The sequence below is a fragment of the [Mycobacterium] stephanolepidis genome (assembly GCF_002356335.1).
In the GTDB taxonomy this organism is placed as follows: Bacteria; Actinomycetota; Actinomycetes; order Mycobacteriales; family Mycobacteriaceae; genus Mycobacterium; species Mycobacterium stephanolepidis.
The window spans coordinates 4001748-4459804 of sequence record NZ_AP018165.1 but is presented as its reverse complement, the minus strand read 5'-3'; the positions used below and the strand labels follow the sequence as shown (position 1 = coordinate 4459804).

Sequence of the window (458057 nt, the reverse complement as noted above, 5' to 3'; positions counted from 1 at the left end):
CTGCACCGGGAAATCCGTTGGAGGCCTCGGTGATCGACGCCGAGCGGTTCACGTGATGATTGCGGCCGGTCAGCAGGCAGGACCGCGTCGGCGAACACAGCGCCGTGGTGTGCCATTGCGAGTACCGCAGCCCGTTGTCGGCGAGGCGCTGCATCACCGGCATGTTGATACGTCCGCCGAATGGCGACCAGGCGGCCAGGCCGGTGTCGTCGTACAACACCACCAGGATGTTGGGCGCCCCCTCCGGCGCGCGCTTCAATTCATACGGAGTCCAGTCGGGTGTGGAGTCGCGCACGTCGAGGGCGATCTTCCCGTGGAAGTCCTCATTAGTCGGTCCGGTGCCCGGTGTACCGGCACCTGTCGCGTGATCGGTGCCCTCAAACCCCTTGATCGCGGCGGTCGCCGCGGCGGCACCGACACCGGCGGCCGCGATACCGCCCAGAATCGAACGCCGTGAGAGGCCTCCTCGTTTGTTGTTCTCGGTGGGTTCGGCGGTGTCCCCATTAGTGGGTTCCATGAGTAGTCCTCTCGGAGCGAAGAATCTGGGTCTGCAGTGGCGTCACCGCGGCGCTATTCATCAACGTGATTCATTGTGTCTCGCCAAGATCCGGAAACGGAGGGTGATCGCAAAGATGGGCGTGAATATATGAATAGACATGCTTGCATCGACGCTAATGACAGGGGCGAGGGTGAGCATCACCCTTTTCGGGTGATTCTTCGGGGCAGTGCCGTGGAAGGAACTCATCACAACGGAGGGAATCCGTGGGTACTGTCGAAGGCGGCGTTGACGATAACTGCCGGAGATCGATGTGATGAACCTTCCGCCCGCTCCTGCTGCGGCCGGAATACAGAAAGGTTTGAAACACATGGGAATTGCTGACGACGCAAAGAACACGGCCGAGGACCTCAAGGGCCGCGCCAAGGAAGCCGTTGGAGCTGCCACCGGCGATGAGGATCTGAAGGCCGAAGGCCAGCTTGATCAGGGAATCGCCGCGGTCAAGGAAAAGCTGACCGAGGCCGCGGACAAGCTCAAGGAAGGCGTGGACGCCGTCAAGGACAAGTTGACCGGGAACTCCTAGCCGTCGTCAGCTCATCTCCCTGAGGTCATCGCAGGGAGATGAGCTGATCGACATGATCTTGAGGTAACTCACCGTCGACCACGGCGGAGACGAAGGTTCCGTTCAACACGATCTGCCCGCCGTGGTTGTCGAGAAATGCCGTATCAGCGGCGTCGCGCCCTGTGGTGATGCGCACCATCGTTTGTCGCGGCGCCAGGCAGGTGGCGTCCACCACGCGCCAACGGTTGTCGACGACGGCCTCAGCTACGGCGTGAAAGTCCATCGGATCACAGCCGGGCGCGTACACCGCGACCAACCGGGCGGGCACCTTCACGGCTCGAAGCAACGCCACCACCAGGTGTGCGTAGTCGCGGCAGACTCCGGCGGCCGCCAGCAGGGTATCGACGGCACCGTCGATGGGATCGCTGGATCCCGGTGAATAGGTCAACCGTGAGCCGACCCAGGACGAGACCTTCTCCAGCAGAACCGCGGGTTCGGTGTGTTCACCGAATTCGGTTGCCGCGAAACCGTAGAACTTGTCAGCCTCGGCGTAGCGGCTCGGGCGCAAGTACGTCGACAGATCTGCGGCCTCGACCGGAACTTCGTCCGCCTGCCCGAGAATGGTTGCCTCATAAGTGACTTGGAGGTTGCCCTGCCCCACATAGAGCCGATGGATACGGTTGCCGTGCTCGCCCGCGACCTCCTGGGCCTCGACCGGTTGTCCATTCAGCTCCAGCGACATGGTCTCCGTCACCTGGGCGCCGGGAAGTGGCGACACGGCGATCTGGAACTCCAAGGTTGACGGCGCCAAGATGTCTACGTCGAGTTGGGCTCGAACATCACGTTTCATACAGTTCCTCCGGCAAGTCAATGCGACCACGTACGTTGCCGTAGCGCGGGATCAGTCTGACATCGGAACCATGTACGCGCTTGTTGTCGCCATCATGGGCGCGCCGGTGGGCGCGGTCTCCGGGTAGGAATCATAACCGGCTCTGCACGCAGCGGAATCCGATGTGGGTGGTCGCGCTGTCCTGCGACTGAGGCGAGCGCGCCGCCGGCCGGTAGCGGTGGCAGTACTCGGGTGCGCAGAGATGCGAGCCTCCCTTGAGAGCCTGTATCACCGATGGGTCGGGATTTTCCGAAGGACTGCAGCACGATGTGGGAGCTTCGGCGCCCGGTTCGAAGCGCGTGGACGTCCACTCCCAGACATTGCCGATCATGTCGAGAAGACCAAAGTCATTGGGCGGGAACGTGCCGACGGGAGACGTGCCGTGCCAGCCCAGTGCGCCGTCGCTGCGATACGGGAATCTGCCCTGCCACGTATTGGCCATCAGTTGTCCCCCGGGTGACACCTCGTCGCCCCAGGCATAAGTCGTCGCGCTGCCGCCGCGCGCGGCGTATTCCCACTCGGCCTCGGTGGGCAGCCGCCTGCCCGCCCAGCGAGCGTAAGCCGCCGCATCGGTGTAGGCGACCTGCACGACGGGATGATCTGGGACGTCGTCGATATCGCTGTCCGGCCCGAATGGCCGCCGCCAGCAGGCGCCGGGAACCCAGTCCCACCACTGTTGCCAGTCGTGCAGGTTCACCGGTCCGCCGGTAGCCCGGAACACCATCGCGCCAGGGACCAGATCGTCGGGCGAGGCGCCCGGGTACTGCGCCGGGTCGGGCGTCTTCTCGGCCACGGTGACGTAACCGGTCTCGGCGATGAAATCGGTGAACTGAGCATTGGTGACCGGGTGGCGCTCGATGGCGAAAGCATCGACCGACGCGGTGCGTTCCGGCCGTTCCTCCGGATAGAAGTTGTTGCAGCCCATGAAAAATGGCCCGCCCGGTAATTCCACCAACGCAGTCAGCGGCCTATTGACCTGATCCACCGGCGAGTCCTCCTTCTTAAGACGTCGCAGATGGCCGACCCTACCCACCGGGACTCATGTCGCTTCCCGCGCCCGGCGTTATCGTCTGCGCCGGAAGATCACCCGAAAAGGATGATGGCACCGAATCGGTCGCTTCCTATCGTCGCAAGGGTGAAGGTCGGAGATCTCCGACCGCGCTGGGCGCTGCTCAGAGATCGGGCCTCAACCAGCTGGTGGCCCGGACGCGGCAACCGTTGATTGCCCGGCGTATCGAGAACGAAAGCTTGTTATGCAATCACCACCGCCAGATGTCCATGATGCGCATTGGCAAATGCACGGCCGATGTCGGCACGCCTCAGTAGACCCAGAGCTGTTCTTCCCGTGCGATCGCGAGCTCAGATCCGTACGCCATACGCGCGAACAACAAGCCAAAAGCATCTGCCGTCGATGCCCCGTTGCCGCGGTCTGTCTCACCTACGCGCTGCAGACGGGCCAGCCCTACGGGATTTGGGGTGGCGCCACCGAAATCGAACGCCGGCGTGACCAGCGCCCCAAACCGCCACCCGTGATGAGCCCCGAACGTGCGCAGCTCGCGGCCGGATACGAAGCCGGCGCCAGCATCCGTGACCTGGCTACCGCGTCCGGAGCCCCATACTCGGCGGTCAGGAGAATCCTTCTCGCCGCCGGTGTGGCTCTGCGTCCCTGTTGCGGAGCCGCTCCCCAAGTCGGCTCGCCTCACGGTTCGGACGCTTGACAGTTTGCTTACGTAGTCGCGCGGAAACCCCTGGGACACAGCCTCAGCAGACACCCAGAAAATCCCTGTAGCCTGCCTAACGATCTGTAAACCGTACTGACATCTCGAGGTGTTCCATGACCGTCCGTCAACTACTTGCCGCGTCTGCCGTGGCCTCAGCCTGCGCACTTAGCTTCCCGGCGGCAGCGCACGCGGATGACAAAACCGTGACGTACGAGGTCACCTCGTCCACCGCCACCACGGCGAACGTGCAGTACTGGGACGGCACCGAGATGCAGCCCGCCGACGGCGTGACCTTGCCCTGGAAGGTCGACGCGCCCGTCGGCGATCTGTCCCGTGGCGCCAAGACGCCCAATCACGCGGAGATCAAGGCCGACTGGCGATCCACCGCCGCCCCGGATGCGGCGGTGACGGTGCGTATCTACCTGAACGACAAGGTGGTGTGCCAGAGCACGACCGGCACCGGCGAGGCCGACTGTAACTACGCGACCTTCTCCTCGTACCTGGATACGGCCCCGCCTAAGTAGTCACTCGATCGATGTGCGCGAGGAAATGCGTGAGCACCGCCTCGGGCGCCTCGATCTGTGGCCAATGGCCGATGTTGTCATCGAGTAGCACCACGTCGGGGTCGTGAATGACCTCGAGATAGCGCTCGGCCATGTGCAACCCGGAGTTGGGGTCGATCGGTCCGTCGATCATCCGCATCGGCACGGCGGTTTCGCGCATGGCCCGCACCCATCGACTCCGGTTGTCATAGCGGTCGTTGATGAATCGGCCCACCTGATGGGTGACGCGGGCGCCGTCGTTGTACTCCAACACCTGCTGGAACAAAGACAGCAGCCGTGGCGACGGTTTGGTGTCCGGGCCGAACATCTCGCTGACGGCGGCATCCAGGATCCGACGCGACAGCGGGGTGCCCTGGAACCGGCTCACCAAGTCGCCCAACGGTGTTCGAGACATCAAGGTCTGGGCGATACGGGGCCGATAGGCCTCGATGAAGAGCCCGCCGTTGAGCCAGGTGACCGAGTCGATGGGCACTCGGCCGCGCGACTGTTCTTCGAACTCGAAGCGTGCCAACAACTCCTGGCCAACGGAGTTCCCCAGATCATGGGTGAGCAGGTGAATCCGCTCGATACCCAGATAGGACAGCAGTGCCTCATGCATATCGGCGTGGTCGAGAACCGAGTACCCGTACTGAACGGGTTTGTCGGAGAAGCCCATCCCGATCATGTCCGGCGCGATGACCGTGAACCGCTGCACCAACGTGGGCCAGATCAGCGCCCAATCCCATGAGTTGAAGGGATACCCGTGCACGAGTAACAGGGGAGGCCCGCTGCCCTCAATGCGGTAGAAGATGTCGAAACCCAGGTAATCGAAGTAATGCCCGGCGGCTTTCCATTCTTCGAGCTCGGCGTCCATGGCCGAACTATACCGATCGGTCCGTGGCGCAACCGTGTCCCAACCTTGAAGGATTCGAGAACAACATCAGCGAGGATGGTCTCGTGTTCCGTCTTGTGACGCTGCTGTGCGCGGCCATACTTGCCCTGGCTACCTCAACATCTGCTGCCGCGGAACCCTTCGTGCCCTGGTTCGCCCAGTCTGTCGGCAACGCGACCCAGGTGGTCGCGGTCAACGGCGCCGGCGGCTCCAAAGCCAAGATCGACGTGTTCCAGCGCAGCGGCAACGAATGGAAAGCCGTATCCACCGGGATTCCCGCCCACGTGGGCTCGGCCGGATTCATCGACAAGGCCCGCGAGGGAGCCTCGGCCACCCCCAACGGCGTCTACTCGCTGGACTGGGCATTTGGTACCGCACCACCGCCTCCGAGCGGGCTGCGGTACCTCCAGATCGGGCCCAACGACTGGTGGGACGGCGATAGCAACAGCCCCACCTACAACACGCATCAGCAGTGCGCCAAGGCCGAATGCCCGTTCAACACCTCGCAGAGTGAGAACCTCCCGATCCCGCAGTACAAACACGCCATCGTCATGGGTGTGAACAAGGAGCGCGTCCCCGGCGGTGGTTCGGCCTTCTTCGTACACAGCACCGACGGCGGACCGACCGCGGGCTGTGTATCCCTCGACGACGGGATGCTCGTGCAGTTGATCGGCTGGCTGAGGCCCGGTGCGGTCATTGCCATTAAGGGTTAGTTACTAACAGGCGTTTTTCAGGTTTGACCCGCACCATGGATGAGTGCGCCCGATCCGCCTGCTGCCGCTGAGCGTTGTGCTGCTGGCCGGCGCGTGCGGCACCGCCCCCGAGATGCATCCGGTCGCCGTTGTTCCGGCTGCCGCGGCACAGGCCACGCCGCCGCCGTGGTTCGCCGAATCTGTCGGTACCGCAACACAAGTCGTATCGGTCCAGGGGACCGGTGGCGCCAAGGCCGTCATCGGTATCTGGCAGCGTTCGGGCGTTACCTGGGAACCGGTCGAACAGAACGTGCCGTCCGATGTCGGTTCGGCCGGATTCGCGGCCACCGCCAGCGACGACAACCCGGCGACCCCCACCGGCGTCTTCAGCCTCGATTACGCCTTTGGTACTGAACCGTCCGTGGCGCACGGCCTGAACTATCTGCAGGTGGATGCCGACGACTGGTGGGACGGCGATCCCGCGAGTCCGGGGTACAACTCGCACCAACGGTGCGCGCAATCCGCTTGCCCGTTCGACACCTCGCTGAGTGAAGAGCTGGACGGATACCCCCGCGCGATCGTCATGGGCGTCAACAAATCACGCACCCCCGGCGGCGGGTCGGCATTCTTCGTGCACGCCTCCGACGGTGGGCCCTCGGCCGGATGCGTGACACTCGACGATGCCGCGTTGGTACGACTCATCGGCTGGCTGCGGCCCGGAGCTGTCATCGCCATCAGGGGGTAGCCGCATCCGCCCGAGCCCCTGCGTACCGGCGGGTCCTCGGTAGGCTCGTCGCGTGCTGCTGTCCGATCGCGATATTCGTGCCGAGCTCGACGCCGGGCGTCTCGGCATCGAGCCCCTTGATCCAGCCCTCATTCAGCCGTCGAGCATCGATGTTCGGCTCGACAGCCTGTTCCGGGTGTTCAACAACACCCGCTACACGCATATCGACCCCAAACAACGCCAAGATGAGCTGACCAGCCTGGTGGAGCCGGACGAGGGCGAGCCGTTTGTGCTGCATCCCGGCGAGTTCGTGCTCGGGTCCACGCTGGAGATCTGCTCGCTGCCCGACGACCTTGCCGGACGGTTGGAAGGAAAGTCCTCGTTGGGGCGCCTGGGCCTGTTGACCCACTCCACCGCCGGATTCATCGACCCCGGCTTCTCCGGACACATCACCCTGGAGCTTTCGAACGTCGCCAACCTGCCCATCACGTTGTGGCCGGGCATGAAGATCGGGCAGCTGTGTCTGCTGCGCCTGACATCGCCGGCCGAGCACCCGTACGGAAGTGCCGGGGTAGGGTCGAAATACCAGGGGCAGCGCGGTCCAACCCCGTCGCGCTCCTACCAGAACTTCATCAACCCCTAGCTGGGGTAACGGGGAAACGCGCCGCACCGATACACAATCGGCAACAACTCGAACTTTTTGACGGCCTCGGCGCGTTTGTTCGGGTGACCGTGTCGATATGTAGCGGAGGATCTGACGTGGACGTCGTACTTGGTGTCTCGATGACACCGACGACTGCCCGGCTAGTACTGGTCGAGGGCGCGGGTGCGGACGGCAGGATCGTCGATACCGACACCATCATCGTCTCCGACGGCGAAGGCACCGCCTCCGATCAGGTTCTTTCCGCGATCGTCGGCACCCGCGACGGCATGCTCGACGGTGGCCATCACCTGGTGTCCACCGGCGTGGTGTGGAGCGATCACACCGAAGCCGCCGCGCTACGCGATTCACTGGCCAGCCGCGGAATCGACGGTGTCGAGTTCTTCTCCGCTCTGCACGCCGGAGGGGCGCTGGCCAAGGCTGCCAGCAATGTCACCGGGTACGACAAGTCGGCGTTGCTGGTGATCGAGCCGGAGAACGCGACGCTGGCAGTGGTCGATTCCGCCGACGGATCGATCGTCGGCCTGGCCAGCGAGCCGCTCATCACCGGAGTGACCCCCGGGGTACTGGCAAGCCTGGTGAACCCGCTCAAGGGCCACGACAACGCGCCCGATGGGGTGTTCTTGCTGGGCCTGGGCACCGATGTCTCCGACCTCACCGACCCCCTGGGCGAGGCGATCTCCCTGCCGGTGAACTCCCCGGACCAGCCCGAGCTGGCGTTGGCCCGTGGCGCCGCGTTGGCATCGGCGCAGGAACCGGATTTCGAGGCCAGCACCGCGCTGTTGGGGCAGGCCTACTCGCTCGAAGGACCCACGGGGACGGGCTTCGCGCATCCCGACGCTGTCACCGAAAGTGCCGGCGAATTCGGGGATGCCAAGACCGAACTGAGCGAATACGAGGACATCGAGGACCAACCGGCAGAACGCAAGCCGTTCCTGCTGGTGGGGGCGCCGCTGCTGCTGGTCTTCGGCATCTGCTCGATAGCGCTGGCCGTCTCGCTGACCGTGACTGTGCGCTCCACAGTGGACCAGGGCCCGTCCTCACCGGACCGTGCGGTAGTGCAGAACCCGGTGCAGAATCCGCTGCCGCCCGAGGCGCCCAAACAAGCCCCGCCGCCGGTGGCCGAGGCACCCGCGCCCGTCGCACCCGCCCCGGTGCAGCAAGTGGTGGCTCCGGCGCCGCAGCGCAACCCCGCGCCGGTGGCCGCCAAGCCCGCACCGCAGGCCCCGGCGCCCGCGCCCGAGGCGCCCCCGCCACCGGCCGCACCAGCCCCGGAGGAACCCGCGCCGGTGGCACCCCCACCGGCCATCGTGCCGGTGCCGATTCCGTTGTTCCCGCCCGTGTGGGAGCAGCCGAGGCGCCAGGAGAATCCGTGGTGGGCACCCCACGTAATCGACCGGCCTATGCGCCGCCGGAGTACACCCCGACGTGGACACCGCCCGTTCAGACACAGCAGCCGCCCATCATCTCGATTCCGGGCCTGCCCCCCATTGGCGGTGGGAATTCCGACGGCGGGTCCCGTGGCGGCTCGCGCGGTGGCCCCGACAGCGGATCCGGTCGCGGTGGTTGGGGCGACGGCGGCTCACGCGGTGGCTCCGATAACGGGTCCTCACGTGGCGGCTGGGGCGATCAGGGCGGGTCTCGCGGTGGATGGGGCGACAGCGGCAGTTCTCGTGGCGGGTGGGGCGACAGCGGTGGCTCCCACGGAGGTGGATCGGGCAGCGGATCCGGCGGCGGCTCCAACTCGGGTTTTCCCTGGCAGTTTGGCGGCCATTAATCCGTAATTCACAGTGCTTTTCGCCGTACATCCGGCGTTAGGACACCGATGGTGCGGCGTATCCAGGTTGCTAACCCTGGAGGCCTATATAGGCAGTATGAGATGCACCGTTTTCGGAACCGGATACCTCGGCGCCACCCATGCGGCCTGCATGGCCGAGCTTGGCCACGAGGTGCTCGGCATTGACATCGACCCAGGTAAGGTCGCCAAACTCTCTGGCGGCGACATCCCGTTCTACGAACCCGGCCTTCGAAAGATCTTGCAGAGCAACATCGCATCGGGTCGGCTGCGTTTCACCACGAGCTATGCCGAGGCCGCGGAATTCGCCGATGTGCATTTTCTGGGCGTCGGTACGCCGCAGAAGAAGGGTGAATACGGCGCGGACCTGAGCCACGTCCACTCGGTGATCGACACCCTGGTTCCGCTGCTGACCGAGTCGGCGGTCATCATCGGCAAATCGACCGTCCCGGTGGGCACCGCACGCGAACTTGGTCAGCGGGCAGCCGGATTCGCGGCTGAAGGCGTTGACGTCGAGGTGGCTTGGAACCCCGAGTTCCTGCGCGAAGGCTATGCCGTCAAGGACACTCTGCACCCGGATCGCATCGTGCTCGGTGTGCAGCAGAATTCGGACCGAGCCGAGAAGCTGGTCCGCGAACTGTACGGGCCAATCCTTGACGAGGAAGTTCCGTTCCTCGTCACCGATCTGGAAACCGCCGAATTGGTGAAGGTTTCGGCCAACGCCTTCCTGGCGACCAAGATCTCGTTCATCAACGCCATCTCCGAGGTGTGCGAGGCAGTGGGTGCCGACGTGACCACCCTGGCCGACGCGCTGGGGTACGACCCCCGCATCGGACGGCGATTCCTCAACGCGGGCTTGGGTTTCGGCGGCGGATGCCTGCCCAAGGACATTCGGGCCTTCATGGCCCGCGCGGGCGAGCTGGGCGCCAGCCACGCCCTGACGTTCCTGCGCGAGGTCGACAGCATCAACATGCGTCGGCGCACCCGAATGGTGGAGCTTGCCACCAAGGCTTGCGGCGGATCGCTGCTGGGCGCCAACATCGCGGTCCTGGGTGCGGCCTTCAAGCCCGAATCCGATGACGTCCGAGACTCGCCCGCACTGAATGTCGCGGGTCTGCTGCAGCTCAACGGTGCCGCGGTCAACGTGTACGACCCCAAGGCCCTCGAGAATTCGCGTCGGCTTTTCCCGACGCTGAACTACGCCACCTCGGTGGTGGAGGCTGCCGACCGCGCCGACGCCGTGCTGCTGCTCACCGAATGGCAGGAGTTCGTCGACTTCGACCCCAATGAGCTCGCCAAGGTTGTGCGCACCAAAGTCATTGTGGACGGGCGTAATTGCCTGGACGCCACAAAATGGGTCAACGCCGGATGGCGGGTGTTCTGCCTGGGTAAGCGTGTAGAAGAGCTGACCCACGCCTGACCGGCGCAGGGTGCGCTTACTGGCGGTAGCTCACCAGGAAGTTACCCAGCCGCTCGATAGCGACCGCAAGGTCGCGGGCCCACGGCAGCGTGACGATCCGAAGATGATCGGGCTCAGGCCAATTGAAGCCCGTGCCCTGCGTCAGCAGGATCTTCTCGTTGAGCAGCAGATCCAAGACCAGCTGGTCGTCATCGTGGATCTCGTGCACCTCGGGGTCCAGGCGCGGGAAGGCGTATAACGCGCCCTTCGGCTTCACGCAGGAGACGCCGGGAATCTCATTGAGCTTGGTCCACGCCACATCGCGTTGCTCCAGGAGCCGACCGCCCGGGAGCACCAAGTCATCGATGCTTTGATGTCCACCGAGGGCAACCTGAATCGCATGCTGTGCGGGAACATTCGGACACAGACGCATGTTGGCCAGCAGATTGACGCCCTCCAGCAGGCTGGCGGCGTGATCCTTGGGGCCGGTGATGGCCAGCCATGCCGATCGGTAGCCTGCCACCCGGTAGGCCTTGGACAGGCCATTGAAGGTGAAACACAACAGGTCCGGGGCCAGCGATGCGACGCTGATGTGCTCGACGTCGTCGTAGAGGATCTTGTCGTAGATCTCGTCGGCCAGCAGCAGCAGCTGATGCTTGCGCGCCAGTTCCACCATCTTGGTGAGGATTTCGCGCGTGTACACCGCGCCGGTGGGATTATTCGGATTGATGATGACCAGGGCCTTGGTGCGCTCGGTGATCTTGGATTCCAGATCCTCGATATCCGGCATCCAGCCGTTGGTCTCGTCACACAGGTAATGCACCGCGGTACCACCGGCCAGCGACGTCGCGGCGGTCCACAGCGGATAGTCGGGTGCGGGGATGAGTACCTGATCGCCGTTGTCGAGCAGCGCCTGGGTGGTCATGGTGATGAGCTCGGATACCCCGTTGCCCAGGTAGACGTCGTCCACGTCCAGGTATGGGAATCCCTCGACCAGTTCGTAGCGCGTCACCACCGCGCGCCGCGCGGGCAGGATGCCCTTGGAGTCGGAGTATCCCTGCGCATAGGGGAGCGCCTGGATGATGTCGCGCATGATGACATCGGGTGCCTCGAAACCGAACGGTGCCGGGTTGCCGATATTGAGCTTGAGGATGCGGTGCCCCTCGGCCTCGAGCCGGGCGGCGTGAGCGTGTACCGGACCCCTGATTTCGTACAGGACGTCTTGCAGCTTGGTGGACTGAGCAAAGACCCGTTGATGCTGCCGCGGGGAAAGACCGGGCACGCGCGGGGGCACGTCAGTCGGCAAGTTATCGGTACTCACGGTCTCAATGGTGGCATTGCTGTCCAGCCAATATCTAATTTCGGCGGCCTGGACGGCGTGCTCCCGGGGCCATACCCAGGCCCTTCACCGGCGGTTCCGGGGCCTTGTTGGCCTCGGCGGTCTCGTCCACAGCCTCTTCCACGGTCTCATCCGAAGGCTCGGCCGCGACCGGGGCAGCGGGTTCCGGCGTGGCCGCGGGCTGCTCAGGTTCTGCTGCGGGGGTAGCCGCAGCAGGGGCCGTCTTCTTGGCGCCTGGACGCCGTGTACCGGCGGCAATGCCGAGACCCTTCACGGGAGGCTCTGGAGCTGCCGGTGCCTCGGGTGCCGAAGGTGCCTCAGCCTCAGCCTCAGGCTCGGGCGTCGCTGCGGGCGCAGCTGCGGGGGACGCCTTCTTGGCACCGGGACGCTTGGCCCCGGTCGCCATGCCCAAACCCTTGACGGGCGGCACGGGAGCGGCAGGTGCCGCCGGTGCTGCCGCCTCTGGCTCGGCCGCGACCGGAGCAGTCTCGGCAGCGGGGGCCGGGGTCGCTTTTTTGGCGCCCGGACGTTTGGCGCCGCCCGCCATGCCCAGCCCCTTGACCGGTGGTGCGGCCGCGGCGGGTGCTGCCGATGCTTCGGCGCCTGCTTCGGCAGCCGGGGCGGCGGCCTTTTTGGCTCCGGGGCGTTTGGCGCCGCCGGCCATGCCCAGCCCCTTGACGGGGGCTGCGGGCGCCGCCGGTGTTTCGGTAGCGGCTTCGGCGGCGGGAGCGGCAGCCTTCTTGGCTCCGGGGCGCTTGGCCCCACCGGCCATGCCCAGACCGGTGATCGGCTTGGCATCGGCCGCGGGTGCTGCCGCGGTGGCCTCTGCTGCCGGTGCTTCTTCTTCGGCGACAACGGGTTCGGGCTCCGCGGCCTTGGTGGCAGCCCTCTCGGCCGCCGCGGCAGCGGCAGTCCCCTTGGCGGGCAATGCCTTCCGGACTTCATCGGTACGGCCCACGGATTCGAGCAGCAACTGTGCGACGTCGACGACCTCCACGGCAGCCGAATCATCGCGTGCTGTCACACCGTCGGTCAGCATCACGCGGCAGAACGGGCAGCCCGTCGCGATCTTGGATGCGGGCGTGGCCAGGGCCTCGTCGACGCGATCGATATTGATGCGCTTACCCAGCTGCTCTTCCATCCACATGCGGGCGCCACCGGCACCACAGCACATGGAACGCTCTCCGTGCCGTGGCATCTCGGTGAGTGCGGCACCCGAGGCGCCGATCAGCTCACGCGGTGCGGTGTACACCTTGTTGTGGCGGCCCAGGTAGCACGGGTCGTGGTAGGTGACGTCTTGTGAGACCGGTGCGACCGGAACCAGTTTCTTGTCGCGCACCAGGCGGTTCAGCAGCTGCGTGTGGTGCACCACCTGGTAGTCGCCACCGACCTGTGGGTACTCGTTGCCGAGTGCGTTGAAGCAGTGCGCGCAGGTCACCACGATCTTGCGCTGCTTCTGCTCCACGCCCTCGAACACCGAATTGAGCAGCTCGATGTTCTGCATGGCCAGCTGCTGGAACAGGAACTCGTTACCGGCGCGGCGGGCAGAGTCACCCGTGCAGGTCTCGTCGGCGCCCAGCACCAGGAACTTGGTTCCGGCAAGCGCGAGCAGCTCGGCGACGGCCTTGGTGGTCTTCTTCGCGCGGTCCTCGTAGGCACCCGCGCAACCCACCCAGAACAGGTACTCGAAGTCGGCGAAGCTGTCCACGTCCTGGCCGAACACCGGGACGTCGAAGTCGACCTCTTCGATCCAGTTGAGGCGGTCCTTGGAGTTCTGGCCCCACGGGTTGCCCTTGTTCTCCAGGTTCTTGAACAGGCCCGCGAGCTCGCCGGGGAACTCCGATTCGATGAGCACCTGGTAGCGGCGCATGTCGATGATGTGGTCGACGTGCTCGATGTCGACGGGGCACTGTTCGACGCAGGCGCCACAGGTGGTGCAGCTCCAGAGCACCTCGTGGTCGATGACGGCACCCTCGCCGCCGACCAGCTGGCGCTCGCCCTCGGCGACCTCGGCCTCACTCAGCTTGGACTTGTCCTCACCGGCCAGCAGGTAGGGCGCCTTGGCGTAGGTGTGGTCGCGCAGGGAGGTGATCAGCAGCTTAGGGGACAGGGGCTTGCCGGTGTTCCAGGCGGGGCACTGGCTCTGGCAGCGACCGCACTCGGTGCACGTCGTGATGTCCAGCAGGTCTTTCCAGCTGAAGTCCTCGACCTTGCCGGCGCCGAAGGCGTCGACGTCCGGATCGGCGCTCTCCATTTCCAGGACCTTGCCGCCGGACATCATCGGCTTGGCTGCGCCCAGTGCGACGCTTCCGTCGGCGTTGCGCTTGAAGTAGATGTTGAAGAAGGCCGCGAACCGGTGCCAGGCCACACCCCAGACGAGCTTGCGCCCGACCAGCAGCAGGAACATGCCGCCGGACACCATCTTGATGAACGCGAAGACGGAGACCATCAACGGACTCTCGGGCAGCAGCTGCGCGACGTTCATGGTGAAGAAGTCCGAGGACACGTGTCCGCCGCCGAAGGTCGCGATCTTGCCGGACTTCACCAGCACCATGCCCAGGCCCTCGACGAGCACGATCGATTCGATGGTGTACGCCGCGATGAAGCTGGAGCCGCCGAAGCGCGACAACCGTTCGGGCTTGCGGGGGTGGTTGAGCTGTCGGATGACGATCAACGTCACGATGCCGATCACCGTGCCGATGCCGAGAATCTCGTCCCACAGGTGCCACAGGAACGTGTCGCCGATGATCGGCCAGTGGAATTCGGGATTGAAGGTCTGGCCGTACGACTCGAAGTACAGAGGGAAGCCGCCCAGGAAGCCGACCATCACCAGCCAGTGCGCCCAGCCCACGGTGCGGAATTTGTTCATCCGGGTGTGTGCGACGACCTCGACGATGAGCGTCTTGACGCGCGGGACGATCGGACGCCAACGGGTGCCGTCCGGCTGTCCGGAGAGGATGACGCGGATCATCTTCACCACGCCGCCGAAGAATGAGCCCCAGGCAACCAGGCTGAAGGTAACGCCGATGATTCCGAGAATGATCGTCGCGGTACTCACGGTGGTGCTGACCTCCCGGTCCCGAGAAGTTACTCGTCAGTAACAAGTGTAATGTTACTCGCGGGTAACTTGTGTCAGATGCGTGGTCATCGTCGCATTGACAGGGTCGAAAGTCCTAGTCAGGCTTACCTAACCCGCCGTGCAGGGTGAACTTTGTCGCATTTATGGGCTCAGGATCGACCGCAACATCGAGAACATGTCAGAGCGCGATTCGGCCCCGAGGCGCCGGCGAATGCGGGCGACGTGATGCTCGACCGTCTTCGCCGAAATGAACAGCTGCGCACCGATATCGCGGTAGGGAAGGCCGCGTAGCAGCAGCTCGGCGACCTCGCGCTCACGATCCGAGAGACGCGTGGATGTCGGCGAATGAGCGGCCGAGGACGGCGCCGCGGCAAGGTCGGGGCCGTCGGTGTTGGCCGACGGCGTACGCAGATCGCGGGCCAATGCGAGCATCGCGGCCGCCACCTTCGGGTCGTTCGCGTGCAGCGCGGCCTGGCTGGCCAAGCGGGTCGCATCCCAACCGAGGCCGGTGTCGGCCAGCATCCGCGCGGCGGCATCGACCTCCGCGCCGTCCACCTGATTGGCGAGCACCCGCAGCCACGTGCGCCCGGCCGTCGCCAGGGTTCGCGCGTACGGGCTGACCCCAGCGGCCGCCGCGAGGGCCTGTCCGTGCGGGGCGAGGTTCTCCGGTGAATTGGTCAGGATCGCGGCGTGCACGCCCGCCCATCGCAGGGGTGCGGACCAGGCGATGGGATCGCCGAGCTGCGCCAGAACCGCGAATGCGCGGTCGACATGATGCGTGACGGCATCCAGGGTGCGCAGCCGCGCCGCGGCCACCCAGAGCTCGCCAACCGGAAGCAGTGTGTAGAGATCGATCGAATATGCCGACAACGCATCCATCGAGGACTGCCAGTGCTGGCGCAGCGGACCGGTATCGCCGTGGCGCCGGGCGATGCCGGTCCGTAGCGACTCGGCGAACAGACGATCGCGTCGCGAGAGCTCGGTGTCGGCCTCGGGTAGCCATTGCGCGGCACCGGTCAGATCGCCGGACAGCATGGCAATCCAGGCGGCGAGCAGCCGATGCCGCACCGCGAACACGTCATGGGGCAGATCGGTACGGATCGCACCGGCGAGAATGCCGCGGGCGCGCGCCGTCTCGCCGCTGTGCAGCATGGTCAGCGCGGCCAGAGCGACAGTGCTGTCCGGGGTGAAGGAAGACGTCGCCGGCTGCTGCGTGACGGCCTGACCGAGCAGGGACAGCGCCTCGTGGTCACGGCCCTCAACAGATGCGATGACCCCCTGAGCTGCATTTCGCGTCGCGGTGGCCGATGTCGTAGGCGGAGCTCCCAAGTTGTCTTCCAACACTTTTCGTGCACTCGTCAACTGGCCGATACCCACGAAAACCGGCGCAGCGGACAAGGCCGTCAGGCCGTCCAGTCCCGAACCCAGCCAGTCGTACAGCGCGACGGCCTGACCGGAGTCTCCGCTGTGGCACGCGATGGCCGCCGCGATACGTACGGCTTCCGTGCGATGACCCGGATCGGTGGCGGTGAGCACCTCGTCGGCCTGGGCGGCCGCTGCAGCCAGGTCACCCGCGCGCGCCAGCGACTCGGCCAGCGGCACCCTGATCGGGCCCGGTTCGGCGCCCGCAGCCAGGGCGGCGCGGTACAGGTCTGCCGCGGTGAGAGGATCAGATTCGGTTGCAGCCCAATCGGATAGCAGCCCGGCGATCTGCGTATCGCGCAATCCGTGGGCTACCAGGGCCAGGGCCAGGTCGGTGGACACCGAACCGATGTCGAGCTGCGTGCGCAGTAGTGATCGTTCGAGATCGAGGTGCCGTGCCGCACCCAGCAATCGTGTGGCGCAGCCGTGCACTCTGGCCGCGAAGGCGATCTGACCGGGGGCGGGTACCAGCCCGCTTGTCAGAGCCTCGTCGACTAGATCTTCGGCATCGGAAAGCGCAAGCGCCGCAGCGATATCCGAGGCTCCGATGCCGGGGTTCAAGGACATCAACAGCACGGTGGCCTGGGCAGACGGCGAGAGGCGGCGCAGTTGTTCGTCAATGCGGGAATCGATCGCACGCAGTGCCGATTCGAGTGGATCCGCTTCGTCCAGGCGATCGACGGCCGCCGCCACCAGTGTCAGCACTCCGCCGGTGGCGGTCACGATCTCTTCGGCGAAGGCAGCTGAGCGGGCCGAAAGCCTGGCGATATCACTCTTGTCGACGGGCCCCAGGGCGATGGTGGGCGACTCGCGTTCCAGGGCCTGGAACAGTGCGCGCAGCGCTGGCCGGTGCCGGGGTGTCGCGGCCACCACCACGATGGCTGCCGGATTGTTCTCCACGACGGCACGCAGGGTGTCGAGCTGTGGGCCGGTCAGGGAGTCTGCGTCATCGATGACGAAGGGGCCCAAGGTTTTTCCGGTAGCTGTCTCGGGGACATGGTTGACCGGCGGAGAGCCGGCGTTGCTCAGTACGTCTCGAATCCGCGCCAGTATCGATGTCTTACCACTGCCGGCGGTGCCGCTGATGAGCACCTTCGCCGCGCTGCCCGCGGACAGCGCCTGCGTGATAGTCGTTACCGCCGAGGCGATTCCGTCGAATGTCCCGGAGGGTCCGTTTTCCCGAGGGGCGTTCAGTTGCGCGGACCGATCGGGATCGGCGGCAACCCCGGGATCGTGATCATGGGGCGCGACGTGGACGTGGAAGGGGGTTGCGTGGTCGTTGTCGTCGGCTGGGTTGTCGTCGTGGTGGTCGGCGTCGTCGTGGTGGTCGTGGTCGTCGTTGTAGTGGTGGTGGTCGTTGTCGTGGTCGTCGGGGGTGTGGTTGTCGTCGTCGGTGGCGGCGGAGGAGGCTCCGGCGAGGGCGGCGGCGGTTGCACCGACTGCGTCACGGTGTGGGTCTGCGGTGGCGGCGGCGGTTCGGCAGACGGAGGCGGCTCGGCCGGGGCATCGCCGGTGCTCGGTACCACGCTCACGCTCGGTGTGGTCGGGGCAGGAGCCGGTGACTCACCGCTGGTCAGCGACACCATCATTCCGGTGAAGGCAATGCCGGCCACCGCGGCGGCGGCGATGAACCACACCAGCGGCCGGCGGTACCACGGCAGCGGCGGGTAGTCGTCGTAATCGTCGTCGGCCGCATACGGTTCGTGGCTGAACTGAAGTTCGGGGCGAGCGGTGGTGGGTTCGGCCGGGCCGTGGTACTCGTCGTCGAGGTCGACCGTATATCCGGTGCTGTATCCGCTCTGGTAGCCCGTCTCTTGCAGCGGAGCCAAGTCGGGAGCCGAATCGTCCTGAGACCATGCCAATTCCGGCGCATCGCTGGCGGCCGCGGCCACCGGAGCGGCGAAGGTTCCGGTACCGGTGGGTGCCGGGCGCATCATGGTGGCATCGCCCGTCGGTTGCTCGACCGGCCGCATCGCGGTGGCGTCCTGTGGCGGCAGATCGGGTCGGGTGGCCAGCAAGGCCACGCCCTGCGCGGCCGCGAGCTGTGGCTGGGGGCCGGTGATGACCGGTACTCGCATTCGCTCGGAAAGTTGTTGGGTGACAAGAGGAATGTTGGCACCGCCACCCACTGAGGCGATCGCGTTGATGTTCGCCGGATGAATTCCGTTGCGTTCCAAGGTGTCCTGAATGGCGTTGATCAAGTTGGATAGCGGGCCACGCAGATGGTCCTCGAGTTCGGCGCGGGTGAGCCGAACGTCGGTGGTGATTCCGGGAAGCGCCACCGGCACCGAGGTCGCGGTCTCGCCGGAGAGCCGCTCCTTGGCCAACCGGCACTGATCGCGCAGCCTGGTCAGCGCGCCGACCGATGTGGTGCCCTCGGGATCCTGGTTGAGGTCGGTGAGAACCTGCGTCAGGAGCATCTGGTCGATCTGCTGGCCGGAGAACTCGACGAATCGGACGGTCTGCCCGATCTGCTGGAATCCCCGTGCCGCATCGGCCAGGGTGATGCTGCTACCCGAGCCTCCGAGATCACACACCACCACGACGCCGCGGTCGGGTACTCCCGGCCCCGCGGCCAGCGACTCCAGGGCGGCGCGCGCGTCGGGGATCAACTTCAGCTGCCGACCGCCCGGAGCGAGGGCGGGAACGCGGTCGATCGCGTCCCGGAGCGTAGCGACGGTCTGCGGGCTCCAATGAGCGGGTACCGAGGCGGACAGTGCCGGAGGCGCGGTGAACTCGGCAGCGGAGGCCGCATCGGCGATCAACACGCGCATGGCCTCGGTGAGTGCCCATTCGGCCCGATGAACCGACCCGTCCGCCGCCACGATGCCGACGGGGTCGCCGACCCTGCCGACAAATCCGGTGAGCGTCAAACCTGGATGACTCGGTACCCCAACCTCGGGTGGACCGTCCTCGTGCAGGGTGAGGATCGAACTGCGCACCACGGGTTGGCTCTGCGGGTCGTCGGGTGTCGCGACCAGTTGAGTGGCGCCGATCGACAATCCCAGTGCGTTGGCCATACCTATCCGTTCGTTTTGCGGCGCTGTGGCGTTTCACTCCGCAGCCCAACAGTAGGGGATGACGGTCGTCACACCCCCTAATGACGACACATCCCCTAATGCGCGTCCCCCAATGGGTACCGGCGGGAAACGGGTCGCGCCCCGTAGCCGAGGTTCTCGGTGGCTCCTACCATCGCAGACATGGGCAATAACCTGTTGGATTTCGTCATGGCGCTGGTCCGTGACCAGGACATGGCCGCGCAGTACGCGGCCAATCCCGAACAAGTCATTGCCGACGCACACCTGGACGGAGTCCAGCCCGCAGATGTCTCCGCGCTGATCCCGGTGGTCAGCGAGTCGATACCGACTGCACTGGGAACACAGGCCTCGCAGTTCGCCGCGAACCCGGCGGCCACCGATCTGACGCACGCGGTGCATACGGCAATTCCAGCCGACAACATCTGGGCAAGTGGCGCGGCGACCAGTGCCTTCGAGGCGTTCGATTCGCCGTTCACCGCACCGACGCATGACCCGAGCCTGGATGCGGGTCTGCACGCTGCGACCAATGCGGTGTCGGATCTGAGCGTTCGTCAGGACGCGATCATCGTTCCCGACCAGTTCGGTCCCTCGGCCGACAGCGCGGTCGCCGCGATCGACCAGTTCCAGGCTCCGTTGCACGCATCCCCGTCCGGAGTGGACGCGGCCGGGTTCGAGCCCCAGCATTTCGGTTCCGAACTGGGCGCCGGCGGTTCCGGCGACGCTGGTCTGCACGATCCGTTCTTCGATCATGGAGACCTTGGGCATCAGGCCGGAATCGATCACAATCCCGGAATCGACCAGTTCTAGCGCTGAGCGTGGCGGGCGCGCACACGGTCGAGCGATAGCCGGGCGTCATCTGCCGCGAGGGCCAGAAGTAGGAACCCCCAGCAGAATGTGGCCGCGAAGGCTCCACCGTTTTGCATGGGTTCCCAGTGCACCGGCAGGTGTTCGAAGAAGTATGCGTACGCCATCATTCCCGCCGCGAGAACTGCAGACACTCGTGTCCACAACCCCACCGTCAGCAGGATTCCGAGTGTCAGCTCGAACACGCCCGCCCACCAGTACGGCCAGTTGAGGAACGGCTCGGGATGCCCGGAACCGGTGGGCGATCCGCTCCACCACCCGAAGATCTTCTGGGTCCCCTCCAAGAGGAAGATGACGCCGAACACCAGGCGGGCGCCCGTGGGAATGACCCATCGCGCGATCTGACCGGCGCGCTGAACGCTCATGAGCTCTCCTCGTTGATCCACCTGGGTGTCAGAACGTGCAATACGCCCTGAACAGCGCCACCAGTACCGCGCTCGCAAGAGCCGTGGGAAGTAATGCGAAGCCGAGCATCAGCCGGCAGCGTCCTATGGATGCACGACAGGTGGGGCCCTGGGCCCGTAGCCATATGAGCCGCACCGCCACTGATTCGCTGGACATGTTCAGCGCACCACGGACCGCCACGCCAGACTTGCTCATGGCCAGCAGCGCGGCATGCACGGTACGCGGCCCATGAGCCCGCGCCGCCGCATCATCGGCTGCCAGCTCCACCATCAGCCGCACCATTCCTGGCGCGCGGCGCATCAACGGCAGTATCGGAAGTGCCGCTGCTGCGATATCGGCACACAACACAGCCACGTGATGCCTGCCGCGAATGTGCGCCAATTCGTGCTCGATCACTGCCGCGCACTGTTTTTCGCCGAGGTGGCGGATGCCATGAGTGGCGACCACGGCCCCGCGAGAACCCCCGAGGCTGTAGGCGATCGGCCGGGGATCATCGATCCAATGGACTTGTCCGGAGCGACACGTCGCGGCCCGCAGCATCCAGAGGTGGCGGGCGCGGTATCGGCGCGCGGAGCGCAGGCACCGAATCGCCACAAACGCGACCCGAGCCAGGATGGTCAGTGGCAGTAGCGAGATCCCAAGCTGAACAAGGGTTCCGAAGGACGAGTGCGGGATGGTTCCGCTCAGACATCCGCCCACCAGCGTCGTGACACCGCGGGTGTCCAGTATGTGAGGAAAGAGCAGCAACATCGCGGACAACGCCGTGAGCACGAGGAAGGCCATCAGGGCGCCGAGCCACGCCGCCAGCGCAGCGGCCGGCAGCAAGGTAGGACGCACGGTCGGCCGCAGACATGCCGGTCCGGCGACACCAATGACGGCCGCACTTGCCATCAACGCCAGGGCGACGGTCATGTCAGGCCGCCTCGGCGGAGAATCCTGCGCAGCACCGTGGATTCCTCCGGGGAGGCAGATCCGGCGAAGTGCAAGAGCACCCCTTCGGCATCGCCGCTGGCGGCCAAGACTTCCCGGACCATCTGTGCTGCCGCTGCTTCGCGCGTTTGCGCCGCTCGGTAGCGGAACGCCCGCCCAACCTTCTCGCGGGTGACGTGTCCCTTGTTGTGCAGGTTGTCGAGGACCGTCATGACTGTCGTGTACGCCAAGGGACGGTCCAGCCGATCCAGGACATCACGGACAGTCACCGGCTCGGCCACGGACCACAACACCTCCATGATCGTCGACTCCCGCTCACCGAGGCCGAACATGTCACGCACGCGCTCTCTCCTTCTGGCTAGGTGCGGTCATCGGCGTCCTCTCTCGTTCTGTCACTTCGCGTTCGGGCACCGCGCGCCGCCGTGGCACGGGGATACAGCAAGCGCATCAGGACCACTACGAATGCGGCGCAGGCGATCCCGAGCGCCACGGCCGCGTTCGGCAGGTGCGAGGTGAGATCTTGCAGCCTCGCTTGCATGTCGAACTGAGTATCGCTGCCGGTGATCCCGCCGAGTGCAGCCGTCCCGTCGGTGGCTACAAAAAATATGCCGATCACGATGAACATCCCACCGGATACCAGGTTTGTTGAGTGGGTTCGCAGCCGTCCGATTCGGATCTCGGTTCCCCGCACCCAGCGTCGGTGAGATAGCCCCAACCGTCCCCAGGCGAACGCCAGAACGAACAAGGGCACGGCCATTCCGAGTGCGTACAGCGCCATGAGCAGAGCGCCATAGACCGGGCTGGAGCCGATGGCGGCCACCGTCAACACGCTGCCGAGTATGGGCCCGGAGCAGAATCCCGCGAGCGCATACACGGTGCCGAGTAACAGCACCGACAGTCCCGAGGACAGGTCGAGGCGAGCGGCCGCCCGCGCTGCCGGGCCGATGCGGAAGCCGAATCCGGCGATGATGGCCACGCCGAGCGCGATCATCAGCAGGCCTCCCATGGTTGTCACCTGGGAACGGTATTCGGTGAGTAGCGCGCCGATCGCGCCTACGCCCGCTCCTAACGGCACCAGCACGGTGAGCATGCCCAGGTAGAAGAGCCCGGTCCTGCGCAGGAGCAGGCCGGCTCGGTCGAAGGAGTATGCGAAGAACGACGGCAGAAGCATCGCCGAGCATGGGCTGACCAACGTCAGAAGCCCGCCGAGTAGAGCGCCGAGTACTCCGACATCGATCACCGCTGAGCCTGCTCGATGACCGATACGAAGACGTCGAAGGGCTGCGCACCCACCACTGGCTGGTCATTGATCACGAAGACCGGCGTAGAGGCCGCCCCGATCGCAACAGCTTCCTGAATGTCTTGCTCTACGGCAGGCAGTAGCCGATCGCCCGCGACCGCTGCCTGGAACCGGGCCAGGTCCGGGACCCCAGCTTCGCGAGCTCGTTCGAGGAGGACCTCGTCAGTGAGCTCGGCATGGCCGCGATCCGGAGCATGCCGATACACGGCCCGGTTGAACTCCCAGAACCGGCCTTGTTCGGCTGCTGCTCTACCGGCCTTGGCGGCCTGCACCGACTGCGTCCCGAAGATCGGGAGATCGCGCCACTCGATGCGCAGTTTCCCGGTGTTGACGTAGCGCTCGACGAGCTGCGGTTCGGTATCCCGGCTGAACTTTGCGCAGAAAGGGCAGCGGTAATCCGAGTAGATGACCAGCACCACCGGCGCATCGATGGGGCCGAGTGCCATCGGATCATTCGTGTGCAGCCGAGCCAGGCTGTTGCGGTGGGCGGTCGCCGCCGGTGAGCCGACCGATGCGGTGCTCTTGCTGCTGTGATCGAAGAACAGGTACGTGGCCAGCACGATGATCACGACGCCCAAGATTCCGGCGATCCAGATATCGCGCTGACGGTTCTCGCTTCGCCGCACTGGTTCCCTCTTCCGATCTACTAACCGACTTAGTATTTAACTACTAGGAAAGATAGTAGATAAATACTAAGCACGATAGTATTCCGCCCGTCTCCGCTGCTCAGAGCGTTGTGACCGCCCAGTTGTAGGCGGCGAGAACCGGGCAATGGTGCGGCGATGAACGCCCGGAGAACCCGGCCCCTAGCGACCCCCTAATCCCCTAATAGGGATGGCTGCGGACCCCCATGGGGGATTGGCGGAGAAGGGGAAGTTCTCCCGTTTTCAGGGCACTTGCAGGTTCGTAGGTTTGTATTCAGTTCGACCGGACAGACCCGGTTGACTCCGATCCCCCAAGGAGACCTCAGATGTCCATCATCGACTTCATCCTCAACCTCTTCCGCGACCCGGTGCAGGCCGCAAGCTACGTCGCCGACCCGCAGACCTCGCTGGCCAACGCCGGACTGTCGGCCGTTACCGCCGCACAGGTGGGTGCGGTCATGCCGGTCGTCGCCGAATCGGTGGCCTCCAACTACGGCTACCAGTCGCAGTGGGTCAACACCGGCAACCCGATGAACGACTTGTCGGGCAACCTGCAGAACTACTACGCCGCACAGCCCGATGCCCCGAGCATCCTGTCGCCGTCGCTGCTGAGCCCCCGGGGCAACGACTTCATGAGCCACAACGACACCGACTTTGCGAGCCACAACCCGATCGCGAGCGGCAACCAGGTCATGAGCCCCAGCGGGAATGTCGACAGCTTCAACCGCGGTCCGCTCCTGGACTTGAGCTTCGGTGATCTTCAGTTCGGTAACCGCGACACCACCGCCATCGGCGACGGTGCCGTCGCCGTGGGCGGCAGCAACTCCGGTCCGATCGCCTCCGGCAAGGGTTCCACCGCGGTCAACGGCGATGTGCGCGATAGCAACATCATCAATGCCGATCACGGCAGCAGTGTCGGTGTGGATCAGAGCCAAACTCGGGTAGGCGGCGACTACACCAACGTCAGCGGGCATGGCTCTGCCAACATCGACAAGAGCGTGAACGTCGTCGACGACCATTCGCAGCGCAACACCACCAACATCAACGATTCGTTCAACACCGATCGCTCGACCAACATCGGCTCGGGTAACACCACGAACATCGGCTCGGGTAACTCCACGAACACTGAGATCGCCTCGCACAACCAGGCGAACATCAGCACCGCGACCAGCGGCGCAGGTTCGGCCGCTGTGGGCGGTAACGCTGGTTTGGCGGGTAACGCTGGTTTGGCGGGTAACGCTGGTTTGGCGGGTAACGCTGGTTTGGCGGGCAATGCTGGTTTGGCGGGCAATGCTGGTTTGGCGGGCAATGCTGGTTTGGCGGGCAATGCTGGTTTGGCGGGCAATGCTGGTTTGGCGGGCAATGCTGGTTTGGCGGGTAACGCTGGTTTGGCGGGCAATGCTGGTTTGGCGGGCAATGCTGGTTTGGCGGGCAATGCTGGTTTGGCGGGCAATGCTGGTTTGGCGGGTAACGCTGGTTTGGCGGGCAATGCTGGTTTGGCGGGTAACGCTGGTTTGGCGGGCAATGCTGGTCTGGCTGGTAGCGCGGCAGTCGCCGGTAACGCCGCTGTCGCGGGTAACGCCGCTGTCGCCGGTAACGCTGCGGTCGGTGGTGGTGTGAACACCGGTGTTGGTGGTGGCGTGGGTGCTGGTTCTCATGTTGGTGGTGCTGTTGGTGGGGGTTCGCATGTTGGTGGTGCGATTAACGAGTCGTTGGGTGGCTCGGGTTCTGTCGCCGGTAACGCTGCAGTTGGTGGTGGCGTGAACACCGGTGTTGGTGGTGGCGTGGGTGCTGGTTCTCATGTTGGTGGTGCTGTTGGTGGGGGTTCGCATGTTGGTGGTGCGATTAACGAGTCGTTGGGTGGCTCGGGTTCTGTTGGTGGTAACGCTGCAGTTGGTGGTGGTGTGAACACCGGTGTTGGTGGTGGCGTGGGTGCTGGTTCTCATGTTGGTGGTGCTGTTGGTGGGGGTTCGCATGTTGGTGGTGCGATTAACGAGTCGTTGGGTGGCTCGGGTTCTGTTGGTGGTAACGCTGCGGTCGGTGGTGGTGTGAACACCGGTGTTGGTGGTGGCGTGGGTGCTGGTTCTCATGTTGGTGGTGCTGTTGGTGGGGGTTCGCATGTTGGTGGTGCGATTAACGAGTCGTTGGGTGGCTCGGGTTCTGTTGGTGGTAACGCCGCAGTCGGTGGTGGCACCCACACCAGTGCCATCAACGAGGCGCTGAGCGGTTCGGGTTCTGCCGGCGGGAGCACAGCGGTCGGCAGCGGCTCGCACGCCAGTGCCATCAATCACTCGATGAGCAGCTCGCTCGATGCCTCGCACAGCTCCTCGATGAACGAGTCGCTGAACTCCTCGATGGGTTCACATGCTGCGGCCGGCACCGGATTCGAAGCTCAGGGACATGCTCAGAGCCACGTGGCGGCGACCGACCACACCGCCCTGCCGGGCACCGAGCACCACTGATTCCCGGATGGATGCCCCGCACCCAGAAATGGTGCGGGGCATCCGCATGGGGTGTTGCTCCGGTCGTGCGGACCTAGAGAAATGGCACAGTATGAGGAACTTCGAGCGAGAAGGGTCACGGGACCTTGTCTGACACCGCACAAGACAGCCAACAACAGCCCGCGCTCATCAACGAGCTGCTTGGGCATGTGCGCAAGATCGCGGGTGAGAACGATCGAGGCGATCTGATTGACCGCTTGAACCGTGTGGACCAACTTCTCGTGGACCGTCCCCTGCGTGTTGTGGTAGCCGGTCAGCTCAAGCAGGGCAAGAGCCAGCTGGTGAATTCACTACTCAACATGCCCGTCGCGCGGGTGGGCGATGATGAAACCACTTCGGTGACAACCGTTATCAGTTACGGTGACCAGCCGTCAGCCGCGTTGGTTGTTGCGCCCGCCGACCAGTACGACGGCGGTGGGCTCTCCGGGGAACCTGAGATCATTCCGATTCCGGTGGCAGACATCGGCAAGGATCTCAAGCGCGCACCGCAAGCCCGAGGACGCGAGGTACTGCGGGTAGAGGTCAAGGTGGCCAGTCCGATGCTCAAAAGTGTTCTATGCCTGGTGGATACACCCGGTGTTGGTGGGTTCGGCCAACCGCATCTGTCCAGTACGCTCGGTCTACTTCCCGACGCCGACGTCATGCTCATGGTGAGCGACCTCAGTTCCGAATTCACGGAACCCGAGCTGGTATTCACCCAGCAGGCGCTGGATCTGTGCCCCGTCGCGGTGATCGTCAACACCAAGATGGACCTGTACCCGCAGTGGCGCGCTGTGGTGGGCGCCAACTCTGCTCATCTGCAACGCGCCAACATCACCGTCCCGGCCATAGCCGTTTCTTCGGCGTTGCGTACGCATGCATTGCAGCTCAACGACAAGGAGCTCAACGCAGAATCGAACTTCCCCGCGTTGGTGACCTTTTTGAGTAATGCCATCGCCGATCAGCAGACCACTTCGCGCCAGCAAGCGATCGCCGAGATCGGTGCGGCTTCTGAGCATCTCACTCTCACGCTGGATGCCGAGCTGAGTGCTCTGCAGGACCCGCAGAGTCGTGACGAGCTCACCTCGGACTTGGAACGGCGCAAGCGCGAAGCCGAGGAAGCACTGGCCCATACCGCACTGTGGCAGCAGGTTTTGGGCGACGGCATCACTGATGTGTCCACCGATGTCGAGCATGATCTGCAATCACGATTCCGGCGCATCCTGCAACGCACCGAGGAGGTCATAGACCGCACCGACCCCACCAAGAACTGGGCGGAGATCGGGGCAAAACTTGAACAGGCCGTAGCCAACTCGGTGGGAAACAACTTCGTGTGGGCACATCAGCGCGCCATGCACCTGGCCGCCCAGGTGGCGGAGACCTTCGCAACCGACGGCATGGAATCGATCAAAATGCCGCGCCTACGGGCCAGTGAGATGGGCGCCGACCTGAGCGACCTGAATTCGCTGTCGAAACTGGAAGCAAAGCCGATCAAGTTGGGGCACAAGGCCATCACCGGGCTGCGCGGGTCGTACGGTGGCGTCATCATGTTCGGCATGCTGACCTCCGTTGCCGGGCTCGGCATGTTCAATCTCATCTCGCTGGGTGCTGGCGCCGTGCTGGGCAAGAAGACCTACAACGAGGACATGGAGAATCGGATGCTGCGCATCCGGGGCGAGGCAAAGACCAACGTGCGCCGGTTCCTTGACGACGTGTCCTTCGTGGTGCTCAAGGAATCGCGCGACCGGCTGCGGCTGGTGCAGCGGCAGCTGCGCGATCATTTTCGAGAGATCGCCAACCAGACCACCCGATCTCTCAATGAGTCGCTGCAGGCGGCCATCGCGTCGGCACGGTTGGAAGCCGAGGACCGCGATGCGCGCACTCGGGAGGTGGAGCGTCAGTTACATATTCTTCGCCAGGTCAACACCCATGTTGAAGCGTTGCAGCCTGCCGATGAGCCGCCTGCGCGAAGAGTGGCTAGAGACGCATGAGTGGCATTGATCAGACCCGCGTCATTATCGGCAGCGCGTTGCGCGCCTACCAGAGCGATTCGCGGTATCTGCGCGTCGCAGAGCCGCACGACGAATTGCGACGTATCGCCGCCAGGCTCGACGAGCCCATCCGGGTGGCCATCGCCGGCACTCTTAACGCAGGCAAGTCCACATTGGTCAATGCGCTTGTCGGAGAAGATATCGCACCCACGGATGCCACCGAGGCCACCCGTATCGTGGCGTGGTTCCGGCACGGCGCCGCCCCGCGGGTCACGGCCAATCTGTTCAGCGGTGTGCGTCAGGACATCCCCATCCGTCGCGAGGGAGGGCTTTCCTTCGAGCTCGACCGGCTAGACCCGGCGTCGGTAGCGGACCTCGACGTCAATTGGCCTGCACCGGAATTGAACGAGATCACGCTCATCGACACCCCCGGCACCTCGTCGTTGTCAACCGAGGTCTCCGAACGTAGCCTGGCGCTGCTGGTACCGGAGGATGGCGTGCCCCGGGTCGATGCGGTGATATTTCTGCTGCGCAGCCTGAACGCCGCCGATATCGGGCTGCTCGCCCAGATCGGCAAGCTTGTCGGTGGGGAGCGTGGGGGTGCTGTCGGAGTGGTGGGCGTGGTGTCGCGTGCCGACGAGATCGGTGTCGGAAGGCTCGATGCGATGTTATCTGCGCGGGAAGTGGCTGCCCGGTTCGCCGCGGAGATGGAACGTACGGGCATCTGCCAGGCCGTTGTCCCCGTGGCCGGGCTACTGGCGCTGACCGCCCGCACCCTGCGGCAGTCCGAATTCGTCGCGCTGCAAAAACTCGCCGAGGTGGACCCGCAGGTGCTGGCCAAGGCACTGCTGTCGGTGGATCGTTTTGTGCGCGAAGATGATTCGCTTACGGTTGATGCGCAGACCCGGACTGCCCTGCTGCACCGATTTGGGATGTTCGGTATCCGGATCTCGGTGGCCGTCATCAGGGTTGGGGTCACCGACGCCACTGGCCTGGCCGAGGAGCTGTTGGAGCGCAGCGGTCTGGTGGAGTTGCACAACATCATTGCCAATCAGTTCGGTCAGCGCGCCGGCATCCTCAAATCGCACACCGCCCTGCTGTCGGCTCGGCAGGTACTGACCACATATCCGGTCCAGGGCGGGCGCCGGGTGATCGACGACATCGACCCCCTGCTCGCTGACACTCACGCCTTCGATGAGCTACGGCTGTTGGCAGAGTTGTCCTCCCGAACCACCACGCTCACCGAACACGAGACGGTGCTCATCCGCAGACTGCTGGGAGCCTCCGGCACGGAACCGGCCGCCCGCCTGGGTCTGGACGAGACCCGCCCGGATCCGCGACGTGCCGCCCTGGACGCGGTGGGACGCTGGCGCGCGCGGGCCGCGTATCCACTCAACGATCCGTTCACCAGCAGGCTGTGTTTAGCGGCTGCCCGCAGTGCCGAAGGCATACTCACCCAGTTGTCTACGCACGAGCGCCCGGCATACTGAGCAGATGATGATGCGCCTGTCTGCTGCGACCGTGATCCTTATGGCCGGATTCGGCACGGCGACGGCAGCGGCAGAGCCCACCCCCAATCCGGCCGGACCCGCCGGCGTGTGGATCAGCCCCGGCGAGATCCCCATGAACAGCGAATACCACTGGTCAACGGCCAACCCGACCGCAACAGGCAGGGCTTCCTTCCTCAGCATGCGGCTCTGCGGCGCCCCGTCGTCGGACGTCCTTCCGCCGGCCTCGGCCATCGCCACCCAGGCCGCCTCGGGCGTCGCGGCATCCGTGGTGCAGGCGGCGGGACAGTGGCCCGAAGGAAATACCGATGGGGCCGCGGCCTTCCAGAGTGGTATTCGATCTCAGCTCAACTACTGCCCGGGAGTGGGCGACGTCATCAGCGTCGACCTGCGCCCGGCACCCTCGTGGTACGGCTTTGCGGCGACCCTGCTGATCGGCAAGGAGCGCGACAACCCCACCAGCGAGGTGCACATCTACAACGTGGTTCCGCCGGAGTCGGGCACCGTTTCCGAGCTTGCGGTCACCGTGCCCCGCACCGGCCGCGAGCCCTCGCCGTGGAAGCCCGTCGATGACGCGACGGTTCTGCGCGCCCTTGCCCAGCCGCTGTGCAAGGGCTCCTGCTAGCGAGGGACTTCTGTGACGATGCGCGGGTGGCAGCGGGCAATTCCGGCGATCGCTGTGATCGCCTGCCTGGGCACTGCGGCTCCGGCCGCGGCGGAACCGAAGCCTGTGCCAGACACCGTATGGATCAACCCGCGCGACGTCCCCATGGACCACGTCTCCCACTGGGCTCCCTTGTCGCGCAACGCAACATCGGTTGACCGTCCGGCCTTCTGGTCGGCGAATCTCTGCTTCTCGCTGGGAGAGAGCCTGCCGCAATCGCCCGAATCTGCTTCCTCGACAGTCGCTTCGGATGAGTCCGGGTGGACGGCGGTGGAGGTGATCGCGCACTGGCCCGGCGACACCTCGGTGACCGACCAGTACGCGTCGACCGTCTATAGGTCGCTGCGCGCCCGGCTGGATCGCTGCTTCAACGCCGTTGGCGCTCAAGTCAATGTGATCGACCTACCCAACGGGCATGCGGCCACGGTGACGCTGCCGGCGCAGGGTGGCAAGCAACCGCAGTACCGGCTGTATGTGGTGGAGCCGCCGGGCACCGGAACAGTGGCCGAGCTCACCGTCACCAACGCCGTCGCGGGTGCGGTCGGTTTGCCCTGGGTAGAGGACGATGAGCAGCAGGTTCTGCGCAATGTGGCGGTACCGATCTGCCGCACCGCCAAGAGCACAGCCTGCTGAAATTCACGTCCAGTTTTTTGTCGCTTCGGATACCGAATCACCATCATTGCGTGCCCTTGACGGCGTAGCGTCCCCGGTATGCACGGACGTGGAGTCCTTTCAGGCGTATGCGGTATCGCGACGATCATCGCGATGGCCGTCCTGCTCACACCGGTGTCTATTCAGGTCGACACGGGCGGTGCCACCCAGTCGGTTACCTGCGGTATGCCCGTGGGGCCCCGACTCACCCGGACCGCGGAGCTGGACAAGATAAGTGCCGGCGCGAACCAGTCGACCAATTACCACGATCAGTGCGCCGCCAAGCTGGATACGCGTCGACTCTGGGCCATCCCGATCGGTGTGTTGTCCTTCGTGGTCGCGCTGTGCGCGGCAGGTCACCTATGGAACGAGACCTCCTCCGACAAACCCGGCAGGACCCGTCAGGGCGTCACAGGTCCGCCGGGAATTCGGATGGCTCACTGACCGCCAACGGGCACTTGGACGTTGCCGCCGCCGGGAATCGGGATCACCACTGAGCGTCCGGTCGTGGTGGTCGGTGGGGCCGTCGTCGTCGTAGTCGTCGGCTGAGTAGTCGTGGTGGTTGTCGTATCCGTGGTGGTGGTCGTGGTCGTCGGCGCAGTGGTCGTCGTTTCGGCGCTCTGACTCGGCGACTCGGATACGGTCTCGGTCACCGTGGAGTTGCCACCGTTATTGCCGGAGCCGCCATGTCCCTCGTGACCGCCGGAGTTGGCCGGTGCCGAACTGCTGGTTGTCGAGGATGTCACCGAGGTAGTGCTCCCGGCGGGGGCAGGCTTGTCGCTCCGGGTGATCACGAAGGCGATGATCACCGCAATGACCGCCACAGCCGCTCCTGCCAGAGCAATGAGCACGGCGGGCTGCTTGTACCAGGGGTTGGGCCCATCAGGTCCCTGATCGTGGTACTGCTCGTTGTACATCGTCGGGTCTTCTGGCGGCTCCGGGTAGGACATGATCCGGAGCGTAACCCAACTCCCTTAGAGCCCCGGTATTTGCGGGATCTGCGGAATAGGCGGGATTTGTGGGATCTGCGGAATCGGCGGAATAGCTGGCGGTGAGGGAATCGCCGGGGCCTGCCACTGGTACGTCGTGGAGGTCGGGGTGTCGTAGTACGTGGGCTCGGAGGTCGGGGCGGGCGGCGCCGGCTCCTGTGTCGATTCGATGGTCGTGGTCGCGGTGGTCGTCGACGAGGATTCAGGTGAGGACTCAGTAGTAGTGGTGCTCGGTGTCGGCGATGTCGTCGTCAGCGGTGTGTTGTCGTTGACGACCCGCTTATCCGTGGACAACACGATGGTCATGAGCACCGCGACGATCGCGATGATGGCGGCGATGGTGCCGACGATCGCCGGCCCCGTTCGATACCAGGGCGTCGGCTTCTCGCTCTCCTCGATCATCCCCGAGAAGTAGCTCTCGTCGTCGTCGGGAGCGTTCGGTGTCTCGTGCTCACTCATCGCGCGGAGCCTAACCGAAGAATGTCAGCCGAACTGCGGGATTACCGTCGAAGCGAAGAACTCCAGGTGATCCAGATCGCGTATGTCGAGTAGTTGGGCGTAGACCCGCTGGACCCCGGCGTCGACGTAGGTGCCCAGCTTGTCCACCACCGCGTCGGGAGTGCCCGCAAGCGGGCTGTTCTCGGTGATCTCGTCCACCTCGCGGCGGGCATTGGCCGCGCGGCGCGCGATATCGGCATCCGTATCGCCGACGCATAACGCGAAGGCCGCCGAGTAGATCATCGAATCTGCTGGCCGCCCAGCGGCTTCGACCGCCTGCGCCACTCGTGCGTACTGACCGGTGACGACATCGACGGGTTGAAACGGCACGTTGAACTCGGCGGCAAATCGGGCGGCGAGTGCCGGAGTGCGCTTGGCCCCGAGCCCGCCGATCACGATCGGCGGATGCGGCTCCTGCACAGGTTTGGGCAGCGCAGGGGAGTCGGTCACCGTGTAGTGCTTGCCCGCATAGGAGAAGGTGTCGCCGGTGGGTGTGGACCACAGGCCGGTGAGGATGTCGAGCTGCTCCTCCAGACGATCGAACCGCTCGCCCAGCGGCGGGAAGGGAATGGCGTACGCCTCGTGCTCCTCGCTGAACCACCCGGCGCCCAGACCGAGATCGACCCTGCCGCTGCTCATCTCGTCGACTTGCGCAACGGTGATGGCAAGCGGCCCCGGATGGCGGAAGGTGGCCGAGGTGACCAGGGTGCCCAGCCGGATGCCGGTGGTCTCCCGGGCGATGGCTCCCAGCGTCACCCATGTGTCTGTGGGGCCGGGCAGCCCGTCGGCACCGCCCATCGCCAGGTAGTGATCGGACCGGAAGAACGCCGAGAATCCCAGTTCTTCGGCGGCCTGCGCCACCCGCAGCTGATCGGAGTAGGTGGCGCCCTGCTGCGGTTCGACGAATACCCGGAAGTCCATGACTGCCAGCGTACGTAAGGCCGCACACCCGGGCGCGGGCGCGTTGCGTCGATGGTTACGGTGGGTGAGCGAGATGAGCGTGAGTTGATGCGAATGCGGCGAAACGAGGGAAAGTGATATCACGCGTTGCGGTTTCGGCTATCGCGGTGCTGGCTCTGGGCATCGGGCTGACCGGTTGCTCCGGGGCCGACAAGAACGACACCTCCACGGGTAGCTCGTCGTCGCAGTCCTCACGATTGCTGAACTTCAGCGCCAAGACCATCGATGGCGCCGACTTCGCGGGCGGCAGTCTGACCGGCAAGAAGGCGGTGCTGTGGTTCTGGGCGCCGTGGTGCCCGACCTGTCAGAAGGAAGCGCCCGATCTGCAGCGGGCGGCCACCGCGCATCCGGATGTCACCTTTGTGGGTGTGGCGGCGCAGGACCAGGTGTCCGCGATGCGGGACTTCGTGACCAAATACGGCCTCACCTTTGTTCAGCTGGCCGATACCGACGCCGCGGTGTGGGCGCTGTATGACGTCACCCATCAGCCGGCTTTCGCTTTCCTGGGATCTGACGGCAATGCCCAGGTGGTCAAGAGCCCGCTGTCGGGACCAGAACTCGACAAGAGAATCGGACAGCTGCATTGATGCTGCAGTACCGACGTGATTGACACCGCAGCACTGACTTTCGCGCTGGGAGCGGGGCTGGTGGCCGCGCTCAACCCGTGCGGCTTCGCCTTTCTCCCGGGTTATCTCGGGCTGGTGATCGCCGGTAGCGACGGCACCGCGTCGAGGCTGACCGCTGTCGCGCGGGCAGCGACCGCGACGGTGGCCATGGCTGCCGGCTTCCTGACGGTGTTCGGGATCTTCGGGCTGGTGATCTCGCCGGTGGTCGCCTCGGCCGGTCGGTACATGCCCTTCGCCACCGTGGTGATCGGTGTCGCGCTGGTGGCGCTGTCCCTCTGGCTGCTGTCCGGGCGTGAGCTCACCGTCGTGCTGCCCAGGGTTTCCGGCGGTGCGCCGACTGCCTCGCTGTTGTCCATGTACGGCTACGGGCTCACCTACGCGGTGGCATCGCTGTCTTGCACGGTCGGCCCGTTTCTGGCGGTCATCAGCACCACCTTCAAACAGGGGTCCATTGTCTCGGGGGTGCTGGCGTTCGGAGCGTATGGGGCGGGGATGGCCGTGACCGTTGGCGTCGCGGCATTAGCCGTTGCGCTGCTGGGAAATTCGGTGCAGGCCGCCATGCGGAAGGTCTTGCCGTATGTGGGACGCATCGCAGGGGTGATCGTGCTGTTGACCGGGTTGTACGTCACCTACTACGGCTACTACGAGATTCGGCTGAACTTCGGCGACGGAAGCGCCGACGACCCGGTGATCAACGCGGCGGGTCAGGTGCAGACCTGGCTGGTGAGTCTGGTGGACGAGACCGGTGTGTGGCCGCTGCTGGGCGGCATCGCGGTGATTGTGGTTGTCGCGGTGGCGAGTTCGTACGCGGTGCGTAGACGGCGCTGAGCTATCAGCTGGCCGGCGGCGCTGGGCAGTGGTTGCTTTGTTGCAATTGGCTGACAAGGCTCGTCAGTGTGTCTTGCTGGGCGGACGCCTGGTCGAGATCCTGCTCCTGCGAGGCGGACATGGGGTGCCAGGTTCCGTCCTCATCGGACACGGTGACCAGTTGGTACTGATTCTGCAGGTCGTTGATTGTGCTGGTCAGATTGCGCAAGGGAACGTCGAGAGCGCTGATACGGGCATTGGCGTTCACCTGGTTCATATAGCTCACCCCGTGAGTGAGTTGCGTGATGTCGTACCTTCTGAGGCCGCGCGGCTGAAGGCCCGCGCCGATGTCATCGTTGAGGCTTTCGGCGATCTGACCTAGCGCAGCACACACGGGCTGGGACGGGGCGGGGTCATCAGCCCACGCGATCGGTGTCAGCACACCTCCTGCGATACCAGCCACGATGACAGAAGCCGCGATAGTCCGTCGGGAAACCATGGCCCGCCTCTCCCTGGAAGATTTGTTCTCTCGCCAAATCACGCTAGTGAGGAATCCTTGGAACGAACTGAGGATCGCCACGGCCGCCCGTTTCGGAATCGAAGGTGTCGCTGCGCGGACATTTCATGGCGACCACCTGCATCGATGCGTCGTGGATGCAGGAGCGTGGGGTGCCGGGAACAAATGTTGGGGGTGGTCCGTTGAGCTGTATGTCGAACTTGAGTCATGTAGGCTCAACTATGGCTTGACGAAAAGATCCGGACGAGGCAAACTTGAGCGGATCTCACTGAAGGCATTGAGGTAACCAACAGGAGGAATGAACTATGGCTCGTGCGGTCGGAATCGACCTCGGGACCACCAACTCCGTTGTCGCCGTCCTCGAAGGCGGCGACCCGGTAGTTGTCGCGAACTCGGAAGGCTCTCGCACCACCCCGTCCGTCGTTGCGTTCGCGCGCAATGGCGAGGTGCTGGTCGGGCAGCCCGCCAAGAACCAGGCGGTGACCAACGTCGACCGGACCATCCGTTCGGTCAAGCGTCACATGGGCACCGATTGGTCCGTTGAAATCGACGGAAAGAACTACACCCCCCAGGAGATCAGCGCCCGCACGCTGCAGAAGCTGAAGCGCGACGCCGAGGCCTACCTGGGTGAGGACATCGAGGACGCCGTCATCACCGTGCCGGCGTACTTCAACGACGCGCAGCGCCAGGCCACCAAGGAAGCCGGCCAGATCGCCGGTCTGAACGTCCTGCGCATCGTCAACGAGCCGACCGCGGCCGCCCTGGCCTACGGCCTGGACAAGGGCGAGAAGGAACAGACCATCCTGGTCTTCGACCTCGGTGGTGGCACCTTCGACGTGTCGCTGCTGGAAATCGGCGACGGCGTCGTCGAGGTCCGTGCGACCTCCGGCGATAACCACCTCGGTGGTGACGACTGGGACGAGCGCATCGTGACCTGGCTCGTCGACAAGTTCAAGGCCAGCGCCGGTATCGACCTGACCAAGGACAAGATGGCCATGCAGCGTCTGCGCGAGGCTGCCGAGAAGGCGAAGATCGAGCTGTCCAGCTCGCAGTCCACCTCGATCAACCTGCCGTACATCACTGTTGACGCGGACAAGAACCCGTTGTTCCTCGACGAGCAGCTGACGCGTGCCGAATTCCAGAAGATCACTCAGGATCTGCTGGACCGCACCCGCAAGCCGTTCCAGTCGGTCATCAAGGATGCCGGTGTTTCCGTGGCCGACATCGATCACGTGGTGCTGGTGGGTGGTTCCACCCGTATGCCCGCGGTGACCGATCTGGTCAAGGAGCTGACTGGCGGTAAGGAGCCCAACAAGGGTGTCAACCCCGATGAGGTTGTCGCAGTGGGTGCCGCGCTGCAGGCCGGTGTGCTCAAGGGCGAGGTGAAAGACGTTCTGTTGCTTGACGTCACCCCGCTGTCCCTCGGCATCGAGACCAAGGGTGGCGTGATGACCAAGCTCATCGAGCGCAACACCACCATCCCCACCAAGCGGTCCGAGACCTTCACCACGGCAGACGACAACCAGCCGTCGGTGCAGATCCAGGTGTACCAGGGCGAGCGCGAAATCGCTTCGCACAACAAGCTCCTGGGCTCCTTCGAGTTGACCGGTATCCCGCCGGCCCCGCGCGGTGTGCCGCAGATCGAGGTCACCTTCGACATCGATGCCAACGGCATCGTGCACGTGACCGCGAAGGACAAGGGCACCGGCAAGGAGAACACGATCAAGATCCAGGAGGGCTCCGGCCTCTCCAAGGAAGAGATCGACCGGATGATCAAGGACGCCGAGGCGCACGCCGACGAGGACAAGAAGCGCCGCGAAGAGGCCGATGTCCGCAACCAGGCCGAGTCGCTGGTCTACCAGACGGAGAAGTTCGTCAAGGAGCAGCGCGAGCCCGCCGAGGGCGCCGAGAAGGTCGTCTCCGACGAGACGCTCTCCAAGGTGGACGACGCCATCGCCGATGCCAAGAAGGCACTGGAAGGCACCGATATCGGCGCCATCAAGGAAGCGATGGAGAAGCTCGGCGAGCAGTCGCAGGCACTGGGTCAGGCCATCTACGAGGCCGCAGCCGCTAAGGCCGGGGCCGAGGGCGCCGGAGCCGAAGGTGGCGCTGGCGCTGCCGACAGCGATGTCGTGGATGCCGAGGTCGTTGACGAGGAGAAGGACAGCAAGTGACCCCGTCAGGTGGGCAAGATCGGGATGAAGAACGCGAACCGGTGACCGTTACCGATAAGCGCCGGATCGATCCCAACACCGGCGCGGTTCGCGAAGAGGCGAAGGTGGCTGAAAATCCAGCCACCGCAGCGGAACCGGGTGCTTCGGCACCCGGGGCCGCGGCCTCCGAGAGCGAGTCGGATGCGAATGCCAAGGTGGCCGAACTGACGGCCGATCTGCAGCGTGCGCACGCCGACTTCGCCAACTACCGCAAGCGGGTGGAACGGGATCGGCAGGCCGTCATCGATTCGGCCAAGGCATCAGTGGTGGCTCAGCTGCTGGGCGTGCTCGACGATCTGGACCGCGCGCGCGAGCACGGCGACCTGGAATCAGGTCCGCTGCGCAGTGTTTCGGACAAGCTGTCCGCGGCCTTCGAGGGGCTGGGATTGGTGACATTCGGTGCCGAAGGGGACGACTTCGATCCCTCGCTGCATGAGGCGGTTCAGCACGACGGCCAGGACGGTCACCCCGTGCTGGCGGCGGTGCTGCGCAAGGGCTACAAGATGGGTGATCGGGTGCTCCGTACCGCGATGGTCGTGGTAACCGACGGAACTCCCAGTGATCAGGCAAGCTCAGAGGGCGGCGACACGGCTCAGCAGGAACCCGAAACAACGGGTGCCGAAACGCAATCCAAGACAGAATCAGAGTAAGAACTGCATAGCAATACCCGATGGACGCGAAGGAGGTGATGTCGGGTGACGCAACGTGAATGGGTCGAGAAGGACTTCTACAAGGAGCTCGGCCTCGCCTCCACCGCGAGCCAGGATGAGATCAAGAAGGCCGCACGCAAGCTGCTGGCCGAGAATCACCCGGACAGAAACCCGGGAAACCAGGCCGCTGAGGACCGTTACAAGGCCGTCAGCGAGGCCAAGGATGTGCTGTCGGACCCGGCCAAGCGCAAGGAGTACGACGAGACCCGTCGGCTTTTCGCCGGTGGTGGGTTCGGACGGCGCTTCGGCGACAATGGATTTGGTGGTGGCGGCGGATTCAGTGGTGGCGCCAACAGTGCCGAGTTCAACCTGAACGACCTCTTCGGTAACGCCGATACTTCCGGCGGCGGAGGAATCGGCGATCTGTTCGGTGGCCTGTTCGGGCAGCGCGCGCAGCCGCGTGCCAGCCGCCCGCGCCGCGGCAACGATCTGGAGACCGAGACTCAGCTGGACTTCGTCGAAGCGTGCAAGGGCGTATCGGTTCCGCTGCGGCTGACCAGTCCCGCACCGTGCACCACCTGCCACGGCAGTGGTGCTCGCCCGGGCACCAGCCCGAAGGTCTGCGGCTCCTGCAACGGCAGCGGCGTCATCAACCGCAACCAGGGTGCGTTCGGATTCTCCGAACCGTGCGCCGATTGCCGTGGCACGGGCTCGATCATCGAGAACCCGTGCACCGACTGCCAGGGCACAGGGGTCACCACCCGAACCCGCACCATCACCGTGCGGATTCCGCCGGGAGTGGACGACGGACAACGTATTCGGCTGGCAGGACAGGGTGAGGCCGGTCTGCGCGGTGCTCCTTCCGGCGATCTGTACGTCACCGTGCACGTGCGGCCCGACAAGGTGTTCAGCCGCGACGGGGATGACCTGACTCTCACCGTTCCGGTGAGTTTCACCGAGTTGGCTTTGGGTGCGACGGTTTCCGTGCCGACCCTGGAGGGTCGCGTCGGGGTGAAGGTGCCCGCGGGTACCTCCGACGGGCGCATCCTGCGGGTGCGTGGACGTGGCATTCCGAAGCGCGCGGGAGGTAACGGCGATCTGCTGGTCACCGTCAAGGTGGCCGTACCGTCGAAGCTGGAAGACAGTGCGCTAGAGGCATTGCAGCGCTATCAGGTGGCCGAGAAGGCCAGTGGATTTGATCCGCGCGCCGGCTGGGCGGGTGCACGATGACGCCCCGCCGTCAGCCGGAGCGAGGTGCCCGCACCTTTCTGATCTCCGTGGCCGCCGAGCTCGCCGGAATGCACGCGCAGACCCTGCGAACCTATGACCGGCTTGGGCTGGTCATCCCCGAACGCACCAGTGGTGGCGGTCGGCGCTACTCACAGCGTGATGTGGACCTGCTGCGCGAGGTGCAGCGGCTGTCGCAGGACGAGGGCGTCAATCTCGCTGGTATCAAACGTGTTATCGAACTGAGTAATCAGGTGGAGGCTTTGCAGGCCAAGGTCGCAGAGCTCACGGCCGAGGTGGCCCAGCTGCGCGCGGCGACGGCGGGCCGTGAGGTCGCAATAATCCCCAAGAGCACCGCGGTCGTCGTCTGGCAGCCGCGTCAACAACGCTAGAGCGGGTCGTGCTGAATTCTGGAGGCGTCAGCCCCCTTTGAGACCAGCGCCTCCTTGGTGGCCTGGATCATCGGTGCGGAGCCGCCGAGCAGAATCTGGCGATCGCCCCAACCGCCGTAGGCCGTCACCACTTCGGAGAGTAATCCCGTCTGGCGGACGTGCAGGCCGCGGGGTGGAGTCGGATCGTGGTATTCGCCTGCCCAGTCCGGGTTTCGGGGATACTCGGACACCGGTGTGACCGACAGCCACGGATTGGTCGAGGCGATATGCCACAGGGTCCACAGGTCGTAGAGCTCCTGCGGATAGCGTGCCCCATAGAACAGGTGAACCCGCGGATTCTCGGCCCATTGCGACAGCTCCATGATGAGACACCGCAGCGGTGCGATACCGGTGCTGCCCGCGACCATCAGCACATCTCCACCGTCGCGGTTCACCGACAGTGCGCCCAGTGGCGGTGAAATTCGCCAGGTGTCACCGACTTTCGTCTTATTGACCATATCGCCGCTGACAAGTCCGCCGGGTACCGCCTTGACGTGGAATTCGATGTAGCCCTCGGGGTCCGGCGGAATCGCCAAGCTCAGATAGCGCCAATTCCGGGGGCTCTGCGGCACCTGGACATGTACGTACTGCCCACAGTGGTAATCCATGGGCGCGTTGAGTTTCAGTCGGATCAACGCGAGATCTCGTGAGGTGCGGTGGTATTCGATGACCTTCCCGTCCCACCAGGGCTGGCCGCTGTCCGAGGCGGCGGCACTGCGCATCACCTCGACCATCACCGTGTAGACCTCGGTGGCGGTGGCCTCCATCCGGTTGTCCCAGATCGGTTGCAGCACGTCGCGTGTGGCGTCCAACAGGGCCTGACGCATGGTGCCGTACTGGCTGTCGGTGGCCCCGAACTTCCGATGATCGCGGCCTAGCTGCGCCAGGAAGTTGACCAGGCCTTCGGTGCGGTACGCGGCCATCTCCCAGAGCACGAACTGCAACGCCTGACGGAAGTGTTCGCGCGGTGTCGACATGTCGGCGGGGAAGAGATCGCCGACGGTGGGGTCGATGGCAAACCAGCGGCTGTAGAAGCTTCGGACAAGTTTGTCTCCCGATAGCTCGACCCCGCCGACCAAGTCGTGCAGTGCTTCGACGTCCTCAAGCCCCACGAGCTTCCGTTGCCTCGCCTTTCCTGGTCCTGCCCACCGAGAAGCCAGTCTAGGAGGGAAGTTTGTGGCCCGTCTGGGACTGTGTGAGGTCAGATGGGGGAGCGGAGGATTTGCGGGCCGCGCGCCCGTGTGCTGTAAGCACTGCCCGGGCTAGTTGTCTGCACTACAGGCGCATGTTTATAGATTGAGTACCTTTGCCGAGTGTCACGCTTGCGGCGTGGGGGGAATCACGGAGGACCTTCCGGGCCTGCCGAGTGCGAGCCTGACGTGGGTATTGGGCTCGAAAACCGCGTCGGGCTCGCGCTCGACAGCTGTCAGACCAGCTCTGGTTTCCGAAGCTCAGCCATGTTCGTGCCGCGCACCATCGCGCGCTGCCGAGCTCCGTCGAGCGCCAGCATCGCGATTCCGAGGCCCACCCAGCAGCACAGGATCAGGATCACTCCAGCCGAGCCCGCCCCGTCGAAGTAGGCCATGGACCGCAGCAGCGTGCCGTTGGCCCCGGGTGGCAGGAATTGCCCAAGCAGGCCAAGGCCTTTGGGTAGGAACTCGGGCGCACTCGTCAACCCCGAGAGCGGGTTCCCGATCAACACGGCGACCGCCGCCCCCAAGCCGATTCCGGGATATCCCAGCAGGGCGCCAAGGCCGGTGATGCTCAACGACATCGCCATCATCCCCAGCGTGAGGCCGGCGGTCACTCCCCAGAAGTTTTCGGTGATGACGCCCAGCCAAGAACTCAGGATTGCGCAGATGGTGAGTGCCGCCAGGAACGAGAACCCGGTGGCGGTGGCCGCTTTGAGCCAGGTTCTGCCGGGAAACAACAGTGTGAGAGCGACCGCCGGAAGCAGCCCGCCCAAGGTCATGGGCAGGGCTGCCGCGGCCAGGCCGATGCCGCGCGGATCCGAAGAGGGCAGTGGGGCGAGGTCCTTGATGGACACCGCCATCCCGCTCTGCGTACCGATGCGTTGACCGATGCCGGTAAGCGCCTGTGCGACGGCGGGGCTGCCACCCGTCGCGACCACGACTGTCGGTGCTGGGGGCATGAGGACGAATCCGCCGTAGACGGAGCGGTTTCTGGTCGCCTCCTCGAGTTTGGTCTGACTCGGGTAATGGGTGACGGCGAACGCGCCGGGTGACACACCCGCCAGTCGCTCGGTGAGCATGGCCACCTGCGCTGCCGATCCGGTGACGCCGATCGGCACATCCCGCGGTGCCGTGCGTGCCGAGGGCCAGGCGAAGGCGATGAAGATGACACCGAGCGCGAAGGTCAGCAGGGCGGCAACAGATATGGCCCGCGCCCAGTCCGGTACGTGGTGATGAGCGCCCGGTCGGAGTTCGTGTTGACCCGGCATGCCACCCTCTATTTCATTGAGTGTTGAATTAATGGGATGAGAGTAGATCGCCCATGGCATTTTTTCAACACTTGTAGAAAATTGGTACCGTAGAGCATGGCAACCAGCACGAATACCGCCCGGCGGGGTCGGCGTCGCGGGGAAGCGGTCTCGCGGGAGCATGTGCTCGACGTTGCGAAGCGCTCATTCGCCGAGCGCGGTTACGAGAAGACGACCATCAGGGGCGTCGCCCGCGATGCGGGTATCGATCCGTCGATGGTCGTGTACCTCTTCGGATCAAAGGATGAGCTGTTTCGTCAGTCGATCCAGCTGGTGATCGATCCCAACGAGTTGGTGCTCGCCATTCGCGATGGTGAGGGCACGGTCGGCCAGCGCTTCGTCAACGCGTACCTGTCCATGTGGGAACAGGCGGGCACGGTCGACACGATGCTCGCGATCCTGCAGTCCGCCACCACCAACGACGATGCGCATCGCGCGTTTCGGGATTTCATGCAGAACTACGTGTTGGCGGCGATCAGCGAGGAGCTGGGTGGGGGTCCGGAGGTGAGGACGCGATTCGCGCTGGCGGCCACCTCGATGGTCGGGACCGCGCTCCTGCGATACGCACTCAAGATCGATCCATTGGTGGCGTTGACCAGGGAGCAGATGGTCGCCATATTGGCTCCCACCGTCGATCGGTATCTCACCGCCGATGCATCCGAATTAGGTTTGCTTAGCTAACCGATCTAATTACGGCGGTCGCCCAGGTTCGCGGATGCCGTCGCCGATTTCTTCTATGCGCACGCTCCCGGGCGCGTATGGAACGTCTTGGTCGACCCCGATGCCATGGGGGATTGGTTCGTCGAACAGGTTGGGTTCCGTGTGGTGGAAGGTACGCGGTACCGGCTCACTGATCTTCCGATGCCGATTGCCAACTATTCCGGGGACATCGCCTGCGAGGTCTTGGTGGCTATGCGCAACGAAATGCTGGTGATTGCCTGGTGGGATACGAAATCTCCAGACCCGGTGGTCTGGCGAACCGCGTGGGCGTTGTGCGAGGTTCCCGGCGGCACCGTGGTCACCGTGAGCCGACCGGCATTCAGTAGTGATGACCCTGCTGTGCGCAGGATGGCTGCCCTTTCCGATCGGTTCTGGCTGACGGCGATGGCCAAGCTCGGGCGCCTGATCGATTGTGCAGCGACCGCCCCTGTCGACGGGGGCGTCGTCGAGCTCTAGTCACGTGAGTTTGCCTGGCTAACAGATGCGAACACGGCGGTAACCCAGATTGGTGGGGTATGAAAGATAACCCCATCAATCTGGAGAGTGCCGTGCTCGACGACGCGAACGACATCGCCACCATTCTTCTCGACCATTTCTATCCGCATCCGCCCGCGCGGGTGTGGAGCGTGATGGCGTGCCCCGACGCCATGGAGGAATGGCTGATGGACCCGATCGGATTTCGACCCCAGGTCGGAACCCGGTTTCGTTTCAAAGCGTTCCCCCTGCCCATGGCCGACTTCTCGGGCGCGCTGTCCTGCGAGGTCCTCGCGGCTACCCCGAACAGGGTGCTGTCGATCCGCTGGTGGGATATGAAATCGTCCAAGCAGAGGGTGTCGACGGTGACGTGGACACTGCACGAGGTTCCGGGCGGCACCATGGTCACGTTCCGGCATGAAGGGTTCGATCTCAGCGATTCCGCGTCGCGTATCTACCGGAAGATCTCCGAGCTTGGTTGGCCCGGGACGATGGGTCGGCTCGGGCGATGTATCGACACCGCACCGTGCGCCGAGAATCGGCCTCCGCATCGTCTGGTCACCGATGTATCCGCCTGATCGTCCGCACACATCACGCATTTGCGGTATCTCAGGGGTATGACCGCTTCGCGGGACGACCTGACATCGGTGACGGTGGGGCAGTTCTTCCCATATCCAGCCGAGCAGGTCTGGCTTGCCATCACCTCGGCCGCTTCCATCTCCGACTGGACCACCGAGGTCGACAGGGATGCGGTGGAAGCGGGCAGGTCCTTCTCATTCAACACCTTTCCGATGCCCGAGGTGAACTTCGGTGGCTGCGGGATGTGTGAGTTCACCGACGTCGTACCCGGTGAACGCATGGTCTATCGATTCACCACGCCGGAGAACTCCTGGGACCTGCGGGTCACGTGGACACTCCATCCCGAGCCCGGAGGAACGCGATTACTGTTTGTGCACACCGGATTTGACCTCGCCAACCCCGCCCACGGGAGGCTTCGCTCTCTCGTACAGGATCTGTGGGCGTTGGTCATGTCGCGTATCGAAGAGCTCTTGGCCTTCCCCGAGTCCGGCTCGGATCCTCCGCCCGATGATGCGACGGCCTTCAGTCTGGGCGAGTTCTATCGCTATCCGCTGCGCACGGTATGGCAGGTCGTCACGTCCAAGGAATTCGTGGGCGACCTGGTGAACGACCACGATTTGGTGTCGGTGGAAGCCGGCAGCCGGCTGTTCATCACCACCTATGCGATTCCGCTCGTCGGATTCGCCGGAAGGGTCGAGATGGAGTTCCTGGAGGTGCGCGAGCCTGAGCTCATCGACAGCACCTTCGAGATTCCGATCCTGGGCGGAATCACCACTTTGCGCATGACCTGGCGACTGATTCCCAGGGACGGCGGTACCCAGCTGTGGTTCACGCTGAGCGGGTTCGATCCTCAGTCGCCGCTCAATCGCCAGCTGCGGTCGGTTCTGCGCGGTGGAGCGCTTCCGGTGTTATCCCGCGTCGGCGAGCTGCTTGGGGGGCGCGGCGACCGCGTGTGATCCCCTATTCGGTTCGGAGCACCCCTGGGTGTGATGAGCTAGACACGGCACCGCGAAAATTCTCAAAGTTGAGCGGAACAGACTCAAGGTTGTCTGCGTTGGAATTACTGACAAGCATTTCTCTCAACCCATGGAGGTGTTGTGGACTCGTTCAATCCGACCACGAAAACCCAGGCCGCGCTGACTGCTGCCCTCCAGGCAGCGACCACGGCAGGTAACCCTGAAATCCGCCCCGTCCACCTGCTGGTGGCGCTGCTGAGTCAGCCCGACGGCATCGCCGCGCCGCTGCTGCAGGCCGTGGGCGTGGACCCCGCGACCGTGCGCAATGAGGCGCAGGCTATCGCCGATCGGCTTCCTCAGGTCAGCAACGCCAGCGCCAACCCGCAGCTCTCGCGCGATTCCATCGCCGCGATCACCACCGCGCAGCAGCTCGCCACCGAGCTCAACGACGACTACGTATCCACCGAGCATCTGCTCGTCGGCTTGGCCACCGGTGATTCCGATATCGCCAAGTTGCTGGCCAACAACGGTGCCACCCCGAACGCGCTTCGCGATGCCTTTGTTCAGGTGCGCGGCAGCGGCCGGGTGACCAGCCCCGAGCCCGAGTCCACATTCCAGGCGTTGGAGAAGTACTCCACCGACCTGACCGCCCGTGCCCGGGAGGGAAAGCTCGACCCAGTGATCGGTCGCGACACCGAGATTCGCCGCGTCGTACAGGTGCTCAGCCGCCGGACCAAGAACAATCCGGTGTTGATCGGTGAGCCCGGTGTCGGCAAGACCGCCATCGTGGAGGGGCTGGCGCAGCGCATCATCGCCGGCGACGTGCCCGAAAGCCTGCGCGGCAAGACCGTTGTCTCCTTGGATCTGGGATCCATGGTCGCGGGCGCCAAGTACCGCGGTGAGTTCGAGGAACGTCTCAAGGCCGTCCTGGACGAGATCAAGAACTCGGCGGGACAGCTGATCACGTTCATCGACGAGCTGCACACCATCGTGGGTGCGGGTGCCACGGGTGAGTCGGCGATGGACGCCGGCAACATGATCAAGCCCATGCTGGCCCGCGGCGAGCTGCGGCTGGTCGGCGCCACCACCCTCGACGAGTACCGCAAGTACATCGAGAAGGACGCCGCCCTGGAGCGCCGGTTCCAGCAGGTGCTGGTGGGCGAGCCCTCGGTGGAGGACACCGTCGGCATTCTGCGTGGCATCAAGGAGCGCTACGAGGTTCACCACGGCGTGCGGATCACCGACTCTGCGCTGGTGGCCGCCGCCACCCTGTCCGACCGATACATCACCTCGCGGTTCCTGCCGGATAAGGCCATCGACCTGGTCGACGAGGCCGCATCGCGTCTGCGCATGGAAATCGATTCGCGCCCTGTGGAAATCGACGAGGTCGAGCGCGTCGTGCGTCGTCTCGAGATTGAAGAGATGGCGCTGTCCAAGGAAGACGACGAGGCTTCCAAGCAGCGTCTGGTGAAGCTACGTGAGGAGCTGGCCGACAAGAAGGAACGCCTCGCCGAGTTGACCGCGCGGTGGCAGAACGAGAAGAACGCCATCGACGTGGTCCGGGAACTCAAGGAGCAATTGGAAACCCTCAAGGGTGAATCCGATCGCGCCGAGCGAGACGGCGACCTCGGCAAGGTCGCGGAGCTGCGCTACGGGCGCATCCCCGACCTGGAGAAGCAACTGGAGGCCGCGCTTCCCGGAGCCCAAGCACGCGAAAGCGTCATGCTCAAGGAAGAGGTCGGCCCCGACGACGTCGCCGACGTCGTGTCGGCCTGGACCGGTATTCCGGCCGGCCGGCTCATGGAAGGTGAGACCGCCAAGCTGCTGCGCATGGAAGACGTGCTGGGCGCGCGGGTCGTGGGCCAGGCGAAGGCCGTGGAGGCCGTTTCCGACGCGGTGCGCCGTGCCCGGGCCGGTGTCGCCGACCCCAACCGGCCCACCGGTTCGTTCCTGTTCCTGGGGCCCACCGGCGTCGGCAAGACCGAGTTGGCCAAGGCGCTCGCGGACTTCCTGTTCGACGACGAGCACGCCATGGTGCGCATCGACATGTCCGAATACGGCGAAAAGCACTCCGTGGCAAGGCTTGTCGGTGCCCCGCCCGGATACGTCGGCTATGACGCCGGTGGTCAGCTGACCGAGGCGGTGCGGCGGCGCCCGTACACGGTGGTGTTGTTCGACGAGGTCGAGAAGGCGCACCCGGACGTGTTCGACGTGCTGCTGCAGGTGCTCGACGAGGGACGTCTCACCGACGGTCAGGGCCGGACGGTGGACTTCCGGAACACCATCTTGATCCTCACCTCCAACCTGGGCGCCGGTGGCTCCGAGGAGCAGGTGATGGCCGCGGTGCGCGCCAAGTTCAAGCCGGAGTTCATCAACCGGCTCGACGACGTGCTCATCTTCGAGCCGCTCAACCCCGAGGAGCTGGTGCGGATCGTCGACATCCAGCTGGCACAGCTGCAGAAGCGGCTGGCCCAACGGCGGTTGACGCTGGAGGTATCCGAGCCCGCCAAGAATTGGCTGGCCCAGCGTGGATTCGACCCGATCTACGGGGCGCGTCCGTTGCGTCGTCTGGTGCAACAGGCCATCGGTGACAAGCTGGCCAAACAGCTGTTGGCCGGTGAGGTGCACGACGGTGACGTCGTTCCGGTGAACGTCAGCGCCGACGGCGACTCGCTCACCTTGGGATAAGTAGCTGTCGAGTGTCGGCTTATCGCGGTGTCCACTCGGACTTTCCCGCGATAAGTCGACACTCGCCGCTGTCTGGGCCCATCACGGAGCGGTAACTCTGGGTCACGATCCGAGCGCTGTGCGCAGCGGTTTGGCCGGCACCGGTTAGGCTGTCGCGGATGGCTCTACTTTGGTTCACGCTGTCCGCATTGTGCTTCGTCTGTGCGGGCGTGCTGCTGTATGTCGATATCGGCCGCCGCCGCAGTCGCGGACATCGCCGAAAGGCCTGGGCGCGATCCCATGGCTTCGACTACATGTCGCAGGACAAAGAGATCGTCAAGCGCTGGAACCGCGGCGTGATGTCGAGTGCGGGATCGGCCGCGGCCGCCAATGTGGTCCTCGGACAGATCCGCGGCGAGGCCGTCTACGTCTTCGACCTGGAGGACGTCGCGACCATCATCGCGCTGCACCGCAAGGTGGGCACCAACGTCATGGTGGACCTGCGACTCAAGGTCATGCAGGAACCGCGCGAAGCAGACATCTGGCTGCTCGGCGCCATCGGCCCGCGGATGGTGTACTCCACCAACCTGGACGCCGCCCGTCGGGCCTGTGACCGGCGCATGGTCACCTTCGCTCACACCGCGACCGAGACGGCGGAGGTGTTGTGGAATGAACAACACTGGACGCTGGCCGCGCTACCCATCAACAGCAACCGTGAGCAGTGGGACGAGGGCCTCAAGGCCGTCCGTCAGTTCAACGACCTGCTGCGAGTGCTGCCCCCCTCCGGGGAATCGGCACCCTCACCCATCCAGGCCGCCGAGCGCCCCAGCCGGCCCGTCGGCAGCAGTTCGGCCCCCACCGTAGACCGGCAGCCCGCTCCCGTGGGTCAGGGCGGCCAGCCGCTCGGCCACTAGGAACGCCGCCAGAGCTGGTTCATCGGCAGCGGCCACCAGAACTTCTTGTCGAGAATCACCGCCAGTGTCGGCACCGTGAAGGTGCGCACCACGAATGTGTCGATGATCAAGCCCAACCCGATCGTCGAACCCATCTGCGCGATGTTGATCAGACTCGACCCCATCATGGCGAATTGCGTCATCGCGAACACCAGACCCGCCGTGGTCACCACCCCGCCCGTGCCGGCGATGGCACGGATGACGCCCGTGCGGATACCGGCGCTCATCTCTTCCTTGAAGCGCGACGCGACCAGCAGGTTGTAGTCGGCCCCCACCGATATCAGAATCGCGAAGACCGCCACCGGCACCGACCAGTGCAGCTGAATACCGAGCACGTGCTGCCAGATCACCAGGGCCAGCCCGAGGGTCGAGGCAAAGGACACCAATACCGAGCCGATGACGATCAGCGAGGCCACCAAACCGCGCAGCAGCAGCAGTACCACCGTGAAGATCACCGTCAGGCAGCCGATCATGATCAGTTTCTCGTCGCGGTCGAGCATCACGCGCATATCGCCGATCAGCGCTGCCGGACCGGCGATCTCGATCACGCTGCCCTCCAGGCGAGTGCCCTTGAGGGCGTACTTCATCTCATGCGCCAGATCCCGGACGCGCTGGATGCCTTCATCGCCATAGCTGCTGCCGCTGCCGATGACGATCATGCGGGTGGTGGTGCCGTCTTCGGAGAACATCATCTTCAGGTACGGCTTGAATCGCGGGTCCGAGAGCATCTGCGCGGGGAAGTAGAAGTAGTCCCCGGTGCCGGCGCTGCTTCGGCCAAGGTCTTGCATGAGTGAGGTCATGGTGTCGATCTGCGACATCATCTGTGTCATCTGCTCATTGGTCTCGGTCATCAGATCCTGCATCGAGGACATGGACTCGAGCATGCGTGGCATCGTCCGCGCGGCCTGGGTCAACCCTCCGGTCATGGACCCCGATGTGCTGACGAGGCTGCGCATCTGGTCGGTGACACTGGACATGTTCTCGAAGTTCGACAAGGTTGATTGCGCACCCACGCACATCGGGTCGGCGGCGCAGTTGGGTTGCGCACGTACCGCCTCGCGGACGGGGCCCATTGCCGAATTTAGCTGCGACTTAAGCTGATTCAGGCTGGACTGGATGGGTTGGGCGGCGGCACTGAATTGCTTGGCGCCCTGCTGCGCGGTCCGCAAAGTGCCTTGCAGGCCCTGGAGCGTGGACATCATCGAGTTCATGTCGTCGGTCATCGCGTGCATCCGCTGCTGCCGTTGTTCCATGACAATCTTGTTCTGCGACATCATCGTTCCGGCCATCCCCACGCTGTACATGAGTGAGGTTTGATCCATCGGCATGCCGGTGGGCCGGGTGATCCACTGCACCGATGCCACGCTGTCCAGCTTGGTGATCTGTTGTGCGGCCTTCTCCAGGAGCCCGATGTTGGCCGACGTACGCAGGTCTTCGGGGGCCCTGATCAAAATCATGTCGGGGTTCATCTGCCCTGCGGGAAAGTGTTCCTGAATCGCGTGCATACCGGCCGCACTGGGCATGTCCTTGGGGATGAACTGCAGTTCGTCGTAGTTGAAGGAGGCGGTGGGGATCACCATCATGAGCAGGATCAAGGCGGCGAAGGTCGTGACGAATATCGGTCTGGGCCAACGCGCCACGCGGATACCGACCCGTCGCCACAGTCGAGTCGATCGGATGGTCGATCGGGGCTCGAACCAGCCGAATCGGCGTGCCCCGATGAGCAGTGCGCCGGGTGTCACGGTCACCGCGGACAGCACGGTGAAGATCATGGTGATGGCCCCCGGTATGCCCATCGATTTCATCATGTCCAGTTGCGCGAATGACATGCAGGACAACGCACCTGCGACGGTCAGCCCGGACGCGATCACCACCGGTGCCACACCCCGGTAACTGGCGCGGAACGCATCGTCGACGCTGAGGCCGGCACGTCGACCTTCCTGATATCGCCCGATGAAGAAGATGGAGTAGTCGGTGCCGGCGCCCAGCGCCAGCGCACCCATCAACGCGTTGGTCATCATGGATGTGGGGATCAGCCCCGCCAAGGTGAGGAAGCTGGCGATCGGGGTCGCGATACCGACGGCAACACCCACGGTGATCAGCGGCAGGAACGCGACCACGAGTGAGCGGTAGACCAACAGCAGCAGACCACCCACCAGCACCAGCGAGAGTCCTCCGATGATCACGACATCCCGCATCATCGTGTTGATCTGGTCGGCGGCGGCCTGACTTGTTCCGGTGGCATAGATCGTGGTGCCCGGCGGCTTCTCGATGTCGTCGATGATGTGCTGCACGGCTTTGGCCGATTCCATGGCCTTGGGGCCGCCGATCTCCCCGGCCAGCTGCAGTTGCGCCAGGGCCACCTTCTTGTCGGGGCTCTCCGATGCGGTGGCGAACTGCGGATCGGACCACATGTCCATGCCCGGTTCCACGTGCGCGGTATCGGCCCGCAGCTTCTTCATCAGTTCGGCGCGGAACTGACGGTCCTGTTCGGTGAACGGTTGATCCTTGACGACGACCACCGCGGCGGTGTTGTTCGATTCGGACTCCCCGAAGGCCTTGGCCATGTGTTTGAGCGCCGCCGCTGATTGTGTGGTGGTCGGCATCATGGGACTGCCGTGGGTGAGGGCCAGCTCCTCGAGGTTCGGCGCCGACGCCATCAGGCCGCCGGCCACCATCATCAGGAGCCCGATGACCACGACAGCGTGCCTGCTGATGATGCCGGCGAAGCGTCCGAATAGGGGACTGTCGTGCATCAGTGACCACCTTGTGGGTCGAGTTTCTGGAATGCGACGAGGTTGCAGCTCACCGAGGGCGTGCGGCCGGTGTCGGTCTTCTCGTCGGCGACCTTGCCGTCGACGGTGATGCGGCAGGTGACGGTGTTGGTCGATATCGCCGTGACGCCCGCCGCGAACGCCAAGTCGCTGGTGGTCAGGCTGGTGCGCCACGGTGCGGGGCCGTTGAAGAGCTTGGATTGGCCCTTTTCGTCGAGGTAGGAGACCGTGACGGGGCGACCTTCGCTGGATACCTCGTACGTCACCGTCTTGGGTTGGCTGAGCGACATGGCGCTCACCGCCTGCCTGGTCGGGGTGACCTCGGGTGTCGGCAGTGCAACCTTCGGTGCGGTGGTGATGTAGGTGCCCGCGGCGACCCACAACACTGCGAGTACCGGGTAAATCCAGCGCTGACGCTCGATGAGCCGCACCACCAGCCGGTCAAACATTTCGCGATGCTAGCAACGCTTGCTCGCGCAAGCGGCAGTTTCCGGATAATTTGTACTAGTAACATTTAGTACCGGTTATATGGTCGGTGAGGGGCGTGCGGCAAGCCGGTACGCTGACGAACCATGGCTGATGGTCTTCACGCAAGCGGTTCATCCGCAGCCGTCCCCAATTCCGTACGCCCCGTGGCGCTGGTCACCGGCCCCACCTCGGGTTTGGGGGGCGGTTTCGCCCGTAAGTACGCCTCGCTCGGATATGACGTGGTGCTGGTCGCCCGTGACGAACAGCGCCTGAGCGCCCTCGCCGACGAGCTCACCTGCCGGTATGGCGTCCACGCGGAGGCGCTGCCCGCCGACTTGGCCGATGCCGCCGATCGCGCGAAGGTCGCCGAGCGCATCGCCGCGGGGGTGTCGGTGTTGGTCAACAATGCTGGTTTCGCCACCGCCGGTGAGTTCTGGACGGCGGCGCCCGAGCTATTGCACGCGCAGCTCGACGTCAATGTCACCGCGGTCATGGAGCTCACCCGCGCGGCCTTGCCGTCGATGGTCGAGGCCGGTGCGGGCACCGTCATCAACGTGGCGAGCGTGGCAGGCCTGGTGTCCGGGCGCGGCTCGACGTACTCGGCGTCCAAGGCCTGGGTGGTCTCCTTCACCGAGGGTTTGGCAAATGGATTGTTGGGCACCGGCGTTGGTATGCATGTGCTGTGCCCGGGATTCATCCATACCGAGTTTCACGAGCGGGCCGGAATCGAAATGGGCACCATCCCGGAGTTCATGTGGCTGCAGGTCGACGATGTCGTCAACGCGTGCCTGCACGACATCGCGGCCGGTAAGGTGCTCAGCGTTCCCGGGGTGCAATACAAGGCGATCACATCGGTAACACGAGTAATACCAAGAGGTTTGGTGCGGAAATTCAACAGCGTGGTAGGACGGGGTCGTGGCAGAACTTGATTTAGGACCGGATCTCAACGCGGCCGAGCGCGACGAGTTGGCGGCCCTGGTCCGCGATATCGCGGTGGTGCACGGCAAGGTGACGTTGTCGTCGGGGAAGGAAGCCGACTATTACGTCGATCTGCGCCGGGCCACCTTGCATCACCGGGCGGGCGCCCTGATCGGCCGGCTGGTGCGCGAGCTGACCAGCGACTGGGACTACGCCGGTGTGGGTGGACTGACCCTCGGCGCCGACCCCGTCGCGACGGCGGTCATGCACGCCCCGGGGCGGCCCATCGACGCGTTCGTGGTGCGCAAGTCAGTGAAAGCTCATGGCATGCAACGGCTTATCGAGGGTTTTGAGGTGGCCGGGCAGCGCGTGCTGGTGGTCGAAGACACCAGCACCACCGGTGGGTCCGCGCTCACGGCCGTGCAGGCGGTCCGTGAGGCCGGGGGCGAGGTGATCGGGGTGGCCACCGTCGTCGACCGTGATACCGGCGCCGCCGAGGCGATTCGCGCCGAAGGTGTTCCGTATCGGTATGTGCTGGGACTGGCGGATCTCGGCCTGGCCGGATCGTGACCTTTCGTCGGGCCCTCGTCGCGCTGGTCGCGGGGGTCCTGGTCTTGACGGGCTGCTCGAAAGAGCCTGAGAAGGAACTGGTTTACGGCGCACCGACTGCCAAGGTCGGTGAGACGCAGAGTCTGCTGGGCTGGAATCTCAGCGTCGCCAACCTGCGGTTCCAGAATGGGTATGTGCTCGTCGATATCACGGGGGCGGCTGCGAAGCCGGAGGAGAAGCCCGTGGCTGCCGGTGATCTGCGTTTCGGGCTGTACGGGTCCTTGGCGCATCCATTGGAAGTGCCGGCCCTGGGCAGTTGTCGTGACGTCGCCGACCTTTCCGTGCATCCGCTGACCGCGACCCCCTCGGTGGGCGCCGCGACCGGCCTCACCGGCACGGTGTGCCTGGGCCCGATGCAGAACCAGAGCGCGGTACGGGGGGTGTACGCGTATTCGCCCAAGGACCGCATCGCCGGATCCACCGTGGCGTACCCGGTGGCCTACCCCATGGGGCTGCTGCCCACACCGCAGAACGACTCCGGCCTGGTGATCGTCACCAAGAGCATGGAGGCCTGGCGGGCCAGCGGGCAGCAGATCAGCCAGGTGGACTTGGGGGATCCGAATGCTTTCAACGGCAACGGATTCTCGCTGCTGGGTTTGAACATCTCGGGGGTCGCGGCGCGCTACCGGGACGAGTCGGCGGCGCGTGGCGGACCGCTCATGGTGACGGTGGCGCCGACCCTGCCCGGGGAGGGGCTGGCGCGCAGCTGCGCCCTCTACGGGGCCTCGGTGCTGGTGCTCCCGGACGCATCTCTGGATGCCGTGCAGATGCAGCCGTCGTTATGCCTGCAGGGTGAGATCAATGCCGCGGTGCTCGCCGGGACCCTTTCGGTGGTCGGCACGCACGCCGCGGTGTGGACGACTCGTGAGTGAGGCCCCCAAGACTGGGGATGAGCCGGACCGACCCACGGAGCCGTCTCTGTGGGGCGCCACCGGCAACGGCGTGGGACCGTGGGCGGCCGAACGGGGCCTTCCGCTGCCGACAGACCCGCGCTACGACCCGGAGCTCTTACGCGACGGTGATGCCCGCAATGTGGTTGACGCCTACCGTTATTGGCGTCGGGAAGCAATCGTCGCCGATATCGACACGCGGCGCCACCGACTGCACATCGCCATCGAAAATTTCGAAAACGATGCCAACATCGGCACCGTGGTGCGCACGGCCAACGCGTTCGCGGTGCACACCGTGCACATTGTCGGCCGACGCCGCTGGAACCGGCGCGGCGCCATGGTCACCGATCGCTACCAGCATCTGATGCACCATGACAGCACCGAGCAGCTTCTGGAGTACGCGAAGCTGACCGGCCTGACGGTGGTGGCCGTCGACAACGTCCCGGGATCGGTGCCCCTGGAGACCGCGGTGTTGCCCGCGGACTGCTTGATGGTGTTCGGACAGGAGGGTCCGGGTGTCACCGATGTATCGAAAGTCGGTGCGGTGATGACGGTTTCGATCGCACAATTCGGATCTACCCGCAGCATCAACGCCGGGGTCGCCGCGGGGGTGGCCATGCACGCGTGGATCCGCCAGCACGCCGACCCGACCAAGGCGTGGTAGCCCGGGGCGGGCCACCCCTAGTATCAAGTGCATGGATGTGCTGTGGGCCAACCGCGCCAGTAGCGCCGAAGCCGCAATCACCGCCAGACACTTCTCGCCGCTGTGGCACCTGCCACGCATGCGGCTGGGCATCGTGACGTGGCCGCCCGCGCCGGGCGCTACCTGGTTCAAGAACTGGCACTACTGGTGGCAGGCGCATCTGCAGGACTGTCTGATCGATGCGCAGCTGCGCGACCCGCGCCCGGACCGGCTCAAGTACATAGCGGATATGCAACGCGCACACCGCTTCCGCAACGTCTTCATGTGGACCAACCAGTACTACGACGACATGGCCTGGTTGGCGCTGGCGATGCAGCGGGCCTCGGAGCTGTTGGGCCTGGAGCGTCCACGTGCGCTCAACCGGCTGCGTCAGCAGTTCCTCGATGCCTGGATGCCGGAGTACGGCGGCGGCATACCCTGGCGCAAGCAGGACAAGTTCTTCAACACCCCGGCCAACGGCCCGGCGGCAATAGTGTTGGCGCGCACGGGAAGAGTGTGGCGGGCCGAGGTGATGTCGGACTGGATCGACAACACCCTCGTCGACCCCGAATCGCATCTGGTGATCGACGGCATCCAAGAGGACGGCACCCTGGAACGGGCCACGTACACCTATTGCCAGGGTGTGGTGCTGGGGCTGGAGACCGAGCTTGCCGTGCGGACCGGGGAATCCCGGCATGCCGAGCGTGTGCATCGGCTTGTGCACGCGGTCAAGGATCACATGACAGCCGAAGGCGTGATTCGTGGCAGCGGTGGCGGAGACGGCGGGCTCTTCAACGGCATTCTGGCTCGTTATCTGGCGTTGGTGGTCACCACGCTGCCGCAGAACTCCCCGCAGGACGCCGATGCCCGAGCCGTCGCCCGTGACATCCTGCTGACCTCGGCCGAGGCCGCCTGGGCCAATCGGCTGACGGTGGAAGACCTTCCGCTGTTCGGTGCGGATTGGACTCGCACGGCCGCGCTGCCGACCGTGCAGTCCCAGGCGTCGCGGTTCATCGCGGGTGCGGTCAATCCGTCGAAGGTTCCCGAGCGTGATCTGTCGGTGCAGTTGTCCGGGTGGATGCTGCTCGAGGCCGCGCACGTGGTGGCCTGACATGGCGCGAGAGGATTTCAGCTTCTTCCATCCGTTGCGCGTGCGGTGGGCCGAGGTCGATATGCAGGGCGTCGTCTTCAACGCCCACTATCTGGCGTTTTTCGACGCGGCGCTCACCGAATACTGGGCTGCGCTGACCGGCGCGCGGAACGCCGGCGGTGACGGGGTCTTTGAGCACATGTACGTGGTGAGGTCGGTCATCGACTACCACGCACCCGCCCGCTTCGATGACGTCGTCGACATCGGGGTGCGCATCGCCCGGATGGGGAGGGCGAGCATGACCTGTCACTTCGAAATACATCGCGGCGGAGAACATCTCATCACCGGCGAAACGGTGTACGTGCACGCCGTCGACGGCACCTCCGCCCCGTTCCCGGACGCTTTCCGGGACAGGGCCACCGAATTCGAGACGACGCCGGTGGAGCGTGCCTAGTTCAGAACCTTCCGGGTCGTCGACGGGTCGATGTGGACCGGGCGTTATCAGGGTTCGTCGAGGTGTCCCTCATTGCGGGCGTGGCATACCTTCCACGAGCCATTGACCTTCTCGGTGTGATACACGAGGTTGACCCCGTTGCCGCTCGGATCCTGCGGGTGGTGCTCGGAAGTCAACTGGGCCAGCAGATCGACCTGGCCGGGCGGTGATCCCAGCTCGACCGGATGCAAGATCTCTATGTGTGCCAACCCGATGCGGTCGCGTTGAGACTGCATGACCTGACGGACCTGTTCGTCGGTGCCGACGGAGGTGGCGGCGGCGAGGCGACCGCACACCGTGGCACGCATCAGGCCCACGTCGACGTTGTTCGTTGCGCTTATGTACGTCTGTACGGCCTCCGACGCACCCGCGACATCTGCCGGTGCGGGCTCGGCGCCTGCGGGCGCCGTAAAGCTCCAGCCCATTAGCCCGATCGCCGTCAACGCTGTCAGACAACTGCTTATCTTCCCCACAGCGCGACATTAGCGTAGTTTGCTGTGGTGCGCACCTGGCCATATTTACCCGTATGTGGTGGATAGCCGTGGATCTTGCCGCCGAGTGATTTCGACTGCGTACTACGCCTCGGGTGCGGCCTCCGGCTGCTTTGCGGCCCTGCGGCGGCGCATCCATTCGAAGAACATCGGGGCCACTGAGACCAGCACGATCAGGATGAAGATGGGTTCGAGCAGCTTCTGAATGATCTCGAACTGGCCCAACCAGTAGCCCAGCAGTGTGAGACCGACGCCCCAGACGACCGCGCCGAGGATGTTGTACAGCGCGAAGATCGGGTAGCTCATCTTGGCCGCGCCTGCCGTGATCGGCGCCAGGGTCCGCACGATCGGGACGAACCGGGCGATCACGATGGCGAACGGACCGCGCTTCTCGAAGAAGGCGTGCGCCTCCTCGAGGTACTTCTGCTTCAGGAAGCGGGCATCGGGCTTGAACATCGACGTGCCGATCCCGCGGCCAATCCAGTAGCCAACCTGACCGCCCAGGATCGCCGCGAGGGGAATGAAGACCAGCAGCTGCCACAACTGGAAATTCGCCTGCGGGGCTCCGTCGGCGGCGGCAGCCGCGGTACCGGCTGCCAGCATCCCGGCCACGAACAACAACGAATCACCGGGTAGCACCGGGAACAGCACGCCCGACTCCACGAAGATCACCACCAGCAACCCGAGTAGCGCCAAGGTTCCGAAGTGGCCGAGTAATTTGACCGGATCCAGGAAATCCGGCATGAGTGCCAGGGTGGTGACGGATCCGGGTGCTGCCAGCAAGTTCACGGCGCCAACAGTACCGTCGATATCTGTCGTCAACCTGGCTGCCTTATGGTGAGGGGCGAATCCGCAGAGCTGACATGGAGGTCGTCGAAGTGCCCATCGCCACGCCCGAGGTCTACGCCGAAATGCTGGACCGGGCCAAGGAGCATTCCTTTGCCTTCCCGGCCATCAACTGCACCTCATCGGAAACGATCAACGCCGCGATCAAAGGTTTCGCCGATGCCGGCAGTGACGGCATCATCCAGTTCTCCACCGGTGGTGCGGAATTCGGTTCAGGTCTGGGCATCAAGGACATGGTGACCGGTGCGGTCGCGCTCGCCGAGTTCGCGCACGTGGTCGCTGCCAAGTACGGCATCACCGTGGCCCTGCACACCGACCACTGCCCCAAGGACAAGTTGGACAGCTTTGTACGTCCGCTCATCGCCATCTCCCAGGAGCGCGTGGCCGCCGGACAGAACCCGCTGTTCCAGTCCCATATGTGGGACGGTTCGGCCGTGCCGATCGGCGAGAACCTCGAGATCGCGCAGGAACTGCTGGCGGCGACCGCGAAGGCGCACATCATCCTCGAGGTAGAGATCGGTGTGGTCGGCGGTGAAGAGGACGGCGTCGAGGCCGAGATCAACGAGAAGCTCTACACCTCGTCCGAGGACTTCGAGAAGACCGTCGACGCGCTCGGTGTCGGCGAGAACGGCCGGTACCTCCTGGCCGCGACCTTCGGCAACGTGCACGGTGTGTACAAGCCCGGAAACGTGAAGCTCAAGCCGGAGGTGCTGGCCGAGGGGCAGCGCGTTGCCTCGGCCAAACTTGGCCTGGCAGAGGGCTCTAAGCCGTTCGACTTCGTGTTCCACGGCGGGTCGGGCTCGCTGAAGTCCGAGATCGAGGACTCGCTGCGCTACGGCGTCGTGAAGATGAATGTCGACACCGACACCCAGTACGCATTCACTCGGCCGATCGCCGGGCACATGTTCGCCAACTACGACGGTGTGCTCAAGATCGACGGCGAGGTGGGCGACAAGAAGACCTACGACCCGCGCAGCTACCTGAAGAAGGCCGAGGCCAGCATGACTGAGCGTGTCATCGAGGCCTGCAACGACCTGAAGTCGGCGGGCCGGTCGGTTTCGGCCGGACTGGCTTAGTCGCCTCCGGTCGTTCCCGTTCTCCTGCCGGCGGCCGACAACTGGTGGGAGACTTCTGGCCGCGGGTGATCACGTCCGCGGGAGAAGAGGGAGTCGTGGCGGATCTCTGGCGGAAAGTTCTGGTGGTCCTGGAGCGGGCGGCGGGCGTGGCGGCCCTGCTCGCACTCGTGCTGGCGGCGACGGCGTTGGTGCTGGTTCTGTCTCGAGGGCGGGCACCGGCTCAAGCCGATTACACCGTGGCGCAGCGTGCCGATGCGAAGGTGCAGGCGTGCGCCAACGCGGGTCTGGTGCGTAACGCCGTCATGTTGAATACCAATCGGGCTCTTCCCGGGAACGCCGGTCCGGTGGGGACGTTGGCCACCGCTGCCAACGCGCGGATCGCACTTTTCAACGGTGGGCAGTATCTGCTGGCACGGCTGGACCCCGCGACGCCGCCCGATCTTGCGGCGAGCATTCGCGACTTCGGCAACGCGCTCATGGACGTGGGTGCGGCTGCCATTGCTGAGACACCGAACACCGACCCGAAGCAGGCGCAGCGGCTGAGCAAGGCCGACGAGCTGAGCAAGCACATCGTCGAACTCTGCAAGTAGTACTTATCTGACACGTGTGCAGTGATCATGCTGTTCGCGCCGTTCATATTTCGCTATGCACGCTCGTTCTCAGAAGATTTCTGGGACCTCGAATCCCAATGGGGTGTTGCGTGGCTACGGCACTACATCCTTAGTAGACACGGTTGTCAATTGTCCATTACCTGACTCTGGAGTCAGGTAAATAGCAAACTCCTTTAAGTTTCACTAAATCGGGCATTTATACGTTCTTAAATGCATGTTTAAGATTTTCTCAGGTTACTTTTCTGATTCTCGGCGCATTTTTGCGCCGCGACGTCTAATCTCGCCGTTACCGGCTCACATCGGCGTGTGTCGGATGGTCAGGCAAGTGAGGCAGTCATGCAGGCGTCGCGATCCAAAACTGTCCTCGCAATATTTGCGACAGCGGTCCTTCTGGCGGGTGGCAGTAGTTCGGTCTCCAAGTCGCTCATCGAGAAGCAGCGATTACTCTTCAGCGGCGACACCAGCCTGACGGCGTACTCGGGATCCCTGCCCGAGGTGGCTGTGACGCCAAACTCGACCCCGACCTCCGAAGCGCAGGGTTATGCGGACACCGCGGCCGGTGCCGCCGCAGTGGCCGACCTGATGGCCAAGGCCGCCGCCGATGCGGCCGCTCGCGCGGCACTGCGCAAGGCCGAAGCAGACAAGGCAGCAGCCGAGGCCGCTGCCAATCCGGCGGTCGCGGAGAAGCAGGCGCAGGCTGCGGCGGCCGCTGCGGCGGCCGAACAGGCACGCCACGACGCGGACGACGCGGCGCGGGCGGCGCTGGACGCACAGGCGGTTCTCGAGGCCGCGGCCGCCAAGCAGAGCAGCGCGCAAGCGGCTGCGGCGGCCAACGAGAAGGCCTACCAGGATGCGAAGGCCGCTGCCGATGCCGCCGCCGCTCAGCAGCAGGCTGCCGACGCGGCGAAGGCAGCCGCGGAGCAGGCATTTGCCGATGCGCAGAGTCACGCTGCGGTGGGGGATAAGGCGTATCAAGACGCCAAGGCGGCACTCGACGCCGCCAGCGCTGCACAGCAGGCGGCGGACGCGGCCAGGGCCGCTGCCGATGCTGCACTGGCCGAGGCGCAGAGCAAGGCCGCGGCCAACGACAAAGCGTTATCCGACGCTACCGCCGCCCAAACGGCGGCGGACAGGGCGGCCGCGGATGCGTTGGCGGCCAAGACCACTGCCGACACCGAGCGCGCCAACGCCGACAAGATCGCGTCGGATGCGGCTGCTGCCAAGGATGCTGCGGCGTCGAAGGCTGCGGATGCGGCCAGGGCTGCTGCGGATGCGGCGGCGGCGAAGACGGCTGCGGAGCAGGCTTTTGCTAATGCGCAGAGTCATGCTGCGGTGGGGGATAAGGCGTATCAGGATGCTAAGGCTGCGTTGGATGCGGCCACTGCCGATAAGGCGGCCAAGGATGCGGCCAAGGCCGCCGCCGATGCGGCACGTGCCGAGGCCGACAGGGTCGCCCAAGCAGCGGCCGCCACGGCAACCGCGGCGGCCGGAAAGGCCGCCGCGGCGCAGCAGGCGGCCATTGACGCAGCCGCACAGAAGACTGCCGCCGACGCCGCGTTGGCGGATGCCGCTCGCGCTGCCGCCGATGCCGCAGCCGCGAAAGACGCAGCCGCGTCGAAGGCCGCCGACGCCGCCAAGGCCTCCACGGATGCGTTGGCCGCCAAGACAGCTGCCGATGCGGTGGTGACCGACGCGCAGGGCAAGGTTGCGGCCAGTGAGAAGGCGTTGGCCGACGCCGGCGCGGCGAAGGCCGCGGCCGATGCCGATAAGGCCGCCAAGGATGCGGCGAAGACTGCCGCCGATGCAGCCTTGGCGGATGCTTCGAGGGCCGCCGCCGATGCCGCGGCTGCCAAGGATGCTGCCGCGTCGAAGGCCGCCGATGCGGCCAGGGTCGCTGCGGATGCGTTGGCGGCCAAGACCGCGGCAGATGGCGCGTTCACCGATGCGCAGACCAAGGCCGCTACCGCCGCCTCGGCTTCGGCTGATGCTGCTGCCGCCAAGGCCACCGCAGATAAGGCCGCTGCGGATGCGTTGGCGGCCAAGACCGCTGCCGATCAGGTGGCCACACAAGCGAAGTCGGCCGCTGATGCGGCCGCCGCCGATAAGGCTGCGAAGGACGCCGCACAGGCCGCCGCCGATGCCGATAAGGCCGCCAAGGATGCGGCGAAAGATGCCGCGGAAGCGGCGTTGACCGATGCCTCAAAGGCGGCGTCGGATGCGGCTGCTGCCAAGGATGCTGCGGCGTCGAAGGCTGCGGATGCGGCCAGGGCTGCTGCGGATGCGGCGGCGGCGAAGACGGCTGCGGAGCAGGCTTTTGCTAATGCGCAGAGTCATGCTGCGGTGGGGGATAAGGCGTATCAGGATGCTAAGGCTGCGTTGGATGCGGCCACTGCCGATAAGGCGGCCAAGGATGCGGCCAAGGCCGCCGCCGATGCGGCGCTGGCAGATGCACAGACCAGGGTCGCCGCCAGCGAAAGCGCCTTGGCCGAGGCCACCGCTGCGAAGGTGGCCGCTGATCAGGTGGCGGCGGATGCGTTGGCGGCGAAGATGGCTGCGGATGGTGCTGCGGCGCAGGCGAAGTCGGTTTCGGATGCTGCGAATGCGGATAAGGCTGCTAAGGATGCTGCGAAGGTGTCGGCTGATCAGGTGGCGGCGGATGCGTTGGCGGCGAAGATGGCTGCGGATGGTGCTGCGGCGCAGGCGAAGTCGGTTTCGGATGCTGCGAATGCGGATAAGGCTGCTAAGGATGCTGCGAAGGTGTCGGCTGATCAGGTGGCGGCGGATGCGTTGGCGGCGAAGATGGCTGCGGATGGTGCTGCGGCGCAGGCGAAGTCGGTTTCGGATGCTGCGAATGCGGATAAGGCTGCTAAGGATGCTGCGAAGGCGGCGGCCGATCAGGCTGCTGCTAATGCTGCCGCGGCCAAGACCGCGGCTGATGTTGCGCTGACCACCGCTCAGACCAATGCCACCGCAAGTAATCAAGCGTTGGCCGATGCCACTTCGGCCAAGACGGCCGCCGACGCTGACAAGGCGGCCAAGGATGCCGCCAAGACTGCTGCGGATCAGGCCGCAGCACAGGCAGATGCAACTTCTCGAGCGGCCGCGGATGCCGCGGTGGCGGCGGGCCAACGGGCGATAGATGCGGGCAAGGCGGCGAGTGATGCTGCCGCTGCCAAGGCTGTTGCCGACGGTGTGCTGACCGATGCAGGCCTGGCGGCTTCAGATGCCGCCGCGGCCAAGACCCTTGCCGATCAGAAGGACGCCGCTGCGGCGCAGGCATCGGCCGATGCGTTGGCGGCGAAGACTGCTGCGGATGGTGCTGCGGCGCAGGCGAAGTCGGTTTCGGATGCTGCGAATGCGGATAGGGCTGCTAAGGATGCTGCGAAGGTGGCGGCGGATCAGGCTGCTGCTAATGCTGCTGCCGCCAAGACTGCTGCGGATCAGGCTGCGGCGCAGGCCAAGACGGTTTCGGATGCTGCGAATGCGGATAGGGCTGCTAAGGATGCGGCGAAGGTGGCGGCGGATCAGGCTGCTGCTAATGCTGCTGCCGCCAAGACTGCTGCGGATCAGGCTGCGGCGCAGGCCAAGACGGTTTCGGATGCTGCGAATGCGGATAGGGCTGCCAAGGATGCGGCGAAGGCCGCGGCCGATCAGGCTGCTGCTAATGCTGCCGCCGCGAAGACCGCGGCGGATGCTGCGCTGACGACCGCGCAGACCAATGCCACCGCAGGCAATCAGGCGGTATCTGATGCTCAGGCCGCACTCACCGCGGCCAACACCGCCAAACAGAACACCGATGTGGCCAAGACTGCTGCGGATCAGGCGGCTGCGAAGGCGAAGACGGCCTCGGATGCTGCGAATGCGGATAAGGCGGCCAAGGATGCGGCGAAGGCCGCGGCCGATCAGGCTGCTGCCAATGCTGCCGCCGCGAAGACCGCGGCGGATGCTGCGCTGACGACCGCGCAGACCAATGCCACCGCAAGCAACCAGGCCGTCTCCAACGCTCAGGCGGCGCTGACCGCGGCCAATACCGCAAAACAGAATGCGGATACCGCAAAGGTTAACGCGGATAAGGCGTTAAGCGATGCGCAGAAGGTCGTCGACGCCATCCAGAAGGCCAAGGACGACGCGACCGCCGCTGCCGCGACGGCCCAGAGCACGCAGACCGCTTATCAAAACGCCCACGCCGCTACGGTCACAGCACAGCAGCAGCGTGATCAGGCCCAGGCAGACGTCACCTACTACACGAATGACTTTTGGGGCAGTTGGAATAATTTCTGGTCTGGTGGCACCCTATTGGCCGGAGCCCAGCAGCGTCTCACGGCAGGTAATGCGGCAGTGACTCAGGCGCAGGCCACCGAGGCCACCGCCAAGACCGCCGCCGATAACGCCGCGGCCGCCAAGACCGTTGCCGATGCCGCGGCGGCGACGGCCATCAGTCAGGAGCCGGCGGCGATCGCGGCGCGCAACACCGCTCAGACCAACGCGAACACCGCCAACAACAACGTCACGGCTGCCGCGCAACAGGTCAGCACTGCGCAGCAGGCCGTCACCACCACCACAGCGGCCAAGGTAGTGACCGATCAGGCGTTGACCGATGCAACGAACGCCGCTGCCGCCGCGGCGGCAGCCAAGACGGTTGCGGATCAGAATGCTGCGGCGGCGCAGACGGCTGCGGATGCGGCTGCGGCGGTGAAGGTCACCACGGATAAGGCGTTGGCCGATGCGAACAAGGCCGCCAGCGACGCGGCCGCCGCGAAGACCCTCGCCGATCAGAAGGTCGTGGATGCACAGCAAGTTGTCACCGATACCACTGCGGCCAAGGTGGTTACGGATAAGGCGCTTTCGGATGCGAACAAGGCTGCCGGTGATGCGGCGGCGGCGAAGACGGTTGCGGATCAGAATGCTGCGGCGGCGCAGACGGCCGTGGATGCGGCTGCGGCGGTGAAGGTTACCGCGGATAAGGCGCTTTCGGATGCGAACAAGGCTGCCGGTGATGCGGCGGCGGCGAAGACGGTTGCGGATCAGAATGCTGCGGCGGCGCAGACGGCCGTGGATGCGGCTGCGGCGGTGAAGGTTACCGCGGATAAGGCGCTTTCGGATGCGAACAAGGCCGCCGGTGACGCGGCGGCGGCCAAGAGCACAGCGGACCAAGCGGCTGCCGACGCTGCAACTGCCGTCACCAATGCCGATGCGGCCAAGGCCGCCGCCGATCAGGCTTCGGCGAATGCTGCCACGGCGGCCACGGCGGCAGCAGACGCGGCCTCAGTGGCCGCTCAAAACGCGACCGATGCCAAGGCCGCCGCACAGGCCGCTGCTGCGGCCAAGTCGACGGCGGATGCGGCGCTGGGTGATGCGCAGACCAAGGCTGCGGCCGCCGCCACGGCGTTGACCGACGCCACCGATGCCAAGGCCGCCGCCGACGCCGATAAGTCGGCCAAGGACGCGGCCAAGACGGCAGCCGAGACTGCGCTTTCGGATGCGAACAAGGCTGCCGGTGATGCGGCGGCGGCGAAGACGGTTGCGGATCAGAATGCTGCGGCGGCGCAGACGGCCGTGGATGCGGCTGCGGCGGTGAAGGTTACCGCGGATAAGGCGTTGGCAGATGCGGGTAAGGCCGCTTCTGATGCGGCTGCGGCCAAGACCGTGGCAGACCAGCAGGTTGTGGATGCCAAGACGGCTGTCGATGCGGCTGCCGCGGTGAAGGCTGCTGCGGACACCGCGCTGACGGATGCGGATAGGGTCGCCTCTGATGCGGCGGCCGCGAAGGCTGCCGCCGATCAGAAAGCCGCCGAAGCCGGTACGGCGGCCTCGGATGCGGCGACGGTGAAGGCCAACGCGGACAAGGCGTTGACCGACGCCGCCAAGGCTGCCGGCGACGCCGCGGCAACCGCGAGCGATGCCGCCGACAAGGCCGCCGCCGCCAAGACGGTCGCGGATGCGGCTGCGGCGGTGAAGGTCGCTGCGGACACTGCGCTGACGGATGCCGATAAGGCTGCGGCGGATGCGGCTGCGGCCAAGGTGGCTGCTGATCAGAAGGCGGCCGACGCCAAGGCTGCGGCGGATGCCGCCACCACTGACAAGGCGGCAGCCGACGGGGTGCTGGCAGATGCGGACAGGGCCGCGGCGGATGCGGCTGCGGCCAAGGTGGCTGCTGATCAGAAGGCGGCCGACGCGCGGACGGCCTCGGATGCCGCTGCTGCGGCGAAGGCGGCTGCGGACGGTGCACTGGCCGATGCCGATAAGGCCGCTCTCGATGCCGCTGCCGAGGCCAGGGATGCTGCCGACAAGTCGACTGCTGCACAGGCTGCCGACGACGCGGCGGCAGCAGTCAAGTCCGCGGCGGATACGGCATTGGCCGATGCCGGTAAGACCGCCACCGACGCGACGACGAGCGCCAATGACGCCGCCGACAAAGCAACCGCTGCCAAGACAGCCGCCGACGCTGCTGCGGCCATCAAGTCTGCTGCGGATACGGCATTGGCCGATGCCGGTAAGGCTGCCACTGATGCCGCTGCCGCTACCACCGCCGCGGATCAGAAGGCCACCGACGCGGCTGCCGCCGCCGATGCTGCCGCTGCCGCAAAGGTAGCCGCCGACAAGGTGTTTGCCGATACCTCGAAGGCTGCCGCCGACGCCGCTGGCGCTGCGAGCGATGCCGCCGACAAGTTCGCGGCCGCGCAGGCTGCCGATGATGCGGCGGGCGTGGCCAAGTCCGCGGCGGACAAGGCGTTGACGGCTGCGGGTAAGGCTGTCTCGGATGCGGGCGCGGCCAAGGCCGCTGCGGATCAGGCGGCGGCGCAGGCCAAGTCGGCGTCCGATGCGGCTGCTGCGGCGAAGGCCAGTGCCGATCAGGCTCTGACAGATGCAAACAAGGGCGCGACCGACGCGAGCACCGCAGCCCAGGATGCCGCCGACAAGGCCGCTCTTGCCATCCAAGCTGCCGTCGATGCGACATCCGCGAAGGAGACGGCCGATCAGAAGGCGACCGATGCGGCCAAGGTTGCATCGGATGCGTTGGCGGCCAAGGCCGCTGCCGATCAGAGGGCGGCTGAGGCCAAGTCGGCGTCCGATGCGGCTGCTGCGGCGAAGGCGGCTGCGGACGGAGCCTTGGCGGCTGCGGACGGTGCTGTTCAAGGTGCGGTTTCCGCGGCGGATGCGGCGGGCGTACAGGCCGGTCAGGCGGCGCAGGCCGCTGCTGCCGCGCAGGCCGCAAAGGTGGCCGCCGATCAGGCCTTGGCCGCGGCCGATCAAGCGGCCAAGGATGCCCTGTCGACGTCCGACGCGGCGAATCAGGCATCGTTGGACGCGGCCAAGGCCGCCGCCGACGCCGCTGCGGCCAAGAGCGCCGCCGATCAGAAGGCCGCCGATGCGACGAAGGCAGCGTCCGATGCTGCCGGTATCAAGGACGCCGCCGACCAGAACGCGGCCGCTGCCAAGGCTGCCGCCGACGCCGCTGCCGCGGCGAAATCCGCTACCGATGGCGCGCTGGCGGGTGCGGACCAGGCCGCCAAGGACGCCGCTGCGGCGAAAGAAGCTGCAGATCAAAAGCTCTCCGGTGCCACCACATCGGCCGACGCGGCTGCTGCCGCCAAGGCCGCGGCGGATAAGGCCCTGGCAGATGCCAGCGCGGCGGCGAAGGCCGCGACGGATGCCGCCACGAATGCCGGTGACAAGGCCGCCCAGGACGCCAAGGCCGCGGCCGATGCTCAGGCAGCCAAGGCTGCCGCCGACAAGGCGCTGGCAGATGCGGCCAAGGCCGCCCAGGATGCACAGGCGGCCAAGGACACTGCGGCAGCCAAGGCCACCCAGACCGCGGATGCGGTACAGGCGGCGACCGATGCGGCCGCCGCCGCGAAGGCTGCTGCAGAGCAGGCAGTCGGTGATCAGAAGGCCGTCATCGACGCGGCGACTCAGGCAGGGGTGGACAAGGCCGCCGTCGATAAGGCCGCGGCTGACGCACTGCGTTCCGCGGAGGCTGCCGCCGCGTCTTCCGAGCGTGCTGCCAACGCCGCCAAGGTGTTCGCCGAAGCTCAGGCTGCGGCCGATCGTGACCGCGCCGCGGCGGATCAGGCGTTGAAGGACAAGGACGCTTCGGCTCAGGCGGCGGCAGCCGACTCCGCCAAGGCTGCCGCGGATCGCGCTGCCGCTGCGACTCTCGAGGCGGCAAGTGCTTCCGACGCGGCAGCAGTCCAGGCCGCCGAAGGGCAGGCGGCGTTCCAGAAGTTGGCGGCCGAGAAGGCTGCCGCCGACCGGGCGGCGATGGACAAGTCAGCAGAGGAAGCCAAGCAGCGCCTCAATATCATTGCCGCGGACTGCCGCCCGATCTTTGCGGAGGCTGCGGCTGCGGCTCAGACCGATCCGAAGGCTCAGGCGGACCAGGAGGTTCAATCCACCGAGATCCAGGTCGGCGCCGCCGCGCAGTTGGCGCAGGCACGTGATACTCAGCAGTCGTCCGCCGACCGCGAGGTGGCTGACAAGACTGCGGCCGCGGCGAGTGCGGGCGCCGCGGCGGGCGGGGCCGTGTCTGACGCATCGGCTGCTCGTGCCAAGGCCGTGGAGACCGCGAAACAGGCCGCGGTGACGCAGACCGCATTGGACACCGCATTGACTACGGGGGCACCGGCGCCCGAGGTCGCCGAAGCGCAGACTGCCGCGCGGATCGCCGCGGAGAAGGCCGATGAGGCCGAGCGTGCCGCACAGGCCGCCGAGGCGTTGGCCGCACAGGCTACGACTGCCGCACAGACAGCTGCGGGAGATCGTGCGGCAGCGGAGGTGGCTGCCAAGGCCGCCGCCGATCAGGCGGCAGCGGCGCGGGCGGATGCGCAGAAGGCCGCTGATGCGCTCGCAGCGGCACAACAGAAGGCGGACGGCTATGCGGCGGCCAAGGCGGCCGCGGACAAGGCTGCCGCGGATTATGCCGCCGCCGCTGCGAAAGACCGGCTCGCGTCCGCGAAGTCGGCTGAGGAAAAGGCGATCGCCGAACGCGCCTACGCCGATTGTGTTTCGGGGATGGCGGGCAAGTGCGGAGCCACCAATGTCGGCAATGGGGGGTCGGCATGGAATCTGTTCGGCGGACGTCCGCTGTTCGGACCGGGTGGGTTGATCATCGGTGACGGTTCACCCAACGCCGCCGGTGTGTACACCCAGCGCCCGCTGTTCGGCCCGGGCGGTCTGATCATCGGTGACGGTGGCCTCGGCCAGGACGGCGGTCTGCTGATCGGCAACGGCGGCAAGGGATTACCCGGTCAAAAGGGCGGCAACGGCGGTCTGCTGTTCGGTAACGGCGGTGCCGGCGGTGACGGCCTGCCCGGTCAGAAGGGTGGCGACGGCGGTAACGCGGGTCTGATCGGCACCGGCGGCGCGGGCGGTAAGGGCGGCGACGCATCCGCGACGGCCGATGGCAAGACCGGTGTCGGCGGAGCGGGCGGTAACGGTGGCAAGGGCGGTGCACTGGCGGGTGATGGTGGTGCCGGTGGCAAGGGCGCAGAGGGCAGTAACTTCTTCACCGGAACGTCGACCGGCGGTGCCGGTGGTGACGGCGGCAGTGCGGGCATGCTCGGAAATGGTGGAGCGGGCGGCCAAGGTGGCACCTCGAATTCGTTTGATACCAGCACATCCGAACCGGGAACCGGTGGCAATGGTGGTGCCGGCGGCAGCGGAGGCCTGGTCGCGGGCAGTGGCGGCGCCGGTGGTGCCGGTGGCGAGGCCAAGACCACCTATGGGGAGACCAAGGGCGGTACCGGTGGCACCGGCGGAGCCTCGGGCGGTCTTACCGGTGACGGCGGTTCCGGTGGCGCGGGCGGTGCTTCGTCGAGCCTGGGCGGCACCGCGGTGGGCGGCGACGGCGGCAATGGCGCGGGTTCGCACGCCGTCCTCGGCAATGGCGGTGGCGGAGGAGCCGGCGGCAAGGCTGAGACCTCTAGCGGGCTCGTGAAGACCGGACCTGCCACGGGTGGAAAGGGCGGTACCGGCGGAAGTTCGGGTGTCATCGGCAGCGGCGGTGGTGGCGGTGCCGGAGGCGATGCGAACGGCGATGGAACCAAGAGCACCACAAAAACCGGTGGGGCGGGCGGCAAGGGCGGTGCATTCGGTAAGGACGGTCATGCAGGTGCCGACGGTTCCGCCACGACAGGATCCGACACCGGATCCCATACCAACGCTACGGGCTCGCGCGCTGGTGATGGCGGCGCCAACAAGTCCACGCCGGCAGGATCTGCACGCACGGGTACCTCATCGCACGGGACGAAGAAGCAGTCTGGTGACGAAGGTGGGGACAGCGCGGGTGAGACGGGCGCCGGTTCGCCTAGCGGCTCCACCTCGTCCGGCGGTTCGAGCTCGTCCTCGTCCTCCGGTGGTTCGTCCTCGTCCGGTGGCGGCGGCTCGTCCTCGGGCTCCGGGAGTTAGTCGGGCTGGCAGATCTTCCATTCCTTGTCGCGGAACTGCAGATCGAAGCTGCGCGATGAGCGGGTCTGCGGTGCAAACGCCATGAAAGAGGTGACGTTGGCTTCGGCGTGTTCGCCGTTGACCACGACCTCGTCGATACTGGCCACCACGGGGTATTGCTTGGCGGCGGCCACCTTCTGATAGGTCTGGGACCATTCGGCATCGGGGTAGCGGACGTAGCCGTCGCGGGTCTCGCCGCAGGTGATGGCGCGCAGCGCCGCCAGATTGCCGGTCTGGATGGCGTTGTCGTAGTTCTGAATGCTGTTGCGTACCAACTCTTCTTGCGATGCCTTCGGTGCGCTGGTACGCGAGATGATGACGGCCGCGAGCACGATTACCGCGGCCAGCGCGGCGACGACGAGTGTCAGCGCGATCACCCAGCCCCAGCTGCGCTTCTCTTCTTTGCGTGGTGCGATCGTCTCCGGGGTCGCGATCTTGGGGCGCGCCTGGGTCGCCAGTGGCTGGATCATCTCGGTCTTCGGATCATCGCCGACGGGCGCGATCATCTCGGTCTTGTTGGCGTCGAAGCCCGGTGCCGTATAGCGCGGAACGTCCGGTTTTGCCGGAGGCATCACGACGGTCTGCGCATCGTCGAGCGGGGGGACCGGGCCGGTATCGGCGGTATCGGATATCTCCGGGGTGTGCGCGGCGCCTTCCGGCTGCTCGGCAGAGTCCACAGGCTCGTCGCCCTGTGAGTCGGGCTTGGCCTCGGAATTTCCACCGGTGGGGTTCGCCATGCGTTTCGTTCCTTATCCGTGCTTAGCGCTCTTTCGCGCAGGCGCGATCGACCGCGCCCACCCTATCGCGATCGCGGGATCGGGTTGGCGTCAGAATGGCTGCATGAGTCCAATGCATGATCTGCTGGGTCCCGAGCCTGTGCTGCTACCCGGAGACGCCGAGGCCGAGTCGGCCCTGATCGAGGGCCGGGATCCTGCCGCGGTCGCGGCGGCGTACCCCTCCGCATCGATCGCCTGGGCCGAACTGGCGGAGAACGCGCTGGACGGTGACGGCTCGGTCGGCAGCATCATCACCGCCTACGCATTCGCGCGTACTGGGTATCACCGGGGCCTGGACCAGTTGCGACGGAACGGATGGAAGGGCTTTGGGCCGGTGCCCTACTCGCATGAGCCCAACCGTGGCTTCCTGCGAGCGGTGGCAGCCCTGGCGCGCGCCGCCCAGCTGATCGGCGAGAGCCACGAATTCGCGCGGTGCTGCGATCTGCTCGACGACTGCGATCCGGCCGCCCGCCCCGCGCTACTTACTTCCTGACGTCGACACGCCGTCTCGTGGCGGCAATGTGCGATACGAATCCGCCGCCGCGGCGTGTCGGCGACGCGCGGCGGGCGGAATGACCCATTGGCCTATGCGAACTTTTGCATATAAGTTCGAGTGGTCGAGAGGAGTCACAGTGGGAGCCGGTCACGATCACGGGCATGTAGGCAATCCGGCCGACGCCCGGGTGGGACGCATGTGGGTCTCGCTGGGCATCGTCGGCTCCTTCTTCGTGCTCGAGCTTGTCGTCGCCTTACTGATCAACTCGCTGGCCCTGCTGGCCGATGCGGGCCACATGCTCACCGATCTGGTCGGGCTCATCATGGGGCTCAGCGCCATCCTGCTGGCGCGTCGCGGCAGTACCTCGGCGGCACGGACTTATGGATGGCACCGGGCAGAGGTGCTCACCGCGATCGTCAACGCGGCGCTGCTCACCGGCATCGCGGCGTTCGTCATATATGAGGCGGTGGAGCGTCTCACCGGTGGCGCACCCCCGGAAGTGCCGGGTCTGCCGATGATGGTGGTCGCGCTGGCCGGGCTGGCCGCCAATGTCGTGGTCATCTGGCTGCTGCGTTCGCACGCGGAAAGCAGTCTCGCGGTGCGCGGCGCCTACATGGAGGTGCTGGCCGATGCCGTCGGCAGCGTCGGGGTACTCGTGGCGGCGATCATCACCCTGACCACCGGCTGGCGATACGCCGACATTGTGGTCGGTGTCCTGATTTCGTTGTGGATCCTGCCGCGCGCGTTCTCGCTGGCGCGGGCCGCGCTGCGCATCCTGACGGAGACCTCGCCCAAGCGCATCGACGTCGACGAGTTGCGTGCCGCGTTACTGGCGGTGGATGGCGTGAGCAGCGTGCACGACCTGCATGTGTGGACCCTGGTGCCCGGAAAGGACATGGCCACCGCGCACCTGACCAGCACGGCCGACGCAGCGCAGGTGCTGGCGGCGGCACGGTCCGTACTGGCCGAGCGTGGTCTTCCTCATGCCGCCATTCAGGTGGAACCCCCTGAGGCGCAGGAGCATTGCGAGGAACACGCCAACTGGTAGCGGTCGGTTCCGGCTAGAGCAGTTTGCCCCAGAAGCGGAACAGCCAGCCGCCGATACGGGAGAGATCGGGGTCGACGCCCAGTGACGCGACGATCCAGTAGACCGCGTCGAAGAATGCCCTGTTGATCGGCGGCGACATCAACAGCACGAACAGGATCAGGAATCCGAATGTCTTGGCGTTGGCAAGCGTGCGTTGCGTTTTCGGGCTCAAGTGCGGCTCGAGTGCGCCGTAGCCGTCCAGACCCGGTACGGGCAGCAGGTTGAGCACCACCGCGGTCACCTGGAGGAAACCGAGGTAGGCCATCGCCGCCCAGAACACCACATGGTCGCGATCGGCGAAAAGTGCTGTCGTCCCCAGAATCAGTACCGCGAGTGCGGCATTGGCGCTCGGCCCGGCCAGGCTCACCTGGGTGCGTTGCCGGTTGGTCATCCCGGCGGTGTGCACGTACACGGCGCCGCCGGGAAGCCCGATGCCGCCGAGTGCGATGAACACCAGCGGCAGCACCATCGAGAGCACGGGATCGGTGTACTGCAGCGGATTCAACGTCAGGTATCCGCGTGCCTGGGTGTCGCCGAAACGCCACGCCGTGTAGGCGTGTCCGAACTCGTGCAAGCAGAGGGACACCACCCAACCGGTGAACACGAAGACGAACACCCCGCCCCGGGCCAGCGGCTCGGTGGAATTGCCGCCGAGCCACGCGAGCATCGCCCCGGCGACGGTGAGTGCGACGAGGGCGAGAAAGACCGGGCTGGGACGAACGGATTGGGAGGTCTTCACCGATGCGAAGCTACCGGACGAGCAACCAGCCCTGTTGGTGCCGATAGAACGTGGACCGGGTGACGGGACGGGCGCCCGCGACGCCGTCGCGGACCACGACGGCGCCTTCGGTTCCCAACTGAGCGGCCCGTCCGGTCACCCAACGGCGGGGTAGGAGGCGTGCTCGGCTCCGGACGCCGGCCCGCAGGCCCGGCAGCGCCTCGATGGGCTCGATGTCGACGGCGGCGATGCCCTCGAACAGCAGGGTGTCATCGACGGTGGCCTCGCCGGTGACCGCCTCGCCGTCGGTGCCCTGCCATGAGGCGCGCCCGGCGAGGGCGGTGCCGGTGTCGTCCCGGATGAGCGGTACCCGGTGTGCGCGGCCCGTGCGGGCCCGACGGGCCGCGCCTGTCCCGATCCGATAGATCCGGCGGGTGCGTGAACGGCGATCCGGTACGAAACCCAACTCCACGTCCAGTCTTTCGGCCCGCATCAGCCGGGTCAGCACCTGCCCGAGATCGGCGTCCGCGCCGACCACGATGAGCCGCGTCGTGCCGTCCGGAAGCGCATCCAGGAGCGTGCGCACCGCGCCGGATCCCGCGACCCGGTCCACGGGCAGCTCACGCAGAACCCGGGGCAGTCGACGGGTGCCGAACAGCAAAACCCGCGCCGCCGCCGTTTCGGTGACGCTCGGGGTACTCACCAGCGACCTCCTTCGTCGGTCCGAATACGTACAAAGCCCGTGGCCTGCGATACAGTGGCTCACCGGCTGAACAACATTTTGCACGCGCAGCGCTGCGCCGCGATGGCCCGCGGTGGGGGCTGCCAACAGGGAAGCGCAGAGAACGCACATGCCGGCAATAGTCCTGATCGGCGCCCAGTGGGGCGACGAGGGGAAAGGCAAGGCAACCGACCTGCTCGGTGGCTCGGTTCAATGGGTAGTCCGCTACCAGGGCGGTAACAACGCCGGACACACCGTGGTCTTACCCAACGGGGAGAACTTCGCCTTGCACCTCATCCCGTCGGGGATCCTCACCCCGGGGGTGACGAACGTCATCGGCAACGGGGTCGTCGTCGATCCGGGCGTGCTCTTGACCGAGCTCGCGGGTCTGGAGCAGCGGGGTATCGACACCTCGGGTCTCATCTTGTCCGCCGACGCGCATCTGCTGATGCCGTATCACGTCGCGATCGACAAGGTGACCGAAAGGTACCTGGGATCCAAGAAGATTGGCACCACCGGCCGTGGTATCGGCCCCTGCTATCAGGACAAGGTGGCGCGCATCGGGATCCGGGTCGCCGATGTTCTGGACGAGGAATCTCTGCGTCAAAAGGTCCATGCCGCACTGGAATTCAAAAACCAGGTGCTGGTCAAGATCTACAACCGCAAGGCGCTCGATCCGGATCAGGTTGTCGACGGCGTGCTGGAGCAGGCCGAGGGATTCAAGCATCGCATTGCCGACGCGCGTCTTGAGCTCAACCAGGCGCTGGAACGCGGTGAGACGGTGCTGCTGGAGGGATCGCAGGGCACGCTGCTCGACGTCGATCACGGCACCTATCCCTTTGTGACGTCCTCTAATCCGACGGCAGGCGGGGCCTCCGTGGGGTCCGGTATCGGGCCCACCCGGATCACCACCGTGCTCGGGATTCTCAAGGCGTACACCACCCGTGTCGGTTCGGGTCCGTTCCCCACCGAGCTGTTCGACGAGCATGGCGCCTATCTGGCCAAGACCGGCGGTGAGGTGGGCGTCACCACCGGGCGCGCCCGGCGCTGTGGATGGTTCGACGCCGTCATCGCCCGGTACGCCACCCGGGTCAACGGCATCACCGACTACTTCCTGACCAAGCTGGACGTGCTGTCGAGCCTGCAGACCGTTCCGATCTGTGTCGGGTATGAGGTGGATGGCAGGCGCACCAACGAAATGCCGATGACCCAGAGCGAGATCTACCGCGCCACACCGGTTTACGAAGAGCTTCCGGGTTGGTGGGAGGACATCTCCGCGGCCCGCGAGTTCAGCGATCTGCCCGCCAAGGCGCAGGACTACGTGTTGCGTCTCGAAGAGCTCGCCGGTGCGCCGATGTCGTGCATCGGCGTTGGGCCGGGCCGCGATCAGACGATTGTGCGGCGGGACATACTCTCGAAGCCATGACTGCCGACGGGGACAGACTCGCCGCACTGCATGAAGAGATGAATCGGGCCATCCGTGAAATCCGTGGCGGGGGTTTTCCCCAGTACTCGCCGTCCTCGGTGGGACCCGGATTCGGCCGGTTCCTGACTGCTACGCGGCGGCTTCAGGATCTCGCGGTATCGGCTGATATGGACGATCCGCGCTGGGACGAGGCGGCCGATCTCACCGAGAAGCTCGTCGAGCTGATGGACCCGTATGAGGCGCCCGAGGGTGTCGGACCTGCCAATCGGGTCGCCGACGAGCCCGCCAACGGGCACCTGTTGCTGCCGCCGTGGTTCATCGACAAGGCCGGACCGGACGGTATCGAGGCGCACGGTGACTTCCCGCGGTTCTACCTCGGCGGCAATGGCGCCGTACACGGCGGCATCCTGCCGCTGCTGTTCGATCATCTCTTCGGGATGACGGTGATCATGGCGGGCCGCACCATCAGCCGTACGGCCTTCCTGCACGTCAACTACCGTCAGGTGGTGCCGGTGGGTGTGCCCCTGACGGCCGGCAGCCGCATCGACGAGGTGGATCGCCGCAAGGCGTTCGTCTCGGCGGAGCTCTATGACGCACAGGGGACGGTGCTGGCCGATGCCAATGGGCTGATGGTCCAGCTGCTGCCCGGCCAGCCGTGACGGGCTACCTGTCGGCCTGATTCATGGTGGCCTCTTCGAGGTCCAGTCCACGCAACACGGTGCGCAGCACCTCGTCGTCGATGTTGCCCGCATCGCGTTCGGCGATGAACACTTCACGCTCCTTCTCGAGCATCTCCAGCCGCAGGTTCCGGAACGCGGCCATCGGGCTCTCGCCGGCGTCCTCATCGCTACGTCCGAGGCGCTCCCACGCCGCGTTGCGGCGCCGGGTGTTCCAGTGCCGCAGGATCTCCGCGGCCCGGCTGCGCACATTGGTGTCCTCGATGCCGTCGTTGTCATCCAGGAGCTCCTCAAGACGATCGGCCGCCGCGCGGGCCGCCTTGTCCTGGGCGGCGGCCTCGGCCAGGGCGTCCTTGCGTTCATCGTCGCTCTGCACGCCCAGCACCCGGATCACCCACGGCAACGTAAGACCGTGCAGCAGAAGGGTTCCCACCACCACCACCACAAAGGTGAGGAACACGATGTGCGGATGCCCGGGCAGTGGTTCGCCGGTGACGGTGGACAGTGGCACGGCGAAGGCCATCGCCAGCGACACCACACCGCGCATCCCGGCCCACGCCACCACGAAAACTCCACGTGCCGACGGGCGTTGGCCGGGCGGGCGCATATAGGCGAATGCGAAGACGAACACGATGCGGACCACGATGACGGTGGCCAGCACCGCGATCGAAGACAGCGCGATGGTGGCGAAGGACAGACCTCGTAGTCCTTCCACGACCTTGGGCAGTTGCAACCCGATGAGCAGGAATGCGAAGGATTCGAGCAGCAGCTGCACGGCCTTCCACACCGCATCGTCCTGTAGCCGGGTGGCGTATCCGGCATGGACCGAGCGGTGTCCCAGCATCAGGCCTGCGACCACCACCGCGATCACGCCGGAGCCGTGTATCTCCTCGGCGAGCAGGTAGGCGAAGAACGGCACCACCAGGCCGATGGCGCTCTCGGACAGCGGATCGTCGAGCTTGCAGCGGATGATGTTGACCAGTTTTCCGATGACAACCCCGACGAGCACTCCACCGACGGCCGCGAGCGCAAAGATCTTGAGCCCGTCGGCCACGGTGGCGCCGAGCCCGATCGCCGCGGCGATCGCGACCCGATAGGCGGTGAGTGCGGTGGCGTCGTTGAGCAGACTCTCGCCGCCCAGCAGCGTCATGATGTTGCGCGGCAGTCCCAGGCGGCGGCCGATGGCGGTGGCCGATACCGCATCGGGCGGTGCCACGATGGCGCCGAGCACCATCGCGCCGGCCAGCGGCAGTTCGGGAACGGCGTAGAACGCCACGAAGCCCACCGCGACCGTGGTGACCAGCGGAAGCACCACGGCCAGGCTGCTGACCGCCCGCACGTTCTTGCGCAGGTTCACGTAGGAGCTTTCCAGCGCCGTGGTGTACAGCAGCGGCGGCAGAATCACGAACAGCACCAGGTCCGGATCCATCTCGATGGACGGCAGGCCCGGGATGGCGGTGGCCGCCAAACCCGCCACAACCAGTACCAACGGGGTGGGGAGCCCGAATCGCCGGGAAATCGCTGCCAGGACGAGGGCGGCCGTGAGTACTGCCAGCAGTGAAACGTTCACCTTCGTATTCTGTGCGGAGAGTGGTCCTGGCACCTAAGCGGGCACATTGAGAGGGCATGTATGAAGCGGCTGGTCCGGCGCGGATCTGCCGCGCCCGCGTCGACACCGGGGCAGGGCCCCTGTCCGGAGCTGGCGGCCGCCACCGGGCCCGACCCCGAACCCAGGACCCCCGGGCATTGCGAGGACTGCGCCGCGCTGGGTGAGCAGGTCTGGGCCCATTTGCGGATGTGCCTGGAATGCGGCCGGGTGAGCTGCTGCGATTCCAGTCCCCACCAGCACGCCACCGCACATTTTCACGCCTCGGGACACCCGGTGATGCGTTCCCATGAGCCCGGTGAGGATTGGCGCTGGTGCTATATCCACAGCACTCTGGGTTGAGGATGTGTGGCAATCTGGCACGCTAGGCACGGTCCAACAGGGCAACAGACCGACCGGAAGGCGTAAAAGACATCGTGGTGACGCAGGAGGGTTCGCCCCCCAGCGAGCAAGGGTCGACGGCGTCAACTGACACCGTGGAGCCCGGGCCCGCCGAGACGGCGCCGGTGACCGAGGACGCCATCCGTGCCACCAACGGCGCCAAGGTGCCCAAAGCCACCACGGCTGTGAAGCCCGCCGTCGAGACGGCGGCGCCCGCCGGGGACACACCGGAACCTGCCGCGCCGAACCGCACGACGGTGATGCTGCTGGGCTCGGGTGAGCTCGCCAGGGAGCTGGTCATCTCCTTTCAGCGCCTGGGCGCTGAGGTGGTTGTGGTGGACGCCGGCACGCCCGGGCCCGCCCAGGATGCGGCGGACCGTTCGGTGCTCGCATCGATCGGCGAGTCGGAGACCTTGTTCGAGCTCGTCGAGAAGGAACGGCCCCGGTTCGTGGTGCCGCTGGTAGAGACGGCCTCGGTCGATGCGCTCGAGAAACTCGCCGACGGCAAGGTCACCCAGGTCATTCCGACTGCCAAGGCCGTGCGCCTTGCCGGCGATCGTGAGGCGATGCGGCGGATGGCGGCCGAGGAACTCGGCTTGCCCACACCCGCCTACTGGTTCGCGAACTCGGTCGAGGAACTGCACAAGGTTCTCGAAACCGCGGGTTTCCCGGTAGTGGTGCGCCCGGTGTCGGCCGCCTACGGCCAGGGCGAATCGGTGGTGTTGCGGGAGAGCGACGCGGAACCGGCATGGGATCAGGCCGTCGCGGCGAACATCGGCGACATCCAGCGAGTGCTGGTGGAAACCGTGGTGGAGATCGACTACGAGATCACGCTGCTGACGGTGCGCACGGCCGGGGTCGGCGGTGCGACCAGACTGTACTTCTGCGAGCCCATCGCACACCGCCAGAGTGGCACCGACGCGATGCAGATGTGGCAGCCGCAGCCGCTGAGTCAGGCGGCGCTCGAGCTGGCGCGGTCGATTGCCGCCCGCGCGGTCAATGCCCTTGGTGGGCACGGTGTTTACGGTGTCGAGCTGTTCGTCCGCGGTGACGAGGTGTACTTCTGTGATGTGAGTGCGCGGCCCTACGACTCCGGGCTGGTGACGGTGCGATCGCAGCGGTTGTCCGAGTTCGATATGCACGCGCGCGCGGTGCTGGGGGTCCCGATCGACACCATTTTGGTGTCGACGGCGGCCGCCGAGCTGGTCTACGGCGACGGTCAGGGTCCGTCGCCGCGGCAGCTCGATGAGGCGTTGCAGATACCTGAGAGCGATGTTCGGGTGTTCGGGCATTCGGAGATCCACCGGCGCCGCCGTGTCGGGTTGGCATTGGCCACCGCGCCCAACACGGCGCTGGCGATGAGCCGCGCGCATCAGGTCGCCAGGCATCTGCGGTGACACCCGAGGAGCAGGTGGAATCCGAGGATCGCGGGAGTATCTGCCCGTTCATCGCCGGGGCGGTGATCTTTGGAATCGTGGTGATCGGTATTGCGGTATCGACGTTCTTCCGGTCGGGTGACGGTCTCACCGAAGAGGGCAGGGTAGGGCAGTCCGTCATCGCGCAGAACGACGCGCTGCAGCGACGTGCCTATGCCGACTATGTGGCCGGCAGCTGCCGAGCCATCGTCAGCCCGGAACAGAATGTGATTGCCGCGCAGGACAAATCCGAGGCGGCGCGTGGAAACCGGTATGTGGACGACGTCAAGGACGTCAAGATCACCGGGGACACCGCCACCGCCACGGTGACCTATCACTACATGAAAACCGAGGACACCAAGCTCACCGCGGACGTCTCCTTCGTCAAGGAAGACGGCTCGTGGAGGGTGTGCAGCCAGTACCAATAGACTGGCTCTTCGTGGGCTACGCAGGAGATATCACCCCTGAGGCGGCGTGGGCGCTGCTGAAGGAAAACCCAGAGGCCGTTCTTGTCGATGTGCGCACGTCGGCGGAGTGGAAGTGGGTCGGGATTCCCGACCTCACCGAGCTCGGTCGCGATGTCGTGTACATCGAGTGGGTGCGCTCTAACGGCGAACGCAATGAGCAGTTCCTGGAGGAGCTGGCGGCTGCCGGTGTGACCGGGCCCTCCGAGGGCGATGACCGCCCGGTGATCTTCCTGTGCCGTTCTGGTAACCGGTCCATCGGCTCGGCGGAGTTGGCCACCGAGGCGGGAATCTCCCCGTCCTACAACGTGCTTGACGGGTTCGAGGGCAACCTTGATGAGAACCGGCACCGTGGCGGCGTCGGGTGGCGTGCCATCGGTCTGCCGTGGCGGCAGTCATGAACCAGACTCCTGACGGCGTTCCCTCGGTCCGCATACCCAAGGCGCTGCCCGACGGCGTGAGCCAGGCGACCATCGGCGTGCGCGGTGGGCTGCTGCGCTCCGAGTTCGAGGAGACCGCCGAGGCGATGTACCTGACTTCCGGGTACGTCTACGAGAGTGCGGCCGCCGCCGAACGCGCCTTCACCGGCGAGGTCGACCGGTACGTGTACTCCCGATACGGCAACCCGACGATCTCCATGTTCGAGGAGCGGCTGCGGCTCATCGAGGGTGCCGAGGCGGCATTCGCGACGGCAACGGGCATGTCGGCCGTTTTCACCGCACTGGGCGCGTTGCTCGGTGCCGGTGACAGGCTGGTCGCTGCCCGGAGCCTGTTCGGGTCCTGTTTCGTGGTCTGCAACGAGATCCTGCCGCGCTGGGGTGTGGAGACCGTGTTCGTCGACGGTGAGGACCTCTCCCAGTGGGAGGAGGCGCTGTCCGTACCCACGCAGGCTGTCTTCTTCGAAACCCCTTCCAACCCGATGCAATCACTGGTCGACATCGAGGCGGTGTGCCGGCTGGCGCATGCTGCGGGCGCAAAGGTGGTGCTGGACAACGTCTTTGCCACCCCGCTCTTGCAACAGGGTATTCCGCTGGGTGCCGATGTGGTGGTCTATTCCGGCACCAAGCACATCGACGGGCAGGGCCGAGTGCTCGGCGGCGCCATCTTGGGCGAGACCGAATACATCGAGGGTCCCGTCAAGACGCTGATGCGGCACACCGGGCCCGCGCTGAGCCCCTTCAATGCCTGGACGCTAGTGAAAGGCCTTGAAACACTCGATCTTCGGGTGCGGCACGCCAACGAATCCGCCTCCAAGATCGCGCAGTTCCTGGAACAGCATCCCGCGGTGCGCTGGGTGCGGTACCCGTTCCTGTCGAGCCATCCTCAGTACGAGCTGGCCAAGCGGCAGATGCGCGGCGGAGGGACAGTCGTCACCTTCGAGCTCGACGCTGATGGCGACGCGGGCAAGCAGCGTGCCTTCGAGGTGCTCGACGGGACCTCGCTCATCGACATCTCGAACAACCTGGGTGACTCCAAGTCGCTCATCACCCATCCCGCCACCACCACCCACCGCGCCATGGGTCCGGACGGGCGTGCGGCGATCGGGCTCTCCGACGGCGTGGTGCGTTTGTCGGTCGGGCTGGAGTCCACCGAGGACCTCATCGCTGATCTGGAACGGGCACTCGGCTAATTCGGGCTAGCTTTAGTTAGCAGGGGCTAGCACTAAGGGCGAAGCCTTTGTAGTATCCCGTCATGACGCAACGAAGCGTTCATTTCGCGGTATTGGTGTTTGCCGCCGTGATGATGTCGCAGGCCCTGAGCGCTTGCTCGATGTCCGATTTCGTGGGTGGCGCCGTAGAGCGCACCACATATCCGCCGGTCACGCCCATTCCACCGCCCCCGCCCGGTGTAAACGTTCTGCCCTCAGACTTTCCGCGTGATATCCCGGTCATCAAAGGCACATATCGCCAGGATGCCGAGGGCAGTTCTCGGACCTTGGCGGTCAGCGGCGTAGACGCCTCAGCGGTCGCCGCGGCGGGCAAGCTCCTGACCGATGCGGGATTCGAGCATCAAACCGTGGTGGGCCAGGACGCCTACCTCAACAGCCGATACACCGTGCTGGTGGTCGGCGACGACCTCGGTGGAACCTTCACCCTGCGCTACACCGTCATGCCGATGACCGGCGTGCCGGGCATGCCCAGTGTCACCTTTCCGCCGTTGATCTGAGGAGCCCAGGATGTCGCACCAATACAGTCCGGCGTTCGAGCGGGCCGGGCGTTTCGTGGCCAAGCACGCAAAGCTGGTGATACTGGCGTGGATAGCGGTCGCTGTTCTGGTCAATGCCGCCTGGCCGCAGCTGGAGCGGGTCGCCAACGAACACTCGGTCAGTCCACTGCCGACGGGCGAAGTGAGCCCGGCGTTGGCATCGATGAAGGAGATGGGAAAGGCGTTCGGCCGTCCCGGAATCGATAACGCCGTCATCATCGTCATGCACAGCGACAAGGGATTTGACGCCGAGTCGCAGGCTCGGTACTCGGCGCTGATCGATCGACTGGGCGCGAACAAGGAGTACGTCACCTTTGTGCAGGATCAGCTGGGCGATCCGCGGATGCGCAGTAACCCGGTGGCGCGCAAGCAGGTTCTCAGCGAGGACGGCACCACGTGGTACGCGATGGCGGGATTGGCCGGGGACCTTGGTACCCCGTTGGCGCAGAGGGCATATCGCTCTGTTGATGATTTGGTGAAGCAGACCTTCGCCGGATCGGCCACCACGGCGAACATCACCGGTGCGGCGGGCACCATCACCGATATGGGCAACGCCGCGCTCGGCGACCTGCCCAAGATCGGGGCGGTGACGGTGGTCGTCATCGGCCTCATCTTGTTGTTGGTCTTCCGGTCGTGGTTCACCGCGATGCTGCCGCTGCTGGTGATGGGGATGAGTCTGCTCATCGCGCGCGGGGTTATCGCCGGACTTGCCGATCGGAGCCTGGTCCCGGTGTCCTCGGTGTCTGCCGGGTTGATGATGGCCGTGCTGATGGGGGCGAGCGTCAATTACACGGTGTTCCTGGTGAGTCGGTACCACGAGCGAATTCGCGCGGGGGAGGCGCCGCCGGATGCTCTGGCGCATGCCTGTGGCTCGATGACCAGGGTTATCCTGGCGACGGCGGCGACAGTGGCGATCGCCAACATCGCGCAGTTGACCGCCAAGCTGGCCTTTCTCGCGGCGGCCGGTCCGGCGGTGTCCATGGGGGTGATCGTCGCGTTCTTCGTGGTCACCACGCTGCTACCGGCGACGCTGAGCCTGGCCGCCAAGCGCGGGTTGGGGCTGCCGGGGCCCGATCGGGCCGGCGTGTATTGGCACCGCATGGGGGTGAACATCGTGCGGCACCCCTGGCCGGTCTTCGGCGCGGCAATCGTGATCCTCTTGGCGGCCGCATCCTTCGTCCCCTTCATGCGACCGAGTTTCGACATGTCGCGGGTGCTGCCGGATTCGGCTCAATCGAACCAGGGTATGCGCATCCTCAATGCCCACTTTCCCGCCAATTCGGTTATGCCACAATATCTTCTGGTACAGGCGCCGTCGGATCTGCGCAATCCGCGTGCGCTGGCCGATCTTGACCAGATGGCCGAACGCATCTCCCAACTCCCAGGCGTCGGGAAGGTCGTCGGCATCACCCGCCCCGACGGCAACAAGCTCACTCAGGCCACATTGGCATGGCAGATCGGATACATGGGAACGCAGATCGACAAGACGGGCGGACAGGTCAACGCCGACCTGCGGCCGCAGCTCGAGCGGATGTCCAAGCTCGCCGATGTCATGTCGGCCATGACCAATGAGCTGGGCGACGGGGACCTGGTACGGATGCAGCAGATGATGCCGCAGATGTTGTCGATGGCCAAAGAGGTTGAAGGGCAGCTTGATCGGTATCATTCGCTGATATCGCAGATGGGCACGGTGGCGGGGATGGTGGATCAGCTGGCCACGATGGGTCCCTCGGTCGAGGCGACCTTTTCGGCGCTCGATGCCGGGGCGTCGTTGACCCAGACGCTGGCCGAATCCCCTTTCTGCCCAGTGCAACCCGATTGTGTGAAGCTGCGTGATCAGCTCGTTGAGCTACGCGACAAGGGGCCACTGGCCTCGGCGGAAAACCTGCGCGAGTCGGTGCGGGCGGTCACCGGCGGCAAGACGATCACTCAGCTGCTGGGTGATATGAACAATCAGTTCAAGCAGATTCGCGGATTGCTCGCGAAATTGCCCGAGATGGAACGCAAGTTTGAACGCATCTCCGGCTACTTTCAGCAGCTCCAGGGGCTGGGTGTCGACATGAACTCCGTCAAGACGATGGGCGTGCGGATCCGCGACCTGAACACCCAACTTGAGGACACCGTACGGTCCATGGGCGAGGCGGCCGTAACCCTGCAGACGATTGGCAAAGACTCCAATTCGCCTGCCGCATCAGGGTTCTCCGTGCCGGGGACGATGTTGCAGAATCCTGGATTCAAGGAGTTGAGCTCGGCATTTCTGCAGGACGGCGGGCGTACTGCCATGTATCTGGTTCAGTCACCGCTCAATCCCTATGGGCCCGAGGCGATGCAGCTGAGTCGCGATATGGAGCGCGTCGGCAGTGAGGCGACTCCCAACACCGCCCTGGCCGGTGCCACGGTGTCGGTGGGCGGTTTTCCCGCCATCAACGCCGATCTGAAGAAGGCCTACGACAGCGATCTTCGCGAGATCATCGTTGTCACTCTCCTCATCATCTTCGTGGTGATGTGCCTGTTGCTGCGGGCGGTGGTGGCACCGTTGTACCTGTTGGGCACGGTGCTGCTCACCTATATCGCCTCACTGGGCATCGGCGTGCTGGTGTTCCAGGTTCTTCTTGGGCAACAGCTGGATTGGGCGGTCCCGGCCATGACGTTCGTGTTGATTGTGGCCGTCGGCGCCGACTACAACATGTTGTTCATCTCGCGCCTGAGGGAGGAGAGTGCCCGGGGCATGCGGCTTGGCATCATCCGGACCGTGCGTCAGACCGGATCGGTGATCACCTCGGCCGGCCTGGTGTTCGCCGCCAGTCTGCTGGGGATGATGGTTGGCTCGGTCAATCAGATGGTGCAGATGGGATTCATCATCGGCGTAGGGATCTTGCTGGACACCTTCATCGTCAGGACGCTGATGGTGCCGACCTTGGCTCAGGCCTTCGGCAAGCTGAGCTGGTGGCCCTCCAAGGCGTGACAGGGATCGGCCCGTTAGGCCACTAGCGTCGGATGCGGTAGCGGTGCAAACGGGTTGGCCACCCGCCGGGTGAACGTGCCGTGGAACCCTATCGGTAGGTGGTGCGTCAGGTGGGCCACCGCCAGTGGGCCCTGTTCGACGTCACGCGCATCGAGAATGACCAGTTGCGAACGGTTTTCGACCAGGTCATGGTTGACCGTGAGTAGCCAGCCGTCATCTTGTGCCGAGTCCTTATCGCGTGGCACAAAGAGGGGTTCGCAGACCGAGGCCTTCCCGAAATCGCAGTGTGTCATGGTGCCGGTGCGATGGTCGAACTTGAAGATGCCGTTGTAGTGGCCTTGGTGTTCCAGCGTGCCTGCGGTGTAGGTGATCTGATGATTGCGGGTGGACTGCCGCCAGTCATATTGCGGGAATTCAATTTTCGCGGACTGTGATACCACTTCCTCGGTAATCTTGCCGCTGGGCGAGATGCGGAATCTGACCAGGTGGCTGTCCGGCCATTCGCGGACCACCAGATGATTGTGAGGATTTGGGTGGTTCTTCGGCCCCATCGCGGCATGCAGTGATCGCCGCAGAAACTCGAGGCTCTCATATCTGACGAACTCGACTACCGCATCTGCGCCGTCCTGGAAAGCGTTGGTGACATGGATGTGGGTCTGCGGCGCGTGTTCGATGACGATGGGTTTGGATCCGTCGCGGGGCACCAGGATGAACTTGGTGCTGCCATTGGTCAGCTGGTACTCGAGACTTTCGTCGAAACGCTTGCCGCGCAGGAGCTGGCCGATGTTGGGGCGGATCGGGTCGAGCACGAAGACCAGATACTTCTCGGTCAGTGCGAAATCGTGGTTCCAGCCCATATCCCACAGGGTCACCGAATTGATCTGCGAGAGTTGACCGCTGGGGCTCACCCGGTAGCAGCGCAGTCGTGGCGTGGGAAAGACATCCAGACCGAAGTTGAACATCTCGCCGGTGACGGGGTCCCATTTCGGGTGTGCCGAGAAGGCGCCGACATATCCGAGCTTGCCCTTGAAGTCGTTGGTGCCCAGCGTCTCCAGGGTGTCGGGGTCCAGCCGATGTGGTGGCCCGCCCTCCCAGAGTGCCAGCATTTCCCCGGCCAGTGACACGATATTGGTGTTCGCGGTGTTGGCCGGCAATTGGAGGTTGGCCAGTAGTTTCCCCGGCACCTGGGTAGTGATCCCGGGTCTGCGCATCGGGCCCTGAAATCCGTCCCGGAACTGTTGGGTGCGCACATATCGGTTGGTGAAGCGGACCGAGGAACCGTCCAGGATGAAGCGGGACACCATGCCGTCGGCGTCGAACATCGTTCGCAGCACGGTGGTGCCCACCTCGAACTTGCCGGGACCGATGCGGAACAGCGTGCCGGTCAGCGCTGGCGGCAAGGTGCCGTCGATATCGGTGACCTGGTAGTCGTGTTCGTGCAGTTGAGACTCGAAGGGACGGGAAATGAGCTCTTCGAAGTCCGTGTCGGGGGCAGAATGCTCGGGCGCGAGTGTCATGAAATCTCCTAGACCGCGTTGTCGGACAGTTTCTGATGACGTGTGTCCTCAACATTAGCGAGTAGGTTGCCTATGTCAAGACGAAGGGCGTTTCAGCGTGACGAACGGTCAGACTCACCGCACATACGGTGGTAAGACGCGAGAGCAGCGCCAAGATGAACGGCGCGTGGCGCTGCTGCGGGCGGGTCGCGAGCTATGGGCCGACAGTGGGCTGCCCGCGGTCACCGTGCGGGGTGTCTGTGCGCGGACAAGGCTGACCGATCGGTATTTCTACGAGCAGTTCTCCGTGATCGGCGATCTGGTTCTGCAGATCGTGGACGACGTGTTCACCGAACTGTTCGCGGCCATGACAGCGGCGGGTCGAGTGGCCGGCGACCAGCCGCACGCACAGCTGACGGCCGGGCTTACGGCCTACCTCGAGCACTCCATCGCAGACCCGGCAGTGCTGCGGATCCTCACTTCCGATCTCGCCGGATTTCCCGGGCTGGCCGCCAAGCGCCGAAGCCTTCAGAATCGTGTCGCGCGGGGGATAGTCCTGACCATCGCGCCCGAGGTATCCCAGCCAGAGCCAGCGCTGCTGGAGGCGGCGGTGTTCGGTGTCGGCGGTGTGACCCTCCTCATGGAGGACTGGCTTGCCGATGAAAATAGGTGCAGTGCAGCAGAACTGGGGGCCAGGGCCACCGATATGTGCATGCGACTGCTGAGTCCGTTGGCCTAGCCGTGGCTTAAGAACTTGGTGGGCCGCAGGTAGAGGATGACGCGGTCTGCCTCGTCACCGGTGCTCGTCCCGGACCAGGGAGCCTGGTACAGGTGCGCCAGTTCCTGGACGAACGACCCCGTCGGATCATCGTCGATCTGATCGATGGTGCCCCGCACTTCCAGATACCGGTACGGGTTGGTGGGGTCCAGGATCGAGAGGGCGACCCGCGGTTCGGTCTGGATATTGCGGAACTTGGCACGTTTGTTGGTGTGAGTGAACCGCACCCGCTCACCGTCCCAGCTGAACCACATCGGGCTGGACTGTGCGGAACCGTCCCCACCGACCGTGGCAAGGTGACCGTAGAGGCGCTGTTCCAGGAGATCTTCGAAGCCTGCGGGGATTTCTGGCATGGCTTATTTGAACATTCTGACGGTGCGGATTCTTCCCCGGCCAGACATGACGGATAGCGACCGTTCGATTCGCCGGGAGCCAAAGACTGTTGTGCACTGGTCGGTGTTCCTAGGTTCGACCGCATGACATCGGCACCCGCTGCGCCGCCGCGCGCTCGGGCATCTGAGGAGTCTGACGAGCCGGTACTGCGGGTACGGCGCCGACCACGACCGGGCAACTGGATCCTCTCGGCCGTGGCATTGCTGTTCGTGGCCATGTTCGTGCACGGGCTGGTGCGCAACCCGGGGTGGGACTGGCCGACATTTGCGCGGTACTTCACCGCCAAATCGGTACTGGCGGCTTTATGGCTGACGATCAGACTGACGATTTACGGCACCGTGCTCGGGTTTGTGCTGGGTGTGGCGCTGGCGGCGGCACGACTGTCCAAGAATCCGGTCTTGCAGGCCATCTCGTGGACGTACGTGTGGATTTTTCGGTCCATACCGCTGATCGTGCAGCTGCTGTTCTGGTTCAACATCGCGTACCTGTACGACAGCATCAGTTTCGGGATTCCTTTCGGGCCGAGCCTGATCACCGTCGATACCAACGAGCTGCTGAGCGGGCTGACCGCCGCGGTGATCGGATTGACTCTGCACCAGGGGGCCTACTTCGCCGAGATCATCCGTGGCGGCGTCCTGTCCGTCGACGAAGGCCAATTGGAAGCTGCTGCAGCCCTGGGCATTCCCCGGCGCCGCCAGTTCTTCCGGATCGTGCTGCCCCAGGCCATGCGGTCGGTTATGCCCAACGCCGCCAATGAGGTGATCAGCCTGGTGAAGGGCACGTCCATTGTGTCGACCATGGCCATCGCCGATCTCTTCTATCAGGTGCAGGTCATCTTTGGGCGCAACGGGCGGGTGGTGCCACTGCTCATGGTGGCCACGGTCTGGTACATCGTGATCACGTCGGTACTGACCGTCGTGCAGTACTACATCGAACGGCATTACGCCCGGGGCGCACATCGATGAGCACCATCGAGGTGCGCGGTGTGCACAAGTCCTACGGCCAGGTGGCGGCGCTGCGTGATGTGAATCTGACTGTGCAACAAGGGGAGGTGACGGTCATCATCGGGCCGTCGGGCTCCGGAAAGTCGACGCTGCTGCGCACCCTGAACCACCTGGAGAAGGTGGATGGCGGGACAATCCGCATCGACGGGGAGCTCATCGGGTACCGGCAGCGCGGTTCGGTGCTCTACGAGCTCCCGGAACGAGCCATTCTGCGGCAGCGTTCGCAGGTCGGCTTTGTGTTCCAGAACTTCAATCTGTTCCCGCATTTGACGGTGCTGGAGAACGTGATTGAGGCGCCACTGGCGGTGCGGCGGGCGCCGCGCGCCGAGCTGGTGGCCGAGGCGACCCGGCTGCTGGAAAGGGTCGGCGTCGCCGACAAGGTGGCCGAGTATCCGCGCCGGCTATCCGGTGGTCAACAACAGCGGGTGGCCATCGCGCGCGCTTTGGCGTTGCGACCCAAGGTTATTCTGTTCGACGAGCCCACCTCGGCACTAGATCCGGAGCTGGTTACCGAGGTGCTCGACGTGATCCGCCAGTTCGCTAGTGATGGCGCCACCCTGGTGATCGTGACGCACGAGATCGGCCTTGCCCGGGAGATCGCCGACACCGTGGTCTTCATGGATCGAGGCGCGATCGTCGAGCAGGGGCCGCCCGAACAGCTGCTGGACAACCCGTCGCATCCGCGCACGGTCGGCTTCCTATCCAAGGTGTTGGCGTGAGACGTCTTATCGCGTTGTGCTGTGCCGCGCTGGTTGTCCTCACCGGTTGTGGCGCGGGCGCGGAGCCGGAGGTGTCGTCGGCCTTCAATCTGAGTCCGGACCAAGACCGAGTACGCGTGGTCACGGTGGATACGATCGCGGCCGAGGTGCCCGAAGCCATCCGCAGGCGCGGCACGCTGATTGTCACCGGGGACGCTAATTCCGCACCACCACTGCGCTTTTACGCTGATGACGACAAGACGATGATCGGGATTGAAACGGATTTCGCCTACCTGGTGGCGGACATTCTGGGATTGCGTGTAGATCTGCGTTCGGCGGATTGGGCGCAGAATTTCGTCAAGGTGGATTCGGGCGAGGTCGACGCGTTCATCTCGAATGTGACGGTGACCGAGGAACGCAAGGACAAGTTCGACTTCGCGACATACCGTTTGGACAACGTCGCCTTCGAGGTGCTTCGATCGTTGGACTGGAAGGTCAAGAGAGCCAGGGATATCGCCGGCAAGACCATCGGCGTCGGGTCGGGCACCAACCAGGAGGCACTGCTGGTGCAATGGAACGAACAGAACGTCGCGGCTGGTCTTCCCGCCGCCGATCTGAAGTACTTCCAGCAGACCACCGGCTACTACCTGGCATTGGCATCGGGTCGCATCGACGCGTATGTGGGCCCCAATCCGACAGCGGTGTTTCACTCCCAGGCGACCGGACAGACCAAGCTGGTCGGCACATTCTCCGGCGCGGGGGAGGCGCTGCAGGGGGAGATCGCGGTCCTGATCAAGAAGGACAATGGGCTGGTTCGGGCCGTCGCGGACGCCATCAATCACGCCATAGCCGACGGCACGTATCGTAAGGTGTTGCAGCGCTGGGGATTGGAGAACGAGGCTGTCGCTAAGTCGGAGATCAACCCCCGCGGACTACCCAGACAAGGATGACATGACGGTGTGTGAGGATCTGCTGCAGTTTGTGACGGTGGAGCAGCAGGATCCGCTGGCCGCCCCGCTGCTGGCAGAGCTGGCGGTGGAGTACAGCACCCGATACGGCGGGACCCTGGATGAACACCACGAGTTCCTGGTCAACTACCCGGCCGCGCACTTCACGGCTCCCGGCGGTGGTCTGCTGATCGGGGTCCAGGGCGGTGCTGCTGTGACCGGTGGCGCCTTTCAGCGATATGACGCCGACACCGCTGAACTCAAACGCATCTGGACGTCCAGCGCCCACCGCCGTCAGGGTCTGGCGGGGCGCACCCTGGCTGCACTGGAACAGGAGATTCGCAGCCGCGGGTATCGGCGCATCTACCTCACCACCGGTCCCCGCCAGCCCGAGGCCAAGGCGCTGTATCTGTCTGCGGGGTACCGGCCGCTTTATGACCAGACGCTCTCCGCGGACGAGGTCGGTATCCACCCGTTCGAGAAAGACCTTTAGGGGCCGGGGATATCGAAGCGGTTGACTCTGGAGCCCAGCACTTCGACGCACCACAGGGCGCCATCCGGGCCGAGGGTGATGCCGTCGGGCATCCGTAGAGCACTCAGACTCACCGGTTCGCTGATGTCTCCTGATGGAGTGATTCTTCCGATCCGAGCACCGACGTATTGAGTGAACCAGAGATTCCCGTCAGGGCCCGTTGTTATGGAGACGGGCATCGCACCCTTGGAAATTCCCTGCGAATATTCACTGATTTCACCGTCGGTGGTGATGCGGCCGATCTTGTTGGCAAATGTCTCCACGAACCAGAGTGCATCGTCGGGCCCCACGGTGATGTTGACACTACCGGCACCGAAGGTGACGTCGGTGAATGTCGTCACGTCACCACGAGGCGTAATTCGGCCGATCCCGCCGAATCGCTCGGTGTACCAAAGATTCCCGTCCGGCCCGGCAACGATGTCGGTGGGCATCGCGAGTCTGTTCGGACCCGCGGGGAATTCGGTGACGTTGCCCTCGGGGGTGATCCGGCCGATCTTGTTGCCGAAGGTCTGGGTGAACCAGAGATTTCCATCGGGCCCCGCGGCGATACCGAATGGCCCCGAGTAGGCGGAGAGTCCACCGAACTCGGTGATGTGCCCGTCGGGTGTGATGCGTCCGATGCGGTTGCCGAGTAGCTGGGTGAACCAGAGGTTTCCGTCCGGGCCCGTCGTAATGCGGTCCGGTCCGCTGAAACGGCTTAGACCGGAACGGAACTCGGTGATGTTCCCATCGGGTGTGATGCGTCCGATGCGGTTGCCGAGTAGCTGGGTGAACCAGAGGTTTCCGTCCGGTCCTGTGGTGATGGTGGCGGGGCCCCGAAGCACGCCGATGCCGTGTTTTCTGCGTGTTATGCCTGGAGCCAATCGCGGCGCGGAAATAGACGGGATGCCGGTCCTGGCAAGGGTAACGGCGAGGATCGCCAGGATTCGCAGGAATGCGCGCGGCGTTGATATGTCCGCACGGTGCCCGCGTCTGTCGCCGTACGTACCCGAGACGATGAGCGCCCGATCACTGAAGCGTGAGAGCCAGCGGGCAGCGAGCGGGAGGCCATCATGTGAGGCGTTCACCACGGATATCGATGTCACCGTGAAGCCTCGTCCACTACGCAGGATCTGACCGTTGTTCCCGGACAGCAGATTCTGCACCCAATGAGCGTGATCACCATAAGGCAGCCCGATCGCCAGTTGGGATTCGGTGGCGTTTTTCGACCGAAACGCCAGCACGGGTGTCCGGTACGGGCGACCAGACACCCGTCCCCGGTGCTCGACCATGGCCCATGGCGGTAGATACGGCGCCCAGATGCCTTGCACTCGGTTGGTCACACGTGAATTGAACCGTGCGATCCACCGGGGAAGGGTCCGGGGAGTTCTGCCGTCCGTGAATTCCGGCTGAGTGTTGTAGATCGTAATGTGCTTTGTCACAAGAGTTTCCGTCCCGTCTAGCTTGTGCTGATCGTAGAGTCTGATATCGCGAGCTCCCGCGTGAGGAATGCGGCTTGTGTGGTCAGCGCGCGGGCTTGGTCTTCTCCCACATAGATCCCGAAGTGGCCGGCGGAGTACTCGTGCAACTCGGCCTGAGCGCCAAGCTGGCGTGCCGCTTTCACCGCGGGGCGCCAGGGAGTCAGGTCGTCTTGCACGCAGGCGTGAAGCTGGATGCGGCAGGGGAGTTCATTCAGTTTCTTGACCGGCCGCCACATGGGCAGGCGGACGAAATCGCGAAGGCCGACACGGTTGTTCCACATCGGCCCGGCGACCTGCGCGAACTCATCCCATGACTCGTCGGAGACGTAGGCGGCCATTTCGCCCGTTCGGCCCATGCTCTGCACATAGACGGGTTCCTTACCGCGCCATCCGGCCACCACATCCCGTGCAAGGCGGAGCCCCAGCCGCATGAGCCGTAGGGGGCGAATCCTCGTAGATAGAAATCGAGCCGTGGCCAGATTGTCGAGGTTGGGTACTTGCGCGACGACGGCGGCCACGGCACCGTCCTCCGCTGCGCATGCGACGACGGTGCCGCCCGAATAGGACGTACCCCAGAGTGCGACACGGGCCGGATCGATCCCCGCCATCTCCCGAACGCCCGCAAGGACTGCGTGGTAATCCGCCAACTGGCTACGCATCAGAACTACATCGCGGATCTCCCCGTCGCTCTCACCCCAGCCGCGGTAATCAAAGACCACCGCGTGGACGCCGGCTTTGGAGAAGTTCCGTGCATAGGCCTCGAGCCCACAGTCCTTGGTCAGGGAAAACCCATGAGCCAAGATGACGGCGGGTGCGCCGTCCGGCCCCGCCAGGTCATCGTTGCGGGCGGGGTAGTGCCATGCACGGATTGTCTGGGCTTCAACCGCGAATTCCACGTTCAGGCGAACGGGAACAGCATTGTGCTTGCTCACTTGTTTTGGCTCCTGGCTACTTTTGCTCACGATGCAACCAGCGTCCTGGGGAGGAGGCGCGGCACGGGAGTGCTGGGTTGCTGATGCCATTGATCGGGGCACCTCGATGTCACTGAACACTTATTAAAGCTGTTGGCCGCCCTCCTGGCGTATCTGACTGTACCTTCAGCATTCACATGCTGAAGATATTTGAAAGCTGAGTTTCCCTGGCGAAAGTGTGGTTGTCAAGGCCTGTCAGCTACCGCCGAGAGCTGCCTGGCCGTGAGAAGTGTCCGGATTCAGGTTCACTGCGAGTTTTAGGACTACGTCCTCCCCCGTCCGCACGTTGAACCTCGTATGACTAGGGCGCCTGATTCCCCGAATCGTTCGTTCGTGCGCGTCGGGTTGGCTCTGGACGGGTACGGATGGCATCCGAGCGCGGATCAGCACACCGGCAGCCCCTTGACCGGAAAGTACTGGACCGAGCAGGTCCAGCACGCCGAACACGGGCTGCTGGATTTCGTGACGTTCGAGGACTCATTCGCCCGCACTCCCGGCGGGCGTCTGGACGCGATACTGACCGCCGCGCGCGTGGCCCCGGCGACCACAAATATCGGGCTCATCCCCACCGCACCGGCCACCCACAATGAGCCCTTCCACATCTCTAAGTCGATCGCCACCCTCGACATCGTGTCCGGTGGCCGCGCCGGCTGGCAGGTGACCATCGCCGATACCGAGGATGAAGCCGACGTGTTCGGCCGTACCAAGGTGCTCTCGCTGCACGACCTGCTGGAGGAGGCCGCCGACTCCGTGGAGGTGGTACGGCGGCTGTGGGACAGCTGGGAGGACGACGCCGAGATCCGAGACCTGGAGGCGGGGCGGTTCATCGACAGGGACAGGCTGCATTACACCGACTTTGAGGGCCGTTTCTTTTCGGTGAAGGGCCCGTCCATCACGCCGAGATCCCCGCAGGGGCAGTCGGTGGTCACGGCACTCGCCCGCAGCCGTCCCGGACAGGCTTTCGCCGCCAAGAATGCCGACTTCGTCTTCGTCACCCCGCACGACGGCGCCTCTGCCGCCGAGATCCCCGCTCGTCTGCACAACACGGCAGGTCACCGCACCATCAAGGTGCTCGCAGACCTGGTGGTCTCCTTCGGTCGGGAGGATGAATTCCATTCGGATGCAGCCATATTCACGGGCCAGGCGCCGGAGCTGGCCGATCTCATCGCCCAATGGCATGAATGGGGTATCGACGGTGTGCGTCTGCGGCCCGCGATCAACGCACTCGACATTCCCGTCGTAGTTGACGAACTCGTGCCCCTTCTTCAAGCCCACCACGGGTTCCGCACCGAGTATGAGAACGGAACCCTGCGCGCCCGGCTCGGCCTGCCCACCGCCACCAACCGCTACGCAAGGAAGTCGGCATGAACGTCCCACTCTCGGTTCTCGACCTCTCCCCGGTCAGCGAAGGATCGGATGCCGCGACGGCACTGCGTAATTCGATCGACCTCGCCCAGCACGCCGAGCAGTGGGGTTACCGGCGCTACTGGCTCGCCGAGCACCACTTCGTTGCGGTGGCGAGCACCGTTCCCGCGCTGGTCATCGCGCATATCGCTGCCGCTACCCGTCGGATCCGGGTGGGTGCCGGTGCCGTCCAGGTCGCCTCGAGCACGGCCGCCGCAGTGGTGGAGAGTTTCGGCATTCTCGATGCGCTCTACCCGGGGCGTATCGATCTGGGCCTCGGGCGCACGGGACATCGCATCAGGGACCGGCTTGCCGGAAATGAGCAGAAGCCCGAACCCGCCCCAGCCCATGAGGTTGATGGGTTGTTCATCCCGCAGGCGCCGACGGAGTTCGGCATCAAGGACAACCCGAAGCTGCGGGCCACCGTCGCTACCCTGCAGCAGCCGGGCGCACAGATCGCCGATTTCGATCAGCAGGTGTCCGATATCCAGGCGTTTCTTGACGGTACCTATGTCAGCCCGGAAGGTGTTGCACTGCATATCCGTCCGGGTGAGGGCGCCGATCTGCCGCTGTGGCTGTTCGGTTCCAGCAAGGGTGAATCGGCTCAGGTGGCGGCGCGGCGCGGTCTGCCCTTCGTGGCGAATTATCACGTCACGCCCTGGTCGACACTGGAGGCCGTTGAGGCATACCGCGAGGCGTTCCAGCCCTCCAAGGCGCTGGCCGAGCCATACGTCATCGTCTCGGCGGACGCCGTGGCCGCCGAGGACGAGCAGTCCGCTCGTCATCTCACCAGTACCTTCGGCCGTTGGGTGCACTCGATTCGGTCCGGACATGGCGCCATTCCTTACCCAGACCCCGATGGTGCACAACCACTTACCGATGAGGAGCGTCGTCATTCGGAGGACCGGGTCGCCACCCAGTTCGTCGGCGACGCGGGCCACGTCGCCGAGCGTCTCGACACCCTGGCCAGGGTCACCGGAGCCGACGAGCTGGTGGTCACCTCCATCACCCACCGGCACGAAGACCGGCGCAGGTCCTACGAACTCAGCGCCAAGGAATGGGGGCTGATCTGATGAGCGCCCCATCGGATGCGATTCAGGTTCGGGAAGGCAAGGACCGCAAGCCCATTCACCTGGCTGCGCACTTTCCGGGTGTCAACAACACCACCGTGTGGTCCGATCCCGCCTCGGGAAGTCAGATCGACTTTTCCTCCTTCGTGCATCTGGCGCGCACCGCCGAGCGTGGACTGTTCGACTTCTTCTTCCTTGCCGAGGGGCTGCGACTGCGTGAGCATCGAGGCCGAATCCACGACCTCGATGTGGTGGGCCGACCCGATACGTTCACGGTGCTGGCCGCCCTCGGCGCCGTCACCGAACGGCTTGGGTTGGTGGGCACCATCAACACGACCTTCAATGAACCCTTCAATGTGGCAAGGCAATTCGCTTCTCTGGACCATCTGACGGACGGGCGGGCCGGCTGGAACATGGTCACCTCGTCCGACGCCTTCACCGGTGAGAACTTCCGGCGCGGCGGCTTCCTGGACCATGCCGACCGGTATCGCCGGGCCGAGGAATTCATCACCGTGGCACGCAAGTTCTGGGACAGCTGGGGCGAAGCGGACGAGCCGCAGCTGGTCAACCATCGGGGTGCGCAGTTCACCGTCCGTGGCGTGGCCACCGCGCCCGCGTCGCCGCAGCGGCATCCGGTCCTGCTGCAGGCCGGCGATTCGGCCGACGGGCGCGACTTCGGCGCCAAGCACGCCGACGCGCTGTTCACCATCCACTCCTCGATTCCCGCAGGGCAGAAGTATTACGCCGACGTCAAGGCCCGTGCAGTCGCTCACGGCCGAAACCCGGATCAGCTCAAGGTTTTCCCCGGAGTCACCTACGTCCTGGGGGACACCGAGCAGGAGGCCGTCGAGAAGGCTGCCTACATCAGGGACCAACAGGTGGGCCCGCAGACGGCCCTTGCCTATCTGGAACAGGTCTGGGGCCGCGACCTGTCCGGATACGACCCGGATGGGCCCTTGCCGGATGTCGAGCCGACGGGAGACGACTCGATCACCCGAGGGAAGGCGCGCCACGGCGACCCGCGGGAGATCGCCGCGAAGTACCGGGAGATCGCGGATGCCAAGAATCTGTCGATCCGTGAGCTCATCAAGGAGGTCACCTCGCGCCAGCAGTTCATCGGTACCCCGGCTCAGGTCGCGGCAGAGGTCGACCGCTACATCCAGGCCGATGCCTGCGATGGATTCATCCTGGTCCCGCACCTGACCCCGGCCGGTCTCGATGACTTCGTGGACACCGTGGTGCCGCTGCTACAGGAACGCGGTGCTTTCCGCGGCGAGTACGAGCACGAGACGCTGCGCGAACACCTGGGACTGGCCCCCGTCTCTGGCTCGAGTGTCGACTTTCCGCGTGAAACCGCGAGTGCGTAGCGCGATAACCCGACACTCTGCGTTAGGCGCGCAGGGCGATCTCGACCGCGTCGCGCAGTGACCCCGTCCACGCCGGGCCATGCCCCGGAGCCAGCACATCGGCGTCCACCTCGGCCAGAGCCTGCGCACTGCGACGTGCCTGCTCCATGTCCTTGGTGAATGGAGTGGGCAGCAGCTGAGGTCCCGAACGGCTCGCGATCGGGTGCCCGGTGATGATGGCGTCTCCGACCACCAGCACGTGACCGGCGACCAGGAATGAGCAGTGACCTCCGGAGTGACCGGGGGTCGGAATGGGAACGGGTGCACCCGGCAGGTCCGCGAGCTCGGGACCGAGCGGAGCCGCCGTCGGGATACCGTCACGGACCCCGGCTCCCAGCCGCATGGCGTGGATGATCCACGGCAGCCATCCGGGTCGCCACAGGTTCAGCACCACCTTGAAGGGCTCGGCCTGATCCACGTAGTCGCGCCGCACATTGCCCAACTCTGCGTTGTGGGCATACACCGGGACACCGTGTTCGGCGGCCCACCAGATCGCCGTCCCCATGTGGTCGATATGACCGTGTGTGAGTACCACGGCTCGCACGTCCTGTGGCTTGTGTCCCAGCGCCGCAATGGATTTCAGGACGTCGTCGCGATCGCCCGGGTAGCCGGAGTCGAACAGCGCGACTCCCGAATCATCCGATGCGATGACCCAGTTGACCGCCTCTCCGTTGACCACATGCACGGCGTCGCTGACTTCGGTGATCTCGACCATGAAATAGAGAGTAATGAGTCCTTGGTTAGGGTGGTTGGAGAACTTGCGATGAGCGGTAAGCACCCTTGAGGCGAGGAGCGCGCGGATGGCACGGGAACTGAAGCTGGGATACAAGGCATCGGCGGAGCAGTTCGCGCCGCGTGAGCTCGTCGAGTTGGCGGTCGCCACCGAGTCGCACGGTTTCGACAGTGCGACCGTGAGCGACCATTTCCAGCCGTGGCGATACAACGGTGGTCACGCGCCGTTCTCGCTGGCCTGGATGACGGCCGTCGGAGAGCGCACCCAGCGCCTGCAGCTCGGTACCTCGGTGCTGACCCCGACTTTCCGGTACAACCCGGCGGTCACCGCACAGGCCTTCGCCACCATGGGGTGTCTGTACCCGGGTCGTATCTTCTTGGGTGTGGGCACCGGTGAGGCGCTCAACGAGATCGCCACCGGGTTCATCGGTGAATGGCCGGAATTCAAGGAGCGCTTCGCGCGGCTGCGCGAGTCGGTCCGGCTCATGCGCGAACTGTGGACCGGTGAGCGCGTTGATTTTGAGGGCGAGTACTACCGCACGCAGGGCGCCGCCATCTACGACGTGCCCGAGGGCGGTATCCCCGTGTACATCGCCGCCGGTGGTGCCGTCGTCGCCAAGTACGCGGGACGTGCCGGCGACGGATTCATCTGCACCTCCGGCAAGGGCGAGGAGCTGTACAAGGACAAGCTCATCCCCGCCGTCAAGGAGGGTGCCGCACTGGCCGAGCGCAACTTCGACGACATCGACCGGATGATCGAGATCAAGATCTCCTACGACCCCGATCCGGAAAAGGCGCTGGAGAACACCCGCTTCTGGGCGCCGCTGTCGCTGACTCCCGAGCAGAAGCACAGCATCCACGACCCCATCGAGATGGAGCGCGCCGCCGACGAGCTGCCCATCGAGCAGGTGGCCAAGCGCTGGATCGTTGCCTCCGACCCGGACGAGGCGGTCGCGAAGGTCGCCGATTATGTGGGCTGGGGCCTGAACCACCTGGTGTTCCACTCGCCCGGACACGACCAGAAGCGGTTCCTGGAGCTGTTCAAGAACGATCTTGAACCTCGTCTCCGTAAGCTGGGATGAGCGCTTACGCGAAGACCGTTAGGTACAGATGAGTTCCCTATTTCGTCGCTTTATCGATGCGGTGAACACCGTGCCGGTGATGGCATTGAACGTGCCCGGACTGCGCAGCTTGGCGGGCCGGTACTTCACCGTCGTCACCTACACCGGCCGTCGATCCGGGCAGATCTTCAGCACGCCGGTGAACTACTGGCGGTCGGGAGACGACATCGTGATCTGGGTCGGCATCCCCGAGAGCAAGAAATGGTGGCGCAACTTCCTCGGCGAGGGTAGGCCGCTGCAGCTCCGGCTCAACGGAGTTGACATGCCCGGTTACGGAATCGCACGAAAAGACGACAGCGGCCGCGTGACGGTCACTGTTCGTCTTGGCGAGAGCTCCTAGAGCGAAGTCGGCGAGCCGATAGGGTCAGGCCATGCATGACGACCGGCGAATTGTTGAGGACCGCATTCGGCGTTTCGTCGATAAGCGGCTGAACTGTGCCATCTACGTCGATTCGGCGCCGCTGACGCTGACGGCGTGGACCGCACCGGGCGAGCCGGTGCCGTTCGCAGAGGCGGCGGCGCAGGAATTCACTGAGATCACTCCCGGGACGCCCTGGGGACCGCCCTGGTCGACGATGTGGCTGCACGTGACGGGAACCGTTCCGGAGCGGTGGCGCGGTCGGACCGGGGGTGCCCCGGAGATGAGGGTCGAGCTCGGCTTCACCGGCGGACCGGGCTTCAACGCCGAGGGGTTGGTGTACCGACCCGACGGCACCGTAGTGAAGGGCATCGCGCCGCGCAACGCGTTCGTGCCCATCGATGATCCGGATGCGCCGGTGGACTTCTACATCGAGGCCGCCGCCAATCCGGACATCGGTAAGCACTTCTGGTCGCCAATGCCGTTGGGGGACAAGGCTACGTCCGGCGACGAGGCGCTGTACCGGCTGGGTGGTGTCGACCTTGCGCTGCGCGATCTGAACCTGTGGGGGCTGCAGCAGGACGTCGCCACCCTGGACGGGTTGATGCATACGCTCCCCGAGGATCTGCCGCGCCGCCACGAGATTCTGCGCGCGCTGGAACGCATGGTGGACACGCTGGATCCCGAGGATCTTGCGGGTACCGCGGCCGCCGGGCGTGCCGAACTCGCCGAGGTGCTGGCGCGCCCCGCATATGCCAGCGCCCATCGGATCACCGCCGTCGGGCACGCGCATATCGATTCGGCGTGGCTGTGGCCGGTGCGTGAGACGGTCCGCAAGTGTGCGCGAACCTTCTCGAACATGGTCGACCTGATGGACCGGCATCCGGACTTCCGATTCGCCTGCTCCTCGGCACAGCAGTACGCGTGGATCAAGGACAAATACCCCACCCTGTTCGCCCGTATCAAGGAAAAAGTAGCTGCGGGACAGTTCATTCCGGTGGGCGGCATGTGGGTCGAGGCCGATACGAACATGCCCGGCTCGGAGGCGATGGCCCGCCAGTTCGTGGCGGGTAAGCAGTTCTTCCTCGACGAGTTCGGGATCGACACCCCGGAGGTGTGGTTGCCCGACTCGTTCGGTTACTCCGCGGCGATGCCCCAGATCGTCACCGCCGCCGGATCGGAATACTTTTTGACACAGAAGATTTCATGGAACTCGGTCAATCGGATGCCGCACCACACCTTCATCTGGGAAGGGATCGACGGCACCGGGGTGTTCACGCATTTCCCGCCCGTCGACACCTACAACTCCGATCTGGGCGGCGGCGACCTCGCGCATGCTCAGCGCAACTACCGCGACTCCGGGGCCGGCACCATGTCGCTGGTGCCCTTCGGCTACGGAGACGGGGGCGGTGGCCCCACCCGCGAAATGCTCGCCTACGCAACACGAAAGCGGTCCCTGGAAGGCTCACCGACCGTGGCGCTGGGTACCCCGGCGGAGTTCTTCGCCGCCGCCCAAGCCGAATACGTCAACCCTCCGCGCTGGTCCGGTGAGCTCTACCTGGAACTGCACCGTGGCACCTACACCTCGCAGGCGAACACGAAGCAGGGAAACCGTCGCAGCGAGCACCTGCTGCGCGAGGCAGAGCTGTGGGCGGCGACGGCTGCGGTTCATTCCGGGTATGACTACCCCTACGACGAGCTGGACGAGATCTGGAAGCTGGTGCTGTTGCAGCAGTTCCACGACATCCTGCCCGGCAGCTCTATCGCCTGGGTCCACCGGGACGCCGAACGGAACTACGCGGCGATCGCGACAAGGCTGGAAGCCATTATCGAATCCGCGACACGAACCCTGGCGGGCAAGGGCGACCGCAGGCTGGCCTTCAATGCCGCGCCGCATGATCGCGATGGGGTACCAGCGCTGGGCGCCGTCGTCGCCGATCGGCCCGCATCCGTCACTCCCGTGAAGAGTGGGGGAGATTTCCTGTTGGACAACGGGATTCTGGCGGCCACCTTCGATGCTGACGGGCTGTTGGTCTCCCTGGTCGATGCTGCCACGGGCCGGGAGGCCATGGCGGCGCCGGGAAACCTGCTGCAGTTGCATCGCGATACCCCGAACCAGTGGGATGCCTGGGATATCGATGGCTTCTACCGGAACACTGTCACCAATCTGACGTCGGCCAGCTCGGTTGTCGCCGCGGACGGTGCGCTGGTAATCGAGCGTGAATTCGGCAATTCGCATCTTGTACAACGCATCACACTGCAGGACGGTTCGCCCGCGCTGGACATCGAGATCGATATCGACTGGCACGAGTCCGAGAAACTGCTCAAATTGGCGTTCCCGTTCGACGTGCAGGCCGACCGATCGGCGTCGGAAACCCAGTTCGGCCATGTGTATCGGCCCACGCACGCCAACACCTCGTGGGACGAAGCCAAATTCGAGATCTGTGCGCACCGCTGGGTGCATGTGGGCGAATCCGGATACGGGGTGGCGGTGGCCAACGATTCGACCTACGGACACGACATCAGCAGACGCGGCGCCACCACCGTGGTGCGGATGTCCCTTTTGAGGGCCCCGCTGTTCCCGGATCCCGATTGCGACCAGGGACGTCACCGATTGAGGTTCTCGGTGCGACCCGGCGCGACGATCGGCGACGCCGTCGAGCAGGGGTACCGGCGCAACCTAGACACGCGGGTCGTCGAAGGCGCCGCGGCCGGTATCGAACCTCTTGTCAGCCTGGATAACCCGGCCGTAGTCGTGGAATCGGTGAAGCTGGCCAATGACCGCAGCGGTGATCTGATCGTCCGGCTCTACGAGTCGCGCGGTGGACGGGCCGATGTGACCATCCATGCGGATTTCAGCCATGACGGGGTGGCCGTGACCGATCTTCTGGAACGGCCGATCGAGTATCCGGATGCGATCAAACTCTGGGTAAACGATATTCAATTGACATTGCGTCCGTTCAAGATTCTGACGCTGCGATTCACTCGTGTAGGAAGGCGTGCATGACCGAGGCTAGAGGATTGAAGGCATCCAGTATCTACATTGCCTCGCCCGAAGGTGATACCGGAAAGTCCACCGTCGCACTGGGTGTGATGCATCGGCTGGCCGCGTCGGTGGCGCGTGTGGGTGTGTTCCGCCCCATCGCGCGGTCCGGGGAGAGCGTGGACTACATCCTGGAACTGCTACTGGAGCAGAGCACCGCCGACATCGCCTATGAGGATTGTCTCGGCGTCTCGTACCACGACCTCCATCAGGATCCAGATGCGGCGATCGCCCAGATCGTCGACAGGTACCACGCGGTCGCGGAGCGCTGTGATGCTGTGGTGATCGTCGGTAGCGACTACACCGACGTCGCAAGTCCCAGCGAGCTGAGTACCAACGCCCGCATCGCGGTCAATCTCGGTGCCCCGGTTCTGTTGACCATCAAGGGATTCGATCGAACGCCGGACGAAGTGGCGGCCCTTGCCGAGGTCTGTCTCGGCGAGCTCAAGGTGCAGCGAGCACACACCGCCGCCATTGTCGCCAATCGATGTGATCCCGCCCAACTGGACGAGGTGCGCCAAGCGTTATCGCGTTTCGACAAGCCCGCCTGGGTGCTGCCCGAGGTGCCGCTGCTGGTCTCGCCGTCGGTGGAAGAACTCATGAAAGCGGTCAAGGGATCCTTGGTCAGCGGCGACGAGGCGTTACTGTCACGCGAGGCCACCAGCTTCATGGTGGCGGGCATGACCGCCGAGCATTGCTTGGAGCGCCTACAAGAGGGGCAGGCCGTCATCTTTCCCGCCGACCGATCCGATGTGCTGCTGGCGGTGGCGAGCGCGCATGTGGCGGAAGGATTTCCATCGCTGTCCGCGATCATCCTCAACGGCGGACTGAAGCTGCACCCGCGGATCGCCGACCTGGTGGACGGGATCGGGCTGCGGTTGCCGATCATCGAGACGGATTCGGGCACGTTCGAGACCGCGAGCGCCGCAGCGCATGCCCGCGGCCGGGTCACGGTGGCCTCGGCCCGCAAGATCGACACCGCGCTGGCGCTGATGGATCGATATGTCGACGGCACGGATCTCATCGCGCAGCTGGCCATTCCGATCCCATCGGTCACCACGCCGCAGATGTTCGAGTATCAGCTGCTGGATCGGGCGCGGGACAACCGTAAGCGCATCGTGCTCCCGGAGGGCGACGACGACAGGATCCTCAAGGCGGCCGGGCGGCTGCTGCAGCGCCAGGTCGCAGATCTGACCATCCTGGGTGAAGAGGCGGAAATTCGTTCCCGCGCAGCTGAGCTGGGCGTGGATATCTCGAATGCCCTGGTGGTCAGCCCCAAGACCAGTGAGCTCGCCGAGCAGTTCGCGGGCCAGTACTTCGAGCTGCGCAAGCACAAGGGCATGACCCCTGATCGTGCGCGCGAGATCATGCGCAACGTCTCGTACTTCGGCACCATGCTGGTGTACAACGACATCGTCGACGGCATGGTGTCGGGCGCGGCGCACACCACCGCGCACACCGTGCGTCCCGCCTTCGAGATCATCAAGACCAACCCGGATGTCTCCACGGTGTCCAGCATCTTCCTGATGTGCCTGGCCGACCGGGTATTGGCCTATGGCGACTGCGCCATCGTGCCCGACCCCACCTCCGAGCAGCTGGCTGATATCGCCATCTCCTCGGCGCGCACGGCCGCCCAGTTCGGCATCGACCCACGGGTTGCGATGCTGTCCTACTCGACGGGAAACTCGGGTAGCGGCGCCGAGGTCGAAAAGGTTCGTATCGCAACCGAATTGGTTCGTACCAGGCAGCCCGAGCTGCTGGTCGAGGGGCCCATCCAGTACGACGCGGCAGTGGAGCCCTCGGTGGCAGCCACCAAGATGCCCGACTCCCCGGTCGCCGGACGCGCGACGGTGCTGATTTTTCCGGACCTCAACACCGGAAACAACACCTACAAGGCGGTGCAACGCAGCGCCGGGGCCATCGCCATCGGGCCTGTGCTGCAGGGCTTGCGCAAACCCATCAATGATCTCTCCCGCGGCGCTCTGGTGGAGGACATCGTCAACACGGTCGCGATCACCGCGATCCAGGCCCAGGATCTGACCCGATGAGCGCGGTACTGGTCCTGAACTGCGGCTCGTCTTCGGTGAAATATCAGCTCATCGAACCGGATTCGGGCCGGGTGGACGCGCACGGGCTGGTGGAGCGCATCGGGGCCGTTTCCTCTTCGGCCGAGAGCCTCATCGGTGAAGAGCCGGTCCGCAATCACGAAGAGGCGCTGCGGTTGGTCTTCGACTCCATCAACACCGACGACGTGGAAGTGGTCGGTCACCGTGTGGTGCACGGCGGCCAGAAGTTCCATGAGCCTACGGTGCTCGACGACGCCGTGGTCGCGCAGATCGCTGAGCTGTCCTCGCTGGCGCCCCTGCACAACCCGGCCGGTGTGCAGGGCATCGAGGTGGCCCGGCGTCTGCTACCCGACGTGCCGCAGGTGGCGGTGTTCGACACCGCGTTCTTCTACAGCCTGCCGCCCGCTGCGGCCACCTATGCCCTCGATCGTGAGGTCGCCGAGCGATATGGCGTGCGGCGCTATGGATTCCACGGAACCTCGCACCAGTACGTGTCACAGCAGGCCGCCGGCTTCCTGGGGCGTGCGTATGCCGACATCAACCAGATCGTGCTGCACCTGGGCAACGGCGCCTCGGCATCGGCGATCCTGCACGGCCGCGCAGTGGAGACCTCGATGGGCCTGACCCCACTGGAGGGTCTGGTGATGGGCACCCGCACCGGCGATATCGACGCCGGCATCGTGTTCCATCTGGCGCGCCACGGCATGAGCATCGATGAGATCGACACGGTGTTCAACCGCCGTTCCGGCATGCTCGGCCTGTGCGGGGCCAACGATTTTCGTGAGATTCACCGGCTGATCGAGGCGGGCGATGCGTCGGCGCAGCTTGCGTACAACGTGTATGTGCATCGGCTGCGCAAGTACATCGGCGCCTACATCGCGACACTGGGTGGTGCCGATGTCATCTCCTTCACCGCCGGGGCGGGCGAGAACGACGCAGTGCTGCGTGCCGATGCCATGGCCGGGTTGGAAGTGTTCGGCATAGAGATCGACCCCGAGCGGAACCTGGTGCGGTCCGGTGAGATTCGCCGCATATCCACCGATGCATCGCGGGTGACGGTGCTGGTGGTACCGACCAACGAGGAACTGGCCATCGCCAGGGCGGCGGTGGGTGCGGCCCTAGAGCAGTGAGGTTGGTCGGGTGGCGTTGGCCAGGTCCACCAGTGCGTAGCGGTGGGCGCGCTCGGTGGCCCGGCGGGCCAGCGCCCGCAGGCTCCGCTCGACGCCCTGGCGCAGGCCGCGTTTGGTGAACGGTACTCCCAGGATGTGGTGTCCGGTCGAATGATTGGTCTTGATCCAGTCCAGTGCCGTCCCGAGCACCAGCGCGCGGATCTGCAGTACACGCGGTTCCGTCTCGGGTAGTGCTTCGACCCTGCGGGCCGCCTCGCGGATATCGTCCTCGGTGACCTCGGAGAGCGTACGGCCCGAGAGCAGGGTGACGGCACTGGTGAGGCGCGCGGTGGTGAAATGGCGCGATGTGGGGGGCACGTTGTCGAGCATGCGCACCGCCTCGGCCCGCTCCCCGCGGGAGGCCAGTGTGCGGGCCAACCCGTATCCCGCGGAGATGACGCTGTTGTCGGTGGACCAGACGGTGCGATAGAAGTCGAGGTTCTTCTCGTCATTGGCAAGTTCGGCGGTCGCGGCCAGTGCCATCTTGGGGGCTATCTCACCGGGCAGAAAATCCAACACGGCAGTGAAATGCTTTGTGGCTTGGTCATAGTCGCCGTTGAGAAGGGCTGCCATGCCGCGGTACCAGGTCAGTCGCCACGGGGTGCCCACCCGGTCTTCGAGCTGATCCAGCTTGCTGTTGGCCTTGGCGACATCGCCCAGATCGAGGAGCGCACGCGCCTCCATCAGGGGCAGTTCCATCGATTCGGTCAGATCCACGCCGTCGGCATCGATTCGCCCCAGTCGTGCGCCCTTCAGTGACTCGAGGGTCTGTATCGGCTGGCTCAGCACGGTCGCCTGCAGGATGGCGGCGCCCACGTCGGTGGGGTCCAGCAGCGGAACCTGAAGAGCCGTCACGATATCCGGTGCCGTCAGGCTCGGCGGGTGAGCCAATCCGTCGACATAGACGTCGGTATGGGCCACCAGCAGGTCGACCCCGAAGGTGGACCGGGACGGGCTGAACAGGGTGGACATGCCCGGGCGTGGAGTGCCCGAGTCCAGCGCCACCACCTCGCGCAGCACTCCCACCAGCTGAGTGGCCATCTCCTCCGCGCTGCCGAATCGTGCGGTGGGATCGGGGTCGATGGCGCGGCGCAAGAGTCGGTGATACGAGTCGTACTTGGCGAGCACCGGCTCTTCGTTCGGTAGCCCGTCCTTGTATCGGCCCTTGCGGGTGGGCATCCGCAAGGTCAGCACCGCGAGGGTGCGCCCCACTGTGTAGATATCCGATGCGACAGTGGGTCCGGTCCTGGAGATTTCGGGTGCCTGGTACCCGGGAGTTCCGTACAGGTTGCCGTAGGCGTTGAGCGCGGCCACCGCGCCCAGGTCGATGAGTTTGAGCTGCTCCTCGGTGACCATGATGTTCTCGGGTTTGAGGTCGTTGTAGGTGAGCCCAACCGAGTGCAGAAAGCCCAGTGCCGGAAGGATTTCCAGCATGTAGGCAATGGCCTGTGCTACGGGTAGGGCTTTGCCCTTGGGTTGTTTGAGCGAGGTGCCGCCGACGTACTCCATCACGATGTACCCGACCGGGTTCCCGTGCTGGTCGGGGTGTTCGACGAAGTTGAAGATCTTCACGATCGAGGGGTGCGCAACCTCGGCGAGGAATCGCCGCTCGGCCATCGCGATGTTCTGTGCCTCGGCGTCGCCGGAATGCACCAGGCCCTTGAGCACCACCGGACGGTCGTTGACGTTGCGGTCCACCGCGAGGTAGATCCACCCCAGTCCGCCGTGTGCGATGCAGCCCTTGATGGCGTACTGCCCGGCGATCACGTCGCCGGGATTCAGTTGCGGCAGAAAAGAAAAGGTGGAGCCGCAGGCCGGGCAGGTGCCCTCGCTGCAGGCGGGGCCGTTCTCGGTGGAGCGCCCCACCGGTTTACCGCAGTTCCAGCAGAATCGCTTGGACTCTTCGACCACAGGATTGGTCATCAAGGCGGCCAGTGGGTCGATTTCCGGAACGCGCGGGATCTCGACCAGGCCGCCGCCGAGCCGGCGAGTGGGGGAGAGTCGAACTCGCGTGGTGGTGGCGCGGACCTCTGGCTGTGTGGTGGGTTGCGTGGTGGGCTGGGTGAAATCGGGGGCGCGGAACACGGCCTGGGTCGCCATGGGACGCATCGTGGACGCGGAGTCCGCATCCAGATCCGCCAGAGACGCGGGCCGCGTGCCCGGACCCTCGTCTTCGACTGCGTCGTCGACGAGACCCTCCGGGTCCTCCAGGCTGTCGGGATCGTTACTCATCAGTCCCGGTACTTTGCGCTCGGAGGTGCGGGTGCGGGCCCCAGCACGCTCAGCCACTTGCGGTACAAGGCATTCCAGGTACCGTCGCGCCGGATGCGTTCCAGGGTGCGATTGACGTACCGAACCAGATCGGTGTTCTCGAGCTTCATACCGATTCCGTACGGCTCATCGCTCATGTTGGGCCCGATGATGTGCAGATACGGATCCTGGGACATCAGGCCGGCGAGTATCGAGTCGTCGGTGCTCACCGCATCCACCTGGCGTTGTTGCAGCGCCACAAGGCAATCCGCCCACGTCACCACCGACATGATCACCGGCGGCGGAGTGATCTGCGAGAGACGGTTCAAGGAGGTGGTGCCGCGCGCGGCGCACACCCGTCTGCCGGAGAGGTCCTGCGCGTTGGTGATACCCGAATCCCGGCTTGTCAGAATCCGTTGGTAGGTCATCAGATAGACGGTCGAGAAATTGACCTCTTTGCGTCGGGCGCAGGTGATGGTCATGGTCTTCACCACGATGTCGACGGTCGAATTCTTCAATGCCGCGATGCGATCCGCCGAGGACAGAATCCGGTACTCCACCCGCTCGGGGGTGCCGAAGATGTCGCGAGAGATCTCTCCGGCGATATCGACATCGAATCCGGTCAGTTCGCCGGTGATCGGGTCGCGGAAGCTGAACAAGTTGCTCCCGATATCCAGCCCGACGATGAGCCGGCCACGCCTGCGGATCGCCGCGACCGCGTCGTCGTTGGCGGCCCGGTCGTTGGTGGGTCGCAGGCTCGCGGTGGGGTCGCACGAGGTATCGACCTTGGTCAACGGCGCGAGGATGGGTTCCTGTTCGGTCATCTCGGCAGGGGTCGGCCTCGGCACGGTGAGCTGTGGCAACGGAGTGGAGTTCTCGGGCGTCGAGCATCCGGCCAGCACGGTGGCGACGACCGCCAACGCGGCAAGTCTGCGTGGCGTGCCCTGCGTCGCTGTTCTCATCATCGGTACTCGCTCAGCCTCGGCCACAGACCGACTCCCACGCATATCGCGCCACCCACCGAGAGGATCAACGCGCCCGCGGAGGACAAGGTCAACGCGCGTTCGGCATTCAGAACACCCGAGCGGAGTTGGCGCCGGCTGTCCTGGACGCCGTTGCGCAGTGCCGCATCGAGGCTGTCGAAGGCCGGTGTCGAGTCCGATTCACTGCTGCCCAGCGCCACCTGGGTAGCGGCCTGGTAGTTGCCGACACCGATGTAGGCGTTGATCCGGTCGTCGGCCAGCCGCCATCTGGTGAGCAGCTGCTGCGCCCGTTCCAGGTCTGCGCGGGCAATGGCATCCGGGTTGGCCAGATACTCGCCGATCTTGCGTTCCATCTCGTCGATGCGGTCGTAGTAGGACTTCTTGCGAACACTCTCGTCACCGCGCCGGATCAGTGCAAGCGTCTCGTCGGCGCGGGCCTGCTGGGCCGAGATGACCAGCTGAGTGATGGTTTTCAGTGAGTGGGCGCCGCCATTGCGCGCGTCGGTGCCCAGCGAGGCGGAGACGGCCAGTGCGATACCCACCCAAACCACCATAAGCAGTAGAGCCGCGCCACCGGCCAGCATGCCGGGATTGATCATGCGTCGCGTCTGCTTGGACAACCAGCGATGGCCGAGCACCCCACCGATCATGGTGGCCAGCACGATGAGGATCACCGGGAAGGGCACCCGCGTGGATGCGCTGGTCTCCTGATCGACGCGGTTGGACGTTTCCTCGTAGAGAAGCTGCGCGTCCGGCAGGATCGTGTGCTGCATCAGCGCGGATGCCTCGCTCAGGTACGAGGCGCCGACGGGATTGCTGGCCCGATTGTTGGTACGCGCGGTCTCGATGAGTCCGGTGTAGACCGACAGTTCGGCGTTGATCCGGCTCAGCAGCTCCTGCATCGGTCTGTCGGTGAGACCGCTGGACGCGGCGACCAGCGCGGTCGAGGCGTCGGTGATGGCCTGCTCGTACCTCTCACGGACGCCCTGCGGTTCGGTACCCGCGATGAACGCGGTGGTCGCTGCGGCGTCGGCGACCGACAGGGTGCTGTAGAGCTGCCCGGCCGAGTAGGCCAACGGTTCGGTGTGGTTGAGCACCGTGCTCAGGGCGAGTTGCCGGTTCTGCACGCTCGCCGAAGTGGCCACCGCGGACAGCACACCGGCGGTGGCCAGGACGATACCGAGCATCAGAATCTTGCCGGGGGTGGACTTGAGGAACCACCACCACGGATGAGCCGGCACGACAGGTGTTGTCGCGCCGACGGGCTCGGTCGACGGGTGCGCTAACCGCGTCGTCCCGACAGTCACCTCGTACCTTCCTCTCCCCGGCCTTAATGGGAAGTCTAAGAGCATATTTAGTCTTTGGTGGCTCTACTGTGGACTCTGTGCGTGGCGACGGTGACGGATGGGTTGTCGCCGACACGGGTGCGCGATTCTGGGGGCGGTTCGGTGCAGCGGGTTTGCTGTTGCGCGCACCGCTGTCGAGCGGTCAGCCTGCGGTGCTGCTACAGCACCGGGCCTGGTGGAGTCATCAGGGTGGTACCTGGGCGTTGCCCGGCGGAGCGCGGGACAGCCATGAGTCCGCCGAGCAGGCAGCGGTCCGGGAGGCAGCCGAGGAAGCGGGAATCGCGCCGGGCGCCATGACCATCCGCTCCTCGGTGGTGACCAAACGCATTGACGGCCAGGCGCACTGGACCTACACGACGGTCGTTGCCGATGCCGCGGAGCTGTTGCCCACCGAGGCCAATCACGAGAGCACCGAACTGCGATGGGTGCCCGAGGAAAAGATCGAGGGGATGCGGTTGCATCCCGGGTTCAAGTCGGCGTGGCCGCTGCTGCGGGTAGTGACGACGCTGCAGGGGACATCGAACGGATTCTCCGGGCCCGGTACCGTCGAGCTCGAGCCCGGGCGTTTCGCCTGGCAACTGCCGTAGCGTTCGGTTATGCGTACCGGCTTTCTCCTGACGTTGGCGATGATCACGAGCGTGCTGATGGGCGCCTGCAGCTCAGAGAAAGCCGAGAGCGGGCCGGGCAACCGCAACGAGGTGGTGGCGGCCGCGCTTGCTCGCGTCGAGGCCGACCTGGGTAAACCCGTCAAACTCGACGTGACGACGTTCAAGAGTGCTGACGACTGGGCGCTGATCGATGGTCAGCTGCAGGACACCGGCGGCTCCAACCCGACGCGGTATGAGGGTCTACTCAGAAAGACCGGCCCGAAGTGGACCATTCTCGAGAGCGCGATCGGGCCCACCGATACGCAATGGGTGGGCTGGAAGGCGAAATATCCGGAGGCTCCGGCGCAGATCTGGCCCTGAGACGTACGCCGAGCGCATACCGGGTGCAGCAGATCTGCGTGATTTACGTGCGTGCGGTATGCGCTGGGTGAACTAGCTCGCGAAGGGACGCTGCCGCCGCACCGGGATCGACGGACGCGGTGATCGCTCGCACCACGACGATCCGCGAGGCTCCCGCCGCGACCACCTCGGGCACCCGTGCCTCGTCGATACCGCCGATCGCGAACCACGGCTTGGCAGTCTCGAGTGCAGCGGCCGTGCTGACAAGCTCGAGGCCGGCCGCGGTGCGGCCCGGTTTGGTGGGCGTCGGCCAGCAGGGTCCGCAGCAGAAGTAGTCGACCCCGGTATCGAGGGCTGCCTCGCGGGCCTGGACCGCATCATGTGTGGATCGGCCGATCAGCACATCCGGACCGACGATCTCCCTGGCGACCGCGAGAGGCAGGTCATCCTGGCCGAGATGCAGGACGTCGGCCCCCGCCGCGCGGGCGATGTCGGCACGGTCGTTGACCGCGAACAGGGCGCCGTGACGCGCGGCGGCCGCACCGAGAACAGCCAGGTACTCGAGTTCTTCGGAGGGCTCAAGCCGGCCGAACTGCTGCTCACCCACGGACCCCTTGTCGCGCAGCTGCACGATGTCGACTCCGCCGGCGAGGGCGGCGTCCACGAATTCGGCGAGATCGCCGCGCTCTCGGCGCGCGTCGGTGCAGAGATAGAGGTGGGCAGACCCAAGCCGGGCCGAACGCGGGTGCATAGTCGAAGACGCTAGCGTTGTAGGTGTAAGTAACGCGGGAGCCCCGGGATGAGCGGGCTGAGAGTGGGCCAACGAATCCAGCCCTGACCGTCCGACCTGATCCGGGTCATGCCGGCGAAGGGAGTGACTCCGATTGTGATGTCGTCTCAATCAGGCTCTGTCGCCGTCATCGGCGGCGGGGTCATCGGGCTTTCCGTGGCACGTGAAGCCGCCCGCCTCGGCTGGCGGGTCACTGTTCACGACGACGGCCGAAAGGGTCCGTCCTGGGTGGCGGGCGGCATGCTTGCGCCCTACAGCGAGGCCTGGCCGGGTGAGGATGACCTGCTGGATCTGGGTATCGAATCCCTCGGGATCTGGCGCGACGGCTTCATCGACGAGGACGTGGCAGGTGCCGTGATCACCGCACGGGGGTCACTCACCGTGGCCGTCGACACGGCCGATGTCGGCGAGCTGAGGACCATGGCGGACTGGCTGGCCGGGCGCGGTCACACCGTTGCCTCGACCACCAACGCCCGCGATATCGAGCCGCTGCTGGCGCAGAACATCCGTCGCGGATTCACCGCGCCCGAAGAACTCGCCGTCGACAATCGAGCGGTGTTGCACGTGTTGGCCGCCGAATGCGAGGCGCTGGGCGTGCATATGGGCACCGCGGTTGCCGCCGTCCAGGAGGCGTCCGCCGATCAGATCGTGATCGCGAACGGGGTGCAGGCGGCAACTCTCGCGAATCTGCCGATTCGTCCGGTGAAGGGCGAGGTGCTGCGGTTGCGACGGCGCCCCGGCGCGATGCCCCCGCCCACGAACGTGATCCGGGCGCGGGTACACGGACGTCACGTCTATCTGGTGCCCCGGCACGACGGTGTCGTCGTCGGCGCCACACAGTACGAGCATGGCCATGACACCGCGCCTGCCGTGGCAGGCGTGCGGGACCTGCTCGACGACGCGTGCGCGGTGCTGCCCTGTCTGGGGGAGTACGAATTCGCCGAATGCGCGGCGGGTCTGCGCCCGATGACCGATGACAATCTGCCCATGGTGGGCAGGATCGACGATCGGACTCTCGTGGCCGCCGGTCATGGCCGCTCGGGGTTTCTCCTCGCGCCGTGGACGGCGAAGACGATCGGGGTGGTGCTTGGCGGAGGCGAGTCGCCGAATGCCGTCGATCCCCGCCGGTTTGAGAAGGCACACAGTCAGGAGGCCCGATGAACATTCAGGTAAATGGTGACGCACGCGAGGTCGCCGAGGGTGCCAACATCTGGCAGCTGCTCGACCAACTGGGCTTTCCCGAGTGCGGTATCGCGGTGGCTATCAACCACACTGTCGTGCCCAAATCCGATTGGGACACCACCGTTTCCGACGGTGCCCTGGTCGAAGTCGTCACCGCGGTGCAAGGGGGGTAGGCGCAGTGGTCAGTGCAGATGAACCGCTGTGTATCGCGGGCCGCTCATTCGGTTCGCGGCTCATCATGGGGACCGGGGGCGCCGCGAATCTCTCGATTCTGGAACGGGCACTGCTCGCCTCCGGTACCGAGCTGACCACCGTCGCGATCCGGCGGGTGGATGCCGCCGGGGGCACCGGAGTGCTGGATCTGCTCAAGCGACTCGACATCATGCCGTTGCCCAACACCGCGGGATGTCGCGGCTCCGCCGAGGCCGTGCTGACCGCGCAACTGGCCCGCGAGGCGCTGGAGACCAACTGGATCAAGTTGGAGGTGATCGCCGACGAACGCACGCTTCTTCCCGACGCGGTGGAGTTGGTGCGTGCGGCCGAGCAACTCGTCGACGACGGGTTCGTGGTACTGCCCTATACAACCGACGATCCGGTGCTGGCTCGCAGATTGGAAGACGTGGGATGTGTCGCGGTGATGCCACTCGGAGCCCCCATCGGCACCGGGTTGGGCATCACCAACACACATAACATCGAGATGATTGTGGCGGCCGCCGGAGTGCCGGTGATCCTGGACGCGGGAATCGGCACCGCCAGCGATGCCGCGCTCGCGATGGAGCTCGGCTGCGATGCCGTGCTGCTTGCGACGGCCGTGACCCGCGCCGCCGATCCCGAACGTATGGCCGCGGCGATGGCAGCAGCCGTAACCGCCGGGCACCTCGCTCGTCACGCCGGCCGCATACCCCGTCGATTTTGGGCGCAGGCCTCCAGCCCGGCACCGGACGGACCCGCAGTGCAATAGCTGGCATAGTGGGCCGCATGATCGAACTGCGGTCGCTGACCAAGGTCTATGGGCAGACCCCGGCGGTCGATGACCTCTCGGTAACCATCGAGCCGGGCGTCGTGACCGGGTTCCTGGGCCCCAATGGGGCAGGTAAGTCGACGACGTTGCGCATGATCGTCGGGCTGGCTCGTCCGACGTCCGGGACCGCGACGATTGGCGGCAAGCAATATCACGAGATCGACCATCCACTGCGCGAGGTCGGGGCGCTGCTGGACCCCAAGCAGTTTCACCCCAATCGGACGGCGCGTAATCACCTGAGGTGGATCGCCGCCGCCAATGACATCCCCTCCCGGCGGGTGGACGAAGTGCTGGAGATGGTCGGGCTGACCGACGTGGCCAGTCGTCATGCCGGCACCTTCTCCCTGGGTATGTCGCAGCGGCTGGGCATCGCGGTCGCGCTGCTCGGCGATCCCCAGGTACTGCTGTTCGATGAACCGGTCAACGGCCTGGACCCCGAAGGCATCCACTGGATTCGGACCCTGATGCAGAGTCTGGCCGCACAGAGCCGCACGGTGCTGGTCTCCAGCCACCTGCTCTCCGAAATGGCCAACACGGCAGACCAATTGGTGGTCATCGGCCGCGGCCGGCTTATCGCGGCGACATCCATGCATGAGTTCGTCAGTCGGGCCGGTGCCGATGTGGTGCGGGTGCGCAGCCCTCAACTCGAGACCTTGCGTACCGCGGCGGAAGAAAGTGGCTTCTCGGTGCACGTTTCGGAACACGGTGGAGAGGCAAGCGTGCTGGAAATCAGCGGTGCTCTTATCGAACAGGTCGGCGAGCTTGCCGCACGTCGTGGCGTCACGTTGTACGAACTTTCCCCGCAACGGGTTTCGTTGGAGGACGCGTACCTGTCGCTGACCGATGATGCCGTGCAGTACCGCAGTCAGGTATCCGCCGACGCGGAGGGTGCTCACTGATGGGCGTTATCGCGGCCGAGCGGATCAAGGTATCCACCTCGCGTTCTGCGGTGTGGTGCAGCCTGCTTGCCCTGGCCTTGGGTTTGGGATTAGCGGGCCTGCAGGGCGGATCGGCTTCTGTCTACGCGCCCATCACCCCCGGTGACGCCGCGGGCGGTGCGACCGTCGTGGGGGTGCCGCTGCTGATGGTGCTCGCCGCGATGACGGTGACCAATGAGAATCGAACCGCGATGGTGCGAACCACCTTTCAGGCCTCGCCCAACAGGTTGTCGGTAATCGGCGCCAAGGCCCTGGTCGCGGGGGTCTGGGTGGCAGTGGTCACCGCGGTCACCACGCTGACCTCGATCGTGTTGGTGCGCGCCATGGCCGGATCGGTGGCGGGTGCGAACTTGGCGCTCGACAGTGCCGGTGTGTGGAACACGATTGGCTCGGTGAGCGTGTACGCGTTCTTGTGTGCCGTACTCGCGGTGGCGGTGGGTGTGTTGCTGAAGCACACCGCGGGCGCTGTTGCAGTGCTGCTGTTGTGGCCGACAGTGCTCGAGTTGATGCTGGGCTGGCTCACTGATGCCGGAAAGGCGTTGCAGCCCTTCCTTCCTTTCGCCAACGGAATCAGGTTTACCGGTGTGCCCTGGTACACCTCCGACGGTGTGCGCTTCGTTTGGGGCACCACCGGCTCTCTCATCTACTTTGCTACCGTGGTTGTCATCACGCTCGCTGCGGCCTTGGTCGTCGTGCAGCGACGCGACGTCTAAGTCGGACAAGGGAGAACCATGGGGACCAAGCGGGTTGTGTGTGCGGTTGCGGTGTCCGCGGTATGCGCGCTGGCGACGGTGACGGCGTGCGATCGGGATGGCGGCGACGCACCCCGCTCGGTGCCGCAGGCAGGCTCCGCGGAGGCGGTCGGCTTCGCGCACTCGCTGCACGAGAAGGTGACCATCGACAACGTCGTGAAGCACCTCTCGGAGCTTCAGGAGATCGCCGACAAGAACAACAACACCCGGGCCGTGGGCACTCCCGGCTTCGATCAGAGTGTCGACTACGTGGTGAAAACGCTGAAGGACAAGGGATTCGACGTACAGACGCCCGAGTTCGACTTCAAGTACTTCCAGGCCAAATCGTTGGATCTGACCGTCGGCCCCAAGAAGATCGACGCCGCAGTGCTGTCGTACTCGCCGGGCGGCCAGGTTCAGGGACGGCTGGTCGCGGCCCGTGCGGAAGAATCGCCGGGTTGCACCGCCGAGGATTACGACGGTCTGGATGTCAAGGGCGCCGTGGTCCTGGTCGACCGTGGAGCGTGCCCGTTCGCCGAGAAGGAGAGGGCGGCCGCCGAGCGCGGCGCGGTCGGCCTGATCGTCGCGGACAATGTCGATGAGAGCAAGGCGGGTGGCACCCTCGGTGAGGATGCCACCCCGAAGATTCCGGTGGTCGGCGTCACCAAGTCGGCCGGAGCAGATCTGCGCGCACATCCCGACCAGGTTGTCCTCAAGGTCGATGCGGAGACCAAGGACATCAAGGCACGCAATGTGATCGCCCAGACCAAGACGGGTGCCACGACGGATGTCGTGATGGCCGGTGCGCACCTCGACAGCGTTCCGGAAGGGCCGGGCATCAACGACAACGGCACCGGTACCGCGGCGGTTCTGGAGACCGCGCTGCAGTTGGGTCCCAACCCGGACGTGAAAAACGCGGTGAGGTTTGCGTTCTGGGGTGCGGAGGAGGAAGGGCTCATCGGCTCCACCGACTACGTCAAATCCCTTGACGTGGACGCGCTGAAAAACATTGCCCTGTATCTGAATTACGACATGCTCGGTTCACCGAACGCCGCGTACCTCACCTATGACGGCGACCTGTCCGAAGAAGCCGATCCGAATGAGATTCCGGTGCGTATCCCGGAGGGTTCGGCCGGTATCGAGCGGACCGAGGTCGCCTACCTTGCCGATCAGGGCAAGAAAGCCCACGACACCGAATACGACGGCCGATCGGACTACGACGCATTCAGCAGGGCGGGCATCCCGACCGGCGGCATCTTCTCCGGGGCCGAGGAGAAGATGACCGACGATGAGGCTCGGGACTGGGGCGGCAAGGCGGGCCAGCCCTTCGATCCGAACTACCACCAGGCGGGCGACAACCTGGCCAACGTGAACAAGGACGCGCTCAAGATCAACGCGGGCGGAGTCGCGTACACCATCGGCCTGTACTCGCAGAGCATCGACGGACGCAATGGTGTGCCCATTCGCGAGGACCGTACCCGGCACAAGCTGAAGGACTAACGGCGGTAACAGGTTCGTTGCAACGTCCCGAAAGGCCTTGGGAACCAACGTTGGTGCGGTAGCGTGTGCGATTGCTCGATTCGCACAACTCCACCGGGGTTCCAAGAGGTTTCATTGAGGTTTTTTTGATGGCGTTGTTTCGGGGACTAGCGCGTGGTTGCTCCCTGCTTGCGATTGCGGCGGTGGCGAGCTGCTGCGCTAACCCGACTCCACCGGGCGCCGGTGCACCGGCGGCACCGAATCCGAATCTCGCAGCCGACCTTGCGCGTTCGGTGACGGTGGACGCGATGATGGTGCACCTGCAACAGCTGCAGCAGGCGGCCGACGCCCACGGCGGGAACCGTGCCGAGGGCACGCCCGGCTACGACGTCAGCGCCGACTACGTGACAAAGGCGTTGAAAGATCGTGGTTTCGAGGTTCAGGCCCCGGAGCTGTCCAGGCTGAAGGTACTCACCGAGGGCAAGCCGCTCGTCGAGATAGGCGGTCGCCCCTACGCGGTGGATCAGGCTTCCTACTTCGCCCAGACCCCCAAGGGCGGGCTCAAGGCCAACATCATCCGGCCCTCGGGCAGGGCCGGTGGCTGTGCCGGGGCCGATTACGGCACTCTCAAGCTCGACGGTCAGATCGCGGTGGTCGACGGCGCCGGGTGTTCGGTGGTCGACAAGCACAATGTCGCCAAGGAAAAAGGTGCGGCGGCGGTGCTGGTGGTGATGCAGGCCGGTGCCGGTGAGGGCCTCTTCACGCCCAATTACTATGAGCAGCTGTCCATTCCGGTCGGGATAGTCGATTCGGGAGTCGATACCCTGCTGCGTCGCAATTCGTCACCGATAACGCTGGTGCTGGACATGAACATCGCGAAGGTGCGCTCGCGCAGCATCATCGCTCAGACCGCAACGGGTGACCCGGCGAATGTGGTGCTCGCCGGAGCGCACTTGGACAGCGTGGCCAAGGGCCCGGGCATCAACGACAACGGAACCGGTGTGGCCGCGGTCTTGGAGAGCGCACTGCAGCTGGGCCCCAAGCCGGTGATCAACAACGCCGTCAGGTTCGCTTTCTGGGCCGCCGAGGAGGACGGACTGGCCGGGTCGATCGAGTACGCCAAGGGCCGCAACGCCGACGAGCTCAACGACATCGCGCTGTACCTGAACTTCGACATGCTCGGTTCGCCCAATGCCGGGTACTTCGTGCTCGACGGTGACCAGTCGGCCGCCAAACCGGATCCGAACCGGCCGCCGTTGGACATACCGGAGGGGTCAGCGGGGATCGAACGAACCTTCGCTGGATACCTCAACCTGGCAGGCAAGAGACCGGCGGCCGAGGAGTTCAACGGCAGATCCGACTACGGGCCGTTCCTGGCTGCCCACATCCCGGTGGGCGGAATCAGCTCGGGTGCGCTGGACAGAATGAGCGGCCCGGAAGCCAAGATGTGGCAGGGGCGCGCGGGTCAACCATTTGACCCCAACTACCACGGCCCCAAGGACAATCTCGCGAATGTCGGCAAGGAGGCGCTGGGGATCAACGGTTCGGCGGTGGCCTTTGCCGTCGGCACGTACGCGTTGTCGACCACCGGGCCCAACGGCGTACCGGAGCGCAAAGTTCGGCGACACTCTCCGCAGGATCGCTGAGGCGGCTAGCATCCCAGCGCATGCGAAGAATTCTCGTGCTGCTGGTAGCTCTGGCATCCAGTGCCATGATCGGGCTGCCGTCATCCCCGGTCGTTCATGCCGATCCCGGGGTGAAAATGACCTACCGCGTGACCGCGCAGGACCCGGGGAGCAATCGTCAGGTGGTCATCTCCTACCACACAGGTAAGGGAGAGAAGGCGGAGAAGTACACCTGGCTCGATCCCTTCGTGCCCTGGACGCACGACATATCGATGACGGCTCGCGAAGCGCAGGTGAGCATATTCAGCGACCAGGGCGGCAATTACCTCGGTGAGATCCTGCGTGACGGCAATGTGATCGCATCGAACTCGGTGTACCTGGACCCGGGCTGGGTGGCGGAACAGAGCGCGCCCTATGGGACGCCGACGGTGCTGGCGCGCGCCAACGTGTCCTAGGCCCCGGTTATCGCCAGGCGAAGACCGGCTGCTCCAGCTGATCGACGCGGTCACCGCGGCCTTCCAGACAGAGCCATCTCACCTGTAACAAGACGGCCCCGGTGGGGGCGTGGATGAGGTCGTTGCCCAGTGGGATCTGCACCACCGGGCGTGGGCTCTCCGGAATGTTGATGTAGCGCGGTGAATCCTCGCGCTGGAGTTGGTGTAATCCCACGCGGTAGGCCGCCACCACTTCGTCGGGTGAGGGCCGCATCTCCAGGCGGCCGCCGCCCCACACCACCACCGGGGTAATCACGTATCCCGATCGTGTCGGGTAGTCGTCGAGCAGCCCGAGCACCGTCGAATCGGGCAGCGCGACCCCCAGCTCCTCGTCCAGCTCACGCAGCGCGGCCTGTACCGCGTTCTCACCCGGATCCAATCGTCCACCGGGCAGTGCCCATTGCGCGGCATGCGAGTTGAGTCGCGAAGCTCTGCGGCATAACAGGAATGCCGCCCCACCAGAGACATCGACCATTCTGCCGTCCAGTCCCTGCTCGGGGATCTGGCGCCCGCCAATCCACTCGTCCAACGGTGCCGGGTCGATGCGGTCTTCACCCAGATCAGAGTCGACCAGCACTACGGCCACCGCAGCGCGGCGTTTCTCCGGATCATCGACGGTCCGGCGGTCATGGCCCGTCAGGTATTGGCGAATCCGGTCCCGCAGTTCCTCGTCGTACGCGATCACCGTTCGACCATATCTGCCGTCGTAGACGGTGGTCCTTTCGAATCGACTTGGCTCTATCCCTGGGCATACGGCGCCGGGATTGTTGAGATTCGGGGGTGAGTGACAACGAAACACGACGTATCTATCGTGATGCCGCGATCACCGTCGAAAAACTCGGTGAGCACATCGGCGCCCGGGTCGACGGTGTGCAGCTCGGCGCCGATGTCCCGGCCGAACGCGCCGAGGCGATCCGTGTCGCGCTGGCCGTCAACAAGGTTTTGGTGTTCACCGGACAACACCACCTGGACGATGCCGGGCAGTACGCATTCGCGAGTCTGCTCGGGGAGCCGACGCTGCCGCATCCCACGGTGACCTCTCACGGCAGTGAGCTGCTCAACCTCGAAGGGGCCGCCAACGGCTGGCACACCGACGTCACCTTCGTCGACCGTATCCCGAAGGCATCGGTCCTGCGCCCGGTGACCTTGCCGTCCTATGGGGGCGCCACCACGTGGGCGTCGACGGTCGCGGCCTACGAACAGCTGCCCGCACCGTTGCGTGCGCTCGCCGACGAGCTGTGGGCCACCCACACCAACCTGTACGACTACGTGGGCGCGGGCGCATCGGGCGGGGTGAGCGCCGAACGGCGCGCCGCGTATTACAGCGAGTTCACCAGCTCTCTGTATGAAACGTTGCATCCGGTGGTGCGGGTGCATCCGGAGACCGGTGAGCGCAGCCTGCTGCTCGGACAGTTCGTCAAGAGTTTCCCGGAGTTCCACGGCGCCGAGTTCGCGGCGCTGTTCCAGCTGCTGCAGTCGCGTATCACCAAGCTGGAGAACACCTTCCGGTGGAACTGGCGGCTCGGTGACGTAGCCATCTGGGACAACCGGGCCACCCAGCATTACGGAATCGCCGACTTCGGCGACCAGCAGCGGGAGTTGCATCGCGTCACGTTGGCCGGCGATGTGCCGGTGGACATCCACGGTCGGCGAAGTCAGATCCTCACCGGCGATGCCAGTCACTATTCGGGGATCGAGAGTCCACGGCGGTTGGAGCTGTTCGCCGCCTGATCTGTCAGCGCGACTGCGGCGACGGCGGGCCCGGATTCGCGCCGGCCTTGTCGCGGCGCCGGGCCGCCATCCCGGATAGTGCCTCGAACACCACGCGGTGCGCGGCGTTCACGGTGAGTTCGGCATGGTCATACGCGGGGGACACCTCCACCACGTCCACCGCGGCGACATCGTGCTCGTAACAGAGCTGTCGCACCATGCGTAGCAGGTCGGCACTGGTGAGACCGCCCGGGTCGGGGGTCCCGGTACCGGGAGCGTGCGCCGGGTACCGGGACGTCGATATCCACCGACAGGTACAGCTTCTCGGCCTTGTTCAGTGCTTCGCCGACGGCGTCGACCATCACTTCCTTGAAACCGCGATCCCAGATCTCCTGCATGGTGTGCCAGGTCATGCCCTGGTCTTGCATCCATTCGAAGGTGTCCTGCGGTGGCCAGTAGCCGCGCAGTCCTACCTGGACGAAATGGGTGCCCGGCACCGCGCCGGACTCGATGAGGCGACGCATGGGGGTGCCGTGGCTCGCGAGGTTGCCCTCGATTTCGTCGGCGGTGTCGGCGTGCGCGTCGAAGTGCACGATGCCGACGTTTCCGTAGCCGTGCACGTCGGCGACAGCGGTGGCCGACGGCCAGGTGATCGAATGGTCCCCGCCCAGCACCACCGGCACGATGCCGCGTGAGGCGATGGCATGCACGCGTTCTCGGATGTTGGCGTGGGATACCTCGGTCTGCCCGTGCGGACAGTACGCATCACCGAAGTCGACAACCTCGAGCCAGTCGAAGATCTCCAGACCCAGGTCCAGGTGGTAGGTGCCGGGCTCGTAGGCGGTCGAGCGGATGGCGCGGGGTCCGAACCGCGCGCCCGGACGGTTGGTGGTCCCGATGTCGAATGGGGCGCCGACGATCGCGACATCGGGCCGCCACTTCTCCAGCTGCTCGACATCGGTGAGGAATGGCCGTTGCCCGAATGACACCATGCCCGAATAGGGGATATCGAGCTGTTCCCGCATTCCTGGGGACAGCTCGCGCTGCGATGAGTCGCCTGCGCGAAGAGCATCAGGCTCCGGTCCATGCTCGGGGGAATGGCCCATTGCTCGATGCTAAATCTATGGCAGCGCTATGTATTTCGTTTCGAGGTATTCCTCGATACCCTCGCTGCCGGCTTCGCGGCCGATGCCCGATTCCTTGATCCCACCGAACGGCGCTGCCACGTCGGAGATCACACCACGGTTGACGCCGATCATCCCTGACTCGACGGACTCCGAAACACGCAGCGCGCGATCTAGATTGGTGGTGTACACGTATGCGGCGAGTCCGTATTCGGTGTCGTTGGCGGCGGCGACTCCCGCGTCTTCGCCGTCGAACCCGGTGATCGCGGCCACCGGGCCGAACACCTCTTCGCGGAGAATTCTTGCGTTCGACGGCACATCGGTGAGCACGGTCGGCGGATAGAAGTAACCCTCTCCGTCGGCGATCGCGCCACCGGTGGTGATGACGGCTCCCTTGCCGACGGCGTCTTGCACCAACTCATCGACCGAGGCGCGCTGCTTGGCGGTGATCAGCGGGCCCACCTGTACGCCGCTTTGGTCGCCGGGGCCGATGGTGAGGGCACCCATGCGGGCGGTGAGCTTCTCGGCGAATTCGGCGCGCACCGCGTTGTCCACATGAAAGCGGTTGGCCGCGGTGCATGCCTCGCCGATGTTGCGCATCTTGGCCGCCATCGCGCCGTCGACTGCGGCGTCCACGTCGGCATCGTCGAACACCACGAACGGGGCATTGCCGCCCAGCTCCATCGACGAACGCAAAACCCTTGTGGCGCACTGTGACAGCAGTACTTTCCCGACGGCGGTAGAGCCGGTGAAGGTCAACTTGCGCAGTCGGGAGTCCTCGATCAGTGGGCCGGTCAGGCCTGAGGCGCTGGTGGTGGGAAGGATCGACAGCACGCCAGCAGGCAGCCCGGCATCGGCGAACACCTGGCCCAGCAGCAGCATGGTCAGCGGCGTCTCGGCGGCGGGCTTGACGATCATGGTGCATCCGGCGGCGAACGCGGGGCCTATCTTGCGGGTGCCCATGGCCAGCGGGAAGTTCCAGGGGGTGATCGCCAGCGCCGGGCCGATGGGCTGCTTGGCCACCAGGATCCGGCCGGTGCCTGTCGGCGACGAGGTGTACCGGCCGTTGATGCGCACCGCCTCCTCGGAGAACCAGCGCAGGAACTCTCCGCCGTAGGCAACCTCGCCCTGGCTCTCTGCCAGCGGCTTACCCATTTCCAGGGTCATGGCCAGTGCGAAATCATCGCGCCGCTCCATGACCAATTCCCAGGCCCGCCGCAGAATTTCAGCCCGTTCACGGGGCGCGGTCGCCGCCCAGGAGCGTTGCGCAGCCACAGCCCCATCGAGCGCGGTGGCACCGTCGGCCGTCGAGGCGTCGGCCACGGTGGTCAGCACCGCGCCATTGGCAGGGTTGTGCACGGGGAACCGGGCGCCCGAGGACGATGGCACCTGCTTCCCGCCGATCCACAGATCGGTGGGGATGGCATCGATCAGGGCTGAGTGATCAGTCACTAGCGGCTCGCCTTCTCGCGGATGATGTCGGCGAGGACCGTGATGCCCTCGTCCAGTAGATCGTCCCCGATGACCAACGGGGGCAGCAAGCGGATGACGTTTCCGAAGGTTCCGCAGGTCAGGATCAGAACACCCCGGGAGAGCGCCTCGGCGGCAATGGCTTTGGTGAGGGTCGCATCAGGTTCTCCGGGGTTGCCGGTGCCGGGTTTGACGATTTCGATGGCCAACATGGCGCCGCGGCCGCGTACTTCGCCGATGACGTCGACCTCCTCGGCAAGCGCGCTCAGCCGCGACACCACCGAGGTTTCGATGGCCCGGGCCCGGGCCGGTAGGTCGAGCTCACGCATGACGCCCAGTGCGGCGATGGCTGCCGCGCAGGTCACCGGGTTGCCGCCGTAGGTTCCGCCCAGGCCACCGGTGTACACCGCGTCCATGAGGTCGGCACGCCCGGTGACGGCAGACAACGGCATGCCTCCGGCGATGCCCTTGGCCATGGTGACGATGTCGGGAACGATGCCGTCGTGCTCGGAGGCGAACCAGGCGCCGGTGCGCGCGAATCCGGTCTGCACCTCGTCGGCGATGAAGACGACACCGTTGTCCCGCGCCCACGCGGTCAACGTGGACAGGAATCCGGGCGCGGGCACGATGAATCCGCCCTCACCCTGGACGGGCTCGATGATGATCGCGGCCAGTGACTGCGCACCGATCTGGGTTTCGATGCGGGAGATCGCCCGCCGTGCCGCTTCTTCGCCGGACAGACCCGGCTCGTCACGCAGCGGGTAGGAGGCCGGCATCCGGTAGACCTCGGGCGCGAAGGGCCCGAACTGCGACTTGTAGGGCATCGACTTGGCGGTCAGTGCCATCGTCAGGTTGGTGCGGCCGTGATAGGCGTTGTCGAAGGCGACGACCGCCGGGCGGCCGGTGGCCAGCCGCGCCACCTTGATCGCGTTCTCCACGGCTTCGGCGCCGGAGTTGAACAGCGCGGTGCGCTTCTCGTGATCGCCAGGAGTCAGGGCGTTGAGGAGCTCGGCGACCTGCACGTATCCCTCGTAGGGCGTCACCATGAAACAGGTGTGGGTGAAATGAGCGGCCTGGTCGGCGATGGCAGCGGCGACGGCGGGGTGGGAGGCGCCGACGGTGGTGACCGCGATACCCGCCCCGAGGTCGATGAAGGAGTTGCCGTCGGCGTCGACGATCACGCCACCGTCGGCATCGACGGCGTAGACCGGCGCGGTCGAGCCGACCCCGGCGGACACCGCCGCGCGACGGCGCTCGGCCAGGGCACTCGAACGCGGCCCGGGCAGGGGCGTCACGATGTTGCGCTTCTGTGCGAGGCGGTAGGCGATGTCGGTCATGGCACTTCCTGTCGTCGATTCGGCGATCTCAGTGTGTCGCCGTGGAGTGCATCTGGGAATGGACGGTTTGTCCACCGCTGGTTCTTGGATGCGCCGTTCTGGCGTGAACGGCCCCCTGCGTCGACGGCATGGCTATTCGACGAGCGGAGCGGTGTCGTGAGTGAGGGTGCGTCCCAGGAAGAAGTCCGGGCTCTTGACGCGCATGATCAGCATGAGCACCGCCCCGAACGCCAGGATGCCGAAGCCCAGATAGAACACCAGGCCGATGCCGCCGATCGAGGCGCCGCTGCCAGTCTTCTCCGGATCCATGCTCTCGCGCACGGAGATGACGAATACTGCTGCCAGCATGAGCCCGCCCAAGAGCGGAAAGAGGAACTTGTACACCACGTTGTGGGCATTCTGGAAAAGCTCCGTGCGGAAGTACCACACACAGGCGAAGGCGGTAATGCCGTAGTACCAGCAGATCATGATGCCAAGGGCCGCAATGGTATCCAGTAGAGTGCGGTCCGATAGCAGGCTCACGACGGTGTAGAACACGGCCGTCACCGCGCCGGCCACGATGGTGCTGAAGGTGGGTGTCAGGAACCGGGGGCTGACATCGGCGAACTTTTTCGGAAAGGCGCCGTAGGTACCCATGGCGAGCATGGTGCGGGCGGCGGGCAGTGAGGTGGTCTGCAGGCTCGCCACCGCAGAGGCGAATATCGCGAGCAGCAACAGCGGGCCGAACCAGCTCCCCAGCACCGGGTTGGCAAGGGCACCAAAGACATTGTCCTTGTTCTCCTCATTCGCAAGGCCCAGATCGGTGTCGCCCACGCCCGCGAACATCATCACCGCGACAGCCACCAGGAGGTAGGTGAGCAGGATCGACAGCACGCACAACAGTCCGGCGCGGCCGGGCACCTTTGTCGGATCCTTACATTCTTCGCCGAGCGTCAGGCAGGTGTCCCAACCCCAGAACGCGAAGATCGATCCAATGAGCCCAATAACAAAGGCGCTCAAGGTTAGTCCGGTCAGTGGATTGAACCATTCCAGGTCGAAATCGAGATGTCCGGCCATACTGGGCGACTTCGCGATGGCGACGACGGCGAAGATCACCAGCACGATCATCTGGAACCCGACGAGAACATATTGCACCTTCTCGCTGGTGGTGATCCCGCGGCTGGAGATGTAGGTGGCGATCGCCAGCAGCGCCACGGTCGAGATGATGTTGACGGCCTTGTTGTTGGCGAGTTCGCCGATTGCCTGATTGTGGGAGACGGCACCGAGGAACTGATACCCGTACTGCACACCGATAGATGCCAGGTTGGACAACACGATGATGGTGGCGATCACCATGCCCCAGCCACACATCCAGCCGATGTAAGGGCCAAATGCCTTGGTGGACCAGGTGAACGAGGCGCCGCAGTCGGGTGCGCGCGAATTCAGTTCCCGATAGGCGTATGCGGTCAGGAACATCGGGATGAAGCCGGCGATGAGGATCGCCGGCATCTTCAGGCCGACAGCGGCGACGATCAGGCCGATGCTGGCCGTAAGCGTGTATCCGGGTGCGACTGTGGAAATGCCGAGGACGGCACCGGTGAAGGTTCCGATGCGCCCGGCGGCAAGCCCTTTGGAGATGAGGCCCTCGGTCTGCTCGGCCTGTTCCAGCTCGGTGCGGGCAACACTTTCAGTCACGGTTGGCCTCTTCCTTGGGGATAACGACCATGGGCACCTGCAGCACCCGAAGCATCTTCGCGGCCGTCGATCCAAGGAAGAGTCGCCGTGGCTGCGCAAGACGGCTGGAACCCACCATGATGATGTCGCCTTCATGCCAGTCGAGCTTGTTCACGGCGGCCTCGATGGTCGGTCCTTCGGCGACGATCGAGGTAACCGGGAAATCCAGGGGGAGAATCAGTTTGGCGGTCTCGAGGGACTGTTGGGCATGGATGGCGGCACGTTCACGTGCCGACTGGTCATCGTCACCGCCGGGAATCGGGTCGAACGACACCAGGGATACCAGCCGCAGCGGTGCTTTCGCACGCTGGCAGGCCTGCAACGCGGTGTCCAGTAACACGTGCGCGCCGGATCGGGTTCCCATGGCGCAGGTGACTTCCCGAACGCGGAGGTTCTTCTGGTAGCGCGCGCCACGTGGCGATATCACCAAAGGTATGGGGGAGGAGTGCACGAGTTCGTTGACCACCGATCCCAGGGAGAGACTGCCGACCAGCCCGCCGCCAGAACCTCCGACCACGATGGCCTCGGCTCCCAGGGCTTCGCATTGGGCGATGAGACCCTCGGCGATCGACTCGTGAAAGCTGATATGTGTCTCGACGGTGAGATCGTCGGGAATGGTGGCCTCGGCGTGCTTGAGCCAGTGAGTGGCGTTCTCGGACAAGATGTCCTGACGCTCTTGCTGTGGAAGGGGTGCCAGGATGGGTCGGTCCAGCGGCAGCACCATGCACAGATCGAGATGTGCCCCCAGGGAGCGGGCGATCTGTGCGCCGACGGCGAGCGCGTCATCGCCGCCCGGAGTGGCCAGGTATGCAACGGCGATCCGTTTGGCACCTCTCGTGGCGGCATCGTTCACGGCTAGGCCTCCTCGTGTCCTGATGTGTGACAGCTCTTCGGCGGGGTGGGTGCGACATCGAGCGAGGGGTTGCGGTCGAAGAAGCCGACCGGCTTGAGCCAGAAGTTCACGGTGTCGACGGGCATGATCGGCCAGTCTTCGGGACGGGTGATGTGATGGATGCCGAATACGTACCACAGCACCACATCGGTGTTTTCGATGGAGCGGTTGCTCTCCGTCCAGGCGGGCAGACCGTGGTCATCCTTACTCTGGGTGACGAATTCTCCTGCGGGCCAGCGCTCGTCGGGTGAGTTTGGCGTCACCCAGAGGGTGTGCTCGATCGCACGGCAACGTGCCAGCACAGGGGAGGACGGATCGAACATCGCCGGGATGGCCGCCCCGGGCACCAACTTGTACGCAGGCGCGGTGCCGATGCCGTTGCGGGTGTTGTCGTTGACGACCTTCCAGGCGCGCTGAGTCTGCCAGCAGAAGTCCTGTTTGCCTTCCGATTCGGTGCGCAATGGGGTGTTGCGCTGTCGCAGGGACAGCCCGTACGGATTGGCGGGGCCGACGGGCTCGATCTCGGTTTCACTGGCGTACACGGTGTTTTCGGTGCCATCGATATCCAGGTCGAGTCTCGCGACAAGGAAGTGCTGGTGGTACGGCGCGTACGTCCGATTGTCGACGAGGGTTCCATGCGGATGAGCCGCGCCCTCGAGGAAGTTGCTCACCACCATGATTCCCGTTGCACGGACCTCACATTCGATGTTGCCGTCCTGATAGAACCGCCAGTACGTGAGGTATTCATAGTTGGCGACGGTGACATGGAAGGACACCGTGAGCCGACGCATGCGGCGCACCTCGGCGCCGTGATCGTGATCGACGTGCTTCCACAGGACGGCGTTGTCCTCTTCGTGAATACAGATCGCGTTCTTGATCGTGTAGGGCTCTCCCTTGCTGTTGTGCAGCACCGCATCGAGGTAACGAATCTCGCCGAGGCAATCACAGCCGAGTTCCAGCGAGGTGGTCATGAAGCCGATGCCCCACTCGCCGATATCGAAAGCTGTTCTTCGGTAGTGATCTTCGCAGTGATCCCGATACGGCACCATCATCTCGGCGAAGGACATACGGTTGGCGACCGACCGCACTTTTCCGTTGTCGTTGTAGGTCACCGCATGCAGTGTCATGCCCTCGCGGTAGTTGAAGCCGACTCGTAAGGACCAGTTCTGCCACTGGAGTCTGTTTCCCTTAATGGTGAAGGACGTGCCCTCGGGCTGAGTGATGTGCAGTGGTTGCAGCGACTCCCGGGTGCTCTGCCGGCGCAGCCTTTCCGGTATGTGTCGGGGCACGTATTCGCCCATCATCTCGGGCCGTGGTACGGAGAACGTGTCCTCGATCTCCAGCAGCTCCATGCTGTTCATATCGATGATGCAGTGGAATCCGTTGACGGGGCCCGCGTAAGGATTGGCTCCCGCACTGGAACGCACCCAGGTGTCCGACCACCCGAGGCGTCTGCCCTTGTACTTTTCGGGCATGACGGCATCGCCGTAGGTCCAGGTATCCATGAACACCAGGTCCATGTCGGTGATGCCGCGTTGTGCCAGAGCGGCGATGACCTCGGGGTGGCGGCGAAGAGCCGCGTCCGCCTCTTCCCACTCATCGACCGTGAAGTTCGGTTGTACCCCGGGAATGTGATTCCAGGACAGCACTTCACCGGAGGTCAGTGAGACGACCGCCTTGTAGGTGGCGTTGCGTGAGGTGTCCAGACATGTGGCAAGTGCTCGACGATCAGGCCGCGTGCCGTTGTTGTCGAAGGCGGCGATATCGGCCTTCGGGGGCTCGGCAAGCTCGATGGAGGTGTATCGCCAGCGGTTTCCGACCTCGTATGTCTGCGCCAGAATCTTTGCGACCGTGGTGAATTCCTCCGCCGTGAGGGGATCAAGGGGGTGGAAGGTGTCGGTTGCCATTGCTAGTGCGCGCTCATCACATGCTTGATCCGGGTATAGTCCTCCACGCTGTAGGCCGAGAGGTCCTTGCCGTAGCCGGAGTACTTGAACCCGCCATGAGGCATCTCGGCGACCAGTGGAATATGGCAATTGACCCACACACAACCGAAATCTAGCTCGCGCGTGAATTTCTCGGCGGTTTCGTGGTCCTTTGTCCACACGCTGGAGGCCAGTGCGTAACGCACTCCGTTGGCCAGACGGACGGCTTCGTCCGCGTCGTCAAACGATTGGACGGTCAAGATCGGCCCGAAGGTCTCTTCCTGGACGATTGAATCGTCCTGGCGCACACCGGTGACGATGGTGGGCTCGATGAAGAAGCCCTTATCGCCCCAACGTTTTCCGCCGGTCACGACCGTCGCGTGTGCGGGCAGGTTGTCGAGTTTCTTGGTGACGGCGGTGAAGTGGTTGATGTTGTTCATGGGCCCGTAGAAGCTGTCGGCGTCATCGGGCAGGCCCGGCCGCAATGTCTGTGCCGCGGAGTTGAGGGCGCTGACGAACTCGTCATGGATCGACTGGTGCACGATCACCCGGGTGGCGGCCGTACAGTCCTGGCCGGCGTTGAAGAAGGCGGCCTGTGCGATACCGGTGGCCGCCTTGTCGATATCGACGTCACCGAACACCACGACCGGGGCCTTGCCGCCGAGTTCGAGGTGGCTGCGCTTGAGCTGTTCGGCTGCCGAGGCTGCGACGGCGATACCCGCCCGCACCGACCCCGTGATCGACACCAGGCCGATGGCGGGATGACTCACCAATTCGGAGCCGGTGGTCGCGGTACCCAACACCACGTTGAAGACGCCGTCAGGCAAGATCCCCTTCGTCAGCCGGGCCAGCACCAGTGTGCTTTCCGGAGTGGTGTCGCTGGGCTTGAGGACGATGGTGTTCCCGGCCGCCAGTGCGGGGCCGATCTTCCAGATGGCCATCATGAACGGGTAGTTCCACGGGGTCACCTGCCCGACAACTCCGATGGGCTCGCGCCGAACATAGGAGGTGAACCCCTCCATGTACTCGCCGGCAGATTTGCCTTCGACAAGTCGCGCCGCTCCCGCGAAGAACCGGAGCTGATCGGCGCTCACGGTCACCTCTTCGGCAGCGATGACCGCCTTCGGCTGACCGGTGTTGCGGCATTGGGCCTCGACGATCTCGTCGATATTCGCCTCGATCGCGTCGGCGAGTTTAAGCAGTGCCTGCTGCCGGACGCTCGGTGTGGTCTTGCCCCAGGTGGCGAAGGCACGTTCGGCGGCGCTCACCGCCGCGTTCACGTCGTCGGCGTTGGAGACCGGGGCGCGGCCCACCACCGATTCGTCGACCGGGTTGATCAGGTCGATGGGCTCGGTAGATTTCAGGGATAGAGAATCGACGAACTGGCCGTCAATGTAGTTCTGCAGTATCGAGTCCGGCATATTGCACGTCCATCCGTCGAGGGAATCCGTCTAAGCACGTCAAGAAAGCACGCAGACAATCAGTGTGCGACAGGACACATCCCTGATCATCCGACAATTCGGGGAATCTTGGCGGTGTTTTTCACCATTCTGTACAGTCCCGTGAGGTGACTGTTCCGGTGCGTTGGGTGTTGGATCAGCCGGACCTGAAACTCACCTTGAAGGGCGGCGCCGCGGGTTTGGGGCGCGAGATCAATTTGGCGCTCACCACAGAACTCGCGGACCCCGCGCAATGGCTATCCGGTGGAGAGCTGGTGCTCACCACCGGGATCGGTGTGCCCACGAAGGCGCGGGAACGGCTGAACTATCTGCGGGCGCTGGATGAAAACGGCGTCGCCGCATTGGGATTCGGTACCGGTCTGACATTCGACGAGGTGCCGCGGGAGTTGGTGGCTGCGGCCGACGAGCTGGGTATGCCGTTGTTGGAGGTGCCCCTACGTACCCCCTTCGCCGCAGTGGTCAAGGCGGTGAGCACGCACATCGCCGAACTGGAGTACGACGGGGTGCTGCGCGTATCGCGGGCCCAGCCCCGGATCACCCGCGCAATCGTCAACGGAGGTGTGCAGGCGGTCACGGCGGAGCTCGGGCGGTCGCTGCGCGCCAATGTCGTGGTGCTGGACTCGGGCGGCACGGTGATCGCCAGTCATCCACGCAATCTGGATGTCGCGACGATCAATCTGGTCCGCGGTGCGTTGACCCTGGGTGCATCGGCTGTCGCGCAACAACTGGACCCGGAAGTTGCCGTTGCGCAACAGACGATCGGGGTGGGCGGCACGTCCTACGGAGTGCTGGCCGTTGTCAGTAAGGCACCCCTGACCTTCGTGGACCAGGTGCTGCTGGGGCACGCAAACTCCTTGTTGGCCTTGGATTTCGATAAGCCTTCGCGGCTGCAGGACGCACAGCGGCAGTTGAATGGGCAGGCCCTGGGGCTGCTGCTGGGCGATGAACGGAACCTGGACCCGGTATGGGCGCAACTGGCGCAGGCCGCCGACGGGCGCGGGCGGATCCGGGCGTTGGTGGTGGATGCCGAATCGCAGGCGGCGCTGCGGCGGGTGCAGTCTGCGGTCACCCGGGCCATGGAATCTGCGGGCTACCCGGTCTTTGCGCATGCCGTCGAGTGCCGGCTCATCGTCGTGATACCGGGATCGGAGACCGCCGAATTCGCTCGGAAATTGTTCACCGACGTCGATGGGCGCACCCGTAAGGGTCTGCGGGCCGGGTTGAGCGGAGCGCACGCGGTGGGGCGGCTGAGCGATGCGGTGCAGAATGCGAAGCTCGCCGCATCGGTGGCCGAGCGCGGTGGCACACCGTTGGAGTTCACCTCGCTCGCCGGTAGCGCGCTGTTGTCCTTCGGCGCGAGTCGTGAGGTGCTGATCGCCGTTGCCAATGCGACGTTGGCGCCGATCGTCGAGCACGACGCCGGCCACGGCACCGACCTGATGGTGTCCCTGCGGGCCTATCTGGAGGCGAACGGCCATTGGGAATCGGCCGCCGCCGCGGTCGGTGTGCACCGCCATACGCTGCGCAAACGTATCGAAACGGTACAGGCGCTGCTGGTCTGTGACCTCGACATCGCGCGGGTACGCGCGGAGCTGCTGCTGGCGATGCTGGTGGGAACACCGAACGCCGCGATCTGAATCAGGACCGCGAAATCGCAGTGCGCAGGCCTGCGGTAGTGCTACCTTATTTAGAACAGGTTCCAGTTTCGGGGTTATTTATGCAGGTGAAAAGATCGTGAGCGCCATGGTTGAAGTGTCACCGGTGCGGCCAGCCGCCATGCCGTCGACCCGGCGCCAACATGAGCAGTACAAGCGCATGCTCGACGCGGCCGAAGAACTCGCCATGACGCGCGAACTCGACCACGTCCAGATGCACGACGTCGCCAAGCACGCCAACGTCGCCATCGGCACGTTGTATCGCTACTTCCCGACGAAGCGTCATCTGTTCGTGTCGGCTCTCGTCCGGGAATCGGAACGACTTGTCGGCCGCATTCCCGTCTCTCCGGACGGGAAAGAAACGGCGGCCGACCGGGTGGGCGAAGCGCTGGTACGGGCACTGCGCGGCCTGACACGGCGCCGCATGCTGGCGATCGCGATGATTCGTTCCTCGAACTCGGCGTCGCTGGCAGAGGTGCCGGACCTTATGCAGGTCGAGAAGCGATTCCACGAGCTGATCTCCGAGGTGGCCGGCCTTTCCGATCCGTCCGAAGAGGATGAGACCGTGATCAGGCTGCTGGTGCACCAGTGGTTCGGCTGCATTCAGGTGTGCCTCAACGGCGGTCTCACCGTGGCGCAGGCCGAGGCCGACCTGCGTCGGGCGGCACAGCTGCTGACGTGCGGCTGGCGTACTGTCGGCGAGGGCTAGGTTCCGTCAGGTCGTTTCAGAACCGTCAGTGCGGCGTCGATGGCGAGGGCCGGAACGTCGATTGTCTTGGACCCCAAGTCATGACGCGCGCCGGCGATCTCCACGACCGTCGCTCCGCCAGGTATCAGAACCGACGCCGCTTTGAGTTCGGCGATGGTGCCGAACGCATCAGAGGTGCCATGGGTGAACACCGTCGGAACCTCGATGCCGGGCAGATGTTCGGTGCGAAGCCGATCGGGCTTACCGGGCGGATGCAGCGGGTAGGAGAACAAGGTGAGGACGTCGATGATCGGTCCCTTTTCCGATACGAGCATCGAAGTCTGACGTCCACCATACGAATGACCGCCGGCCAAGAGTGGGCCGTCCACCATGGAGCGAGCCTTGTCGATCACCTCGGCGATGCCTGCGCGGTCCTTGTCGGCCGACGAGGCCGAGGGCGGACCGCTAGGCCGGTTGCGCCGGAAGGGCATGTCGAAACGTAGTGCCAGCCAGCCGCGTTCAGCCCACGCCGTACACAACAGGCGCAGCATGGGGGAGTGGCAGCTGCCGCCGGCACCGTGAGTGAGTACCACGGCGCCATGGGGGTCTCCGGCGGGGTGATGCGCAATTCCGGCGATATCCGGAAGTTCCTCGGTGCTCACGCGTTGAGTCTAAAGAGGGCCGATACCGGGCCATGGCCTCGGCCGAGCGGGTATGCGGCTCGCAGGCACTCGGTGATCCAGCGTTTTCCGAATGCGACCGCCTCGACGATGGAAAATCCATGGGCCAGTGCGCAACTGATAGATGCGGCGAGGGTATCCCCTGCGCCGTGATCGTGGCCGGTGTCCACTCGCTCGACGGGGAAGTAGTGAAACTCGGTGCCGTCGAAGAGTAGGTCGGTGCTGGTATCACTGGATCGAAGGTGCCCGCCCTTCACCAGCGCCCACTGCGGGCCGAGGGCATGCAGTTTTCGCGCCGCTTCCCTTTGTGATTCCTCGTCTACAACGTCGACGTTCACCAGCAGGCGCACCTCGTCCAGATTGGGAGTGACGAGTGTGGCCAACGGAAACAATTGTGTGCGTAGGGCATCCAGTGCACTGGGGTGTAGCAGCGGGTCGCCGTGCATGGACGCGCACACCGGATCGACGACCAGGGGCACGTCAGGCGCCAGGTGCGACCATGTCTGCGCGATGGCCTCGATGATCGGGGCGGAGGCCAGCATCCCGGTCTTGGCCGCCTGGATGCCGATGTCGGTGATGACCGCGTCCATCTGCGCCGCCACCACCTGCGGTGGGATCTCGTGAAAGTCCCTGACACCCACCGAGTTCTGCACGGTCACCGCGGTGACAGCCACACACCCGTGCACGCCGAGCAGCGCCATGGTGCGCATATCGGCTTGGATACCCGCCCCGCCCCCGGAGTCGGACCCGGCGATGGTCATCGCACGCACCGGGGTAACACCCGGCTCCGGGAGGGGCAGGAAGGCGTTCATGCTCACGCGATCGGCAGATAGACCCGGTTGCCGTGTTCGGCGAACTCCACCGACTTCTCCTCCATGCCGCGTGCCAGCATCGCGTCGATGTCCTCCTGGGTCTCCAGACCGTTCTGGGCCGCGAACTCCCGGATGTCGGCGGTGATGCGCATCGAGCAGAACTTTGGGCCACACATGGAGCAGAAGTGCGCCGTCTTGGCAGGCTCGGCGGGCAGCGTCTCGTCGTGGAATTCGCGGGCGGTGTCCGGATCGAGTGACAGATTGAACTGGTCGTCCCAGCGGAACTCGAAGCGCGCCTTAGATAATGCGTTATCGCGCAGCTGTGCGCGGGGATGACCCTTGGCGAGGTCGGCGGCGTGGGCGGCGATCTTGTAGGCGATCACGCCGTCCTTGACGTCCTTGCGGTCGGGCAGCCCCAGGTGCTCCTTGGGGGTGACGTAGCACAGCATCGCGGTACCGGCCTGGGCGATGATCGCCGCGCCGATGGCCGAGGTGATGTGGTCGTACGCAGGCGCGATATCGGTGGCCAGCGGGCCCAGCGTGTAGAAGGGGGCCTCCTCGCAGAGTTCCTCCTCGAGCTTCACGTTCTCGACGATCTTGTGCATCGGAACGTGACCGGGGCCCTCGATCATCACCTGCACGCCATGGGATTTGGCGATCTTAGTCAGCTCGCCGAGGGTACGCAGCTCGGCGAACTGCGCCTCATCGTTGGCATCGGCGATGGACCCCGGACGCAGGCCGTCGCCGAGCGAGAAGGTCACGTCGTAGCGCGCCAGGATCTCGCACAGCTCCTCGAAATGCGTGTACAGGAACGATTCCCGATGATGTGCCAGGCACCAGGCGGCCATGATCGAGCCGCCGCGCGAGACGATGCCGGTGACGCGCTTGGCGGTCAGCGGGACGTAGCGCAGCAGCACCCCGGCATGGACGGTCATGTAGTCCACGCCCTGCTCGGCCTGCTCGATCACGGTGTCGCGGTACAGCTCCCAGGTGAGCGCGGCCGGGTCGCCGTTGGTCTTCTCCAGCGCCTGGTAGATCGGCACGGTGCCCACCGGGACGGGGGAGTTGCGCAGGATCCATTCGCGGGTCTGATGGATGTCCTTACCGGTGGACAGGTCCATGATGTTGTCGGCGCCCCAGCGGATGGCCCAGACCATCTTCTCGACTTCCTCGGCGATGGAGGAGGTGACGGCCGAGTTGCCGATGTTGGCGTTGATCTTCACGCCGAAGGCCTTGCCGATGATCATCGGCTCGCTCTCGGGGTGCTTGTGGTTGGCCGGAATCACCGCGCGCCCCATCGCGACCTCGCTACGCACCAGCTCGGCGGGGACACCCTCGCGGACGGCGATGAACTCCATCTCGGCGGTGATCTCATCGGCGCGGGCACGCTGTAGTTGCGTGCCGCGATCGGTCACGATCCCGGCACGCGGCGGCAGACCTTTCTGCAGATCGATGACGGCATTGGTGTCGGTGTACGGACCGGAGGTGTCATACAGATCCAGATGTTCACCGTTGGTCAGGTTGACGCGGCGCTGCGGCACGCGCAGGCCGCTAGAGAGTTCTTGGTAAATCTTCTCGCTGCCCTGGATGGGGCCCGTGGTGACGGTCTCGGGGGTACGTGATTGGTCAGGCATTTCTTCCTCCCTACGCCGGCATTACCCGGTCAGGTTCATACGGTCGACGGCCCTAGCCGTCCTCTCAGCGCACTGGTGTGCGCTCCCGTGTTTTTTTGTGTTGGGGCTGTTCGTTGACGAACACTGGCCACGCTACTCGGTAGGTCACCGATTTCTCCGCCGAGTGCGAGCCTCACGCGGATTTCCGGTCAGATTTGCGCGTGAGGCTCGCACTCGAACCGCATGTGGCATGTACCCGGAGCCCGATCTGACAGATGAGGGCCGAGGGTTTTGGGAATATAGTTTCCCTTGCTAAAGTTGTTCACGCTGGTATGTACAGACGGACGAGCTGGGATGCTCTGCCGGCCGCGTCGGGGAGAAGCGCGCGACAAGGGTGACGATGACTGACTTGATGACACGGACCGACGAGACGGCTGCGGATATCGAAACCGCCCGACGTCGGCTACGGGTGGATCGCGATCATCCGCACTACAAATGGGTGGCGCTGTCCAACACCACACTGGGTGTGCTGCTCGCGACCATCAACTCGTCGATTGTCCTGATCTCGCTTCCGGCCATTTTCCGCGGCATCGGTCTGAATCCGCTGGCTGCCGGCAACGTGAGCTATCTGCTCTGGATGCTCATGGGTTATCTGTTGGCCTCCGCCGTGCTCGTTGTGTTGTTCGGTCGCCTCGGCGACATGTATGGGCGGGTCCGGATATACAACATGGGCTTCGTCGTCTTCACCGTTGCGGCGGTGGTGCTCTCGTTCGATCCCTTCCACTACGGCGGAGGTGCGGTCTGGCTCATAGCCTGGCGCGTGGTGCAAGGGGTGGGTGGGGCCATGCTGATGGCCAACTCGTCGGCCATCCTCACCGATGCCTTCCCCTCCACGCAGCGCGGATTGGCGCTGGGCATCAACCAGGTGGCCGCGGTGGCCGGGTCCTTCCTGGGGCTTGTGATAGGAGGCGTGCTCTCCGAATGGGATTGGCGTGCCATCTTCTGGGTGGGTGTGCCGCTGGGCCTGCTGGGCACCGTGTGGTCCTACCGCTCACTCGTCGAGATCGACCAACCCACGCCGGGAAAGCTGGACTGGGCCGGAACCGTGACCGTCGCTCTGGGGCTGACTGTGCTGCTCACCGGTATCACGTATGGCATTCAGCCGTACGGCAATTCAAACACCGGATGGGGCAATCCGCTGGTCTACGGATCGTTGATCGCCGGTGTCGGGCTACTGGTGTTGTTCTGGGTGATCGAGTCTCGGGTGGCCGACCCGATGCTGGATATGCGCTTGTTCAAGAACCGGGCGTTCGGCCTGGGGAACCTGGCCAATCTACTGGCGTCGGTGGGCCGTGGTGGTCTGCAGTTCATGCTCATCATCTGGCTGCAGGGCATCTGGTTGCCGTTACGCGGATACAGCTATGAATCAACCCCATTGTGGGCGGGAATCTTCTTGTTGCCCATGACACTTGGCTTTCTATTGGCCGGTCCGGTAGCCGGTGTGCTCTCGGACCGCTATGGCGCCCGGCCGTTCGCCACGGGCGGGATGGTGCTGTCGGCGGTGACGTTCCTGGCGCTCATCGCCATTCCGGTGAACTTCAATTACTGGGCCTTCGCGGCGCTCATCTTCCTCAACGGGTTGGGTTCGGCCATCTTCACCGCGCCCAACACCGCGGCCATCATGTCGAGCGTGCCCGCCCATCAACGCGGCGCTGCCTCGGGTGTGCGTGGCACCTTCTTCAATGCGGGCAACTCCCTGTCGATAGGAATCTTCTTCTCGCTCATGATCGTCGGGCTGTCCGCGACGATGCCAACGGCGATGCAGTCGGGACTGACCGCCCAAGGCGTGCCCGCCTCCACCGCCGCCGAAGTGGCCGGCACGCCCCCAGTGGGCAGCCTGTTCGCGGCGTTCCTCGGCTACAACCCCATCGGTGAATTACTCGCTCCGTCAGGTGTTCTGGAGCACCCAGGGGTCAACGCGGCCGAGCTGACCGGGCAGTCATTCTTCCCGAATCTCATCACCGAACCCTTCCATGCCGGTCTGGTGGTGGTGTTCGTCGCCGCCGCGCTGATGATGGCGATCGCGGCACTGGCCTCGCTGGGTGCCGGTGGCAAGTACGCCCACGCGGAGGACTGAGCTAGCTACTATCTGCCCATGGCAACGTGGGGGATATCCGGCCCGGTGGATCTGCTGCGCCGTACGGGGTTCTTGTGGTGGCGCTGCTGGCCGCGGCTCATCGGTATCTGGCTCCTCGGCTGGCTCGCCCGTTATTGGCTGATCAAACTGGCCGTCTACGTGGGCGTGCACTTCGGAGGCTTCTGGGGCGACTTGATCATGCCGTTGGCGGCCCTGGCCAGACTCGGCACGTACATCCTGATGTTTTTGGTCATACGCGGCGAGACGAACCTGTCCGACGAGAACACAGATGGCCAGTCGCGGTATCAGACCTTCGTGGGCATCGTGCTTAAGACGATCCTTCCGGTGTTCGTCCTCTTTGCGGCGTGGCGGCTCATTCTGGCCGATTACGCGTTGTACCTGGGGTCATTGAACGCCGACCTCTCCTACGCGGCCTACTCCGGCGGCGCCCCCGAGAGGACGTTGACGCAGGCTCAGGAGTTCATGACGCCCAGCGACTGGCGGGCATATCTGGCGATATTGATCGCGTTCGTGGCCCGTGGCGCTTTGACGAGGTATTCCGAGAAGCTCCCGGCCTGGACCCAGCTGGCTGCCGTGTACCTGCAGGCTCTGTGGGTGGTGCTGCTGCTCAATGCCGCGTCGAATCGGCTTGTCGGAAGCCCGAAATGGATATCCGAGCGCAAGGTCATCGTCTGGTACACCGAGCAGAAGGAGCGGTTTCTCGAGCACTTCAGCCTCCTCGGCCAGGTGTGGAAGTGGGTCACCGATGCGGTGGGGCCGACCGTGTTGGCGGTGTTGTTGGCGGTGACGTGGATTGCCATTGTGGGAACCGTCTATGCCGCTCGGCCGCAAACCACATGGGCCGGCGCCAGCCAGGCCGCGTTCGGTGAACTTCAGGGCTCCCGTGTCACCGATGTGGCAAGTCGGACCGGTCTCGCGGCGAAAGCCCGTTGGCAGCGGCTACCGGTTATCGTCCAGACGCGTGCGTCCGAAATCTTCCGAAGCTTGCTGGGCATAGCCGACCAACTGCGAGACACCCTCCGGCTCACATTGCATTCCGGGCCAGTGACGTTGTGTTTCTTCGTCTTTGTGTTCATGGGGACCGTGGTCCTGGATCCCAATGGCGCCTACTTCAACGTCTACGTGACCGACGGGTACATGTGGCGCGGCGTGGCCATGCTGCTGGGGCCGCATGAGTGGATTTGGTGGGCGTCGTATCGCGAGTCTTTCCGGACAGCGATTGGAGCATTGATCGATCCGCTTCGGGTATGCCTCGTGGTGGCGATGTATTGGCATTGCGTGGAAAGAGCCTCGCGGCCGTCGGTCACGACGGAGGTATGAACCGCACGAAGCGGTATTTTTTGGCACTGCCTTTTTCGGGTGCGAACTCGACGTCCACCGCGGTGATGTCGGCGTCCTTCGGTACCACCATGACGGCGGCGAATGAGCCGGCGGTGTTGCAGGAGTCATACCCCTGCTTCCGGGTCCAATCCGACACCGAGACCGGCAGCATCCCTATTTGTCCGTACCAGTGTCGATAGCTCTGGTCGACAAATGTGGCGCGGCACATCGCCCATCCCTCATCGAGTGCGGCCGGCTTCCCGTCCTTGGATCGGTCGAATGCGTACGCCACAAAACGGGTTCCGGGCGGCTGCGGAGAGTCGTACTTGGAGTAAGCAGGAGCGGGCATGTCCAGAGCGCGCATCCGCCACAGCACGCCGTCGATCTTGACCGTAGCGCCGGCGGGCACGGTGGCGGCGGGGATATCGGTCCCAAGGTTTTCTTTCCAGGAGGGATAGCCCACCGTGACGCCGAAGACGAGCACCCCGACAGCCATCAGGATCGCTCCAATGATATTGCGCCGCAGCCAATTTCTCATGGGACGACCTGTTCGTTCACGAGTGTTAGCAATGGCCGCTCTTGAATCATTTCGGGCGGAATGACGATCAGGAGTTGTGAGTCGACCCAGCCTTGCATCATGCGAAAGTCGTTATCCGGGAAGATGATCGCTAGAAGATTAAGTGACTTGGGAGGCTCTGGGGCGTCAAACACCCATGTCTTCCGCACGCTGACACCTGGCTGTCCGGAGGCCTTAGTGGCGGCGAAGTTCTCCCGGTCGATGTTGCGGTGATCGGCCTCGAGCTGCAAATCGATCCTGTCGGGTGTGCGAACGGTCTCATAGGAGAGGTCGATCGCGATGTAGCGGCCCTTGGTCTGGTAGGTGTCGATGCTGGGGTCGCTGACCGAAGACTTCACGCGGACTTCGGGCGCCGAGAAGACTCGATGCACGGTCACCGACAGATTGCGGCCGGTGGTGGGTGCCGGCGCGGTGCCGTGCACCAGGAGCGGCGCGTACGAGTCGGTGCGTTTCGGCACATTCATGTACAGGTAGGCCGAGCCTGCGAGCAGCAGGGCACAAACAACGACCTGGACTGCGATGATGGTCCGATTTCGCCGCATCACTCGCACCTGCCGATGGTGGTGCGTAGCTCGCCGTAATGACCCGTGGCACCCCAGGTGGTGACGGTATTGGCAACCCCGGCGGCTCGTTCGAAGTCAGACATCTTGATGATGACGTCATCGCCGGGCTGCGCTTTGCCGAACGGGAATCCCCAAACGACGATCACCTCCTGGACCTTTCCGGGCTGGAGGGCCGATACCAGTCCGTACGGCCCATAGGCGCCCTCATCTCGAACATCGTCGCCGACCAGGCTGAATACGGCGCTGTTACTCGGCTTGAGGTCGTGCAAGACCACCCCGGACGAGTCGGCGGTGTTCTCCACGGTCGCGAAAAGGCCCACGAGCTGGCGCTCCTTCGCGGCCCTCTGCAACAACAACTGGTTGCGGGTCGGCAGGCGTGCGGGATCACAGATCTGGGCGACGCGATGCGCTGTGATCGTGTAGACGCCGTTCGAATACGGGGACCCCAGTGCCACCGGCGTCATCGGCTCAGCTGTTTCTAGACCGCCGAAAGCTGCCGTCGTCGCCAACACCGCGACGATTGCGACCTGATGCAACCGTTTCAGCGAATAGCGATCCAAGAACCTGCGATTCTCCGGCTCGTTAGGTTCGCTGACGGGATCGTCCCCACCCATGCGCAGAAGCATACGGTGAGAAGGTCGTCGGCAGCTGATTTCTGTTAGCTAAGCCGGTTCCGCTGATCCTGTACCCGTTGGCCGATCACCGACCGCGCGCCCTGCACCCATGCGACATACCGCCCCTGCTGGAACAGACATGTCAAGAGCGGGTCGTCATCCGTCCCCGATTTGTACTGCAGGCATTCCGCGTTCGGCACGGTGGATGGCGCGCTCGGCGGGCCGTAATCCTTCCTGTCCAGTAACTCGGGTCGCAGGGCATCCAGTAGACGCTTCGCGCCGATCTCATCGGCCGCGCGTGTCACTCGACTGCTGTCGGCGACGATGAACCGGTCAACGCCGGTCTCTCGATAGATCTCAAGCCACGCCGGGATGTCGGTGTGAAACAGCGCCGCACCACGCGCGTCGAAGACAGCGCCGCTACCACTGGGGTTGAACGAGGTCTTGTCGGTGGCGAGCTTGAGCAAGGATCCGTCGGGGTCGAAAGGCGATGTGAGCGAGCTCAATTGGCTAACCGGGGTGGGTGTGAAGTGCTCCAGCTCCTGGAGTTGCCGGGTCAGGTAGCGGGACAGGATTTCGACGCTCTCGACGTCTGGTTGCTGACTGACGTCAACCCGCACCACGAGTGGCCCACGTTGGAGATACGCCACGGTTTCCGCGTAGACGGACTGGCCGTAGTTCTTGTGTGTGGCGTACGCCTTGGCGGCCGGAAAGCCTGGAATCTCCACGGTCTCGACGCGTTTGGATTCGCCGGGATCCAGTTGGTTTCGGAGGCTGTATAGGGCTTCGGTCGCCGCTGCCGCGGACGCGTCGTCTTTGAACAGCCGGATCTTGACTCCCAGTAGGGCGGTGGCGTCGTTGTTCGGAGTAATCGGCTCGCGCGAGAGGCTGATGCCGGTTATGTATCCGTAGTCGAGCAGCTCGTCAGAGTTATCCCGCCGATAGAGCAGAGTCGGCCAACCCGTGCTGTTGAATCGGCCGTCGACGATCGTCGGTGCCACGATCGACCCGGAGAGCCGGATCGCCTCGTAGAACAGATACTTGAGCTTGACGTCTCCGATGTTGCCGGTCGGAGGCGGCGGCGGAACCGTGGGCCGCGGTTTCGTCGTCGCGGTGGTGGTGGTTGACGGCGTCGGTCCCATCGGTGTCTCTCCGTTGGTCACGATCTCGATGCCGTCGGGCGGTGACGCACAGGCGGTCATGGTGAGCATCAGAGCGATCGCCAACGTCTGGAACCGGCGCATCATGCGCTACCCCCTCGATCAGTAGTTCGTTGAGGGTAGCGCGGGCAGGATTTGTTGCGGGAACTTCGCGCCGGTATCAGTCCAGATCGACGACGACCGGAGCATGGTCGCTCGCGCCCTTGCCCTTGCGTTCCTCACGGTCGATATGGGCGTCGCCCACCCGCTTGGCGAATTCCGGTGAGCCGAGGACGAAGTCGATGCGCATCCCGCGCTTCTTGGGAAAGCTCAGTTGCGTGTAATCCCAGTAGGTGTACACGCCCGGACCGGGGGTGAACGGCCGCACCACATCGGCGAATCCGGCGTCGTTCATCGCGGTGAACGCGGTGCGCTCCGGCTCGGACACGTGGGTGCTGCCCTCATAGGCTTCGACGCTCCAGATGTCGTCGTCGGTGGGCGCGATGTTCCAGTCGCCCACCAGCGCCACCTGTGCCGCGGGATCGGCTGCGAGCCAGCCGGCGGCCTCGTCACGTAGGGCAGAGAGCCACCGCAGCTTGTACTGGTAGTGCGGATCCTGCAGCGTCCGTCCGTTCGGGACATACAGGCTCCACACCCGCACGCCGTTGCAGGTGGCACCCAGCGCGCGGGCCTCGGCGGCCTCTTCGACATCCGGGCCGGACGCCCACCCGGGCTGCCCCTCGAATCCCACGGTCACATCGTCCAGCCCGACCCGTGAGGCGATGGCCACCCCGTTCCACTGGCTGAGCCCCACGTGTGCCACCTCGTATCCGGCATCGGTGAACGCCTGCATGGGGAACTGCTTGTCGGAGCACTTGGTCTCCTGCATCGCGAGCACATCGGTGCCGGAGCGTTCCAGCCAGGAAATCACCCTGTCGGCACGGGCGCGGATGGAGTTCACATTCCAGGTGGCCAATCGCATGACGTCACCCTACTTTTCGATGCTGACAGCCTCGATGTGTGCATACCGATACCGGTGTTGTTCGGTAAAACCCAAGGTTGGGTACAGCGCGAGCGCCGCCGCGTTCTCCGCCCGTACCTGGACGTATGCGCGGCGCGCACCCTGCGCGGCTCCCCAGCCCAGCAGTACCTCACACACCTGTCTGGCCAGCCCCCGGCGTCGATGGGTCTCGGCCACCCGCACCGCGGAAATGCCGAGCCAGCCCTCGGTAACGGCACCGCGTGCGATGGCGACGGCGGGACCGCCATCGGTGACGGAAGCAAAGCCCAGCGTCCCGTCGACCACGGCGGTCAGCACCGGCACCGTCAAGGGGTGGTTATCTCCATGCAGGGCAAGCCAACCCGACTGCGGTACCGGAGGCAGGGCCGGGTCACTCGGCGCGCCCAGATCGCGCACCATCACCACGGTTTCACCGCTCGTCACCAGTGCCTCGGGTGGATGCACCAACCGGTCGGGCAGGCACAGCACGGTGGGCAGCCGGTGCGCGGAATACCAGGCGCCCACATCGCCGAGTGAACGAGGTGACGCCGAATGCTCCAGGGGCACAGCAGAGTTGCCGCGATGTGTGTATCCGCCCGAGGCCCGGACGAACCAGCCACCCACCCAAGAGTGTTCGACACCCGGCCAGGCGAAGGCCGCGGCCCGCTGCGCAGATCTGATGTCCCGGTTCAGCACCGGAACCGGCGGCAATACGCGCACCGAGACGATATCAAGGGGTGAAATATCCACCACCGCACCGGATTTATGTAGTACGCGTACCGCCGGATGCGTAGCCATCAGCTCGCCGACGGTATCGGTGAACGGGGGCACCGAGCCCGCGGGCCGACGGCTGCGGATGGCGACCCGCGTACCAAGTTCGGGCAGGGACATGGTGCCGGGTCGCTCTAGTGCCCGAACGGATCAGCGACTTGTCCTGGCATCCAACTCAATCCGGGCACACCCCAACCGTTGGACTTGACCGCGCGTTTGGCCGCGCGGGCGTTCCGGCCGATCAGTGTGTCTATGTAAAGGAATCCGTCGAGGTGCCCTGTTTCGTGCTGCAGCATGCGCGCGAACAGATCGTTGCCCTCCAGAGTGATCTCTTTGCCGTCGGCGTCCAGGCCGGTGACCCGTGCCCAGTCCGCACGTCCGGTGGGGAAGGACTCGCCGGGTACCGACAGGCAACCCTCTTCGTCGTCATCCGGGTCGGGCATCGTCTCGGGGATCGCGGAGGTTTCCAGGACCGGGTTGATCACCACGCCGCGATGGCGGGTTCCGCCGCCGCGGGTGTCGGCGCAGTCGTAGACGAACAGGCGCAGGGGCACGCCGATCTGGTTGGCGGCGAGCCCGACGCCGTTGGCGGCGTCCATGGTCTCGTACATGTTCGCGATCAGCTCGGGGAGATCGTCGGGTAGCGAACCGTCGGGACCGACCGGCACGGGCTCGGTAGGCGTATGCAGCACCGGGTCGCCGACAATGCGGATAGGGACAATAGCCACGGAAGGCAAGCTATCGGCTTGGTATTGAGAGCCGACGCGCGGGGTTGGCTAGCCGGAGTTGCGGTTTGAGCGTGGTTAAATATCGCCGAACCACAGTGTTGTTATTTTCAGTGTTGCAGTGAACGCGATCGATCAAGAGACAAGACGACAAACGCCCCGGTTGGGTCAGGAGCTTTTATGGACGGCGCCCAGGCGCGAGCTGAGCAGTCAAAGGCTGCAGATGCTGGTCAGGACTCGCCTGCCGTCGGCTCAGACGGAGTCGAGATCGCGGCCGGCTTGAGTCGGCGCGAGCACGACATTCTGGCCTTCGAGCGGCAGTGGTGGAAGTACGCGGGTTCCAAGGAAGACGCCATCAAGGAGCTCTTCGGCATGTCGGCCACCCGCTACTACCAGGTATTGAATGCGCTGGTAGATCGTCAAGAGGCCCTGGCTGCCGACCCGATGCTGGTCAAACGGCTCCGCCGGCTGCGTGCAAGCCGCCAGAAGGCCCGCGCCGCGCGCCGCCTGGGGTTTGAGGTCACATAGCTGTCTCGGCGCGGCCGGCTGAATAGGCGCTGGCGCCCTCGGACCGTAGAGTGGATTCACAATGAACGAACGCGTACCCGATTCTCATGGCCTGCCGCTACGCGCCATGGTGATGGTGCTGCTGTTTCTCGGAGTGATTTTCCTGCTCGTCGGGTTCAACGCTCTCGGATCGGATAAGTCCGCATCGTCGGACTCGACGTCCACATCGGTCAGCGCCGCCGCAGCCCCCAAGTCGACGACACCGCCGCCCGCACCGAAGCCGGAGGTTCGTGTGTACAACACCACCTCGGTGCCCGACCTGGCGCGGGGCGCCGCCGACCAGGTCGCGGCCGCAGGCTGGAAGGTGGCCGAAGTGGGCAACCTGCCGATGCCCGAGGTGAACGTCACGACCGTCTTCTTCGGCAAGACCGCCGGAGAAGAAGAGGCCGCCCACGAAATCGCCAAGGTGCTCGGTGTTCAGGCCGCACCGCGTGCACCCGAGCTCGTGGAACAGCCGCCGGGTGTCGTTGTCGCTGTCGCCATCTGACCGATCTGACGGATCGGCACTGCGGGTGCTACACGCCGTAGGAGAGATGGCATGATGAGGCCCATGGTTAAGCCCGCCGTTGTCGCCGCCGGAACCCTTGCTGCCGTTGCCTTGTCCCTGAGCGGATGCTCCCCGGATCAGCCCGCCAGCACCACCCCGGGCACCACCCCTCCGGTCTGGACCGGTTCTACCGCGCCGTCGACCGCGGGCGAGCATGGCGGACATGGAGGCGGCGAGCGGCCGATCCCTTCGGGCGAGAAACTCAACGCCACGCTCAAGCTTGCCGACGGCACATCGGTGGCGTCCGCGGAATTCGTCTTCCAGGACGGGCACGCCATCGTCACCGTGAAGACCACCGAGAACGGCAAGCTCACCCCGGGTTTCCATGGGCTGCACATTCACTCCTACAAGAAGTGCGAACCCAACTCGACCGCGCCGGCCGGCGGCACCCCGGGTGACTTCCTCTCCGCGGGCGGACATTTCAACGTTCCCGGTTACACCGGTCATCCGTCCAGCGGCGACCTGGTGTCACTGAACATCCTCAAGGACGGCTCCGGTGAGCTGGTTACCACCGCGGACTCGTTCACCAAGGACGATCTGACTGCTGGCAACGGCACCTCGATCATCATCCACGAGAAGGCCGACAACTTCGCCAACATTCCGCCCGAGCGGTACACCCAGGCCAACGGCACGGCAGGTCCCGATGACACCACGAAGTCGACGGGTGATGCGGGCAAGCGTGTGGCCTGCGGTCTCATCGACGCGGGCTAGCTGCCAGAGTGGCCCGCCCGATCGAATTTCGCGGGTCACCGCGACCCACGCTGGGCGTTGAGTGGGAATTCGCGCTCGTCGACGCCCAGACCAGAGACCTCACCAACGAGGCCTCCGCGGTATTGAAGGCGATCGGCGAGACACCGCATGTGCACAAGGAGCTGCTGCGTAACACCATCGAGGTGGTAACCGGCATCTGTGGGACGGTCGCCGAGGCGATGGACGACCTGCAGACAACTCTCGCTACCGTGCGACCGACCGTGCAGTCGATGGGCATGGAGCTGTTCTGCGCCGGAACGCATCCCTTCGCTCGTTGGTCGGCGCAGCAGCTCACCGATGCGCCGCGATACGACGAGCTGATTGCCCGCACCCAATGGTGGGGGCGTCAGATGCTGATCTGGGGTGTGCACGTGCACGTCGGTATCTCCTCCAAGCACAAGGTGATGCCGATCGTCACGTCGATGCTCAACTACTACCCGCACCTTTTGGCGCTGTCTGCGTCGTCCCCGATGTGGGAGGGGCAGGACACCGGATACGCCAGTAACCGGGCCATGATGTTTCAGCAGTTGCCTACTGCCGGTCTGCCGTTCCACTTTCAGACCTGGGAGCAGTTCGAGGGCTTCGTAGATGATCAGATGAAGACCGGAATCATCGACCAACTCAACGAAATCCGTTGGGATATCCGGCCTTCACCGGCGCTGGGCACCGTCGAGATCCGGATCTTCGACGGGATCTCCAACGTCGCCGAACTCGAGGCGCTGGTGGCACTGACACACTGCCTGGTGGTGGACTTGGACCGCAAGCTGGAGGCAGGAGAGTCGTTGCCCACGATGCCGCCCTGGCATGTGCAGGAAAATAAGTGGCGCAGTGCGCGTTACGGGCTCGACGCGGTCATCATCCTGGATGAGGACAGCAATGAGAGATTGGTGACCGAGGACCTCGACGATCTGCTGACTCGGCTGCAACCCATCGCGCGGCTGCTGGAATGCGAGACCGAGCTGGCCGCCGTGGAGGATATCTACCGCCACGGTGGGTCGTATCAGCGTCAGCGGCGCGTGGCCGAAGAGCATGACGGCGACTTGGGTGCGGTCGTGGACTCGGTGGTCAACGAATTGGAAACCGAGCGCTAGACAGACAACCAGTACTCCAGGATCGCGGCCGCCTGCTGCTCTGGATTGCCTTCCTGCGGGCGCAACACCAACTCGGCGCTCACCGGGGCCTCGTAGGGTGCGTTGACTCCGGTGAAATCGCTGATCTCCCCGGCACGGGCCTTGGCGTACATGCCCTTCGGGTCGCGCTGCTCGCAGACCTCCACGGGAGTGTCGACGAATACCTCGACGAACGGCAACCCGGCCTTGTCGTGCTGGGCCCGGATTTTGTCCCGATCGGCCTGATACGGACTGATGAGTGCGGCCACCGCGACGACCCCAGAATCGGAAAGAATCTGGGCGACGGCACCCACGCGGCGTACGTTTTCGGCGCGGTCGGCCGCCGAGAATCCGAGGTCCGCATTGAGGCCATGTCGCAGGTTGTCGCCATCGAGCCGGTAGGCGGGGATACCCATCGCCACCAGTCGCCTCTCCAATTCAACTGCCACGGTGGATTTTCCGGATGCGGAGAGTCCGGTGATCCATATCGTCCCACCCTTGGTGGAGCGTTCCTCGCGAGAAACCGCCGACGAGTGCCAGACCACCTTGGACTGGTGCAGAGTCGGGCCGGAGATCATGCCGGCGGCGACCGTGTTGTTGGTGGCCTCGTCGACCAGGATGAAGCTGCCGGTAGTCCGGTTGCGTCGGTAGGGATCGAACATGATCGGTCGCTGCAGTCGCAACTGCACACGTCCGATCTCGTTGAGCTTCAGTTCTTTTGCTTCCTGATCCCTGTGCAGGCTGTTCACGTCGAGCCGGTAGTCGAGGCCGGCAACAGCGACCTTCACGGTCGAGTTGGCGTGTTGCATCACGAATCGCGATCCCTCGGAGAGGGCGGACACGTCGGTGAACCAGCACACCATGGCATCGATCTGGCCACCTACCAGTGGCCGGTTGTTCGGCCGGCAGAGCATGTCGCCCCGGCCCAGGTCCAGCTGGTCGGCAAGTTGCACGCTCACCGCGCTTCCGGCGAAGGCCTCATCCACGACCGCACCGCCCGGACCCCAGATCGCCGATACGGTTGAGGTGAAACCTGATGGCAGCGCCACGATCTCGTCGCCAGGCTTGAACACACCGCTGGCGACGGTTCCGGCCACGGCTCGAAAGTCGTGCAGATCGGTGATGTGCTCGGCGCCCGGTGCCGCCGCACCGCCCTGAGGGCGGATGACGTACTGGATGGGGAAGCGCGCGTCGATCAGGTTGCGGTCTGACGAAATATGTACCTGCTCAATATGATGCAACAACGACGGACCCTCGTACCACGGAGTGTTCGTGGATCGGGTGACGATGTTGTCGCCGAGAAGTGCCGACACCGGAATGACGGTGAGGTCATGCAGTTCCAGTTTGGTGGCGAATCTGCGGAATTCTTCTTTGATTTCGTCGAAGCGCTGAGGTGACCAGTCGACCAGGTCCATCTTGTTGATGCACAGCACCACGTGCTCGACACCGAGCAGCGAGGTGATAAACGCGTGTCGGCGCGTCTGTTGTGTCAGCCCGTTGCGGGCATCGACCAGAATGATCGCCAGGTCTGCGGTCGAGGCGCCGGTCACCATGTTACGGGTGTACTGTTCATGCCCCGGGGTGTCCGCAATGATGAATTTGCGTGCGGGCGTGGAGAAATAGCGGTGCGCGACGTCGATGGTGATGCCCTGCTCACGCTCGGCACGCAGGCCGTCGGTGAGTAGTGCCAGGTTGGTATGCGTCTCTCCCTTGGCCTTGCTGCTGGCTTCCACGGCGGCCAACTGATCGGCGAAGATCGACTTCGAGTCGTACAGCAGACGACCGATGAGGGTGGACTTGCCGTCGTCGACGCTTCCTGCTGTGGCGATGCGGATGAGCTCCTGGGCAGGTTCGGTGGTTTCGATAGTCTGCGGGCTCATCAGAAATACCCTTCTTTCTTACGGTCTTCCATACCGGCTTCGGAGATCCGATCGTCGGCGCGGGTGGCTCCCCGCTCGGTGATGCGGGTTGCGGCAACCTCTTCCACTACCGCGCTGGGAGTCGACGCGACAGACTCCACAGCGCCCGTGCACGTCGCGTCACCGATCGTGCGGAACCGAACCGATTTCTCGACGAGCTCCTCGCCCGGCTGCAGGGTGAGGAACCTAGTGTCTGCCAATAGCATTCCGTCGCGCTCCACCACATTGCGCTTATGTGCGTAGTACAGCGGAGGTAGCGTGATGTTCTCCGATTCGATGTACTGCCAGATATCCAGCTCGGTCCAGTTGGACAACGGGAACACCCGGATGTGCTCACCCTTGCGGTGGCGACCGTTGTAGATGTTCCAGAGTTCTGGGCGCTGTGCGCGCGGATCCCATTGGCCGAACTCATCACGGAAGCTGAACACCCGCTCCTTGGCGCGGGCCTTCTCCTCGTCGCGGCGCGCGCCGCCGAACACGGCGTCGAAGCGGTGCTCGTTGATGCTGCGTAGCAGGGTCGCGGTCTGCAGGCGGTTGCGCGTGGCACCCGGTCCGGTCTCCTCGACGACGGCACCCGAGTCGATGTCGTCTTGCACACGGCCGATTTCCAGCCGCAGGTTGTAGCGGCCAACGGTCTCGTCGCGGAAGACGATGACCTCGTCGAAGTTATGCCCGGTGTCGATGTGCATGACGGGGAAGGGCAGCGGCGATGGCCAGAACGCCTTGGCCGCGACGTGGAGCATGACCACGGAATCCTTGCCGCCGGAGAAGAGCAGCACCGGCCTTTCGAAAGTGGCGGCGACTTCGCGGAAGATGTAGACAGCCTCGGCTTCCAGGGCGTTCAAGTGCGATAACTCGTACGACTCTGCTGGTGATGAGCCTCTTGGGCGAAGAACATCGGGCGATGTCGGCATTCGATTACTCCATCTCGTTCCAAATATGTACCGTGTCGGTTCGTATTCGGTCCAGCCCAGACTAGAACGCGTTCTCGTTAGGTGTCAATGGGATGTGGCGACAAAACCGCCGAGTGTGGGCGGTGATGCGCACACTCGGCGGAGAGGGAAGGGCGGTGAGAAACGGTGGAGCTAAGCGGGCTTGGTGCCGCCGATGTGTTCGGTGATTCCGTCCGCGGTGTGTACCAGAGCCTTGGCCCGCACGGTGATCTCCGCGTCGGTGAGGTCATCGCCGATGTAGAGGCTAGCGACCATTGCCTGCTTGCCGTTGTGGTCGTAGACCGGTGCCGACATGACGTTTACCCGGTGGCGTACTTTCGCCCCCGAGCCGACCGTGTAATTCTCGCTGCGTAGGTAGACCCGTTCGCCGATTCCCGACACGATCTCGCCGAGGAGGGCGCGTAGCTCGTTGGGGATGTCGCCGGGCACTCCGGCCATGAGTGAGTACAGCTGCCGTCCGGCGGGGGTCAACAGTTCGACGAGGTAGCCGTCGGCGCGGCATTCCTCGATCACCTTGCGCAGTCGATCATCTGCGGTCCGGCCGGGCGCGGTCGGATCTTTGCCCAGCCAGGAGGCGATGGTTTCGTCGGTGTCCCAGAGCACGAACATCAGGCCCACCGGTGGAGTGAACGGATAACTCTGGCCTACCTCGACCCGGACCGGGTGGTCGGGGTCGCTGACCACCTCCAGCACGGTGACCCGATCGCTGACGACGGCGGACAACGCCGCGGTATGTCCGAATTCTCGAGTAAGCGTGAGCAATTGGTCGCGGCTCGCGGGCTTGGCACGCAGCGATTCCTGGGCGGCTCTGCCGACACGGATGAGCGCCGGGCCCAGGCTGTACGTCTTGTCGCGGTCGTCCCGGATGAGGTACCCGGACTCGGCCAGGGTGGTCACGATGCCCAGGCAGGTGGGCTTGCTCAGTCCCAACCGGCGCGCCAATTCGGAAAGTCCGAAGCGCTCGGTGCGGTGCCGCGCCAGGAAATCGAGTACGGCCATCACGCGTTCGGTAGGGGGCGACGTCCTGCCTGCCCCGTTGTCCCGTTCCTCGACCACCGGCGAAACCTCCTGTGCCCCTGTGTAGATCCTGACATTCTTGACGTACCTGGCGGGGCGCTCTAATGTCTGGAGGGATTCTACCACTGCGGTACACATTTGTACCAGTCTGGAGCGCCATGTACAGCGAGGCATTCACCGCCGCGATCGCGGAAGCCGAGGAGCTGATTGTGGCCGCACCCCACATCGACACCGAGGCCGACCTGCTCGAGGGGCTTCAGTATCTGGCGCAGGGGATTGCGGCCTGTACGCACATGGCGTTTCACACCGACCGCGATCACCCATTCCTTCTTTCCGGCACGGGGCCGTTCACGAAAATGGGATTGGACAACCCCGACACCCTCTATTTCGGCGCGCGGGTCAACGGCGAGTACGAGTATGTGGTCACCGGAACGCGGGGCACCACCGCCGATTTGAGCTTCCAGGTGCTCGGCGGCGGTGATTACACGGACAAGAACGTGCCGGGAAGTGCCATCGCCTTCGATGATCGCGAAATTCATATCGAGAGCGACGGCAGCTTCGAAGTCCGCTTTGGCCCCGGACCGGCAAGTGGATCGCGACCCAACTACTTCACCCTCGGCCCGGGGCCGGCACAGCTGGTCATGCGTGAGGTGTACAGCGACTGGCGTGCGCAGCGCGGCACCCTCGCCATCGCGCGGGTGGACACCGCGGGCACGGCGCCGGCCCCGCTGACCAAGGAACAGATCGAAAAGCGTTACGCCAGTGCTGGTAAGCAGCTGGTGAACCGCGTCAAGACGTGGCTGCAATTCCCCAAATGGTTCTACGACAATCTGCCCGTCAACACCATGACCGAGCCGCGACTCACGCCCGGTGGTCTGGCCACCCAGTTCTCCTCGGTGGGGCACTATGACCTGGCCGACGACCAGGCGATGATCATCACCGTCCCCAAGTCCGATGCGCCGTATCAGGGTTTTCAGCTCGGAAGCCTGTGGTACATCTCGCTCGATTACATCAACCATCAGACCTCGCTGAATTCCAGCCAGGCTCAGGTTGACCCGGATGGCAACATCCGAATGGTGGTGAGTAACGCCAATCCCGGTGTCGCCAACTGGATTGAGACTCTGGGGCATCGCCGTGCATACCTCCAGTTCCGGTGGCAGCGGGCCGACCGTACGCTTACGGCCGCCGATGGTCCGACGGTCGAGGTGGTCGCAATCGGTGATGTCCCCGCGAAACTGCCGCATTACGCGCTGAATAAGATCAGCGCGGAGGGTTGGTGCAGTCGCATTGCCGAACGCCAGACCGCCATCGGGGCAAGGATGTTGGGCTGATGAGTCTCCTCGACTTTGACGGCAAGGTTGTCGTGGTGTCCGGTATCGGCCCGGGGCTGGGCGGCGCACTGGCCACCAAGTTCGCCGCGGCCGGTGCCGATGTCGTTCTCGCGGCACGCACCCAATCGCGCCTCGACGAGGCGGCCGAACAGATCACCGCTACCGGGCGCAAGGCCCTTGCGGTGGCCACGGATATCACCGATGAGGCCAGTGTCGCCAACCTTGTCGAACGTGCCACCGAAACCTTCGGAAGCATCGACGTCCTTGTCAACAACGCCTTCAGCATTCCTTCGATGAAATCTCTGGAGAAGACGGACTATCAGCATATTCGCGATAGCGTCGAACTCACGGTGGTCGGCACGCTGCGGCTGACGCAGGGCTTTGCGAGCGCGCTCGCCCAATCGAACGGGGCGGTGGTCAACATCAACTCGATGGTCATCCGGCACTCGCAGATTCGTTACGGCAGTTACAAGATCGCCAAGTCCGCGCTGCTGGCCATGTCCCAATCGTTGGCCACCGAATTAGGACCGCAGGGAGTTCGGGTGAACTCGGTGGTACCCGGATACATGTGGAGTGAGAACCTCAAGGGCTACTTCGAGCATCAGGCCAAGAAGTATGGCGGCACCGTCGAGCAGATTTACGAATACACGGCCGCGAACTCCGATCTCAAACGGCTACCGACCACCGATGAGGTGGCCAACGCCGTGCTGTTCCTTGCGTCCAACCTGGCGAGCGGGATCACCGGCCAGGCCCTCGATGTCAACTGCGGCGAGTTCCACGCTTAGCCACAAGGAGAATTCACATGAGTCTGGAATCAAACACAGAGCGCACCAGCGTCGGCACCGTCGACGACCTGCACGAGTCGGCCACGCGGCTGATCGGACTGGACGACTTCGGGGACGGGTCCGTCGACAACTACCGTGAAGCGCTCGGGGTGCTGCTCGACTCCTATCACAGCGAAGCCGGTCTTACCCCGTTGGGCTCCAAGATGTCTCGGGTGTTCCTGCGTGGTGCGCTGGGCGCACGGTTACTCAGCGAAGCGGCCTTCAAAGCGCACCCCGACCACGCGCAGGTCGCCATCGATCGGCCCATCTTTGTCACCGGTCTACCGCGCACGGGCACCACCGCGCTGCACCGCCTCCTCAACGCTGATCCGATGCATCAGGGGCTGGAGATGTGGCTGGCCGACTTCCCACAGCCTCGACCGGCGCGCGATACCTGGGATGCCAAGCCGGTGTACCAACAGTTGGAGGCGCAGTTCTCCAAGCATCATGTGGAGAACCCGGAATTCATGGGCCTGCATTACATGTCGGCCACCGAGGTCGAGGAATGCTGGCAGCTTCTGCGACAGTCGGTGCACTCGGTTTCGTATGAGTGTCTTGCGCACGTGCCCTCCTACGCACAGTGGTTGTCGCAGCAGGACTGGACCCCGGCGTACCGCCGTTATAAGGCCAACTTGCAGCTGATCGGTCTCAATGACATCGAAAAGCGTTGGGTGCTCAAGAATCCGAGTCATCTTTTCGCCCTTGATGCGCTCATGGAGGTGTACCCGGATGCATTGGTCATCCAGACGCACCGCCCCGCCGAGACCATCATTGCCTCGGTCTGCTCGCTCAACGAGCATGCGACGGCAGGCTGGTCGCAGACCTTTGTCGGTGCCACCCTCGGCGCTGATCAGCTGGATACCTGGGCCCGGGGCCTGGAGTCGTTCAAATCCGCGCGCACCAAGTACGACGAGGCGCAGTTCTGCGATGTCGACTACTTCGACTTCATCTCCGATCCGATCGGCACCGTTGAATCCATATACCGACACTTTGGATTGGAGCTGTCGGCGTCAGCTCTGGTGGAGATGCAGAAGATGAACGACGAGAGTCAAAAGGGCCCGCGCGCGCCCAAGCATGTCTACTCGCTCGCCGACTATGGGCTGAGTAAAGAAGTGGTGATGGAGCGCTTCGCGGGACTGTGACCCGTGTCGCCGTAGTGGGCGCCGGCGCGGCGGGAACGCTTGTCGCCCTGCATCTACTGCGGCGCGATGCCCTCGGGGCGCTTCATCTGACGGTAATCGACCCCGATAGGAGCACCGGGCCAGGAGTTCCCTACCGCACCACAGATCCGCGTCATCTTCTCAATGTTCCGGCGGGCAAGCTCAGTGTCGATGCCGCCGAGCCGTCAGATTTTGTGGCCTGGCTTGCTGAAAACGGCCTACCAGGGATGAGCGCTGAGGATTTCGTTCCGCGAGAGCTGCTCGGACGTTACCTCTCCACTGCCTTCGAAGGAGCACGCGATGCTCGGGTGACTCGAGTCCATCACCGCGCCGTCGCGGTGACTCGGCACGATGGCGAACTCTCGGTTGCTTTATGCAATGGCGACGAGGTGCACGCCGACACCGTGGTGCTGGCGCCCGGGCACACTCGACAACCTTCCCGAGGATGGCGATCTGCTTCTGGTCGGAACCGGTCTGACGATGGCCGATCTGGCCTGCACGCTGCGACGGCCGGGACGAATCCTGCATGCGATATCCCGTGGTGGGCTGCTCCCGAGAGCACATCGAGTGGATCCACACCCTCCGGCGCGGGCTCCGGCGTTCGTTATTGAGCGTGGCGATGTACTGGAGCAGGCCGTGCGTTATGTCCGGGACGTGATATCCGAAGGCGGCGACATGTGTGCGGCCGTGGATGCGCTGCGCCCTCAGGCCGGCGCGCTCTGGGCCGCGATGAGCATCGGTGAACGCGAGTACTTCCTGCGAACGTATCGCAGGCAGTGGGACATCCACCGTCATCGGATGGCGCCGCGCACTGCCGCGCAGATCGACGGGGATATCGCCGAAGGTGCACTGCGTGTTCATCGTGCGGAACTGCAGGATGTTGTTGCATCGGGTTCCGGAGTCGCCGTGACGTTGTCGACAGGGCAGGTGCTCCACGTGTGCGCGGTGATCAATTGCACCGGGCCGCAATACGATCTCACCGCAGGTGCCGATCGGTTGTGGAGCCAACTCCTTGCCGACGGCCTGGCGCGACCCGGCCCACTGAACCTCGGGTTGGACACCGACACTGAAGGAAGGCTGCTGCCTGGAGCGGTGCCGATGTGGGCAATAGGGCCACTTCGGCGTGGAAACCTCTGGGAAACAACGGCATTCGTGGAGATTCGGGCACAGGCGGAAAACTGGCGGCGCTGATAGGGTCGTAACGTGCGAGTTCTGGTGCAGCGAGTCGCTTCGGCAGCCGTGTCCGTCGACGGGCAGGTGGTCGGTGCGATCCGCCCCGAAGGCCAGGGACTGTTGGCTTTGGTGGGTGTCACCCACGACGACGATGCCGACAAGGCCGCACAACTCGCAGAAAAACTGTGGCAGCTGCGCATTCTCGATGATGAGAAGTCTGCTGCCGACCTAGGTGCCCCGGTACTGGTAGTCAGTCAATTCACGCTGTATGCCAACACGAAGAAGGGGCGCCGTCCGGCGTGGAACGCGGCGGCGCCCGGAAATGTCGCCGAACCCATCGTCGCGGCATTCGCGGATGCCCTGCGCAACCTCGGCGCACACGTGGAGGCGGGGGTGTTTGGGGCGCACATGCAGGTCGAATTGATCAATGACGGCCCGGTGACCGTCCTGCTGGAGCTCTAGCTCAGCCGTCTCCGGGTGGGGGTGCCGTGCAGATCGGGTCGAGACACCCCTCGGCGACGGCATGCGCGATGCTGTCGGACAGCCGCGGGCACCCGCGCACCCGCGCAGTGTTCGTGCCTTCCTCGCGCATCTGTGCGAAGTAGGCGCATCGCCCGGCTGCTTCGGTATTCCACTGCACGGCAGTGTGGTTGATACCCAGCTTCTTGACCATCACCGAGCCGTGGCAGAACCGGCAATCGACCTCCTGCAGGCCGGAGGTCAGATACCGCTGCTTGTCACTCTCGGTCGCCTCGTGCAGAAGTGCGGCCTGCTCCGGATTGTGTTCGAACGCGGGAGCCTTCGACCACTGGCCGTTTGGCCTGCCCGATCCAGCGGATTCGTGAGCCTCGTCTTCGCCGTGGGCACCATGCAGTGCCAGCATCGACTGAGCCAGCTCCTCCACGCTGGGAGGGCTGGTATTTTTCTCAGTCAAGGAAGACCCCGCTGAAACTTCAGTCATCGCACTAGCTTTGAGTCGCCTCGGCGGGAGCTTCGGCCTCGGCTTGAGCTTCTGCGGAAGCCTTTTCGTCCGCTTGCCGCTTCAGGTTCTCGTCGACCTCACCATGCCAGAACTCGTTGGCCTTGCTGGTATCGATCTCGAGCTCGAAGCGGTCCGTCATCTCCGCCGTGACGTCGGACTTGTTGACGTAGAACTGCGAGTACCACCGGCGCATCTGGTAGACGGCGCCGTCCTCCTCGACCAGCAGCGGGTTGTCGATACGGGTCTTGTTCTTCCAGATCTCGACGTCCTGCAGAAAGCCTTGTCCCACACCCTTGGTCATGGCGCGCGAGAGCTTGCCGGTCATCTTCTCGTCCATGCCCTCGGGCTTCTGCACGATGACGCCGTACTGCAGCACGAAGGAATTCTGGTCGATCGGGTAGTGGCAGTTGATCAGAATCGACTCGGCCTTGTAGCCGCCATAGTTGTTGTGCAGCCAGTTGATCATGAAGGAAGGCCCGAAGTACGAGGCTTCCGAATCGAGGATCTGCTCGCCGGTGTACTGCGAGGAACCACCGAGCTGCACATCGGGACGGCCGACGGTACGCAGGTACTGCGAAGCGATATGTCCTTCGAAGACATTCTTGAAGAACGTCGGGAATCCGAAGTGGATGTAGTAGAAGTGCGCCATATCGGTGACGTTGTCCACGATTTCGCGGCAGTTGGAACCCTCGATGACGATGGTGTTCCAGTCCCAGGTGGTCCAGCCGTCGTCGGCGAATTCCGGAACTTCCGGAATCTCCACATCATCCGTCGGGCCGTTGCCCTCGGCGTCATGCCAGACGAAGAGGAGGCCGCTCTTGACGTCGGTAGTCCAGCTGCGGGTGCGGGCCAGCTTCGGGGTGCGCTTGGCATAGGGCACCAGCTTGCACTTGCCGTCGCCACCCCAGCGCCAATCGTGGAACGGGCAGGCGACGTTGTCGCCCTTGATGCTGCCCTGGGAGAGGTCGCCGCCCATGTGGCGGCAGTATCCGTCGAGGACCTTGATATCGCCCTGGGTGTCGGCGAACACGACCAGCTTGGTGCCGAACGCGTCGATAGCGTGCGGCTCTCCGTCCCTGAACGATTCTGCGACGCCCAGGCAGTGCCATCCACGGGCATAGCGCGTGGGAAGCTCGCCGACGTCGATCTCGCGAACGCCGATTCCTGCGGTATCTGTGCTCATGGCGGGGCTGCCTCCAGTGTTTCGATGCTGGTCGCTGTGGCGACCATCTTCAACTAGAACATGTTACAGTTTTGGCCCCCCGGGGCGCAAGAAATGTGCCTGCCACAAGCGGAAATAAGGCCCTTGGTTAGGGTCTGCGCATGCCTTTGTACTCACTCGACGGAAAAAGCCCGAGCGTCCACCCGGAGGCGTTCGTCGCGCCGACCGCCTGTCTCATCGGAGATGTCACGGTGGAAGCCGGCGCTTCGATCTGGTTCAACACGGTCATCCGCGCCGATTACGCGCCGATTGTGATCCGGGCGGGCGCCAACATCCAGGATGGGTCGGTGCTGCACAGCGACCCGGGGATGCCGGTCGATATCGGTGAGGGAGCCACGGTGGCGCACATGTGCCTGGTGCACAGCTGCACCGTGGGTGACGGCGCCCTTATCGGAAATCACGCGACGGTGCTCGACGGCGCTTCCATCGGCTCGCGCAGCATGGTGGCCGCGGGTTCGTTGGTACTCGGTGGCAGCCAAATCCCCGAGGACGTGCTGGTGATGGGCTCTCCCGCCAAGGTCAAGGGACCCGTCGCGGGCACTCCTGCGGAATTTCTCACCAAGGGTGTACCCGCTGCGTACCAGGCACTGGGGAAGCGCTACCTGGAAGGTTTGGACACGTAACCGCTACGGCCTGCTCAGCTGCAGGCAGTCGGGCACGTTGAACACCCGCTGCATCCGCAATTCCTTGGCGGGCAGCTGGGCACGCACCTCGTCGGTGTGGACCACGCGTGGGTCGGTAAGGCGCAGAGTTTCCCCGGCCCGGACCAATTCGGCGCCGCCCTGTGCGATGACATTGCGAACCCAGTCGGCGTTCGCGCCGTACGGCAAGAGGATGAGCACGGTGTTCTCGTGTGTGTCGAAGGCCTCGACCGGAGTCTCGTAGGCACGTCGGCTGTTCCTGCCGGTGTGGTGGATGACCGCTGTTGATGTGGATGCGGTACCGGCGGTTGCCATCACTCTCGGGTTGGTCACGGCGCGATTGAACCGGCGGATCGCGTTGAGTATCGCGGGGATCTGCATCCGGATACCGGCCACGAGCAGTGTGAATAGGACGAGCGGAACCGCGACGAGTACGCCGATGAGGATGAGCGCGATGAGCACGCGTTCAGGCTACTGAGATGCGATCGGGAGTGTGACCAGGATCTCTGGACGTGCGCCCCACTTTCTTCGGAATTCTTTTTAGGCTTGCCTTACCTAATCAATGTCCGAATCAAAGGGGATGGCATGAGGAAGATTCGAGTCGCGGTTATCGGCGCAGGTCCGGCCGGTATCTACGCCGCCGACATCCTCACCAAGGAGTACGAGCAGGCGCAGGTCGATGTGTTCGATCGGCTGCCCGCGCCCTATGGGTTGGTGCGTTACGGCGTGGCCCCCGATCATCCCCGCATCAAGGAGATCATCAAGGCGCTGCGCCGGGTGCTCTCGCGTGACGAGATTCGGTTCTTCGGCAATGTCCACTACGGCACCGACATCAAGCTCTCGGATCTACGGCGCTTCTACGACGCGGTGATCTTCTCGACCGGCGCGCGCGCCGACCGTGACCTCGACATCCCCGGTATCGACCTTCCGGAAAGCTATGGCGCCGCCGACTTCGTCTCCTGGTACGACGGTCATCCCGATGTCCCACGGGACTGGCCGCTGACAGCCAAGAGCGTCGCGGTGCTGGGTGCCGGGAACGTGGCCCTGGATATCGCGCGCATGCTGGCCAAACCCGCCGACGAACAGCTAAGCACCGAGATCCCCGCCAACGTCTATCAGGGCCTGGCGCTGAACCAGGCCACCGACGTGCATGTCTTCGCGCGGCGCGGTCCGGCGCAGATCAAGTTCAGCCCCATGGAGTTTCGCGAGCTGTCCCACTCGCCGAGTGTGGATGTCGTCGTGCACCCGGAGGGGTTTGAGATCGACGAGGGCAGCCAGCAGGCCATCAATTCCAGTAAGGCCACCAAGCTCGTCGTCGACACCATGATGAAGTACCTGGACACCGAGCCCACCGGCGCCCCGCATCGCATCCACATCCACCTGTGCCAGTCGCCCGCGGCCGTGCTGGGAATCGACCGGGTGGAAGCCCTGCGCACCGAGCGCACCGAGCTGATAGGCGACGGAAATGTAAGGGGCACAGGCAAATACACCGACTGGCCGGTGCAGGCGGTCTACCGCGCGGTCGGCTACATCTCCTCGCACCTGGCGGATCTGCCGTTCGACCACCACGCCGGGGTTGTCCCGCACGACGCCGGGCGGGTGCTCGATATCGACGGAATCCCGGTCGAATCGACCTACGTCACGGGCTGGGTCAAGCGCGGGCCTGTGGGCTTGATCGGACACACCAAATCCGATGCCGCCGAGACGATTTCCGGCCTGCTGTCAGACCTCCCGGGTATTCAACCCGCCGAAATCTCCGACCCCGATGCGATTTTCGCGCATCTACGGGGAAGCGGGATTGACTACACCACGTGGGAGGAGTGGGAACGGCTCGATGCTCACGAGGTAGCCCTCGGCGAGGAACAGGGCCGCGAACGCATCAAAGTGGTACCGCGCGAGGAGATGATCAGCGCCGGTCGCCAGGCCTCTTAGCGCGAAGACATAAAGGCCCCCGTCGCTGCGAGCGCGGGGGTCTTTATGTGGTTCTGCGGAGTCAGACCTTCTTCGCGGTCCCGGCGACCTTGTCGAACTCCCAGTATGCGCGAAGTACGACGAGCTTGCCCTCGTCATCGGCTTCGTAGGTGAACACACCCTCGGCCGTCATCTGGTAGCCGTTCATCGTGGTGACGATCCGGCCCACGTTGGCCTGATGTGTGCCGCAGTCGTAGGTGGCGTCGAAGATGAAATCCAGATTCTCGGTGGGGGCAATGATGTTGTCCCAGAAAGCCGCGATGGCCTCTTTGCCGCGATGCCCCTTGCCCTCGGGATCGAACGGCGACGGACCCACCGGATCCTGCACCACGCCGTCTTCGGCGAAGTTGTCGACCCAGGCCTGCTTGTCGCGGGCTTCGACGGCTGCACGGGAACGCTTGCCCGCTTCATCGGCGAGGCTCATGCCTTACTCCCATTCCCTGCGGGCTTTTCGCTTCCCACGACCCACATCGAGTAGTACTGCGAACCGCCGCCGTAGGCGTGGCCCAATGCCTTCTTGGCGCCCGGCACCTGATGGTCACCGGCCTTGCCCATCACCTGGATCGCGGCCTCCGCGAACCGGATGAGGCCCGAGGCGCCAATCGGATTCGAGGACAGCACGCCGCCGGAGGCGTTGACGGGAATCCGGCCACCGATGGCTGTCTCGCCGGCCTGGGTCAGCTTCCAGCCCTCACCCTCGGCTGCGAATCCCAAGTTCTCCAGCCACATCGGCTCGAACCACGAGAACGGGACGTAGATCTCGGCGGCGTCGATCTCGTCGATCGGGCTGGTGATTCCCGCGTCACGCCACAACGCCGCCGCGGCGTCGCGTCCCGCCTGCGGGTTCACCCGGTCGCGGCCGGTGTAGTCGAGCGGCTCGGTGCGTAACGCGGTGGCATGCACCCACGCGACCGTATGACCGTCGGCGATACGGCGATCGGCGGTTTCTTCGTCTCCCACCACGATCGCGCATGCGCCGTCCGACGACGGGCAGGTCTCGTCGAAGCGGATCGGGTCCCACAACATCGGAGACGCCATCACCTTCTCGACGGTGATATCGGGCTGGTGAAGGTGCGCCAGCGGATTCTTCGCCGCGTTGAGCCGGTCCTTGACCGCGACGATTGCTCCGGTGTCCAGCGGGGCCTTGGAACGTTCGATGTATGCGCGCACATGTGGGGCGAAGTAGCCGCCCGCACCTGCGCCCACGGGAACCGAGAAGGGCACCGGAATCGACAACGCCCACATGGCATTCGATTCGGACTGCTTCTCCCAGGCCAGCGCCAGCACGCGACGGTACTTGCCCGACTGCACCAGGCTGGCAGCGACCACGCCGGTGGAGCCGCCGACCGAACCGGCTGTGTGTACCCGGATCATGGGCTTTCCGGTTGCGCCGATCGCGTCCGCCATGAAGAGCTCGGGCATCATGACGCCCTCGAAGAAGTCGGGCGCCTTACCCACGACGACGGCGTCGATATCGTCCCAGCCGACACCGGCGTCGGTCATTGCCCGGTCAATCGCCTCGCGGACAAGGCCATTCATGGAGACGTCATGGCGCTTGGCTACGTACTTGGTCTGCCCGGTGCCGATCACGGCAGCGAGGTTTATTGATGCACCCACGATTACTTACCCTCCAGCACCGCGACGAGGTTCTGCTGAAGTACGGGCCCGCTGGTCGCGTGGGCCAACACCCTTCCTGCCGAACCGTTCCAGATATGTTGTGCGGCAAAGCCGATCCGCTCCAGACCGGCCGAGAACATCGGGTTGGCCACCAGGGTGCCACCCGAGGGGTTGACGGTCGTGGAGTCCTTGAGGCCAATGGCCTCGGCGAGGATCAGCTGCTGATGGCTGAACGGTGCATACAACTCGGCCACCTCGATGGAACCGGTGTCGCCGCCTGTCGCTGCGGCCGCGGAGGCGGCTGTGGACGGCGAGGTGGTCAGATCTCGGGCACCGAGTATCGGTGTCTCGATCCGATGTTCGAATCCGGTAATCCACGCCGGGTTTTCGCGCAGTTCGCGGGCGCGGTCACCGGAGGCCAGCACCATGATCGAGGCGCCATCGGATATCGGTGCGATGTCGTGCTTGTGCAGTGGGTCGGCGAAGTATTCGCGCGCCAGCAGCTCGTCGACGCTCGAGGCCGGGGCCTCGGAATCCACGCGCTGGGCGCGGCCGAGGGCGTCGAGGGCAACCTGCGCCATCTGCTCCTTGGTCCACTTTCCCGAATCCAGGCCGACCCGCGCCTGCAGTGCCGCCAAGGACACCGAATCGGGCCATAGCGGGGCAACCGTGTACGGATCGGTCTGCAGGGCAAGGGCTCTGCGCAGGGTGCCGGCAGAGGACTTCCCGAATCCGTAGACGAGGGCGGTCTCCACCTGTCCGGTGAGGATCTTGATGTAGGCCTCGTACAGCGCCCACGCCGCGTCCATCTCCACATGAGACTCGTTGATCGGCGGCACGGCACCGATCGAGTCGATCGCCGAGATGAACGAGAAGGCACGCCCGGCCAGGTAATCGGATGATCCCGAGCACCAGAAGCCGATATCGGACTTGGTGATTCCGAGGTCGGCGTAGATTTCCCGGAAACAGGGCACCAGCATCTCGACACCGTTGGTGGTGCCCTCGGTGCTGCGAACGTGAGGGGAGTGGGCGAAGCCCACAACTGCTACTGCGGGGGCAGCGGAGCTCATCAGATCCGGTCCTTGTAGGTCTCGTAGTCGGCGTCGGGTTCACCGGTGGGGCGGAAGTACTGGATGTTGTCGATCCCGTATCCCCACTCCTCCTTGGGCTTCCACACGGCCTCGACCCGCATGCCCATGCGGACGTCCGCCGGATCGATGTCGTAGACGAGGTGCAGGAACGGGATATCGGCACCGTCGAGCAACACATAGGCGGCCACATATGGCGGCTTGATGCGCTGCCCGGGGAACGGGATGTTGATGATCGCGAAGGTGGTGACGACGCCCTTGTCGGCCACTTCCACCAGGTCTGAGGTGGGTTCACCGGTCAGGGGATCGGCCCCACGCGCCGGGAAGTACACGCGCCCACCCGCGCCGGTGCGACCGCCGAGCAGCGTGCCCTCGGCCAGCGCGCGCAGATAGGCGCTCTCCTCCGGTGAGGTGATGTGCTGAACTTCCAGCCGGATGGGGGTGACCTGCATGGTCACCGGCTCCTGATCCGGTGTGGGAGTGGGAACGTCGACCGGACGGTCTCCGAGCGCGAAGTAGGCGATGTCGGTGATCGCGCCGACGGTTTCATCGGCCCATACCGCGTGCACGCGGGCACCGGTCTCGATACCGGCGGAGCCCGCGGCGCCCACGTCGACGGCGTGCAGCAGCGCGGTGTCGGCACCGTCGAGTTTGATGAGTGCCCAGGCGAACGGTGTGGCCAGCGGCTGGCCCTCGAGCGGCTCGGGCTGCCAGGACCACGACTGGACCGTGCCCACGCTCGACACCGGCACCACCTCGGTCAGGGGTGCGTAGGTGACCGGGTCGTACTCGGCCGCCGGTACGTGAACTCGGCCGTCGCTGCCGCGGGTGCCGACAATCTGCCGATCGCGCAGGGCGGTGAAGAACTTGGAGAGGGTCGGTCCCACCGAACGGGTGTAATCAAAAGACAGTTCGAGGGGTGCCGTCAGGAGGGGCAATTGCCCGGTTGTGCTGCTTTGGCTGACTGTCACACCTCCGAGTAGAACAAGTTCTAGTTTTTTTCGCAAGGGTGGTGGCCGCGGCATATCCCGCCGGTTACAGTCGGGCCATGAAATTCGGATTGCAGCTGGGGTACTGGTCGGCCTCCCCGCCGGAGAACGCGCCCGAACTGGTGGCCGCCGCCGAAGAAGGTGGATTCGACGCCGTCTTCACGGCCGAGGCCTGGGGTTCCGACGCGTACACCCCGTTGGCCTGGTGGGGATCGGACACCAGTCGAATCAGGTTGGGCACCTCGGTGATTCAGCTCTCGGCGCGAACGCCTACGGCCTGTGCCATGGCGGCCCTGACGCTGGATCACCTCTCCGGCGGCCGCCACATCTTGGGACTGGGCGTATCTGGGCCCCAGGTAGTGGAAGGCTGGTACGGGCAACCGTTCCCCAAGCCTCTGGCCCGTACCCGTGAATACATCAACATCATCAGGCAGGTACTGGCTCGCGAGGCGCCCGTTCGCAGCGACGGTCCGCACTACCCGCTGCCGCTGACCGGGGACAATGCCACCGGGCTGGGCAAGCCTCTCAAGCCGATCGTGCACCCGCTGCGCGCCGATATCCCCATCTTTCTCGGGGCGGAGGGCCCGAAGAATGTGGCGTTGACCGCTGAGATCGCGGACGGCTGGTTGCCCATGTTCTACGCGCCGCGGCTGGCAGACATGTACAACGAATGGCTCGACGAGGGTTTCTCCCGGCCCGGCGCCCGGCGCAGCCGCAAGGACTTCGAGATCGCGGCCACCGCACAGGTCATCGTCACCGACGACCGCCGCTCGGTGCTCGATCAGCTGAAGCCGTTCTCCGCCTTGTATATCGGTGGCATGGGCGCGGTCGAACTCAACTTCCATGCCGAGGTGTATCGGCGCATGGGCTACGGCGAGGTGGTTGACGAGGTCACCGAGCTGTTCCGCACCAACCGCAAGGACAAGGCGGCCGAAGTGATTCCGGACGAGTTGGTGCTCGACACCACCATCGTCGGAACCGAGGCCGAGGTACGTGAGCAGATCAAGACCTGGGAGGCCGCGGGGGTCACCATGCTGGTGGTCGGTTGCCGCAGTGTCGCGCACGTCAAACAGCTGGCGGCGCTGACCTAAACCTCGCGGAAGTCGAGCATCGCGGTGACGGTGTCGACAGCCTCATTCAATGCGTGAACCCGCGTCTCCAACGTCGGCGCTGCCAGCACGGCGTGCCGATCGGCTTGACCCATCGGCACTCGAGATGCCAACGCGTACAGCCGCTTTTCGGCGCCGCTGGGCAGCCCGGTGGCGATGGACCACCGGCGGGGGAGGCGAACCTGCTGCGCGGTCGCGACCCGGCGCAGCAGGTTCTCGATACGTGCCTGCACCTCGTTGAGGGCACTCAACGGCAGCACCCGCTCGTCGAGTTCGTCGGGCCACGGTTCTGTCTCGGCGCGCGGATACGGATCATCGTCGAGCCACTGGGTGATGCGGATTCGATGCGCGCCCTCGCAACGCAACGCGAAGCGCTCCGCGCCGAGGGACTCGCAGTCCAGGACGCGGACCGCGGTGCCGACGTCGTGCCGGATATCTCCGCCGCCCACCTCTCGGCCGCGAGCGATCAGAACGGTGCCGAAGGTGCGTTCGGCGGCCATCACATCGCGGACCAGGGCGACGTAGCGCGGCTCGAAGATGCGCAGCGGTAGGGGCTCGCCCGGCAGTAACACCGACTGCAGCGGGAACATGGGCGTCACGCCGCCCACACTATGCGTGCTGACTCAGGTGCCGGTGAAGTTGGGGGCGCGCTTCTCGGCGAAGGCGCGGGGGCCTTCCTTGGCGTCGTTACTGGTGAAGACGCCGATGCCGACCTTGGTGTCGGCCTTGAAGGCCTCGTTCTCGTGCAGGCCTTCCGAATCGCGGATGGTCTTGAGGACCGCCTGCACCGCCAGGGGTCCGTTCGCGGCGATCATGTTCGCGAGCTCCAGGGCCTTGTCCAGTGCCTGGCCGTCGGGGACGACGTGGCCGATGAGCCCGATGTCCTTGGCCTCCGGGGCCTTGATGTGTCGACCGGTGAGCAGGATGTCGCAGGCGACCGTGTACGGGATCTGACGAGGGAGACGCACGGCCGACCCGCCCATCGGGTACAGGCTCCACTTCACCTCGGAGACACCGAATTTGGCGCTCTCACCCGCGATGCGGATATCGGTAGCCTGCAGGATTTCGGTGCCGCCGGCGATCGCGGGACCCTCGACGGCTGCGATCAGAGGCTTGGTCAGACGCCGGCCCTTGAGCAGGCCGGGGATGACGGACGGGTCGTAGCTGCCGTCGGAGAACTGGTCGCCCGGGGCACGCTTGTTCATGGCCTTGAGATCGGCGCCGGCGCAGAAGTACCCGCCCGCGCCGGTCAGGATGCAGACGCGAACCTCGGAATCGTTGTCGACGCGGTCCCAGGCCTGCGTCATGATCTCCAGCATTTCCCCGGACAGGGCGTTGCGTGCGTGTGGACGATTCATCGTCACGACGAGGACGTGATCGCGGAGTTCCACCAGGGCGTGCGGGGCGTCCTGTTCGGTCACTGTGTCCGTCATGAGGCTCCTTCATTGGGCCGGGGCTTGTCTAAAAATGTAACACGTTCTAATTTATGGACATGGCCCTTAACATTGCCGACCTCATTGAGCATTCGATCGACACTATGCCCGATCGTGTTGCCATCATTTCCGGTGACCGAAAGCTGACATATGCCGAGCTTGAGGAGCAGTCCAACCGGCTAGGGCACTATCTGCAGAGCCGGGGCGTGGGCCCGGGCGACAAGGTGGGTTTGTACTGCCGGAACGGTATCGAGATCGTCGTCGCGCTCACGGCCATCGTCAAGATCCGTGCGATCTCGGTCAACGTGAACTACCGGTACGTCGAGGCCGAGCTGCACTACCTGTTCGAGAACTCCGACATGGCCGCTCTGGTGCACGAGCGTCGGTACAGCGACAAGGTCGCGAATGTTCTGCCGAGCACCCCGAACGTCAAGACCGCGATCGTCGTCGAGGACGGAACAGACCTCGACTACTCGTCGTACGACGGCGTCGCGTTCGCAGATGCGCTGGCGCAGGGATCTCCGGAACGTGACTTCGCGGAGCGCAGCCCCGACGACATCTTCCTGATCTACACCGGCGGCACCACCGGCTTCCCCAAGGGGGTGATGTGGCGGCACGAGGACATCTATCGCTCGCTGTTCGGTGGCATCAACTACGTCACCGGCGAGTACATCGAGGGTGAGTGGGATCTGGCCAAGCAGGGAGCCGAGGCCGCACCCTTCATCGGTTTCCCGATCCCGCCGATGATCCACGGCGCCACCCAGGCGGCCACCTTCATGGCCCTGTTCCAGGGGCGCACCACGGTGCTCGCGCCCGAGTTCAACCCCGAAGAGGTGTGGGAACTCATCGAGAAGCACAAGATCAACATGCTGTTCTTCGCCGGAGACGCCATCGGCCGACCGCTCATCGACGCGCTGGATACCGAGGTGGGCCGCGCGCGTGACCTGTCCTCGCTGTGGGTGTTGGCCAGCAGTGCCGCGCTGTTCTCGCAGACGGTCAAGGAGCGGTACTTGGAGCTGCTGCCCAACCGAGTGATCACCGATGCGATCGGCGCCTCCGAGACCGGTACCGGCGGGTTGTCCACCGTTACCAAGGGGCAGATGCATCCGGGTGGCCCGACCGTGAAGATCAGTTCCACCACAACGGTTCTCGATGAGGAAGGCAATGCGATCCAACCCGGTTCCGGGGTGCGGGGTCTCATCGCCAAGAGCGGCCACATTCCGGTCGGATACTTCAAGGACGAGAAGAAGACCGCCGAGACGTTCAAGACGTTCAACGGTGTGCGGTACGCGATCCCCGGTGACTGGGCGACCGTCGAAGCGGACGGCACTGTCACCATGCTGGGGCGCGGATCGGTGTCGATCAACACCGGTGGCGAGAAGGTGTTCCCCGAGGAAGTCGAGAGCGTCCTGAAGGGCCACCCCGCCGTGTTCGACGCGGTTGTCGTCGGTGTGCCCGACGAGAAGTGGGGCCAGCATGTGGGTGCTGTCGTCGCGGTGCGTCCCGGCGTGGAGCTCACCTTCGAAGACCTGGACACCCATGCGCGCAAGGAGATCGCCGGATACAAGGTGCCGCGCAGCGTCTGGATCGTGGACACTGTCAAGCGCAATCCTGCGGGCAAGGCCGACTACCGCTGGGCCAAGGAGGTCTCGGAAACCGAGAAGGTGGACCTCGTGAACACCAAGCACGTCAACACGGGAGCCTGAGCATGTCTGACGGTCTTCGCGCAAGCGGCTCATCCATGCACACCGACCTGTGTGAGCGGTTCGGAATCCGCTACCCGATATTCGGTTTCACGCCATCGGAAAAGGTCGCCGCAGCTATCACCCGCGCGGGCGGTATGGGTGTGCTGGGATGTGTCCGCTTCAACGATCCCGACGAGTTGGACGCCGTTCTGAACTGGATGGACGAGAACACCGACGGCAAGCCTTACGGTGTCGACATCGTGATGCCGGCCAAGGTGCCCACGGAGGGCACCGCGGTGGACATCGACAAGCTGATTCCGCAGGGGCACAAGGACTTTGTCGAGAAGACTCTTGCCGACCTGGGCGTGCCCCCACTGCCGGGTGAACGTGAGTCGGCGGGGGTGCTGGGCTGGCTGCATTCGGTGGCCCGCTCGCACGTGGAGGTCGCGCTCAAGCATCCGATCAAGCTGATCGCCAATGCGCTCGGCTCCCCGCCCAAGGACGTGATCGACCAGGCGCACGAGCATGGCGTGCCGGTCGCCGCGCTCGCGGGTAAGGCCGAGCACGCCAAGCGGCATGTCGAGAACGGTGTCGATATCGTTGTGGCTCAGGGCTATGAGGCCGGTGGGCATACCGGCGATGTGGCATCCATGGTGCTGTGGCCCGAGATCGTGGACGCCCTCGACGGCAGCGCCCCGGTGCTGGCGGCCGGCGGTATCGGTAGCGGTAGGCAGGCAGCGGCGGCCCTGGCGCTCGGTGCCTCGGGTGTGTGGACCGGCTCGATCTGGCTGACCGCCGCCGAGTATGACCTTGGAACCGTCACCGCCGGTGGCGATTCCGTGGTGCAGCAGGCGCTGCTGAAGGCGACCTCGAGTGACACGGTGCGCACCCGCATCTACACCGGAAAGCCCGCGCGACTGCTGAAGACCAAGTGGACTCAGGCTTGGGACGCCGAGGACGCGCCGACACCGCTGCCGATGCCGCTACAGAACATTCTGGTGAGCGGGGCACACGAGCGGATGAATCGTGCGCATGACCCCGAGACTGTCTGCTTCCCCGCGGGGCAGATCGTCGGGCGGATGAACGAGATTCGGCCTACCGCCGAGATCGTGGCCGACTTGGTGGCAGGTTTCGAGAGCACTGTCGACAGGCTGAACCAGATCCGCGGCTAGCTCCTACTGCCGCCTTCTTAGCCGCCGAGTGTGCGGATAGTGTCGAATATTGGCGAGATTTCGACCGGATCGGCACACTCGACTTACGCGGCCAGCGCAGTGAATGCTTCCGCGACCCTGGAGACGATCGTTCCCGCACGATGGCGCACCATGTCGGAGCTCACGCGAACGATGCGCCACCCTTCGTCTGCCAGTTTCTTGGCGCGATCAATATCGCGGGAGCGTTGGCCCGCGTCCGTCCAATGCTGGGCGCCATCGAACTCGATACCCACTTTGTGGTCCTTCCACCCCATATCGAGGCGTGCGACGAAATCGCCGAAGCGGTTACGTACGACGAGTTGAGTCTGTGGAGCTGCGAAACCTGCGCGCACCACGATGAGTCTGGTGCGTGTCTCCCAGGGTGACTCGGCGCCGCCGTCGACCAGATCGAGGACATGAGCGAGCCTTGTCAGACCTCTGGCACCTGGGTGGCGTGCCACCACGGCATTGATGTCAGTGACGGACGTGCCTGTGGTGTTCATCAAGGCGTCGAGACGTTCCACTGCCAGGTCAATCGTGTTGCGTCGTCCGATGTCGAACGCGGTGCGTGCGGGTGTGGTTACGGGTAGTCCATCGATGACCGTCCGCTCGTCGCGGAGCAGACGGTCGCTCCATACCGAGATCCCGCGCGGAGCACGACGATTGGTGTGGATGAGTTCGACCGAACCGTTCTGTGGCAGCCACTTTGTGCCATGGACGGCCGCCGCTGATGTGCCGGCGAGCACGCCATGGCGCCTCGACCATAGCCATGCCGCTTCGGCTCGCTTGAGCTGTGTGACGTCGGCACCCACCGGCACATATATGGCGGGGTACAGCGCGGTGAATCCGCGCAGGGCGTACCCAGTGACCAGATGATTCGCGAGCGCCTCATCCCTGATGAACGGCCACGGTACGTCCCCCATGATGGCAGCCTTGCACCGACCACTGACAGTTTCTCGAGTGTGCCGATAGTGTCGAATATCGGCGAGATTTCGACTGGATCCGCACACTGGGCGTCAGGGGTGAACGTAGGTGCTCCCGGTGAGCTGCCACAGCGGGTCGCTGGTTTCCAACGCCTCGGCCGACAGCTGCCGCTTGATCACCTTGAACGTCGCGGTACGAGGGAGGTCGGCGCTGACTCGGAGGAATGACGGCCACTGTTTGGGCCCCAGATCCTCTTGCGCGGAGAGGAACTCGCCCAGCTTCGATGCCTCGAATCCGTTGTGTACCACCAGGGCCGCCATGACACGATCTCCGACGGTGGGATCGGGAATGCCATAGACGGCAGCCTCGGTGATATCCGGATGGCGCAGTAGCACGCGCTCGATGGGGGCGGTGCCCAGGTTCTCGCCGTCGACCCGCAGCCAATCGCCGAGGCGTCCGGCGAAGTACACGAACCCGTTTTCGTCGGCATAGGCGAGGTCGCCACTGCGGTACTTGCCCTCGACCATGCGCTCGGCATCGGCCAGGGCGTTCTTGTAATAGCCGGTGAATCGTCCGGGACCGGTCACATTCACCAGCTCGCCGGTGGCCTCCTCGGCGTTGACCACCCTGCCGCTCTGATCGAAAATCGCAGGGGGGCAGGGATGCCCGGTCTGGACATCCAGAATCCGAACGTCGGGAGTCAGCGGGCCTATCGCACCTGGCGGCGTCCCCGGCGCCCAGCCCAGCGCCACCCCGCCCTCGGTGGACCCGAATCCGTCCACCACAAAGGCGCCGAATCGCTTCGCGAATCGGTCGGTATCGCCGGCTGCCGCCTCGTTGCCGTACATGAACTTCAACGGATTGTCGGCGTCATCGGGCTGTTCCGGTGTCGCCAGCACATACGACATCGGCTTGCCGACGTAGTTGGCATACGTCGCCCCGTACGTGCGGACGTCGTCGAGGAAGCCCGAGGCGGAGAACCTGCGGCGCAACGCAATCGACGCACCGGCGGCGACGGCCACCGACCAGCCCGCGAGCACCGCATTGGAATGGAACATCGGCATCGAGAGATAACAGACATCTGCGGGACCGAGGCCAAAACGTGAGGACAGCATGATTCCCGCGGAGGCCACCTTGGCATGGGTGATCTGGACGGCCTTGGGGTCGCCGCTGGTGCCGGAGGTGAAGATGAGCATGAACAGTTCATCCGGTCGCACATCGGCGATCTCGATCAGCGGATGTTGTGAGTCGACAACGGTTTCGGACTCGTCTGTGATGATGAACTGGCAGTCGGCGAGCTCGACATCACGCTGCAATGCCGATCCGCGCCGGGTTGAATTCAAGCCCACCAGCACCAGGCCACCTAATGCGGCCGCGGAAAGAAGGCGCGCGAACCCAGGGGTGTTTTCCAGGATCACACCGACATGCGGCGGCTTTGACGGGTCCAAGCGTGCGCGCAATACCGATGCCAGGCGACGGCTTTCGGCCACATGTTCACGCCATGGCGTGAACGAACCCTCGAAGTGCAGCCCCCGGTCCTCAACATCGGCCAGGTTGGCCAGCAGCTGCGTGACCGTTGCGTTCTCCGGCGTGCTCACAACCAGATACTAGGCAGGTGTGTCGGCGAGTTCGCGGCCGATGCGGCGCAGCTGCTCCGTCGCGCTGCCCGAGGCGAACTCGCCGTGCTTTGCGGCCAGGAAGTAACGGTGCACCGGATGATCCTCGTCGATACCCACGCCGCCGTGCACGTGGACCGCGGTGTGTGCGACTCGGTGGCCGGCATCGGAGGCCCAGAACTTGGCCGTGGCGACGTCGACATCGGCGGGGAGGTCCTCCGAGACTCGCCATGCCGCCTGCCACAGGGTGAGGCGCAGACCCTTGACGTCGATGTAGCCGTCGGCCAGCCGCTGAGCCACCGCCTGGAAGCCGCCGATCGGCTTGCCGAATTGCTCGCGGGTGCGTGCGTAGTCGGCGGTCAGTTCCAGTGCCCGCTCCAGGACGCCGAGTTGATAGGCGCTGTGCCCCAGAGATTCCCGCAGCCGCAGCCACTCCACAACCTCCACGCCACCGACCTTGCGGTCGGCCGGAACGGGAACCTCGGAGAGGATCAGCTCCGCGGAGCTGTCTTTGCCGGTGGTGTGCAAGGTCTCTTGGGTGACACCGGCATCGTCGGCAGCCACGAGAAAGACCGCGACACCGTTTTCGGTTTCGGCGGGTACCAGGTACGCATCGGCCTCGACGCCGAACGGCACCAGGACGCGATTGCCGGTCAGCACATAGCCGGCGCCCTCGGTCCGGGCGGCGACGGGACCCTCGCCCGGTTCGCCGTCGAGCGCGATGGTGAGTACTTTCTTACCGGCGATAGCCGGTGCGGCCCAATCATTCTGCAGTGCTTCGGAACCGAATGAGGCGAGCGCTCCGGCCGCCAGCACCACAGACTCCAGGTACGGAACCGCGGCGAGTTCGCGGCCCAGTTCGACGAGAATCGACGACTGCTCCAGCACACCGAATCCGCCGCCGCCCAACGATTCGGGGGCCGCGGTCGAGAGGATGTCGGCCTCGACGAGCTTGGTCCACAGCTGCCAGTCGAATCGGCTGTCCTGCTTGTCGAGTTCCTTCTGGCGCTCCGGCGTGCTGATCGCCGACGCGATGGTGCGGGTCAGGCCGGCAAGGTCGGTCTGTGCCTCGGTCAGGGAGAAATCCATTGCAGTGCAGTCCCTTCTAGCGTGTTGCCGCAGGCTGGCCGAGTGCGGTCATCGCGATGATGTCGCGTTGAACCTCGTTGGTGCCGCCGCCGAATGTGAGGATCAAGCAGGCCCGGTGCATCCGCTCGACGCGTCCGCGCAGCTGCGCACCGGGGGAGTCCTGACGCAGTGTTGCCGCCGTCCCGAGCACCTCCATGAGAAGGCGGTAGGCCTCGGTGGCCAACTCGGTGCCGAAGACCTTCGTGGCGGAGGCATCGGCGGGGGAGGGAGCGGCATCGGTGTTGGAGGCCAGCTCCCAGTTGATCAGCTTGAGGTATTCGACCTTGGCATGCACGCGCGCCAGGTTCAGCTGAACCCATTCGGAGTCGATGATTCGGCCGCCTGGGCCCTTGGTCTTCTGTGCCCACTCGCGTACCTCGCGCAGTGCGGTGATGATCGGCGCCGAGGAAACCAGGGCCACCCGTTCGTGATTGAGCTGGTTGGTCACCAGCTTCCAGCCCGCGTTCTCCTCACCGACGCGGCTCGTCACCGGTACGCGCACGTCCTGGTAGTAGGTGGCGCTGGTGCCGGGCCCCGCCATCGTGCGGACCTTGGTGTACGAGAAGCCCTCCGCCGTGGTGGGCACGATGAGCATGGAGATACCGCGATGCTTCTTTACTTCCGTGTTGGTGCGCACCGCCAGCCAGATGTAGTCGGCGTACTCGATGAGGCTGGTCCACATCTTCTGGCCGTTGATGATGTAGTCATCGCCGTCGCGAACAGCCGAGGTGCGCAGTGAGGCGAGGTCGGTACCGGCGCCCGGCTCGGAGTATCCGATGGAGAAGTGCAGCTTGCCCGCCGCGATCTTCGGCAGGAAGAACTTCTTCTGCTCATCGGTGCCGAAGTGCATGATCGTCGGCGCGACGCTGTTGATGGTCAGGAACGGCACCGGGGCGCCGGCGATTGCGGCCTCGTCGGTGAAGATCAGCTGATCCATCACCGAACGGTCCTGGCCGCCGAATTCCTTGGGCCAGCCCAGTGCGAGCCAGCCGTCGGCACCCATCTGTTCCACGGTCTCGCGGTAGACGTTGCCGCTGCCGTACTCACCCTGATTCGACGCCAAGGCCTCGCGCCGCTCCGGGGTCAGCAGTTTGTCGAAGTACGCGCGTAGCTCGCGGCGCAGCTCTTCCTGCTCGGGCGTGTAGGCGATATGCATATGTGACCTCCGCTGCCGTGGCCCTCAGGTGTGACCCACGTTGACACAAGAGTTGTAACACGTTCTAGTCTAGGGAGTCCAGACGCGGCGCCATGGCACAAACTCAGCCCAGAGATCCTGGAGTCATCCGGGTTGTGTCGTGGGTCACGTGTCGTAGTCTGGCGATACAGCCCAGCTAGACGATGGAGTCGGCTCATGGAGCCGGAAAGAGGTTTCCAATGCGTGTCGGTGTAATTCCTGACCGTTGTGAAGGCAACTTGGTATGTCTCGGGATCGCTCCAGAGGTGTTCGACGTCGATGACGACGACTATGTCGTCATCCTGCAGGAGGAAGTACCGGCCGATCAGGAAGATCTGGTCGAACAGGCGATCGCGGAGTGCCCGCGCGCTGCTTTGATTCGCAAAGACTAGAGGCATTCGTAAATCACCGGCCTGCTTCGCGTTCGGCGGAGCGGTGCCGGCGTGATTGGGGTGCGTCGATTGCATGGGACTGAAGGGAAATCACTATGAGCGCGATTGCTGATGCCGACCTGAGTGGCCGTGTCGCCATTGTCACCGGAGCCGCGGCGGGACTCGGCCGTGCCGAGGCCATCGGTCTGGCCCGGTCCGGAGCGACCGTCATCGTCAACGACATCGCGCCCGCCCTGGAGGGCAGCGATGTGCTCGACGAGATTGCCGCGGTGGGCTCCAAGGGTGTGACCGTCGCCGGTGACATCGGTGAGCGCTCCACCGCCGACGAGCTGATCTCCACCGCCGAATCGCTCGGCGGGCTGCACGTCGTGGTCAACAATGCCGGCATCACCCGGGACCGGATGCTCTTCAACATGTCGGACGAGGAGTTCGACGCCGTCATCCACGTGCATCTGCGCGGCCACTTCCTGCTGACCCGTAACGCCGCCACCTACTGGCGCGGTGCGTCGAAGGCGGCCGGTACCCCCATCTACGGCCGCCTCATCAATACGTCGTCTGAGGCAGGCATCCTCGGGCCGGAGGGGCAGGCCAACTACGGCGCTGCCAAGGCGGGCATCACGGCGCTGACGTTGTCGGCCGCGCGCGCCCTCGGTCGCTACGGAGTGCGGGCCAACGCCATCGCCCCCCGGGCCCGTACCGCGATGACTGCCGATGTCTTCGGTGACGCGCCCGAGGACTCGGTCGATCCGCTCTCTCCCGAGCATGTCGTGACATTGGTGCGGTACCTGGCCTCGCCCGCCGCCGAGCAGGTGAACGGTCAGCTCTTCATCGTGTACGGACCCACCGTGACGTTGTTGGCAGCGCCTACAGTGGAGGCGAAGTTCACTGCGGAGTCGGATGCGTGGGATCCGTCGGCACTGAATTCGGCGCTGGCCGATTTCTTTGCTGGCCACGACCCTAAGCGAACGTTCTCGGCGACCGCGCTGATGTCAGAAGGTTAACGAGCGTTACGGTACGGGGCACGGCCAAGATTAGAACCGGTTCTAAATATCGCATCAAAATCCCAGCGCAAAGTGGACGCCGCGTGCGATTTGCCTGTCCGATGATGAATTGACACTAACAATTTTTTCTCGTTAATATGATGCGCCTCACAGCGTGGTAGGTACACGTCGATCGTTAACCGGGTGGTCGGGCGGAGGCAACGATGTGTGAGACAGGAGCGAAGGTTGAAGCAGCAGCTCGCGGCGCCCGCGCGCGCCGTCGGCGGCTTCGTCTCCATGTCGCTGGCCACTTTCCGCAATATCTTCCGCCGCCCCTTTCAGGGCCAGGAATTCCTGGATCAAACCTGGTTCATCGCGCGGGTCTCGTTGCTACCGACGCTGCTGGTCGCGATCCCGTTCACAGTGCTGGTGGCTTTTACGCTCAACATCTTGCTGCGTGAGATCGGCGCGGCCGATCTGTCCGGAGCGGCGACGGCATTTGGCACCGTGACGCAGCTGGGCCCTGTGGTTACCGTGTTGGTGGTCGCGGGCGCGGGCGCCACGGCGATCTGCGCCGACTTGGGTGCCCGCACCATTCGCGAGGAAATCGACGCGATGCAGGTGCTGGGCATCGACCCGATCCAGCGACTGGTGGTGCCACGGGTGCTCGCCTCGACCTTCGTCGCGCTGCTGCTGAACGGCCTGGTGTGCGCCATCGGCATGGTCGGCGGGTATGTGTTCTCGGTGTTCCTGCAGGGCGTCAATCCCGGCGCCTTCATCAACGGCCTCACGGTGCTCACCGGTCTGGGCGAGTTGATGATCTCCGAGGTCAAGGCCTTCCTGTTCGGCATCTTCGCGGGCCTTGTCGGCTGTTATCGCGGACTCACCGTCAAAGGTGGACCCAAGGGTGTCGGCGATGCGGTCAATGAGACCGTCGTCTACTCCTTCATTTGTCTGTTCGTCATCAACGTGGTCATGACGGCAATCGGCGTGCGGGTCCTGGTGAAGCACTAGTGACCGGACCGTATCTTTCGACGCACACCGTGACCTCCTATACCGTTCGGTATATGCGTGGTCTGGGACGCTCGTTCGACAAATTCGGTGAGCAGGCACTCTTCTACGCGCAGTCGCTGAGTTACATCCCCACGGCATTGACGAAGTACCGGAAGGAAACCATCCGGGTACTCGCCGAGATCACCATGGGCACCGGGGCCCTGGTGATGATCGGCGGAACCGTGGGCGTCGCGGTATTTCTGACCCTGGCCTCCGGCGGGGTCATCGCGGTGCAGGGCTATTCCTCGCTGGGCAACATCGGCATCGAAGCACTCACAGGCTTCCTGTCCGCCTTCCTCAATGTGCGCATCGTCGCTCCGGTGGTGGCGGGTATCGCGATGGCGGCCACCATCGGCGCCGGAACAACCGCCCAGCTCGGCGCGATGCGTGTGGCGGAGGAGATCGACGCGCTGGAAACCATGGCGGTCCATGCGGTTTCGTATCTGGTGTCCACCCGCTTGGTGGCCGGGCTCATTGCCATCATCCCGCTGTATTCGTTGTCGGTGCTGGCGGCGTTCTTCGCGTCCCGCGCGACCACGGTCATGATCAACGGGCAGTCCCCAGGCGTGTACGACCACTACTTCAATACCTTCTTGGTGCCCACCGATCTGCTCTGGTCATTCCTGCAGGCGATCGTCATGTCAATCGTGGTGATGCTCGTGCACACCAGCTATGGATTCAATGCCTCCGGTGGACCAGTGGGCGTGGGCGTCGCAGTCGGCCAGGCGGTACGCACGTCCCTCATCGTGGTTGTGCTTGTCACCCTGTTCATCTCACTCGCCGTCTACGGCGGGTCCGGCAACTTCAACCTCTCGGGCTAGGGCCACATGTCAGGAGACTCGTCGCGCCGGTCTGTCCGGCTAGCCGGTACGGTGCTCGCTGCCGTGCTGGTGGCGCTGACTGTGCTGACCTACCTGGCGTACAACGACGCCTTCGCCGACACCAAGCCCATCACCGTTGTCTCGCCCCGTGCGGGTCTGGTGATGGAGGAGGGCGGCAAGGTCAAGTTCCACGGGCTGCAGATCGGCAAGGTCACGTCGATCACCTATGCCAATGACCAGGCCAAGCTGCAGCTTGCGGTCAACGCCAAGGACCTGCGGCTGATTCCGTCGAACGCCACTGTCCGCATTGCGGGTACCACCGTCTTCGGGGCGAAATCTGTGGAGTTTCTTGCCCCGCAACAGCCGTCGAACTCGTCGCTGAGGCCGGGCGCGACGGTGACTGCCGAGGCGGTGGCCCTTGAGGTCAACACCGTTTTCGAGAACCTGACCCGGCTGCTCGGCAAGATCGACCCGGTCAACCTTAATGCCACCCTGACCGCCGTCGGCGAAGGGCTGCGCGGCAACGGGGACAACTTCGGGCAGGGGCTCGTCGAGCTCGACCAGTATCTGGATCAGCTGAATCCGAAACTTCCCACCCTGCAACAGGACTTCCAGAAGGCCGGACAGGTGGGGCAGATCTATGGCGATGCCGCGCCGAACATCGTGCGCATCCTCGACAATCTGCCCACGCTGAGCCGCACCGTCGTGGATCAACAGCAGGACCTCAAGGCGACGCTGCTTGCAGCAATTGGGCTGGGTAACAACGGATACGAAACCCTGGCCCCCGCAGAAAAGGACCTCACCGCGGCGCTACAACGGTTGCGCGCCCCCGCCACGCTGCTCGGCAGGTATTCACCGGAGATCCCGTGCACGCTGCAGGCCATCTCCAAAGCGCTGGTGACCTTCACCCCGCTCATCGGCGGTGTACGGCCCGGCCTGTTCCTGAGTAACAGCTTTCCGCTGGGTGCGCCGGTGTACACCTATCCGGACAGCCTGCCCATCGTGAACGGCTCCGGTGGCCCGAATTGCCGTGGCCTACCGAATATTCCGACCAAGGCGCAGAACGGGTCATGGTACCGATCGCCGTTCCTGGTGACCGATAACGCGTACATCCCGTACAAGCCGCTGGAGGAGCTGCAAGTCAACGCTCCGGACACCCTGCAGTACCTCTACAACGGTGCCTTCGCGAAGCGAAGTGAGTTCTGATGCTGCGGGGCACACAGATCAAGGTTGTCGTCTTCACCGTGGTGATGCTGTTGGTGGCGGCGGGGCTGATCGTCACGTTCGGGGAGTTCCGATTCGGTTCCGGCAAGCGGTATCACGCGACGTTCACCACGGCGTCGGACCTGCGGTCCGGGCAGAAGGTACGCATCGCCGGGGTGCCGGTCGGCCGTGTCAAGGACGTATCGCTGACCAAGGACAACAATGTCGAGGTCACTTTTGACGTCGACTCGAAGTACCAGCTCTACAGCTCCAGCCGGGCGATCATCAGATACGAGAACCTGGTCGGAGACCGGTACCTGGAGATCACCTCGGGCCCCGGAGAATTGCGCAAGCTGCCCGACGGCGGAACGCTGGACAAGGAGCACACTCAGCCCGCTCTCGATCTGGATGCGCTGCTTGGTGGACTTCGGCCCGTGCTCAAGGGATTCGACGCCGCGAAGGTCAACGAGATCAGCAACGCGTTCATCCAGATTCTGCAGGGGCAGGGAGGGACGCTCTCCCAATTGTTGGGCGACGCATCCTCGTTCACTTCGGGCTTGGCGGAACGCGATCAGCTGATCGGCGATGTGATCAATCACCTCAACGACGTGCTTGGCACCATCGACTCCAAGAGCAGCCAGTTCTCGTCGAGCGTCGACCAGCTGCAGCAGCTCGTCTCCGGCCTGGCGCAACAGCGCGATGTGGTCGCCGGAGCGTTACCGCCGCTTGCGTCGACGGCCTCATCGCTGGAATCGGTGCTCAAGGACACCCGCCCGTACATCAAGGGCACCATCGAACAGACTCGCCAGTTGGCGACCCGGATGGACGAGCGCAAAGCCGATATCAACGTCGTTGTGGAGAATCTCGCGGAAAACTACCTGCGGCTCAACGCTCTTGGCGCATATGGGTCGTTCTTCAACATCTATTACTGCTCCATCCGGATCAAGGTCAACGGACCAGTCGGAACCGATTGGCTGATCCCGTTCGGTGGACCGCCCGACCCGTCGAAGGGCAGGTGTTCCTTCAAAAATGAGTAACATCCAAGAGAAAGATCCGGTACGCACCGGAATCTTCGGTATCGCCGTGGTGGCGATGCTGGTGTTGGTCGCGTTCGGCTACACGGGTCTGCCGTTTTGGCCGCAAGGCAAGCAGTACACCGGGTTCTTCGCGGACTCCGGGGGCCTGGAGCCCGGCGGTAATGTCTTCGTCTCGGGCATCAAGGTGGGTCAAGTCAAGGATGTGTCCTTGGCGGGCAACCAAGTTCGGGTGGACTTCACTGTCGATCGTTCCATCCGCCTGGGCGACCAGTCGCTGGCCGCGATCAGAACCACCACTGTGTTGGGTGAGAAATCGCTGTCGGTGACACCGGCCGGGGCGGGTCGCATCACCGAGATTCCCTTGGGCCGCACCAGGACTCCGTACACACTGAACAGTGCGCTGAGCGACCTGGGCGCATCGGCGGGTGGGATAGACAAGGCGCAGCTGGACCAGTCGTTGCAGGTCATTACCGACGCGATGCGTGATGCCACCCCGCAGCTGCGCGGCGCCCTGGACGGTGTCGCCTCGCTCTCGCGCACGTTGAACGCCCGCGACGCCGCCCTCGAACAGCTGTTGAGCCGTGCCAAGTCTGTCAGCGGGATCCTCTCCGAGCGTGCCGGGCAGGTGAACAAACTTGTCACCGATGGCAATCAACTGTTCGCGGCGCTCGACGAGCGGCGGTTGGCCATCGCCGAGCTGATCAATCGTGTGCAGGGACTGTCCCAGCAGATCAGTGGATTCGTGGCCGACAACCGCCAGGAATTCCGGCCCACCATGGAGAAACTGAATCTCGTGCTCGATGACCTGCTGGACCGCAAGGCGCATATCAGCGAGGCACTCAAGCGTCTGCCGGGATACGGCACGGCGCTCGGCGAGGTCGTCTCCTCCGGGCCCGGCTTCCACGTCAACGTCTACGGCTTCCCGCCGGCCACGCTGACGGCCGTCATGTTCGACACCTACTTCCAGCCCGGCAAGCTGCCCGCCAGTCTCTCGGACTACCTGAACGGTTTGATCGGTGAACGCCAAGTCATGAGGCCGAAATCGCCATGACAACACCGGAGAACCGTCTCAGACCCTGGATCCAGAAGGGCGTCTTCGCGATGCTCGCGGTGGTACTCGTGGGTGGCCTGCTGTACTGGGTGTGGCCCAGTCGCGGGACCCACAAGATCATCGGGCATTTCGCCTCGGCTGTCGGGCTGTACCCGGGTGATGACGTTCGTATCCTCGGTGTGAAGGCAGGGCGCATCACCGCTGTCGAGCCGCGTGAGGGTGACGTGAAGGTCACCATGGAACTCCCGGACAAGTTCAAGGTGCCCGAAGGTGCGCAGGCGATCATCATGGCGCCAAACCTGGTGACCGCCAGGTTCGTTCAGCTGACACCGGCGTACACAGAGGGGCAGGCCCTCGCCGACGGTGCGTCGTTGGGGCTGGACAAGACCGCCGTCCCGATCGAATGGGATGAGGTCAAGACCGAGCTGGCCAAGCTCAGCGACAGCTTGGGGCCGCAGGGTGAATCCAAGGGGCCGGTCAGCGATTTCATCAACCAGGCGGCGAGCACATTCGACGGCAACGGCGACTCGTTCCGGAATGCGGTGCGCGAGCTTTCGCAGGCGGCCGGGCGACTCGGCGACTCGCGCACGGACCTGTTCGGCACCATCAAGAACCTGCAGGTGGTGGTGGATGCGTTGGCGAACTCGAACGAGCAGATAGTGCAGTTCAGCACCCACCTGGCATCGGTGTCGAAGGTGCTGGCAGCCAGCACCGAGAACCTCGGAGCCACCTTGGGTGCACTCAACCAGGCCCTCACCGATGTGCGAGGTTTCTTGGGAGACACCAACTCTGCGCTGGTCGATTCGGTGAACAAGCTGAGCGATTTCGTGAAGATCTTCTCCGACCAGAGTGACGACGTCGAGCAGATCCTGCACGTTGCGCCGAACGGCCTGGCCAACTTCTACAACATCTATAACCCCGCGGCAGGCACGTTGAACGGCATGCTCTCGATTCCGAACCTGGCCAACCCGGTGCAGTTCATCTGTGGTGGTGTGTTCGAAACGGGCACCAAGGCCGAGTATTTGAAGCGGGCCGAGATCTGCCGTGAACGGATGGGCCCCGTGTTGCGCCGTGCAACATTCAACTACGCCCCGATCCTGCTGCACCCGATCAACCAGATTTCGGCGTACAAGGGACAGATCATCTACGACACTCCCGAGACGGAGGCGAAATCCGAGGCGCCCCGCGAGGATCTGGTGTGGGTTCGCCCCAACGGCGCACCGCCACCACCGAAGCCGTCGCCACAGGACCTCAGTGCGTTGATGCTCGGGCCCGAGGAAGTCAATGCACCGCCGCCCCCCGGCACGGAGCTGCGTCCCGCCGAGCCGGGGCCGGTGCCACCGGGTTTCCCCGCGGCTGCGGACGAGCCGGCACCACCTGCTGTTCCTGGAGGGCCGCGATGAGTCGGCTGAGTTCAACGCTCTTCGCGCGATGCTCTCATCGCACACTGCGCGGCGTGGCGATCGGTGTCGGTGTCGCCGTGGTGGCCAGTGGGTGCCAGTTCAACGGTCTCAACTCGCTGAACCTGCCCGGGACGGCAGGACACGGATCGCGGTCCTACACCATCACTGTTGAGCTGCCCGATGTCACCACGCTGCCGCAGAACTCCCCGGTCATGGTGGATGACGTGACGGTGGGCAGTGTGTCCGGCATTGATGCGTACCAAAAGCCCGACGGCTCTTGGTATGCCGGAGTCAAGGTGTCTCTGGGACCCGAGGTGCAGTTGCCTGCCAACGCCGTCGCCAAGGTCGCCCAGACCAGCCTGCTCGGCTCGCAGCACATCGAGCTGGCCGCCCCCACCGGCGAGCCCGCAGTGGGCAGGCTGACCGGTGGTGCCACGATTCCGCTGAGCCGTACCGGCAAATACCCCAGCACCGAAGAGGTGCTCTCCGCGCTCTCTGTCGTGGTCAACAAGGGCAATCTCGGTGCGATACAAGACATCACCGACGAGACCTACAACCTGTTCAAGGGGCGTACCGGCAACCTCACCCAGGTGCTGCCCAAACTCGCCACACTGATCTCCTCGCTCAACTCTCAGCGGGACGACATCATCTCGGCCATGCAGGGCATCGACAAGTTCTCCCGAGTCCTGGCCGAACACAAGGAAAGCCTTGGGCGCGCTATCGATTCAATCGAACCCGCTCTCAAGGTGCTCAACGAGAATCGCGCCAACATCATCGAGGCGTTCCGTTCGGTGGGCAACCTCGCGAAGATCACCGACCGGGTGCTCCGGACCACCAAGGAAGACCTCGTCGCCGATCTCAAGGGGTTGTACCCGGTGGTGCGGGCGCTGGCCGAGAATCGCGACGTGTTGATCGACAGCCTGGACCTCCTGCCCACGTTCCCGTTCAGCACCAAGTACCTGCGGAACGCGGTGCGCGGTGACTACCTGAACGTCTTCGTGACGTTCGACCTGACCGCTCGGCGTTTGGGCGAGACGCTTTTCACCACATCGTTCTTCGACCCGAATATGCAGCATTTCAACGACGTGGTGAATCCCCCGGAATGGCTCATCGGATCCATGGCCAACCTGAACGGCAAGGAGACCAGCCCGTTCGATTTGCCTGCCCCCGCGGCCCCCGCCGCCCCACAGGGAGGTGGTCGCTGATGGAACGGCTGATCAAGATCCAGCTGGTGATTTTCGCGGCCGTCACGGTGATCAGTGTGGCGTTGATGGCGATCTTCTACCTGCGGGTGCCCACCGCGCTCGGCATCGGAAAACACGATGTGAAAGCGCAGTTCGTTGCCTCGGGCGGCCTGTATCAGAACGCGAACGTCACCTACCGCGGTGTGCAGATCGGGCGGGTCACCGACGTTGCGCTGACCCCCGAGGGCGTCACCGCCAGCATGCGGCTCAACAACGACGTCAAGGTGCCCGGCAATGTGCGGGCAGTCGTCAAGAGCGTCTCCGCCATCGGCGAGCAGTACGTAGATCTGGTGCCGCCCACCACGGGTGCTGCCGGAAGCCTCCGAGGGGGCGATGTGATCGGTACCGATCGCACCGCCATCCCCACCGATGTGTCCACCCTGCTGCGTCAGGCCGACGGGCTGGTCAACACCGTCGCGGACACCCGGCTCCGGGAGGTGCTGTCCGAGGCGTTCAAGGCATTCAACGGATCCGGTCAGGAACTTTCCCGGTTGATCGACTCGTCGCGGCTGCTGATCCAGGAGGCCAACGCCGACTATGGCAGCACTACCAAGCTGATCGATCAGGTGGGGCCGCTGCTGGATGCTCAGATCCGTAGCGGTGACAACATCCGCGGATCCGTCTCCAGCCTGGCGGCATTGACCGAGCATTTCGCCAAGGCCGACCCGCAACTGCGGCAGTTCCTCAAGGTGGCGCCGGGTGCCGCCGAGGAAGCCTCCGAACTGTTCGCGGGTATTCGCCCGTCGTTCCCGGTGCTCGCGGCGAGCCTGGCCAATCTGGGGCGCGTCGGCGTCATCTACAACAAGTCCATCGAGCAGTCGTTGGTGATCCTGCCCGCGTTGTTCTCGGCGTTGTTGACGGTCGCCGGTGGTGCCCCGATGGACGAGGGCGCGAAGCTGGACTTCCGGCTGAACCTGGGTGACCCGCCGCCATGCCTCACCGGTTTCGTGCCGGCGCCGCTGATGCGTACCCCGGCCGATGAGACCCTGCGCGAGCTGCCCAGGGACATGTACTGCAAGACCGCCCAGAACGATCCCAGCGCGGTGCGTGGCGCGCGCAACTACCCGTGCCAGGAGTTCCCCGGAAAGCGGGCACCGACCATTCAGCTGTGCCGTGACCCGCGCGGATACGTGCCGATTGGCAGTAACCCATGGCGTGGCCCGCCCGCGCCGTATGGCACCCCGGTGGAGGATCCGCGGAACATCCTGCCGCCCAACAAATTCCCGAACATACCGCCGGGCGCCGAGCCGGATCCGGGCACTCCGACACTGCCGCCGCCGCCTCCGCCGGCTCCGGACGCCCCGCCGGCCGGAGGTGACGTGATGCCGGTAGCAGCGAAATCGGAGCCGATGGCGGCGCGTGCCTATGATCCGAAGAATGGTGTGTTCCTCGATGCCAACAATCAGCCGAGTGTGTACGCGCCCGCGCTGGACCGCGGTAGTGAGGCGGAGACGTGGGCGGATCTGATGCTGGGACCGAAGCCGGTATGACCCAAGACGAGCCGAAAGCCACGTCGCAGACACCGCGGCGGCGGGCGGCCCGGCCGGCCGGCCCTACGAGTGAGACCGGTGCCGAGCCCATCAGTGTGTCGCTGGGCCGCACCGAGACCCGGTCGAAACCCGAGCCCTCCGTGTCCGATTCCCGTCGACGGGGAAACGCGCGCGCTGTGGCATGGGTGGCATCGGTGCTGGCAGTGGTGCTGATTGGCGCATTGGGAGTGGCACTGGCGCTCATGGGTCGTGCCCAGCATCGCGATGACCTGCGCGCCGCGCGCGACCAGCATTTCGTCGACACTGCTGTGCAGACGGTGACGAACATGATGACCTACAGCCCGGACAGCATCGATAAGAACGTCGACCAGTTCGTCAACAGCACCAGCGGACCGCTACGGGGCACCTTCAACCCCGACAACACCGCCAATCTCAAAGCGCTGTACCACCAAACCGGCACCAGCTCGGAGGTGGTGATCAAGAAGGCGAGCCTGGAAAGCGTCGACGAGGTGAGCAAGAAAGCCTCGATACTCATCTCCGCGCGCGTAACCCTCACCAACGCAGACTCGGGGGTCAACGAGCCCTCCAAGTCGTATCGCATGCGGATGATCGTCGCCGAGGATCAGCAGGGCAACATGACCGCATATGACCTGAGATGGCCGGACGGACAGAGCTGATGCGCTGGTTGACAAGAACTTTCGTCGCGGTTGTGGTGCTGGCCGTTATCGGGTTGTCCGCCGTGGCCGGCGGCATGTACTGGCACAGAGTCGATACCATCGCCAGCCGGGCTGCGGGACAGACGCTGATCAAGCAGGCCGGCAAGCAGGTGGGAAGCATCTTCGGATACGACTATCAGACCGTCGAGCGCAGCCTCGACGAACAGTACGCGGGGCTGACCCCCGAGTACCGGCGTGAGTTCGAAGACAAGGCGAACCGGGAGATCATCCCGCAGGCCAAGCAGCGCAAGATCGTCAGCCAGACCAGTATCGTCGGCACCGGAATCATTGCCGCGCATAGAGATTCGGCGCAGGTGGTGGTTTACATGAATCGCACCATCACGGACCAGTCGCGTACTCCGGTGTACGACTCGTCGTCGATTCAGGTGGACTACACGCGCGCAGGAGACAAGTGGTTGATCTCCTACATCACGCCGCTTTAAAGGGGCTCGCCGCCCAGCACCGCCGGCTGTTCCGGTGCAATCGAATCGCCGGTGGCCGGTGTGGCCAGAGCCTCCAGGAATGCACGTGCCCATCGATCCACATCATGCGCGAGTACCTGGCGGCGCAGCGCCCGCATGCGGCGGCGCCCTTCCTCAGGGGTCTGGTTGAGCGCCGACTCGATTCCGTCCTTCACGCCGTCGATATCGTGCGGATTGACCAGATAGGACTGGCGTAGTTCCGCCGCGGCGCCGGTGAACTCGGAAAGTACGAGCGAGCCGCCCAGATCGCTGCGGCAGGCCACGTACTCCTTGGCCACCAGGTTCATGCCGTCGCGCAGGGGAGTCACCAACATGACATCCGCGGCGACGAAGAAGGCGATGAGATCTTCGCGCGGTACCGGCCGATGCAAGTAATGCACCACCGGATGGCCGACCTCGCCGAACTCGCCGTTGATGTGACCGACCTGCTGCTCCACATCGCCGCGCATCTTTTTGTAGCTCTCGACGCGTTCGCGGCTGGGGGTGGCGAGCTGGATGAAGACGGTGTCGCTGCTGCTGGCGCGGCCCTCGGCGAGCAGTTCTTCATAGGCGCGCAGCCGGATATCGATGCCCTTGGTGTAGTCGAGTCTGTCGACACCCAGCAGGATCTTGCGCGGACCGCCGAGTTCGGCGCGAATCTCCTTGGCGCGCTGGCGAATCTGCTTACTGCGGGACACGCTGTCGAGCTCTGCGGAGTCGATTGAGATGGGGAAGGCGCCCACCTTCACGGTGCGGAATCCCACCCGGATTTCGCCGAACCGCGAGCGCACGCCGATCGACGCCCGTGACGTGCTGGCGCCCACCAATCTTCGCGCCAAGTACATGAAGTTTTGGGCACCGCCCGCCAGGTGGAACCCGATGAGATCGGCGCCCAGCAGGCCGTCGACGATCTCGGTGCGCCAGGGCATCTGCATAAACAGCTCAACGGGCGGGAACGGTATGTGTAGGAAGAAGCCGATCGTCAGGTCGGGGCGCAGCATGCGGAGCATCTTGGGCACCAGCTGCAGCTGATAGTCCTGTACCCAGATGGTTGCGCCCTCGGCGGCCACCGCGGCCGTTGCCTCCGCGAACTTGCGGTTCACATCGACGTAGGCCTGCCACCATTCCCGGTGATATTCGGGTTTGACGATCACATCGTGATACAGCGGCCACAGGGTGGCGTTGGAGAAGCCCTCGTAGTATTCGTTGACCTCTTGGGTCGACAGTCGCACCGAGTAGAGCACCATGTCGTCCTCGGAGACCGGCTCGACATCGGCATCGGCGACACCCGGCCAGCCCACCCAGGCGCCGCGGCGCTTGCGTAGCAGCGGCTCCATCGCGGTGACCAGCCCGCCCGGGCTGCGCTTCCAGGTGGTGGAACCGTCGGGCAGCTTTACCAGGTCGATCGGGAGGCGATTGGCAACGACGACAAAGTCGGAGCTGCCGAAGGCAGGCTCGACGGCCGATCGCTCATCCGATCGAGGCACCATGTTTGTTTCTCAGTACGAATCGCGAGGAGACGTATCGGGTTACGCGTCGACCTTGGTTGGCCCGATACCCAGCATCGCGAGCAGCATGCGGCACTCGTCGGCATCGTTCGCATAGGCGGCGACGACGCGCTGCGCCTGATGGGCAGTCTCGTCGGCCAGCGGCTCGAGATCGTCGATCGCGGCTGGTTCGGTCTTGGCTGGCATTCACCCAGTCTAGGCGACGCAGTGCCAGGGGCCCACATGAGGAATGCAGACGCCACCTTGACGGGTTGCTCCACAGGTGCCGGCCACTCAGGGTGATCCCGCTCTTTTCGGTCCCAATGCTCCGGGCTACGCGTGGAAATCGGCGGGTGACGTCGAGCCGATCGAGCTCTTCCCCGGAGTGACCATTCAACCGCTCTGGGAGGGCGAGAATGGTGCGAAAGCCCTGATTACAACCATCTCTGCGGGAGCGGTGTGGGTGGGAGAGGATCACCATCTGCCTGGGCCGGAGGAGGTGTACGTCGTATCTGGAGTGCTCGGCGATGGAGTAAACGAGTATCCGGCCGGCACATTCCTCCATGCCCCCGCGTAGTCCTGGCATGTTCCGCAGTCGAAGCAGGGTTGCGTGCTCTTTCTCTTCTATCCGGAGGGCTGACCTTTGACTCCGTGCCACGCGAGAGCGTGGAGGTTGCGATCTGGCTGATTCGTGATGCGGTGGCCGGGTCAGGCCGCGTTGCTCCCGGAATGTCCGTTCCCGGATTTGGAGTGATCGCCCGAGTTCGCGTGGTCACTCGGGCCGGCGTGGGTGCCGGATTCGGGGCCGCTGCTGTTTCCGGTATCGCCGGTTTCCTTGCCGGCTCCCGAGTCGGCGCTGGTCGCGCTGGGTGACTTGCCGGCGCCCAGGCCCGGTATGGACGTGAGGCCGTCTCTGATCGACGGGAGTTTCGGATTCTTCGCCGTCGTCCCGGGCCGTGACACGGGAAGCTTCGGAAGGCGCAGGGTCGGCTTCGTCGTGTCTTTCGACTTCTCGACGTCCTTGACGGAAGTGACGGCGGGCTTCCGCTGGCCCGGCTTCTCGTCGGGCGTGGTCTCGGGTTTGGTTTCCGTTGTGGTCTCAGCCTGCGCGGTGGGCACTGTGTTTGCACTGACCGCGATTGCGGTGGGATCGGAGAGCTTGGTCGGCGCGGGGGGAGCGGTTGGCCCGGATGTGGTCGGGGTGAGGACTGGTTCCCTGGGTGTTTCGGGTGCGGGTGTCTGGGTCGCGGGCGGTATGGCCCTCGTGGGATCAGCCTGAGGGGCAGGGGGATTGGCGGTTCTGTCGACAGGGGCGGGTTGCATGGGCGCCGCGCCGGGCAGTCCGTTCTGGAAGTTCTCGGCGCCTTCCTCGACGGCACCGGGCAGCTTCTTGAGTGCATCGATGATGTTTTTCGATGGGGTGAAGAGACTGAACGGTTTTATGGTGCCCGGGCCGGTTTCGCGGTCGTAGGCCATATCGATGAACACGCGCAGGGTGGGCTCGATGGCATCGAGCACGAAGGACGCGCCTATCGGATTGGTGAGATCGCGCAGCGGTTGCAGCAGCGGGAGATGTTCGGTGTGCACGACGTAGTAGGTGGATATGGAGCCGTTGGCGTTGGTGATCACGGTCTTGGTCGTGCCGTCTTCGTAGTGGTACGTGGTTGTGTTGCCGTCGGTCTGGGTCTTGTCCGCCAGGGCGTTCGCGTTGTCGTACTTGTCCAGATCGGTGTTGTCATAGAACTGGTCGGGATGCGTATACGGGAATGCCACAAGGGCATTGGCGATGGCCAATGGGTTGAAGTACGCCGGGAAGTCGCCGATCGTGTCGTATTCGTTGGTGATATCCGTGGTGGTGAAGATGTCCGGCTTCGCAGGCTGGGCCGAGTAGATATCCATGAACGGAATCCAGATACCGGGGAAGCGGGCCAGAATGCCCCCATTGGGCTTGTAGGCATTGGAGATCAGGACGAATTGGATATCCGGGTTTCCGTCGGGCCCGTACTGCTCTTCGAGGTCTTTGCGTGACTCGTTGACGACTACCGCGCCGAGCGAGTAGCCGATGATGACCTTCTTGCCCGGATGGGTCGCAATCTCGTAGGCCAATGCCGTGTGCCCTGCGGTGACAGATTGGCGAAAGGTCTTGTCCCGCAGACCATCGACGGGCCACATCGTCCCCGGATAGGAAACGGGAACGTACGTGTCGGAAGAAGAGTTGTAGAAGCCATCGAGGCCGCCGAGCTTGGCGGGAATGTTCGCACCCGGGCCGTCGCCGCGGCCACCGACTCCGATGACATAGGACGCGAGCGTCGAGGCGATGGTTCGCGACTCCATGGCGACCGGTGCCAGCACCGTGCATGTCGCCGCCACCGCGGCGGCGGTGGCCACCGAGCGCTTGAGCGATTGACGTTTCCCCGAAACCGAATGCTGCGCTGCCATCAGGACCCCTCCTGTGCTTTCGGCGCCGTTGCCGAATGCGGTGGCATGAGAGTAAAGAGGGCAAAGCTTTTGCGCCATACTCTGAGAGGGGTGAACCGGCCAGTTCCACTACATTGGCCACTGCGCTTGTAGTACCTGGTCAAGGACTAATTTCGACGCAGGATTGTATCCAAATTAGCTGGCTTGTTCCCGGAGTGCGTGAGGAGATTCAGCAAATTCTGTGAGCGCTCAGCCGAGTATCTCTGCGTACCCGTTGTTGAGGTTTTGCCAGTCGTGAGTCATGGCATCGAGGCCAACCACCCGGCCACGCGGTGTCCCGTCGACGGCCAAGGTGAGAGTGTCCAGGCAGATGTGCCAACCGCCGGCATTTCCCGACGCATTACCGCGATCGGACATCGAGTGTTCGAGGGTCAGTCGACATCCATTCTTTGTGGGTTCGATTCGCCACCTCAGGGTGTCGTCGGGACCCCAGCGATGGATCAGCTCGTGTGGAGGGTTGACGGTGAGCACTTCGCCGTCGAGTACCGGATCCGCAGAAGTCTCCCGGACCCGAGCGGCTCCCACCGAATCCAGTGGGCGATCGGGTACGGCGGGTGACCACTGTCGCAACTTGTCGGGGTCGACGAGCCACGGCCATACCTTCTCCGGTGAGTGGTTGAACTCGCGGGACATGGTCAGAACCCACCTGCCGTCGTGGTCGTCGCACGGGGTGAGGGTGGCGGCCAGGGGATTAGTCACGGTCGTCGTCCTTCGTGTTGTCATGAGTGTCGGCCTCGCTGACGATGAGATGGGCGAGGCGATCGAACGCGGTGGCCCACTTGCGGTGATAGGGCGTCACCCAGGCCAGTACGGCGGGCAGGGGATCGTCCGCCAGGTGGTAGACCCGGCGTTTCCCGGCGACCTCCACGCGAACTGTGCCTGCATCACGCAGGACGCCCAGGTGCTTGGACACCAGCGACTGCGAGACATCGAGTCGTTCGATCAGCGTCGTGACATCGGCTGCTCCTTCGCGCAGGGTGTCGATGATCCGGCGTCGAGTCGGGTCGGCGATCACCATGAAGGCGTCCATGTATTCATATCACCACAGAATCATATGAATATCAAGAGATGTGTTCGGCAGGGGCGATGCGCGCTGCGGCCCAACATGGTCATGGTCAGTACTGTGGTCAACAGGTACCGGTGAGTGCTGCTCGCCGAGGTCGCGGTGGGGGCGTGATCGCCGGCTCAACGCCGAGGTGAGGACTATTTCTTGACGAAACCGCTGCGTATGCGGATTGCCGTTATCGGTGTATTCGCATCGTTCGGGCTCGTGGTGGCCACCTGGGCTGTGCACCTCCCGACCATGAAGCAGGCCACGGGGATGTCCTCGACGGCGCTGGGCCTGGTGGTGCTGGTCTTGGGTGGCGGCGCACTGGTGGGCATGCTGATCAGCGGTGTGCTCGTCGACCGATTCGGCAGCGGGCCCATTGCCGTTGCCGGTGGCGCCGCGATGGCCCTCGGCGTCAACATCCCGCTATCGGCCACAAACGTGTGGATCGCCGGAGCAGGCGCGTTCCTGTGCGGCGTCGCCGTCGGCGTCACCGATGTCGCGATGAACGCCGCCGCGGTCGACGTGGAGCGCTTCTACGGCCGGCCGATCATGGCCTCATTCCACGGGGTGTTCTCGGTCGGCAATGTGGTGGGTGCCGGTATCGGAACCGTCGCGTTTGCGGTGCACGTACCGGTCTTCGTCACCGTCCTGGGCGTCACTGTGCTGTGCCTGGCGGTGCTGGGATCGTCGGCCAGTGTGCTGCTGAGGGACAAGCTGCGCGTCGGCGAAGCCGAGGCCCCGGACACGGTGCCGTACACGCTGCCGCCCGCGGTCACCTGCCGCCGAGGTCAGGTGTTTCTCCTCGGCGTATTGGCCATGCTGCTGATGCTCTCGGAAGGATCGGCGACGGACTGGAGCAGTCTGCACGCACAGGAGCACCTGGGTGCTTCCCATTCATGGGGTGCGTTCACATTCGGCGTGTTCATGGCGGCCATGACGGTGGGCCGGTTCACCGTTGACAAGCTCGTCGAACGAGTTGGACGAGTACCGGTCCTGCGCTGGGGATGTGCGCTGGCCGCGGTCGGTCTGCTAACCGTGATCGCGTCGTCGACGCTGCCTCTCACCATGGCGGGCTGGGCGGCCGTGGGCCTTGGGCTTGCCGGCGGCGTCCCGCAGGTATTCACCGTGGCGGGCAACATCGACGAACAACACGAGGGTCGAGTGCTGTCCTGGGTGGTCGGGACCGGCTACGTCGCGGTGCTGGGCGGGCCCGCCCTCATCGGCTGGCTTGCCGATGCGTTGTCCCTCAACACCGCCTTGCTGCTGCCCATCTTCGCGGTACTCGTCTGTGGCTGTGCGGCAGGTGCGCTGACGATGAGCACGCCTGCGACCAAGACTGCGCCCAAGCCCGGGCGTACCGTCAAACCATGATGAACACTCTGGCGGCTGCGTCGGCGCGGGAACTGTTGCGTGACAGCTTTACTCGGATCATCGAACATGTCGGCGAGGTGACCGACGGTCTTCCCGATTCCGCATTGGTGTATCGCCCAACCACGGATGCGAACAGCATCGCCTGGCTGATCTGGCATTCGGCGCGCTGTCAGGACGTGCAGATCTGTGCCATCACGGGTGCGGAGCCGGTGTGGACGGCCCTCGGCTGGGAGCCGAGATTCGGCCTCGACCTGCCCGCCGACTCCAACGGATACGGGCACACGCCCGAGGATGTGGCCAAGGTGATCGCGACGGTCGACCTGCTCAGTGGCTACTACCAGGACGTGCACGAAATGACACTGCGGTATGTCGACACCCTGACCGATGCCGAGCTTGCGCGTGTTGTCGATCAGCACTGGGATCCGCCGGTCACCGCGAGCGTCCGGTTGGTCAGCATCGTCGACGACTGCGCCCAGCATCTGGGTCAAGCCGCCTACCTGCGCGGGATGATTCCAACCAACTAGTGGGGATGGCGACGTGGGTCCCCTCGTGCCAGACTCCTCTAATGACAACGACGTCTGAAAACCTCGCCGCCGCCCACAGTGCCGTCCGCGACGTGCGCAATCCCGCGAACGGGCAGGTCGTCGGGCAGGTGAACTGGACCGATCCCTCGGATATCCCCGTGATCACCGCACAACTGGCCAAGGCGCAGCCGTCGTGGGAGCGTCTTGGCCCCGAGGGACGCGGCAAGGTGCTGGCCCGCTTCGCGCAGTGGCTGACCGACAACACGCCGCGTATCGAGGCCCAGTTGATCGCCGAGACCGGTAAGTCCAAGATCGACGCGGGCATCGAGATTCCGTCGATTCTCGCGATCATCGCCTACTACGCGCCTCGTGCGGCGGAATTCTTAACACCCGAATCGCGGCCGGCCTCGTCCATCGCCATGAACACCAAGAAGATCACCCTGTATCAGCGGCCCCGTAGGGTCGTAGGAGTTATCTCCCCATGGAATTATCCTGTGGCACTTGGATATTGGGATGTGATTCCGGCCCTGTTGGCGGGCTGTTCGGTGCTGCTCAAGCCCTCCGAACGCACGCCGCTGTCCGATGAACTCATCGCGCGCGGCTGGGAGGAAATCGGAGCGCCGCCGGTGTTCGAGATTGTCCACGGCGCACGTGAGGTCGGCGAGGCACTGATCGACAACGTCGACTTCATCCAGTTCACCGGATCGACGGCCACCGGCAAGAAGATCATGGAGCGCGCCGCGCGCCGCCTCACCCCGGTCAGCCTGGAACTGGGCGGCAAGGACCCGATGCTGGTGCTCTCGGATGCCGACGTCAAACGTGCGGCACATGCAGCGGTGTGGGGCAGCATGTTCAACGCCGGTCAGACCTGTGTCTCCGTCGAGCGGGTGTACGTCCACGACTCGATCTATGAGCAGTTTGTCGACCTGGTGGTCGACGAGGTGCGCAGTTTGGAGATCGGGGCCGGGATGGATCACAGCGTCGGCGCCATGATCGACGAGAATCAGCTCGAGGTCGTGGATCGGCATGTGCGCCAGGCGGTTGCGTCGGGTGCTCGGGCACTCACCGGCGGCGCGCGGGTCCCGGGCGGCGGTACCTTCTACGCTCCGACCGTGCTGGTCGACGTGGATCATTCCATGGATTGCATGCGGGAGGAGACCTTTGGTCCCACGCTGCCGATCATGCGGTTCTCTGAGGAGTCCGCGGCGATTGCCCTGGCGAATGACAGCGAGTACGGGCTGTCTGCCAGCGTCTGGACCAAGGACCGAAGGCGCGCCGAACGCATTGCGCTGCAACTTGATTGCGGTACCGTCAATATCAACGACGTGATCATGAACCTGTCCTGTCTGACCGCGCCGCACGGTGGCTGGAAGGGCTCGGGGATGGGCTCGCGCTTCGGTGGTGCCAGCGGTCTGCTCAAGTACTGCCGCACGGAGGCCATCGTCGACACCCGGGTGACGCTGCCCAGTGAGCCGCTGTGGTACAGCGGACCGAGCTGGCTGGCGCCGGTGGCGCTCAAGAGTCTTACCAAGCTCTCGAACAAGGCACTGCGCCCCTTCCGTCGCTGACACCTCACGTTCACTCGTCGGCCACCCTGGCGACGGTTGCCGGGGTTAGTTTCCGCTGGTGACCGAGACCATTACGGCCGCTGCGCAGGGCTACACCGTCGACGACGATGACGATGACGACCCGGTACTCATCGCGCCCGACGGCGTCGCGGTGGACACCTGGCGAGAGAACTACCCGTACGACGAGCGGATGAGCCGTCATCAGTACGAGCTGGAGAAGCGTCTACTGCAGATCGAGCTGCTCAAGCTACAGAACTGGAGCAAGCGCACCGGCGCCCGGCACGTCATCCTCTTCGAGGGGCGCGACGCCGCCGGTAAGGGCGGCACCATCAAGCGGTTCATGGAGCACCTCAACCCGCGTGGTGCTCGCGTTGTCGCGCTGGAGAAGCCGACCGAACGGGAACGCACCCAGTGGTACTTCCAGCGGTATGTTCCGCATCTGCCGGCTGCCGGAGAGATGGTGTTCTTCGACCGCTCCTGGTACAACCGTGCCGGTGTCGAGCGCGTCATGGGATTTTGTTCCGACGAGCAGCATTCCGAATTCATCCACCAGGCACCGCTTTTCGAGCAGATGTTGGTCAATGACGGCATCAGCCTGACCAAACTGTGGTTCTCGGTATCCTCCGCCGAGCAGCGCACCCGCTTCGCGATCCGGCAGGTTGATCCGGTGCGCCAGTGGAAGCTCTCACCGATGGATCTGGCCTCCCTGGACAAGTGGGATGCCTACACCAGGGCCAAGGAAGAGATGTTCTCGCTCACCGACACCGATCACGCGCCGTGGATCGTGGTGAAGAGCAACGACAAGAAGCGCGCACGCGTCAGCGCGATGCGGCACGTTCTGGGCAAGTTCGACTACGACGACAAGGATGTCGATGTCGTCGGTCAGGCCGATCCACTGATCTTGGGGCGCGCGCTCACGGACTAGATCCCCGCCGCCGCCCGGTTCAGATCCCGAAGTCGCCTCGTTCCGGCCTGCCGGACTAACCTGGGCTCGATGCGATTCCTGTTCGCGGTCCTGCTGTGGCTGCTCACCACTGCCGCGCTGGCTCTGACGGTGACGGCGGCCTGGACACAGTCCCGGATTGTCGACGAGAACGGCTATGTGGTGTTGACGGCGCCGGCGGCTGCCGACGCGAGGGTGCAGCGGGCGATCGCGGGGGAACTCACCACCCAGATCGTGTCGCTGGGCCAGAAGCAGGGCTCGCGTGTCAACGAGACCCAGGTCGCGGAGTTGACCGCCACGTACACCGGTGGCCCGCAGTTCCGTGCGGACTTCGCGTCGGTGAATCGGATGGCGCACCAGTGGTTGTTCACGAACTCGAACTCGGCGCAGCGTGATTCGCAGGGCAGCTGGCAGATCGATGTGGCGCCCATGATCAAGAGCCTGGTGCCGCAGGGGCTTTCCATCAAAGCGCCTGAGACACTGAAGGTCTCGGTTACCGATGACAATCTGGCGGGTCTGACGCCGGGTCGTTTGGTGCCGGTGGCGCGCTTCGGTCAGCTTGCCGTGTGGATATCCTTCGGTTTAACACTCGTGCTCGCGGGGCTGACTCAGTTGGCGGTCCGTAGCCGCGCGAAGGGCCTTGTCGGGCTTGGTATTTCGGCACTACTGGTGGGTGCGGCCGGGTGGGCGGGGCTGGAGATCGGGCGGCGCTACCTGGATCGGCCATTGAACCGGGTCAACGACAATCTGCGTGGCGTGGCCGACAGCCTGGTTACCCAGGCGGTCGGCAATGCCCACCACTGGCTGAGCCTCACGATGGCGGCCGGTGGCCTGGTGATCGTGGTGGGTGTGGTGTCGGGACTAGTGGGCGGTTTGTTGCGGCGCTGACATGAGCGTCAGGCCGCGTGGGCGTCGCGGATGCGCTGCACGTCGTGCTCGACGCAGCCGACGCGTTCGGCGGCGTCACTGACGGACAGTCGACGATCCAGCAGGATGTCTAGCTCGGTGGGCGAAAACTCTGGCTCGGTATCCCACGGAGCACGGTCCCACCCGTTCTCACTCAAGCCGATGAACAAGTCGTTTCTCATCGTGCACCTCACGGCAATCTGGCTCCAACTACCGACCATCCGGGAGCGCTGCAATGCGCTCCCGTCATGTCGGTTAACTACTGCGGCCCGCCAGGCAACTTTGCCAAGGCCAATAATTCAGCTAGCTACCAAGCTAGCCGAGCACACCTAACGGCAACAACTCACGACGGTTACGGATCGGTCTCGATTTCGGTAACGGTGCCCGATGCCGTGGCTCCCGTCCCTCAATTTTGCCCGCCTCTGAACTGGGAAATTAAGAATCTAACCCACTGGTGCTTGCAGTAGTTAGCACCTGTGAGCTGCGGTTTTGTGATCGTTGGCTGGCGGCGATCTGCGAGGTGGAAAACCTATCGAGCAAACTGCATATGTGTGAGTTCGTCATTCGCCGTTGCTTGGCCGACCTGGCGGGGTGATTTGTGAGACTGTCCCGGTCGCTAAGTGACGTGGGTCATGACAGGCGCACGGTCACCATGCTCTCGGCAGCTGCGGCCCGTTCGATATCGGATTGGTTGAAGCTGCCGTCCGAGTTGCGTCGCACGTTGTGGTACTTGGCATCGCGCGGCACTCTGTGCAGCAGGTCGGCCAGTGGACCGGCGATCTGGGGGCCGGTGGACAACTCGGCGGTTCCGTCGAGCCGCTTGCCGCGCACCAATGCGGTGACGGGGCGTCCGTCGCGCAGGTTCTTGGCCCACGCCCTGTCAGTGAAGACGGTCAGCACATCGCCGTCGCGAATGTAGGTGGCGGCCACGTTGTATTCCTTGCCGCTCTTGCGTCCGGTGAAAGTGAACAACGCGATATTGCCGCTGAGCACGGGGTGCAGCGGGCTGCGGAGCAGGCCCCTGACCATCTTGTTGACCCATGGTGGAACAGTGTTGGTTTCGCTCATGGAGCCATTGTCTGCTTCGGCCACCACACCCGCATCGGGGATCGCCCTGAGATTTCGGGTCAGGGTGCGAGCCGGCGCCAGAGGAACTCGATGGCCAGCGCCGCCTTGAATGCCGACTGGTCGTTGTTGGCCGCACCGCCATGGCCACCCTCGATGTTCTCGTAGTACCAGACCGGTTGCCCCGCCTCTTGTAGTGCGGCTGTCATCTTGCGTGCATGTCCCGGGTGAACGCGGTCGTCGCGGGTCGAGGTGGTCACCAGAACGGGCGGATAGTGCTTCTCGGGCGAAATATTCTGGTACGGAGAGTATTTGGAGATGAACCCCCAATCATCTGGATTGTCCGGGTCACCGTATTCGGCGACCCAGGACGCGCCGGCCAGTAACAGGTGATAACGCCGCATGTCCAGCAGCGGGACCTGGCACACCAACGCGCCGAACAGTTCTGGGTAGGCCGTGAGCATCACACCCATCAGCAGTCCTCCGTTGCTGCCGCCCTGCGCGCCCAACTGTGCTGCGGTGGTAATGCCCCGCGCCACCAAATCTCTTGCGACAGAGGCGAAGTCTTCATACGCCAGATGGCGTCCTTCTCGCATCGCCTGGGTGTGCCACACCGGGCCGTACTCGCCGCCTCCGCGGATGTTGGCCAGCACGTAGGTGCCGCCGCGGGACAGCCACAGTTTGCCCAGTACGCCGTCATAGCCGGGAGTTCTGGAGACCTCGAAACCTCCGTACCCGCCGAGCAGAGTGGGTCCCGCTTCGGTGGATCCGCTGGGGCGCACGACGAAGTAGGGAATCGCGGTCCCGTCGTCGGACCGTGCGAAGTGCTGGGTCACCTCAAAGGAGGCGCCGTCGAAGAAAGACGGTGCCGATTTGATGGGGGATACCCAGGCCCCCGCGGTGCCTGCTGTGCCGTGCAGCAGTGTGGACGGCTGGGTGAAACCCGATGTGTCAAGGAATATCTCATCGCCAAGGTCGTCGATCGCGACGATCTGTGTGGTGGCGTTGACGGGCACACCGCCCAGTGGTTCGGAGTTCCAGCTGCCCGGGGTGAACACCACGATCTGGCTCACCACATCGCGCAGGATCACGACGGTAAGCCGTTCCCGGGTCCATGCGTAGTGGTGCAGGCTCGCATGTTCGTCGGGAATGAACACCGCGGTGACGGTGCGATCCCCGGCGAGGAAGTCGGCATAGCGAGCCGCCAGTAGGGTCCCGGCCGAATGCTCGGCGCCGTCCAACTGCCACGGCGACTTGAGTTCGATCAGGAGCCATTCGCGGTGCACCGACACCGAGGCATCGGTGGGGACGTCGATATGCAGCAGCTCTCCGTCGACACTGAGCTCGTGTACTTCGGAATTGAAGAAGTCGGTGGCCCGACTGATCAGGGTGCGTTCGAAGCCGGGGGTGTCATCAAAGCTCGCGCCCACCATCACGTCCGACGATTCGCCGCTGAAAACCAGTTCCGCATCGTCCAGGGACTGTCCGCGCTTCCAGCGCTTGACCAGACGGGGATATCCCGAATCCGTAAGACTTCCGGGCCCGAAATCGGTGCCCACGAACACGGTGTCGGCGTCGATCCACCCGATCTGAGTCTTGGCCTCGGGCAACACGAAACCGTCCGTCACGAACTGCCGTGTTTCCAGATCGAATTCACGTACCACCACGGCGTCCGATCCGCCGCGCGACAAACTGACCAGCGCCCGGTTGAACTCGGGGCGTAGCGCCGTCGCACCCGCCCAGACCCAGTTCTCGTCCTCGCTGTCCGCCAGGGCGTCGACGTCGATGATGACGTCCCATTCGGGTTCATCGAGACGGTATTGATCCAAAGTGGTTCGCCGCCAAAGGCCGCGGGCGTTGTTGGCATCGCGTCGGAAGTTGTAGAGGTATTCGCCTCGCCGACGCACATACGGGATTTGTGCGTCGGTATTGAGAATGGCCAGCGCCTCGGCCCGCATTTCGTCAAATCGTGCACCGGAAAACTCGCCGGTTGTTATCGAGTTGCGTTCGCGTACCCAATTCAGCGGCTCGTCGCCACCGATGTCTTCGAGCCAGAGATGTGGGTCCGGGGAGCGGCGCGCCGACGTCATTTGAGCCAGTGTGCCAGTGACCGCAGTATGGTCGAAGGTGGCCCGGGGGCGGACAGAACACCGAGCAGGAGTTTTCTCGTGATACCACTGCCACGCGCGCAGGTTGTAGCTAGCGCGATGCTGCTGGGGATAGCAGTTGGACTTGTCGCTGGGATGTCTAGCGTGTTCATCGCGCATGAACCAGTGCGGCCCGACCTCTTCATCGGCGTTGTTGTCGCGGTACCGAGCCTGATCGGTTTCTTCATCTTGATCGCGTCCACGCGAAAATGGATGACGGCCGCGGCGGCATTCGTGCTGGCGATTTCTCCCGGGTGGTTCGGGATTCTTGCGGCGATACAGGTGATTCACAGTGTCTGACAAAAATGCAGAAAACACCGTCGAAAAGACGAGCGCTGAAGCCGAGCTTGTCGACGACACGGAGAAGCCGAGCATCGTCGAGGGCGACCTCGCCGATCCGCTGGCCGTGCCGATCGATGGCGGTAGGACCAGAGACGGATTGGATACCGCGACCTTCACCGCGTTCTCGGCGTTCAAGGATGACGAAGACCTGGTGACCACCGGCCGCATCGACACCGATGCGTTGCCGCTGACCGCAGCGTTTGACGTCGCAGGCGACCGCACCGGTGCGATGCCGGTCACGTCGGCCGAATCGATGACGCCCGATCCCTATACCGGCGCGGTTCCGGTGCTCGCCGACGAACCGGCGAAGCCGGTACGGGTGCCCGCCGAGCGGGAACCCGCCTTCCTGAAGCGCTGGGTATTGCTGTTGCTGTTGCTGGCTGTGTGGATTCCCGCCGGCGCGGTCGGACTGCTGCTGTACCAGCATTGGTTCGAGACGCTGTTGCCCAACGACCGGACGGTCGCGGTCACCTACGTGCTGATCTGGGTGTTTGTCTGCGTGGTGGTCGCGCTGCTGTTGGCCATGGTCGAACCGCTCCCCATAGTGGTCGCCCTCGCTTTTGCCGTGTTGACGGCGCCCGCGATCTCGGTGGCGGCCGCCGGTGTGAAGTACGGCTATGTGGCGTGCACCGCACCTTCGGTGCCCGGAGTTCAGTCACTGTGCCCGGAACCGCTGCGCAGTTGGGGCATTCAGTATCGAGACCGGGCTTGACGCTCCCCGCCTGACATCGTCCTACTAGGGTGGAGTTCGTGACTGCACACTATGACGTCGTCGTTCTCGGAGCCGGTCCCGGTGGCTATGTCGCGGCTATTCGCGCAGCCCAGTTGGGCCTGACCACCGCCATCGTTGAGGAGAAGTATTGGGGCGGAGTCTGCCTCAATGTCGGGTGTATCCCGTCCAAGGCGCTGCTGCGTAACGCGGAGTTGGCCCACATCTTTACCAAGGAAGCCAAGACATTCGGCATCAGCGGTGAGGCCACGTTCGATTTCGGTGCCGCGTTCGACCGCAGCCGTAAGGTCGCCGAGGGGCGTGTGGCCGGTGTGCACTTCCTGATGAAGAAGAACAAGATCACCGAATATGAAGGCGTGGGTACCTTCACCGATGCCAACACCTTGGCGATCAAGAAGGCCGACGGTGCCACCGAGACGCTGACCTTCTCCAATGTGATCATCGCCACCGGTAGCAGTGTGCGGCTCGTGCCCGGGACCTCGCTCTCGGAGAACGTGGTCACCTACGAGAAGCAGATCATGACCCGTGAGCTGCCCGGATCGATCATCATCGCGGGCGCCGGGGCCATCGGTATGGAGTTCGCGTACGTCCTCAAGAACTACGGCGTGGATGTCACCATCGTCGAATTCCTGCCGCGTGCGCTGCCCAACGAGGACGCCGAGGTGTCCAAGGAGATCGAGAAGCAGTACAAGAAGCTGGGCGTGAAGATCCTGACGGGCACCAAGGTCGAGTCGATCACCGACAATGGCTCGCAGGTCACGGTCAAGGTCAGCAAGGACGGGCAGGAGAGCGAGCTCGTCGCCGACAAGGTGCTGCAAGCCATCGGATTCGCGCCGAACGTCGAGGGCTTCGGCCTGGACACGACGGGTGTCGCGCTGACCGACCGCGGCGCGATCGCCATCGACGAGCGGATGCGCACCAATGTGCCGCACATCTACGCGATCGGTGACGTCACCTCCAAGCTGCAACTGGCACACGTCGCTGAGGCGCAGGCTGTTGTCGCCGCCGAAACCATCGCCGGTGCAGAAACATTGGAGCTGGGCGACTACCGGATGATGCCGCGGGCGACCTTCTGCCAGCCCCAGGTCGCCAGCTTCGGGCTCACCGAGGAGCAGGCCCGCGCCGAGGGGTACGACGTCAAGGTCGCGAAGTTCCCCTTCACCGCGAATGGCAAGGCACACGGCCTCGCCGATCCGACCGGATTCGTGAAGCTGATCGCCGATGCCAAGTACGGCGAGTTGATCGGTGGGCACCTGATCGGTCCCGATGTTTCCGAACTTCTGCCCGAGCTGACGCTCGCGCAGAAGTGGGATCTGACGGTCAACGAGCTGACTCGTAACGTGCACACCCACCCGACGCTGTCCGAGGCGCTGCAGGAGGCGTTCCATGGACTTGCGGGGCACATGATCAACTTCTGATCTGTCGCGGGCCGGGGGGCCCGTCGTAATCTGCTGGGCGGTAGAGGGGGAAACGTGGCGGAACCAGTTGGAAATCAGGCTTGGCATCAACTACTCGACGCGATGATCGACAACAAGCGGCGGCATGCCTCGGTGGACGACGGACTGTATCCGGTGACCCACCCAAATCCTGGTGCCACTGAGGAACAACTTCGCGCCACCGAGGAACGGCTCGGCCGTCCGTTAGATCCGCAGTACCGTGAGTTCCTCGGTGTGGCTGATGGCTGGGAGAGCTATCACTTCAGTACGAACTTGTTGGGCACCAGCGATATTGGTGTCGGCGATCGTTGGGGTGAGACTGCTCGCACCATCGCGCAATGGCTTGATGAGACAGATACCGCCGAAGACCTGGGTGTCGGCGACGATTCGACCCAGTTCGCGCCGATCGCCGATACCGGCAACGGCTATGCCGGCTGCCTCTATCTGGGTACCAACCTCTGGCCGCGGAAACCGGTCCGGATGCCGCTCGGTCCGTCCAGGCCATCCATCGCGCGCTCGATCTGGGCGTCAGCCTGATCGATACCGCCGAAATCTACGGCCCGTACACCAACGAGGAACTGGTGGGTAAGGCGATCGCGGACCGTCGCGATGAGGTGGTGCTCGCGACGAAGTTCGGACTGATTTCGCATGCCACCGGTGCAACCTTCCAGCCCGACAGCTCGCCGGCGAATATCGCTGTGGCGGTGGAAGGATCGTTGCGCCGATTAGGGATCGATCACATCGACCTCTATTACCAACATCGCGTCGACCCCACCGTGCCGATCGAAGAGGTGGTCGGCGCGGTTGCCGAATTGGTGGCGCAGGGCAAGGTCCGCCACATCGGGTTGTCGGAAGCATCGGCGGCCACCATCCGCCGCGCTCATGCGGTACATCCGATAGCGGCGGTTCAGTCGGAGTACTCGTTGTGGACCCTGGATGTGGAGTCCGCGGTGCTGCCGACTCTGCGCGAGTTGGGAATCGGTCTGGTGCCGTACTCGCCACTGGGCCGTGGGTTCCTGGCGGGATTCATACGGTCCGCGGATCAGTTGGCAGACGGCGATTTCCGAAAGAACCTGCCGAGATTCAGCCAGCAGAACCTGGACAGAAACCGTGCGATCGTCGGTGCCGTGGAAGCCGTCGCGGCCGAGGCGGGGGCGACGCCGGCTCAGATCGCGCTGGCCTGGCTGTTGTCTCGCGGCGAGGGCATCGTGCCTATCCCCGGGACCACGAAGGCGGCACGCGTCGAGGAGAACACGGCAGCCGTGGATGTGGTCCTCTCCCATGCGCAGTTATCGCAGTTGGAGACGATCGCGCCCGCGGTGGGCGAGCGCTACCACGAGGATCTGATGGCCCTGTTGGATTGAGGGCACGCCCCCGCACGCGTGCGGTACCCCCACCCACGTGTGGGGGACTAGAGGTCCAGCGGGATGCGCAAGGATGACATGGTCGCGGCCAGGCCGTCGTACTGCGTGACGAGCAGGCAAAAGCCGATGAGCTGGCGGCGGTCCAGGAACTTCGAGAGTCCCTCCCATGCCTCATCGGAAAGTGTTCTGGTGGTGAGTATTTCGTCGACGCCGGTAATGAGGGCGCGCTCCTTGTCGGAGAGCCCCTCGGCCCCGGCGCCCGCAAAAATCCGCTCTTGATATGCGGGATCGATCCCGGCGGACTTCGCGATGCGTGTGTGGTGCTGCAGCTCGTACGCGCATTCGCGCACGTGGGCCACGCGCAGGATCACCACCTCGGTGTCACGGGTGGACAGCTTGGTGCCGCGCAGGATGGCGCCGGAATACGCCAGCCACGGCCAGAACCGGGTGCCCGTTTGTCCGAGTGTGGTCGCCAGGTGCATCTGCGGTGCGCTAATCGCGCGTGCCATCCCCTTGGCAATCACCCAGTTGATCGGTCCGAGCTCGCGTAGACCACCTGGTGGGATGCGACCATCGCTCATTGTCGGGCTCCTTCTTGCTGAACAAGGTATGGCGACACCGTACTGCGATGCTCGTCAAGGTCCAGAGCCCGCCCGAGTGCGGGGAAGGCGCGCTGCGGGCAATTGTCGCGTTCGCAGACCCGACAACCCACGCCGATGGGTGTCGTCGCGCCCTCGGAGGACAGATCCAGGCCCTGCGAGTAGACCAGCCGATGCGCATGCCGTAACTCGCATCCGAGCCCGATCGCGAATGTCTTACCCGGCTGTCCGTACCGCGACGCACGCCGTTCGACGGTGCGTGCCACCCAGAGGTAGTTGCGTCCGTCGGGCATCTGCGCCACCTGCACCAGGATCTTGCCCGGGTTGCCGAAGGTCTCGTATACGTTCCACAGCGGACAGGTACCGCCGCTGGAAGAGAAGTGAAAACCGGTCGCTGACTGACGTTTCGACATGTTTCCGGCACGATCGACCCGGACGAATGAGAACGGAACCCCGCGCATCGACGGACGCTGCAGGGTCGACAGCCGGTGGCAGATGGTCTCGTAGCTCACCGAGTAGAACGCCGAGAGCCGCTCGATGTCGTATTGGAAGTCCTCGGCCACCCCATGGAACTGCCGGTAGGGCAGCACCGTGGCGGCGGCGAAGTAGTTGGACAGGCCCAGCCGCGCCAGTTTGCGAGATTCCTCGGAGGTGAACTTGCCGTCGTCGACCATGGTGTCGATGAGATCGCCGTACTCCAGGTAGGCCAGCTCGGCGGCCAGTTTGAAAACCTGCTGCCCCCCGGAGAGGTGGTTACTGATCTCCAGCGTCTTGGATACCGGGTCGTACTTGTGCAGAACGCTGTCGCCGAGGTCGATGCGCCGGGCGATCTGCACGCCGTGCACTTCGGTGATACGGTCGGCGATCTCTCTGGCGAGATCAGCCCGGTGCATGCGCATCCGAACCGTCAGGTCTTCGGCCGCGGTGTCGAGCTCGTGGAGGTAGTTGTGCCGCTGATAGAAGTAGTCGCGCACCTCCTCGTGCGGCATGGTGATCGAACCGCTGCCGCTGCCGTCGGTGTACCGGTCTTCGGTAGCCGCCGCCAACTGCGTGGTGGTGATCCGGTAGCGCCGATGCAGATTGACCATGGCGCGTGCCAAGGCGGGATGTCCGGCGACGACATCGGCGATCTCGGCGGGATCGACGTCGATGTCCAGGTCCTTGTCCTGAACCACCTCGCGCAGCTCGGCGATGAGGCGGCTGTCGTCCTGGGAGGAGAAGAACGTCGCGTCGACGCCGAACACTTCGGTGATACGCAGGAGCACCGCGACGGTCAGGGGACGGACGTCATGCTCGATCTGGTTGAGGTAGCTCGGGGAGATCTCCAGCATCTGGGCGAGCGCAGCTTGGCTGAACCCGCGTTCGCTGCGGAGTTGACGAAGGCGCCCTCCAACGTACGTTTTGGACACGCTGACCAGCCTACGCGCCTTGCGAACTCCATCTTCGCAGTCTTGGCAAGGTGTGGATCGGCCCAGGATGCTCTCGGGATCGCGATGCCCGAGCCGGATGCCGGCGAGCAATCAAGCTGGTTTGCTTTCTGGGCCCATCCGGGACGGGTCGACCGGCGAACATGGCAGGCTGAGCTGTCTCTCGCTATGACCGGCGCCACTGTCGCCGTCGGTTCGGCCCTGAGGTCACAAAGGGGGGCCTCAGCTGCTGATTAGCCATCCGTTCACCCATTCGTAGGAATTGGAGAATCGGACGATCGTGGTTGCCCACGGCGGTATGCAGTAAATCTGTACACGTCTGTATCCAAAATAGCGTGCTACTCATTGCATATCGGGTGTGCAACGGGTACATACGCGACTCTCATGCATGGTCTAATCTTTAACGGCCGGGAGCGCCGCTGAGGCGTTCCGCGTTTTGCAATTGGGATGTGCATGTCCGAGCATGGTGCCGGATGCGGAGATAGACGAGGAGGGTTACGATTCTTCGGCTTTTGATGCGTCTGTGGATTCCGCTACTGGTGCTCGCGGTAATTGGTGCCGGCGGTTTTACGGTGTCGCGGCTTCACGGTGTATTCGGTTCCGAGAACCGTCCGTCGTATGCCGATACGAATGTCAGTGACGCTAAATCGTTTGATCCCAAGAAGATGTCGTATGAGGTTTTCGGATCGCCGGGGAATGTGGCCGATATCAGCTATTTCGATGTCAATGGTGATCCGCTGTACATTCAGAAAATCCCATTGCCATGGTCGGTGAAATTCGAGATCGGTAAGACGACAGCGGTGGGAAGCATCATGGCGCAGGGGGATGGCGGCAGTATCGGGTGCCGCATCATCGTGGACGATGAGGTTAAGTCCGAGAAGGTGACAAATCAGACCAATGCCTTTACCTCATGCCTGCTGAAGGCCGCATGAGCGAGGGCGACGGCAAAGGTCAATCACACCGACCGATAATGGCGACCATTATCCGCAAGGGTGCGGTATTCATTATCTTGGGCTGGCTTGCGATCACTGTCTTGCTGACCGTCAAGGTGCCGCCGCTGGAGATCGTCGAAAGGGAGCATTCGGTCTCCCTGAGCCCGCCGGACGCACCCTCCGTCAAAGCAATGACACAGATGGGGAAGGTTTTCCAGGAATCCAATTCCGAGAGCGTCGCAGTGATCGTGCTCGAGGGAGAGAACCCTCTCGGCGACGATGCGCACAAGTATTATGACGCCGTCGTCCGTCAATTGAAGGACGATCCGAAACATGTGCAGCATATCCAGGACTTCTGGGGCGACCCGCTAACCGCTGGTGCCGCCCAGAGTGCCGACGGCAAAGCCGCGTATGTGCAATTGAATCTCACCGGGCGCTTTGGCCAGGCCGATGCGAACGAATCGGTGGAAGCCGTTCAGAAGATCGTCAAAGACACTCCGGGGCTGCCGCCGGGGGTCAAGACCTATGTCACGGGCCCCGCGGCCGTCGTCTCCGATATGTCGGAGAGTGGAAACCGGACGGTCATCCTCATCACCTTGGTGAGTGTTGGCGTGATTTTCCTGATGCTGCTCCTGCTCTACCGGTCATTCATCACGGTCATCATCTTGTTGTTCACCGTCGGTATCGAGCTGCAGGTTGCGCGAGGACTCGTCGCGTTCCTCGGCATGCACGGGATCGTTGGCCTTACCACCTTCGTGGTGAACCTTCTGGTGTCTGTGGGCATCGCCGCAGGTACGGACTACGGAATCTTCTTCACCGGGCGGTACCAGGAGGCGCGTCAGGCAGGCGAGGATCGCCAGACCGCCTACTACACCGCCTACCGCGGGGTGGCCAAGGTCGTGCTGGCATCTGGCCTGACCATTGCCGGTGCGATCGCGTGTCTGCATTTCACCCGGCTGCCGTATTTCAAGCCGCTGGGCATCCCCGGTGCGGTCGGCATCCTGGTCGCGGTGGCGGTTGCGCTCACCCTGGTTCCGGCATGCATCGCCGCGGGTAGCCGCTTCGGGCTTTTCGATCCCAAGCGGCAGGTGACGACGCGGCGCTGGCGGCGGCTGGGTACCGCGATCGTGCGCTGGCCCGGACCGATTCTCGCCGGGACGGTGGCGATCTCACTCATCGGGCTTTTGACGCTGCCGGGATACAACCCCAGCTACACCGACGCGAAGTACATACCGAAGGACATCCCCGCGGTTCAGGGACTCGTTGCCGCCTCGCGGCATTTCCCGGAATCGAAGATGTCTACGCCCGACATCCTGTTGGTCGAGGCGAATCACGACATGCGTAACTCGGCCGATCTGCTGGTGTTGAACAGGCTGGCCAAGGCGGTGTTCGCGGTGCCCGGCATCGCCAACGTGCAGTCCATCACGCGTCCCGAGGGAACGCAGATCGAGCACTCATCGGTGCCGTTCATGCTCAGCATGTCGAACGCGAGCCAGCGATTGAGTCTGCCGTTCCAGCGCGCGCGTATGGACGACATGCTTAAGCAGGCCGATGACATGGGAACGACGATCGCGCTCATGCAGCGCATGTTCGATCTGATGAAACAGATGGTGGCGACCACTCACCGGATGGTCAGCACCACGCACGATCTTCAGAAAGATATGTCCACGCTGCGGGACCACATCGAGAATTTCGAAGACTTCTGGCGGCCGATCCGCAACTACTTCTACTGGGAGAAGCACTGCTTCGACATTCCCATCTGCTGGTCGATCAGGTCGATCTTCGATGCGCTCGACGGCGTCGATCAGGTGACCGACAAGATGCAGACTCTGGTGGGCGATCTTGACGAGCTGGACAGGCTGATGCCGCAGCTGCTCGAGCAATTCCCCATCATGATCGACACCATGAAGAGCACCCGCGAATCGATGCTGACGATGCACAGCACGATGTCCGGAATCTTCGCCCAGATGGATGAATCCACCGAGAACTCGACGGCCATGGGCAAGGCATTCGACGCGTCGAAGAACGATGACTCCTTCTATCTGCCGCCGGATGTGCTGAACAACAAGGACTTCAAGCGGGTCATGAAGATCTTCATGTCGCCCGATGGCAAGTCGACGCGCATGCTCATCTCTCAGCGCGGAGATCCCGCGACACCCGAAGGCATTTCGCGGGTGGAACCGATCAAGACCGCCGCGGAGGAAGCGCTGAAGGGAACTCCGCTGGAGCACGCCAAGCTCTCCCTGGCGGGTACGGCGGCGGGTGTCAGTGAGCTGGTCGATGGATCAAAATACGACCTCTTGATCGCGGGTGTCGCCGCCCTGTGCCTCATTTTCATCATCATGTTGTTGATGACCCGGAGCTTGGTGGCCGCGCTGGTGATCGTCGGAACCGTGGCGTTGTCACTGGGCGCGTCGTTTGGTTTGTCTGTGCTTGTCTGGCAACACATTTGCGGTATCCAGATCAACTGGGTGGTGTTGGCCATGTCGGTCATCGTGCTGCTTGCGGTGGGCTCTGACTACAACTTGTTGCTCGTCTCCCGTATGAAAGAGGAGTTGGGCGCCGGCCTCAACACGGGCATCATCCGAGCGATGGGCGGCACCGGCAAGGTGGTGACCGCTGCCGGGCTGGTCTTCGCGGCGACGATGGGCTCCATGATCGTCAGTGACCTGCTCACCCTTGGGCAGGTGGGAACCACGATCGGTTTGGGTCTGTTGTTCGACACCTTGATCGTGCGAGCGTTCATGACGCCGGCCATTGCCGCGCTCCTGGGCCGGTGGTTCTGGTGGCCGCTGCAGGTGTCGCCCCGGCCGGTCGGTGCGGTGCACGGGTGGAAGGGACCGCGCCTCGTCCGTTCCGTGCTGCAGAGGAACTAGCGGCGGCGCATGAGTACCGAGAAGTCGCGCCCGTTCATCGCGCGAACCATACGAAACCTGTCGCCCCTGATCATCCTGGGCTGGCTGGCGCTGATTCTGTATACCACGCTGGCATCGGTCAATTGGGACTGGGCCAAGGCGATTCCGGCATTGGAGAACGTCGCGGAAGAGCGGTCGGTATCGCTCATGCCGCAGGATGCGCCGGCCGTCAAGGCCATCATGCGCATGGGCAAGGACTTCAACGAGTCGAACTCGGACAGTTCCGCGATGATCGTGCTCGAGGGGAAGGATCCACTCGGCGAGGACGCGCATACGTACTACGCCGGACTGATCCGCGAGCTGCGTAACGATCCCAAACACGTAGAGCACGTGCAGGATCTGTGGGGCGATCGGCTGACATCCTCGAGTGTGCAGAGTCCCGACGAAAAGGCCGCATACGTCCAGCTGAATCTTGTCGGCAATCAGGGCACCGCCATGGGCGATGAATCGGTAGCCGCGATCCGCGAAATCGTCAATAGGACACTGCCTTCGGCACCCACCTACGTGAAGGTCTACGTTGCCGGTGCGGCGCCGCTCGCCTCGGACATGCAGCATGCCGGCAACAAATCGATTCTGAAGATCACCGCGGTCACCGTGGTCATCATCTTCACGCTGCTGTTGATCCTCTATCGCTCTGTCGTCACCGTGATCCTGCTGCTGATCATGGTGGGTGTCGAATTAGCCGCAGCCCGAGGCATTGTGGCGTTCCTCGGCTACCACGATGTTTTTGTGTTGTCGACGTTCGCCGTCAACATGCTGGTCTTCTTGAGCATCGCCGCGGGCACCGATTACGGGATCTTCTTCTTCGGTCGTTATCAAGAGGCACGCCAGGCCGGTGAGGACCGGGAAACGGCCTACTACACCACATATCGCAGTGTGGCCCCCGTGGTCCTGGCCTCTGGACTGACCATCGCCGGAGCCATCCTGTGTCTACATTTCACGCGGCTGCCGTATTTCCAGACCATGGGAATCCCATGTGCCATCGGAATGCTGACGGCCGTCGCGGTTGCGGTCACTCTGGTTCCCGCGGGAATCGCGGTGGCCAGCCGCTTCGGACTGCTTGAACCCAAGCGCAAGCTGCGGGTTCAGCGGTGGCGCGGGCTGGGCACGGCCATTGTCCGTTGGCCCGCACCGATCCTGGTCGCCTCGCTGGCGGTGGCACTGGTCGGACTGTCCACGCTGCCGGGGTACAAGACGAGCTACAACGACCGGCTGTACATCTCCGGCGATATCCCGGCCAATCAGGGATTCGCTGCCGCGCAACGTCACTTCTCCGAGTCGCGACTGACTCCCGATGTGTTGTTGATCGAAACCGACCGGGATCTTCGGAACCCGGCCGACTTCCTGGTGTTGAACAAGGTGGCGAAGGCCATTTTCAAGGTGCGTGGAGTCTCACGGGTACAGGGGATCACCCGGCCCGAGGGAACTCCGATCGCCAATACATCGGTGCCCTTCTTACTCAGCTTGCAAAGCGCCGGTCAGGTGCAGGCGACCCGCTTCCAGAAGAAGCGCATCGCCGACATGCAAAAGCAGGCCGACGACATGTCGAAGATGATCGCGACGATGCAGCACACATACCTCGTGATGAAGCAGATGTCCGAGACCACGCACCGCATGACGGGCCACACCCATGAGGTGCAGCAGCTCACCGACGACTTGCGGGGCAGTATCGCGCTGTTCGATGACTTCCTTCGACCGATACGCAACTATTTCTATTGGGAGAAGCACTGTTTCGACATCCCAATCTGCTTTTCGCTTCGATCGATCTTCGATGCGATGGACGCGGTCGACGCGCTCGATGACGGGCTGATGGTTCTGGTCAGGGACATGGATCAGCTGGACGCCATCATGCCGCAGCTGCTTGTCCAGTTCCCTCAGATGATCTCGGTCATGCAGAGCATGCGCACCTCGGTGCTCACCATGTACGCCACCATGTCCGGGCAGTTCGCTTCGATGGACGAATCCACCAACGACGTGATGGCCATGGGGCAGGCGTTCGATGCCTCCAAGAACGACGACTCGTTCTTCCTGCCTCCAGAGGTGTTCAAGAACCCGGACTTCCAGCGTGCGATGAGTTCTTTCCTGTCGCCGGATGGAAAGACGGTGCGGTTCATCATCTCCCACAACGGTGATCCGATGTCGCCGGAGGGCATCACGCGGATCGAGCAGATTCGGAACGCGGCGGAAGAGGCACTCAAGGGAACACCACTGGTGGGAGGCAAGATCTATCTGGCCGGCGCCGCGTCTACGGCAAAGGACTGGAAAGACGGCTCCACGTACGACCTGCTGATCGCGGGCATCGCGGCGATCTGCCTGGTTTTCATCATCATGCTCATCACCACCCGAAGCTTGATCGCGGCCTTGGTGATCGTCGGTACGGTGGCCCTCTCCCTGGGTGCCTCCTTTGGCATGTCCGTACTGCTGTGGCAGTACATCCTTGGCATCAATCTGCACTGGATGGTGCTGGCGATGTCCGTGATCATCCTTTTGGCGGTCGGATCCGACTACAACCTGCTGCTGGTCTCACGCATGAAAGAGGAGCTGGGTGCGGGGCTGAACACGGGCATCATCCGCGCGATGGGCGGCACCGGAAAGGTCGTCACCTCAGCCGGATTGGTGTTCGCGGCAACCATGGCCTCGATGGTGGTCAGTGATCTGCAGATCATCGGTCAGATCGGTACCACGATCGGGCTGGGCCTGTTGTTCGACACGTTGATCGTCCGCTCGTTCATGACGCCGTCGATCGCGGCCCTCCTGGGCCGGTGGTTCTGGTGGCCGCAGCGAGTGCGACCGCGTCCGCCGAGTGCTCTGCTTGCGCCGGTGGGCGCACGCCCGGCGACGCCCGCCCCGGGCCGCCTCGACGATGACGAGCCGACCACGGAACTACCGAAATTCAACGACTAATCACGGTGTCGTTCAACTGCTTCGGTGCTTGATGCGGCGCATACGCAAAAGGCCGGGTGCGAGTTCACCTCGGCCCGGCCCTTGCGTATGAAGACTCAGTACTTGTGGCAGCTGCGCACCATCTGCTGGAAGACGGGGATAACGTACTCGATCCCCTGATTGCCCCTTACCTGGTTGATCATGGTGATCCGCTTGTCTTTCGGCGCACCGAGGAACTCCCGCATGAACTGCTGGTTGGGTGGCGACGCGTCGAAGTACTCTGCGGCCATTGGGTTCTCCGCGTGCAGCGCCGCGTTCGCCTGATCGTACGTACAGGTGCTGTTCACCATCTCGTCTGTAACGGGGTCGGCAGACGCGATCCCTGCGCCGGCGCTCAACGCCAGCGTGGCACCGCCCACCACCGCAATCTTCGTCAATGACTTTTTGTTCATGTTCTCAATTGCCTCCTCGTACCGACCACATCAACTTTACGTATCCAAAGAAACTCAAGGCCCAGGGTGCTCTCAGACCCATGACTATTTATACGTCTCACCGTCCATTGCGTTACCGACGACCAGAAGATCGGGCTATTTCCGCTGCAAGAGCTCAAGTAGGTAACTTCCGTATCCAGACTTGAGTAGCTCCTGAGCACGCGCAGCGAGCTGGTCGTCATTAATGAAACCGGCGCGCCACGCAATTTCTTCCGGTACGCCTATCTTCAGACCCTGTCGGCGTTCGATGGTGCGCACGTAGTCGCTCGCGTCCAGCAGTGAATCGAAGGTGCCCGTATCCAGCCACGCGGTTCCACGCGGTAACACCTCGACAGAAAGACGTCCCTGATCCAGATAGGTCTGGTTGACCTCGGTGATCTCGTACTCGCCCCGAGCCGACTTCTTCAGCGAGCGGGCGATCTCGATGACGTCGTTGTCATAGAAGTACAGACCGGGCACTGCGTAGTGGGATTTCGGTGTCGCCGGCTTTTCTTCCAGGGACAAGGGGACGCCCGCGGCGTCGAACTCCACCACGCCGTATGCCGACGGGTTGGCTACCCAGTACGCGAAAATCGCTCCACCGCTGATGTTCTCGAACCGGCGCAAACTTGTGCCCAACCCGGGTCCGTAGAAGACGTTGTCGCCCAGGGCGAGCATCGCTGTGTCGGTGCCGATATGCGAGGCGCCGATCACGAACGCCTGCGCAAGCCCCTCGGGCTTGGGCTGGACCGCGTAGGTCAGGTTGATGCCGAATGCCGAGCCGTCTCCAAGGAGTCGCTCAAATGCCGAGGCATCCGAGGGGGTGGTGATCACCAGAATGTCGCGAACTCCGGCCATGATCAGCGTGGAGAGCGGATAGTAGACCAGTGGTTTGTCGTACACCGGTAGCAGCTGCTTGCTGACACCCGTCGTTATCGGATGCAGACGCGTGCCCGAACCGCCCGCGAGAATGATGCCGCGCATGTGTGCTCCTACTCGACGACAATGCGAGTTCGGTTGCGGCGGGGACATTTTGTACGTTGTCGCGGCGCAACCCGTAGGCCACCCTATCGCGTATGTAGGCGCAATGCCGACGGAATCAAACGCGGGCAGCGGACATGCAGGTCGCTTTGGTGAACGGTGCGTGGCAACAAAGTATGTCAAGGCAGATCCGGCGCGCCCGCGGTCGCATATGGATATCGTGCGAGCAGCCGAACCCGGGCTAGCCGGTATTGCATTGCCGCATTCCTGCGCGATAGTGATTTACGTGTGGCAACCCGCGAAGCGGAATTCTTTCTGCTGTAGCTGTATTGATGTTCTGGAATTTGGAGACGGATGTATGCCCGTTGTTGTGAGGCTATCCGAGACGCACAAGATCGGTAATAATGACCGGCAACACCGACGGCCATTCTGCGAGTACCTAACATATCGGGGAGGTCGATACCGTCATGAAATTTGCCATGGCAAGTTATGGCACGCGCGGCGATATCGAACCTGCCGTTGCTGTCGGACGAGAACTGCAGCGCAGAGGTCATGAAGTGCGTATGGCGGTGCCCCCGGACTTGATCGGTTTCGCCGAGTCTGTGGGGCTCTCGGCAGTTCCTTATGGCGTCCAGGTGGGGCCTCAGCTCGATGAGTACCGCGACTTGTGGATGTCGTGGACCCGTCATTTTTGGAGGGTTCAGGATCTGGTCGCGTTGTGTCAGCAGGCACTGAAACTGGTAACCGAACAGTGGTCGGAGATGAGTAAGGCCCTTGTGTCGGTGGCCGAGGGGGCGGATCTTCTGTCGACGAGTGTGGGCTACGAGGAGCCGGCCGCCAATGTGGCCGAGTTCTACGGAATCCCATTGGTTGCCTTGCACACCATGCCGTGGCGCCCCAACGGCCAGCTCTTTCCGGCCTTGCCGCCGCCGGTGACCCGCACAGCGATGACCGCCTACGACTGGTTGACCTGGCGTGTGACCAAGAGGGCGGAGGATGCGCAACGGCGCGAGCTCGGTTTACCGAAGGCGACAAGCCCTTCGCCGCGGCGGATCGGGCAGCGTGACTCGCTGGAAATCCAGGCCTACGACCGTATTTGCTTCCGTGGGCTGGAGATGAATGGGCGAAGTACGGCGAGCGAAGGCCCTTCGTGGGAGCACTGACCATGGAGTTGACCACCGAGGCCGACGACGAGGTGGTGTCCTGGATCGCCGCCGGTCCGCCGCCTATCTGTTTCGCTTCGGGAAGCATTCCGGTGGAATCTCCGGCGGAGACCGTCGAGATGATCGGTTCAGCGTGCGCGGAAGTGGGGGAGCGTGCGTTGGTGTGCGCCGGCGCCACCGACTTCAGCGACGTACGGCCACCCGAGCACGTCAAGGTGGTTGGAGTGGTGAACTATGCGGCGGTCTTTCCGGTGAGTCGGGCGATTGTTCACCACGGTGGTTCGGGCACCACGGCCGCGAGCCTGCGCGCCGGAGTGCCTACCTTGATCCTGTGGACCGTTGGTGATCAGCCATTCTGGGGAAATCAGCTCAAGCGCATGAAAGTGGGTGCCTCTCGGCGCTTTTCGACGACGACCCGAGAGACGCTGGTCTCGGACCTGCGGGAGATCCTCAGCCCGGATTATGCGGTTCGGGCCCGGGAGATCGCGCCCCATATGTCCAAGCCGTACGAGAGTGTGGGCAAGGCAGCCGACCTGTTGGAGGAGCGGGCTGCTCGTGTTTAGGTCAGTTGTCATCGTGCGGCAGTCCATGTGGGAAGAACCCCGCGCGATGTCATCTGGACCATCGATATCATTGACCCGGAACGCATTACCGGTGCGTGCCGGTTACCTGGCTGCTCCGTAAAGAACGGGAGGAATCGGCTTTGTCGACATCTGTGCTCATCTCTGGTGGAGCGGGATTCATTGGATCCGCGCTATCCAACCGCCTCGTGCAGGCGGGATACGACGTCGCGGTGATGGACGTCTTGCATCCTCAAGTGCATGCCAGGGGCCGGGACATCGATCTCCCACCATCGGTGCGGCTGTTCACGGGCGACGTGACCCATGCCCCTGACTGGGATGCCGTGCTGCGGTTGTTCGAACCCTCCCAGGTTGTCCATTTGGCTGCGGAGACGGGTACCGCGCAGTCGCTTTCGGAAGCGACGCGCCACGGTTCGGTCAATGTGGTGGGTACCACCCAACTCCTGGACGCCCTGAGCCGTGCGGCGTTTGTGCCCGACCAGCTGGTACTCGCATCATCGCGCGCGGTGTACGGCGAAGGCGCCTGGCAGTCCGGTACAGAAGTCTTCTACCCGCGCCCGCGCAGCCATGCCCAACTACTTGCCGGACAGTGGGATCCGAAGGGGCCCAACGGTGAGTCTTCGGAGCCGCTCGCCAGCTGCGCCAGTAGGACCGAGCCCCGACCCACCAACATCTATGCGGGCACAAAACTTGCCCAGGAGCATCTGTTGGCTTCATGGGCTGCCGCCCATGACACCAACCTCAGCGTTCTGCGCCTGCAGAATGTATATGGGCCCGGCCAGTCACTCACAAACTCGTACACCGGAATCGTCACGCTCTTCGCGCGTCTGGCACGCGAGAAGCAGTCGTTGGAGGTCTACGAGGATGGACGGATAGTTCGCGATTTCGTCTTTATCGACGATGTTGTCGATGCGCTCTTCGCCGCGGTGCACACACCCGCGGTCGAGCGACGCACTCTTGACATCGGTTCTGGCACTGCAACAACCATTCACGAGTTGGCCCGTAAGGTCGCCGACATCTGTGCGGCGCCCGAACCCACCGTTGTCGGGAAGTTTCGGGATGGCGATGTGCGCGCCGCGAGCTGTGACGTCGAGCCGGCAATCGAGCAGCTCGCGTGGAGCCCGAAGTGGGCGCTGGAGGATGGCCTGCACGCACTTCTGGAATGGATCGACAAGGACTGCCCGAATCGCTTTTGAGCACATCGCCGCCGCACTGCTGTCTGGTGGCGATAAACCCTGTCGTGAATATGAATCATCAGTTGTGACAATGTTTTCCAACTACATGTGGAAACACCGGAAAGCCTGATCTCGAACTGAGATGACGATACGATGACGCTTCCGGCGAAGAGTGGTGGTGGAGGCGCATGAAGCTCGGTTCTGTATTCGATCCGCGAAACAACGCGCTGAACGCATGTCGGCTCGCCCTGGCGACAGAGGTGATCCTTTTTCACTCGTTTCCGCTCACGGGCCACGTGGTGGAATCCAAGGCGATACTTCAACTGCTGTTTTCGGTGGGAGTTGACGGATTCTTTGCTCTTTCGGGGTTTCTGATCACCGCTAGTTGGCTCCGTAATCCCAGCTCGCGCGACTACTTCATCGCGCGAGCCCTGCGCATCCTGCCCGGGTACTACGTGGTGCTGGCGGTAACGGCGTTTGTCATCGCTCCGCTCAGTGTTGCGATCCAGGGCGGATCGGCCGCGAGGCTGCTGTTCTCCAGTGCTCCGATCGAATACATGGTGAAGAACAGCGCACTGATTCAGCTCCAGTTCGATGTGGGTGGGACGCCACGCGATATCCCGTATCCGGGAATCTGGAACGCGTCTTTGTGGTCGCTCGTATTCGAAGTGATGTGCTACATCGCCGTAGCGGGGCTGGGGCTACTCGGGCTCGCGAGCCGTCGCTGGACCGCACCGGTGATACTGATACTGGCAACGATTGCGGCAATTCTGCTGCCGCCGCTGACCTTCCCCGGGCTGTGGACAATTCCGCAGCTCGCGGTGCGCAGTGCCATCATGTTTTCCGCCGGTGCACTGCTGTATCAGTGGCGAGATGTGATTCCGGCCCGGTGGTCGCTTGTGTCGGTGAGCGTGGTGATTGTGCTGGCATCGGGCATGCTGCCCGACTACCGCGTCGTCGGTGCTCTTCCGCTTGCCTACGCCGTCGTCGTTTCGGGTGTGCTGATCAAGAACAAGCGCATGAATATCCAGACGGACCTGTCATACGGTGTCTATATATATATGCCTCGCCGACGCAGCAGTTCTTAGCCGTCGCAGGGCTTGCCAGCCTGAATCCGTTTGTTTTCTTTATTGTTTCGGCGGGTGCGACGCTGGTGCCTGCCGCATTCAGTTGGTTCCTGGTCGAGAAGCGTGCTCTCGCGCTCAAGTCGCGCCTTAAACGCAAGCATGCCGATCAGGCTGCGACGCGCGCGGGGCCTACGGGTTCGGATAGCTTCGCGCCGCGAGAACGGGCACTATCGCCGCGCGAGGACAGTTAGCGCGCAGGTGGCGCCATGGATATGTCGGTAGGCTGATTCGCATGGCATTTCGGGGTTCTGAGAATGGGCGATGTTTTTCGAACATCAAAGGACAGCAAAGGATCTCGTGATCATGCCGCTTTTTCGTCTGGCACTGCAGCGCAAACCCCCGTTCGTTGCGCGGCGTTATCCGTACGGGTCTCGTCGTCGAATGCTTGGTGCGCTGGGTCCGGATCTGGCCAGGACGGTCTCGATGCGGGCCGACGACTCGGCACCGGCGGACACTCCCATCGGGAGGATCTTCGAGAACACCGACAACGTCCACAAGCTGCGTCATTACCTGCCGATCTACCAGCGCGCTCTCACCGGGACCGAGCGAATGCTCGAGATCGGGGTGGACAGGGGCGGATCTCTACAGATGTGGCGGGAACACCTGCCTCAGGCCACCATTGTGGGTCTGGACATCAGTCCCAAGTCCGCGCAGCACGACGACCCCGGGCGTGATATTCACGTGCGGATCGGCGATCAGACCGATCCGCACTTCCTTGGGACGGTGGTCGAGGAGTTCGGCCCGTTCGACGCCGTCCTCGATGATGGTGGCCACACCCCGAAGCAGATGATCGGGTCGTTCAGGTATCTGTTTCCACGCCTGCGGCCCGGCGGGGTCTACATCGTCGAGGACGTCTGTGCCAACTACTGGACGATCTATCGTGACCAGCGCCAATCGTTCATCGATTTCACGAAATGGCTGATGGACGCGATGCACGCTCATTATATGGAGATGAGCTCGGTCTACCAGATCATGGAAGACCATCCCAAGCGGCTTGAGACAGTCGAGGTGCCGTTTGCGGCCACCATCATCGACCGGATCGAGGTGTTCGACTCCGTGGTCGTGATTCACCGAGCAGAAGAGTCGAAGCGGCTACCCCGTGCCGTGTTCCGATGAGGCTGAATGTAAATCAAAGGGTGGCAGGATCTCCGATCGCCAGCGCGCCGCAGATATTTGGCGACATTCGTTCATAAGAATTCTTGACAGATTCTGCTGAAAATGCAGCCCCTACAAGGGGAGTGGCCCGGTCCGAAACGTGTCGACGGAGTCGCGCGGACGGCTATTGTTAGCGCTGGGACGGGACACCAGCATTTCGAGATAGGGGCAGTTCTTGACCGTGACCGATTACGACACTCGATCCGCTTATCTGGGCCTGCTTCGACAGGACCTCACCAGATACGGAGTTGATGAACTTGTGCCAGTGGGTTGGAACTGGCTGCACCGCCCCTTTTTCAAATTTGGCGACTACGTGCTTGTGCGCAAGCGTCCGTTCGACGCGCACAAGCGTGACTTGGGCCTGGATTGGCCGGCGGATGCGTTGACGATGATCGGTATGCAGCGACTCACCAGTCTGCAGCAGTGCGTCGAGACGGTGCTTGCCGATGACGTGCCTGGCGACCTGGTCGAATGCGGTGTGTGGCGCGGTGGTGCTTCCATCCTGATGCGCGGGGTTCTGGCCGCATATGGGGACACCACACGGAACGTGTGGCTCTGCGATTCGTTCGAAGGCGTACCTCCCCCGGATACCGCGCATTACAAGGCAGACAAGGGCGACAGGCTGCACCTTGCGGCGCCCATCCTGGCGGTGACCGAAAAGAATGTCAGGGCCAATTTCCAGCGCTATGGATTGTTGGACGATCAGGTTCGATTTGTTCCGGGCTGGTTCAAAGACACGCTGCATGACGCCCCGATTCAACAAATCGCTGTATTGCGGCTCGATGGTGACCTCTATGAATCCACAATCCAGGCGCTCGACGGGCTTTACGAACGTGTGTCTCCCGGCGGCTTTTGCATCATCGACGACTACCACGCGCTCGACTCGTGCAAGCAGGCCGTCACCGATTACCGCACGAAGCACGGGATAACCGCCGAGATCAAGGAAATTGACGGAACCGGCGTGTTCTGGCGTAAGGAATGAGGGCGGCCCGACTCCGCTGAACCGCGATACCCGAAAGGCGTTAGAGGCGATGAAGTTTGTGCTGGCGAGCTACGGAACCCGGGGTGATATCGAGCCCTCTGTTGTCGTGGCTCGTGAGTTACAGCGCAGGGGACACGATGTGGTCATGGCTGTGCCGCCCGACCTGATCGGCTTCACGGAGTCGGCAGGTCTGGAGACTGTTTCCTACGGGTTGGATACGAAGACCTGGCTGGACGTGTATCGCAACTTCTGGACGTTCTTCTTCCACACCTTCTGGAAGGTGGGGGAGATTCGGACGATGTGGCGTCAGATGTGGGAGCTCAGCGACGAATGCTGGGCGCAGATGAATACCACGCTGATGTCCGCGGCCCAGGACGCCGATGTGTTGTTCGCGGGGCAGAGTTATCAGGAACCTGCTGCGAATGTCGCTGAATATCATGACATTCCATTGGTCACGCTTCATCACATTCCGATGCGGCCCAATGGTCAGCTCGTCACCATCCTGCCGTCCCGGTTGGGGCGTACGGCGATGACGGCGTTCGACTGGTTGGCCTGGCGTCTGAATAAGAAGGTGGAGGACACGCAGCGGCGTGAGCTCCGCCTGCCGAAGGCCTCACGGCCGTCTCCTCAGCGGATCGCCGCGCGCGGCTCCCTGGAGATCCAGGGCTATGACGAGGTCTGTTTTCCCGGCCTGGCCGAGGAGTGGAAGCATTGGGATGGTTTGCGGCCGTTTGTCGGCTCGCTGACCATGGCGCTGACCGCCGAGGCCGACGGTGACGTCGCCTCATGGATCGCCGCCGGGACGCCGCCAATCTTCTTCGGATTTGGCAGTATGCCGGTCGAATCCCCCACTGCCGCACTGGAGATGATCGGATCGGCGTGCGCGGAGCTGGGAGAGCGGGCCTTGATAGGCGCGGGATGGACCGACTTCAGCGATGCGCAGCTTCCCGACCATGTGAAGGTCGTGGGGGCAGTCAACTATGCGACGGTCTTTCCGGCCTGCCGGGCGGTCGTGCATCACGGGGGTTCAGGTACAACGGCGGCAAGCCTGCGCGCCGGGGTCCCGACGTTGATCTTGTCGATGGATGCCAATCAGACGCTCTGGGGTGGCCAGATAAAGAAGCTGAAAGTGGGTACCACACGGCGTTTTTCGACCACCACGCGAGAATCCCTGATCGCCGACCTGCGCCAGATTCTTGCGCCGGACTACATCGACCGGGCTCGCGAGCTCGCCAACGGAATGACCAAACCGGGTGAGAGCGCGGAGGCCGCCGCCGATGCCATGGAGCAGTTCGCACGCTCGAGGTGTTCCGCGTGAGCGAGCCGGACGGACCGAGGCGGGCGAGGAACTCGACGCTCGGCCAGGTATTCGACCCGAGAAACAATGCACTCAACGCATGGCGATTGATCCTGGCGGTCAGCGTCATCTTCTGTCACTCGTGGCGGCTCACCGGTCGAACGATCACCTATCGGCCATTCGAGCAACTCATCGAGCAAGCCGGCGTCGACGGCTTCTTCGCGGTGTCGGGCTTTCTCATCACCGCGAGTTGGTTGCGCAAACCCAAGCTCCGTGACTTCGCCATTGCCCGTGGTCTTCGCATCTTCCCCGGGCTGTGGGTGTGTCTACTGATCATCGCGTTCGTCATCGCCCCCATCAGTGTTCTCATCCAGGGTGGCTCTGTCGCGCAGTTGTTTTCGTCGCTCAAGCCTGTTGAGTACGTCATCAACAATGGTCTGCTGAACGTGTACTACGCCAGCGTCGACGGTACGCCGCGCGGTGTCCCGTGGCCGGGCGTGTGGAACGGATCAATCTGGACACTTGTCTTCGAGACGATCTGTTACATCGCGGTGGCAGTGCTGGGTGTCGCCGGACTCCTGAAGCGGCGATGGGTTGTTCCCGCGGCCTTCGTGCTATTCCTTTGCGCGACGGCGTATCTCTCGTATCCGGTCTTCGCCGCGACGTCCATCGCGCAGATGGTGGCACGGTTCGCTGTCATGTTCGCGGCAGGAGCCCTGCTGAACCAGTACAAAGATGTCATCCCTGCGCGTTGGTCGCTCGTTGCGGTGAGCGTCGTGATCGTGCTGGCTTCCGGACTGTTGGAGAACTATCGAGATATCGCTGCTCTGCCGTTGGCGTATGCCGTCATAGTTTCCGGCTCGCTCATCCACAATCCACGACTGAATCTGCGCAACGACCTGTCCTACGGCACGTACATCTACGCCTTTCCCATGCAACAGCTGCTGGTCGTCATGGGGCTGGGCAGTCTGAATCTGGTGCTGTTCTTCGTTATTACCACGGCGGCCACCGTGCCTTTATCGGCCTTCAGTTGGTTCGTGGTGGAAAAGCAAGCGATCTCGCTGAAGTCTCGGCTGACCCGAAAACGTCCCGCAGAGGTAGGCGCCGCGTCATCGGCTCCAGTGGAACGCGATGCGGTGTGAGGGCCGGATATGGCATCGATCAGCTTGTGAGCCATAGCTATTCGACGTGATTGAATCGATTCGCCACGCGCTTTTCTCATCTGCAACCTGACGGCGGATGCTATCGTTTCCGCTGTGGCAGATGAGCTAACGCTCCGTACCCGTATTTGGCTGTGGGCGGTTCGCAAGGAATATTGGCTTGCGCGCACGCTCCTGCCCAACGTCTATTCGAACGATGCGCTGATTTGTTTCAACAATCACGCATTCCTCGATGACCCGGCGTTCCAGCGTGCGTATCAGCGCGGTGTCCGCGCGCTCGGTGGCACCGACTGGTATCAGTGGCATTGGCGCGTTCATGTTGGGCTGTGGGCGGCTGCCAGTGCGAGCAAGGTGAAGGGTGACTTCGTCGAATGTGGCGTCAGCTATGGCTTTTTGAGCAGCGCCATCATGGAGTATCTCGATTGGGATCGACTGGGAAAGACCTTTTATCTCCTCGACACGTTCGCCGGACTCGACCCGCGCTTCGTCAGCGCGGGTGAACGCGACTCGGGTGCGCTTGAGAAGAGCGAGGAACTCGTACGAAACGGCATGTACGTGAGCTCTGTGGACAGCGTCAAGGCGAACTTTGCGCAGTGGAAGAACCAGCGCGTCATCGCCGGAGCGGTGCCCGAAACGCTTGAGGAAGTCCAGGCCGATGCGGTGGCATTCCTGCATATCGACATGAACTGCGCACCACCCGAAGTCGCGACACTGCGATACTTCTGGCCGCGACTTTCGCCGGGCGCATTTGTACTCTTGGACGACTACGCGAACCGTGGTCGCGACGAGCAGCGTATCGCCATGGATGAGGTGGCGCGCGAGTTGGGCGTATACATCGTGGCCTTGCCCACCGGCCAGGGTCTGATTATCAAACCACCGCAGTAGGGGCCATTTCTTACTCGGCTTTGCCGCGGGCGGCGCCCTCGAAGAGATCGGCGGCTTTGGAGACACTGTCCTCTGAGCTCGTCATCTGAGTCGCCAGCTCGCGGGCGGCCACGGCATACTCGGGCGCCAGGATACGGCGTAGATCGGCCACCAGTGTCTTCCGATTGGTCGCCGAGAACCGGCGAGCAGCACCGACTTTCAACCTGCCGAGCTGGTTTCCCCAGTACGGCTGATCGGCCGTGCTCCACAGAATCAGGGTGGGGATGCCGGCCCGCAGGCTCGCGGCCGTGGTGCCTGAGCCGCCGTGATGGACAACGGCTCGGCTGGCGGCGAACACCGCGGAGTAGTTGACGACGCCCACGACCTTGACATGGTCGGGTTGGGCGATGTCACCGAAATCGGTGCCGCCGGCGCAGACCAGCGCCCGCTCACCCAGTTCGGCACATGCAGAGCCGATCATCGCGATGGTGTCGGCCGGTGATTCGAGCGGAATGCTGCCGGTGGCGAAGCAGATCGGCGGTTTCCCCGCGGCGATCCAGGATGCAACCTCATGGTCGGCCGCGGTTGACAACCCCATCGTGAGTGCTCCGACGAAAGGCCGCTTGCCATTCCATTTCGCCCACTCATCGGCCAGCCCGGGGACCGAGACCGCGTCATAGGCTTGTATTTCGATGGCTGCGCTGCGGGCGATTCGACGTGGTGAGGGTCCGGTGGCCTTGGGTAAGCCGAGCTCGCGTCGCTGCGCATCCTCGGCGTCCTTCGTGGCGCGCCACAGCAGCCATTCGGAGAGCATTCCGCCCGATCGTACGAGCGGTGCCGGAAGCATCGGAAGCAGTTGACCGTTGGGGCGCATCGGGAAGTGGTGCAGCATCATCAGGGGGATGTCGAAATACTCGGCCACGTTGGCGGCCGATTGTTCGAAGTTGAGTCCCGTCGACAACAGATCGGCGCCGTCTGCGACCGAGACGAGGGTTGCGCTGGTATCACTCCAGTAGCGGGCAATAGGCGCCCACAGCTCACGCAACGTACCGACAGGGTTGCGTACCAACTGAGTCCAGAAATTTCGGAGGAACTCGTCCTGTAGGAAATCCTGCAGTCGAGGGCCATAAGCAACCGCAGCCAGTCCAGCCGACTCTGCGAAGGTGACAAGTTCCGGGGGGACTGCCACGCTGACCTCGTGTCCCCTTCGGGTCAGCTCGCATCCGACGCTGACAGAGGGCTCGACGTCGCCGCGAGTGCCGTAGCACGCCAGCGCAAACTTCATTCCGTTCCTGGCCCTTCAGTCGTTGTCGCGTTGGTGGACCGAATAACTGAGTCATTATCTCTGGTTCTCCAACTGTCGCAAGGCAGTTCGGAGTTCGATAAGCCAGCCTGAAACTTAGAACTCTGCCATAATTCGCCTATGGTGCGCAGTCATCCGGTTCGGAAGTCGCGAGATTGGGTCATCTTCAAGCTGAACGCTCAGTTCACTCAGGCGGTGCAGAAGTTCATCTACCGGCATGCCACCCGTAAACTCGAAACAGAGAACGTCGTGTTCCTCAATTACGGCTACGAAGAGGATCCGGCGATGGATGTCCCGTTGTCGGCTTCCGATGAGCCAGATCGGTATTCCATTCAGCTTTACCACAGCACCGCTACCCAGACGGAGCTTGATGGCCGACGGGTGCTGGAGGTCGGTTGTGGCCACGGCGGCGGAGCTTCGTACCTCGTACGCACATTGCATCCGACGTCCTACACGGGGCTGGATCTCAATCCGGACGGCATCGAGTTCTGTCGTAAGCGGCACAACCTCCCGGGCCTGGAGTTCACGCACGGAGACGCCCAGAACCTGCCATTCACCGATCAGTCCTTCGATGCGGTGATCAATATCGAGTCGTCCCACCTGTATCCCCAATTTCCGGTGTTTCTCACCGAGGTGGCGCGTGTGCTGCGTCCGGGTGGGCATTTTCTTTACGCAGACGCGCGCAGTGCTCAGGATGTCGCTGGGTGGAAGGTGGCGCTCGCGAATGCGCCGCTACGGATGGTGTCCGAGCGTGGGATCAATGTCGAGGTCCGGCGCGGGATGGAGAAGAACCTGGAGCGCTGGCGGTATGTGATCGATCGCGCCACGCCGAGGCTCCTGCGCGGGATGGTTCGTAGGTTTGCGCCGGCCCAGCGTGCTTACGAGGACCTACGGAGCGGAGGAGCGGTGGAGTATCGGATGTACAGCTTCACCAAGGCGTAGGCAGCGCGGCAGATTCGTCTTCCGCCAAGGAATTTCATCGTCGAGTGGGTATAGTCAAATCATGAACGTCGTCGAGTCGATAGAGCGCGGTCTGGACTGGCTCGCGACGCCCAGGCAGTTACCCGGGCGCTTAGAGATGGAGACTCGGCGGGGGAAGCGTCTGGAGCTGGAGGTCGTTTCCGTCGCGATCCGGCTGCCGATCCTCAATGGGGCCGTAGTGCGGCTACCGGTGTTTGTCATGCTGATGCCGGCCGGATCGTCTCCCATCGAGGGAACGCAGGCCCGTCCCGAGCACCTCGACGACTGAACTACTTTTCGTAGCGGGCGAGCCGCGAGCTGAGCCTCGACGGTACGCCTGAAAACATCGCCTTCTCGGGCCTCTCACCGTTGGTCAAAGCGGTCCCACGGGCTGCTTCCGCACACTTTTGACGATGTGCGACGAGGAGTGCTGTGAGCATGCTGTACTCGATGCAATGGGCGCGGGTATGGATGATCCCCGCGGCGCAGGGCATTTTCCGCGATGCGCGCATAACAATGTTTTTCGTGGAATTTGTTGCGGCACCGACAGGAGCCGCTGAGGTGGCCAAACGGCCATAGATATCTTCGGTATTTCTTACAAACGAGAACTTAATTCGTAGTGGTTTGTCACCACATTTACTTCCGGGTACCCGATACTCCGTCACTTTCTGTTGCTAGGGCCGCCGCTACCGCATCCGTTCTCGGCTGAATCAGAATTCAGGTCGCGGTGAGTTCATTCGATACGCACTCGGATGTAACGCTGTCGGTGCAGCGCGCAATGCAACGGAATGGCCCGACCTGTTATCTGAACTCGAAAAACACCCAAATATCGAGCTGCGGGCTACTTCTTCAAGTTACTTGATCAAGATGCACAGCAAGCGCCGATATTAGGTAACGTGCGTCTCCAGTTCTAGTATCATACTTTGCTGGGCGATGGCACAACCGATGGTCACTTGATTGCTCTCGCTGACGGCCGTGCGCTCGCCTCACGTGGCGTGCTCAGACTTGGTATACTCATATGCGCGTTCATCGCAACAACTAGAGATCTATCTAACCATACTTGACCTGGATAAATACATTCATACAGATATTGTGGCTAATTAGTTGCGGTAGTAAGCAGCGATGTGTCAAAGTTGCGACGATTAGAACTTTGTGAAACCCGCTACGCCGCTATAAATTCAGCCGTATGTTTGCGATGTCCACCGAAGCAACCTGGAGAAAGCGTGAGCATCAATCCATTCGATGATGACAAGGGAAGCTTTTTCGTCTTGGTCAACGACGAGGAGCAGCACAGCCTATGGCCGGCTTTCGCCGACGTCCCTGATGGCTGGCGGGTTGTATTCGGTGAAGCGGACCGTGCCGCCTGCCTGGAGTACATCGAACAAAACTGGACCGATATCCGGCCGAAGAGCCTGCGCGAGAGATTGGCGCAGGGTGGGGGTCTTGGGCGCTGAACTTTCGGAGAGGGGGTAGGCGAATGTTGGAGTCTGAAGACGGGGCATTACCGCTTTCGCGCGGACAATTGGATATCTGGCTTTCCCAGGAAAGCGGTCTTGTGGGTGCGGAGTGGCAACTAGGCCTTTTGGTTCGAATCGAAGGAAAAGTAGAACGAGTTCTACTTGAGCGGGCTGTCCGTCAGGCAATCAATGAAGCCGAACCTGCGCGGGCGGCCTTCCATGAGGTAAATAGTCAGATCGTTCAGAGGGCGATCGACCATTCGGAACTCGTGTTGGCCTACCACGACGTGCGTGATTCAGAAGATCCTGTCGCGCACGCCCGTCAGATCGCCTCGTCGATCCAACGCACACTGATGCCTTTGACCGACCAACTGCTGAAATTCGCGTTGATCCGGACGGCGGACGATCAGTACTACATGTTCGGGCTGTGCCATCACATCAACCTGGATGGCTTGGGCATGGCGATCGTGAGCCGCCGAATTGCATCGATCTACTCCGCGCTGGTCGCGGGGGATCCGATTCCCGACGCCTACTTCGGCACCCTGCAGGATCTGGTGGATCTGGAGGCAGAGTACGAAGCGTCCGCCGACTACATAGAGGATCGGGAGTACTGGAGCCGTAACCTTCCGCCGGACAGCGGCCTCGATCCTCGTCCGCCTCATGCCCACGAGGGTCATGAGGGTTATACGCCGACGGCATCGGTTCAGATCGATGACGCGGTAGTCGGCGAAATCAAAGACTTGACAAAGGCTTTGCGTGTTCGCCGGTACTCGGTTATCACCGCGGCCTGCGCGTTGTTGGTGCGCGGGTGGTCCACCAGTGGGTCGGAAGTGGCGCTGGACTTTCCTGTCAGCCGACGTGTTCGCCCCGAGTCGAAGATGCTTCCGGGCATGCTGGCCGGCGTGGTGCCGCTGGTGCTCAGTTCGCCGCCGGAATCCACGGTCGCCGAATTCTGCCAGCACGTCGATGTACGCATTCGCGAACTGCTGAAGCATCAACGGTTCCCGGCCCATGTTCTCGACGGCGGCGAATTCGGTCTGCGGGGCCCTCGGCAGGCGGGAAACCGCGTCGCCATCAACTTCATCCCCATGAGACTCACCTTGGACCTCGCCGGCGTGCCCGCCACGGCGACGTACACCAACCACGGTCCCATGGGCCACTTCGGACTCTTCTTTATCGGAGCCAGCGACCAACTGCTCCTGAGCACCTCTGGCGACGGACTGCCGTTCTCGAAATTCGGAGTGCCGAACCTGACGGAGCGGCTGCAGCGGCTCCTATCGGAGATGGCGGCCGACCCGGATCGTCGGCTTTCCTCACTGAGTTCCCTGGCCAACGAGGAACTCACGAGCTTGGCTGAGGTCGGCAATAGGGCGGTTCTCGCTGTGCCGGTTGCCAAGCACCTATCGATTCCCGAACTGTTCTCCGCTCAGGTGTCCGCCGATCCCGAGGCCGCGGCGCTGACCTTCGGTGAGCGCACCCTGACGTACCGCGAGCTGGACGAGGCTGCCGAAGCGCTGTCGGGTCGGCTTGTGTCGCAAGGCGTGGGCCCCGGCGACCGTGTGGTCCTGCTGTCGGACCGCTCTGCTCAGGCTGTCATCGGCATACTCGCCGTCTTGAAGGCGGGGGCGGCGTATCTGCCGATCGACCCCGCGGTACCGGCGTCGCGGCTCGAGTTCATCATCGGCGATGCGGCGCCGGCCGCCGCGATCACCACAGCCGGACTCAGGGCGCGACTGGACGGTTTCGATCTGCCGATCCTCGATCTCGACGCCTCCGCCGCCGAAACGGAACCGTCGGCTCCCGCGCCCGGTGCTCGACCAGATGACATCGCCTACATCATCTACACCTCGGGAACTACGGGAGCGCCCAAAGGCGTGGCCGTCACCCATCACAACGTCACCCAGCTGATGTCGTCGCTGGATGCCGGCCTGCCAAACCCCGGCGTGTGGCCCCTGTGCCATTCTCTGGCATTCGACGTTTCGGTATGGGAGATCTGGGGCCCGCTGCTGCGCGGTGGTCGGCTCGTGGTCGTCCCCGAATCGATCACGGGCTCACCCGCGGACTTCCACGACGTGCTGGTCGCCGAACAGGTCACCGTACTTACGCAGACTCCGTCGGCTGTGGCCATGCTTTCCCCGGAAGGCCTGGAATCCACGGCGCTTGCGGTGGTCGGGGAGGCGTGCCCTGCCTCGGTCGTCGAGCGGTGGGCTCCCGGGCGGGTGATGATCAACGCGTACGGACCGACCGAGACGACAATGTGCGTGGCGATCAGTGCTCCGCTGGTGGCAGGGGCGCCGGATTCGGCGGTTCCGATCGGCGCGCCGGTACCCGGCGCGGCGCTCTTCGTGTTGGACACGTGGATGCAACCGGTGCCTGCCGGCGTCGTCGGAGAACTGTATGTGGCCGGTGAAGGTGTCGCGTGCGGATACATCGGTCGTTCCGACCTGACGGCCTCTCGCTTTGTGGCATGCCCATTCGGGCAGCCCGGTACGCGCATGTATCGCACCGGGGATCTGGTCTCGTGGGGAGACGACGGACAACTCCAGTATCTGGGCCGGGCCGATGAGCAGGTCAAGATTCGCGGATACCGAATCGAACTCGGTGAAGTTCAAGCGGCGCTGAGCGCGCTCGACGGGGTGGACCAGGCGGCCGCGATCGTTCGCGAGGACCGGCCCGGGGACAAACGTCTCGTCGGCTATGTCACCGGGACCGTCGATCCCGCCGAAGTGCGCAGCACCTTGGCGAAACGCCTTCCGCCCTACATGGTTCCCGCAGCGGTGGTGGTGCTTGAGACATTGCCCTTGACGTCCAACAACAAATTGGACACCCGCGCATTGCCGACTCCCGAATATGGCGGACTGGGTGCCGAATACCGCGCCCCCCGCACAGCCGTCGAGGAAATTCTGGTCGGTGTCTACGCCCAGGTGCTCGGTGTCGATCGTGTCGGCGTAGACGACTCCTTCTTCGATCTGGGCGGCGACAGCATCCTCTCGATGCAGGTGGTCGCGCGCGCCCGGGCGGCGGGTGTGTTGTGCCGACCGCGCGATGTCTTCATCGAACAGACAGTGTCGCGGCTGGCCGCTGTCGTCGAAATCTCCGGTGGCGAAGCCGATGTGGTGGACGAGGGTCTCGGCCCCGTAGACGTCACGCCAATCATGCACTGGCTGCGTGGCATGCAGGATTCGGTGGGCGCGATCGACGAGTTCAACCAGACACTCGTGGTTCAGGCACCTGCGGCCGTGTCCGAGGACGACGTCATCGTCGTATTGCAGGCATTGCTGGATCGCCACGCCACCCTGCGAATCCGTGCTACGGACAACGACGGCGAGTGGTCACTGCTCGTCCCGGAGGCGGGGGAGATAGATGCCCGCGACCGCCTGCGCGTTGTCGATGCGTTGTCTGATGAAACGTTGGTGGCGGCACGTTCTCGGCTGAACCTGGCCACCGGAGCGATGCTCAGCGCGGCGTGGGTTCCCGACACCAAGCAGCTGGTGCTGGTGATTCATCACCTGGCCGTCGATGGTGTGTCGTGGCGAATTCTGTTGGAAGACTTGAATATCGCGTGGGCGCAGCATCACAGTGGAGCCGATGTGGTGCTGCCGGCCGGTGGAACATCGTTTGCCCGCTGGTCTTCACTACTGTCCGAACACGCGCGGTCCACGGAAGTGTTGGCGCAGGCCGATGCATGGAAAGAGGTGCTGACCGCACCTGCGCGCGTGCCCGCAGTTCAGCCGGCCACCGACACGTACGCCAATGCCGGACGTCTGTCATTGTCATTGGACGCCGAGACCACACGGCATCTGCTGGGTGAGGTACCCGCGGCGTTTCATGCTGGGGTGCAAGACATTCTGCTGATCGCCTTCGGGCTGGCCTGGAACGAGTTCCTGGGCGCCGGGGGCGCGCCGATCGCATTCGATATCGAGGGGCACGGGCGGCAGGAAGAAATCGGTGAAGCCGTGCACCGCCGCATCGACCTGTCGCGCACCGTGGGGTGGTTCACCACCAAGTACCCGGCGGCATTGGCGGTAGGGGAACTGTCGTGGGCGCAGATAACAGCGGGCGAGTCGGCCCTCGGCCAGGTGATCAAGGCGGCCAAGGAGCAACTGCGTGCGCTGCCCGATGGGCTGACCTATGGTTTGCTGCGTTACCTGAACACCGACGTCGGGCTGACCGGGTCGGAGCCGACGATCGGATTCAACTATCTCGGGCGTCTGGGTGCGGGAGCGGCCGACCTCTCCGAGGACTTCTGGCGGATAAGCCAAGAAAGCCTGTCGATGACCGATGTGGCTGCGGCCATCCCGATGCCGTTGGCCCACTCGGTGGAGCTCAACGCCGGGATCGTCGAGACACATTCGGACGCCGAGTCCGGGCCCGAGCTTCGGGCCAATTGGACTTGGGCGCCTTCGGTTTTGGGCGGTGCACAAGCCGCGCGCCTCAGTCGGTTGTGGTTCGAGGCTCTGAGCGGGATCTGCGCTCATGTGCGTTCCGGCGGAGGCGGCTTGACGCCGTCTGACCTGGCGCCCGCGCGTCTGTCTCAACAGCAGATTGACGCGTTGGTGCAGCAGTATGACGTCGCCGACGTACTGCCGCTCACCCCGCTACAGCAAGGACTGCTGTTCCAGGCAGGGTTTGCTGAGGCCACCGGAGATTCCGTCGAGGACGACGTTTACTCGGTCCAGTTGGGTCTCACAGTCACAGGTCCCCTGAATGCGAGCCGCTTGCGTGACGCGGTGTACACGGTGGTGAAACGCCACCCGAATCTGGCCGCCCGCTTCAGCGAGGAGTACGGAGAACCCGTACAGATCATCCCCGCGGAGCCTGTGATCGCTTGGCAGCATGCCGAATTGGTTGGCGATGTCGATCAACAGGTCGGGCAGTTGTGTGCGGCCGAACGTGCGGCGGTCTGCCGGATTTTCACCGAACCGGTCTTTCGGGCGACGCTCATCTCCGGGCTCGGCGGCCCCGCGGAAAGCCGGCATCGGCTGGTGTTGACCGCTCACCACATCGTGATCGATGGCTGGTCGTTGCCCATCCTGCTGCAGGAGATCTTCGGCGCTTACTACGGGCTGCGGCTACCGTCGCCTGCGCCGTACCGAAACTTCGTCACCTGGTTGGCAGGGCAGGATCGCGTTGCGGCGCAAGCGGTATGGGGTGCGGCACTCGACGGTTTCGAAACCCCGACACTGGTTGGGTCTCTCGCCTCATCGGGTCGGAGGGGCTCGGAGTCGTATCGGATGTCGGAGCAGATCTCTCGTTCGCTGTCCGAGCTGGCGCGTACACAGCGCACCACGGTGAACACGGTGTTGCAGGCCGCGTGGGCGCAGGTGCTCACCTGGCTGACCGGACAGCACGATGTCGCATTCGGCACCGCGGTGTCGGGGAGGCCCAGCGACCTCGTCGGCGCGGAATCGATGGTCGGTCTGTTGATCAACACTGTGCCGGTCCGTGCAAACATCAACGCGGCCACCACCGTTGCCGATCTGCTGGATCAGTTGCAACGTGCTCACAACGACACCGTCGAGCACGAGCACCTGGCGCTCAACGAGATTCATCATGCGATCGGCCTGGACAGGCTCTTCGACACACTATTCGTGTACGAGAACTATCCGATCGACGTCGGCGCGCAGCTGGGTGTGCAGGAGTTGGCCATCACCGACTTCAGCAGCCGCGAATACAACCACTATCCGTTGTCGGTCGTGGCTATGCCCGGCCACGAGCTGGGCCTGCGGGTCGAATTCGATACGGATGTATTCGAATTGGCTGCGATCGAGATCATCGTTGACAGGTTCCGTCAGGTGCTGGCGGCCATGATCGCGGACCCGACCACCCGGTTGTCTTCGATCGACCTGCTCGATGCCGGTGAGCACGATCGGTTGGACACGTGGGGCAACCGCGCGGTGTTGACCCGCCCGGAACTGGCATTGACGTCGATCCCGGAACTCTTTGCCGCACAGGTGGTGCGGGCGCCGGAAGCGATCGCGATCACCTGTGGTGAACGTTCGTGGAGCTATGGCGAATTGGATGCGACCGCCAACAGGTTGGCGAACCATCTGGCAAGCCGGGGTGCCTGCCCGGGTGAGCGGGTGGCGCTGCTGCTCCCTCGTACCGGAGAGGCGATCGCGGCGATCCTGGCGGTACTGAAGACCGGCGCGGCGTATCTACCGATCGACCCCGCACATCCGGATTCCCGGGTGGAGTTCGTGCTGGGTGATGCGGCGCCGATCGCCGCGGTCACCACGGCCGACCTGCTGCCGCGACTGGGCGCGTCCGGGATACCCGCAATCGATATCAACGATCCCGCCGTAGATCGACAGTCCGACGTGGCGTTGCCCGTCCCCGCCGTCGACGACATCGCCTACATCATCTACACCTCGGGAACCACCGGCGCGCCCAAGGGCGTGGCGGTTACCCATCGCAACGTCGCACAGCTGTTGGAATCGCTTGACGCAGAACTGGATCTGGGACAGGTCTGGACGCAATGCCACTCCCTGGCCTTCGACTACTCGGTGTGGGAAATCTGGGGCGCGCTGCTGTACGGAGGTCGGCTGCTCATCGTGCCCGACGCGGTTGTCCGGTCCCCGGAAGACCTACACGCCATGCTTGTCAGCGAACAGGTCAGCGTTCTGAGTCAAACCCCTTCGGCCTTCTACGCGTTGCAGACCGCCGATGCGATGTAACCAGAGGTGGGTCAGCAGCTCAAGCTGCAGACGGTGGTCTTCGGCGGCGAGGCACTTGAACCGCAGCGTCTTTCGCCCTGGTTTGACAGCCATCCGGGGCTTCCGCGGATGATCAACATGTACGGCATCACCGAGACGACGGTGCACGCCTCGTTCCGTGAGATCGGGAGCGGAGACGTCGATAGCAACAGCAGCCCGATCGGCGTGCCGCTGGAGCATCTGGCCTTCTTCGTGCTGGATGGCTGGCTTCGGCAGGTGCCGGTGGGTGTGGTCGGTGAGCTGTATGTGGCGGGGTCCGGCCAGGCGAGTGGATACCTGGGACGTTCGGACCTGACGACGACACGTTTCGTCGCGTGCCCGTTCGGGGCGCCCGGCTCGCGGATGTACCGCACCGGAGACCTGGTGCAGTGGGGCGAAGACGGTCAGCTGCGGTATGTGGGACGCGCCGACAAACAGGTGAAGATCCGTGGGTACCGCATCGAACTCGGTGAAGTACACGCGGCACTGGCCCGTGTGGAAGGTGTGGATCAGGCAGCGGTGATCGCGCGCGAGGACCGCCCCGGCGATAAGCGGCTGGTGGGTTACGTCACCGAATCAACCAAGGGGACCTTGGATCCCGCTGCGGTGCGCGCGGTGCTCGCCGAGCGACTGCCCGCCTACATGGTTCCGGCTGCCGTCGTGGTCCTGGGCGCCTTGCCACTGACTGTCAACGGCAAGCTCGACACTCGTGCGCTACCGGCACCGGAGTATCAGGACGCCGACCACTATCGGGCTCCCGAGGATGCTGTCGAGGAGATCCTGGCCAGCATCTACGCGCAGGTGCTCGGTGTCGAACAGATCGGTGTCGACGATTCATTCTTCGACCTTGGCGGAGACAGCATTTCGTCGATGCAGGTGGTCGCCCGTGCACGCGCTGCCGGTCTGCTGCTGCGGCCGCGTGACATCTTCGTCGAGCAGACCGTATCGCGGCTGGCTCAGGTCGCAGTGTTCGCCGATGGAGAGACGGCTGTTGTCGACGCGGGCACGGGTCCGGTGGTGGCCACACCGATCATCCGGTGGCTACATGGGCTCGGCGGCAAGGTCGACGAGTTCAACCAGACCGTGGTGCTGCAGGCCCCCGAGGGAGTGACCGACGACGACGTGGTCACCGTGCTGCAAGCCCTGTTGGATCGACACGCCACCTTGAGGCTTCGCGCCGAAGACAGCGATGGCCAATGGTCGCTTCTGGTTCCGGAGACAGGGACGGTAGACGCCCGCGAGTGCTTGCTCGCCGTGGACGTTCTCACCGACGAGGCGCTGCATCAGGCGCGGTCGCGGCTGAACCCTGCCACCGGTTCCATGCTGAGCGCACTGTGGGAGCGCGGCGGCAGTCGGCTGGTGCTGATCGTTCACCACCTGGCGGTGGATGCGGTGTCATGGCGCATCTTGTTGGAAGACATCAACATTGGTTGGGCACAGCATCACGGTGGACAACCGGTGGAACTGCCGCCGGGAGGAACATCATTTGCCCGGTGGGCGTCACTGCTCGACCAGCACGCCCGCGCCGCCGACGTGGTGGCGTTGGCCGACGCCTGGCATCAGGTAGAGGCGATCCCGGCCGCATTGCCGGCGGCTCACCCCACGATGGACACCTATGCCAGCGCGGGACAGTTGTCGGTATCGCTGGACGCCGACCTCACCCGGGAACTGCTGGGAGAGGTGCCCGCCGCGTACCACGCCGGAGTCCAGGACATCCTGCTTATCGCTTTCGCGTTGGCGTGGAACGAGTTCCTCGGCTCGAGCGGAGCCCCGATCGGCATCGACGTCGAAGGCCACGGTCGCCAAGAAGAGTTCGCAGGCGATGCCGATCTTTCCCGTACCGTCGGCTGGTTCACCAGCAAGTACCCGGTCTCGTTGGCGGTGGGTGAGCTCTCCTGGGCGCATGTGGTGGCCGGCGACTCTGCGCTGGCCCCAATCATCAAGGCCGCCAAGGAACAGCTGCGCGCGTTGCCCGACGGATTGACCTACGGACTCCTGCGGTATCTGAACCCCGACGTCGACGTCGTGGGGCCGGACCCGGCGATCGGATTCAACTACCTGGGCCGCCTTGGCGCCGGTGGTGCGGATCTGTCCGAGGATCTGTGGCGGATAGACCCGAATGGGGTATCGATCACGGCCGCGGCAACGTCGGTACCAACTCCGTTGGGGCACACCGTCGAACTCAATGCCGGCGTGATGGAAGGCGCTGGGACCGACTCGGGTCGCTTACACGCGACATGGACGTGGGCGCTTTCGGCGTTGAGTCACGACCAGGTTGACCGGATCAGTCGGCTCTGGTTCGACGCACTGGCCGGTATCTGCTCGCATGTCCGCAGCGGTGGCGGTGGACTGACTCCGTCCGACGTCACTCCGGCGCGACTGAGCCAGTCGCAGATCGACCAGCTGCACGAGCAGTATCAGATCGCCGATGTGCTGCCACTGACGCCGCTGCAGCAGGGGCTGTTGTTCCACTCCAATCTGGCACCAGAAGCGATGGACGGCAGCGACGACCTGTACGCGGTGCAGCTCGATGTCGCTCTGAGCGGCCCGCTCGATCCGAAGCGGCTCCAGGAGGCCGTGCACACCGCGATCACGCGTCGCCCGAACGTTGTTGCCACCTTCTACGAGGAATTCGGCGAACCGATACAGCTCATCCCCGCCGCTCCCGAACTCGCGTGGCAGTACATCGAGTTCGACGCGGACGGTGGCCTGGATGTCGAGCAACAGGTCGACCGACTCTCCGCCGCAGAGCGGGCAGCGGTCTGCGACCTCGCCGGACAGCCGGCGTTCCGGGCCGCACTGGCCCGAACCGGAGAGGACCAGTACCGGTTTGTACTGACCAATCACCACATCGTGCTCGATGGCTGGTCCAAGCCGATTCTGCTGCAAGAGATCTTCGCCGGCTACTTCGGCGAGCGGCTTCCGGCGCCGGTGTCGTACCGCCGGTTCGTCACCTGGCTGGCCGCGCAGGACAACGGCAGCGCACGGTCGGCGTGGCGCGAGGTGTTCGAAGGCTTTGAGACCCCGACACTTGTCGGTCCTCCGGGCCGAATAGTGCTGGGTCGGCGTGGGGTGGAGTCCTTCGAGGTGTCTGCAGAGACCACGCAGGCACTCGGCGAACTCGCACGCTCCTGCCGCACCACAGTCAGCACGGTGTTGCAGGCCGCATGGGCTCAGCTGCTGATGTGGCTTACGGGTCAAAACGACGTCGCGTTCGGCACTGCGGTGTCGGGCAGGCCCAGCGATCTCGTCGGTGCCGAATCGATGGTCGGTCTGTTGATCAACACCGTGCCGGTCCGCGCGACCATCACGCCCACCACCACCATCGCGGACCTGTTGAACCAGCTGCAGGGCGCCTATGGAGAAACGCTGGAACATCAGCACCTGGCGCTCAACGAGATTCACCATGCCGTCGGGCACGATCAACTGTTCGACACTATGTTCGTCTACGAGAACTACCCGATCGACACGGCTGCACTATCGCGTGTGCACGAGTTGTCCATCACCGGGTTCAGTAATCGTGAGTACAACCACTACCCGCTCGCGGTGCAAGCCACACCGGGCCACGAGCTGGGACTCCGCGTCGAATTTGACACTGACGTCTTCAACGCCGTCCGAATTGGAAAGCTGGTCAAGAGGTTCCAGCGTGTGCTGGAGGCCATGACATCCGATGTCAAAGGGAACAAGAAGGAGCCCGCATGAGCGCCGACCCCACCCGGACTTTGTTGTCGATGGATCTTCTCGACGACGACGATCACGACCGACTCGACGAATGGGGTAACCGCGCGGTGCTCACCGAGCGCACCGCCGAACCCGTCGCGATCCCGGTACTGTTCGCAGTCCAGGTGGAGCGCGCGCCGGAGACCGTCGCGCTGGTGTGCAGGGACAGGTCATGGACCTATCGCGACCTGGATCAGGTCACCAACCGCATCGCCCATCTGTTGGCGGGCAATGGAGCCGGACCGGGAGAGGTTGTGGGGCTACTGGTTCCGCGCTCCGGCGAGGCGATCATCGGGCTGTTGGCGGTGCTGAAGACGGGCGCTGCCTATCTGCCGATCGACCCTGCCCACCCCGACGAGCGCATCAAGTTCATGGTGTCGGATGCCGAACCGGTGGCGGTTCTCACCACGGCCGACTTGAGCTCGCGATTCGACGGCCTCGATGTGCGGGTCACCGAGATCGACGATCCCCTGATCGACGGCCAGCCCAGTTCCGCGCTCCCCGCGCCGGAACCCGATGACCTTGCATACATGACCTACACGTCGGGTACGACTGGGGTTCCCAAAGCGGTTGCGGTCACCCATCACAACGTCACCCAGTTGGTGGATGCGGTGCGCGCCGATCTGCCGGCCGGGCCCGGCCAGGTTTGGTCGCAGTGGCATTCGTTGGTCTTCGACGTTTCGGTATGGGAGATCTGGGGCGCGCTGCTGCACGGTGGACGCCTGGTAGTGGTACCGGAATCGATCGCGTCCTCGCCGGATGAGCTGCACGACCTGTTGATCAGCGAGAAGGTCAGCGTCCTGTGCCAGACACCCTCGGCCGCAGGGATGTTGTCACCTGAGCGGTTGGAGTCGACGACGCTCATCGTCGCCGGTGAAGCCTGCCCGACCGAACTGGTGGATCGATGGGCCACCAGCGGACGAACGATGATCAATGCCTATGGCCCGACCGAGGCCACGATCTACGCGGCGATGAGTGGACCGCTGAGGCCGGGTTCGGATGTGGCACCGATCGGTTCCCCGGTGCCCGGGGCGGCGCTGTTCGTTCTGGACAAGTGGCTGCGGCCGGCGCCCGAGGGTGTGGTCGGCGAACTTTACGTCGCGGGCAACGGCGTCGCGCCCGGTTACGCGCATCGCTCCGGACTGACCGCATCGCGGTTCCTCGCCTGCCCGTTCGGTGGGCCGGGCTCGCGTATGTACCGCACCGGAGATCTGGTGCAGTGGGGTGAGGACGGCCAGCTGCAGTACCTGGGCCGCGCCGATGAGCAGGTGAAGATCCGTGGGTATCGCATCGAGCTGGGTGAGATTCAGGCCGCACTGGCACGCCTGGATGGAGTCGAGCAGGCGGTGGTGATCGCCCGCGAGGACCGACCCGGCGACAAGCGCCTTGTCGGCTACATCATGGGGAGCGCCGACCCGGTTGAGGCCCGCACCGCATTGGCCGAAAGGCTCCCGGCGTACATGGTTCCGGCCGCAGTGGTGGTGCTGGAGACGCTGCCCTTGACGGTGAACGGCAAACTGGACAAGCGCGCTCTTCCCGCACCCGAATACCGCAGTGTCGGTACGGATTACCGCGCACCGACCGGACCGGTCGAGAAGATCTTGGCCGATATCTACGCCCAGGTTCTCGGAGTCGATCGGGTGGGCGTCGACGAGTCGTTCTTCGATCTCGGTGGCGACAGCATCCTGTCGATGCAGGTGGTGTCGCGGGCGCGGGCGGCCGGAGTGGTGTGCCGACCACGCGACATCTTCGTCGAGCAGACCGTCAGCGGGGTAGCAGCGGTGGCAGTCCTCTCGGACGGCCAATCCGGAGTCGTCGACGAGGGCATCGGCCCGGTGTCGGCTACGCCGATCATGCACTGGCTGCACGGAGTACAAGGACCCACCGACCAGTTCAACCAGACGATCGTGCTGCAGGCCCCCTCCGGGGTGACAGAGGACGACGTCGTCGTGGTGCTGCAGGCGCTGCTGGACCGGCATGCCACCCTGCGGTTGCGTGCCGAGGACGGCGATGCCTCCAACACCGAGGTGTGGTCGCTGACAGTCCCGGAGAAGGGGGCGGTGAACGCGCGCGATTGCCTGCGTGTCGCCGAGACCTTGTCCGACGCGGAGTTGGTCGCGGCCCGCGCGCAGCTGAATCCGGCCACGGGTGCTGAGCTGAGCGCGGTCTGGGTCCCCGAGACCCGGCAGCTGGCCCTGATGATTCACCACCTGGCCGTCGACGGCGTGTCGTGGCGAATTCTCTTGGAAGACTTGAACATCGCTTGGGCCCAGCACCACAGTGGGCAACCAGTCGAGTTGCCAACCGGCGGGACCTCGTTCGCCCGCTGGGCGTCGCTGCTTGGCGAGCACGCACATTCCGCCGAGGTGCTCGCCACGGCCGACACCTGGCGAGAGGTGACCGCGGTCCCCGCGCCGTTACCCGCCGTGCTGCCCGAACTGGACACCTACGCCACTGCCAAGACGTTGTCGGTATCGCTCGATGCCGAGACCACTCGCGAGTTGCTCAGTGAGGTTCCGGCGGCGTTTCACGCTGGAGTGCAAGACATTCTGCTGATCGCATTCGGGCTGGCGTGGAACGAATTCCTGGACTCGAACGTGGCATCGGTCGGCATCGGCGTCGAGGGGCATGGGCGCCATGAAGAGCTGGCAGACGATGTCGACCTGTCGCGTACCGTCGGCTGGTTCACCACCAAGTACCCGGTGGCGTTGAGCGTACGGGGGCTGTCTTGGCAGGAAGTTGCCGGTGGAGCAACCGAATTGGGGCCGATTGTCAAGGGCGCCAAGGAACAGCTGCGCGCGCTTCCCGATCCGTTGGCCTATGGACTGCTGCGCTACCTGAACCGCGACGTGGACCTGGCCGCGCCGGAACCGGTCATCGGATTCAACTACCTCGGGCGCCTCGGTGCCGGTGCCGCCGATCTCGGAGACGACCTGTGGCGGATCAACGAGGACAGCCTGACCTCGGCGAGTGTGGCGTCTTCGGTGTCCATGCCGCTGATGTACACGGTGGATCTCAATGCCGGAATCGTGGAGGGCGGACTCGGTGAGGAATCCGGCGCGCATCTGCGGGCCGGGTGGACGTGGGCGCCCTCGTCGGTCACCGAGCCTCAGGTACAGCGGCTGAGTCAGCTGTGGTTCGAGGCACTCGCCGGAATCTGCACGTATGTCCGCAACGGTGGCGGCGGATTGACCCCGTCCGATATCGCGCCCGCACAGTTGAGCCAACAGCAGATCGACGAGCTGCACGAGCAGCACAACATCGTCGACGTGCTCCCGCTGACACCCATACAGCAGGGTCTGCTCTTCCACACCACCTTCGCCCGTGCGGCCGGCGTACTGGAAGACGAGGCAGCCGGAGTCGACTTCTATGCGGTGCAGCTCGACATCACGGTGACCGGCCTGGTCGACCAGCTCAGGCTCCGCGACGCGGTGCACTCGGTGGTGCGCCGTCACCCCAACCTGGCGGCCCGGTTCTGCACTCAGTTCGGAGATCCGGTGCAGGTGATTCTTGCCGATCCGGTCATCGCATGGCGATACCTGGACCTTCGTGGGGACGATCTGACCCCCGACGAGGAGATTCAGCGGCTCTGCGCCGCTGAGCGTGCCGCGGTCTGCGACCTTGCCGATCGACCGACGCTGCGCGCGGCGCTGATTCGCACCCAGGGGAACAAGCACCGGTTCGTGCTGACGTTCCACCATGTCGTCATCGACGGCTGGTCGTTGCCGATCCTGTTACAGGAGATCTTGGCGAGCTACTTCGGGCACCGGCTCCCGGCGCCATCCTCGTACCGCAACTTCGTGAGCTGGCTCGCAGAACAGGATCGTGACGCGGCGCGTTCGGCCTGGGGCTCGGTGCTGGAGGGCTTCGACACCCCCACTCTCGTCGCTCCGCCCGCGCCTCCGGGCGCCAGGGGCATCGAGTCCTACCGGGTGTCGGCCGAGACCACGCAGGCCCTGGCCGATCTCGCGCGGTCGCAGCACACCACGATCAGCACGGTGTTGCAGGCCGCCTGGGCGCAACTGCTCATGGTGGTGACCGGACAGCACGACGTCGCATTCGGTACCGCGGTGTCGGGGCGGCCCGCCGAGCTGGCCGGGTCCGACTCGATCGTGGGTCTGCTCATCAACACGGTGCCGGTGCGGGCGCGCGCCAGTGCGACCACCACAGTCTCAGAGCTGTTGGCGCAGTTACAGAGTGCACACAATGACACCATCGAGCATGAGCATCTGGCCCTCAATGAGATTCACCACATCACGGGCCACGAGCAATTGTTCGACACCCTCTTCCTGTACGAGAGCTATCCGATCGACACCAGCGCGTTCACGGGTGTGCAGGAGTTGGCGATCACCGAGTTCGTCACCCGCGAGTACAACCACTACCCGCTGTCGGTGATGGCGCTACCCGGTCATGAGTTGGGAATACGCGTCGAATTCGACACGGACAAGTTCGACACGGCCCAAATCGAAGCCGTGTTCGAGCGGTTCGAGCGGGTGCTCACGTCGATGGTTGCCGATGCCTCGCAACGGCTCTCGTCGCTGGACGTGCTGAAGGCCGGCGAGCACCAACAGCTTGACGGCTGGGGCAATCGCAAGGTGCTGGCGCGGGGGCCGGAGCCGGTGCTGTCCATTCCGGAGTCGTTCGCCGAGCAGGTCAATCGTGCCCCGGAGGCTGTGGCGCTGACCTTCGAGGGCCGCTCGACGACCTACGGCGAGCTGGACGAGGCCGCAACGAGATTGGCGAATCTGCTGGCGATCTACGGTGCCGGTCCGGGCGAGTCGGTGGCGCTCTTGATGCCCCGCTCCGACGACGCGATCGTGGCGATCCTCGCGATTCTCAAGACCGGAGCGTCGTATCTGCCGATCGATCCCTCGGTGCCGGATACGCGATTGGAGTTCATGCTGTCCGACGCCGTGCCGGTCGCGGCCGTCACGACCGCCGAACTGCGCGCACGGTTCGACGGATCTGGAGTCTCTGTCGTCCAGTTCGACGATGCCGAGGACGATCCGACCGGCGCCATTTACGGCCATACGCCTCTGCTCACTCCGGCACCCGATGACATTGCGTACACCATTTACACGTCGGGAACGACCGGTGTCCCCAAGGGTGTGGCCATTGCGCACGCCAATGTGACTCAAGCACTTAAGTTCCCGCTCACTCACATGCCCACCGGGCCGGGCGAGGTGTGGACGCAGGCCGGGTCTCTTGTCTTCGACATCACCGTGTGGGAGATCTTTGGCGCACTGCTGCACGGTGGCCGGTTGGTGATCGTTCCGGATTCGGTGGTTCGGTCCCCGGACGATTTCCGTGATCTGCTGATCCGGGAGAAGGTCACCGTCCTGTTCCAAACCCCCTCGGCGGTCGGAATGTTGTCCCCGGAAGGTCTGGACAACATGACGTTGGTCGTCGCGGGCGAAGCCTGCCCCACCGAAGTGGTGGACAGGTGGGCACCCGGCCGGGTGATGATCAACGGCTACGGCCCGACCGAGACCACCATCTATGCCACGTTCGGTGAATTGATCGCCGGATCGGGTGTGGTGCCGATCGGTGTTCCGGTGCCCGACGCCGCGCTGTTTGTCCTGGACCGGTGGATGCGTCCGGTGCCGCCGGGCGTGGTCGGCGAGTTGTATGTGGCCGGACTTGGCGTAGGCATCGGCTATGTCGGCCGCGCAGCGCTGACCGCATCGCGATTCACGGCATGCCCGTTCGGGGAGCCGGGGGCGCGCATGTATCGCACCGGGGACTTGGTGCGCTGGGTCGCCGGTGGCCAGCTCGAGTACCTGGGCCGCGCCGATGAGCAGGTCAAGATTCGCGGTTTCCGCATCGAGCTCGGTGAGATTCAGGCCGCCCTTGCCGACCTGGATGGGGTGGAGCAGGCGGCGGTGATCGCCCGCGAGGACCGCCCCGGCGACAAGCGCCTGGTCGGGTACTTCATCGGGGCCGGTGAGCCCGCCGAACTACGCAGCTCCCTGGCCAAGCGACTGCCGCCCTACATGGTCCCGGCTGCGGTGGTACGGCTGGAGGCGTTGCCGCTCACCGTCAACGGCAAGCTCGACAAGCGTGCCCTCCCGATACCGGAGTACGACGACAGGGCCCGCTACCGCGCGCCTGCCAATGCGATTGAGGAGGCGGTCGCCGGCATCTACGCCCAGGTGCTGGGTGTCGAGCGGGTCGGGACCGACGATTCGTTCTTTGATCTGGGTGGCGACTCGATCTCCGCGATGCGCGTGGTTGCCGCGATCAACACGTCGCTCGATGCCCAGTTGGCGGTGCGAACTCTGTTCGAGTCGCCATCGGTGCGCAGCCTCAGCGTGTATCTGGACAGCGCCGCAAGCTCCGGAGCCAGCGGGCCGACCTATGCATCCGTGCACGGACCCGGTGCCGTGGAGGTACGGGCCAGCGACCTCACGTTGGACAAGTTCATCGATGAGGCGACGCTGCAGGCGGCTCCGGCACTGCCGCGCGCCGATGCGAGTCCGCGGACGGTACTGCTGACCGGCGCCACCGGTTTCCTGGGGCGCTACCTCGTGCTGCAATGGCTCAAGGAGCTGGAAGATGTTGATGGCACGCTGATTTGCCTGGTGCGAGCCAAGTCTGACGAAGATGCTCGACGTCGTCTGGACAAGACCTTCGACAGCGGAGACGCCGAACTCATCCGGGTTTACGAAGCGCTCGCCGCTGACCGGCTGCAGGTGATCGCCGGTGACAAGGCTGAGCCTGGCCTTGGTCTGGATGACGAGACCTGGCAACGGCTGTCCGCGAGCGTCGACCTGATTGTCGATTCCGCGGCGCTGGTCAATAGCGTTCTGCCCTACAGCGAACTGTTCGGACCGAACGTGGTCGGCACCGCGGAGCTGATCCGGTTCGCGCTGACCTCGAAGCTCAAGCCGTACACGTTCGTTTCGACGGCAGACGTCGGGCGCGAGATCGAGAAGTCAACCTTTGTCGAGGACGCCGATATCCGGCTCATCAGCGCCATTCGGCCTTCCGATGGGAGCTACGCCAACGGGTATGGCAACAGCAAGTGGGCGGGCGAGGTGCTGCTCCGCGAGGCGCACGAGCAGGTTGGCTTGCCGGTCACGGTGTTCCGCTCGGGCATGATCATGGTCGGCACCAGTTACGCGGGCCAGGTGAATGCCTCCGACACGGTCGCCCGAATGGTGCTGAGCATTGTCGCCACCGGTGTCGCGCCACATTCCGTATACCGACTGACCGAGGAAGGCGATCGTCAACGCGCGCACTTCGACGGACTCCCTGTGGAATTCGTCGCCGAGGCGATCACGACGCTGGGAGGGCAGGCGGCGGGCTCGTCTACCGGATCGTTCACGGGATTTGAGACCTATCACGTGATGAATCCCCATGACGACGGCATCGGAATCGACGAATACGTCGATTGGTTGATCGAGGCCGGCCACCCGATTGAACGCATCAGCGATTTCAGTGAATGGGTGGCGCGCTTCGAGGCCGGCCTGCATGCTTTGCCGGATCATCAACGCCAAGGCTCTGTGTTGCAGATGCTGAAGATCCTGCAGGATCACGGCTGGGACGGTCAGCCGCCGGATCCCTCGCGGGGGTCCATGGCACCGGCAGACCGATTCCAGGCTGCGGTGCAAAAGGCCAAGATTGGTTCCGGTCACGACATTCCGCAAGTCTCGGCGCCAATCATCGCCAAATATGCGACCGACTTGCGATTGCATGGATTGCTTTAACGTGCGAGAAATGGTCGGGGTCGTAACGCACGTTGATTCATGATGGCTAAGTCATTTGGGCTGTGTACTGCCGGAATGATTAGCGGTCTCATGCTCGTATCCAGCATGATTCGTTGCATTTCGGCTGGCACTGCCATTCGCGAGCAAACAGAGTAGGGTTACCGATATGTGGCGGGAACTGTTGGGGTTGGCATTTTTGATGTCACTCAATCCGGTGCTGCTTGGCCTGATTTTGGTAGTCATCTCGCGGCCTCGCCCGGTGCAGAACCTCCTGGCCTTCTGGGTTGGCGCACTGATCGTGAATGTGCCGTCTTTCCTTGTCGCGCTTTTCGCACTGCATCTCGTCCCGAGTTTTGCGTCCTTCGCGAAGAACCTTGCGACGGCGGACCCGGGTTCGTCCGTGAAGCCTCTTCAGCTGGGCACCGGTGTGCTGTGCATTGTGCTGGCCGTTGTGATCGCGGTGCGGCTTCGGTCGCGCAAGCGCGAGAATCAGCCTGTGGCCGCCGGTGGGGGCGGGGATTCATCGGTTTTGGTCCTCGATCCGGAGCCGGCGACCGCCGAGACCCGTTCTGTCGGCCGTATCAGAAGTGCCGTCGCCGTTGTGGTGTCGAAGTTTCGACGTCTTTTTCATCATGGCAAGGGCGCCTGGGAGAACGGGGCGCTGTGGGTCGCCCTGGTCCTCGGCATCGGATACATGCCGCCGCCTCCGCTGGTGCTGCTCGTCGACACCATCATCGTCGGCTCGGGAACCTCAATGGGTACGCAGATTCTGGCTGCCATCGTTTTCGTCTTCGCGATGCTTGCCGTTTTCGAGGTGGCACTCATCAGCTACGTGATCGCTCCGGCGAGGACACTAGCCGTGCTCGAGCCGGTTCACAGTTGGGCGCTTGCCCACCGGCAGCTGGTGCTGCTCATCCTTTTCGCGGTGGTCGGGGTCTGGCAGGTGCTTACCGGCGTGGGCATCGTCTAGCTGCCCCGGAACGTTTTTCGGTAGTGGGTGGGACTCATGCCGAATCCGCGGCGCAGGTGATGCCGCAGATTCGCGGCCGAGCCCAGGCCCGACCTTCGGGCCACCTCGTCCACAGCAAGATCGTGTGATTCCAGGAGCGCCCGAGCGCGTTCGACGCGCTGCTGCCGCACCCAATCACCGGGGGAGAGTCCGGTCTCGTCGCGGAAACGCCGATTGAAGGTCCGCACGCTCATCCGGGAATGGTCGGCCAGCTGCCGCACCGTCAAGGGTTCGGTGAGGTTCTCCAGGGCCCAGCTGCGGGAGGATGCCGTCGAATCTCCGGTGCATTCGGGAAGTGGGCGGTCGATGAACTGTGCCTGGCCGCCTTCCCGCCACGGCGGCACCACGCAATACCGGGCCACCTCGTTGGCGGCCGCTGTGCCGTGGTCTCGTCGAATAATGTGTAGACACAGGTCGATTCCCGAGGCCAGCCCCGCCGAGGTCAGCACGTCGCCGTCGTCGACGAACAGGACCGCCTCGTCGAGCAGCACCTGTGGATATAGGGCACGAAAATCGTCTGCCTTGTGCCAATGGGTGGTGGCGCGGCGGCCGTCGAGCAGTCCCGCGGCAGCCAGCACGAAGGCCCCGGTGCAGATCGAGACGATGCGGGTGCCCGGGCGGATCGTGTCGAATGCGGCACGGAGTTCGTCGGTCAACTCACCCCGAAGGCGCGCCGGCGGATACCGGGTGCCGGGGACGATGACGGTGTCCGCGCGGCGTAGCGCAGACGGCCCCTCCTCGGGGGTGATCGCGTATCCCGAGGTGGTCTTGACTGGGGCACAGGACAATCCGCAGGTGATGACCCGGTAGCGGTCGGCACCGGCCTGACCGAACATCAGCGATGGGATGGTCGCGTCGAAGCCGATCAGTGGTTCGAGCATCAAGACGGCCACCGTATGTGCCATGGCATGATTTTTACACCTATTGGCATTTATGCCAATTGTGGGTAACGCCGGTATCGGTCAGCCTGGGCGGGTGACGCAGTCTCCGGTGCCCAAAACCCCCAAATCCCTTAGCCGCCGCAGGCCGCACCCTGCCTGGATCATCGCCGCGGTGGCATTTGTCGCGGTGCTTGCCGCGGCCGGGTTCCGATCGGTCCCGGGCGTTCTGATGGATCCGCTGCACGCAGAGTTCGGGTGGTCGCACGGCACCATTGGGCTGGCGATGTCGGTCAATATGACGCTGTTCGGGCTCACCGCACCGTTCGCGGCCGCGTTGATGGATAAGTTCGGAGTGCGTTCGGTGCTGGCGGCGGCGCTCATGTTGATCGCTACGGGCACCTTCCTGAGCGTGTTCATGGATTCGTCCTGGCAGCTCTTGCTGCTCTGGGGTGTGCTGGTGGGCGTCGGCACCGGATCGATATCGATGGGATTCGTGGCCACCATCGCGACGAGGTGGTTCGTCGCGCGCCGCGGATCGGTCACCGGCGTGTTGACGGCCGCCAGCGCCACCGGGCAGCTCATCTTCCTGCCCCTGGTGGCGGTGGTGTCCGACGCCTATGGCTGGCGATGGGCCGCGGTGATCGTGGCCGTGTCGGCACTTTCCGTGGTTCCGCCGGTCGTGTTGTTCATGCGAAACCGCCCGGCCGATAAGGAAACCGGGCCCTACGGTGCCGACACCGATGAGTCGGGGGCCGCATCCGCTGGTTTCGGTGCGGCGTTCGAGGGGCTGCTCATCGGAGCGCGACAACCGGCCTTCTGGCTATTGGCGGGCAGTTTCGCAATATGCGGCATGACCACCAACGGATTGATCGGCACACACTTCATTCCCGCGGCGCACGATCACGGGATGCCGACCACCATGGCCGCTAGCCTGCTGGCGCTGATCGGGATTTTCGACGTCGCGGGAACGGTGTTCTCCGGATGGCTCACCGACCGAGTCGACGCGCGTGTCCTGCTGGTCATCTACTACTTCGGGCGTGGCCTATCGCTGATGCTGTTGCCGGCGTTGCTTTCTCCGCGTGCTGAGCCCTCTACCTGGGTGTTCATCATCTTCTATGGGCTGGATTGGGTGGCCACCGTGCCGCCGACCATCGCACTGTGCCGACGTTACTTCGGGGATCGCACCCCCGTGGTGTTCGGATGGGTTTTTGCCTCGCATCAACTTGGAGCGGCCATCGCAGCAGCGGGTGCGGGATGGTTGCGCGATCAGCAGGGCAACTACGACAACGCTTTTCGATTCGCCGCCGGGCTCTGCGTCATTGCCGCGGTGATGTGTCTTTGCGTGCGGGAACGATCATCAGTCGATGAGCATGTCGAGATAGATCAGGTTGACGGCGATGTGAATGGTTATCGGAGCCCAGATGTTTCGATATCGGCTCCATAAATAGCCCTGCATCACGCCGAATGTTCCCTGGACCGCCACGATGGTCGCGAGGTCCACCGCCAAGGTGGTGGCGTGGACGTGCGAGGCGATATGCATTGCGGCAAAGAGCACCGACGCGGTGGCGATGGCCGGCCAGCGGCCTACCAGTGATTCCAGCCGGGTCTGTACAAAGCCGCGGTAGAACACCTCCTCGAGCACGCCCGCGGTCAGCAATGTGATCAGCGATGCCGCAGCCACGGTGACGGGATCGGGCAGGCCGGACAGGGACCCGGCGGGCGGTGCGAGGGGGCCCAGTCGGGCGAGCGCGATCCACGCCACGACCGGAACGATCGGCGCAAGCATGCGGGTACGGTCCAGGCGGGTGCACCACCGGGCCTTGGGGCCGTCCCCGCGGAGTATCCGAAAGGCCAACAAGGGGATCACGAGGAACATCAGCACCTTGATGGGGCTGTACACGGCATCACGCGGTATCCCAGCGGCCGTCGCCGTGATGACCAGGGTGGGAAACGCGAGGGCCGCTCCGACCAATATCCATACTTCGCGGATGAGGCGCCGACGAGCGATGTCGGCAAGCGGGTCGATCGCCGACAGATGCGGAGGTACCAGGCGCGTGAGCAGTAGCACGATCAGGGTTGAGGCCAGCGGCATCCACAGCGGATAGGGGCCGGCCGCTTCATCCGAGGAGAATCGGACCCGGGTGTGTCCGGTGATTGCGAGTCCACCGATGGCGATGACGAACAACAGGCCGGCGGCTGCGAGAAGAACTCGGCCCCCCGGTTGTCACGTTCCGGCCGCGTGGCTACCACCGGATGATCGTATGACCCAGCGGAGCGCGCGTTGCGTGGACGAGTCTTGAGGCCGTGACACGCCGTCGATATTTGGCCGGTTTCGATTGTGGGACCATGGATTGCGAAGAATGCGCGGTTGACGCAGTCTCCGTCGTGCCGGGAGCCGGCGTGACCTCGCGAAAGGACCGAACCGTGAGCGTGGAAGCCAGCACCGGCCTCGACAAAGACATGATGCCCGTTCCGCACGCGCATCCCCACGTCTACGAGGGGCGTTGGCCCGTTCGCATCGCCGACGTCGACTCCGGCGGGCGTCTACGGCTGGATGGAGCCGCTCGGCATATCCAGGACATCGGCCAAGATCACCTCCGCGGCGTGGAGGCCGAGGACAGCCACCCGCACTGGATAGTCCGCCGCACGATGATCGACGTGATCAGGCCGATTGAGTTCAGGGAGGCGCTGTGGCTGCGCCGCTGGTGTTCGGCCACCTCTAATCGGTGGTGCCAAATGCGGGTGCGGGTGGATGGCAGAGCGGGCGGCCTTATCGAGTCCGAGGCGTTCTGGATTCACATCAGCCGCGAGACCCAGGGGCCGGCCCGTATCGAAGACGACTTCCTTGCCACGGTCGCGTCCACCACGGAGGTGGACCGGTTGAGGTGGAAGCCCTATAACAAGCCGGGTAATCGCGAGACCGCGACCGATATCCGAGACTTCCCGGTGCGCTTCACCGATATGGACCTGTTCGACCACATGAATAACTCCGTTTACTGGAGCATCGTGGAGGATCACCTCTCGCGGAATCCGGAGCTGCTGTCGGGCCCCTATCGGGTAAGCCTCGAGCACGACTCCGCGGTTTCGCTGGGAGACAAGCTCGAAATCATCACCAACGTCTACGAGGACGGAACCGAGCTCGGCGTCCCCGGTCGCGGTGTTACAACGCTCACATATGTCGTTGGCGACGATGTGAAGGCTCTCGCGTCGATATTCGCTCGATAACTAGACGCGGCGTCAATGGTTTAACAGTACGAGCGTTCTGAACAGGGGATTGTTGGTTACCGATCGGTAGCAACAGTACGGGCGTACGATTAGCCGCTTCGCAAGGTTAGCAAAAGCCCGTTAATACCTAGCGAAAATTGGCATTGGGAACGGGTGGACCTGCGCATATGGTCTGTGACATCGTCGTAACAGTCAACGCAGTGAACGTGCCCGGGCGTTAACAATCTGTCTGCGACAGCCAAACGTCTGGGCAAGTAACAGAGGAGCACCAATGTCGAATGTCGGCAAGCCGCGCACCGCGGCCGAAATCCAGCAGGACTGGGACACCAACCCCCGCTGGAAGGGCATCACCCGCGACTACACCGCCGCCCAGGTCGAAGAGCTGCAGGGCAGCGTCGTCGAAGAGAACACCCTGGCCCGCCGTGGCGCGGAAATCCTGTGGGACGCCGTCACCAAGGACGACGACTCGTACATCAACGCGCTGGGCGCGCTGACCGGCAACATGGCCGTGCAGCAGGTCCGGGCCGGCCTCAAGGCCATCTACCTGTCGGGTTGGCAGGTTGCCGGTGACGCCAACCTCTCCGGCCACACCTACCCCGACCAGAGCCTGTACCCGGCCAACTCGGTGCCGGCAGTGGTTCGCCGCATCAACAACGCCCTGCTGCGTGCCGACGAGATCGCCCGCGTCGAGGGTGACACCAGCGTCGACAACTGGCTGGTGCCGATCGTCGCCGACGGTGAAGCCGGTTTCGGTGGCGCCCTGAACGTCTACGAGCTGCAGAAGGCCATGATCGCCGCGGGTGCCGCCGGTACCCACTGGGAGGATCAGCTGGCCTCGGAGAAGAAGTGCGGCCACCTTGGTGGCAAGGTGCTGATCCCCACCCAGCAGCACATCCGCACCCTCACCTCCGCGCGCCTGGCCGCTGACGTCGCCAACACCCCGACCGTCGTCATCGCCCGTACCGACGCCGAGGCCGCCACCCTCATCACCTCCGATGTGGACGAGCGCGACAAGCCGTTCGTCACCGGTGAGCGCACCTCCGAGGGCTTCTACAACGTGCAGAAGGGCATCGAGCCCTGTATCGCGCGTGCCAAGGCCTACGCTCCCTACGCCGACCTCATCTGGATGGAGACCGGTGTGCCGGACCTCGAGGTCGCCCGCAAGTTCGCCGAGGCCGTCAAGGCCGACTTCCCGGACCAGCTGCTGTCCTACAACTGCAGCCCGTCCTTCAACTGGAAGCAGGCGCTGGACGACTCGACCATCGCCAAGTTCCAGAAGGAATTGGGTGCCATGGGCTTCAAGTTCCAGTTCATCACCCTGGCCGGCTTCCACGCCCTGAACTACTCGATGTTCGACCTGGCTTACGGCTACGCCCGCGAGGGCATGACCGCCTACGTCGACCTGCAGGAGCGCGAGTTCGCGGCCGAGGCTCGTGGCTACACCGCCACCAAGCACCAGCGCGAGGTCGGCGCCGGTTACTTCGACCGGATCGCCACCACCGTGGACCCGAACACCTCGACCGCGGCGCTGAAGGGCTCGACCGAAGAGGGTCAGTTCCACTAAGCAGAGCCGAGCTCTAGCCGGGCAATGCGCCCACGTCAAGACTCTCGGTGTGACCCACTGAGTTGACAGCACAGGCCCCGCCCACGTATCCCGTTGGGCGGGGCCTGTGTGCTGGAAAGTCAAAACTAACAACGATGTTCAGGGAGTAGTACGAAGATGACGGATGGAATCACGCGCGTAGGAGTTATCGGCGCCGGACAGATGGGCGCGGGTATCGCCGAGGTGTCGGCACGTGCCGGTGTCGACGTCCTGGTGTTCGAGACCACCGAGGCGCTGACGACTGCCGGTCGCGACCGCATCACCAAGTCGCTGGACCGCGGCGTCTCTGCGGGGAAGATCACCGAGCGCGAGCGCGATGCCGCCGTCGCCAATCTGAAGTTCACCACCGACCTGGCCGACTTCTCCGATCGTCAGCTGGTCATCGAGGCGGTCATCGAGGACGAGTCCATCAAATCCTCGATCTTCGCCAAGCTCGACGAGGTGATCACCGATCCCGATGCGGTTCTCGCGTCGAACACCTCCAGCATCCCGATCATGAAGATCGCCGCGGCGACCAAGAACCCGGGCCGTGTGCTGGGTCTGCACTTCTTCAACCCGGTACCGGTCCTGCCACTCGTCGAGCTCATCTCGACGCTGGTGACCACGTCCGAGGCGGCCGCGCGCACCGAGGCCTTCGCCAGCGAGGTGCTGGGTAAGCAGGTTGTCCGTGCTGCCGACCGCTCAGGCTTTGTGGTCAACTTCCTGCTGGTTCCCTACCTGTTGGCGGCCATCCGGATGGCCGAATCTGGTTTTGCCACAGTCGAAGACATCGACAAGGCCGTCGTGGCGGGTCTTTCGCACCCGATGGGACCGCTGCGCCTCTCGGACCTGGTGGGCCTGGATACCCTCAAGCTCATCGCCGATTCGATGTATGACGAGTACAAGGAGCCGCTGTATGCGGCCCCGCCGCTGCTGCTCCGTATGGTCGAGGCCGGGCGCCTGGGCAAGAAGAGTGGCGTCGGGTTCTACGAATACAAGGCCAAATAAGCCACCCCACTGCGCGAGGGCGCACCGTACGCACAGATCTCAGCCCGATTGTGTGCGAACGGTGCGCCCTTGCCGTGTTCGGCGACGGCGTCCCTTGATGGCCCCTGGAAATGTCAGTGTGCCCATTTCTCTTGACCAAGATCGCCAGGGGTGGTTAATTCAGACAGCAAAGTGACACGCCCCGGTATCGCGAGCGAGGGGTTCGGGGCGCTCACTTGCTAGACCCGGGCGAATTCGCCCGCAGTACTCCATGCTTCGCGCTCGGCGGCGTATGCCGAGCGTTGGTGATCGCGGAACTCGCCTATTGACGTCGCGTTTTGGGCAAGGAACCTTGAGTATTCCGCCATGGAAAACTCACCGTCGGTGATCCTGACACCGCCGGCGCCGCGCCCGGTGGCAAGCTCGTTACGCAGCTCGAGCAGCTCCTCGGAGCTCACCGGATACCAGCTGATCTGGTCGAAGAACCGCAGCAGCCAGGGAGTCCCGGGTTCGAACGCGCCGGCGTTGTCCGGGTGCCGATGGTTCCAGATCTGTACGGTCCGCCCTACCAGCTGATATCCACCGGGTCCCTCCATGCCGTAGATGCACAGGTACGCCCCGCCGATGCCGACGGCATTCTCGGGGGTCCAGGTACGCGCCGGGTTGTACTTGGTGGTGACCAGGCGATGCCGGGGATCGACGGGCGTGGCCACGGGCGCGCCCAGGTAGACATCACCGAGGCCCAGCACTAGGTATGAGGCGTCGTACACCGTGCGATACACGTCATCGACGGTGTCCAGGCCATTGATGCGCCTGATGAATTCGATGTTCCACGGCATCCACGGGGCATCCGCGCGCACGCCCAGGCGGTAGCGCTCCATAGCATCGCGGGCCGAGGGGTCATCCCACGACAGAGGCATGGCAACCCGGCGGCTGGGCACCACCAGCTCGTCGGAGGCGGGCAGATGCTCGTCGATATCGTCCAGCAGCCCCAACACTTTGCCCATGGGCAGCCTGTCGGGATCGAAGTGCACCTGCAGCGAACGGATGCCCGGTGTCAGATCGACGATGCCGTTGGTGTGGGTGTCCTCGAGCCGCTGGTGCAATGCGTGGACGCGCGCGCGTAAGGCCAAATCCAGTGTGATGTCGCCATATTCGACCAGAATGTTGTCATCGCCGCTGCGCCGGTACGTCATATCGGGTGCGTCCTCACGCGCCGGACGGTAGGCCAGTACACCGTCATCACCGTCGCCACGAGTGGAGAACACCGAGGGCCAGTGCCCACGCCGGTCGATACCGATCGAGCGCAGCGATGCGCTGCGGGCGGCCTCGATTCTGACGAATCGGAGCGTGTCGCCGGCGCGCAGCTGCCCCAGCTTCCACCGGTCGGCGGAAACCACCGTGACCGGGCAGACGAACCCGCCCAGACTGGGGCCGTCGGGGCCGAGCAGAATCGGGGTGTCGCCGGTGAAGTCCAGGGCGCCAATCGAATACGCGTTGTCATGGATGTTCGACGGATGCAGGCCCGCCTCACCGCCGTCGGTGCGCGCCCATTGAGGTTTGGGGCCGATGAGGCGCACCCCGGTGCGGTCGGAGTTGAAGTGGACCTCGTAGTCGGTCGACAGCAGCTCGTCGATATCGCTGCGGGTGAAGAAGTCGGGTGCGCCGTGTGGCCCCTCGGTGACCGCGAGCTCCCAGTGATGGCCGATGGCCGGTTGTGCGTCACCGGGAATGCATTGCGGTTCGGTGTCATCGGAGTGCCCCAGCGGGAGGGCGTCTCCGGCGGCCAGGGCACGTCCCGCGGGACCACCGAACCCGCCGAGGGTGAAGGTGGCTGCGCTGCCCAGGAAATGCGGAATCTCGATGCCGCCGGCAATCAGCACGTAGATCCGCATCCCGGTGTCGGCGGCGGCGCCCACGGCCAGCGTGCCGCCGGCGGGAACGGTGACGGCACGCCACTGGGGGACCGGCCTGCCGTTGACGGTGACCAGTGCCGGAGCTCCGGTGACGCAGACGAGCGTGTCCTCGGTGAAATGCAGGGTGGGACCGGCGAGTGTCGCCTCCAGTCCCGCGGCGCCCTCGGGGTTGCCTACGGCCTTGTTGCCGAGCCGGAACGACAAGTCGTCCATCGGGCCGGACGGTGGCACACCCACCTGCCAGTACCCGGTGCGTCCGGGCCAGTCCTGCACTGTTGTGAGCATGCCGGGTGCGGTGACCGTCATGATGCTCATACGCTATCCACCACCATTCGTACCGGGGTGGGATCGAATCCGTTGCACGGGTTGTTGATCTGCGGGCAGTTCGATACCAGCACCAGGGTGTCGACCTCGGCCCGGAGCTTGATCTTCTTTCCCGGTGCTGAAAGGCCGTCGACAATGCCGAGTGTCCCGTCCTCATCCACCGGGACGTTCATATAGAAGTTGATGTTGGACACCAGGTCTCGTTTACCCAGGCCCCACTTGGCGCCTTCCAGCAGAAAATTCTCCACACACGCGTGCTGGTGTTTGGTGTGGTGGCCGTAACGCAGGGTGTTCGATTCCTGCGAGCATGCCCCACCGATGGTGTCGTGGCTGCCGACTTCGTCCTCCACGATGGTCATCAGCGGGCTACCGTCTTCTGCGCGCAGCACTGTTCCACTGCGCAGGAACAGGTTTGACTGTGCCGCGATGGTCGCCTGTGCCGAGTAACGCACCGCGGTGTCGGTCGCCGAATACAGCAGGGTGTCGACGGCCTGGTTGCCCTTCAGGTCGATGATCGTGAGTACATCCCCGGCGGCGACGACAGCGCTCCACGGGGCACGGGCAGGGACGACTTCGTCGAGAACCGTGCGTGTCACAGTGTTTCTCCGTTCCGGGCGGCTGCCCAGGCGTCTTCGGTGTTGAGCACCGCACGTTGATATTCCGGATCGTTGTTGGGCAGGTCGACCAACTCGTCGAGCGCGGGCCAGGCCAACACCTGGACGGGCCCGGTGTCGAAGGTCTCCGATGGATCGAGGGGATGGGCGGTGTTCACCAGCAGGGCGATCACCGGTAGGTGGATCAGCAGATCCACCGCGGCCCCCGCGCCCGCGGTGCCGGTGCTACGTAGTGCGCCGTCGGCCTCGGCGCGTACTCCGTGGAAGAACGACACCGACGGACCGATGTCGCGCGGAGCCAGCCCGTGCTTCGCGGCGGCCAATGTGAACAGCTCGCGCCCCGCGGGGCTATTCGAATAGAGTTCGCCCGCACCATATTTGGCGGCATTCGCGGTCAGCGTGCTGGTTCCGCAGAAGGTGTCGTGATGTCCGGAGCTATCGGCGACGATGGTGGCCAGCACCCGGCCCTGGTCCGAGAGCAGCGGATGCCCGGTGCCGAGATAGGCCTGCCACGGCACCTTGACGGTGTCGGCGACGTTGAGCCGCTCCCACGGGGCATCGGCGCGCAGCAGCACCACGCTCACGCAGGCCGAGCCGGTGGTGTCGGTGAGCCGTAGTCGGGTGCCGCGGCCGAGCACCTTGCCCGCGTACCGGCCGCCGGGGACGGTCTCCGCCCAAATCAGAGCCGACGCGGTGATGTCGCTGGGAGTCCAGGGCCAGTTCGAGGCGGGCAGCACCGGCATCGCGTCGGTGATCTGGCCGGCCTGTGAGCGGGCGTGGTCTCGCGCCCCCTTGGTGGTAGCGGTCGTCATCAGGACAACTCCTCGGTGGTGGAATCGGCACGTCGCGGATAGGCCGCGATCCCGGCGATGAGCACCGCGGCGATACAGATCGGAGCTATCCACACCAGATAGGGGTGCGTGCCGGTCGGGTCGAAGACGGCCGCGCGCGGCCAGGACAGGTTGAGCACCATGAAGGCGCCGTAACAGACGGCAAGGATGTTGATCGGGAGTCCGAATCGTCCGAGAGAGAAGAGCTTTCGTCCGTCGGCATCGGTCTGCCCCACATTCGCGTCCCACTTGCTGCCGCCGATGCCCAAGCGGCGCAACAATAACGGTGTGGTGACCATCAGGTACGCCAGGTAGATCAGTGCGATACAGACGCTGCAGAGGCTCGTGAACAGTGCGGCGTTGCCGAAGTTGACCACCAGGATCAACACGCAGCACACCCCGACCACCACCGCCGGCGCGATGGGGGTGCCGGTTCGTGGGTTCACGTGCGACAGCACAGAGGAGAACGGCAGCTTGCCGTCGCGGGCCATCGAGAACATCAACCGTGAGGCCGCGGTCTGGATGGCCAGAGTGCAGACAAACACCGCGATGGCCACGTCGACGAGCAGCAGCGTGCCGAACGGGGAGGCCAGCTTGCTGTCCAATACATAAGGAAGGCCGCCGGTGGCCAGTTGGCCGTCGGTCAGGCTGGGGGCGGCCATCAGGGCGCCCAGAATCATCAGCGCTCCGCCGATCGCCGACACCACGATCGCGGACAGGATGGTGCGCGGGGCGACCCGGCGTGGGTTCCGGGTTTCCTCGGCGAGTTCACTGGCCGACCCGAATCCGACAAGGACGTAAGCGGCCATGAGCCCGGCCGCCAGGAATGCCCACGGATATCCGCTGCCCGCCTCTCCGGTGTGCAGCACCACGCTCGGACCGCGTTCGGCGCTGGCGAAGAGCATGCCCACCACGGCGACCACACCGACGATCTCGCAGGTGACACCGATGGAGTTGATGCGGGACATCCAGTTGACCCCGACGGCGTTGATCGCCGTGGTCGCGACCAGAAGCAGCGATCCCAACAACACCGCGTTCGAGGCTCCGCTGACACTGGTCAACGAGGAGTCCGTGCCGATGAGTTGGAATCCGCTCCAGATCGTCGGGAGGACCACCTGCAGTGCGATGGCCGCCGCGGATGCGGTGACGATCTGAGCGATGATCATGAACCAGCCGGCGAACCAGCCCACCACGGCACCGCCGAGCCTGCGGGCCCATTGATAGATGGCCCCGGAGATGGGGTAGCGCGCCGCGAGCTCGGCGAAATTCAGCGCCACCATGTACTGCCCGGCGAAGACGATCGGCCAAGTCCAGAAGAAGGCCGGGCCGCCGAAGCTGAACCCGAATGCGAACAGCTGGAAGATCGTCGTCAGGATCGAGACGAACGAGAATCCCGCTGCGAAGGATGCGAATTTGCCAAGGCTCCGGTGTAGCTGAGGTTTGTAGCCGAACGCGGCAAGGTCGTCGGAGTCGGAGCCGGCGATGCTCGCCGCGGACCGGGCCGCGGATTCGGTGGCCGTCGGGGCGTTCATGGGCACTCCCAGGTCGGTCCTCGGGCACCGTCTTGTGCGCCCTGTGTGGTCAGAAAACCCACGTCTATGTGGGAAGAAATATCTGTCATGCGATAGGTAAGTAAGTCTGACGGGCGCCCGGTACGCATGGGTGACAGTGCCGTTTCGGAACGTGGGCGCGGTGTAACATTGTCGTTTCGCAGATGTCGCAGCGATGACGAAACGCTCACCACCCGATGGAATGAGGGCGTTGCCGAGCGGTACATGGAAGGGTCGGCACAATGTCAGGACGACCGCGGCGCACCAGTCCGATTCGCGAGGGAAAGACCACCCGCGACGAGATTCTCGATGCCTCGGCCGAGTTGTTCACCACCGATGGATTCGCGGCAACCACCACCCGGCGCATCGCCGAGTCGGTGGGCGTGCAGCAGGCCTCGCTGTATTACCACTTCAAGACCAAAGACGACATCCTCGATGCGCTGCTGGCGATGACGATCGACCAGCCCCTGCACTACGCGGGGCTGGTTGTCGGTCGCCCGGAGCCGCCGGTCGTGCGTCTGTACGCGCTGGCGCTGGCCGATGCCGCCCAGCTGGCGGCGAGCCGATGGAACCTGGGCGCCCTCTATCTATTGCCCGATCTGCGTGCCGATCGATTCGCGGTATTCCGGGGTAAGCGAGACCAGCTCCGTGCGCACTATCAGGATCTGGCGGCGGCGGCCTGCCGCGCGGACATGATCCGCGCCGGGGTCGAGCGGCTACCTTTCCGGCTTGTCGAGTCGGTAATCATGCTTCGTGCCGACGGTGATTCGATCTCTCCGGAGGCGTTGGCGGACGCGACCTTGCGCGTCCTGGGGGTCACAGAGGATGCTCAACGGGTAGAGGGGGCAGCCCGGGCGCTGTTGGGGCAGTTGGGTTGGCCGGTGGCCGTTCCTAAGAGGTAGGCACAGTTGACCATGCTAGGGTGCCGTCCAGTACAGAGTAGCCAAAATGTGATGGGAATTAGGTGCTGTAGTAAATGTCCGATCTGAAGCCGTACTACGAGGAATCTCAGTCCATATACGACATTTCGGACGAATTTTATGGCCTTTTCCTTGACGAAGAAACCATGGGTTACACCTGTGCGTACTTCGAGCGCGACGACCTGACTCTCGCCGAGGCGCAGCTGGCCAAGTTCGACCTGGCGCTGGGCAAGCTCAACCTCGAGCCCGGGATGACGCTGCTGGACATCGGCTGTGGCTGGGGTGCCTGCCTGGAGCGCGCCATGCGCAAGTTCGACGTCAACGTCGTCGGTATCACGCTGAGCAAGAACCAGAGCGAGTACAGCCGCACGCGTCTGGCGAAGGTCGCCGCGGAAACCGGCCGTACCGCCGACATTCGTATGCAGGGTTGGGAAGAATTCAACGATAAAGTCGATCGAATTGTGACGATCGGTGCATTCGAGGCATTCAAGCAAGAGCGCTACCCGATCTTCTTCGAACGTGCGTATGACATTCTTCCCAATGACGGTCGAATGCTTCTGCATACCATTCTGGCTCACACCCAGAAATTCTTCCGGGAAAATGGAATTCCGCTCACCATTAGTGACCTGAAATTCATGAAGTTCATCGGCGAGGAGATCTTCCCCGGCGGGCAGTTGCCGGCGGTTGAGGATATCGAGAAGCTAGCTGCTGACTCTGGGTTCAACTTGGAGCGCGTGCATTTGCTGCAGCCGCACTACGCCAAGACCTTGGATATCTGGGCACAGAATCTTGAACAGCGCCGCGAGGAAGCTATCAGGATTCAGTCCCAGGAGGTTTACGACCGCTTCATGCGGTACCTGACCGGCTGCGCGGACTTCTTCCGTCGCGGTATCACCAACGTCGGTCAGTTCACCCTCGTCAAATAGCGAGACTTAACAGGGCAACGCCGTCTCACGCTTGCGTGAGACGGTGTTTCTGTTCTTCGATGTCGAAATCGGCGGGCGGCCACGAGAGATTGAGGCTATCCAGCGTTTCGTCGAGAAGTGCGGTGACCGCGAGCCTGCTGAACCACTTGCGGTCGCAGGGAACGACGTGCCAGGGCGCGTACTCGGTGCTGGTCTGCTCCAGCACCGCTTGATAGGCCTCCTGGTAAGCGGGCCAGAACGCGCGCTCGTCGATGTCGTTGGGATTGAACTTCCAGTACTTGTCCGGACGGTCGAGACGCTCGGCCAGGCGTTCCTTCTGCTCGTCGAGTGATACCACCAGCGCCACCTTGAGGATCGTCGTGCCGGCCTCTGTCAGCTCTTTCTCGAAGGCGTTGATCTCGTCGTAGCGGGCGCCCCAGACCGCCGGAGGCACCAGATCGTGGACCCGCACCACCAGGACGTCCTCATAGTGCGAACGATCGAAGACCCCAAGCTGTCCGCCCGCGGGCAGTGCGTTGCGAATCCGCCACAGGTAGTGGTGCTTACGCTCTTCCTCGGTGGGCACCCCGAAGCTCGCATGTTCAATTCCCTGCGGATCAACTTGCCCTACAACATGTTTGACGATGCCCCCTTTGCCGGAGGTGTCCATGCCCTGCAGGACCAGAAGCACCGAGCGGTGGTCTCCGCTGCGCCCGTTGGCGTACAGCATCTCCTGCAGCAGCCCCAGGCGTTCGGACCGTTCCGCCTGCAGGGCCTCGCCATCCTCCCGAGACCCGTCGAACCCCGGCGTGGAACGGGTATCGACATCGGCGAAGTTCAGGCCGGGTCGGTAGCGCAGAGCGGACGTGTCGATCCTGAGGGTCATGCCTTGTGACCCTAGCGAGGTCGGATTACGCCGAGCGGGTTTGACGCGCTTGTGGTGCGGGAGGAACCGGTGACGGATGGGGCATGTCGACGAACGTCTCGCGAGATCCCCCCACACCCACGATGCCCAGCACCGCGTTCCAGGAGATCATCGTCAGATAGTCGATGAGCTCGTCGGAGCTCATCCGCGGGTGCGACATCCACGAGTGAGTGGCCAGTTGGACGCCGCCCACGATCATGTACGCCCACGGCTCCACGCCATGGGTGTCCATCGACGCTTCAGACATCTGGCGACGCAGCGATAGGGCGAGCATGCGGGCGATGATGCGCTCGGAGTCGGCGATGGCCTTGCTGCGGCTGGTGGAGCTGTTGGCCATGACGAACGGATAGATCTCCGGCTCGGCCGCCACGGTCTCGACATACACCTTGATCACGGTGCGGGTCAGGTCGTAGCCGTCGAGGCGGGCCGACAGGGCCGCGGCCATCTTGGGGATGAGCGTGGTCTGCGCGAACCGGGTCATCACGGCGGTCGTCAGATCGTTCTTGTCCACGAAGTACCGGTAGAGCACGGTCTTGGAGACGCCGATGTCGGAGGCGATCTCATCCATGCTGATATCGCGCCCCCGGTGCCTTATGGCATCGAGGGTGCCGTCCACGAGCTCGGTACGTCGTTCGACCTTGTGCTTATGCCAGCGGCGCTTGCGACCATCAGTCTTGATAGCCGCAGGCTGCGTTTTACTTGCCACGGTTATCGCCACATTCCCATAGTTATCTGTAACCGATACTACTTGACGGCCCCCTCGGGGATGCGTAACGCGCTCGATACCGGATGATGGAGGCGTGGCAGGCAAGCACAGCGATCAGCCGCGCACGCGGAAACCATCCGGCGGCGTCTTCGCGATGGGCAATTCAGCCGTCGACGAGGAGCGCCGGAAACAGCTTCGCCGAATGAAAGCCGTGGCCACGGGATTCCTGGTCGGGGCCACCGTGTTGTTTCTGGCGTGCCGTTGGTGGCAGTCGGTGGGCGCACCGGGTTGGGTCGGTTATGTCGGAGCGGCCGCAGAGGCGGGTATGGTCGGCGCGCTTGCCGACTGGTTTGCTGTAACCGCATTGTTCCGGCACCCGCTTGGGCTAAAAATCCCGCACACCGCGATCATCAAACGCAAGAAGGATCAGCTGGGCGAGGGGCTCGGGAACTTCGTCCGGGAGAACTTCATGTCGCCGGCCGTTATCACCGCAAAGGTGCGCGATGCGCAGATCGCGGGACGGCTGGGTAAATGGATGAGCGACCGGTCGCATGCCGAGCGCGTCGCGGCCGAAGCCTCGACGGTGCTTCGGGTCGGTGCGCAGATGCTGCGCGACGAGGATGTGCAGCAGACCATCGACAGCGTGATCGTGCGCCGGATCGCCGAACCCAAATGGGGGCCGCCGGTGGGACGCGTGCTCTCGACGGTGCTCAAGGAGGACCGCCACGCGCCGGTCATCCAGCTGCTGTGCGATCGGGCCTTCGAGTGGGCATTGGGTGCCAGCGACACCATTGATCGAGTGGTGGTGCGTGACTCGCCCAGCTGGACCCCCAAATTCGTCGACCACTTCGTGGGTGACCGCATCTACCGCGAGCTGGTCGACTTCACGGATAAGGTGCGTCGCAATCCCGACCACGACCTGCGTCAATCCGTGAACAGGCTGTTGTACGACTTCGCCGACGACCTGCAGCACGACGACCTGACCATCGCCAAGGCCGAAGCGATCAAGGCTCGATTGATGGCACGCGCGGAAGTCCAGAACGCCGCCGCCACCGCCTGGTCCGCCGCCAAGAAGATGATCACCGAGTCGGTGGATGATCCCTCCAGCGAGCTACGCACCCGGATCGCTGACACCGTGGTGCGGATCGGGGAGACGCTGCGCGACGACGAGTCCGTGCGCGACAAGGTGGACGGTTGGGTCGAGCGTGCGGCCCGGCATCTGGTGGATCAGTACGGTGCGGAGATAACGGCCGTCATCACCGAAACGATCGAGCGATGGGACGCCGAGGAGGCCAGTCGCCGGATCGAATTGCATGTCGGGCGTGACCTGCAGTTCATTCGTATCAACGGCACAGTGGTGGGTTCGCTGGCAGGTTTGGTGATCTACACCGTGGCGCAGGTGCTCTTCTAAAAAGGCCCTGACCCGGCATTCCCGTCCGGGAGTGACTTGGCCCACATTGCTAACAGAAGTGCTTGCAATAGCTAGCACTGCAGCTTACCGTGGTTCTTATGTCGCAGGAATCAGACCTCGCCACCGCTGTGAGCAACGCCGCTTCCGATATCGGAGGCTTCATCCGCGCACAGCGTGAGGCTGCGCAGGTCTCCGTGCGTCAGCTGGCCGAGAAGGCCGGCGTGAGTAACCCGTACCTCAGTCAGATCGAACGCGGACTGCGCCGTCCGTCGGCCGAGGTGCTCAATCAAATCGCAAAGGCGCTAAGGGTTTCGGCGGAGGTGTTATACGTGCGTGCGGGCATTTTGGATCGTAGTGATGCCAGCCCGGTACGGGACGCCATCATTGCCGATACCTTCATCACCGAGCGGCAGAAGCAGGTGTTGTTGGACGTCTACAGCTCATTCGTTCAGCAAAACGCCGAAGCAAATGCGGATCTGGCTCAATCCGACCCCGAGTCTCCTGGCGACAACTGAATAACTTTCCCCATCCCCGAAAGGAATCTGGCATGACCAAGAAGAACACCTCGTTCGACGACCTGAAAACCCCGTTCTACGTAGCCGTCGGCGCTGGTGACCTTGCCCTGGCCGCCGTCGCCGATGTGGTCGTCAAGCTGCGCGAGCGCGCCGAGGAAGCCGCCTCTGAGGCCGGTGCCCGCGTGGACGAGACCCGCGACCGGCTGCGCGAGCTGTCGGCCGAGCTGCCCACCGACGTCAACGAGCTGCGCGACCGGTTCACGCCCGAAGAGCTGCGCAAGGTCGCCGAGGCCTACCTGCAGGTGGCGACCGACATCTACAACAACCTCGCCGAGCGTGGCGAAGAGGCCATCGAGCGTATTCGCAGCACCCCCGGCATCGAGGAGAACGTGACTCGCGCCGAGGGTCTGGTCGGCAACTACGCCGAGCTGACCGAGCAGGCGCTGGGCACGGTGGCCAGCCAGACCCGCGCCGTCGGCGAGCGTGCCGCCAAGCTGGTCGGCATCGACCTGTCGAGCAAGGCCGCTCCGGCCACAAAGGCCGCGCCCGCGAAGAAGGCTCCGGCCAAGAAGGCCGCTCCGGCCAAGAAGGCCGCCCCGGTCAAGGCTGCTGCCAAGAAGGCCGCGCCCGCCAAGAAGGCTCCGGCCAAGAAGGCTGCGACCCGCACCATCACCCAGAAGTAGGACAGTTCCAGCTCCGACAGCCACCCGATCAGCCACGTAGGCTGATCGGGTGGCTTTCACTTTTCATGTCTTCGCGCTGATTTCCCTCGTCGCTCTTGTCGCGGCGATCGTCGCGCTGGTCCATGCGGCGATTCAGCCGGCGGATGCGTTCGTGGCCGCAGAAAAGCAGACCAAGACCACCTGGATAGTCATTCTTGCCGGAGCGGCCGTGCTCACCCTGATTCCGGGGTTGGAGCTGCTGACCGCCGGGATCGCCGCGGTGGCCGCCGGGGTGTACTTCGTGGATGTTCGGCCCCGTGTGCTTGAGGTGCAGGGCAAGTCGCGGTAATGCGTGCGGTCGCGGCGCTGGTCGTGACGGCCGTGCTGTTGGCCGCGAATGTGGTACCCGTGGCTGCTGCCGATCCCGTGCTCATTGACCACGTGTCATGGGGTGCAACATCTTTGGGTCGCACACTGCGTGTCTATCCAACGCCGCTGGGGCGCACCTACGAGGCGCCCGATGGTGCCGATATCGCCTGGGCCGAGGTCCTCGCACTGGCCCCCGACGCGCAATCGCCGGGTATGCGAATGCAATTCGACTGCCATTGGTACGGGCGGGTGTTCATTCCGAACAAGCCGAGCTGGAACCTGGAGCCCTGGCGGCCGCAGGTGGACGAGGCACTGATGACGGTGTCTCAGTGCAACCCCGGTGGACCTGAGATCTAGGTCCCTCCGCGCCGGGTCCCGGCACTACGATTCGCCGCTCCGGCGGGGGCTTCATGGCGCGCCGCGTAAAGGTAAGCAAATTGCAGTGTGACGTGAATCAATTGCGGCGGTGAATTACATATGTGTAATTCACCCGAGACCGGTGGTTTATCTCGGTGTTATTGGTGGAAGTAAGAATTCACTAAAGTCTCAGACAGCCCAATGGCAACTTTTCTTACCATTCTCCGCTTGCGTAACGCACACCTCGTGAGTAACGATTACAACAGTGATCACAATCTGATCACGACCGGATTGGCAGGTGGTACATCACGCATCACGTGATCTCTCCGGGCGCAGAGGATCGGGGTGCAGTGACATGAAGGTCGTCATGGACCGGGCACGATGGGTACGCGACAGGCGTGCGGTGTGTCTGATCATGAATGTGCTGTTTGCGATGTCGCTGTCCATGACCGCGAGCGTCGCGTCGGCCGACTCTGTGAATTGGGACGCGATTGCCGAATGCGAATCCGGTGGAAACTGGTCGGCAAATACCGGTAATGGTTTCTATGGTGGCCTGCAATTCAAGCCGTCCACGTGGGCATCTCATGGCGGTGTGGGCAATCCCGCCGACGCTTCCCGTGAACAGCAGATTGCCGTGGCCGAGAGCGTTTTGCAGTCGCAAGGTCTTGGCGCCTGGCCGGAATGTGGCGGTGGCGGCAGCGGCCCGATGACCGGTGGGCGCGCGGGATGCCAATTGGTCCCCGGCGGCAGCATCTTCGGGATCGTCAACTTCCGGCAGATGTGCAGCGGTGTCGTGGGACTGATTCCGGCGGGCTAATCGCGTATCGGACCCATGCAGCACCGCTTGCAGCTTCACATGGGCAATTCCGTCGCCGACTCGGGAAACCACGCGGATGCTCACCATGGCTGCGCATTACTCATCGCTGTCCCGGCCGCGCGTCTGCCCCGTAGCCACCCGTGAGACCCTCTGGGATAGTAGGTTTGGCTTACCTAATGCCAGTTGTATAGTCGGTGCTGCGGAGCGCTGGAGCCCTCGCGCCCACCTGTATTGAGCCCCAAGGAGAGCAGCCATGTCGACTGAAGTTGCCGAGAAACTCGAGAAGATCTTGCGTGGAGAGCTCGCGGTCAGCGCGAATGAGATTACCCGCGACAAGTTGTTGATCGATGATCTGGGACTCGACTCGGTGGGATTCGCGCTGGGCCTCGTCCTCATCGAGGAGCAGTTCGGCGTCACTCTTACCGAAGATCAGCTACTCGTGTGCGATTCCTTCGGCGACCTTGTCGACATCGTCTCGGCAGGGCAGGCCGCCACCTCACCCGCAACCAACGCGCTCGCCGAGTAGAAGTTCGCAGAACGAAGAAAGGCGAGAGGGCCATGACCAGTTCCACAACGAACGTGCCTGCAGTGCAGGGGAATGCATTGGCGGAGAAAGTTTCCCAGGCGATGCTTACCTCGTCCGCCGATTTGGTGGTCATGGACGGCGCGACGCGGGAATGGCATCGGTTCCCGTGGGCCGAGGTGCATGCGCGCGCGGAGACCGTCGCCGTCGACCTACTCGACAACGCACACGGACCTGTGGGAGCGCTGGGTCTGATCGGCAGTCCCACCGTTGACTTGGTGGCCGGCGTGCAGGGTGCCTGGTTGGCCGGCACGAGCGTTTCGTTCTTCCCCGGTCTGGTGCGCGGGGCCGATCTGGACCGCTGGGCGCACACAACCTTGGAGCGCTGCGCGGCGATCGGTGTGCGCACGATCTACAGCAACGGTCGGGAGCTGGAACAGCTGCGAGCGGTGGAGTCCAGCATCCGGATCGAGGATGTGGCGCAGATCGGGGCGCGACCCCGGCCGCAGGGGTTCACACCGGTACAGACCGGTGACGAGACCACGCCTGCCGTCCTCCAGAACTCTTCAGGCTCCACCGGCACGCCCAAGACCGCTGTCCTCTCCCGGGGAGCCGTCATGAGCAACGTCAGCGCCATGGTGCGTCGTGCCGAGTTGACCGGGGAAGACCTGACCTGCAGCTGGTTGCCCCTGTACCACGATATGGGCCTCATTACGCTGCTCGCCTCGTTCTGGACGGGCATGCCGCTTTGGTTAGCGCCGAACAGCGCTTTCGCGGCCTCGCCGATCAGGTGGCTGGACTGGCTCACCGAGAGCGGTGCCACATATCTGATGGCGCCGAATTTCGCATACGACATCATCGGCCGGTACGTCGACAAGATCGACCGTGGAGTCGACCTCGGCAAGCTGCGCGCGGCCGTCAGTGCGGCCGAGCTGATCAACTGCGATGGTTTCGAGCGCTTCCTCACAGCGGCCACCCCCCATGGTTTCTCCCCGGGTGCGTCGGTCGCGGCCTGGGGTCTGGCGGAAGGGACGTGTGTCGTAACCATGACCCGGCCCGGTGTGGGGGCCCGATCCGACGACGTGCTCGTCGCCACTCCGGATGGCGGTCAGGCACCCCGCAGGTACGCATTGGTCGGATCGGCGTTCGACGGCATGGAGGTTCGGGTGGTGCCTGCTGAGCGCGACGTGCCGGCGATCAGCGGTAGAGACGTCGGGCAGGTCGAAATCAAGGGCGCCTGCATGATGAACGGATATCTGGGCAACCCGGCTATCGACAGGAACGACTGGTTCAACACCGGTGACCTTGGCTACTTCCACGACGGCGACCTGGTCATCGTCGGCCGGTTCAAAGAGCTCATCGTTCTTGCCGGGCGCAATGTGTACCCCATCGACGTCGAACGGGCTGCCGCGTCGGTCGAAGGCGTGCGAGCGGGCCGAGTTGCCGCAGTCGGACTCGACGAAGGCGGTATGCGCCCCAGGCTTGCGCTGGCCGTCGAGTACAAAGGCACCGACTTCGATGCGGCACGTAGGCAGGTAGTACAGCGCGTCACCGCCGATTGCGGGGTCGTGCCCTCCGAGGTCGTGTTCGTGCCGCCGGGTGATCTGCCGATCACCACGTCGGGAAAGCTGCGCCGTCTGGAGGTCAAGCGTCTTATCGAGACCGGTGGAGGCCTGCGATGACCCTGGCGGACCAGGAGAACCAGACGGTGGCTCCGCTATCTACCGAAGGTTTCCGCGCGCTACTGAGTTCCGTCATCGACGACGAGGTGACGGCGTGGGTCGACGAAGCCGAGAGGACCGAGCGATTCCCCCGTGCGCTGATCGAACGCTTCGGAAGCACCGGTGTGCTGGCCGACAAGTGGTCGTCCGGGGCGCTGCCCGATGTCGCCAAGCTGGTCTCGTTGGGTTTCGCGCTGGGTGGGCTCGGTTCGATCGGAATCAGCATCGGCGCGAGCCTGCACGACTCAGCGATTTCCATCCTGCGCCGATTCGGTAGGACCGATTATCTGCGTGAGATCACCGAGCAGGCGATCCGCGGTGAGGCGGTGTTGTGCATCGGTGCCTCCGAAGAGGCGGGTGGCTCTGATCTTCAGATTTCGGAGACCCTGGTCCACAGCGTCGACGGCGGTTACCACGTGCGGGGCAGCAAGAAATTCGTCTCGCTGGGTCCGATCTCGGATCACATCGTCGTCGTCGCCCGTGGGGCCGACGGAGATGCCGCCGCCAAGTCGGGCAATGTCATGTTGTTGTTGGTGCCAACCGCCCAGGTGGTGGTGCATGAGCGGTACCGGAAGCTCAGTGCGGGGCCGCTCGACACCGCACCGATCGATATCGACACGTGGGTTCCTGCCGACGCGCTGATCGCTCGTCCCGGCGCGGGGCTCGCGGCGATCAGCTGGGGTCTGTCGCATGAGCGGCTCGGCATCGCGGCTCAGGTAGTGGCGCTCTGCGAGAAGGCTCTTGGGATCACCATCGCGCGGATGGCAGATCGGGTGCAGTTCGGCAGCACTCTGCTGGGGCACCAGGCGCTGCGCCTGCGCGTCGCCGATCTGCAGTCCCGTGTCGACATGATGCGTTATTCACTGGAGGGTATTGCGGCGACGGGGCAGATGAACCTGCGTACCGCTGCCGCGGCGAAGGTCACCGCCGCTCGACTCGGTGAAGAGGTGCTCTCCGAGTGCCTGCACATCTTTGGCGGCTCGGGATACCTCACCGATGAGACCCCGGTCGGTCGCTGGTGGCGCGATATGAAACTGGCCCGGGTGGGCGGCGGTACCGATGAGACGCTCTGGGAGTTCGTCGCCGCCACCCTGAAACCCGATATCGAGGGCTACCGCTCGCTGGGCGTCTAGGCCAGCGGGCGCGGTACATCCTCCGGGGTACGGGGTGTGGTGTACAGCGCCATCCGGCGGTTGGGCATCTGGTGCTCGCCCAGGAACGTGCAGCCGATGTGCTCAAAGACCCTGCGGGTCTCGACATTCTGATATTCGGGGTCGAACATGATCCGCTTACATTGCGGCTCCAGCTCGAAGAAGCTCTTGATGAGCTTGGGCAGGATCATGACCATGAAGCCCTTACTGGCCATGGCCTGATTGGCGATGGCGCCGTGTATTCCCAGGTCGTATGGGTCGGCGGCGTACTTTTCGCCGATTGAATCCTGAGCTGCCCGATAAAACTCGAGGTAGCCCACGGGTTCGTCCCGGAACAGCACCAGGTAGGGGTGCGAATAGGTGCTCTCAACCTGGGCCTTGAGCTGGTCGTACCAGCGCTCATCCGGCCAGTCCTGCTCCCAGCCGTTTATCAGCGCCGGCTGACGCATCCAGCGGGCGATCAGCGCTGTGTCATCGCTATCCGGGTCCACAAGCCTGACACCGAATGGGCTCACGAGCTTCGGTTCCGGAGGTGCGGGCACCGAGGGGTCGGGCGCGACGTGGCGGTACAGCACTGGCCAGGGACGTTCCATGAATATAAGGATAGGCTACCCAATTGGAGACGCGGCGTGGCCTGGGCAAGAAGTAGGTGCACCGGAAGGTTTACGGAAACAGGGCGTTGGCTTGTGTATAGGGGATGGCCCGATTCGCGAATGCGAAGGTGCCGTGCTGGGCGATCTCCCGTGCCCCGTCGACAAACGCCCCGAGTGCCGCGCGTGCCATCGCGGACCCGAGGCTGATCCGGCGCACGCCCCACTGGGCGATCTCGTCGACCGAATGGTTGAGCACGAATCCGGCGGCCAGCAGATTGACCGGGCGATCCACCTCAGCACACACCGCGCGGACCGCGTCTGCGCTCGGCAGGCCCGGCGCGTACACCACATCGGCACCGGCAGCGGCATACGCCTGCAGTCGTGTGATGGTGTCGGTCAGGTCTGCTCGGTCGTACAGGAAGTTCTCGGCACGGGCCGTGAGCGTGAACGGAAAGGGGAGATCGCGCACCGTGTGCGCTGCCGCCGTGATGCGGTCCACCGCCTCGGCCAGCGGGAAGATCGGGGCGTCCGGAATCCCGGTGGCGTCCTCGATGGACCCGCCGACCAACCCCGAGGCCGCCGCTTCGCGGATGGTCATGGCGATGTCTCCGATGGTGGCGCCGCCGTTCTCCAAGTCTGCCGAGACCGGCAGATGCGTGGCCGCCGCGATGTGGGAGGCGTTGGCCAGCGTCTCGGCCTGGCTGACCAGATTGGCGCCGTCCCGCCGGCCGAGGGAGAAGGCCAACCCGGCACTGGTCGTGGCCAGCGCGGGGAATCCATAACCGGTGAGGATCCGGGCCGATCCGGCATCCCACGGGTTGGGCACCACGAACGTCCCGGACTGGTGAAGGGCAGCGAACACGACCGCACGCTCATGCTGGGAGGTCATGTATGGGACGCTACGCCCATGACGGATTCGGTAGGCACACCGGCGGTTTGGCCCACGCGCAGGGAGGTGGCCGCACGCATCGACCACACCTTGCTCAAACCCGAAGCGACGCCTGAGGACGTGCAAGCCCTCATCGCCGAGGCCACCGATCTCGGAGTGCTCGCCGTATGCGTTTCGCCCTCGATGTTGCCGGTGGAGGCTCCCGGGCTGATTGTTGCGGCGGTCGTGGGATTTCCGTCGGGAAAACATCTTTCGTCCATCAAGGCGCATGAGGCGGCCCTTGCCGCGGCCGCCGGTGCAACGGAGATCGACATGGTGATCGACGTGGGCGCCGCGGTGGCAGGCGATTTCGCCGCGGTACAGGCCGATATCGAGGCAGTCCGGCGTGCGATCCCGTCGGCGACCCTCAAGGTCATCATCGAATCCGCGGCGCTGCTGGAATACGCCGGTGCCGAGGCGGTCCGCCAGGCAAGCCGGGTGAGTGAGGCCGCCGGCGCTGATTTCGTGAAGACCTCCACCGGATTTCACCCGGCAGGTGGAGCCTCGGTGGAGGCCGTGCGGATCATGGCCGAGACGGTCGGCGGCCGGCTCGAGGTCAAGGCGAGTGGCGGTATCCGCACGGCGCAGGATGCCGCGGCCATGCTCCAGGCCGGCGCAACCCGGCTCGGTCTATCGAGTAGCCGCGCCGTCTTGGACGGATTTCTGCACTAGAACGACAGGTTCTGCAGGCAGGGGTTCTCGACCGGCTTCATCGGCTGATTGGTGCTCGACAGTTTCACCGTGATGCCGTCGTTGGTGACCTTGACCTCTTGGGCCTTGAGCCCCATCGGGTATTGGCCGCCGACGAGTCCCTTCGAGAAGGTGTCGAGCGCCGGCTGGATGATCTCGCGCGGCAGCCCGATAAACGCGGAGACGTTCTCGGACTGCAGCGTCACCATGCCGTCCTTGATGACCGGCTTGGTGGTGATCTGGGCCAGCCCTCCGGCAGCGCTCAGCGTCACCTCACCGGTGGATTCGTTGGTGGTGGCATCGCCCACCAACGAGCCGAGCATTCCCGGCACGAGGTCACGGGCGCTCTCGGTGATGCCAGCGGTCGGCCAGGACACTTCCACGTCGAGGCGACCGATCGTGCCGAGCGAGTCGGCCGTCTTCTTCAGCGAGATGTCACGCACCGTGATGGCGACGGACATCTTCTTGGCCTGCGCGATCTGGTTGCCCGCGGTCTTGATGGTGAGCTTGTCGATGTGATTGCCGAGGTATTGCACGACGAGCGGCATCGGGCCGAACGACGCGGTCGCGCCGTCCTGCACCAGGCACGAGGTGGCGGCGTTCACCTCACTGCTGGTCCGCTGGCGCGCGTAGAGCTCGATACCGAGGACGGCAGCCACGAACACGGCGACGACGATGACCGCGATGAGTACCAGCGATCTGTAGTCGCGACCCTTCTCGGGCTCGGCGGGCTGCGGCGGCGCCTCTGAGGGTGGGGGTTCGACCGGCGGCGGAGTCACCGGGCTCTGCAGGGTTGGCGGCTGCTCTGGCAGCGGGGGCGGAACCTGCTCTGGCCGCGCGGGCGGAACCTGCTGGGACGGCGGTTGCCACGGCGAAGGCTCGGGAGGTGTCGATCCAGGTGGGCCGAGCGGCGGCTGAGGCGGTGTCGTCACCCGCGCGATTGTGCCCTATTCGACTGAGGACGGGTTAAGGACCGGCAAGATCTTGCGGGTCTCGGTAACCGCGTCCAGGTTCAAGTCCGCGACGATGAGCTCCGGTTCCGGACCTGCCTGTGCGATGAGTTCACCGGTGGGTGAAGCGAGCAGACTGCCGCCGATCCCCGTCGGTGAACCGCTGGCAGGTGCCTCCAGCGCGGGCAGGGCTTGGTCGGATGCGGCGATGAAGCATGTCGAATCGGCCGCCCGCGCCCGTGCCAGCAGCGTCCACTGATCCCATTTTCCGGTCCCGGCGGCCCAGGAGGCGCTGACCGTGATCACGTGCGCGCCGCGTCGTGCCAGGTCGGTGTAGAGGGCGGGGAAGCGGATGTCGTAGCACGTGGTCAGCCCCACGGTCACGCCGTCGACCGTGATGAGCACCGGGCTGTTCCCGGGTGCGACGGTCGCCGATTCGCGGAAACCGAACGCGTCGTAGAGATGGATCTTGTCGTAGTGGGTGTCCACGCCGGGGCCGGTGGCCAGCAGCGTGTTGTGGACGCGGCCGTCCGAGGCAGGGGTGAACATCCCGACGACGACGGTCAGTCCCGCCTCCTGCGCGATCGTGCGGACGCCGTCTGCCCACGGGCCGTTCACCGGCTGCGCGACGGGGCGCAGGGGTACACCGAATCGGCACATGGTGGCTTCCGGGAAGACGACCAGGGTGGCGCCCTGGTCGGCGGCGTCACGCACCCTGGCCGCGACGGTGGCCAGGTTCTCGGTGGGATCGGCGCTGCTGGTGATCTGCGCCAACACTATCCGCATGCCCCCAAGCCTAGGCCAGTGGCGCGACGGCTGCCCACGGTGCCGTCAAGATGCAATCACGAACCTTTCGGCGTTGTGGCTCGACAGGAAAACCGTTGTCGCGCAGTGATTTCAACATCATTCGCCAACGGACTCGGGGGCCGAACGCGCCGTGCGGTGCTGCCGACGCCCAACAGCGGTCGGCCGCGGCGAGTAGATCGTGGATGGGCTGGCCCGGAACATTTTGGTGAATAAGGGCTTTCGGTAGTCGCTCGGCCAGATCGGACGGCTTGTCGATATCGAAGGGATCGCAGGCCAGAGTGAGTGTTCGTGGTCCGGATGCGTCGAGCAGTAGCCAGGCGCAGCGTCGGCCGAGCTCGTCGCAGGTGCCCTCGATGATGAGCCCGCCGGGCGCCAGCCGCGCCGCCATCGTGGTCCAGGCCTGCGCCACCTCCGATTCCGGATACTGGCGCAACACGTTGAAGGCGCGCACCAGAACCGGTGTGTGGCCTGCCAACTCGAATCCGCCGAGACCGAAATGGACCCCGTCACGCGGGGGAACCACCCGTGCCGGATCGATCTCCAGCCCCACCACCCGGACATCCTTGCGAACCGTCCGCAGCCGTGAGGCCAGCTCCAGGGTGGTGGTGGGCATGGCGCCGTATCCCAGATCGACCACCAGGGGGTCGGCGGCACCGGCTAGCACCGCCTGCACCTCGGGGTGATGGACCAGCCAGCGGTCACTGCGGCGCAGCCGGTTGATCCCGGTGGTGCCACGGGTGATGGCCCCCTGTGGGCGGGTGGTGGGAGAAGACCCAGGGCGGGTGGTGGGAGAGGACCCAGGGCGGGTGGTGGGGGAGGGTGCCACGTCTCCATGGTGCCTGGACGGCTGCTGCCTGCGGTAATCGGGATTTCTTGGGATCGGTAGCGGATGGGCCCGCCTTCACTTGAGCCATGACGGAGCCATTGGGGCGACGGACGATGAAGGGACAGATGATGAATCGAGTGATCGTGGGTGCCATGGGACTTCTCGCCGCCGGTGCGGTGGTGGTGGGCTGCTCGACCGACAAGCCGGGTGGATCGCAGGTCAGCTCGGGCAGCAATGCCGAGGTCAAGGTGGACGGCAAGGACCTGGCCGGCCTCGACCTCAAGTCGGTGACGTGCGTCAAGCAGGGCGGCAAGATCAACGTGGCCAGTGGCGCCGTCAACGGCCAGCAGGGTCTGGGTGTGGTGATGACCGACGAGACGCCGCCCAAGGTGCAGTCGCTGGGATTGGTGTACGACGGTGCCGCGCTCGCGGTGAGCAGCGGTATGGGCGCCAGCGTCGGTTCGGCCGATGTCAAGGTCGACGGGAAGACCTACACCATCACGGGCGAAGCGTCTGGTGCCGACGTCAAGAACCCGATGGCCGGGATGATCACCAAGCCGTTCACCATCAAGGTGAGCTGCGGCTGACATCTCGACTGCGGCGGGCGTGCACAGCACGCCCGCCGCTTTTTACTATTCGGAGGTGACGATCATCGGTGACCTGGAGCGGGCGCGTCACCTGGCGCTGGCGGCCAAGGAAGAGGCCGCCAAGGAGATCCTGTTGTCACTGCTGGCCCAGGCCGAGGAGACCGACCGCGATGATCTGGCATGCGAGGTGTTGGCGCAGCTTGCCGAGGTCTATCTGGTGCGCACCGCCTACGACGGCGTGACGGAAGGTATCCGGCGGATCCGTGAGTGTCTGTCCTCCTACGCGGAAATCCGGTCGGGGCGGCGGCCCGATCTGGCCGCGCGGGTCACCATGTCCGAGGTGGAGGTTGACCGCCTGATCTGTCGCTACACCCGGCGCGTCGCATTCCTCGCCGCCGGATTGGCGGCGGCCAACGGTGATCACGACGGTGCGGCGGCGAGTCTGGACACACTGATCGAGACGCCCGGGGACTTCGAGGACTTGGCCATCGAACAACGCGGCCTGATCTGCTACGCCAGAATTTTGATGGCCAGGGGTTTGTGCGACGACGACATGTACGCGGACTCGGTGCCGATATGGGCTGTACTCCTCGATCAGCTCGAGGCGTACGCGGATGCGGGCGACCCCGAGTCCGATCATCTGTTTGTCAACGGAGCGTTGTCGTATGGCCGTTTCTGCGTCGAGACCGGCCGGCTTGATGAGGCGCAGCCGTGGCTGCGGCGCGCCGAGGCGCGCGCCGGCGCGCGGGACTGGCAGTTGGCCGCTGCCCGCGCGCAGTTGGAGCGTGCCGCGGCGCGGTGGTCGGACGGCGATATCGCCGAAACCCAGACGTTGGTTCACCAGGCATACCCGGTGATTGCCGAGCACGTCCGGGCGCACGATGTGTCCCGTAGCTGGCTGTACTTCGGCTTGATCAGATTCCGGATGGGAGCGTTGGACGAGGCCGACGAATGCTGGGGGCATGCCGAGCGGCATTGGCGCGAAATTGAAAAGCCACTGCACATTCATCGAATCCTGCTGCAGCGCAGCTGGATTTCCATTCTCCGTGGTGACTTCTCCGCGGCAGTCGAGAAGGTGGCGCAGGCCCGGGAACTACTGGACTCGTACCCGCGGCACAGCTGGCTGCAGTACGCCCGGCTCGACGATCAGCTGGGCAACATCTGGCGCGCCGACGCGCTTGCCGATCTTGGTCTTGACCCCGCTAGCGGCACGGTTCCCGGTGATGCGGAGGGTCCTGACTACCGGCGTGCGATGTCCAAGCTTCAACAGGCCGCGGATCTGAAGGTGCCTGCGGCGCTGGCCGTCGACGCGGTGCGCTACGCCATCCCCGATGCGGGCGCGCGGATGCGCTGGGCCAGGTGTGTGTCGGCGCCGTTACTGGCGGGCGCCTTCGCGGTGGCCAAGGAATGGGACAATGCCGTTCTACTCACCGAGTTGATTGAATATCACAGTGCCCGAGGGGCTTTCACTGCTGAGCTGGGCGAGAATCGGGCAGGTTCGTCTCCCGGTGCCTGGGCCGCGACGGCCACCGCGGCGGTTCCCGTCGAGGGCGATCTGGCGCTGGTGGCCGCGGCTCCGCCGGTGCAGGCGGATGGTGGGCTCACCCGCCTCGGGCCGCTGCCACCGATGCGGATGGATCCCGCCGGTGATCAGATCATGAGCAGCTATCGAGAATTGGCCTGGCAGCGGTATGGCCGCGAGGTCACCGCCGCCGATGACGAATGGTCGACCTGGCCGTGACCGACACCTTGGTTCTGCGATTCGCCGATCTCGGCATCGCCACCTACGCGAGCCTGCGCGTGGTGGGAGATCCCTCCCGTACGGTCACCTGGGTCATCGAGCAGCAGGCCCTGGAAACTGCCTGCGGCGCGCTCTTTTCCGCGCTACCGGATCCGTCTGAGTCCGAGACTGCGCTCGTGGCCATCGAGCGGGCCCTGACCGCGGGGGCTTTTGCAAAGCCTGATGCCGAACTAGACCTGGCGCGCGCGTTAGGTTCCCAGTTGGTGGCCGCTGACGGCTGGAAGCTGTTGTCCGAGTCCGTGTCATCTCCGCGTGCGGTGCTGTTTGTGACACCCAGTCCACGGTTGGCCCGGGTGCCCTGGGGGCAGTTGGCCGTACCGGATGCAGATGGTTTCCGGCTGATGGAGCTGGTCGATGTTCTGATGGCGGTACCGCCCAACATCGTGCATGCGCCACGGCAGCCGGCACGGTGGCGCGATCGCCACAACGGTCCCGCGGTGCTGCTGCTCGACCCGCGAATTCCCGGGCAGCGACCGGATTCGACGTTGGGCTCGGTGCTGGGCCGTCCTTCGCCGGAGGCAGCATTGACCCGCCATTTCGGCACACTGATGGACGCGCACCGAGTGCTGCCCGCGGTCGGCGCGCCCGTGGATCTGTTCCGCCGGACCGATATCGACCGTCACCGGTTTGCCGAGATGTGTGCGCAGCGCCCGTCCAGAATGCTGTACGTCGGCCATGCCAGCGCGGCGGAGGGCGCCGTCGGCCACGCCGAGCGGGCGGCTCTGCATCTGGCCGAGGAGCGACCGCTGACCGCGGCCGACATGATGGCCGCGCGGCTTTCGATCCCGCCGCGAGTCGCGCTGTTGGCCTGTTCGTCTGGCGGCGATTACCGCTTTGATGAGGCGACGGGGCTTGCCGCTGCGATGATCCTGGGTGGGGCGGAGTTGGTGACCGCCACCCTGTGGTCGCTGCCGACAGCAGCGGCCTACAGCCAGTTCTCCTCGCACGCAACAGATCCCATGACCGACACGGTAGTGGAGGTGGACCGTGCGCACTGCGAAGAGGATGCCGGTCGTGCGGTGAATCGTTGGCAGCGAGCTCAGCTGCGGCGCTGGCGTGACGGCGACCGTGCGGCGAGCCCGCTGCATTGGGCGGCTGTGGTCAGTTTCGCCGTCGACGGTGCTCGCTGAATCAGCCGGCGTGCACCCGGACCGCGATGATGCTGTGGTCACCCGGCCGGTAGTACGCGTCGACGACGCTGCCGGGCGCCATCTTCGGGAGCGTGGCCGCAGGTATCAGCGCCGTCTCGCGTGCCGGGAACTGGCCGCCGTCCGGCCGCGTCACCATGAGGTCCAGTTGCATCTCACGGCCCGCGCCGGTGGCATTCATGCCGGTGACGACTCCGCGGGAGCGGGTGCCCTTGTCGATCACCGCGCGCTGCGCCCCTGTCAACAGCCGCTTGCGGATCAGCAAGTGGTCGAATTCGGCGGCGAATTCCTCGATGGTGACGAGCCGTTCGTCGGCCTCTTCGTCCGGGTGCGCCGACGTGTTCCGGTGACCGGACAGCAACGCGGCGCATCCACCGAAGACCCTGGCAATGGTGGGAAACAGTCCTGTGCTCATGTCGATAGCGTCGGCCCGCCCGGCTGCTACCGAACCCAACTTTCGGTCGGCGGACAACGATTACCCTTGTGACGGTGAGCATCGGGTCGGCAACATCCGAGGCCGCCGTCGCGGTGCAGTCGGCGGTGCCGCGGCGTGCCGTGATCGACCGGGCCTGGCGTGCGATCGGCTCCGGCGTCGAAGTGCTCAGCGCTGACGATGGCGGGCCGCTGCGCCGGACCGTGAAACGGATCCTGGATCCGCTGGTGTTGCGGTTGCGCAGCAATGCGGCCTTTTCCGCTCCGGTGCTGGGCCCGGACGTGGCCGCGGCCATGCATGCCTTGATCGTGGGGCATGGACCGCAGTTGCTGGCCACCGCAGACTGGTTCGTCATGCTCAAGTCCGAGCGGCGCCGGCAGCGCATCACCACCGGTAACGCTCAAGAGCTGTACTTCCCGGTGTGTTTCGAATTGGCTGTCACCAAAGGTGTTCCGCAGGTTGCGGATCGGCACACCGCGACGGAGGTTCTGCACGACCTGCATCGCGACCGGGACCGGACAGCGATCGAGGTGCTCAACCGCCATGTCGAGGATCCGGATGTGGTGGCCCGGCTCGCCAGGTTACGGGATCGGAGCTGGCGCGATGTGCGGCCGGACGACAGCATCACGGGACCGTTCTTCACGGGCCTCACCACGGTGCTCGGCGCGGCCGACAGTCATCGTGAGATGTCGGCGCGCCAACGGGTGTGGACGGCCCTGATCGCCGATGCCACCCCATACAACCTGGGTGCGAGCGCGCATGGAGACGCTGCCGCCCTGCCGTGGTCCATTGTCGACATCGGGTTGAGTTCCACTGAACCGCAACGGCCTCCGGCCATCGATGGAGACCGCGAAGGCGACCGTCCGATGGATCGCAGTGTTGTTGATCGGGTACGGGCCACGCTGCGCCGGGCGCTGGACCGCGAAGAGCTGCCCGACGTTCCATTGCTGTGTGCCGAGGAGGTCGACCGAGCCTGCGCCCCATGGGGTCTGCTGAGCGAAGACAAGCAGGCCGCCCTGCTTGCCGGTGTCGAGGTGGCGACGGACCTTCGGCCACTGGGCGATTCGGTGGCGACGCGCTATGAGTTGTCCGGACGCGTCCAGGCTCGGCTGGCGAAAGAGGCCTACGTCATGCATGCACGGCGTTACCTTGCCGCCGGTGACGCCATCCATCCTCGACAGCGTCAGGTCATCGACGACCTGGCTGCATTCGCGCGGCCCTACCTGAGCAGGTTATGGGCCCGGTTGCACGGTCGCGATGTCTGGCAGGAATCCTGCGGTGACGTCGATGATCTCCGGTCGCTGCTGGAAGGGGTGGCACGCTCGGTGAGCCTGGACCACCGGCAGCGGATAAAGGCCATGCTGGAATTGCAGGTCGCCGGATGAAGCTGATCAATGAATCAGGTTTGTGGACAACAGGTCCTGCGCCTGCACCGGTTCCGGCGGTGGCCGTTCTCGAGGTCAGCGGTGCGGTGTTGTCGTGGCCGATCGAAGCACCTTCGGACCCGCCGGTGATCAGCTTCACGGACGCGGACCGGGCCGACTGGATGTGGAGGGTCCTCGGCGAGGCCGGACATGTCGCGGTCGTCGAGGCGCTGCGCGATCGTGATCCCACGACGGTGATCGAGCTACCGTCGGTCTCGATGCTGCCGGGGTCTGCAGATGCCCTGCGGCGGTTGGCATTGGGTCATTGGCTCCGGCGATGGTGGCCGGCCAGTCGCCGTGACGGCATCGCCGTACTCGACCGGTCGGTGCTTGACGCCGAGCTCGCGGTGCTGACCGCGGCGGCCGAGGATTACTTCACCGACGACACCTTGGACGCCGATGTCGGTGGGCTGTTGGCACCACATGGCGCGGCACTGGGTTCTTATCGCGACTCGCGAGTGGATGCCCTCGCGGCACGGTGTCGCGAACTGGCCGATGAGATGGGGCTCCGGTGGGAGTCACAGGACATCGGTGTCGCGCGGCGCGAGGACTATGCGCTGGCCGCCGGCCTCGGTGGCGAGTCCCGGCTTTCCGGTGCGATCGCCCTCGGCAGCGTGACGATCCCCTGGTCGGACGTGCCGCCGGGGACTTTCGACGCGGCCGAGCAGAATCTCAGCTGGGTTCTCGTCGCCGAGGATGCGACGGTGAGCGCCAGGGTGCACGCGGCGATATCCGGCCCGGAATCGCCCGAAGGTATTCCGGTCTCATTGCGCTGCGATGTGTTTCATGCGGCCGGCGTGCTGGACGCCGACGGCGGCGCGGTGCTACCGATATTCGACGCTCAGGGACGCCCCGCCGACGAGGTGCTGGCCTGGAATGCCGACTGGTCGGCGATGCGAGTGAGCGTGGGCGCCGGGGGCGCGGGTGAGTCGAGCGGGTTACGCGAGCGGGTGCGGGCTTTCGCCCGCTCCCGACTGGCCAGGCCGGCCGATGACGCGTTTCTCGCCGAGCTGCTCGCCGTCGAATCGGACTACTGACACCCCGCGTCGCGGCCTAGTGGTGCTTCGAGATCCAGTCGGTGATGAAGCCTTCCTCCACCCGGAACAGGTCGTTCACGTGGTACAGGATCAGATCTTCGAGCCTGCCTCCGACGAACGGGATGTACACCTTGCACGTGCTGGAGAGTCTCAGCTGAGAACCGTGATCGGTATCGGAGAGCCTGCACACTCCGGCGAAGGAGCCCGGTCCGGCGGGAACCGAGGCGCCGTAGCTGCCCAGCGAGGATCCCTTGCTTTGATCAAACGGCTCGAAATGCTGCACGCGGGTGATCACCATGTCGGTGAGCATCACCTTCTGCGCGATCGGTGGCAGATAGATGCGGGGCAGATTCTGCTTGAGCACCACGTCGATACCGCGATCGGTCACGGTGTGGGTGTGAATCTCGGAGAAAGGGGTGAGCCATCCGTACGCCGACATCAAGGTTTCCCAGTAGTCCCGGCTGGCAAAGTCCTGATAGATCTTCTCGGCCGGAGCCGGAAAATTCACCGTGAAGACCGAACGCCTGGACATCGGACCCAGGTTAGCCGTGGGTGGCGATCCATTCGGAGGTGAATCGCTGTTCCGCAGAGAGCAGGTCCATGAGCTTTCCGCCGACGAAGCCCTCGATTTTGCCGCCTACCAGGGGGATCTTGACTTCGACGCCGACCTTCAGATCAAGTCGTGAACCCTTGGCTCCCGGCTGTAACCGCGCGGTGCCCGACAGGGTGACGGGTGCGCCCGGGATCGAGCCCACCACGGTGCCCTCGGATGTGCCGTCTACGATGGCACCCCATTTCTCGGTGCGGACGATCTGCAGGTCACCTCGGTGAAACTGCGAGACGATGCCGGGCAGCCGGTCGCTGCGCAACACCTGGGTGGTGACGATCTCGAGGGCGCCGTTCTCGGATTTCAGGGAATCCAGGGTTGCGGTATCTGCGCCGGAACCGGCCAGACGCTCGTTCCAGTAGGCCTTGTCGGCGAAGGCCGCGTGAACTTGCTCGACGGTTGCCGAGTACTCCACTGACAGGTCAAATGAGCGGGCCATGGGTGGCAAGGCTACCGTTACGGCCCGTGAGGTTGGCACGAGCAACGCGCGCGCAGATCGAGGATCTTGGCGCTGTTGTCGCTGACGATGCCCCGCTCGCCTCGCTGACGACGTTGCGGCTGGGGCCGGTGGCCGCCACGCTCATTCGGTGCGAGAGCACAGCACAGTTGACGGGCACACTGGCCGCGCTCGATGGCCAGCCCACCCTGCTGCTGGCGGGCGGCTCGAACGTGGTTTTGGCCGACGATCTTCCGGACCTCACCGTGGTGCACATCGCCACGGCCGGTGTTGAGGTGGATGGGCCGCTACTGCGTGCGGATGCGGGGACCAACTGGGACGAGTTGGTGGCGCTGTCGTTGCGGGCCGGTCTGGGTGGACTGGAATGTCTCTCGGGAATCCCGGGAACCGCCGGTGCCACGCCGGTACAGAATGTCGGAGCCTATGGCGTCGAGGTGGCTTCGCTGCTGCGCAGGGTTCGGGTGCTGGACCGGGCGACCGGCCAGGTGCGCTGGTACGAGCCCGGCGAGCTGGGGTTCGGCTATCGCACCAGCATTCTCAAGGGCACCGACGCGCGCGTGGTGCTGGAGGTCGAGTTCGGGTTGTCCACCGATGGACTGAGCTCGCCGATCCGGTACCCGGAGCTTGCCAAGGAGCTCGGGGCGGAGCCGGGTGAGCGTATCGACGCGTCGGCGGTGCGCGAGGCGGTGCTGGGCCTGCGTCGGCGTAAGGGCATGGTGCTCGACGACTCCGACCACGACACCTGGAGTGTCGGGTCATTCTTCACCAACCCTGTTGTGGCTGAGGGGGATTTGGAGGCAATTCGGGCACGCGTGCGTGAACGGTTGGGGCCCGATACCGCGTTTCCGCAGTATCCGGCCCCGGACGGGGTGAAGCTCTCGGCGGGTTGGCTGGTGGAGCGGGCCGGATTCGTCAAGGGTTATCCGGACGAACGGTCGGCGGTGCGGGTGTCGACGAAACATGCACTGGCACTGACGCATCGCGGAGGTGGGAGCACCGCTGACTTGCTGGGGCTGGCCCGGACCGTCCGCGATGGAGTCATGGATGCCTTCGGGGTGCGGCTGGTTCCCGAGCCGGTGCTGGTGGGCTGCGCTCTGTAACTTCCGGTAATCGAGCGTTGCACTGCGGTGATGGCTCGTACAGTGAGCCGATGGGGCTGGGAATCGGCGTGCACGGGCTCTTCGTGGGGCTCGGCGTGCTGGTCGCCGCTGTCGTTTTCGCCTGTGAAGCGCGCCGCCGGGGCGCTCCCGCCGAGCAGTCGCTGATCGCGGTCACGGGCGCGCTGGTCGGCGGTGCGATCGGGATGCGGCTGTCGGGCTGGCTGGAACACCTCAATCCGGCACACAATCCGAGCCTGGTCGAGGCGTGGATGTTCGGATCGCGCAGCATCATCGGCGGGCTGTTGGGGGCGTACGTCGGTGTCTTGGTGGCCAAGCGACTCATCGGATACCCGGCCAAGACCGGTGACCTGTTCGCGCCCGCGGTGGCGTTGGGTATGGCCGTGGGCCGGATCGGGTGTCACCTCACCGAGGCTCCGGGGCGGCCGACCTCGCTGCCCTGGGGTGTGCATGCTCCGGCATCGCGGCCGAACTGCCCGGGATGCCTGACCGGCGCGGCCATGCATCCGTCCTTCCTCTACGAGATCGCCTTCCAGTTGGTGGCTTTCGCGGTGCTGTGGTGGTGGCTGCGTTCACGTGTGACGCATCCCGGCGAGCTCTTCGTGCTCTACGTGTCCGCGTATGCGGTGTTCCGATTCTTCGTTGAGTTCACCCGCGCCAACGAGACGGTATGGCTGAATCTCACTCGGCCGCAATGGGTTCTGCTGGTGGGAATGACACTGGCGGTCTGGCGGCTGTGGCGCGGATATCGCGGCGGATACTACGACGGGATCTTCCGTAGGCGCCTTTCCGGGGCGGTGCGGGCATGAGTTACCCACCGGAACAGCCCAAACCCGGCATCAACGGGGCGACGATGGTTGCGGGCGCACTCTCGTTCATTTTTGGCAATGCCGTGTTCGGGTTCCTCGCGCTGATGATCGGTGGGTCGCTGGCCGACAGGTCTGGCGCCGGCTTCGAGATTGTGCCCGGCTTTGTCGCTGTGGTGGGCATCGCGGTGGCCTTCGGCGTGGGTGGCGTGCTCACCAGGAAGGGTGATCGCGATAAGCGCGGCTGGGGGGTGGGTCTGATGGTCGGCTGGGCGTTGGTGTCCATGCTCACCGTCGGATTCTGTACAGGGCTCAATCCGGTGCTGTACCAATGACCGTCCCGCCGCAGCCGCCGCCGGAGGGCGAGCAACCGCCGCAGTACCCGTACGGCCCCTATCCGTACGGACCCGCCGGATACCCACCGCCGCCGGGTTATCCGCAGTATCCGCCGGGGTACTACCCGTACCGTCAGGCCCCGCCGAAGCCGGGCGGTGGTGCGGTGGTGGGGATGACATTCGTCGGGATCTTCGTCTTCTGGGTGATGACGTTCGGGACTTTTCTGGTCCTGGAGAACGCGATGAGCGGGGGATTCTCGCCTGATACCAGGGCGATCACGCTGGCCATCCTGATGTCGGTCATCGGTTTGGGAGGTGGTCTGGGATTGACCGTTTGGGGGCGTGGCTGGGTTCGGGGGTTGGGAATCGGATTCATGATCGGGTGGGCGACGGTGGCGATCATGACGGGGTTCATCGTGGGCTGCATTTCGATGCTGGAAGGGTTGGAGTAGACGTGGCTGGTATGGGGCTGCGCGTGGATCGGATCCTGCGGTACGTCAACGCTTTCTGCCCGTTGTGTCATGAGGTGAACCCGGAGCGTCCGCTTGCGGAGGTGGAGCGGCTTTCGGGTTGGCTCGCGCATCGTGATGATCGGGTGTGGCTCGAACGGGCTTGCCGGGTGCACGGATTGGTGCGCACGCTCTACGACGAGGATGCCGAGATCCTTGAGTACCTGGAGGAGTGGACCGCCCCAACCAAGGTGCATGTTCCGGATGTACCCGGCAATTTCGATCCCATCCCGATGGCGTATCTGCGTGGGCTGCCCGAGATGCAGACCCAGCACACCTGCATTCTGTTGGCCGACATCACCGAAGCGTGTAATCTGCGTTGCCCGACCTGCTTCGCCGATTCGTCACCGGATCTGCACGGTGTGGTGCCGGTGCAGCGCGTGCTCGCCAATGTGGATCAGCGCTTGGCCCGCGAGAACGGCCGGCTGGATGTCCTGATGCTCAGCGGCGGTGAGCCCACCGTCTACCCGGATCTAGGCCGGCTGCTCGATGAGTTGATGAGTCGGCCCATCACCCGGATCTTGATCAACACCAACGGCGTTCTCATCGCCCGAGATGATGCATTGCTGGGCCTGCTGGCACGCCACCGTGAACGCGTGGAGGTCTACCTGCAGTACGACGGCCCGTCGGTCGACGCGTCACGGCATCACCGAGGTGGTGATCTGACGAGGATCAAAGCCGAGGCGGTGCAGCGTCTCTCCGACAGTGAGATCATCACGACATTGGTCATGACCGCGGCGCTCGGGGTCAATGACACGGATATCGGTGCGGTCATCCGGCTCGCCCTCGATACGCCGTACGTGGGTGGCGTATCGATTCAGCCCCAGTTCGGGTCGGGCCGGGCCCACGCGATCGATCCCATGCAGCGGCTCACCCACACCGGTGTGCTGAAACGCCTTGGCGCACAGACCGGCGACCTCGTCACCTGGCGTGACTTGACGGCGCTGCCGTGTTCGCACCCGCACTGTTGTTCGGTGGGATACATGTTGCGTGACGATGCGGGAGTATGGCGGTCGCTGACTGCCCTCATCGGACCCGATCGTCTGAAAGAGAATCTGGGATTGGTATCCAATCGCATCGCAGATCAGGAGGTCCCGCAGCAGCTTCGGTTGGCGGTCAAGGAGTGGCTGATGGGTCTGCTTTCCGAACAGTCGTCCTTATCGCATCCCACAATCGGCGATGTATGGAAAACCATTTGCGATAGTTGCGATTTGGGAATCTCGACGTTGATGACCCTTGCGGCGACGGCACTACCGGGACGCCGGGCAAAGCTGCGCCGCATGCTCGGACAGCGAATAGTGCGGATTACGGTCAAGCCGTTCATGGACATGTCGACGATGATCGAGGAGCGGCTCACGCAGTGTTGTGTGCACGTCGGAACGCATGCCGGGCAGGATCAGTGCGCACCGTTCTGTGCGGTACAGGCGTGGCCGGCGCTGTCACGGCAACGGCTGTCGGTGTCCGCGGCGGACGCCGCACCGGAGCTGGTGCTGCTTCCGATCCAGTAGGCAAGTGCGCCAACGTTGATGGTGGCACCGAGCAGACAGACTCCGGCCCATCCGTGGGCGGAGTACATCCACGTCGACGCGATGGCGCCGATAGCGCTGCCGATGGAATAGAACGTCATGTAGGCGGCGGTGAGACGACCATGAAGTTCGGTCTCCAGCCGATAGATGAGGCTTTGGTTCGCCACGTGCACCGACTGCAGGCCGAAGTCGATGATCACGACCGCTATGGCGAGCCCGAGCAGCGTCCAGCGCAGGGTGGCCGCGAATGCCCACGCCGCGAGCATCAACGACAGGCCCGCGCCGGTCACCCGGCTTGCCCAGCCCCTGTCGCACCATGACCCGGCCTTGAAGGCACCCAGTGCGCCCGCGGAACAGCCCGACTTCGGTATGTGACAGGCGATACGGCGCAGCGGTGAGTGGTAACACCATGGGTGTCAAGAGCACGGTGATGGCGGCGAAGATGAGCATTGCGAGGATGGCCCGAGAGCGCAGCACCGGCTCACTGCGCAACAGCCGCATTGTTGAGAGCAGCAGCCGGCGGTAGGGCAGCCTGGGGTGCGGACGCGTGGATGGCGGCAGGGTGCGTTGCAACAGTGCGGCCGTGGCGACCGTAGCGAGGGCGGCTGCCACGTAAACCGAGCGCCAGCCGAAGAGGTCGGATAGTGCGCCGGATACTGTGCGTGCCAAGAGAATTCCGCTGATGATCCCGCCGGTCACCACCCCGACTGCCCATCCCCGGCGCTCCGGGGCGGCATGCACGGCGGTGTAGGTGACCATCACCTGCGTCACCACGGCGAGTGTGCCCAGCGCGGTGACACTGGCCAGGAATGTCCACGCGTTCGGCGATATTGCGGTGGCGCCCAGCGCGACACTGAGCAGGACGGTTTGCCCGATGATGAGCCGGCGTTGGTCGACGATATCCCCCAGGGGTACGACCAGCAGCAGGCCGATGGCGTACCCGATCTGGGTGAGTGTCAGCACGATGCCGAGGTGTGCTGTGGGCATGGAGAATTGCGCGCCGATCGTGTCGAGCAGCGGCTGTGAGAAGTAGATGGTGGCCACCGCGAGGCCACTGGCGAGCGAGAACAACACGATGACGGGTCTGGTCAGCACATGCGCCCCTCGGTAGAGTTGGTTTCACTTCGCAACCATTGAAGCGTGACATGAATGGTTGCATATTGCAACCAAAGGAGGTTGTCGATGGTGGGACGCGCCAGTCATGCGGATTCGAGCTGCACCTTGGCCAGGCCGCTGGGTGAGGTCGGGGACGGCTGGTCGCTGCTGATCGTTCGTGACGCGGTCGACGGTTTGCGCCGATTCGGCGAGTTTCAGAAGAGCCTTGGGCTCGCGAAGAACATCCTGGCGTCTCGGCTGGCGACATTGGTGGACAACGGCATCCTCGAGATCGTTCCGGCCGGGGCACGTCACGAGTACCAACTAACCGACAAGGGCCGCGGGCTTTTCCCCGTCTTGGTGGCCCTGCGGCAGTGGAGCGACGAGTTCTGTTTCGCCCCTGGAGAACCACGCGTCTGTCTGGTGGATCGCGAGACATCGCGGCCGGTGCAACGCTTCGAGCTGCGTGCGGCGGACGGCCGGGCCCTGGCCCCGGAAGATACGGCCGTGCTCGGGGTCTAGTTCTGACTCGGCCGGAATCCGCCACAGGGCTCGCCTTCGGCGAATGCGGGTGGCGGTCGTTTACCGTTCGAATGTCCCGGAACGAAGGAGCGGCCATGCGAAGCGGATTCCTGGTGCTGTTGGTGTGGGCCGGCCTGTTGGTGGCACCCCTGGCGGCGGCCGACCCGGGCGCCACTGCGGTGGACCCGGCATCCCCGGAAGCGGCCACCATCCTGGCGCCGGCGCTCGCGGACGTGACGACCCAGCTGGGCAAGCCGGTACGCCTCGACGTGCGCAGCCTCAAGGCCGCCGACGGCTGGGCCTTCCTGTGGTCAGCCATGCAGGAACCCGACGGCAACCCCATCGACTACACCGGCACCCCCTTTGCCGAAGCGTCTGCCATCGGCGTGCTGTCGAAGAAATACGTAGCGCTGCTGCACCAGGACGAGCAGGGCTGGACGCTCGTCGACAAGCGGGTCGGCCCGAGCGATGTCGCCTGGGCCGGGTGGAGTGCGCAGTACGGCGCGCCCGCGGCGATCTTCGATATCCCGGTCTACTAGCCGCGACGCCGGACAAAACCGCATGTCCTGCCCGATCCGACATGTGATCCTGGTCGGGCTGGGCGAAGCTGTCCGCGGCGGCCCGTATCGTGGGGTGTCGTGAAGTACCCCAGGCCAGATATCCGTGATGCGCTGACGCGGCGGCGCGCGCTCACGATGTTGGGTCTGACGGTGCCCGCTGTTGCTGCGGCCTGCACGACCGTCGGCTCTAATGCGCCGCAAGATGCCCCATCACCGGGAGCCGTCCTCACCTTCCTGCCGGACGACAAGGCCAAGGAGGTCAACCCGACTGCGCCGGTCAGCGTGACCGTGGCCAACGGGTGGTTCCAGGACGTGAAGTTGGTCAACGCCGACGGCAAGGTTGTCGCCGGAGCTCTCAGCCGCGACCAGACGAGGTTCCGCACCACCGAGCCCCTCGGGTTCGACGTCACGTACAGCTGGAAGGGTTCGGCGGTAGGTCTGGACGGTAAGGCCGTCGCGGTATCCGGCTCGTTCACCACCCTGGTGCCGACGGCGAAGGTCAACGGTCAGTTCCAGCTCGCCGATGGGCAGACGGTGGGAATCGCGGCCCCGGTGATCATCCAGTTCGACGCACACATCGCCGACAAGGCCGCAGCGGAAAAGTCGCTGAGCATCACCTGCGATCCGCCCACCGAGGGTGGTTGGGCCTGGCTGCCCGATGAGCAGCAGGGCTCCCGGGTGCATTGGCGATCACGTGAGTACTTCAAGGCCGGCACCAAGGTGGCGGTTAAGGCCAATCTCTATGGAATACCCCTGGGGGACGGGGCATTCGGTAACGAGGACATGTCCCTGGACTTCAGCGTGGGGCGCCGCCAGATCGTCTATGCCGATGCGCCGAGTCACCGCATTCGGGTGACCACCGACGCGGGCACCATCTTGGACCTGCCATGCAGCTATGGCGAGGCGGACCTGCCGCGCAACGTCACCCGCAGCGGGATCCACGTCGTCACCGAGAAGTACGAGGACTTCTGGATGTCCAACCCGGCGGCCGGGTACACCAACGTCCACGAGCGTTTCGCGGTCCGGATCTCCAACAACGGTGAGTTCATCCACGCCAACCCCAACACCGTTGGCCAGCAGGGCAGCACCAATGTCACGAACGGTTGTATCAACTTGTCGCTGGGGGATGCCGAGTCGTACTTCCGTACCGCCATCTACGGCGATCCCGTTGAGGTGACCGGTACGTCGATCGAACTGTCGTATGCCGACGGCGATCTGTGGGACTGGGTGGTGGACTGGCCGACCTGGCAGTCGATGTCGGCGCTGCCCCCGAATCCCAAGGAACGGACGATCACGACGACTCCGTCTACCTCGTCCATCCCGACTACCGTTCCGCTCACGCCGTCGGGCGCGCCGACACTCTCCGGGACGCCTACGTCAGCCCCGTTGACTCCGTCCGGAGCGCCGTCGCTGTCCGGTACACCGACGACCACTCCTCGATAGTCCAGCGCGGATCTGTTTGTCGAAGAAGAGGATTGGCACGCCCTACGCGTTCAGTCGCGTGTCGCGCGGCGAGTGGATGAGGCCTGATCCCGCGGTTTGACGACGATCTGATCCAGGTTCACGTGCGGAGGCCGCGAGGCCACGAACGCGATGATCTCGGCCACGTCCTCGGCGATCAGCGGCGTGATGCCCCGGTAGACGGCATCGGCGCGGTCCTGGTCGCCGTCGAAACGCACCACCGAGAATTCGGTTTCCACCGCGCCCGGAGCGACCTCGGTGAGCCGCACCGGCTTTCCGAGGAGTTCACCGCGCAGTGTGCGGTGCAGCGCGGCCTGCGCGTGCTTGGCCGAGGTGTATCCGCTGCCGCCGTCGTACACATCCAACGCGGCGATGGAGGTGATGGTGACGATCAGCCCGTCGCCGGAAGCAATCAGTTTGGGCAGCAGGGCGCGAGTCACCTGCAGGGTGCCCACCACATTGGTCTCCCACATCCAGCGCCAGTGCTCCAGATCCGCCTCCAGCACCGGTTCCAGGCCCCACGCACCGCCGGCATTGTTGACCAGCACATCCACCCGATCCAGGCTCTGTGCAAGGGCGGCAACCGAATCGGCGTCGGTGACATCAAGCACAACCGCGGTGCCCCCGATTTCCCCGGCCAGTGCGCTGATGCGGTCCTCGCGCCGCGCCGCAACTACGACATGAAATCCAAGGGCTGCAAGTGATTTCGCGGTCGCTGCACCGATTCCGGAGCTGGCGCCGGTAACGACCGCGACCCGGCCGTCGTACGTGGGATTGGTCATGGACGCCACTGTAGTCAGGGAGCGGCAATGGGCCGCTAGTAGGACATTGCCTCGTGGGGATGCTAAATTGCGCCTGTGTCCATCAAGCGTGCCGCCGAACCCCGGGTCACTTTCGTGATCGCGGGTATTGGTTCTCGGCTGCCGCTGGCTCGCGAGTTGTGTTGTCGCTGCGTCTGTCGCTGCGCCTAATTTCTGCACGTCTTTCTTGACGTCCCGGGCGCGGTATCGCCCCAGTTCACAACACCATTAGCCATCAGTAGCCCGCGTTTCAGTCTTCGTCTGAACCCGGCCCCCGCCAAAGGACCCATCTCATGACTTCTCCGGTTCGCCGACCTGTTTCCCGTCACCAGATTCACCCGCCCGCCCTGTACATCGGCGATAGCGCCGCGTCCTCGGTATTCCGTGCCGCTCGTGTGCGCGGACCCGTGGCTCGCGATGCGATTGCCCAGGTCACAGGCCTTTCCATTGCTACCGTCAACCGGCAGGTGACCGCCCTGCTCGACGCCGGTCTGTTGCGTGAACGCGCCGACCTGGCGGTCTCCGGCGCCATCGGCCGTCCGCGGGTGCCGGTGGAGCTCAACCACGAACCCTTCTTGACTCTCGGCATCCACATCGGTGCCCGTGCCACCAGCATCGTGGCCACCGACCTGTTCGGACGGACCCTGGATGTGGTGGAAACCCCCACGCCAAACGGTCCGCAGGGTGCCGCGTTGGCATCGCTCGCCGGAAGTGCGCAGCGGTACCTGGCGCGTTGGCACCGGCGTCGCCCGCTGTGGATCGGGGTGGCTACCGGTGGTGTGGTCGACGGACCGGCCGGGACGGTGGATCACCCGCGTCTGGGCTGGACCGAGGCCCCCGTTGGCCGGGTCTTCGCCGACACGCTGGGTCTGCCGGTATCGGTGGCCTCGCACGTGGACGCGATGGCCGGCGCCGAGCTGCTGCTGGGGCTGCGGCGTTTCGCGGCCCGCTCCCTGACGAGCTTGTACGTATATGCCCGTGAGACAGTCGGTTTCGCACTGGCCATCGACGGCCGGGTGCACAGCCCGTCCAGTGGTCCGGGCACTATCGCGGCGCTGCCGGTCGACTCGGAGTTGCTCGGTGGTACCGGCAAGTTGGAGACCACCGTGAGTGACGAGGCAGTGCTGGCCGCCGCGCGCAGGCTGCGCATCGTGCCGGCAGGTGACGGCGTGTCGGTGAGTGCGGTATATAAGGCCGCACGCGGCGGCAATGACTCTGCGCGGCAACTGCTTTCCGAGCGCGGCCGGGTGCTGGGCCAGTCGGTGGCGTTACTGCGCGACATCCTGAACCCCGATGAGGTGATTGTGGGTGGGCAGGCCTTCACCGAATACCCCGAGGTGATGAACGACGTCGAGACGGCGTTCCTGGATCGATCGACGTTGTCCAAGCGCGATATTCGTGTGACGGCGTTCGGTAACCGGGTCCAGGAGGCCGGTGCCGGCGTGGTGTCCCTGGGTGGATTGTTCGCCGATCCGCTGGGCGCCATGCGTCGGGCATCGGCCCGGCGGTCGGAGACCTCCGCACTGGCCTAGGGCTCGTCGTTCCCCGAGAGTGACGCTATGGCGGGATTCCCGTCATAGCTTCACGCGGGGCGATGTGGTTGCTGGGGTTTTGGCCGCGAACCTACGACTCGGGGCCAAAAGGTGATAGGCATGTGCGCATGACGCATATCCACCACGTGTCCTCCGCGAACGTGCCGATGGCATACGCCTTCGACTACATCAGTGATGCACACCATCTGGCGGACTGGATGTTCGGGATCGAGCACGTTCGTTTTGTGAACGACGTGCCACGGGGGCTGGGAGCGAAATACGACATCGCCATCAACCTCGGGGCCACTCTCCGGTCGACGATCGAGGTGACGGGGTGGGACCCCGACACCCTGTTCACCACCGAGTCGCGCTCCGGGATCGACAACCAGATCGAATGCCGGTTCCGGCCGATATCCGATGACGAAACCGAGCTGGAGATCAACATCGACTACCGGCTGCCGGGCGGGCTCGCGGGGCGCGCGCTGGGCAAGGTCATCTCGCCGTTCATCTCGCTGGCCATCACGCATTCGGATGAGAAGCTGCGCAAGATCCTCGAAGAGGGATACCGCCAGAAGATCACCTCGCGCTGAGGCTCAAATCGCTGGTAGGAGTGCTGCGCACCGATAGCTTGTGCGCAAGTGACAAGATGGCAGTGTGCTTAGTGGCGATGAGTTCGCGCGCCGGGCGGTTTCGGCGCTGAAGCCGCGCCGCATCGCCGTCCTATCCGTACACACCTCGCCACTGGCCCAGCCGGGCACCGGCGATGCCGGCGGCATGAACGTCTACGTGCTGCAAACGGCCCTTCAACTGGCCCGCCGGGGTGTCGCCGTCGACATCTTCACCCGTGCCACCGCGTCCTCCGATGAGCCGGTGGTATCCGTCGCCGACGGGGTGACGGTGCGCAATATCGTCGCGGGCCCGTTCGAGGGCCTGGACAAGTACGACCTGCCCACCCAGCTGTGCGCATTCACCGCTGGGGTGTTGCGCGCCGAGGCGGTCCACGAGCCCGGCTACTACAACCTGGTTCACTCGCACTACTGGCTTTCCGGTCAGGCGGGCTGGCTGGCCCGGGACCGGTGGGGCGTTCCGTTGGTCCACACCGCGCATACTCTCGCCGCGGTGAAGAACCGGACGCTCGCCGAGGGAGACCGTCCGGAGCCCGCGCTGCGCGCGGTGGGGGAGCAGCAGGTGGTGGATGAGGCCGACCGGCTCATCGTCAACACCAAAGATGAAGCCGAGCAACTGGTTTCGATACATGCGGCAGACCCCGGCCGCATCGACATCGTGCATCCGGGTGTTGACTTGGACGTGTTCACGCCCGGAGATAAGGCGGCCGCGCGCGCCGAACTCGGCCTGCGAGCCGATGAACAGATCGTCGCCTTTGTCGGACGAATTCAGCCGCTCAAGGCCCCCGACCTGCTGGTACGTGCAGCCCAGCGGCTGCCCGGGGTGCGAGTTCTCATTGTCGGCGGGCCATCGGGCAGCGGTCTCGACGAGCCCACGGCGTTGCAGGATCTCGCCGCGGATCTCGGCATCGCGGACCGTGTCACCTTCCTGCCGCCGCAGTCGCGAGAGCGGCTTGCCCAGGTGTATCGGGCAGCCGATATCGTTGCGGTACCAAGCTATTCGGAATCATTTGGCCTGGTGGCGATCGAGGCTCAAGCGTGTGGCACCCCAGTGGTGGCGGCCGACGTGGGAGGCCTTCCGGTAGCCGTCGCGGATCAACGTACCGGTCTGCTGGTCCCGACGCATTGCACTCAGGACTGGGCGGACGCCATCGGGAACTTGTTGGCGCGTAACGGTTCCGAGCTCAGCCATGCGGCTGCTGCGCACGCCGCGGGCTTCTCCTGGTCCAGTACCGCCGACGCCCTGCTGGCCAGCTACAGCCGCGCCATCGCTGATTACCGCGCGCCACAAAGGCCTGCAACGCAGCGTGCGCCGCGTGCGCGATTCCGGTCGCGCCGGCTGTCCGGGTTGCGGCGATGACCACTGCGGGGGAGGCCTACGCCACCATCGTGCGAACGCTCGTGGATCGGGAGGTCGCCTTTACCGAGCACCACGGGCCGGATGGCAAACCGGCGCTGATCGTGGAGCTGCCGGGCGAACGCAAGCAGAAGATCACCACGATGCTCAGCCCGGGAGAGCACGCCGTGCGTGTCGAGGTGTTCGTGTGCCGCCGCCCCGACGAGAACACCGAGGGCGTCTACCGCTACCTGCTCAAACGCAACCGCCGCTTGTACGCCGTCGCGTACACGATCGACAACATGGGTGACATCTACCTGGTGGGTCGGCTGCCACTGCCGGCGGTCACCGCCGATGAGATCGACAGGTTGCTCGGCCAGGTGCTCGAAGCCGTGGACAACGACTTCAACATCTTGCTGGAGCTGGGATTCAAGACGTCCATTCAGAAGGAATGGGCGTGGCGTACGTCGCGGGGCGAGTCGTTGAAGAACCTCGAGGCCTTCGAGCATCTCATCGAGGATTGACCGTCATCGGGCCGAAGAGGCCCCAAGACGCAAGGACCATCAGCACGGACTAGACGCGGCGTGCAAGACTGTCCGGCGTGACGTTTCGTAGCCCTCTGCCCGACGTTTCCATTCCCGACTGCTCGGTCTACGAGTACGTATTCGGCGATACCGGCGCAGACGACAGTCGTGTCGCGCTTATCGACGGGCTTTCCGGTGCACAGACCACCTTCGGCGAGCTGCGGTCGCAGGTCGATGCCACCGCGGCTGGTCTGGCCGCGGGCGGGTTCGGTCTCGGCGATGTCGCAGCGGTCTTCCTGCCGAACTGCTCGACGTTCGCCGTGGTGTTGCACGGCATCTTGCGTGCGGGCGGCACCGCCAGCACCGTCAACGTGCTGTACACCGCCGAGGAGCTGGCCAAGCAGCTCATCGACTCCAAGGCGCAGCTCGTCTTCACGGTGTCGCCGCTGCTGTCGCGCGCGCTGGAGGCCGCGGAGATCGCGGGCATCGATGCCGCCAACGTGATCACCATCGACCCGGTCGAGGGGCGCCGCTCGCTGGCCGACATCGTGCGGCCCGATCTGGCACCGCCGGAGGTTTCCTTTGACCCGGCAACGCATTTGGCGGTTCTCCCGTACTCCTCGGGAACCACGGGCAAGGCCAAGGGCGTCATGCTCACTCACTACAACCTTGTCGCCAACATCGCGCAGGCCAAACACCTGTACGGCGTGGAGCAAGGCGACCGGGTCCTGGCCGTCCTCCCGTTCTTCCACATCTACGGCCTGGTCGTACTGCTCAACGTGCAGCTCAAGCTGGGCGCCGAGCTGGTGATTCTGCCGCGCTTCGAGCTCGACACCTTCCTGGGTTCCATCGCCAACTACCGTGTGGACCACGTCTTCGTCGCGCCGCCGGTGGCTGTGGTGCTGGCCAAGCACCCGGATGTCGACAAGCACGACGTCTCCTGCCTGCGGTCGGTGTTCTCCGGCGCCGCTCCGTTGGACGAACAGCTGGGCAATGCCGTTGCCGCACGACTCAATTGCCGCGTCAGCCAGGGTTACGGCATGACCGAGTTGAGCCCTGTCAGCCACCTCATCCCGCCGGGTCGGCCCGATATTCCGCTGAACTCGGTGGGTATCCCGGTGCCGAACACCGAGAACAAGCTCATCGACACCGAGACGGGTGCGGAGATCGACGTGCCGGCTGAAGGTGAGAGTGCCCCCGGCGAGCTGCTGGTACGAGGCCCCAACGTGATGGCCGGCTACCTCGGCAACGAGGAGGCCACCGCGGCGACGATCGAGCCCGACGGGTTCCTGCACACCGGAGATATCGCGGTCGTGCGTGCCGACGGCGTGGTGACGATCGTCGACCGGCTCAAGGAGCTCATCAAGTACAAGGGCTACCAGGTGCCACCCGCGGAATTGGAGGCGCTGCTGCTGTCCCACCCGGGCATCGGCGACGCCGCCGTGATTGGCGTTCCCGACCCGTCCAGCGGCGAGATTCCCAAAGCCTTTGTGGTGCGTACCGATTCCGACCTCACCGATGAAGCGGTTATGGCCTTCGTCGAGCAGAAAGTGGCTCCGCACAAGCGGATTCGACAGGTGGAGTTCATCGACGCGATCCCCAAGAGCGCGGCGGGAAAGATCCTGCGCAAGGACCTGCGCGCACGCATCTGACCTACGAAATCCGCTGGCGGATTCTCAGACTCGAGTGGCACCCTGGACCGCATGGGCCATGTGTACGAGGAGATCGACGACAAGCTCGCTCGATGGTTGACCGACCAGCCGGTGTTCTTCGTGGGCACCGCGCCCGCCGGCTCGGACGGGCATGTCAACGTCTCCCCTAAGGGGCTCGCCGGGACCGTCGCGGTGCTCGGTCCACATCAGGTGGGCTACCTGGACTACTTCGGCAGCGGTGCGGAGACCATCGCGCACGTGCGGGACAACGGGCGCATCGTGCTGATGTTCTGCTCGTTCGACAAGCGCTGCCGCATCATCCGGCTCCACGGCAGCGCGCGCGTGGTGCAGTTCAACGAGCCCGAATACCCGAAACTGCGTGGCCACTTCACCCGGGAGCTCGAAAAGGGTTCACGCTCAATCATTTTGGTCGATGTCACCCGGGTGGCCGACTCGTGCGGCTACTCGGTTCCGCTGATGGACTTCGTAGGACATCGGGATGTGTACGAGAAGCACATCGAGAAGGTGCCCGAGGAGAAGATGACTCTGGAGAGCGCGCTGGAGAAAAACGGCAGCTCGATCGATGGCCTGACAGCCCAGTAGCCTGCACGCGGTACGACTAACCCGACATTAATCTCGCCGGGCTCTTGACAAGCTGTCGGGCGTGACAGACGCTTGGTTTACGTTTACCAGTGATGCGTAAGCGACAAGCGAAGGGTGATGCCAATGACGGCACCCGACGCGGGAGCCTACCCGCGCCGACGTCCAAAGGTCAGCTACGGGGCCAGCGCAGTGGTGACGGGCGCGGGCAGCGGTATCGGTAGAGGGTTTGCAGAGGCCATCGTGGCCCGCGGCGGCCGAGTGGTGTGCGCCGACATCAACCTGGCCGGCGCACAGGAGACCGCCGATAAGCTCGGGCGGGACAATGCGCACCCGGTCGTGTGCGATGTGAGCGCGTACGACGAGATCGTCACGCTGGCCGATGTCGCGACCGACTGGCTGGGACACACCCCGGATCTGGTGATCAACAATGCGGGGATCGGAACCGGAGGTAAACCCATCGGTGAGGTGTCGATGGACGACTGGAACGCCACCATCGGCATCAACATGTGGGGAATGATCTACGGCTGCCAGGTCTTCACACCACTGCTGCGTGAACAGGGATTCGGCGGCATCATCAACGTATCGTCGGCCGCCAGCTTCGCGGCCGCGCCACTGATGGGTCCGTACAACGTCAGCAAGGCCGCCGTGCTCGCACTGTCGGAGACGCTGCGTGCCGAGCTGGCCGGTAGCGGCGTGCGCGTGACCGTGCTGTGCCCCACGGCGGTCAAGACCAACATCCTGGACGGCGCGCGCATCCCCGGGTCACTGAGCAACCTCGCGAGCACCGCATTCAAATGGATTGGGGTGTCGCCGGAATGGATCGCGAAGACCACACTCAACGCGCACGACCGGGGGCGGCTCTACGTGGTCCCGCAGCCCGATGCCAAACTCATCTGGTCCATGAAACGGCATGCGCCCGTGCCCTATTCGTGGGGCGCGGGAATCATCTCGCGACTGGGCCGACTGCTGCCCGATGACACCGATCCGCGCGAGTTGTGGGATACCGCCTACGAACAGGAGTCCCCGGTCAAGGTGGTGCGATGATGACCGGCCCTGTGCTGCCGGTCGTCGTCGTAGGCGCCGGATACACCGGTTTGGGCACCGCGGTGGGTCTGCAGGAGGCGGGGATCACCGGCTTCACCGTGCTCGACCGCGCCCGCCCGGAACCGGGGAGCTGGCGTGACGACACCATTGCCCTCTTCGGGCTCGGTCCGCATGTGACGTTCGGCAGTGAGGTCACCCGGATCGCGCTCGACGATGACGTGTGGATCGTGGATTTAGAAGGGGGACAGCGCTTCGCCGCACATACGGTGGTGCTGGCCACCGGGTCGGTCGGTGGGAGTCCCGACATTCCGGGACTCGACGGGTACGCCGGAAAGGTCCTCGATGCCGCCGAGGTCGGTGACGGTGCGGGGCTCGCCGGGCTGCGCGTCGCGGTGGTGGGCAACAGTGCCGCCGCCGCGTCGATTCTGCCGTTGGTGGTGCGAAATGCTGCCACTGTCAAACTTTTTCAGAGCTCACCTGATTGGATACTGCCCCGGCCGAGTGGCCGGATCGGGCAACTTCTGGACCGCACGCTGCGCGATGAGACACGCCAGGCCTGGTTCTCGGGGAGACGGCCCAATTCGCGCGGACTGCTCGAAGTGGTGGCTCAGCGCAACCTACGCCGGCGCGTGCCGGACCCCTGGATTCGGCGTCAGCTGACGCCGTTGAGGCTCACCGGTCGCCCCAACGTCGTGGTGACCGATGAGTTCCTGACCGCATTGCAGGCGCGCAACTGCAAGCTGGTCACCTGGCCGATCGCCCGGTTCAGCAGCGGGGGCATCCGTACCGCCGAAGGTATCGACCACCAGTGCGACGCAGTGATTTTCGCGTCCAGCCCGGATGCGGGCTCGATCACCGAGATGGTGTCGGTGGTGGGGGCGCGGCGTCGCAAGCTGAAGCAGGCGGGCAGCATCCCGACCACAGTGGCCGGTTTCCCGAATTTGTTCATCGCCGATCCGCCGGCGACCGAACCGAGCCGCGACAGTGCTCGCAAGACTCAGGCGCGGATCAACGCGGTCGTCGGCGGGGTCTCGCTGGCACTGCGCTCGCTGGACGCGACCGGAACCGTGGTTGCCGAGGCCTCACGGCGCACCAAAGCCACCGCGGCGCTCACCGCCATAGGGTTGCGGCCAGTGCTGTCCCGAGCCCGCCTGGACAAAACGGGTAAGCCGGGCGTGCTGCTGGCGCGACAGATTGTCTCGACCATCATGGCGATCGGTGGATCGATGCCCCGCGGTACCGAGGTGGCGCGATCGCGGGATCCGATACGGGGAGAATGGGTTCGGGCGGGCGCGGCGCTCAGCGCCGATGATCCCGGTCCGGTCATCCTGTACGTCCACGGTAGCGGCTACGTCATCTGCTCGGCGAAAACTCACCGTTCGATGGTCGCCCGTCTCTCGGAGGCGACCGGGCTGCCGGCCTTCACCGTCGACTACCGGCTGGCACCCGAACATGTCTTCCCGGCCGCTGCCGACGATGTCCGGGCCGCCTACGACTGGTTACTGGAACGTGGCCACGCGGCCCACGACATTGTGGTCGCCGGTGATTCGGCGGGTGGACATCTCGCGGTGGACCTGCTCATCGAGAATCATCGGCTGGGTGTGCCCCAGCCGGGTGCGGTGGCATTGTTCTCGCCCCTGCTGGACCTGACGCTGGGTCTGGCCGCCGAACGTGAAAAGGTGCAGCCCGACCCCGTCATCACCGCGGCTGCCGCCAAACATCTGGTGGACAAGTACACCCGCGGGGAGCCCGCGGATTCTCCACGTCTACGCCTGAGCCTTCCGCCCGGTATCTCGTTGCCGCCCATTCTGATCCAGGCTGGTGGAGTTGAGTTTCTGGCCGCCGACGCACAGCAGCTGGCACACATGATCGAGGAGGCCGGTGGGCAGTGCGATCTGCAGGTCTGGCCCGGCCAGATCCATGTGTTCCAGGCGCTGCCCCGGTTGATTCCGGAAGCCAACGCGGCGCTGAGTGAGGCCGCCCGATTCATCACCGGGGTGCTGACCCATCAGCCGTCACGCACGGCCCGGACCGCATAGGAAGGACGAGAGATGGCCATTGTTCTGGAAGACATGTTGCAGACCATCAAGGACAAACAGTGGGCCCTGGCCGATGTGGACTGGGACGCACCCGGTGCCGAGCAGATCACCGATGAGCAGCGGCCCAAGCTGAAGGCCTTCATGGCCGATCTGGTGTGGATCGAGAACATCGGTGCGCGCGGCTTTTCGGCGTTGGCCAAAAAAGCCCCCAACGAGACGCTCGCGGAGATCTATCGGTACTTCCATGCCGAGGAGCAAAAGCACGCGAATGCCGAGCTGGCGTTGATGCGGCGCTGGGGCATGCTCGAAAAGGATGAGGTGCCCGTCCCCAATGTGAACGTGCGCTTGGCCATTGAATGGCTGGACCGCTACTCGGACGGGCTGTCGTTGACCGTGTTGGGCACCATCATCCCGTTGCTGGAGGTGGCCCTGGATGGCGCGCTGCTGAAATTCCTGTTGGAGGAGGTCAACGACCCGATCTGCCACCAGGCGTTCCGGCATATCAATTCCGACGAATCACGCCATCTGGCAGTCGATTTCCATGTGCTGGACATGATGGGTCAAGGCAACCTGCGCCGCGTTGTCATCGAGAATGTCGCTACCGTGCTCAACCCGTCGCTGCTGATGGGTCTGCTCTTGGGACTCGGCACCGGAATTCCGCTCATCAACCGGATCAAGGGCAATCTGATTGGCATGGGCCTGCGTGAGCAGCGTCTGTACGACGCGATGGAGCGGTTCGTCAACGTCGGCAGCCGTGGCAAGGGCACGCGATTGCTGGTGTACCAGGTACTGCGGCTTGGTGCGGCGATGATCACCAATGCGCAGAACCCGCTGCACGGCCCGTATCACGCGGTGGCCAACACCATGGTCAAGCTGTCCGACTATTACCCCAAGCGCTGGCTTGCCGAACAGCCGAGTTGGTCCAAGGAACTCACCTACGAGGTCAGTGCATGAGCGATGAACCCGACCACTATGTCGCTGTCATCGGAGCCGGGCTGGCCGGATTCGGTATCGGGTTGGAGCTGCGTCGGCGAGGTATCGACGACTTCGTCATCTACGAGCGTATGGACGGCGTCGGTGGTACCTGGCGTCAGAACGTCTATCCCGGTATCGGAGTGGACATTCCGGCACAGGCCTACCAGTTTCGTCATGCTCTGAACCCCGAGTGGACCAGGTTCTACGCCAAGGGCGGGGAGGTGCTCAGCTACATCGAGCGGCTGTACCGCGAGAACGACGTGCAGCGTTTCGTCAGATTCGGCAGTGACGTGGGCGCGCGCACCTGGGACGAGGACGCGAAGGTGTGGCGGCTTCGGGTCAACGGGCAGGAGGTGACGGCCAGATTCGTCGTCGTCGCGGCAGGCCCATTTCCCGAGCCCAAACCGGCCGAACTGAAGGGGCTTGACGACTTCGGTGGCACCGTCCTGCGTTCTGCGGCCTGGGACCACAGCGTGGATCTGAAGGGCAAGCGCGTCGCCATCATCGGCACCGGGGCCAGTGCTGTGCAGATCATTCCCGAGATCGCACGTGAAGTCGGCCATCTGGACGTATACCAACGGACCCCGATCTGGGTCTTCCCCAAGATCGATCCGAGCATGCCGGCGCCGGTGCGGGCGCTGTTCCGCCGGATACCGAGGACCCAGCGGTTGCTTCAGGAGGGCCTGGAATTCATCGTGGGCGGTGCGCTTGTCTACGGGGTGCTCAACGCCGGTCGCCTGGGCAACACCCCGGGGGCGCTGCGTTGGCTGCTCGGCAATGTCTCGTACCGACTGCAGGTGCCGGACAAGGAGTTACGGGCCAGGCTGACCCCCGACTACGACTTCGGGTGTAAGCGTCCTGCCACCTCCAACACCTATCTGCCGACCTTCAACCGGGCGAACGTGGAGCTGGTCACCGATCCGATCGACACCGTCACCGCTAACGGCGTCCGTACCGCTGCGGGCGTGGAGCGCGAGATCGATGCCTTGATCCTCGCCACCGGATTCCGGTTGTTCTTCGACCCGCAGGTGTACCGGGATCGGCCGGTGACCGGACGGGACGGCTTCGATCTCGCCGACTTCTATCAAAACCACCCACCACAGAGCTATCACGGCTTCTCGATTCCGGGATTGCCCAACAGTTTCAACGTCTTTGGGCAATATGGCTGGACCGGTGGCACCTACCACAGCGTGGTCGACACCGCCGCCATCCATATTGGGCGGGTCATCGGCGAGGCTCAACGGCTCGGGGCCACCGATGTCGAGGTGCGTGCCGACGCGGCCGACGCGTGGACCAGGGATGCGCGGTCGCGCTACACGTACTCGCTGTTCCAGACCGGTAACTGCACCACTGCCAACAGCTACTACTTCGACCACAACGGCGAATCCGCGTACATCAGGCCTCAGACCACGCAGGCCGCACGCCGTTCGTCGCAGGCGTTCCCGCTCGATGACTATGCCTTCGCCGGTCAGGTAGGGCCCGCCCGGACGGCCGCAGTGGCGGCAATCGCCGAATAATCGCCGAATAGAGGACACCTCGGGCACGCGGCTGGCGCCGTAACCTGCGGCGATGCTGCGGCACGTGGCAATATGGCAAGTATCGGGTACTTTCAGTATCGATAACTACGTGTATCGAATACCTGGCTTGCCGAAGGAGCTTCATGCCCGAGCTGCTGACCTCACGCGTTCTCGCGCCTTCGGAGTCCGTGTTCGTCGTCTCGGGTACCACGGTGGCTCAACATTGCTATGGCACGGGCGCACTGGAGGATGTCGCACTTGAGGGGGCCCTCGACGACCTGGTGGGCATGTACCCGTTATTGCGCGGTCGAATACATATGTCGCGCAAAGGTTTTGAACTCCGATTCACGGGTCGCGAACGGCCCGCCGTCGTGTTCTGGGATGTCAGCGACGCCGACATCGGGGATTACGTCATGTCCGGGAACTCGGCGTTACCCGTTGGGCAGGTGTGTGCACTGCACGTCTACCGGTCGGGTGCGAAGTTCCGTGTGACGTTTCTTTTGCATCACGCCATCGCGGATGCCGATGCGGCCCTGGCGTACCTGCATGACTTGTGGAGTCTCTACACGGGGAGAACGCGCGCAGTCAACGGCATCAGCGGGTTGATGGGTGCGATAGCACCGCATCCCATTCCGGCGAGTTCGGAGACACTGCTGCGTGCGCGTGGCTACACCGAATCGACGTCCCGGCAGCTGATGGACCTTCGCCCCGCATACCGCGGGCCCGAACGGATCTGGACCGCGTTTCGGCCACGCCGTGCCCAACGGGCACGCATTCACCTGTCGGTGGAGCAGACCGATCGGCTCATTGAGGTGGGGCGTACGCACGGGGTCACGCTCAACGGGCTCGTCAGCGCTGCGTTGGTGCTCGCAGAGCGTGAGATTTCGGGGAAAAGCGAACTGCCTGTGGCGGTTTCCTCATTTGTGAATCTGCGCTCCCGGATTGATCCGCCGGTCGCGCCGACGGAGGGCACCAACGTGCTGGGCATTGCCGAGACGATCCTCGAGGTACGTCGAGGTAGCGACGCGCTTGACCTTGCCCGCCACGTCATCGCGGACATCCGCGAGGGCTTGCGAACCACCCGCATCCACCAAACCGCATTTGTCCGTGGCGATATCCGGCGGGCGCTGGCGCTGGCCAGACGGTACTTCCTGCTGGTGCCGATGGGAGGTTGGGTCCCGACCTTCACCGCCATCCAGATCACCAACTGGGGGCGCGTGTCGGATTTCGCAACACCAGACGGCGTAGATATCACCGATTTTCGTTGCGGCGTCGAGCTCCATGCCGTGAGCGCATTCATCGCGACGCGGGGCGTCGCGATGGTCGAGGGACGCATCTATTTCATCACCAGCTACAACGGGCGCCTGAGTATCGACTTCACCAAGCTCGTGGCGGGCAAGGATTCCGCGCGGCGAATCGAGCAGATACTGCAGTCCGAGATCGAGAAGTTAATTCCGGTAAAGGTTTTCGACTGAATCGTGACGTAAGCATCCCGTGGCCAACGGTCTCGATGATTGCAGGAGGTGCCGAAGTGAAGTCGCTTTTTGACTCGTCTGGCTGGGGCCGGGAACAGATGGGATTCACCGATGACGCCGCGCTCTTCGAGATCGCGACGACAGCGGTGGGCGTCACCGCGTCCGCGGGCCTCTCGCCCCGGGCCGTCACCGCGGTGTTCTTCGCCTGCGATACCGGAATGGACGGCGGCGACCCCGTCTACATCCAGCACGTCCAGTTCTTTGAAGCGGCTATCGCCGAGGAGGTACTCCTGGACATGGTCGTCCAGGAGCTCGGCGCCGCACAGCCCGCCCATCGTGATGACCCCGCCGCACGGACGGTGAACATGTTGTCCGCGGCAATGCGGGTTCCGGAACCGCCCTCGGCCAGGTGGTCGGGCGCGGTGGTGGCACTTCACGTGGCAAATGCGCTCAACGTGCTGCGCGTCCGCGTGGGGGTGGTGCGCGACCCGGTCGCGTGCCGATACTCCGTGCACGAACTCATGACCAACGCGTCTGCGGTGGTTCGGGACATGCGCTGCGCCGATCTGAACAGGGGACTGGGTTGATACGTCGAGAGCAGCCGGGCAGCCACATGAGAGACTGGCGCTCATGAGCGGCGAGACCTCCAATCAGGCAAACGGAGCCACCCTTATCCTGCTGCGCCACGGTGAGAGCCAGTGGAATGCGAAGAACCTGTTCACCGGCTGGGTCGACGTCGACCTGACCGAAAAGGGCAGATCAGAGGCCCAGCGCGGTGGTGAGCTGCTGGCTCAGCAGGGGCTGCTGCCGGACATTCTGTTCACCTCGCTGCTGCGCCGCGCCATCAACACCGCGCATTTGGCCCTCGACACGGCTGATCGGCTCTGGATTCCGGTGGTGCGGGACTGGCGCCTCAACGAGCGTCACTACGGTGCGCTGCAGGGTCTGGACAAGGCCGAAACCAAGGCCAAGTACGGCGAGGACCAGTTCATGGCCTGGCGCCGCAGCTACGACACCCCGCCGCCGCCCATCGAGCGGGGCAGCCACTACAGCCAGGATCAGGATCCTCGCTACGCCGACATCGGCGGTGGACCGCTCACCGAATGCCTGGCCGACGTGGTGGCACGATTCGTGCCGTACTACGAAGAGGCCATTGTGCCGGAACTCCGTGCGGGTAAGACCGTTCTGGTTGCCGCCCACGGTAATTCGCTGCGGGCCCTGGTGAAGTACCTCGACGGGATCTCCGACGAGGAGATCGTGGGACTGAACATCCCCACGGGTATTCCGTTGCGGTATGACCTTGACGAGAACCTCAAACCGATCACGGCAGGTGGGGTTTACCTGGATCCGGAGGCCGCTGCGGCAGGAGCCGCGGCGGTAGCCAATCAGGGCGCCAAATAACCTTCCCGGTGAGCCTGACCCACCAAAACTTCGCCAATCGGCGAATATTCGGTGAACTCACGCCTAACACCTGTGCGGGAATGTGTGACTTGCTCGGCATTTAGCCGCACGCTGCTGGGGTGACGTTCACCGAATGCGTACGCTTTTCGCGTGACCGCCTCATCGGGCTCTCTGGTTGTGATCGTGACGATCGCAGCCCTCGTGGCGCTTGCTGCGGGTGCGGCGCTGGGCGCGTGGTACTCGCGCCGCTCCTCGACCCACCGCGCGGCCCGGAAAGGTTCGCAGGTAGCCCAGAGCGGTTTGACTGTTTCCCAGATGCTCGAGTGCATAGTCGCCATCTCACCGACTGGAATTGTGGTCGTCGACAAACATCAGGACGTCGTCCTGGTCAATGCCCGTGCGCGGGAGCTGGGCCTGGTACGCGACCGCCAGCTCGACGAGCAGGCATGGACCGCCGCCCAACGGACGCTGGCCACCGGTGAGGCCGTCGAAGTGGATCTGACCACCAAGCCGAAGGCGCCGGGTCGCGCGGGGTTCTCGCTGCGCGGGCATGTGCGCAGGCTCTCCGATGCCGATCCGCGCTGGGCGGTCATCTATGTCGACGACGACTCCGAGCATGTCCGCATGGAGGCCACCCGCCGCGATTTCGTGGCCAATGTCAGCCATGAGCTCAAGACGCCTGTCGGTGCGATGGGCGTGCTTGCCGAGGCGCTACTGGAATCCTCGGACGAACCCGAGACGGTGCAGCATTTCGGCGAGCAGGTTCTCGCGGAGTCCCGTCGCCTGGGCAATATGGTCACCGAACTCATCGCGCTCTCCCGGCTGCAGGGGGCCGAAAAACTTCCCGATCTGGAGGTCGTCGACGTCGACTTCGTGGTGTCCGAAGCGTTGAGCCGTTCCAAGGTGGCCGCCGAGAATGCCGATATCGCGGTCACCACGGACGCGCCCAGTGGCTTCGAGGTGCGCGGAGACCCCACACTGCTCATCACCGCGATCAGCAATCTGGTGGCCAACGCCATTGCCTACTCGCCGCACGGATCGCCGGTTTCGATCAGCCGCCGGCGCCGGGGCGACAAGATCGAGATTGCCGTCACCGACCGTGGCATCGGGATCGCCAAGGAACATCAGGAACGTGTCTTCGAACGGTTCTTCCGGGTGGACAAGGCGCGCTCCCGCGACACCGGCGGCACCGGGTTGGGTCTGGCGATCGTCAAGCATGTGGCGGCCAATCACAACGGCGCCATCAAGCTATGGAGCCAGCCCGGTACCGGGTCGACCTTCACGCTGTCCCTCCCGGTTTATGAGGACGAGGATGACGCGATCGAGGAATCCGCAGACGGCCCGCAAGCAGATCAACCCACACCCCGCAAAGACGCGACCAACCAAGCCCCGCCGCACGCACCAACCAGCCGCTTACGCGAGGAGCGTCAAGCGACTACACGAGAGGAACATGTACGTCGATGACCAGTGTCTTGATTGTTGAGGACGAAGACTCGCTGGCCGATCCACTGGCCTTCCTACTGCGCAAGGAGGGCTTCGAGGCGACCATCGTCAACGACGGGCCCTCAGCGCTCGCCGAATTCGAGCGCGCCGGTGCCGATATCGTGCTGCTGGACCTGATGCTGCCCGGAATGAGCGGTACCGACGTGTGCAAACAGCTGCGCGCCAAGTCCAGCGTTCCGGTGATCATGGTGACCGCACGCGACAGTGAGATCGACAAGGTCGTCGGGCTGGAACTCGGCGCCGACGACTACGTGACCAAGCCATACTCGGCGCGCGAGCTCATCGCCCGCATTCGCGCGGTGTTGCGCCGTGGATCGGATTCCGAAGAGACCACCGCGGGTGACGGTGTCTTGGAGGCCGGCCCGGTCCGCATGGATGTCGATCGGCACACGGTGTCGGTGAATGGGGAAGCGATCACTCTGCCGCTCAAGGAGTTCGACCTGCTCGAATACCTGATCCGAAACAGTGGACGGGTGCTCACCCGCGGCCAGTTGATCGACCGCGTGTGGGGGGCTGACTACGTCGGCGACACCAAGACTCTTGACGTGCACGTCAAGCGGCTGCGCTCCAAGATCGAGTCGGACCCGGCCAATCCGGTGCACCTGGTGACGGTGCGCGGCCTGGGCTACAAGCTGGAGGGCTGACCGCTCACCGCAGGCGCTGTCACGTACGTGTTTAGACTTTGACGGCATCGAGGCGTTCGTAATCGTCGGGCGCTCCGATTTCGGTTCGGTCAGACACGTCGATGGAGCAGCTAGTGGCGCAGGATCCGCCTCGCCGAGGACGCCCCCCGGTGTCCGGGCTTGCCGACAAACGCCGTCAGCAGATCGTCGACGCAGCCTTTTCGGCCTTCACCGAAAACGGTTACGAGCAGACCAGCATGTCCGATATAGCGGCTCGGGCGGGCATGGGGCAAGGCACCGTCTACCGATACGTCGACAGCAAGCGCGAGGTCCTCGACCTGGTCTTCGACTATGGCGTGGAACGCCTCGTCGACACCCTGGCGCTCGACGACTTTCTTGAAGTCGTCGGCGGAACCGGCGGCATCGAAGAACGAACCGACATCATCATGGAGGGCGGCCGCCGCCTCTACGCGCTGGTGGATCAGGAACCCGCACTGCTCAAACTCCTGACCGTCCAGTCGGCCGCCGCCGATAAGGAACTCAAGCAGCGAGTCCTCGGTATCCAGTCGATGCTCGACTCCTACGTGCAGCGAGGCCTGGACGGCGGCCGTCGGGCCGGATGGCTGGCCGAGGACGCACAGAACCACGCCGTGCTCGCGCGGCTGTTACCGGCCCTGGTGCTGCCCGGATTTCTGCTCGCCCAAAGCCGGCACGACAACCCCGGCACCCGAGAACGTTTCGTGAGTACCGCTTCACAGATCGCCGAGAACGGCATCTTGCGTGAGGGTGTGATCCTGGAGTCGGAAGCGGGCCACGGCGCGACGGAAACCGTTGATTCCGTTCATGTTCCGGTGCCTGTCGCGTCGGACCGCCGCAATGAACTTCTCGATGCGGCGCTCGGATGCTTCCTGTCCGATGGATATCACGCCGTCGGGGTGAACGAGATCGTCGAGCGGCTCGGGGTCAGCCACGGCACGTTCTACAACTACTACCAGAACAAACGCGACCTGCTCGATGCGCTGATGGTTCGTGAGTTCTCGGCCATGGAGCCCGTCCTGTCGCGTCCGGTAGGGCGATTGGATGCGCGTCAGGACATCGAACACGCTCTTGCTCAAGGATTTAGAAACGCGTTGGAGGCGGTCGCCGGACGGCTGCCCGCGTTGATCTTCGTGTGCACGGAGGCCGCCGGAGTGGATCCGGAAGCACTGCAGTCGATCATTCAGTTCTTCCGCTTCGCCTCGGTGCGTAGCGAGCAGTCCGTGTATTCGATGATCGGTGCCGACCGGATAAACCCGTCGATCGATACCGAGTTCCTCGGCCAGGCCTTTGTGTCGTTGCTGGTCGGTGCCGTCACCCTGATCGTCGATGACGACGGCCGGACTGACCGTATCGACGAGTACGCGCGGGCCATCACCCACTTTTTGCTTTATGGTCTGAATCCAGCGCCCTAGGTTGGCGCGGCAATGAAGGAGTATCCCATCGGCGAACCAGTTGACAACGAGGCCAACGCAACTCGAGCTGGTATGCCGCTGCGCGCGAAGAGGGCGGCGGCACTGGGAAAGGTTGTCGCCGGTCACGCCGTCCGCTCGGCGATAACGACGGCGATGAAACCGGTCTCGGCGGACGTCGCGGCCCGGCGGGACGCCGATATTCTGCGGTTCGCCGATGATCTGGTGGCCGTCGCGGGCTCGATGAAGGGCGCCGCGCAAAAACTTGGCCAGCTGCTTTCTGTGGTGGATGTGGGCATCACATCTACATCGGCCAGAGACGAGTTCACCGCCCGGCTTGCGCCCCTGTTCGACAATGCCCCAAGGATTCCCGACGAGACGATGCACGGGGCGCTGGAACGCGAGCTGGGTGAGCTGCGTGCCCGGATCGTGAGCCTCGATGCCGGTGCCATCGCCTCGGCCTCGATCGGGCAGGTGTACCGCGGCCAACTTGACGACGGCCGGATGGTCGCGGTCAAGATCCAGTACCCGGATATCGCGTCCAAGGTCCGAGCGGATCTGAAGAATCTTCAGCTGGTCACCAAGCTGGCGGCGAAGAAGATGCCGGCGAGCAACACCCAGGCCATCGTCGCGGAAGTGCAGCGGCAGATGATGAAGGAAGTGGATTACCGGGCCGAGCTGGCCCACCATCAGCGGATTTTCGATGCGTTCCAGGGGCATCCGGCGTGGCGCATCCCCGAACCGATCGCACAACTGTGCACCGAACATGTCCTGGTGACCGAGTACCTCGACGGTATGGCATTCGATGGCATTGCCGAACAGGATCAGCCGGTCCGGGACCTGGCGGGGGAGGCGATCTATCGCTTCTATTGCGGTGAGATGTACCGAACCGGATTCTTCTGCGCCGACCCACATCCCGGCAACATCATGTTGCTTCCCGACGGGCGGGTCGGTTTCGTGGACTTCGGACTGTGCATGGATATGGACTACGAGGACGCCGAGGTGCAGCGCAAGGTGTTTCGGGCGCTGCTCTCCGGAGATGACGACCAGGCATTCGAGCTTGCGGTGGCCGCGGGATTCCTGGCAGACCCGGAGGCCATGGAGCGTAGTGCCGCCACCGAGTACATCCGCGCGGTCAGTAGCTGGCATCTCGGAGACGGGATCTTGCGGATGACGCCGGATATCGCACGGCGCTCGGTTGCCGATGCCGTACTGCCGTCGTCCAGGTTCTATGACGGCATCCGCAATCAGCGTTTGGTGGAGACGCATGCGATGGCGCGGCGCACGGAAATGTGTGTGGCCGCACTCCTCGGCAGGCTCGGTGCAGAGGCGCCCTGGTCGGCGATTGCGCGCGAGTATCTCGGCATGGCCGACACCGCCACCTCCATGGGCCGCGCCATAGAAAGCTGGGCTCAACAGCGATAACAGCCGACTCGGCGTAGGTGGGAATGCCGTCTTGTATTTTTGTGAATGGCATGTCAGTCTATAAAACACCTGCCCGTGTTCGAGATCACCGAGGAGCGCCGATGACGGCCAACGTGGTGCCGCTGCATCCGGAGCGTCTGGAGCTCACTCGCTCCGAGCGAGGCTCGCTGACGGTTCTGTTGCGATTGGGACGGTTGGCCATCCGCCTCTTCGCGTATCCGGTGATTGCGCTGTGGGCACGCTTTCCGTATTTGCCGTGGCCGTACCGAGTCATCGACCTCGCGGCGGTCGTGCTGCGGCCCGTTCGGGGAGTGCGTCGTGTCCGGGTGCGGCTCACCCACTGCGAGGCCGAGCTCATGTCTGCCGGAGGCGGTTCGTCACACGGCGCCATGCTCTTTCTGCATGGCGGGGCATTTGTGGTCGGGGGACTGAACACGCACCGCAGGCTGGTCTCGCGCATTGTCACGAGTGCGGGCGTCACCTCGCTTGCCGTCAACTACCGCAAGCTGCCGGGGCACCCGGTCTCCTCGGCGGTCGAAGACGCGCTCGACGGTTACCGATACCTCATCGACATGGGCTACCAGCCTTCGGAGATCGTCATCGCCGGGGATTCCGCGGGTGGATTTCTTGCCCTGGCCGCGAGTCTGATCGCGCAGCGTCGCGGGCTGGAATCGCCCGGCGCCCTGGTGTGCATTTCGCCTCTGGTGCAGCGTGACCCGGCAGGCAAGCTCGTGCTGGCCGCGCAATCCAACGACCCGTTGTTCCCGCGGGCGGCGCTGATCGCGATGGAGCGCCTCATGATGTCGGGGGAGACGGCCACCGCCGGACTCAGGGTCCTCGACAGCTTCGTCGAGGGCGCCGCGGCCACGCTGGCTTGCCTACCGCCAACACTTCTTCAGGTGGGCAGCGACGAGATCCTGCGCCCTGACGCCGAATTCGCGGCTGCTCGGCTCGCCGAGGCCGGAGTGCCTGTCGAACTGCAGATATGGAGGAATCAAGTGCACGATTTCCAGATCGCCGCGGATGTGCTCCCCGATGCGAGGGCGGCCGTGGGGGAGATCTCGGCGTTCGTCAGGGCTCATGTTGGACGGCAGGTCGCATGAAGTTCACCGAGATTCAGATCGACGGCGCCGTGGCGTTGGTCACCGGCGGCGCGCGCGGTATCGGGCTGTCTATCGCCCACCGGCTGGCGCGTGAGGGCGCACGGGTGGTCATCGCCGACCTCGACGGTGACGCCGCTGCCCTGGCTGCGCGGGAGATTGGTTCGGATGCAAGAGGTTTCGCGCTGGATGTGGGCGAGTCCGATGACTATCGGTGTGTTGTCGCCGAGGTTGAGGACACCGTCGGGCCGATCGACATCGTGGTGAACAACGCGGGCATCATGCCTGTGGGACCGCTGTTGGAAGAGTCCCGGGGTGTGGCCGAGGCCACGATGCGCGTCAACTTCTGGAGCCACTACATCTCCTATCAGGTGCTCGCCCCGCGGATGATAGCCCGGGGCAGAGGGCATTTCATCAATGTGACATCGGCGGCGGGCGCCATTCATTCACCGGGCCTGGCCAGTTACGTCGCCTCGAAGCATGCCGCCACCGGGTTCGCGCGCAGCGCCCGCGAGGAGCTGGTCGGTACCGGCGTGACCATCTCGACAGTCATGCCGGCGGCCGTCCGCACCCAGCTCGTCGACGGTATTCCGTTCAAGTGGTGGGAGAAACTGGGCATCATTCCCCCCAGCTGGGTGGCACGCGACGCGGTCGGGACCGTGCGCAACCGGCCGGCAGTGGTCGGTTCCCCGCGAGGTACGGTCCTCGCGCTGCGGTTACAGCATCTGATTCCCGAGTGGCTGTGGCTGCTGGGCCGGCGGGTCGTGAATGCGGACAGGACGGTCGGACCGGTAGACCGGAGCGCCCGCAGCGAGTATGACGGCCGAATCGACCGGCAGGTCGAGGCGACGATATGAGTACCCCCGAGCACGAGACCGTCATCATCGGTGCTGGGATCGGCGGGCTCGGCGCCGCCATCGGATTGAAGCGTGCCGGCCTGACCGATTTCGTCATCCTGGAGCGGTCCGCGGGCATCGGTGGCACCTGGTACAACAATCACTATCCTGATGTGGCAGTGGATGTCCCGGGAATCGTGTACCAGTTCTCCTTCGCAAAAAACCCCAACTGGTCCCGCACTTTTCCCAAAGGCCGGGAAGTGCAGCAATACATCGCAAGCCTGGTCGATCAGTACCGCCTCAACGACCACCTGCGGTTGGGCCACGAGGTCATGAAACGGGTATGGGACGAGGACAACCACCTGTGGCACCTCACCCTCGCCGACGGCCGGGTCATCACGTCCAGGTTCGTCATCACCGCGGTCGGCGCATTTGTTGAGCCGAAGGTGCCGGATATCCCGGGTCTGGATTCCTTTGCGGGCAAGGTGATCCAGACACAGAACTGGGACCACGACTTCGATCTGCAGGGTAAGCGGGTGGCGGTGATCGGCACCGGAGCAACCTCGGTTCAGCTCATTCCGCAGATGGCGCGGGTGGCCGCACACGTGGACGTCTACCAGCGCCGGGCGATCTGGGTTTTCGCCAAGCCCGACTTCCCGATACCGCGCATCGCGCGCTGGGCGTTGAAGTACGTACCGGGACTGCAATCCCTGATCCGGGGGATCGCGGCCGCCGCAGTCGAGGTCGGCCTGGTGGCGATCACGGTATACGGCAAGCAGATTGCGCCGATAACCCTCATTCCGAACTGGGCTTGCCGGGCATTTCTCTTCAGCCAGGTTCGCGATCGTGAGTTGCGCAAGAAGCTCACACCCACATATGGATTCGGGTGCAAGCGCCCGAGTGTCTCGAACATCTACTACCGCACGTTCACCCAGCCTCATGTAGACCTGGTGACCGATCCGATCGCCAAGATCACCCCGACGGGTATCGTCACGGCGGACGGTGCGCACCGCGATATCGATGTCCTGGTTCTGGCGACGGGGTTCGAGATGTCCCAGAGCCCCGAGGTCTATCGTGCCCGCCCCGTCAAGGGGCGCAATGGCTTCGACCTGGCCGACTACTACGAGAACAATCGTGCCAGGGCGTATGAGGGTGTCACCATGCCCCAACTGCCCAACACCTTCATGGTTTTCGGGCCGTTCGCGTGGAGTGGCAGCTCCTGGCATGTGATGGTGGAAAACGCGACGCGCATCGCCGTGCGGGTTATCACCGAGGCGCGCAAGCGTGGCGCCACCGCCTTCGCGGTAACCGAAGACGCCAACAACCGATTCTTCGATTTCATTGCGCCCAAGGCGGAATCGACGCTCATGCACGGGCGTGCATGTGTCAACGCCAACTCCTATTACATCGACCGCCATGGCGACTTCTCATTCCTGCGCCCCACCACGGCGTACCAGTCGACGCGTGCGAGTAAACGCTTCCCGCTCGATGACTTTCGCTTCGACCGGTTGCCGGCATCGGGGGGTCGCACCCCCGTGGCCGAAATCACCGCCGTACAGGTGAACTAGTCAAGCCCTCGAGAAGGAGACCTGTGTCCATGCCGTTTGTGATGGGGATCGTTGCGGTGTCCGATAGGGCGGCCCGTTGAGGGGGGCACCAACGTCGTGCCGCGGCGGCGTCGGAGGGGGTCCGGGCCGGACTGGCGAGATTAGACCAGTCCGACCCGGGCCATGCGGCGGATCTGACGTGGCAATGGCTCGATGAACTGGGCAGGGCGGGGGATCTCGCGGCGCTGGAGGCGGTCTTCCTGATGGGAACTCCACTGGATGGCGCAGACGGCCTGACGCAGGCCAGGTACCTGGCCAGCCCGTACGGCCGACTGGTCGATTCGCTGTTGAGGCAGGGGCTCGGACGCTGGTGGCAGGGGCATCGGTTCTCCGACGGCGGCCGCTGCGGGATCTCGAACACGCACCGCGAGTTCCGCTGGGTGTGGCGCCTGATGTTCCCCGGCTATCCGCGCCCCGCGGGATACCGTGGGGAAGAGGTGTTCGATTTCCGCACTGTGACCATCGAGGACTCAAAGACGCCTGGGCACTGGATTACCCTGCTGGACTGGCATCTTCCGCCGGGAAAGATGAATCGTGCCGTCACTACCGCCGCACTGCCCCTGGTGCGGTGGTTCGTGTGGGACCTCACCCGAAGCGAGTTGGTGGCCCTGGCCGGAGGGCGCGTCATCCTGGCCAGGATCCCGGTGCGGATTCCCTTCGGACGCCGGTGGCGGACCACAACGTTCTACATGCACAGGTGGGTGACCGGAGGCCCGTCGCTTTCAACGCCGGAATTGTCAGTGAGCAGTCCATATCGGACATCGAGTGAGGAGTCCTCATGACCACATCAGTTCCCGATCATCACGTCGTCGTGATCGGTGCGGGTATCGGAGGCCTGTGCGCCGGGGTGCGCCTGCAGCAGGCGGGTATCGAGGACTTCGTGATCCTCGACCGGGCCGCGGACCTGGGCGGGACCTGGCGCGACAATGTGTATCCCGGGATCGCCGTTGACATCCCGTCGGTGATCTACCAGTTCCCGTTTCTGCGCAATCCGAAGTGGTCTCGCGTTTTTGCGCCCGGAGCCGAAGTACAGGCCTACCACCGGCAGGTCGCCGAACGGTTCAATCTGCGGCCGCACTTCCGTTTCGGCATCGACGTGCGCAACGAGGAGTGGGATGAAGAGAACCACTGGTGGCGACTGAATCTCGCTGGCGGATCGGTGATCACCGCGCGGTTCGTGATCTCGGCGATCGGCCCCTTCTTCGATCCCAAGCAGCCCGGCATCAAGGGGCTCGAGAACTTCTCCGGTACCCGCGTGACGCCCGTACAGTGGCTGCCGGAGCACGACGTGAGCGGCAAGCGCGTGGCGGTGATAGGCACCGGAGCGACCGGCGTCCAATTGTGCGGCGCCATCGCCGACGAGACCGAATCGCTGGTGGTGTTCCAGCGGACACCCGTCTACTGCATCCCCAAACCCGACTTCCGGATTCCGGCGATTGCCCAATGGGCGCTTCGCATCCCCGGATTGTTCTCGGTGATCGAGTGGGGAGCCCTGCTCGGTGGAAGCCTGGGTCTGTGGTTCCTGATTCACACTCCGGGCGCGGTGATGCGGCCGTTGATGCGGGGCTTCGATGCCGCCGGGCGTGCACTGTACGGGGCGTACCTGCGTGCGGTGGTGAAGGATAGGCAGGTCGCGCGGGATCTTCTCCCCTCCTTCGGGCCGCTGGGGAACCGGCCAACTCTCAACTCCGCCTTTCCGCGGGTCTTCAACAAGCCGCACTGCTCACTGATCACAACGTCGATCGCCGAGGTGGTTCCCGAGGGAGTCAAGACCTCGGACGGGACAGTGTACGAGGTCGATTTCCTGATCACCGCAACAGGTTTCGATCTGTTCTCCGAACCGGCCTCCTACAAGCGAGGACGCGTGACCGGTGCGGGTGGCCGTGACCTCGGGGACTTCTTCAACAGTCGCGGTATGCAGGCGTACGAGAGCGTCTCGATCACCGGCTTCCCCAACCGCTGGATTATCGTCGGGCCCTACTCCTGGACCGGCAACGGCGGATGGCACGGTCTGGCGGATACCGCCGTCACGCACATCGTCCGGGCCATCTCCCTGGCGGGAGAACGTGGCGCCAGCCGCATGGAGGTGCGCCAGGAGGCACTGGACCGTTTCCACCAACTCATGCTGCGCAACGGGCGGAATCTGAAGTACTACTTCACCGAACTCAATCGAGGTGTGCGGTCGTACTGGAAGAACGCCGACGATGATGTACCGCTGCTACGGCCGACCACGACCTTGCAGGCCCGCCGGGCGGCGAAGAAGTTCCCGGCCGACGACTACCGGTATGCGCAACAGAATCAGAGTGTCGATTCCACGGCAGTCCTGAATGATTCACAGGTAGTGGTCTGAGGATGGGGTGGCCGATGCTCGCCCCCAAGTATCGGATCCCGATGTCGGACGATTCCGCGTTCGAATCGGCAGCCGTCGTGTTGCGCACCTCCCACGCCTTCGATGCGCCACGTGGTCAGGTGTGGGCGGTTCTGGACAGTGACCATGCCTGGTCGTGGCTGTCTTTCGGGTGCGGCGTGCGCTACGACGAACCGCGCCGGCGAGTGGGCATGGAGCGAGAGATGGGCACCGTGTCGGCACCGCGGCGGTTCCTGTGGATCCAGCGAGAGAGATTCTGGCGGTATGAGGCGCCGCACCGATTCGCCTACTCGGCGGTGGCGGGAACCCGGCCCCTGTTGCAGCTATGGGCCGAGGACTACGTGCTGACCAGCACTCCCGACGGATGCACCGTCGATTGGACTGTTGCGATAACCCCGCGTTTCGTTTCCGGGTTGCCCTTGCGCTGGCTCCAGCCCCTCCTACGGGTGGTGTTCGCGTGGGGTTTCCGGGCCGGGTGTGCGGTCGCTCATCGCGCTCCTGGAAGACACGGACATATCCCGGGATGCGGTGTAGGGCTTAGCGGCCCTGCACTCGTCTATTGGTTTCCACGCGCTCGGCATCCGGCCAAATCGACTTGGCCGCAGGAGAATCACAGAATACCGGCGAATCCTGCCAGTCCATGTCGATGGCGCCCAGGCCGGACTGCTTATGCACCATGCAGCTTGCGGCGAGCACCTTGCGGGTATTCAGGTCGACCTCTTCGGCGGTCATCGTGAGCGTGATGATGTGGGTGTAACCGGCCGCGGTGGGCAGGTAGAAATCCAGGTCGCGGCTGGAGAACGCGCCGCTGTTGACCACGATGTACCCGTCGCCACTGGGGTAGACGGCCTGCCCGAACATCTGGACCCGCTCGAAGTGGGTGGTGTTCTTCTCGGCTCGCCATACGGAAAATCGGGTGTTGACAGCACCATTCATGACCCGGGTCGATATCGGGATGATCATCTCGTCGCGACCGTCTCCGTCGATGTCCTGCAGACCGGCAGGCGAGGGGCTTGACGGCTCCAGTAGCTCGTTCACTTCTTGCAGCCTGTTACCGGCGGCGTCTTTGATGGTTACCCGGGCTGACAGCGGCGGATAGTCTGGTGCGTCGTTGTTGTCGGGATGCGGGCGCCAATACTCCACATCGAAGGTGATTCCGGTGCCGTCGGCCGCAGACAGCCGGCAATCTGTATGTGCTCTAGGGCTTTCCGGGACGATTACGGTCGCTCTGCTCGGACATGGCGGCAAAGCAGCTCGTGCCACGGCCACGGGGTGGACCGTCTGCGCCGAAACCAGCAGGGCGGCAGCGGCTATACCCGCACCCAGACCACCTATGTGCCGGGACATCGCCTACTTCTGACCGGGGAGCGTGGGCAGCGGCGGAAGGGCGGGCGCTGGCGCCTTACCGGGTGCCGTCTCGTCGGGAAGCAGCTTCTGGTCGCCGGGGTGCATGATGGTGCCGGTCGAGTTGGCGTTCTTGGGGCCGATATCGGTCACCTGCCAGCTGTCGCCATCCTTCTTGACCGTGATCTGCAGAACCAGGGTGGTTGCCCGCGGTTCCGGGTTCTGTACGTTCCGGGTGGTCTGCCGGGTGGTGACCACCACCTGGTAGATGCCATTCTGCTGGGCAACGGCATCCGCGGCGATGACCTCGCCCTTGGATGTCACCTGGGCTTGCAGCATGATGGCCTTGAGTAGCTTCTCGGCATCGCTGTACTTGTTCTTGAGCGGTTCTGCCGCGTTCTCTTTGACGTTCTTGAAGAAGCCGTCGGGGTCTTCGAAGCTATAGGTGAGCGATTTCATCGCATACGCCGACGCCGCGTCGGTGGCCGCGGTGCGTTCGGTGTCGCCGGCGCGCGTGGCGGCGAGGGCATCGGACAACTTCTGATACTGCCAGCCGCCGAGGACCGCGCCCACGATTCCCAACGCGAGCAGACCGAAGGTGATCCACTTCCAGATATTGGGAGCGCTATCGCTTTCGGCTGGATCCGCTTCTTGTTCAACGGCCTTGGCCCGCTTTACCCGCTTGGCTTTCGGTTCCGCGTCAGATTCGGTCTCGGCGGAATCGGTGGTGGACTTGGTCTCCGATTCCGCGAGTTCATCGGGATCTGCGTCATCGAGGGTGAGTGTGCGATCGTCGATGTCGGTCATGATCCGGGCCTTCCTGCTGTTGCCGTTTGTGGTGCCGATGTGGGTTTGGGGGCGGGTGGAGTGGCAGCCGACTGCGATGGCGGCGTTGACCCGGGCCGGGGTGTGTCGGGCTGTGGCCATTCGGGCACCCCGAGATGGATGCGTAGTCCGCCTTGGTTGTTGAAGGTGGAGTCCCAGAAGTCCAGCCAGTGACCGGCGTCCAGTTTGACGTCGCGCAGCGGGGCGGCGATGGGTTCGAGGACCGTCGCGAATTCCGACATAGGTTCGGACAGTGCGTTGATGTAGTCGAAGAGTTTTTCGACCAGATCCGTCAGGGGCTTCCCATCGCCCATGCCTGCTTCGACGAGCGGTTCGAGCTTTTCGATGACCTTCACCAGGGATGCCAGACCGTCCAGGCTGCCCGGAATGGTCGTGGCGGACTGCTTCAAGATATCGCCGGCGCGGATCTCACCGAGTCCGTTGGTCAGGGTTGACGTGTTGCCGATGACCTCGGCTAGGTAATGCTTGTCGTCCTTGACCATTTGTGCGAATAGCCTTGCCGAGATGGCCAACTGATCGATGGTCTTGGTGTTGTCGACGAATCCGGCCGCCACGTTGTTGAGCGTGATTTCCAGGTCGTCGGCGTTCATGGCCTGCATCAGTGCGTTGCCCTTTTGCAGTAGATCACTCACGGTGTAAACCGGTGCTGCCTTCGACGCCGGGATCACGGCTCCGTCGCTGTAGTAGGGGGGTTCGATGCGAGCGGGTTTGAACTCCACGTACTGCTCTCCCGCAGCGGAGAGGTTCTGGACGCTGACCTTGCTGTCGACGGGAATGGGGTAGCCGCTGTCGAGGGCCATCGAGATCGCCAACCCCGATGGGGTCGCCTGAATGTTGGTGACCCGGCCGACTTTGATTCCTCGCAGGGTGACCTGGGAGGTGGACATCAGCCCGCCGGAGCTTTCCAGCATGAGCGTCATGTGATTGGTCTTGTTGGTGGAGGCGATGTCCAGGACGCCGAAGGCCATGTAGACGGCTCCGATGAGGGAGATGATCGAGAGCACGGCGAGGGTAAATAGGACACTGAGCCTCATCGCACCAGCCCCATCGTCTGCATGTTCCGGATAACCGAGTCGGCGCGTTCCCCGGGGCTGACTCCCAATGTGCCATCGGGAGTTTGGATGTCGGTCACGGTGTACTTGGGACCGCCATCCTTGAAGAACGGGATGATCCTGTCTCGGATGGTTCGGACCATCTTGTCGCCCAGGACCGGGATGGTGGTGTCTGTGGTCGAGGCGCTGTGGATGAATGGCGTGGGATAGGACAGGATTTGCATGAGGTTGGGGTAGTCGAGGATCGGGTTCAACTGTCGCGCGAACTCGGCGCTATTGATGATCAGATCGCTAAGGTTTAGCACCACTTTGGCCAGTGAGGGCAGCTTGGTTGGGCCCTCGGCAAGCAGCCGTCGGTACGTTCCCTTATTGGCTCGGAATGACTCGCTGACGGCTTGCATGTTGGTCAGGATTTTGTTGAGGGTGTCCTGATTGTTGGACAGGTCATTGACGATTCCTGCCAGCGCGCGGTGGATTCGGTCGAGCTCCTCCGGCGGGGGGAAGGAGCTGTTCATGTTCGCGACGGTGGTTTGCATGGTGTTGAGGCTGCCTCCGCCGATGAGGTTTGACATGGACCGCATGAGATCTTCGACGTTGGCAGCAGGGACGGTGTTGGACAGGGCGATGGTGTCGCCGTCCTTAAGATGTGTCGGGGCAGGATCGGTGGGCGAGATCATGGCGATGTAGATGTCGCCGAGCACGGTGGCTTGTCGGAGTTCGGCCTTGACGTTCCGCGGGAACTTCGCGCCGCCGTCGATGTCGACGTATACGACGGGGGTCGTGCCTTTGAGCTCCACCCGGTCCAACAGGCCTACCTGCACGCCGCCCGAGTCGACCTTCGCCCGTCCGGGCAGATTGAGCACGCTGGAGAATTCGATCTTGAGGCGGTAGGTGTTCTTGGGTATGTACGAGCCGGGCATCGGCATCTTGGTGGGATCCAACGCCCCCGTGGAACACGCCGGGACTACCGCGAATGCCGCGGCGAACAGGAGGATCAGTACGCGTCGAATCATGACAGTGCTGTCCCCATGATCAGATTCGTCAAACCGAGGGTCACGGGGTCCGAGGCGGTGCCCGGTGCACATGCCGCCTGGGAACCGGGGGTGTTGCGGTCGCGCAGGTTCTGGCAGATGGTGCTGGCCTGCTCGGGTGAGATGGCAACGCGCGGAGGAACATAGGTGACACCGTGGGTCTTCGTGTTCGGCAGATAGATGTCATCGGCCAGCCAATTGATCACCGGTGGCAAGGTGTTGAAGAACGTGAGGATATGCGGGGTGTAGGCGTTGAGGATGTCGCGTATCCAGGGCACCAGCTTGTCGAAGACGTTCTTGTAGAGCCGGCCTGCAGCACGTTGCACCATGCCGTTCAGTGTTGGAAGGAGTGCCGTCAGGTAGCCGAGGCCGACCGAGAAGTTCTCCGAAATGCCTGCGATCAGACGGGCGGTATCGGGTAGCGAGGTCACCACACCCGCGAACTCGTTCCAGTATTGCAGCCAGTTCGAGGTAACGATTGCGCTGTTCTCGAACAGCTGCCGGTAGTCGGCGTCGGCTTTGTAGGGATCGCCCACCATCGTGGTGAGGTTGTTGAGCATCTCCTTGAACCCGGGGCCCACGCCGTCGAGTGATCTGGCCGCTCCCTTGAGGGTCTTGTTGAGTGCCTGCACGCCGGGCGAGTTCGAGGGATCCTGCCCGGGCGCTGCTTGCATCAGCGTGTCGGCGAGTTCGCCTATGGCGGAGAACGACTCGGTGACGGTCACCGGTGTTCTGGTGTTCGCTGTCGGGATGCATTGGTCACCGGCGAATTTGGGCCCCTCACTCCATGATCGGGTGAGTTCGATACTGCGGTTGGTGATCACCGATTGCGAATAGCTGGCTGCGCCCACATCGGCAGGCAGCTCCATGTCTTGCGGAATTTCGAAGTCGACCTCAACGTGGTCGGGCTTGTTGGTGACCGCGGTCACCGTGCCGATCTCGACACCGAGAAGCAGAACTTTGTTGCCTTTGTACAACCCGGACCCGTCGCGGAAATTCGCGCAGAGAGCTCGGGTGTCGTCCAGGAACGGAATGTGGGCATTCCCCAGGTAGGGCATCACCACGTTCTTGGCAGCGGGAAATACGCTGCGAGCAAAGAACATCCCGGTGATGGCCAGCACCGCGACGACTACCACACCGACGGCGTTCACCAGGCCCGCGCGCGCGGCGGGGCGCATACCCGCAAGACGGGTCCGAATGCTGCTAACAAACGTTGGCTGTGTCATCGAGGGCCTCAACAGAACCTGAAGAAGTGCGGTAGGCAAACGTCTTGCCCTGGGATCACCCGGTCATTCTCGTTGATGGTGATGCCGTTGCCGCTGAGCATGGGCAGGACGATACCAACGAGTTGGCCCCACTGTTCGGCGGCTTTGCCGAGCTTCTCGGGGTATTTGGTCAGGGTGTCGACGATGTCATCGAGCCCGTTGAGCATGGGCTCGTAATCGCGGGCGTATGCCTCGAAAAATCGATTGAAAAGCCGGATGAGATCCCTTAGTAGTACGAACACTTCTATTAGGTCGGTCGTGGACTTGCTGTATTTGGCACCGAGTTTGGACAGCGTGATGACTATCCTGGCGAGTTGTTCCTTGCCTGTTTTGAAGGCCCGCAGATACTCATTGGCATAGTTCAGCGTGGCGTGAAAATCCTCGGTGGTGGGTTCAAGCGCTCTGATGAGAGTCTGGGACGACTGTAAAAAGTCGCGTAAACCATTGGGGTACTTGTCAACTGCGTTCGCAACTTCCATCAGGCTGTCGTGGATGACCTTGGCGTCCACCTTTTTCACCACAGGCGTGAACTCCTGGAACAACTCGTTGATCTCAAAGGGGATGCTCGTGCGCTCGGGCGGGATGGGTGTGCCTCCCAGCGGCGTGCTGCCTTCCGGGTAGAGGGCCAGATAGTGCCCGCCCAGGGGAGTGAGCATGCGGACGTCGGTACGCGACTCGGATCCGACCGGGACAGAGTGATTCACCGTAAAGGTGGCCTTTACCAAGGATCTGTCGATGCTCACGGTTGACACCTTGCCTACCGAGATGCCGGCGATTCGAACATCGTCGCCGGCACGCAGCCCTCCGGAGGCCCGCAGGTGCACTGCGTAGGTCTCCATGCCGTTGGTGTTAACGAAGGCCACTCCTGTTGCTGCCAATACCGAGGCGATGACCAGGGCCCCGATCAGTCCGTTGCGGCGACTGCGCTTGGCTGCCTCGTGTTCGTTGAGGATGGGATGGTTTTGCGCGAAGATCTCTCTGAGGGAGCTCACTTGCACACCACCAAATCCTGGTTGGCGAAGGAGACCTCACCGATGCCGGGCATTTTGACGATCCCGTTCTTGCATTCGAAAGCGGTTGGGGGTGCTGTCTTCTCTTCGATCAAAGCATCGCGCATGCCCTGCACAAGGTCTGGGATCAGTGATAGCCCGGCCATGATGGTTGGTGTCCCCGGAGTGGTGCGGCTGGCCAGGTCGTACAGGGGGAGCTGGGCTCCGTCCATCGTGTTCTCGATGTACCGCAGCATGCTGACCCATCCCCGCAAAATCGGCAGTGCATCCGCGCCAGCTCGGTTGAACTCGTCGGCCTTCGCCTCGAACGGCGCCAAGACATCGTTGAGGTCGTTGATCAAGTAGAACAGCTGATTTGAGGTGCCGCCCAGCTCCCTCGAGATATCGCCCAGATTCGTGATGATGGCCTGTAGAGCTGCCTGACGGTCGACCGAGAGCTTGAGCACGGCATCTATATCCCGCAGAATCGGCCCGATGCCACGTTGGTCGCCTTGGATGAGTTGCAGGATGTTCTCGGTCAGCCGGTTGAACTGAGCGGGGTCGAGCGTTTCGAATATGGGGCGAAAACCGTTGAACAGCTTGGCGATATCGAATGAGGGAATGGTCTGCCCGAGCGGTATCGTCGCGCCGGATGCCAGTGGTGCGTTAGGTGTGGGCGCTTGCGCGATTTCGACGTACCGCTGACCGACCAGGGACTGGTATCTGATCGCCACGGTGGTGTTCTGGTAGAGCGGATGGTCCGTCAGTACGTTGAACGTGACCCGCGCGTTCTTACCGTCGAGATAGATTTCTTCTACCTTGCCTACCTGTACTCCGGAGATGCGCACATCGTTGCCGATGATAAGCCCTGAGGCGTCGGTGAACAGTGCGTCGAAGCGGCGGACTGGGCCGTTCACCGGGGTGCGCAGGGCATTCACAATGATCAGGGCGAGCACCACTGCTACCGCGAGAATCGCGGTGAGGCCCGTCATGATAAGTGCAATCCGTTTCATCGCTGTCCTCCAGCGGTCGGCTCAATGGCGGATTGTCCATCGGGTGCCATCGGCAATGCCGCGGCAAGCCCGGGGGCGGTGTCCATGATCAGCTGGACGTTGAGGCGCACCTTGCCGTTGTCGATGGGGAAGGCGGAGGTGGTGCGGTCAAGCAGCCCGTTGAGTCGGTCGTAGGCCGGGGCGAGGCTGCCCAAGAAGTAGGTGAACGGAACCGCCATATCCATGATCGATCGGATAAGCGGAACCAGCCAATCGTTGTTCGCGTGCAATCCGTCGCCGGCCGCCTTTAGCAGATCCGACAGCGAACCTAGTGCGGCAGAAGCCCGTTCGGTGTTGCCCGGCCCCACTATGAGGTCGAGGCTGTCCAACAGCTTGTTGGTGGACCCGATGACGGGCACAAATTCGTTGGTGCCCTCGATCAATGAGGCCATGACCGCCAGCGTTTTGGAGAAGGGCACTGTCTGAGAATCGGTGATCATCGCGAACAGATCCCAGAAGGACTTCACGACCGGGCCGGTCAGGTCGGCGTGCCGCTCGAATGTTGCGATGATCGCGTTGAATTCGCGGCTATCCAGGATCGAGCCCAGTCGCTGACCCAGCCGGAGGAATCCGGTGATGGATGCCGCCTCGACGTCACTGCTAATCTCCAGCACCCCACCGGGTTTCAGCGGTTCGCCGACCCCGTTACTGACGAGCTCGACGGCGGCGGTGCCAAAGATGTTCGACGAGGTGAAGCGCGCCTTGGTATCGGCCGCGAGCGCCTTGGCTTGCCGGCCATCGAGGAGCACCGTCATCCGCTGCCTGTTGTACCCGGTGGTCTGCAGCGATTTGACCTTGCCAATGTTGTAGCCGCGGTACTTCACCTCGCCCCCGGGACCCATGCCCTCACCAATGGTGTTGGTGATCAGAGTGAGCTCGAAGGGATCGCCATAGCTGCCGATGCCGGATTGGTAGAGCGAGTAGCAGCTCGCGGCGACCACCAGTGCCAGGGCAAGCCCGCGCAACTTGAGCGCGCCAGGGCCTGCGGCCCGTCCGCTCGGATCTTTATAGATTGCCACCCATTACCCCGATATCTGAATTCCAGGATTGTTGCCCCAGAAGAGCAACGTGAGGAGCATGTCGAAAAGGACGATCGCTACCAGGGAGGCCCGGATGGCGCGACCGGAGGCCATCCCGACGCCCTCGGGGCCACCGCCGGCGTAATAGCCCTGATAGCACTGGATGGCGATGATGATGACGACGAACACGACGGCCTTGATCACCGAATAGAGCACGTCTATCGGATGGACGAATGAGTCGAAGTAGTGCTTGTACACGCCCTGCGACTGGTTGTGGACGAAGAACACCATGAAGGCGCAGGAGCCGTAGGCCAGCAGCAAGGTCAGTACATACAGCGGAACGATGATGATGACGCCGGCGATCACTCGGGTGGTGACCACGAACGGAATGGATCTGATGCCCTGAGCTTCCAGCGCGTCGATCTCCTCGGAAATGCGCATGGCACCGATCTCGGCGGTCATCCGGCATCCGGCCTGTGCGGCGAATCCGATGGCGGCGATCATCGGTGCCATTTCCCGGGTGTTCACGTAGGCGGAGATGAATCCGGTGAGAGATCCCATGCCCACCATGTCCAGGGTCGAAAAGCCAACGATCCCAACAGATGCGCCCACCGCGATGCCCATGAAGACCAGCACGCCGATGACCCCGCCGCCGACGATGATCGAGCCGCTGCCCCAGGTCATATCGACGAGCAGGACGCCGGTTTGTCGCCGATAGCGTTTGAGGGTCTGCGGTATCGCGGCCAGCACCAGGCCGACGAACGTGATCTGGTGGCCGAGATGTTCGGCGGAGCCGCCTGCCCCCTTGGTGAAGTTCCAGATCGACCTGGCGGCCGCGGGCAGTTCGTCGGGGAAGTACCGGGCCGGACGGGACGTTGCCATTCTCAGCCCACCTTCGACGGCATGAACATTGCGACGATCTGGGTGATCACTGTGTTGAGCACCATGACGGTGACCACGCCGATCACCACGGTGGCGTTGACGGCATCGGCGACACCTCGTGCGCCGCCCTTGGCTTCCAAACCGCGCTGGCAGGCCACGAGGATGACCACGACACCGAACAGCCAGGTCTTGAGAACCGCAACGGTGACGTCGTTGACGTTGGCGAATGCGGCGAACGAGGACAGGTAGCTGCCGGGCGTGCCGCCTTGAAAACCCACGTTGACCAGGTAGCCGGCGAAGATACCCACGAAGATGATGAAGATGCACAACAGCGGTGACACGAAGAGAATCGCCGCCAGTCGCGGGGTTACCAGGCGCTGTACGGGATTGACGCCCATGACCCGCATGGCGTCGACCTCTTCCCGGATGCTTCGGGCGCCGAGGTCGGTGGCGACGGCCGACCCGGCGGCTCCACCAAGGAGGAGGGCCGCGACGATGGGCGCGCCTTGCTGGATAACGCCCAGGCCACCGGCGGCCCCGGAGATAGACGAGGCGCCGACCTGCGAGATGATGCTGCCCGCCTGAATGGCGACGATCACACCGAATGGGATCGACACCAGGATCGCCGGAACGACCGTGACCGTCAGGATGAACCAGGACTGGATCACGGTGTCCTGCCACGGATGGCGCAGCCGGACGATGTCGCTGATAAGAAATGCGAAAGATTGCGCAACCAGATCGACATAACGTCCGAGCGTTTTCAGCATCGAATCGGTCTGGGAGATCACATATTCAGCGGGCCGCCTGATGATTCCGGGGGCGCGATCGAGTAGCTGGAACGCTCCGCAGGAGGAAGAACCGGACCCGCCGTCCACACTTGATTTGCTGTCGGATTCACCATCGGAGTCTTCGAACCAGTCCACCGGAGCGGGCTCTGCCCGCGTCTCGGCCACCACTTGACTCACGGCTGAGTTCAACAGTGGCTCCTTTGGCTTCTCATTTCGGGCCCGACCTCGACGAACAGCCCGCTTAATGGACAAATGTGTAACAGTAGGTATCTAGTACCCCAGATAACAGTCGGTGGCTTAGTGTGGTGTAGGTCATGGTCCATGTCAAGCGTGGGGTTGCCGCGATCGTCAGGTCGTAGCGTGTGCCCGCGCACGCGGGCGTGCCATGCGTCCCGGTTGAGGCGCAGTCATGACGAGGCTGTCGGAGGTCCCCCGACCCGGTCCTCTAGCAATTCACTGGTTCAGTGGTCAGTTTATTGGCTAGGGCAGAGGCTAGCGGAGGTGCCAGATCTTGGGACGCGAATTGTCAAGAATTTGCGAGTGCGGGGGGGATGGTCGTGATCGACCGCACCAGCTCGATAAACGAGTCGATGTATGCCTCGCGCGCATCGCCCGTGAGCTCGCCTCGGACGGCCTTGAGGGTGGCCGCCATCGACAACCCGGTGATGGCGTGCGCCAGGAAAGTGGCGTCGACGGCCGAGGTGATGGTGCCGTCGACGCGCGCCTGTTCGATGATGATGATGTTGACGGACTCGATGAGGTCGAGGATGCCGAACATGCGTTTGGTCATCGCCGAGTCGAGCAAGCCCTCACGCAGGATGACCTGCATAATCTCGGGGCTGTTGTCCAGCATGTCGAACAGGCGGGTGAAGACCGTGCGCAGATGCTGTTCAAAGTCACCCGCATTGCCCGACAGGTCGCTGGTGTCATTCACCGCGGCGAGCGTTCTCTGGAAGTAACTGTCGATCACCGCGTCCAGCGCATCGCGTTTGGTATCGAAGTACAGATAGAACGTGCCGCGCCCAGCGCCGGCGCGCTGGGTGATGTCGGTGATGCTGGCCTTGTGGTAGCCCTTCTCGGCGAACTCCAGTGCGGCCGCCTCGGTCAGGGTGCGCTGGCGTTCCCGTGCACGCTGTGGGTTCGGCGGGCGGCCCGGTCCTCGCCGGTCTCCGTTGGTGCTGGCCACGCGAATACAGTAACCACTCCTGGCAAATATTTTGGTAAATGCACTAACTTGCCGCCTCGCATTCGGGCGCAGTCACAACCAGCTTCATTAGCTGAACTGTATGTCGGATAAATATACCGAGGTGGGGTACAGATGGTCCATACCTCCATCTAGGGTGCGCGATCCGGTCGCGGTAACCGCATTATTTGCTGGCGGTATGGCGAGGGTTACTTGTCATGATCTGTCACGGCGAAGATCGGTCCTCCTACGTGGTGCTATGCGCCTCGGACGCCCAGCTATTCGGTCTACGATGTGGTCGTGTCAACGCAGGTGTATCCCGATCGCGGCCTTCCTGAGCTGACCGGTGATGCGCGCGTCGACCGGTGGCGTGAGCACCGTGCGAAGGTTCGCGCGGAATTGGTAGAGGCCACCCTGAACGCGATCGACGAGCTCGGTCCCGACCTCTCGATCGACGACGTCCTGAAATCCGCGGGGATATCCCGGCCCAAGCTGTATCGCTTCTTCACCGACAAGGAAGCCCTCTTCGCCGCGGTGGCGATGCGCGTCCAGGAGTTGGTTGTCGAGCGTTTGGTCTCGAACATCGACCTGTCCGTCAGTCTGCTCGAACTTTTCCGCTCAGGGCTGGCCGGCTATGTCGACCTCGTCGATGAGCGGCCCAACCTCGTGCGCTTTCTGTTGAGCGTTCAGTATGCGAATGCGACATCGCTCATCGAGAGCGGGCGCCCGTTGTCCGATGCCATTGCCCAGCTGGTGGGGTCGGTCTTCAGCTCCCGCGGCGGCAACGCCGATCACATCGAGTACGTGATCGACGCGATGCTGGCCTCCACGGGTATTGCCGTATTGCGCTGGTTCGATGAGCCGGTCATCAGCAAGGAGACCCTGGTCGACGAGCTGGTGGTTTACGTGTGGGGTGGGCTCGCCGCATCGGCCAAGGCCCGTGGCGTCGAGCTGAATCCGGACGAACCCGTCCTCGTATCTGTCGAATAGCTTCCGGCCCCGCTCTAGGGCGCCTTCTTGTGTTGTCCTGCTGGGTCGATCGCTGATCGGCCCACCGATGTGTGGGCCCATTTCATCCGCCGCGGCGTATTGCGCCTCATGCCGCCACCGTCTTATGGTGTACTCCAGGTAGTACTTCGAGTACTAGTAACTTACCGTCACAAGGGAGTGATGACATGGTGAGCACGGCTGCGGCGTACCCCAAGACCCGGCGGATCAGATTTCGTTTCGGCGATGACGGCAATGCCCACAAGTACTTCGTGGAAGACGACATCGTTTACAGCCACTTCGTCGCGGGACTCTCCGGATGCTTTCCCCCCGGTGAAGAGGGATTCATCCGTTCGGTGCGCAGGTTCTCCGACCAGATCACCGATCCGGTGCTCAAGAAGCGTGTCGCGGGATTCATCGGGCAGGAATCGGTACACGGGCAGGAGCATCGCCGCGTCAACGAGAAGCTGATCGAAATGGGCTACCCCATCGCGTGGTGGGATTCGCAGAAGCAGGTCGACCGGTTGATCCGGTTCGAGAACATGCTCCCCGCCCGCGCGCATCTGGCGTTCACTGCGATGGCCGAGCACATGACTGCGATCCTTGCCGAGCGGCTGCTGGGCAGTGATGAGGTGCAGGCCATTCCGGGCGATCCCGAGGTCTGGCATCTGCTGAACTGGCATGCGTTGGAGGAGCTGGAGCACAAGTCGGTGGCGTTCGATGTGTATCGCGCGGTTGGCGGTACCGAGACGATGCGGATCGGGCTCACGCTGGCCGCGATGACCCTCGTCCCGCCGCTGACGCTCGGCATCCTGGCGGGCTCGCTGCTGTCCGATCCGGTCGCGCGGCGTCAACCGCTTCGGCTGATGAAAGAAGCGCGGGGACTTTTCGGCGGTCCGTTGTTCAAGGGAATCCTGGGCGATGTCCGCAAGTATCTGCGATCGGGCTTTCATCCCGACGACATCAACACCGAGGAACTGCTGGACCGTTGGCAGAAAGAGCTTTTCGGGACCAAGGGCATTCTCGTCGACCATCTCAAGTAGCCCGCGACACGTCAAAGGAGACGCGAACGGTGAGCACTGCCGCACGGCATTCAACGACGGCTGAACTGGCACAGCCAGATCACGAGGTAGCGGTGATCGGCGCTGGATTCGGTGGAATCGGGACCGGTATTGCGTTGCAACGCAAAGGTATCCACGATTTTGTCATCATCGATAAATGGGACCAGGTGGGTGGCACCTGGCATGCGAACACCTATCCAGTTGTCGCGGTTGACATCCCGTCGGTGGTGTACAGCTTCTCCTATGAACAACGTGGCGATTGGTCGCGTCTGTTCGCGCCGGGGGACGAGTTGCAGCATTACGCCGATTTCATGGTGGACAAGTACGGGCTGCGCGAGAAGCTGCGATTAGGGACCAGCATCATCCGTGCGGAGTTTGACGAGCGAAACAGCCTGTGGCGATTGACTACCGATGGTGGCAAGGAGATTACCGCCAGATACTGCGTGATGGCGGTCGGCGGCTTGGAACGTCCGAAGATGCCCGATATTCCGGGAGTCGACGACTTCGCCGGGACGCTCCTGCATACCGCCCTGTGGGATCACGATGTGGCGCTTGAGGGTAAACGCGTCGCGGTGATTGGAACCGGGGCGACCTCCTTGCAGTTGGTTCCGGCCATCGTCGACGACACCAGCCATCTCACGGTATTCCAGCGCACGCCAATCTGGGTGGGGCCGAAGTTCGATCTCGAAATCGGATCGTTAGGGCGGATGGTGCTGGGAAATAGGCGCATTCGCTCTGCCATCCGATCGGTTGCGACGGTCGGCATCGAACTCGCGATGAGCGGTCAGGTGGCAGGCCCGGCGTGGCTGATCAACGCAGTTCGCCGTGCCGGCGAGGCGCCGATGCGCCGGTGGATGCGCGAGCAGGTCAATGATCCTGTCATCAGGGAGAAATTGATTCCCCAATACGGGTTGGGCTGCAAGCGTCCGTCGATGTCCAATGAGTACCTCAAGACGTTCAACCGAAGTGACGTCAGTTTGATCACCGAATCGATCGAATGCGTGACACCCGCCGGAGTGCGTACGGTGGACGGTGTTGAACACGACGTCGACGTGCTGATCTGTGCGACGGGATTCAAGCTGTGGGACAAGGGTTCGGTGCCGCCGTTCCCCGTCCTCGGGCGCGGCGGGCGAAATCTCGGCGACTTCTGGGACAAGCACCGTTTCCAGTCCTACCAAGGGGTTTCGGTACCCGGGTACCCCAATATGTTCTCCATCACCGGGCCGTATGGATTTGTTCTGGGCTCCTACCTGTGGATGATCGAGGCGACATCGGCACACTTGGCGCGGGCCATCGCCGAGACCAAGCGTCGTGGGGCCACCGTCTGTGAGATCCGGCAGGAGGCCCACGACGAATACTTCGAGAAGTGCCTGAAGCGGCAGGAGAAGAATTTCCTGTTCACCGATGTGTGTGCCGGTTCTAATACGTACTACCTGGATCAGAATGGCGACTCGCCGTTCCGGCCTACGACGCACGGCGAGATGTACTGGCAGAACCAGCATTACAACCTCGACGTGTATCGCTATTCAACGGGTTCTGTAGTTCCCGAGATCGTGGCATCGACAGTCGGCGAGAGTGCATGAGAAACAATCCGCTGGAACCCCGGTTGGTGGTGGTGACCGGAGCGGGGAGCGGCATTGGGCGAGCGACCGCGATCCGATTCGCCAAACGCGGTGCTTACGTGGTGGTTACCGACCTGGATCTGGACACCGCCAATGAGACAGTGGATCTGATCCATGAGGAGGGGCGCAACGCATCGGCTGTGCAGCTCGATGTCACCGACCCCGCCCATTGGGAGGATGTAGCGCGCTATGTGTCGATCGAGCACGGCGTGGCGGACGTGTTGGTGAACAACGCCGGAATTGTGGTCAGCGGCCCGTTCCTGAAGCTGAGCGCCGCGGACTGGGACAAACAGCTGTCCGTGAATCTGATGGGTGTGGTGCACGGGTGCCGGGTTTTCGGTGAGCAGATGGTCGCGCGCGGTGGAGGCCACATCGTCAACATTGCCTCGGCGGCGTCGTACACACCGACTGCGGTGATGGCACCGTATTCGGTGTCCAAGGCCGGGGTGAAGATGCTGACCGAATGCCTGCGGCTTGAATTGGGCCCCAAGGGTGTTGGCGTGAGTGCGGTGTGTCCCGGATTCATCAACACCAATATCGGTGTGCACGGCACCATGGTGGGCGTCGACCAGGAAATCGTCGATGCAAGCCGGCGCAGCATGCAGAGAATGCGCGATGTCACCGAGAAGCTGCCGTGGACGCCGATGAGCCCCAACCTGGTCGCGCGGGCAGTCACTCGTGCGGTCCGCCTGGACCTCGTGGTGGTTCCGGTAAAGCTCGAATCGTGGTTGGGGTACTTCCTGTCGCGGGCGTTCCCGGCCGTGAACAGGCGACTGATGGCACCGTTCGGTATCGACAGATTCGAGCGTCTGGGTGAGCGTGCGGCGGCCAAACACACTGAGCGTCAGGCTCCGGTTCTTGTCGAGAGCGTGCGGTAGGAGGCCAAGGTGAAACTCAACAAACTCGAGCCACAGCTGGTGGTGGTGACCGGCGCCGGCAGCGGCATCGGCCGGGCCACCGCCATCCGATTCGCCAAAAATGGTGCTCACGTAGTCGTTTCCGATATGAATCTTGACTCTGCTCAAGCCACCACGGCCATGATCCGCGCCGACGGCAACACGGCGTCGGCGGTGCAGTTGGACGTTACCGATCTCGACCGGTGGGAAACCTTCGCGCGGGACGTACTCGCCGATCACGGGGTGGCCGACGTGCTGGTGAACAACGCGGGAATCGCCTTGGGCGGGGCATTTCTGAAACTCAGCCCGGCCGATTGGGACCGGTTGCTATCGGTGAACCTCATGGGAGTGGTGTACGGGTGCCGGGTTTTCGGCGAGCAGATGGTCGAACGCGGCAGCGGGCATATTGTCAACATCGCCTCGGCAGCGGCCTTCACGCCGACGCCGGTGATGGCGCCGTACTCGGTGTCCAAGGCCGGGGTAAAGATGCTCACCGAATGCCTGCGTTTGGAACTCGGACCGAAAGGTGTTGGTGTCAGCGCAATTTGCCCAGGATTCATCAACACCAATATCGGAATCAACGGGATAACTGTGGGTGTGGACCAAGCCATGGTCGAGCGGGGTAAGGAAATCATGCTCCGGGTGCAGGAGTTCGCGGCCGGCCTGCCGTTTTCCCCGATGAGCCCCGACCTGGTGGCGCGCGCCGTCATGCGCGCGGTGAAGTACGACCTGGCGGTGGTGCCGGTGCGCACCGAGGCATGGCTCGGGTATGTCCTAGGCCGAGTCGCACCGGGAATCAACCGTCGTACCACCCAGGCGTTCTCGATCGAGCGAGCCGAGCGATGGGGAGCCTGGGCGCTCGGCAAGCTGGATGATCTGAATCTGCTTCCGCGCCAAGGTGGCGTCGAGGAGGCTCGAAAGCCCACGGCAGCACGGAGGTAGACAGATGAACGACACATCAGACATCGGCGACGTGGCGCTGCATGCCCGCAACGTCACATTCGACTTCTCGAACTCCCCGCTGCAATGGATCCCGGATGAGCCGGTGGCCTCACACGCGCTGTCGGCACTCAACTTCATGTTGCCTGCCGGCGAGCTGTTCTTTGTCGAGGTGTTCGGCCGGGCGCTGCCGCATATCAAAGATGAGAAGCTGCGTGAAGAGGTCATCGGCTTTATCGGTCAGGAGCAGCTGCACTCCGACACACACGACAAAGCGCTGCTGCAGTACTTCGGTCAGCACGGTATCGATGCACAGCCGCTGCACGATCTGACCGACCGTGTGCTCGACACCTTCACACTGCAGTTGGATCGGCTCCCGTCGAAGGTGCGTTATCGCGTGATGGTGGAAGGCATCGCCATCATTGCGGGCATCGAACACCTGACCGCCACCGCGGGAGATTGGCTGCTCAACTTCGACTTCGAGAGTTACGGTGCGGACCCGGTAATAACCGACATGTTCCGCTGGCACGGCGCCGAGGAAGTCGAACACCGCAGTGTGGCCTGGGATCTTGCTCGGCACCTCGGGGTCGGGCGTCCCCGGATGCTGGCGTACTTCATCGGCTCCTGCGCGACAATCCCCGTGGGTCTCATCTTGCTCAGCTGGCTGCTCGCCCGTGCCGATCCGGACCTGCCGAAGGTGAGCCTGGCCCGCTGGCTACGCGAGACCAACAGGGCGATGAAGCGCGGCGCCACGCTGAAATGGAGTGTCCTGGGGGAGGGTTTCCGCAGCTTTCTGCGGCCCGGATTCACTCCGGAATCGATCGGGGACACGGCGCAGGCGGTTGCGTATCTTGCCAAGTCTCCGGCGGCCAAAGCCGCGGCCGCGGCATGACGCGGGCGCTCCCGGTGGCGGCCCCGACGGGACGCCACCCTCTGGGCTGGGGCATGAAGGTCCTTGACGTCGTGGGGCCGCCCGCCGTCGCCGCACTGGGCAGGACGCTGCCCGCTGTGCTGCGGCTGAGTCCTCTGCTGGGCCCGGTGCGTCAACCCACATGGGTGAACCGCTCGCTGAATCTGGTTGTCCGGGAACGCTCGGTGGTCGCTGCTGACCAAGACGTGGTTGCTTTTACGCTAGCCGCTGTGGGTGGAGGCGAGCTGCCGAGGTGGCGCCCGGGCGCACATCTGGACGTCACCTTGCCGTCGGGGGCTGTGCGTCAGTACTCGTTATGCGGTGACCCGCGCGACCGGCACCGATACCGGATTGCGGTCCGACGCATACCCGAAGGCAAGGGGGGATCGATCGAGCTGCACGACGCGGTGCGCATCGGGGACGTGCTCGGCGTCACGGGGCCGCGAAACGCCTTCCCGCTGGCCACTACCGGTCACCTGAACGCCGGGGTCCGCCAGTTCCATTTCGTGGCCGGGGGCATCGGCATCACACCGATTCTGCCCATGCTGGCGATCGCCACAGAGCGTGGACTGCCGTGGACCATGACCTACGCCGGACGCAGTGAGGAATCCATACCCTTTCGAGATGAGCTGGCCCGATACGGCGAGCGGATCACCATCCGTACCGACGACGAGGATGGGGTGCCGACGGCGGCCGATCTGCTGCCGCCATTGCACCCCGATCTGGCGGTGTATTGCTGCGGTCCCGGGCCCATGCTGAAGGTGATTCGCGATGCGGTCGCCGAGTATCCCGGCGCTGAGCTGCATTTCGAGCGATTCTCGGCACCGCCGATCGAGAATGGGGTGCCATTCCAGGTACAGCTGGGCGGTGGCGGCCCGGTGCTGGACGTCGGGCCGCAGAACAGTGCATTAGATGCGGTTCTCGCGGCCCGGCCCGGCACGCCGTACTCCTGCAGACAGGGCTTCTGCGGAACCTGCAAGGTCAAGGTACTCGCGGGCAACCCCGATCACCGCGACACCCTCTTGACCGAAACTCAGCGCGCCGAAGGCCAGATGCTCCTGTGTGTGTCTCGTGCCGACGGCGGGCGACTGGTACTGGACGTCTAAGAACGGAGATATGGGATGACACTTACGACTGAGCGCGCGGACGGAATGACGAACGACGTCGTCACCGAGCATGTGGTGCGCAACGGGGATATCGACGTCGCGTACTTCATTCAGGGCAACCCCGATGGGGAGACCCTGCTGCTGGTGCACGGATGGCCCGATTCGCATCATCTCTGGGACGGCGTCGTGCCGCTGCTCAGGGACCACTTCCGTGTGGTTGCCATTGACAATCGCGGCGCGGGAAAGAGCACCAACCCCAAGAGCTTCCGTGACTTCAGGCTCGCCGCGATGGCCGGCGACTACGTTGCGGTCGCGGATGCGGTGAGCCCCGACAAGCCCGTGCATGTCCTGGGCCACGACTGGGGCAGTGTCGCTATGTGGGAAGCCATCTGCAATCCCGACCTGGAACATCGGTTCTCCTCGTTCACCTCCGTGTCCGGACCCTCTGCACATCACATGAGCCGGTGGGTGCGCTCGCGACTGAGCAGCCCCACTCCGAAGAATGTGGCGCTTGCCCTCGGGCAGATTGGCTCGTTGCTGTACATGTTCGGGTCCATGACCCCCGTCATTCCCAATGTTCTGCTCAAGCTCACTATGAACGAAAACCGTTGGCGTGCTGGACTGTCCGTCGCCGAAGGTGCACCTGCAGAGCAAATTCACCTCGGGCCGACGTTCATGAGTGATATCACCAGGACGTTGCGTGTCTACCGGGCCAATGCACTACCGGCGATGCTGCACCCGCAGGACCGGCACACCGGTGTGCCCGTCCAGGTGATTGTCGGCACCCGTGATCCCGCGGTGCGCCAGTCGAACTACGACGACGAGCTCAAGTGGAATCAGCGGACGTGGCGGCGAGTGGTCGACGGTGGCCATTGGCTGCCGTTCTCGCACCCGAATGTGCTCGCCGCGGCGGCTGTCGAACTCATCGACGCGGTATCGGGCAAGGAGCCCGACCGCGCACTACGGAGGGCAGAAATGGGTAAGAGCCGCAAGCCGTTCGAAGACCAGCTGGTGGTCATCACCGGAGGGGGCAGTGGTATCGGCAGGGAGACCGCCCTCGAATTCGCCCGGCAGGGCGCTGAGGTGGTGCTCTCGGATGTGAACCTCGACGGTGCCAACGAGACCGTCACACTCATCGAAGAGGGCGGCGGTGTGGCGCATGCCTACCGGCTCAACGTCGCGGACGAGGACGCCGTCAACGCGCACGCGGAGGAGGTGGTCAAGCGGCACGGCGTGCCCGACATCCTGGTGAACAACGCCGGAGTCGGTGCCGCGGGCGGTTTCCTGGACACACCCTCGGAGGAGTTCCGCCGTGTTATCGAGATCAACTTGTTCGGAGTGGTGAACGGCAGCCGAGCGTTTGGCGCGAAGATGGCCGAACGCGGACTGGGCGGGCACATCGTCAATCTTTCCAGCATGGCTGCCTACAGCCCGCAGAAGGCCTTCACCGCGTACTCGACGAGTAAGTCCGCCGTGTTCATGTTCTCCGACTGCCTGCGCGCCGACCTCGCCGCGGACAATATCGGTGTCACCACGATCTGCCCCGGCGTGGTGCACACCAATATTGTTGCCAACACCAAGATTTCAGGTGTAGATGCCGAGGAAGAGGCGCGTATGCAGCAGGCCGGCGATAAGGCGTACGCGATGCGTCGCTACGGCCCCGACAAGGTGGCGCGCCAGATCGTGAATGCGGTACGTAAGAACAAGCAGGTTGTGCCCGTGACACCCGAGGCCAGGCTGCAATATCTCAACAACCGGTTGGCGCCGGGCCTAACCCGCTACTTTGCATCCAAGGCGGGTATGACCGACCTCATCAAACTGGTGCCCAACAAGAAGTAGGTGGCGGCCCGCCGTCAGGTCGCGATACGGAGAGCGACCTCACGGCGGGCACGGATGAATTGCCCCTGGCCGGTGAGTGTTTGGTCGATATCGGTCCACCCCTGAGCACGTAGCCACCCGGTGACTTCTTGGCGACCGAACGCGCGGAAGCCGCCGATGCGCATGGCTCCGGTGACACCCGGTAGCGATGCCGCCGGGGTGCGCAGGGATGTGAAGATCACGATCTGGCCGCTCGGTCCGGCGACCCGGCACAGCTCTCGCACTGCCTGTTCGGGATCCGGGATGAGATAGAGCGCTGCGAGGCACACCACGGTGTCAAATGTCGCGTCGGCGAAGGGAAGTGCGTGCGCACTCCCGCGGATGTAGTCGATGTGTTCGGCCGAGTTGTCGCGCACTGCCCGCCGCAGCATGGGGCCCGACAGGTCCAGGCCGATGCACGCACCGTCGTCCCCGAGCTGTGCGGCGAGTTCGCGGGTGTACAGGCCGGGACCGCATGCGACATCGAGGATCTTCAAATCGCCGCGGCCGGCGATCTCGCCCATCAATGCGGTGTGGGCCTTGAGGGTGCTCTTGCCGCCATAACTGAACCCACGGGTGAACATCGGACGCCAAGCACGCTCGTAGATCGCCGCCAGCAGCCGGCTCTGCATGAACCGGTTGGCCAGGGACACCGGCTCATCGTCTTCGGGGCCGAGGACGTCGAGATAGCCGTGCTCGCGGGTGGGTGAGTGTGTGATCCGGGTGGGATCCACGAACATCTCGGCGAGCGTCAGATCTGGCTGGTTGCCCACGGTCCCTCCAGTGCACATCGGTTGATTCAAAATTAGTGAAACGGATAGTACTGGATACTTCTGGTCACGCATAGGCCTGTGATGTGCGAGTTTGTGCAGCACCATGCGCCGGGTGGGACTTGTTATTTAGCGAATGGCATGTCAGTCTATTAAATAAGCGAGCCGGGCGGGTGGGGATGAGCCGTGTGTATGCCGCAAGTAATGGAAGGAACGTGCCGTGAAACGAACCATGGATCCAGCCATGGGTCCGCATGACGAACCCGACTACGAAGTCGCCATCATCGGTGCCGGGCTCGGTGGCATCTGTGCGGCCATCAAGCTACTCGAGATGGGTATCGAAGACTTCGTCATCATCGATCGGGACGAGGACTTCGGTGGCACGTGGTTGCGCAACACCTACCCCGGGGTGGGTGCCGACATTCCGACTGTCGCCTACCAGTTCACCTTCGCGCCGAAGGGGGACTGGCAACGATTCTTCGCCACCGGAGCCGAAATACAGCAGTACGCATTGGATTTGGTCGCCGAGCACGGACTGCGCGCCCACGCGAGGTTCGGTACGTGTGTCGAGCAAGAGGTATTCGACGAAGAGAACCACCTTTGGCAGGTGCATACCGCCGACGGTGAGGTCATCTCGTCGCGGTTCCTGATCAGCGCGATAGGTGCCTACATCAACCCGCGAACGGCCCCGGATATCCCGGGGCTGGACACCTTCGCCGGTCCGATCCAGGTGCCGTCCCGATGGCAACACGAAGTGGACATGCGCGGCAAGCGGGTCGGAATTGTGGGCGTGGGAAGTTCCACCGTGCAGATAGCACCGGCCATTGCCGGCGAGGTCGAGCACCTCGATGTGTACCAGCGGACGCCGCAGTGGTACTTCCCGAAACCAGATTTCCGGATGCCGCGCCCACTGCAGCGGCTGTTGGCGGGGCGCCGTTTCGCCAACACAGTCAACGGGATTGCGTTGGCGGGCATAGAACTTGGCTTACGGGTTCTGATCTACACTCCCAAGCCGTTGTTCCGGGTGGGCGCAGCGGTCTTCGACAGGGTGGCGCTCTGGGCGTATCGCGGCTGGCTCCGGCACAAGGTGAATGATCCCGAGGTGCGTGAGCAGCTGCGGCCGCGGTTCGGGGCGGGGTGCACCAGCGGCACGCTGGGGGCGGACTACCTACCGACCTTCAACCGGCCGAACGTGACATTGGTATCGAACGGTATCGACCGGATCACCCCGACGGGCATCGTCGACAAGGCGGGTGTCGAACGCCCCGTTGACATTCTGGTGCTGGCCACCGGATACGAGATGTTCTCCGATCCCGAAACCTACCGGGTGGGAACCGTATCGGGCGCCAAGGGGTTTGACCTCGCCGAGTTCTACCGTGACAACGGGCTGCAGGCATACCAAAGCACATCGGTGCCGGGTCTTCCGAACCGGTTCATGCTGGTCGGTCCGTACTCCTGGGCCGGCACCAGCTTCCACTACATCCTGGAGAACTCGATGCGCCACATCGGGGCCGTCATCCAACTCGCTCGCGCCAAACGAGCCAGCTGGGTCGAAGTCACCCAGGAGGCGCTGGACGACTTCCAGGCGAGCATCGCCCGCGGTGGCGCCAACTTGAATCGGTACTTCACGGTGAACTGCGCCGGATCTAACAGCTATTTCATCAACTCGCAGGGGGATACCCCCTACGTGCGTCCGTGGACGGTCCTGCAGTCCTACCGGCGCAGTGTCCAATTCCCTTCAGGCGCTTACGAATTCAGGCGGATTAACAGCCCGGTGAAGGAGATCGAACATGCGGTTTGACGCAGTCCCCATCCCGGTCGACGGGGTCGAGGAGTTCTTCGCCACCGCACCGTTCGTGACCCGGGTCCGGCGCACTTTCGACGCGCCACCCGAGGACGTATGGAGGGTGGTGTCGGGCGACCGGATGTGGTCGTGGCTGCCATCTGTCTGGGGCTGCCGGTATCCGCAGGACATCACACCGACCGCGGGCACCGTACGGGACTTCCAGATGTACATCCACTCCTGGATGGTGTTCGCCCAGCACGAACAGATCATTCACTTCGACGCTCCCCGCGTCATGCGATACACGGCGTTGGACGCCACCTTGCCGGTGTTCGGGTCGTGGTGCGAGGAGTACCGGGTGGTCCCCGAGTCCGATCCCGGTAAGGCCACCGTCGACTGGACACTGGCCTGCGCGCCGAGGTACCTGACGAACATTCCGGGATCGCATATCGCGATTCGCCCGGTTGCCGCGATCCTCAAACCCATCTTCTGGTTCGGCCTGGGCGGGCTCGCCCGCGAGCTGCCGGTGCGGGGCCCGCAGCGCACCGGCTGAACCGCGGCCCCAACCGGGCAGGTGCATCGCAGGGGCATTGTGGTCCACTGAGAGCATGCGGTTGATGGCGGTGCACGCCCACCCCGACGACGAGTCGAGCCGAGGCGCGGCGACTCTGGCCAAGTACGCGGCCGAAGGGCACGACGTGCTGGTTGTCACGGCCACCGGAGGCGAGCGCGGCGATATTCTCAACCCGGCGATGAACCTGCCGGGTAACCACGAGAACCTGTCGGATGTGCGTCGTGAGGAAATGGCGCTCGCGGCAAAAACCCTTGGTGTTGACCATCACTGGCTGGGCTTTATGGACTCGGGCCTGCAACTCGACCCACGGCTGTTACCCGAGGACGGGTTCGCCCGGGTGCCACTGGCCGAATCGGTGCCCCGCCTTGTCGAGGTGATCGGGCGCTTCCGGCCGGACGTGATGATCACCTACAACGAGTGCGGCGGCTACCCACACCCCGACCACATTCGCTGTCACCAGCTGGCCGTCGCCGCGTATGAGGCGTGTGAGGAGGTGCGCAAGCTCTACTACTTCCACGAAATCGTCCGGGTGACACCGGCAATGGTGAAGCTCGCGGGACGGGTGGAGCGGATCCTCAGCCGACGCAGATCTGATGCAGCACCCAAGGATCCGCGAGCAGGCGATGTCGCGGTCCCCGGTTGGGTGCGGCGCGTGAGCCCGCTCACCAGGCGGCTGCGAGGGCGGCGGGTGACCACCGAAGTTTCCTGCGCCGAATACTTCCCCGTCCGCGACAGGGCACTGCGGGCGCACGCATCGCAAGTCGATCCCAGCGGGCCCTTCTTCCTGGTGCCCTGGACCTGGCAGCAACAACTATGGCCGACGGAGAAATTCGAACTCGCACACACCCGCGTCTCGACGAGCGCGCCCGAGACCGACCTCTTCGCCGGCCTCTGAGGCACTAGTGGGGTGCCGCGGCAACGGTCGCCGGGTGCACCGCGATCAGTCCCAGCCCCCTGCGGCGCTTGCACATCGCAGCCAGCTCCGCGTAGGCCTTCTCTCCCAGAAGCTCCGTCAACTCGGGGCCGTAGGACTGCCACACCTGCTTCTTGCCGACATGTGCGGCCGGGTCTCCCGTGCAGTACCAATGAAGGTCGGCGCCGCCCTCACCCCAGCCGCGACGGTCGTACTCGGTAATCGTCGTCTTCAGGATCTGCGAACCGTCCGGACGGTCCACCCAGGCCTGCGTCCGCCGAATCGGCAGCTGCCAGCACACCTCGGGTTTCATCGTCAGCGGCTCGACACCCAGCTTGATGGCCTTGGAATGCAGGGCGCAGCCGATGCCGCCTGCGAAGCCGGGACGGTTCAGGAAAATGCATGCACCCTTGTACTTGCGTGTGCGCCACTGCTTTTCCCCGTCGAGCTCGTCCTTCTCCAGGTAGCCCTTGCGGCCCAGCCCCTTCTCGCGGAATTGCCAGTCCTCATCGGTGAGCTGTTTCGCCGAGTCGTCCAGCTTCGCCCGATCGTCGGCATCGGACAGAAACGCCCCGTGCGAGCAGCAACCGTCGTCGGGCCGTCCGGCAACCGTGCCCTGGCAGGCCGGAGTGCCGAACACACAGGTCCAATGTGATAGCAGCCACGTCATGTCGGCCTTGATCAAATGCTCGGGATTCTCCGGGTCGTAGAACTCCACCCACTCGCGGGCGAAGTCGAGCTCCACCTCCTGGCCGTCGAGGGAGGCGTCACGTCCAAAGGGCTGTTTTGGCAGCGTCGTCACAGATGTAAACGGTAGACCCACTAACGTGTGCTGCGTGCGATTAGGCGTGCTGGATGTCGGCAGCAACACGGTGCACCTGTTGGTGGTCGATGCCCGACGGGGTGGACACCCCACACCCATGAGTTCCACCAAGGCGGCACTACGTCTGGCCGAGGCCATCGATGAGTCCGGCAAGCTCACCCGCAAGGGCTCCGACAGCCTGGTGCACACCATCCAGGAGTTCTCCAAGATTGCCCGCAGCTCCGGCTGCGCGGAGATCATGGCGTTCGCCACGTCGGCCGTTCGGGACGCCACCAACTCCGATGAGGTGCTGACACGTGTCAAGAAGGAAACGGGCGTGGATCTCGCCGTTCTTTCCGGTGTCAACGAGTCGCGGCTGACCTTCCTGGCGGTGCGGCGCTGGTACGGCTGGAGCGCTGGACGCATCATCAACCTCGATATCGGCGGTGGCTCGCTGGAGCTGTCCTGCGGTGTCGACGAAGAACCAGACATCGCGTTGTCTTTGCCTCTGGGGGCCGGACGGTTGACGCGAGAGTGGTTGGCCGAAGATCCGCCGGGACGCCGTCGCGTCGCTATGCTGCGTGACTGGCTGGAATCGGAACTGGTGGACGCTGCCAAGCAGGTGGCGGCGGCAGGGGTGCCCGACCTGGCCGTAGCGTCCTCGAAAACGTTCCGGTCGCTTGCGCGACTCACCGGTGCTGCACCTTCCGGCGCAGGACCACGAGTTAAGAGGACACTTACAGCAAGCGGACTGCGTCAGTTGATCGCGTTCATCTCGCGAATGACTACCGCAGACCGTGCAGAGTTGGAGGGAGTCAGTGTCGACAGGGCGCCTCAGATCGTCGCCGGAGCACTCGTCGCGGAGGCAAGCATGCGTGCTCTGTCGTTAGAGGCGGTCGACATCTGCCCGTGGGCTCTGCGCGAAGGGCTAATTCTGCGCAAGCTGGATAGCGAAGCCGATGGCACTGCACTCGTTGACTGACCCCGTCCCGCTTAGCCTCGGACGGTAGGAGAGGACATGACCGACTCAGACGACACGCAGCGGCCGGTATCGGTTGCCGAGCTGCTGGCGCGCAATGGCGCCGCCGACGGCAAGATCAGCGGCCATCGCCGCCGGATGCGCGGCAACGCCGACGCCATCCCGGTGGCCGAGTTGACCGGTGAGATTCCCGTCATCCGTGACAAGAAGGGTGGCCGCGCGCGCCCCAACCCGGCGCCGTCGCCCGCTCCGGAATCGCCGGCGACGCCCGAGGCTCCCAAGGCGCCTGAGGCTCCCAAGGCGCCCGAGGCGGGAGCGCGTTCTTACCTGCGCTCCAACGAGGACGCGTTGTTCGGTGGCGACAGCATGGCCGATGAGGCCGCCCGCCGCGGCACCGCGGCTGCGCAAGCCCCGGCGCTGGCTCAGCCGTCCTCGATGGCGTCACCGCTTCGGAGCATCTTCCCGCCGACCCCCACACCCGTCGCCCGGCCGGGGGAACCGCGCAAGTCCATCGACTTCAACGACGCGACCGGTGTCATCTCCCCGGTCACCGCCGAGCCACCCACGTCCGAACCGGCACCCGCGCCGGCGCCGGCAGCAGTCGCTCCCGCGGTACCCGCGGGGCCACCGCCCACCGCAGTTCCGGTCCCCCCGGTATCTCGCCCGGAGCCCGAGCCCGAGCCCGTCACGCCCGAGCCGCAACCTGAGCCCGCGGCCGTCTCACAGCCCGAGCCGGAGCCCTCGCCCGAACCGGAGGCCGAGCACTACGCGGAGTATGAGGCGCAGTACGAGGACGACGAGTACGACGAGTACGGTCGCGCCGTCGAGTGGACGTCGCACGATGCCGAGCAGGACGTCGAAGACGACGAATTCGAGGATCAGGAAGACGACTATCGGCTGGAGCACGAGCTTCAGGAGCTTGTCGGCGCGCACGGTGACCCGTCCGAGCCCGAGATCAGCCAGCTTGCGGCCGCCGACTCCGACAAATCCAAGGCTGAGGCCAAGGCCGACCGCCGGGAGAAGATCAAGACCTACCTGCAAGGCAGCTGGATTGCCGCGCAGTACCTGCTGGCCGCCGCCGCGGGCGCGGGCCTGTTCTTCGTGTTCCGGGAACTGTGGAGCTGGAACCAGGGCTTCGCGTTGCTCCTCGGCGTGCTGTTCATCGCAATTCTGGTCGCCTCGCTGTGGGTGATCCGCAAGACGGTCGACCTGGCGAGCATCCTGATCGCGATCGTGGTGGGAGCCCTGATCGCCTTCGGCCCCCTCGTGCTCATGCTGCAAGCGGTTGATTAGGTAGCGTTATCCAACCGTGCGCCCTGCGATCAAGGTTGGTCTGTCAACGGCCTCGGTGTATCCACTCAAAACCGAAGCAGCTTTCGAGTACGCCGCGCGGCTCGGGTACGACGGTGTCGAGCTCATGGTGTGGGCCGAGGCGGTGAGTCAGGATGTCGGCGCCGTCGCGAAACTCTCCCGCAAGTACGACATGCCGGTGTTATCCGTGCATGCCCCGTGCCTACTGGTATCGCAGCGCGTCTGGGGTGCCAACCCGATTCCCAAGCTGGAACGCAGCGTTCGGGCCGCCGAAAAACTGGGTGCGCAAACCGTCGTCGTACATCCGCCATTTCGGTGGCAGCGCCGGTACGCCGAAGGCTTCGCCGAACAGGTTGCATCGCTGGAGGACTCGAGTGATGTCCACGTCGCGGTGGAGAACATGTTCCCGCTGCGGGCCGACCGTCTGTTCGGTGCCGGGCAGACATCGGTGGAGCGTATGAAGCGCCGTGGTGGCAGACCTGGAATCGGAGTATCCGCCTTTGCGCCGTCGTTCGATCCGACCGATGCCAATCACGCGCACTACACCCTTGACCTGTCGCACACCGCAACCGCCGGGACCGATGCGGTGGACATGATGCGCCGGATGGGATCTGGGCTCACGCATCTGCATCTCACCGATGGCACCGGCGCGTCGGTCGACGAACATCTGGTGCCCGGCAAGGGAACTCAGCCAGTTGCGCAGGTATGCCGGGAGCTGGCGGCCGGCGACTTCACCGGGCAGGTTGTGCTCGAGGTGCACACCTCGGCCGCACGCACCGAGGACCAGCGCGAGGCGATTCTGAGGGAGTCGCTGGAGTTCGCCAGAACCCATCTGGTGCGATAGGCGGCGTGGTTAACGCTCCCTTCGCGCAAGCAATGGCCCTCACCCCCGCGGGCGACGGCCTGTTTGACGCGCACCTGAATGACACCTGGACCATCGGACCCAAGCTGCACGGTGGCGTCATGCTCGCGTTGCTTGCCGGTGCGGCGCGCGAGACGCTCGGCGAGAGCGAGCCCATCGCCGTCAGCGCAAGCTATTTGTTCGCGCCGTCGCCCGGTGACATGCAGGTGCGCACGTCGGTGCGCAAGCGGGGACGGCAGATCTCGCTCGTCGATGCCGAACTCGTCCAGGACGGCCGCACCGCGGTGCATGCCGTGGTCACCCTGGGCACCCCCGAGCAGCACGTGGGCCCGCTGTTGACGGCCCTGCCGCCCGCGCTCACCCAGCTGCCCGCCGAACCTCCGCCGGGGGTGGCCCCGATCGCCGAGGGCCATCCGATGGGGGAGATCTTCCACCTGTTCGGCGGATTCGACGTCCGCCCCTCACTGCGGTCGATGAGCGACCTCAGCGAGCGGGGTAAGCCCGAGATCGTGCTGTGGGCACGGCCGCGCGATATGGCGCCCGACGGCCTGTTCGCGTTGGTGTGCGGCGACATCTCGGTACCGGTGACGTTCCCGCTGGGGCGTTTCGGCTGGGCGCCCACCGTGCAGCTGACCACGTATCTGCGCACACTGCCTTCGGACGGCTGGCTGCGAGTGTTGTGCAGCACCAACCAGATCGGCCAGCATTGGTTTGACTCTGAACACACGGTCATCGACTCCGAGGGCGCTCTGGTGGTGCAGTCTCGCCAGTTGGCCATGGTGCCGGTAAACTGATCGGGCTACTCGACTGGAGGGGTGCCGACCATGGGTGACAAGCAGAAGACGCCTGACTGGGCCGCCGAGGGCGGCGCATGGGTGCTGGAGAACGGGCACCGCGCCCTGTTGAAGCTGACCGGTGGCCGCTGGCCGCACAAGCTCGGTTTCATGCCCACCCTGGAGCTGCACACCATCGGGCGTAAGTCCGGTGAACGTCGCTCCTCGTTGTTGAGCTCGCCCATCTTCACGCCGGAGCGGATTGTCGTGATCGCCTCGCTCGGCGGGGCCTCGCACAATCCCGCGTGGTATCTGAATCTCGTCGCCAATCCGAACGTCGAGATCACCGTGCGCGGACAGACCAAGCCGTACATCGCACGCACCGCCTCGGCGCAGGAGAAGGCCGAGCTCTGGCCGGATATCACCCGAGGATTCGGCAACCCGTACGCGGGATATCAGCGCAGCACTACCCGGGATATCCCGGTGGTCATCTGTGAACCGGTTTAAGGAGCACTTCTGTGAGCACACAACCTGATTGGGCCATCCGGGCCGGCGCCTGGTTCCTGGAGAACGGACACCGGGCGGTGCTTGCGCTGACCGGCGGCCGGTACCCCAAGAAACTGCTGGGAATGCAGCCGGTGGAGCTGTACACCATCGGCAGTAAGACCGGGCAGCGCCGCGGCACGCTGCTGACCGCACCGATCTACGAACCCGGCAAGGTGGTGCTGGTGGCCTCCTACGGAGGAGGGTCCGAAAACCCGGCCTGGTACAAGAACCTGGTGGCCAATCCGGCCGTCGAGATCGCGGTCGACGATGTCGCGCGTCCGTTCACGGCGCACACCGCCTCGCCCGAAGAGAAGGCCGCGCTGTGGCCGACGATCGTCAAGGCCAACCCCGGCTATGCCGGGTATCAGAAGAACACCGACCGGGATATCCCGGTCATCATCTGCGTACCCGCCTAACCGCCGCGGGCCGGCCCGCGAAAACGATCATTGACGAGTTGGACACTTTTTCATATTGTGTCCAACATGAAGGTGGCCACGTCCGATAGTCCCCGCGAGGACATCCCCGAGCCCATCGTGGCCGCAGTCGCCATGACATTGGTGCGATCGGGAATGCAGCGGTTCAACCTGTCCGCGGCGGCCGAGCAGGCCGGGGTATCCCGAAGCACCCTGTACAACTGGTTCGGCGGCAAGCAGGCAGCCATCGACACCGCATTCGGTTATCTCGCAGATGCATTCATCGAATTCTTCGCCGCAGCGGTGGGGGCGGAGACCACGCTGGTCGATCAGGTCGCGGCCGCCGCCGCGGGAATCTGCGAGCACCGTCGGTGGACGGATCATCTCGCCCTGCACACCACCGATCTGCTGGATCTCATCCTGGACGAGCGCGGCGAGGACCTGATGGCGCGCTCGGTCGCGTTCTGGACGCCCCGCATCCGGGAAGCGCAGGAGCGTAAGGAGATTCCCGGGCGCGTCGTCCCGGAGGAGGCCGCGGAGTGGATCATCAGAACCCTGATGAGCATCGAAGTGCTGCCGCCCATCGTGATCGATCTGTCGGATCCGGCGGCGGTGCGCCGCTACTTCGCCGACTACATCACGCACGGACTGGGTGCCGCGCGTGATTGACACTTCCCGGCACTGCGTGGTGATCGGGGCCGGGGTGGCGGGGCTGGCCTCGGCGGTGTGGATGGCTGAGGCGGGGTTCCGGGTGACCCTGTTGGAACGTCGGGCCACCCTCGGTGGGCGCACCCATTCCATCGAGATACCTCAGGTCGACGACGTCGCCGACAATGGTGTACACGTCATGTCCGGCTCGATGGAAGAGCTGTTGCGTTACCTTGAAACCATCGGGGCGCGAGATCTTTTGGCCGCTGAGTCGGGAACCTATGCGCGGCGGCTGCTGCCCGGGGGAGAGGTGGACGATACCTCGCTGTTCCGCACCTTCGCGTGGCTGCCCGCGGCGAGTATCGGGGATCGGCTTCGGGTATGGCGGGCTTATCTGCGGATCGTGAGGGATTGTGTTCGCCCACCGGGTGACTTGGATGCCATCACCGCGCGAGAGTGGCTCGACCGCATCGGAATGCCGAAGGTCGCGCGCGACACCTGGATTGATTTCTTGATCATCGGTGCGCACAACGAGAAGCCGGATCTGATCTCCGCCAGCGCTTTCCGGAATCTGCTGGTCACCATGGCCCGTCGGGGACGCGGGGCGGCCCGCAATGGAACATTGCTGTACTCCACGGTCGACTTCACCTCGCTGTTCGTCACCGGTGCCGAGAAGGTGCTCGCCAATCACGGTTGCGAGGTGCGGGGGCGCGCCGGAGTCAAATCAATCGTTTTGCACGGCAACGCTGTTTCTGGTGTATCGCTGACCGATGGCGAGTTCATACCCGCCGACGCGGTGATTTGCGCGGTCCCGCCGTGGGCCGTGGAGGGATTACTTGACGCCGTCCCCGGCCACCAGCAGCTGTACAGTGCGGCGGCCAAGCTCGTTCCCGCTCCGCTGGTGAGCGTCTACCTGTATCTCAACAAGTCGCTCGGGCTGACGACGATCCTTGATGCTCTTGTGGGTGGTGAGGGCGTGGTCGAGCAGGTCTTCGATCGGCAGAAGATGGTGGGATACGACGGTAGTGAACGTGGGCTGTACTCGTACGAGATCACGGTCAGCGCCGCGTATGCATTGAACTCGCTGTCGTCGAGTAGCGAGATCATCGAAACGTGTATGCGCTTCCTGCGCAACTACTATCCGGCCGCGCGTGATGCCGAACTGGTGCACGCCAAGGTGGTGCGGATGCCGCGTGCCACCTACAGCGAGCGTCCCGGAACTGCGGGCGCCCGTCCGCCGCAGCGCACGAGCGTGCGTGGGCTGGCGCTGGCGGGTGACTGGACCGCGACCGACTTTCCCTCGACCATCGGTGGGGCAGCGCAGAGTGCGGAATTGGCTACCCGCGTGATTCTTGACCAGACGCCGGTGGCCTAGCTCTTGATTGTGAGCTGCCTCACATTCAAGATGGTCACTAGGTCAACGTCGACGCTAGGAGGCCCTCATGACGCGGACACACTACGGATCGCTACGCAAGGGAGGCCTCAACTGGGATTCCTTGCCGCTCAAGCTGTTCGTCGGCGGCAATGCGAAGTTCTGGGATCCGGCCGATATTGACTTCTCGCGCGACCGGGCGGACTGGGACGCGCTCACCGATCGGGAACGTGACTACGCGACACGGCTGTGCGCGCAGTTCATCGCAGGTGAGGAATCGGTGACCCAGGACATCCAGCCGTTCATGACGGCGATGCGTGCCGAGGGACGACTCGGTGACGAGATGTACTTGACGCAGTTCGCTTTTGAAGAGGCAAAGCACACGCAGGTGTTCAGGCTCTGGCTTGACGCAGTCGGGGTCAGTGACGACCTGCACGGGTACCTCGACGACCTTCCGGCCTACCGCGAGATCTTCTTCGATGAGCTCCCCGATGCCCTGGGGGCGCTGGCCGCCGACCCGTCGGCGGCGGCCCAGGTACGCGCCTCGGTGACCTATAACCACGTGGTCGAGGGCATGCTGGCACTCACCGGATACTTTGCATGGCACAAGATTTGTGTTGACCGAGGCATCCTGCCCGGTATGCAGGAGCTGATCCGCCGGATCGGTGACGACGAGCGTCGGCACATGGCCTGGGGCACCTTCACCTGCCGGCGCCACGTGGCCGCCGACGACGCCAACTGGTCGGTCTTCGAGGCCCGGATGAACGAACTCATCCCGATCGCGTTGCGTCTCACCGAGGAAGGCTTCGGCCTCTACGGCGCCGACACTCCGTTCGGGCTCGTGCTGGACGAGTTCATGCAGTATTCGGCCGACAAGGGAATGCGCCGGTTCGGGACCATCAGCAGCGCCCGCGGCCGTCCGCTCGGCGAGATCGACCTCGACTACTCGCCGCTGCAACTGGAAGACACGTTCGCCGCCGAGGACCGGGAGGCGCTTGCGGCCACGGCCTAGCGTGCACTCCGCACTGTCGCCGCCCACAGGCGGGGGAAAGCCACATTGTGCAGCGGATTGGGAAGTATCAAATGGTTGTGTGCCAGCCCAACGGCTATGTGGCGGTTCGGGTCTGCCCATCCGGTTGAACCGCCGGCGCCCATATGTCCGAATCCTCCCGCCAATCCCGGCGCGGGAATGCAGTGGTAGCCGAGCTCCCAGATATCGCGGGTGACCGCGACATTGGGTCTGATCCCGCGTCCGCCGGCCAGTTCGGCGGTCTTCTCCGCCGACAGCAGCTGCCGCCCGTCCACGCTTCCCCGGTTGCTCAGCGCGCCGTAGAGCTTGGCCAGGGCCGGGGCGGTACAGATGGCGTTGCCCGCGCCCATCTGGGTGTCGTACAGCGGAGCGGTTGCGTGCCCGTCGTCGGCCACGATCCGTTCGGCCCCGGGCACGTGGATCGCTCCAGTGGCCCCCCGCGCGCCCGGCAGGGCGTCCACCACGCGCGCCCCGATAGGATAGGCCACGAGAAAGAAATGGCGTCTTCACGGCCTTGTCGAGCTGCGCGTAGATCCCTGCGGGGGTCGTCGGTGAATCGGCGGGCGGGCGTCCCAGATGGATGCCGTCTACTTCGAGGACCTCCGCGAGTTCGGTGCGATAGAGCGTGCGCATGTCCTTACCGGTGATCGCACGCCCGAGGCCGGCAAGGAGCCAGCCATAACTCATCGCGTGATACGCGGCTTTCCCGTAATAGCGCCCGACAGGCGCGGCGGCGAGTCGCCGCTCCATCAGTTCGTGGTCGAGAAGTTCCTCCGGGGTGGAGGCGATCGGGGCCAACGCCGCCAGCCCCGACTTGTGGGCCAGGACATCACGCACCGTGACCGCCTCTTTGCCGTTGGCGGCGAATTCCGGCCAGTAGCGGGCGACCGGGGCGTCGTAGGCCAGCAGCCCTCGGTCGGCCAGACGATGGATAACGGTGGCGGTCACCCCTTTGGAGGCCGAGTACACGATCGGCGCGGTATCGCGGGTCCACGGCACACCGGGACGCGCCTCACCGGCCCAGATGTCGAGCACGGGTTCGCCGTCGACATAGGCGCAGAGCGCGCCACCCCCGGTACGGCCGACATACATCGACGCGAACTTGCGGACCACCCGGGAGAACTCGGGTTGTGCCCAGCCCTGCACGCCGTCCGGTAGCCCGGTGCCCCAGGATTCCGGTGCGAAAACTGGGGCGGTCTGCGCGCGACGCTGCGGTTGTGACATATGTAACTTGTAGTCCGGTTATCCCACCGTGCGCCACCATCTGCGCGCAGGTCTGCGAATAGTCACAAATCGGCGCGAATGTGCATATCGCCGCCTACATACCGCCCCGGCACCTTGCTCTGGAGCTCAGAAAGCCGTTTCCGGGTGCGCTAATGGGTCTGCCATGCTGGTCGCCATGTCCAGAATCGCAATCATCGGTGGCGGCAATATCGGCGAAGCACTTATCTCCGGGCTGCTGAGGGCCGGACGGCAGGCCAAGGACATCGTCGTGTCCGAGAAGGTCCCCGCCCGCGCAAAGGCTCTGGCAGAGGCGTATTCCATCCGCGTCAGCGAGGTGGCCGACGCCGTCGAAGGCGCCGATTTCATCGTGGTGGCGGTCAAACCGTCCGATGTCGAGAGCGCGACCAGCGAGATCGCCGCGGCGCTGGCGAAACTGGACGCAGAAGGCAGTGACCGGGAGACCGAGCAGGTCCTGGTCTCGGTGGCCGCGGGAGTGTCCGCGAGCTTCTTCGAATCCAAGCTGGCCGCCGGGGCTCCGGTGGTGCGGGTGATGCCCAATGCCCCGATGCTTGTCGGCGCCGGGGTCAGCGCTGTCGCCAAGGGCCGATTTGCGACCGACGAGCAGCTCAGTGCCGTTGCCGAGCTGCTGGAGTCGGTGGGCAGCGTCATCAAGGTGGCCGAATCGCAGATGGACACCGTTACCGCGCTGTCCGGATCGGGCCCGGCCTACTTCTTCCTGCTCGTCGAGGCGCTGGTCGATGCGGGGGTTGCCTCGGGTCTCACGCGGCCCGTCGCCACCGATCTGGTCATCCAAACCATGGCCGGATCCGCCGCGATGCTGCTGGAACGGGCCGAGACGGACGAAAATCGGGCCCCCGGACTGCAGACCCGTACGGAGGTCGATACGACCGCTGCCGAGCTTCGTGCAACGATTACCTCGCCGGGTGGTACTACCGCCGCTGCGCTGCGCGAACTGGAACGTGGAGGTTTGCGGGCAAGCGTCTATGCCGCCGTTGAAGCCGCAAAAACACGCTCCGAGCAGCTCGGAATCACATCAGAGTAATTTAACCAAATCTTGATCAATTAGCCCACACGGGTATCAGTAACCCCACTGGTCCCGCTATTCTCCTTCTAGCACGTGCGTGTCCGTACCGCCGATGGGGAAGATTGGCGGCACGACACGTGCCTAGGGAAATGGGTATGCGATGACGTCAATCAACGGGCCATCCGCACGCGACGGGGCCGGCGCCAAGCCGGGCCGGGACGCGGCGGCTGCTGGCCAATCCGGCAAGGCTCAGTTCCTTACGGTCGCCGAGGTCGCCGCGCTGATGCGCGTGAGCAAGATGACCGTCTACCGGCTGGTGCACAACGGCGAGCTGCCCGCGGTACGGGTCGGCCGGTCGTTCCGTGTACACGCCAAGGCGGTCAACGATCTGCTGCAGGCCTCCTACTTCGACGCCGGATAAGGCCCCGGAAGCGGGAGAAGCCCCCTGGCGGGCCGCCGGTTCTGCCGGTTTCCTGACCTGAGGCCGCAGCAGGTAGAGTCATGCGGCACCCTGGCGTAAGCCTTTTTGGGGTTAGGGCGCCTTGTGTACGGCTGGGAAAAAGCCGCTGTGCACGCGTCCACGGTAAAGACGATTTCAAAGTAGTTAGCAGGAGTTCATGGGTTCAGTTATCAAGAAGCGGCGTAAGCGTATGTCCAAGAAGAAGCACCGCAAGCTGCTTCGCCGCACTCGGGTTCAGCGCAGAAAACTCGGTAAGTAAACCTTGCGTTAGTGGGTATCCGCTCAGGATGCCCATTGGTGCCGTGATGGATAGGCTTCGTCCGTGAGCACCGGTGAGACCAATCTGCACTACCCGCGGGTGGTGCTGGTCACCGGAGCCAGCCGATTCCTCGGGGGTTATCTGGCTGCGCGTCTGGTGCAGAACCCGATGATCAACCGTGTCATCGCGGTAGACGCTGTCGCCCCAAGCAAGGATCTGCTGCGCAGGATGGGTCGGGCCGAGTTCGTGCGGGCCGATATCCGCAACCCGTTCATCGCGAAGGTCATCCGCAACGGCGAGGTCGACACGGTGGTGCACACCGCGTCGGCTTCGTTCTCTCCGCGTTCGGGTGGGCGCGCCGCGCTCAAGGAATTGAACGTGATGGGTGCGATGCAGCTGTTCGCAGCATGCCAGAAGGCGCCCACCGTGCAGCGCGTTGTCGTCAAATCCACCGCACAGGTTTATGGAGCCGGCCCCCGGGATCCGGTGATGTTCACCGAGGAGATGGGCGCGCGCCGTCCACCGTCCGACGGGTTCGCGCGGGACAGCATCGATATCGAGAGCTATGCCCGCGGTCTGGCCCGACGGCGCCCCGATGTGGCGGTGACGATCCTGCGGTTGGCCAACCTGATCGGCCCCGGTATGGACACCGCGTTGGCGCGCTATCTGGCGGGTCCGCTCGTGCCCACCGTGTTCGGGCGTGACGCCCGCCTGCAGCTGCTGCATGAGCAGGATGCGCTCGGCGCGCTTGAGCGCGCCACCATGGCGGGTAAGGCGGGCACCTTTAACATCGCGGCCGACGGCATGATGATGATGTCGCAGGCGGTTCGCCGTTCCGGACAACTCGGCATTCCGGTGCCGTCGTTTGCGGTGGCGGGTATCGCGTCGTTCACCAAGGGCACCCGGTACACCGAACTGAGTTCCGAACAGCGTGACTGGTTGGCCTACGGGCGCGCGATCGACAACACTCGTATGAAGGTCGAACTCGGGTATCAGCCCAAGTGGACGACCGTTGGGGCCTTTGGTGACTACGTCCGGGGACGCGGGATCACTCCAGTAATCGAGCCGGAGTGGGTACGCTCATTGGGAGATCGCGCGGTGGCTCTCGCGCAGAAGATCAGTTCGTAGGCATAGGGCGGAGGTGAGAAGCATGGCAGGCGACACGAAGGCGAAAGTCATTCAACTGCAGGTTAATTCGGAACGCCATGCTGCACGTGCTCGCCGGGCCGAGGCGCGGGCCGATGCCGGCCGGCGGCATCCGTCATCGTTGGCCAACGATGCGCCGACTGGAGATTCCGCGGATACCGCCGCAGTCATCCACGACCTCAACGAGATTCGTGCGGCACAGGGCAACGCCCCTCTGGGAGATGAAGAGTCGCTGACTGCCCTCGCGGCCAACATTGCCGCCGTCGCTGAGTTCATTCGCCGCCGAGTCGGCGGCGACTACAGCGTCGACGATTTCGGATTCGACGAGCATCTCAACGAGTCGCTGCTACTTCCTTTGCTCAGGCCACTGTTCAACCGATGGTTCAGGGTGGACGTGACCGGGGTCGAGAACATTCCCGCGACGGGTGGGGCCCTGGTTGTGGCTAACCATGCGGGTGTGCTGCCGCTTGACGGGCTGATGCTCTCGGTGGCCGTGCACGACCGGTGCCCCGGCAACCGCACACTGCGCAACCTGGCCGCCGACATGGTGTTCGATGCACCGTTCCTGGGACAGTTGGCGCGAAAGGCGGGTCATACGCTGGCGTGCACCGCCGACGCGCACCGGCTACTGTCCGCGGGCGAGCTGACCGCCGTATTCCCCGAGGGATACAAGGGACTGGGTAAGCCGTTCAAGGATCGCTACAAGCTGCAGAGATTCGGTCGCGGAGGATTCGTCGCGGCAGCCATTCGTACCGGAGCGCCGATCATCCCGTGCTCGATCGTCGGGTCCGAGGAGATCTACCCGATGATCGCCGACCTGAAGGTGATCGCCCGGCTGTTCGGACTGCCCTATTTCCCGGTGACCCCGCTGTTCCCCGCGGCCGGTCCCGTCGGGCTGGTGCCGCTGCCGTCCAAGTGGCATATCGAGTTCGGCACACCCATCCCGACGGACGGGTTCGACGAGGCTGCGGCAGATGACCCGATGGTGACATTCGAGGTCACCGACCAGGTCCGTGAGACCATCCAGCAGACGCTGTACCGGCTGCTCGCGGGTCGTCGCAACATGTTCTTCGGCTAGGTCTTCCCTCGACGCAGATACGGCCGTGCGCTGGTGGTTTCGTATCGCGCATCCTCGCCGTAGGGCGCGGTGTCGGCGGCGTAAGTTCGATGCGTGATCACAAACCGGGTGACCGAGATGCTGGGTGTCGAGCGTCCCATCGTGCAGGCTCCGATGGGCTGGATCGCGCGATCCCAGCTGGCCAGTGCGGTCTGCGAGGCCGGCGGACTCGGCATCATCGAAACAAGCTCCGGCGAGCTCGATGCCATCAAGGGCGAGATTCGCGTCATGCGTGAGCTCACCGACAAGCCATTCGGGGTGAACATCGCGCAGGCCTTCGTGCGAGACCCGTCCATCGCGCAGTTCGTGGTCGATCAGGGCGTGACGTTCGTGACCACCAGCGCGGGTGACCCCAACAAGTACACCCGAATCCTCAAGGACAACGGGCTCACCGTTTTTCATGTCGTCCCGACGCTTGCGGCCGCTCTCAAGGCCGTCGACGCGGGAGTCGACGGCCTGGTGGTCGAGGGCGTCGAGGGCGGCGGTTTCAAGGATCCGAAAGGTGCGTCGACCATGGTGCTGCTGCCACTCGTGCGCTCGCATGTGGACGTTCCGATCATCGCCGCCGGAGGCATCTGTGACGGAGCCTCGATGGCTGCGGCTTTCGCGCTCGGTGCCGAGGGTGTGCAGATGGGTACCCGGATGATGTCGGCCGCCGAGTCACCCATCCACGGCAACTGGAAGGCGGCGGTGGTCGCTGCGCGCGAGACCGACACCGTGCTACTGAACAGGCTGACCAAGCCGGGTCTGCGCGCCCTGCGCAGCGAGCGCACCGAAGAGATGGAACGGCGGGATCTGGTGTCGCTCATGGAGACCGGGAATCCGTTGGACCTCTACTTCGGGGGCGACATGGACACCTTCGTGCCACTCGGCGGGCAGGTGGCCGGGCGCATCGGTGCGGTCGAGTCTGTGCGGGACATCCTCGACACCACCATGGAGGAGTTCACCGCGGTGATCGGCAAGCTCGCAGCCCAATACGGCTGACGAGGATTTCGTTGCCGATCAGGGGCGCCGGCCTCGTCGTTGCCGCCTGGGGGGCATGAGTGTCGGCGGAGATCCATCCGCTAACTAGCTCGCCTGTGCGGTGCCCTCGCTGCTCACATGCTGCCATCCCTGCACGTCGTGGTGGGGAGTCTGCTGGTCAACCCCCAGATCAGCAAAGCTGAACCAGCCCGAAGCCCGGTGTTGACAGTCGTTCCTCGCAAACAGCCAGCCCTCGTCTGTAACGAATATGCCAGCGTGCCGATAGGCCCTATTGATGTTAGCCTTTAGTCAATCGCGGGGGCGTTCAGCTGTAGTACCGCTACCCCGAATTGAGGATTAGTATTGTGACTCAACCTTGGCTGGAGGGTGAGGCCGGCATTGCCCACTTCTCCCGAGGTAGCGATTTTCCTGCAGCGCCGATGCTTTTCGGTGGCGTTATCGCGACCTTCATTGTGGTTGCCACGCTGTTAGGGCTCGATGACAGTAGGAACATCAGCGTCCCTCGGTCGATGCCGCTCAGTGAAGTTGCTTCGGTCACATCCGAAGCGGCCGACCTCGGACATGAGGGACGATCCGGCCAGTTAGCCATTGCGGTGACCGATGTGACGGCGTATCTGGTCGCGGGCGATCCTGGGCTGCCCCGGACTGCGCAAGGGGGCCACGTTCTGGTCGGTGTGCGTGTGATCAACGACGGTGCCGACCGCCAGCGGTTCGAGCCGGCAATTCAGCAACTTATCGCCGGTGATCAAACCGTGGACGCAGACCAGAGTGCCTCACAGCCCGTGCTCGGTGCGGACATCGATCCCGGCGACAGCATCGTGGCGTCCATCGCGTTCGACGTTCCCGAGGGCGTCGAGCCGTCGGCGATCATCCTGCGCGACTCGCCGGCGGCGCCGGGCACTCAGCTGAGTCTGGCCGATATGGCCAACAGTGGCTTAGCGCAGTGAGCGTGGATCTGAAGCCGGAAGCGGTGTGGGTGGTACTGCCCGACGAGCTCAAATCGGCGCTGCGTCGACGGGCAGCCGAGACATTGACTGACGACGTGCTGCTGAAGTGTCATCGCGCAGCCGAAGATAACGAACTTCCGATCTTCTGGCGGCCCGACCCAGCCGCCGATTTCCGGCAGCACCGACTGCACCCGGCTCTTGTCGAGTACATCGCCGGCCTCGAAAAAGGCCGTTAGCCGCTTACCGTCAGGGGTTGCAGCCGCTCGCGCTGACCCAGCGGCCGTTGTAGCCCACGCACGCGTGAACGTTCGGCGCGGGGGGAGGGGGTGGAGGATCGTCCGGCAACGGCGCATAGTCCTCGGGCGGGGGTGCGTATCGCTGCACGGTGTCGGCGACGTTCATGCAGCCGCTCACCGAGATTCGGCGGCCGCCGCCCACGCAGACGTCGGCATTGGCCGTCGGCGGCGCAATGGGTAGCAGCCCCGCGAAGACCACCGCGGCGGTTATCGCGACCGTGCCGCGCCTCATGGCTGCCGCTCCTGCGGCAGCTGGCAGCGCTCGCGGAAGTCGACCACGGGCTGGCGGATGGAGCGCAGATCGTTCTCGGCCTCCTGGTTGGTGCTGAAGTAGGCCTTCACCGCGCTCTGCATCTCGCTGTGCGGCTTGCCCGCAAGGCTTGTGAAGAAGTCGTTGACCTCCGGGTGGGTGAACAGATAACTCGATGTGGAGGCGGCGACGCCCGCCGAGACCCCGGCGAGGTCGGCCGCCGTACAGTTCGGCGGCCGCTCGGGCTCGGCGTTCGCGGCCACCGCGGTGAAGAGTGCTGCGGCGCCCAATGCTGTAAACAGGCTTGTGACAACGAGTTTCATGGATATCTCCTTACGGGATTTGTTGCACGGCGGGTGGTTTCCAGGTGCCGTCAATGATCGACGGCGGAGTCTCCTTCGGCCAGTACAGGCGGAGCATGAGGTTGAACTTACCCTCGGGTGCGGGGAGCCAGTTTGACTCCTTTCCTGGTCCGGGATTGTTGTGTTGCAGATACAAATCCACCGATCCGTCGGGGTTGGTCGCGAAGTTGTTGCGCTGGCTCAGTGTGTACCGGTCCAGTGGGTTGTCGACGAAGAACATTGCCGCGTCGTACATCGTCAGTGACCAGAACCCCTCGGCAGGTGGTAGCTGATCCTTGTCGAAGTGCAGCACGTACTCACGTGACCCGTCATACGGTTTCCCGGCGTTGTCGACGTCCGAGGTGGGGTAGACGGCATCCTCGGGTCGGTTTGCGCCCAGCCCGATTGCGGTGACCGTTGCGCGCTGTAGGTACTCGGTGCCGTATACGCCCGTCTTGGTGGTGAACACCCACCCGTTGATGTTCTCGCCGGCGTCCTTGAAGTGCGCCATGATCTTGCCGAATGCTTCCTTGGGCACCGATTGCAGGGCGCTGACGGTGTCGGCGCCGAAGGGTTTTCCGGCCTCGATGCCGATCTTCGCCATCTTCTCCACAATCGGCTTGTCGGCCTCGGTGGGTGGATTGTCTTTCATCAGGGTGGCCAGCAGGTCGAAGTACGCCTTGGTGCTCAGATTGTTGACCTGGTCACGGACAGGGGTTTTCATGTCGATGCTCGGGTCTACGGTGCCGGCGGGCGGGGTGTACTGCTTGCCGTACGAACTCAACGGCACCAGCGAGATGTCGTCCTGCATCTTGTGGACGGCGGCGTGATCCTCCGGGGTTCCGGTGCAGTAGATGCGACCCAGTAGCCACACGATCGACGTCGGCGACTTGTATTCCTTGACCCCTTGGGGCAGTTCGCCTTTCCAGCCAGGGCCGGTGATGGCATAAGTCTGGGGGCCGGTGCCCGTCGTGCGTTTGCCGGGTACCTCGAAGACGTTGGTATACCCGTCGAGCATGGGTAGCAGGTAATAGCGGTCATGGGCATCGGGCAGGCTCACGACCCACGGTTCCTTGCCGACGTCGAGGAATGCGTTCGTGTACAGGGTGTCGGCATTCGGCGCGGTGACATCGCGGAAGGCCGCGTTGGGATACTCGCGCATCCGCATGAGCTGTCCCATTGGGGCACGCGGAGATTCGACCTTCTCCACGTTGGTCATTACGCGGCGGGTCATCTCCATGGTGATGAGGGCGTAGCCATAGATGTACGCGTCCATGGCGATAGCCTTGGCTTCATCGGTGGAAAGCTTCTGGGAATCAGACTCTTTCGAGCAGCTGGTAAGTCCCGCCGCCAATGCGACAGTGCTCATCACGACCAATAATTTTGTCCACCGCGTACACCAAACCTTCACGGGCTCACCCTCTCCTGTTATGACGAACTTGTTCGCCGAACGTTGATCGTGCAGCACATCGCGCCTGCTTGTCTTGACATTGGAAGACAAATATTTGACAGTTTGAGACATGTCGGTGATCCGGGGTTCGGCGCTCACCAACTATCACCAGCTGGTGGCCGAACTCGGCGGAGACGGCAGCGAACTGCTTGCCAGAGCGCGGGTTTCGTCGCCGGACGCCGGTTCATACGAGCGGTTCATCTCTCTGCGCAACGGTGCTCGCGCACTGGAGGAGACCGCGATGGCCCTGAACGCACCGGACTTCGGGCGCCGACTGGCCCGTCGGCAGGGCATCGAAATCCTGGGGCCGGTGGGTTTGGCGGCGCGCACGGCGGCCACGGTCTCCGACGCGTTCGCGATTCTCGAAAAGTTCATGGGCGCATACTGTCCGGCGATAGGCACTCGGGTCACGGAGCATCGGGATCCGGAGCTTTGCAGGTTCGAGTTCGAGTATCTACTGACCCCCGCCCCTCCGCAGGCGCAGGCAGTCGAACTGTCGTTGGGTGTCACACTGCGGGTGCTGCACCACTTCCTGGGCGGGAGCTACCGGCCTGTGTCCGTTCATCTACCGCACCAGGCACTCACCGCGGCCGCGGGGTATCAGCGCTATTTCGGCTGTCCGCCGTTCTTCTGCGAGCCTGTCGGCGGTTTCACCCTGCGCGCCACCGACATGCAGAAATCGCTGCCCAAGGACCATCTTGCGCACCAGACCGCCGTCGACTACTTGACGGGCACTCAGGCCAACCGCAAACCGGATTCCAGCCGGCTGGCCCGTCTCCTTATTCGGCAGCTACTGCCGACCGGAGCGATTGGTTTGGGGGACATCGCCTTACACCTCGGGGTGCATCCGAAGGCGCTGCAGCGGCGACTCGGAGCCGAGGGCACGACCTTCGCCGAGCTCGTCGACCAAACCCGTCGGGAGGCTGCCGAGCGACTGCTGTCCGATACCGATCTGAGTCTGGATCATCTGAGCAGGCAGCTCGGCTACGCCGAGCAGAGCGTCTTCACCCGAAGCTGCAAGCGCTGGTTCGGGACAACCCCCAGCACCTATCGGCAGGACCGTCGAGGCCGCTAAGCCTTGCGATGCGAGGCGATGTTCGCGGCCATGGAAGCCGCGTCGGTTTCGTGGCCTTCGGCCTCGCCGATCATGGTCACGATGCTCGTCGCGACGGGTTCGCCGTCGGCATCGGTCACCTCGGCCCGCACTTCGGCCGTCACCATGCCGTGCGACTCCAGCACACTGTCCAGGTAGCTGTCGAAGTACAGCCGGTCGCCCGCCTTGATGGGGCGGTGGAACTTGAGCTTCTGGTCGCGGTGCAACACGCGTGCCACGTTGATGGGCAGATCCATCTCGGTGAAGATCTTGTGTTGCACGCGCCGGCCCGCGACCGCCAGGAAGGTGATGGGGGCCACGACGCCCGAGTTCACCTCGCACTCGTCCTTGATGGCCGCGGCGAATTCACGCATCTTCTCGCGGCCGACCTCGAAGTAATCGGGGTAGCGGTAGTGCGTTCCGACGATGTCTTGGCGGATGGCCATGCATTAACCCATTTCGCTGCAGGTCAGGTACGAATCTAGACAGTTCAAGCGGCGCTGAGCCTATCAGCAGCGGTAATGCCGATCGTTACTTCTCACGACGGGCCAGTGCGGCCGCGAGGGCTCCACCCGCGGCCCCGAGCAGCACCGCCGAGGGCACGCCGATTCGGGCCGCCTTGCGCGCGGTACGGAAGTCGCGGACCTCCCACCCCCGGCGTCGTGCCACGTCCCGCAGCTCGGCATCGGGATTGATGGCCACCGCGGTTCCCACCAGGGAGAGCATCGGCACATCGTTGATGCTGTCGCTGTAGGCGGTGCAGCGCTTGAGATTCAACCCATTGCGGATGGCCAGGTTGCGCACGGCCCGTGCCTTGCCCGGCCCGTGCAGGATGTCGCCCACCAGCCGGCCGGTGAACACCCCGTCCACCGATTCCGCGACGGTGCCCAGCGCCCCGGTAAGCCCCAGCCGCCGGGCGATGGTCTCGGCCAGCTCCTTGGGAGTGGCCGTGACGAGCCACACCTGTTGGCCGGCGTCGAGGTGCATCTGGGTCAGCGCCCTGGTGCCGGGCCAGATCTTGTCGGCGAGCGTCTCGTCGTAGATCTCCTCGCTGAGTGTGACGAGTTCATCGACACTGCGGCCCTCGATGAAAGAGAGCGCTTTTTGCCGACCCGCCGCGACATCGTCGGAGTTCTCCCGGCCGGTCAGCCGGAACTTCGCCTGCGCCCAGACGAACTGCAGCATGTCCGAGTACTGGAAATAGTCGCGCTGCGCCAGACCGCGGCCGAAGTGCACCAGCGAGGAGCCATGCACCAGGGTGTTGTCGACGTCGAAGAACGCGGCGGCGGTCAGATCGGCGGGCGGCGGAACCGTGGGCTGCTCGGTGGCCGCCGCGGCGTCTGCCTCGGCGAAGGAGGCGGCGCGTGCGACGTCTTCGGCGAACGCCTCGGCCAGCAGCTGTTCCTCCGCGGGGCCTTCGGTAGGGGGGTCGCCGTTGATCTGGGGGCTGGTCATGACCGGCTTAACCGCCCTTCCTGTCCGCCGTTTCCGAATGCCGTTTAACCCTACTGAGGGTGGCGGGAACTCGGGGGACCCGGTGGCAGAATTGACATATGACGTCACTAACGCTGCTGACACGTGTGGGGTGCTCTGCCTGCGAACGTGCGCAGCGTGAATTGGTGGCCCTGGCCGACGAGTTCGGGGTCCCACTCACGGTCACCGATGTGGATGAGGCCGCGATCACAGATTCGTCTTTGCGGGCGGAGTTCGGCGACCGGCTTCCGGTGGTGCTGCTGGACGGTCAGGAGCACAGCTATTGGGAAGTAGACGAGCCTCGGCTCCGGGCGGACCTGAAACGTGACCGATAACAGGCTGTTTGGATTTTGCCCAGTGGCCATTTTCGGGCTACCGTGCATGAAGTTCGAGCCTCACCAAAAGCAAGGGAGCTGGACAGTGAGATGTCAGCGGAGTGACCTGCGGTGAGTGTCCTGCTGTTCGGAGCCTCGCACCGTAGCGCGCCTGTGCCGGTGCTGGAGAAGCTGGCGATTGGCGAGGCCGATCAGCCCAAGATCATCGAACACATTCTGCAATCACCCCTGGTCACAGAGGTCATGGTGCTCTCGACCTGCAACCGGGTCGAGGTATATGCCGTGGTTGAGGCCTTCCACGGCGGCCTGACCGTCATCGGTGAGGCGATCGCCCGCCACGCCGGCATGGGCATGAACGAGCTCACCAAATACGCCTACGTCCGGTACAGCGAGGCCGCCGTCGAGCACCTGTTCGCGGTGGCCAGCGGCCTGGATTCCATGGTGATCGGCGAGCAGCAGGTGCTGGGTCAGGTACGCAATGCGTATGCCACCGCCGAAACGCATCAGGCGGTGGGCCGGGTGCTGCACGAGCTGTCTCAAAGCGCGTTGCGTGTGGGTAAGCGAGTGCATTCGGAGACCGGTATCGACGCAGCCGGTGCCTCAGTGGTGTCGGTGGCACTGAATCTGGCGGACGGCAAGCTCGATGGTCTGCCCGGACGCACGGCCGCCGTGGTGGGTGCAGGCTCGATGGGCTCACTGGCGACCGCGCAGCTGATTCGCGCCGGGATCGACAATCTCTGGGTGGTGAACCGCAGTGCCGAGCGTGCGCAACGGCTCGCCGCGACCGCGCGCGAGGCGGGCGTGAACGCGCAGGCGATCACCCTGGACCATATCGACCAGGCGTTGGCACAGGCCGATGTGGTGGTTTCCTGCACCGGGGCGGTCCGGCCGGTGATCTCACTGGCCGATGTCCACCGCGCCCTGGGTGGTGGTCGTCAACTCGTATTCTGCGATCTGGGCATGCCGCGCGACGTCGATCCGACGGTGGCCGGGCTGCCCGGCGTCGTCGTGGTGGACATGGAACGTATCCAGCGTGAGCCCACCGCGCGTGCGGCGGCCGATGATGCGGGCGCTGCCCGTCAGATCGTCAACGACGAGGTGGCCCGATATCTGACCGGCGAGCGGATGGCCGAGGTCACCCCGACGGTCACCGCGTTGCGTCAGCGGGCCGCTGAAGTGGTGGAGGCCGAGCTGCTGCGGCTGGATGGCCGGCTGCCGAGCCTGGCGGGGGCCGAGCGCGACGAGGTCGCCAAGACAGTTCGCCGAGTCGTCGACAAGCTGTTGCACGCCCCCACGGTGCGGGTGAAGCAGCTGGCGTCGGCGCCCGGTGGTGACAGTTATGCCGAGGCGTTGCGCGAGCTCTTCGAGCTCGATCCGCATACCGTCGAGGCGGTGGCCACGGCCGGCGAATTGCCGCTCGCCACAAAGGAATTACACGAAGAGAGCCGATGATCCGAATTGGCACCCGCGGCAGTCTGTTAGCGACGACTCAAGCCGGGGTTATCCGGGATGCGCTGCGCGCCAAAGGACACGAGGCAGAGCTGGTAATCGTGACGACGGCCGGGGACCAGTCGTCGGCACCCGTCGAGCAAATCGGTGTGGGGGTCTTCACGGCCGCTCTGCGTGAGGCCATCGCCGATAACGTCGTCGACGTTGCCGTGCATTCCTACAAAGATTTGCCAACTGCGGCCGACCCGCGCTTCGTCATCGCCGCCATTCCGCCTCGTGAGGACTATCGGGACGCCCTCGTGGCCCGGGACGGACTGGTGCTGGGGGAGTTGCCGACGGGCTCGGTGATCGGTACCTCGTCCCCGCGGCGGGCCGCGCAGCTTAGAGCACTGGGTCTCGGTTTGGAAATTCGCCCCCTAAGAGGCAACCTGGATACCAGGTTGAGCAGGGTCTCCAATGGTGATCTTGATGCTGTGGTAGTCGCCCGGGCGGGTTTGGCCCGTATCGGACGTCTGGACCGCATCACCGAGACACTGGAACCGGTGCAGGTGTTGCCCGCGCCGGCTCAGGGAGCGCTGGCGGTGGAGTGCCGCAGTGAAGTCACCGATCTGGTGGCTGTACTGGCGGAACTCGATCACGCCGACACGCGCGCCGCGGTGACTGCCGAAAGGGCTCTGCTTGCCGAGCTGGAGGCGGGCTGTACCGCACCGGTTGGCGCGATCGCCGAGGTGGTCGAGTCGATTGATGAGGATGGCCGCGTCTTCGACGAACTGTCGTTGCGCGGATGTGCGGCGGCGCTGGACGGATCTGACGTGATTCGGGCCTCCGGGATTGGCACCCCCGATCGGGCCGCAGAGCTTGGGCTTGCGGTCGCGAGGGAGCTGCTCGATCTCGGTGCGCGAGCATTGATGACAGCTGAATAGGCGGCGCAAACCGCCGATATGGGAGGCAGTAGTGACCCGAGGGCGCAAGAAGCCAGGGCGCATCCTGTTCGTTGGTTCCGGGCCGGGAGATCCCGGTCTGTTGACCGTCCGGGCGCGCGCGGTACTCACCGGCGCCACGGTCGCGTTCACCGACCCCGATGTGCCGCACGCGGTACTAGATCTCGTCGGGTCCGCGGTCGAGCTTCCTGAACCCGCGCCCGCTAAACCCGCGATCGGCAACGATGACGCGCCCACGTCGAGTGACGTCGAGGCCGCTGTCGAGCCGCCGCTGACCATCGACATCCGCCCGGCGCTGGGCGATCCCGCCGATGTCGCCAAGACCCTGGTGGCTGAGGCCAAGAACGGTGTGGACGTCGTGCGGCTGGTCGCGGGCGATCCGCTCTCGATCGATTCGGTGCTGGCCGAGGTCATCGCGGTCACCCGTACCCAGGTCGCCTTCGAGATTCTGCCCGGTCTGTCGTCGAGCACCGCGGTGCCCGCCTACGCCGGTCTACCGCCGGGCTCTGCGCACACCGTCGCCGATGTACGCGGCGATGTGGACTGGGCGGCGCTGGCCGCTGCTCCGGGCCCGCTGATCCTGCACGCCACCCCCACGCATGTACCCGATGCCGCCAAGGCGCTCATCGAGCACGGCTTGTCCGACCAGACCCTGGTCGCGGTCACCGCGCAGGGCACCACCTGCGCACAGCGGACCGTGGAGACCACGCTGGCCTCGCTGATCGACGGTGTCCCGGTGGACGCCAACGATCCACACGGACCGATGACCGGTGCCCTGGTATTGACGATCGGCCGCGTGGTCGGTGGTCGCTCGAAGCTGAACTGGTGGGAGAGCCGCGCGCTGTATGGCTGGACCGTGCTGGTGCCGCGCACCAAGGATCAAGCGGGCGAGATGAGCGACAAGCTGGTCGGATACGGCGCTCTGCCGGTCGAGGTGCCCACCATCGCTGTCGAGCCGCCGCGTAGCCCGGCCCAGATGGAAAGGGCCGTCAAGGGCTTGGTCGACGGTCGCTACCAGTGGGTGGTGTTCACCTCCACCAACGCGGTGCGTGCGGTGTGGGAGAAGTTCGCCGAGTTCGGCCTGGACGCCCGTGCGTTCTCCGGTGTGAAGATCGCGTGTGTGGGTCAGGCCACCGCCGACAAGGTGCGCGCGTTCGGTATCAACCCCGAGTTGGTGCCCGCGGGCGAGCAGTCCTCGCTCGGTCTGCTTGACGAGTTCCCGCCCTATGACGACGTTTTCGATCCGGTGAACCGGGTGCTGTTGCCTCGCGCCGATATCGCCACCGAAACCCTCGCCGAGGGGCTGCGCGAGCGCGGCTGGGAAATCGACGACGTGACCGCGTACCGCACCGTGCGTGCGGCGCCGCCGGCGGCACAGACCCGCGAGATGATCAAGACCGGTGGATTTGACGCCGTGTGCTTCACGTCGAGCTCGACGGTTCGCAATCTGGTGGGTATCGCCGGTAAGCCGCATGCGCGCACCATCGTGGCCTGTATCGGACCGAAAACCGCGGAGACCGCGATCGAATTCGGGCTGCGTGTGGACGTGCAGCCGGAGACCGCCGCGGTCGGCCCGCTGGTCGAGGCCCTTGCCGAGCATGCCGCCCGGTTGCGCACCGAGGGCGCACTGCCGCCACCGCGCAAGAAGAGCCGTCGGCGCTAGCAGCGGACAGATAGCGGAGGCCATTGCGGTGTCTTTTCCTTACCAGCGTCCGCGCCGGCTCAGAGCCACCCCGGCGATCCGCCGGTTGGTAGCCGAGACGACGCTGGCACCGCGGCAGTTGGTATTGCCGATGTTCGTGGCCGACGGGGTGGCCGAATCGCGCCCCATAGCGTCCATGCCGGGCGTGGTGCAGCACAGCATCGAATCCTTGCGCCGGGCCGCCGAGGACGCGGTGAAGGCCGGTGTCGGCGGACTCATGTTGTTCGGAGTTCCCGAGGAGAAGGACAAGGACGCCACCGGCAGCGCCGGGCTGGATCCGCAGGGCATCCTCAACCGGGCTTTGTCGATCCTCTCCGCCGACCTCGGCGACTCCACGGTGCTGATGGCCGATACCTGCCTCGACGAGTTCACCGATCACGGCCATTGCGGGGTACTGGATGCCGCGGGCCGGGTGGACAATGACGTGACACTCAAGCAGTACGCGGATATGGCGGTAGCGCAGGCGAATTCGGGTGCGCATGTGGTGGGCCCGAGCGGCATGATGGACGGTCAGGTGGCCGCCATTCGTGACGGACTGGATGCCGCCGGGCACACCGACGTCATCATTTTGGCGTACGCGGCCAAGTACGCTTCGGCGTTCTATGGGCCGTTCCGCGAGGCGGTGGGGTCGTCGCTGCAGGGAGATCGGCGTACCTACCAGCAGGACGTGGCGAACGGCCGGGAAGCCTTACGCGAGGCCGAGCTCGATGTCGAGGAGGGCGCCGACATCCTCATGGTGAAACCGGCGATGGCCTACCTCGATGTGCTCCGTCAGGTGGCCGACGTATCGCCGGTGCCGGTGGCGGCATACCAGGTGTCGGGTGAGTACTCGATGATCTGCGCTGCGGCTCAGAACAATTGGATCGACTTGCAGGCCATGGCACTGGAGACGTTGACCTCGATCCGGCGCGCGGGGGCTGACATCGTGCTGACGTACTGGGCCGCGGACGTCGCGGGCTGGTTGGAGTAGACGTCTTGTCGTTCTCCACTACCGTGGTTGCGTGATGTATCCCGATCCGCACCAACCCGGCGGATTGGCTGGACAACCCCCGGGCGGTCCGGCCAAGCCGCGACCCGACGATATCGACACCGGCTGCTGGCTGTGGCTCGCCGCGCTGCCGTTGATGATCGTGAGTTACATGGCCGCGAATGTCGGTCAATGGCAGCAGGACCCGGAGGTGCGTAAGGCCGCCCCGCTGTGGACGGTGTACGCCTTCAACGGGTTCATCGTCGTTGTGGTGGGGTCTCTGGTGGTCACGGGAATCTTCCTCATGCGCGCGGGATATCGGCTGGCTCGCACCTTCCTGACCGGAGGTGCGGTGGGATCGGTGGTGTTCACCGCGACCCGGCTGATCGACCTGGACGGTGTGCCGGCGATCGTGCAGGCGCTCTCGGGCATCACCGCGTCCGTATTGATCTGTGGCGGCCTGTTTCTGCTGCATCGTGAGGACTCCACCGCGTACCTGACACGGCAGCGCTAAACACCCCCGATACGCTGCCGGAATGATGCCCGAAATGAAGATAGGGGTCTGAATGACACCCGATCGGCCGCGCCCACGCATCGTCGATGTGGCGTTCTGGTTCTGGGTGGTGTCGTCGGCGGCCCTGTTCCTGAACGGTCTGGCCGGCGTGACTCAGAGCTATGACGCGGTGCGGGCGGCCGCGAAGCCGGAGCTGACCGACGCCGACGTACGAAATCTCGTCACGTACTTCCGGGCGTGGGGCGTGTTGTGCATCCTGTTGGCGGCCGGCATCGCTTTTCTGGCCGGGCGGACCAGGCGGGGTGACAAGCGTTATCGCCGGGCGCTGATCACGCTCTCGGTGGTCTCTGTGCTCGGTGCCATCGCGATGGCCGGCTCGGGTTCGGTGGGGCCGCTGCTGCTCATCGCTGCCCTATCGCTGATAGTGGCCAATGTGCTGATCATCAGGCCGACCGCGCAGAACTGGTTTGACGGGGATGAACATGGCTGACGTGTCCGACGCTGAACCGCGTCTGTTCTACGAGCCCGGTGGTCGATGGCGGTGGTTGCTGCTCGGTCCCCTTGCCGGGCTGATCATGTTCGGCCTGCAGGTGTGGGGCAAGGGGGGCTTCAGCCCGGTCATGCCGTTGATCACGGCGGCCATCGTGGCTTTCTTCATCGCGCTGCAGATCTACGCCGCGCGGGTGCACGCCACGGTGGAGCTGACACCCACCGAACTTCGTCAGGGCGGCGAGACGCTGGAGGTCAACCAGATCAAGTGGCTGTACCCCGACGCCGACCGTCACGTATGGGAGGAATCGCGTCCGCTGGGCGAGCTGACGGGCGTGCCGAAGGGGCGCAAACCTGTCGGATTGCGTCTGACCGGGGGGCGTCGTGCGCAGGCGTGGGCCAAGAAACATGAAGAGCTGCGGAGCGCGCTCACCACATTGGTGCCCGCGCCGCCGGCGGGCATGGATCTGGGTGACGACCCGGAAATCGATATCGAGAGTGAGCAGTGGTGAAGTTCGGGAAGCGCGTAGCACTGGATCTGGCCATCGCGGCGGTGGCGATGGTGCTGGCGGGTTGGGCGGCGGTGGCCGCGCGCATACCCACCGAGGTCGCGCCCATTGCGAAGGGCGAGCCGACGTTGTACTTCACCGCCCTGGACGGCGCGTGTGTGGCCCGGGCGCTGGTACTCACCGCGGTGGGAGGGGTGTTCCTGGTTTCTGCGGTGTCGCGGGGCGTCCGAGCCCGTCGTGACGCGGATCGAGCGATTCACAGCTAATTCTAATATCAGTTCAACTGATATCGAGATAGTCTGGTGTCATGACACCAACCGCTGATATCGATCTGATGCCGCGCGCTGGATTCGGTGCGCGCTTGTGGGACCGAAAGCTGCAGACGGACCGGCTGGAGTACCTGGACCGTGATGATGTCCCGGCGAAGAAACGGGCCGTCGTGGAGGCGCTCGATCTCCTCGGTGAGAAGAAGGGTTTGCACAGGTGGAATGCGGAGCAGGCGGCCGGATTCCTGGTCGGCGTCGACAATCCTCGAGTGCTAGAGCTCGGGGCCGCTCACGGCGGGCTCTCTCGCGAACTGCTGAAGCTGCGTCCGGACGCCTCGCTCACGGTGACAGATATCGAGCCCTCCTCGGTCGCGGGTATCGCAGCGTCGGATCTGGGTTCGGACTCTCGGGTGTCTGTGCGTGCCATGGATGCGACAGCTATCGATGCCCCGGACGGCGCGTTCGACCTGGTGGTGTTCGCGCTGTCGTTTCATCATCTGCCGCCCTCGCTTGCCGCCAAGGTCTTCGCCGAGGGCACCCGGGTGGGGCGCACGCTCTTGATCATCGACTTGCTGCGCCTGCCGGCTCCACTGCTGGCGCCGTCGTATCTCCTCGCGGCGGCCGCGGGATGGGTGCGCCCGGTCCTGCATGACGGTGCGATCAGCCAGCTGCGCGCCTATGGCCCGAAGGCGTTGCGTAGCCTGGCTGCACACGCGGATCCGTCGATAGCCGTCGAACTCCGCGCCAGAGTTCAGCTGCCGATGCCACTGCAGATCGTGGTGGCGCGGCGCGACTTGTAGTGCAGGTCACCCTATCGTTTGGTACCCCCTAGGGGTATGATTTAGGCATGGAGTTCACTGACACGGGCATGGAGACCACTGATCTGCGGCTGCATGGCATGACGTGTGCCTCGTGCGCGTCCCGTGTGGAGAAGGGACTCAACAAGCTCGAGGGCGTGACGGCGCGAGTGAATCTGGCGCTGGAGAGCGCCCGGGTTGAGCACGACGGTTCGATCTCCGATGAGGACTTGGTCAAGGCCGTCGAGTCGGTGGGCTACAAGGCCCAGGTGGTCGGCGGCTCACGGAACGGCGCCGCGCAGAGCGGCCACGAGCACGATGGTGCCGATCCGCACGACCACATGAACCACGACGTGCCCGACAGTCAGCTCAAGGCGCGGCTGCTCGGCTCGCTGCTACTGGCCATCCCGGTGGTGGCCATCTCGATGGTGATGCCGTGGCATTTCTCCGGCTGGGAGATTGTTGTCGCGGCGCTGACCACACCGATCCTGCTGTGGGGTGGATACCCGTTCCACCGTGCCGCGTTCGTCAACGCACGCCACGGCGCCTCGACCATGGACACCCTGGTGTCACTGGGCACCATCGCGGCGTACGTGTGGTCTCTGTGGGTGTTGTTCGCGAGCGCCGGGCACACCCATGGGGATGTCCACGTCTACTTCGAGGTCGTTGCGGCCGTCACGGTGTTCCTGCTCGCGGGCAGGTTCGCCGAGTCACGCGCCAAGCGCTCGGCAGGTTCGGCGCTGCGGGCGCTGCTGTCCCTGGGAGCCAAGGATGTCGCGGTGTTGCGTGACGGGCACGAGACACGCATCCCCGTCGAGCAATTGGCGGTGGGCGACGAATTCGTTGTGCGGCCGGGGGAGCGCGTCGCGACCGACGGCGTAGTTGTCGACGGCCACTCGGCATTGGATACCGCCACCATGACGGGTGAGTCCGTTCCTGTGGAGGTCGGCGCGGGAGACCCGGTGGTCGGCGGTTACGTCAACACTCACGGGCGGATTGTCGTACGCGCCAACAAGGTGGGCGCCGATACACAGCTGGCCCGGATGGCGCAGCTGGTGTCGGAGGCACAAACCGGTAAGGCGCAGGTACAGCGGCTCGCCGATCGGGTGTCGTCGGTGTTCGTGCCGGTGGTACTCGGTATCGCAGCGTTGACGTTCGTCGGCTGGGTGGCTCAGGGTTACCCGCTGTCGTCGGCATTCACCGCGGCCGTCGCGGTGCTGATCATCGCGTGCCCATGCGCGCTCGGGTTGGCCACGCCCACAGCGATTCTGGTAGGTACCGGGCGTGGAGCTCAACTGGGCGTGCTGATCAAGGGGCCGGAGGTGCTGGAGAACGTCAAGAGCATCGACACCGTTGTGCTCGACAAGACAGGCACCGTGACCACCGGCGTGATGAGCGTTGTGGCCGTGCGCCGCAACATCGGGTCAGGTGTTTCCGACGCCGACGAGATCTTGCGTATCGCCGCCTCGGTGGAGTCGGCTTCCGAGCATCCGGTCGCCCGGGCCATCGTGGATGCGGCGCGCACGCGTGGGCTGACGCTGTCCCCGGTGACCGGATTCCGTAACGAGCCCGGCATCGGGGTCACCGGTGTCGTTGACGGTCACGAGGTGTCGATCGAGGCCATCGAGGGTCAGAACACCACTGCGGCGATCATCTGGGGTGGCTTGCGCCGGGGTGAGATCGAAGTGGCGGACACGGTGAAACCGTCGAGCCGGCAGGCCATCGACGAACTCAAGGCCATGGGCATTACTCCGGTGCTGTTGACGGGTGACAACGCCGAGGTGGCCGCCCGTGTCGCCGAGGAAGTCGGTATCGCCGCAAGCGATGTCGTTGCGGGAGTCAAACCCACCGAGAAGGCGGAGGTCGTCAAGCGTCTGCAGGCCGAGGGCAAGAAGGTCGCGATGGTGGGCGACGGGGTCAACGACTCCGCCGCACTGGCCACGGCCGATATCGGGATGGCCATGGGCACCGGTACCGATGCCGCGATCGAGGCCGGCGATGTGACCCTGGTGCGTGGTGACCTGACCACGGTGCCGACGGCGCTGCGGTTGTCGCGCAAGACGCTCGGCACCATCAAGGCGAATCTGTTCTGGGCCTTCGCCTACAACACCGCTGCCATTCCGCTCGCGGCCCTGGGTTTGCTCAACCCGATGATCGCGGGCGCGGCGATGGCGATGTCGTCGGTCTTCGTGGTGCTGAACAGTCTGCGGCTGCGAACCTTCCGCTGAGATATCTGTCGACACGTAGCGTGTCGGTCGAGGGAATGGTCAGAAGAGCAGGCGCCACAAGCCGATCAGGCCCACCGCCACGATGACCACACGCAATGCGCCGGGGGAGAGTTTGCGCCCCCAGCGTGCGCCGGCGAGGCCGCCCAGGAACGAGCCCGCCGCGATGATCCCGGCCGCCGTCCAGCTCACCCGGTCGAAGGCGACGATCGTGTATGCAAGAGCGGCAACGATATTGGTGATCATGGCCAGCACGTTCTTGGCCGCGTTCATCCGCTGCATGGATTCGGGTAACAGTGCACCCATCACCGCGATCTGCATGATGCCTTGGGCTGCAGTGAAGTACCCGCCGTAGATCCCGACGAGGAAGTTTCCTCCGGTGAGTGCCGCCATGCGACCAGGGGGGACATGATCGGCGCTCAGGCCCTGTGCCTCGGAACGCCGACGCGCCCAGGCCTGAATGCGCGGGCCGACCACCACCAACACCAGCGCCAGGATCAGCAGCACGGGAACGATGGTGACAAATGTTTTCTCGGGCAGATGCAGCAGCAGGAACGACCCGATGAGTGCACCGATCAGCACCGCGGGTATCTGCCATTTGAGCCGGGGCCATTGTCCGGTCAGCTCGCGGCGATACCCCCACACGCCGGTCATGCTGCCGACGGTCAGTCCGACCGCGTTCGACATCGTGGCCCCCACGGGTGGGTAACCGAACGCGATGAGGGTGGGGAAGGTGATCAGGGTGCCGGACCCGGCGACCACGTTGATCGCACCGGCGCCGAACGCGGCGAGCGCGACGAGAAGCATCTCCTGCACCGGCACTCGTGCCAGCGTACGACCGTTAGCCAGTCGAACCAATTCCTCCTCTCCGTGAAACCTGCCACAGTGTGAGGCTCGACGTAGCTGCTTAGATGGGCAAAATGGTGGGCATGCGTTTGAGTCGATCCGCCGGTGTGGCGGCGTTAGTGCTGGTGCTGTCCACTTCGGGGTGTACCCATGACCAGCGCACGGCCCCGGTGGCATCGAACGCACCGATTCCGACATTCGACAACGCGCAGCTGAGCATGCGTTTTGCCGCGTGCACCGATCTCAACGGGTTTGTGAACGCGAAGTGGGCCGAAGACGCCACGATTCCCGCGGACAAGTCCAGCTACGGCAGTTTCGACATGCTGGCCGACGAGTCCCGCAAGGTTCAGCGTGAGATCGTCGAGGGTGCGGTCTCGGGGCTGGGTACCGCTGATCACGAGTCGGTCAACTATCAGGTCGGTCTTCTGTACCGTGCCGCCACCGACGACGCGAAGCTCGACGCAGCGGGATACGACCCCATCCGCCCGACGCTCGCCGCGATCGATCAGATCGCATCGCCCGAGGAACTCGCGGCCTTCCTGGCTGCCGACAGCGCTACCGGGCAACATCTGGTGTTCGATTTCACTGCCGGTGCCGACTATGCCAATGCCACCGAGCAGATCGGCTATGCGCGGGCCGGCGCGCTGGGCATGCCGGCCAAGGACTACTACACCGATCCGAAGTACGCGTCGGTCTTCGACGCCTACCGCACGTATATCGCATCGACGTTCGGATTGATCGGAGCCGACCAGGTGGCCGCGAAGGCTCGGGCCGAGCAGGTGGCCGCGCTCGAGTCGGCGCTGGCCGCCGCGACGTTGAGCCCTGTACAGCAACGTGATCCGGCCAACCAGTACAAGTTGGTAACCGTGGCCCAGGCCAATTCGGTGACGCCGCACTTCGAATGGGGCGCCTACCTGAAGGCACACGGCGCTCCGGAAGCCAGGTCGTTTTCGCTGGCCGAGACCGAGTTCTTTACCACGTTTGATCGGCTACTCGCCACCACCGATCTGGATACCTGGAAGTCGTACCTGACATTTCATGCGGTACACAGATCGGCCGATGCTCTGTCAAAGGCATTCCGCGACAACGCTTTCAAGTATGAGTCGGCGCTTACCGGAACCACCGCGCAAAAGCAGCGCTGGGAGCAGGGGCTTGAGACGGTCAACACGCTGGTGGGCCCGGCGCTGGGCCAGTTGTATGTCGATCGCATGTTCAGCGATCGCGCGAAGCGCTCGGCCACCGAGATGGTGGGCAATGTCAAGGAGGCGTTGCGTAAGCGGATCGAGGCCGTCGACTGGATGAGCCCGCAGACCAAGCTGGCCGCAAAGGGTAAGTGGGACAAGCTGATCCTCAAGGTGGGCTTCCCCGACAAGGATCGGGACTTCTCGACGCTGAAGCTGACGGGCGACAACTTCTATACCGACCGGGCCGCGGCGTTGAAGTTCAACCACGACTTCGACATGGCCAAGATCGGTCACCCGACCGATCGGTCGCTGTGGGGGATGACGCCACAGACGGTCAACGCGCAGTACGACCCCACCGAGAACAGCATCACTATTCCCGCCGCGATCTTGCAGGCGCCGTTCTACGACCCCAAGGGCGATCCGGCGTTCAACTACGGCGGTATCGGTGCGGTGATCGGGCACGAGTTCACGCACGCGTTCGACGACGAGGGCAGCCAATTCGACGGTGAGGGCAACCGGGTCAATTGGTGGACGCCGAACGACCGCGAGGAGTTCGAGAAGCGCGCCAACCGGCTGGTGGAGCAGTTCAATGCCTACACGCCGATTCCGGGGCGCCCCGACCTGCATGTGGACGGGAAGCTCACGTTGGGGGAGAACATCGCGGACCTCGGCGGTGTCAACACCGCTTATGACGCGCTGGTCGCGGAGCTGGCCAAGAAGGGCGGCGGCGACAAGGTCAACGGCATCGTCGGGTTCAACGACACGCAGCGGTTCTTCCTGAATTACGCGCGGATCTGGCGGGACAAGCAGCGTCCGGAGGCCGCGATCACTCAGCTCGCTGCCGATCCGCATTCACCGCCGGCGTTGCGCATCAACGGCGTGGTGCCCAACGTTGCACCTTTCACCGCTGATTTCGGTTGCCTGGCAGGCGATCCCATGGTGAATCCGCCGGACAAGTTCGTGAAGATCTGGTAGACGCAGATCCACCAGCGCAGGGGAGAGCTACGCGTAGGTCAGCAGCACGGCCTGATCGAACGGGAGCTTTCCGAATGCGCGACTCTTGACCAGTGCCGCCGCCTCATCCCGGCCGACCACGCGCGGATTGACGACGTCGTGGGTCTTCCCACGGCGCACGATCCTGCCGCCACCGGCCGCATTGAGGTTCTTCAGCCAGTCCCGATCCGGGCCATAGGTCAGCAAAATGGCCACGCCGTCGGGGGTCTTGAAGGCGGTGACGGGCGTCCTGAACTCCTTGCCCGACTTGCGGCCCTTGTGCTCGATGATGGCGAAGCTCGGGGCCCAGCCCGCCCACAACCGCTGGACGGGGTTGGTGACGTACTTGTTGAAGCGCGCGACCGATTGCGGTATCTGCATACCACCATCAAACTGTGATCCATGGCATACCTCAAGCCCCCATGGTTCGTGCGCAAGGTCTTCAACCGGGTGGCGATGGTCGCCAATATCGGCGAGACGCTCACGATCACCAAGCGGGTCAGTGGCGAGCCGCAGCAGATCCCGGTCGCGACCGTGGACGTCGATGGCATCAAGTACCTGGTGTCCACCCGTGGCGAGAGTCAATGGGTCAAGAACATCAGGGCTAACCCGCAGGTGACACTCACCGTCAAGGGTGCCACCACGGCATACACGGCCACGGAGATCCCGGTCGCCGACCGCGCGCCCATCATCGCCGCCTACAAGCCCAAGGCCGGGAAGGTTGTGGACGGCTACTTCGCCCAGCTGCCCGACGATGCCGATCACCCCACTTTTGCTTTGAGACCTGCCTGATCCACTACACCCTGTAGTGGACGATTTGGCGCCAGCTGAGACACTGGATGCCGTGCCTGACGAGACAGCCAACTCCGCACGTCTGTTCGCCGACGCCTCGGCCGTTATCCCAGGTGGAGTGAACTCGCCGGTGCGTGCCTTCGCGGCGGTCGGTGGTGTCCCGCGGTTCATCAAATCCGGCGCCGGATGCTGGCTCACCGATGTCGACGACAACCGGTACGTGGACCTGGTCTGCTCCTGGGGTCCGCTGATCCTCGGCCACGCACACCCCGCCGTGGTGGAGGCCGTGCAACGGGCCGCCAAGGACGGGCTGTCCTACGGTGCACCCGTCGAGGGTGAGATCGAGCTCGCTCGCGAGCTCATCGATCGCGTGCAGCCGGTGGAAAAGGTGCGTCTGGTCAACTCCGGAACCGAGGCCACCATGAGTGCTGTGCGCCTGGCTCGCGGATTCACCGGGCGGCCCAAGATCGTCAAGTTCGCCGGTTGTTACCACGGGCATGTGGACGCCCTGCTGGCCGATGCCGGTTCCGGTGTGGCCACTCTGGGCCTGCCTTCCTCGCCCGGTGTCACCGGCGCCTCCGCGGCCGACACCATCGTGTTGCCGTACAACGACATCGGTGCCGTGGCCCGCACCTTCGCCGAACAGGGCGATCAGATCGCCGCTGTCATCACCGAGGCGGCCGCCGGCAACATGGGCACCGTCGCGCCCGCACCGGATTTCAACACCGGACTGCGGCGCATCACCCAAAACCACGGCGCGCTGCTCATCATGGACGAGGTCATGACGGGTTTCCGCGTCAGCCGTTCAGGGTGGTTCGGCATCGACCAGGTAGCCGGGGATCTGGTGACATTCGGCAAGGTGATGAGCGGTGGCATGCCCGCCGCGGCGTTCGGTGGTCGCGCCGACATCATGGAGCGTCTGGCCCCGCTGGGGCCGGTGTATCAGGCGGGCACGTTGTCGGGCAACCCGATCGCTGTTGCCGCAGGGCTGGCCTCTTTGCGTGCGGCAGATGCGAAAGCCTATGAAACGCTTGATCGTAACGCCGATGCGCTCATCGCCCTGATTACCGCGGCTCTGGATGCCGAGGGGGTGGCGCACCAGATCGGCCGCGCAGGCAACATGTTCAGCCTCTTCTTCGGCGCCGAGCCGGTGCATGACTTCGAGAGTGCCAAGGCCACCGACACCTGGCGCTATCCCGCATTTTTCCATGCACTGCTGAGTCGCGATGTGTACGCGCCGCCGAGCGCGTTCGAGACCTGGTTCGTTTCCACCGCCCTCGATGACGAGGCGTTCGACCGCATTGCCGACGCTTTGCCCGCCGCTGCCCGTGCCGCGGCCTCTGTCGAGGAGAGGTAAGGAATTTCGATGAGCCGCACCACCGTTCATTTGATGCGCCATGGCGAGGTACACAACCCGGAGGGCATTCTGTACGGCCGGCTGCCCAATTTCCGGTTGTCGGACAAGGGTCAGGGACAAGCCGCGAAGGTGGCAGAGTCGCTGCAGGGCAACAAGATTGTGGCCGTGGTTGCCTCGCCGCTGCTGCGTGCTCAGCAGACTGCCACACCCATCGCCGAGGCGCACGGAATCACCATCGTGACCGACGACGACCTCATCGAGGCGGGCAACTCCTTTGAGGGTATGAAGGTGTCGGTGGGCGACGGCGCTTTGCGGGACCCCCGCAATTGGTGGAAGTTGCGCGACCCGTTCACCCCGTCCTGGGGAGAGCCTTATGCCGACATCGCGTTCCGGATGTCTGCGGCGATCGACCGCGCGCGCAGTCGCGCCGCGGGCGCCGAGGTGGTCTGCGTCAGCCATCAGCTGCCGGTGTGGACCGCCCGCCAACATCTGCTCGGCAAGCGACTGTGGCACGACCCCCGTAAGCGTCAGTGCAACGTCGCCTCACTCACCTCGCTGGTGTTCGACGGCGATGAGTTGGTCGATGTCGTGTACTCGGAACCGGCGGGGTAGCTCGTGCGACGTGTGGTCGCGGCGCTGGCCGCGCTGATTCTGCTCATCACCGGGTGCTCTACCGGTGATGATGCGGTGGCGCGCGGTGGGCAGTTTCAATTCGTCTCGCCGGGCGGCAAGACCGATATTTTCTACGATCCGCCCGAAGCGCGTCAGGCGCCCGGATCCATCGAGGGGCCGAACCTGCTGGACCCCACGAAGACGCTGTCGCTCAAGGATTTCGTCAACAAGGTTGTCGTCATCAATGTGTGGGGGCAATGGTGTGGGCCCTGCCGCTCGGAGTTCTCCGCGTTGGAGGACGTGTACAGGGCCACGCACGCGCAGGGTGTCGAGTTCCTGGGGATCAACGTGCGGGACAACGAGATCACCAAGGCGCAGGATTTCGTGACCGACCGCAAGGTGCCGTACCCGTCCATCTACGACCCGTCGATGCGCACACTCATCGCGTTCGGCAGGAAGTTCCCCACGGGAGCCATTCCCGCGACCCTGGTGCTGGACCGTCAGCACCGGGTGGCGGCGGTGTTCCTGCGGGAGTTGTTGACCCAGGACCTACAGCCCGCTGTGGAGCGGATAGCGAAAGAACCCGCAGGAGCCACGAAGTGATCCTCGCCGACGCCGGCTCCGCGTTCCAGGATGCGGCCACCAGCGGACCTCTGCTGTTGGCGCTGGGTGCCTGCGCGCTGGCTGGTCTGGTCTCGTTCGCCTCGCCGTGCGTGATCCCGCTCGTGCCCGGATATCTGTCCTACCTGGCGGCCGTGGTGGGCGCCGACGACAGATCGGTGAGCGGAGGCGGTGCTCGATCGCATCGTTTGCGCGTCACGGGCTCGGCATTGCTGTTCGTCGCGGGGTTCACCGCGGTGTTCCTGCTGGGGACGGTCGCCGTGATGGGTATGACAACCACGCTGATTACCAATCAGGTAGTGCTGCAACGCATCGGGGGAGTGATCACCATCGCGATGGGACTGGTGTTCATCGGTCTGGTGCCTGCGCTGCAGCGTGATTTCCGGTTCACACCGCGCCGCATCTCCACGGTGGCCGGAGCCCCATTGCTCGGTGCGGTGTTCGCCCTCGGGTGGACGCCATGTCTGGGGCCGACGCTCACCGGTGTGGTCGCGGTGGCCTCGGCCACCGAGGGCGCCGACGTGGCTCGCGGGATCGCGCTGGTGATCGCCTACTGCCTGGGGCTGGGAATCCCGTTCCTGCTGCTGGCCTTTGGTTCGGCTCGTGCGGTACGCGGTATGGACTGGCTGCGGCGGCACACCCGGACCATCCAGATCATCGGCGGTATCGCGCTGCTGGCGGTAGGGGTCGCGCTGGTTACCGGTGTCTGGGCCGATTTCGTTGCTTGGGTTCGTGATTCATTCGTTTCGGACGCGAGGTTGCCCATCTAGTGATGATCGCGAAGCGTCTTCTTGCCTATGTGCGCAACACCTGGCGCGGCCTGACCTCGATGGGTACGGCGCTGGCGTTGTTGGTGCTACTCGCACTCGGTGCGATACCCGGTGCGATGCTGCCGCAACGCGCGCTGAACCAGGCCAAGGTCGACGAATACCTGGCAGAGCATTCCACCATCGGCCCGTGGCTGGATCGTGTGCAGGCCTTCGATGTGTTCTCCAGCTTCTGGTTCACGGCGATCTACGTTCTGCTGTTCGTCTCGCTGGTGGGATGCATCATTCCCCGCACCGTCGAGCACGCCAAGGCTCTTCGCGCGCAGCCGGTTCCGGTGCCCCGGAACCTGGGACGGTTGCCCAAGCATCAGGAAAGGCTGGTGCGGGCCGACCTGTCCGATGTCGCGTCGACCATCGAGGGCCGGCTCCGGGGTTGGCGCAGAACCACCCGAGAGAAAGACGGGATCACCGAGATCTCGGCAGAGAAGGGCTATCTGCGCGAGTTCGGGAACCTGGTCTTTCACCTTTCCCTGGTCGGCCTGCTGGTCGCGTTCGCGGTCGGCAAGCTCTTCGGATACGAGGGCAATGTCATTGTCATTGCCAACAACGGTCCGGGATTCTGCTCGTCATCGCCGGCGGCCTTCGACTCGTTCCGGGCGGGCAATACCGTCGACGGCACCAACCTGGACCCCATATGCGTCAAGGTCAAAGACTTCAAGGCCACATATCTCGCCTCGGGGCAGGCGCATTCGTTCGAATCGCACATCGAGTACCAGGCCGGAGACGATCTCCAGAACAACGTGTGGCGGCCGGAGCGACTGGCCATGAACCATCCGCTGCGTGTCAACGGCAACCGCGTGTACCTGCTCGGTTACGGATACGCCCCCACGTTCACGGTGACCTTCCCGGACGGGCGCCGGCGCAGCGAGACCATCCAGTGGCGACCGGACGACCCCACCACGCTGCTGTCGTCCGGGGCCGTGCGTATCGATCCGCCTGCGGGCACCTACCCGGATCCCAACGTGCGCCGCAAGAATCAGATCGCCATCCAGGGTCTGTTCGCGCCCACAGAGCAACTGCACGGCACCCTGCTCTCGTCGAGTTTCCCCGAGATGCGTAAGCCTGCCGTGGCCATCAACATCTATCGCGGAGACACCGGGCTGGACTCGGGTCGCGCGCAGTCCATCTTCGAGCTCGACCCCCGCATGATCGAACAGAAGCGTCTCAATCAGGTGGCACGAGCGAATCTGCTGCCGGGACAGTCGGTCAAGCTCAACGACGGCACCATCGTCAAGTTCGACGGCGCCATCAACTTCGTGAACCTGCAGGTGTCGCGCGACCCTGCGCAACTGTGGGTTCTGGTCTTCGCGCTGACCATGATGGCGGGCCTGGTGGTGTCGCTCGTCATCAAGCGCCGTCGAGTCTGGGCGCGGCTGACCCCGGGCGCCACCGCAGGTACGGTAAATGTCGAGCTGGGAGGGCTGGCGCGCACCGACAGCTCCGGCTGGGGCGACGAATTCGAGCGGTTGTGCGACCGCTGCCTTGAGGATCTGCCTGTCGCCAGGGCCGGGAACGGCCACAAGGATGAGGATGCCGAATGAATTCGACCACTATCGATGTAGATCTGGCCAGGTTCTCCGACTACGCCTTCACCTCGGCGATCGTGGTCATGGTCGGTGCGCTGGTGCTGCTGGCCATCGAGCTGGCCTACCGGCAGAGCAACAAGACCGCGCAACGCGAGCTCGTCAGCTCCGGTGGCGAGGTGGTGTCCGCCGACGAGAATCAGCCGGGCCTGGTGGTGCCGAAGGGCAAGCGCCCCCTGGGTGAGAGGGTCGGCGGCGCCGGGCTGGCGCTGGTGTACCTGGGCATTGGATTGCTGCTGGTCTGCATCGTGCTGCGTGGTGTGGCCACCACCCGGGTGCCCTGGGGCAACATGTACGAATTCATCAACCTGACGTGTGCGTGCGGCCTGGTCACCGCGGCGGTGGTGCTCCGTAAACGCTACGACCGCACGCTGTGGGTCTTCGTGCTGATTCCGGTGCTGATTCTGCTGACGGTGTCCGGCCGGTACCTCTATACCTACGCCGCGCCGGTGATGCCCGCGCTGCAGTCCTACTGGCTACCCATCCACGTGTCAGTGGTCAGTCTCGGGTCAGGTGTGTTCTTGGTGGCGGGGGTGGCGAGCATCCTGTTCCTGCTCAAGATGTACTTCCCGGACAACACCCTGGTGCAGCGGCTCCCCGATGCCCAGTCGCTGGACCGGCTGGCGTATCGGACGACCATCTTCGGATTCCCCATCTTCGGGTTCGGCGTGATTTTCGGTGCCATCTGGGCCGAGGAGGCGTGGGGGCGGTTCTGGGCCTGGGACCCCAAGGAGACCGTGTCCTTCATCGCCTGGGTCATCTATGCCGCCTACCTGCACGCACGGTCCACTGCCGGGTGGCGGGACAGGAAGGCGGCGTGGATCAACGTGGCTGGATTCGTGGCCATGGTGTTCAACCTCTTCTTCGTCAACCTGGTCACTGTCGGTCTTCACTCGTACGCTGGGGTGAGCTAGGCGGGGGTCCGCGGGAACTGTTCCGCCAGATCGGTTCATCACACCTGCGATAGGGTGCGATGCTGAGTCCTTCTGAACAGTTGCTCCGGGCTCTCCGTGTCCGAGCCGCATATCCAACCAATGCATTGGGGGATCGATGTCTGACTATCCCGCGCACCGCGCGCCGGATGGACCGTCGCCTTACGCCGACGAGGCGCAGGGTGGACCGACGGCCCCGCCTTGGGCAGCGCAGGAGCCCGCGCAGCCGGTGATGTACGGCCAGAGCGTGCCACAGCAGCCGCATGAGATGACCCAACAGTTCCAGGCGGTCCCGTACCAGGATCCGTTCGCGCCGCAGCAGGACATCGCGGGCCTCGGCCGCGATCCCTCGGTGCCATCGCTCAACACTCTCGGTGGCTCGTTCGCACCGCTGGACTTCACGCCGTCCGGTGGACAGGACAGTCCCGATCCCACCGCGATCGGCGCGGCCGGATCGTCGGGCGGCTTCCGCGCCGACAATCGATTCAGCGATTCGGGCGAGTCACCCGCGCAGTCGACCCCCTTCACCGCGGATCGCTGGGCCAGTGACACCCCCGCCTCGGGTATTCCTCAGCAAGCTCAGCAGCCTCCGCTCGGTGGTTCTCGCTACTACACCCCGGTGGGTGGCCAGCAGACCGGTATCGGTGCCCAGATTCGGCCCGAGCTACCGCCCTCCTCGCGTGACTTGTCCACCTCCGCACTGCTGCGCCCACACAAACCGGCGCCGTCCGCAGGCTGGCGCAAGACCGTCTACCGTGCGTCTTTCGGGACGATCAACCTCGGCGAGGGCACCAAGAAGACCGAGGAAAACGACCTCGTCGCCCAGGTGAACCAGCCGTTGCAGGGCTGCTACAAGATCGCGCTGCTGAGCCTTAAGGGAGGCGTCGGTAAGACCACCGTCACCGCGACTCTCGGCGCCACCTTCGCCTCCATTCGTGGTGACCGCGTCATCGCCGTCGACGCGAACCCGGACCGCGGCACGCTGAGCCAGAAGGTTCCGCTGGAGACGCCGGCGACAGTGCGTCACCTGCTGCGGGACGCCAATTCGATTCAGCGTTACAGCGATGTCCGCAGTTACACCTCGCAGGGGCCGAGTCGCCTGGAGGTGCTCGCATCCGAAAGTGACCCGGCGGTCTCCGAGGCGTTCAGTGCCGAGGACTACGCACGCACACTGGAGATTCTTGAGCGCTTCTACAGCGTGGTGCTCACGGACTGCGGTACCGGACTCATGCACTCCGCGATGTCCTCGGTGCTGGAGCAGGCCGACACCCTCGTGGTCATCAGCTCCGGCTCGGTCGACGGTGCGCGTAGCGCCTCGGCCACCCTGGACTGGCTCGATGCGCATGGACATCGCGAGTTGGTGCGCCGTTCCGTTGCGGTGATCAACGCGGTGCGTCCACGTTCGGGCAAGGTCGACATGCAGAAGGTCGTCGATCACTTCTCCCGGCGGTGCCGTGCCGTGCGGTTGGTGCCGTTCGATCCGCACCTGGAAGAGGGCGCCGAGATCAGTCTGGACCGGTTGCGGCCTGCGACGCGTCGTTCGCTCATCGAGCTGGCCGCCGTCGTGGCGCAGGGGTTCACCGGGACACAGCGCCAGCAGCAGACGTTCCAGGGCTAGTCACTGGATCGGTGCGGCGACGGGCCGCGCAAGCGTCAGTGTTCGGACGGGCCGTCCTTGCTGATGCGCCAGAGAAAGTCGGGGTCGTCGTCGGGGCCGGTCACGCGAGTCTGCGGACGGGCGGGCACCGACTGACTGATCCGCCATCCGGCGTAGATCAGCGCGCCGAGTACGACCGCGATGAGCACGTAATACACAAGAGCCTCCTGAACAACTACCTCCGAATATACGCGCGGCCAATGTCGGTGTACGGCGCAGCGATAGGGTGGTGACGTGGCTGAACGGTCGCCGGGGAGCCGGCTCGCTATCGATATCGCGGTGTACACCCTGGCGCGATTGGGGCTCGCGGTCATCCTGACGCTCGTCATCTTCTGGGTGGCCCGGCTTATCGGGTACGAGGACTTCCCGCTGGCCATCGCGATCCTGTTCGCGCTGATCATCGCGCTGCCGTTGGGCATGGCGGTATTCGCGCCACTGCGTCGCCGGGTGACTGCCAGCATCGCCATCGTCGACGAGCGGCGCCGGGCCGACCGTGCGGATCTGCAAGCGCGGCTGCGTGGCGAAAAGCCGAAGGACTCCTCCTAAAGACACCGGGCAGACGCGGTGGCGCGTCATCCCAACATCCGCGCCGCCACCGCTGTCTGTCGTGCGGCGATGCGGGTGCGCCACTGCTGCGCCGATATTGCGCCATCTGCGTAGAACGGCAAGGTAGCCGGGAGACGGTCAAAATCCACCACCTCGGCGCGGGGGCCGTCTTCGTCGAGGATGGGCGATGATGGACCAGGGGCCGCCCGCGGATTTGTACACCGCCATCGCCCAGCCGCTGCCGATGATGGTGTTGTGCGAACTGCTCGGTGTGCCCTACGCGGACAGAGCCGAGTTTCGGGAATGGACCACGGCCGCATCGAATACCCGTGATCGGAGCTTGTCCGAGTGGGGGATGGGCCAGCTTTTCGTGTACGGGTTACAACTGGTGAGCCGTAAGCGGGAAGACCCGGGCGATGACGTGATCTCACGTCTCTGTGCCGTGGACGGTGTCGCCGACCACGAGATCGCCTCGCAATCGATGGCATTGCTTCTCGGGGGGCATGAGACCACCGTCGTCCAGCTCGGTCTGGCCGCACTGCTGTTGTTGGCGAATCCCGAACAGTGGGCTTTGCTTGTGGCGCAACCGGATCTGGTTCCCAATGCGGTGGAAGAGACCTTGCGCGCCTCGCGTACCGGCGGTGGTGAGATACCGCGGTACGCGCGCGAAGATCTCGACCTCGATGGGGTGCATATCGCTGCCGGAGACCTCCTCTTGCTGGATGTCGGTGCGGCCAATCACGATCGGGCCGTGTTCGGCGGCCCGGACCGGCTGGATGTCACCCGGCATACCGCGGCTCATGTCACGTTCGGGTACGGCGCGCGTTATTGCGTGGGCGCACCGCTGGCCCGGTTGCAGCTCGCCACGGTGCTCGGGCAGCTGGTTGAGCGGCTGCCCGGGCTGTACCTGCGTAAGGAGGTATCGGAACTGACGATGCGATCCGATCTGCTGACCGGGGGCCTGTTCGAGTTGCCTGTCGGCTGGTAAGTCATCTGTCAACTTTCCTTGACGCCTCATGTTTGTCAATCTATCTTGACAAGTATGAGCGATGTTCCGTCGGCCGATCTGGACGACGCCGTCAGTAGTACTGATCCGGCTGTGGGCCTGAGAGCTGTACAGGCGTTGCGGCGCTTGTGTGAACGACTGGAAGCAATACACGTCACCAATGCGCGCAACCAGGGCTGGAGCTGGCAGGCGATCGCCGAGGCTCTCGAAGTGAGCCGTCAGGCAGTGCATCAGAAATACAACCGCGCGAGGAAGTGAGCAGCCATGTTCGAGAAGTTCCAGAAGTCGGCCAAGGTCGCCGTGGTGCTGTCGCAAGAGGAGGCCCGAGAGATGGACGAATCGCGTATCGGGGCCGAGCATGTCCTGATCGGCGTGCTGGACAGTGCGGGCGGACCTCTTCTGGACCTGCTAGGTGGGTATGGGCTGACCGCCGACGCCGTGCGTGACCGGCTGCGCGCCGGATCGCAGGAGCCTCCGCTGGACGACGAGGACGCCCAGGCGCTCAAGGCCATCGGCATCGATTTGTCGCAGGTGCGTGACAGTGTGTCGAAAGTCTTCGGCCCCCAAGCCTTCGACAAGGCATTTGAGAAATCGGGGCGTCGCAAGGGGCGTGCCCGCGGGTGGCGCCCATTTGGGATGATCCCGTTCAGCTCCTCGGCCAAGAAGTGCCTGGAGCTGGCCTTACGGGAAGCCGTTGCGCACAAAGACAATTGGATCGGATGTGAGCACATGGTGCTGGGCATTCTGCGGGGTGGTGACCCGGTGGCGCTGGCCGTGATCACCGAGCGTGTGCCCGCCGATGAGCTGCGGCAGGCAGTGGCGGGACTGCTCGATCGGGCCGCCTAGCGGCACGAGGGGATTGCCCCGGGGGCATCGGGCATCGCGTTTGCGGAGACATGGGTTGGACCGCTTCAGATTGTGATGTGCGAGGCGGGTACCGGTCGGCCATGACCTGGGTAACTCGGCCGTTATCACTGAGACGTTTGATGGTCAATGGGCAGTCGGCCGGGGCCCCTCGTCGGAATCTACCGATATCAGCGAACCCGTCGCGTCGCCGCCATAGTGTGATGTCTTATGCCCAGGTAGTGGACGGTTGTAACCACATTGCGGGGCGCATACCCCTACCGGGGTAAGGGTTTGGTGACACTTTAACTTCAGATTGAGCCAAAGTGAACGGCAGGTGTACTGTGGATGACATACAAGCGGCGCCTAACGTTTTTCGTTGTTAGTGGTTTCCCGGGGGCCGCACCTGAATATGCGGACCTACGGAGTCACCATGTATGCACTTACCAAGACAAGAAACGTTCTTTGTTGTACGGCGTTGTTAGCCCTCCCGTTATTTGGGCTGGGGACACAGGGCGTCAGTGTTCTGCGCGAGCCGGCAGTGGGACAAACACTCGCGGGCCCTGCCGATCCGGTGACGCCAATACCCGGACCGGGTGTGGGCGATGGTTCACGCTGGTCGTTTACCAATCAGCAGCCCGGCAGGGATGGAAACACCGGGTGGGGAACGCTTCCGCACGGTCAGGGACATGCGTGCCAAAACAGCTGGGTGTTCTGCGATGCCACCGGTAACCCGAATCGCTCAGATCTACCCCCGGGCCTCACTCAGGGCGGCGGATGGGTAAGTGCACCGGACCATACCGGTGTGACCTGCCAAAACACCGGCGTTGTCTGTAAGAACTTCTCCTAAGACGTCACAGTCCGAGGGGTCTAGCTCAGCCAGGTCAGGGCTGAGGCGGTGAGAATCGCCCAGCCGAGCATGGCAAGGCCGGTGTCGCGCAATGTCGGGATCAGCTCCGGTCCTTGCGCTTTGGTGATGACTGGGCGTGCGGCCTTGACCATGAGGGGCAGCATCACCAGCCCCAACAGGTGCCACGGGTGGACGATACCCAGGCCGATGCTGACCAGAACCGGGACGGCGAGCAGCGCCGGGAACAGGATCCGGGTGCGTGCATCACCTAACCGGACGGCCAGCGTGATCTTGCCGGATTCGCGATCGGTGGGGATATCGCGAAGATTGTTGGCCACCAGTACGGCGCTGGAGAAGCTGCCGATTGCCACCGCCAGTGCCAGACCGATGGGGCTGACCGTCAAGGTCTGTACGTATTCGGTGCCCAGCACGGCCACCAGGCCGAAGAATATGAAGACGGCGATTTCGCCAAAACCACTGTATCCGTAGGGTTTCGAACCTCCGGTGTAGAACCAGGCGCCGGCGACGCATACGACGCCGACCGCCACCAGCCACCAGGCCGTGGTGATGGACAGCGCCAATCCCGCAGCGGCACCGAGGGTCAGGAATGCGATGGCGACGGTTTTGACCGCCGACGGCGATGCCAGCCGGGAGCCGACCAGTCGCAAGGGTCCCACCCGGTCGTCATCGGTTCCGCGAATTCCGTCCGAGTAGTCATTGGCGAAGTTGACGCCGATGATCATGCTTACCGATACGGCCAGGGCCAGCAGCGCCTTCCACCAGACGGGGCTACCGGCTGCCGCGGCGGCACCTGTGCCCGCGATGACCGGTGCCAGCGCGTTGGGCCAGGTACGGGGACGGGAACCTTCGATCCACTGCGCGATGCCGGCCATGCGGCCGATCCTGCCATGGCCGCGTCCGATTGCCTGCTACGGGAAGATGAGTCCTGCGGTCTTCGATACCGCTGCCGAGAAACGAGCCTGGACGTCGGCCCAGTTCACCACATTCCAGAAGGCCTTGATGTAGTCGGCCTTCACGTTCTTGTACTGCAGGTAGTAGGCATGTTCGAAGACGTCCAAGCCGAGAAGGGGAATCGTGCCGAACGGCACGTTGGCTTGTTGGTCGTACATCTGGAACGTCAGGAGTTTCTTGCCGAGGGTGTCGTATCCGAGCCATGCCCAGCCCGACCCCTGAACACCGTTGGCCGCCGCGGAGAACTGGTCGCGGAACTTGTCGAAGCTGCCGAACTGCTGATCGATGGCGGCTGCCAGGTCACCCTGCGGCTTATCGCCGCCATTCGGAGAGAGGTTCTTCCACCAGATCGAGTGGTTCACGTGGCCGCCGAGATTGAAGGCGAGATTCTTTTCCAGCAGCACGATTGCGGCGTTGTCGGCCTTCTCGCGGGCCTCGGCAAGCTGCTCCACGGCGTCGTTGGCACCCTTGACGTAGGCGGCGTGATGTTTGTCGTGGTGCAGTTGGTTGATTTCGCCGGAGATATGCGGCTCCAGGGCCGAGTAATCCCAGTCGAGATTCGGCAATGTATACACGCTGGTTTTCTCCTCTTTCGGCGGCGTACCTCCCCGCGGTTCATCGGCGCATGATGCGAGCGTGAGGGCTCCCGCGGCCGACGCGGTCAACATTAGGAATTGTCTTCGATGTAGTTGATGCCCAATCGAATTCACTCCTCCACGGTAGACGTGGTGGGGGATGCGTCAAGGTCGCCGGAGCGAGTCTGCCAGAACGGCGTTATTGACCGAAAAGCCCGATTTTCCGTCAGCAATTCGTATCTGATCCATGCCACTGCCGGGAACGGTGACATTCTCTACATTGTTGAGCGACAGCAACATTCAGTCGATTTCGTGGTGTGGTTGACAAGATGCCTGCCCAGATTTGTCGGGAACTGTTGCAGGTGTTTTGGCGACTAATTGTTTGAGGGTTGTGCAACGCACCCAATTGGCCGCAGGCCGGGGTGTTGCACGACAATGACGGCATGCTCGCGGTGATAGGTGGAAGCGGTTTCTATTCGTTCTTCGACAAACCGGTGCGGACCGTCACCCCGACGACGCCGTACGGTCAGCCCAGCGCGCCCATCACGGTTGGGCTGGTGGGAGAGCGTGAGGTGGCATTTCTGCCTCGGCACGGCAGTCGCCACGAGTTCTCGCCACACACTGTGCCCTACCGCGCCAATATGTGGGCGCTGCGCGCGCTCGGTGTGCGCCGGGTCTTTGCGCCGTGCGCGGTGGGCAGTCTCACCCCTGATCTGGGTCCTGGCACCATCGTGGTACCCGATCAGCTGGTCGATCGCACCAGTGGACGCGAGCAGACCTTCTTCGACAGCGGCGGTATCCATGTGGAATTCGCCGACCCGTACTGCCCGGGGTTGCGCGCCGTATCGCTGCAACCCGAGGCTGTGGATGGCGGCACGATGGTGGTGGTGCAGGGGCCGCGGTTCTCGACTCGGGCCGAAAGTCGCTGGTACGCCTCGCAGGGTTTCACCCTGGTCAACATGACGGGATACCCCGAGGCGGTGCTGGCTCGTGAACTCGAAATCTGCTATGCCGCAATCGCCTTGGTCACCGATCTGGACGCTGGAATTGAACACGGGCAAGGGGTCCGTGCGGTAGACGTGTTCGCCGAGTTCGAACGCAACATCGGCGGATTCAAGGATTTGGTGCGCTCCGCCGTCACCGCGACCGAATCCGTCGACACCTGCGGACACTGCCGCGCGCATGACGGCGTCACGCTGCCGATCGAGCTTCCCTAGCGGGCGTAACGCGTTTGTCCGTGTGGGTTCTTGGTAAAGGAAAGCACCTTCGACGGCGCCACCGTGTATACGACCGCGAACTGATCGCCCTCGCCGAAGCCGCCCTCACTCGGCGTGAATGTCCAATCTTCGCCGTACTTTTCGAGATATGCGTCTGCGAGACTCTGCAGGGCTGCGGCATCGGTGACGCGCTCGGCCGCTCCCTCGACCACGACGTCGTGACCGTCATTCCACGTATTGACACCGGTCGCGACGGCCACGGTGCGGTTCGCGTCGAGATTGCGGGCCTTCTGCTCGGTGGGGCCCGTGCAGAACACGAATGAGTCGTCACGCCACAGGCCGACGAGCGGAGTCATATGCGGGCTGCCGTCGGCGCGCACGGTGGTGATCCAGTACAGCTCGGCGGCGGCAAGCAGCGCCGACACGTCACTCCAGGCGGGTGCCGCCGCGCCGGGCTCGCTGAACCGCTGGTCGAAATGAGGGGTAAGGGTCATGGTCATACAGACCCGGCCCGTCACCGAGAATCATCGCGGGTACCGTAACGCCATGCGTGATTCGGTTACCGTGCACATCGCGGCTCCCGCCGACAAGATCTGGGAACTGGTCAGCGATATCACCAACACGGGAAAGTTCAGTCCAGAGACGTTCGAGGCCGAATGGCTCGACGGCGCCACCGGCCCCGCGGTGGGCGTGCGGTTCCGTGGCCATGTGAAGCGCAACCAGAAGGGGCCCGTCTACTGGACGGTGTGCCGGATCGTCGAGTGCGACCGCGATCGCTCCTTTGGTTTCGCCGTGCTCTGGCCCAACGGCAAGACGGTGAACACCTGGCGTTATCGCTTCGAGCCCGCCGGCGACGGCACCGATGTCACCGAATCCTTTGAACTGACACCGACATTGCCGCTGCGCATCTACTGGGCGCTGCTCGGCTGGGCGCGCGGACGCACCAACCGTAACGGCATGCGGGAGACCCTCAATCGGATCAAGGCGGTCGCCGAGGCCGCGTGACTATGGGGCATCCAGCGCCGACAGGCCACGCCCCGCAGACCACACCGCGCTTTCCACAAAGTGGTTGTCGTAGGTCTCCTGCGACGCCCGCAGCTCGCTGATATCGGCCTGGCTGTGCACGATTCGGTCCAGCAGCCGGAAGTAGTCGAAGCGCTGGACTCCGGGGGAGAGCACCGTGAAGATGTTGGCATGGCTGTCCGGTGTGGCAGCGAACGCGTGCGGCATCCGCTGAGGAACCAACAGCGTGTCGCCCTGTTCCAGAACCTCGATGCGATCTCCTGCCAGTAGTTCCAGTCGCCCCGACACCAGATAGAACAGCTCGGTGGATCGGGTGTGGAAGTGCGGCGCCGCGCCGTCGGCGCCTTTGGGCAGGTAGATGCTCAGGACGCTGACCGCCCCACCGGTCGCGTCGGAATCCATCACCAGCCCGGTCGCGTTCCCGGCTGCGGTGCTGAGGATCTCGCGATCACTGCGCCGAACCAGAGGCGCGCAGCCTGGCACAAACTCTTCACGTGTCATGGGACAACGCTATGAACTCAAGCGAGCTTGAGGTCAAGAGAAGCGTTTGACGAGAGCGCGGCGGTCTAGTTTCCCGATCCCGCGCCGGGGTAGTTCGTCGAGGAGATGCAACTCGCGCGGGGCGGCGGTGTCTTCCAGAGACGCGGTGACATGGGCCCGCAGATCCTCCAGCGTCGGAGTGCCCTCCGGCGAAGGCACCACCGCCACGGCGACGCGCTGGCCAAGCCGATCATCGGGTACGCCGAATACCGCGCATTCGGCGACCAGCGGGTGAGTGGCCAGGGCGGCCTCCACCACCTGCGGAACGACGGTGAGCCCGCCGGTGCCGATGGCCTCGTCCAGTCGACCCAGGACCCGCAGCCGGCCATCGTGCAGCTCGCCGAAGTCATCGGTGTGGAACCATCCGGGCTCCGCAAATGCCTTGTGGTTCAGAATATTTCGATAGCCCGATGCCACTGTGGCGCCACCGAGGCTGATCTGGCCCTCCGCTCCGATGCGCACCTGGACTCCGCTGAGTGCCACGCCGTCGTACACGCATCCGCCGCAGGTTTCGCTCATGCCGTAGGTCCGGATCACCGGGACACGCGCCTGCGCCGCCCTGATGGCGACGGGCGCGGGTAGCGGACCACCGCCCAAGAGGACCGCGTCAAAGGATGCGAGCGCCTCTGACGCGGCGGGGTCTTCCAATGCCTTGGCCAGCTGTATTGCCACCAAGGAGATGTATCGACGAGTTCCGGTCATCTCGGCGGCGGCGCGCACGAAGTCGGGTAGCGAAAAGCCCGTCGAGACGTCGAGGACCACGGGTTCGGTTCCCGCCTGGATGCTGCGCAGCAGCACCTGCATTCCGGCGATGTGATGGGGTGGCAGCGCCAGCAGCCATTGGCCGGCCCCGCCCAGGCGGGCGTGCGTCGCGGCACCACTGGCGGCCAGCGCATCCCCTGTGAGCATGGCGCCCTTGGGTTTTCCGGTGGTGCCGGAGGTTGACACCACCACCGCGACATCCTCGGCGATCGGTTCGTCGGCGGCGAGTTCGGAGGCGAGGAAATGTGCCTGATCGGCGTCATCGGCAGGTACGGGCAGCACTGCGTCGCCTCGACCGTCCAGCAGTTCCGCCAGGCGTGGGAGCAGGCCGAGCATGGTCTGCCCGCTGGGTACGGGCAGGGCGCGCAGTAACCGGGTCACGCCGGGTGGTCGGTGGCCTGACCGGAGCCCGGTTCGTCACGATGGTCCGCGGGCTCGCGCGGATCATCCAGGGGCCAACCCTTTTTCGCCAGTCGCTCGCGGACGCGCTCGATGTCGTCGCTGGTCGGCAGTTCATCGGTGACCTGGGTGATCAGCACGGCGATGTCGATGTTGTCGAAGTCGCCGCGGGCCATCAGTTCACGGGCCACGGTCTTGACCTCGTCATTACTCAACCTGCGGCCGAGCAATGCCAACAGCGGGACATAGTCCGGTGGCGGGACACCTTCGGGGTATCCCGCCCGAAGCCAGGTGACGATCTTGCTCAGAAATGCGTTCACGGCCTCAAACTCCTGTAGGGACGGGCGGCCGTCCTATTCGTATCGACTGGTACGGATGGTAGTGCTGTTGGTTGGTGTTGTCGCCAGGCAAAACTAACCGCAATCAGCCAAGAAGCCCGCGTGCAGTTCGAATAGTCAGCACCCGGAAGGTTAACGGAATGTGAACTCCTTGCGGGAAATATCAAACTGGCCGGTCAGCGCCCAAACTTGCCGGTCCATCAGCTGGTCAAAGTCAAGGCCTTTACCCCAGAATTAGCGCCATGGACGCAACCATGATCATTCTGGTGCTGTTGATCGCAACGGCACTGGCCTTCGACTTCACCAACGGGTTTCATGACACCGGTAACGCCATGGCGACGTCCATCGCAACGGGTGCGCTCAAGCCCAAGACCGCGGTTCTGCTCGCCGGCGTCCTGAACCTTGTCGGCGCCTTCCTCTCTGTCGAGGTCGCCGTCACGGTGACCACCTCGGTCATCAAGGTGCAAGACAGCAAGACTGGTCACCTGCTGCCCAACATCACCCCGTCCATGGGCCTGACGATCATCTTCGCCGGTCTCATCGGCGGCATTCTGTGGAACCTGCTGACCTGGCTCTTCGGTATTCCGTCCAGCTCGTCGCACGCGCTCTTCGGTGGCCTTATCGGTGCGGCCCTCGCCGCCATCGGCCTCTCGGGCGTGAAGTGGGACGGCATCCTGCAGAAGGTCATCATCCCCGCGTTCGCCGCACCCCTCATCGCGGGTCTGGTCGCCGCGGCCGGTACTTGGCTGGTCTACCGCCTCACCCGCAACGTGGTGAAGAAGCGCCGCGAAGAGGGCTTCCGCTGGGGCCAGATCGCCACCGCGTCCCTGGTTGCGCTATCGCACGGAACCAACGACGCACAGAAGACCATGGGCGTCATCGCCCTGGCGCTCATCACCACCGGCCACCTGACCGGAAACGTCAAGGAGACGGGCCTGCCGTTCTGGATCATCGCCAGCTGCGCGCTCGCGATCGGCCTCGGCACCTACCTCGGCGGGTGGCGCGTCATCCGCACCCTGGGCAAGGGCCTCGTCGAGATCGAGTCCCCGCAGGGTCTCGCGGCCGAAGCGTCCTCGGCCGCGATCATCCTGAGCTCCAGTGCCGCCGGTATGGCTCTGTCCACCACACACGTGGCCACCGGCTCCATCCTGGGCAGCGGTGTCGGCAAGCCCGGTGCCGAGGTGCGCTGGGCCGTGGCGGGTCGCATGGTGCTGGCCTGGCTGGTCACCTTGCCCGCCGCCGGTATCGTCGGCGCGCTGTCCTACTGGCTCTCCAAGGCCGTCGGCGACCTCACCACTCCGATGGTCGGTGACCTGATCATCTTCGCCCTGCTCGTCGTACTCTCCGGTTACATGTGGTGGCGTGCTCAGCAGGAGAAGGTCGACTCCAGCAACGTCAACGCCGATTGGGACGACTCCACCAACTCGGTGGTGCCCGCCGATGTCCGCGAGGCCAAGGCCGACGCGTCCGTCGAGGGCAAGGATGCCTCGAAGAAGGACTCCGCCAACGACACGGCCTCGGTCTAACCCAACCCCAGCGAAAAGAAGGAATCCTCAATGAACTACTTGGAAGCCATCGGCAAGGTGCTCGTTGTTGGGTTGGTCCTCGGTGCGGGCCTGCCCGCGGTCTTCGCGGCGGGCCTGGTCGCCTACTCCTCGGGTGTGGGCGGCGCCAATGACGACGGCACGGTCACCGCACCCAACCCGGCCGTGAAGTTCCTGGGGGTGGCGCTCTTCACTCTGGTCGGAGCGGTTGTCGTCCTCGCGCTGCTGTGGATCACCCGGACGACGATCATCCACCACACGGGCTTCGACTTCTTCCCGTTCGTCAAGAAGTAACGCGACCAACCAAAGACACCCGGCGGAAGCTACCGCCGGGTGTCTTTGCGTAGTGGGTGGTCCGGCGGTATCTGTACGAAGATCAGGGTGACGCCGTCGGGTGCTGCGACGTGCATTTCATGCAAGCCCCACGGCTCCTGCTGCGCGGCACGGCTTATCGAGGCGCCGCGACTCTCCAGGTCGGTCTGAGTCGCGTACACGTCGCGTACCTGGAGCCAGAGTGCACCCGGAAATGCGGTAAGGGGACCATCGGCGCGGCCGTGCCCAGCGATCTCGATGAGGGACTGTCCGGCGAAAAACACCATGCCGGCTCCGTAGTCGCGCGCGACGGCGAGCCCCAGGGTGTCCCGGTAGAACGCCAGCGTCGCGTCATAGTCCTTAGGCCGCAACAAAATTCGGCTGGACAATATCTCCATACCCGTGTGTATCACGGGCACGGAGATATTAAAGGGTTTCGCGCCCGGACATTGCCACCTTTGTCACCAGGCTAGGAGCCACCGCGTTGGTGGCGGCCGACATCACCGAGATTCGCGGGGCGATGCGCACCGGCCGGGTACGAGCTGCCAGCACCATCCACTCGGCGGCCTCCGCGGAGGTCAGCGCCGCCGCGTTGGTGTACGCCTCGGTCGGCGCGATCATCGGGGTGCGCACCAAGGGGAAGTAGAGAGTGCTGGTGTGCACGTTGTACTTGCCGTATTCGGCATCCACGATGCGGCTGACTGTCGAGAGTGCGGCCTTGGAGGCGTTGTACACCGCGAACTGCGGCACCACGTCCGTGAGCACTCCCCAGGTGGCCACGTTGATGATGTGGCCGCTGCGACGCTCGACCATGCCGGGGGCGAACCCGCGGATCAGTCGCAGGGGCGAGAAGTAGTTGAGCTGCATGGTCCGCTCGGCGTCATGCCAGCGATCCAGCGACTCGTAGGTCTTGCGCCGGATGGAGCGACCGGCATTGTTGACCAGGATGTCCACGCCGCCATGGCGTTCGTTCACGGTCTGCACCAGCTTGTCGATGGCGTCCAGGTCGGACAGGTCGCATGCGATGGCATCCGCGGTGCCGCCTGCGGCGGTGATGCGCGCGGCGACCTCGTTCAGCAGGTCTTCACGCCGTGCCACCACGATGACCTTGGCGCCGAGCTTGCCGAATTGGTACGCGGCCTCCTCGCCGATACCCGAGGACGCGCCGGTGATGAGGACGCGCTTGTCCTTGACCGAGACGCCGTAGTTCGCGTCGAACTTCGCCCGAATGAGCGATGGGCTGGGGAAAGGCTGCATCAGGGCGCGGGCAAAGGCGATGTTGAGTCGCTTGCTCACCGAGTTCTTACTCACGAGTAAGAACTGTATGCCCCCCGCGGTGAGTGCGAAATGCCGGGCCTGGGTGACTTAGGTCTCGAAGGTATGCCTTACCGACGGTGTCCTACGCTGGCCTCACTCATCCCCTATGACGACAAGGACGTGGCTATGGGATCGCTGGCGGGTAAGACCATCATCATGTCGGGAGGCAGCCGCGGCATCGGGCTGGCGATCGCACTCCGGGCCGCGCGTGACGGTGCGAATGTCGCGATCATGGCCAAGACGGCTGAGCCGCATCCGAAGCTTCCCGGCACCATCTACACCGCCGCCGAGGAGATCGAGGCCGCCGGTGGTCAGGCGCTGGCGATTCTCGGCGACGTTCGTGACGACGAGGTGGTTGCCTCGGCCGTGGCCCAGACGGTCGAGCGGTTCGGCGGGATCGACATTGTGGTCAACAATGCCAGTGCCTTGAATCTGGCTCCCTCGGAATCGATTTCGATGAAGGCCTACGATCTGATGCAGGACATCAACGCGCGGGGCTCCTTCTCACTGTCGAAGTCGGCGATCGGCGCGCTCAAGGAGGCGGACAACCCGCACATCCTGACCCTGTCGCCGCCGATCACGCTGGAACCCAAGTGGTTCGATCAGGCCACCACCGCGTACACGATCTCGAAGTTCTCCATGAGCCTGGTGGCCATCGGGCTGGCCCATGAATTGCGTGAGTACGGCATCGCGTCGAACTCGCTGTGGCCGCGCACCACGATCGACACCGCCGCCATCCGCAACATCCTCGGCGCAGAGCTGGTGGCCCGCTGTCGCTCGGCCGAGATCATGGCCGACGCCGCGTACGAGATCCTGATCAAGCCCAGCCGTGAGGTAACCGGAAACAGCTTCATCGACGACGAGGTGCTCACCGAGGCGGGTGTCACCGACTTCTCGAAGTACCGCCAATGTGCCGAAGAGGACCTCGAACTCGACTTCTGGATGGAACGCGCGGCGCGGTAGCCGCCCGCACAATCGAGTAGTCGGTTACTCGCGCCTCTCCACGACGCTGCGGCGACGATTGCCCCACGCAGTTCGCATAGAGGGGTGTTCGCGATGTGTAAGACCGAGCCTCGGCGCTGGACGGATCTGTTCCAGCCGCGCATCATGCTGCCCGTCGCTGTCGCGATTGCCGCGGCAGCCGCCGGACCGTTTGTGCATAGTCCTCTGCTGCTGGGTGTGCTCGGGTTTGTGGGTCTACTCGCGTTGACGTTGGCGCTGTTTCCCGCGATCAAACAGGTGGAGTTCGGTCTGCCGTCCGGATTGCGGATAACTGCCGACCTCACCCGGCGGGAAGAAGAGTTGGCGCGGACGTTCGAGATCCAGAAGCCGATCTTCGAAGAGTGCGCGAGCCTGCTGTGCGACGACGCGGAGGTCGGCAAGCGTTTGATGGAGACGGCCATCGCCCAGGCCACGCTCAAGTGGCGAGGGCCGGTGCATCAGTCGATCCAGACCTTCACGTTGTGCTGGTTCGTGCATGCGCTGATGGCGCATTCACGGCTGACGCTGACCGGGCGGCCCGCTCCCGGGCCAAACCCGTTGTCCCGGTTGACGCAGGTTCAGCGGGTGGCCGCGGTGCTCAGTGCCTTCGCCGAAGTCGGCATCGATGACCTCTCGGACATGCTCGGGTTGACGCCGTCGCAGGTGCAGGCCGAACTCCGGGTAGCCGACGGCGTTCTCGCGCCGATCGCCTATGCGCGGGGGTCGGACCGATGAGCGATCCGGCCATTCGTGGGCTGTTGCGCTCCGTCGCGCATGATCGGCGAGCGGTACATGTCGACGTTCCCCGATCGGTGGCGACCGGAATCGGACAGCTGCGAGGCCAGATCCTGACGTGGTACCTGGTGGCCGGGGCGGTGGCGATCGTGATCGGCACCGGCGCGGTGGGTGCCCGCGTCGCGCTCGCCCAGTCGGCGGGCGGGGGGAGCGATGTGCCTACCCCGGTAGTCAATTCGGTCTCCACCACACCAACGGCGGCGCCGGTGACGCTCACCCAAATCGGCACCTCGACCATCACGGAATCCAAGACGGCGACCTCCCACTCGACGGCAACCGTGACGGCGACATCGACCACCACCGAGACGTCGACCACAACCGAGACATCGACCACCACCGAGACAACTACAGAAACGGTGCCGACTACCGTCACCACTACGACCACGGTCACGGTGCCCACGACGGTCATATCCAAGGTGCCGTGCAGCAGCAGCAGTAGCAGCGGGCCTCGCCCGGTCTATTAGGCGGGCCCGCGGGTCTTAGTAGTGCCAGGGGTAGGGCGACCAGTCCGGCTTGCGCTTCTCCAGAAATGAGTCACGGCCCTCGACGGCCTCATCGGTCATGTAGGCCAATCGTGTTGCCTCCCCGGCGAACAGCTGCTGTCCCACGAGTCCGTCATCGGTGAGGTTGAAGGCGTACTTGAGCATTCGTTGTGCCTGGGGCGACTTCTCGTTGATGGCGGCGGTCCACTCCAGCGCGACCGTCTCCAGGTGTTCGTGGTCGACGACCTCGTTGACGGCGCCCATGTGATGCATTTGTTCGGCCGTGTACGGGCGGCCCAGGAAGAAGATCTCGCGGGCGAACTTCTGCCCGACCATCTTGGCCAGGTAGGCGCTGCCGTAGCCGCCATCGAAGCTGCCCACATCGGCGTCAGTCTGCTTGAAGCGGGCGTGTTCCCGGCTGGCCAGGGTCAGGTCGCACACCACGTGCAGGCTGTGTCCACCACCGGCGGCCCACCCGTTCACCAAGGCGATCACCACCTTTGGCATAAAGCGGATGAGGCGCTGCACCTCCAGGATATGCAGGCGACCCGCCCGGCCCGGATCCACAGTCTCTGCGGTCTCGCCGCCGGCGTACTGGTAGCCGGTGCGGCCCCTGATGCGCTGATCGCCGCCGGAGCAGAATGCCCAGCCGCCATCCTTGGGGCTGGGGCCGTTGCCGGTGAGCAGCACCGCTCCGACATCGGAGGTCATTCGGGCATGGTCCAAGGTTCGGTAGAGCTCATCGACGGTGTGCGGCCGGAAGGCGTTGCGCACCTCGGGTCGGTCGAACGCGATCCGGACGGTCCCCTGGCTGACGTGCCGGTGATAGGTGATGTCGGTCAGATCCTCGAATCCCGCCACCGCCTGCCAGCGAGTCGGATCAAAGGGGTTGGCGGTCTGCCCGTCGTCGTGGGTCATGGCTCCGACTCTAGAGGCCGCTCGATGTGCGGCCCGTCGACGCCTACCCGTGAATTACTACGCCGACGACTGTGCCGCCGAGGATGTCGTCCACTGGGTGAACAGGCCCGGCGGCGGCTGCTGGCACCAGGCCCACTTGCCGCCCTCCTTGCGGAACTGGTTCGGCTTGGTCTGGGTCTGCGTAGCGGCACCGCCAAAGCTGTAGGTCGCGGTGATGTCTCCGGTGGCGCTGTCGCCGATGATCTTGATGTTGTCGATCGCGAACTTCTCGACGGTGGTGTTCTCGCGGATCACCTGCATCGCTGTCGCGGTATAGGCGAACTGGTCGCGGCCGACGATCGCCTTGACCAGCGTGGCGCGCTCACTGCTGCCTGCGCTCGGGAACCGTTGTGCCACACTGCTGGACAAGGTGAAGGTGTCGCCGTACACCAGTGCATCCTCAGCGCCTTGCCATGAGTTGATCGAGGGCACCAGCTTCTCGTCGGCGGTGCGGCTGGACACCTGGTATCGCGGGCATGTCAAGGCATTGCCGGCGTCCAGATCGAGGCTTCCGAGGGCCTTGCCCAGTTGGGCGGTGACTTGCCGGATCTGGTCTTGGTCGCTGACCTGTGAGGTCGCCGCAGGCGGCGGGGGAGTCTCCGCGGGTTTGGTGAGCGTCTTGTAGACAGTGCACCCGGACAGAGCGGTGGCCAGCGTCGCGGCGACCACTATCGCGCGCGCTGACTTGCGGAAGCGTGTGGCACGCACCTGAGGCATCGTCGAATACCTTCCCCGTGAGATATGTCTGTGGCCAGATCATTAGCCTGGCGTAAGAAATCTAACTCATGGTGGCTCGGTTGTATTCCCGCGCTGGGCGCCGGGGATCAGCGCCGCTTGATCGGGTGGCGGCTCAGAATCGAGATCCGATTGAACGTGTTGATCATGATGGCCGACCAGACCAGCACCGATACCTGATCGTCGGAGAGGTGCTCCCGGGCGGCGGCGTACTGCTCATCGGTGAGGTGGGCGGTGGTGACCTCCGTCACGGCTTCGGCGATCGTCAGGGCCGCGCGCTCGACATCGGTGAACAACTCGGCCTCTTGCCACACCGGCAGCACCGCGATCCGCTGTGCTGACTCGCCTTCCTCGAGCGCGATCCTGGTGTGCAGATCGAGACAGAACAGGCACCGATTGAGTTGGGATACGCGAATATTCACCAACTCCAACGTTGTTCGCGAGAGCCCGGCCTCGGTGGCCCGGGTGCGGAGTTCGGCAGCGGTCTTGGTCAGCCCTTGGTAGACCGATGGAGTCTGCTTGTCGATGTAGACGCGCTTCGCGGTCATCCCTGGCGGGCCTCGACCGCGGCCAGCGCTTCCGGTGTCACCGGGTCGACGATGTCGTCGAACTCATGATGCTTGCCGACGAACTTCCGGACGTACGGGCATACCGGGACGATCCTGCGCCCGGTGGATCGTGTGGATGTCAGGGCCGACTCGACGAGTGTCCCGGCGAGGCCGCGGCCGCCGAACTTCTCGTCGACCTCCGTGTGATAGAAAATTTGCACCTCTGTGTCGCTCAGCGCGGTATCCAGGTATTCGGTGAAGCCCGCGCGTTCACCGTCTGCCGCTATCTCAAATCGGTGGTAATCGGGTGCGTCGGCGACCGTGGTGCTGGATTCGGATCCGTCCATGGTGACCAACTATGCCGCACGTACCGTGAGTTCGGCCGATGATGATGACATGAGCAATACCGAGACCACCCCCACGGAGACCCGCTGCGAGGATGGGCCGTGCCCGCGGGATGGAAGTGGCCGTCCGGTGGTCGAAATACTCACTCCCCGAGAGGTTCCTCTCGGGGGTCCACGTGCGATGACGGTGCTGCGGACCCTGCCTCAGGCGGGGCGATCGCTGATCGGCGCCTGGTGCTTCGCCGACCACTACGGGCCCGATGACATCGCGCAGTCCGGCGGCATGGATGTGGCGCCCCATCCGCATACCGGACTGCAGACGGTCAGCTGGCTGTTCGCCGGGGAGATTGAGCATCGCGATAGCAACGGAGTACACGCGATGGTGCGGCCGGGGGAACTCAATCTGATGACGGGTGGTCGCGGTATCTGCCATTCGGAGGTGTCGACGGCTCAGTCCGCCACATTGCATGGTGTGCAGCTATGGGTGGCATTGCCCGATGAATCCCGTTACGCGCCAAGGGATTTTCAGCATTATGCGCCCGATGCGGTCGCTGTGGGCGGGGTGAGTCTGCGCGTGTTTTTGGGGACTCTGGCGGGGCAGGTGTCGCCGGTGCGTACTGCCACGCCGTTGCTTGGTGCCGAGCTGACATTGCAACCGCGCAGCCTGGCGCGGTTCGACGTCGATCCCGGATTTGAGCATGGGCTGCTGGTGGACACCGAGGCAGCGGAGTTGTCCGGCACCAGGTTGTCGCGGGGCGAACTCGGCTACGTCGGTACCGGCGTCGATCAGCTCACCGTGCTTAACCCGACGGATGCGGTCGCGCGGGCGATCCTGTTGGGCGGCAGGCTGTTCGGTGAGCAGATCGTGATGTGGTGGAACTTCGTCGGTCGTGACCACGACGAGATCGCGGGATTTCGCGAGGAGTGGCAGGCCGAGTCCGAGCGCTTCGGGCATGTGGACGGATATGAGGGTGCGGTGCCTCGTTTGCCTGCTCCGCCACTGCCGACCGTGCGGATGGTCCCGAGGCGCAATGCACCGACCGCCAATCCGGGAATCTAGATGCCGCTGAACAGAATTGTCTCCTACGTCCGCAACACCGCATGGATGAGTTTTCTGCTCCAGTGGTGGACCGAGCCGGTCCCGACGGGCTGGCTGCGGGCCTTCCTGCGGGAACGCAAGCTCGACCGGACCGTCCGCAACCTCATCGGTGGGTACGCGTTGATCTTCGCCGCGATCTGCGTCGCGGTGCAGTTCAGCGACACCGGGCCCCGAAGCGCGGTGGGACGCGCCATCGTCGTTGTGTGCGCCCTCGGTGCACTGGGTTGGGCGGTGCGCTGGGCCGTCGGGCCCTGGCCGTCCCTGCGTGAAGCCGTCGCATTTGTCGCCTTCGCCGATGTCGGAATCGCGCTGGCCTGCTGGCAGGACTTCGATCCGCTGGCAGGTTTGGTGGGAACGGTGCTGTTCACGCCGGTCGGCGCGTATGTCAGCTTCTTCCTGGGAAACCGGCTGCTGTTGGCGCACGTGGCGTGGTGCGGCCCGGTGATCTTCGCGCTGTCGCTACGCCTGCTCGCCGAGGGCACCGTGGGTGCGGCGATGACTGCGGTGGTGAAGGTGACCAGCATGCTGCTGGTCGTGGTGTTGATACCCATGGTCATCCAATTCGGGATCGCGGTGGTGCGCTTGGATGCACTGGCGGCACAGCGGGATCCGCTCACCGGGCTTCTCAACCGGCGAGGCATCTACGGGGAGTGGCAGCGCCTGCACGGCGGGTTGATGCGCGTGCACGGGTTGGAAGGTGACCGGGTGGTCGCCGCCGCCATCGTCGATATCGACCGCTTCAAGTCGATCAACGACCAGTACGGCCACGGCACGGGTGATCGGGTGCTGGTCGACCTGGCCAATGCATTCGTCGGCGAATCGATACGCGGAAACACGGTAGGTCGCTCGGGTGGCGAGGAGTTCATCGTAGTGACGATCTGCCCGGCGCATGCCGTCGTCGATTTCGCCACCCGGCTCAGGGAAGCGGTGACGGCGTCCAAGCCGGCGGGCATCGCGGTGACCGCGAGTGTGGGCGTTGCGGCTCAGCCGGTCGCCAGCGTGGCGGCGGCGGCATCACGGGAGGCCATCGATGTGCTGACCGCGTGCGCGGATCGTGCGATGTACGAGGCGAAGCGCAATGGCGGCAATCAATCTCGGATTCTTCATCCGGAGTACGACTCCGGTGATCAGTACTTGTGGCAGTCGGGCGCCTAGCCTTCCAGCGGATCGAACCGGAAGACGGCGGCAATCCCCGCCAGAGCCTCGAACTCTTCGGGCGTGCCCTCCTTGACCAGGCCGGCGTTTCTGATGAAGCCGACCCCGGTGGGTACCTCGATGGGAAACGCGCGCAGTACCGGTCGGGAATCCTCGGGCGACAGCTCGACGATCCGGACCCGCTGGATGTGGCGGCCCTGTGTAAGGGTGCCCTCTTTGGCCTTGCGTGCGTTGGCAATCCACGACGATCCGGGAACTCCGCCGACGGCATAGCGCCCGCCGTCGAGTGTGAACGGGGTGATGGGAGTCGAGCGCGGCGTGCCCGACTTGGCGCCCGGCACGGTGAGGACCACCATCGGCAGTTTGAGGCCTATCTTGTGCCCGCCGATGACAACCTTGTTGAAGTACTTGAGCCATTTGGGAACGGGCTTGATGTCAATTGACATGACATTAAGGTACGCCCCAGGGGCCGCGCCGGCTAGCGGGCGCGCCAGGCGAAATCGACCAGTTGGTGGCCTCAACTGGCACGCGGGCCGAACCGTCGCCGTGCCGCGTGGACGGCTCCGATCGAGCGGCCCAAGCGAGCCGCGACTTGTGCCGCGGTGGTCGACGCGTCCAGTGCCTTGTCGATCTCCTCGGTGGTCCAGGGCTTCTGCCAGTTCAACGGATGATTCCCGGCGTCGGCGAAGTAGCGCTGGGTGCGCCGGGTGGCCCGTTGGTTGATGCGCTCCCAGCGTTCGCGTTCTGACTCGCCGATCCGCTGCAGTCGCTGCGACTCCGCCGTGGAGCAGCCTGCGCACCGGCAACCCGATTGAAATCCTGCGAGACCGTGAACCGTCAGCATCTGCTCTCCTTTGCCTATGCACCGATGTGGGCAGATTTGCATCCGGTCACGGCGTGGCTCTAGAAGCCAAAGTCACTTTCGCGACCCGACCAGGGCTTCTCGCTGGACGTTCTGAATCGCGTGCGACGATCGCAGGTGTGGAGCTGCCCGCGTTGGACGATGTGCTGGATCGGCTGCACGTCGTGGCCCTGCCCATGCGGGTTCGATTCCGCGGCATCACCACCCGTGAGGTGGCGTTGATCGACGGCCCTGCGGGCTGGGGCGAGTTCGGAGCCTTTCCCGAGTATCGGGCGCCGGAAGCCTCAGCCTGGTTGGCCGCGGCGATCGAGGCCGCATACACCGAGCTCCCGGAGCCGCGGCGCAGCCGAATTCCGGTCAACGCCACCGTGCCCGCGGTGGCCGCCGCGGCGGTGCCCGAGGTGCTGGCTCGTTTCCCGGGCGCCCGCACCGCCAAGGTCAAGGTGGCCGAGCCAGGGCAGACCCTGGATGAGGACATCGCGCGTGTCGAGGCGGTCCGCGCGCAGATCCCGACCGTGCGGGTGGACGCCAACGCGGGATGGACCGTCGAGCAGGCCGTTGAGGCATTGACGGCGCTGACCCGCTCCGGCGCTCTGGAGTACGCCGAACAGCCCTGTGCCACCGTCGAGGAACTGGCCCAGGTGCGTCGGCGTCTCCCGGACGTGCCGATCGCGGCCGACGAGAGCATCAGGCGTGCAAGCGATCCGATGCGTGTTGCGCAGGCTTGTGCGGCCGATATCGCGGTGCTCAAGGTGGCCCCGCTCGGCGGAGTGGCCGCGCTGCTGGATATCGCCGCACGGATCGGCATGCCCGCGGTGATTTCCAGTGCCCTGGACAGCGCGGTCGGCATCGGTATCGGTTTGCGTGCGGCTGCGGCATTGCCGGTGCTCGAGCATGCCTGCGGATTGGGAACCGGGGGATTCTTTGTCGAGGATGTGGCCCAGGCGCCGACGCCGGAAGACGGTTACCTACCGGTGTCGTCGTTCACACCCGACCCGGCCCGGCTGGCGACGCTCGCCGCCGCCGCAGACCGCCGCGACTGGTGGCGGCGCCGTGTGGCCGACTGCTACCCGCTGCTGAACCGGTAGGTTCTCTCAACGTGCCTCTCGCGAACATCAACGGCATCCAGATCAGTTACGACGATCGTGGGCCCCTGGCGCTCGGCGCCTCCGGTGATCCCGTCGTCTTCATCTCCGGGCGCGGTGGTGCAGGGCGCAGCTGGCACCTGCATCAAGTACCGGCATTCCGCGCCGCGGGTTATCGCACCATCACCTTCAACAACCGGGGGATACCGCCGACCACCGAGTGCGCGGACGGCTTCACCCTGCAGGACTTGGTGGCCGATGCCGCGGCGCTCATCGAGAGTCTCGGTGCGGCCCCGGCCCGGTTGGTCGGCTTCTCCATGGGGGCGCTCATCGCCCAGGAACTGACCCTCACCCGTCCGGATCTGGTGACCGCAGCGGTGTTCATGGGAACGCGGGGGCGCGAGGACTCGACCCGGTCGTTCTTCCGCAAGGCCGAGCTCGAACTGTCCGCGTCGGGTGTGCAGGTGCCTGCGGCGTACCAGGCGGCTATGCGTCTGCTGTTGAACTTCTCGCCGAAGACCCTCAACAACGATGCCGCGATCAAGGACTGGATCGACATGTTCACGCTGTGGCCGGAGCCCACCTCGGGTGGCATCGATCACCAGCGCAGCGCCATCCCCGGCCCCGACCGGCCCGGCGCGTATGCGGGGATCACGGTTCCGTCGCTGGTCATCGGATTCAGCGACGATATGACCCTGCCGCCGTACCTCGGCCGGGAGGTGGCCGACGCCATCCCCGGCGGCACCTACGTCGAGATTGCTGATGCCGGGCATCTGGGCTTCATCGAACGCCCCGACGAGGTCAACCGCGTGATCCTGGAGTTCTTTGCGAGCGCCTCACAGGCGGTATGACACCCTGATGGCATGAACCCGTCGACCGCACAGGCCCATGCCGTCGTCGACGAGCTCATCCGCGGCGGCGTCCGCGATGTCGTGCTGTGTCCGGGGTCGCGCAACGCACCGCTGGCCTTCGCCTTGCACGATGCGGACAAGGCTGGTCGGTTGCGTCTGCATGTGCGCATCGACGAGCGCACCGCGGGCTTCCTGGCCGTCGGTCTGGCCGCGGCCAGCGGCGCTCCGGTGCCGGTGGCGATGACGTCCGGTACGGCGGTCGCCAATCTGGGCCCCGCGGTGGTGGAGGCCAACTACGCCCGGATTCCGCTGATCGTGCTGTCCGCCAACCGCCCCTACGAACTGCTCGGCACCGGCGCCAATCAGACGATGGAGCAGCTCGGCTACTTCGGCACCCAGGTTCGCGCCGCGATCAGCATCGGTCTGGCCGAAGAGGGCTCGGAGAAGCTTGAGGCGCAGAACCCGCATTGGCGTTCGGCAACCTGTCGAGTATTGGCTGCCGCCAAGGGATCTCGCACCGCCAATGCCGGCCCGGTGCAGTTCGACATCCCGTTGCGCGAACCGCTTGTGCCCGATCGCGAGGGGGGAGCGATCCCCGCGGGCCGCCCAGGCGGGGTGCCGTGGACATACACCTCGGACGTGACGTTCGACGAGCCCGTCGAGATCGACCTGACCCCCGATACCGTGGTGATCGCGGGGCATGGCGCGGCCGCCCACCCCAACCTGTCGATGTTGCCCACGGTGGCCGAACCCACTGCGCCCCAACCCGACAACCCCGTGCATCCGCTGGCGCTGACCCTGCTGCATCCGCAGCAGGTGATCATGCTGGGACGGCCGACACTGCACCGGCAGGTGTCATCCTTATTGGCGGACAACAGAATTCCGGTTTACGCGTTGACCACCGGCCCGCGCTGGCCCGATGTGTCCGGCAACTCGCAGGCCACCGGGACTCGGGCTGTCACATCCGGAAACCCGGATGCGGCGTGGTTGCAACGATGCACGCATGCGCACCAGAAGGCGCTCGACGCGGTGCGCGTACAGCTGGGCACCCATCCGCTGACCACCGGTTTGCATGTGGCGGCCAAGGTGTGTGGGTCATTGCGCGACGGCGACCAGCTGGTGCTCGGCGCTTCCAACCCGGTACGCGATGCCGCGCTGGTCCCGTGGGGGGCCAGAGATGTTCGGGTGCGTTCCAATCGTGGGGTTGCCGGTATCGACGGCACGGTGTCCACCGCGATCGGTGCGGCGTTGGCGCACAAGGGGGGTCGTACCGTGGCCTTGATCGGGGATCTCACCTTTGTGCACGACAGCTCGGGGTTGTTGATCGGCCCGACCGAGCCGCGTCCCGACAACTTGACCATCGTGGTCTCAAATGACAACGGCGGCGGCATCTTCGAACTGCTGGAGCAGGGCGATCCGCGATTCGGCGATGTGTCCTCCCGCATCTTCGGCACCCCGCACGATGTCGACATCGCCGCCCTGTGCCGGGCCTACCACGTGGATTCGCAATCCATCTCCGTGGAGGAGCTCGGCCCCGCGCTGGACGAACCCGCCGGTGGCATCAGGGTTCTGGAGGTCAAGGCCGACCGCTCTACCCTGCGTGAACTGCACGCCGCCATCAGGGCTGCTTTGTGAACCGACGCTCCCGTGTCATCAAGAGAGTCCGGATCGGCGTGCTGATACTGGCGGGGCTGATGACCCTGCAGTCACTGCTACTGGTCGCGGGCGCCTGGCGAAACGACAAGGCCATCGAACGGGACATGGGTGTCGCGCTGGCCGAGGTGCTCAGCGCCGGGCCGCGGCGATCCACCATCGAGTTCGTCACGCCCGAACGAGTCACGTACCGGCCGGAATTGGGCGTTCTCTACCCGTCCGAACTCAGCCCGGGCATGCGCATCTATGTGGAGTACGACAAATCCAACCCGGATTTGGTTCGCGTACAAGGACGTAACGCCTCATTGTCGATAGTCCCGGCCGGGTCCATCATCGTTGTGGTGTGGGCGGTCGCTGGAACGGTGCTACTGGGGCTTGCGTGGATACAGCGTCGACGTGCGGTGCCCGTCCACGCTTAAGTTTGCGTGACGTATGCCTGGGGGCAACCTAACTGCCAGGTGACGCTGACATGCTGTCTACGTGCGCATCGCGATCGTCGCCGAGTCGTTCTTGCCGAACGTCAACGGAGTTTCCAACTCGGTGCTGCGGGTGCTGGAGCACCTCCGCCGCACCGGGCATGAGGCCGTCGTCATCGCACCGGACACCCCCCGTGGACAGGCCCCCGCCGGTACCGAATACGACGGAGTGCCCGTGCATCGGGTGCCGGCCGTCATGTTTCCGAAGGTGAGCACCCTGCCGCTGGGCGTGCCGCAGCCACGCATGGTGCGGATCCTTCGTGATTTCGCGCCCGACGTGGTGCACCTGGCCTCACCCTTCGTCCTGGGATACGGCGGGTTGCGTGCTGCCCAGCATCTCGACATTCCCAGCGTCGCGGTCTACCAGACCGATGTGGCGGGTTTTGCCGACAGCTACGGCGCCGGTTTCGCCGCTCGTGCGGCCTGGCGCTGGACCAAGCATCTGCACGGCCGTGCGGACCGCACCTTGGCCCCGTCGTCTTCTGCGATGGAAGATCTTGCCGCGCACGGAATACCGCGAGTGTTTCGGTGGTCACGCGGTGTCGACATCGAACGCTTCGCGCCCTCGGCGCGTGATGAGGATCTGCGCCACTCCTGGTCGCCCGAGGGCAAGCCGATCATCGGGTTCGTCGGCCGTCTCGCTCCCGAAAAACATGTGGAACGCCTGGCCGTGCTGGCTCAGCGCGACGACCTGCAGCTCGTCATCGTGGGTGGGGGCGTGGAGCGTGACGCACTCGAAAAGCTGATGCCCACAGCAATTTTCACCGGGGAGCTGACCGGGTCGGCGCTGTCGCGGGCATACGCGAGTCTCGATGTCTTCATTCACCCGGGCGAGCACGAAACGTTCTGTCAGGCGGTGCAGGAGGCGCTGGCCAGCGGGGTCCCGGCCATCGCTCCGGATGCCGGTGGGCCGCGTGACCTCGTGATCCCGGGACGCAACGGAATGCTGCTGCCGGTGACCGATTTCGAGGCGCGGCTGGGAATGGCCGTCGATCACCTGGTGCAGCCGGCGACGCGCAGCCGATTCTCGGCGGCCGCCCGCCGGGGAGTGCTCTCACGCACCTGGCCCGCCATCTGTGATGAGCTGCTTGAGCACTACGCCGCCGCGGCGGGCACCACCCTGGGCCGCGGCATCATGACGGCCTAGTGCGCTGTACCGTCACGGTATGAACCGCGCCACCCTGGAGAAGGACCCGCACGAGGTCGCGTCCATGTTCGATGCGGTGGCCAAGCGATACGACATCACCAACACCGTGCTGTCCTTCGGCCGTGACCGCGCCTGGCGCCGCGCCACCCGCGAATCGCTCAAACTGAAGCCCGGTGACAAGGTGCTCGACATCGCCGCGGGCACCGCGGTCTCGACGGCAGAACTCACCCAGTCCGGGGCCTGGTGTGTGGCGGCGGATTTCTCGGTCGGCATGCTCAAGGCCGGTGCGCATCGCACCGTGCCCAAGGTGGCCGGAGACGCGACCCGGCTGCCGTTCGCGGATCACTCGTTCGATGCGGTCACCATCAGCTTCGGCCTGCGCAACGTCGTCGATCACGTCGAGGGACTGCGGGAGATGGCCCGCGTCACCAAACCCGGTGGCCGCCTTGCGGTGTGTGAATTCTCGACTCCGGTCAACCGGCCGTTCCGCACGCTGTACATGGAGTATCTGATGAAGACGCTGCCCTCCGTGGCGCGCGCTGTCAGCAGCAATCCGGACGCGTACGTGTATCTGGCCGAATCGATCCGGGCATGGCCCGATCAGGAGGCGTTGGCGCAGCAGATCATCTCGGCCGGATGGTCGAATGTGCGGTGGCGCAACCTCACTGGCGGCATCGTCGCCCTGCATGTGGCCACGCTCTGACCGCATGCAGCCATCAGCTGAACGGCGGACGCGAGTCGATGCGGCGTGAGCCGCCACCGGCCACCCGCCAGGCGCGCGCCACCGCGTCGTGGTCTTCGTCGGTCACCAGGTTTCCCATGAGCCGCACCGCGACTCGCATCAGCACCTGAGAGCGCATGCCGACCGGGCCCATGACGGGCAGAAAGCGCGGCAGGGTCAGCAGCGCCGCGAGCCGCCGCGCGATCGAGAACGAGCGGCCATACCGGTCCCGGAGCAGCTCCGGCCACAGCTGTGCGTAGTCGTCGGCGTCGAGCACCTCGGCGGCCAGATGGCCGGTCTCCAGCCCGTAATCGATGCCTTCGCCGTTGAGCGGGTTGACGCATGCGGCGGCGTCGCCGATGAGCATCCAGTTGGGGCCCGCGACGCCGGACACCGCGCCGCCCATCGGCAGCAGCGCCGAGGCGATGGAGTGCAGGCGGCCACTGAGCCCGAAGTCTTCGCGCCGCAGCTCGGTGTAGTACTCGATGAGCGGCCGCAACGCGGCATCGGCGGGGCGCTTGGAGGTGGCGAGAGCGCCGACACCGATGTTGATCTGCCCGCCGCCCAGCGGGAAGATCCAGCCGTACCCGGGGAGCACCTCGCCTTCGGGTGAACGCAGTTCCAGGTGCGAGGTCATCCACTCCTCGTCTCCGCGCGCCGACGCGATGTACGCGCGTCCCGCGACGGCGTACACGGTGTCCTTGTGCCACTCGCGTCCGAGGACCTTCCCCAGGGGGGAGCGCACACCGTCGGCGACGATGACGGCCTTGCAGGCGATCTCGCCGGGGCCACTGTCGTCGAGCACCTGTACCGAGGTGACCCGGCCCGCGGAGTCGCGCTCGACGTCAACGGCCTTGGTGGATTCGGCCATCTTGGCCCCGGAATCCACGGCCACCTGCCTGATCTTGTCGTCCAACTCGGTGCGGCGCACGGCGCTGCCGGTGCCGCCGAAAGATGGCCCGGGCCAAGGCACTTCGATGTTGCCGCCAAATCCGTGTAGGCGCAGGCCCTGGTATCGGATGTGCTCGTCGAGCCATGGTTTCAGCCCCAGCAGCTCCAGTTGTTCGACGGCGCGCGGGGTCAGCCCGTCGCCGCAGGTCTTGTCTCGGGGGAACACCGCCGAATCGACCAGGACCACCTCACGCCCGGAGCGTGCCGCCCATGCCGCGGCCGCCGATCCGGCTGGTCCGGCACCGACGACGACCAGGTCCGCTGACGTCTGCACCTTCCCAGTATGTTGGACCGGTGAGTAACTCGACCACGGTGGCCGGAGTTGACCTCGGTGATCCCGTATTCGCCGCGAAGGTGCGCGACCATTTGGCCGCGATCGAAACCCTCATCGTGACCGAGCTTGGGCAGTCGGACCCGCTGTTGACGGAGTCGGTGCTGCACCTTTTCCACGCAGGCGGTAAGCGCTTCCGCCCGCTGTTCACGGTGCTCGCCGCCCAGACCGGACCCGATCCGGACAACGACGAGGTGATCCTCGCCGGCGCGGTGTGTGAGCTCATTCACCTGGCCACGCTCTACCACGACGACGTCATGGATGAGGCGCAGAAGCGTCGCGGCGTGCCCAGCGCCAACGCTCGCTGGGGTAACAACGTCGCCATTCTCGCCGGGGACTATCTGCTGGCCACGGCCTCGCGGCTGGTGTCCCGGCTGGGGCCCACCGCGGTGCGGATCGTCGCCGAGACCTTCGCCGAACTGGTGACGGGCCAGATGCGGGAGACCGCCGGGGTGCCGGAGGGCGGTGACGAGACCGAGCACTACCTCAAGGTGATCCACGAGAAGACCGGATCGCTGATCGCGGCGACCGGGCGCTTCGGCGGCATGACCTCCCGGTGCGATGACGAGCAGATCGAGCGGCTGAGCCGCCTGGGTGCCATCGTCGGGACCGCATTCCAGATCTCCGACGACATCATCGACATCGAGAGCCTCACCGACGAGTCCGGTAAGACGCCCGGCACCGACCTGCGCGAGGGGGTGCACACGCTGCCGATGCTGTACGCCCTGCGCGATACCGGGCCGGAGGCCGATCGGCTGCGTGTTCTGCTGGCCGCGCCGATCACCGACGATGCCGAGGTGGAAGAGGCGTTGACGCTGTTGCGGGGATCGAACGGGCTGGTTCAGGCAAAGTCCGTGGTTCTGGATTACGCCGATCGCGCCAAGGTCGAGCTGGTCGAGCTGCCCCCGGGTGCTGCCCGCGACGCGTTGGGCGTGCTAATCGAATACACCGTCCGTCGTCACGGCTGAGCTCGCGGAACCCGAGCGCGCCCTGCTTCGTTAGCTTGGGTGAACCCAGTAGACGGAAGGGAAGCTCATGTCGACGGCAGGACCGAGCCACGCCAACGGACTGAAGACAGTGCTCCTGCTGGGCGGCATGTCGGCGATGATCGTGTTCATCGGCTCGCTGTTCCACAGCAAGAGCATCCTGCTGCTGGCCGTTCTGTTTGCCGTCGGCATGAATGCGTACGTGTACTTCAAAAGCGACACCTTGGCGTTGCGTGCCATGCACGCCCAGCCGGTGACGGAGCTGCAGCAGCCCGCGATGTACCGGATCGTGCGCGAGCTGGCGACTGTTGCACGCCAGCCGATGCCCAGGCTGTACATCAGCGACACCAATGCGCCCAATGCCTTTGCAACGGGCCGCAATCCGCGTAATGCGGCGGTCTGCTGCACGACAGGCATCATCGATCTGCTCTCCGAGCGTGAGCTGCGCGCCGTGCTGGGCCACGAACTCTCGCATGTCTACAACCGCGACATCCTGATCTCGAGTGTGGCGGGTGCGCTCGCGGCCGTCATCTCAGGGCTGGCCAATATGGCCATGTTCATGAACTTCTTCGGTGGTGGCGGCGAAGACCGCCCGAATCCCTTTGCCCTGTTCCTGGTTTCGATGCTGGGGCCGGTGGCTGCCACGGTGGTGAAGATGGCGGTGTCCCGCTCACGGGAGTATCAGGCCGACCAGAGTGGTGCCGAACTGACCGGAGATCCGCTGGCGCTGGCCTCGGCCCTGCGCAAGATCTCCGGCGGGGTGCAGGCCGCACCCTTGCCGCCGGAGCCGCAACTGGCCAGCCAGTCGCACCTGATGATCGCCAACCCGTTCCGGGCCGGCGACCGGGTGGCGTCGCTGTTCTCGACACACCCGCCGATGGCTGATCGCATTGCGCGCCTTGAGGAGATGGCCCGCTTCTGACGTCCGGACGGCTACCGAACCGTGCGCCCGGTCTGCGCGGCCAGCCTGTCGAGTACCGGCGCATCCGGGTCAACGGGCTGTGGGGTACCGAACTTCCCCGACCGTGCGAATGCTTCGGCACGCTTCTCAACCAGGCCCAGCGCATTTTCGACGAGGTCGGCGGGCAGGTCCACGGGAACGCCGGTGGACTGGGCCAGGTCCCAGCCGTGGGTCAACAGGTCGGCCATCCGGATCCGAAGCTGGTTGTCGCCGGTCGTGTGGGCGAACGGGCCCGGATAGGTCTGCTCGAGCACTCCGGGGCGTGCCAGCGTGTCGCTCAATGCCACTACCGACTGCTGATACGCCGCGGCGGGATCGTCGTCAGCGCCGCCACCGGGCCCGCCGAGGCGCTCGGACAGTGAATAGTTCACGTCGATCAGGTGGTTGACCAGCTGGCACAGATTCCACTCGGCGCTCGGCGTCGGCTCATCCCATTGCTCCGGGAGTATCGCCGTGATCAGTGTCCCGACGGCCGACGAGGCTCGCAGAAAGTCGTCGGTGGCGCTCATCAGCGATACACCATCACCGTGGTGGTCCCGTGTGCGACCAGCCTGCCGTGGGAGTCGACAACCTTGCCCTCGGCGGTCGCGACCCTCCGGCCTGGGTGCAAGACCGTGCCCGTCGCTATCAGCTTTTCCCCGTCGGTGGCGACGGTACGGACATAGTTGACCTTGAGTTCGAGTGTCCCGTAACCGATTCCAGCTTCCAGTGTGGAGTGCACGGCGCAACCCATGACGGAGTCGAGCAGCGTCGCGCAGATCCCGCCGTGCAGGGTGCCGAGGGGATTGGCGAACTCGGGCCGGGTGACCACGCTGAATGCGACGGAACCGAAGCTGATTTCTTCCATCTGCATCCCGAGTAGCCGGGAAATGGGTGGCGTCGCCTCCGGAGTTCCACCCATGCTCTGCAGCAGTTCGAGCCCGGACAGGTTCTCGATTTCGATGGTCATGCCGTGCCTTCCGCGTAGACTGATTGGTCCATATCGACGCTAGCAGGGCATGGACCGATCGGTCCATTTGGGTGAGGAGGCTGAGGTGACACCGGGTCCACGGCAGCGACTGATCGATAGCGCGATCGCGATGATGCGCGAACGCGGGGTGTACGGCACCGGCCTCGCTGATCTGCTTAAACGCAGCGGTACGGCCCGGAACTCCATATATCAGCACTTCCCGGAGGGGAAGGGTGAACTCATCGCCGAGGCCGAGCGGGAGGCCTCGGCGCAGGCCAACGCGTTCCTTGGCGCGCTGCGGGCGCGTGGCGATGTCGAGTATGTCCTCGCCAAATTCATCACGTGGTGGACGAACCAGCTGCAGACCCACGGCTTCGACACCGGATGCCCTCATGCGGCGGCCGCGCTCGCGGGTCCGGGGGAGGAGCAGATCCGGACCGCGGCCCACGACGCGTTCCTGGGGATGCGGGCACAGCTGGAGGGTTCATTGCGGGACTCGGGCGTGGTCGACGGCGCAGACGGCGTGGCGTCGCTGATTGTCAGCGCAATCGAGGGGGCGCTGTTGCAGGCGCGGGCGGCGCGCTCGGTGCAACCCTTGCACGAGGCTGAGCGCGAACTCGTCGCGCTGATTCGCGCTCGACGACAATAAGGGCCAAAGTCCTTATTCCGGTTCGACTTCCGAGAGATCGGTGGCGACGTGGAAAGGCGGGGTGCTCTTCCCGATCACCCGGTACCGATTCCACGGGTCGGGGTCACCGATGAAGGCATCCCGTGCGCTATGCGTGGTGCGGATCGTGGCATTCACGCGTGCCTCGTCACCGACGATCGCGCTCAGTTGTTCGTTGGGTCTGATGCGGCCGATCCAGCGGTAAATGCCGTCGATCGGCTCGCTGTACCCCTTGAGCTCCAGCTGGACCGGTATCTCGACACCGCGAACGGTCACCGTCGCCTCACCGATGTAATCCGAATCGTCATGCGGGCTATGGCTGAAGACGCTGTTGGTGTCGTCCTGTCGGGGAAGGGTCATGACTCTCCTCTTGACAACCGGGACGCCGCCCGGCAAGCTCGCTGACATATGCGTAACAAAGAGTACCCGATACTATTTAATACGGGTACTAAACCTTGGGTGATCAGAGGACAGCGACGTGACGTCCAGTAGTTACAAAGACATCAACTACACCGACTACGAGTTCGGTCAGGCCACCACGGTGGACGGGGGCGTTCCCACGCGTCGTCGCCGGGTGGGCGATCGCCTCAAGACGGCGCGCCGATTGCTCTTCGAAGCCACAGAGCTCAGCTACGACCCCGAGCTGGACATCGACTGGGATGCGCCGCTGAGCTCCGGGATGCATTGGCTGGCATCCCATCGGGTTTCGCTCTATGGCACCCCCGAGTGGGATGCGCTGTCGGTTGAACAGCGCGACGAATTGGCACGCCAGGAGCTGGTCAGTCTGCTGAGTTTCGTCGTGGATGCGCAGGGTGCGCTCGCGTCCCTGATGTTCCGGGATGTCATCGAAGGCAACACGCTGGCCGATGACTACAGCCGCTTTTTGCTGGCCAGCGTTCGCGATATCAGCCGCAACGCGACCATGGTCGGCCGGCTGATCAACAAGACGGGGTTGGAGCTTGCGCCCGCGCCGATGGCCGTGCAGCGCCTGCAGCGTTTTCTCGTGCCGCTCATTCCGCATGGTCCACTCGGTCGCGGATTCATCCTCTTGCTGCACAGATTGATTCATCAGCTGATGAGTGAGCTCGAGGCCGATGAGCAGGCGCAGCCCGTAGTCCGGCAGGTCGCAAAGATCTGTGTTCTGGTTGGCCGCCGTCAGCTCGAATTCGCCGAGGACGAGCTGTACCGCGCCGTGGATGCCCGGAGGTATCTGCCCCCGGCTCCGGCGGACGTCTCGGTTGCGCTGCTGACGGTGTTGGCGACCTCGCTGATCGTGCGTCCGCAGGTGTACCGCAGTGTGGGCCTGACCGAGCGGGCCGGCCGCAGGGCGGCCGCGCGGAGCGAGAACAGCCGCCACCGGAACCGGGTGTTGTTGCGGCGGTATCTCGACATCGCCCAGGACGCAGGAATGTTCACGACCGGCGCCGCGAGGTCGATTCTCGGAGGTCGCGGCCTTTTGTGATCCCGCGCCGGGGATTGACAAACCAGGGCATAACGCTAAGACTCAAAGTAACGGGTACTAAAAGTAATGCATAAAATTGGAGGGCGGGATCAATGACGACCATCGACCAACCAGCAGCACTGCATGAGGCCGGCGCCTCATCGGTGCGGGGCAAGACCGTGGGCGACCGGCAGAAGACTGCGCAACGACTGCTGCGTTCGGCTGCGGAGCGTGCCTACGACGGCGAGGTCGACATCGATTGGGACGCCCCCGTAGTGCCCGGCTTGTACTGGACCACGCCGCGCCGGACGTCGCTGTATGGCACCAAGCTGTGGGACAAGCTGACTCAGGAACAGCGCGTCGAGCTGACGCGCCATGAGCTCGGCTCCGTGCTCAGCTTCGGCATCTACGTAGAGACCGGTCTGAGCGCCATGCTCTGGCGGCAGGTTGTCGAGCAGAACGGGGGAGCGACCGATCACGGTCGTTACGCGTTGACCGAGATCAGCGAGGAAGCGCGGCACTCCACCATGTTCGGTCGCTTGGTGAACAAGCTCGGAGTGGCGCCGTACACCTATCCCAAGTTTGCGACGCGCGTCATCCGGCTCCTAGGTTTTGTGCCGCTGGGCCCCTCGGGACTTGGCACCCTGTTGCTGGTCGAGGAGGTGCTGGACCGTGCGCAGCGGGAATCGATGATGGACGAGACGGTGCAGCCGCATGCGCGTCAGCTGATGAAGATTCACGTGCTGGAAGAGGCGCGACATATCACCTATGCGCGTGAGGAACTGGTGCGTCAGATCTCCGAGCGGGGCCCGGTCTCCAACGCATTCCACCGAGCGGTCTTCGCCCTGTCGGTGGTCGGCATCTATCCGGTGCTCTTCAACCCGAAGGCTTACCGGTCGGTGGGTATTCATCCCCTGCGCGGCTTGTATGCCTTCCTGACGTCACCGAACTACCGCGAGAACGCGACGTGGGTTTCGGAGCCGTTGATGCGCTTCATGCACGAGATCGGTTTTCTGGACGGCAAATTCACCGGCCGACTGTTGCGGATGTCGCGGGCGATGCCCGACGACATCCTGGCCGAGATCAAGTCGCGATAAGCGCGACAGTGGAACTGGCTCGTTGCCGGTGGCAATGAGCCAGTTCTGCCGTGCCAAGGGTCCATCTTCGAAAACAGAAAGCGATTGCGCCACATGACTGTCACCGATACACCGTCCGAAGAACAGCAGCCTGACACTGTGATCGACAGCGGCTCTGCCGATCCCATCCGGGTCCGTGCGCTGATAGTCGGCACCGGCTTCTCGGGTATCGGCGCCGCGATCGCGCTGCAGAAGATGGGGGTGCCGTTCCTCATTCTTGAAAAGGCCGGTGAAATGGGTGGCACCTGGCGCGACAACACCTATCCCGGCGCGGCATGCGATGTACCTACGCACCTCTACTCGTTCTCGTTCGAGCCGCGGTCGAATTGGGATCAACTCTTTTCCAGGCAGCCCGAGATCTTCGACTATCTCAAGGAAGTCGCCGCCAAATACGGCTTGTACCGGCATGTCACCTTCAACACACGCGTCACTCGCGGGTATTGGGATGAGAACGAGTACCGCTGGCACGTGTTCACCGACGGTGGGCAGGAGTACATCTGCCAGTTCCTCATCTCGGGGGTCGGCGCCCTGCACATTCCGAGCATCCCGGAGATCGACGGCCTCGACCGTTTCGAGGGGCCGGTCTTTCATTCCGCGCAGTGGAACCACGACTTCGACCTCACCGGCAAGAAGGTCGCCGTCATCGGTACGGGCGCCAGCGCTATTCAGTTCGTCCCGGAGATCGTCGGCAAGGTGGGCGAGCTGAAACTCTTCCAGCGCACGCCCCCATGGGTGCTGCCGCGCAGCAATGTCGAATTCGGGCCGGCGGCCAAGCGGGCGTTCGCGAGCATCCCGGGTCTGCGGGCGTTGTTCCGCAGCGGCATGTATTTCGGCGCCGAGGCCGGCGCATACGCGATGAACCGGCGCCCCGCCCTGCTGAAAGGCGTTGAGCTGCTAGGCCGTGCGTACATCAAGAGCCAGATCTCGGATCCGGACGTACGCCGGAAGGTGACACCGGATTACCGGGCCGGGTGCAAACGCCTGTTGGGCTCGGCCACGTACTACAAGGCGATCGAGAACCCGAAGACGGAACTGGTCACCGAGTCCATCGCGCGGGTGACCGCCGACGGCGTTGTCACCAGCGACGGAATCGAACGCAAGGTCGACGCCATCATCTTCGGCACCGGCTTCCACGTCACCGACTCGTACAAGTATCTGGATCTGAAGGGCCAAAACGGCGAGGATCTCGGCGACCGTTGGTCGGCAGAGGGTGTCACCGCTCATCGCGGCATCACCATCGCCGGTATGCCCAACCTGTTCTTCCTCTTGGGCCCCAACACCGGGCTGGGCCACAACTCGATCGTGTTCATGATCGAGTCACAGATCCACTACGTCACCGAGGCCATCAAACACGTTGATGAGGCCTACGCCCAGGCGATTGTGCCCACCCGCGAAGCCCAGGACCGGTTCAACGCCGAGGTTCAGCGCAAGCTGCAGGGTTCGGTCTGGAACAACGGCGGTTGCCAGAGCTGGTACTTGGACGAGCACGGCAAGAATCGGACGTTGTGGTCCGGATTCACCTTCGAATACTGGTCGCAGACAAGAAAAGTCGATCCCACCGAGTATGAGTTCGACGGCGCGGTGCGCCCGGCTGTGCGCAAGACCATTCCCCTCGCCGACGGTCCCCGGCAGACCTCGCCAAGTCTGTCCGGACGCTAGGCCGCCACTTCCGCCCAACAGAAGCGAGAAACCATGAAGAACTTCGACAACAAGGTCGCCGTCATCACCGGTGCCGGTTCGGGTATCGGCCGCAGCCTGGCCTTGAATCTGGCCCAGCGCGGCGTGCGGCTGGCCCTCTCGGATATCGACACCGCGGGCGTGGCCGATACCGCCGGGCGTTGCGAGAAGGCCGGCGCGACCGCCATCCCCTTTGAACTCGACGTCGCCGACCGGGCCGCCGTGTACGCCCATGCGGCCGACGTCAAGAACGAGTTCGGTCAGGTCAACCTGGTGTTCAACAATGCCGGGGTCGCACTGTCCGCCGACGTCAAAGACATGGAATGGGACGACTTCGACTGGTTGATGAACATCAACTTCTGGGGCGTTGCGCACGGCACCAAGGCCTTCCTGCCGCATCTCATCGAATCGGGCGACGGCCACATCGTCAATGTGTCGTCGGTATTTGGATTCATGGGCATCCCATCTCAGAGTGCCTATAACGCAGCGAAATTCGCTGTTCGTGGCTTCACCGAGGCGCTTCGTCAGGAGATCCGGGCGGCCAAGTACCCCGTCGGAGTCACCTGTGTGCACCCCGGTGGGATCAAGACCAACATCGCTTCGAGTGCGCGCGGTATCCCCGAGGGTGTGGACCGGGAAACTGTCCGAAAGGGCTTCCAGCTCGCGGCGATCACCCGGCCGGACTCGGCGGCACGGATCATTCTGCGGGGTGTCGAGAAGAATCGGCCCCGCGTGTTGATCGGTCCCGATGCCCGGGTGTTCGACGCCATACCGCGCATCATCGGACCGCGCTACGGGGATCTGATGGCACCGTTCTACGGACTCGGCAAGTACGGGCCGGGCAAGAAGATCGCGGCACGTTTCGGTATCGAGCTCTAGGCGCCGTCGATGACAGACACCGTCACACCGGATGCCCCCAAGGTAACCGGTAACCCCCATGTTCATTCGCTGGAGGTCGTCGAGATCATCAGGGAGACAGGGGATGCGGTATCCCTGGTGTTCGAGGTGCCCGATGCCCTCGTCGACGCCTTCCGCTACCGGCCGGGGCAATTCCTCACACTGAAGATCCCCAGTGAGCGGACGGGTTCGGTGGCCCGCTGCTACTCGCTGTCCAGCTCACCGCATCTCGATGACGACCTTGTCGTCACCATCAAACGCACGGACGGCGGGTACGCGTCGAACTGGCTGTGCGACAACGTCGTCGTGGGTGATCACATCACCGTGCTCACCCCGTCGGGGGTCTTCGTACCGCGCTCTCTGGACGGCGACTTCTTGCTGATCGCGGCAGGCAGTGGCATCACCCCCATGCTGTCCATCGCCAAGTCGGTGCTGCTGGGCGGTGCCGGAACGGTCTACTTGTTCTACGCGAACAGAGATGAGCAGAGCGTCATCTTCGGTGCCGAGATCGACGACATCATGGTGGAGTTCCCGGACCGGCTGCGGGTGGTGCATTGGCTCGAATCCGAGCGCGGATTGCCCACCCGTGACGCCATGGCCGAGTTGTTCGCGGCCTACACCCGGTACGGCACCTACATCTGTGGCCCGGCGCCGTTCATGGACGGGGCACGCGCCGCGTTGTCGGCCGTCGGAATGCCGGCCAGCCACATTCACATCGAGCTCTACCAGTCGCTGACCGGTGACCCGTTCGCCGACATCGTGGTCCCGCAGGGTGGTGGGGACACCGCGGAGGCGACCGTGGAACTCGACGGCACACAGGTCACCGTTGAATGGCCCAGGAACACTCCGCTGCTCGATGTGCTGCTCGCCCAGGGCATCGATGCGCCGTACTCATGCCGCGAGGGTGCCTGCAGCGCGTGTGCCTGCACGGTGCGCCGCGGCGAGGTGCGGATGCTTCGCAACGACACCCTGGTGGATGCCGACCTGGCGATGGGGCTGACGCTGGCCTGTCAGGCCGTTCCGGTCACCGACAGCGTCGATATCGTCTTTGACCAGTAGACGCGAGATTGCGCGCGATCTTGGATATGGTCACGGGATGCGTACCCTGCCGATTCTTGGCGCTGTGACCAGCGCGATTGCCGCCGTCATGCTGGCGGGCGTGGCGTCCGCCGACCCAGACACCCCGAATCCTCTTGACCCGTCCGGGCTTCCGAACGTCAACGGGCTCACTCCGGTGTCACCGCTGGACTACAGCGTGTTGGCGGACACGGCATACGGCTTCACCATCCCCGGTGGGATCTCCTGCATGATCAAGCGCGCGGATGCCAGCTACGGCTGTAGCGGCCCGCTGCCCGGGGCGCCCAATGGGGCGAACCTCGTCAGCGGCAGTAACGCCCCCGGTTTCGCCAGCACCGACCGGCCGATCTACGGACTCGGTGGTGACGTCTTCAAACCCCTGGCGCCGGGGCATCGCCTGAGTTACCGCGAGGTCAGCTGCGGCTTGGACGGCGGCGGCACGTTGACCTGTGTCAACAACCGCTGGCAGAACGGCTTCGTGGTCGGTCCGGGCGGCAGCTACACCACCTAGCCGCTGGTTAGATTGGTCGCATGCGTCTTGGGAACCTGCTGATCGCCGTCCTGTGCGGCATCGTCCTTGTCGGCTGCGATAGGGGAGAAGCACCCACGAACGCCCCCGCCCAGGAATCCACCGGTGCGTCTGCCTCCGCGACGACAACCCCCACCGCCACGGTTGATCCCGCCGGCGAGCCCGCATGCCCCAAACATGGCGGTCGCTGGGACGGCGCTCAGGGCTGCGTCATCGACGAGGTCACCCCGCAGGCCACCCAACACCTGCTCATCCCCGTCCAGTGGGATTCGTCCTTCCCCGAGCTGCAGAAGGCGACCGACGAGCTGGTGGCGGATATCCGCGCTGGTTTCCGCAAGTCCGTCGAGCGTGCGGGGGCCCCGCCCGAGGGCAAGCCATGGGCGCTCCAGGTCAGCTTTGAGGCGTATCAGGGCAAGGGCGTGCATCCCTCCGACAGCGTGCGGTTCTCGATCAGCGAGTCACTCGGCGGCTATCACCCGGGATTCGCGTTTCGCACTCTCGCCTTCGACCGCGTCACCAAACAGCCGATCACCATCGGGTCGCTGCTGATCGATCCGGCGACGGCGTTGCCCAAGATCTCCGCGCTGGTCCGTGCCGACCTGCGTGCGCAGCTCGGCGGTGTGGGAACCGAATTCGTCGATACCGGAACGGTTCCGGAGCCAGGGAATTTCAAAGAACTCTCGCTGGACGGCGACGCGCTGCTGTTCTCCTTCGAGCCATACCGGGTGGCGGCGTACGCCGAGGGGCCGATGCAGAGCCGGGTGGCGCTATCCGAGCTGCGCGATGTGGTGAAGCCCGAGTACCTGCCCGCCTGATCAGAATCCGGTGCCGTGCACTTCGTGGCCGGGAGTCGCCGCCATAAGTCCGCGGTAGGCCTGCTCCACCGTGGAGCCGTGGTTGATCACCCCGTCGACCTCACGCGCGATCGGCATCTGGATGCCGTACTCATCGGCAAGGGTCATCACCACTGAGGACGCCTTCACGCCCTCGGCCACCTGATTCATCGATTCGATGATCTCGTCGATGGTCTTGCCCTTGCCGATCTCCTCGCCCACGTGCCGGTTGCGGCTGCTGGCACTCGTGCAGGTGACGATGAGGTCGCCCAGGCCCGCCAGGCCGGGAAACGTCTCCGGGTTACCGCCCATGGCCACACCGAGTTTGGTCATTTCCCGCAGCGCCCGAGCGATCACCATGGCGCGGGTGTTCTCGCCGATGCCGATCGCGTAACCCATGCCGCTGGCGATGGCGAAGACGTTCTTGAGTGCGCCCGCCATCTCCACACCCACCACATCGTTGGTGCTGTACACGCGGAAGCGTGACGTGCGGAACAGCTCACCCAGACGCGCCGCCTGGTGCTGATCGGGCATCGCGACAACGCCGGCGGCCGCGTACCCGCGAGCCACCTCCTTGGCGATGTTGGGCCCGGCCAGGATGCCCGCAGGGTGGCCGGGCAGCACTTCCTCGATGATCTGCGACATCCGCATCCGCGAGCCCTGCTCAAGGCCCTTGACCAGCGACACGATCGGCACCCACGGACGTAGAGATTGGCCGATCTCGGTCAGCACCTCGCGGAAGCTGTGTGAGGGAACGCCCATGATCACCACGTCGGCCTGCTCAATGGCCTCGTGCAGATCCGAGGTGGCGCGCAGGCTTTCGGTCAGTTCGACCTCGTCGCTCAGATATCGCGAATTGCGGTGCCGTTCATTGATATCCGCGACCGTTTCCGGTGAACGGGCCCACTGCAGGGTGGGGCTGCGGCGCGCCACAATCGAGGCCACGGTGGTGCCCCAGGATCCGCCCCCGAGGACGACGACTTGTGGTTCACGAAGTGCTGCCATGCCCGCCAGGGTATGGGCCCGATGCGCCGCGAATATGGACTTCGGCAATATGAGTGCGGTGTTGATCGATGTGACGCTCACGACCGGGCTGACCACCATGGCCGCCGATGCCGCCGAAGCCGAGGGGACCGGATACGCGGGTATCTGGACGTTCGAGGGCGCGCACGACCCGTTTCTGCCGCTGCTGCTGGCCGCCGAGCACACGAAGGATGTCACCCTGGGGACCTCCATTGCGGTCGCGTTCGCGCGAAATCCGATGCTGTTGGCCAATATTGGCTGGGATCTGCAGGCGTACTCGGGTGGGCGATTCATCCTCGGGCTCGGCACGCAGATCAAACCGCACATCACCCGTAGGTTCGGCATGCCGTGGAGCAGTCCCGCGGCGAGGATGCGTGACATGGTGCTGGCCGTGCGCGCCATCTGGCAGTCGTGGCAGGAACGTGGGCGCCTGGACTATCGCGGTGAGTTCTACCAGAACACCCTCATGACGCCGATGTTCATGCCCGATCCGGCCGAGGTGAGCGCCTCTGGCCCGCCCCCGATCTGGTTGGCCGGTGTCGGTAGCGGGATGACCGAGGTTGCGGGCGAGGTGGCCGACGGCTTCTTGTCGCACCCGTTCTGTACACCCGACTACCTCGCGCAGATCACCGTGCCGACGCTGGCGCGCGGCGCGCAGAAGTCCGGAAAGACGCTCGCCGACATTCAGATCCACCATTCGCCGATGATCATCATCGGGCGCGACGAGACCGAGCTGGCGACTGCGCGGTCCGCGGTGCGCAAGCAGCTCGCCTTCTACGGGTCCACACCCGCCTACTGGCCGATCCTGGAACTGCACGGGCGCTCAGAGGTTGGCCCGAAACTGAAAGAGCTGTCCAAACAGGGCGAATGGGATGCGATGACCAACCTGATCGACGACGAGTTCGTCGATGCCGCGGCGATCACCGTGACCGACCCCGTGCAGGGCGCACGCCAATTGCGGGACCGCTACGGCGATCTGGTGCACCGGTTGGGTTTCAACACCCCGTACCGGCCCGATCGCGCACTGCTGGCCGGGCTGCTGACCGCCTGTGCAGAGGCTCGCTAGGCGTGGGTACCTGAGATCGCCACCCCGGCGCCCAGGCCGACGATCATGAAGCCGCCCGCACCGCCCATTGCCTCCAGGCGCTTGGGTGAACGGGCGAACCAATTGCGCGCGGTGCTGGCCAGCAGTGCCCACAGGCTGTCGGAGACAAGAGCTATCGCGATGAACACAATGCCGAAGAGGAAGATCTGGGTCGGCACCGAGCCCGCGGCAGGATCGGCGAACTGCGGCAGCACCGCGGCGAAGAACAGCGCCGTCTTCGGGTTGGTCAGGCCGACGATGAAGCCTTGCCGGAAGACGTGTCGTCGTCCCGCCGCGGGCCGGTCTGCGTTCAATGCCTCGTTGAGCGACTTGCGATTCCGAATCGCCTGTACGCCAAGGTAGATCAGATAGGCCGCGCCCACCAGCTTCACCGCCGTCAGCGCCCAGGAGGAGGCGGTCAGCAGGGCGCCCAGTCCGGCCGTCGCAGGCGCCACGAACACCGCGGTGCCCGCCGTATTGCCCAGCACGCTCAGCAGGCCCGCGCGGCGGCCCAGGCTGAGCGAACGGCCAACGGAAAACAGCACGCTCGGTCCCGGAATCACGATGAGGGCGTACGCGACCAGCGCGAAGCCGATCAGGTGCGATGTGGAGATCACCGGACCATCGTCTTACCGGTAGTTCACGAACTGCAAGGCAATATCCAGGTCCGAGCCCTTCAACAGTGCCTGGACGGCCTGCAGGTCGTCACGCTTCTTGCTCGACACCCGAATCTCTTCGCCCTGCACCTGCGACTTGACACCCTTGGGGCCCTCGTCGCGGATGATCTTGTTGATCTTCTTGGCGTTCTCGGTGTCGATGCCCTGCTTGAGGGTCCCGGTGAGCCGGTAGGTCTTGCCGCTGGGCTGCGGGTCGCCCGCGTCGAAGGCCTTCATGCTGATATCCCGGCGGATCAGCTTTTCCTTGAAGACGTCCACGGCTGCCTTCAGGCGCTCCTCGGTGGAGCTGATCAGCTCGATGGTCTCGTCACCTTTCCAGGCGATAGTGGTGTCGGTCCCACGGAAGTCGAATCGTGTGGTCAGCTCCTTGGCCGCCTGATTGAGCGCATTGTCGACCTCCTGGCGGTCGATCTTGCTCACGATGTCGAATGATGAATCCGCCATGACTGCTCCCTCTTTCTGGTCTTCGTATGTTCCGTATCCAGTCGGTTTGCGTTGGCACGACCCTATCGTTGTATCCTGCATCGTCTGATAAGGCGGGTTGCCCGAGCGGCCAATGGGAGCGGACTGTAAATCCGTCGGCTTACGCCTACGCAGGTTCGAATCCTGCACCCGCCACAGCGGTCGGGCCCCCTCTGGAGGGGGCCCGACGTAATTTCAGGGAAGCGGAGATGGTGCCCAACGGGCCTCCTCAGCGCAGATGGCCGGCCAGCTGTCCCTGCTCGCCGAAGAGTTCGGTGTTCCAGCGTTCGACGAGTTCGGTGTTGTCGAATTCGTCCGGGTGGAAGCCGGGGCGGTTGTAGGCCCGGACGCGGTCGAGTACGTCCCGGGTCACGAAGGGCGAATGTCGCAGTTCGGCAATGCTTCTGAACAACCTGACGGGGTTGTACGTCGCCCTGTCGAGAAGCAGTGACATCAGGGTGTCCAGGAGAGTCCCGCAGAGGAACACCGTCGTGATCAGTCGCATGGCCCATGCGCGCATGCGTTCGGTGCCCCCGACGGTTCGATAGACGTCGAAGGCCACGGCGCGATGTTCGGACTCCTCCAGTGCATGCCACAGGAGCATCGAGCGGACCTCGCCCTCGCCCAGCAGATCTTGGGCACGCTGATCGGTCAACAGGGTCTCGGCAAGCGTTGCGGTGTAATGCTCCAGGGCCGCTGTCATGGCGAGGTTGAAGCGAGGCGGCAGGTACCGCGTGTAGAGAGTCATCCCTCGCTTGGTCAGCCGGTCGACGATGCCCGTCGGATACCCCATCTGCTGTAGTCGGTCGTTGAGCTCGCGATGCTCACGCCCGTGTGTCACCTCCTGGCCGATGAACCCGGCCACCTGCTTTTTCAGCACGGGGTCGGTGATCTGGTCGGAGAAGTGTTTGACGGACCGGATGAAGTAGTCCTCCCCTTCGGGGAACACCGCGGAGAGCATCGCGATGACGTGGCTCATCACCAGATCGCCCTGCACGTAGTGGCGGTTCAGTGAACCGGTCGGATACCGGAACGCGATGCGCCTTGTCTTGATGGGTCGGGTGGCTTCGCCGATGGGGGTGTTCATAGCGGCTCCTGGGTGGGTGTTTCGCGGGTAGCTCGGTTGACGCCCTCGGCAGGCCAGGGCTCTGGGTCGGTGTCGGGATGATGACGCCAGATGGAGCTGGCGACGACGTAGTGCGCGATGAGGGCGATTCCCCAGCCCAAGAGGGGATAGATGAACCACGGGTATGCCGTGCCCTGGTCGAACTGCCAGGTAAGCGCCCAGATCGCCACGAGCAGGACCTGTACAGCGACGTAGGTGCTGGCGTGGATCCGGAATGCGGCTCGATTCATCTGCCCGATCCATGCCCGGCGTTTTCGATCGAGCCGTCGCTGCTCCTCGTCGGCCCGGCGTTCGGCACGTTCTACTGCTCGTTCAAAGGCGTCATCGCTCACTGCTTGGCTCCTCTCCTGCGATCGTCAACTCGGGCAAGGCCGGTAATCTCCAGGGCGGCCTGATCGAGGATCTTCTCCACCGCGGCGGGATCCACCCGTCCCGCCGACGGCATGATCCGCGCGGAGAACCGGGCAAGGATCTTCTCGAATGAGTCGCCGCGGCCGAACCGTGCACCGGTGCGCAGTTCCACACCCGCCAGGACATCGGCCCTGCTGGTCAGTGCCCGCTCGCCCTCGGCCGATGTGCGGTACACCGTCCGGCCCTCGCGTGTCTGGCCCATCAGGAGACCTTCAGCGGCCAGTGCTTCGACTGCGGGATACACGGTGCCGGGTGATGGTTGGTAGCCACCGGCGCCGAAGAGCCGCGATAGTTCGGACATCAGCTCATAGCCGTGCATGGGCCGCTGCGCCAGCAGCGCCAGGAGCACGAGTGGCAGCTCGCCATGACGGAAGAAACGTGCCATGACGGTGCCTCCTCTCCGCGCCTACGAAACTATTACGAAAGTAGTATCGAAACTATTACGAAGTCAATGGCTCGGTGGGCGGTTCGCCAAGGAAGTACTACATCTGTTGTGGTTCATTTGCCGTTCCGCCCCGCGCCGGCGCGAACAGTCGGGGAAATGGTGCGACCATGCCCGCATGGCTGAAGACGCGGCGGTGGCGCAGGCTCGGGTCCTGCTGCGGTCGCTGTATGAGCATGTGGACTATGTGTCTCAACAGATCGACAAGGCCGAGCGGCAGATTGACCGGCATGCGAATCTCGCTGCCCCCCGGCATCATCGGCGCTTGCGTGCCATGCGCAAGGACCTTGACGAGGCGCACCGTCTCATCAGCGGCCTGCACGGTTGTTACCCGGCCACGCGCGCGACGTCGGGCGGGACGGCGTACTGATCTGTGCCGCGACGACCTAGCCGGCGGTCACCGTGAGCTGATCTTGTCCCTCGGCGATGTGAGCCGTGGCATGAAAGGTTTTCCCGGTGTGCGACACAAGAAATCGATAGTCGCCTGCCAGCGGTGCGGAGATGACCACCTCGCCCCAGTCGTCGGCCACCATGGCAATATCGTGGACGTCGCCGGGCGCCGAGTCGATGCTGATCACAGCACCGGCCATCGGGCGCCCGGCGGAGTCGCGAAATGAGATGCCGACCACGTATCCTCCTGTGTCCGGATTCTCTGATTACCTGAAAAGCCTTGTCACATACCGCTACTCTTCCACGTCGACATGTTGTTGAAGACGGCGCTGCTGATCCGGGTGGCCGAGTTGCCCGAGTTGGCGCCATTGGTGTGAATGCCCACGCCGTAACGGTTGCCGTTCTGCAGCACCCATACCGGTGAACCGCTCTGGCCGCCCGTGGTGTCGATGTCGTAGGTGATGACGCGGTCGGAGACCGACTTGGTGCGTTGCGCCATGAACCACTGCTCACCGTTCTTCTCGCCGGGATACCCGGACAGATTCAGCGCGGCGGCCTTCAGGAAATCATCGTTACGGGTGGCGAATCCGAAGTATCCCGTCTGATCACCCGGACGCGACGACGTCGGCAGGATGATCGCGCCATAGTCGTTGTCGCGATTCTGGTTCTGGGTCCACCCGGTGACGCTGCGGAAAGCGGTTCCCACGTGAGTGCCGAACGGGCGAACACCGGCATTGCGCCCGGGGATCACCTGGATCGAGCGCACCCATCCGCCATCGGCATGCATGTAGACGCAGTGCCCGGCCGTCATCACGGTGCGGGGAGCGATCAGCCAGCCCGTTCCGACATAGGTGCGGTTGTTGGCGGAGGTGATGATCAGGTGGCAGATCGCACGCCAGGGAAACGTGGTGGTGTTGCCGACCCGAACGCGATCATCGGTACCGATGATGACCTCGGCGCTGTTGGCCAATTCGGGGTAACTACCCAGAATGGCGTCCAGTGGCGCGAGTTCCGACTCGTCCGTGCTCAATCCATCGACGGAACCCAGTTCACTGACTGTGGACTCACCATGGGCTTGTGTTGCGGCGTTGGTGGTCTCGGTGTCGGCGTTGCTTGCTTGCGTCGACGGCAATTCGTGTTCGGTGACAGCGGCCGCGCCGGCGGCCCCTGAAATTTCGTACTCGGTCTCGGACGGCTTGTGATTCGTCGACTTGACTGCGGTGGCCATTTTCGTCTCCCTGCGTAGGGTGTGAGTTCGAGCTAGGACGTGTTCATCCTGTTCGGCACCGGGGCATGATTCACGCGTAGTGCGGTACTCGATCTCACACTGCGGGAGCAGTTTTCGTGTTCAGTTCTGGTTTGCGCGGGCGGCAGAGACGATTGCCCACGCCACCTCGGGGTGCTTGATATCGCTGTGCGCACCGCTGAACTGGGATTGGCCGGCGTCGGCGATGACCTTGTTGGCGTCAAGGCGGTAAAAATGCCCGCGCTGGAAGTCGTACGGCTTTCCGGCCTCGGCAAGCTCGAGTGGCGTCGCGGCCGGGTCCTGCTGGTATCCGTCGTGACCCATTGCCCCCCAGCGGAACCAAGGGTCCTGCCCGGCTTGGCTGTCCTGCCGAGCAAGCATGCTGGCCGCCGGATACCACCAGCCGACCGCGCGGTCGGCGGCGGTGTATGTCGACAGCAGTGGCCCGTCCACGCGCTCTTCGAGCCCGGCGAGGCCGCCGGGTCCTCGTCCCGGATCGAAGAGCAGCTTGCGGTTGAAGGTGAAGTGCGAGAAGGCGCCCTGGATCAGGGTGAGCGACTTGACGGGGCTGGTGCCGGTTGTCGGAAGCCCTGCCAGCGCGTAGGAGACCAGTCTCGCTCCGAAACTGTGTCCGATGAGGTGAATGCGGGGCGGGCCGTCGGGGCCCGACAGTGAGGCGAGCAGCGGACCGAGACCGCGCTGGCCGACAACTCCGGCCCGGTTCTTCATCTCGTAATAGCTCATCGTGCGCAGGATCTCGCGAGCCCCCGACCACAGCGCGGCGAAGGGATTGCCAAGTCCCTGTGCGGCACTCGTCGACTTCGGTGCCATAGCGGAGGCTTGCCCGAACACCGCGAGCGGGTCGCCCTTCACGATGTCCGACTCGCCGCTGTCCTCCTGCGACTGGGCGGGGGTGGTGACCAGTCCGGCGGCCAAGGTGTGGAACTCGATGAGCTTGGCGGACTGCTGCGGTTTCTCGTCGAGCAGCTCGCCCATCTTTTTCAGTTGCGCGGCCTGGCCGGGGAAGCGCGGTGCCAGCGCCGCGGCCAGCTCCGCGCCCGTGGAAGGCACGGGCGGCGCGCTATCGGGGCTGTCGTCGGGCAATAGCACCGACGGCCAGTTGATTCCGGCAACGGCCACACCGTCTGTGTCGCCGCCGAGCTGATCGGCGATCAACGAAAACATCGCGGTGTAGAGCTGGCGAGCGGAGGCTACGCTGTTGTTCCATCCGTGTGACATCAGGAACAGATCGGTGATGCCACCGGCCGCGACTGCGGCCGGTAGACCGCCGTCGCAGTCACCGGTGGCGTCGTTGAGTGAGCCATCGGCATTGAAATCCGGTTCGTAGTAGGGCAATCCTTTGATCGTTGTCATGATCTACTCGCTCGTCTCTAGGTGTTGGATAGTGCACGCATCAGGTCGACAAGACCCGCGCCCTGAAAGAACTCGTGACGCCCCAAGTCGACGGCCGACTTCAGGAAGATGTCCTTGACCTCTTGTGGTTTACCCACGAACTCTGTGCGAGCCGACAAGAACGCGGCAATCGCACCCGACACATGCGCGGCGGCCATCGAGGTCCCGCTGTCTTCGATGTAGTTGGCGGCTCCCTCGGTGCCGTCGTCCTTCAACAGGTCAATGCCCTTGGCCATGAGACCGGTTGCCGCAGAGGTGATCCGCTCACCTGGAGCCACCAGGTCGGGTTTGCGTCGGCCATCGAGAGTCGGCCCCTTGGAGGAGTCGAAGGTGACACCGCTGGTATGCGGCCGGTACCGGTGGACCGAACCGACGGTGATCGCGGTGGCAGCATTGCCGGGGTCGGTGATGGTGGAGAGCTGACCATAGACATCGGCCGTCGTGCCCAAGATCGCGGCGCCCACACCGGCCGCGGCGGTGCCGGCCCCGAGGTTTCCGGCGCTCACGACGCAGACCACCCCCGATCCGGTGAGCAGATCGAGCTCGCGGCATAGCGGGCTTTGGCCTGCCGCGTAATCCCTTGGCATCCACCCGCATCCCAGAGACAGGTTCACGCCGTGGATCTGTAGGTCGTTGCCGTAGCTGTTGATCTCGCGCACGTAGTTGAGGGCGTCGATGAGCACGCTGGACAGGGTCTTGCCGTCGTCATCGAGAACCTTGAGGCTCACCAGGTTGGCGTGCGGCGCCACCCCGGACAGCCGTGACCCCTGCGCCAGCATTCGCGGAACCCATTCGGGCAGCCCCTCGGCGGTTGGTTGAGTGGATGCGATCCGGATGAGTTTCGGGTCGGTGGGGGATTCGCCCGCGATGATGCCGGCCACATGGGTGCCGTGTCCGTAGACATCGACGAGCGGGCCCTTCGAGGCCTGCGGGGACAGCGTGAAGTCCTTGTGCAGCGGCATCACCGAGTCCGCGGTGAGGGTGCCGTTGGCGGCGAAATGTGGGTGCTCGGCGTCGATTCCCGAATCCAGCACGGCCCAGACGACTCCGGTTCCGCCGGAGCCATAGGTGCGGATCGCCGCATCGGCCTTGATGGTGGTGAGCGAGCGGTCCAGGTGCGCCTCGACCACCAGATCCGGCCACACCCGCCGGATCAGCTGCAGTGCTTGCTGTGCGCTTTTGGCGGTCGGGGACTTGGCGCCACCGCGGACCAGGCGCTGGATTTCGTCGGGGGTGAGCATGCACCGCACATAGTGGCGACCGACGGGCGTTGGTGTGGGCGGCTCGTCGCGCAGTACCCGGTGGAACATGTGCAGGAATTGGTCGCGCACGTCATCGGGGTCGACGCCCGCGCCGACGAGAAGCTCGATCAGTACCATCCTGCGATCGTCATCGTCGGTGACCAAGGCGTTGGCCTCGGCCGGCAGTGCCGTCTGCGGATCGGCCAGGACCATCGGGCTGATGACCGATGGCCGCTTGGGCCCGCGTGGCACGGGGCTAGTCATCGCACACCGAAGGCATGAGTCCGGTGGGTTTCATCTGACGATTGTGAACCCAAACACCGTTGTCGGTCATGAGTATTCGCCTACTCGGTCGATCCGCTGGCCCATGCGGGCGTCCACGGAGCGAAGGGATTCGCGACACCGTCGAGGGCGGCCTCCAGGGACGGGAAGTGCCGGAGCAGCACCGAACGCATCGAGTTGTTCCTGACCCACGCGATGCCTTCCGGGGTGTAGATCTCGGGCCGGAAGTCGGATGTGAAGAATCTGTCGCTCTCCAACCGGCGCGACGCCATCAGCACGAAGATTCGAAAAGCTGTGTCGCTGAACCCAAATCCCTTCGGTTTGGGCTCCGCGTACAGTCCCACCATCAGATCCACTCGTTCGACATCGCCGTATATCGCCGCGAGTTCCTTGGCCACCACCGGGTCGTCGGTGAGCTCGCCGAAAGAAGACACCGGACGCAGACGCAGCATCCGTCGGAAATCGTTGTAGCGGAGGACTCCCCGTTCGCGCACCCGAAGCACGTCGATGGCGGCGAGGTCCAAAACGGATCCGTCCGGCCGTTCCAGACGTTGCAGATGACGCGGAAAGTTATGCAGAGTCAGCGCGCCCGGATTGGCACGGCCGAACGAATAAATGATGTTCTCTATCGACGTCTCGCTGAAACGCGTTCGCACATGTTGTACGGCCAGATCGGGCAATTCGTGCTCGGCGATCACGGAATCATCGGATGCCGACCGAAGCACGAAACGATCGGGAATTAGCGGGTGCATGCGGTACACCGCGACAAATTCTTCGGTCAGCGAATATGGCACGTTATGCAGACTTGTGGGTGAGCCGGGTATGCCGCGTAGCAGAGCGTTATGCGGCTGGCGCCGAAATAGGTTGCCTAAGCGCTCACCCAGAATGCCGGACCAGTTGGAGTTCATCGCGAATACCGTGGTGGGGTGCCCGATTATGGCGGGAGTCCAGTCGATCGTGTGGATTTTCGCCATCAGGGCGGTGTTGACTAGACGGGCCTTGTCGTACAGCTCCTGGTCGGACATTTCCGGATGACAGGCAGCCAGATGCTCGCAGATGGCGTTGTGTTCCCGCATGAACAGCGAATGCAGGATGGCCAGACCGACCCAGAAGTTCACGGCCGTCTCTGATGTGCTGGCCAGCGCTTCGACATCGGCCGGCGGTAGACCCTGTCCGTCCAGCCGCAGCGTGCCCCCGGTCCCGGTGCGCAGCGCGTCGGCGATGGCGCGAGTGCCACCGTAGACCTGCGATCCGTCCCACCAATGGGTGTCTTGCGTGACGAACGTCGGGGGGCCTGACGCGTCGGGGCACGGGTCGGGTGCGGTGCGGCGTATCTGCATCGGACGTTGTGGCCACGGATCGTTCCGGTCCAGGGGAACCGTCCATGGCTCGGTTTCGACCGTGTTATGGCTGAACCAGTCGTGGACCTCGAATTGGATCCACGCCGCGGCCAGTACGTTCAGGGTTGTTGCCGGAATGAACTCGTCGCGGGTCAGCAGCCTGCGACTGATCAGCCGCGGGTTCGGGTCCAGGAGTTGTTCGGAGGACTCGGGGAAGGTCTGGGCAAGGGGCGCGTTGCGCCCGAACCGGCTGCCCACCGACCCCATCAGGGGGTGTTCGAGGTTGTTGTAGGTGCCGTCCAACGTCCGGGCACTGCGGCAGGAGGCGTTCTCCGGCGGCGGTGATCCGCCCGGCGCCCGCCCCGTGTCGAACAGATTGTCGGCTCGCAGCGCGTTACGGAGCCCGATGAGCACTGCGATGCCGAATGCCGTGGGCAGGCGCGACCACCCGACCGACCGATCAATTCGTGTTGCGAGCCACGAGGCCAATGTGGTGGCTGATGTGGCGGGTCCACTCTTTTTCGCCATACGGTAATGCTGACAAATTCTGACGAGTCAGAACGTGAGTATTGCGCTACTCGATCCCCTCCAAATTGGATTTCCGATCGAACCGGGAATACCTCGTCAATTCACCCACGTGGGCGCCGGCCGCAGCGCAGGATTGAGTAGTCGTGTACTCATGCGCGGCACCCCCGGCATTCGCGACACTGAGAACGTCACCGTGTCCGATGGATATCGACCGTCCCGGACCACTAATACGGGAGGACTGGACCGCGATGGGCGCCACCGATGAATCGCTCGAAGCGACGCGTACCTACCTTCGGTACAGCGAGAACATGGACGCGGCACCTCCCGGCGAGGAGGAGGCCATCGACAAGATCATCAAGGTGCTGCACACGAACAACCAGCGGGCCTTCCAGAAGTATCGGCATGCCGTTCGTGATGCGCATGCGAAGAGCCACGGCATCTTGCGCGGTGAGCTGACCGTCTATCCGGACCTGCCGCCGCACCTACGCCAGGGCATGTTCGCAACGCCCGGTAGTTATCCGATCATCTCCAGGTTGTCCACCACGTCCGGCCTGCTGCGCAGCGACCGGATCCGGGGCGTGCGGGGCTTGGGCATCAAGGTCCTGGATGTGGCGGGCCCGCGGACGCTCCCCGATGACGACGCCACCACCCAAGACTTCGTGTTGGTCACCCACCGCGAGTTCCTCTTCGCCGATGCGAAGGCATATCTTCGGCGCGGGATGCCCACGGCCTGGTTGCTGGCGCGGCTGCCGGACACCGCACTGAGGGTGGGTAGCAACCTTCTGGGCGGGGTGGCGAAACTGCTTCCACGCGTGGGACTCTCACTGCCGGAATCGGTGGCCGTGTTCGTTCGGCCCAACACTCACATCCTCGGTGACACGTTCTATTCCTCGGCGCCGCTGCGGTACGGAGAGTATGTGGCCAAGCTGAGTTACGTACCGCTGTCCACGTCCGTGCGGGACCTCGAGGGGGTGCTGCTGCCGGACGATATCGCCGACGACGAGTTCCGTCACCTGGTATCAGAGTTCTTCCAGCACAACAGTGCTGAGTATGAACTGAGGGCACAACTGTGCACCGACGAGAAGACCATGCCCCTTGAGGACGCCACCGTCGCGTGGCCGGAAAAGGACTCCCCACACCGGGGAATCGCCAAAATCGTCTTCCCCGTTCAAGATTCATATGGCGACAAGAGGCGGGTGTTCGGCGACGATGTGCTGTCCTTCAATTCCTGGCGCGCCCTGGCCGCGCATCGGCCATTGGGGTCGATCAACCGATTGAAACTTCGGGTTTACGAGGCATCCAGCAACTTTCGGCACGAGAAGAACGGGGTGTCGCGGATGGAGCCGGCCGGGGTTCAGGATCTACCGGACTGAGATGGTTGCGATGACACGTGCGATCACCACACCAGCGGCGCTGGAGAAACCTTCCCCCGGACTGGCCCACGCAAACCGCCGTCGCGATCTAGACTCTTTCTCCATGTCGGGGAGCTGGCAGTTGCTCGACCGCCCAAACGAATTCGAGGCTGTCCGCGCGACGCTGTCGGACAGCCTGTCGTGTGGTGTGGTGTTGGTCGGCTCGGCGGGAGTCGGCAAGACCACCCTCGCGCGCACGGTCACCGACTCACTGGAATGTCAGGTTCGCTGGGTGGCTTGCACCGAGTCGTCACGGAGCATTCCGCTGGGCGTGTTCGCTCATTGGATACAGACAACCGGATCGCGTGACCCCGCTGCGCTCATCGCTGCGGCACGGGAATCCATTGTGGCGACACCACATCCGATCATCGGGATCGACGATGCCCATCTGCTGGATGATCTGTCGGCGACCCTGCTGCATCAGATCGCAGTCGGCCATGCGAGCCGGCTGGTGGCCACCGTGCGTAGCGGTGAGCCCGTTCCGGATGCGGTCACCGCATTGTGGAAGGACGACTACCTGCGCCGGTTCGAGCTCGAGGCGTTCACCAAGCAGCAGAGTGTCGCCCTCGTGGAATCGGTGCTCGGCGGAGCGCTCGAAGGGCTGAGCGCCGACGTGATGTGGGAGTCATCCGGTGGAAATCCACTGTTCTTGCGTCATCTGGTGGAGGGTGCTGTCGAGGCCGGATCCCTCACCGCCGTCAACGGAGTGTGGCAACTGCGTGGAAACACGATTGTCCCGTCGGGGTTGGCAGCATTGCTCGGAGATCGCCTCGAACAGTTGGACGGCGACGTACTCAACGTGCTGAAACTGCTGTCCCTGTGTGAACCTCTCAATCTCGACACGTTGTGTGAGATCGCCGGTGGCGATGCTCTTGACGGTGCGGAGCTCAGCGGCTTTGTCCGTGTGGAGGCCGACGGCCGACGGAACAATGTGCGGTTCAGCCATCCGATGCTGGGCGAGGTGATCCGGCGCCGAGTGGGCACCGCATCGGCTCGGCGTCTGCGCGGTCAGCTGGTGCGGGCACTCCGGGAACGCGATATCGACTCGGCCGCCAGACGCATTCGGCTGGCGCAGCTCTCTGTCGATAGCGACGAGACCACCGACCCGGCCCTACTTGTCTCCGCCGCGAAGGACGCGGTGTACCTGTCCAACCTGCCGGTGGGTGAGCATCTGGCGCGCTGCGCGGTGGAACGTGACGGAGGCCTGCGCGCGGCCGAGGTGCTCTCGCGCGCTCTGCTGTGGCAGGGCCGGCCCGAGGAAGCCGAGCAGGTGCTCGCCGAGTTCGATCCCGACCAGCTCGATGAACTCTCGCTGGTCCTGTGGGGCCTTCCGCTGGTGTCCATCGCGTTCTGGTCGATGGGCGATGTCCGGCGCGCACGCGAGCTGATGGCACTGCTGCGAGAACGCGTGCAGCATCCCGCCCTGAAACTGGTCGTCGACGCGACGGGGGCGGCGTTGGCCGTGCACGAAAACCACTTCGATGACGGACTGGCGGCGGCGACCCTGGTGCTCTCGGATCCGGAGGCTCCCCGGCAGGCAGTGGAATTCGCGGCGTTCGGTATCGGGCTCGCGCTGCCCGTCGCTGGGCGCGGCGATGAGTTCGAGCCGATCGCGGCGAGGTGCCGCGCTCAGAAAAGGTCCACCGACGGCATGATCGCGGTGATGGTGCGCTACTGCGACGTACTGGCACTTGTCTACACCGGGCAGCTCCGACTGGCCGACCGCCGGGTTACGGAGTACACCGAATTCTCCTCCGCCGGACAGTTTCTGGCGTGGGCGATAGCGCGCATCATGGCAGGCCTGGTTGCCGTGCACCGTGGCGCCTTCCCGACGGCGATCTCTTCCATCGAGCAAGCACTGGCCGCGCTCAACGCCGAGAAGCCACTGCCCTGGCAGCTGCCCGCACGGCTGTTGCTGGCCCGCGCCTACGCCGCACTCGGAAAGGTTGAAGATGCCGAGCGTGTGCTGACCGAATCCGGAGAACACTCAGGACAGTTCGTCGCGCTGCACGACCCCCAGCTGTTGATCGCGAAATCATGGCTTGCCGCCGCGCGCGGCGCAGACCGGTCGGCGGTCGATATCGCCCGGCGCGCGGCCGACGCCGCGCACACCGCGGGCCAGTATGCGGTGGAGGCCGAGGCCCTGCACCATGCGGCACGCTTCGGTGACCGGACCGTGGGGCGCCGCCTCGCGTCGCTTGTCCCGCGTGTGCATGGGCCGTTGGTGCAGCTGTATGCGCGGCATGCGGTCGCAGTCGGGGCCTCGGATGCCGAGGCACTGGATGTGGTGAGTGGCGAGTTCGAGAACGCGGGCCTGCTGCTCTCGGCCGCGGACGCCGCGGCGCAGGCGGTGGCGTTACGCGGTCGCGATGGAGACAGGAGCAAGAGCGCCGAGTCCGCCGCGCGTGCACTGCGGATCGCAGGTCAATGCGGTGGTGCGGCTACGCCCGCGATCCGGGCCGCCGCGCGCCCGCTGCCGGTCACCGCACGTGAACGTGAGATCGCCGCGCTCATCGGGGAGGGGTTGTGCAACCGCGAGATCGCCGAGCGCCTCACGCTGTCGGTGCGGACCATCGAGGGCCACATCTACCGGGCATGCATCAAACTCGATGTCGCAGACCGTGATCAGCTTGCCAAGATTGTGTGGAGCGATCTGGCGAACCCGCAGGAGTAGGCGAACCGCCCGCTGCCCGCGCCGTTCATTCGTCCGCGGTGTTCTCCGATTTCGGCGCCTGCAGAACGGTGCGTTCGTGCACCAAGTACCCGGATGCGACGGAGAAGAGCACAGTGATGGCCGAGCCGACGTCTCCGGGTATCTCCACATTGAACTTGCCGAGGACGAAGACCAGCACGACCGAGATCGCGCCGGCGGTGCCACTAGCCGCAACCTTGGTCGTGGGTGTGTGTGATGGCTGCCGGATTGCTTGTCGTTCAAGCGTTGTCATGATCGGCTCCCTTAGGTGATAGGTCTGCTGAAACGGTAGGGCCGGCGGACCGATACCCGCACGAGTAGCGGGCTACTTCGTTCCTCGCGGGTGATGAGACGACGCGCTGCGACCTCACCGAAGCTGCATCGACTGCGCCCAAATGCAGGTAGTGGATCACTCGTTCGGAATCGCGCGACGCTGCCGACCATTGCTGGTAGCCGAGCTAGTGCGCCTATATCCCGTTGGGCGTCTGCGGCTTCCCACCACGTACGTCAGGAAAGGACGGACCCGGAAATGACTAACACCGACTCGCAGATTTACACAGGAAGGCAAGTGGTTGTCTTCGCACCGGCAACGGCGCGCGGGAACAACGCCACCACGCTCGCGGGCATCGCGGGGATCTCGAATATCGCGCACAGCAGGGATTTTGAGAATCAAGCGATGGACATCAGCGCCGTCGTCGACGCCGATGCCACGGTGTTCGACGAGCTCGGTCTGGCCGTGGTGGACTCTGACCCGGAGCAGACCATGGCGCTTCACGCCGCCGCGTCGGCGGGCGGCACGGTGTTGTCCGTGGAACCGGAGTTGATCCATCACGCACTTACCGTCACCTCTGCCGAATACCTCAGCGGCTACCAGCACGGTGTCTCCGACCTTTTCGCACGGTTGCAGGCCGACTCCGCGACAGTCGAAGAACTTGCCGCTGCCTATGCGGATAACGACTCATCGACGTGGGGTCTGCAGGCCACCAGGACAGACACGAGTTCAAAGACCGGCCACGGGGTTCGGGTGGCGGTGCTGGACACGGGCTTCGACGCCGCACATCCCGACTTCAAGAAGCGTCACGTGACCATGCAATCGTTCATCGACGGAGAGACCGCCGATGATGGGCATGGGCACGGCACACACTGCATCGGGACCTCGTGTGGACCGCGCTCCCCGCGGGGGAGCCGTCGTTACGGAGCAGCGACCGAGGCCGAGATCTTCGCAGGCAAGGTGCTGAGTAACGCCGGGTCGGGCGCCGACGGCGGTATTCTCGCCGGCATCAACTGGGCAGTGGCCAACAACTGCGCCGTCATCTCGATGTCGTTGGGCGCCAACGTCGATAAGACGTCTCTCGCCTACGAGACGGTGGGGCAGCGTGCGCTCGACCGCGGCTCGCTGATCATCGCCGCGGCGGGCAACAACGCGAACCGGAGGATCGGAAACTACGGCTTCGTCGGCGTGCCCGCGAACAGCCGTTCGATCATGGCCATCGCCGCGGTGGACTCGTCCTTGAACCCGGGCTGGTTCTCGGCGCGTTCGAGCACCAAGACGAAGGCCGCGGGTCGGATAGACCTTGCCGGACCGGGTGTCGATGTGTACTCCTCGTGGCCGATGCCGAAGCGCTACAATTCGATCAGCGGTACCAGCATGGCCACGCCTCATGTGTCGGGTATCGCGGCGCTGTGGTGCGAGGCCACAGGGCTCACCGGTCGGCAGCTGTGGGCAGTGCTGTTACAGCACGCGGTACCGCTCAACGTCCCGGCCGTGGATGTGGGCGCCGGGCTTGTACAGGCCCCACAGTGACGGCGCAGCGGGTCACCGTGACGATCGAAGAGCGTGATTTCGACGGCACGGTGGCCGCGTTGCGGGCGGCCGGTATGGCCGGTATGCAGGTGCACCGCGAGATCGGCGTGGTATCCGGTGATGTCACGAATGCCGCTGCGCTGGTAGATATTCCCGGAGTAATGGTGGTGGAACCCGAGGGACGGACGCATATCGCGCCGCCCAATGCGGGTATCCAATAAGGGCCACCCAACCCAGTGGAGGCGGTGCTACTGAGCACCGCCTCCACTGGGTGTCCACTAGCCTGCCAACCGGCGTGCGCCCAGCGCACCGACGCTGCGGTGGGTGACACGGCGGAACAGTGCCCGGCGCTGCGCACCGATCGATACCGGGATGGAACTGACGGTGGCAGGCCCCGGGCGGACGTCGTCGGATTCCAGGTAGGTCGCGGCAACACCGGGAAGCACTCGCAGATGTTCGGCGAGCCGCTCGAACTCGGGGCAGGCGGGCGCGGTGACGACGAAGATGGATCGCAGCTCGGGCGGTACACCCGCGGCATTGACATGAAGGGGAGCAACCGTGTGCCCGGCGACCCGAATCGCCTCGAAAATCGGTGTGGCTGAATTGATTGCACCCGGATGCTCACGAAGGTCGTGAGCAGGGCCGGCCTCAACCAGGATGAGCAGGCTGACGTCCGGCGAGACGCTGCACGGGGCTGTTCGCGTAATCATTTCGACTCCTCCCGGCATGGGGTGTGTGGCTCGGTTTCGTTGTGTAAAAGCGGTACACAACGATCCTGATCCGACACGGTCTCGATGACGCGAGTAGCGAGGTACCCCAAACGAAGAGGTCGCGAGTGGTGGGCACCACCCGATGGTGTTGCCTACAGCAGCCGCTGACGCGCGGCGACGAGCACCGAACAGTGTGTCCGACCCAGCACGCCGCATCCGTTGGGGCCGACCAACTCCTGCACGTGTGCCGCATCGCCGGCTCCGAGAACCACCAGCTGTACGGAATGTCCGTGGCGTTCCAGGTAATCCAGCGTGCCGCCCACCGGATCGAGTACACGGATGTCCAGGTCGGAGTGCCGTGCCCGTAGGGGTGCCAGGCGTCGCTCCAGCAGGACGGCCGCCACCTGACGGTCTCCGCGTGCCAAGGTGGCGACCCGATGCCCGAAGAGGGGCATCGCGCGATGGCGCAGCAGGACACGCATCGGCGCGCGGCGCAGCCGTGCCTCGTGCGCTGCGAGTTCCAACGAAGCCACCGACTCGTGGGTCTCGTCGACCTCCACCACCACCGAGGGCTCCGCACCGGCCGGTACCTGGCCATCGCGGATCACCGCGACCGGACAGCGCACCGACCGGAGAACTTCCGCAGCAGTGGATCCGACTTTCCTGGTGTCGGAGCCGCTGATGCCGATCGCGCCCACGCACAACATGAGGGCGTTGCGTGAGGAGTCCAGCAGCACGTCCGCTACCCGTCCGTGCCGGATATCGGCGTGAACCTCGACCGGCTTTCGCGTCGACCCGATCTCGCGGACGGCATGCCGTAGCGCCATCCCGGCGGGGCTTGGCTCCTCGTCGAACTCCGGGAACTCCGGTTGGGGCACCACGTGGACCAGGCGCAGCGGTACGTCACGGTGCAGTGCCTCATCGACCGCCCATAACGCGGCCCGAACCGCGGATCGCGAACCGTCGATGCCGACGACCACCGCGGACTGGCGGGTGGGGATCTCGCTCATGGCACTGCCCTAGCCGCGGATCTCGAACACGTCGGCAAGCGATCGCCGGGGCGTCGGGGGCGGGACGCGACCGAAGGTCGGAGCAAGGCCAACCCGGATCAATGCCTGCGGGTGCGCTCGCCCGATGGTGGCGCCGACGACCTCGCGACTGGCGGTCAGTTCCAGCATGTGCGTGATGGTGCAGGTCGCCATCCCGGCCAGGGTCGCTTCCAGCAGCACCTCCGACAGCAGCTCGCCGCAGCGCAGCAGGTGTTTTGGGGTGTCTCTGGCAGTGGACAGCGCCAGCACCTTGGCTCGATCTTCCTGCGGGCCGGGCCGTGGGGTCCGTTCCGAGACGACCGGGAAGGTGCGGCCGATGTCGACGCGATCGCTCTCACCGGCCGACACCAGCGCACTGCGCGGAATACCTTCTCCCAGGGTGAACGATGCTGTCCACCAATCGAGTTCGTTCTGGTAGGCCGAATCGTAGATACGCAGGGCATCGCTGAGTGCCGACGCCTCGGCCAGTCTCGGCCGCATCGCATCGTCGATCACGTCCAAGATCACCGCCCGATCGGAGATCACCGAGTTCAACATCCGGGCGAACTGCGACCAGTTCGGCGGTGACTCGAAGGGGAGGCGATCGGTGCGACGCTGCAGGATCGCATCCGCACGTCGACGATCACCCACCACCACGACGGATCTGGGCAAGAACGTGATGGCCGCGAGGTGGTCGGGGTTGTCGGGGTCGGGGACCCGTTCCACGCGTGCCATCCAGCCCGCCGAGGCCATGGCGACCCGGAAATGGTCCAAAGCCGCACCGCAGCTGATGATGGCTTCGCGGCCCCTGTCGTCAGTTCTGTTCACGCAGCGAGAGCGGTCCAGATATAGGTGCAAATCCCCGGACCCGGAGCCCGGGTCGACGATCCAGCGCCATGGCTGGGTGTTGTGCAAAGACGGTGCACGGCAAGCAAGTTGGATCGCAGTCTGGACTACGTCGATGTGAACCATCGTCTTGGGCATGTCGGGCTCCGCTCACTGGTGGTGATATCGACTCTCGGTGACACATCCGGGCGTGGACAGGGCATTTGGTCACCGGCCAGGGACCCGAAGTCACCGGGTATGTGGCCCGGGAAACGCCGGGAGGGCCTTGGCGGGGGAGAACTGGTGACTTCCGACCCACAGATCAGGGGCACATGGCCGGATATCCTCGTCCCGCACCCGGCAACGATGAAGTCATGCGCGCAATGCGATCGACCGCCAGCCCCACGTACGTCGGTGCAGAGATCCGTGAAACACACACGGGTATAGTCATTTTGGCTGGAGGGCGGGCATACAAACTCAAAAAGCCCGTGGTCACCAACCTCCTCGACTTCAGCACCCTGGAGCTTCGCGAAAGGGCTTGTGCCCGTGAGGTGGCGCTCAACAGCCGCATCTCAAGTGACAGTTACATCGGTGTCTCGCACCTCACCGATCCCGAGGGCGGGCCGGGCGAACCGGTCGTGGTGATGCGGCGCTACCCGGACGCCGCGCGATTGTCGGCGATGGCCAAGGCGGGCCGGGTCACCAAGTCGCATCTGGATGCGGTCGCGGAGGTGCTGGCGGCATTCCACAAGCGGGCCGATCGCAGCCCATCGATCGACGAGGCCGGGGCGCTTGACGCTGTCGTCGATCGTTGGGAGGACACGCTGACCTCGTTGGAGAAGTATGTCGGAACGGCGCTCGCCGCGGACGACGTGCGCATGGTCCGGACGCTCGCGACACAGTTCATCTCCGGGCGGGCGGTGCTGTTCGCACAGCGCATCGCCGACCACAGGATCATCGACGGGCACGGCGATCTGATGGCCAGCGACGTCTTCTGCCTGCCCGATGGTCCGGTGATGCTCGACTGTCTGGAATTCGACGACCGACTGCGGCACGCGGACAGCCTCGACGACGCCGCATTCCTAGCCATGGATCTGGAATTCCTGGGGCGGCGGGATCTGGGCGAATACTTCATGAATCGCTACGTGGAACTATCCGCCGATCCCGCACCGGAGCCGTTGCGGCACTTCTATATCGCCTATCGATCCTTGGTCCGGGCCAAGGTGGATTGCACCCGGTTCGCGCAGGGGCAGCGCGCGGCCCTGAGCCGGGCCACCAAACATGTGTCGATGGCGCTGAGCCACCTGAGCGCGGCAACGGTTCGGCTTGTGCTGGTCGGTGGCGGACCGGGTACAGGCAAGAGCACCTTAGCGCGTCGGATATCGGAAGATGTTGGTGCTCAGATCATCTCCACCGATGAGGTGCGCCACCAATTGCATCGCCTGGGCGTGATATCCGGCGGGAAGGGCGTGCTCGACGCGGGCCTGTACTCCCCGGAGAACGTGGCCGCCGTATACGATGCGGTGCTCCGCAGAGCGCGGGTGTGTCTGGCCGGCGGGCACACCGTCATCCTGGACGCGACCTGGCGTAATCCGCGTCACCGGCTGCGCGCGCATCAGCTCGCGTATGAAGCCGGAGCGCCGATGGTGGAGTTCTTATGTATGGCGCCGCTGGTGACCGCCCAACATCGGGTGGCGGCCCGCCACGACGGAGTGTCGGATGCCGGCGGTGATATCGCGGCGGCGTTGAGTTCTGAGTTCGTCGGTGTGGACAACGGGTGGGGTGAGGCGCACGTGATCGATACGCGCCTACCGCTGGACCGGTCGACCGCCGAGGCCGAGGAACTGTGCCGGCAGGCGTTGTACGCCCCGGTGCCGTGTCACCCGCGGTAGCGCAGGCGGGGGCCGTCACTGATCTCGGTCATCGTCTGGCACTGGCGGCGGCGACGTTGTCCACGATGGCCCGACAGAACGCGGGCAGGTCCTCCGGGGAACGACTGGTGATGAGGTTGTGGTCGATGACCAGCTCCTCGTCGAGGACATGGGCCCCGGCGTTGCGCAGGTCTGTGCGGATACTGCGGTACGACGTGACCGTTCGTCCTTGCAATACACCTGCCTCGGCAAGGGTCCACGGCCCGTGGCAGATCGCGGCCACGGGCTTGTCGGAGCGCACAAACGCACGCACGAAATCCACCGCACCTGCATCGGCGCGCAGTTTGTCGGGGTTGACGGTGCCCCCGGGAAGCACCAGTGCGTCGTAGTCGTCCACGGATGCCTTGCCGACCTCGCGGTCGACGTGCAGCGTCCCGGCCGGTGCCAGATCGTGGTCACGGGCGGCAATCTCGCCTGATCTGATCGAGAGCACGACCACGGTGCCACCGGCAGCCATGATCGAGTTGCGTGGTTCTTCCAGCTCCACACGTTCGACTCCGTCGGCGGCCAGTATCGCGATCGTCCGATCCTGAAGAACAGCGGACATCGTCGTGTTCCTTTCGTTGGGCATCACGTTCGTGTACACGGTTTGCGCTTGTTCATGCACGGACTGGGTATTTCGCTGCGTCGGCAGGCGGACGGCGCTGCCATGCATGAACCGCGTCAGAACGGGTACACCGACGAGCAGACAGTCGGAGGGGTGAGGCCCGGGCTGCTCTGGCCGATTCAGCCTACGAGGAGAAGTAATGTCCGTCATCGCATTTCAGGACCGACTGTGTCGGTGACTGTTCCACTGGATCGTTCGGGTCTGGGCGAACAGCCGGGCCGCGCCATCGCATACGAGCGGGCGGTCGTGGTGGTGCCCGCACATAATGAAGTCGACAATCTGCCGAGCTGCCTCAATGCGGTGGTGACTGCGGCGGCGTGCTTTCCGGCGCCGACCCTGACGGTCGTCGTTCTGGACGACTGCGATGACGAAAGCATGCGATTGGCGGGGAAGTACTGCTCCGATGTGCATTTCATCGAGGTCCAGGCTCGTAATGTCGGGGCCGCCAGAGCGGCCGGCTTCGCGTATTCGCAGACGGTGTGCGCGGTAGCGGCCTCGGCGCAGCATCGGGTGTGGTAGGCCACCACCGATGCCGACAGCCGGGTTGATGCCGATTGGCTGGTGCGCCAGACGGATTCGGGAGCGGACATGGTGCTCGGGGTTGTTCGCGTGGACAACTGGCGGCAGACACCGGCAGGTGTGGTGCGCCGCTATGTGAATGCGTACCGCGCGAAGCGCAAGCCGGACGGCCACGGCCACGTGCACGGTGCGAACATGGGTTTTCGCGCTGACAAATATTGGAAAGAAGGCGGATTCGCGGCCATCGGCAGCGGAGAAGACGTCGATCTTGCTCAGCGATTCGAACTGAGGAACTACCGGATACACCGTGATGAGGCGCTATCGGTCGAGACGTCGGCCCGCCTCGTCGGAAGAGCCCCCGAGGGATTCGCGGCGTATCTGCGGTCCTTCTCACGCCGCGAGGGTGCGGGATGACGGCCGATCTCGTGCGCCGGTGGCTGCACGCCGGTGAGCTGGCACTCCCGATGCCGGGAGCCGGACACACCGCCGCGCGATGGTGGAAGCTTGCCGCGCTGACTCAACACGACGTGGCCGCTGGGCGGCTTGCCGAAGCGCACTGCGATGCCATGGCGATCCTCTGTGAACTCGATGGCCCTGTTCCCGGCCAGGAACAGCTGTGGGGTGTGTGGGCGGCCGAGGCACCGAACACGATGGTCACCGTCGCGCAGAGAGGCGGTGACTGCGTACTGGATGGGACGAAGGCATGGTGTTCGGGTGCCGGTTCGTGCACTCACGCTCTCATCTCTGCGAGAAGAGAGGACAACGCGCGGGGGCTCTATGCCGTTGACCTGAGCCAGCCTGAGGCGACCGTGCTGCCACCGATTTGGCAGAACGCGGGAATGCGGGAAAGTGACACGCGTTCAGTGCAATTAAGTGGCGCAATCGGTGTACCCGTTGGGGAACCTGGGCAGTACCTGGACCGGCCGGGCTTCTGGCACGGCGCCATGGGTGTGGCGGCCTGCTGGCTCGGCGGGGCACGCGGTGTGGCCGCACCCCTCTACCGGGCCGTCGCCGAGGGGCATCGCGGGTCTTCCGGTGATCCCCACGCACAAGCTCACCTCGGTGCGGTGGATGCGGCGCTCGCAGCGGCCGAGGCCATTCTCGTGACAGCCGCCGCCTATGTCGACGCCGAACCTCGTAGCGAACGTACCGAACTCATCACGCGCCGTGTCAGAGCTGTTGTGGAGCATGCGGTGGACCAGGCGATCGTGCGCACTGGCCGGGCGTTGGGGCCCGGGCCATTGGCGCTCGATGCCAGGCATGCCCAGCATGTTGCCGATCTCACCATGTACGTCCGGCAGAGTCATGCCGAGCGTGATCTCGCGGCCTTGGGCAGGGCGGTGGCCCGATGAGTGTTGCCAACGCCGGTAACAGTGAGCGGCTTGCCGAACGGCCGATATCGTCCGGCGGTACGCCCCTTGCGGAGTGGCTCGCGTGGCCGCGTGAATTTCCGGGCCTGGATCTGGACGAATGTCCGTTCCTTGTCCTGGTCGCGCCGCATCCCGATGACGAGACATTGGGATTCGGGTGTGCCGCGTCCATGCTACGCGCACGCGGAGTCGATGTCGTCGTCGTGTCGGTGAGCGATGGCGGCGGCGCGTATCCGGACTTGTCGCCCAGGGAACGCTCTTGGCTGGAGCGGGATCGTCATGCCGAATTACTCTGCGCTACAAATATTCTTGGTCTCGATCCGCCGGTAAGGCTGGGCCTGGCCGATGGTGCTCTCGCCGAGAGGGAAGATGAAATGAGCGGCTGTCTCGTAGAGATTCTCGATGCTGCCCCGCCCGGGGCCTGGTGCGCTGCCACGTGGCGTGGCGATGGTCACCCTGACCATGAGGCCGTCGGGCGGGCATCTGCCGCCGCAGCGCGGCGCACCGGTGCGCCGCTGCTGGAGTACCCGGTCTGGATGTGGCATTGGGCCGTGCCGGGCGACGATGCGGTGCCATGGCACCGGATGCACATGATACCCCGTGACCACGCAGCGGATGGTTTAAAACGGCAGGCTACCAATGTGTTCCAGACACAGCTGCGTCCTCGGTGGCCGGATGCGGAGGCGATACTGCCGCCGCACGTCGTGAATCGGCTCCTCACCCTTGGCGAGGCGGTGTTTCGCTGATGGGGCGGCTACCGGACAACTTCTTCGACGAGATGTACGCCATATCCGACGACCCGTGGCAGCTCGCACAGCGTTGGTATGAACAGAGGAAGTACGCGATCACGATGGCGATGCTGCCCAAGCTGCGCTATCGCCATGTCTTCGAACCCGGGTGCTCCGTGGGGATACTCACCGAGCAGTTGGCGGCGCGCAGCGAACGGGTCACCGCGATCGACCTAGTGGATTCGGCGCTCGATTCCGCTCGTGCGCGTATCGCTCGGTGTGGCCTATCGGATCGGGTGAGCTTTCATCGGCAGTCATTGGATTCGGATTGGCCTGCAGATGATTTCGATCTAGTGGTGCTGTCGGAGGTTGCCTACTACCTCGACGCCGCCATGTTGCGTGAGGTGCTGGACCGTGAGCTGGGGCAGATGCGGGAAGGAACGACCGTCCTGGCCGCGCATTGGCGTCATGCGGTGGCCGAATATCCGTTGACGGGCGATGAGGCGAACCGGCTGATCGGTGCAACCGCCGGGCTGCACCAGGCCGCGGGTTACCGTGACGACGATGTCGCCATTGACGTGTTCGTAGTTGGCCAGGTGCCATTGGTCGCGGCGGCAACCGGGGTGCCGGGGGCGGGCTCGTAGTTGCCATTGATGCTGTCGGGCCGGATCACGATTGTCGATGGGAAAGCTCGGAAGAGGTTCTGTTTGGTTCTGGCATCCGGTGGGTAGTCCTGTTCTGACGCCACATAGCGAAGGAGCTGATTATGACCACGTTCACTATCCCTGGGCTTTCCGATGTGCAGGGTAGGAAGATCGCCGATCTGCTGCAAACACAGCTCAGCACCTATAACGACCTGCACCTCACGTTGAAACATGTGCACTGGAATGTAGTGGGCCCCAGCTTCATCGGGGTGCACGAGATGCTGGATCCGCAGGTCGATCTGGTACGTGGCTACGCCGATGAAGTCGCCGAGCGCGTCGCCGCGTTGGGCAGGTCCCCGCAAGGAACGCCCGGTGCCATCTTGAAAGACCGCACCTGGGACGACTATTCGGTGGGCCGCGACACGGTGCAGGCTCATTTGGCGGCACTGAACTTGGTATACGACGGTGTGATCGCGGACACCCGTACCGCGATCAAGACACTCGACGATCTGGACCTCGTGTCGCAGGACTTGCTGATTGGCCACGCCGGCGAACTCGAGAAATTCCAATGGTTCGTGCGTGCGCATCTGGAGAACTCCGGCGGTCAGCTAGCCGGCGGAGACGCGAGCACCGAGAAGGAGGCTGCGGCTCAGGCCAAAAAGAAGGCGCCGGTCAAGTGACGGGCACGGCCCGTGCCGCGGATCGCTCCCGCATGTGTTGAAGGTTATTTCCCTTGCGGTTTAAGGCGACTGGATATGGGAAGCCCGCAAGTGGGGGTGGCGAATACCGACTGCCGCGTGCATACGTGGCGACAAGATGAAAGGAAATGTATGTCAGACAAGAGTGGTCCCGAAGAAGGTATCGAGGGCGTCGTCGAGGGCGCAAAGGGCAAGATCAAGGAAGTCGCCGGTGCGGTAACGGGCCGCGACGACCTCAAGCGCGAGGGCCAGGCACAGCAGGACAAAGCCGATTCCCAGCGTGAGGCCGCGAAGAAGGAAGCGGAGGCTGAAGCCGCGCGTAAAGCCGCGGACGCCAATGAGGCACGCGAAGAAGCCCAACGGTAACCACCGATCGAGGGCGGCCCGTTCCCGGCGAGGGGACGGGCCGCTGTCGTGCGTGCGCTCCGAGGTGTAGTCGGTTGCAGGTTTAGGACTTCTGGTGAGGGGGAATCGCCTACCGGACATGGTTCTACTACGGAGGTGAATGTTGTGCCGAACTCGTCGATCAAGAACGAGAAAATGTACAAGGAACTACGGAAACAAGGTGATTCCAAGGAAAAGTCGGCAAGGATCTCCAATGCGGCTGCTGCCCGTGGGAGCTCCGCGGTAGGGCGCAAGGGCGGTAAGTCGGGTTCCTACGATGACTGGACCGTGGTCGAGCTTCGCAAGCGCGCCAAGGAACTTGGATTGTCGGGCTATTCGCGGCTGGCCAAGAGCGAACTGATCGGCAAGCTGCGCAACCATTGAGCCGCGCCCGGTGAGATCACCTGGCGGCCGTCGGTGCGGGCCGACCCTCGGCGATGAGTTGTCTGCCGAGTTCGTAATCATCGTCGGCGTTGTAGGTAAGCACCCCGACCGTCGTAGCGTTGGCTTCGTACCAAACGGTGAATCCCTCGGTGCTACTGATCATCCGGCTGTCTTCGTAGCCCTCGCCCCAGGCGTGGTACTTCACCGTGGCCTCGCCAATGGTGGTCCAAAACCCCGGTACCGCATCCCATGCGGCCTCATGGCCCGCAGCGCGGGCTCCCGCAACCGAGCCCTGGTCGATCGCGTCCTGCCAGTGTTCGACCGTCAGATATCGCCCGGCGATGGCGTTCCATGCACGGGCGACATCTCCGGCGGCGTAGACGCCGCTCGCGGACGTGCGCATATCGGAGCCAACGACGATTCGCGAATCCTCCACCCGTATAACGGCTTTAGCGGCCAGACTGCTCTGTGGCGTGACACCCGTGGCGGCCAGCGTGAGATTGCCATCGACGGTGACACCACTGTTGAGCCTTACGCCCTTCCCGGTGATTTCCTCGACCTCCACCCCGCCGATGTAATGCACCCCCGCCGCGGTCACCAGGTCGCGCAGACGCTCGCCGGCCTCTCTGCCGAGCCGCGCTTCTTGAGGAAGGGATTCGGGCGCCACCAAAGTCACCGACACACCGCGTAGCGCCAGGGATGCCGCGGCTTCGCAGCCGGTGAACCCAGCGCCGACAACGACCGCGGAGTCAGCGGTGTCCGCTGCGTCCCGCAGCACGGTGGCGTCGGTCAATGAGCGCAACAGCAGGGCGTGGTGCGCGCCCGGTACAGACAGGGGGAGGGTGCCGCGCCGGACGCAAGGATGAGGCTGCGGAAGTCATAGCGCCGCTCGCCCGCGTACACGGCACGGTCATCGACGTCGATGCGGTCTATCGCTGTACTGCTGATCAGTTCGATCGCACGCTCGTCATACCAAGACGGGGGATGCAGGATGACGTCATCTGTCTGTCTCCGCAGATACTGCTTGCTCAGCGGCGGGCGTTCATAGGGGGAGTCGGGGTCTGTGGTGAGTATCTGCACCGGTGCGCTCGCGTTGTGCTCGCGGAATGACTCCGCTGCCGCGACGCCTGCCGGGCCACTGCCGACGATGATCAGGCCTGGTTCACTCATGGCCCCCGGATACCCGCATTGATGTCTCCCACACGGGTGATCCGCGACCGAAAGTAGACGGGTCCGTGCCCCGGTAGAGCCGTTTTGGTTCCGCCGACGTCAACGGGTACCCTCGTGAGGGCTTTATGCCCCCTTAGCTCAGTCGGTAGAGCGTTTCCATGGTAAGGAAAAGGTCAACGGTTCGATTCCGTTAGGGGGCTCGGTAGACGGCAGGCGGAAACGCCGGCTCTGTCTGCGGGGCGGTGTAGCTCAGCTGGTTAGAGCGCACGACTCATAATCGTGAGGTCGGGAGATCGAGCCTCCCCACCGCTACCACCCGAACATAGAGACAACGAACGAAAGAGGGCAACTGCAGTGGCCTCCAGCACAGACGTCCGGCCCAAGGTCACCTTGGCATGTGAGACGTGCAAGCACCGTAACTACATCACCAAGAAGAACCGGCGCAACGACCCTGACCGGCTGGAACTGAAGAAGTTCTGCCCGAACTGCGGATCGCACCAGCCTCACAAAGAGTCGCGCTAGCCGGTGGTTCTCGTGTCGCTGACACGCGACACGAATAGGCAAGCCTTACTTGGTATCGATCAACATCAGTAGGTAGGTTCCGCCCCGTGGCTTTATCGCAAGATCTCGTCGGAACGCACTACCGATACCCCGACCACTATGTGGTCGAGCGGGAGAAGATTCGCGAGCACGCCGACGCGGTGAAGAGCGACCACCCCGCTCATCACGAAGAGGCTGTTGCTGCGGCTCTCGGCTACGGCTCGCTGGTCGCTACGCCGACCTTTCTCTGCATCTTCGGATACACCGCTCAGGCAGCCTTCTTCGAGGACGCGAACATCGGGATCAAGGACGAGAAGATCGTCCAGGTCGACCAGGAACTCAGGACCCTGCGCCCGATCACGGCGGGCGACAAGCTGACTTGCGATGTGTACCTCGACTCGATCCGGCGCTCGTTCGGCGCCGACATCATCGTCACCAAGAGCCTCATCACCAATGACAAGGGTGAGCTGGTGCAGGAGCTGATCACGACTCTTGCCGGGCGCACTGCAGAAGACGGAGAAGAAGGCGGGTTCAACTGATGGCATTGCGTGAATTCAGTTCGGTCAACGTGGGAGATCAGCTGCCGGAGAAGTTGATTCCGCTGACCCGGCAGGATCTTGTGAACTACGCCGGTGTGTCCGGCGACCTCAACCCGATTCACTGGGATGACGAGACCGCCAAGCTGGTGGGACTCGAGGACGGCGCCATCGCGCACGGCATGCTGACCATGGGCCTGGGCGGCGGGTATGTCACCGAGTGGATCGGCGACCCGGCGGCGGTGACCGAGTACAACGTGCGCTTCACCAGCTTCGTCACCGTTCCCAACGACGGTGTGGGTGCGGAGATCGTTTTCAACGGTCGCGTGAAGTCGGTCGACGAGGACACCAAATCGGTGACCATCGCGCTGACCGCCACCACCAACGGCAAGAAGATCTTCGGGCGCGCTATCGCGACTGCGACGCTGGCGTAGTCGTGGCGCTTCAACTCGACATCGTCGGAATGACGCACAAGTACTCCAGGACCTATGTGGTGGGACGGGAGAAGATCCGCGAGTTCGCGCAGTCGGTCAAGGCTGTGGACCCGGCCAGTCTCGACCAGAAGGCAGCGGCCGAACTCGGACACGACGGCCTCATCGCGCCCCTGGCCTTCCCGGCGGTGATGGCGCTGCTGGTGCAGAAGGAATTCTTCCGTACCTACGACGTCGGTATGGACACCATGCAGATCGTGCATTCCGAGCAGAAGTTCGTCTATCACAAGCCCATCACCGAGGGTGATGAGTTGTCGTGCGACTTCCAGGTCGACTCCCACAAGGAGGCCTTCGGCGTGGACATCGTGACAACCCGCAACATCGTGCGCGATCAGAATGGCGAGCTGGTCATGGAGGCCTTCACCACGCTGATGGGCCGCGACTCGGACCGGATGGCCGATATCAAGCTCCTCTGAGAAAGGGGCCCACCCCTCTGTGAATAGATCGGTGGGCAATTTCAGTCTGGGGATGGCCTCGGGGTACACTCGAGATTCGGGGTTTTCCCACCACAACGCGCCTGTCGGGTACTCGGGAGGCGCGTGTGTTGTGTGAGGCCCCGGCCACCGGGTTGGCATGCCAGCCATAGGGGTGTAGCTCAACTGGCAGAGCAGCGGTCTCCAAAACCGCAGGTTGCAGGTTCAAGTCCTGTCACCCCTGCAACACCCTGGAGTAAGCACTAGGGAAACAGAGAGGTACGGAAGGGCATGAGCGACGAGCTAGACGAGTCCGGAGTCGACAGCGACCGGGCCGTCACCTCGACCAAGCCGCTTCGCCCGACGGGTAAGCGGACCCGCCGTGCTGACGTCTTGACCGCGGCTACGGAGCTCACCGAATCAGGTGGCTCCGAGACCGGTGAGGTCAAGAAGAAGGCTGCGAAGAACAGTCGGAAACCGGCCACCAAGAAGGACAAGTCGGGACTGTCGCGCAATCCGCTCGTCCAGCTTTGGGTGTTCCTCAAGCAGGTTGTGGCCGAGTTGCGCAAGGTCATCTGGCCGAACCGTAAGCAGATGGTCAGCTATACCTCGGTGGTGCTGGTCTTCCTGGTGTTCATGGTCACCCTGATCGGTGTGATCGACCTGGGCCTGGCCCGGCTGGTCATGCTGGTGTTCGGGTAGTAGAGAGACGAGAGAGGACAAACGGTGACGACCTTCGATGGCGACGCTGCGAGCGAGCCAGGAGACACCGCTGATACCGCCGTATCGGTCGACGTAGTCGACGAGAGCACCGAGACCGAGGCGACGGCTCAGGAGCCGACGGAGTCGTCTTCGGATGCGCCGGTTGCCGAGGCAGAGGCCGATGAGGATGCCGACCCGGCCGCCACGTTGAAGGCCCAGCTGCGCCGCGAGCCGGGCGAGTGGTACGTCGTTCACTCGTACGCCGGATACGAGAACAAGGTCAAGGCGAACCTGCAGACCCGTGTGCAGAACCTGGACGTGGGTGACTACATCTTCCAGATCGAGGTGCCCACCGAAGAGGTCACCGAGATCAAGAACGGCCAGCGTAAGCAGGTCAACCGCAAGGTGCTGCCCGGCTACATCCTGGTCCGGATGGAACTGAACGACGAGTCCTGGGGTGCTGTCCGCAACACCCCCGGTGTCACCGGGTTTGTCGGCGCGACCTCGCGTCCGTCGCCGTTGGCCCTCGATGACGTGGTGAAGTTCCTGCTGCCGCAGACTCCCGCCAAGAAGCCCGCCAAGGGTTCGGCAGCCGAGACCTCAGCCGCAGCCGCCGAGACCGGTGGCCTGGAGCGTCCGGTCATCGAGGTCGACTTCGAGGTCGGCGAGTCGGTCACCGTCACCGACGGTCCGTTTGCGACGCTGCCCGCCAGCATCAGCGAGGTCAACGCCGAACAGCAGCGCCTCAAGGTGCTGGTGTCCATCTTCGGCCGCGAGACCCCGGTCGAGCTCAACTTCACCCAGGTGGAGAAGCTCTAACAAGGCTTCGGACCGCGTGACGGTCCGCAGAACATCCGGTCGAATAACGGCCGGAACACGGAAGGAAAGTAAGGAAACACCCAATGGCCCCGAAGAAAAAGGTCGTCGGGCTGATCAAGCTGCAGATCAAGGCCGGCGAAGCCAACCCCGCGCCTCCGGTCGGTCCCGCGCTCGGTCAGCACGGCGTCAACATCATGGAGTTCTGCAAGGCGTACAACGCCGCGACGGAGTCGCAGCGCGGCAACGTCATCCCCGTGGAGATCAGCGTCTACGAGGACCGCAGCTTCACCTTCGCACTCAAGACCCCTCCCGCCGCCAAGCTGCTGTTGAAGGCTGCCGGTGTGCCCAAGGGTTCCGGTGAGCCGCACAAGACCAAGGTCGCCAAGGTGACGTGGGATCAGGTGCGCGAGATCGCCGAGACGAAGAAGGAAGACCTCAACGCCAACGACATCGACGCCGCCGCCAAGATCATTGCCGGCACCGCGCGCTCGATGGGCATCACCGTCGAATAGCACCGAATAACCACCCGCCGAATGTCGACCTTTCGCGAAGAAGTACGAGTAATCAGCGCAGAAAGTCGACAGTCGACACCAGAAGTCCAGTGGTAAGGCCCGCTTCGGCCTGCACGACCACGACCAACAATTGATTGGATACCAATGAGCAAGAACAGCAAGGCATATCGCGAGGCCGCCGAAAAGGTGGACCGCGAGAAGCTGTACAGCCCTCTTGAAGCCGCAAAGCTGGCCAAGGAGACCTCGTCGAAGAAGTACGACGCCACTGTTGAGGTCGCGATGCGCCTCGGCGTCGACCCCCGCAAGGCTGACCAGATGGTCCGCGGCACCGTGAACCTTCCGCACGGTACCGGTAAGACCGCTCGCGTCATCGTCTTCGCGGTGGGCGACAAGGCCGAGGCGGCTGCCGCCGCCGGTGCCGACGTTGTCGGTAGCGACGACCTGATCGAGAAGATCCAGGGCGGCTGGCTGGAGTTCGACGCAGCCATCGCCACCCCGGATCAGATGGCCAAGGTCGGCCGCATCGCTCGTGTCCTGGGTCCGCGCGGTTTGATGCCGAACCCCAAGACCGGCACCGTGACCCCCGACGTGGCCAAGGCCGTCACCGACATCAAGGGCGGCAAGATCAACTTCCGCGTCGACAAGCACTCGAACCTTCACCTGATCATCGGCAAGGCCTCGTTCGATGCCGAGAAGCTGGCGGAGAACTACGGTGCCGTGCTGGATGAGATCCTGCGTGCCAAGCCCTCGTCGGCCAAGGGCCGCTACCTGAAGAAGGTTGTGGTCACCACCACGACGGGCCCCGGCATCCAGGTTGATCCGAGCGTCACCCGGAACTTCCTCGAGGTCCAGTAGCCTCCAGCGCACATTAGCTGCACAAGCCCCCATTTCCCCTTCATATCGAGGGAGGAAATGGGGGTTTTGTCGCGAGTAGGGACCAAAGACCGTAGCGGACCAGATCCTTCGCGTCCTACCGTGAAACAACGGGGTACGACGGGAAGGAATGCCATGTCGGTGCGCTCTATCCCACTCCAGGACAGCGTGAGTGTCGGAACGTTGGTTCGGGCGGCGGCACTGTTCGGCAGGAAGCTGCCCGCGTCCTCGGGTTCGCGGCGCGCTGCGGGTACGGTGTCGGCCCGTCATCTGCTGGACGCGATATCGCACAGCGACAAGCACATCGGTGATCTATACGTGGGTGGACTGTAGTGATGCCGCTGCTGGATTCCGTCGCCGGTGCCACACTGGGTGCAGCAGGTGGAAGGGAAACGGACATGATCACGGTGTTCCTGGTCGACGACCACGAGGTGGTACGCCGCGGTCTGGCCGATCTGCTCGAAGAGGAAGAGGACTTCTCGGTGATCGGGCAGGCTTCCTCGGTGGCCGAGGCGATGGCACGCATCCCGGCACTTCAACCAGACATCGCGGTGCTGGACATTCGTCTTCCCGACGGCAACGGGGTTGAGCTGTGTCGCGAGTTGCGTTCCAAGTTACCGAATCTCAACTGTCTGATGCTCACCTCATTTACCGACGAGCACGCCATGCTCGACGCGATCATGGCGGGGGCCGGCGGCTACGTCATCAAGGACATCAAGGGGATGGAGCTGATCTCCGCGGTCCGCACGGTAGGCGCGGGGCGCTCTCTGCTGGATAACCGGGCCGCGGCCGCGTTGATGAACAAGCTGCGGGCGGCGGCAGACAATCCGTCGCCGCTGGCCGGGCTCACCGCGCAGGAGCGCACATTGTTGGAATTGATTGGGGAGGGGCTCACGAACCGTCAGATTGCGGAACGAATGTTCTTGGCGGAGAAGACGGTCAAGAATTATGTCTCGCGTCTGCTCACCAAACTGGACCTTGAACGCCGGACGCAGGTTGCCGTGCTGGCCACCAAGCTCGCACGTGACAACCAGGGTCTGCACGGCTGACGGGTTCGTGTTCACCGGGGGAGCAAGGTGTGCGAGAGTTCAACTGTGGTCGAGGATGTTGGTGCGCAACCCAATCGGGTCACGGCCGAGCTTGCCCATTTGCAACTGCGTGAATTGCTCGCAGAAGTGCACGGGCGAATCGAGCAGATAGTCGATGGGACGCGGGGTCGCATGGATGCCCTTCTCGACGCTGTCATGGCCGTCAGCTCGGGGCTGGAACTGGACGCAACTCTGCGGGAAATCGTCTGTGCGGCATCGGAGCTCGTCAGCGCCCGGTACGGCGCACTCGGTGTGGTGGGATCGGACGAGAAGCTTGCGGAGTTCGTCTACGAGGGTATCGACGAGGCCACCCGCGAGCTGATCGGCCCGCTGCCCACCGGCCACGGTGTGCTCGGTGTGGTGATCGACGAAGCCAAGCCGCTGCGCCTGCGGGATATCGCGGCGCATCCGGCTTCTGTCGGTTTCCCGGCGAACCACCCGCCCATGCGGACCTTTCTGGGTGTGCCCGTCCAGGTGCGCGGCGAGATATTCGGTCGGCTCTACCTCACCGAGAAGCTGGACGGGCAGGAGTTCACCGAGGACGACGAGGTGGTGGTGCGCGCGCTCGCAGGGGCGGCGGGGATCGCGATCGAGAATGCCCGCCTCTATCAGCACGCGCGCCGCCGTGAGCAATGGCAGCGTGCGACCGCCCACATCACCGCCGAGTTGCTCGGCGGTGCGGAACCGGGCAAGGCCCTGCACCTGGTGGCCGCCAATGCCGCCCTGCTCGCCGAGGCAGACTTCGCGTTCATCGCGCTACCCGTGGGCGCGAACGACGACGTCGTCGAGCTGGTGGTGTCGGTGTGCGTTGGTGAGGGCGCAGAGGTGCTGTGCGAGAAGCTAATCCCTATCGACGGTTCAACCTCGGGGAGCACCTTCGTCGATCACGAGCCAAGGAATGTAGGCCGGCTCGCGGTTGACCTCGCTGCGGGCACCGACCTGGCATTCGGGCCGGCCCTGGTGCTTCCACTCGGCGGAGGGGAGTCGACGGCGGGTG

The 458057-nt window shown here is 64.3% G+C and carries 433 protein-coding genes, 4 tRNA genes, 13 pseudogenes and 2 riboswitches (2 of these 452 cut by a window edge); of the genes and pseudogenes, 290 read left to right on the top strand and 160 right to left on the bottom strand.

Annotated elements, in window-relative coordinates; genetic code table 11:
• A protein-coding gene (locus tag MSTE_RS22160) for an arylsulfatase (protein ID WP_096504464.1) crosses the window boundary here: on the bottom strand, nt 1-517 show its 5' portion. It extends 1991 nt beyond the left edge of the window; 517 of the gene's 2508 nt are visible here — the first part of the coding sequence; it begins with the start codon at nt 515-517; its stop codon lies off the left edge, out of view.
• Nucleotides 518-866: 349 nt separating this feature from the next.
• Between MSTE_RS22160 and MSTE_RS22155 the strand changes: the two genes are divergently transcribed.
• The gene (locus MSTE_RS22155) at nt 867-1079 is read left to right on the top strand and encodes a CsbD family protein (RefSeq protein WP_030097203.1); all 213 of its coding nucleotides are present in this window, start codon (nt 867-869) and stop codon (nt 1077-1079) included.
• Nucleotides 1080-1104: 25 nt separating this feature from the next.
• Here MSTE_RS22155 and MSTE_RS22150 read toward each other — a convergent pair whose 3' ends face one another.
• Nucleotides 1105-1908 (bottom strand): transglutaminase-like domain-containing protein, encoded by an 804-nt coding sequence (locus MSTE_RS22150; RefSeq protein ID WP_096504462.1) that lies wholly within the window; start codon nt 1906-1908, stop codon nt 1105-1107.
• Nucleotides 1909-2038: 130 nt separating this feature from the next.
• Nucleotides 2039-2932, bottom strand: coding sequence for a formylglycine-generating enzyme family protein (locus MSTE_RS22145; protein ID WP_269458218.1), 894 nt, complete (start codon nt 2930-2932; stop codon nt 2039-2041).
• A gap of 268 nt (nt 2933-3200) precedes the next feature.
• On the opposite strand from MSTE_RS22145, the gene MSTE_RS25910 reads away from it, so the two are divergent.
• Both MSTE_RS25910 and MSTE_RS22135 read left to right on the top strand, forming a co-directional pair.
• Nucleotides 3201-3665: a WhiB family transcriptional regulator gene (locus MSTE_RS25910; protein ID WP_096504458.1), complete on the top strand. Its 465-nt coding sequence runs from the start codon at nt 3201-3203 to the stop codon at nt 3663-3665.
• A gap of 116 nt (nt 3666-3781) precedes the next feature.
• Nucleotides 3782-4192 (top strand): MmpS family transport accessory protein, encoded by a 411-nt coding sequence (locus MSTE_RS22135; RefSeq protein ID WP_162291498.1) that lies wholly within the window; start codon nt 3782-3784, stop codon nt 4190-4192.
• Here MSTE_RS22135 and MSTE_RS22130 read toward each other — a convergent pair.
• Complete coding sequence (locus tag MSTE_RS22130) at nt 4185-5084, bottom strand: alpha/beta fold hydrolase (RefSeq protein ID WP_096504456.1); 900 nt, start codon at nt 5082-5084, stop codon at nt 4185-4187. The genes MSTE_RS22135 and MSTE_RS22130 overlap by 8 nt on opposite strands.
• Nucleotides 5085-5107: 23 nt before the next feature.
• On the opposite strand from MSTE_RS22130, the gene MSTE_RS22125 reads away from it, so the two are divergent.
• The 5 genes and pseudogenes from MSTE_RS22125 to MSTE_RS22105 all read left to right on the top strand — a co-directional run bounded on the left by MSTE_RS22125 (nt 5108) and on the right by MSTE_RS22105 (nt 10394).
• Entirely contained in the window at nt 5108-5815 is a 708-nt protein-coding gene (locus MSTE_RS22125) for a L,D-transpeptidase family protein (RefSeq protein WP_162291497.1), read from the top strand.
• 43 nt (nt 5816-5858) lie between these two features.
• Nucleotides 5859-6539: a L,D-transpeptidase family protein gene (locus tag MSTE_RS22120; protein ID WP_096504454.1), complete on the top strand. Its 681-nt coding sequence runs from the start codon at nt 5859-5861 to the stop codon at nt 6537-6539.
• A gap of 52 nt (nt 6540-6591) precedes the next feature.
• Nucleotides 6592-7161, top strand: a complete 570-nt coding sequence (dcd, locus tag MSTE_RS22115; RefSeq protein WP_070915753.1) for a dCTP deaminase — start codon at nt 6592-6594, stop codon at nt 7159-7161.
• A gap of 116 nt (nt 7162-7277) precedes the next feature.
• Nucleotides 7278-8956 (top strand): annotated as a pseudogene (locus MSTE_RS22110) (DUF7159 family protein).
• Between the two features lie 97 nt (nt 8957-9053).
• Complete coding sequence (locus tag MSTE_RS22105) at nt 9054-10394, top strand: UDP-glucose dehydrogenase family protein (RefSeq protein ID WP_096504452.1); 1341 nt, start codon at nt 9054-9056, stop codon at nt 10392-10394.
• A 16-nt stretch (nt 10395-10410) separates the two neighbouring features.
• Here the strand turns inward: MSTE_RS22105 and MSTE_RS22100 are convergent, their stop codons facing one another.
• The 4 genes from MSTE_RS22100 to MSTE_RS22085 form a co-directional block, all read right to left on the bottom strand.
• Entirely contained in the window at nt 10411-11721 is a 1311-nt protein-coding gene (locus tag MSTE_RS22100; RefSeq protein WP_096504450.1) for a pyridoxal phosphate-dependent aminotransferase, read from the bottom strand.
• A gap of 7 nt (nt 11722-11728) precedes the next feature.
• A complete protein-coding gene (locus tag MSTE_RS22095) occupies nt 11729-14770 on the bottom strand; it encodes a (Fe-S)-binding protein (protein WP_096504448.1) in 3042 nt (1013 codons plus the stop codon).
• Nucleotides 14771-14932: 162 nt separating this feature from the next.
• Complete coding sequence (iniR, locus tag MSTE_RS22090; protein ID WP_162291713.1) at nt 14933-17329, bottom strand: isoniazid response ATPase/transcriptional regulator IniR; 2397 nt, start codon at nt 17327-17329, stop codon at nt 14933-14935.
• Between the two features lie 74 nt (nt 17330-17403).
• A complete protein-coding gene (locus MSTE_RS22085) occupies nt 17404-19233 on the bottom strand; it encodes an Hsp70 family protein (RefSeq protein ID WP_096504444.1) in 1830 nt (609 codons plus the stop codon).
• A 180-nt stretch (nt 19234-19413) separates the two neighbouring features.
• Here MSTE_RS22085 and MSTE_RS22080 point away from each other — a divergent pair, with 180 nt between their 5' ends.
• Nucleotides 19414-20058, top strand: coding sequence for an Rv0340 family IniB-related protein (locus tag MSTE_RS22080; RefSeq protein ID WP_096504442.1), 645 nt, complete (start codon nt 19414-19416; stop codon nt 20056-20058).
• Here MSTE_RS22080 and MSTE_RS22075 read toward each other — a convergent pair.
• Genes MSTE_RS22075 through MSTE_RS22055 form a run of 5 tightly spaced genes read right to left on the bottom strand, consistent with a single transcriptional unit; the run spans nt 20055 to nt 23376 of the window.
• On the bottom strand, nt 20055-20480 hold the full coding sequence (locus MSTE_RS22075; protein WP_096504440.1) for a DoxX family protein: 426 nt from the start codon (nt 20478-20480) through the stop codon (nt 20055-20057). The genes MSTE_RS22080 and MSTE_RS22075 overlap by 4 nt on opposite strands.
• A gap of 28 nt (nt 20481-20508) precedes the next feature.
• A complete protein-coding gene (locus tag MSTE_RS22070) occupies nt 20509-21432 on the bottom strand; it encodes a M56 family metallopeptidase (RefSeq protein ID WP_096504438.1) in 924 nt (307 codons plus the stop codon).
• Nucleotides 21429-21791 carry a BlaI/MecI/CopY family transcriptional regulator gene (locus tag MSTE_RS22065; protein ID WP_096504436.1) on the bottom strand — a complete coding sequence of 121 codons (363 nt, stop codon included), beginning with the start codon at nt 21789-21791 and terminating at the stop codon, nt 21429-21431. Before MSTE_RS22065 ends, MSTE_RS22070 begins: the two co-directional genes overlap by 4 nt.
• 17 nt (nt 21792-21808) lie before the next feature.
• A complete protein-coding gene (locus MSTE_RS22060) occupies nt 21809-22690 on the bottom strand; it encodes a cytochrome c biogenesis CcdA family protein (protein ID WP_096504434.1) in 882 nt (293 codons plus the stop codon).
• Entirely contained in the window at nt 22687-23376 is a 690-nt protein-coding gene (locus MSTE_RS22055) for a DsbA family protein (protein WP_096504432.1), read from the bottom strand. Before MSTE_RS22055 ends, MSTE_RS22060 begins: the two co-directional genes overlap by 4 nt.
• A gap of 344 nt (nt 23377-23720) precedes the next feature.
• Between MSTE_RS22055 and MSTE_RS22050 the strand changes: the two genes are divergently transcribed.
• The 6 genes from MSTE_RS22050 (at nt 23721) to MSTE_RS22025 (ending at nt 31132) form a co-directional block, all read left to right on the top strand.
• The gene (locus tag MSTE_RS22050) at nt 23721-25856 is read left to right on the top strand and encodes an IniB N-terminal domain-containing protein (protein ID WP_096504430.1); all 2136 of its coding nucleotides are present in this window, start codon (nt 23721-23723) and stop codon (nt 25854-25856) included.
• 125 nt (nt 25857-25981) lie between these two features.
• Nucleotides 25982-27865 carry a dynamin family protein gene (locus MSTE_RS22045; RefSeq protein ID WP_096504428.1) on the top strand — a complete coding sequence of 628 codons (1884 nt, stop codon included), beginning with the start codon at nt 25982-25984 and terminating at the stop codon, nt 27863-27865.
• Nucleotides 27862-29355, top strand: coding sequence for a dynamin family protein (locus MSTE_RS22040; protein WP_096504426.1), 1494 nt, complete (start codon nt 27862-27864; stop codon nt 29353-29355). Before MSTE_RS22045 ends, MSTE_RS22040 begins: the two co-directional genes overlap by 4 nt.
• Before the next feature lie 4 nt (nt 29356-29359).
• Nucleotides 29360-29998: a hypothetical protein gene (locus MSTE_RS22035; RefSeq protein WP_096504424.1), complete on the top strand. Its 639-nt coding sequence runs from the start codon at nt 29360-29362 to the stop codon at nt 29996-29998.
• 18 nt (nt 29999-30016) lie between these two features.
• Entirely contained in the window at nt 30017-30670 is a 654-nt protein-coding gene (locus MSTE_RS22030; protein WP_096504422.1) for a hypothetical protein, read from the top strand.
• A gap of 78 nt (nt 30671-30748) precedes the next feature.
• Nucleotides 30749-31132, top strand: a complete 384-nt coding sequence (locus tag MSTE_RS22025; RefSeq protein ID WP_096504420.1) for a hypothetical protein — start codon at nt 30749-30751, stop codon at nt 31130-31132.
• Here the strand turns inward: MSTE_RS22025 and MSTE_RS22020 are convergent.
• From MSTE_RS22020 to MSTE_RS22010, 3 genes are read right to left on the bottom strand one after another with little or no spacing between them, the layout of a single operon-like run.
• Complete coding sequence (locus MSTE_RS22020; protein WP_162291712.1) at nt 31126-31605, bottom strand: hypothetical protein; 480 nt, start codon at nt 31603-31605, stop codon at nt 31126-31128. The genes MSTE_RS22025 and MSTE_RS22020 overlap by 7 nt on opposite strands.
• A 57-nt stretch (nt 31606-31662) precedes the next feature.
• Nucleotides 31663-32136, bottom strand: coding sequence for a hypothetical protein (locus tag MSTE_RS22015; protein ID WP_096504416.1), 474 nt, complete (start codon nt 32134-32136; stop codon nt 31663-31665).
• Nucleotides 32137-32160: 24 nt separating this feature from the next.
• Nucleotides 32161-33096, bottom strand: a complete 936-nt coding sequence (locus tag MSTE_RS22010; protein ID WP_096504414.1) for an LLM class F420-dependent oxidoreductase — start codon at nt 33094-33096, stop codon at nt 32161-32163.
• Between the two features lie 113 nt (nt 33097-33209).
• Between MSTE_RS22010 and MSTE_RS22005 the strand changes: the two genes are divergently transcribed.
• Both MSTE_RS22005 and MSTE_RS22000 read left to right on the top strand, forming a co-directional pair.
• Nucleotides 33210-33722, top strand: coding sequence for a redoxin domain-containing protein (locus MSTE_RS22005; protein WP_096504412.1), 513 nt, complete (start codon nt 33210-33212; stop codon nt 33720-33722).
• Nucleotides 33723-33737: 15 nt separating this feature from the next.
• On the top strand, nt 33738-34589 hold the full coding sequence (locus tag MSTE_RS22000; protein ID WP_096504410.1) for a cytochrome c biogenesis CcdA family protein: 852 nt from the start codon (nt 33738-33740) through the stop codon (nt 34587-34589).
• 4 nt (nt 34590-34593) lie between these two features.
• Here the strand turns inward: MSTE_RS22000 and MSTE_RS21995 are convergent, their stop codons facing one another.
• Nucleotides 34594-35010, bottom strand: coding sequence for a hypothetical protein (locus tag MSTE_RS21995; protein WP_157997733.1), 417 nt, complete (start codon nt 35008-35010; stop codon nt 34594-34596).
• A 380-nt stretch (nt 35011-35390) separates the two neighbouring features.
• Between MSTE_RS21995 and dnaK the strand changes: the two genes are divergently transcribed.
• Genes dnaK through MSTE_RS21975 form a run of 4 tightly spaced genes read left to right on the top strand, consistent with a single transcriptional unit; the run spans nt 35391 to nt 39567 of the window.
• On the top strand, nt 35391-37259 hold the full coding sequence (dnaK, locus tag MSTE_RS21990; RefSeq protein WP_096504406.1) for a molecular chaperone DnaK: 1869 nt from the start codon (nt 35391-35393) through the stop codon (nt 37257-37259).
• Complete coding sequence (grpE, locus tag MSTE_RS21985; protein ID WP_096504404.1) at nt 37256-37948, top strand: nucleotide exchange factor GrpE; 693 nt, start codon at nt 37256-37258, stop codon at nt 37946-37948. The genes dnaK and grpE overlap by 4 nt, the downstream gene beginning before the upstream one ends.
• 45 nt (nt 37949-37993) lie before the next feature.
• Nucleotides 37994-39178 carry a molecular chaperone DnaJ gene (dnaJ, locus tag MSTE_RS21980; RefSeq protein WP_057968946.1) on the top strand — a complete coding sequence of 395 codons (1185 nt, stop codon included), beginning with the start codon at nt 37994-37996 and terminating at the stop codon, nt 39176-39178.
• Entirely contained in the window at nt 39175-39567 is a 393-nt protein-coding gene (locus MSTE_RS21975; protein WP_046254992.1) for a heat shock protein transcriptional repressor HspR, read from the top strand. Before dnaJ ends, MSTE_RS21975 begins: the two co-directional genes overlap by 4 nt.
• On the opposite strand, the gene MSTE_RS21970 is transcribed toward MSTE_RS21975, so the two are convergent.
• Together MSTE_RS21970 and MSTE_RS21965 are read right to left on the bottom strand one after the other, a co-directional pair.
• The gene (locus MSTE_RS21970; protein WP_096504402.1) at nt 39564-40718 is read right to left on the bottom strand and encodes an FAD-binding oxidoreductase; all 1155 of its coding nucleotides are present in this window, start codon (nt 40716-40718) and stop codon (nt 39564-39566) included. The two genes, MSTE_RS21975 and MSTE_RS21970, sit on opposite strands and share 4 nt — an antisense overlap.
• 314 nt (nt 40719-41032) lie before the next feature.
• The gene (locus MSTE_RS21965) at nt 41033-42067 is read right to left on the bottom strand and encodes an ABC transporter permease (protein WP_193442043.1); all 1035 of its coding nucleotides are present in this window, start codon (nt 42065-42067) and stop codon (nt 41033-41035) included.
• 96 nt (nt 42068-42163) lie between these two features.
• Between MSTE_RS21965 and MSTE_RS21960 the strand changes: the two genes are divergently transcribed.
• The 6 genes and pseudogenes from MSTE_RS21960 to MSTE_RS21935 all read left to right on the top strand — a co-directional run bounded on the left by MSTE_RS21960 (nt 42164) and on the right by MSTE_RS21935 (nt 48416).
• Nucleotides 42164-42787 carry a TetR/AcrR family transcriptional regulator gene (locus MSTE_RS21960; protein ID WP_096504400.1) on the top strand — a complete coding sequence of 208 codons (624 nt, stop codon included), beginning with the start codon at nt 42164-42166 and terminating at the stop codon, nt 42785-42787.
• Nucleotides 42788-42862: 75 nt separating this feature from the next.
• Nucleotides 42863-43282, top strand: a pseudogene (locus MSTE_RS21955) (SRPBCC family protein); the annotation flags it as partial.
• Between the two features lie 59 nt (nt 43283-43341).
• Nucleotides 43342-43878 (top strand): SRPBCC family protein, encoded by a 537-nt coding sequence (locus MSTE_RS21950; RefSeq protein ID WP_096504396.1) that lies wholly within the window; start codon nt 43342-43344, stop codon nt 43876-43878.
• A 39-nt stretch (nt 43879-43917) separates the two neighbouring features.
• Entirely contained in the window at nt 43918-44835 is a 918-nt protein-coding gene (locus MSTE_RS21945; RefSeq protein ID WP_096504394.1) for an SRPBCC family protein, read from the top strand.
• A gap of 141 nt (nt 44836-44976) precedes the next feature.
• A complete protein-coding gene (gene clpB, locus MSTE_RS21940; protein WP_096504392.1) occupies nt 44977-47523 on the top strand; it encodes an ATP-dependent chaperone ClpB in 2547 nt (848 codons plus the stop codon).
• 158 nt (nt 47524-47681) lie between these two features.
• Nucleotides 47682-48416, top strand: coding sequence for a hypothetical protein (locus tag MSTE_RS21935; protein ID WP_096504390.1), 735 nt, complete (start codon nt 47682-47684; stop codon nt 48414-48416).
• Here MSTE_RS21935 and MSTE_RS21930 read toward each other — a convergent pair.
• Together MSTE_RS21930 and MSTE_RS21925 are read right to left on the bottom strand one after the other, a co-directional pair.
• Nucleotides 48413-51211, bottom strand: coding sequence for an MMPL/RND family transporter (locus MSTE_RS21930; RefSeq protein ID WP_096504388.1), 2799 nt, complete (start codon nt 51209-51211; stop codon nt 48413-48415). The two genes, MSTE_RS21935 and MSTE_RS21930, sit on opposite strands and share 4 nt — an antisense overlap.
• On the bottom strand, nt 51211-51678 hold the full coding sequence (locus MSTE_RS21925) for an MmpS family transport accessory protein (protein WP_096504386.1): 468 nt from the start codon (nt 51676-51678) through the stop codon (nt 51211-51213). The genes MSTE_RS21930 and MSTE_RS21925 overlap by 1 nt, the downstream gene beginning before the upstream one ends.
• Before the next feature lie 123 nt (nt 51679-51801).
• Here MSTE_RS21925 and MSTE_RS21920 point away from each other — a divergent pair, with 123 nt between their 5' ends.
• The 6 genes from MSTE_RS21920 to MSTE_RS21895 are packed head-to-tail and all read left to right on the top strand — an operon-like array spanning nt 51802 to nt 56340.
• Nucleotides 51802-52626 carry an SDR family NAD(P)-dependent oxidoreductase gene (locus tag MSTE_RS21920; protein ID WP_096504384.1) on the top strand — a complete coding sequence of 275 codons (825 nt, stop codon included), beginning with the start codon at nt 51802-51804 and terminating at the stop codon, nt 52624-52626.
• Nucleotides 52613-53185 carry an orotate phosphoribosyltransferase gene (gene pyrE, locus MSTE_RS21915; RefSeq protein ID WP_096504382.1) on the top strand — a complete coding sequence of 191 codons (573 nt, stop codon included), beginning with the start codon at nt 52613-52615 and terminating at the stop codon, nt 53183-53185. The genes MSTE_RS21920 and pyrE overlap by 14 nt, the downstream gene beginning before the upstream one ends.
• Entirely contained in the window at nt 53182-54096 is a 915-nt protein-coding gene (locus tag MSTE_RS21910) for a hypothetical protein (protein ID WP_096504380.1), read from the top strand. Before pyrE ends, MSTE_RS21910 begins: the two co-directional genes overlap by 4 nt.
• Nucleotides 54089-54778, top strand: a complete 690-nt coding sequence (locus MSTE_RS21905; RefSeq protein ID WP_096504378.1) for a TrmH family RNA methyltransferase — start codon at nt 54089-54091, stop codon at nt 54776-54778. The genes MSTE_RS21910 and MSTE_RS21905 overlap by 8 nt, the downstream gene beginning before the upstream one ends.
• Nucleotides 54779-54809: 31 nt before the next feature.
• Nucleotides 54810-55907, top strand: a complete 1098-nt coding sequence (locus MSTE_RS21900) for a glycoside hydrolase family 76 protein (RefSeq protein ID WP_096504376.1) — start codon at nt 54810-54812, stop codon at nt 55905-55907.
• 1 nt (nt 55908) lies between these two features.
• Nucleotides 55909-56340 carry an acyl-CoA thioesterase gene (locus tag MSTE_RS21895; RefSeq protein WP_096504374.1) on the top strand — a complete coding sequence of 144 codons (432 nt, stop codon included), beginning with the start codon at nt 55909-55911 and terminating at the stop codon, nt 56338-56340.
• A gap of 47 nt (nt 56341-56387) precedes the next feature.
• Here the strand turns inward: MSTE_RS21895 and MSTE_RS21890 are convergent, their stop codons facing one another.
• On the bottom strand, nt 56388-56852 hold the full coding sequence (locus MSTE_RS21890; RefSeq protein WP_157997732.1) for a hypothetical protein: 465 nt from the start codon (nt 56850-56852) through the stop codon (nt 56388-56390).
• 102 nt (nt 56853-56954) lie between these two features.
• Entirely contained in the window at nt 56955-57614 is a 660-nt protein-coding gene (locus MSTE_RS21885) for a DedA family protein (protein WP_096506251.1), read from the bottom strand.
• A 119-nt stretch (nt 57615-57733) separates the two neighbouring features.
• On the opposite strand from MSTE_RS21885, the gene fbaA reads away from it, so the two are divergent.
• From fbaA to MSTE_RS25030, 3 genes are all read left to right on the top strand, one after another.
• Nucleotides 57734-58792, top strand: a complete 1059-nt coding sequence (gene fbaA / locus MSTE_RS21880) for a class II fructose-bisphosphate aldolase (protein ID WP_096504370.1) — start codon at nt 57734-57736, stop codon at nt 58790-58792.
• Nucleotides 58793-58887: 95 nt separating this feature from the next.
• Entirely contained in the window at nt 58888-59382 is a 495-nt protein-coding gene (locus tag MSTE_RS21875; protein ID WP_231896936.1) for a hypothetical protein, read from the top strand.
• A 357-nt stretch (nt 59383-59739) separates the two neighbouring features.
• A complete protein-coding gene (locus MSTE_RS25030) occupies nt 59740-69810 on the top strand; it encodes a hypothetical protein (protein ID WP_157997731.1) in 10071 nt (3356 codons plus the stop codon).
• On the opposite strand, the gene MSTE_RS21855 is transcribed toward MSTE_RS25030, so the two are convergent.
• Nucleotides 69807-70586 carry an Rv0361 family membrane protein gene (locus MSTE_RS21855; RefSeq protein ID WP_096504368.1) on the bottom strand — a complete coding sequence of 260 codons (780 nt, stop codon included), beginning with the start codon at nt 70584-70586 and terminating at the stop codon, nt 69807-69809. The genes MSTE_RS25030 and MSTE_RS21855 overlap by 4 nt on opposite strands.
• A 103-nt stretch (nt 70587-70689) precedes the next feature.
• On the opposite strand from MSTE_RS21855, the gene MSTE_RS21850 reads away from it, so the two are divergent.
• On the top strand, nt 70690-71118 hold the full coding sequence (locus MSTE_RS21850; RefSeq protein ID WP_030096232.1) for a DUF3151 domain-containing protein: 429 nt from the start codon (nt 70690-70692) through the stop codon (nt 71116-71118).
• A gap of 139 nt (nt 71119-71257) precedes the next feature.
• Entirely contained in the window at nt 71258-72169 is a 912-nt protein-coding gene (locus tag MSTE_RS21845) for a cation diffusion facilitator family transporter (protein WP_096504363.1), read from the top strand.
• Between the two features lie 13 nt (nt 72170-72182).
• On the opposite strand, the gene MSTE_RS21840 is transcribed toward MSTE_RS21845, so the two are convergent.
• Both MSTE_RS21840 and MSTE_RS21835 read right to left on the bottom strand, forming a co-directional pair.
• The gene (locus tag MSTE_RS21840) at nt 72183-72947 is read right to left on the bottom strand and encodes a site-2 protease family protein (RefSeq protein WP_096504361.1); all 765 of its coding nucleotides are present in this window, start codon (nt 72945-72947) and stop codon (nt 72183-72185) included.
• A 10-nt stretch (nt 72948-72957) separates the two neighbouring features.
• On the bottom strand, nt 72958-73629 hold the full coding sequence (locus MSTE_RS21835) for a peptidase M50 (RefSeq protein ID WP_096504359.1): 672 nt from the start codon (nt 73627-73629) through the stop codon (nt 72958-72960).
• A 148-nt stretch (nt 73630-73777) separates the two neighbouring features.
• On the opposite strand from MSTE_RS21835, the gene MSTE_RS21830 reads away from it, so the two are divergent.
• Nucleotides 73778-75073, top strand: a complete 1296-nt coding sequence (locus MSTE_RS21830; RefSeq protein ID WP_096504357.1) for an adenylosuccinate synthase — start codon at nt 73778-73780, stop codon at nt 75071-75073.
• On the top strand, nt 75070-75732 hold the full coding sequence (locus MSTE_RS21825) for a PaaI family thioesterase (protein ID WP_162291496.1): 663 nt from the start codon (nt 75070-75072) through the stop codon (nt 75730-75732). Before MSTE_RS21830 ends, MSTE_RS21825 begins: the two co-directional genes overlap by 4 nt.
• Before the next feature lie 4 nt (nt 75733-75736).
• Here MSTE_RS21825 and MSTE_RS21820 read toward each other — a convergent pair whose 3' ends face one another.
• Nucleotides 75737-77320: a Na+/H+ antiporter gene (locus MSTE_RS21820; protein WP_096504353.1), complete on the bottom strand. Its 1584-nt coding sequence runs from the start codon at nt 77318-77320 to the stop codon at nt 75737-75739.
• 60 nt (nt 77321-77380) lie between these two features.
• Here MSTE_RS21820 and MSTE_RS21815 point away from each other — a divergent pair, with 60 nt between their 5' ends.
• From MSTE_RS21815 to MSTE_RS21785, 7 genes are all read left to right on the top strand, one after another.
• Nucleotides 77381-77698, top strand: a complete 318-nt coding sequence (locus tag MSTE_RS21815; RefSeq protein ID WP_096504351.1) for a UBP-type zinc finger domain-containing protein — start codon at nt 77381-77383, stop codon at nt 77696-77698.
• A 71-nt stretch (nt 77699-77769) separates the two neighbouring features.
• Nucleotides 77770-79134, top strand: coding sequence for a formate-dependent phosphoribosylglycinamide formyltransferase (gene purT / locus MSTE_RS21810; RefSeq protein ID WP_096504349.1), 1365 nt, complete (start codon nt 77770-77772; stop codon nt 79132-79134).
• Nucleotides 79131-79580 carry an Rv0361 family membrane protein gene (locus MSTE_RS21805; protein ID WP_096504347.1) on the top strand — a complete coding sequence of 150 codons (450 nt, stop codon included), beginning with the start codon at nt 79131-79133 and terminating at the stop codon, nt 79578-79580. Before purT ends, MSTE_RS21805 begins: the two co-directional genes overlap by 4 nt.
• A gap of 11 nt (nt 79581-79591) precedes the next feature.
• Nucleotides 79592-80017 (top strand): rhodanese-like domain-containing protein, encoded by a 426-nt coding sequence (locus tag MSTE_RS21800; RefSeq protein WP_096506245.1) that lies wholly within the window; start codon nt 79592-79594, stop codon nt 80015-80017.
• Complete coding sequence (locus tag MSTE_RS21795) at nt 80014-81246, top strand: O-succinylhomoserine sulfhydrylase (RefSeq protein ID WP_096506243.1); 1233 nt, start codon at nt 80014-80016, stop codon at nt 81244-81246. Before MSTE_RS21800 ends, MSTE_RS21795 begins: the two co-directional genes overlap by 4 nt.
• 62 nt (nt 81247-81308) lie before the next feature.
• Nucleotides 81309-81782 (top strand): hypothetical protein, encoded by a 474-nt coding sequence (locus MSTE_RS21790; RefSeq protein ID WP_096504345.1) that lies wholly within the window; start codon nt 81309-81311, stop codon nt 81780-81782.
• Between the two features lie 10 nt (nt 81783-81792).
• The gene (locus MSTE_RS21785; protein ID WP_162291495.1) at nt 81793-84786 is read left to right on the top strand and encodes an MMPL/RND family transporter; all 2994 of its coding nucleotides are present in this window, start codon (nt 81793-81795) and stop codon (nt 84784-84786) included.
• A 14-nt stretch (nt 84787-84800) separates the two neighbouring features.
• On the opposite strand, the gene MSTE_RS21780 is transcribed toward MSTE_RS21785, so the two are convergent.
• Nucleotides 84801-86303, bottom strand: coding sequence for a carotenoid oxygenase family protein (locus MSTE_RS21780; RefSeq protein WP_096504343.1), 1503 nt, complete (start codon nt 86301-86303; stop codon nt 84801-84803).
• Nucleotides 86304-86400: 97 nt separating this feature from the next.
• Between MSTE_RS21780 and MSTE_RS21775 the strand changes: the two genes are divergently transcribed.
• Entirely contained in the window at nt 86401-87021 is a 621-nt protein-coding gene (locus MSTE_RS21775; protein WP_096504341.1) for a TetR/AcrR family transcriptional regulator, read from the top strand.
• On the opposite strand, the gene MSTE_RS21770 is transcribed toward MSTE_RS21775, so the two are convergent.
• Entirely contained in the window at nt 87018-87413 is a 396-nt protein-coding gene (locus MSTE_RS21770; protein WP_096504339.1) for a PPOX class F420-dependent oxidoreductase, read from the bottom strand. The two genes, MSTE_RS21775 and MSTE_RS21770, sit on opposite strands and share 4 nt — an antisense overlap.
• A 123-nt stretch (nt 87414-87536) precedes the next feature.
• On the opposite strand from MSTE_RS21770, the gene MSTE_RS21765 reads away from it, so the two are divergent.
• From MSTE_RS21765 to MSTE_RS21750, 4 genes are read left to right on the top strand one after another with little or no spacing between them, the layout of a single operon-like run.
• Nucleotides 87537-88418 carry an amino acid ABC transporter permease gene (locus MSTE_RS21765; RefSeq protein WP_096504337.1) on the top strand — a complete coding sequence of 294 codons (882 nt, stop codon included), beginning with the start codon at nt 87537-87539 and terminating at the stop codon, nt 88416-88418.
• The gene (locus MSTE_RS21760; protein ID WP_096504335.1) at nt 88415-89176 is read left to right on the top strand and encodes an amino acid ABC transporter ATP-binding protein; all 762 of its coding nucleotides are present in this window, start codon (nt 88415-88417) and stop codon (nt 89174-89176) included. Before MSTE_RS21765 ends, MSTE_RS21760 begins: the two co-directional genes overlap by 4 nt.
• The gene (locus tag MSTE_RS21755; RefSeq protein WP_096504333.1) at nt 89173-90105 is read left to right on the top strand and encodes an ABC transporter substrate-binding protein; all 933 of its coding nucleotides are present in this window, start codon (nt 89173-89175) and stop codon (nt 90103-90105) included. The genes MSTE_RS21760 and MSTE_RS21755 overlap by 4 nt, the downstream gene beginning before the upstream one ends.
• Before the next feature lies 1 nt (nt 90106).
• Nucleotides 90107-90595, top strand: a complete 489-nt coding sequence (locus MSTE_RS21750) for a GNAT family N-acetyltransferase (RefSeq protein ID WP_096504330.1) — start codon at nt 90107-90109, stop codon at nt 90593-90595.
• Here the strand turns inward: MSTE_RS21750 and MSTE_RS21745 are convergent.
• Nucleotides 90592-91956, bottom strand: a complete 1365-nt coding sequence (locus MSTE_RS21745) for a virginiamycin B lyase family protein (RefSeq protein WP_197704790.1) — start codon at nt 91954-91956, stop codon at nt 90592-90594. The two genes, MSTE_RS21750 and MSTE_RS21745, sit on opposite strands and share 4 nt — an antisense overlap.
• Nucleotides 91957-92072: 116 nt before the next feature.
• Nucleotides 92073-93026, bottom strand: a complete 954-nt coding sequence (locus tag MSTE_RS21740; protein ID WP_157997730.1) for an alpha/beta hydrolase — start codon at nt 93024-93026, stop codon at nt 92073-92075.
• A gap of 336 nt (nt 93027-93362) precedes the next feature.
• Here MSTE_RS21740 and MSTE_RS21735 point away from each other — a divergent pair, with 336 nt between their 5' ends.
• From MSTE_RS21735 to MSTE_RS21725, 3 genes are read left to right on the top strand one after another with little or no spacing between them, the layout of a single operon-like run.
• A complete protein-coding gene (locus MSTE_RS21735; protein WP_096504326.1) occupies nt 93363-94433 on the top strand; it encodes an LLM class flavin-dependent oxidoreductase in 1071 nt (356 codons plus the stop codon).
• Entirely contained in the window at nt 94430-95542 is a 1113-nt protein-coding gene (locus tag MSTE_RS21730) for an LLM class flavin-dependent oxidoreductase (RefSeq protein WP_096504324.1), read from the top strand. Before MSTE_RS21735 ends, MSTE_RS21730 begins: the two co-directional genes overlap by 4 nt.
• Nucleotides 95542-96906: an NtaA/DmoA family FMN-dependent monooxygenase gene (locus tag MSTE_RS21725; RefSeq protein WP_096506237.1), complete on the top strand. Its 1365-nt coding sequence runs from the start codon at nt 95542-95544 to the stop codon at nt 96904-96906. The genes MSTE_RS21730 and MSTE_RS21725 overlap by 1 nt, the downstream gene beginning before the upstream one ends.
• 22 nt (nt 96907-96928) lie before the next feature.
• Here the strand turns inward: MSTE_RS21725 and MSTE_RS21720 are convergent, their stop codons facing one another.
• Nucleotides 96929-97660: an MBL fold metallo-hydrolase gene (locus MSTE_RS21720; RefSeq protein ID WP_096504322.1), complete on the bottom strand. Its 732-nt coding sequence runs from the start codon at nt 97658-97660 to the stop codon at nt 96929-96931.
• 85 nt (nt 97661-97745) lie between these two features.
• On the opposite strand from MSTE_RS21720, the gene fgd reads away from it, so the two are divergent.
• From fgd to MSTE_RS21695, 5 genes are read left to right on the top strand one after another with little or no spacing between them, the layout of a single operon-like run.
• Nucleotides 97746-98759 (top strand): glucose-6-phosphate dehydrogenase (coenzyme-F420), encoded by a 1014-nt coding sequence (gene fgd / locus MSTE_RS21715; protein WP_096504320.1) that lies wholly within the window; start codon nt 97746-97748, stop codon nt 98757-98759.
• A gap of 28 nt (nt 98760-98787) precedes the next feature.
• Nucleotides 98788-99138 (top strand): nitroreductase/quinone reductase family protein, encoded by a 351-nt coding sequence (locus MSTE_RS21710; RefSeq protein WP_096504318.1) that lies wholly within the window; start codon nt 98788-98790, stop codon nt 99136-99138.
• Nucleotides 99139-99169: 31 nt separating this feature from the next.
• On the top strand, nt 99170-102163 hold the full coding sequence (locus MSTE_RS21705; protein WP_096504316.1) for an alpha-mannosidase: 2994 nt from the start codon (nt 99170-99172) through the stop codon (nt 102161-102163).
• Complete coding sequence (gene pta, locus MSTE_RS21700; protein ID WP_096504314.1) at nt 102160-104247, top strand: phosphate acetyltransferase; 2088 nt, start codon at nt 102160-102162, stop codon at nt 104245-104247. The genes MSTE_RS21705 and pta overlap by 4 nt, the downstream gene beginning before the upstream one ends.
• Nucleotides 104244-105395, top strand: coding sequence for an acetate kinase (locus MSTE_RS21695; protein WP_096504312.1), 1152 nt, complete (start codon nt 104244-104246; stop codon nt 105393-105395). Before pta ends, MSTE_RS21695 begins: the two co-directional genes overlap by 4 nt.
• On the opposite strand, the gene MSTE_RS21690 is transcribed toward MSTE_RS21695, so the two are convergent.
• Genes MSTE_RS21690 through MSTE_RS21680 form a run of 3 tightly spaced genes read right to left on the bottom strand, consistent with a single transcriptional unit; the run spans nt 105384 to nt 109974 of the window.
• Entirely contained in the window at nt 105384-107666 is a 2283-nt protein-coding gene (locus tag MSTE_RS21690; protein WP_096506235.1) for a serine/threonine-protein kinase PknG, read from the bottom strand. The two genes, MSTE_RS21695 and MSTE_RS21690, sit on opposite strands and share 12 nt — an antisense overlap.
• Complete coding sequence (locus tag MSTE_RS21685; RefSeq protein WP_096506233.1) at nt 107666-108649, bottom strand: glutamate ABC transporter substrate-binding protein; 984 nt, start codon at nt 108647-108649, stop codon at nt 107666-107668. Before MSTE_RS21685 ends, MSTE_RS21690 begins: the two co-directional genes overlap by 1 nt.
• The gene (locus MSTE_RS21680) at nt 108646-109974 is read right to left on the bottom strand and encodes a hypothetical protein (RefSeq protein ID WP_096504310.1); all 1329 of its coding nucleotides are present in this window, start codon (nt 109972-109974) and stop codon (nt 108646-108648) included. Before MSTE_RS21680 ends, MSTE_RS21685 begins: the two co-directional genes overlap by 4 nt.
• Before the next feature lie 77 nt (nt 109975-110051).
• Between MSTE_RS21680 and MSTE_RS21675 the strand changes: the two genes are divergently transcribed.
• Nucleotides 110052-110600 (top strand): NUDIX domain-containing protein, encoded by a 549-nt coding sequence (locus tag MSTE_RS21675; protein ID WP_096506231.1) that lies wholly within the window; start codon nt 110052-110054, stop codon nt 110598-110600.
• A gap of 9 nt (nt 110601-110609) precedes the next feature.
• Nucleotides 110610-110981, top strand: coding sequence for a hypothetical protein (locus tag MSTE_RS21670; RefSeq protein ID WP_096504308.1), 372 nt, complete (start codon nt 110610-110612; stop codon nt 110979-110981).
• A 43-nt stretch (nt 110982-111024) separates the two neighbouring features.
• Here the strand turns inward: MSTE_RS21670 and thiE are convergent, their stop codons facing one another.
• Nucleotides 111025-111711 (bottom strand): thiamine phosphate synthase, encoded by a 687-nt coding sequence (gene thiE / locus MSTE_RS21665; protein WP_096504306.1) that lies wholly within the window; start codon nt 111709-111711, stop codon nt 111025-111027.
• A gap of 24 nt (nt 111712-111735) precedes the next feature.
• Nucleotides 111736-111851, top strand: a riboswitch (TPP riboswitch).
• Here thiE and thiO point away from each other — a divergent pair.
• The 8 genes from thiO (at nt 111850) to MSTE_RS21625 (ending at nt 119181) form a co-directional block, all read left to right on the top strand.
• Nucleotides 111850-112911: a glycine oxidase ThiO gene (gene thiO, locus MSTE_RS21660; RefSeq protein ID WP_162291494.1), complete on the top strand. Its 1062-nt coding sequence runs from the start codon at nt 111850-111852 to the stop codon at nt 112909-112911. Its footprint overlaps the riboswitch before it by 2 nt.
• Complete coding sequence (gene thiS / locus MSTE_RS21655) at nt 112908-113105, top strand: sulfur carrier protein ThiS (RefSeq protein WP_096504302.1); 198 nt, start codon at nt 112908-112910, stop codon at nt 113103-113105. The genes thiO and thiS overlap by 4 nt, the downstream gene beginning before the upstream one ends.
• A gap of 65 nt (nt 113106-113170) precedes the next feature.
• Nucleotides 113171-113893: a thiazole synthase gene (gene thiG, locus MSTE_RS21650; protein ID WP_231897138.1), complete on the top strand. Its 723-nt coding sequence runs from the start codon at nt 113171-113173 to the stop codon at nt 113891-113893.
• Between the two features lie 17 nt (nt 113894-113910).
• Nucleotides 113911-114852, top strand: coding sequence for an ABC transporter ATP-binding protein (locus tag MSTE_RS21645; protein ID WP_096504298.1), 942 nt, complete (start codon nt 113911-113913; stop codon nt 114850-114852).
• Entirely contained in the window at nt 114852-115604 is a 753-nt protein-coding gene (locus MSTE_RS21640; protein ID WP_096504296.1) for an ABC transporter, read from the top strand. The genes MSTE_RS21645 and MSTE_RS21640 overlap by 1 nt, the downstream gene beginning before the upstream one ends.
• A gap of 18 nt (nt 115605-115622) precedes the next feature.
• Complete coding sequence (locus tag MSTE_RS21635) at nt 115623-117122, top strand: M28 family metallopeptidase (RefSeq protein ID WP_096504294.1); 1500 nt, start codon at nt 115623-115625, stop codon at nt 117120-117122.
• Nucleotides 117123-117250: 128 nt separating this feature from the next.
• Nucleotides 117251-118747 carry a M28 family metallopeptidase gene (locus tag MSTE_RS21630; RefSeq protein ID WP_096504292.1) on the top strand — a complete coding sequence of 499 codons (1497 nt, stop codon included), beginning with the start codon at nt 117251-117253 and terminating at the stop codon, nt 118745-118747.
• A 38-nt stretch (nt 118748-118785) separates the two neighbouring features.
• Nucleotides 118786-119181, top strand: a complete 396-nt coding sequence (locus MSTE_RS21625; protein ID WP_096506229.1) for a hypothetical protein — start codon at nt 118786-118788, stop codon at nt 119179-119181.
• Nucleotides 119182-119188: 7 nt separating this feature from the next.
• Here the strand turns inward: MSTE_RS21625 and MSTE_RS21620 are convergent, their stop codons facing one another.
• The gene (locus MSTE_RS21620; RefSeq protein WP_096504290.1) at nt 119189-119905 is read right to left on the bottom strand and encodes an NUDIX hydrolase; all 717 of its coding nucleotides are present in this window, start codon (nt 119903-119905) and stop codon (nt 119189-119191) included.
• 95 nt (nt 119906-120000) lie between these two features.
• Here MSTE_RS21620 and MSTE_RS21615 point away from each other — a divergent pair, with 95 nt between their 5' ends.
• Entirely contained in the window at nt 120001-120951 is a 951-nt protein-coding gene (locus MSTE_RS21615; protein WP_096504288.1) for a TauD/TfdA dioxygenase family protein, read from the top strand.
• A 4-nt stretch (nt 120952-120955) separates the two neighbouring features.
• Here MSTE_RS21615 and speB read toward each other — a convergent pair.
• The 7 genes and pseudogenes from speB to MSTE_RS21580 all read right to left on the bottom strand — a co-directional run bounded on the left by speB (nt 120956) and on the right by MSTE_RS21580 (nt 130812).
• Nucleotides 120956-121955 (bottom strand): annotated as a pseudogene (gene speB, locus MSTE_RS21610) (agmatinase).
• A 96-nt stretch (nt 121956-122051) separates the two neighbouring features.
• Entirely contained in the window at nt 122052-123506 is a 1455-nt protein-coding gene (locus MSTE_RS21605; protein ID WP_096504286.1) for an NAD-dependent succinate-semialdehyde dehydrogenase, read from the bottom strand.
• Nucleotides 123506-124861, bottom strand: coding sequence for a 4-aminobutyrate--2-oxoglutarate transaminase (gabT, locus tag MSTE_RS21600; protein WP_096504284.1), 1356 nt, complete (start codon nt 124859-124861; stop codon nt 123506-123508). Before gabT ends, MSTE_RS21605 begins: the two co-directional genes overlap by 1 nt.
• 132 nt (nt 124862-124993) lie before the next feature.
• The gene (locus tag MSTE_RS21595; RefSeq protein WP_096504282.1) at nt 124994-126535 is read right to left on the bottom strand and encodes an APC family permease; all 1542 of its coding nucleotides are present in this window, start codon (nt 126533-126535) and stop codon (nt 124994-124996) included.
• Nucleotides 126528-127427, bottom strand: a complete 900-nt coding sequence (locus MSTE_RS21590) for a universal stress protein (protein WP_096504280.1) — start codon at nt 127425-127427, stop codon at nt 126528-126530. Before MSTE_RS21590 ends, MSTE_RS21595 begins: the two co-directional genes overlap by 8 nt.
• 2 nt (nt 127428-127429) lie before the next feature.
• On the bottom strand, nt 127430-129373 hold the full coding sequence (locus MSTE_RS21585) for a primary-amine oxidase (RefSeq protein ID WP_096504278.1): 1944 nt from the start codon (nt 129371-129373) through the stop codon (nt 127430-127432).
• A 2-nt stretch (nt 129374-129375) separates the two neighbouring features.
• Nucleotides 129376-130812 carry a gamma-aminobutyraldehyde dehydrogenase gene (locus MSTE_RS21580; protein ID WP_096504276.1) on the bottom strand — a complete coding sequence of 479 codons (1437 nt, stop codon included), beginning with the start codon at nt 130810-130812 and terminating at the stop codon, nt 129376-129378.
• 158 nt (nt 130813-130970) lie between these two features.
• Here MSTE_RS21580 and MSTE_RS21575 point away from each other — a divergent pair, with 158 nt between their 5' ends.
• Together MSTE_RS21575 and MSTE_RS21570 are read left to right on the top strand one after the other, a co-directional pair.
• The gene (locus tag MSTE_RS21575; protein WP_096506227.1) at nt 130971-132488 is read left to right on the top strand and encodes a PucR family transcriptional regulator; all 1518 of its coding nucleotides are present in this window, start codon (nt 130971-130973) and stop codon (nt 132486-132488) included.
• A gap of 106 nt (nt 132489-132594) precedes the next feature.
• On the top strand, nt 132595-133215 hold the full coding sequence (locus MSTE_RS21570) for a TetR family transcriptional regulator (protein ID WP_096504274.1): 621 nt from the start codon (nt 132595-132597) through the stop codon (nt 133213-133215).
• Here the strand turns inward: MSTE_RS21570 and MSTE_RS21565 are convergent.
• The 3 genes from MSTE_RS21565 to thiC form a co-directional block, all read right to left on the bottom strand.
• Nucleotides 133212-133856: an alpha/beta hydrolase family protein gene (locus tag MSTE_RS21565; protein WP_096504272.1), complete on the bottom strand. Its 645-nt coding sequence runs from the start codon at nt 133854-133856 to the stop codon at nt 133212-133214. The genes MSTE_RS21570 and MSTE_RS21565 overlap by 4 nt on opposite strands.
• Nucleotides 133853-134686, bottom strand: coding sequence for a bifunctional hydroxymethylpyrimidine kinase/phosphomethylpyrimidine kinase (thiD, locus tag MSTE_RS21560; protein ID WP_096504270.1), 834 nt, complete (start codon nt 134684-134686; stop codon nt 133853-133855). Before thiD ends, MSTE_RS21565 begins: the two co-directional genes overlap by 4 nt.
• Nucleotides 134687-134688: 2 nt before the next feature.
• A complete protein-coding gene (gene thiC, locus MSTE_RS21555) occupies nt 134689-136320 on the bottom strand; it encodes a phosphomethylpyrimidine synthase ThiC (RefSeq protein WP_096506225.1) in 1632 nt (543 codons plus the stop codon).
• Nucleotides 136311-136419: riboswitch (TPP riboswitch) on the bottom strand. It overlaps the preceding gene by 10 nt.
• Nucleotides 136420-136699: 280 nt before the next feature.
• Between thiC and MSTE_RS21550 the strand changes: the two genes are divergently transcribed.
• Both MSTE_RS21550 and MSTE_RS21545 read left to right on the top strand, forming a co-directional pair.
• Nucleotides 136700-138436, top strand: coding sequence for an MFS transporter (locus MSTE_RS21550; RefSeq protein WP_096504268.1), 1737 nt, complete (start codon nt 136700-136702; stop codon nt 138434-138436).
• A gap of 18 nt (nt 138437-138454) precedes the next feature.
• Nucleotides 138455-139777 (top strand): hypothetical protein, encoded by a 1323-nt coding sequence (locus MSTE_RS21545; RefSeq protein ID WP_096504266.1) that lies wholly within the window; start codon nt 138455-138457, stop codon nt 139775-139777.
• Here MSTE_RS21545 and MSTE_RS21540 read toward each other — a convergent pair.
• The 7 genes from MSTE_RS21540 to MSTE_RS21510 all read right to left on the bottom strand — a co-directional run bounded on the left by MSTE_RS21540 (nt 139761) and on the right by MSTE_RS21510 (nt 145169).
• Nucleotides 139761-140315, bottom strand: a complete 555-nt coding sequence (locus MSTE_RS21540; protein WP_096504264.1) for a hypothetical protein — start codon at nt 140313-140315, stop codon at nt 139761-139763. The two genes, MSTE_RS21545 and MSTE_RS21540, sit on opposite strands and share 17 nt — an antisense overlap.
• Nucleotides 140312-140896, bottom strand: a complete 585-nt coding sequence (locus MSTE_RS21535; protein WP_096504262.1) for a hypothetical protein — start codon at nt 140894-140896, stop codon at nt 140312-140314. The genes MSTE_RS21540 and MSTE_RS21535 overlap by 4 nt, the downstream gene beginning before the upstream one ends.
• Entirely contained in the window at nt 140896-141543 is a 648-nt protein-coding gene (locus tag MSTE_RS21530) for a hypothetical protein (RefSeq protein WP_162291493.1), read from the bottom strand. Before MSTE_RS21530 ends, MSTE_RS21535 begins: the two co-directional genes overlap by 1 nt.
• Before the next feature lie 32 nt (nt 141544-141575).
• Complete coding sequence (locus MSTE_RS21525; protein ID WP_231896935.1) at nt 141576-142778, bottom strand: DUF7373 family lipoprotein; 1203 nt, start codon at nt 142776-142778, stop codon at nt 141576-141578.
• A gap of 73 nt (nt 142779-142851) precedes the next feature.
• On the bottom strand, nt 142852-143652 hold the full coding sequence (locus tag MSTE_RS21520; RefSeq protein WP_096504260.1) for an exodeoxyribonuclease III: 801 nt from the start codon (nt 143650-143652) through the stop codon (nt 142852-142854).
• A gap of 9 nt (nt 143653-143661) precedes the next feature.
• Complete coding sequence (locus MSTE_RS21515; protein ID WP_096504258.1) at nt 143662-144561, bottom strand: N-acetylglutamate synthase, CG3035 family; 900 nt, start codon at nt 144559-144561, stop codon at nt 143662-143664.
• Nucleotides 144562-144575: 14 nt separating this feature from the next.
• A complete protein-coding gene (locus tag MSTE_RS21510; RefSeq protein WP_096504256.1) occupies nt 144576-145169 on the bottom strand; it encodes a peptide deformylase in 594 nt (197 codons plus the stop codon).
• 177 nt (nt 145170-145346) lie between these two features.
• On the opposite strand from MSTE_RS21510, the gene MSTE_RS21505 reads away from it, so the two are divergent.
• The 4 genes from MSTE_RS21505 (at nt 145347) to MSTE_RS21490 (ending at nt 148121) form a co-directional block, all read left to right on the top strand.
• A complete protein-coding gene (locus tag MSTE_RS21505) occupies nt 145347-145694 on the top strand; it encodes a DUF3263 domain-containing protein (protein ID WP_096504254.1) in 348 nt (115 codons plus the stop codon).
• Nucleotides 145695-145755: 61 nt separating this feature from the next.
• Nucleotides 145756-146220 (top strand): LytR C-terminal domain-containing protein, encoded by a 465-nt coding sequence (locus MSTE_RS21500; RefSeq protein WP_078290226.1) that lies wholly within the window; start codon nt 145756-145758, stop codon nt 146218-146220.
• A gap of 51 nt (nt 146221-146271) precedes the next feature.
• Nucleotides 146272-146991: a superoxide dismutase[Cu-Zn] gene (gene sodC, locus MSTE_RS21495; protein ID WP_162291492.1), complete on the top strand. Its 720-nt coding sequence runs from the start codon at nt 146272-146274 to the stop codon at nt 146989-146991.
• Nucleotides 146992-146999: 8 nt separating this feature from the next.
• Nucleotides 147000-148121, top strand: coding sequence for a glutamate--cysteine ligase (locus MSTE_RS21490; protein WP_096504252.1), 1122 nt, complete (start codon nt 147000-147002; stop codon nt 148119-148121).
• Here MSTE_RS21490 and cysC read toward each other — a convergent pair.
• The 3 genes from cysC to MSTE_RS21475 all read right to left on the bottom strand — a co-directional run bounded on the left by cysC (nt 148118) and on the right by MSTE_RS21475 (nt 152067).
• The gene (cysC, locus tag MSTE_RS21485; RefSeq protein ID WP_096504250.1) at nt 148118-150019 is read right to left on the bottom strand and encodes an adenylyl-sulfate kinase; all 1902 of its coding nucleotides are present in this window, start codon (nt 150017-150019) and stop codon (nt 148118-148120) included. The two genes, MSTE_RS21490 and cysC, sit on opposite strands and share 4 nt — an antisense overlap.
• Complete coding sequence (gene cysD / locus MSTE_RS21480) at nt 150019-150972, bottom strand: sulfate adenylyltransferase subunit CysD (RefSeq protein ID WP_096504248.1); 954 nt, start codon at nt 150970-150972, stop codon at nt 150019-150021. Before cysD ends, cysC begins: the two co-directional genes overlap by 1 nt.
• Nucleotides 150973-151143: 171 nt before the next feature.
• Complete coding sequence (locus MSTE_RS21475) at nt 151144-152067, bottom strand: IclR family transcriptional regulator (protein ID WP_096504246.1); 924 nt, start codon at nt 152065-152067, stop codon at nt 151144-151146.
• Nucleotides 152068-152186: 119 nt separating this feature from the next.
• Between MSTE_RS21475 and MSTE_RS21470 the strand changes: the two genes are divergently transcribed.
• From MSTE_RS21470 to dtd, 5 genes and pseudogenes are all read left to right on the top strand, one after another.
• Complete coding sequence (locus tag MSTE_RS21470) at nt 152187-153359, top strand: DUF1214 domain-containing protein (RefSeq protein WP_096504244.1); 1173 nt, start codon at nt 152187-152189, stop codon at nt 153357-153359.
• Nucleotides 153359-154144 (top strand): SDR family oxidoreductase, encoded by a 786-nt coding sequence (locus tag MSTE_RS21465; RefSeq protein WP_096504242.1) that lies wholly within the window; start codon nt 153359-153361, stop codon nt 154142-154144. Before MSTE_RS21470 ends, MSTE_RS21465 begins: the two co-directional genes overlap by 1 nt.
• Nucleotides 154145-154161: 17 nt before the next feature.
• Nucleotides 154162-155325: a sulfotransferase family protein gene (locus MSTE_RS21460; RefSeq protein WP_096504240.1), complete on the top strand. Its 1164-nt coding sequence runs from the start codon at nt 154162-154164 to the stop codon at nt 155323-155325.
• Nucleotides 155322-156545: pseudogene (locus MSTE_RS21455) on the top strand (FAD/NAD(P)-binding protein). Before MSTE_RS21460 ends, MSTE_RS21455 begins: the two are co-directional and overlap by 4 nt.
• A gap of 1 nt (nt 156546) precedes the next feature.
• The gene (gene dtd, locus MSTE_RS21450; protein WP_096504238.1) at nt 156547-156978 is read left to right on the top strand and encodes a D-aminoacyl-tRNA deacylase; all 432 of its coding nucleotides are present in this window, start codon (nt 156547-156549) and stop codon (nt 156976-156978) included.
• Nucleotide 156979: 1 nt separating this feature from the next.
• On the opposite strand, the gene MSTE_RS21445 is transcribed toward dtd, so the two are convergent.
• Entirely contained in the window at nt 156980-157420 is a 441-nt protein-coding gene (locus MSTE_RS21445; RefSeq protein ID WP_064410448.1) for a hypothetical protein, read from the bottom strand.
• Nucleotides 157421-157481: 61 nt separating this feature from the next.
• Complete coding sequence (locus MSTE_RS21440) at nt 157482-158681, bottom strand: Rieske 2Fe-2S domain-containing protein (RefSeq protein ID WP_096504234.1); 1200 nt, start codon at nt 158679-158681, stop codon at nt 157482-157484.
• Nucleotides 158682-158821: 140 nt separating this feature from the next.
• Between MSTE_RS21440 and MSTE_RS21435 the strand changes: the two genes are divergently transcribed.
• On the top strand, nt 158822-159343 hold the full coding sequence (locus MSTE_RS21435; RefSeq protein ID WP_064409687.1) for a gamma carbonic anhydrase family protein: 522 nt from the start codon (nt 158822-158824) through the stop codon (nt 159341-159343).
• Between the two features lie 3 nt (nt 159344-159346).
• On the opposite strand, the gene MSTE_RS21430 is transcribed toward MSTE_RS21435, so the two are convergent.
• A complete protein-coding gene (locus MSTE_RS21430; protein WP_096504232.1) occupies nt 159347-159823 on the bottom strand; it encodes a nitroreductase family deazaflavin-dependent oxidoreductase in 477 nt (158 codons plus the stop codon).
• Nucleotides 159824-159946: 123 nt separating this feature from the next.
• Between MSTE_RS21430 and MSTE_RS21425 the strand changes: the two genes are divergently transcribed.
• A complete protein-coding gene (locus MSTE_RS21425; protein WP_096504230.1) occupies nt 159947-161293 on the top strand; it encodes an FAD-dependent oxidoreductase in 1347 nt (448 codons plus the stop codon).
• Nucleotides 161294-161354: 61 nt separating this feature from the next.
• Here MSTE_RS21425 and MSTE_RS21420 read toward each other — a convergent pair whose 3' ends face one another.
• From MSTE_RS21420 to MSTE_RS21405, 4 genes are read right to left on the bottom strand one after another with little or no spacing between them, the layout of a single operon-like run.
• Nucleotides 161355-161756 (bottom strand): nuclear transport factor 2 family protein, encoded by a 402-nt coding sequence (locus tag MSTE_RS21420; protein WP_096504228.1) that lies wholly within the window; start codon nt 161754-161756, stop codon nt 161355-161357.
• Complete coding sequence (locus MSTE_RS21415) at nt 161753-162949, bottom strand: thiolase domain-containing protein (protein WP_096504226.1); 1197 nt, start codon at nt 162947-162949, stop codon at nt 161753-161755. The genes MSTE_RS21420 and MSTE_RS21415 overlap by 4 nt, the downstream gene beginning before the upstream one ends.
• A gap of 2 nt (nt 162950-162951) precedes the next feature.
• Entirely contained in the window at nt 162952-164019 is a 1068-nt protein-coding gene (locus MSTE_RS21410; protein ID WP_096504224.1) for a thiolase domain-containing protein, read from the bottom strand.
• Complete coding sequence (locus MSTE_RS21405) at nt 164019-165008, bottom strand: Zn-ribbon domain-containing OB-fold protein (RefSeq protein WP_096504222.1); 990 nt, start codon at nt 165006-165008, stop codon at nt 164019-164021. The genes MSTE_RS21410 and MSTE_RS21405 overlap by 1 nt, the downstream gene beginning before the upstream one ends.
• 77 nt (nt 165009-165085) lie before the next feature.
• Here MSTE_RS21405 and MSTE_RS21400 point away from each other — a divergent pair, with 77 nt between their 5' ends.
• Nucleotides 165086-166117 carry an LLM class F420-dependent oxidoreductase gene (locus tag MSTE_RS21400; RefSeq protein ID WP_096506217.1) on the top strand — a complete coding sequence of 344 codons (1032 nt, stop codon included), beginning with the start codon at nt 165086-165088 and terminating at the stop codon, nt 166115-166117.
• On the opposite strand, the gene MSTE_RS21395 is transcribed toward MSTE_RS21400, so the two are convergent.
• Entirely contained in the window at nt 166114-166743 is a 630-nt protein-coding gene (locus tag MSTE_RS21395; protein WP_193442042.1) for an LON peptidase substrate-binding domain-containing protein, read from the bottom strand. The two genes, MSTE_RS21400 and MSTE_RS21395, sit on opposite strands and share 4 nt — an antisense overlap.
• Nucleotides 166744-166758: 15 nt before the next feature.
• Nucleotides 166759-167568, bottom strand: a complete 810-nt coding sequence (locus tag MSTE_RS21390) for a crotonase/enoyl-CoA hydratase family protein (RefSeq protein WP_096504220.1) — start codon at nt 167566-167568, stop codon at nt 166759-166761.
• Between the two features lie 53 nt (nt 167569-167621).
• On the opposite strand from MSTE_RS21390, the gene MSTE_RS21385 reads away from it, so the two are divergent.
• Nucleotides 167622-169274, top strand: coding sequence for an acyl-CoA synthetase (locus tag MSTE_RS21385; RefSeq protein WP_162291490.1), 1653 nt, complete (start codon nt 167622-167624; stop codon nt 169272-169274).
• A gap of 35 nt (nt 169275-169309) precedes the next feature.
• The gene (locus tag MSTE_RS21380) at nt 169310-170425 is read left to right on the top strand and encodes an NAD(P)H-dependent flavin oxidoreductase (protein ID WP_096504218.1); all 1116 of its coding nucleotides are present in this window, start codon (nt 169310-169312) and stop codon (nt 170423-170425) included.
• Nucleotides 170426-170508: 83 nt separating this feature from the next.
• On the opposite strand, the gene MSTE_RS21375 is transcribed toward MSTE_RS21380, so the two are convergent.
• From MSTE_RS21375 to MSTE_RS21360, 4 genes are all read right to left on the bottom strand, one after another.
• On the bottom strand, nt 170509-171366 hold the full coding sequence (locus tag MSTE_RS21375; protein ID WP_096504216.1) for a DUF559 domain-containing protein: 858 nt from the start codon (nt 171364-171366) through the stop codon (nt 170509-170511).
• 93 nt (nt 171367-171459) lie between these two features.
• Nucleotides 171460-172965, bottom strand: coding sequence for a long-chain-fatty-acid--CoA ligase (locus tag MSTE_RS21370; RefSeq protein WP_096504214.1), 1506 nt, complete (start codon nt 172963-172965; stop codon nt 171460-171462).
• A 9-nt stretch (nt 172966-172974) separates the two neighbouring features.
• Complete coding sequence (locus MSTE_RS21365; RefSeq protein WP_096504212.1) at nt 172975-174072, bottom strand: acyl-CoA dehydrogenase family protein; 1098 nt, start codon at nt 174070-174072, stop codon at nt 172975-172977.
• A gap of 16 nt (nt 174073-174088) precedes the next feature.
• Nucleotides 174089-175267 carry an acyl-CoA dehydrogenase family protein gene (locus tag MSTE_RS21360; RefSeq protein ID WP_096504210.1) on the bottom strand — a complete coding sequence of 393 codons (1179 nt, stop codon included), beginning with the start codon at nt 175265-175267 and terminating at the stop codon, nt 174089-174091.
• Between the two features lie 218 nt (nt 175268-175485).
• Between MSTE_RS21360 and MSTE_RS21355 the strand changes: the two genes are divergently transcribed.
• The 12 genes from MSTE_RS21355 (at nt 175486) to MSTE_RS21300 (ending at nt 187118) form a co-directional block, all read left to right on the top strand.
• On the top strand, nt 175486-175677 hold the full coding sequence (locus MSTE_RS21355; protein WP_030096329.1) for a ferredoxin: 192 nt from the start codon (nt 175486-175488) through the stop codon (nt 175675-175677).
• 95 nt (nt 175678-175772) lie between these two features.
• The gene (locus tag MSTE_RS21350; protein ID WP_096504208.1) at nt 175773-176678 is read left to right on the top strand and encodes a 3-oxoacyl-ACP reductase; all 906 of its coding nucleotides are present in this window, start codon (nt 175773-175775) and stop codon (nt 176676-176678) included.
• Between the two features lie 225 nt (nt 176679-176903).
• Nucleotides 176904-177671 carry an MlaE family ABC transporter permease gene (locus tag MSTE_RS21345; RefSeq protein ID WP_070938250.1) on the top strand — a complete coding sequence of 256 codons (768 nt, stop codon included), beginning with the start codon at nt 176904-176906 and terminating at the stop codon, nt 177669-177671.
• A 53-nt stretch (nt 177672-177724) separates the two neighbouring features.
• Nucleotides 177725-178531: an MlaE family ABC transporter permease gene (locus tag MSTE_RS21340; protein ID WP_162291489.1), complete on the top strand. Its 807-nt coding sequence runs from the start codon at nt 177725-177727 to the stop codon at nt 178529-178531.
• Between the two features lie 6 nt (nt 178532-178537).
• On the top strand, nt 178538-179737 hold the full coding sequence (locus MSTE_RS21335; protein ID WP_096504204.1) for an MCE family protein: 1200 nt from the start codon (nt 178538-178540) through the stop codon (nt 179735-179737).
• Nucleotides 179737-180771 (top strand): MCE family protein, encoded by a 1035-nt coding sequence (locus MSTE_RS21330; protein ID WP_096504202.1) that lies wholly within the window; start codon nt 179737-179739, stop codon nt 180769-180771. Before MSTE_RS21335 ends, MSTE_RS21330 begins: the two co-directional genes overlap by 1 nt.
• A complete protein-coding gene (locus MSTE_RS21325; RefSeq protein WP_096504201.1) occupies nt 180764-181822 on the top strand; it encodes an MCE family protein in 1059 nt (352 codons plus the stop codon). Before MSTE_RS21330 ends, MSTE_RS21325 begins: the two co-directional genes overlap by 8 nt.
• A complete protein-coding gene (locus MSTE_RS21320) occupies nt 181819-183225 on the top strand; it encodes an MCE family protein (RefSeq protein WP_096504199.1) in 1407 nt (468 codons plus the stop codon). The genes MSTE_RS21325 and MSTE_RS21320 overlap by 4 nt, the downstream gene beginning before the upstream one ends.
• A complete protein-coding gene (locus MSTE_RS21315; protein ID WP_162291488.1) occupies nt 183222-184430 on the top strand; it encodes an MCE family protein in 1209 nt (402 codons plus the stop codon). Before MSTE_RS21320 ends, MSTE_RS21315 begins: the two co-directional genes overlap by 4 nt.
• Nucleotides 184430-185959, top strand: coding sequence for an MCE family protein (locus MSTE_RS21310; protein WP_096504197.1), 1530 nt, complete (start codon nt 184430-184432; stop codon nt 185957-185959). Before MSTE_RS21315 ends, MSTE_RS21310 begins: the two co-directional genes overlap by 1 nt.
• A complete protein-coding gene (locus MSTE_RS21305; RefSeq protein WP_096504195.1) occupies nt 185956-186636 on the top strand; it encodes a mammalian cell entry protein in 681 nt (226 codons plus the stop codon). The genes MSTE_RS21310 and MSTE_RS21305 overlap by 4 nt, the downstream gene beginning before the upstream one ends.
• Complete coding sequence (locus tag MSTE_RS21300; protein WP_064409673.1) at nt 186615-187118, top strand: hypothetical protein; 504 nt, start codon at nt 186615-186617, stop codon at nt 187116-187118. Before MSTE_RS21305 ends, MSTE_RS21300 begins: the two co-directional genes overlap by 22 nt.
• Here the strand turns inward: MSTE_RS21300 and MSTE_RS21295 are convergent.
• Nucleotides 187115-188626 (bottom strand): alpha,alpha-trehalose-phosphate synthase (UDP-forming), encoded by a 1512-nt coding sequence (locus tag MSTE_RS21295; protein ID WP_096504193.1) that lies wholly within the window; start codon nt 188624-188626, stop codon nt 187115-187117. The two genes, MSTE_RS21300 and MSTE_RS21295, sit on opposite strands and share 4 nt — an antisense overlap.
• Nucleotides 188627-188665: 39 nt before the next feature.
• A complete protein-coding gene (locus MSTE_RS25255) occupies nt 188666-188830 on the bottom strand; it encodes a hypothetical protein (protein ID WP_044105041.1) in 165 nt (54 codons plus the stop codon).
• A gap of 76 nt (nt 188831-188906) precedes the next feature.
• Between MSTE_RS25255 and MSTE_RS21285 the strand changes: the two are divergent.
• Nucleotides 188907-189263, top strand: a pseudogene (locus MSTE_RS21285) (cupin domain-containing protein).
• A gap of 68 nt (nt 189264-189331) precedes the next feature.
• Here the strand turns inward: MSTE_RS21285 and MSTE_RS21280 are convergent.
• The 3 genes from MSTE_RS21280 to MSTE_RS21270 form a co-directional block, all read right to left on the bottom strand.
• Nucleotides 189332-191062 carry a PE-PPE domain-containing protein gene (locus tag MSTE_RS21280; RefSeq protein WP_096504191.1) on the bottom strand — a complete coding sequence of 577 codons (1731 nt, stop codon included), beginning with the start codon at nt 191060-191062 and terminating at the stop codon, nt 189332-189334.
• Between the two features lie 228 nt (nt 191063-191290).
• Complete coding sequence (locus MSTE_RS21275; protein WP_231897136.1) at nt 191291-191734, bottom strand: SRPBCC domain-containing protein; 444 nt, start codon at nt 191732-191734, stop codon at nt 191291-191293.
• A gap of 58 nt (nt 191735-191792) precedes the next feature.
• Complete coding sequence (locus MSTE_RS21270; protein ID WP_096504187.1) at nt 191793-192131, bottom strand: ArsR/SmtB family transcription factor; 339 nt, start codon at nt 192129-192131, stop codon at nt 191793-191795.
• A gap of 198 nt (nt 192132-192329) precedes the next feature.
• Between MSTE_RS21270 and MSTE_RS21265 the strand changes: the two genes are divergently transcribed.
• The 5 genes from MSTE_RS21265 (at nt 192330) to MSTE_RS21245 (ending at nt 197446) form a co-directional block, all read left to right on the top strand.
• Entirely contained in the window at nt 192330-193523 is a 1194-nt protein-coding gene (locus MSTE_RS21265) for an MFS transporter (RefSeq protein ID WP_096504185.1), read from the top strand.
• The gene (locus tag MSTE_RS21260; RefSeq protein ID WP_408645928.1) at nt 193523-194047 is read left to right on the top strand and encodes a mycothiol transferase; all 525 of its coding nucleotides are present in this window, start codon (nt 193523-193525) and stop codon (nt 194045-194047) included. Before MSTE_RS21265 ends, MSTE_RS21260 begins: the two co-directional genes overlap by 1 nt.
• A 41-nt stretch (nt 194048-194088) precedes the next feature.
• On the top strand, nt 194089-195615 hold the full coding sequence (locus MSTE_RS21255) for an aldehyde dehydrogenase family protein (protein WP_096504181.1): 1527 nt from the start codon (nt 194089-194091) through the stop codon (nt 195613-195615).
• A 58-nt stretch (nt 195616-195673) separates the two neighbouring features.
• Nucleotides 195674-196540, top strand: a complete 867-nt coding sequence (gene ppk2 / locus MSTE_RS21250; protein WP_030096347.1) for a polyphosphate kinase 2 — start codon at nt 195674-195676, stop codon at nt 196538-196540.
• Between the two features lie 69 nt (nt 196541-196609).
• Nucleotides 196610-197446, top strand: coding sequence for a hypothetical protein (locus MSTE_RS21245; protein ID WP_096504179.1), 837 nt, complete (start codon nt 196610-196612; stop codon nt 197444-197446).
• Nucleotides 197447-197454: 8 nt separating this feature from the next.
• On the opposite strand, the gene MSTE_RS21240 is transcribed toward MSTE_RS21245, so the two are convergent.
• The 3 genes from MSTE_RS21240 to MSTE_RS21230 all read right to left on the bottom strand — a co-directional run bounded on the left by MSTE_RS21240 (nt 197455) and on the right by MSTE_RS21230 (nt 200619).
• Nucleotides 197455-197646, bottom strand: a complete 192-nt coding sequence (locus tag MSTE_RS21240; RefSeq protein WP_046256038.1) for a hypothetical protein — start codon at nt 197644-197646, stop codon at nt 197455-197457.
• A 448-nt stretch (nt 197647-198094) separates the two neighbouring features.
• The gene (locus MSTE_RS21235; RefSeq protein WP_096506207.1) at nt 198095-198532 is read right to left on the bottom strand and encodes a PNPOx family protein; all 438 of its coding nucleotides are present in this window, start codon (nt 198530-198532) and stop codon (nt 198095-198097) included.
• Between the two features lie 59 nt (nt 198533-198591).
• Nucleotides 198592-200619 carry a prolyl oligopeptidase family serine peptidase gene (locus tag MSTE_RS21230; protein WP_096504177.1) on the bottom strand — a complete coding sequence of 676 codons (2028 nt, stop codon included), beginning with the start codon at nt 200617-200619 and terminating at the stop codon, nt 198592-198594.
• Nucleotides 200620-200697: 78 nt separating this feature from the next.
• Here MSTE_RS21230 and MSTE_RS21225 point away from each other — a divergent pair, with 78 nt between their 5' ends.
• The 5 genes from MSTE_RS21225 to MSTE_RS21205 are packed head-to-tail and all read left to right on the top strand — an operon-like array spanning nt 200698 to nt 204548.
• Nucleotides 200698-200976, top strand: a complete 279-nt coding sequence (locus MSTE_RS21225; protein ID WP_030096352.1) for a putative holin — start codon at nt 200698-200700, stop codon at nt 200974-200976.
• On the top strand, nt 200969-201730 hold the full coding sequence (locus tag MSTE_RS21220; RefSeq protein ID WP_096504175.1) for a hypothetical protein: 762 nt from the start codon (nt 200969-200971) through the stop codon (nt 201728-201730). The genes MSTE_RS21225 and MSTE_RS21220 overlap by 8 nt, the downstream gene beginning before the upstream one ends.
• Nucleotides 201731-201768: 38 nt before the next feature.
• Entirely contained in the window at nt 201769-203166 is a 1398-nt protein-coding gene (gene lpdA, locus MSTE_RS21215; RefSeq protein ID WP_096506205.1) for a dihydrolipoyl dehydrogenase, read from the top strand.
• A gap of 54 nt (nt 203167-203220) precedes the next feature.
• On the top strand, nt 203221-203721 hold the full coding sequence (locus tag MSTE_RS21210; protein WP_157997729.1) for an SMI1/KNR4 family protein: 501 nt from the start codon (nt 203221-203223) through the stop codon (nt 203719-203721).
• Entirely contained in the window at nt 203619-204548 is a 930-nt protein-coding gene (locus MSTE_RS21205; protein WP_096504171.1) for an aldo/keto reductase, read from the top strand. Before MSTE_RS21210 ends, MSTE_RS21205 begins: the two co-directional genes overlap by 103 nt.
• Before the next feature lie 47 nt (nt 204549-204595).
• On the opposite strand, the gene MSTE_RS21200 is transcribed toward MSTE_RS21205, so the two are convergent.
• Both MSTE_RS21200 and ramB read right to left on the bottom strand, forming a co-directional pair.
• Nucleotides 204596-205129: a carboxymuconolactone decarboxylase family protein gene (locus tag MSTE_RS21200; RefSeq protein WP_070915645.1), complete on the bottom strand. Its 534-nt coding sequence runs from the start codon at nt 205127-205129 to the stop codon at nt 204596-204598.
• On the bottom strand, nt 205126-206556 hold the full coding sequence (gene ramB, locus MSTE_RS21195; protein WP_096504169.1) for an acetate metabolism transcriptional regulator RamB: 1431 nt from the start codon (nt 206554-206556) through the stop codon (nt 205126-205128). The genes MSTE_RS21200 and ramB overlap by 4 nt, the downstream gene beginning before the upstream one ends.
• Nucleotides 206557-207089: 533 nt before the next feature.
• On the opposite strand from ramB, the gene MSTE_RS21190 reads away from it, so the two are divergent.
• The 3 genes from MSTE_RS21190 to MSTE_RS21180 are packed head-to-tail and all read left to right on the top strand — an operon-like array spanning nt 207090 to nt 213325.
• Nucleotides 207090-207506, top strand: a complete 417-nt coding sequence (locus MSTE_RS21190; protein ID WP_096504167.1) for an MmpS family transport accessory protein — start codon at nt 207090-207092, stop codon at nt 207504-207506.
• Nucleotides 207503-210382 (top strand): MMPL/RND family transporter, encoded by a 2880-nt coding sequence (locus tag MSTE_RS21185; RefSeq protein ID WP_096504165.1) that lies wholly within the window; start codon nt 207503-207505, stop codon nt 210380-210382. Before MSTE_RS21190 ends, MSTE_RS21185 begins: the two co-directional genes overlap by 4 nt.
• Before the next feature lie 9 nt (nt 210383-210391).
• Complete coding sequence (locus MSTE_RS21180) at nt 210392-213325, top strand: MMPL/RND family transporter (protein WP_096504163.1); 2934 nt, start codon at nt 210392-210394, stop codon at nt 213323-213325.
• Between the two features lie 95 nt (nt 213326-213420).
• Here the strand turns inward: MSTE_RS21180 and MSTE_RS21175 are convergent, their stop codons facing one another.
• Entirely contained in the window at nt 213421-213756 is a 336-nt protein-coding gene (locus MSTE_RS21175) for a hemophore-related protein (RefSeq protein WP_096504161.1), read from the bottom strand.
• A 135-nt stretch (nt 213757-213891) separates the two neighbouring features.
• On the bottom strand, nt 213892-214758 hold the full coding sequence (gene rfbA / locus MSTE_RS21170; RefSeq protein ID WP_096504159.1) for a glucose-1-phosphate thymidylyltransferase RfbA: 867 nt from the start codon (nt 214756-214758) through the stop codon (nt 213892-213894).
• A gap of 464 nt (nt 214759-215222) precedes the next feature.
• Between rfbA and MSTE_RS21165 the strand changes: the two are divergent.
• The 8 genes and pseudogenes from MSTE_RS21165 (at nt 215223) to MSTE_RS21130 (ending at nt 224280) form a co-directional block, all read left to right on the top strand.
• Nucleotides 215223-216481 (top strand): annotated as a pseudogene (locus MSTE_RS21165) (glycosyltransferase).
• 152 nt (nt 216482-216633) lie between these two features.
• Entirely contained in the window at nt 216634-217695 is a 1062-nt protein-coding gene (locus tag MSTE_RS21160) for an NAD-dependent epimerase/dehydratase family protein (RefSeq protein WP_096504157.1), read from the top strand.
• Nucleotides 217696-217862: 167 nt separating this feature from the next.
• Nucleotides 217863-218992, top strand: a pseudogene (locus tag MSTE_RS21155) (acyltransferase family protein).
• A gap of 190 nt (nt 218993-219182) precedes the next feature.
• Nucleotides 219183-219917, top strand: coding sequence for a class I SAM-dependent methyltransferase (locus tag MSTE_RS21150; RefSeq protein WP_162291706.1), 735 nt, complete (start codon nt 219183-219185; stop codon nt 219915-219917).
• 220 nt (nt 219918-220137) lie between these two features.
• Nucleotides 220138-220938 (top strand): TylF/MycF/NovP-related O-methyltransferase, encoded by an 801-nt coding sequence (locus MSTE_RS21145; RefSeq protein WP_162291486.1) that lies wholly within the window; start codon nt 220138-220140, stop codon nt 220936-220938.
• Between the two features lie 49 nt (nt 220939-220987).
• On the top strand, nt 220988-222256 hold the full coding sequence (locus tag MSTE_RS21140; protein WP_096504154.1) for a glycosyltransferase: 1269 nt from the start codon (nt 220988-220990) through the stop codon (nt 222254-222256).
• Nucleotides 222253-223377: an acyltransferase family protein gene (locus MSTE_RS21135; protein ID WP_096506201.1), complete on the top strand. Its 1125-nt coding sequence runs from the start codon at nt 222253-222255 to the stop codon at nt 223375-223377. Before MSTE_RS21140 ends, MSTE_RS21135 begins: the two co-directional genes overlap by 4 nt.
• A 114-nt stretch (nt 223378-223491) precedes the next feature.
• On the top strand, nt 223492-224280 hold the full coding sequence (locus MSTE_RS21130; protein WP_096504152.1) for a TylF/MycF/NovP-related O-methyltransferase: 789 nt from the start codon (nt 223492-223494) through the stop codon (nt 224278-224280).
• 10 nt (nt 224281-224290) lie between these two features.
• Here the strand turns inward: MSTE_RS21130 and MSTE_RS21125 are convergent, their stop codons facing one another.
• Nucleotides 224291-225544, bottom strand: coding sequence for a glycosyltransferase (locus tag MSTE_RS21125; RefSeq protein WP_096504150.1), 1254 nt, complete (start codon nt 225542-225544; stop codon nt 224291-224293).
• Nucleotides 225545-225724: 180 nt separating this feature from the next.
• Here MSTE_RS21125 and mtf2 point away from each other — a divergent pair, with 180 nt between their 5' ends.
• The 7 genes and pseudogenes from mtf2 (at nt 225725) to MSTE_RS21090 (ending at nt 247073) form a co-directional block, all read left to right on the top strand.
• On the top strand, nt 225725-226504 hold the full coding sequence (gene mtf2, locus MSTE_RS21120; RefSeq protein WP_162291705.1) for a fatty-acid O-methyltransferase Mtf2: 780 nt from the start codon (nt 225725-225727) through the stop codon (nt 226502-226504).
• Between the two features lie 61 nt (nt 226505-226565).
• Complete coding sequence (locus tag MSTE_RS21115) at nt 226566-226811, top strand: hypothetical protein (RefSeq protein WP_030096380.1); 246 nt, start codon at nt 226566-226568, stop codon at nt 226809-226811.
• A gap of 143 nt (nt 226812-226954) precedes the next feature.
• Nucleotides 226955-227101 (top strand): hypothetical protein, encoded by a 147-nt coding sequence (locus MSTE_RS25025; protein WP_157997728.1) that lies wholly within the window; start codon nt 226955-226957, stop codon nt 227099-227101.
• A 644-nt stretch (nt 227102-227745) separates the two neighbouring features.
• On the top strand, nt 227746-227976 hold the full coding sequence (locus MSTE_RS21105) for an MbtH family protein (RefSeq protein ID WP_005062145.1): 231 nt from the start codon (nt 227746-227748) through the stop codon (nt 227974-227976).
• Between the two features lie 23 nt (nt 227977-227999).
• Nucleotides 228000-238376, top strand: a pseudogene (locus MSTE_RS21100) (amino acid adenylation domain-containing protein).
• Nucleotides 238373-246103 carry a non-ribosomal peptide synthetase gene (locus MSTE_RS21095; RefSeq protein WP_096504144.1) on the top strand — a complete coding sequence of 2577 codons (7731 nt, stop codon included), beginning with the start codon at nt 238373-238375 and terminating at the stop codon, nt 246101-246103. Before MSTE_RS21100 ends, MSTE_RS21095 begins: the two are co-directional and overlap by 4 nt.
• 166 nt (nt 246104-246269) lie before the next feature.
• The gene (locus tag MSTE_RS21090; protein ID WP_096504142.1) at nt 246270-247073 is read left to right on the top strand and encodes a GAP family protein; all 804 of its coding nucleotides are present in this window, start codon (nt 246270-246272) and stop codon (nt 247071-247073) included.
• Here the strand turns inward: MSTE_RS21090 and MSTE_RS21085 are convergent.
• Nucleotides 247070-248017 carry a GlxA family transcriptional regulator gene (locus MSTE_RS21085; RefSeq protein WP_096504140.1) on the bottom strand — a complete coding sequence of 316 codons (948 nt, stop codon included), beginning with the start codon at nt 248015-248017 and terminating at the stop codon, nt 247070-247072. The two genes, MSTE_RS21090 and MSTE_RS21085, sit on opposite strands and share 4 nt — an antisense overlap.
• A gap of 28 nt (nt 248018-248045) precedes the next feature.
• Between MSTE_RS21085 and MSTE_RS21080 the strand changes: the two genes are divergently transcribed.
• Nucleotides 248046-249437 (top strand): MFS transporter, encoded by a 1392-nt coding sequence (locus MSTE_RS21080; protein WP_096504138.1) that lies wholly within the window; start codon nt 248046-248048, stop codon nt 249435-249437.
• On the opposite strand, the gene MSTE_RS21075 is transcribed toward MSTE_RS21080, so the two are convergent.
• Nucleotides 249351-250178, bottom strand: coding sequence for a CPBP family intramembrane glutamic endopeptidase (locus MSTE_RS21075; protein ID WP_096504136.1), 828 nt, complete (start codon nt 250176-250178; stop codon nt 249351-249353). The genes MSTE_RS21080 and MSTE_RS21075 overlap by 87 nt on opposite strands.
• A 275-nt stretch (nt 250179-250453) precedes the next feature.
• Between MSTE_RS21075 and MSTE_RS21070 the strand changes: the two genes are divergently transcribed.
• The 3 genes from MSTE_RS21070 to MSTE_RS21060 all read left to right on the top strand — a co-directional run bounded on the left by MSTE_RS21070 (nt 250454) and on the right by MSTE_RS21060 (nt 253808).
• Nucleotides 250454-251218, top strand: coding sequence for an acyl-[acyl-carrier-protein] thioesterase (locus MSTE_RS21070; protein ID WP_162291704.1), 765 nt, complete (start codon nt 250454-250456; stop codon nt 251216-251218).
• Nucleotides 251219-251489: 271 nt separating this feature from the next.
• A complete protein-coding gene (gene aceA, locus MSTE_RS21065) occupies nt 251490-252782 on the top strand; it encodes an isocitrate lyase (protein ID WP_096504134.1) in 1293 nt (430 codons plus the stop codon).
• A 156-nt stretch (nt 252783-252938) separates the two neighbouring features.
• Complete coding sequence (locus tag MSTE_RS21060) at nt 252939-253808, top strand: 3-hydroxybutyryl-CoA dehydrogenase (RefSeq protein ID WP_096504132.1); 870 nt, start codon at nt 252939-252941, stop codon at nt 253806-253808.
• Between the two features lie 218 nt (nt 253809-254026).
• Here MSTE_RS21060 and MSTE_RS21055 read toward each other — a convergent pair whose 3' ends face one another.
• From MSTE_RS21055 to MSTE_RS21040, 4 genes are read right to left on the bottom strand one after another with little or no spacing between them, the layout of a single operon-like run.
• A complete protein-coding gene (locus tag MSTE_RS21055) occupies nt 254027-256009 on the bottom strand; it encodes a 5-oxoprolinase/urea amidolyase family protein (RefSeq protein ID WP_096506197.1) in 1983 nt (660 codons plus the stop codon).
• A gap of 5 nt (nt 256010-256014) precedes the next feature.
• Nucleotides 256015-256623, bottom strand: a complete 609-nt coding sequence (locus tag MSTE_RS21050) for an urea amidolyase associated protein UAAP2 (RefSeq protein WP_162291485.1) — start codon at nt 256621-256623, stop codon at nt 256015-256017.
• Nucleotides 256620-257453, bottom strand: coding sequence for an urea amidolyase associated protein UAAP1 (locus MSTE_RS21045; protein ID WP_096504128.1), 834 nt, complete (start codon nt 257451-257453; stop codon nt 256620-256622). The genes MSTE_RS21050 and MSTE_RS21045 overlap by 4 nt, the downstream gene beginning before the upstream one ends.
• A complete protein-coding gene (locus MSTE_RS21040; RefSeq protein ID WP_046254855.1) occupies nt 257453-259003 on the bottom strand; it encodes an amino acid permease in 1551 nt (516 codons plus the stop codon). The genes MSTE_RS21045 and MSTE_RS21040 overlap by 1 nt, the downstream gene beginning before the upstream one ends.
• A gap of 260 nt (nt 259004-259263) precedes the next feature.
• Here MSTE_RS21040 and MSTE_RS21035 point away from each other — a divergent pair, with 260 nt between their 5' ends.
• Together MSTE_RS21035 and MSTE_RS21030 are read left to right on the top strand one after the other, a co-directional pair.
• A complete protein-coding gene (locus tag MSTE_RS21035; RefSeq protein WP_096504126.1) occupies nt 259264-259923 on the top strand; it encodes a helix-turn-helix domain-containing protein in 660 nt (219 codons plus the stop codon).
• Nucleotides 259924-259997: 74 nt separating this feature from the next.
• Nucleotides 259998-260867, top strand: a complete 870-nt coding sequence (locus MSTE_RS21030; protein ID WP_064409646.1) for a cyclopropane mycolic acid synthase family methyltransferase — start codon at nt 259998-260000, stop codon at nt 260865-260867.
• A gap of 25 nt (nt 260868-260892) precedes the next feature.
• On the opposite strand, the gene MSTE_RS21025 is transcribed toward MSTE_RS21030, so the two are convergent.
• Nucleotides 260893-261732 carry a polyphosphate kinase 2 family protein gene (locus MSTE_RS21025; protein ID WP_096504124.1) on the bottom strand — a complete coding sequence of 280 codons (840 nt, stop codon included), beginning with the start codon at nt 261730-261732 and terminating at the stop codon, nt 260893-260895.
• Nucleotides 261733-261757: 25 nt separating this feature from the next.
• The gene (locus MSTE_RS21020) at nt 261758-262477 is read right to left on the bottom strand and encodes a TetR/AcrR family transcriptional regulator (RefSeq protein ID WP_162291484.1); all 720 of its coding nucleotides are present in this window, start codon (nt 262475-262477) and stop codon (nt 261758-261760) included.
• Between the two features lie 76 nt (nt 262478-262553).
• Between MSTE_RS21020 and MSTE_RS21015 the strand changes: the two genes are divergently transcribed.
• From MSTE_RS21015 to MSTE_RS20975, 9 genes are all read left to right on the top strand, one after another.
• A complete protein-coding gene (locus MSTE_RS21015; protein WP_096504120.1) occupies nt 262554-263888 on the top strand; it encodes a DUF445 domain-containing protein in 1335 nt (444 codons plus the stop codon).
• Nucleotides 263889-263986: 98 nt separating this feature from the next.
• Nucleotides 263987-264403, top strand: coding sequence for a helix-turn-helix domain-containing protein (locus MSTE_RS21010; RefSeq protein ID WP_096504118.1), 417 nt, complete (start codon nt 263987-263989; stop codon nt 264401-264403).
• 32 nt (nt 264404-264435) lie between these two features.
• Nucleotides 264436-265086 carry a heparin-binding hemagglutinin gene (locus tag MSTE_RS21005; RefSeq protein WP_096504116.1) on the top strand — a complete coding sequence of 217 codons (651 nt, stop codon included), beginning with the start codon at nt 264436-264438 and terminating at the stop codon, nt 265084-265086.
• 49 nt (nt 265087-265135) lie between these two features.
• Entirely contained in the window at nt 265136-265414 is a 279-nt protein-coding gene (locus MSTE_RS21000; protein WP_064409641.1) for a DUF2516 family protein, read from the top strand.
• The gene (locus MSTE_RS20995; RefSeq protein ID WP_096504114.1) at nt 265414-265791 is read left to right on the top strand and encodes a DUF2599 domain-containing protein; all 378 of its coding nucleotides are present in this window, start codon (nt 265414-265416) and stop codon (nt 265789-265791) included. Before MSTE_RS21000 ends, MSTE_RS20995 begins: the two co-directional genes overlap by 1 nt.
• A gap of 355 nt (nt 265792-266146) precedes the next feature.
• Nucleotides 266147-266608, top strand: coding sequence for a transglycosylase family protein (locus MSTE_RS20990; protein WP_030096401.1), 462 nt, complete (start codon nt 266147-266149; stop codon nt 266606-266608).
• A gap of 253 nt (nt 266609-266861) precedes the next feature.
• Nucleotides 266862-267134: an acyl carrier protein gene (locus MSTE_RS20985; RefSeq protein WP_096504112.1), complete on the top strand. Its 273-nt coding sequence runs from the start codon at nt 266862-266864 to the stop codon at nt 267132-267134.
• A gap of 32 nt (nt 267135-267166) precedes the next feature.
• Nucleotides 267167-268813, top strand: a complete 1647-nt coding sequence (gene mbtM, locus MSTE_RS20980; protein ID WP_096504110.1) for a long-chain-fatty acid--ACP ligase MbtM — start codon at nt 267167-267169, stop codon at nt 268811-268813.
• Nucleotides 268810-269985: an acyl-CoA dehydrogenase family protein gene (locus tag MSTE_RS20975; RefSeq protein ID WP_096504108.1), complete on the top strand. Its 1176-nt coding sequence runs from the start codon at nt 268810-268812 to the stop codon at nt 269983-269985. Before mbtM ends, MSTE_RS20975 begins: the two co-directional genes overlap by 4 nt.
• On the opposite strand, the gene MSTE_RS20970 is transcribed toward MSTE_RS20975, so the two are convergent.
• The gene (locus MSTE_RS20970) at nt 269982-270596 is read right to left on the bottom strand and encodes a GNAT family N-acetyltransferase (protein ID WP_096504106.1); all 615 of its coding nucleotides are present in this window, start codon (nt 270594-270596) and stop codon (nt 269982-269984) included. The two genes, MSTE_RS20975 and MSTE_RS20970, sit on opposite strands and share 4 nt — an antisense overlap.
• 70 nt (nt 270597-270666) lie before the next feature.
• The gene (locus MSTE_RS20965) at nt 270667-271485 is read right to left on the bottom strand and encodes an isocitrate lyase/PEP mutase family protein (RefSeq protein ID WP_096504104.1); all 819 of its coding nucleotides are present in this window, start codon (nt 271483-271485) and stop codon (nt 270667-270669) included.
• 18 nt (nt 271486-271503) lie between these two features.
• Here MSTE_RS20965 and deoC point away from each other — a divergent pair, with 18 nt between their 5' ends.
• Nucleotides 271504-272196, top strand: coding sequence for a deoxyribose-phosphate aldolase (gene deoC, locus MSTE_RS20960; RefSeq protein WP_193442041.1), 693 nt, complete (start codon nt 271504-271506; stop codon nt 272194-272196).
• Here the strand turns inward: deoC and MSTE_RS20955 are convergent.
• From MSTE_RS20955 to MSTE_RS20945, 3 genes are read right to left on the bottom strand one after another with little or no spacing between them, the layout of a single operon-like run.
• On the bottom strand, nt 272193-273146 hold the full coding sequence (locus MSTE_RS20955; protein WP_096504100.1) for an LmeA family phospholipid-binding protein: 954 nt from the start codon (nt 273144-273146) through the stop codon (nt 272193-272195). The two genes, deoC and MSTE_RS20955, sit on opposite strands and share 4 nt — an antisense overlap.
• 15 nt (nt 273147-273161) lie before the next feature.
• Complete coding sequence (locus MSTE_RS20950; RefSeq protein ID WP_096504098.1) at nt 273162-273950, bottom strand: carbon-nitrogen hydrolase family protein; 789 nt, start codon at nt 273948-273950, stop codon at nt 273162-273164.
• A gap of 10 nt (nt 273951-273960) precedes the next feature.
• Nucleotides 273961-274713: an SAM-dependent methyltransferase gene (locus tag MSTE_RS20945; RefSeq protein WP_096506193.1), complete on the bottom strand. Its 753-nt coding sequence runs from the start codon at nt 274711-274713 to the stop codon at nt 273961-273963.
• 212 nt (nt 274714-274925) lie between these two features.
• Between MSTE_RS20945 and MSTE_RS20940 the strand changes: the two genes are divergently transcribed.
• The 3 genes from MSTE_RS20940 to MSTE_RS20930 are packed head-to-tail and all read left to right on the top strand — an operon-like array spanning nt 274926 to nt 278315.
• On the top strand, nt 274926-275384 hold the full coding sequence (locus MSTE_RS20940) for a lipoprotein LpqH (protein WP_162291703.1): 459 nt from the start codon (nt 274926-274928) through the stop codon (nt 275382-275384).
• Between the two features lie 55 nt (nt 275385-275439).
• Nucleotides 275440-277125 (top strand): hypothetical protein, encoded by a 1686-nt coding sequence (locus tag MSTE_RS20935; protein WP_162291483.1) that lies wholly within the window; start codon nt 275440-275442, stop codon nt 277123-277125.
• The gene (locus MSTE_RS20930) at nt 277107-278315 is read left to right on the top strand and encodes a CHAT domain-containing protein (RefSeq protein ID WP_162291482.1); all 1209 of its coding nucleotides are present in this window, start codon (nt 277107-277109) and stop codon (nt 278313-278315) included. Before MSTE_RS20935 ends, MSTE_RS20930 begins: the two co-directional genes overlap by 19 nt.
• 1 nt (nt 278316) lies before the next feature.
• Here the strand turns inward: MSTE_RS20930 and MSTE_RS20925 are convergent, their stop codons facing one another.
• A complete protein-coding gene (locus tag MSTE_RS20925) occupies nt 278317-278754 on the bottom strand; it encodes a hypothetical protein (RefSeq protein WP_096506187.1) in 438 nt (145 codons plus the stop codon).
• Between the two features lie 68 nt (nt 278755-278822).
• Here MSTE_RS20925 and MSTE_RS20920 point away from each other — a divergent pair, with 68 nt between their 5' ends.
• On the top strand, nt 278823-280151 hold the full coding sequence (locus MSTE_RS20920) for a hypothetical protein (protein WP_096506185.1): 1329 nt from the start codon (nt 278823-278825) through the stop codon (nt 280149-280151).
• Nucleotides 280148-281227 (top strand): hypothetical protein, encoded by a 1080-nt coding sequence (locus tag MSTE_RS20915; protein ID WP_096504094.1) that lies wholly within the window; start codon nt 280148-280150, stop codon nt 281225-281227. The genes MSTE_RS20920 and MSTE_RS20915 overlap by 4 nt, the downstream gene beginning before the upstream one ends.
• A gap of 16 nt (nt 281228-281243) precedes the next feature.
• Here the strand turns inward: MSTE_RS20915 and MSTE_RS20910 are convergent, their stop codons facing one another.
• Nucleotides 281244-281759: a DUF2505 domain-containing protein gene (locus tag MSTE_RS20910; protein WP_096504092.1), complete on the bottom strand. Its 516-nt coding sequence runs from the start codon at nt 281757-281759 to the stop codon at nt 281244-281246.
• A 10-nt stretch (nt 281760-281769) separates the two neighbouring features.
• Nucleotides 281770-282273 (bottom strand): DUF2505 domain-containing protein, encoded by a 504-nt coding sequence (locus MSTE_RS20905; RefSeq protein ID WP_096504090.1) that lies wholly within the window; start codon nt 282271-282273, stop codon nt 281770-281772.
• A 26-nt stretch (nt 282274-282299) separates the two neighbouring features.
• On the opposite strand from MSTE_RS20905, the gene MSTE_RS20900 reads away from it, so the two are divergent.
• Genes MSTE_RS20900 through MSTE_RS20880 form a run of 5 tightly spaced genes read left to right on the top strand, consistent with a single transcriptional unit; the run spans nt 282300 to nt 286567 of the window.
• Nucleotides 282300-283391 (top strand): UDP-N-acetylmuramate dehydrogenase, encoded by a 1092-nt coding sequence (locus MSTE_RS20900; RefSeq protein ID WP_096504088.1) that lies wholly within the window; start codon nt 282300-282302, stop codon nt 283389-283391.
• A 50-nt stretch (nt 283392-283441) separates the two neighbouring features.
• Nucleotides 283442-284218 (top strand): prolipoprotein diacylglyceryl transferase, encoded by a 777-nt coding sequence (locus MSTE_RS20895; RefSeq protein ID WP_096504086.1) that lies wholly within the window; start codon nt 283442-283444, stop codon nt 284216-284218.
• Entirely contained in the window at nt 284215-284550 is a 336-nt protein-coding gene (locus MSTE_RS20890) for a hypothetical protein (protein WP_096504084.1), read from the top strand. Before MSTE_RS20895 ends, MSTE_RS20890 begins: the two co-directional genes overlap by 4 nt.
• Nucleotides 284547-285002 carry a hypothetical protein gene (locus MSTE_RS20885; protein WP_096504082.1) on the top strand — a complete coding sequence of 152 codons (456 nt, stop codon included), beginning with the start codon at nt 284547-284549 and terminating at the stop codon, nt 285000-285002. Before MSTE_RS20890 ends, MSTE_RS20885 begins: the two co-directional genes overlap by 4 nt.
• Nucleotides 285003-285013: 11 nt before the next feature.
• Nucleotides 285014-286567, top strand: coding sequence for a radical SAM protein (locus MSTE_RS20880; protein ID WP_096504080.1), 1554 nt, complete (start codon nt 285014-285016; stop codon nt 286565-286567).
• On the opposite strand, the pseudogene MSTE_RS20875 reads toward MSTE_RS20880, so the two are convergent.
• Nucleotides 286561-287680, bottom strand: a pseudogene (locus MSTE_RS20875) (MFS transporter); the annotation flags it as partial. The gene MSTE_RS20880 and the pseudogene MSTE_RS20875 sit on opposite strands and share 7 nt — an antisense overlap.
• A gap of 87 nt (nt 287681-287767) precedes the next feature.
• Between MSTE_RS20875 and MSTE_RS20870 the strand changes: the two are divergent.
• The 3 genes from MSTE_RS20870 to MSTE_RS20860 all read left to right on the top strand — a co-directional run bounded on the left by MSTE_RS20870 (nt 287768) and on the right by MSTE_RS20860 (nt 290205).
• Nucleotides 287768-288202, top strand: a complete 435-nt coding sequence (locus tag MSTE_RS20870; RefSeq protein ID WP_096504078.1) for a winged helix-turn-helix transcriptional regulator — start codon at nt 287768-287770, stop codon at nt 288200-288202.
• A gap of 95 nt (nt 288203-288297) precedes the next feature.
• Nucleotides 288298-288741: a hypothetical protein gene (locus MSTE_RS20865; protein ID WP_096506183.1), complete on the top strand. Its 444-nt coding sequence runs from the start codon at nt 288298-288300 to the stop codon at nt 288739-288741.
• A 99-nt stretch (nt 288742-288840) separates the two neighbouring features.
• Complete coding sequence (locus MSTE_RS20860; RefSeq protein WP_096504076.1) at nt 288841-290205, top strand: L,D-transpeptidase; 1365 nt, start codon at nt 288841-288843, stop codon at nt 290203-290205.
• A 50-nt stretch (nt 290206-290255) separates the two neighbouring features.
• On the opposite strand, the gene MSTE_RS20855 is transcribed toward MSTE_RS20860, so the two are convergent.
• Nucleotides 290256-291005, bottom strand: coding sequence for an SDR family oxidoreductase (locus tag MSTE_RS20855; protein WP_096504074.1), 750 nt, complete (start codon nt 291003-291005; stop codon nt 290256-290258).
• 311 nt (nt 291006-291316) lie between these two features.
• Between MSTE_RS20855 and MSTE_RS20850 the strand changes: the two genes are divergently transcribed.
• From MSTE_RS20850 to MSTE_RS20740, 23 genes and pseudogenes are all read left to right on the top strand, one after another.
• Nucleotides 291317-292555 carry an ROK family transcriptional regulator gene (locus MSTE_RS20850; protein WP_046254833.1) on the top strand — a complete coding sequence of 413 codons (1239 nt, stop codon included), beginning with the start codon at nt 291317-291319 and terminating at the stop codon, nt 292553-292555.
• A 128-nt stretch (nt 292556-292683) separates the two neighbouring features.
• Nucleotides 292684-293145, top strand: coding sequence for an SRPBCC family protein (locus MSTE_RS20845; RefSeq protein WP_096504072.1), 462 nt, complete (start codon nt 292684-292686; stop codon nt 293143-293145).
• A gap of 64 nt (nt 293146-293209) precedes the next feature.
• Entirely contained in the window at nt 293210-294541 is a 1332-nt protein-coding gene (mshA, locus tag MSTE_RS20840; protein ID WP_096504070.1) for a D-inositol-3-phosphate glycosyltransferase, read from the top strand.
• On the top strand, nt 294538-295041 hold the full coding sequence (locus MSTE_RS20835; protein WP_096504068.1) for a type III secretion system chaperone family protein: 504 nt from the start codon (nt 294538-294540) through the stop codon (nt 295039-295041). Before mshA ends, MSTE_RS20835 begins: the two co-directional genes overlap by 4 nt.
• A 77-nt stretch (nt 295042-295118) precedes the next feature.
• Nucleotides 295119-296693, top strand: a complete 1575-nt coding sequence (locus tag MSTE_RS20830; protein ID WP_096504066.1) for an AMP-binding protein — start codon at nt 295119-295121, stop codon at nt 296691-296693.
• A gap of 51 nt (nt 296694-296744) precedes the next feature.
• Nucleotides 296745-297296 (top strand): pyridoxamine 5'-phosphate oxidase family protein, encoded by a 552-nt coding sequence (locus MSTE_RS20825; RefSeq protein ID WP_096504064.1) that lies wholly within the window; start codon nt 296745-296747, stop codon nt 297294-297296.
• Nucleotides 297297-297419: 123 nt separating this feature from the next.
• Nucleotides 297420-298340, top strand: a complete 921-nt coding sequence (locus tag MSTE_RS20820) for an SDR family NAD(P)-dependent oxidoreductase (RefSeq protein WP_096504062.1) — start codon at nt 297420-297422, stop codon at nt 298338-298340.
• Nucleotides 298337-300379 (top strand): alpha/beta hydrolase fold domain-containing protein, encoded by a 2043-nt coding sequence (locus MSTE_RS20815; protein WP_162291481.1) that lies wholly within the window; start codon nt 298337-298339, stop codon nt 300377-300379. The genes MSTE_RS20820 and MSTE_RS20815 overlap by 4 nt, the downstream gene beginning before the upstream one ends.
• A gap of 12 nt (nt 300380-300391) precedes the next feature.
• Nucleotides 300392-301333, top strand: a complete 942-nt coding sequence (locus tag MSTE_RS20810) for a reductase (protein WP_096504058.1) — start codon at nt 300392-300394, stop codon at nt 301331-301333.
• The gene (locus MSTE_RS20805) at nt 301330-302871 is read left to right on the top strand and encodes a flavin-containing monooxygenase (RefSeq protein ID WP_096504056.1); all 1542 of its coding nucleotides are present in this window, start codon (nt 301330-301332) and stop codon (nt 302869-302871) included. The genes MSTE_RS20810 and MSTE_RS20805 overlap by 4 nt, the downstream gene beginning before the upstream one ends.
• 143 nt (nt 302872-303014) lie before the next feature.
• Entirely contained in the window at nt 303015-304346 is a 1332-nt protein-coding gene (locus MSTE_RS20800; RefSeq protein WP_096504054.1) for a phthiocerol/phthiodiolone dimycocerosyl transferase family protein, read from the top strand.
• A 56-nt stretch (nt 304347-304402) separates the two neighbouring features.
• Entirely contained in the window at nt 304403-304933 is a 531-nt protein-coding gene (locus tag MSTE_RS20795) for a hypothetical protein (RefSeq protein ID WP_157997727.1), read from the top strand.
• Between the two features lie 43 nt (nt 304934-304976).
• Nucleotides 304977-305747 carry a phosphoglyceromutase gene (locus MSTE_RS20790; RefSeq protein WP_096504050.1) on the top strand — a complete coding sequence of 257 codons (771 nt, stop codon included), beginning with the start codon at nt 304977-304979 and terminating at the stop codon, nt 305745-305747.
• 150 nt (nt 305748-305897) lie between these two features.
• Nucleotides 305898-307211, top strand: coding sequence for a sensor histidine kinase (locus MSTE_RS20785; RefSeq protein WP_096504048.1), 1314 nt, complete (start codon nt 305898-305900; stop codon nt 307209-307211).
• Entirely contained in the window at nt 307208-307894 is a 687-nt protein-coding gene (locus tag MSTE_RS20780) for a response regulator transcription factor (protein ID WP_030096443.1), read from the top strand. Before MSTE_RS20785 ends, MSTE_RS20780 begins: the two co-directional genes overlap by 4 nt.
• A gap of 149 nt (nt 307895-308043) precedes the next feature.
• Nucleotides 308044-309324, top strand: a complete 1281-nt coding sequence (locus MSTE_RS20775; RefSeq protein WP_162291702.1) for a TetR/AcrR family transcriptional regulator — start codon at nt 308044-308046, stop codon at nt 309322-309324.
• 72 nt (nt 309325-309396) lie between these two features.
• Nucleotides 309397-310746 (top strand): ABC1 kinase family protein, encoded by a 1350-nt coding sequence (locus MSTE_RS20770; RefSeq protein WP_162291701.1) that lies wholly within the window; start codon nt 309397-309399, stop codon nt 310744-310746.
• 101 nt (nt 310747-310847) lie between these two features.
• Complete coding sequence (locus tag MSTE_RS20765) at nt 310848-311849, top strand: alpha/beta hydrolase (protein ID WP_096504044.1); 1002 nt, start codon at nt 310848-310850, stop codon at nt 311847-311849.
• Nucleotides 311846-312703 carry an SDR family NAD(P)-dependent oxidoreductase gene (locus MSTE_RS20760; protein ID WP_096504042.1) on the top strand — a complete coding sequence of 286 codons (858 nt, stop codon included), beginning with the start codon at nt 311846-311848 and terminating at the stop codon, nt 312701-312703. Before MSTE_RS20765 ends, MSTE_RS20760 begins: the two co-directional genes overlap by 4 nt.
• On the top strand, nt 312700-314250 hold the full coding sequence (locus tag MSTE_RS20755; protein ID WP_096504040.1) for a flavin-containing monooxygenase: 1551 nt from the start codon (nt 312700-312702) through the stop codon (nt 314248-314250). Before MSTE_RS20760 ends, MSTE_RS20755 begins: the two co-directional genes overlap by 4 nt.
• Before the next feature lie 131 nt (nt 314251-314381).
• Nucleotides 314382-315071 (top strand): hypothetical protein, encoded by a 690-nt coding sequence (locus MSTE_RS20750; protein ID WP_096504038.1) that lies wholly within the window; start codon nt 314382-314384, stop codon nt 315069-315071.
• A complete protein-coding gene (locus MSTE_RS20745) occupies nt 315068-316639 on the top strand; it encodes a flavin-containing monooxygenase (protein ID WP_096504036.1) in 1572 nt (523 codons plus the stop codon). Before MSTE_RS20750 ends, MSTE_RS20745 begins: the two co-directional genes overlap by 4 nt.
• Nucleotides 316640-316653: 14 nt before the next feature.
• Nucleotides 316654-317191 (top strand): annotated as a pseudogene (locus tag MSTE_RS20740) (SRPBCC family protein).
• Between the two features lie 3 nt (nt 317192-317194).
• On the opposite strand, the gene MSTE_RS20735 reads toward MSTE_RS20740, so the two are convergent.
• The 11 genes from MSTE_RS20735 to MSTE_RS20685 form a co-directional block, all read right to left on the bottom strand.
• On the bottom strand, nt 317195-318004 hold the full coding sequence (locus MSTE_RS20735; RefSeq protein ID WP_096504034.1) for a hypothetical protein: 810 nt from the start codon (nt 318002-318004) through the stop codon (nt 317195-317197).
• A 3-nt stretch (nt 318005-318007) separates the two neighbouring features.
• Entirely contained in the window at nt 318008-318808 is an 801-nt protein-coding gene (locus tag MSTE_RS20730) for a hypothetical protein (RefSeq protein ID WP_096504032.1), read from the bottom strand.
• Nucleotides 318805-319881: an MlaD family protein gene (locus tag MSTE_RS20725; RefSeq protein WP_096504030.1), complete on the bottom strand. Its 1077-nt coding sequence runs from the start codon at nt 319879-319881 to the stop codon at nt 318805-318807. Before MSTE_RS20725 ends, MSTE_RS20730 begins: the two co-directional genes overlap by 4 nt.
• Nucleotides 319878-320912, bottom strand: coding sequence for an MlaD family protein (locus MSTE_RS20720; protein ID WP_096504028.1), 1035 nt, complete (start codon nt 320910-320912; stop codon nt 319878-319880). Before MSTE_RS20720 ends, MSTE_RS20725 begins: the two co-directional genes overlap by 4 nt.
• Nucleotides 320909-322156 (bottom strand): MlaD family protein, encoded by a 1248-nt coding sequence (locus MSTE_RS20715; protein ID WP_162291480.1) that lies wholly within the window; start codon nt 322154-322156, stop codon nt 320909-320911. Before MSTE_RS20715 ends, MSTE_RS20720 begins: the two co-directional genes overlap by 4 nt.
• An 8-nt stretch (nt 322157-322164) precedes the next feature.
• Nucleotides 322165-323193: an MCE family protein gene (locus MSTE_RS20710; protein WP_162291479.1), complete on the bottom strand. Its 1029-nt coding sequence runs from the start codon at nt 323191-323193 to the stop codon at nt 322165-322167.
• Nucleotides 323184-324197: an MlaD family protein gene (locus tag MSTE_RS20705; protein WP_096504024.1), complete on the bottom strand. Its 1014-nt coding sequence runs from the start codon at nt 324195-324197 to the stop codon at nt 323184-323186. The genes MSTE_RS20710 and MSTE_RS20705 overlap by 10 nt, the downstream gene beginning before the upstream one ends.
• Nucleotides 324194-325255 (bottom strand): MlaD family protein, encoded by a 1062-nt coding sequence (locus MSTE_RS20700; protein ID WP_096504022.1) that lies wholly within the window; start codon nt 325253-325255, stop codon nt 324194-324196. The genes MSTE_RS20705 and MSTE_RS20700 overlap by 4 nt, the downstream gene beginning before the upstream one ends.
• A 3-nt stretch (nt 325256-325258) precedes the next feature.
• A complete protein-coding gene (locus tag MSTE_RS20695) occupies nt 325259-326137 on the bottom strand; it encodes an ABC transporter permease (RefSeq protein ID WP_096504020.1) in 879 nt (292 codons plus the stop codon).
• A 2-nt stretch (nt 326138-326139) separates the two neighbouring features.
• Nucleotides 326140-327102: an MlaE family ABC transporter permease gene (locus tag MSTE_RS20690; protein WP_096504018.1), complete on the bottom strand. Its 963-nt coding sequence runs from the start codon at nt 327100-327102 to the stop codon at nt 326140-326142.
• 349 nt (nt 327103-327451) lie between these two features.
• Nucleotides 327452-328111 (bottom strand): TetR/AcrR family transcriptional regulator, encoded by a 660-nt coding sequence (locus MSTE_RS20685; RefSeq protein ID WP_096504016.1) that lies wholly within the window; start codon nt 328109-328111, stop codon nt 327452-327454.
• 291 nt (nt 328112-328402) lie between these two features.
• Between MSTE_RS20685 and MSTE_RS20680 the strand changes: the two genes are divergently transcribed.
• The 8 genes from MSTE_RS20680 to MSTE_RS20645 all read left to right on the top strand — a co-directional run bounded on the left by MSTE_RS20680 (nt 328403) and on the right by MSTE_RS20645 (nt 337468).
• A complete protein-coding gene (locus tag MSTE_RS20680) occupies nt 328403-329098 on the top strand; it encodes a TetR/AcrR family transcriptional regulator (protein WP_162291478.1) in 696 nt (231 codons plus the stop codon).
• A 185-nt stretch (nt 329099-329283) separates the two neighbouring features.
• The gene (locus MSTE_RS20675) at nt 329284-330138 is read left to right on the top strand and encodes a metal-dependent hydrolase (RefSeq protein WP_096504012.1); all 855 of its coding nucleotides are present in this window, start codon (nt 329284-329286) and stop codon (nt 330136-330138) included.
• A 29-nt stretch (nt 330139-330167) separates the two neighbouring features.
• Nucleotides 330168-331739: a flavin-containing monooxygenase gene (locus MSTE_RS20670; protein WP_096504010.1), complete on the top strand. Its 1572-nt coding sequence runs from the start codon at nt 330168-330170 to the stop codon at nt 331737-331739.
• A complete protein-coding gene (locus MSTE_RS20665) occupies nt 331736-332656 on the top strand; it encodes an SDR family NAD(P)-dependent oxidoreductase (RefSeq protein ID WP_096504008.1) in 921 nt (306 codons plus the stop codon). Before MSTE_RS20670 ends, MSTE_RS20665 begins: the two co-directional genes overlap by 4 nt.
• Before the next feature lie 9 nt (nt 332657-332665).
• Nucleotides 332666-333616, top strand: a complete 951-nt coding sequence (locus tag MSTE_RS20660) for an SDR family NAD(P)-dependent oxidoreductase (RefSeq protein ID WP_096504006.1) — start codon at nt 332666-332668, stop codon at nt 333614-333616.
• A gap of 4 nt (nt 333617-333620) precedes the next feature.
• Entirely contained in the window at nt 333621-334505 is an 885-nt protein-coding gene (locus tag MSTE_RS20655; RefSeq protein WP_096504004.1) for a metal-dependent hydrolase, read from the top strand.
• A 53-nt stretch (nt 334506-334558) separates the two neighbouring features.
• Nucleotides 334559-335629, top strand: coding sequence for a PDR/VanB family oxidoreductase (locus MSTE_RS20650; protein ID WP_162291700.1), 1071 nt, complete (start codon nt 334559-334561; stop codon nt 335627-335629).
• A gap of 15 nt (nt 335630-335644) precedes the next feature.
• The gene (locus MSTE_RS20645; protein WP_096504000.1) at nt 335645-337468 is read left to right on the top strand and encodes an SDR family oxidoreductase; all 1824 of its coding nucleotides are present in this window, start codon (nt 335645-335647) and stop codon (nt 337466-337468) included.
• Nucleotides 337469-337482: 14 nt separating this feature from the next.
• On the opposite strand, the gene MSTE_RS20640 is transcribed toward MSTE_RS20645, so the two are convergent.
• Nucleotides 337483-338226, bottom strand: coding sequence for a class I SAM-dependent methyltransferase (locus tag MSTE_RS20640; protein WP_231897133.1), 744 nt, complete (start codon nt 338224-338226; stop codon nt 337483-337485).
• A gap of 262 nt (nt 338227-338488) precedes the next feature.
• On the opposite strand from MSTE_RS20640, the gene MSTE_RS20635 reads away from it, so the two are divergent.
• From MSTE_RS20635 to mca, 3 genes are read left to right on the top strand one after another with little or no spacing between them, the layout of a single operon-like run.
• Nucleotides 338489-340057 carry a flavin-containing monooxygenase gene (locus MSTE_RS20635; protein WP_193442109.1) on the top strand — a complete coding sequence of 523 codons (1569 nt, stop codon included), beginning with the start codon at nt 338489-338491 and terminating at the stop codon, nt 340055-340057.
• Entirely contained in the window at nt 340047-340592 is a 546-nt protein-coding gene (locus MSTE_RS20630) for an SRPBCC family protein (protein ID WP_046254798.1), read from the top strand. The genes MSTE_RS20635 and MSTE_RS20630 overlap by 11 nt, the downstream gene beginning before the upstream one ends.
• A 55-nt stretch (nt 340593-340647) precedes the next feature.
• Entirely contained in the window at nt 340648-341508 is an 861-nt protein-coding gene (mca, locus tag MSTE_RS20625; protein ID WP_162291477.1) for a mycothiol conjugate amidase Mca, read from the top strand.
• Between the two features lie 4 nt (nt 341509-341512).
• On the opposite strand, the gene MSTE_RS20620 is transcribed toward mca, so the two are convergent.
• On the bottom strand, nt 341513-342328 hold the full coding sequence (locus tag MSTE_RS20620; RefSeq protein WP_078308532.1) for a hypothetical protein: 816 nt from the start codon (nt 342326-342328) through the stop codon (nt 341513-341515).
• A gap of 34 nt (nt 342329-342362) precedes the next feature.
• Here MSTE_RS20620 and MSTE_RS20615 point away from each other — a divergent pair, with 34 nt between their 5' ends.
• The 9 genes from MSTE_RS20615 (at nt 342363) to MSTE_RS20575 (ending at nt 350244) form a co-directional block, all read left to right on the top strand.
• A complete protein-coding gene (locus MSTE_RS20615) occupies nt 342363-343310 on the top strand; it encodes a Ppx/GppA family phosphatase (RefSeq protein WP_044105077.1) in 948 nt (315 codons plus the stop codon).
• Nucleotides 343311-343346: 36 nt separating this feature from the next.
• Complete coding sequence (locus MSTE_RS20610) at nt 343347-344600, top strand: hypothetical protein (protein WP_096503996.1); 1254 nt, start codon at nt 343347-343349, stop codon at nt 344598-344600.
• Nucleotides 344601-344616: 16 nt separating this feature from the next.
• Nucleotides 344617-345462, top strand: a complete 846-nt coding sequence (locus MSTE_RS20605; RefSeq protein WP_030096477.1) for a sugar phosphate isomerase/epimerase family protein — start codon at nt 344617-344619, stop codon at nt 345460-345462.
• A gap of 5 nt (nt 345463-345467) precedes the next feature.
• Complete coding sequence (locus tag MSTE_RS20600; protein WP_081252300.1) at nt 345468-346274, top strand: thioesterase family protein; 807 nt, start codon at nt 345468-345470, stop codon at nt 346272-346274.
• Between the two features lie 30 nt (nt 346275-346304).
• Nucleotides 346305-346760 carry a nitroreductase/quinone reductase family protein gene (locus tag MSTE_RS20595; RefSeq protein WP_096503994.1) on the top strand — a complete coding sequence of 152 codons (456 nt, stop codon included), beginning with the start codon at nt 346305-346307 and terminating at the stop codon, nt 346758-346760.
• A gap of 11 nt (nt 346761-346771) precedes the next feature.
• Nucleotides 346772-347215, top strand: a complete 444-nt coding sequence (locus tag MSTE_RS20590; RefSeq protein ID WP_096503992.1) for a nitroreductase/quinone reductase family protein — start codon at nt 346772-346774, stop codon at nt 347213-347215.
• Nucleotides 347216-347281: 66 nt separating this feature from the next.
• Nucleotides 347282-347881 carry a TetR/AcrR family transcriptional regulator gene (locus MSTE_RS20585; RefSeq protein WP_096503990.1) on the top strand — a complete coding sequence of 200 codons (600 nt, stop codon included), beginning with the start codon at nt 347282-347284 and terminating at the stop codon, nt 347879-347881.
• Complete coding sequence (locus MSTE_RS20580) at nt 347874-349235, top strand: hydroxysqualene dehydroxylase (protein ID WP_231896933.1); 1362 nt, start codon at nt 347874-347876, stop codon at nt 349233-349235. The genes MSTE_RS20585 and MSTE_RS20580 overlap by 8 nt, the downstream gene beginning before the upstream one ends.
• A gap of 67 nt (nt 349236-349302) precedes the next feature.
• Nucleotides 349303-350244 (top strand): R2-like ligand-binding oxidase, encoded by a 942-nt coding sequence (locus MSTE_RS20575; protein WP_096503986.1) that lies wholly within the window; start codon nt 349303-349305, stop codon nt 350242-350244.
• On the opposite strand, the pseudogene MSTE_RS20570 reads toward MSTE_RS20575, so the two are convergent.
• Nucleotides 350241-351486 (bottom strand): annotated as a pseudogene (locus MSTE_RS20570) (serine hydrolase domain-containing protein). The gene MSTE_RS20575 and the pseudogene MSTE_RS20570 sit on opposite strands and share 4 nt — an antisense overlap.
• 175 nt (nt 351487-351661) lie before the next feature.
• On the opposite strand from MSTE_RS20570, the gene proC reads away from it, so the two are divergent.
• The 8 genes from proC (at nt 351662) to MSTE_RS20530 (ending at nt 357680) form a co-directional block, all read left to right on the top strand.
• On the top strand, nt 351662-352549 hold the full coding sequence (gene proC, locus MSTE_RS20565; RefSeq protein WP_191985241.1) for a pyrroline-5-carboxylate reductase: 888 nt from the start codon (nt 351662-351664) through the stop codon (nt 352547-352549).
• Nucleotides 352550-352691: 142 nt separating this feature from the next.
• Nucleotides 352692-352952, top strand: a complete 261-nt coding sequence (locus MSTE_RS20560; RefSeq protein WP_030096487.1) for a helix-turn-helix domain-containing protein — start codon at nt 352692-352694, stop codon at nt 352950-352952.
• A gap of 196 nt (nt 352953-353148) precedes the next feature.
• Nucleotides 353149-353250, top strand: a complete 102-nt coding sequence (locus tag MSTE_RS20555) for a 30S ribosomal protein bS22 (protein ID WP_003402602.1) — start codon at nt 353149-353151, stop codon at nt 353248-353250.
• Between the two features lie 63 nt (nt 353251-353313).
• On the top strand, nt 353314-354378 hold the full coding sequence (locus MSTE_RS20550; RefSeq protein WP_030096488.1) for an SDR family oxidoreductase: 1065 nt from the start codon (nt 353314-353316) through the stop codon (nt 354376-354378).
• Nucleotides 354379-354400: 22 nt separating this feature from the next.
• Nucleotides 354401-355474 carry a lysophospholipid acyltransferase family protein gene (locus MSTE_RS20545; RefSeq protein ID WP_096503984.1) on the top strand — a complete coding sequence of 358 codons (1074 nt, stop codon included), beginning with the start codon at nt 354401-354403 and terminating at the stop codon, nt 355472-355474.
• Between the two features lie 93 nt (nt 355475-355567).
• Nucleotides 355568-356497 carry an NAD(P)H-dependent flavin oxidoreductase gene (locus MSTE_RS20540; RefSeq protein WP_096503982.1) on the top strand — a complete coding sequence of 310 codons (930 nt, stop codon included), beginning with the start codon at nt 355568-355570 and terminating at the stop codon, nt 356495-356497.
• 344 nt (nt 356498-356841) lie between these two features.
• A complete protein-coding gene (locus MSTE_RS20535; protein WP_157997726.1) occupies nt 356842-357444 on the top strand; it encodes a DUF4352 domain-containing protein in 603 nt (200 codons plus the stop codon).
• A 2-nt stretch (nt 357445-357446) separates the two neighbouring features.
• A complete protein-coding gene (locus MSTE_RS20530) occupies nt 357447-357680 on the top strand; it encodes a hypothetical protein (RefSeq protein ID WP_231896932.1) in 234 nt (77 codons plus the stop codon).
• A 10-nt stretch (nt 357681-357690) separates the two neighbouring features.
• Here MSTE_RS20530 and MSTE_RS20525 read toward each other — a convergent pair whose 3' ends face one another.
• The 3 genes from MSTE_RS20525 to MSTE_RS20515 are packed head-to-tail and all read right to left on the bottom strand — an operon-like array spanning nt 357691 to nt 359742.
• Complete coding sequence (locus MSTE_RS20525) at nt 357691-357972, bottom strand: hypothetical protein (RefSeq protein WP_096503978.1); 282 nt, start codon at nt 357970-357972, stop codon at nt 357691-357693.
• Nucleotides 357969-358313 (bottom strand): heme-binding protein, encoded by a 345-nt coding sequence (locus MSTE_RS20520; RefSeq protein WP_096503976.1) that lies wholly within the window; start codon nt 358311-358313, stop codon nt 357969-357971. Before MSTE_RS20520 ends, MSTE_RS20525 begins: the two co-directional genes overlap by 4 nt.
• Before the next feature lie 10 nt (nt 358314-358323).
• Nucleotides 358324-359742: a DUF1254 domain-containing protein gene (locus tag MSTE_RS20515; protein WP_096506171.1), complete on the bottom strand. Its 1419-nt coding sequence runs from the start codon at nt 359740-359742 to the stop codon at nt 358324-358326.
• Between the two features lie 109 nt (nt 359743-359851).
• Here MSTE_RS20515 and MSTE_RS20510 point away from each other — a divergent pair, with 109 nt between their 5' ends.
• A complete protein-coding gene (locus MSTE_RS20510) occupies nt 359852-360856 on the top strand; it encodes an AraC family transcriptional regulator (RefSeq protein WP_096503974.1) in 1005 nt (334 codons plus the stop codon).
• Here MSTE_RS20510 and MSTE_RS20505 read toward each other — a convergent pair.
• Together MSTE_RS20505 and MSTE_RS20500 are read right to left on the bottom strand one after the other, a co-directional pair.
• Nucleotides 360853-361320, bottom strand: coding sequence for an FAS1-like dehydratase domain-containing protein (locus MSTE_RS20505; RefSeq protein ID WP_070915546.1), 468 nt, complete (start codon nt 361318-361320; stop codon nt 360853-360855). The genes MSTE_RS20510 and MSTE_RS20505 overlap by 4 nt on opposite strands.
• An 85-nt stretch (nt 361321-361405) precedes the next feature.
• Nucleotides 361406-362329: an HAD family hydrolase gene (locus MSTE_RS20500; protein WP_096503972.1), complete on the bottom strand. Its 924-nt coding sequence runs from the start codon at nt 362327-362329 to the stop codon at nt 361406-361408.
• A 98-nt stretch (nt 362330-362427) separates the two neighbouring features.
• On the opposite strand from MSTE_RS20500, the gene MSTE_RS20495 reads away from it, so the two are divergent.
• From MSTE_RS20495 to MSTE_RS20445, 11 genes are all read left to right on the top strand, one after another.
• Nucleotides 362428-362682: a glutaredoxin family protein gene (locus MSTE_RS20495; protein WP_070920926.1), complete on the top strand. Its 255-nt coding sequence runs from the start codon at nt 362428-362430 to the stop codon at nt 362680-362682.
• 111 nt (nt 362683-362793) lie between these two features.
• The gene (locus MSTE_RS20490; protein WP_096503970.1) at nt 362794-364134 is read left to right on the top strand and encodes a glutamyl-tRNA reductase; all 1341 of its coding nucleotides are present in this window, start codon (nt 362794-362796) and stop codon (nt 364132-364134) included.
• Nucleotides 364131-365054 (top strand): hydroxymethylbilane synthase, encoded by a 924-nt coding sequence (gene hemC / locus MSTE_RS20485; protein ID WP_057964862.1) that lies wholly within the window; start codon nt 364131-364133, stop codon nt 365052-365054. Before MSTE_RS20490 ends, hemC begins: the two co-directional genes overlap by 4 nt.
• A 31-nt stretch (nt 365055-365085) precedes the next feature.
• Nucleotides 365086-366735 carry a bifunctional uroporphyrinogen-III C-methyltransferase/uroporphyrinogen-III synthase gene (locus MSTE_RS20480; RefSeq protein WP_096503968.1) on the top strand — a complete coding sequence of 550 codons (1650 nt, stop codon included), beginning with the start codon at nt 365086-365088 and terminating at the stop codon, nt 366733-366735.
• Between the two features lie 28 nt (nt 366736-366763).
• Entirely contained in the window at nt 366764-367744 is a 981-nt protein-coding gene (gene hemB, locus MSTE_RS20475) for a porphobilinogen synthase (protein WP_096503966.1), read from the top strand.
• Nucleotides 367745-367778: 34 nt separating this feature from the next.
• Nucleotides 367779-368255 (top strand): hypothetical protein, encoded by a 477-nt coding sequence (locus tag MSTE_RS20470; protein ID WP_162291699.1) that lies wholly within the window; start codon nt 367779-367781, stop codon nt 368253-368255.
• Nucleotides 368256-368307: 52 nt separating this feature from the next.
• Nucleotides 368308-368745 (top strand): hypothetical protein, encoded by a 438-nt coding sequence (locus tag MSTE_RS20465; RefSeq protein ID WP_096503962.1) that lies wholly within the window; start codon nt 368308-368310, stop codon nt 368743-368745.
• Nucleotides 368738-369256 carry a hypothetical protein gene (locus MSTE_RS20460; RefSeq protein ID WP_096503960.1) on the top strand — a complete coding sequence of 173 codons (519 nt, stop codon included), beginning with the start codon at nt 368738-368740 and terminating at the stop codon, nt 369254-369256. The genes MSTE_RS20465 and MSTE_RS20460 overlap by 8 nt, the downstream gene beginning before the upstream one ends.
• Before the next feature lie 20 nt (nt 369257-369276).
• Nucleotides 369277-369519 carry a hypothetical protein gene (locus MSTE_RS20455; RefSeq protein ID WP_162291698.1) on the top strand — a complete coding sequence of 81 codons (243 nt, stop codon included), beginning with the start codon at nt 369277-369279 and terminating at the stop codon, nt 369517-369519.
• Between the two features lie 41 nt (nt 369520-369560).
• A complete protein-coding gene (locus MSTE_RS20450) occupies nt 369561-370319 on the top strand; it encodes a class I SAM-dependent methyltransferase (RefSeq protein WP_096503958.1) in 759 nt (252 codons plus the stop codon).
• Between the two features lie 47 nt (nt 370320-370366).
• Complete coding sequence (locus MSTE_RS20445) at nt 370367-372544, top strand: heavy metal translocating P-type ATPase (protein ID WP_096503956.1); 2178 nt, start codon at nt 370367-370369, stop codon at nt 372542-372544.
• A 39-nt stretch (nt 372545-372583) separates the two neighbouring features.
• On the opposite strand, the gene MSTE_RS20440 is transcribed toward MSTE_RS20445, so the two are convergent.
• Nucleotides 372584-373363, bottom strand: a complete 780-nt coding sequence (locus MSTE_RS20440; protein WP_096503954.1) for a sulfite exporter TauE/SafE family protein — start codon at nt 373361-373363, stop codon at nt 372584-372586.
• Nucleotides 373364-373461: 98 nt separating this feature from the next.
• Here MSTE_RS20440 and MSTE_RS20435 point away from each other — a divergent pair, with 98 nt between their 5' ends.
• Nucleotides 373462-375546, top strand: coding sequence for a M13 family metallopeptidase (locus MSTE_RS20435; protein ID WP_162291696.1), 2085 nt, complete (start codon nt 373462-373464; stop codon nt 375544-375546).
• A gap of 27 nt (nt 375547-375573) precedes the next feature.
• On the opposite strand, the gene MSTE_RS20430 is transcribed toward MSTE_RS20435, so the two are convergent.
• Entirely contained in the window at nt 375574-375945 is a 372-nt protein-coding gene (locus MSTE_RS20430; RefSeq protein WP_075908014.1) for a nitroreductase family deazaflavin-dependent oxidoreductase, read from the bottom strand.
• A 21-nt stretch (nt 375946-375966) separates the two neighbouring features.
• Here MSTE_RS20430 and MSTE_RS20425 point away from each other — a divergent pair, with 21 nt between their 5' ends.
• The 8 genes from MSTE_RS20425 (at nt 375967) to MSTE_RS20390 (ending at nt 383906) form a co-directional block, all read left to right on the top strand.
• On the top strand, nt 375967-376356 hold the full coding sequence (locus MSTE_RS20425) for a nitroreductase family deazaflavin-dependent oxidoreductase (protein WP_096503952.1): 390 nt from the start codon (nt 375967-375969) through the stop codon (nt 376354-376356).
• A gap of 52 nt (nt 376357-376408) precedes the next feature.
• On the top strand, nt 376409-377713 hold the full coding sequence (hemL, locus tag MSTE_RS20420; protein ID WP_162291475.1) for a glutamate-1-semialdehyde 2,1-aminomutase: 1305 nt from the start codon (nt 376409-376411) through the stop codon (nt 377711-377713).
• A 9-nt stretch (nt 377714-377722) separates the two neighbouring features.
• Nucleotides 377723-378325, top strand: a complete 603-nt coding sequence (locus MSTE_RS20415) for a histidine phosphatase family protein (RefSeq protein WP_096503948.1) — start codon at nt 377723-377725, stop codon at nt 378323-378325.
• A 3-nt stretch (nt 378326-378328) separates the two neighbouring features.
• Entirely contained in the window at nt 378329-378928 is a 600-nt protein-coding gene (locus MSTE_RS20410; protein ID WP_096503946.1) for a TlpA disulfide reductase family protein, read from the top strand.
• On the top strand, nt 378925-379716 hold the full coding sequence (locus MSTE_RS20405; RefSeq protein WP_096503944.1) for a cytochrome c biogenesis CcdA family protein: 792 nt from the start codon (nt 378925-378927) through the stop codon (nt 379714-379716). The genes MSTE_RS20410 and MSTE_RS20405 overlap by 4 nt, the downstream gene beginning before the upstream one ends.
• Nucleotides 379716-381314: a cytochrome c biogenesis protein ResB gene (gene resB, locus MSTE_RS20400; protein ID WP_096503942.1), complete on the top strand. Its 1599-nt coding sequence runs from the start codon at nt 379716-379718 to the stop codon at nt 381312-381314. The genes MSTE_RS20405 and resB overlap by 1 nt, the downstream gene beginning before the upstream one ends.
• Nucleotides 381311-382270 (top strand): c-type cytochrome biogenesis protein CcsB, encoded by a 960-nt coding sequence (gene ccsB / locus MSTE_RS20395; RefSeq protein ID WP_096503940.1) that lies wholly within the window; start codon nt 381311-381313, stop codon nt 382268-382270. The genes resB and ccsB overlap by 4 nt, the downstream gene beginning before the upstream one ends.
• A 250-nt stretch (nt 382271-382520) precedes the next feature.
• Nucleotides 382521-383906, top strand: a complete 1386-nt coding sequence (locus tag MSTE_RS20390; protein ID WP_162291694.1) for a MinD/ParA family ATP-binding protein — start codon at nt 382521-382523, stop codon at nt 383904-383906.
• Between the two features lie 35 nt (nt 383907-383941).
• Here the strand turns inward: MSTE_RS20390 and MSTE_RS25250 are convergent, their stop codons facing one another.
• A complete protein-coding gene (locus MSTE_RS25250; RefSeq protein ID WP_044105092.1) occupies nt 383942-384103 on the bottom strand; it encodes a hypothetical protein in 162 nt (53 codons plus the stop codon).
• Between the two features lie 76 nt (nt 384104-384179).
• Between MSTE_RS25250 and MSTE_RS20380 the strand changes: the two genes are divergently transcribed.
• Entirely contained in the window at nt 384180-384491 is a 312-nt protein-coding gene (locus MSTE_RS20380) for a DUF4229 domain-containing protein (RefSeq protein WP_096503936.1), read from the top strand.
• A gap of 26 nt (nt 384492-384517) precedes the next feature.
• Here the strand turns inward: MSTE_RS20380 and MSTE_RS25905 are convergent.
• Nucleotides 384518-384721 (bottom strand): annotated as a pseudogene (locus MSTE_RS25905) (hypothetical protein); the annotation flags it as partial.
• On the opposite strand from MSTE_RS25905, the pseudogene MSTE_RS20370 reads away from it, so the two are divergent.
• From MSTE_RS20370 to MSTE_RS20360, 3 genes and pseudogenes are all read left to right on the top strand, one after another.
• Nucleotides 384676-385479: pseudogene (locus tag MSTE_RS20370) on the top strand (cytochrome P450); the annotation flags it as partial. The pseudogenes MSTE_RS25905 and MSTE_RS20370 sit on opposite strands and share 46 nt — an antisense overlap.
• A gap of 54 nt (nt 385480-385533) precedes the next feature.
• Nucleotides 385534-385755: a sigma-70 RNA polymerase sigma factor region 4 domain-containing protein gene (locus tag MSTE_RS20365; RefSeq protein ID WP_096503934.1), complete on the top strand. Its 222-nt coding sequence runs from the start codon at nt 385534-385536 to the stop codon at nt 385753-385755.
• Between the two features lie 6 nt (nt 385756-385761).
• Nucleotides 385762-386343 carry a Clp protease N-terminal domain-containing protein gene (locus MSTE_RS20360; RefSeq protein WP_162291474.1) on the top strand — a complete coding sequence of 194 codons (582 nt, stop codon included), beginning with the start codon at nt 385762-385764 and terminating at the stop codon, nt 386341-386343.
• An 867-nt stretch (nt 386344-387210) separates the two neighbouring features.
• Here the strand turns inward: MSTE_RS20360 and MSTE_RS20355 are convergent.
• Nucleotides 387211-388083: a 1,4-dihydroxy-2-naphthoate polyprenyltransferase gene (locus MSTE_RS20355; protein ID WP_096503932.1), complete on the bottom strand. Its 873-nt coding sequence runs from the start codon at nt 388081-388083 to the stop codon at nt 387211-387213.
• Between the two features lie 36 nt (nt 388084-388119).
• A complete protein-coding gene (locus tag MSTE_RS20350) occupies nt 388120-388737 on the bottom strand; it encodes a superoxide dismutase (protein ID WP_162291473.1) in 618 nt (205 codons plus the stop codon).
• A gap of 443 nt (nt 388738-389180) precedes the next feature.
• Between MSTE_RS20350 and MSTE_RS20345 the strand changes: the two genes are divergently transcribed.
• Nucleotides 389181-389954, top strand: a complete 774-nt coding sequence (locus MSTE_RS20345) for an S-methyl-5'-thioadenosine phosphorylase (protein ID WP_096506163.1) — start codon at nt 389181-389183, stop codon at nt 389952-389954.
• On the opposite strand, the gene MSTE_RS20340 is transcribed toward MSTE_RS20345, so the two are convergent.
• Nucleotides 389951-390448 (bottom strand): pyridoxamine 5'-phosphate oxidase family protein, encoded by a 498-nt coding sequence (locus tag MSTE_RS20340; protein ID WP_096503928.1) that lies wholly within the window; start codon nt 390446-390448, stop codon nt 389951-389953. The genes MSTE_RS20345 and MSTE_RS20340 overlap by 4 nt on opposite strands.
• 52 nt (nt 390449-390500) lie before the next feature.
• On the opposite strand from MSTE_RS20340, the gene MSTE_RS20335 reads away from it, so the two are divergent.
• Entirely contained in the window at nt 390501-390959 is a 459-nt protein-coding gene (locus MSTE_RS20335) for an SRPBCC family protein (protein ID WP_096506161.1), read from the top strand.
• Here MSTE_RS20335 and MSTE_RS20330 read toward each other — a convergent pair whose 3' ends face one another.
• The 3 genes from MSTE_RS20330 to MSTE_RS20320 are packed head-to-tail and all read right to left on the bottom strand — an operon-like array spanning nt 390960 to nt 392998.
• The gene (locus MSTE_RS20330) at nt 390960-391478 is read right to left on the bottom strand and encodes a cupin domain-containing protein (protein ID WP_096503926.1); all 519 of its coding nucleotides are present in this window, start codon (nt 391476-391478) and stop codon (nt 390960-390962) included.
• Nucleotides 391479-391511: 33 nt separating this feature from the next.
• The gene (menE, locus tag MSTE_RS20325; protein WP_096503924.1) at nt 391512-392660 is read right to left on the bottom strand and encodes an o-succinylbenzoate--CoA ligase; all 1149 of its coding nucleotides are present in this window, start codon (nt 392658-392660) and stop codon (nt 391512-391514) included.
• Complete coding sequence (locus tag MSTE_RS20320) at nt 392657-392998, bottom strand: DUF3349 domain-containing protein (RefSeq protein ID WP_030096546.1); 342 nt, start codon at nt 392996-392998, stop codon at nt 392657-392659. The genes menE and MSTE_RS20320 overlap by 4 nt, the downstream gene beginning before the upstream one ends.
• 260 nt (nt 392999-393258) lie before the next feature.
• Here MSTE_RS20320 and MSTE_RS20310 point away from each other — a divergent pair, with 260 nt between their 5' ends.
• Complete coding sequence (locus tag MSTE_RS20310) at nt 393259-394542, top strand: inorganic phosphate transporter (protein ID WP_096503922.1); 1284 nt, start codon at nt 393259-393261, stop codon at nt 394540-394542.
• 30 nt (nt 394543-394572) lie between these two features.
• A complete protein-coding gene (locus tag MSTE_RS20305; protein ID WP_096503920.1) occupies nt 394573-394854 on the top strand; it encodes a hypothetical protein in 282 nt (93 codons plus the stop codon).
• A gap of 29 nt (nt 394855-394883) precedes the next feature.
• Here the strand turns inward: MSTE_RS20305 and MSTE_RS20300 are convergent, their stop codons facing one another.
• Nucleotides 394884-395270: a VOC family protein gene (locus tag MSTE_RS20300; protein WP_057964836.1), complete on the bottom strand. Its 387-nt coding sequence runs from the start codon at nt 395268-395270 to the stop codon at nt 394884-394886.
• Between the two features lie 28 nt (nt 395271-395298).
• On the bottom strand, nt 395299-396183 hold the full coding sequence (locus tag MSTE_RS20295; RefSeq protein ID WP_057967863.1) for an SDR family oxidoreductase: 885 nt from the start codon (nt 396181-396183) through the stop codon (nt 395299-395301).
• Between the two features lie 132 nt (nt 396184-396315).
• On the opposite strand from MSTE_RS20295, the gene MSTE_RS20290 reads away from it, so the two are divergent.
• The 3 genes from MSTE_RS20290 (at nt 396316) to MSTE_RS20280 (ending at nt 398429) form a co-directional block, all read left to right on the top strand.
• Complete coding sequence (locus MSTE_RS20290) at nt 396316-397152, top strand: SDR family oxidoreductase (RefSeq protein WP_096503918.1); 837 nt, start codon at nt 396316-396318, stop codon at nt 397150-397152.
• Nucleotides 397153-397245: 93 nt separating this feature from the next.
• Nucleotides 397246-397905, top strand: coding sequence for a hypothetical protein (locus MSTE_RS20285; protein ID WP_157997725.1), 660 nt, complete (start codon nt 397246-397248; stop codon nt 397903-397905).
• Nucleotides 397902-398429 (top strand): hypothetical protein, encoded by a 528-nt coding sequence (locus MSTE_RS20280; protein WP_096503914.1) that lies wholly within the window; start codon nt 397902-397904, stop codon nt 398427-398429. Before MSTE_RS20285 ends, MSTE_RS20280 begins: the two co-directional genes overlap by 4 nt.
• Nucleotides 398430-398444: 15 nt before the next feature.
• Here the strand turns inward: MSTE_RS20280 and MSTE_RS20275 are convergent, their stop codons facing one another.
• The 4 genes from MSTE_RS20275 to MSTE_RS20260 all read right to left on the bottom strand — a co-directional run bounded on the left by MSTE_RS20275 (nt 398445) and on the right by MSTE_RS20260 (nt 401034).
• On the bottom strand, nt 398445-399365 hold the full coding sequence (locus MSTE_RS20275) for a 1,4-dihydroxy-2-naphthoyl-CoA synthase (RefSeq protein ID WP_096503912.1): 921 nt from the start codon (nt 399363-399365) through the stop codon (nt 398445-398447).
• Nucleotides 399366-399422: 57 nt separating this feature from the next.
• Nucleotides 399423-400112 carry a hypothetical protein gene (locus MSTE_RS20270; protein WP_456300702.1) on the bottom strand — a complete coding sequence of 230 codons (690 nt, stop codon included), beginning with the start codon at nt 400110-400112 and terminating at the stop codon, nt 399423-399425.
• Nucleotides 400113-400228: 116 nt separating this feature from the next.
• A complete protein-coding gene (locus tag MSTE_RS20265) occupies nt 400229-400687 on the bottom strand; it encodes a carboxymuconolactone decarboxylase family protein (protein WP_096503908.1) in 459 nt (152 codons plus the stop codon).
• Nucleotides 400684-401034, bottom strand: a complete 351-nt coding sequence (locus tag MSTE_RS20260; RefSeq protein ID WP_096503906.1) for a GNAT family N-acetyltransferase — start codon at nt 401032-401034, stop codon at nt 400684-400686. The genes MSTE_RS20265 and MSTE_RS20260 overlap by 4 nt, the downstream gene beginning before the upstream one ends.
• A 49-nt stretch (nt 401035-401083) precedes the next feature.
• On the opposite strand from MSTE_RS20260, the gene MSTE_RS20255 reads away from it, so the two are divergent.
• Nucleotides 401084-402091, top strand: a complete 1008-nt coding sequence (locus tag MSTE_RS20255; RefSeq protein WP_096506159.1) for a pirin family protein — start codon at nt 401084-401086, stop codon at nt 402089-402091.
• The gene (locus MSTE_RS20250; protein WP_096503904.1) at nt 402092-403285 is read left to right on the top strand and encodes a GGDEF domain-containing protein; all 1194 of its coding nucleotides are present in this window, start codon (nt 402092-402094) and stop codon (nt 403283-403285) included. It abuts the gene before it with no gap.
• Here the strand turns inward: MSTE_RS20250 and MSTE_RS20245 are convergent.
• Complete coding sequence (locus MSTE_RS20245) at nt 403282-403731, bottom strand: nitroreductase/quinone reductase family protein (RefSeq protein WP_096503902.1); 450 nt, start codon at nt 403729-403731, stop codon at nt 403282-403284. The genes MSTE_RS20250 and MSTE_RS20245 overlap by 4 nt on opposite strands.
• A 71-nt stretch (nt 403732-403802) precedes the next feature.
• Nucleotides 403803-404129 carry a hypothetical protein gene (locus tag MSTE_RS20240; RefSeq protein ID WP_096503901.1) on the bottom strand — a complete coding sequence of 109 codons (327 nt, stop codon included), beginning with the start codon at nt 404127-404129 and terminating at the stop codon, nt 403803-403805.
• A gap of 137 nt (nt 404130-404266) precedes the next feature.
• On the opposite strand from MSTE_RS20240, the gene MSTE_RS20235 reads away from it, so the two are divergent.
• The 6 genes from MSTE_RS20235 (at nt 404267) to MSTE_RS20210 (ending at nt 410062) form a co-directional block, all read left to right on the top strand.
• Nucleotides 404267-405235, top strand: a complete 969-nt coding sequence (locus MSTE_RS20235) for an o-succinylbenzoate synthase (protein ID WP_096503899.1) — start codon at nt 404267-404269, stop codon at nt 405233-405235.
• A gap of 11 nt (nt 405236-405246) precedes the next feature.
• Complete coding sequence (locus tag MSTE_RS20230) at nt 405247-406083, top strand: alpha/beta fold hydrolase (protein ID WP_096503897.1); 837 nt, start codon at nt 405247-405249, stop codon at nt 406081-406083.
• A 12-nt stretch (nt 406084-406095) separates the two neighbouring features.
• Nucleotides 406096-407718, top strand: coding sequence for a 2-succinyl-5-enolpyruvyl-6-hydroxy-3-cyclohexene-1-carboxylic-acid synthase (menD, locus tag MSTE_RS20225; protein ID WP_096503895.1), 1623 nt, complete (start codon nt 406096-406098; stop codon nt 407716-407718).
• Nucleotides 407715-408155, top strand: coding sequence for a DUF3592 domain-containing protein (locus tag MSTE_RS20220; protein WP_096503893.1), 441 nt, complete (start codon nt 407715-407717; stop codon nt 408153-408155). The genes menD and MSTE_RS20220 overlap by 4 nt, the downstream gene beginning before the upstream one ends.
• Before the next feature lie 61 nt (nt 408156-408216).
• A complete protein-coding gene (locus MSTE_RS20215) occupies nt 408217-409359 on the top strand; it encodes a glycosyltransferase family 4 protein (protein ID WP_096503891.1) in 1143 nt (380 codons plus the stop codon).
• A gap of 19 nt (nt 409360-409378) precedes the next feature.
• A complete protein-coding gene (locus tag MSTE_RS20210; protein WP_030096568.1) occupies nt 409379-410062 on the top strand; it encodes a demethylmenaquinone methyltransferase in 684 nt (227 codons plus the stop codon).
• A 13-nt stretch (nt 410063-410075) separates the two neighbouring features.
• Here the strand turns inward: MSTE_RS20210 and menJ are convergent, their stop codons facing one another.
• Nucleotides 410076-411305, bottom strand: a complete 1230-nt coding sequence (gene menJ / locus MSTE_RS20205) for a menaquinone reductase (protein ID WP_096503889.1) — start codon at nt 411303-411305, stop codon at nt 410076-410078.
• 38 nt (nt 411306-411343) lie between these two features.
• On the opposite strand from menJ, the gene MSTE_RS20200 reads away from it, so the two are divergent.
• Both MSTE_RS20200 and htpX read left to right on the top strand, forming a co-directional pair.
• Entirely contained in the window at nt 411344-412330 is a 987-nt protein-coding gene (locus tag MSTE_RS20200; protein ID WP_096506157.1) for a polyprenyl synthetase family protein, read from the top strand.
• 67 nt (nt 412331-412397) lie between these two features.
• A complete protein-coding gene (htpX, locus tag MSTE_RS20195) occupies nt 412398-413270 on the top strand; it encodes a zinc metalloprotease HtpX (RefSeq protein ID WP_096503887.1) in 873 nt (290 codons plus the stop codon).
• Nucleotides 413271-413281: 11 nt separating this feature from the next.
• Here htpX and MSTE_RS20190 read toward each other — a convergent pair whose 3' ends face one another.
• On the bottom strand, nt 413282-413818 hold the full coding sequence (locus MSTE_RS20190; RefSeq protein ID WP_096503885.1) for a TIGR03086 family metal-binding protein: 537 nt from the start codon (nt 413816-413818) through the stop codon (nt 413282-413284).
• On the bottom strand, nt 413818-414258 hold the full coding sequence (locus MSTE_RS20185; protein ID WP_096503883.1) for a PaaI family thioesterase: 441 nt from the start codon (nt 414256-414258) through the stop codon (nt 413818-413820). The genes MSTE_RS20190 and MSTE_RS20185 overlap by 1 nt, the downstream gene beginning before the upstream one ends.
• Nucleotides 414259-414307: 49 nt before the next feature.
• On the opposite strand from MSTE_RS20185, the gene MSTE_RS20180 reads away from it, so the two are divergent.
• A complete protein-coding gene (locus MSTE_RS20180) occupies nt 414308-414907 on the top strand; it encodes a TetR/AcrR family transcriptional regulator (RefSeq protein ID WP_096503881.1) in 600 nt (199 codons plus the stop codon).
• 12 nt (nt 414908-414919) lie between these two features.
• Here the strand turns inward: MSTE_RS20180 and MSTE_RS20175 are convergent, their stop codons facing one another.
• Nucleotides 414920-415285, bottom strand: coding sequence for a DUF4873 domain-containing protein (locus MSTE_RS20175; protein WP_096503879.1), 366 nt, complete (start codon nt 415283-415285; stop codon nt 414920-414922).
• A gap of 118 nt (nt 415286-415403) precedes the next feature.
• Here MSTE_RS20175 and MSTE_RS20170 point away from each other — a divergent pair, with 118 nt between their 5' ends.
• The 7 genes from MSTE_RS20170 to MSTE_RS20140 all read left to right on the top strand — a co-directional run bounded on the left by MSTE_RS20170 (nt 415404) and on the right by MSTE_RS20140 (nt 422497).
• Entirely contained in the window at nt 415404-416387 is a 984-nt protein-coding gene (locus tag MSTE_RS20170; RefSeq protein ID WP_096503877.1) for a diiron oxygenase, read from the top strand.
• 92 nt (nt 416388-416479) lie between these two features.
• Nucleotides 416480-417463: an AurF N-oxygenase family protein gene (locus MSTE_RS20165; RefSeq protein ID WP_096503875.1), complete on the top strand. Its 984-nt coding sequence runs from the start codon at nt 416480-416482 to the stop codon at nt 417461-417463.
• 93 nt (nt 417464-417556) lie between these two features.
• A complete protein-coding gene (locus MSTE_RS20160) occupies nt 417557-419161 on the top strand; it encodes a flavin-containing monooxygenase (RefSeq protein WP_096503873.1) in 1605 nt (534 codons plus the stop codon).
• A 33-nt stretch (nt 419162-419194) separates the two neighbouring features.
• Complete coding sequence (locus MSTE_RS20155; protein ID WP_070915478.1) at nt 419195-420058, top strand: SDR family NAD(P)-dependent oxidoreductase; 864 nt, start codon at nt 419195-419197, stop codon at nt 420056-420058.
• A gap of 9 nt (nt 420059-420067) precedes the next feature.
• On the top strand, nt 420068-421135 hold the full coding sequence (locus MSTE_RS20150; protein ID WP_096503871.1) for a ferredoxin--NADP reductase: 1068 nt from the start codon (nt 420068-420070) through the stop codon (nt 421133-421135).
• Between the two features lie 37 nt (nt 421136-421172).
• Nucleotides 421173-421664, top strand: coding sequence for a hypothetical protein (locus MSTE_RS20145; protein ID WP_096503869.1), 492 nt, complete (start codon nt 421173-421175; stop codon nt 421662-421664).
• A 20-nt stretch (nt 421665-421684) separates the two neighbouring features.
• Nucleotides 421685-422497, top strand: a complete 813-nt coding sequence (locus MSTE_RS20140; RefSeq protein ID WP_096503867.1) for an RsiV family protein — start codon at nt 421685-421687, stop codon at nt 422495-422497.
• Here MSTE_RS20140 and MSTE_RS20135 read toward each other — a convergent pair whose 3' ends face one another.
• Complete coding sequence (locus tag MSTE_RS20135; protein WP_030096583.1) at nt 422498-423520, bottom strand: NAD(P)H-dependent glycerol-3-phosphate dehydrogenase; 1023 nt, start codon at nt 423518-423520, stop codon at nt 422498-422500.
• Between the two features lie 34 nt (nt 423521-423554).
• Here MSTE_RS20135 and MSTE_RS20130 point away from each other — a divergent pair, with 34 nt between their 5' ends.
• On the top strand, nt 423555-424604 hold the full coding sequence (locus MSTE_RS20130) for a TIGR03617 family F420-dependent LLM class oxidoreductase (RefSeq protein ID WP_162291691.1): 1050 nt from the start codon (nt 423555-423557) through the stop codon (nt 424602-424604).
• Here MSTE_RS20130 and MSTE_RS20125 read toward each other — a convergent pair.
• Nucleotides 424601-425239 (bottom strand): LysE family translocator, encoded by a 639-nt coding sequence (locus MSTE_RS20125; protein WP_096503865.1) that lies wholly within the window; start codon nt 425237-425239, stop codon nt 424601-424603. The two genes, MSTE_RS20130 and MSTE_RS20125, sit on opposite strands and share 4 nt — an antisense overlap.
• Nucleotides 425240-425251: 12 nt before the next feature.
• The gene (locus MSTE_RS20120; protein WP_030096586.1) at nt 425252-425743 is read right to left on the bottom strand and encodes a YajQ family cyclic di-GMP-binding protein; all 492 of its coding nucleotides are present in this window, start codon (nt 425741-425743) and stop codon (nt 425252-425254) included.
• 91 nt (nt 425744-425834) lie between these two features.
• Between MSTE_RS20120 and MSTE_RS20115 the strand changes: the two genes are divergently transcribed.
• Nucleotides 425835-425917: transfer RNA gene (locus MSTE_RS20115), tRNA-Tyr, on the top strand.
• Nucleotides 425918-425990: 73 nt separating this feature from the next.
• Here MSTE_RS20115 and MSTE_RS20110 read toward each other — a convergent pair.
• The 3 genes from MSTE_RS20110 to MSTE_RS20100 are packed head-to-tail and all read right to left on the bottom strand — an operon-like array spanning nt 425991 to nt 427683.
• Nucleotides 425991-426848: a metal-dependent hydrolase gene (locus MSTE_RS20110; protein WP_096503863.1), complete on the bottom strand. Its 858-nt coding sequence runs from the start codon at nt 426846-426848 to the stop codon at nt 425991-425993.
• Nucleotides 426845-427219, bottom strand: a complete 375-nt coding sequence (locus tag MSTE_RS20105) for a 2TM domain-containing protein (RefSeq protein WP_096503861.1) — start codon at nt 427217-427219, stop codon at nt 426845-426847. Before MSTE_RS20105 ends, MSTE_RS20110 begins: the two co-directional genes overlap by 4 nt.
• Nucleotides 427216-427683, bottom strand: coding sequence for a PadR family transcriptional regulator (locus tag MSTE_RS20100; protein ID WP_096503859.1), 468 nt, complete (start codon nt 427681-427683; stop codon nt 427216-427218). Before MSTE_RS20100 ends, MSTE_RS20105 begins: the two co-directional genes overlap by 4 nt.
• Nucleotides 427684-427858: 175 nt before the next feature.
• Between MSTE_RS20100 and MSTE_RS20095 the strand changes: the two genes are divergently transcribed.
• Nucleotides 427859-428110: a hypothetical protein gene (locus tag MSTE_RS20095; protein WP_231896931.1), complete on the top strand. Its 252-nt coding sequence runs from the start codon at nt 427859-427861 to the stop codon at nt 428108-428110.
• A 16-nt stretch (nt 428111-428126) separates the two neighbouring features.
• Here the strand turns inward: MSTE_RS20095 and MSTE_RS20090 are convergent, their stop codons facing one another.
• The 5 genes from MSTE_RS20090 to MSTE_RS20070 form a co-directional block, all read right to left on the bottom strand.
• Entirely contained in the window at nt 428127-428369 is a 243-nt protein-coding gene (locus MSTE_RS20090; protein WP_157997724.1) for a hypothetical protein, read from the bottom strand.
• A gap of 44 nt (nt 428370-428413) precedes the next feature.
• On the bottom strand, nt 428414-429358 hold the full coding sequence (locus tag MSTE_RS20085; protein WP_096503855.1) for a trypsin-like serine peptidase: 945 nt from the start codon (nt 429356-429358) through the stop codon (nt 428414-428416).
• 120 nt (nt 429359-429478) lie between these two features.
• Nucleotides 429479-430750 (bottom strand): alpha/beta hydrolase family protein, encoded by a 1272-nt coding sequence (locus tag MSTE_RS20080; protein ID WP_096503853.1) that lies wholly within the window; start codon nt 430748-430750, stop codon nt 429479-429481.
• A 17-nt stretch (nt 430751-430767) separates the two neighbouring features.
• Nucleotides 430768-432294 (bottom strand): S8 family peptidase, encoded by a 1527-nt coding sequence (locus MSTE_RS20075; protein ID WP_096503851.1) that lies wholly within the window; start codon nt 432292-432294, stop codon nt 430768-430770.
• Nucleotides 432295-432374: 80 nt separating this feature from the next.
• Entirely contained in the window at nt 432375-434180 is a 1806-nt protein-coding gene (locus tag MSTE_RS20070) for a peroxidase family protein (RefSeq protein ID WP_096503849.1), read from the bottom strand.
• A gap of 248 nt (nt 434181-434428) precedes the next feature.
• Here MSTE_RS20070 and MSTE_RS20065 point away from each other — a divergent pair, with 248 nt between their 5' ends.
• Together MSTE_RS20065 and MSTE_RS20060 are read left to right on the top strand one after the other, a co-directional pair.
• Nucleotides 434429-435553 carry a catalase family protein gene (locus MSTE_RS20065; RefSeq protein ID WP_096506151.1) on the top strand — a complete coding sequence of 375 codons (1125 nt, stop codon included), beginning with the start codon at nt 434429-434431 and terminating at the stop codon, nt 435551-435553.
• A 103-nt stretch (nt 435554-435656) separates the two neighbouring features.
• On the top strand, nt 435657-438266 hold the full coding sequence (locus MSTE_RS20060) for a LuxR C-terminal-related transcriptional regulator (protein WP_096506149.1): 2610 nt from the start codon (nt 435657-435659) through the stop codon (nt 438264-438266).
• A gap of 25 nt (nt 438267-438291) precedes the next feature.
• Here MSTE_RS20060 and MSTE_RS20055 read toward each other — a convergent pair whose 3' ends face one another.
• The gene (locus MSTE_RS20055; RefSeq protein WP_096503847.1) at nt 438292-438537 is read right to left on the bottom strand and encodes a hypothetical protein; all 246 of its coding nucleotides are present in this window, start codon (nt 438535-438537) and stop codon (nt 438292-438294) included.
• A gap of 276 nt (nt 438538-438813) precedes the next feature.
• Here MSTE_RS20055 and MSTE_RS20050 point away from each other — a divergent pair, with 276 nt between their 5' ends.
• Together MSTE_RS20050 and MSTE_RS20045 are read left to right on the top strand one after the other, a co-directional pair.
• Entirely contained in the window at nt 438814-440088 is a 1275-nt protein-coding gene (locus MSTE_RS20050; protein ID WP_096503845.1) for a S8 family serine peptidase, read from the top strand.
• On the top strand, nt 440085-440309 hold the full coding sequence (locus MSTE_RS20045; protein ID WP_096503843.1) for a hypothetical protein: 225 nt from the start codon (nt 440085-440087) through the stop codon (nt 440307-440309). Before MSTE_RS20050 ends, MSTE_RS20045 begins: the two co-directional genes overlap by 4 nt.
• Nucleotides 440310-440366: 57 nt before the next feature.
• On the opposite strand, the gene MSTE_RS20040 is transcribed toward MSTE_RS20045, so the two are convergent.
• From MSTE_RS20040 to MSTE_RS20030, 3 genes are all read right to left on the bottom strand, one after another.
• A complete protein-coding gene (locus MSTE_RS20040) occupies nt 440367-440798 on the bottom strand; it encodes a hypothetical protein (RefSeq protein ID WP_231896930.1) in 432 nt (143 codons plus the stop codon).
• Nucleotides 440799-440950: 152 nt separating this feature from the next.
• Nucleotides 440951-441808 carry a universal stress protein gene (locus MSTE_RS20035; protein ID WP_096503841.1) on the bottom strand — a complete coding sequence of 286 codons (858 nt, stop codon included), beginning with the start codon at nt 441806-441808 and terminating at the stop codon, nt 440951-440953.
• Nucleotides 441809-441817: 9 nt separating this feature from the next.
• On the bottom strand, nt 441818-442810 hold the full coding sequence (locus MSTE_RS20030) for an Acg family FMN-binding oxidoreductase (protein ID WP_096503839.1): 993 nt from the start codon (nt 442808-442810) through the stop codon (nt 441818-441820).
• Between the two features lie 173 nt (nt 442811-442983).
• Here MSTE_RS20030 and MSTE_RS20025 point away from each other — a divergent pair, with 173 nt between their 5' ends.
• Nucleotides 442984-444543 carry a bifunctional aminoglycoside phosphotransferase/ATP-binding protein gene (locus MSTE_RS20025; RefSeq protein WP_096503837.1) on the top strand — a complete coding sequence of 520 codons (1560 nt, stop codon included), beginning with the start codon at nt 442984-442986 and terminating at the stop codon, nt 444541-444543.
• 28 nt (nt 444544-444571) lie between these two features.
• On the opposite strand, the gene MSTE_RS20020 is transcribed toward MSTE_RS20025, so the two are convergent.
• Nucleotides 444572-445129, bottom strand: a complete 558-nt coding sequence (locus MSTE_RS20020; RefSeq protein WP_096506147.1) for a type 1 glutamine amidotransferase domain-containing protein — start codon at nt 445127-445129, stop codon at nt 444572-444574.
• Nucleotides 445130-445363: 234 nt separating this feature from the next.
• On the opposite strand from MSTE_RS20020, the gene MSTE_RS25750 reads away from it, so the two are divergent.
• The 8 genes from MSTE_RS25750 to MSTE_RS19985 all read left to right on the top strand — a co-directional run bounded on the left by MSTE_RS25750 (nt 445364) and on the right by MSTE_RS19985 (nt 449916).
• Nucleotides 445364-445708: a glycosyltransferase gene (locus MSTE_RS25750; RefSeq protein WP_331712825.1), complete on the top strand. Its 345-nt coding sequence runs from the start codon at nt 445364-445366 to the stop codon at nt 445706-445708.
• A gap of 69 nt (nt 445709-445777) precedes the next feature.
• Complete coding sequence (locus MSTE_RS25745) at nt 445778-446122, top strand: glycosyltransferase family 2 protein (protein ID WP_331712824.1); 345 nt, start codon at nt 445778-445780, stop codon at nt 446120-446122.
• The gene (locus tag MSTE_RS20010; RefSeq protein WP_096503835.1) at nt 446119-447060 is read left to right on the top strand and encodes an acyl-CoA dehydrogenase family protein; all 942 of its coding nucleotides are present in this window, start codon (nt 446119-446121) and stop codon (nt 447058-447060) included. Before MSTE_RS25745 ends, MSTE_RS20010 begins: the two co-directional genes overlap by 4 nt.
• On the top strand, nt 447057-447824 hold the full coding sequence (locus tag MSTE_RS20005; RefSeq protein ID WP_096503833.1) for a PIG-L deacetylase family protein: 768 nt from the start codon (nt 447057-447059) through the stop codon (nt 447822-447824). Before MSTE_RS20010 ends, MSTE_RS20005 begins: the two co-directional genes overlap by 4 nt.
• Complete coding sequence (locus MSTE_RS20000) at nt 447824-448450, top strand: SAM-dependent methyltransferase (RefSeq protein ID WP_096503831.1); 627 nt, start codon at nt 447824-447826, stop codon at nt 448448-448450. The genes MSTE_RS20005 and MSTE_RS20000 overlap by 1 nt, the downstream gene beginning before the upstream one ends.
• A 122-nt stretch (nt 448451-448572) precedes the next feature.
• Complete coding sequence (locus tag MSTE_RS19995) at nt 448573-449130, top strand: Dps family protein (RefSeq protein ID WP_096503829.1); 558 nt, start codon at nt 448573-448575, stop codon at nt 449128-449130.
• A gap of 150 nt (nt 449131-449280) precedes the next feature.
• Nucleotides 449281-449514: a microaggregate-binding protein 1 gene (gene mbp1 / locus MSTE_RS19990; RefSeq protein WP_030096608.1), complete on the top strand. Its 234-nt coding sequence runs from the start codon at nt 449281-449283 to the stop codon at nt 449512-449514.
• 144 nt (nt 449515-449658) lie between these two features.
• Nucleotides 449659-449916, top strand: a complete 258-nt coding sequence (locus tag MSTE_RS19985) for a DUF7218 family protein (protein WP_030096609.1) — start codon at nt 449659-449661, stop codon at nt 449914-449916.
• A gap of 16 nt (nt 449917-449932) precedes the next feature.
• Here the strand turns inward: MSTE_RS19985 and MSTE_RS19980 are convergent, their stop codons facing one another.
• Both MSTE_RS19980 and MSTE_RS25600 read right to left on the bottom strand, forming a co-directional pair.
• Nucleotides 449933-450709, bottom strand: a complete 777-nt coding sequence (locus MSTE_RS19980) for an FAD-dependent oxidoreductase (protein WP_231896929.1) — start codon at nt 450707-450709, stop codon at nt 449933-449935.
• Complete coding sequence (locus tag MSTE_RS25600) at nt 450706-451086, bottom strand: FAD-dependent oxidoreductase (protein WP_231896928.1); 381 nt, start codon at nt 451084-451086, stop codon at nt 450706-450708. The genes MSTE_RS19980 and MSTE_RS25600 overlap by 4 nt, the downstream gene beginning before the upstream one ends.
• Nucleotides 451087-451213: 127 nt before the next feature.
• Between MSTE_RS25600 and MSTE_RS19975 the strand changes: the two genes are divergently transcribed.
• The 14 genes from MSTE_RS19975 to MSTE_RS19910 all read left to right on the top strand — a co-directional run.
• Nucleotides 451214-451286: transfer RNA gene (locus tag MSTE_RS19975), tRNA-Thr, on the top strand.
• A 38-nt stretch (nt 451287-451324) separates the two neighbouring features.
• A tRNA-Met gene (locus MSTE_RS19970) sits at nt 451325-451401 on the top strand.
• Between the two features lie 39 nt (nt 451402-451440).
• The gene (rpmG, locus tag MSTE_RS19965) at nt 451441-451608 is read left to right on the top strand and encodes a 50S ribosomal protein L33 (RefSeq protein WP_030096611.1); all 168 of its coding nucleotides are present in this window, start codon (nt 451441-451443) and stop codon (nt 451606-451608) included.
• 86 nt (nt 451609-451694) lie between these two features.
• The gene (gene hadA, locus MSTE_RS19960) at nt 451695-452165 is read left to right on the top strand and encodes a (3R)-hydroxyacyl-ACP dehydratase subunit HadA (RefSeq protein WP_096503827.1); all 471 of its coding nucleotides are present in this window, start codon (nt 451695-451697) and stop codon (nt 452163-452165) included.
• Nucleotides 452165-452596, top strand: a complete 432-nt coding sequence (hadB, locus tag MSTE_RS19955; RefSeq protein WP_096503825.1) for a (3R)-hydroxyacyl-ACP dehydratase subunit HadB — start codon at nt 452165-452167, stop codon at nt 452594-452596. The genes hadA and hadB overlap by 1 nt, the downstream gene beginning before the upstream one ends.
• 2 nt (nt 452597-452598) lie before the next feature.
• Nucleotides 452599-453069: an FAS1-like dehydratase domain-containing protein gene (locus tag MSTE_RS19950; RefSeq protein ID WP_096503823.1), complete on the top strand. Its 471-nt coding sequence runs from the start codon at nt 452599-452601 to the stop codon at nt 453067-453069.
• A gap of 168 nt (nt 453070-453237) precedes the next feature.
• Nucleotides 453238-453310, top strand: a tRNA-Trp gene (locus MSTE_RS19945).
• A gap of 47 nt (nt 453311-453357) precedes the next feature.
• The gene (gene secE / locus MSTE_RS19940) at nt 453358-453768 is read left to right on the top strand and encodes a preprotein translocase subunit SecE (protein WP_096503821.1); all 411 of its coding nucleotides are present in this window, start codon (nt 453358-453360) and stop codon (nt 453766-453768) included.
• Between the two features lie 24 nt (nt 453769-453792).
• On the top strand, nt 453793-454587 hold the full coding sequence (gene nusG, locus MSTE_RS19935; RefSeq protein WP_096503819.1) for a transcription termination/antitermination protein NusG: 795 nt from the start codon (nt 453793-453795) through the stop codon (nt 454585-454587).
• 83 nt (nt 454588-454670) lie between these two features.
• Nucleotides 454671-455099 carry a 50S ribosomal protein L11 gene (gene rplK, locus MSTE_RS19930; RefSeq protein ID WP_070909331.1) on the top strand — a complete coding sequence of 143 codons (429 nt, stop codon included), beginning with the start codon at nt 454671-454673 and terminating at the stop codon, nt 455097-455099.
• Between the two features lie 144 nt (nt 455100-455243).
• Nucleotides 455244-455954 (top strand): 50S ribosomal protein L1, encoded by a 711-nt coding sequence (gene rplA, locus MSTE_RS19925; RefSeq protein WP_096503817.1) that lies wholly within the window; start codon nt 455244-455246, stop codon nt 455952-455954.
• A gap of 153 nt (nt 455955-456107) precedes the next feature.
• Nucleotides 456108-456305: a hypothetical protein gene (locus MSTE_RS19920; RefSeq protein WP_096503815.1), complete on the top strand. Its 198-nt coding sequence runs from the start codon at nt 456108-456110 to the stop codon at nt 456303-456305.
• A gap of 65 nt (nt 456306-456370) precedes the next feature.
• On the top strand, nt 456371-457021 hold the full coding sequence (locus MSTE_RS19915) for a response regulator transcription factor (RefSeq protein ID WP_030096619.1): 651 nt from the start codon (nt 456371-456373) through the stop codon (nt 457019-457021).
• A 45-nt stretch (nt 457022-457066) separates the two neighbouring features.
• A protein-coding gene (locus tag MSTE_RS19910) for a sensor histidine kinase (RefSeq protein WP_096503813.1) crosses the window boundary here: on the top strand, nt 457067-458057 show its 5' portion. It continues 713 nt past the right edge of the window; 991 of the gene's 1704 nt are visible here — the first part of the coding sequence; the start codon lies at nt 457067-457069; the stop codon falls past the right edge of the window.

Excerpts from the sequence above, each read along its gene's own strand:
- MSTE_RS22155 (WP_030097203.1), top strand. The coding sequence starts at position 867 with ATGGGAATTGCTGACGACGCAAAGAACACGGCCGAGGACCTCAAGGGC.
- MSTE_RS22150 (WP_096504462.1), bottom strand. The coding sequence starts at position 1,908 with ATGAAACGTGATGTTCGAGCCCAACTCGACGTAGACATCTTGGCGCCG.
- MSTE_RS25910 (WP_096504458.1), top strand. The coding sequence starts at position 3,201 with ATGCAATCACCACCGCCAGATGTCCATGATGCGCATTGGCAAATGCAC.
- MSTE_RS22135 (WP_162291498.1), top strand. The coding sequence starts at position 3,782 with ATGACCGTCCGTCAACTACTTGCCGCGTCTGCCGTGGCCTCAGCCTGC.
- MSTE_RS22130 (WP_096504456.1), bottom strand. The coding sequence starts at position 5,084 with ATGGACGCCGAGCTCGAAGAATGGAAAGCCGCCGGGCATTACTTCGAT.
- MSTE_RS22105 (WP_096504452.1), top strand. The coding sequence starts at position 9,054 with ATGAGATGCACCGTTTTCGGAACCGGATACCTCGGCGCCACCCATGCG.
- MSTE_RS22085 (WP_096504444.1), bottom strand. The coding sequence starts at position 19,233 with ATGGCCAACGCACTGGGATTGTCGATCGGCGCCACTCAACTGGTCGCG.
- MSTE_RS22080 (WP_096504442.1), top strand. The coding sequence starts at position 19,414 with ATGGGCAATAACCTGTTGGATTTCGTCATGGCGCTGGTCCGTGACCAG.
- MSTE_RS22075 (WP_096504440.1), bottom strand. The coding sequence starts at position 20,480 with ATGAGCGTTCAGCGCGCCGGTCAGATCGCGCGATGGGTCATTCCCACG.
- MSTE_RS22070 (WP_096504438.1), bottom strand. The coding sequence starts at position 21,432 with ATGACCGTCGCCCTGGCGTTGATGGCAAGTGCGGCCGTCATTGGTGTC.
- MSTE_RS22050 (WP_096504430.1), top strand. The coding sequence starts at position 23,721 with ATGTCCATCATCGACTTCATCCTCAACCTCTTCCGCGACCCGGTGCAG.
- MSTE_RS22040 (WP_096504426.1), top strand. The coding sequence starts at position 27,862 with ATGAGTGGCATTGATCAGACCCGCGTCATTATCGGCAGCGCGTTGCGC.
- MSTE_RS22035 (WP_096504424.1), top strand. The coding sequence starts at position 29,360 with ATGATGATGCGCCTGTCTGCTGCGACCGTGATCCTTATGGCCGGATTC.
- MSTE_RS22030 (WP_096504422.1), top strand. The coding sequence starts at position 30,017 with ATGCGCGGGTGGCAGCGGGCAATTCCGGCGATCGCTGTGATCGCCTGC.
- MSTE_RS22025 (WP_096504420.1), top strand. The coding sequence starts at position 30,749 with ATGCACGGACGTGGAGTCCTTTCAGGCGTATGCGGTATCGCGACGATC.
- MSTE_RS22020 (WP_162291712.1), bottom strand. The coding sequence starts at position 31,605 with ATGTACAACGAGCAGTACCACGATCAGGGACCTGATGGGCCCAACCCC.
- MSTE_RS22015 (WP_096504416.1), bottom strand. The coding sequence starts at position 32,136 with ATGAGTGAGCACGAGACACCGAACGCTCCCGACGACGACGAGAGCTAC.
- MSTE_RS22010 (WP_096504414.1), bottom strand. The coding sequence starts at position 33,096 with ATGGACTTCCGGGTATTCGTCGAACCGCAGCAGGGCGCCACCTACTCC.
- dnaK (WP_096504406.1), top strand. The coding sequence starts at position 35,391 with ATGGCTCGTGCGGTCGGAATCGACCTCGGGACCACCAACTCCGTTGTC.
- MSTE_RS21975 (WP_046254992.1), top strand. The coding sequence starts at position 39,175 with ATGACGCCCCGCCGTCAGCCGGAGCGAGGTGCCCGCACCTTTCTGATC.
- MSTE_RS21965 (WP_193442043.1), bottom strand. The coding sequence starts at position 42,067 with ATGCCGGGTCAACACGAACTCCGACCGGGCGCTCATCACCACGTACCG.
- MSTE_RS21960 (WP_096504400.1), top strand. The coding sequence starts at position 42,164 with ATGGCAACCAGCACGAATACCGCCCGGCGGGGTCGGCGTCGCGGGGAA.
- MSTE_RS21950 (WP_096504396.1), top strand. The coding sequence starts at position 43,342 with ATGAAAGATAACCCCATCAATCTGGAGAGTGCCGTGCTCGACGACGCG.
- MSTE_RS21945 (WP_096504394.1), top strand. The coding sequence starts at position 43,918 with ATGACCGCTTCGCGGGACGACCTGACATCGGTGACGGTGGGGCAGTTC.
- MSTE_RS21935 (WP_096504390.1), top strand. The coding sequence starts at position 47,682 with ATGGCTCTACTTTGGTTCACGCTGTCCGCATTGTGCTTCGTCTGTGCG.
- MSTE_RS21930 (WP_096504388.1), bottom strand. The coding sequence starts at position 51,211 with ATGCACGACAGTCCCCTATTCGGACGCTTCGCCGGCATCATCAGCAGG.
- MSTE_RS21925 (WP_096504386.1), bottom strand. The coding sequence starts at position 51,678 with ATGTTTGACCGGCTGGTGGTGCGGCTCATCGAGCGTCAGCGCTGGATT.
- MSTE_RS21920 (WP_096504384.1), top strand. The coding sequence starts at position 51,802 with ATGGCTGATGGTCTTCACGCAAGCGGTTCATCCGCAGCCGTCCCCAAT.
- MSTE_RS21900 (WP_096504376.1), top strand. The coding sequence starts at position 54,810 with ATGGATGTGCTGTGGGCCAACCGCGCCAGTAGCGCCGAAGCCGCAATC.
- MSTE_RS21895 (WP_096504374.1), top strand. The coding sequence starts at position 55,909 with ATGGCGCGAGAGGATTTCAGCTTCTTCCATCCGTTGCGCGTGCGGTGG.
- MSTE_RS21885 (WP_096506251.1), bottom strand. The coding sequence starts at position 57,614 with ATGCCGGATTTCCTGGATCCGGTCAAATTACTCGGCCACTTCGGAACC.
- fbaA (WP_096504370.1), top strand. The coding sequence starts at position 57,734 with ATGGAGGTCGTCGAAGTGCCCATCGCCACGCCCGAGGTCTACGCCGAA.
- MSTE_RS25030 (WP_157997731.1), top strand. The coding sequence starts at position 59,740 with ATGCAGGCGTCGCGATCCAAAACTGTCCTCGCAATATTTGCGACAGCG.
- MSTE_RS21855 (WP_096504368.1), bottom strand. The coding sequence starts at position 70,586 with ATGGCGAACCCCACCGGTGGAAATTCCGAGGCCAAGCCCGACTCACAG.
- MSTE_RS21850 (WP_030096232.1), top strand. The coding sequence starts at position 70,690 with ATGAGTCCAATGCATGATCTGCTGGGTCCCGAGCCTGTGCTGCTACCC.
- MSTE_RS21830 (WP_096504357.1), top strand. The coding sequence starts at position 73,778 with ATGCCGGCAATAGTCCTGATCGGCGCCCAGTGGGGCGACGAGGGGAAA.
- MSTE_RS21825 (WP_162291496.1), top strand. The coding sequence starts at position 75,070 with ATGACTGCCGACGGGGACAGACTCGCCGCACTGCATGAAGAGATGAAT.
- MSTE_RS21815 (WP_096504351.1), top strand. The coding sequence starts at position 77,381 with ATGAAGCGGCTGGTCCGGCGCGGATCTGCCGCGCCCGCGTCGACACCG.
- MSTE_RS21795 (WP_096506243.1), top strand. The coding sequence starts at position 80,014 with ATGAACCAGACTCCTGACGGCGTTCCCTCGGTCCGCATACCCAAGGCG.
- MSTE_RS21790 (WP_096504345.1), top strand. The coding sequence starts at position 81,309 with ATGACGCAACGAAGCGTTCATTTCGCGGTATTGGTGTTTGCCGCCGTG.
- MSTE_RS21785 (WP_162291495.1), top strand. The coding sequence starts at position 81,793 with ATGTCGCACCAATACAGTCCGGCGTTCGAGCGGGCCGGGCGTTTCGTG.
- MSTE_RS21780 (WP_096504343.1), bottom strand. The coding sequence starts at position 86,303 with ATGACACTCGCGCCCGAGCATTCTGCCCCCGACACGGACTTCGAAGAG.
- MSTE_RS21770 (WP_096504339.1), bottom strand. The coding sequence starts at position 87,413 with ATGCCAGAAATCCCCGCAGGCTTCGAAGATCTCCTGGAACAGCGCCTC.
- MSTE_RS21765 (WP_096504337.1), top strand. The coding sequence starts at position 87,537 with ATGACATCGGCACCCGCTGCGCCGCCGCGCGCTCGGGCATCTGAGGAG.
- MSTE_RS21760 (WP_096504335.1), top strand. The coding sequence starts at position 88,415 with ATGAGCACCATCGAGGTGCGCGGTGTGCACAAGTCCTACGGCCAGGTG.
- MSTE_RS21750 (WP_096504330.1), top strand. The coding sequence starts at position 90,107 with ATGACGGTGTGTGAGGATCTGCTGCAGTTTGTGACGGTGGAGCAGCAG.
- MSTE_RS21735 (WP_096504326.1), top strand. The coding sequence starts at position 93,363 with ATGACTAGGGCGCCTGATTCCCCGAATCGTTCGTTCGTGCGCGTCGGG.
- MSTE_RS21730 (WP_096504324.1), top strand. The coding sequence starts at position 94,430 with ATGAACGTCCCACTCTCGGTTCTCGACCTCTCCCCGGTCAGCGAAGGA.
- MSTE_RS21725 (WP_096506237.1), top strand. The coding sequence starts at position 95,542 with ATGAGCGCCCCATCGGATGCGATTCAGGTTCGGGAAGGCAAGGACCGC.
- MSTE_RS21720 (WP_096504322.1), bottom strand. The coding sequence starts at position 97,660 with ATGGTCGAGATCACCGAAGTCAGCGACGCCGTGCATGTGGTCAACGGA.
- fgd (WP_096504320.1), top strand. The coding sequence starts at position 97,746 with ATGGCACGGGAACTGAAGCTGGGATACAAGGCATCGGCGGAGCAGTTC.
- MSTE_RS21710 (WP_096504318.1), top strand. The coding sequence starts at position 98,788 with ATGAGTTCCCTATTTCGTCGCTTTATCGATGCGGTGAACACCGTGCCG.
- MSTE_RS21705 (WP_096504316.1), top strand. The coding sequence starts at position 99,170 with ATGCATGACGACCGGCGAATTGTTGAGGACCGCATTCGGCGTTTCGTC.
- pta (WP_096504314.1), top strand. The coding sequence starts at position 102,160 with ATGACCGAGGCTAGAGGATTGAAGGCATCCAGTATCTACATTGCCTCG.
- MSTE_RS21695 (WP_096504312.1), top strand. The coding sequence starts at position 104,244 with ATGAGCGCGGTACTGGTCCTGAACTGCGGCTCGTCTTCGGTGAAATAT.
- MSTE_RS21690 (WP_096506235.1), bottom strand. The coding sequence starts at position 107,666 with ATGAGTAACGATCCCGACAGCCTGGAGGACCCGGAGGGTCTCGTCGAC.
- MSTE_RS21685 (WP_096506233.1), bottom strand. The coding sequence starts at position 108,649 with ATGATGAGAACAGCGACGCAGGGCACGCCACGCAGACTTGCCGCGTTG.
- MSTE_RS21670 (WP_096504308.1), top strand. The coding sequence starts at position 110,610 with ATGCGTACCGGCTTTCTCCTGACGTTGGCGATGATCACGAGCGTGCTG.
- thiE (WP_096504306.1), bottom strand. The coding sequence starts at position 111,711 with ATGCACCCGCGTTCGGCCCGGCTTGGGTCTGCCCACCTCTATCTCTGC.
- thiO (WP_162291494.1), top strand. The coding sequence starts at position 111,850 with ATGTCGTCTCAATCAGGCTCTGTCGCCGTCATCGGCGGCGGGGTCATC.
- thiS (WP_096504302.1), top strand. The coding sequence starts at position 112,908 with ATGAACATTCAGGTAAATGGTGACGCACGCGAGGTCGCCGAGGGTGCC.
- thiG (WP_231897138.1), top strand. The coding sequence starts at position 113,171 with ATGGGGACCGGGGGCGCCGCGAATCTCTCGATTCTGGAACGGGCACTG.
- MSTE_RS21645 (WP_096504298.1), top strand. The coding sequence starts at position 113,911 with ATGATCGAACTGCGGTCGCTGACCAAGGTCTATGGGCAGACCCCGGCG.
- MSTE_RS21640 (WP_096504296.1), top strand. The coding sequence starts at position 114,852 with ATGGGCGTTATCGCGGCCGAGCGGATCAAGGTATCCACCTCGCGTTCT.
- MSTE_RS21635 (WP_096504294.1), top strand. The coding sequence starts at position 115,623 with ATGGGGACCAAGCGGGTTGTGTGTGCGGTTGCGGTGTCCGCGGTATGC.
- MSTE_RS21630 (WP_096504292.1), top strand. The coding sequence starts at position 117,251 with ATGGCGTTGTTTCGGGGACTAGCGCGTGGTTGCTCCCTGCTTGCGATT.
- gabT (WP_096504284.1), bottom strand. The coding sequence starts at position 124,861 with ATGACCGACATCGCCTACCGCCTCGCACAGAAGCGCAACATCGTGACG.
- MSTE_RS21585 (WP_096504278.1), bottom strand. The coding sequence starts at position 129,373 with ATGGCAACCGACACCTTCCACCCCCTTGATCCCCTCACGGCGGAGGAA.
- MSTE_RS21580 (WP_096504276.1), bottom strand. The coding sequence starts at position 130,812 with ATGCCGGACTCGATACTGCAGAACTACATTGACGGCCAGTTCGTCGAT.
- MSTE_RS21570 (WP_096504274.1), top strand. The coding sequence starts at position 132,595 with ATGGTTGAAGTGTCACCGGTGCGGCCAGCCGCCATGCCGTCGACCCGG.
- thiD (WP_096504270.1), bottom strand. The coding sequence starts at position 134,686 with ATGAACGCCTTCCTGCCCCTCCCGGAGCCGGGTGTTACCCCGGTGCGT.
- thiC (WP_096506225.1), bottom strand. The coding sequence starts at position 136,320 with ATGCCTGACCAATCACGTACCCCCGAGACCGTCACCACGGGCCCCATC.
- MSTE_RS21550 (WP_096504268.1), top strand. The coding sequence starts at position 136,700 with ATGACTGACTTGATGACACGGACCGACGAGACGGCTGCGGATATCGAA.
- MSTE_RS21545 (WP_096504266.1), top strand. The coding sequence starts at position 138,455 with ATGGCAACGTGGGGGATATCCGGCCCGGTGGATCTGCTGCGCCGTACG.
- MSTE_RS21540 (WP_096504264.1), bottom strand. The coding sequence starts at position 140,315 with ATGAGAAATTGGCTGCGGCGCAATATCATTGGAGCGATCCTGATGGCT.
- MSTE_RS21535 (WP_096504262.1), bottom strand. The coding sequence starts at position 140,896 with ATGCGGCGAAATCGGACCATCATCGCAGTCCAGGTCGTTGTTTGTGCC.
- MSTE_RS21530 (WP_162291493.1), bottom strand. The coding sequence starts at position 141,543 with ATGCTTCTGCGCATGGGTGGGGACGATCCCGTCAGCGAACCTAACGAG.
- MSTE_RS21525 (WP_231896935.1), bottom strand. The coding sequence starts at position 142,778 with ATGATGCGCCGGTTCCAGACGTTGGCGATCGCTCTGATGCTCACCATG.
- MSTE_RS21520 (WP_096504260.1), bottom strand. The coding sequence starts at position 143,652 with ATGCGATTGGCCACCTGGAATGTGAACTCCATCCGCGCCCGTGCCGAC.
- MSTE_RS21515 (WP_096504258.1), bottom strand. The coding sequence starts at position 144,561 with ATGTCCCTGCCCGAACTTGGTACGCGGGTCGCCATCCGCAGCCGTCGG.
- MSTE_RS21505 (WP_096504254.1), top strand. The coding sequence starts at position 145,347 with ATGGACGGCGCCCAGGCGCGAGCTGAGCAGTCAAAGGCTGCAGATGCT.
- MSTE_RS21500 (WP_078290226.1), top strand. The coding sequence starts at position 145,756 with ATGAACGAACGCGTACCCGATTCTCATGGCCTGCCGCTACGCGCCATG.
- sodC (WP_162291492.1), top strand. The coding sequence starts at position 146,272 with ATGATGAGGCCCATGGTTAAGCCCGCCGTTGTCGCCGCCGGAACCCTT.
- cysC (WP_096504250.1), bottom strand. The coding sequence starts at position 150,019 with ATGAGCCCGCAGACTATCGAAACCACCGAACCTGCCCAGGAGCTCATC.
- cysD (WP_096504248.1), bottom strand. The coding sequence starts at position 150,972 with ATGCCGACATCGCCCGATGTTCTTCGCCCAAGAGGCTCATCACCAGCA.
- MSTE_RS21470 (WP_096504244.1), top strand. The coding sequence starts at position 152,187 with ATGTACAGCGAGGCATTCACCGCCGCGATCGCGGAAGCCGAGGAGCTG.
- MSTE_RS21465 (WP_096504242.1), top strand. The coding sequence starts at position 153,359 with ATGAGTCTCCTCGACTTTGACGGCAAGGTTGTCGTGGTGTCCGGTATC.
- MSTE_RS21460 (WP_096504240.1), top strand. The coding sequence starts at position 154,162 with ATGAGTCTGGAATCAAACACAGAGCGCACCAGCGTCGGCACCGTCGAC.
- MSTE_RS21440 (WP_096504234.1), bottom strand. The coding sequence starts at position 158,681 with ATGAGCACAGATACCGCAGGAATCGGCGTTCGCGAGATCGACGTCGGC.
- MSTE_RS21435 (WP_064409687.1), top strand. The coding sequence starts at position 158,822 with ATGCCTTTGTACTCACTCGACGGAAAAAGCCCGAGCGTCCACCCGGAG.
- MSTE_RS21425 (WP_096504230.1), top strand. The coding sequence starts at position 159,947 with ATGAGGAAGATTCGAGTCGCGGTTATCGGCGCAGGTCCGGCCGGTATC.
- MSTE_RS21420 (WP_096504228.1), bottom strand. The coding sequence starts at position 161,756 with ATGAGCCTCGCCGATGAAGCGGGCAAGCGTTCCCGTGCAGCCGTCGAA.
- MSTE_RS21410 (WP_096504224.1), bottom strand. The coding sequence starts at position 164,019 with ATGAGCTCCGCTGCCCCCGCAGTAGCAGTTGTGGGCTTCGCCCACTCC.
- MSTE_RS21400 (WP_096506217.1), top strand. The coding sequence starts at position 165,086 with ATGAAATTCGGATTGCAGCTGGGGTACTGGTCGGCCTCCCCGCCGGAG.
- MSTE_RS21390 (WP_096504220.1), bottom strand. The coding sequence starts at position 167,568 with ATGACGGACACAGTGACCGAACAGGACGCCCCGCACGCCCTGGTGGAA.
- MSTE_RS21385 (WP_162291490.1), top strand. The coding sequence starts at position 167,622 with ATGGACATGGCCCTTAACATTGCCGACCTCATTGAGCATTCGATCGAC.
- MSTE_RS21380 (WP_096504218.1), top strand. The coding sequence starts at position 169,310 with ATGCACACCGACCTGTGTGAGCGGTTCGGAATCCGCTACCCGATATTC.
- MSTE_RS21375 (WP_096504216.1), bottom strand. The coding sequence starts at position 171,366 with ATGGGGGACGTACCGTGGCCGTTCATCAGGGATGAGGCGCTCGCGAAT.
- MSTE_RS21365 (WP_096504212.1), bottom strand. The coding sequence starts at position 174,072 with ATGGATTTCTCCCTGACCGAGGCACAGACCGACCTTGCCGGCCTGACC.
- MSTE_RS21360 (WP_096504210.1), bottom strand. The coding sequence starts at position 175,267 with ATGCATATCGCCTACACGCCCGAGCAGGAAGAGCTGCGCCGCGAGCTA.
- MSTE_RS21355 (WP_030096329.1), top strand. The coding sequence starts at position 175,486 with ATGCGTGTCGGTGTAATTCCTGACCGTTGTGAAGGCAACTTGGTATGT.
- MSTE_RS21350 (WP_096504208.1), top strand. The coding sequence starts at position 175,773 with ATGAGCGCGATTGCTGATGCCGACCTGAGTGGCCGTGTCGCCATTGTC.
- MSTE_RS21340 (WP_162291489.1), top strand. The coding sequence starts at position 177,725 with ATGCGTGGTCTGGGACGCTCGTTCGACAAATTCGGTGAGCAGGCACTC.
- MSTE_RS21335 (WP_096504204.1), top strand. The coding sequence starts at position 178,538 with ATGTCAGGAGACTCGTCGCGCCGGTCTGTCCGGCTAGCCGGTACGGTG.
- MSTE_RS21330 (WP_096504202.1), top strand. The coding sequence starts at position 179,737 with ATGCTGCGGGGCACACAGATCAAGGTTGTCGTCTTCACCGTGGTGATG.
- MSTE_RS21325 (WP_096504201.1), top strand. The coding sequence starts at position 180,764 with ATGAGTAACATCCAAGAGAAAGATCCGGTACGCACCGGAATCTTCGGT.
- MSTE_RS21320 (WP_096504199.1), top strand. The coding sequence starts at position 181,819 with ATGACAACACCGGAGAACCGTCTCAGACCCTGGATCCAGAAGGGCGTC.
- MSTE_RS21315 (WP_162291488.1), top strand. The coding sequence starts at position 183,222 with ATGAGTCGGCTGAGTTCAACGCTCTTCGCGCGATGCTCTCATCGCACA.
- MSTE_RS21310 (WP_096504197.1), top strand. The coding sequence starts at position 184,430 with ATGGAACGGCTGATCAAGATCCAGCTGGTGATTTTCGCGGCCGTCACG.
- MSTE_RS21305 (WP_096504195.1), top strand. The coding sequence starts at position 185,956 with ATGACCCAAGACGAGCCGAAAGCCACGTCGCAGACACCGCGGCGGCGG.
- MSTE_RS21300 (WP_064409673.1), top strand. The coding sequence starts at position 186,615 with ATGGCCGGACGGACAGAGCTGATGCGCTGGTTGACAAGAACTTTCGTC.
- MSTE_RS21295 (WP_096504193.1), bottom strand. The coding sequence starts at position 188,626 with ATGGTGCCTCGATCGGATGAGCGATCGGCCGTCGAGCCTGCCTTCGGC.
- MSTE_RS25255 (WP_044105041.1), bottom strand. The coding sequence starts at position 188,830 with ATGCCAGCCAAGACCGAACCAGCCGCGATCGACGATCTCGAGCCGCTG.
- MSTE_RS21280 (WP_096504191.1), bottom strand. The coding sequence starts at position 191,062 with ATGGCAGCGCAGCATTCGGTTTCGGGGAAACGTCAATCGCTCAAGCGC.
- MSTE_RS21275 (WP_231897136.1), bottom strand. The coding sequence starts at position 191,734 with ATGTCCCGCGAGTTCAACCACTCACCGGAGAAGGTATGGCCGTGGCTC.
- MSTE_RS21270 (WP_096504187.1), bottom strand. The coding sequence starts at position 192,131 with ATGGACGCCTTCATGGTGATCGCCGACCCGACTCGACGCCGGATCATC.
- MSTE_RS21265 (WP_096504185.1), top strand. The coding sequence starts at position 192,330 with ATGCGGATTGCCGTTATCGGTGTATTCGCATCGTTCGGGCTCGTGGTG.
- MSTE_RS21260 (WP_408645928.1), top strand. The coding sequence starts at position 193,523 with ATGAACACTCTGGCGGCTGCGTCGGCGCGGGAACTGTTGCGTGACAGC.
- MSTE_RS21255 (WP_096504181.1), top strand. The coding sequence starts at position 194,089 with ATGACAACGACGTCTGAAAACCTCGCCGCCGCCCACAGTGCCGTCCGC.
- MSTE_RS21245 (WP_096504179.1), top strand. The coding sequence starts at position 196,610 with ATGCGATTCCTGTTCGCGGTCCTGCTGTGGCTGCTCACCACTGCCGCG.
- MSTE_RS21240 (WP_046256038.1), bottom strand. The coding sequence starts at position 197,646 with ATGAGAAACGACTTGTTCATCGGCTTGAGTGAGAACGGGTGGGACCGT.
- MSTE_RS21235 (WP_096506207.1), bottom strand. The coding sequence starts at position 198,532 with ATGAGCGAAACCAACACTGTTCCACCATGGGTCAACAAGATGGTCAGG.
- MSTE_RS21230 (WP_096504177.1), bottom strand. The coding sequence starts at position 200,619 with ATGACGTCGGCGCGCCGCTCCCCGGACCCACATCTCTGGCTCGAAGAC.
- MSTE_RS21200 (WP_070915645.1), bottom strand. The coding sequence starts at position 205,129 with ATGAGCGATGGTCGCATCCCACCAGGTGGTCTACGCGAGCTCGGACCG.
- MSTE_RS21190 (WP_096504167.1), top strand. The coding sequence starts at position 207,090 with ATGCGTCTGTGGATTCCGCTACTGGTGCTCGCGGTAATTGGTGCCGGC.
- MSTE_RS21185 (WP_096504165.1), top strand. The coding sequence starts at position 207,503 with ATGAGCGAGGGCGACGGCAAAGGTCAATCACACCGACCGATAATGGCG.
- MSTE_RS21180 (WP_096504163.1), top strand. The coding sequence starts at position 210,392 with ATGAGTACCGAGAAGTCGCGCCCGTTCATCGCGCGAACCATACGAAAC.
- MSTE_RS21175 (WP_096504161.1), bottom strand. The coding sequence starts at position 213,756 with ATGAACAAAAAGTCATTGACGAAGATTGCGGTGGTGGGCGGTGCCACG.
- rfbA (WP_096504159.1), bottom strand. The coding sequence starts at position 214,758 with ATGCGCGGCATCATTCTCGCGGGCGGTTCGGGCACGCGTCTGCATCCG.
- MSTE_RS21150 (WP_162291706.1), top strand. The coding sequence starts at position 219,183 with ATGCTTGGTGCGCTGGGTCCGGATCTGGCCAGGACGGTCTCGATGCGG.
- MSTE_RS21140 (WP_096504154.1), top strand. The coding sequence starts at position 220,988 with ATGAAGTTTGTGCTGGCGAGCTACGGAACCCGGGGTGATATCGAGCCC.
- MSTE_RS21125 (WP_096504150.1), bottom strand. The coding sequence starts at position 225,544 with ATGAAGTTTGCGCTGGCGTGCTACGGCACTCGCGGCGACGTCGAGCCC.
- MSTE_RS21115 (WP_030096380.1), top strand. The coding sequence starts at position 226,566 with ATGAACGTCGTCGAGTCGATAGAGCGCGGTCTGGACTGGCTCGCGACG.
- MSTE_RS21095 (WP_096504144.1), top strand. The coding sequence starts at position 238,373 with ATGAGCGCCGACCCCACCCGGACTTTGTTGTCGATGGATCTTCTCGAC.
- MSTE_RS21090 (WP_096504142.1), top strand. The coding sequence starts at position 246,270 with ATGTGGCGGGAACTGTTGGGGTTGGCATTTTTGATGTCACTCAATCCG.
- MSTE_RS21085 (WP_096504140.1), bottom strand. The coding sequence starts at position 248,017 with ATGGCACATACGGTGGCCGTCTTGATGCTCGAACCACTGATCGGCTTC.
- MSTE_RS21080 (WP_096504138.1), top strand. The coding sequence starts at position 248,046 with ATGCCAATTGTGGGTAACGCCGGTATCGGTCAGCCTGGGCGGGTGACG.
- MSTE_RS21070 (WP_162291704.1), top strand. The coding sequence starts at position 250,454 with ATGATGCCCGTTCCGCACGCGCATCCCCACGTCTACGAGGGGCGTTGG.
- aceA (WP_096504134.1), top strand. The coding sequence starts at position 251,490 with ATGTCGAATGTCGGCAAGCCGCGCACCGCGGCCGAAATCCAGCAGGAC.
- MSTE_RS21060 (WP_096504132.1), top strand. The coding sequence starts at position 252,939 with ATGACGGATGGAATCACGCGCGTAGGAGTTATCGGCGCCGGACAGATG.
- MSTE_RS21055 (WP_096506197.1), bottom strand. The coding sequence starts at position 256,009 with ATGACGGTCACCGCACCCGGCATGCTCACAACAGTGCAGGACTGGCCC.
- MSTE_RS21045 (WP_096504128.1), bottom strand. The coding sequence starts at position 257,453 with ATGACGACCGCTACCACCAAGGGGGCGCGAGACCACGCCCGCTCACAG.
- MSTE_RS21040 (WP_046254855.1), bottom strand. The coding sequence starts at position 259,003 with ATGAACGCCCCGACGGCCACCGAATCCGCGGCCCGGTCCGCGGCGAGC.
- MSTE_RS21035 (WP_096504126.1), top strand. The coding sequence starts at position 259,264 with ATGTCAGGACGACCGCGGCGCACCAGTCCGATTCGCGAGGGAAAGACC.
- MSTE_RS21030 (WP_064409646.1), top strand. The coding sequence starts at position 259,998 with ATGTCCGATCTGAAGCCGTACTACGAGGAATCTCAGTCCATATACGAC.
- MSTE_RS21025 (WP_096504124.1), bottom strand. The coding sequence starts at position 261,732 with ATGACCCTCAGGATCGACACGTCCGCTCTGCGCTACCGACCCGGCCTG.
- MSTE_RS21010 (WP_096504118.1), top strand. The coding sequence starts at position 263,987 with ATGTCGCAGGAATCAGACCTCGCCACCGCTGTGAGCAACGCCGCTTCC.
- MSTE_RS21005 (WP_096504116.1), top strand. The coding sequence starts at position 264,436 with ATGACCAAGAAGAACACCTCGTTCGACGACCTGAAAACCCCGTTCTAC.
- MSTE_RS20995 (WP_096504114.1), top strand. The coding sequence starts at position 265,414 with ATGCGTGCGGTCGCGGCGCTGGTCGTGACGGCCGTGCTGTTGGCCGCG.
- MSTE_RS20990 (WP_030096401.1), top strand. The coding sequence starts at position 266,147 with ATGAAGGTCGTCATGGACCGGGCACGATGGGTACGCGACAGGCGTGCG.
- MSTE_RS20985 (WP_096504112.1), top strand. The coding sequence starts at position 266,862 with ATGTCGACTGAAGTTGCCGAGAAACTCGAGAAGATCTTGCGTGGAGAG.
- mbtM (WP_096504110.1), top strand. The coding sequence starts at position 267,167 with ATGACCAGTTCCACAACGAACGTGCCTGCAGTGCAGGGGAATGCATTG.
- MSTE_RS20975 (WP_096504108.1), top strand. The coding sequence starts at position 268,810 with ATGACCCTGGCGGACCAGGAGAACCAGACGGTGGCTCCGCTATCTACC.
- MSTE_RS20970 (WP_096504106.1), bottom strand. The coding sequence starts at position 270,596 with ATGGAACGTCCCTGGCCAGTGCTGTACCGCCACGTCGCGCCCGACCCC.
- MSTE_RS20965 (WP_096504104.1), bottom strand. The coding sequence starts at position 271,485 with ATGACCTCCCAGCATGAGCGTGCGGTCGTGTTCGCTGCCCTTCACCAG.
- deoC (WP_193442041.1), top strand. The coding sequence starts at position 271,504 with ATGACGGATTCGGTAGGCACACCGGCGGTTTGGCCCACGCGCAGGGAG.
- MSTE_RS20950 (WP_096504098.1), bottom strand. The coding sequence starts at position 273,950 with ATGCGGATAGTGTTGGCGCAGATCACCAGCAGCGCCGATCCCACCGAG.
- MSTE_RS20940 (WP_162291703.1), top strand. The coding sequence starts at position 274,926 with ATGAATCGAGTGATCGTGGGTGCCATGGGACTTCTCGCCGCCGGTGCG.
- MSTE_RS20930 (WP_162291482.1), top strand. The coding sequence starts at position 277,107 with ATGGTCGACCTGGCCGTGACCGACACCTTGGTTCTGCGATTCGCCGAT.
- MSTE_RS20915 (WP_096504094.1), top strand. The coding sequence starts at position 280,148 with ATGAAGCTGATCAATGAATCAGGTTTGTGGACAACAGGTCCTGCGCCT.
- MSTE_RS20910 (WP_096504092.1), bottom strand. The coding sequence starts at position 281,759 with ATGTCCAGGCGTTCGGTCTTCACGGTGAATTTTCCGGCTCCGGCCGAG.
- MSTE_RS20905 (WP_096504090.1), bottom strand. The coding sequence starts at position 282,273 with ATGGCCCGCTCATTTGACCTGTCAGTGGAGTACTCGGCAACCGTCGAG.
- MSTE_RS20895 (WP_096504086.1), top strand. The coding sequence starts at position 283,442 with ATGGGGCTGGGAATCGGCGTGCACGGGCTCTTCGTGGGGCTCGGCGTG.
- MSTE_RS20890 (WP_096504084.1), top strand. The coding sequence starts at position 284,215 with ATGAGTTACCCACCGGAACAGCCCAAACCCGGCATCAACGGGGCGACG.
- MSTE_RS20885 (WP_096504082.1), top strand. The coding sequence starts at position 284,547 with ATGACCGTCCCGCCGCAGCCGCCGCCGGAGGGCGAGCAACCGCCGCAG.
- MSTE_RS20880 (WP_096504080.1), top strand. The coding sequence starts at position 285,014 with ATGGGGCTGCGCGTGGATCGGATCCTGCGGTACGTCAACGCTTTCTGC.
- MSTE_RS20870 (WP_096504078.1), top strand. The coding sequence starts at position 287,768 with ATGGTGGGACGCGCCAGTCATGCGGATTCGAGCTGCACCTTGGCCAGG.
- MSTE_RS20865 (WP_096506183.1), top strand. The coding sequence starts at position 288,298 with ATGCGAAGCGGATTCCTGGTGCTGTTGGTGTGGGCCGGCCTGTTGGTG.
- MSTE_RS20855 (WP_096504074.1), bottom strand. The coding sequence starts at position 291,005 with ATGACCAATCCCACGTACGACGGCCGGGTCGCGGTCGTTACCGGCGCC.
- MSTE_RS20850 (WP_046254833.1), top strand. The coding sequence starts at position 291,317 with ATGACTTCTCCGGTTCGCCGACCTGTTTCCCGTCACCAGATTCACCCG.
- MSTE_RS20845 (WP_096504072.1), top strand. The coding sequence starts at position 292,684 with ATGACGCATATCCACCACGTGTCCTCCGCGAACGTGCCGATGGCATAC.
- MSTE_RS20835 (WP_096504068.1), top strand. The coding sequence starts at position 294,538 with ATGACCACTGCGGGGGAGGCCTACGCCACCATCGTGCGAACGCTCGTG.
- MSTE_RS20825 (WP_096504064.1), top strand. The coding sequence starts at position 296,745 with ATGGGCCATGTGTACGAGGAGATCGACGACAAGCTCGCTCGATGGTTG.
- MSTE_RS20820 (WP_096504062.1), top strand. The coding sequence starts at position 297,420 with ATGACGGCACCCGACGCGGGAGCCTACCCGCGCCGACGTCCAAAGGTC.
- MSTE_RS20815 (WP_162291481.1), top strand. The coding sequence starts at position 298,337 with ATGATGACCGGCCCTGTGCTGCCGGTCGTCGTCGTAGGCGCCGGATAC.
- MSTE_RS20810 (WP_096504058.1), top strand. The coding sequence starts at position 300,392 with ATGGCCATTGTTCTGGAAGACATGTTGCAGACCATCAAGGACAAACAG.
- MSTE_RS20805 (WP_096504056.1), top strand. The coding sequence starts at position 301,330 with ATGAGCGATGAACCCGACCACTATGTCGCTGTCATCGGAGCCGGGCTG.
- MSTE_RS20800 (WP_096504054.1), top strand. The coding sequence starts at position 303,015 with ATGCCCGAGCTGCTGACCTCACGCGTTCTCGCGCCTTCGGAGTCCGTG.
- MSTE_RS20790 (WP_096504050.1), top strand. The coding sequence starts at position 304,977 with ATGAGCGGCGAGACCTCCAATCAGGCAAACGGAGCCACCCTTATCCTG.
- MSTE_RS20780 (WP_030096443.1), top strand. The coding sequence starts at position 307,208 with ATGACCAGTGTCTTGATTGTTGAGGACGAAGACTCGCTGGCCGATCCA.
- MSTE_RS20770 (WP_162291701.1), top strand. The coding sequence starts at position 309,397 with ATGCCGCTGCGCGCGAAGAGGGCGGCGGCACTGGGAAAGGTTGTCGCC.
- MSTE_RS20765 (WP_096504044.1), top strand. The coding sequence starts at position 310,848 with ATGACGGCCAACGTGGTGCCGCTGCATCCGGAGCGTCTGGAGCTCACT.
- MSTE_RS20760 (WP_096504042.1), top strand. The coding sequence starts at position 311,846 with ATGAAGTTCACCGAGATTCAGATCGACGGCGCCGTGGCGTTGGTCACC.
- MSTE_RS20755 (WP_096504040.1), top strand. The coding sequence starts at position 312,700 with ATGAGTACCCCCGAGCACGAGACCGTCATCATCGGTGCTGGGATCGGC.
- MSTE_RS20745 (WP_096504036.1), top strand. The coding sequence starts at position 315,068 with ATGACCACATCAGTTCCCGATCATCACGTCGTCGTGATCGGTGCGGGT.
- MSTE_RS20735 (WP_096504034.1), bottom strand. The coding sequence starts at position 318,004 with ATGTCCCGGCACATAGGTGGTCTGGGTGCGGGTATAGCCGCTGCCGCC.
- MSTE_RS20730 (WP_096504032.1), bottom strand. The coding sequence starts at position 318,808 with ATGACCGACATCGACGATCGCACACTCACCCTCGATGACGCAGATCCC.
- MSTE_RS20725 (WP_096504030.1), bottom strand. The coding sequence starts at position 319,881 with ATGAGGCTCAGTGTCCTATTTACCCTCGCCGTGCTCTCGATCATCTCC.
- MSTE_RS20720 (WP_096504028.1), bottom strand. The coding sequence starts at position 320,912 with ATGATTCGACGCGTACTGATCCTCCTGTTCGCCGCGGCATTCGCGGTA.
- MSTE_RS20715 (WP_162291480.1), bottom strand. The coding sequence starts at position 322,156 with ATGACACAGCCAACGTTTGTTAGCAGCATTCGGACCCGTCTTGCGGGT.
- MSTE_RS20705 (WP_096504024.1), bottom strand. The coding sequence starts at position 324,197 with ATGAAACGGATTGCACTTATCATGACGGGCCTCACCGCGATTCTCGCG.
- MSTE_RS20695 (WP_096504020.1), bottom strand. The coding sequence starts at position 326,137 with ATGGCAACGTCCCGTCCGGCCCGGTACTTCCCCGACGAACTGCCCGCG.
- MSTE_RS20675 (WP_096504012.1), top strand. The coding sequence starts at position 329,284 with ATGGTGAGCACGGCTGCGGCGTACCCCAAGACCCGGCGGATCAGATTT.
- MSTE_RS20665 (WP_096504008.1), top strand. The coding sequence starts at position 331,736 with ATGAGAAACAATCCGCTGGAACCCCGGTTGGTGGTGGTGACCGGAGCG.
- MSTE_RS20655 (WP_096504004.1), top strand. The coding sequence starts at position 333,621 with ATGAACGACACATCAGACATCGGCGACGTGGCGCTGCATGCCCGCAAC.
- MSTE_RS20650 (WP_162291700.1), top strand. The coding sequence starts at position 334,559 with ATGAAGGTCCTTGACGTCGTGGGGCCGCCCGCCGTCGCCGCACTGGGC.
- MSTE_RS20645 (WP_096504000.1), top strand. The coding sequence starts at position 335,645 with ATGACACTTACGACTGAGCGCGCGGACGGAATGACGAACGACGTCGTC.
- MSTE_RS20640 (WP_231897133.1), bottom strand. The coding sequence starts at position 338,226 with ATGTTCGTGGATCCCACCCGGATCACACACTCACCCACCCGCGAGCAC.
- MSTE_RS20635 (WP_193442109.1), top strand. The coding sequence starts at position 338,489 with ATGGATCCAGCCATGGGTCCGCATGACGAACCCGACTACGAAGTCGCC.
- MSTE_RS20630 (WP_046254798.1), top strand. The coding sequence starts at position 340,047 with ATGCGGTTTGACGCAGTCCCCATCCCGGTCGACGGGGTCGAGGAGTTC.
- mca (WP_162291477.1), top strand. The coding sequence starts at position 340,648 with ATGCGGTTGATGGCGGTGCACGCCCACCCCGACGACGAGTCGAGCCGA.
- MSTE_RS20610 (WP_096503996.1), top strand. The coding sequence starts at position 343,347 with ATGACCGACTCAGACGACACGCAGCGGCCGGTATCGGTTGCCGAGCTG.
- MSTE_RS20595 (WP_096503994.1), top strand. The coding sequence starts at position 346,305 with ATGGGTGACAAGCAGAAGACGCCTGACTGGGCCGCCGAGGGCGGCGCA.
- MSTE_RS20585 (WP_096503990.1), top strand. The coding sequence starts at position 347,282 with ATGAAGGTGGCCACGTCCGATAGTCCCCGCGAGGACATCCCCGAGCCC.
- MSTE_RS20575 (WP_096503986.1), top strand. The coding sequence starts at position 349,303 with ATGACGCGGACACACTACGGATCGCTACGCAAGGGAGGCCTCAACTGG.
- proC (WP_191985241.1), top strand. The coding sequence starts at position 351,662 with ATGTCCAGAATCGCAATCATCGGTGGCGGCAATATCGGCGAAGCACTT.
- MSTE_RS20560 (WP_030096487.1), top strand. The coding sequence starts at position 352,692 with ATGACGTCAATCAACGGGCCATCCGCACGCGACGGGGCCGGCGCCAAG.
- MSTE_RS20555 (WP_003402602.1), top strand. The coding sequence starts at position 353,149 with ATGGGTTCAGTTATCAAGAAGCGGCGTAAGCGTATGTCCAAGAAGAAG.
- MSTE_RS20545 (WP_096503984.1), top strand. The coding sequence starts at position 354,401 with ATGGCAGGCGACACGAAGGCGAAAGTCATTCAACTGCAGGTTAATTCG.
- MSTE_RS20525 (WP_096503978.1), bottom strand. The coding sequence starts at position 357,972 with ATGAGGCGCGGCACGGTCGCGATAACCGCCGCGGTGGTCTTCGCGGGG.
- MSTE_RS20520 (WP_096503976.1), bottom strand. The coding sequence starts at position 358,313 with ATGAAACTCGTTGTCACAAGCCTGTTTACAGCATTGGGCGCCGCAGCA.
- MSTE_RS20510 (WP_096503974.1), top strand. The coding sequence starts at position 359,852 with ATGTCGGTGATCCGGGGTTCGGCGCTCACCAACTATCACCAGCTGGTG.
- MSTE_RS20505 (WP_070915546.1), bottom strand. The coding sequence starts at position 361,320 with ATGGCCATCCGCCAAGACATCGTCGGAACGCACTACCGCTACCCCGAT.
- MSTE_RS20500 (WP_096503972.1), bottom strand. The coding sequence starts at position 362,329 with ATGACCAGCCCCCAGATCAACGGCGACCCCCCTACCGAAGGCCCCGCG.
- MSTE_RS20495 (WP_070920926.1), top strand. The coding sequence starts at position 362,428 with ATGACGTCACTAACGCTGCTGACACGTGTGGGGTGCTCTGCCTGCGAA.
- hemC (WP_057964862.1), top strand. The coding sequence starts at position 364,131 with ATGATCCGAATTGGCACCCGCGGCAGTCTGTTAGCGACGACTCAAGCC.
- MSTE_RS20470 (WP_162291699.1), top strand. The coding sequence starts at position 367,779 with ATGTATCCCGATCCGCACCAACCCGGCGGATTGGCTGGACAACCCCCG.
- MSTE_RS20465 (WP_096503962.1), top strand. The coding sequence starts at position 368,308 with ATGACACCCGATCGGCCGCGCCCACGCATCGTCGATGTGGCGTTCTGG.
- MSTE_RS20460 (WP_096503960.1), top strand. The coding sequence starts at position 368,738 with ATGGCTGACGTGTCCGACGCTGAACCGCGTCTGTTCTACGAGCCCGGT.
- MSTE_RS20450 (WP_096503958.1), top strand. The coding sequence starts at position 369,561 with ATGACACCAACCGCTGATATCGATCTGATGCCGCGCGCTGGATTCGGT.
- MSTE_RS20445 (WP_096503956.1), top strand. The coding sequence starts at position 370,367 with ATGGAGTTCACTGACACGGGCATGGAGACCACTGATCTGCGGCTGCAT.
- MSTE_RS20435 (WP_162291696.1), top strand. The coding sequence starts at position 373,462 with ATGGTGGGCATGCGTTTGAGTCGATCCGCCGGTGTGGCGGCGTTAGTG.
- MSTE_RS20430 (WP_075908014.1), bottom strand. The coding sequence starts at position 375,945 with ATGCAGATACCGCAATCGGTCGCGCGCTTCAACAAGTACGTCACCAAC.
- MSTE_RS20425 (WP_096503952.1), top strand. The coding sequence starts at position 375,967 with ATGGCATACCTCAAGCCCCCATGGTTCGTGCGCAAGGTCTTCAACCGG.
- MSTE_RS20415 (WP_096503948.1), top strand. The coding sequence starts at position 377,723 with ATGAGCCGCACCACCGTTCATTTGATGCGCCATGGCGAGGTACACAAC.
- ccsB (WP_096503940.1), top strand. The coding sequence starts at position 381,311 with ATGAATTCGACCACTATCGATGTAGATCTGGCCAGGTTCTCCGACTAC.
- MSTE_RS20390 (WP_162291694.1), top strand. The coding sequence starts at position 382,521 with ATGTACGGCCAGAGCGTGCCACAGCAGCCGCATGAGATGACCCAACAG.
- MSTE_RS20365 (WP_096503934.1), top strand. The coding sequence starts at position 385,534 with ATGAGCGATGTTCCGTCGGCCGATCTGGACGACGCCGTCAGTAGTACT.
- MSTE_RS20360 (WP_162291474.1), top strand. The coding sequence starts at position 385,762 with ATGTTCGAGAAGTTCCAGAAGTCGGCCAAGGTCGCCGTGGTGCTGTCG.
- MSTE_RS20355 (WP_096503932.1), bottom strand. The coding sequence starts at position 388,083 with ATGGCCGGCATCGCGCAGTGGATCGAAGGTTCCCGTCCCCGTACCTGG.
- MSTE_RS20345 (WP_096506163.1), top strand. The coding sequence starts at position 389,181 with ATGCTCGCGGTGATAGGTGGAAGCGGTTTCTATTCGTTCTTCGACAAA.
- MSTE_RS20340 (WP_096503928.1), bottom strand. The coding sequence starts at position 390,448 with ATGACCCTTACCCCTCATTTCGACCAGCGGTTCAGCGAGCCCGGCGCG.
- MSTE_RS20335 (WP_096506161.1), top strand. The coding sequence starts at position 390,501 with ATGCGTGATTCGGTTACCGTGCACATCGCGGCTCCCGCCGACAAGATC.
- MSTE_RS20330 (WP_096503926.1), bottom strand. The coding sequence starts at position 391,478 with ATGACACGTGAAGAGTTTGTGCCAGGCTGCGCGCCTCTGGTTCGGCGC.
- MSTE_RS20310 (WP_096503922.1), top strand. The coding sequence starts at position 393,259 with ATGGACGCAACCATGATCATTCTGGTGCTGTTGATCGCAACGGCACTG.
- MSTE_RS20305 (WP_096503920.1), top strand. The coding sequence starts at position 394,573 with ATGAACTACTTGGAAGCCATCGGCAAGGTGCTCGTTGTTGGGTTGGTC.
- MSTE_RS20300 (WP_057964836.1), bottom strand. The coding sequence starts at position 395,270 with ATGGAGATATTGTCCAGCCGAATTTTGTTGCGGCCTAAGGACTATGAC.
- MSTE_RS20290 (WP_096503918.1), top strand. The coding sequence starts at position 396,316 with ATGGGATCGCTGGCGGGTAAGACCATCATCATGTCGGGAGGCAGCCGC.
- MSTE_RS20285 (WP_157997725.1), top strand. The coding sequence starts at position 397,246 with ATGTGTAAGACCGAGCCTCGGCGCTGGACGGATCTGTTCCAGCCGCGC.
- MSTE_RS20280 (WP_096503914.1), top strand. The coding sequence starts at position 397,902 with ATGAGCGATCCGGCCATTCGTGGGCTGTTGCGCTCCGTCGCGCATGAT.
- MSTE_RS20275 (WP_096503912.1), bottom strand. The coding sequence starts at position 399,365 with ATGACCCACGACGACGGGCAGACCGCCAACCCCTTTGATCCGACTCGC.
- MSTE_RS20265 (WP_096503908.1), bottom strand. The coding sequence starts at position 400,687 with ATGACCGCGAAGCGCGTCTACATCGACAAGCAGACTCCATCGGTCTAC.
- MSTE_RS20260 (WP_096503906.1), bottom strand. The coding sequence starts at position 401,034 with ATGGACGGATCCGAATCCAGCACCACGGTCGCCGACGCACCCGATTAC.
- MSTE_RS20255 (WP_096506159.1), top strand. The coding sequence starts at position 401,084 with ATGAGCAATACCGAGACCACCCCCACGGAGACCCGCTGCGAGGATGGG.
- MSTE_RS20250 (WP_096503904.1), top strand. The coding sequence starts at position 402,092 with ATGCCGCTGAACAGAATTGTCTCCTACGTCCGCAACACCGCATGGATG.
- MSTE_RS20245 (WP_096503902.1), bottom strand. The coding sequence starts at position 403,731 with ATGTCAATTGACATCAAGCCCGTTCCCAAATGGCTCAAGTACTTCAAC.
- MSTE_RS20240 (WP_096503901.1), bottom strand. The coding sequence starts at position 404,129 with ATGCTGACGGTTCACGGTCTCGCAGGATTTCAATCGGGTTGCCGGTGC.
- menD (WP_096503895.1), top strand. The coding sequence starts at position 406,096 with ATGAACCCGTCGACCGCACAGGCCCATGCCGTCGTCGACGAGCTCATC.
- MSTE_RS20210 (WP_030096568.1), top strand. The coding sequence starts at position 409,379 with ATGAACCGCGCCACCCTGGAGAAGGACCCGCACGAGGTCGCGTCCATG.
- htpX (WP_096503887.1), top strand. The coding sequence starts at position 412,398 with ATGTCGACGGCAGGACCGAGCCACGCCAACGGACTGAAGACAGTGCTC.
- MSTE_RS20190 (WP_096503885.1), bottom strand. The coding sequence starts at position 413,818 with ATGAGCGCCACCGACGACTTTCTGCGAGCCTCGTCGGCCGTCGGGACA.
- MSTE_RS20185 (WP_096503883.1), bottom strand. The coding sequence starts at position 414,258 with ATGACCATCGAAATCGAGAACCTGTCCGGGCTCGAACTGCTGCAGAGC.
- MSTE_RS20180 (WP_096503881.1), top strand. The coding sequence starts at position 414,308 with ATGGACCGATCGGTCCATTTGGGTGAGGAGGCTGAGGTGACACCGGGT.
- MSTE_RS20175 (WP_096503879.1), bottom strand. The coding sequence starts at position 415,285 with ATGACCCTTCCCCGACAGGACGACACCAACAGCGTCTTCAGCCATAGC.
- MSTE_RS20165 (WP_096503875.1), top strand. The coding sequence starts at position 416,480 with ATGACGACCATCGACCAACCAGCAGCACTGCATGAGGCCGGCGCCTCA.
- MSTE_RS20160 (WP_096503873.1), top strand. The coding sequence starts at position 417,557 with ATGACTGTCACCGATACACCGTCCGAAGAACAGCAGCCTGACACTGTG.
- MSTE_RS20155 (WP_070915478.1), top strand. The coding sequence starts at position 419,195 with ATGAAGAACTTCGACAACAAGGTCGCCGTCATCACCGGTGCCGGTTCG.
- MSTE_RS20150 (WP_096503871.1), top strand. The coding sequence starts at position 420,068 with ATGACAGACACCGTCACACCGGATGCCCCCAAGGTAACCGGTAACCCC.
- MSTE_RS20145 (WP_096503869.1), top strand. The coding sequence starts at position 421,173 with ATGCGTACCCTGCCGATTCTTGGCGCTGTGACCAGCGCGATTGCCGCC.
- MSTE_RS20140 (WP_096503867.1), top strand. The coding sequence starts at position 421,685 with ATGCGTCTTGGGAACCTGCTGATCGCCGTCCTGTGCGGCATCGTCCTT.
- MSTE_RS20135 (WP_030096583.1), bottom strand. The coding sequence starts at position 423,520 with ATGGCAGCACTTCGTGAACCACAAGTCGTCGTCCTCGGGGGCGGATCC.
- MSTE_RS20130 (WP_162291691.1), top strand. The coding sequence starts at position 423,555 with ATGGACTTCGGCAATATGAGTGCGGTGTTGATCGATGTGACGCTCACG.
- MSTE_RS20120 (WP_030096586.1), bottom strand. The coding sequence starts at position 425,743 with ATGGCGGATTCATCATTCGACATCGTGAGCAAGATCGACCGCCAGGAG.
- MSTE_RS20110 (WP_096503863.1), bottom strand. The coding sequence starts at position 426,848 with ATGAACACCCCCATCGGCGAAGCCACCCGACCCATCAAGACAAGGCGC.
- MSTE_RS20100 (WP_096503859.1), bottom strand. The coding sequence starts at position 427,683 with ATGGCACGTTTCTTCCGTCATGGCGAGCTGCCACTCGTGCTCCTGGCG.
- MSTE_RS20095 (WP_231896931.1), top strand. The coding sequence starts at position 427,859 with ATGGCTGAAGACGCGGCGGTGGCGCAGGCTCGGGTCCTGCTGCGGTCG.
- MSTE_RS20085 (WP_096503855.1), bottom strand. The coding sequence starts at position 429,358 with ATGGCCACCGCAGTCAAGTCGACGAATCACAAGCCGTCCGAGACCGAG.
- MSTE_RS20080 (WP_096503853.1), bottom strand. The coding sequence starts at position 430,750 with ATGACAACGATCAAAGGATTGCCCTACTACGAACCGGATTTCAATGCC.
- MSTE_RS20075 (WP_096503851.1), bottom strand. The coding sequence starts at position 432,294 with ATGACTAGCCCCGTGCCACGCGGGCCCAAGCGGCCATCGGTCATCAGC.
- MSTE_RS20070 (WP_096503849.1), bottom strand. The coding sequence starts at position 434,180 with ATGGCGAAAAAGAGTGGACCCGCCACATCAGCCACCACATTGGCCTCG.
- MSTE_RS20065 (WP_096506151.1), top strand. The coding sequence starts at position 434,429 with ATGGGCGCCACCGATGAATCGCTCGAAGCGACGCGTACCTACCTTCGG.
- MSTE_RS20060 (WP_096506149.1), top strand. The coding sequence starts at position 435,657 with ATGTCGGGGAGCTGGCAGTTGCTCGACCGCCCAAACGAATTCGAGGCT.
- MSTE_RS20055 (WP_096503847.1), bottom strand. The coding sequence starts at position 438,537 with ATGACAACGCTTGAACGACAAGCAATCCGGCAGCCATCACACACACCC.
- MSTE_RS20050 (WP_096503845.1), top strand. The coding sequence starts at position 438,814 with ATGACTAACACCGACTCGCAGATTTACACAGGAAGGCAAGTGGTTGTC.
- MSTE_RS20040 (WP_231896930.1), bottom strand. The coding sequence starts at position 440,798 with ATGATTACGCGAACAGCCCCGTGCAGCGTCTCGCCGGACGTCAGCCTG.
- MSTE_RS20035 (WP_096503841.1), bottom strand. The coding sequence starts at position 441,808 with ATGAGCGAGATCCCCACCCGCCAGTCCGCGGTGGTCGTCGGCATCGAC.
- MSTE_RS20030 (WP_096503839.1), bottom strand. The coding sequence starts at position 442,810 with ATGCCCAAGACGATGGTTCACATCGACGTAGTCCAGACTGCGATCCAA.
- MSTE_RS20025 (WP_096503837.1), top strand. The coding sequence starts at position 442,984 with ATGGCCGGATATCCTCGTCCCGCACCCGGCAACGATGAAGTCATGCGC.
- MSTE_RS20020 (WP_096506147.1), bottom strand. The coding sequence starts at position 445,129 with ATGTCCGCTGTTCTTCAGGATCGGACGATCGCGATACTGGCCGCCGAC.
- MSTE_RS25745 (WP_331712824.1), top strand. The coding sequence starts at position 445,778 with ATGGTGCTCGGGGTTGTTCGCGTGGACAACTGGCGGCAGACACCGGCA.
- MSTE_RS20010 (WP_096503835.1), top strand. The coding sequence starts at position 446,119 with ATGACGGCCGATCTCGTGCGCCGGTGGCTGCACGCCGGTGAGCTGGCA.
- MSTE_RS20005 (WP_096503833.1), top strand. The coding sequence starts at position 447,057 with ATGAGTGTTGCCAACGCCGGTAACAGTGAGCGGCTTGCCGAACGGCCG.
- MSTE_RS20000 (WP_096503831.1), top strand. The coding sequence starts at position 447,824 with ATGGGGCGGCTACCGGACAACTTCTTCGACGAGATGTACGCCATATCC.
- MSTE_RS19995 (WP_096503829.1), top strand. The coding sequence starts at position 448,573 with ATGACCACGTTCACTATCCCTGGGCTTTCCGATGTGCAGGGTAGGAAG.
- mbp1 (WP_030096608.1), top strand. The coding sequence starts at position 449,281 with ATGTCAGACAAGAGTGGTCCCGAAGAAGGTATCGAGGGCGTCGTCGAG.
- MSTE_RS25600 (WP_231896928.1), bottom strand. The coding sequence starts at position 451,086 with ATGAGTGAACCAGGCCTGATCATCGTCGGCAGTGGCCCGGCAGGCGTC.
- hadB (WP_096503825.1), top strand. The coding sequence starts at position 452,165 with ATGGCATTGCGTGAATTCAGTTCGGTCAACGTGGGAGATCAGCTGCCG.
- secE (WP_096503821.1), top strand. The coding sequence starts at position 453,358 with ATGAGCGACGAGCTAGACGAGTCCGGAGTCGACAGCGACCGGGCCGTC.
- rplK (WP_070909331.1), top strand. The coding sequence starts at position 454,671 with ATGGCCCCGAAGAAAAAGGTCGTCGGGCTGATCAAGCTGCAGATCAAG.
- rplA (WP_096503817.1), top strand. The coding sequence starts at position 455,244 with ATGAGCAAGAACAGCAAGGCATATCGCGAGGCCGCCGAAAAGGTGGAC.
- MSTE_RS19920 (WP_096503815.1), top strand. The coding sequence starts at position 456,108 with ATGTCGGTGCGCTCTATCCCACTCCAGGACAGCGTGAGTGTCGGAACG.
- MSTE_RS19915 (WP_030096619.1), top strand. The coding sequence starts at position 456,371 with ATGATCACGGTGTTCCTGGTCGACGACCACGAGGTGGTACGCCGCGGT.